Origin of the sequence: Propionicimonas paludicola, assembly GCF_002563675.1 — a bacterium.
Taxonomy (GTDB): Bacteria; Actinomycetota; Actinomycetes; order Propionibacteriales; family Propionibacteriaceae; genus Propionicimonas; species Propionicimonas paludicola.
In genome coordinates this window covers 1712555-2172327 of the sequence record NZ_PDJC01000001.1, presented here as the reverse complement: position 1 = coordinate 2172327, position 459773 = coordinate 1712555, and the positions used below count along the sequence as shown (strand labels likewise).

425 protein-coding genes, 9 tRNA genes, 1 other RNA gene and 1 riboswitch (2 of these 436 running past the window's edge) are annotated in these 459773 nt (G+C 67.8%); of the genes, 292 read left to right on the top strand and 143 right to left on the bottom strand.

Annotation, left to right across the window (positions count from 1 at the left end; genetic code table 11):
- Positions 1-275: the start of a DUF7691 family protein gene (locus tag ATK74_RS10085; protein ID WP_098460905.1), read on the bottom strand. 361 nt of this gene lie to the left of the window's left edge; 275 of the gene's 636 nt are visible here — the first part of the coding sequence; its start codon is at positions 273-275; the stop codon falls past the left edge of the window.
- 158 nt (positions 276-433) lie between these two features.
- Here ATK74_RS10085 and ATK74_RS10080 point away from each other — a divergent pair, with 158 nt between their 5' ends.
- Positions 434-748, top strand: a complete 315-nt coding sequence (locus ATK74_RS10080) for a hypothetical protein (protein ID WP_098460904.1) — start codon at positions 434-436, stop codon at positions 746-748.
- Between the two features lie 7 nt (positions 749-755).
- Here the strand turns inward: ATK74_RS10080 and ATK74_RS10075 are convergent, their stop codons facing one another.
- Complete coding sequence (locus ATK74_RS10075; RefSeq protein ID WP_098460903.1) at positions 756-1397, bottom strand: acVLRF1 family peptidyl-tRNA hydrolase; 642 nt, start codon at positions 1395-1397, stop codon at positions 756-758.
- Positions 1398-1432: 35 nt separating this feature from the next.
- On the opposite strand from ATK74_RS10075, the gene ATK74_RS10070 reads away from it, so the two are divergent.
- The 17 genes from ATK74_RS10070 to ATK74_RS09990 all read left to right on the top strand — a co-directional run bounded on the left by ATK74_RS10070 (position 1433) and on the right by ATK74_RS09990 (position 22293).
- Positions 1433-2119, top strand: a complete 687-nt coding sequence (locus ATK74_RS10070) for a metal-dependent transcriptional regulator (protein WP_098460902.1) — start codon at positions 1433-1435, stop codon at positions 2117-2119.
- Between the two features lie 63 nt (positions 2120-2182).
- Positions 2183-2545 (top strand): thioredoxin, encoded by a 363-nt coding sequence (gene trxA / locus ATK74_RS10065; RefSeq protein ID WP_098460901.1) that lies wholly within the window; start codon positions 2183-2185, stop codon positions 2543-2545.
- A 259-nt stretch (positions 2546-2804) separates the two neighbouring features.
- Positions 2805-5402 (top strand): sucrose phosphorylase, encoded by a 2598-nt coding sequence (locus ATK74_RS10060; RefSeq protein WP_211283343.1) that lies wholly within the window; start codon positions 2805-2807, stop codon positions 5400-5402.
- A 117-nt stretch (positions 5403-5519) separates the two neighbouring features.
- Positions 5520-6554, top strand: a complete 1035-nt coding sequence (locus ATK74_RS10055; protein ID WP_098460900.1) for an LCP family protein — start codon at positions 5520-5522, stop codon at positions 6552-6554.
- Positions 6555-6807: 253 nt separating this feature from the next.
- Complete coding sequence (locus ATK74_RS10050; RefSeq protein WP_169923813.1) at positions 6808-8268, top strand: tyrosine-protein kinase domain-containing protein; 1461 nt, start codon at positions 6808-6810, stop codon at positions 8266-8268.
- A gap of 294 nt (positions 8269-8562) precedes the next feature.
- Entirely contained in the window at positions 8563-10380 is a 1818-nt protein-coding gene (locus ATK74_RS10045; protein WP_211283342.1) for a polysaccharide biosynthesis protein, read from the top strand.
- Positions 10380-11567 carry a DegT/DnrJ/EryC1/StrS family aminotransferase gene (locus ATK74_RS10040; RefSeq protein ID WP_098460898.1) on the top strand — a complete coding sequence of 396 codons (1188 nt, stop codon included), beginning with the start codon at positions 10380-10382 and terminating at the stop codon, positions 11565-11567. The genes ATK74_RS10045 and ATK74_RS10040 overlap by 1 nt, the downstream gene beginning before the upstream one ends.
- Positions 11564-12199 carry a GNAT family N-acetyltransferase gene (locus ATK74_RS10035; protein ID WP_098460897.1) on the top strand — a complete coding sequence of 212 codons (636 nt, stop codon included), beginning with the start codon at positions 11564-11566 and terminating at the stop codon, positions 12197-12199. The genes ATK74_RS10040 and ATK74_RS10035 overlap by 4 nt, the downstream gene beginning before the upstream one ends.
- Positions 12196-12846, top strand: a complete 651-nt coding sequence (locus tag ATK74_RS10030) for a sugar transferase (protein ID WP_098460896.1) — start codon at positions 12196-12198, stop codon at positions 12844-12846. Before ATK74_RS10035 ends, ATK74_RS10030 begins: the two co-directional genes overlap by 4 nt.
- A gap of 2 nt (positions 12847-12848) precedes the next feature.
- Positions 12849-13958, top strand: coding sequence for a glycosyltransferase family 4 protein (locus tag ATK74_RS10025; protein WP_098460895.1), 1110 nt, complete (start codon positions 12849-12851; stop codon positions 13956-13958).
- A 94-nt stretch (positions 13959-14052) separates the two neighbouring features.
- Entirely contained in the window at positions 14053-15120 is a 1068-nt protein-coding gene (locus ATK74_RS10020; RefSeq protein ID WP_169923811.1) for a glycosyltransferase, read from the top strand.
- Positions 15056-16318, top strand: coding sequence for a glycosyltransferase family 4 protein (locus ATK74_RS10015; protein WP_342745450.1), 1263 nt, complete (start codon positions 15056-15058; stop codon positions 16316-16318). The genes ATK74_RS10020 and ATK74_RS10015 overlap by 65 nt, the downstream gene beginning before the upstream one ends.
- Positions 16302-17582, top strand: coding sequence for a hypothetical protein (locus ATK74_RS10010; RefSeq protein WP_098460892.1), 1281 nt, complete (start codon positions 16302-16304; stop codon positions 17580-17582). Before ATK74_RS10015 ends, ATK74_RS10010 begins: the two co-directional genes overlap by 17 nt.
- A gap of 1 nt (position 17583) precedes the next feature.
- A complete protein-coding gene (locus tag ATK74_RS10005) occupies positions 17584-18486 on the top strand; it encodes a glycosyltransferase family 2 protein (protein ID WP_098460891.1) in 903 nt (300 codons plus the stop codon).
- Positions 18483-19559, top strand: coding sequence for a glycosyltransferase family 4 protein (locus tag ATK74_RS10000; RefSeq protein WP_143483627.1), 1077 nt, complete (start codon positions 18483-18485; stop codon positions 19557-19559). The genes ATK74_RS10005 and ATK74_RS10000 overlap by 4 nt, the downstream gene beginning before the upstream one ends.
- On the top strand, positions 19556-21052 hold the full coding sequence (locus tag ATK74_RS09995; RefSeq protein ID WP_098460889.1) for a lipopolysaccharide biosynthesis protein: 1497 nt from the start codon (positions 19556-19558) through the stop codon (positions 21050-21052). The genes ATK74_RS10000 and ATK74_RS09995 overlap by 4 nt, the downstream gene beginning before the upstream one ends.
- Positions 21053-21138: 86 nt before the next feature.
- On the top strand, positions 21139-22293 hold the full coding sequence (locus ATK74_RS09990) for a polysaccharide pyruvyl transferase family protein (protein WP_098460888.1): 1155 nt from the start codon (positions 21139-21141) through the stop codon (positions 22291-22293).
- Here ATK74_RS09990 and ATK74_RS09985 read toward each other — a convergent pair.
- From ATK74_RS09985 to ATK74_RS09970, 4 genes are all read right to left on the bottom strand, one after another.
- A complete protein-coding gene (locus ATK74_RS09985; RefSeq protein ID WP_169923809.1) occupies positions 22283-23563 on the bottom strand; it encodes a Coenzyme F420 hydrogenase/dehydrogenase, beta subunit C-terminal domain in 1281 nt (426 codons plus the stop codon). The two genes, ATK74_RS09990 and ATK74_RS09985, sit on opposite strands and share 11 nt — an antisense overlap.
- Positions 23564-23784: 221 nt before the next feature.
- Positions 23785-24405 carry a F0F1 ATP synthase subunit B family protein gene (locus tag ATK74_RS09980; RefSeq protein ID WP_098460886.1) on the bottom strand — a complete coding sequence of 207 codons (621 nt, stop codon included), beginning with the start codon at positions 24403-24405 and terminating at the stop codon, positions 23785-23787.
- A 220-nt stretch (positions 24406-24625) separates the two neighbouring features.
- Complete coding sequence (locus ATK74_RS09975) at positions 24626-25564, bottom strand: glycosyltransferase family 2 protein (protein ID WP_098460885.1); 939 nt, start codon at positions 25562-25564, stop codon at positions 24626-24628.
- A 248-nt stretch (positions 25565-25812) separates the two neighbouring features.
- Positions 25813-27918, bottom strand: a complete 2106-nt coding sequence (locus tag ATK74_RS09970; RefSeq protein ID WP_143483624.1) for a LuxR C-terminal-related transcriptional regulator — start codon at positions 27916-27918, stop codon at positions 25813-25815.
- A 598-nt stretch (positions 27919-28516) separates the two neighbouring features.
- Here ATK74_RS09970 and ATK74_RS09965 point away from each other — a divergent pair.
- Positions 28517-30358 (top strand): helix-turn-helix domain-containing protein, encoded by a 1842-nt coding sequence (locus tag ATK74_RS09965; RefSeq protein WP_169923808.1) that lies wholly within the window; start codon positions 28517-28519, stop codon positions 30356-30358.
- A 4-nt stretch (positions 30359-30362) separates the two neighbouring features.
- Here the strand turns inward: ATK74_RS09965 and ATK74_RS09960 are convergent, their stop codons facing one another.
- A complete protein-coding gene (locus ATK74_RS09960) occupies positions 30363-30575 on the bottom strand; it encodes a hypothetical protein (RefSeq protein ID WP_098460882.1) in 213 nt (70 codons plus the stop codon).
- Between the two features lie 603 nt (positions 30576-31178).
- On the opposite strand from ATK74_RS09960, the gene ATK74_RS09955 reads away from it, so the two are divergent.
- Both ATK74_RS09955 and ATK74_RS09950 read left to right on the top strand, forming a co-directional pair.
- A complete protein-coding gene (locus ATK74_RS09955; RefSeq protein ID WP_098460881.1) occupies positions 31179-33143 on the top strand; it encodes a helix-turn-helix transcriptional regulator in 1965 nt (654 codons plus the stop codon).
- A complete protein-coding gene (locus tag ATK74_RS09950) occupies positions 33140-33703 on the top strand; it encodes a hypothetical protein (RefSeq protein ID WP_098460880.1) in 564 nt (187 codons plus the stop codon). Before ATK74_RS09955 ends, ATK74_RS09950 begins: the two co-directional genes overlap by 4 nt.
- Here ATK74_RS09950 and ATK74_RS09945 read toward each other — a convergent pair.
- The 5 genes from ATK74_RS09945 to ATK74_RS09920 all read right to left on the bottom strand — a co-directional run bounded on the left by ATK74_RS09945 (position 33684) and on the right by ATK74_RS09920 (position 37455).
- The gene (locus ATK74_RS09945; RefSeq protein ID WP_098460879.1) at positions 33684-34958 is read right to left on the bottom strand and encodes a sensor histidine kinase; all 1275 of its coding nucleotides are present in this window, start codon (positions 34956-34958) and stop codon (positions 33684-33686) included. The genes ATK74_RS09950 and ATK74_RS09945 overlap by 20 nt on opposite strands.
- Positions 34955-35629 carry a response regulator transcription factor gene (locus tag ATK74_RS09940; RefSeq protein ID WP_098460878.1) on the bottom strand — a complete coding sequence of 225 codons (675 nt, stop codon included), beginning with the start codon at positions 35627-35629 and terminating at the stop codon, positions 34955-34957. Before ATK74_RS09940 ends, ATK74_RS09945 begins: the two co-directional genes overlap by 4 nt.
- Before the next feature lie 49 nt (positions 35630-35678).
- Positions 35679-36587 (bottom strand): polysaccharide deacetylase family protein, encoded by a 909-nt coding sequence (locus ATK74_RS09935; protein ID WP_211283341.1) that lies wholly within the window; start codon positions 36585-36587, stop codon positions 35679-35681.
- A gap of 2 nt (positions 36588-36589) precedes the next feature.
- A complete protein-coding gene (locus ATK74_RS09930; protein ID WP_098460877.1) occupies positions 36590-37081 on the bottom strand; it encodes a hypothetical protein in 492 nt (163 codons plus the stop codon).
- A 298-nt stretch (positions 37082-37379) separates the two neighbouring features.
- Positions 37380-37455, bottom strand: a tRNA-Arg gene (locus tag ATK74_RS09920).
- A gap of 331 nt (positions 37456-37786) precedes the next feature.
- Between ATK74_RS09920 and ATK74_RS09915 the strand changes: the two genes are divergently transcribed.
- Both ATK74_RS09915 and ATK74_RS09910 read left to right on the top strand, forming a co-directional pair.
- The gene (locus ATK74_RS09915; protein WP_098460875.1) at positions 37787-39139 is read left to right on the top strand and encodes a UTP--glucose-1-phosphate uridylyltransferase; all 1353 of its coding nucleotides are present in this window, start codon (positions 37787-37789) and stop codon (positions 39137-39139) included.
- A complete protein-coding gene (locus ATK74_RS09910) occupies positions 39136-39498 on the top strand; it encodes a hypothetical protein (RefSeq protein ID WP_098460874.1) in 363 nt (120 codons plus the stop codon). The genes ATK74_RS09915 and ATK74_RS09910 overlap by 4 nt, the downstream gene beginning before the upstream one ends.
- 2 nt (positions 39499-39500) lie before the next feature.
- Here ATK74_RS09910 and ATK74_RS09905 read toward each other — a convergent pair whose 3' ends face one another.
- The 3 genes from ATK74_RS09905 to ATK74_RS09895 form a co-directional block, all read right to left on the bottom strand.
- Positions 39501-40124 carry an SAF domain-containing protein gene (locus tag ATK74_RS09905; protein ID WP_098460873.1) on the bottom strand — a complete coding sequence of 208 codons (624 nt, stop codon included), beginning with the start codon at positions 40122-40124 and terminating at the stop codon, positions 39501-39503.
- Positions 40125-40173: 49 nt separating this feature from the next.
- Entirely contained in the window at positions 40174-40449 is a 276-nt protein-coding gene (locus tag ATK74_RS09900) for an FmdB family zinc ribbon protein (protein WP_098460872.1), read from the bottom strand.
- Positions 40450-40522: 73 nt separating this feature from the next.
- Positions 40523-41122 carry a 5-formyltetrahydrofolate cyclo-ligase gene (locus ATK74_RS09895; RefSeq protein ID WP_169923807.1) on the bottom strand — a complete coding sequence of 200 codons (600 nt, stop codon included), beginning with the start codon at positions 41120-41122 and terminating at the stop codon, positions 40523-40525.
- Positions 41123-41139: 17 nt separating this feature from the next.
- Between ATK74_RS09895 and ATK74_RS09890 the strand changes: the two genes are divergently transcribed.
- From ATK74_RS09890 to ATK74_RS09870, 5 genes are read left to right on the top strand one after another with little or no spacing between them, the layout of a single operon-like run.
- The gene (locus ATK74_RS09890) at positions 41140-42414 is read left to right on the top strand and encodes a MoeA family protein (RefSeq protein ID WP_098460871.1); all 1275 of its coding nucleotides are present in this window, start codon (positions 41140-41142) and stop codon (positions 42412-42414) included.
- Positions 42415-42424: 10 nt separating this feature from the next.
- Positions 42425-43057 (top strand): GNAT family N-acetyltransferase, encoded by a 633-nt coding sequence (locus tag ATK74_RS09885; protein ID WP_098460870.1) that lies wholly within the window; start codon positions 42425-42427, stop codon positions 43055-43057.
- 60 nt (positions 43058-43117) lie between these two features.
- Entirely contained in the window at positions 43118-43843 is a 726-nt protein-coding gene (locus ATK74_RS09880; protein ID WP_098460869.1) for a hypothetical protein, read from the top strand.
- The gene (locus ATK74_RS09875) at positions 43833-44426 is read left to right on the top strand and encodes a GNAT family N-acetyltransferase (RefSeq protein ID WP_098460868.1); all 594 of its coding nucleotides are present in this window, start codon (positions 43833-43835) and stop codon (positions 44424-44426) included. The genes ATK74_RS09880 and ATK74_RS09875 overlap by 11 nt, the downstream gene beginning before the upstream one ends.
- Before the next feature lie 60 nt (positions 44427-44486).
- A complete protein-coding gene (locus tag ATK74_RS09870) occupies positions 44487-44666 on the top strand; it encodes a hypothetical protein (protein WP_098460867.1) in 180 nt (59 codons plus the stop codon).
- 4 nt (positions 44667-44670) lie between these two features.
- On the opposite strand, the gene ATK74_RS09865 is transcribed toward ATK74_RS09870, so the two are convergent.
- Complete coding sequence (locus tag ATK74_RS09865; protein WP_098460866.1) at positions 44671-48057, bottom strand: pyruvate carboxylase; 3387 nt, start codon at positions 48055-48057, stop codon at positions 44671-44673.
- Between the two features lie 612 nt (positions 48058-48669).
- Between ATK74_RS09865 and chvE the strand changes: the two genes are divergently transcribed.
- The 5 genes from chvE to ATK74_RS09840 all read left to right on the top strand — a co-directional run bounded on the left by chvE (position 48670) and on the right by ATK74_RS09840 (position 57853).
- The gene (gene chvE, locus ATK74_RS09860) at positions 48670-49800 is read left to right on the top strand and encodes a multiple monosaccharide ABC transporter substrate-binding protein (protein WP_098460865.1); all 1131 of its coding nucleotides are present in this window, start codon (positions 48670-48672) and stop codon (positions 49798-49800) included.
- Between the two features lie 77 nt (positions 49801-49877).
- Positions 49878-51422, top strand: coding sequence for a multiple monosaccharide ABC transporter ATP-binding protein (gene mmsA / locus ATK74_RS09855; protein WP_098460864.1), 1545 nt, complete (start codon positions 49878-49880; stop codon positions 51420-51422).
- Complete coding sequence (gene mmsB, locus ATK74_RS09850) at positions 51419-52621, top strand: multiple monosaccharide ABC transporter permease (RefSeq protein WP_098460863.1); 1203 nt, start codon at positions 51419-51421, stop codon at positions 52619-52621. Before mmsA ends, mmsB begins: the two co-directional genes overlap by 4 nt.
- Before the next feature lie 1068 nt (positions 52622-53689).
- Positions 53690-55699, top strand: a complete 2010-nt coding sequence (locus ATK74_RS09845) for a helix-turn-helix transcriptional regulator (RefSeq protein WP_098460862.1) — start codon at positions 53690-53692, stop codon at positions 55697-55699.
- A 213-nt stretch (positions 55700-55912) separates the two neighbouring features.
- Positions 55913-57853 carry a helix-turn-helix transcriptional regulator gene (locus tag ATK74_RS09840; RefSeq protein ID WP_098460861.1) on the top strand — a complete coding sequence of 647 codons (1941 nt, stop codon included), beginning with the start codon at positions 55913-55915 and terminating at the stop codon, positions 57851-57853.
- Between the two features lie 47 nt (positions 57854-57900).
- Here the strand turns inward: ATK74_RS09840 and ATK74_RS09835 are convergent, their stop codons facing one another.
- Positions 57901-58548, bottom strand: a complete 648-nt coding sequence (locus ATK74_RS09835) for a TetR/AcrR family transcriptional regulator (protein ID WP_098460860.1) — start codon at positions 58546-58548, stop codon at positions 57901-57903.
- Between the two features lie 61 nt (positions 58549-58609).
- Here ATK74_RS09835 and ATK74_RS09830 point away from each other — a divergent pair, with 61 nt between their 5' ends.
- From ATK74_RS09830 to ATK74_RS09820, 3 genes are read left to right on the top strand one after another with little or no spacing between them, the layout of a single operon-like run.
- Positions 58610-59275, top strand: a complete 666-nt coding sequence (locus tag ATK74_RS09830) for a class II aldolase/adducin family protein (protein WP_211283340.1) — start codon at positions 58610-58612, stop codon at positions 59273-59275.
- Entirely contained in the window at positions 59275-60090 is an 816-nt protein-coding gene (locus tag ATK74_RS09825) for an aminoglycoside phosphotransferase family protein (protein ID WP_098460858.1), read from the top strand. Before ATK74_RS09830 ends, ATK74_RS09825 begins: the two co-directional genes overlap by 1 nt.
- Entirely contained in the window at positions 60087-61712 is a 1626-nt protein-coding gene (locus ATK74_RS09820; protein WP_211283339.1) for a glycerol-3-phosphate dehydrogenase/oxidase, read from the top strand. The genes ATK74_RS09825 and ATK74_RS09820 overlap by 4 nt, the downstream gene beginning before the upstream one ends.
- A gap of 113 nt (positions 61713-61825) precedes the next feature.
- Here ATK74_RS09820 and ATK74_RS09815 read toward each other — a convergent pair whose 3' ends face one another.
- Complete coding sequence (locus tag ATK74_RS09815; protein WP_098460857.1) at positions 61826-62479, bottom strand: biliverdin-producing heme oxygenase; 654 nt, start codon at positions 62477-62479, stop codon at positions 61826-61828.
- A gap of 179 nt (positions 62480-62658) precedes the next feature.
- Between ATK74_RS09815 and ATK74_RS09810 the strand changes: the two genes are divergently transcribed.
- The 3 genes from ATK74_RS09810 to ATK74_RS09800 all read left to right on the top strand — a co-directional run bounded on the left by ATK74_RS09810 (position 62659) and on the right by ATK74_RS09800 (position 70906).
- A complete protein-coding gene (locus ATK74_RS09810; RefSeq protein ID WP_098460856.1) occupies positions 62659-63186 on the top strand; it encodes a ferritin in 528 nt (175 codons plus the stop codon).
- Positions 63187-64213: 1027 nt separating this feature from the next.
- Positions 64214-70369 carry a glycoside hydrolase family 3 C-terminal domain-containing protein gene (locus tag ATK74_RS09805; protein ID WP_169923806.1) on the top strand — a complete coding sequence of 2052 codons (6156 nt, stop codon included), beginning with the start codon at positions 64214-64216 and terminating at the stop codon, positions 70367-70369.
- 153 nt (positions 70370-70522) lie between these two features.
- A complete protein-coding gene (locus ATK74_RS09800) occupies positions 70523-70906 on the top strand; it encodes a DUF1304 domain-containing protein (RefSeq protein ID WP_098460854.1) in 384 nt (127 codons plus the stop codon).
- Between the two features lie 73 nt (positions 70907-70979).
- On the opposite strand, the gene ATK74_RS09795 is transcribed toward ATK74_RS09800, so the two are convergent.
- Positions 70980-72275, bottom strand: coding sequence for a GNAT family N-acetyltransferase (locus tag ATK74_RS09795; protein WP_211283338.1), 1296 nt, complete (start codon positions 72273-72275; stop codon positions 70980-70982).
- Positions 72276-72469: 194 nt separating this feature from the next.
- Here ATK74_RS09795 and ATK74_RS09790 point away from each other — a divergent pair, with 194 nt between their 5' ends.
- Positions 72470-72799 (top strand): ArsR/SmtB family transcription factor, encoded by a 330-nt coding sequence (locus tag ATK74_RS09790; RefSeq protein ID WP_098460853.1) that lies wholly within the window; start codon positions 72470-72472, stop codon positions 72797-72799.
- Positions 72800-72808: 9 nt separating this feature from the next.
- Here ATK74_RS09790 and ATK74_RS09785 read toward each other — a convergent pair whose 3' ends face one another.
- Positions 72809-73528: a VIT1/CCC1 transporter family protein gene (locus ATK74_RS09785; protein WP_098462183.1), complete on the bottom strand. Its 720-nt coding sequence runs from the start codon at positions 73526-73528 to the stop codon at positions 72809-72811.
- 146 nt (positions 73529-73674) lie between these two features.
- Here ATK74_RS09785 and ATK74_RS09780 point away from each other — a divergent pair, with 146 nt between their 5' ends.
- Genes ATK74_RS09780 through ATK74_RS09770 form a run of 3 tightly spaced genes read left to right on the top strand, consistent with a single transcriptional unit; the run spans position 73675 to position 78193 of the window.
- The gene (locus ATK74_RS09780; RefSeq protein ID WP_098460852.1) at positions 73675-74931 is read left to right on the top strand and encodes an efflux RND transporter periplasmic adaptor subunit; all 1257 of its coding nucleotides are present in this window, start codon (positions 73675-73677) and stop codon (positions 74929-74931) included.
- The gene (locus ATK74_RS09775) at positions 74928-75674 is read left to right on the top strand and encodes an ABC transporter ATP-binding protein (RefSeq protein ID WP_098460851.1); all 747 of its coding nucleotides are present in this window, start codon (positions 74928-74930) and stop codon (positions 75672-75674) included. The genes ATK74_RS09780 and ATK74_RS09775 overlap by 4 nt, the downstream gene beginning before the upstream one ends.
- Positions 75671-78193, top strand: a complete 2523-nt coding sequence (locus ATK74_RS09770) for an ABC transporter permease (protein ID WP_098460850.1) — start codon at positions 75671-75673, stop codon at positions 78191-78193. Before ATK74_RS09775 ends, ATK74_RS09770 begins: the two co-directional genes overlap by 4 nt.
- 269 nt (positions 78194-78462) lie before the next feature.
- Here ATK74_RS09770 and ATK74_RS09765 read toward each other — a convergent pair.
- Positions 78463-78538 (bottom strand) — tRNA-Ala (locus tag ATK74_RS09765).
- Between the two features lie 79 nt (positions 78539-78617).
- Positions 78618-79106, bottom strand: a complete 489-nt coding sequence (locus ATK74_RS09760) for a GyrI-like domain-containing protein (protein ID WP_211283336.1) — start codon at positions 79104-79106, stop codon at positions 78618-78620.
- A 117-nt stretch (positions 79107-79223) separates the two neighbouring features.
- Here ATK74_RS09760 and ATK74_RS09755 point away from each other — a divergent pair, with 117 nt between their 5' ends.
- From ATK74_RS09755 to ATK74_RS09735, 5 genes are read left to right on the top strand one after another with little or no spacing between them, the layout of a single operon-like run.
- The gene (locus ATK74_RS09755) at positions 79224-79931 is read left to right on the top strand and encodes a TetR/AcrR family transcriptional regulator (RefSeq protein ID WP_098460849.1); all 708 of its coding nucleotides are present in this window, start codon (positions 79224-79226) and stop codon (positions 79929-79931) included.
- The gene (locus ATK74_RS09750; protein ID WP_098460848.1) at positions 79928-81184 is read left to right on the top strand and encodes an efflux RND transporter periplasmic adaptor subunit; all 1257 of its coding nucleotides are present in this window, start codon (positions 79928-79930) and stop codon (positions 81182-81184) included. The genes ATK74_RS09755 and ATK74_RS09750 overlap by 4 nt, the downstream gene beginning before the upstream one ends.
- Entirely contained in the window at positions 81181-81927 is a 747-nt protein-coding gene (locus ATK74_RS09745; RefSeq protein WP_098460847.1) for an ABC transporter ATP-binding protein, read from the top strand. The genes ATK74_RS09750 and ATK74_RS09745 overlap by 4 nt, the downstream gene beginning before the upstream one ends.
- Positions 81924-84443: an FtsX-like permease family protein gene (locus ATK74_RS09740; protein ID WP_098460846.1), complete on the top strand. Its 2520-nt coding sequence runs from the start codon at positions 81924-81926 to the stop codon at positions 84441-84443. Before ATK74_RS09745 ends, ATK74_RS09740 begins: the two co-directional genes overlap by 4 nt.
- A gap of 60 nt (positions 84444-84503) precedes the next feature.
- A complete protein-coding gene (locus tag ATK74_RS09735) occupies positions 84504-85253 on the top strand; it encodes a YdcF family protein (RefSeq protein WP_098460845.1) in 750 nt (249 codons plus the stop codon).
- A gap of 78 nt (positions 85254-85331) precedes the next feature.
- Here ATK74_RS09735 and ATK74_RS09730 read toward each other — a convergent pair whose 3' ends face one another.
- The gene (locus tag ATK74_RS09730) at positions 85332-85535 is read right to left on the bottom strand and encodes a cold-shock protein (protein ID WP_098460844.1); all 204 of its coding nucleotides are present in this window, start codon (positions 85533-85535) and stop codon (positions 85332-85334) included.
- A gap of 216 nt (positions 85536-85751) precedes the next feature.
- Positions 85752-86267, bottom strand: coding sequence for a glycosyl-4,4'-diaponeurosporenoate acyltransferase CrtO family protein (locus ATK74_RS09725; protein ID WP_143483622.1), 516 nt, complete (start codon positions 86265-86267; stop codon positions 85752-85754).
- A 117-nt stretch (positions 86268-86384) separates the two neighbouring features.
- On the opposite strand from ATK74_RS09725, the gene ATK74_RS09720 reads away from it, so the two are divergent.
- Complete coding sequence (locus ATK74_RS09720) at positions 86385-87629, top strand: glycosyltransferase family 2 protein (protein ID WP_245841037.1); 1245 nt, start codon at positions 86385-86387, stop codon at positions 87627-87629.
- A 4-nt stretch (positions 87630-87633) separates the two neighbouring features.
- Here the strand turns inward: ATK74_RS09720 and ATK74_RS09715 are convergent, their stop codons facing one another.
- A complete protein-coding gene (locus tag ATK74_RS09715) occupies positions 87634-87945 on the bottom strand; it encodes an AzlD domain-containing protein (protein WP_098460841.1) in 312 nt (103 codons plus the stop codon).
- Positions 87942-88634: an AzlC family ABC transporter permease gene (locus ATK74_RS09710; protein ID WP_245840891.1), complete on the bottom strand. Its 693-nt coding sequence runs from the start codon at positions 88632-88634 to the stop codon at positions 87942-87944. Before ATK74_RS09710 ends, ATK74_RS09715 begins: the two co-directional genes overlap by 4 nt.
- A 120-nt stretch (positions 88635-88754) precedes the next feature.
- Here ATK74_RS09710 and ATK74_RS09705 point away from each other — a divergent pair, with 120 nt between their 5' ends.
- The gene (locus ATK74_RS09705) at positions 88755-89411 is read left to right on the top strand and encodes a pyridoxamine 5'-phosphate oxidase family protein (protein WP_211283335.1); all 657 of its coding nucleotides are present in this window, start codon (positions 88755-88757) and stop codon (positions 89409-89411) included.
- On the opposite strand, the gene ATK74_RS09700 is transcribed toward ATK74_RS09705, so the two are convergent.
- The 3 genes from ATK74_RS09700 to ATK74_RS09690 all read right to left on the bottom strand — a co-directional run bounded on the left by ATK74_RS09700 (position 89387) and on the right by ATK74_RS09690 (position 94865).
- Positions 89387-90781 carry a uracil-xanthine permease family protein gene (locus tag ATK74_RS09700; protein WP_098460839.1) on the bottom strand — a complete coding sequence of 465 codons (1395 nt, stop codon included), beginning with the start codon at positions 90779-90781 and terminating at the stop codon, positions 89387-89389. The genes ATK74_RS09705 and ATK74_RS09700 overlap by 25 nt on opposite strands.
- 142 nt (positions 90782-90923) lie before the next feature.
- A complete protein-coding gene (gene treS / locus ATK74_RS09695; RefSeq protein WP_245840889.1) occupies positions 90924-93074 on the bottom strand; it encodes a maltose alpha-D-glucosyltransferase in 2151 nt (716 codons plus the stop codon).
- Positions 93075-93347: 273 nt separating this feature from the next.
- Complete coding sequence (locus ATK74_RS09690) at positions 93348-94865, bottom strand: dolichyl-phosphate-mannose--protein mannosyltransferase (RefSeq protein ID WP_425440117.1); 1518 nt, start codon at positions 94863-94865, stop codon at positions 93348-93350.
- A gap of 231 nt (positions 94866-95096) precedes the next feature.
- On the opposite strand from ATK74_RS09690, the gene rsmI reads away from it, so the two are divergent.
- Genes rsmI through ATK74_RS09670 form a run of 4 tightly spaced genes read left to right on the top strand, consistent with a single transcriptional unit; the run spans position 95097 to position 98573 of the window.
- Entirely contained in the window at positions 95097-95951 is an 855-nt protein-coding gene (gene rsmI, locus ATK74_RS09685; protein WP_211283334.1) for a 16S rRNA (cytidine(1402)-2'-O)-methyltransferase, read from the top strand.
- A complete protein-coding gene (locus ATK74_RS09680; RefSeq protein WP_098460837.1) occupies positions 95948-96790 on the top strand; it encodes a TatD family hydrolase in 843 nt (280 codons plus the stop codon). Before rsmI ends, ATK74_RS09680 begins: the two co-directional genes overlap by 4 nt.
- The gene (gene rsmA, locus ATK74_RS09675; RefSeq protein ID WP_098460836.1) at positions 96783-97640 is read left to right on the top strand and encodes a 16S rRNA (adenine(1518)-N(6)/adenine(1519)-N(6))-dimethyltransferase RsmA; all 858 of its coding nucleotides are present in this window, start codon (positions 96783-96785) and stop codon (positions 97638-97640) included. The genes ATK74_RS09680 and rsmA overlap by 8 nt, the downstream gene beginning before the upstream one ends.
- 9 nt (positions 97641-97649) lie before the next feature.
- Entirely contained in the window at positions 97650-98573 is a 924-nt protein-coding gene (locus ATK74_RS09670; RefSeq protein ID WP_098460835.1) for a 4-(cytidine 5'-diphospho)-2-C-methyl-D-erythritol kinase, read from the top strand.
- A 22-nt stretch (positions 98574-98595) separates the two neighbouring features.
- Here the strand turns inward: ATK74_RS09670 and ATK74_RS09665 are convergent, their stop codons facing one another.
- Positions 98596-99786: an MFS transporter gene (locus ATK74_RS09665; RefSeq protein WP_245840887.1), complete on the bottom strand. Its 1191-nt coding sequence runs from the start codon at positions 99784-99786 to the stop codon at positions 98596-98598.
- Positions 99787-99843: 57 nt separating this feature from the next.
- On the bottom strand, positions 99844-100467 hold the full coding sequence (locus tag ATK74_RS09660) for a TetR/AcrR family transcriptional regulator (protein WP_245840885.1): 624 nt from the start codon (positions 100465-100467) through the stop codon (positions 99844-99846).
- A 186-nt stretch (positions 100468-100653) separates the two neighbouring features.
- On the opposite strand from ATK74_RS09660, the gene ATK74_RS09655 reads away from it, so the two are divergent.
- The 13 genes from ATK74_RS09655 to eno all read left to right on the top strand — a co-directional run bounded on the left by ATK74_RS09655 (position 100654) and on the right by eno (position 128372).
- A tRNA-Gln gene (locus ATK74_RS09655) sits at positions 100654-100732 on the top strand.
- 77 nt (positions 100733-100809) lie between these two features.
- Positions 100810-101700: an FRG domain-containing protein gene (locus ATK74_RS09650; protein WP_098460832.1), complete on the top strand. Its 891-nt coding sequence runs from the start codon at positions 100810-100812 to the stop codon at positions 101698-101700.
- Positions 101701-101863: 163 nt separating this feature from the next.
- On the top strand, positions 101864-103327 hold the full coding sequence (gene glmU, locus ATK74_RS09645) for a bifunctional UDP-N-acetylglucosamine diphosphorylase/glucosamine-1-phosphate N-acetyltransferase GlmU (protein ID WP_098460831.1): 1464 nt from the start codon (positions 101864-101866) through the stop codon (positions 103325-103327).
- Complete coding sequence (locus ATK74_RS09640; RefSeq protein WP_098460830.1) at positions 103324-104301, top strand: ribose-phosphate diphosphokinase; 978 nt, start codon at positions 103324-103326, stop codon at positions 104299-104301. The genes glmU and ATK74_RS09640 overlap by 4 nt, the downstream gene beginning before the upstream one ends.
- Before the next feature lie 12 nt (positions 104302-104313).
- The gene (locus tag ATK74_RS09635) at positions 104314-105582 is read left to right on the top strand and encodes a hypothetical protein (protein WP_143483621.1); all 1269 of its coding nucleotides are present in this window, start codon (positions 104314-104316) and stop codon (positions 105580-105582) included.
- A gap of 34 nt (positions 105583-105616) precedes the next feature.
- Positions 105617-106879 (top strand): hypothetical protein, encoded by a 1263-nt coding sequence (locus tag ATK74_RS09630; protein ID WP_098460828.1) that lies wholly within the window; start codon positions 105617-105619, stop codon positions 106877-106879.
- Between the two features lie 162 nt (positions 106880-107041).
- Positions 107042-107662: a 50S ribosomal protein L25/general stress protein Ctc gene (locus ATK74_RS09625; RefSeq protein ID WP_098462171.1), complete on the top strand. Its 621-nt coding sequence runs from the start codon at positions 107042-107044 to the stop codon at positions 107660-107662.
- Between the two features lie 8 nt (positions 107663-107670).
- Positions 107671-108270 (top strand): aminoacyl-tRNA hydrolase, encoded by a 600-nt coding sequence (gene pth, locus ATK74_RS09620; RefSeq protein WP_098460827.1) that lies wholly within the window; start codon positions 107671-107673, stop codon positions 108268-108270.
- Positions 108271-108861: 591 nt separating this feature from the next.
- Positions 108862-121485: an Ig-like domain-containing protein gene (locus ATK74_RS09615; protein WP_143483620.1), complete on the top strand. Its 12624-nt coding sequence runs from the start codon at positions 108862-108864 to the stop codon at positions 121483-121485.
- 707 nt (positions 121486-122192) lie between these two features.
- Positions 122193-125768: a transcription-repair coupling factor gene (mfd, locus tag ATK74_RS09610; protein ID WP_098460825.1), complete on the top strand. Its 3576-nt coding sequence runs from the start codon at positions 122193-122195 to the stop codon at positions 125766-125768.
- Between the two features lie 42 nt (positions 125769-125810).
- Positions 125811-126335 (top strand): hypothetical protein, encoded by a 525-nt coding sequence (locus ATK74_RS09605; RefSeq protein ID WP_098460824.1) that lies wholly within the window; start codon positions 125811-125813, stop codon positions 126333-126335.
- Between the two features lie 3 nt (positions 126336-126338).
- Entirely contained in the window at positions 126339-126971 is a 633-nt protein-coding gene (locus ATK74_RS09600; protein WP_098460823.1) for a nucleoside triphosphate pyrophosphohydrolase, read from the top strand.
- A gap of 120 nt (positions 126972-127091) precedes the next feature.
- Complete coding sequence (eno, locus tag ATK74_RS09595) at positions 127092-128372, top strand: phosphopyruvate hydratase (RefSeq protein WP_098460822.1); 1281 nt, start codon at positions 127092-127094, stop codon at positions 128370-128372.
- A 250-nt stretch (positions 128373-128622) separates the two neighbouring features.
- On the opposite strand, the gene ATK74_RS09590 is transcribed toward eno, so the two are convergent.
- A complete protein-coding gene (locus tag ATK74_RS09590; protein WP_098460821.1) occupies positions 128623-129552 on the bottom strand; it encodes a coiled-coil domain-containing protein in 930 nt (309 codons plus the stop codon).
- Positions 129553-129753: 201 nt separating this feature from the next.
- On the opposite strand from ATK74_RS09590, the gene ATK74_RS09585 reads away from it, so the two are divergent.
- From ATK74_RS09585 to ATK74_RS09570, 4 genes are all read left to right on the top strand, one after another.
- The gene (locus ATK74_RS09585) at positions 129754-130218 is read left to right on the top strand and encodes an FtsB family cell division protein (protein ID WP_169923804.1); all 465 of its coding nucleotides are present in this window, start codon (positions 129754-129756) and stop codon (positions 130216-130218) included.
- 32 nt (positions 130219-130250) lie between these two features.
- Positions 130251-130784, top strand: a complete 534-nt coding sequence (locus ATK74_RS09580) for a DUF501 domain-containing protein (RefSeq protein WP_211283333.1) — start codon at positions 130251-130253, stop codon at positions 130782-130784.
- A gap of 13 nt (positions 130785-130797) precedes the next feature.
- Positions 130798-130871 (top strand) — tRNA-Leu (locus ATK74_RS09575).
- Between the two features lie 152 nt (positions 130872-131023).
- Complete coding sequence (locus ATK74_RS09570) at positions 131024-131848, top strand: Bax inhibitor-1/YccA family protein (RefSeq protein WP_098460818.1); 825 nt, start codon at positions 131024-131026, stop codon at positions 131846-131848.
- Between the two features lie 80 nt (positions 131849-131928).
- On the opposite strand, the gene ATK74_RS09565 is transcribed toward ATK74_RS09570, so the two are convergent.
- A complete protein-coding gene (locus ATK74_RS09565; protein WP_098460817.1) occupies positions 131929-132624 on the bottom strand; it encodes an NUDIX hydrolase in 696 nt (231 codons plus the stop codon).
- Positions 132625-132808: 184 nt separating this feature from the next.
- Between ATK74_RS09565 and ATK74_RS09560 the strand changes: the two genes are divergently transcribed.
- The gene (locus ATK74_RS09560) at positions 132809-133846 is read left to right on the top strand and encodes a DNA adenine methylase (RefSeq protein ID WP_098460816.1); all 1038 of its coding nucleotides are present in this window, start codon (positions 132809-132811) and stop codon (positions 133844-133846) included.
- Here ATK74_RS09560 and ATK74_RS09555 read toward each other — a convergent pair.
- Positions 133836-134780, bottom strand: a complete 945-nt coding sequence (locus tag ATK74_RS09555; protein WP_143483619.1) for a hypothetical protein — start codon at positions 134778-134780, stop codon at positions 133836-133838. The two genes, ATK74_RS09560 and ATK74_RS09555, sit on opposite strands and share 11 nt — an antisense overlap.
- Before the next feature lie 57 nt (positions 134781-134837).
- On the opposite strand from ATK74_RS09555, the gene ATK74_RS09550 reads away from it, so the two are divergent.
- A complete protein-coding gene (locus tag ATK74_RS09550; RefSeq protein ID WP_098460814.1) occupies positions 134838-135431 on the top strand; it encodes a DNA-3-methyladenine glycosylase in 594 nt (197 codons plus the stop codon).
- Between the two features lie 7 nt (positions 135432-135438).
- Here the strand turns inward: ATK74_RS09550 and ATK74_RS09545 are convergent, their stop codons facing one another.
- Complete coding sequence (locus ATK74_RS09545) at positions 135439-136539, bottom strand: calcium:cation antiporter (protein ID WP_098460813.1); 1101 nt, start codon at positions 136537-136539, stop codon at positions 135439-135441.
- A 697-nt stretch (positions 136540-137236) separates the two neighbouring features.
- On the opposite strand from ATK74_RS09545, the gene ATK74_RS09540 reads away from it, so the two are divergent.
- On the top strand, positions 137237-137653 hold the full coding sequence (locus ATK74_RS09540) for an SRPBCC family protein (protein WP_098460812.1): 417 nt from the start codon (positions 137237-137239) through the stop codon (positions 137651-137653).
- Positions 137654-137681: 28 nt separating this feature from the next.
- Here ATK74_RS09540 and msrA read toward each other — a convergent pair whose 3' ends face one another.
- Together msrA and ATK74_RS09530 are read right to left on the bottom strand one after the other, a co-directional pair.
- Positions 137682-138302: a peptide-methionine (S)-S-oxide reductase MsrA gene (gene msrA, locus ATK74_RS09535; RefSeq protein ID WP_245840875.1), complete on the bottom strand. Its 621-nt coding sequence runs from the start codon at positions 138300-138302 to the stop codon at positions 137682-137684.
- A 37-nt stretch (positions 138303-138339) separates the two neighbouring features.
- Positions 138340-139074: a uracil-DNA glycosylase gene (locus ATK74_RS09530; RefSeq protein WP_098462170.1), complete on the bottom strand. Its 735-nt coding sequence runs from the start codon at positions 139072-139074 to the stop codon at positions 138340-138342.
- A gap of 134 nt (positions 139075-139208) precedes the next feature.
- Here ATK74_RS09530 and ATK74_RS09525 point away from each other — a divergent pair, with 134 nt between their 5' ends.
- From ATK74_RS09525 to ATK74_RS09515, 3 genes are read left to right on the top strand one after another with little or no spacing between them, the layout of a single operon-like run.
- Positions 139209-140309, top strand: a complete 1101-nt coding sequence (locus ATK74_RS09525) for an AI-2E family transporter (RefSeq protein ID WP_098460810.1) — start codon at positions 139209-139211, stop codon at positions 140307-140309.
- A gap of 51 nt (positions 140310-140360) precedes the next feature.
- Positions 140361-141293, top strand: coding sequence for a hypothetical protein (locus ATK74_RS09520; protein ID WP_098460809.1), 933 nt, complete (start codon positions 140361-140363; stop codon positions 141291-141293).
- A complete protein-coding gene (locus ATK74_RS09515; RefSeq protein WP_098460808.1) occupies positions 141290-141676 on the top strand; it encodes a DUF2089 domain-containing protein in 387 nt (128 codons plus the stop codon). The genes ATK74_RS09520 and ATK74_RS09515 overlap by 4 nt, the downstream gene beginning before the upstream one ends.
- A 3-nt stretch (positions 141677-141679) precedes the next feature.
- Here the strand turns inward: ATK74_RS09515 and greA are convergent, their stop codons facing one another.
- Complete coding sequence (greA, locus tag ATK74_RS09510) at positions 141680-142183, bottom strand: transcription elongation factor GreA (RefSeq protein ID WP_098460807.1); 504 nt, start codon at positions 142181-142183, stop codon at positions 141680-141682.
- Between the two features lie 110 nt (positions 142184-142293).
- On the opposite strand from greA, the gene mca reads away from it, so the two are divergent.
- Both mca and ATK74_RS09500 read left to right on the top strand, forming a co-directional pair.
- Complete coding sequence (gene mca / locus ATK74_RS09505) at positions 142294-143154, top strand: mycothiol conjugate amidase Mca (protein WP_211283331.1); 861 nt, start codon at positions 142294-142296, stop codon at positions 143152-143154.
- 99 nt (positions 143155-143253) lie between these two features.
- A complete protein-coding gene (locus ATK74_RS09500; protein WP_098460805.1) occupies positions 143254-145281 on the top strand; it encodes a thioredoxin domain-containing protein in 2028 nt (675 codons plus the stop codon).
- 46 nt (positions 145282-145327) lie between these two features.
- Here ATK74_RS09500 and trhA read toward each other — a convergent pair whose 3' ends face one another.
- Positions 145328-146002: a PAQR family membrane homeostasis protein TrhA gene (gene trhA / locus ATK74_RS09495; protein WP_098460804.1), complete on the bottom strand. Its 675-nt coding sequence runs from the start codon at positions 146000-146002 to the stop codon at positions 145328-145330.
- A 136-nt stretch (positions 146003-146138) separates the two neighbouring features.
- Here trhA and ATK74_RS09490 point away from each other — a divergent pair, with 136 nt between their 5' ends.
- From ATK74_RS09490 to ATK74_RS09480, 3 genes are all read left to right on the top strand, one after another.
- A complete protein-coding gene (locus tag ATK74_RS09490; protein ID WP_098460803.1) occupies positions 146139-146948 on the top strand; it encodes an isoprenyl transferase in 810 nt (269 codons plus the stop codon).
- Between the two features lie 251 nt (positions 146949-147199).
- Entirely contained in the window at positions 147200-148540 is a 1341-nt protein-coding gene (gene phoH2 / locus ATK74_RS09485) for an RNA 5'-3' helicase PhoH2 (protein ID WP_098460802.1), read from the top strand.
- A gap of 38 nt (positions 148541-148578) precedes the next feature.
- The gene (locus tag ATK74_RS09480; RefSeq protein ID WP_098460801.1) at positions 148579-149085 is read left to right on the top strand and encodes a hypothetical protein; all 507 of its coding nucleotides are present in this window, start codon (positions 148579-148581) and stop codon (positions 149083-149085) included.
- Between the two features lie 41 nt (positions 149086-149126).
- Here ATK74_RS09480 and ATK74_RS09475 read toward each other — a convergent pair whose 3' ends face one another.
- Both ATK74_RS09475 and ATK74_RS09470 read right to left on the bottom strand, forming a co-directional pair.
- The gene (locus ATK74_RS09475) at positions 149127-150548 is read right to left on the bottom strand and encodes an aspartate aminotransferase family protein (RefSeq protein ID WP_098460800.1); all 1422 of its coding nucleotides are present in this window, start codon (positions 150546-150548) and stop codon (positions 149127-149129) included.
- The gene (locus ATK74_RS09470) at positions 150545-151036 is read right to left on the bottom strand and encodes an Lrp/AsnC family transcriptional regulator (RefSeq protein ID WP_281255395.1); all 492 of its coding nucleotides are present in this window, start codon (positions 151034-151036) and stop codon (positions 150545-150547) included. The genes ATK74_RS09475 and ATK74_RS09470 overlap by 4 nt, the downstream gene beginning before the upstream one ends.
- A gap of 140 nt (positions 151037-151176) precedes the next feature.
- Between ATK74_RS09470 and ATK74_RS09465 the strand changes: the two genes are divergently transcribed.
- From ATK74_RS09465 to ATK74_RS09430, 8 genes are all read left to right on the top strand, one after another.
- Positions 151177-152418, top strand: a complete 1242-nt coding sequence (locus tag ATK74_RS09465; RefSeq protein WP_098460798.1) for a polyamine ABC transporter substrate-binding protein — start codon at positions 151177-151179, stop codon at positions 152416-152418.
- A 2-nt stretch (positions 152419-152420) separates the two neighbouring features.
- On the top strand, positions 152421-153611 hold the full coding sequence (locus ATK74_RS09460) for a polyamine ABC transporter substrate-binding protein (protein ID WP_098460797.1): 1191 nt from the start codon (positions 152421-152423) through the stop codon (positions 153609-153611).
- A 1-nt stretch (position 153612) separates the two neighbouring features.
- Positions 153613-154710, top strand: a complete 1098-nt coding sequence (locus tag ATK74_RS09455; protein WP_098460796.1) for an ABC transporter ATP-binding protein — start codon at positions 153613-153615, stop codon at positions 154708-154710.
- A complete protein-coding gene (locus ATK74_RS09450; protein ID WP_098460795.1) occupies positions 154710-155621 on the top strand; it encodes an ABC transporter permease in 912 nt (303 codons plus the stop codon). The genes ATK74_RS09455 and ATK74_RS09450 overlap by 1 nt, the downstream gene beginning before the upstream one ends.
- On the top strand, positions 155621-156412 hold the full coding sequence (locus ATK74_RS09445) for an ABC transporter permease (RefSeq protein WP_098460794.1): 792 nt from the start codon (positions 155621-155623) through the stop codon (positions 156410-156412). The genes ATK74_RS09450 and ATK74_RS09445 overlap by 1 nt, the downstream gene beginning before the upstream one ends.
- Positions 156412-157656: a saccharopine dehydrogenase family protein gene (locus ATK74_RS09440; RefSeq protein ID WP_098460793.1), complete on the top strand. Its 1245-nt coding sequence runs from the start codon at positions 156412-156414 to the stop codon at positions 157654-157656. The genes ATK74_RS09445 and ATK74_RS09440 overlap by 1 nt, the downstream gene beginning before the upstream one ends.
- On the top strand, positions 157653-158987 hold the full coding sequence (gene gabT / locus ATK74_RS09435) for a 4-aminobutyrate--2-oxoglutarate transaminase (protein ID WP_098460792.1): 1335 nt from the start codon (positions 157653-157655) through the stop codon (positions 158985-158987). Before ATK74_RS09440 ends, gabT begins: the two co-directional genes overlap by 4 nt.
- Positions 158988-159053: 66 nt before the next feature.
- Entirely contained in the window at positions 159054-160517 is a 1464-nt protein-coding gene (locus ATK74_RS09430) for an NAD-dependent succinate-semialdehyde dehydrogenase (protein ID WP_098460791.1), read from the top strand.
- On the opposite strand, the gene ATK74_RS09425 is transcribed toward ATK74_RS09430, so the two are convergent.
- The gene (locus tag ATK74_RS09425; RefSeq protein ID WP_098460790.1) at positions 160514-161185 is read right to left on the bottom strand and encodes a spermidine synthase; all 672 of its coding nucleotides are present in this window, start codon (positions 161183-161185) and stop codon (positions 160514-160516) included. The genes ATK74_RS09430 and ATK74_RS09425 overlap by 4 nt on opposite strands.
- A gap of 178 nt (positions 161186-161363) precedes the next feature.
- Between ATK74_RS09425 and ATK74_RS09420 the strand changes: the two genes are divergently transcribed.
- Both ATK74_RS09420 and ATK74_RS09415 read left to right on the top strand, forming a co-directional pair.
- On the top strand, positions 161364-162350 hold the full coding sequence (locus ATK74_RS09420) for a DUF2804 domain-containing protein (protein ID WP_098460789.1): 987 nt from the start codon (positions 161364-161366) through the stop codon (positions 162348-162350).
- Positions 162351-162510: 160 nt separating this feature from the next.
- A complete protein-coding gene (locus ATK74_RS09415) occupies positions 162511-163605 on the top strand; it encodes a leucine-rich repeat domain-containing protein (protein WP_098460788.1) in 1095 nt (364 codons plus the stop codon).
- A gap of 428 nt (positions 163606-164033) precedes the next feature.
- Here the strand turns inward: ATK74_RS09415 and ATK74_RS09410 are convergent, their stop codons facing one another.
- The 5 genes from ATK74_RS09410 to ATK74_RS09390 all read right to left on the bottom strand — a co-directional run bounded on the left by ATK74_RS09410 (position 164034) and on the right by ATK74_RS09390 (position 167248).
- On the bottom strand, positions 164034-164576 hold the full coding sequence (locus ATK74_RS09410) for an RBBP9/YdeN family alpha/beta hydrolase (RefSeq protein WP_098460787.1): 543 nt from the start codon (positions 164574-164576) through the stop codon (positions 164034-164036).
- Positions 164576-164779 (bottom strand): exodeoxyribonuclease VII small subunit, encoded by a 204-nt coding sequence (locus tag ATK74_RS09405; RefSeq protein ID WP_098460786.1) that lies wholly within the window; start codon positions 164777-164779, stop codon positions 164576-164578. The genes ATK74_RS09410 and ATK74_RS09405 overlap by 1 nt, the downstream gene beginning before the upstream one ends.
- Positions 164776-165996, bottom strand: a complete 1221-nt coding sequence (xseA, locus tag ATK74_RS09400) for an exodeoxyribonuclease VII large subunit (RefSeq protein WP_098460785.1) — start codon at positions 165994-165996, stop codon at positions 164776-164778. The genes ATK74_RS09405 and xseA overlap by 4 nt, the downstream gene beginning before the upstream one ends.
- A gap of 38 nt (positions 165997-166034) precedes the next feature.
- Positions 166035-166721, bottom strand: a complete 687-nt coding sequence (locus ATK74_RS09395) for a hypothetical protein (protein ID WP_098460784.1) — start codon at positions 166719-166721, stop codon at positions 166035-166037.
- 107 nt (positions 166722-166828) lie between these two features.
- Entirely contained in the window at positions 166829-167248 is a 420-nt protein-coding gene (locus ATK74_RS09390) for a hypothetical protein (RefSeq protein ID WP_143483618.1), read from the bottom strand.
- A gap of 352 nt (positions 167249-167600) precedes the next feature.
- On the opposite strand from ATK74_RS09390, the gene ATK74_RS09385 reads away from it, so the two are divergent.
- Together ATK74_RS09385 and ATK74_RS09380 are read left to right on the top strand one after the other, a co-directional pair.
- Positions 167601-168557, top strand: a complete 957-nt coding sequence (locus ATK74_RS09385; protein WP_245840871.1) for a 4-hydroxy-3-methylbut-2-enyl diphosphate reductase — start codon at positions 167601-167603, stop codon at positions 168555-168557.
- Entirely contained in the window at positions 168557-169087 is a 531-nt protein-coding gene (locus tag ATK74_RS09380) for a GNAT family N-acetyltransferase (RefSeq protein WP_098460781.1), read from the top strand. The genes ATK74_RS09385 and ATK74_RS09380 overlap by 1 nt, the downstream gene beginning before the upstream one ends.
- On the opposite strand, the gene ATK74_RS09375 is transcribed toward ATK74_RS09380, so the two are convergent.
- From ATK74_RS09375 to ATK74_RS09360, 4 genes are read right to left on the bottom strand one after another with little or no spacing between them, the layout of a single operon-like run.
- A complete protein-coding gene (locus tag ATK74_RS09375; protein ID WP_098460780.1) occupies positions 169084-169467 on the bottom strand; it encodes an HNH endonuclease in 384 nt (127 codons plus the stop codon). The genes ATK74_RS09380 and ATK74_RS09375 overlap by 4 nt on opposite strands.
- A gap of 1 nt (position 169468) precedes the next feature.
- On the bottom strand, positions 169469-170710 hold the full coding sequence (ilvA, locus tag ATK74_RS09370) for a threonine ammonia-lyase IlvA (protein ID WP_211283329.1): 1242 nt from the start codon (positions 170708-170710) through the stop codon (positions 169469-169471).
- A gap of 53 nt (positions 170711-170763) precedes the next feature.
- Entirely contained in the window at positions 170764-171054 is a 291-nt protein-coding gene (locus ATK74_RS09365) for a DUF4287 domain-containing protein (RefSeq protein ID WP_098460779.1), read from the bottom strand.
- A gap of 12 nt (positions 171055-171066) precedes the next feature.
- Positions 171067-172494, bottom strand: a complete 1428-nt coding sequence (locus tag ATK74_RS09360; protein ID WP_098460778.1) for a DNA recombination protein RmuC — start codon at positions 172492-172494, stop codon at positions 171067-171069.
- A 145-nt stretch (positions 172495-172639) separates the two neighbouring features.
- On the opposite strand from ATK74_RS09360, the gene ATK74_RS09355 reads away from it, so the two are divergent.
- Complete coding sequence (locus ATK74_RS09355; RefSeq protein ID WP_098462168.1) at positions 172640-173935, top strand: M18 family aminopeptidase; 1296 nt, start codon at positions 172640-172642, stop codon at positions 173933-173935.
- On the opposite strand, the gene ATK74_RS09350 is transcribed toward ATK74_RS09355, so the two are convergent.
- Entirely contained in the window at positions 173914-174822 is a 909-nt protein-coding gene (locus tag ATK74_RS09350) for an HAD-IA family hydrolase (RefSeq protein WP_169923803.1), read from the bottom strand. The genes ATK74_RS09355 and ATK74_RS09350 overlap by 22 nt on opposite strands.
- A gap of 64 nt (positions 174823-174886) precedes the next feature.
- On the opposite strand from ATK74_RS09350, the gene ATK74_RS09345 reads away from it, so the two are divergent.
- Both ATK74_RS09345 and gap read left to right on the top strand, forming a co-directional pair.
- Entirely contained in the window at positions 174887-175480 is a 594-nt protein-coding gene (locus tag ATK74_RS09345; protein ID WP_098460776.1) for a TetR/AcrR family transcriptional regulator, read from the top strand.
- Positions 175477-176481 carry a type I glyceraldehyde-3-phosphate dehydrogenase gene (gene gap / locus ATK74_RS09340; RefSeq protein ID WP_098460775.1) on the top strand — a complete coding sequence of 335 codons (1005 nt, stop codon included), beginning with the start codon at positions 175477-175479 and terminating at the stop codon, positions 176479-176481. The genes ATK74_RS09345 and gap overlap by 4 nt, the downstream gene beginning before the upstream one ends.
- Positions 176482-176537: 56 nt before the next feature.
- Here the strand turns inward: gap and ATK74_RS09335 are convergent, their stop codons facing one another.
- Complete coding sequence (locus tag ATK74_RS09335) at positions 176538-176717, bottom strand: transcriptional regulator (protein ID WP_098460774.1); 180 nt, start codon at positions 176715-176717, stop codon at positions 176538-176540.
- 71 nt (positions 176718-176788) lie between these two features.
- Positions 176789-177679, bottom strand: coding sequence for a LysR family transcriptional regulator (locus ATK74_RS15175; protein ID WP_143483617.1), 891 nt, complete (start codon positions 177677-177679; stop codon positions 176789-176791).
- Positions 177680-177761: 82 nt separating this feature from the next.
- On the opposite strand from ATK74_RS15175, the gene ATK74_RS09320 reads away from it, so the two are divergent.
- The 3 genes from ATK74_RS09320 (at position 177762) to ATK74_RS09310 (ending at position 181020) form a co-directional block, all read left to right on the top strand.
- Positions 177762-179000, top strand: a complete 1239-nt coding sequence (locus ATK74_RS09320; RefSeq protein ID WP_169923802.1) for an MFS transporter — start codon at positions 177762-177764, stop codon at positions 178998-179000.
- A 69-nt stretch (positions 179001-179069) separates the two neighbouring features.
- Positions 179070-180143, top strand: a complete 1074-nt coding sequence (gene ychF, locus ATK74_RS09315; RefSeq protein WP_098460771.1) for a redox-regulated ATPase YchF — start codon at positions 179070-179072, stop codon at positions 180141-180143.
- Between the two features lie 106 nt (positions 180144-180249).
- Positions 180250-181020: a phosphotransferase gene (locus ATK74_RS09310; RefSeq protein WP_211283328.1), complete on the top strand. Its 771-nt coding sequence runs from the start codon at positions 180250-180252 to the stop codon at positions 181018-181020.
- Positions 181021-181117: 97 nt separating this feature from the next.
- Here the strand turns inward: ATK74_RS09310 and ATK74_RS09305 are convergent, their stop codons facing one another.
- The 3 genes from ATK74_RS09305 to ATK74_RS09295 form a co-directional block, all read right to left on the bottom strand.
- Positions 181118-181549: a DUF1801 domain-containing protein gene (locus ATK74_RS09305; RefSeq protein WP_098460770.1), complete on the bottom strand. Its 432-nt coding sequence runs from the start codon at positions 181547-181549 to the stop codon at positions 181118-181120.
- A gap of 211 nt (positions 181550-181760) precedes the next feature.
- A complete protein-coding gene (locus ATK74_RS09300) occupies positions 181761-182393 on the bottom strand; it encodes a dihydrofolate reductase family protein (RefSeq protein ID WP_098460769.1) in 633 nt (210 codons plus the stop codon).
- Between the two features lie 146 nt (positions 182394-182539).
- A complete protein-coding gene (locus ATK74_RS09295; RefSeq protein ID WP_098460768.1) occupies positions 182540-182782 on the bottom strand; it encodes a hypothetical protein in 243 nt (80 codons plus the stop codon).
- A 219-nt stretch (positions 182783-183001) separates the two neighbouring features.
- On the opposite strand from ATK74_RS09295, the gene ATK74_RS09290 reads away from it, so the two are divergent.
- Together ATK74_RS09290 and ATK74_RS09285 are read left to right on the top strand one after the other, a co-directional pair.
- Positions 183002-183559, top strand: a complete 558-nt coding sequence (locus ATK74_RS09290) for a hypothetical protein (RefSeq protein WP_098460767.1) — start codon at positions 183002-183004, stop codon at positions 183557-183559.
- 42 nt (positions 183560-183601) lie between these two features.
- Positions 183602-184066 carry a GNAT family N-acetyltransferase gene (locus ATK74_RS09285; protein WP_211283327.1) on the top strand — a complete coding sequence of 155 codons (465 nt, stop codon included), beginning with the start codon at positions 183602-183604 and terminating at the stop codon, positions 184064-184066.
- On the opposite strand, the gene ATK74_RS09280 is transcribed toward ATK74_RS09285, so the two are convergent.
- The 6 genes from ATK74_RS09280 to ATK74_RS09255 form a co-directional block, all read right to left on the bottom strand.
- Complete coding sequence (locus ATK74_RS09280; RefSeq protein ID WP_098460765.1) at positions 184040-185017, bottom strand: CPBP family intramembrane glutamic endopeptidase; 978 nt, start codon at positions 185015-185017, stop codon at positions 184040-184042. The two genes, ATK74_RS09285 and ATK74_RS09280, sit on opposite strands and share 27 nt — an antisense overlap.
- 21 nt (positions 185018-185038) lie before the next feature.
- Entirely contained in the window at positions 185039-186379 is a 1341-nt protein-coding gene (locus tag ATK74_RS09275; RefSeq protein WP_098460764.1) for a hypothetical protein, read from the bottom strand.
- The gene (locus ATK74_RS09270; protein WP_143483616.1) at positions 186376-189474 is read right to left on the bottom strand and encodes a hypothetical protein; all 3099 of its coding nucleotides are present in this window, start codon (positions 189472-189474) and stop codon (positions 186376-186378) included. The genes ATK74_RS09275 and ATK74_RS09270 overlap by 4 nt, the downstream gene beginning before the upstream one ends.
- Before the next feature lie 146 nt (positions 189475-189620).
- A complete protein-coding gene (locus tag ATK74_RS09265) occupies positions 189621-189977 on the bottom strand; it encodes a DUF2500 domain-containing protein (RefSeq protein WP_098460762.1) in 357 nt (118 codons plus the stop codon).
- 36 nt (positions 189978-190013) lie between these two features.
- Positions 190014-191168, bottom strand: a complete 1155-nt coding sequence (locus ATK74_RS09260; RefSeq protein WP_143483615.1) for a neutral zinc metallopeptidase — start codon at positions 191166-191168, stop codon at positions 190014-190016.
- A gap of 69 nt (positions 191169-191237) precedes the next feature.
- Entirely contained in the window at positions 191238-191621 is a 384-nt protein-coding gene (locus tag ATK74_RS09255; protein WP_098460760.1) for a hypothetical protein, read from the bottom strand.
- Between the two features lie 125 nt (positions 191622-191746).
- Here ATK74_RS09255 and pulA point away from each other — a divergent pair, with 125 nt between their 5' ends.
- On the top strand, positions 191747-194431 hold the full coding sequence (gene pulA / locus ATK74_RS09250) for a pullulanase-type alpha-1,6-glucosidase (protein ID WP_098460759.1): 2685 nt from the start codon (positions 191747-191749) through the stop codon (positions 194429-194431).
- On the opposite strand, the gene ATK74_RS09245 is transcribed toward pulA, so the two are convergent.
- Positions 194428-195945, bottom strand: coding sequence for a DHA2 family efflux MFS transporter permease subunit (locus ATK74_RS09245; RefSeq protein ID WP_098460758.1), 1518 nt, complete (start codon positions 195943-195945; stop codon positions 194428-194430). The two genes, pulA and ATK74_RS09245, sit on opposite strands and share 4 nt — an antisense overlap.
- Positions 195946-196168: 223 nt before the next feature.
- Between ATK74_RS09245 and tkt the strand changes: the two genes are divergently transcribed.
- From tkt to ATK74_RS09230, 3 genes are read left to right on the top strand one after another with little or no spacing between them, the layout of a single operon-like run.
- The gene (gene tkt / locus ATK74_RS09240) at positions 196169-198244 is read left to right on the top strand and encodes a transketolase (protein WP_098460757.1); all 2076 of its coding nucleotides are present in this window, start codon (positions 196169-196171) and stop codon (positions 198242-198244) included.
- A 2-nt stretch (positions 198245-198246) separates the two neighbouring features.
- Entirely contained in the window at positions 198247-199182 is a 936-nt protein-coding gene (locus tag ATK74_RS09235; RefSeq protein WP_098460756.1) for a DMT family transporter, read from the top strand.
- A gap of 33 nt (positions 199183-199215) precedes the next feature.
- Entirely contained in the window at positions 199216-200943 is a 1728-nt protein-coding gene (locus tag ATK74_RS09230) for a VanW family protein (RefSeq protein ID WP_098460755.1), read from the top strand.
- Here the strand turns inward: ATK74_RS09230 and ATK74_RS09225 are convergent.
- The gene (locus ATK74_RS09225) at positions 200940-201461 is read right to left on the bottom strand and encodes a hypothetical protein (protein WP_143483614.1); all 522 of its coding nucleotides are present in this window, start codon (positions 201459-201461) and stop codon (positions 200940-200942) included. The genes ATK74_RS09230 and ATK74_RS09225 overlap by 4 nt on opposite strands.
- Before the next feature lie 61 nt (positions 201462-201522).
- Between ATK74_RS09225 and fdxA the strand changes: the two genes are divergently transcribed.
- Together fdxA and dapC are read left to right on the top strand one after the other, a co-directional pair.
- On the top strand, positions 201523-201840 hold the full coding sequence (fdxA, locus tag ATK74_RS09220) for a ferredoxin (RefSeq protein ID WP_098460753.1): 318 nt from the start codon (positions 201523-201525) through the stop codon (positions 201838-201840).
- Complete coding sequence (dapC, locus tag ATK74_RS09215) at positions 201837-202943, top strand: succinyldiaminopimelate transaminase (protein ID WP_098460752.1); 1107 nt, start codon at positions 201837-201839, stop codon at positions 202941-202943. The genes fdxA and dapC overlap by 4 nt, the downstream gene beginning before the upstream one ends.
- A 6-nt stretch (positions 202944-202949) precedes the next feature.
- On the opposite strand, the gene ATK74_RS09210 is transcribed toward dapC, so the two are convergent.
- Positions 202950-203813, bottom strand: a complete 864-nt coding sequence (locus ATK74_RS09210; protein ID WP_098460751.1) for a hypothetical protein — start codon at positions 203811-203813, stop codon at positions 202950-202952.
- A 6-nt stretch (positions 203814-203819) separates the two neighbouring features.
- Positions 203820-204743: a 2,3,4,5-tetrahydropyridine-2,6-dicarboxylate N-succinyltransferase gene (gene dapD / locus ATK74_RS09205; protein ID WP_098460750.1), complete on the bottom strand. Its 924-nt coding sequence runs from the start codon at positions 204741-204743 to the stop codon at positions 203820-203822.
- Between the two features lie 170 nt (positions 204744-204913).
- Here dapD and dapE point away from each other — a divergent pair, with 170 nt between their 5' ends.
- Entirely contained in the window at positions 204914-205969 is a 1056-nt protein-coding gene (gene dapE / locus ATK74_RS09200) for a succinyl-diaminopimelate desuccinylase (protein WP_245840856.1), read from the top strand.
- On the opposite strand, the gene ATK74_RS09195 is transcribed toward dapE, so the two are convergent.
- Entirely contained in the window at positions 205966-206898 is a 933-nt protein-coding gene (locus ATK74_RS09195) for a LysR family transcriptional regulator (RefSeq protein ID WP_098460749.1), read from the bottom strand. The two genes, dapE and ATK74_RS09195, sit on opposite strands and share 4 nt — an antisense overlap.
- Before the next feature lie 70 nt (positions 206899-206968).
- On the opposite strand from ATK74_RS09195, the gene ATK74_RS09190 reads away from it, so the two are divergent.
- From ATK74_RS09190 to ATK74_RS09175, 4 genes are all read left to right on the top strand, one after another.
- Positions 206969-208051, top strand: coding sequence for an aminotransferase class V-fold PLP-dependent enzyme (locus ATK74_RS09190; RefSeq protein WP_098460748.1), 1083 nt, complete (start codon positions 206969-206971; stop codon positions 208049-208051).
- A gap of 50 nt (positions 208052-208101) precedes the next feature.
- Positions 208102-208851 (top strand): LOG family protein, encoded by a 750-nt coding sequence (locus tag ATK74_RS09185; RefSeq protein ID WP_211283326.1) that lies wholly within the window; start codon positions 208102-208104, stop codon positions 208849-208851.
- A gap of 19 nt (positions 208852-208870) precedes the next feature.
- On the top strand, positions 208871-209992 hold the full coding sequence (locus ATK74_RS09180; protein WP_098460746.1) for a DivIVA domain-containing protein: 1122 nt from the start codon (positions 208871-208873) through the stop codon (positions 209990-209992).
- A 100-nt stretch (positions 209993-210092) separates the two neighbouring features.
- The gene (locus tag ATK74_RS09175; protein WP_098460745.1) at positions 210093-210260 is read left to right on the top strand and encodes a DUF3117 domain-containing protein; all 168 of its coding nucleotides are present in this window, start codon (positions 210093-210095) and stop codon (positions 210258-210260) included.
- Positions 210261-210318: 58 nt separating this feature from the next.
- Here ATK74_RS09175 and glgA read toward each other — a convergent pair whose 3' ends face one another.
- Entirely contained in the window at positions 210319-211515 is a 1197-nt protein-coding gene (gene glgA, locus ATK74_RS09170; RefSeq protein WP_098460744.1) for a glycogen synthase, read from the bottom strand.
- 137 nt (positions 211516-211652) lie between these two features.
- Between glgA and glgC the strand changes: the two genes are divergently transcribed.
- Positions 211653-212879 (top strand): glucose-1-phosphate adenylyltransferase, encoded by a 1227-nt coding sequence (glgC, locus tag ATK74_RS09165; protein WP_098460743.1) that lies wholly within the window; start codon positions 211653-211655, stop codon positions 212877-212879.
- Between the two features lie 7 nt (positions 212880-212886).
- Here the strand turns inward: glgC and ATK74_RS09160 are convergent, their stop codons facing one another.
- Complete coding sequence (locus ATK74_RS09160) at positions 212887-213489, bottom strand: helix-turn-helix domain-containing protein (protein ID WP_098460742.1); 603 nt, start codon at positions 213487-213489, stop codon at positions 212887-212889.
- Positions 213490-213566: 77 nt separating this feature from the next.
- On the opposite strand from ATK74_RS09160, the gene ATK74_RS09155 reads away from it, so the two are divergent.
- Entirely contained in the window at positions 213567-214850 is a 1284-nt protein-coding gene (locus tag ATK74_RS09155; RefSeq protein ID WP_098460741.1) for an MFS transporter, read from the top strand.
- On the opposite strand, the gene ATK74_RS09150 is transcribed toward ATK74_RS09155, so the two are convergent.
- Positions 214827-215486, bottom strand: a complete 660-nt coding sequence (locus ATK74_RS09150) for an O-methyltransferase (RefSeq protein ID WP_098460740.1) — start codon at positions 215484-215486, stop codon at positions 214827-214829. The genes ATK74_RS09155 and ATK74_RS09150 overlap by 24 nt on opposite strands.
- Before the next feature lie 78 nt (positions 215487-215564).
- Between ATK74_RS09150 and ATK74_RS09145 the strand changes: the two genes are divergently transcribed.
- From ATK74_RS09145 to ATK74_RS09095, 11 genes are all read left to right on the top strand, one after another.
- Positions 215565-215786: a biotin/lipoyl-binding carrier protein gene (locus ATK74_RS09145; RefSeq protein WP_098460739.1), complete on the top strand. Its 222-nt coding sequence runs from the start codon at positions 215565-215567 to the stop codon at positions 215784-215786.
- 10 nt (positions 215787-215796) lie between these two features.
- Positions 215797-216678, top strand: a complete 882-nt coding sequence (gene dapA, locus ATK74_RS09140; RefSeq protein WP_098460738.1) for a 4-hydroxy-tetrahydrodipicolinate synthase — start codon at positions 215797-215799, stop codon at positions 216676-216678.
- A gap of 19 nt (positions 216679-216697) precedes the next feature.
- Positions 216698-217081 carry a sec-independent translocase gene (locus ATK74_RS09135; protein ID WP_169923801.1) on the top strand — a complete coding sequence of 128 codons (384 nt, stop codon included), beginning with the start codon at positions 216698-216700 and terminating at the stop codon, positions 217079-217081.
- 46 nt (positions 217082-217127) lie between these two features.
- A complete protein-coding gene (locus tag ATK74_RS09130; RefSeq protein ID WP_425440099.1) occupies positions 217128-218393 on the top strand; it encodes a magnesium transporter MgtE N-terminal domain-containing protein in 1266 nt (421 codons plus the stop codon).
- A complete protein-coding gene (locus ATK74_RS09125) occupies positions 218386-218874 on the top strand; it encodes a DUF1003 domain-containing protein (RefSeq protein ID WP_098460735.1) in 489 nt (162 codons plus the stop codon). The genes ATK74_RS09130 and ATK74_RS09125 overlap by 8 nt, the downstream gene beginning before the upstream one ends.
- Positions 218875-218946: 72 nt before the next feature.
- The gene (locus tag ATK74_RS09120) at positions 218947-220095 is read left to right on the top strand and encodes an Mrp/NBP35 family ATP-binding protein (protein ID WP_098460734.1); all 1149 of its coding nucleotides are present in this window, start codon (positions 218947-218949) and stop codon (positions 220093-220095) included.
- A gap of 65 nt (positions 220096-220160) precedes the next feature.
- A complete protein-coding gene (locus tag ATK74_RS09115) occupies positions 220161-221102 on the top strand; it encodes an HpcH/HpaI aldolase/citrate lyase family protein (protein WP_098460733.1) in 942 nt (313 codons plus the stop codon).
- A complete protein-coding gene (locus ATK74_RS15510) occupies positions 221099-221893 on the top strand; it encodes a YflT domain-containing protein (RefSeq protein WP_211283325.1) in 795 nt (264 codons plus the stop codon). The genes ATK74_RS09115 and ATK74_RS15510 overlap by 4 nt, the downstream gene beginning before the upstream one ends.
- Positions 221894-221997: 104 nt before the next feature.
- Positions 221998-222687 (top strand): TetR/AcrR family transcriptional regulator, encoded by a 690-nt coding sequence (locus ATK74_RS09105; RefSeq protein ID WP_098460732.1) that lies wholly within the window; start codon positions 221998-222000, stop codon positions 222685-222687.
- A complete protein-coding gene (locus tag ATK74_RS09100) occupies positions 222684-223604 on the top strand; it encodes an ABC transporter ATP-binding protein (RefSeq protein ID WP_098460731.1) in 921 nt (306 codons plus the stop codon). Before ATK74_RS09105 ends, ATK74_RS09100 begins: the two co-directional genes overlap by 4 nt.
- A complete protein-coding gene (locus ATK74_RS09095) occupies positions 223601-224749 on the top strand; it encodes an ABC transporter permease (protein WP_098460730.1) in 1149 nt (382 codons plus the stop codon). The genes ATK74_RS09100 and ATK74_RS09095 overlap by 4 nt, the downstream gene beginning before the upstream one ends.
- Positions 224750-224804: 55 nt before the next feature.
- On the opposite strand, the gene ATK74_RS09090 is transcribed toward ATK74_RS09095, so the two are convergent.
- Complete coding sequence (locus tag ATK74_RS09090; RefSeq protein ID WP_098460729.1) at positions 224805-226121, bottom strand: TrpB-like pyridoxal phosphate-dependent enzyme; 1317 nt, start codon at positions 226119-226121, stop codon at positions 224805-224807.
- 183 nt (positions 226122-226304) lie between these two features.
- Between ATK74_RS09090 and ATK74_RS09085 the strand changes: the two genes are divergently transcribed.
- Both ATK74_RS09085 and ATK74_RS09080 read left to right on the top strand, forming a co-directional pair.
- The gene (locus ATK74_RS09085; RefSeq protein ID WP_098460728.1) at positions 226305-227036 is read left to right on the top strand and encodes a hypothetical protein; all 732 of its coding nucleotides are present in this window, start codon (positions 226305-226307) and stop codon (positions 227034-227036) included.
- Positions 227036-227260: a helix-turn-helix domain-containing protein gene (locus tag ATK74_RS09080; RefSeq protein WP_098460727.1), complete on the top strand. Its 225-nt coding sequence runs from the start codon at positions 227036-227038 to the stop codon at positions 227258-227260. The genes ATK74_RS09085 and ATK74_RS09080 overlap by 1 nt, the downstream gene beginning before the upstream one ends.
- On the opposite strand, the gene ATK74_RS09075 is transcribed toward ATK74_RS09080, so the two are convergent.
- Complete coding sequence (locus ATK74_RS09075) at positions 227257-228744, bottom strand: aminopeptidase P family protein (protein WP_098460726.1); 1488 nt, start codon at positions 228742-228744, stop codon at positions 227257-227259. The genes ATK74_RS09080 and ATK74_RS09075 overlap by 4 nt on opposite strands.
- 47 nt (positions 228745-228791) lie before the next feature.
- Positions 228792-229562: a DUF4328 domain-containing protein gene (locus ATK74_RS15405; RefSeq protein WP_169923800.1), complete on the bottom strand. Its 771-nt coding sequence runs from the start codon at positions 229560-229562 to the stop codon at positions 228792-228794.
- 89 nt (positions 229563-229651) lie between these two features.
- Between ATK74_RS15405 and ATK74_RS09065 the strand changes: the two genes are divergently transcribed.
- The 4 genes from ATK74_RS09065 to rnpB all read left to right on the top strand — a co-directional run bounded on the left by ATK74_RS09065 (position 229652) and on the right by rnpB (position 232819).
- Positions 229652-230395 (top strand): zinc ribbon domain-containing protein, encoded by a 744-nt coding sequence (locus ATK74_RS09065; RefSeq protein WP_098460725.1) that lies wholly within the window; start codon positions 229652-229654, stop codon positions 230393-230395.
- On the top strand, positions 230395-230904 hold the full coding sequence (locus tag ATK74_RS09060) for a reverse transcriptase-like protein (RefSeq protein ID WP_098460724.1): 510 nt from the start codon (positions 230395-230397) through the stop codon (positions 230902-230904). The genes ATK74_RS09065 and ATK74_RS09060 overlap by 1 nt, the downstream gene beginning before the upstream one ends.
- 9 nt (positions 230905-230913) lie before the next feature.
- Positions 230914-232344, top strand: coding sequence for an RNB domain-containing ribonuclease (locus ATK74_RS09055; protein WP_098460723.1), 1431 nt, complete (start codon positions 230914-230916; stop codon positions 232342-232344).
- Between the two features lie 89 nt (positions 232345-232433).
- Positions 232434-232819: RNase P RNA component class A (gene rnpB / locus ATK74_RS09050), an RNA gene on the top strand.
- Between the two features lie 71 nt (positions 232820-232890).
- On the opposite strand, the gene ATK74_RS09045 is transcribed toward rnpB, so the two are convergent.
- Positions 232891-233202, bottom strand: coding sequence for a hypothetical protein (locus ATK74_RS09045; RefSeq protein WP_098460722.1), 312 nt, complete (start codon positions 233200-233202; stop codon positions 232891-232893).
- A 271-nt stretch (positions 233203-233473) separates the two neighbouring features.
- A complete protein-coding gene (map, locus tag ATK74_RS09040) occupies positions 233474-234322 on the bottom strand; it encodes a type I methionyl aminopeptidase (RefSeq protein WP_211283324.1) in 849 nt (282 codons plus the stop codon).
- 51 nt (positions 234323-234373) lie between these two features.
- Between map and ATK74_RS09035 the strand changes: the two genes are divergently transcribed.
- Together ATK74_RS09035 and ATK74_RS09030 are read left to right on the top strand one after the other, a co-directional pair.
- The gene (locus ATK74_RS09035; RefSeq protein WP_098460720.1) at positions 234374-234613 is read left to right on the top strand and encodes a hypothetical protein; all 240 of its coding nucleotides are present in this window, start codon (positions 234374-234376) and stop codon (positions 234611-234613) included.
- A 75-nt stretch (positions 234614-234688) separates the two neighbouring features.
- Positions 234689-236026 carry a glutamine synthetase family protein gene (locus ATK74_RS09030; protein WP_098460719.1) on the top strand — a complete coding sequence of 446 codons (1338 nt, stop codon included), beginning with the start codon at positions 234689-234691 and terminating at the stop codon, positions 236024-236026.
- Positions 236027-236243: 217 nt separating this feature from the next.
- Here ATK74_RS09030 and ATK74_RS09025 read toward each other — a convergent pair whose 3' ends face one another.
- The 5 genes from ATK74_RS09025 to ATK74_RS09005 all read right to left on the bottom strand — a co-directional run bounded on the left by ATK74_RS09025 (position 236244) and on the right by ATK74_RS09005 (position 241484).
- Complete coding sequence (locus ATK74_RS09025; protein ID WP_169923799.1) at positions 236244-237791, bottom strand: efflux RND transporter periplasmic adaptor subunit; 1548 nt, start codon at positions 237789-237791, stop codon at positions 236244-236246.
- Positions 237791-239020: an ABC transporter permease gene (locus ATK74_RS09020; RefSeq protein ID WP_245840854.1), complete on the bottom strand. Its 1230-nt coding sequence runs from the start codon at positions 239018-239020 to the stop codon at positions 237791-237793. The genes ATK74_RS09025 and ATK74_RS09020 overlap by 1 nt, the downstream gene beginning before the upstream one ends.
- On the bottom strand, positions 239017-239712 hold the full coding sequence (locus ATK74_RS09015) for an ABC transporter ATP-binding protein (protein ID WP_281255394.1): 696 nt from the start codon (positions 239710-239712) through the stop codon (positions 239017-239019). Before ATK74_RS09015 ends, ATK74_RS09020 begins: the two co-directional genes overlap by 4 nt.
- An 11-nt stretch (positions 239713-239723) precedes the next feature.
- Positions 239724-240980: an efflux RND transporter periplasmic adaptor subunit gene (locus ATK74_RS09010; RefSeq protein ID WP_098460715.1), complete on the bottom strand. Its 1257-nt coding sequence runs from the start codon at positions 240978-240980 to the stop codon at positions 239724-239726.
- Positions 240981-241094: 114 nt separating this feature from the next.
- The gene (locus ATK74_RS09005) at positions 241095-241484 is read right to left on the bottom strand and encodes a sterol carrier family protein (RefSeq protein WP_098460714.1); all 390 of its coding nucleotides are present in this window, start codon (positions 241482-241484) and stop codon (positions 241095-241097) included.
- Positions 241485-241507: 23 nt separating this feature from the next.
- On the opposite strand from ATK74_RS09005, the gene ATK74_RS09000 reads away from it, so the two are divergent.
- Complete coding sequence (locus ATK74_RS09000; RefSeq protein WP_098460713.1) at positions 241508-244468, top strand: bifunctional [glutamine synthetase] adenylyltransferase/[glutamine synthetase]-adenylyl-L-tyrosine phosphorylase; 2961 nt, start codon at positions 241508-241510, stop codon at positions 244466-244468.
- Positions 244469-244578: 110 nt separating this feature from the next.
- Here ATK74_RS09000 and ATK74_RS08995 read toward each other — a convergent pair whose 3' ends face one another.
- Positions 244579-245307, bottom strand: a complete 729-nt coding sequence (locus ATK74_RS08995) for an HAD family hydrolase (RefSeq protein WP_245840852.1) — start codon at positions 245305-245307, stop codon at positions 244579-244581.
- Between the two features lie 63 nt (positions 245308-245370).
- Here ATK74_RS08995 and dprE1 point away from each other — a divergent pair, with 63 nt between their 5' ends.
- The 8 genes from dprE1 to ATK74_RS08955 all read left to right on the top strand — a co-directional run bounded on the left by dprE1 (position 245371) and on the right by ATK74_RS08955 (position 254100).
- Entirely contained in the window at positions 245371-246804 is a 1434-nt protein-coding gene (dprE1, locus tag ATK74_RS08990) for a decaprenylphosphoryl-beta-D-ribose oxidase (RefSeq protein ID WP_098460712.1), read from the top strand.
- A 17-nt stretch (positions 246805-246821) separates the two neighbouring features.
- Positions 246822-247583, top strand: coding sequence for a decaprenylphospho-beta-D-erythro-pentofuranosid-2-ulose 2-reductase (gene dprE2, locus ATK74_RS08985; protein ID WP_098460711.1), 762 nt, complete (start codon positions 246822-246824; stop codon positions 247581-247583).
- A 15-nt stretch (positions 247584-247598) separates the two neighbouring features.
- Positions 247599-248354 (top strand): phosphotransferase, encoded by a 756-nt coding sequence (locus ATK74_RS08980; protein ID WP_098460710.1) that lies wholly within the window; start codon positions 247599-247601, stop codon positions 248352-248354.
- Positions 248355-248495: 141 nt separating this feature from the next.
- A complete protein-coding gene (locus tag ATK74_RS08975; RefSeq protein ID WP_098460709.1) occupies positions 248496-249623 on the top strand; it encodes an ABC transporter ATP-binding protein in 1128 nt (375 codons plus the stop codon).
- Positions 249620-250534: an ABC transporter permease gene (locus ATK74_RS08970; RefSeq protein ID WP_211283322.1), complete on the top strand. Its 915-nt coding sequence runs from the start codon at positions 249620-249622 to the stop codon at positions 250532-250534. The genes ATK74_RS08975 and ATK74_RS08970 overlap by 4 nt, the downstream gene beginning before the upstream one ends.
- Positions 250531-251361 carry an ABC transporter permease gene (locus tag ATK74_RS08965; protein WP_098460708.1) on the top strand — a complete coding sequence of 277 codons (831 nt, stop codon included), beginning with the start codon at positions 250531-250533 and terminating at the stop codon, positions 251359-251361. Before ATK74_RS08970 ends, ATK74_RS08965 begins: the two co-directional genes overlap by 4 nt.
- Positions 251358-252482, top strand: coding sequence for an extracellular solute-binding protein (locus tag ATK74_RS08960; protein ID WP_098460707.1), 1125 nt, complete (start codon positions 251358-251360; stop codon positions 252480-252482). Before ATK74_RS08965 ends, ATK74_RS08960 begins: the two co-directional genes overlap by 4 nt.
- 13 nt (positions 252483-252495) lie before the next feature.
- Positions 252496-254100 (top strand): amidohydrolase, encoded by a 1605-nt coding sequence (locus ATK74_RS08955; RefSeq protein WP_098460706.1) that lies wholly within the window; start codon positions 252496-252498, stop codon positions 254098-254100.
- 25 nt (positions 254101-254125) lie between these two features.
- Here ATK74_RS08955 and ATK74_RS08950 read toward each other — a convergent pair whose 3' ends face one another.
- Positions 254126-254917: an MBL fold metallo-hydrolase gene (locus ATK74_RS08950; protein WP_098460705.1), complete on the bottom strand. Its 792-nt coding sequence runs from the start codon at positions 254915-254917 to the stop codon at positions 254126-254128.
- Positions 254918-255033: 116 nt separating this feature from the next.
- Here ATK74_RS08950 and ATK74_RS08945 point away from each other — a divergent pair, with 116 nt between their 5' ends.
- Positions 255034-255936 carry a VOC family protein gene (locus tag ATK74_RS08945; protein WP_098460704.1) on the top strand — a complete coding sequence of 301 codons (903 nt, stop codon included), beginning with the start codon at positions 255034-255036 and terminating at the stop codon, positions 255934-255936.
- Here the strand turns inward: ATK74_RS08945 and ATK74_RS08940 are convergent.
- Entirely contained in the window at positions 255933-256781 is an 849-nt protein-coding gene (locus ATK74_RS08940; protein WP_098460703.1) for an aminodeoxychorismate lyase, read from the bottom strand. The two genes, ATK74_RS08945 and ATK74_RS08940, sit on opposite strands and share 4 nt — an antisense overlap.
- Before the next feature lie 245 nt (positions 256782-257026).
- Here ATK74_RS08940 and ATK74_RS08935 point away from each other — a divergent pair, with 245 nt between their 5' ends.
- A complete protein-coding gene (locus ATK74_RS08935) occupies positions 257027-258139 on the top strand; it encodes a DUF3048 domain-containing protein (RefSeq protein ID WP_098460702.1) in 1113 nt (370 codons plus the stop codon).
- Between the two features lie 9 nt (positions 258140-258148).
- Here the strand turns inward: ATK74_RS08935 and ATK74_RS08930 are convergent, their stop codons facing one another.
- Complete coding sequence (locus ATK74_RS08930; RefSeq protein WP_169923798.1) at positions 258149-258982, bottom strand: class I SAM-dependent methyltransferase; 834 nt, start codon at positions 258980-258982, stop codon at positions 258149-258151.
- Positions 258983-259092: 110 nt separating this feature from the next.
- Entirely contained in the window at positions 259093-260523 is a 1431-nt protein-coding gene (gene glnA / locus ATK74_RS08925) for a type I glutamate--ammonia ligase (RefSeq protein ID WP_098460700.1), read from the bottom strand.
- A 287-nt stretch (positions 260524-260810) separates the two neighbouring features.
- Here glnA and ATK74_RS08920 point away from each other — a divergent pair, with 287 nt between their 5' ends.
- The 4 genes from ATK74_RS08920 (at position 260811) to ATK74_RS08905 (ending at position 266659) form a co-directional block, all read left to right on the top strand.
- Complete coding sequence (locus ATK74_RS08920; RefSeq protein WP_098460699.1) at positions 260811-261791, top strand: ABC transporter permease; 981 nt, start codon at positions 260811-260813, stop codon at positions 261789-261791.
- Positions 261788-262693, top strand: a complete 906-nt coding sequence (locus ATK74_RS08915; RefSeq protein WP_098460698.1) for an ABC transporter permease — start codon at positions 261788-261790, stop codon at positions 262691-262693. Before ATK74_RS08920 ends, ATK74_RS08915 begins: the two co-directional genes overlap by 4 nt.
- Positions 262690-264783, top strand: a complete 2094-nt coding sequence (locus ATK74_RS08910) for an ABC transporter ATP-binding protein (protein ID WP_098460697.1) — start codon at positions 262690-262692, stop codon at positions 264781-264783. Before ATK74_RS08915 ends, ATK74_RS08910 begins: the two co-directional genes overlap by 4 nt.
- A gap of 163 nt (positions 264784-264946) precedes the next feature.
- The gene (locus ATK74_RS08905) at positions 264947-266659 is read left to right on the top strand and encodes an ABC transporter family substrate-binding protein (RefSeq protein WP_169923797.1); all 1713 of its coding nucleotides are present in this window, start codon (positions 264947-264949) and stop codon (positions 266657-266659) included.
- 322 nt (positions 266660-266981) lie between these two features.
- Here ATK74_RS08905 and ATK74_RS08900 read toward each other — a convergent pair.
- The 6 genes from ATK74_RS08900 to ATK74_RS08875 all read right to left on the bottom strand — a co-directional run bounded on the left by ATK74_RS08900 (position 266982) and on the right by ATK74_RS08875 (position 270813).
- Positions 266982-267055, bottom strand: a tRNA-Phe gene (locus ATK74_RS08900).
- A 23-nt stretch (positions 267056-267078) separates the two neighbouring features.
- A tRNA-Asp gene (locus ATK74_RS08895) sits at positions 267079-267152 on the bottom strand.
- Positions 267153-267239: 87 nt separating this feature from the next.
- Positions 267240-267872, bottom strand: coding sequence for a response regulator transcription factor (locus tag ATK74_RS08890; RefSeq protein ID WP_098460695.1), 633 nt, complete (start codon positions 267870-267872; stop codon positions 267240-267242).
- Positions 267872-268957, bottom strand: a complete 1086-nt coding sequence (locus ATK74_RS08885) for a sensor histidine kinase (protein WP_098460694.1) — start codon at positions 268955-268957, stop codon at positions 267872-267874. Before ATK74_RS08885 ends, ATK74_RS08890 begins: the two co-directional genes overlap by 1 nt.
- A gap of 404 nt (positions 268958-269361) precedes the next feature.
- Positions 269362-269437, bottom strand: a tRNA-Glu gene (locus ATK74_RS08880).
- A 56-nt stretch (positions 269438-269493) separates the two neighbouring features.
- A complete protein-coding gene (locus ATK74_RS08875) occupies positions 269494-270813 on the bottom strand; it encodes an SH3 domain-containing protein (RefSeq protein ID WP_169923796.1) in 1320 nt (439 codons plus the stop codon).
- 258 nt (positions 270814-271071) lie between these two features.
- On the opposite strand from ATK74_RS08875, the gene ATK74_RS08870 reads away from it, so the two are divergent.
- Positions 271072-271425, top strand: a complete 354-nt coding sequence (locus tag ATK74_RS08870; protein ID WP_098460692.1) for a metallopeptidase family protein — start codon at positions 271072-271074, stop codon at positions 271423-271425.
- An 87-nt stretch (positions 271426-271512) separates the two neighbouring features.
- On the opposite strand, the gene ATK74_RS08865 is transcribed toward ATK74_RS08870, so the two are convergent.
- Positions 271513-272187: a hypothetical protein gene (locus tag ATK74_RS08865; protein ID WP_098460691.1), complete on the bottom strand. Its 675-nt coding sequence runs from the start codon at positions 272185-272187 to the stop codon at positions 271513-271515.
- Between the two features lie 78 nt (positions 272188-272265).
- Positions 272266-272874, bottom strand: a complete 609-nt coding sequence (locus tag ATK74_RS08860) for an FxLYD domain-containing protein (protein ID WP_098460690.1) — start codon at positions 272872-272874, stop codon at positions 272266-272268.
- 169 nt (positions 272875-273043) lie between these two features.
- On the opposite strand from ATK74_RS08860, the gene ATK74_RS15400 reads away from it, so the two are divergent.
- A tRNA-Lys gene (locus tag ATK74_RS15400) sits at positions 273044-273116 on the top strand.
- 5 nt (positions 273117-273121) lie between these two features.
- Here ATK74_RS15400 and ATK74_RS08855 read toward each other — a convergent pair.
- Positions 273122-273397, bottom strand: coding sequence for a hypothetical protein (locus tag ATK74_RS08855; protein ID WP_143483613.1), 276 nt, complete (start codon positions 273395-273397; stop codon positions 273122-273124).
- Between the two features lie 99 nt (positions 273398-273496).
- Here ATK74_RS08855 and ATK74_RS08850 point away from each other — a divergent pair, with 99 nt between their 5' ends.
- From ATK74_RS08850 to ATK74_RS15155, 52 genes are all read left to right on the top strand, one after another.
- A complete protein-coding gene (locus ATK74_RS08850) occupies positions 273497-273706 on the top strand; it encodes a helix-turn-helix domain-containing protein (protein WP_098460688.1) in 210 nt (69 codons plus the stop codon).
- Complete coding sequence (locus tag ATK74_RS08845; protein WP_098460687.1) at positions 273703-274494, top strand: phage antirepressor KilAC domain-containing protein; 792 nt, start codon at positions 273703-273705, stop codon at positions 274492-274494. The genes ATK74_RS08850 and ATK74_RS08845 overlap by 4 nt, the downstream gene beginning before the upstream one ends.
- A complete protein-coding gene (locus ATK74_RS08840) occupies positions 274491-274715 on the top strand; it encodes a MerR family transcriptional regulator (protein WP_143483612.1) in 225 nt (74 codons plus the stop codon). Before ATK74_RS08845 ends, ATK74_RS08840 begins: the two co-directional genes overlap by 4 nt.
- A gap of 95 nt (positions 274716-274810) precedes the next feature.
- On the top strand, positions 274811-275191 hold the full coding sequence (locus tag ATK74_RS08835; RefSeq protein WP_098460685.1) for a DUF7736 domain-containing protein: 381 nt from the start codon (positions 274811-274813) through the stop codon (positions 275189-275191).
- 76 nt (positions 275192-275267) lie between these two features.
- On the top strand, positions 275268-275480 hold the full coding sequence (locus ATK74_RS08830) for a hypothetical protein (protein ID WP_098460684.1): 213 nt from the start codon (positions 275268-275270) through the stop codon (positions 275478-275480).
- 103 nt (positions 275481-275583) lie between these two features.
- Positions 275584-275793 carry a hypothetical protein gene (locus ATK74_RS08825; RefSeq protein ID WP_098460683.1) on the top strand — a complete coding sequence of 70 codons (210 nt, stop codon included), beginning with the start codon at positions 275584-275586 and terminating at the stop codon, positions 275791-275793.
- Between the two features lie 337 nt (positions 275794-276130).
- Positions 276131-276469, top strand: coding sequence for a hypothetical protein (locus ATK74_RS08815; protein WP_098460681.1), 339 nt, complete (start codon positions 276131-276133; stop codon positions 276467-276469).
- A 103-nt stretch (positions 276470-276572) separates the two neighbouring features.
- A complete protein-coding gene (locus tag ATK74_RS08810; RefSeq protein ID WP_098460680.1) occupies positions 276573-276866 on the top strand; it encodes a hypothetical protein in 294 nt (97 codons plus the stop codon).
- Positions 276867-276957: 91 nt separating this feature from the next.
- Complete coding sequence (locus ATK74_RS15395; protein WP_169923795.1) at positions 276958-277095, top strand: hypothetical protein; 138 nt, start codon at positions 276958-276960, stop codon at positions 277093-277095.
- Positions 277096-277231: 136 nt separating this feature from the next.
- The gene (locus ATK74_RS15390) at positions 277232-277408 is read left to right on the top strand and encodes a hypothetical protein (protein ID WP_169923794.1); all 177 of its coding nucleotides are present in this window, start codon (positions 277232-277234) and stop codon (positions 277406-277408) included.
- A gap of 235 nt (positions 277409-277643) precedes the next feature.
- Positions 277644-278465 carry a YqaJ viral recombinase family protein gene (locus ATK74_RS08800; protein ID WP_169923793.1) on the top strand — a complete coding sequence of 274 codons (822 nt, stop codon included), beginning with the start codon at positions 277644-277646 and terminating at the stop codon, positions 278463-278465.
- 255 nt (positions 278466-278720) lie between these two features.
- Positions 278721-279320, top strand: coding sequence for a hypothetical protein (locus ATK74_RS08795; RefSeq protein WP_098460678.1), 600 nt, complete (start codon positions 278721-278723; stop codon positions 279318-279320).
- 103 nt (positions 279321-279423) lie between these two features.
- On the top strand, positions 279424-279885 hold the full coding sequence (locus ATK74_RS08790; protein ID WP_098460677.1) for a hypothetical protein: 462 nt from the start codon (positions 279424-279426) through the stop codon (positions 279883-279885).
- On the top strand, positions 279875-280060 hold the full coding sequence (locus ATK74_RS08785; protein ID WP_098460676.1) for a hypothetical protein: 186 nt from the start codon (positions 279875-279877) through the stop codon (positions 280058-280060). Before ATK74_RS08790 ends, ATK74_RS08785 begins: the two co-directional genes overlap by 11 nt.
- Positions 280057-280401 carry a hypothetical protein gene (locus ATK74_RS08780; RefSeq protein ID WP_098460675.1) on the top strand — a complete coding sequence of 115 codons (345 nt, stop codon included), beginning with the start codon at positions 280057-280059 and terminating at the stop codon, positions 280399-280401. The genes ATK74_RS08785 and ATK74_RS08780 overlap by 4 nt, the downstream gene beginning before the upstream one ends.
- Positions 280398-281102, top strand: a complete 705-nt coding sequence (locus tag ATK74_RS08775; protein WP_098460674.1) for a hypothetical protein — start codon at positions 280398-280400, stop codon at positions 281100-281102. The genes ATK74_RS08780 and ATK74_RS08775 overlap by 4 nt, the downstream gene beginning before the upstream one ends.
- Positions 281095-281352: a hypothetical protein gene (locus ATK74_RS08770; protein ID WP_098460673.1), complete on the top strand. Its 258-nt coding sequence runs from the start codon at positions 281095-281097 to the stop codon at positions 281350-281352. The genes ATK74_RS08775 and ATK74_RS08770 overlap by 8 nt, the downstream gene beginning before the upstream one ends.
- Before the next feature lie 196 nt (positions 281353-281548).
- Positions 281549-281701, top strand: a complete 153-nt coding sequence (locus ATK74_RS15385; protein WP_169923792.1) for a hypothetical protein — start codon at positions 281549-281551, stop codon at positions 281699-281701.
- Positions 281698-282120, top strand: coding sequence for an ASCH domain-containing protein (locus ATK74_RS08765; protein WP_098460672.1), 423 nt, complete (start codon positions 281698-281700; stop codon positions 282118-282120). Before ATK74_RS15385 ends, ATK74_RS08765 begins: the two co-directional genes overlap by 4 nt.
- 116 nt (positions 282121-282236) lie before the next feature.
- Complete coding sequence (locus tag ATK74_RS15380) at positions 282237-282617, top strand: DNA cytosine methyltransferase (RefSeq protein WP_169923791.1); 381 nt, start codon at positions 282237-282239, stop codon at positions 282615-282617.
- Positions 282614-283867: a DNA cytosine methyltransferase gene (locus ATK74_RS08760; protein WP_169923790.1), complete on the top strand. Its 1254-nt coding sequence runs from the start codon at positions 282614-282616 to the stop codon at positions 283865-283867. Before ATK74_RS15380 ends, ATK74_RS08760 begins: the two co-directional genes overlap by 4 nt.
- 136 nt (positions 283868-284003) lie before the next feature.
- A complete protein-coding gene (locus ATK74_RS08755) occupies positions 284004-284993 on the top strand; it encodes a DNA-methyltransferase (protein WP_098460671.1) in 990 nt (329 codons plus the stop codon).
- Between the two features lie 449 nt (positions 284994-285442).
- Entirely contained in the window at positions 285443-285790 is a 348-nt protein-coding gene (locus tag ATK74_RS15170) for a hypothetical protein (protein ID WP_143483611.1), read from the top strand.
- The gene (locus ATK74_RS08745; protein WP_143483610.1) at positions 285790-286269 is read left to right on the top strand and encodes a hypothetical protein; all 480 of its coding nucleotides are present in this window, start codon (positions 285790-285792) and stop codon (positions 286267-286269) included. Before ATK74_RS15170 ends, ATK74_RS08745 begins: the two co-directional genes overlap by 1 nt.
- Before the next feature lie 212 nt (positions 286270-286481).
- The gene (locus tag ATK74_RS08740; protein ID WP_098460668.1) at positions 286482-287039 is read left to right on the top strand and encodes an HNH endonuclease signature motif containing protein; all 558 of its coding nucleotides are present in this window, start codon (positions 286482-286484) and stop codon (positions 287037-287039) included.
- The gene (locus ATK74_RS08735) at positions 287032-287556 is read left to right on the top strand and encodes a hypothetical protein (protein ID WP_098460667.1); all 525 of its coding nucleotides are present in this window, start codon (positions 287032-287034) and stop codon (positions 287554-287556) included. Before ATK74_RS08740 ends, ATK74_RS08735 begins: the two co-directional genes overlap by 8 nt.
- Entirely contained in the window at positions 287556-287834 is a 279-nt protein-coding gene (locus ATK74_RS08730; protein WP_098460666.1) for a helix-turn-helix domain-containing protein, read from the top strand. The genes ATK74_RS08735 and ATK74_RS08730 overlap by 1 nt, the downstream gene beginning before the upstream one ends.
- A 109-nt stretch (positions 287835-287943) precedes the next feature.
- Positions 287944-288288 (top strand): hypothetical protein, encoded by a 345-nt coding sequence (locus tag ATK74_RS15165; RefSeq protein WP_143483609.1) that lies wholly within the window; start codon positions 287944-287946, stop codon positions 288286-288288.
- Complete coding sequence (locus ATK74_RS15375; RefSeq protein WP_169923789.1) at positions 288285-288425, top strand: hypothetical protein; 141 nt, start codon at positions 288285-288287, stop codon at positions 288423-288425. Before ATK74_RS15165 ends, ATK74_RS15375 begins: the two co-directional genes overlap by 4 nt.
- On the top strand, positions 288422-288742 hold the full coding sequence (locus ATK74_RS08720) for a hypothetical protein (protein WP_098460664.1): 321 nt from the start codon (positions 288422-288424) through the stop codon (positions 288740-288742). The genes ATK74_RS15375 and ATK74_RS08720 overlap by 4 nt, the downstream gene beginning before the upstream one ends.
- A complete protein-coding gene (locus tag ATK74_RS08715) occupies positions 288739-289656 on the top strand; it encodes a hypothetical protein (RefSeq protein WP_098460663.1) in 918 nt (305 codons plus the stop codon). The genes ATK74_RS08720 and ATK74_RS08715 overlap by 4 nt, the downstream gene beginning before the upstream one ends.
- Positions 289657-289719: 63 nt before the next feature.
- The gene (locus tag ATK74_RS08710; protein ID WP_098460662.1) at positions 289720-289914 is read left to right on the top strand and encodes a hypothetical protein; all 195 of its coding nucleotides are present in this window, start codon (positions 289720-289722) and stop codon (positions 289912-289914) included.
- Positions 289914-290186, top strand: coding sequence for a hypothetical protein (locus tag ATK74_RS08705; protein ID WP_098460661.1), 273 nt, complete (start codon positions 289914-289916; stop codon positions 290184-290186). The genes ATK74_RS08710 and ATK74_RS08705 overlap by 1 nt, the downstream gene beginning before the upstream one ends.
- 623 nt (positions 290187-290809) lie before the next feature.
- Positions 290810-291082: a hypothetical protein gene (locus ATK74_RS08700; RefSeq protein WP_143483608.1), complete on the top strand. Its 273-nt coding sequence runs from the start codon at positions 290810-290812 to the stop codon at positions 291080-291082.
- A 35-nt stretch (positions 291083-291117) separates the two neighbouring features.
- On the top strand, positions 291118-291267 hold the full coding sequence (locus ATK74_RS15370; protein WP_169923788.1) for a hypothetical protein: 150 nt from the start codon (positions 291118-291120) through the stop codon (positions 291265-291267).
- Positions 291268-291665: 398 nt separating this feature from the next.
- A complete protein-coding gene (locus tag ATK74_RS15160) occupies positions 291666-291989 on the top strand; it encodes a hypothetical protein (protein ID WP_143483607.1) in 324 nt (107 codons plus the stop codon).
- 83 nt (positions 291990-292072) lie between these two features.
- On the top strand, positions 292073-292807 hold the full coding sequence (locus ATK74_RS15585; RefSeq protein ID WP_098460659.1) for an HNH endonuclease: 735 nt from the start codon (positions 292073-292075) through the stop codon (positions 292805-292807).
- Positions 292808-292897: 90 nt separating this feature from the next.
- A complete protein-coding gene (locus ATK74_RS08690) occupies positions 292898-293890 on the top strand; it encodes a hypothetical protein (protein ID WP_098460658.1) in 993 nt (330 codons plus the stop codon).
- Between the two features lie 59 nt (positions 293891-293949).
- Positions 293950-294426, top strand: coding sequence for a hypothetical protein (locus tag ATK74_RS08685; RefSeq protein WP_098460657.1), 477 nt, complete (start codon positions 293950-293952; stop codon positions 294424-294426).
- Positions 294419-296041: a hypothetical protein gene (locus tag ATK74_RS15580; RefSeq protein ID WP_245840850.1), complete on the top strand. Its 1623-nt coding sequence runs from the start codon at positions 294419-294421 to the stop codon at positions 296039-296041. Before ATK74_RS08685 ends, ATK74_RS15580 begins: the two co-directional genes overlap by 8 nt.
- 13 nt (positions 296042-296054) lie before the next feature.
- Complete coding sequence (locus tag ATK74_RS08675; protein WP_098460655.1) at positions 296055-297482, top strand: phage portal protein; 1428 nt, start codon at positions 296055-296057, stop codon at positions 297480-297482.
- Positions 297483-297548: 66 nt separating this feature from the next.
- Positions 297549-298097, top strand: a complete 549-nt coding sequence (locus tag ATK74_RS08670; protein ID WP_143483606.1) for a hypothetical protein — start codon at positions 297549-297551, stop codon at positions 298095-298097.
- Between the two features lie 10 nt (positions 298098-298107).
- The gene (locus tag ATK74_RS08665) at positions 298108-298461 is read left to right on the top strand and encodes a capsid cement protein (protein WP_098460653.1); all 354 of its coding nucleotides are present in this window, start codon (positions 298108-298110) and stop codon (positions 298459-298461) included.
- Positions 298462-298477: 16 nt separating this feature from the next.
- Positions 298478-299407 carry a phage major capsid protein gene (locus ATK74_RS08660; protein WP_098460652.1) on the top strand — a complete coding sequence of 310 codons (930 nt, stop codon included), beginning with the start codon at positions 298478-298480 and terminating at the stop codon, positions 299405-299407.
- Complete coding sequence (locus tag ATK74_RS08655; protein ID WP_143483605.1) at positions 299407-299703, top strand: hypothetical protein; 297 nt, start codon at positions 299407-299409, stop codon at positions 299701-299703. Before ATK74_RS08660 ends, ATK74_RS08655 begins: the two co-directional genes overlap by 1 nt.
- Positions 299704-299743: 40 nt before the next feature.
- Positions 299744-300088 (top strand): hypothetical protein, encoded by a 345-nt coding sequence (locus ATK74_RS08650; RefSeq protein ID WP_143483604.1) that lies wholly within the window; start codon positions 299744-299746, stop codon positions 300086-300088.
- Complete coding sequence (locus ATK74_RS08645) at positions 300085-300486, top strand: DUF6093 family protein (RefSeq protein WP_098460649.1); 402 nt, start codon at positions 300085-300087, stop codon at positions 300484-300486. Before ATK74_RS08650 ends, ATK74_RS08645 begins: the two co-directional genes overlap by 4 nt.
- Positions 300486-300866 (top strand): hypothetical protein, encoded by a 381-nt coding sequence (locus ATK74_RS08640; protein WP_098460648.1) that lies wholly within the window; start codon positions 300486-300488, stop codon positions 300864-300866. Before ATK74_RS08645 ends, ATK74_RS08640 begins: the two co-directional genes overlap by 1 nt.
- Positions 300867-300901: 35 nt before the next feature.
- Positions 300902-301258 carry a hypothetical protein gene (locus tag ATK74_RS08635; protein WP_143483603.1) on the top strand — a complete coding sequence of 119 codons (357 nt, stop codon included), beginning with the start codon at positions 300902-300904 and terminating at the stop codon, positions 301256-301258.
- Positions 301259-301598: 340 nt separating this feature from the next.
- Positions 301599-302114, top strand: coding sequence for a phage tail tube protein (locus tag ATK74_RS08625; protein ID WP_098460645.1), 516 nt, complete (start codon positions 301599-301601; stop codon positions 302112-302114).
- Positions 302115-302207: 93 nt separating this feature from the next.
- Positions 302208-302744, top strand: a complete 537-nt coding sequence (locus tag ATK74_RS08620) for a hypothetical protein (protein ID WP_098460644.1) — start codon at positions 302208-302210, stop codon at positions 302742-302744.
- Complete coding sequence (locus tag ATK74_RS15155; protein ID WP_143483602.1) at positions 302642-303118, top strand: hypothetical protein; 477 nt, start codon at positions 302642-302644, stop codon at positions 303116-303118. The genes ATK74_RS08620 and ATK74_RS15155 overlap by 103 nt, the downstream gene beginning before the upstream one ends.
- Here the strand turns inward: ATK74_RS15155 and ATK74_RS08610 are convergent.
- On the bottom strand, positions 303087-303359 hold the full coding sequence (locus ATK74_RS08610) for a hypothetical protein (protein ID WP_098460642.1): 273 nt from the start codon (positions 303357-303359) through the stop codon (positions 303087-303089). The two genes, ATK74_RS15155 and ATK74_RS08610, sit on opposite strands and share 32 nt — an antisense overlap.
- A gap of 31 nt (positions 303360-303390) precedes the next feature.
- On the opposite strand from ATK74_RS08610, the gene ATK74_RS08605 reads away from it, so the two are divergent.
- From ATK74_RS08605 to ATK74_RS08575, 6 genes are all read left to right on the top strand, one after another.
- Complete coding sequence (locus ATK74_RS08605) at positions 303391-306135, top strand: phage tail tape measure protein (protein WP_098460641.1); 2745 nt, start codon at positions 303391-303393, stop codon at positions 306133-306135.
- Positions 306136-306661: 526 nt separating this feature from the next.
- Positions 306662-309934, top strand: a complete 3273-nt coding sequence (locus ATK74_RS08595) for a phage tail protein (protein ID WP_169923787.1) — start codon at positions 306662-306664, stop codon at positions 309932-309934.
- A gap of 25 nt (positions 309935-309959) precedes the next feature.
- A complete protein-coding gene (locus ATK74_RS08590; RefSeq protein WP_143483599.1) occupies positions 309960-310364 on the top strand; it encodes a hypothetical protein in 405 nt (134 codons plus the stop codon).
- A 40-nt stretch (positions 310365-310404) separates the two neighbouring features.
- Entirely contained in the window at positions 310405-311676 is a 1272-nt protein-coding gene (locus ATK74_RS08585; RefSeq protein WP_098460637.1) for an N-acetylmuramoyl-L-alanine amidase, read from the top strand.
- Positions 311673-312041, top strand: coding sequence for a ubiquitination-like system serine protease family protein (locus ATK74_RS08580; protein ID WP_098460636.1), 369 nt, complete (start codon positions 311673-311675; stop codon positions 312039-312041). The genes ATK74_RS08585 and ATK74_RS08580 overlap by 4 nt, the downstream gene beginning before the upstream one ends.
- A 38-nt stretch (positions 312042-312079) precedes the next feature.
- Entirely contained in the window at positions 312080-312418 is a 339-nt protein-coding gene (locus tag ATK74_RS08575; protein ID WP_098460635.1) for a hypothetical protein, read from the top strand.
- Between the two features lie 200 nt (positions 312419-312618).
- Here the strand turns inward: ATK74_RS08575 and ATK74_RS08570 are convergent, their stop codons facing one another.
- Positions 312619-313701 (bottom strand): tyrosine-type recombinase/integrase, encoded by a 1083-nt coding sequence (locus ATK74_RS08570; RefSeq protein WP_169923786.1) that lies wholly within the window; start codon positions 313699-313701, stop codon positions 312619-312621.
- A gap of 204 nt (positions 313702-313905) precedes the next feature.
- On the opposite strand from ATK74_RS08570, the gene ATK74_RS08565 reads away from it, so the two are divergent.
- Positions 313906-313978: transfer RNA gene (locus ATK74_RS08565), tRNA-Lys, on the top strand.
- A gap of 47 nt (positions 313979-314025) precedes the next feature.
- On the opposite strand, the gene ATK74_RS08560 is transcribed toward ATK74_RS08565, so the two are convergent.
- The 3 genes from ATK74_RS08560 to trxA (ATK74_RS08550) form a co-directional block, all read right to left on the bottom strand.
- Positions 314026-316629 carry a UvrD-helicase domain-containing protein gene (locus ATK74_RS08560; protein ID WP_143483598.1) on the bottom strand — a complete coding sequence of 868 codons (2604 nt, stop codon included), beginning with the start codon at positions 316627-316629 and terminating at the stop codon, positions 314026-314028.
- A gap of 245 nt (positions 316630-316874) precedes the next feature.
- Entirely contained in the window at positions 316875-317858 is a 984-nt protein-coding gene (locus ATK74_RS08555) for a quinone oxidoreductase family protein (RefSeq protein ID WP_098460632.1), read from the bottom strand.
- A gap of 67 nt (positions 317859-317925) precedes the next feature.
- The gene (trxA, locus tag ATK74_RS08550; protein WP_098460631.1) at positions 317926-318351 is read right to left on the bottom strand and encodes a thioredoxin; all 426 of its coding nucleotides are present in this window, start codon (positions 318349-318351) and stop codon (positions 317926-317928) included.
- 734 nt (positions 318352-319085) lie between these two features.
- Between trxA (ATK74_RS08550) and ATK74_RS08545 the strand changes: the two genes are divergently transcribed.
- Positions 319086-320540: a DEAD/DEAH box helicase gene (locus tag ATK74_RS08545; protein WP_245840848.1), complete on the top strand. Its 1455-nt coding sequence runs from the start codon at positions 319086-319088 to the stop codon at positions 320538-320540.
- Positions 320541-320620: 80 nt separating this feature from the next.
- On the opposite strand, the gene ATK74_RS08540 is transcribed toward ATK74_RS08545, so the two are convergent.
- The 4 genes from ATK74_RS08540 to ATK74_RS08525 all read right to left on the bottom strand — a co-directional run bounded on the left by ATK74_RS08540 (position 320621) and on the right by ATK74_RS08525 (position 324377).
- Positions 320621-321361 carry an alpha/beta hydrolase gene (locus tag ATK74_RS08540; protein WP_143483597.1) on the bottom strand — a complete coding sequence of 247 codons (741 nt, stop codon included), beginning with the start codon at positions 321359-321361 and terminating at the stop codon, positions 320621-320623.
- A 63-nt stretch (positions 321362-321424) separates the two neighbouring features.
- On the bottom strand, positions 321425-322600 hold the full coding sequence (locus ATK74_RS08535; protein WP_098460628.1) for a hypothetical protein: 1176 nt from the start codon (positions 322598-322600) through the stop codon (positions 321425-321427).
- A gap of 107 nt (positions 322601-322707) precedes the next feature.
- Positions 322708-323721, bottom strand: a complete 1014-nt coding sequence (locus ATK74_RS08530) for a glycosyltransferase family 2 protein (protein ID WP_098460627.1) — start codon at positions 323719-323721, stop codon at positions 322708-322710.
- A gap of 65 nt (positions 323722-323786) precedes the next feature.
- The gene (locus ATK74_RS08525) at positions 323787-324377 is read right to left on the bottom strand and encodes a TetR-like C-terminal domain-containing protein (protein ID WP_098460626.1); all 591 of its coding nucleotides are present in this window, start codon (positions 324375-324377) and stop codon (positions 323787-323789) included.
- Between the two features lie 144 nt (positions 324378-324521).
- On the opposite strand from ATK74_RS08525, the gene ATK74_RS08520 reads away from it, so the two are divergent.
- Together ATK74_RS08520 and ATK74_RS08515 are read left to right on the top strand one after the other, a co-directional pair.
- On the top strand, positions 324522-325487 hold the full coding sequence (locus ATK74_RS08520; RefSeq protein WP_098460625.1) for a DUF5692 family protein: 966 nt from the start codon (positions 324522-324524) through the stop codon (positions 325485-325487).
- Positions 325488-325883: 396 nt separating this feature from the next.
- Entirely contained in the window at positions 325884-326594 is a 711-nt protein-coding gene (locus ATK74_RS08515; RefSeq protein WP_143483596.1) for a hypothetical protein, read from the top strand.
- Between the two features lie 21 nt (positions 326595-326615).
- Here ATK74_RS08515 and ATK74_RS08510 read toward each other — a convergent pair whose 3' ends face one another.
- From ATK74_RS08510 to ATK74_RS08480, 7 genes are all read right to left on the bottom strand, one after another.
- A complete protein-coding gene (locus ATK74_RS08510) occupies positions 326616-327527 on the bottom strand; it encodes an ABC transporter substrate-binding protein (RefSeq protein ID WP_098460623.1) in 912 nt (303 codons plus the stop codon).
- Positions 327520-328101 (bottom strand): AAA family ATPase, encoded by a 582-nt coding sequence (locus ATK74_RS08505; protein WP_143483595.1) that lies wholly within the window; start codon positions 328099-328101, stop codon positions 327520-327522. Before ATK74_RS08505 ends, ATK74_RS08510 begins: the two co-directional genes overlap by 8 nt.
- Entirely contained in the window at positions 328101-328901 is an 801-nt protein-coding gene (locus tag ATK74_RS08500) for an energy-coupling factor transporter transmembrane component T family protein (protein WP_098460622.1), read from the bottom strand. The genes ATK74_RS08505 and ATK74_RS08500 overlap by 1 nt, the downstream gene beginning before the upstream one ends.
- Complete coding sequence (locus ATK74_RS08495) at positions 328898-330394, bottom strand: ABC transporter ATP-binding protein (RefSeq protein WP_211283320.1); 1497 nt, start codon at positions 330392-330394, stop codon at positions 328898-328900. The genes ATK74_RS08500 and ATK74_RS08495 overlap by 4 nt, the downstream gene beginning before the upstream one ends.
- 1 nt (position 330395) lies before the next feature.
- The gene (locus ATK74_RS08490; protein ID WP_098460620.1) at positions 330396-331016 is read right to left on the bottom strand and encodes an ECF transporter S component; all 621 of its coding nucleotides are present in this window, start codon (positions 331014-331016) and stop codon (positions 330396-330398) included.
- A 152-nt stretch (positions 331017-331168) separates the two neighbouring features.
- A complete protein-coding gene (locus tag ATK74_RS08485; protein WP_098460619.1) occupies positions 331169-332095 on the bottom strand; it encodes a sulfurtransferase in 927 nt (308 codons plus the stop codon).
- A gap of 264 nt (positions 332096-332359) precedes the next feature.
- Positions 332360-333073: a GntR family transcriptional regulator gene (locus ATK74_RS08480; RefSeq protein ID WP_098460618.1), complete on the bottom strand. Its 714-nt coding sequence runs from the start codon at positions 333071-333073 to the stop codon at positions 332360-332362.
- Between the two features lie 133 nt (positions 333074-333206).
- Here ATK74_RS08480 and ATK74_RS08475 point away from each other — a divergent pair, with 133 nt between their 5' ends.
- The 12 genes from ATK74_RS08475 to ATK74_RS08420 all read left to right on the top strand — a co-directional run bounded on the left by ATK74_RS08475 (position 333207) and on the right by ATK74_RS08420 (position 347682).
- Positions 333207-334574, top strand: coding sequence for an ABC transporter substrate-binding protein (locus tag ATK74_RS08475; protein ID WP_143483594.1), 1368 nt, complete (start codon positions 333207-333209; stop codon positions 334572-334574).
- Between the two features lie 131 nt (positions 334575-334705).
- Entirely contained in the window at positions 334706-335533 is an 828-nt protein-coding gene (locus tag ATK74_RS08470) for a carbohydrate ABC transporter permease (protein WP_211283319.1), read from the top strand.
- The gene (locus tag ATK74_RS08465; protein WP_098460615.1) at positions 335533-336342 is read left to right on the top strand and encodes a carbohydrate ABC transporter permease; all 810 of its coding nucleotides are present in this window, start codon (positions 335533-335535) and stop codon (positions 336340-336342) included. Before ATK74_RS08470 ends, ATK74_RS08465 begins: the two co-directional genes overlap by 1 nt.
- Before the next feature lie 50 nt (positions 336343-336392).
- Complete coding sequence (locus ATK74_RS08460) at positions 336393-337163, top strand: 6-phosphogluconolactonase (RefSeq protein WP_169923785.1); 771 nt, start codon at positions 336393-336395, stop codon at positions 337161-337163.
- Positions 337164-337190: 27 nt separating this feature from the next.
- Positions 337191-338492, top strand: a complete 1302-nt coding sequence (locus ATK74_RS08455; RefSeq protein ID WP_098460613.1) for a family 4 glycosyl hydrolase — start codon at positions 337191-337193, stop codon at positions 338490-338492.
- Positions 338489-339490, top strand: a complete 1002-nt coding sequence (locus ATK74_RS08450; protein ID WP_098460612.1) for a hypothetical protein — start codon at positions 338489-338491, stop codon at positions 339488-339490. The genes ATK74_RS08455 and ATK74_RS08450 overlap by 4 nt, the downstream gene beginning before the upstream one ends.
- 32 nt (positions 339491-339522) lie before the next feature.
- Entirely contained in the window at positions 339523-341637 is a 2115-nt protein-coding gene (locus tag ATK74_RS08445) for a beta-glucosidase (RefSeq protein ID WP_098460611.1), read from the top strand.
- A 5-nt stretch (positions 341638-341642) separates the two neighbouring features.
- The gene (locus tag ATK74_RS08440; RefSeq protein WP_098460610.1) at positions 341643-343295 is read left to right on the top strand and encodes an alpha-amylase family glycosyl hydrolase; all 1653 of its coding nucleotides are present in this window, start codon (positions 341643-341645) and stop codon (positions 343293-343295) included.
- A complete protein-coding gene (locus tag ATK74_RS08435; RefSeq protein WP_245840847.1) occupies positions 343276-344484 on the top strand; it encodes a glycoside hydrolase family 1 protein in 1209 nt (402 codons plus the stop codon). Before ATK74_RS08440 ends, ATK74_RS08435 begins: the two co-directional genes overlap by 20 nt.
- Positions 344485-344582: 98 nt before the next feature.
- Positions 344583-345437: a nuclease-related domain-containing protein gene (locus tag ATK74_RS08430; protein WP_098460609.1), complete on the top strand. Its 855-nt coding sequence runs from the start codon at positions 344583-344585 to the stop codon at positions 345435-345437.
- Between the two features lie 70 nt (positions 345438-345507).
- Positions 345508-346644: a Fic family protein gene (locus ATK74_RS08425; RefSeq protein WP_098460608.1), complete on the top strand. Its 1137-nt coding sequence runs from the start codon at positions 345508-345510 to the stop codon at positions 346642-346644.
- Positions 346645-346797: 153 nt separating this feature from the next.
- A complete protein-coding gene (locus tag ATK74_RS08420) occupies positions 346798-347682 on the top strand; it encodes a VOC family protein (protein WP_098460607.1) in 885 nt (294 codons plus the stop codon).
- Between the two features lie 46 nt (positions 347683-347728).
- On the opposite strand, the gene ATK74_RS08415 is transcribed toward ATK74_RS08420, so the two are convergent.
- Positions 347729-348445 carry a TetR/AcrR family transcriptional regulator gene (locus ATK74_RS08415; RefSeq protein ID WP_098460606.1) on the bottom strand — a complete coding sequence of 239 codons (717 nt, stop codon included), beginning with the start codon at positions 348443-348445 and terminating at the stop codon, positions 347729-347731.
- A gap of 127 nt (positions 348446-348572) precedes the next feature.
- On the opposite strand from ATK74_RS08415, the gene ATK74_RS08410 reads away from it, so the two are divergent.
- From ATK74_RS08410 to ATK74_RS08345, 14 genes are all read left to right on the top strand, one after another.
- A complete protein-coding gene (locus ATK74_RS08410) occupies positions 348573-349946 on the top strand; it encodes an FAD-dependent oxidoreductase (protein WP_098460605.1) in 1374 nt (457 codons plus the stop codon).
- The gene (locus ATK74_RS08405; protein WP_098460604.1) at positions 349943-350224 is read left to right on the top strand and encodes a ferredoxin family protein; all 282 of its coding nucleotides are present in this window, start codon (positions 349943-349945) and stop codon (positions 350222-350224) included. The genes ATK74_RS08410 and ATK74_RS08405 overlap by 4 nt, the downstream gene beginning before the upstream one ends.
- A 28-nt stretch (positions 350225-350252) precedes the next feature.
- Positions 350253-352340: an oxidoreductase gene (locus ATK74_RS08400; protein ID WP_098460603.1), complete on the top strand. Its 2088-nt coding sequence runs from the start codon at positions 350253-350255 to the stop codon at positions 352338-352340.
- A 13-nt stretch (positions 352341-352353) separates the two neighbouring features.
- Positions 352354-353109, top strand: coding sequence for an enoyl-CoA hydratase/isomerase family protein (locus ATK74_RS08395; protein ID WP_098460602.1), 756 nt, complete (start codon positions 352354-352356; stop codon positions 353107-353109).
- A 13-nt stretch (positions 353110-353122) separates the two neighbouring features.
- A complete protein-coding gene (locus ATK74_RS08390; RefSeq protein ID WP_098460601.1) occupies positions 353123-355705 on the top strand; it encodes an AMP-binding protein in 2583 nt (860 codons plus the stop codon).
- Between the two features lie 11 nt (positions 355706-355716).
- Entirely contained in the window at positions 355717-356871 is a 1155-nt protein-coding gene (locus ATK74_RS08385) for an acyl-CoA dehydrogenase (protein ID WP_098460600.1), read from the top strand.
- A 9-nt stretch (positions 356872-356880) separates the two neighbouring features.
- Positions 356881-357660 (top strand): TIGR03084 family metal-binding protein, encoded by a 780-nt coding sequence (locus tag ATK74_RS08380; protein WP_098460599.1) that lies wholly within the window; start codon positions 356881-356883, stop codon positions 357658-357660.
- 9 nt (positions 357661-357669) lie between these two features.
- Complete coding sequence (locus tag ATK74_RS08375; RefSeq protein ID WP_098460598.1) at positions 357670-358914, top strand: CoA transferase; 1245 nt, start codon at positions 357670-357672, stop codon at positions 358912-358914.
- Positions 358915-358968: 54 nt separating this feature from the next.
- Positions 358969-360186: a CoA transferase gene (locus ATK74_RS08370; RefSeq protein WP_098460597.1), complete on the top strand. Its 1218-nt coding sequence runs from the start codon at positions 358969-358971 to the stop codon at positions 360184-360186.
- Positions 360187-360218: 32 nt separating this feature from the next.
- A complete protein-coding gene (locus ATK74_RS08365) occupies positions 360219-361514 on the top strand; it encodes an MFS transporter (RefSeq protein WP_098460596.1) in 1296 nt (431 codons plus the stop codon).
- A 61-nt stretch (positions 361515-361575) separates the two neighbouring features.
- Complete coding sequence (locus ATK74_RS08360; protein ID WP_098460595.1) at positions 361576-362859, top strand: MFS transporter; 1284 nt, start codon at positions 361576-361578, stop codon at positions 362857-362859.
- Positions 362859-363629, top strand: coding sequence for a putative electron transfer flavoprotein FixA (gene fixA / locus ATK74_RS08355; RefSeq protein WP_098460594.1), 771 nt, complete (start codon positions 362859-362861; stop codon positions 363627-363629). Before ATK74_RS08360 ends, fixA begins: the two co-directional genes overlap by 1 nt.
- The gene (locus tag ATK74_RS08350) at positions 363626-364543 is read left to right on the top strand and encodes an electron transfer flavoprotein subunit alpha/FixB family protein (protein ID WP_098460593.1); all 918 of its coding nucleotides are present in this window, start codon (positions 363626-363628) and stop codon (positions 364541-364543) included. Before fixA ends, ATK74_RS08350 begins: the two co-directional genes overlap by 4 nt.
- Positions 364544-364791: 248 nt before the next feature.
- On the top strand, positions 364792-366357 hold the full coding sequence (locus ATK74_RS08345) for an APC family permease (RefSeq protein ID WP_098462154.1): 1566 nt from the start codon (positions 364792-364794) through the stop codon (positions 366355-366357).
- A gap of 843 nt (positions 366358-367200) precedes the next feature.
- On the opposite strand, the gene ATK74_RS08335 is transcribed toward ATK74_RS08345, so the two are convergent.
- From ATK74_RS08335 to ATK74_RS08310, 7 genes are all read right to left on the bottom strand, one after another.
- Complete coding sequence (locus ATK74_RS08335; protein ID WP_143483593.1) at positions 367201-367779, bottom strand: DUF4760 domain-containing protein; 579 nt, start codon at positions 367777-367779, stop codon at positions 367201-367203.
- Positions 367772-368779, bottom strand: a complete 1008-nt coding sequence (locus ATK74_RS08330) for an FkbM family methyltransferase (protein WP_098460590.1) — start codon at positions 368777-368779, stop codon at positions 367772-367774. The genes ATK74_RS08335 and ATK74_RS08330 overlap by 8 nt, the downstream gene beginning before the upstream one ends.
- A 319-nt stretch (positions 368780-369098) precedes the next feature.
- Positions 369099-369272: a hypothetical protein gene (locus ATK74_RS15365; RefSeq protein ID WP_169923784.1), complete on the bottom strand. Its 174-nt coding sequence runs from the start codon at positions 369270-369272 to the stop codon at positions 369099-369101.
- Positions 369273-369353: 81 nt separating this feature from the next.
- Complete coding sequence (locus tag ATK74_RS08325) at positions 369354-369800, bottom strand: nuclease-related domain-containing protein (protein WP_169923783.1); 447 nt, start codon at positions 369798-369800, stop codon at positions 369354-369356.
- 121 nt (positions 369801-369921) lie between these two features.
- The gene (locus ATK74_RS08320; RefSeq protein ID WP_169923782.1) at positions 369922-371361 is read right to left on the bottom strand and encodes a response regulator transcription factor; all 1440 of its coding nucleotides are present in this window, start codon (positions 371359-371361) and stop codon (positions 369922-369924) included.
- A gap of 467 nt (positions 371362-371828) precedes the next feature.
- A complete protein-coding gene (locus ATK74_RS08315) occupies positions 371829-372572 on the bottom strand; it encodes a VIT1/CCC1 transporter family protein (RefSeq protein ID WP_098460587.1) in 744 nt (247 codons plus the stop codon).
- Positions 372573-372698: 126 nt separating this feature from the next.
- A complete protein-coding gene (locus ATK74_RS08310; RefSeq protein ID WP_245840846.1) occupies positions 372699-373061 on the bottom strand; it encodes a DUF5997 family protein in 363 nt (120 codons plus the stop codon).
- Between the two features lie 42 nt (positions 373062-373103).
- On the opposite strand from ATK74_RS08310, the gene ATK74_RS08305 reads away from it, so the two are divergent.
- Positions 373104-373808, top strand: a complete 705-nt coding sequence (locus ATK74_RS08305) for a LysR family substrate-binding domain-containing protein (protein WP_169923781.1) — start codon at positions 373104-373106, stop codon at positions 373806-373808.
- On the opposite strand, the gene ATK74_RS08300 is transcribed toward ATK74_RS08305, so the two are convergent.
- From ATK74_RS08300 to ATK74_RS08280, 5 genes are all read right to left on the bottom strand, one after another.
- A complete protein-coding gene (locus ATK74_RS08300) occupies positions 373736-378031 on the bottom strand; it encodes a YDG domain-containing protein (protein WP_098460584.1) in 4296 nt (1431 codons plus the stop codon). The genes ATK74_RS08305 and ATK74_RS08300 overlap by 73 nt on opposite strands.
- Before the next feature lie 314 nt (positions 378032-378345).
- Complete coding sequence (locus tag ATK74_RS08295) at positions 378346-378843, bottom strand: YciE/YciF ferroxidase family protein (RefSeq protein WP_098460583.1); 498 nt, start codon at positions 378841-378843, stop codon at positions 378346-378348.
- 66 nt (positions 378844-378909) lie between these two features.
- On the bottom strand, positions 378910-379200 hold the full coding sequence (locus ATK74_RS08290) for a hypothetical protein (protein WP_098460582.1): 291 nt from the start codon (positions 379198-379200) through the stop codon (positions 378910-378912).
- Positions 379201-379533: 333 nt separating this feature from the next.
- Positions 379534-379905 carry a hypothetical protein gene (locus ATK74_RS08285; RefSeq protein WP_098460581.1) on the bottom strand — a complete coding sequence of 124 codons (372 nt, stop codon included), beginning with the start codon at positions 379903-379905 and terminating at the stop codon, positions 379534-379536.
- Between the two features lie 127 nt (positions 379906-380032).
- Positions 380033-380908, bottom strand: coding sequence for an SDR family oxidoreductase (locus ATK74_RS08280; RefSeq protein WP_098460580.1), 876 nt, complete (start codon positions 380906-380908; stop codon positions 380033-380035).
- Between the two features lie 115 nt (positions 380909-381023).
- Between ATK74_RS08280 and ATK74_RS08275 the strand changes: the two genes are divergently transcribed.
- Both ATK74_RS08275 and ATK74_RS08270 read left to right on the top strand, forming a co-directional pair.
- Positions 381024-381251 (top strand): CsbD family protein, encoded by a 228-nt coding sequence (locus ATK74_RS08275; RefSeq protein ID WP_098460579.1) that lies wholly within the window; start codon positions 381024-381026, stop codon positions 381249-381251.
- 326 nt (positions 381252-381577) lie between these two features.
- Positions 381578-382693, top strand: coding sequence for an ANTAR domain-containing protein (locus tag ATK74_RS08270; protein ID WP_098460578.1), 1116 nt, complete (start codon positions 381578-381580; stop codon positions 382691-382693).
- Positions 382694-382715: 22 nt separating this feature from the next.
- Here the strand turns inward: ATK74_RS08270 and ATK74_RS15360 are convergent, their stop codons facing one another.
- Positions 382716-382874: a YHS domain-containing protein gene (locus ATK74_RS15360; protein ID WP_169923780.1), complete on the bottom strand. Its 159-nt coding sequence runs from the start codon at positions 382872-382874 to the stop codon at positions 382716-382718.
- Positions 382875-383283: 409 nt separating this feature from the next.
- Here ATK74_RS15360 and ATK74_RS08260 point away from each other — a divergent pair, with 409 nt between their 5' ends.
- The gene (locus ATK74_RS08260) at positions 383284-383985 is read left to right on the top strand and encodes a sigma-70 family RNA polymerase sigma factor (protein ID WP_169923779.1); all 702 of its coding nucleotides are present in this window, start codon (positions 383284-383286) and stop codon (positions 383983-383985) included.
- A 56-nt stretch (positions 383986-384041) separates the two neighbouring features.
- Here the strand turns inward: ATK74_RS08260 and ATK74_RS08255 are convergent, their stop codons facing one another.
- On the bottom strand, positions 384042-385025 hold the full coding sequence (locus ATK74_RS08255) for a hypothetical protein (protein WP_098460575.1): 984 nt from the start codon (positions 385023-385025) through the stop codon (positions 384042-384044).
- 279 nt (positions 385026-385304) lie between these two features.
- On the opposite strand from ATK74_RS08255, the gene ATK74_RS08250 reads away from it, so the two are divergent.
- The 5 genes from ATK74_RS08250 (at position 385305) to ATK74_RS08230 (ending at position 391725) form a co-directional block, all read left to right on the top strand.
- Positions 385305-386087 (top strand): DeoR/GlpR family DNA-binding transcription regulator, encoded by a 783-nt coding sequence (locus ATK74_RS08250; protein WP_098460574.1) that lies wholly within the window; start codon positions 385305-385307, stop codon positions 386085-386087.
- Positions 386088-386179: 92 nt separating this feature from the next.
- Positions 386180-387664, top strand: a complete 1485-nt coding sequence (locus tag ATK74_RS08245; RefSeq protein ID WP_098460573.1) for an amino acid permease — start codon at positions 386180-386182, stop codon at positions 387662-387664.
- Complete coding sequence (locus ATK74_RS08240) at positions 387661-389085, top strand: FGGY family carbohydrate kinase (protein WP_098460572.1); 1425 nt, start codon at positions 387661-387663, stop codon at positions 389083-389085. Before ATK74_RS08245 ends, ATK74_RS08240 begins: the two co-directional genes overlap by 4 nt.
- Positions 389082-390494 (top strand): NAD(P)/FAD-dependent oxidoreductase, encoded by a 1413-nt coding sequence (locus ATK74_RS08235; RefSeq protein WP_211283317.1) that lies wholly within the window; start codon positions 389082-389084, stop codon positions 390492-390494. Before ATK74_RS08240 ends, ATK74_RS08235 begins: the two co-directional genes overlap by 4 nt.
- Positions 390487-391725, top strand: a complete 1239-nt coding sequence (locus ATK74_RS08230; RefSeq protein WP_211283316.1) for an NAD(P)/FAD-dependent oxidoreductase — start codon at positions 390487-390489, stop codon at positions 391723-391725. Before ATK74_RS08235 ends, ATK74_RS08230 begins: the two co-directional genes overlap by 8 nt.
- Positions 391726-391741: 16 nt before the next feature.
- Here ATK74_RS08230 and ATK74_RS08225 read toward each other — a convergent pair whose 3' ends face one another.
- Complete coding sequence (locus tag ATK74_RS08225; protein ID WP_098460571.1) at positions 391742-392659, bottom strand: 2-hydroxyacid dehydrogenase; 918 nt, start codon at positions 392657-392659, stop codon at positions 391742-391744.
- Between the two features lie 262 nt (positions 392660-392921).
- Between ATK74_RS08225 and ATK74_RS08220 the strand changes: the two genes are divergently transcribed.
- Complete coding sequence (locus ATK74_RS08220) at positions 392922-394325, top strand: ElyC/SanA/YdcF family protein (RefSeq protein ID WP_098460570.1); 1404 nt, start codon at positions 392922-392924, stop codon at positions 394323-394325.
- A 7-nt stretch (positions 394326-394332) separates the two neighbouring features.
- On the opposite strand, the gene ATK74_RS08215 is transcribed toward ATK74_RS08220, so the two are convergent.
- Both ATK74_RS08215 and ATK74_RS08210 read right to left on the bottom strand, forming a co-directional pair.
- Positions 394333-395055: a G5 domain-containing protein gene (locus ATK74_RS08215; protein WP_098460569.1), complete on the bottom strand. Its 723-nt coding sequence runs from the start codon at positions 395053-395055 to the stop codon at positions 394333-394335.
- Positions 395042-398296: a hypothetical protein gene (locus tag ATK74_RS08210; RefSeq protein ID WP_098460568.1), complete on the bottom strand. Its 3255-nt coding sequence runs from the start codon at positions 398294-398296 to the stop codon at positions 395042-395044. Before ATK74_RS08210 ends, ATK74_RS08215 begins: the two co-directional genes overlap by 14 nt.
- 272 nt (positions 398297-398568) lie before the next feature.
- On the opposite strand from ATK74_RS08210, the gene ATK74_RS08205 reads away from it, so the two are divergent.
- The 3 genes from ATK74_RS08205 to ATK74_RS08195 all read left to right on the top strand — a co-directional run bounded on the left by ATK74_RS08205 (position 398569) and on the right by ATK74_RS08195 (position 400549).
- Positions 398569-399051 carry a hypothetical protein gene (locus ATK74_RS08205; RefSeq protein WP_098460567.1) on the top strand — a complete coding sequence of 161 codons (483 nt, stop codon included), beginning with the start codon at positions 398569-398571 and terminating at the stop codon, positions 399049-399051.
- Between the two features lie 122 nt (positions 399052-399173).
- Positions 399174-399932, top strand: a complete 759-nt coding sequence (locus ATK74_RS08200; RefSeq protein WP_098460566.1) for a DsbA family protein — start codon at positions 399174-399176, stop codon at positions 399930-399932.
- A complete protein-coding gene (locus ATK74_RS08195) occupies positions 399929-400549 on the top strand; it encodes a vitamin K epoxide reductase family protein (RefSeq protein WP_211283315.1) in 621 nt (206 codons plus the stop codon). Before ATK74_RS08200 ends, ATK74_RS08195 begins: the two co-directional genes overlap by 4 nt.
- 49 nt (positions 400550-400598) lie before the next feature.
- Here the strand turns inward: ATK74_RS08195 and ATK74_RS08190 are convergent, their stop codons facing one another.
- A complete protein-coding gene (locus ATK74_RS08190; protein ID WP_245840845.1) occupies positions 400599-401309 on the bottom strand; it encodes a FadR/GntR family transcriptional regulator in 711 nt (236 codons plus the stop codon).
- Between the two features lie 108 nt (positions 401310-401417).
- On the opposite strand from ATK74_RS08190, the gene ATK74_RS08185 reads away from it, so the two are divergent.
- The 4 genes from ATK74_RS08185 to ATK74_RS08170 all read left to right on the top strand — a co-directional run bounded on the left by ATK74_RS08185 (position 401418) and on the right by ATK74_RS08170 (position 404917).
- On the top strand, positions 401418-402206 hold the full coding sequence (locus tag ATK74_RS08185) for a (Fe-S)-binding protein (RefSeq protein ID WP_281255393.1): 789 nt from the start codon (positions 401418-401420) through the stop codon (positions 402204-402206).
- The gene (locus ATK74_RS08180; protein ID WP_098460565.1) at positions 402203-403684 is read left to right on the top strand and encodes a LutB/LldF family L-lactate oxidation iron-sulfur protein; all 1482 of its coding nucleotides are present in this window, start codon (positions 402203-402205) and stop codon (positions 403682-403684) included. Before ATK74_RS08185 ends, ATK74_RS08180 begins: the two co-directional genes overlap by 4 nt.
- Entirely contained in the window at positions 403681-404331 is a 651-nt protein-coding gene (locus tag ATK74_RS08175) for a LutC/YkgG family protein (protein WP_098460564.1), read from the top strand. The genes ATK74_RS08180 and ATK74_RS08175 overlap by 4 nt, the downstream gene beginning before the upstream one ends.
- Before the next feature lie 91 nt (positions 404332-404422).
- The gene (locus tag ATK74_RS08170) at positions 404423-404917 is read left to right on the top strand and encodes a hypothetical protein (protein ID WP_098460563.1); all 495 of its coding nucleotides are present in this window, start codon (positions 404423-404425) and stop codon (positions 404915-404917) included.
- Positions 404918-404962: 45 nt separating this feature from the next.
- Here ATK74_RS08170 and ATK74_RS15495 read toward each other — a convergent pair whose 3' ends face one another.
- A complete protein-coding gene (locus ATK74_RS15495; protein ID WP_211283314.1) occupies positions 404963-405517 on the bottom strand; it encodes a hypothetical protein in 555 nt (184 codons plus the stop codon).
- 287 nt (positions 405518-405804) lie between these two features.
- On the opposite strand from ATK74_RS15495, the gene ATK74_RS08160 reads away from it, so the two are divergent.
- From ATK74_RS08160 to ATK74_RS08145, 3 genes are all read left to right on the top strand, one after another.
- The gene (locus ATK74_RS08160; RefSeq protein ID WP_098460562.1) at positions 405805-406245 is read left to right on the top strand and encodes a hypothetical protein; all 441 of its coding nucleotides are present in this window, start codon (positions 405805-405807) and stop codon (positions 406243-406245) included.
- Positions 406246-406266: 21 nt separating this feature from the next.
- Positions 406267-406599: a hypothetical protein gene (locus ATK74_RS08155; protein ID WP_211283313.1), complete on the top strand. Its 333-nt coding sequence runs from the start codon at positions 406267-406269 to the stop codon at positions 406597-406599.
- A 641-nt stretch (positions 406600-407240) separates the two neighbouring features.
- Entirely contained in the window at positions 407241-407618 is a 378-nt protein-coding gene (locus tag ATK74_RS08145; protein ID WP_098460560.1) for an iron chaperone, read from the top strand.
- 280 nt (positions 407619-407898) lie between these two features.
- Here the strand turns inward: ATK74_RS08145 and ATK74_RS08140 are convergent, their stop codons facing one another.
- Positions 407899-409917, bottom strand: a complete 2019-nt coding sequence (locus ATK74_RS08140) for a hypothetical protein (protein WP_098460559.1) — start codon at positions 409915-409917, stop codon at positions 407899-407901.
- A gap of 318 nt (positions 409918-410235) precedes the next feature.
- On the opposite strand from ATK74_RS08140, the gene ATK74_RS08135 reads away from it, so the two are divergent.
- Both ATK74_RS08135 and ATK74_RS08130 read left to right on the top strand, forming a co-directional pair.
- The gene (locus tag ATK74_RS08135; RefSeq protein WP_098460558.1) at positions 410236-411615 is read left to right on the top strand and encodes an MFS transporter; all 1380 of its coding nucleotides are present in this window, start codon (positions 410236-410238) and stop codon (positions 411613-411615) included.
- Positions 411616-411624: 9 nt separating this feature from the next.
- Positions 411625-412191 (top strand): TetR/AcrR family transcriptional regulator, encoded by a 567-nt coding sequence (locus ATK74_RS08130; protein ID WP_098460557.1) that lies wholly within the window; start codon positions 411625-411627, stop codon positions 412189-412191.
- Positions 412192-412200: 9 nt separating this feature from the next.
- Here the strand turns inward: ATK74_RS08130 and ATK74_RS08125 are convergent, their stop codons facing one another.
- Entirely contained in the window at positions 412201-413646 is a 1446-nt protein-coding gene (locus ATK74_RS08125) for an amidohydrolase (protein WP_245840843.1), read from the bottom strand.
- A 25-nt stretch (positions 413647-413671) separates the two neighbouring features.
- Positions 413672-414787 (bottom strand): alanine dehydrogenase, encoded by a 1116-nt coding sequence (ald, locus tag ATK74_RS08120; protein ID WP_098460555.1) that lies wholly within the window; start codon positions 414785-414787, stop codon positions 413672-413674.
- Positions 414788-414913: 126 nt separating this feature from the next.
- A riboswitch (FMN riboswitch) is annotated at positions 414914-415043 on the top strand.
- 73 nt (positions 415044-415116) lie between these two features.
- On the opposite strand from ald, the gene ATK74_RS08115 reads away from it, so the two are divergent.
- The 5 genes from ATK74_RS08115 to ATK74_RS08095 all read left to right on the top strand — a co-directional run bounded on the left by ATK74_RS08115 (position 415117) and on the right by ATK74_RS08095 (position 420274).
- Entirely contained in the window at positions 415117-415869 is a 753-nt protein-coding gene (locus ATK74_RS08115) for an ABC transporter permease (RefSeq protein WP_098460554.1), read from the top strand.
- A gap of 10 nt (positions 415870-415879) precedes the next feature.
- Positions 415880-416887: an ABC transporter substrate-binding protein gene (locus tag ATK74_RS08110; protein WP_098460553.1), complete on the top strand. Its 1008-nt coding sequence runs from the start codon at positions 415880-415882 to the stop codon at positions 416885-416887.
- 66 nt (positions 416888-416953) lie between these two features.
- Positions 416954-417397 (top strand): deoxycytidylate deaminase, encoded by a 444-nt coding sequence (locus tag ATK74_RS08105; RefSeq protein WP_098460552.1) that lies wholly within the window; start codon positions 416954-416956, stop codon positions 417395-417397.
- A gap of 8 nt (positions 417398-417405) precedes the next feature.
- On the top strand, positions 417406-419616 hold the full coding sequence (locus tag ATK74_RS08100; RefSeq protein ID WP_098460551.1) for a sensor histidine kinase: 2211 nt from the start codon (positions 417406-417408) through the stop codon (positions 419614-419616).
- A gap of 10 nt (positions 419617-419626) precedes the next feature.
- The gene (locus tag ATK74_RS08095; protein ID WP_098460550.1) at positions 419627-420274 is read left to right on the top strand and encodes a response regulator transcription factor; all 648 of its coding nucleotides are present in this window, start codon (positions 419627-419629) and stop codon (positions 420272-420274) included.
- A 75-nt stretch (positions 420275-420349) separates the two neighbouring features.
- On the opposite strand, the gene ATK74_RS08090 is transcribed toward ATK74_RS08095, so the two are convergent.
- Positions 420350-420907: an aggregation-promoting factor C-terminal-like domain-containing protein gene (locus ATK74_RS08090; RefSeq protein WP_098460549.1), complete on the bottom strand. Its 558-nt coding sequence runs from the start codon at positions 420905-420907 to the stop codon at positions 420350-420352.
- A gap of 119 nt (positions 420908-421026) precedes the next feature.
- On the opposite strand from ATK74_RS08090, the gene ATK74_RS08085 reads away from it, so the two are divergent.
- The 5 genes from ATK74_RS08085 to ATK74_RS08065 are packed head-to-tail and all read left to right on the top strand — an operon-like array spanning position 421027 to position 426317.
- Complete coding sequence (locus ATK74_RS08085; protein WP_169923778.1) at positions 421027-422112, top strand: AMP-binding protein; 1086 nt, start codon at positions 421027-421029, stop codon at positions 422110-422112.
- A gap of 2 nt (positions 422113-422114) precedes the next feature.
- Complete coding sequence (locus tag ATK74_RS08080; protein ID WP_098460547.1) at positions 422115-422993, top strand: 1,4-dihydroxy-2-naphthoate polyprenyltransferase; 879 nt, start codon at positions 422115-422117, stop codon at positions 422991-422993.
- The gene (locus ATK74_RS08075) at positions 422993-423943 is read left to right on the top strand and encodes an o-succinylbenzoate synthase (RefSeq protein ID WP_098460546.1); all 951 of its coding nucleotides are present in this window, start codon (positions 422993-422995) and stop codon (positions 423941-423943) included. The genes ATK74_RS08080 and ATK74_RS08075 overlap by 1 nt, the downstream gene beginning before the upstream one ends.
- Positions 423936-425567, top strand: a complete 1632-nt coding sequence (gene menD / locus ATK74_RS08070; RefSeq protein WP_098460545.1) for a 2-succinyl-5-enolpyruvyl-6-hydroxy-3-cyclohexene-1-carboxylic-acid synthase — start codon at positions 423936-423938, stop codon at positions 425565-425567. The genes ATK74_RS08075 and menD overlap by 8 nt, the downstream gene beginning before the upstream one ends.
- Before the next feature lie 3 nt (positions 425568-425570).
- A complete protein-coding gene (locus ATK74_RS08065; RefSeq protein WP_098460544.1) occupies positions 425571-426317 on the top strand; it encodes a sulfite exporter TauE/SafE family protein in 747 nt (248 codons plus the stop codon).
- On the opposite strand, the gene ATK74_RS08060 is transcribed toward ATK74_RS08065, so the two are convergent.
- Both ATK74_RS08060 and ATK74_RS08055 read right to left on the bottom strand, forming a co-directional pair.
- Positions 426318-427982 (bottom strand): TM0106 family RecB-like putative nuclease, encoded by a 1665-nt coding sequence (locus tag ATK74_RS08060; RefSeq protein ID WP_098460543.1) that lies wholly within the window; start codon positions 427980-427982, stop codon positions 426318-426320.
- The gene (locus ATK74_RS08055) at positions 427982-428716 is read right to left on the bottom strand and encodes a demethylmenaquinone methyltransferase (protein ID WP_098460542.1); all 735 of its coding nucleotides are present in this window, start codon (positions 428714-428716) and stop codon (positions 427982-427984) included. Before ATK74_RS08055 ends, ATK74_RS08060 begins: the two co-directional genes overlap by 1 nt.
- A gap of 246 nt (positions 428717-428962) precedes the next feature.
- On the opposite strand from ATK74_RS08055, the gene ATK74_RS08050 reads away from it, so the two are divergent.
- From ATK74_RS08050 to ATK74_RS08040, 3 genes are read left to right on the top strand one after another with little or no spacing between them, the layout of a single operon-like run.
- A complete protein-coding gene (locus ATK74_RS08050) occupies positions 428963-429616 on the top strand; it encodes an ABC transporter ATP-binding protein (RefSeq protein ID WP_098460541.1) in 654 nt (217 codons plus the stop codon).
- A 1-nt stretch (position 429617) separates the two neighbouring features.
- On the top strand, positions 429618-431336 hold the full coding sequence (locus tag ATK74_RS08045; protein ID WP_098460540.1) for a DUF6297 family protein: 1719 nt from the start codon (positions 429618-429620) through the stop codon (positions 431334-431336).
- A 57-nt stretch (positions 431337-431393) separates the two neighbouring features.
- A complete protein-coding gene (locus ATK74_RS08040) occupies positions 431394-432368 on the top strand; it encodes a CPBP family glutamic-type intramembrane protease (protein ID WP_098460539.1) in 975 nt (324 codons plus the stop codon).
- Between the two features lie 2 nt (positions 432369-432370).
- Here the strand turns inward: ATK74_RS08040 and ATK74_RS08035 are convergent, their stop codons facing one another.
- Positions 432371-432979: a TetR/AcrR family transcriptional regulator gene (locus ATK74_RS08035; RefSeq protein WP_098460538.1), complete on the bottom strand. Its 609-nt coding sequence runs from the start codon at positions 432977-432979 to the stop codon at positions 432371-432373.
- 68 nt (positions 432980-433047) lie between these two features.
- Between ATK74_RS08035 and ATK74_RS08030 the strand changes: the two genes are divergently transcribed.
- Positions 433048-434268 (top strand): alpha-amylase family protein, encoded by a 1221-nt coding sequence (locus tag ATK74_RS08030; RefSeq protein ID WP_098460537.1) that lies wholly within the window; start codon positions 433048-433050, stop codon positions 434266-434268.
- Here the strand turns inward: ATK74_RS08030 and ATK74_RS08025 are convergent.
- Positions 434249-435511: an isochorismate synthase gene (locus ATK74_RS08025; protein WP_098460536.1), complete on the bottom strand. Its 1263-nt coding sequence runs from the start codon at positions 435509-435511 to the stop codon at positions 434249-434251. The two genes, ATK74_RS08030 and ATK74_RS08025, sit on opposite strands and share 20 nt — an antisense overlap.
- A 111-nt stretch (positions 435512-435622) precedes the next feature.
- Between ATK74_RS08025 and ATK74_RS08020 the strand changes: the two genes are divergently transcribed.
- From ATK74_RS08020 to ATK74_RS07940, 17 genes are all read left to right on the top strand, one after another.
- A complete protein-coding gene (locus ATK74_RS08020; protein ID WP_098460535.1) occupies positions 435623-436921 on the top strand; it encodes a geranylgeranyl reductase family protein in 1299 nt (432 codons plus the stop codon).
- Between the two features lie 43 nt (positions 436922-436964).
- Entirely contained in the window at positions 436965-437324 is a 360-nt protein-coding gene (locus tag ATK74_RS08015; protein WP_098460534.1) for an NADH-quinone oxidoreductase subunit A, read from the top strand.
- Between the two features lie 12 nt (positions 437325-437336).
- A complete protein-coding gene (locus ATK74_RS08010) occupies positions 437337-437894 on the top strand; it encodes a NuoB/complex I 20 kDa subunit family protein (RefSeq protein WP_098460533.1) in 558 nt (185 codons plus the stop codon).
- Entirely contained in the window at positions 437891-438571 is a 681-nt protein-coding gene (locus tag ATK74_RS08005; protein WP_098460532.1) for an NADH-quinone oxidoreductase subunit C, read from the top strand. The genes ATK74_RS08010 and ATK74_RS08005 overlap by 4 nt, the downstream gene beginning before the upstream one ends.
- A gap of 68 nt (positions 438572-438639) precedes the next feature.
- On the top strand, positions 438640-439917 hold the full coding sequence (locus ATK74_RS08000) for an NADH-quinone oxidoreductase subunit D (protein WP_098462142.1): 1278 nt from the start codon (positions 438640-438642) through the stop codon (positions 439915-439917).
- A complete protein-coding gene (gene nuoE, locus ATK74_RS07995; RefSeq protein WP_098460531.1) occupies positions 439914-440630 on the top strand; it encodes an NADH-quinone oxidoreductase subunit NuoE in 717 nt (238 codons plus the stop codon). The genes ATK74_RS08000 and nuoE overlap by 4 nt, the downstream gene beginning before the upstream one ends.
- On the top strand, positions 440630-441952 hold the full coding sequence (nuoF, locus tag ATK74_RS07990; protein ID WP_098460530.1) for an NADH-quinone oxidoreductase subunit NuoF: 1323 nt from the start codon (positions 440630-440632) through the stop codon (positions 441950-441952). Before nuoE ends, nuoF begins: the two co-directional genes overlap by 1 nt.
- Positions 441949-444381, top strand: coding sequence for an NADH-quinone oxidoreductase subunit G (locus ATK74_RS07985; protein ID WP_098460529.1), 2433 nt, complete (start codon positions 441949-441951; stop codon positions 444379-444381). The genes nuoF and ATK74_RS07985 overlap by 4 nt, the downstream gene beginning before the upstream one ends.
- Positions 444378-445679: an NADH-quinone oxidoreductase subunit NuoH gene (nuoH, locus tag ATK74_RS07980; protein WP_098460528.1), complete on the top strand. Its 1302-nt coding sequence runs from the start codon at positions 444378-444380 to the stop codon at positions 445677-445679. Before ATK74_RS07985 ends, nuoH begins: the two co-directional genes overlap by 4 nt.
- Positions 445679-446242: an NADH-quinone oxidoreductase subunit NuoI gene (gene nuoI, locus ATK74_RS07975; RefSeq protein ID WP_098460527.1), complete on the top strand. Its 564-nt coding sequence runs from the start codon at positions 445679-445681 to the stop codon at positions 446240-446242. Before nuoH ends, nuoI begins: the two co-directional genes overlap by 1 nt.
- The gene (locus ATK74_RS07970) at positions 446239-447030 is read left to right on the top strand and encodes an NADH-quinone oxidoreductase subunit J (protein WP_098460526.1); all 792 of its coding nucleotides are present in this window, start codon (positions 446239-446241) and stop codon (positions 447028-447030) included. The genes nuoI and ATK74_RS07970 overlap by 4 nt, the downstream gene beginning before the upstream one ends.
- The gene (nuoK, locus tag ATK74_RS07965; RefSeq protein ID WP_098460525.1) at positions 447027-447326 is read left to right on the top strand and encodes an NADH-quinone oxidoreductase subunit NuoK; all 300 of its coding nucleotides are present in this window, start codon (positions 447027-447029) and stop codon (positions 447324-447326) included. Before ATK74_RS07970 ends, nuoK begins: the two co-directional genes overlap by 4 nt.
- Positions 447327-447339: 13 nt before the next feature.
- Entirely contained in the window at positions 447340-449250 is a 1911-nt protein-coding gene (nuoL, locus tag ATK74_RS07960) for an NADH-quinone oxidoreductase subunit L (RefSeq protein ID WP_098460524.1), read from the top strand.
- Positions 449251-449264: 14 nt separating this feature from the next.
- Positions 449265-450776 (top strand): NADH-quinone oxidoreductase subunit M, encoded by a 1512-nt coding sequence (locus ATK74_RS07955; protein ID WP_098460523.1) that lies wholly within the window; start codon positions 449265-449267, stop codon positions 450774-450776.
- A complete protein-coding gene (gene nuoN, locus ATK74_RS07950; RefSeq protein ID WP_098460522.1) occupies positions 450773-452329 on the top strand; it encodes an NADH-quinone oxidoreductase subunit NuoN in 1557 nt (518 codons plus the stop codon). Before ATK74_RS07955 ends, nuoN begins: the two co-directional genes overlap by 4 nt.
- A gap of 4 nt (positions 452330-452333) precedes the next feature.
- On the top strand, positions 452334-453338 hold the full coding sequence (locus ATK74_RS07945; RefSeq protein ID WP_098460521.1) for a polyprenyl synthetase family protein: 1005 nt from the start codon (positions 452334-452336) through the stop codon (positions 453336-453338).
- The gene (locus tag ATK74_RS07940; RefSeq protein ID WP_098462139.1) at positions 453338-454759 is read left to right on the top strand and encodes an amidase; all 1422 of its coding nucleotides are present in this window, start codon (positions 453338-453340) and stop codon (positions 454757-454759) included. Before ATK74_RS07945 ends, ATK74_RS07940 begins: the two co-directional genes overlap by 1 nt.
- On the opposite strand, the gene nhaA is transcribed toward ATK74_RS07940, so the two are convergent.
- The 4 genes from nhaA to ATK74_RS07920 all read right to left on the bottom strand — a co-directional run.
- Entirely contained in the window at positions 454756-456075 is a 1320-nt protein-coding gene (nhaA, locus tag ATK74_RS07935; protein ID WP_098460520.1) for a Na+/H+ antiporter NhaA, read from the bottom strand. The two genes, ATK74_RS07940 and nhaA, sit on opposite strands and share 4 nt — an antisense overlap.
- Positions 456072-457991 carry a M13 family metallopeptidase gene (locus ATK74_RS07930; protein ID WP_098460519.1) on the bottom strand — a complete coding sequence of 640 codons (1920 nt, stop codon included), beginning with the start codon at positions 457989-457991 and terminating at the stop codon, positions 456072-456074. Before ATK74_RS07930 ends, nhaA begins: the two co-directional genes overlap by 4 nt.
- 63 nt (positions 457992-458054) lie before the next feature.
- Positions 458055-459056, bottom strand: a complete 1002-nt coding sequence (locus ATK74_RS07925) for a serine hydrolase domain-containing protein (protein WP_098460518.1) — start codon at positions 459054-459056, stop codon at positions 458055-458057.
- Positions 459057-459078: 22 nt separating this feature from the next.
- Positions 459079-459773: the 3' portion of a 2-oxoacid:ferredoxin oxidoreductase subunit beta gene (locus ATK74_RS07920; protein ID WP_098460517.1), read on the bottom strand. The gene runs 352 nt beyond the window's last position; only the last 695 of its 1047 coding nucleotides appear in the window; the start codon falls outside the window, past its right edge; the stop codon is at positions 459079-459081.

The following is a 459773-nucleotide window of genomic DNA, read 5'->3' as shown; positions in this document are numbered from 1 at the left end:
ACCCAGGCGGCGCCCAGTCGATCCGGTGGCAGGTAGCGACTGGCCAGCAGTGCGTCCACCTCGGCTGCGGTGGGTACGTTCGGCCGGGTGATCGGAGCGCCTGGGTGACGGCGGAACGCCGGGCCGAGCTTGCCGAGCAACCCCGGAGTGGCCGGAGCCTGTTCAGCGAAACGCCGGGTCGCCGTCGCTCGCAGTCGGTCGGCCAGCAGCGGGTCCGCGCCGAAGATGCCGCGAACCTCGTCGATGGTCACCGCGTAGAGCCACAGCGTGCTCATGACACAACGGTAGTCGCCACGCCAACCGGTGAGCAGGATCTGCGGGGTCGGGTGCGTCGGCTCCGAATGGCTCTGGGCCGCCGCCGCTCCGCCGCTAGCGGCGGTCGTTCAGGTGGGCGGTTCGTGAGTTCTTCGCGAGGCCCGGTAGGCTCAACGACATGATTTCGCTGGTGCGCCGCGCGGTGGCGGGCGTTGTGGCAGCCCTGGTGGTGCTGCTCGGAGTGTCGATCCCGTCGATCGCTGCCGCTGAGACGACCTCGCCAAAGCCGTCGCCGAGTGCGGCGAGCACGCTCAGCCCCGGGGCGACCGCCAAGGCCTCACCGACCGCGGAGTCCACCGATGACAGTGATGACGGCTCGGGCCCCGACGACAGCCAGGGCGCTGCGCCGGACGACTCGCGTCAGGCCTGGGCGCTCGGCGCAGCCGGGTTGCTGGCTGTGATCGCTGCGGCCGTCGTCCTGTTGCGCCGCTGACGAAGCCTTAGGCCAGCTCGTTCAGCCCGATCCGGACCTGGCGTAGCTGCTGTCCGAAACCGACCAGCACCGTCCGATTCGGATCCGGGACGGGAAGCACCGAACCCACTCTCAGTTGGCGCAACGGCTCGAACTCGGGCCGGCTCAGCACCTCGTTGACAGCTGCGGCGTCGCCGCCGGCCACCACCGCGTCCAAGCGCCCGGCTTCGGGGAGCAGGATCGCGGCAACGTCGTCGGCCGCCGCGCTGAAGGCGTGATCTGCCTGATTGGCCCGCCTGCGGGCGTAGCGCTGCTGCGACCAGCCGCCGGCCTTCGTCCGTCCCTGGACGTAGTGGCTGGCGTGATGACCGGTGATCAGCTCCGCGCCGGAGAAGATGCCGATGGCATGCGCTCGGCGCCGCACGATCAGCCCGCCGACCAGCCTGGGTCGCAGCGCATCGGCGACCAGCTCAGCCAGCGGATCCAGACCGGGTAGCGGCCCCCAGGGCAGCCGGACCGCCGCGCGGGCGCCGTCGGGGGCGTCCAGATGCAGCGCATCGGGAGCCAGACGTAGCTCCGGGCGGCCGTGCCGGTCGGTGAATCCGGTCAGCCAACCGGCGAGTCTTTCCGGAGCTACCGGCACCAGCCGAGCCATTTGCGTGTCGGACATAGCTATAGTCTGGCTGGAACCGCGGGAGGAGTCAGATGAGCGATCTCATCGATACCACTGAGATGTATCTGCGGACCATTTACGAGCTCGGTGAGGAAGGCGTGCCGCCGTTGCGCGCCCGGATCGCTGAGCGGCTGGGACAGAGCGGCCCGACGGTCTCGCAGACGGTGGCCCGGATGGAACGCGACGGTCTGGTCGCGGTGCATCCGGATCGGCATCTGGTCCTCAGCGAGCGGGGCCGGCAGCTGGCCGAGCAAGTGATGCGCAAGCATCGGCTCGCCGAGCGGCTGCTGGTGGATGTGATCGGCCTGGACTGGCGGCTGGTCCACGAGGAAGCCTGCCGCTGGGAGCATGTGATCTCCGACCAGGTCGAGCGCCAGCTGTTGCGGCTGCTGGACAACCCCGTGCATTCCCCCTACGGCAACCCGATTCCCGGACTGACCGAGCTGGGTGCTCCGGCCGCGGCGGAAGACTTCCTGGACGGCGTGGAACTGCTCTCCCTGCGGCTGGCCGACGGCGAGGTCCACGAGGTGGTCTTCGCCCGGATGAGTGAGGCGGCCCAGGGTGATATCGAGTTGCTTGGGCATCTCGCCGCCCTCGGAGTGGCCGAGCGGCGCCCGATACAAGCCCAGCTCCGTGGCCGCAAGATCGTCCTGGGGGAGCAGGAGCAGGTGCTGGTTCCGGTCGAACTGGGCGACCAACTGTTCGTCGTTGTCGACTGAGCCTCTGGAATACCCCACCGAACTCCCAGCGTTGTCTAGGACTGAAACCTACTGAAGGAAGTCATGGCAACCATCACCCTGACCGCTGCGGATTTCGGCAAGACCATCGAGTCCGGCATTGTCTTCATCGACTTCTGGGCCACCTGGTGCCCGCCGTGCCGGATGTTCGGCCCGATCTTCGAGTCGGCCTCGAACAACCACACCGACGCGGTCTTCGCCAAGGTGGACACCGACGCCGAGGGGGAGCTGGCCGGCGCACTGGAGATCAGCTCGATCCCGACCCTGATGGCCTTCCGGGACGGGTACCTGGTCTTCCGCCAGGCCGGTGCGCTGAGCAAGTCCGCCTTCGAGAATGTGATCTCTCAGGTCAAGGAACTCGACATGGACAAGCTCAAGGAAGAGGCCGCGACCGCGGCTGGCCACTGAGTCTGCACGAATTCTCGGCGTGTCCCCCATAGGAGTGACAACGCCGGGACGTCTTCCCTATAGTTGCGCGCAGGGTTCCTGCCCCATCCCCCCGGGCAGGAACCCTATCTATTTCCGGCTGGAGCTCGGGGTCCGACAAGGGACATCGCCCCTCTCAGATGCACACGCCGGGGGCCGCCCTGTACTCTCTGGTCAAACGATTTAGCCACCACGTGGGACCGCCGGGGTTCCGCTCGGGCGTGGAGGCCGAGGAGAGCGCATGACAGTCAGTTTCCCGGTCGTCAGCGACCTGTCTGCCATTCCCGTCGGCGACATGCCGGGGGACAAGGTGCAGATCAGCCACGACCATCTCGCCAAAGCCGAGCACATCTTCCCCCGGTTGATCGAACTGCTCAGCCCCGAACTGGCTGCCGGCCACCGTCCGGTCGTCTCGGTGTGCGGCGGCTCGGGCGTGGGCAAGTCCGAGACCGGCTCCCTGCTGGCCTATGGCCTGGCTCAGCACGGCATCGGCTCCTACCTGCTGTCCGGGGACAACTATCCGCGCCGATTCCCGGAAGCCAACGATGCCGAGCGGCTGCGGGTGTTCCGGTCGGCCGGCCTGCGTGGCCTGGTCGAGGCCGGTGGCTACGACGGCCACGTCCGCGACCTGCTCGCCCAGTTGCAGGCCGATGGGGCGGACGCCGACCCGTCCCAGCTCGGCGAGCATCCCTGGCTGGCCGGCTACCTGCGCGCAGGACGGGCCGCACTGGCCGACTACCTCGGTACGCCGGCCGAGATCGACTTCGCCGAGCTGAACGCGATTCTGGCCGACTTCCACGCCGGCGCGGACACTCTGATGCTGAAGCGGATGGGACGCTCCGATGGCCAGCTCTGGTACGACCGGGTAGATCTGTCCGCGGTTCGGGTGATGGTGGTGGAGTGGACCCACGGCAACTCCGATCATCTGGTCGGCGTGGACGTCCCGATCCTGCTGAACAGCACTCCGGCCGAGACCCTGGCCCACCGCCGGGCCCGAAGCCGGGACGGTGCCGTCGACTCCCCGTTCACCACCATGGTCCTGGAGCTGGAGCAGGCCAAGCTGGCCGCCGCAGCACATCGGGCCAAGATCATCGTCTCCCGCTCCGGTGAGCTGCTCGATTTCGCCGAGTACCAGGCCTCGATGGGCCTTGACCTGCCCGGTGCCGGCCCGATGCTGAACGCCTACCCCGACAGCCTGGCCGGTCAGCTGAGCGGACTGGTGGACGTGGTTCGCGATCCGGCTGTGGCCGGCGCCTTCGAGTCGGCCTACCTGCTGCCGAGCGTGTTCAACACCGATCTGGACCGCGGCTTCTCGGTGATCGATTACGAGCTCAGCCAGACCCTGGTCGGCCCGGACGATCTGCCGGCGCTCGCTGAAGCCGGCATCGACCTGAAGCTCGATTTCATCCTCAACCACGCCTCGGTGTTGTCCCCGCAGTTCCAGGACGTCCTGGCCCGTGGCGACCGTTCGCCCTATGTGGACTTCTTCATCGACTGGAACAAGTTCTGGGCCGGGCACGGTGACCTGACCGAGGGTGGCTACCTGCAGCCCGACGACTACCTGATCAAGGACATGTTCTTCCGCAAACCGGGGCTGCCGATCCTGATGGTCCGGTTCCCCGACGGCCGCGAGGTGCCCTACTGGAACACCTTCTACCAGGAGGTCCGTTACTCACAGCCCGATCCGCAGGAGCTGATGGCCGCCGCCGGCCTGCAGTACGGACGGGCCGAGCTGCTGGCCGCCCGGTTGGCGACCACGTTGAGCGCAGGTGGGCGTCCCGGGGATGCGGACTTCAGCGGCTTCGAGGACGTCCGGGATGCTGTGGTGGACGCCGTTGAGGCTCGGCGACGCTACCTGGGCCAGATGGACCTGAACATCAACTCGCCGCTCGTCTGGCAGTTCTACGCCGACACCTTGGACAAGCTGGCCGGCTACGGTGCCAAGATCGTCCGGCTGGACGCCTTCGCCTACGCCCCCAAGGCCCCTGGTCAGCGCAACTTCCTGAACGAGCCCGGCACCTGGGAGGTGCTGGCCAAGGTCAAGCAGCTGGCCGATGCCCGAGGACTGATCCTGCTTCCGGAGATCCATGCCAGCTACGCCGAGGGCATCCACGAGCTGCTGGCCGGCAAGGGCTTCCTGACCTACGACTTCTTCCTGCCCGGCCTGCTCATCGACGCCTTCGAGAGTCGCGATGCCAGCACCCTGAAACGCTGGATCGGTGAGCTGTTGAGCAAGCGGATCCATACGGTGAACATGCTCGGCTGCCATGACGGCATCCCGCTGCTGGATCTGGGTGGGCTACTGCCGTCCGCGCGGATCGAGTCGCTGATCGAGACCGTGAAGGGCCGCGGTGGGTACGTGAAGGACCTGCATGGCGCCAAGAACATCTATTACCAGGTGAACGCCACCTACTACAGCGCGCTGGGGGAGAGCGATGCTCGGTTGTTGCTGGCCCGGGCGATCCAGCTCTTCATGCCCGGCAAGCCCCAGGTCTGGTACCTGGACCTGTTCGCCGGGCCGAACGACCATGCCGCGGTCGAGCGCGCCGGCGAGGGCGGGCACAAGGAGATCAACCGGACGAACTTGAGTGCCGCGCAGATCGCCGAGGGACTGAACCGTCCAGTCGTCACTGCGCAGCTTGACCTGCTGAAGTTCCGCAACAGCTTCCCGGCCTTCGGCTTCGATGCTGACTGCGAGGTGGGTCAGACCGGTTCCGAGCAGCTGGAGATCACCTGGCGCAGGCAGGGCGCGACGGCCACTTTGAGCGCCGACCTTGCCGCTGAGAGCTTCCGAGTCCATGCCGTCGACGCGGCGGGCAATGAGGTCTGGTTCGGCTGATCCGACCCCGGCACCCGCCGAGCAAACCGGGTGCCGTTCGTTCGGCATTTGGTGCTGTGCGTGGTTCACCTGGAGGTTTCGGCACCTCCGACCGCCAACTAGCCTCAGGTTTCACCCATGCGGCGAGTTGCTCGGGAGGATGTCTTGCTCGGCGATCTCGAAGCCGGTCCGGCGCGCGTCGAGCCGATCCCGGTTCGGCGGCGACGCCGCCGGATCCTGCTGATCGTCCTGCTGTCTGCAGTGCTGGTCGTCGGCCTCGGCGCGGGGGCGGTGGTCTGGAAGGCATCCAGCATGCTGTCCGGGATTGCCCGGGACCCGGACATGTTGCCGACGCCGGAGATCCCGGTGCTGCCGCCCACCCCGGACAGCCCGATGAACTTCCTGGTTGCGGGAGCCGATGCCTCGGACGGCGGGATCTCCCGTAGCGACGTTCTGATCCTGGGGCACATCTCCGCCGATCGACGTTCGGTGTACCTGATGTCGCTGCCCCGAGACCTCTATGTGCCGATTCCGGGGCACGGCAAGAACAAGATCAACGCCGCCTTCGCCTTCGGCGGCATGCCGCTGGCAGTACGGACCGTCGAGAAGTTGCTGGACACCCACATCGAGCACGCCGCCTGGCTGGACTTTGACGGACTGGTCGCGGTCAGCGAGAAGCTCGGTGAGATCACCGTCTGGAACTCCGAGGCCTCGAGCGTGGGTCCCTACCACTTCGCCCGTGGTTCGATCAGGCTCAGCGGGGACGCCCTGCTCACCTTTGTGCGCCAGCGTCATGGCGTGTCAGGCGGTGATCTCGGGCGAGCCGAGCGCCAGCGCCGGGTGCTCAAGGCGCTGGCCGCGAAGCTCTTCTCGAAGGAGGCGCTGTCGCACCCGACGGAGTTGCTGGCAGTTCTCGACCAACTGAGCGGGCTGGTCACGGTGGATGCCTCACTGACCAATGAGGCGATCATCGACCTGGCCGGCAGCATGCACCTCGATGACGGCAGGAGCGTGGTGACCATGCAGGTTCCGATCGCGGGCTACGGGCGTTCGTCGACCGGACAGTCGATCGATCTGGTGGATCGCAAGAAGCTCGACCGACTCATCCAGGCGCTGGACTCGGACTCGGTCGACGAGTACCTGGACGAGGTCGCCAAGGCCGACTCACCCTGAGTGTCCGGTGGGTCGGGCCCGGTTCATCTGAACCTGACCAGTTTCCCCGATACCTGGTGACCATTGGCGTGACCACCGGGTGCACCAAAGCCGGCGGGACTTCCGTCACGACCACCGGCGCTTACTGCGCGGTGAATCAGACTGACCGTCGACGCTGGCGTGTTAGCGATGCATGGGACGACGGATCGTCGGCCTCAGGCGGTGCATGTGCGCTGGCGCGCCCGTACCCCCGACGACCTGAGAGTTGGCTGCAGTGGAGCTGAAGGCCTACCTGGACCTGTTCCGCCACTACTGGAAGAGCATCGTGATCGCCGTGATCCTCGGTGCTGGGGCGGGAGCGGGCGCGTCCTATTTGGTGACGCCGGTGTACGGCGCCACGGCAGCCATCTTCTTGACCGTGGAGAGCGGCGGCTCGGCCGGCGAACTGCAGCAAGGCTCGCTGTTTGCCCGCAACCAGGTCGCCTCCTACGCCATGCTGGCCCAGAAGCCGATCGTCCTAGACCCGGTGATCAAGAGTCTGGGCCTCTCGATGGACTCTCAGGAGCTGGCCACCCTGGTCAGTGCCAGCGCACCCAACGACACGGCCATCATCGACCTCGAGGTGACCAGCACCGACCCGAACGCCGCCGCCAACATTGCCAACGCAGTGGCCGATCAGCTCACCATCGCTGTGGCGGAACTGTCGCCCGCAGGAGTGAACAGCACCGATGCGGTCAAGGCGACGGTGGTCGAGCGGGCTCGAGTACCGGAGTCATGGAAGTCGCCGAAGGTTGTGCAGAACATCCTGCTCGGCTTCCTGTTAGGCCTCCTCATCGGGTTCAGCCAGGCGCTGCTGCGAAACCGGTTGGACACTCGAGTGGTGGTTCCGCAGGACGTCCCGGTGGTGGGCAAGAGCGGGGTGATCAGCGTGATCAACCTGGACCAGGACACGCAGCGTCACCCGGTGGTCTTCCAGACCAACCCACATTCGGCTCGAGCCGAGGCCTACCGGCGGTTGCGGACGAACCTGCAGTTCCTCAAGTTCACCGGCCATGGTCGCTCCATGGTGGTGACTTCAACGGTTCCCGGTGAGGGCAAGACAACCACCGTGCTGAACCTTGCTACCGCCTTCGCAGACGCCGGCGAGTCGGTGCTGGTGATCGACGCCGATCTGCGCCGACCGAGCGTCCACCGCCTGTTCGACCTGGATGACTCGCCGGGCCTGACGGCGGTGATCATCGGTAAGGCCAGCCTCACCGAGGCTGTTCGAGCGGTCGGGAACGGCAACCTACACGTCCTGCCCGGCGGCCAGATCCCGCCGAACCCGTCCGAGCTCCTTGGCTCTCAGTCGATGCGAGACATTCTGGCCGAGGCCGTCGATCGCTACGACATGGTGATTCTCGACTCGCCGCCACTGCTGCCGGTCACCGACGCGGCCGTGATCGCGCGTCTGGTCGGCGGGGCTTTGATGATCGTCGGCTCGTCGTGCGTCTCCCGCCATCAGCTGGAGACCGCAATGAACTCGTTGCGGGCAGTGGACGCGAACCTGCTCGGCTCCGTGATCAACAAGCTGCCGGAGAAGGTGAACGGGTACGGGCGGGCCAGCTACCGCTACAACTACCGCTCGTATGTCACGGCGAGCAAGGACTCGGTGCTGACGATGGACAACTCGGTGAAGCGCGAGGGGCACCGAGCAGAGCCGATTTCGCCAGTCCAAGTTCTCTCCGGCGACTAGCGCGAGACAGCGCTCGACCGCCGTATCGAGACTCGGGTCTCGCCGTGCCAATCGGCTGGCCAGGCCTGTACCAACTACGGGGTGAGCAGGTGCACCAAGCGTCCACCGGCCGTCCCTCAATTCTCCAATGTGCCTAATAGTCAACGTGTTGTCGGCAGCCGGACTCACCTTCGGTGAAGGTTATCCGCCCGCGCCACGAACGGGTGAGTCGTAACGGAAGTGGGGGATCTTGAGCGTTCACACGCCGGAGTCGGGGGCTGGGCCCTGCCGTCTTGCCGCCATGTGGAGCCAGCAGTGAGGGCCACTGTTGCGCGGCCCGGGCTGCGGTACCTGGGCCAGTGGCTTCTCGACGCATCCGCCTGGGTGGTGGCCATTGCCGCCGCTCAGGTACTCAGGCTGGAGTTCTCCTTCGCGGGGATCGACACTCCGGCAACGCTGTGGCTGGCCGCCCTCGCGGCTGTCTGTCAGGGAGCAACCGGCCTTGCTCTGAAGCTCTATCAGGGCCGGTACCAGTACGGCTGCTTCGAAGAGGTACGGGCGCTCTCCTACGCGGCGCTGGTCAGCGGAGCGACGAGCTTCGTGGCCCTGCTGCTCCTGGCACCGTCGCTGAACGCACCGCGCAGCACGATGCTGATCGCACTCCCGATCGCCGTGCTGCTCATGTTCTCGGTTCGCTATCTGGCGCGGCTGAGCCGCGAGGCGCGGCTGGGGGACCGGGCGACCGAGCCCGCCCTGATCTTCGGTGCCGGTGATATGGGCACCTACCTGGTCAGCCGGATGATCACCGACGCCAGCTCGCCCTATCGGCCGGTCGGGTTGCTGGATGACGACCCGAGCCGACGCCATGCGCGAGTCCGGAATGTCGATGTGCTCGGCGGCCTGCAGGACCTCGGACGGGTCGCAGAGAGCACCGGCTCTCGAGTCTTGGTGGTGGCCATCGCCGAGGCCGATTCCACGCTGCTGACCAGGGTCAACGCCTTGGCTGCGCCGTTGGGGATCAAGGTCAAGGTTCTTCCCCCGCTGAATCGGGTGCTGGCCGGAGACCCTCAGGTCGGAGATCTGCGGGACCTCTCCATCGAGGACATTCTCGGGCGGCGTCCGGTGGACACCGACCTGATGTCGATCGCCAGCTATCTCACCGGGAGGCGGGTGTTGGTCACCGGCGCCGGCGGGTCAATCGGCAGTGAGCTCTGCGTGCAGATTCACAAGTTCGGGCCGTCGGAGCTGATCCTCTTGGACCGTGATGAGACAGGCCTGCAGTCCACCGACCTGGCGATCTGCGGCAATGGGCTGCTGACCGGGCAAGAAGTGGTGCTGGCCGACATTCGCGATCAGGAGGCGCTGTTCCGAATCTTCGACGAACGTCGACCCGAGGTCGTCTTCCACGCGGCGGCGCTGAAGCACCTTCCGATGCTGCAGCAGTACCCGAAGGAGGCGTGGAAGACCAATGTCTTGGGCACCAGCAATGTGCTGGAGGCCGCCCGGCGCGCCGGGGTACAGACATTCGTGAACATCTCCACTGACAAGGCAGCCGATCCCACCAGCGTCCTCGGTCACTCCAAGCGGCTGGCCGAGCGGCTCACCGCCCATGCGGCACAGCGCACCGGGCTCACCTACTTGTCGGTGCGTTTCGGGAACGTTCTCGGATCGCGTGGCTCGATGCTGCCGCTGTTCACCAAGATGATCGAGGCCGGTGGGCCGCTGACGGTCACTCATCCTGATGTGACCAGGTTCTTCATGACAATCCCGGAGGCTTGCCAGCTGGTGATTCAGGCCGGTGCGATCGGCAAGCCCGGGGAGGTCCTGGTCCTCGACATGGGTGAGCCGGTGCGGATCCTCGACGTCGCACGCAGGATGGTGGCGATGTCCGGGCGCGGCGACGTGGAGATCGTGTTCACCGGCCTGCGCCCCGGCGAGAAGCTGCACGAGGTGCTCTACGCCGACGGCGAGCTCGACGAGCGCCGAATCCATCCGAAGATCTCCCACACCACTGTGGATCCTGTTGATCCGGGTGACCTGGATTGGGGCCGCATCCAGGAGGCCTGGGGCACGCAGAGTGAGCGAGTGATCGTCGATCTACGGCAGCCCTCCGAGTTGAAGGAAGCAGTCTGATGACCCCGACCGAAGTCGCCGAGGAGTTCCTTCCCTTTGCTCGGCCCGACATCACAGAGGACGAGGTCGAAGCCGTCACGACAGCTCTGCGATCGGGCTGGATCACCACGGGGCCGAGTGCGGCGGCCTTCGAGCGGGAGTTCGCGGACTTCCTCGGACCGGATCTTCATGCCGTCGCGGTGAACTCCGCCACGGCTGGACTCCATCTGGCCCTGGAGGCGCTTGGCATCGGTCCCGGCGATGAGGTCCTGGTACCCACCTGGACGTTCACCGCGACTGCCGAGGTCGTCCGCTATCTGGGCGCCACGCCGGTGCTGGTCGACGTCGAGCCGGGCTCGCTCAACCTCGACTTCGAGGCGGCCGCTCGGGCAGTCACACCCCGAACTAGAGCCATCATCCCGGTCCACTTCTCCGGCCTTCCGGTCTCGCGGACGACGCTGGCGGACTTCGCTGCTGCTCACGATCTGCGGGTCGTCGAAGATGCCGCGCACGCCTTCCCGGTCTACTCCGAGTCACGCCTGGTCGGAGACAGTGCCAGCGATGCTGTGATCTTCTCCTTCTACTCGACCAAGACCATCACGACCGGCGAGGGCGGAATGCTGGTCACCAGTCGACCGGAGCTGGCCAAGCGAGCCCGGACCATGCGGCTGCACGGCATTAGTCGTGACGTCTTCGACAGGTACACCTCGACCAAGCCCAGCTGGCACTACGAGGTGGTTGCGCCGGGGTTTAAGTACAACTTGACCGACCTCGCTGCTGCCATGGGACGCGTGCAGTTGCGCCGGGCGCGGGAGATGGCATCGGCTCGCAAGAGCATCGCCGACCGCTACAACTACGGCCTGGCCGGGCTCCCGCTGACCTTGCCGCAGGGCCCGGTGGAGGCGAACGGCCATGCCTGGCATGTGTACTCGATCCGATTGGGCAGCGACGCGCCGATATCGCGCGATGGGTTCATCGAAGCATTGGTCGAGCGCGGAGTGGGCACGAGCGTCCACTTCATCCCGCTCCATCTGCACCCCTACTGGCGAGACACATACCACCTGGCTCCGGAACACTTCCCGGTGGCGACCGAGGCGTTCGGCAGGGTTGTTAGCCTGCCGATCTTCTCCTCGATGACCGATCACGACGTCCAGCGCGTGATCGCGGCGACCCGTGAGGTGCTCCTCGGCACCGCGGGAGCGCAGTGATCGAGACCGGGATCAAGAAGGCCGACACTCGGGAGCTGGCCGAGTTGCATCGGCGCGCCTTCCCCACCTTCTTCCTGTCCAGTCTCGGAGTGGGCTTCCTAGAGCAGTTCTACCGAGGCTTCGTGGGTGATCCCACCGCGGCCGTCGTCGTCGCCCGCAACAAGCACGGACGGATCGTCGGCGCCGTAGTGGGCACCACCCGACCGGAGCGCTTCTTCCGTCGCCTACTCCTGCGCAGGCTGTTCCCATTCATGATGGTCAGTGCACTGGCGGTGCTGCGACGGCCGAGCATCGCCGGACGCCTCTTCGCAGCGGTGCGCTACCGCGGAGACGGACCAGCCCAGAGCGAGGGCGGACTGCTCAGTTCGATCTGCGTGGATCCCGACCTGCGTGGCGGGGGGATCGGTCGCAGCCTGCTCGCAGTGTGGGAGCTGGAGGCGAAGAGCCGGGGTGCCAGCGTCGCCTTCCTGACTACTGATGCCGTCGATAACGAGGCCGTCAACCAGTTCTACCTGCGCTGTGGCTGGGAGCTCCTGGACGACTTCGTGACCAGCCGAGGCAGGCGGATGAACCGCTACTGTCGGCGGCTGTCCGAGGTGAACGACCGGGACGCTGCGAGGACGATGCGGTGACCAGATCTGGCAGCGAGGCGGTCTTTCGTGCTCGCGATGTGCTGCTTTCTGCGGTGGGGTTGATCGTAGTGTCGCCGATCTTGCTGGTGGCCGCGGTGGCGGTTGCGCTGAGTTCGCCGGGCCCGATCATCTTCAGCCAAGTACGAACCGGCCGATACGGAACCGAGTTTCGGCTCCACAAGTTCCGTACCATGCGGGCGAGCGTGGGCGGATCCCTGGTCACAGTCGCGGGGGATCGACGGGTGACCGGCGTCGGTCGCGTCCTCCGGGCGACCAAGATTGACGAGTTGCCTCAACTGGTGAATGTGCTGAAGGGCGAGATGAGCCTGGTCGGGCCGCGTCCTGAGGTGCCGGAGATGGCCGCCCAGTGGCCCAGCGAGTTGGCTGAGGCGATTGTCTCGGTGCGTCCCGGCATCACCGATCCGGCGACCGCCCTGCTCAGAAACGAGGAGGAGATCCTCAGTCGGTTCGACGACCCGGCCGAGGCCTATGTCTCCTGGCTTCTGCCGCGTAAGGCACGGGCCTACGCCGACTACGTCCGTAGCCGCTCGATGTTGGGCGACTGGCGGATCCTGATCCAGACCGTCCTGGTCGTGCTGAGGCCGGCAGCGCTGCCCGCCGACGCGATCCTGGAGAGTGAGAACTGACGATGAAGCGTGCCCTGATTGTGTCCACTGTCGGTCGCCAGTTCTTTCTGTTTGAGGCGGCCAACATCCGGGTTCTGAAGGAACTTGGCTACGAGATCCATGGAGCAGCCAACCTGGCCAATGAGGATCGGCGACGCCTCGACGCGGTCGACATCACTACGCACCACATTCGGTTCGAGCGCGGTCCGCTGTCACCGAAGAATCTGATCGCCCTGATCGAACTGGTCCGCCTGATGACCCGCCTGAAGCCGGACCTGGTGCACTGCCACTCCCCAGTCGGTGGGGTGGTCGGACGTCTTGCGGCGCGGCTGGCCGGCGTGCCGAAGGTGGTCTACACCGCGCACGGCTTCCACTTCTTCCGGGGTTCCGGCGCGCGGAGCTGGGCGACCTTCTATCCGGTCGAGTGGCTGGCGTCGTTCGCCACAGACCTGCTGATCACGATCAACGATGAGGACTATCGGGCAGCGCAGCGACTGCATGCTGGCGCGACGGTGTTGATTCCCGGCGTGGGCGTCGACCGCGGCCGGTTCGGGCCGAGCCGGCAAGCCCGGGACGACGTCCGCCGCGAGCTGGGGATTTCGGACGACACCTTCGTGGCAGCCAGTGTCGGTGAGTTGAGCCGCCGCAAGAACCACGCTGCCACCTTGCGAGGCCTAGCCCTGGCCGAGGCGCCTGCCCACTTGCTGCTATGCGGGGTGGGGGCCGAGGAGGCCGGCCTGCGAGAACTCGCTGCCGAGCTTCACGTCGACCAGCGGGTGCACTTTCTCGGCTACCGCTCGGACATCGAGCGAGTCTGCGCGGCCGCCGATGTGTACGTGGCGTCGTCACGGCAGGAAGGGCTGCCGATCTCAGTTATCGAGGCGATGTTCGCCGGGCTTCCGGTGCTCTGTTCGGACATTCGCGGGCACCGCGACCTGGTCGCCGAAGGCGGCAACGGCTGGCTCTTTGACCCGGCCGAGCCTCGCGGCCTGGCCCGTCTCCTTGATGAACTCGCGCAGGACTCGGACTACCGGGCCGCCCTCGGTGCCCGGAGCCTGGAGTTGGCCGGTTCCTTTGACCTGGACGCGGTGGCCGAGGAGATGCGTCAGGTGTACCGGAAGGTGACCTCGTGACATCCGTTCGGCTCCCGCAGGGCTACCCGATGGGCGCAGCCCCGGGCGGTCGGCGCAGCGAGGGCGAGTCATGCCTGCGAGGAGGGACGATCAGATGAGGGTGCTACAGCTGCTCTCCAGCCCGGCCTTGTCCGGGGCGGAGAACGTTGCCGCGGACATCTGCCTGATGCTGGCCGAGGAACACGAGTTCGCCTACTGCTCGCCGGAGGGTCCGGTGCGCGAAGCGCTCCAGGATCGCGGTATCGACTTCATCCCGATCAGCGGTCTGACCGTCCGAGGTCTGCGGCAGGTCGTTCGGCAGTTTCGGCCCGACCTGATCCACGCCCACGACGTCCGGGCAACCGCGCTTGCCGCGGCCGCCGGGACGGGCGTGCCGTTCATCTCCCACCTGCACGTCAACAGCGATGACATGCGCACTCTGGGTCCAAAGGCGGTGGTCTATGCCTTGGCCGCACGACGGGCCGCCGCTGTCGTGATGGTCGATCAGGCGTGCTTCGATGGCTATGCGCTTCGTCGGGTGCTCGCGGAACGGACGACGGTGCTGCCCAATGTGGTGAGCGCGAAGCGGATCGATACCCTCACCGGAACCGCGCAGTCCGGTGGCGGATTCGACGTGTTGTTCGTTGGCAGGATCACCGACCAGAAGGACCCGGTGAGGGTGGCGCGGGTCGCCTGTGCCGTACTGCAGCGGCTCGACGAGGCCAGGTTCGGGGTGGTCGGGGATGGGCCACTACTCGCACAGATGCAGGCGGTGTCCCAGGAGATGGGGGTGCACGATCGAACCAGCTATCTCGGCTTCCTCAATGCGCCCTATCAGATCATGAAGGAAAGCAAGGCGATGCTGATGTGCTCGCGCTTCGAGGGTCGGCCGATCGCGGCACTCGAGGCCATGTACCTGGGCCTGCCCATTGTCAGCACCCCGGTGGACGGGATGCGGGATCTGGTCGCTCCTGCGGTCACCGGTTACCTGGAGAGTGAGGACGACGCGCTCGTGGATGCCCTGGTTTGTCTGATCGGCGATGAAGGCCTGCGAGCGCGTACGGCGTCCGCCGCCACCGAGCGCTTCCATCAGCTCAGTGACGAGGCCGGATACCGCGATGCGATCGACAAGCTCTACCAGCGGGCCACTCCCGGCCGGTGTGGCGGCGGGAGCCGTCGGTGACTGGCCGGCGCTGTGCGCACGCCGATGTCACGGTAGCCGCAGGCTGCTCGACGAGAGCCGATGCGTCGTGACGACCCAGGAGTCGCAGATGAGAGCGTTGATGTACCTGCATACGCGCAGCGGAGGCCACTGGCGCTACTCCTGTGAGTTGGCACGGGGCCTCGGCGACCACACCCGGATGGCCGTGGTCTGCGCCAGTGGTGCCGAGCCGGCCGACGGGGTCACCACCCTCCCGGTGTTGTCGCCGATCGACGAAGGCGCCCATGGCATCGCACGCATCGTCGACCGGCAGCTGGTCTACGGCCGACACCTGCGACAGCTGAAGGCGCTCCTAGGCCGTGATGCGCAGGAGTCCGGGCCTGGGGTCATCCACTTCCAGGAGTTCCCGACCTTTCTCGGCGCGGCCGCAGTGGACGTGGCGCGACGCGCCGGATACCGGACGGTGGTCACCGTGCACAACGTCCAGCCACACGAGACGGACCTGCTGGCCCGGCTGCGGCAGCGGGACGCCGTGGCGGCCTGGGCGCGCGCCGACCAGCTCATCGTGCACACCGAGACGCTTCGGTCACAGTTGCTCCAGATCCTGCCGAGTGCGCAGGTCGCGGTGGTCCCGCATCCGATCTGGCCGGTCGCGCCGTCCCCTGAACCGGACCAGCCCAGCGACTACCTCTTCTTCGGCGTGCTGCGGGAGAACAAAGGCATTCTGCATTTCTTGAACGCCTTGGCGGCGCTGGACAACCCGACCGCCACTGTGGCCGGGGGTGGCTCGCAGAAGATGGTCGACGACATTCAGCGACGGATTGAAGACCTCGGACTTACTCGCTGCGACTTCCGACCGGGCTACCTCGTCGACGAAGAGGTAGCGCCGCTGTTCGCCGCGCACAGGGTGCTGGTGGCGCCGTATCAGGGGTTCGCGGCTCAGAGCGGCGTGACCCATCTAGCGATTGCGCACCGCCGGCCGATCGTGGTCACCGATATCGGCGGTTTGGCCGAGCCGGTCAAGAAGTACGGCGTCGGCGAGATCGCCCCCGACCTCGCCGAAGGGCTCGCCCTGACCATGCACAAGGCCGGTCTGCGTCAACAACACCACGCATATGAACAGGGCTTCACCGACGCGTTGGCCAAGCTATCCATCGATGCCGTCGCCGCGTCCACCGTCGAGGTCTACGAGAGAGCCAACCATGCCCGATCTGCCTGACCAGCGGTCCGGGCGCCGGATCGGCGACGAGTACGCCTCGGTTTGGGCCTGTGGCTTGGTCTTTCTCGCGTTCTTCCCGTACCCGGCGGTGTTCTCCCTTGGCAACAGTTGGGGCTTCCAAGCCGCACAGCTGGTCTGCTTGCTGCTGCTGGTGGTGCGGCTCCCGCACGTCATCAAGACAAGGTCGGCCGTGGCCTACTTCTGGCTGGTGGGTCCGATCCTGCTGGCCTATGGCCTGGCTGCCTTCGCCAATCAGCTCGAGAGCCCGGACACCGCATTCCGCACGTTCATCGTGACTGCAGTGACGCTGCTGGCGCTGCCGGTGTTCGGAGATCTCCTACGCAGCTTCGTCAAGGACTGGCTGCCGTTCCCGGTGGCGATCGCGATGATGATCAACCTGGCCCTAGCCATCTACCAGATCATCGAGTTCGGCCGCGGGGTGTTCCCGTTCATCGAGTACTTCCACAACCCGAGCTTCGCCGATCTGCAGTCGATCACCGACGTCTACACCGCATACGTCGCCCGGCCCGGTGGGGTGTTCCCGGAGCCGTCGGCCATGTCGGCCTGTCTGGGGCCATGGGGCATCGTGTTGCTCGGCAATGCGGTCGATGCCAAAGGGAGATACCGCGTCATCTCGCTGGTCGGGGCCTTCGCCGCGGGAGTTGCGGTGGTTCTCAGCACCTCGGTCTACGTCGTCGTGGTCATGGCCGGATACGCCGCTGTGCTCCTGTTCAGCAGATACCGCAGCGCCATGGCGCTGGGGGCGGTGGCTGCGCTGGGAGCCGTGATTTGGGGCGTCAGCCTGGTTCCGTCCTCTGGTCGCTTGAGCAGCGGAGGGGACGCTTCGACCCAGTACCGCTACGAGGCGCTGGTCTCGGCACTGCAACTCCCGATGGAGAGCTTTCCCCGGCTGCTGGCCGGGTTCGGCCCAGGCCAAGGGGTGGCTGCCCTCGGGAGCAGCAATCACGGCATCTCCGCCGTGGTTTCGATCCTGATGAGCTGGTGGCTGGAGGGCGGACTCATCGTGGCTGTTGGTGTGGTGGCGCTGGTCGTGATGGCCTGGCGTCGAGCCGAGACGAGCTCGGCTCGGATCGCACTGGTTGCCTGGCTGGTCAGCGTAGGTGCCACCACCGGCTACCTGGCGCTGCTGCCGCTGTGGCTTCTACTGGCGTTCATCCTGGACTGCGGAGGTCGGTTCCGATCGCGCGATGAACCGGCTGTGCCGGCGGCGACTGAGTTCCAGCTGACATCGGGGGTGGTCTGAGATGGCGAAGGATCGGCAGTTCGGTCTTTCTGTGGCGGTGTTCGTCGTGCATTACGGCGATCCGGAACGATCGGTGCAGGCGTTGGCGTCGTGCCGCGCCCTGGACCCGGGGTTCGGGGCGCTCTTCCTGATCGACAACTCCGGCAACTGGCCACTCGACGACACCGGTGACTATCGGGTCCTCCGGCCGGGGCGGAACCTCGGTTACGCCGGCGCGGTGAACCTGGCCGCCGATGCCGCACATGAGGGTGGCTTCGACTACCTCTGGGTGCTGAACAACGACGTCACCGTGGCGGAGGATGCATTGCAGCACTTCGCCCAGGCACTCGCCGCGCACCCAGAGGCCGACATCGTCGGCTCGTATGTGTCCAGTGGGGGGCACTGCTACTACGGCGGCGGCGGCTTCAACTGGCGCACAGGCCGACCCTGGCACCTTCACTTCGGGGTGCCGATCGACACTCTTCCGCGAGGCGGAGTAGTGACGACCGACTGGATCAACGGTGCGAGCATGCTGATTCCGGTCAGCGCCATCCTGACCCGCGGCCGGTTCGACGAGAACCTGTTCCTCTATAAGGAGGAGTTGGAGTGGCAGTTGCGCACCCCCGCCGCCCGTGCAGTGTTGGTCCGAGAGTGCCTTGTCGATCATGAGGTCGGTGCGACCACCGGCTCCACGGCCGGCGCCCTGGGTGGTGCCTTCATGGCGCGAAATGCCTTGTTGATCGCCGGTCAGCGGCGCGGCCCGAGCAAGTGGCGCTGGCGAGCCGAGGCCGTACTGTCGACGGTGCTGTACCCGCTCCTTGCGGGTAACCGTGGGCAGCTCGCCGGAGCACTTATCGGTGTCCGCTTGCTGGCAGCCGGCCCGGCAGTGGTCGTCCAGCGGATCGCAGATCGGGGGCAGCGGTGAGAGTGGTCTTCGTCTTGCCGGGCTATGCCACTAGCCCGGTCGGCGGGTACGCAATCGTCCACCAGTATGCGAACTACCTCAGCGCCATCAACGGCGTCGAAGTGCATATCTACTATGACCAGCTCCGGCTGAGTTATCCGGGCAAGCAGCTGTCCACCGTCGCGATCAAGCACGCCATTCACAGCGCCTATCGAGCCCTCGGCAGGACCGGCCTTGCCCGGTTCCGGCCGTGGGAGAGCCTGGATCAGCGGGTTCAGTGTCATGGTTCGCTGGCTCACCTGCGCCGGCTGCGACTCTCTCCCGCCGATGTGCTGATCGCGACTGCGGTCGAGACCGCAGAGTTTGTCACGGACGCGGCCCGCCGGACTGGCTGCTCCGGCTGGTATTTCCTGCAGGCGATCGAAGACTGGGGGGTGGGGGAGCCCTACCTGAAGCAGACGATGCGGCTGCCGCTGCGCAAGATCGCGGTGGCCCCGTGGATTCGCGACTACTGCCTGGATGTCGGCGAGCCCTGCGAGCTGGTCATGAATGCTGTGGACGCGGATGGCTTCCCGCTCGGTGAGTTCGGCCCGGCGCGGAGCTACGCCTGTGCCCTGCTCTCGCCGGGGATCCCGCGTAAGCGCACCGATGTGGCGATCCAGGTCCTGAACCGGCTGGCCGAGGCGCAGGTGCCGGCGATGGCCTTCGGCACCTGTGATCGTCCTGCTGAGCTGGACGAGCGCGTGCTGTTCCACCAGAACCCGAGCCGGGAGTTGCTGGTGAGCATCTATCAGCGCTCGCGGGTGTTCTTCTGCGTCAGCGAACAGGAGGGCTTCGGCCTGACCCCGGTGGAGGCAACCCTCTGCGGCTCGGCAGTGGTCTCGACCAACAACGGCGGAGTGGACAGTTACGGCCAGTCCTTCGTGGTGTTCACCGGAACTCCCGACGTGGAGGTCACGGTGGACGCGGTGCGCACGCTGATGGACGACCCTGAAGCGGCCCGGCTCCGAGCACTTCAGGGACGCGCCGAACTGCAGGCCTACACGCCGCAGCGGGCCGCGGAGAGCTTCACCGACCTGATTCTGGGTCGATGAAGGCGGCCTCGGCGGACATGGCCTCCAGCGCAGCCAGGCGTGGAGTGCGCGGCGGTGGGATCAGCATCGCCGGCCAGGGCGCGAAGATCATCCTTCAGGTGGTCGGGACGGTGGTGCTGTCCCGGCTGTTGTCCCCGGCCGACTTCGGGTTGTTCGCGATGGTGGCGGTGTTCGTCTCGCTGGGAGAGCTGTTACGAGACTTCGGACTGCCGACCGCGGCTCTGCAGCGATCCGAGCTCACCCATCCGCAGGCCAGCAACCTGTTTTGGGCCAACACGGCTCTCGGGCTGCTTGTCGCCGGGGTTCTGGTGGTCTGCGGGCCATTGATCGCTCTCCTCTATGCCGAGCCGCGGTTGCAGGAGATCCTGCCGGTGATGGCCGCAGTCTCTGTGCTCAACGGGATGCAGGCGCAGATCCAGGTGGGGCTGGTCAAGAGCATGCGCTTCCTGGCGTTGGCTGTGACCGATGTGACCGCGCAGACCGCCGCTTATGCCGCCGGGATCGCCTGTGCAGCCTTCGGGATGGGGTACCGTGCGCTGGTCGTCCAGGCGCTGCTGGGCGCTGCTGTTCAGCTGGTTGCCCGGTGGGTCCTTGCCGGCTGGCGTCCGCAGTGGCCGCAGCGGCGGCAGGGGACTTTTGCCCTCGTCCGGAACGGCGTGAACTTCGGCATCGCCAACCTGCTCACCTTCGCCTCATCCAACATCGACACGGTGATGATCGGCGCACGGTTGGGGGCTGTCGAGTTGGGCTTCTACAACCGTGCCTTCCAGCTGCTGATGAGCCCGATCTCGCGACTGGTGGCCCCACTGTCCGAGGTTGCCATCCCGACCCTGCAAGGCTCGGTGGCGGAGCGTCGCAGCGTCCAGCCACTGCTGCTGCGCGCTCAGTCGTTACTCGCGCTCGTCCTCGTCGGGGTCTTCATGACCCTGGCCACCGCCAGCCAGTGGCTGATCCCGTGGGTGCTGGGCAACCAATGGGCACCCAGCATCCCCATCTTCAATGCGCTCGCGGCTGGTGGCTGCTTCTGGGCGCTGTCGAATGTGAGTTTGTGGTCATTCGTAGTGCTGTGTGAGAGCCGCGAGCTGCTCCGCTACAACCTGGTCACCAAGACCGCGACGATCGTGATGATCGTGATCGCATCCAGCTTCGGTGCAGAAGCGGTTGCCTGGGCGTTCACCGTCTCGCTGATGTTGAGCTGGCCACTGAACGTCTGGTGGCTGGACCGAAAGGCTGGGCTGACTGCGTCGGCGTTCCTGCGCAACGGAGCGGCCATCCTGGTGCCGGCCCTGGCCAGCTACGTGCTGGTCCGGCTCTTCCAGTTCGTCGTGGGGGCCGCGCTTGCCGATCATGCGCTGGCACTGATCTCGATCGGCGCCGCTGCCGCGCTGTACCTGGGCTTCATTGCGGTGACGACCTCAGGTCGAGCCACTCTGCGGACCGCGGTCTACGATGTCAGCCGGATGATGGGATTGGGCAATGCTGCCGGCAGGTGACAGTCGCCCGCCCGCCCGCTCGGGCCGTCGTGGTGGCGGCCAGGCCAGCCCGTCCACCGCCACCATCTCACCCCTGGAGCGAAGCCATGCATCCTGACCGGCCTCTCCAGGCGATCATCCGGACCACCTCTCTGCACGGCGGCAACTACGGCGGGGTCCTGCAGGCCTATGCCTTGCAGACCGCTGTCCGAAGTCTGGGCATCGAGGCGGCGACCGACGAGTCGACGCCGATCGCAAGCCGCCAGCACGCGCTCGCCCAGCTGGCGCAGCGGGCCGTCTCACGTATCGGCGGCCCGCCGCTAACAGACGGAGCTGCGCTGCGTAAGGTGCATGCCGCCCTGGACCCCTTCGTGGCGTCGAAGCTTCGCACGGTCAGCCTGTATCGGCTCGGCAGCCAGCCGGTTCCGGCCCGGCTCGACGGCGTCGGACAGTACATCGTCGGCAGCGACCAGGTCTGGCGTCCGAACCCCTGGCTGGACTCGCTCTGCCTCGACTTCCTCGGAGATGACCCCGCTCCCCGCCGGGTGGCCTATGGGGTCTCCTTCGGAGTCGACACCCTTGAAGAGGGCGAGCGCGGCCGGCTCGAGGCACGGGGGCCGCTGATCCGCAGGTTCGCTGCCGTCTCGGTGCGCGAGGAGTCCGGGGTTCAGCTGTGCCAGGACCTGTGGGGTGTGAGGGCGCAGTGGGTCATCGATCCGGTCCTGCTGCTGCCGGCCGATCACTATCTCGACCTCATCGGTGCGGAGGAACGTGCGGGGACGGGCCTGCTCACCTACGTGCTGGACGACAGCGCGGCCAAGGGTGCACTGATCGCCGAGGCAGCCGCTCGGCTGGACCTGCCGGTCATGGTGGCGGCGCCGCCGGAGGTGCGATCAGCTCGCGACTATCGAGCAGAACCTCAGCGCTGGCAGCGACCGTCCATGGAGACCTGGCTCTCCGGCTTTACCCGCGCGGAGTTCGTGGTCACGGACTCCTTCCATGGCGTCGTCCTCTCGCTACTGTTCGGCAAGCAGTTCCTTGCGATCGGCAATGTCGACCGAGGCCTGACCCGCTTCGAGTCGCTGCTGGGCCGAGTCGGCCTGAGATCGCGCCTGATCTGTGAAGGCGACCCGCTTCCGGACCTCGGTGAGCCGATTGCGTGGGACGGCGTCCGGGCAGCGATCGCCGATCAGCGCGCGACGAGTTGGGACTTCCTGAGTCGCTCGCTGGACGTGGACGGCGCCTCTCGGTTCAGGAGCTGAACCGGTCGGCGACCAGCCGGACAGTGTACTGGAGGCGACGGATGATCCGTCGACCCAGGGAGGTGTCCAGCCGTTGGTAGCGGGTGATCCCGGCCATTGTCGTGCGAAGGTAGCCGGAAAGGTCGCCGGTCGCTCTCGCCGCGGCAAATGCCGCATGGCTGTCGGCGGAGAGTCGTCGGCGCTGCCTGATCAGCCGAACCCGTCGTTTCGACACCGCCGATGCGTCGGGCGACACTCGCTTCTGGGGGACTGATAGTCCCGCGGCTAGATCGTCGGCCAGTCGCACGGCCAGGCCCTCGCGGCGATGCCGGAAGCCTCCGGCCTGAGTCAGCGCGGCGTCGTCGGCGCTGAGGCTCTCGATCCCGATCTCGCCGGTCGCTGCGGCATCGTCGAAGTAACTCTGCAGTGATGGATCCCGACAGATCACAACGTTGGTGCCGTTCGAGTTGGCCGTGAATCGGGGCAGCCACGCGTCGCCGAAGCTGATGCTTGCGGTCTCGGCCACCACGTCATCGCAGAAGTTGCAGCACTCCGGCTGGAACAGGCCATGTCCCCAACTACCGCCCACCAGCGAACGTACCTGGCCGAAGTGCCAGTCGGTTTCGCCGGCGCGTTTGGCCCCGAAGTCGTAATCACTGGCGGGACGGTCGGGCCGCTTCACCCGGAAGTCGATGTCCTCCAGTTCTTGAGGCGGCACCCCGATCTGCCAAGCCAGAGACTCGGCGAAGGCCTGGGTCTTGTAGTGGCCACACACGAGGCCGACGAAGACTGTCAGCTTCTGGGCCAGGGCCGGCCGTTCCACGCACAAGGCGCGCGCCGCTTTGATGAAGCAGGGCAGCCCGACCAGCGCGAACTGTCCGTCCAGGTTCTCCACGCGGGAGAGGACCTCGCTCATCGTGGACGCGTAGTACGCGGACTTGCGCGAGGTAGGCGACGCCGGGTCGGCCGTGATCTGGTAGGCGTAGATGCCGGGGCCGTCGTCGGCATGCCCAACGCTGATCACGCCGGCCACACGTCCGCTGTCAATCAGCCGTTGGGCGAACCACGAGGCGAGCCCACCGGAGCTGCTGGCGAGGGTGTAGCCGGGGTCGCTCACTCGGCCCGCGAAGATTGCGCTGTACTGGCCGAGCAGGGCGTGGTGTTGGGCCGGGGCTTCCGAGCTGGCGGCGCCGAGGCTGTCTTCGCTGGGGGCCTCGTCGGAGAACGGGCACACCCTGCTTGCTGCGCGGATCTGGTCCTGCGTCGCGTCACCCAACTCTGCTCGGTACATCCGAAGGTCACCCAGGGTCACCCTCACCGCGCCCCCCGATGCGACTTCGCAGGCTCCGCAGCCGACGCAGATGCCTCGGTCCAGCGTCTCTTCTATCCGATGGGTCACCTCGTCAGCATCGCTGACCGACGGTTTCGCTGCATTACCGAACGGAGCCAGGCACGAAACTTACCCACGCACATGGTCACCTTTGCGCGCGTCGCTGCGGTCCGGGCGCCCGCTCAGCCGGCTGCGGAAGTCGGCCGGAGACCCAGCGCCCGGTGGTCGGCCGCCGGCCCGCTCGCTCGGAGCTCCCGAGTTGACTGGTCGGGGTCGTCGGCGTTGGTCCCCGAGCGTGACAACTCCGCGGTGGCGACCGACCGGAGCCGCTCCAACTCAGCAGCGGCCCGGGTCAGGAACTCGACGAACTCGGCCAGGTGGGCGGCACGCTGGCTGCCTAGATGCTCGGCGAACTGCCCGCTGCGCACGGCGTCCAAGTACTGCAAGTCATCGAGCGTGCTGGACACCTCCGACTCGATTTGGCTGGCCCGCTGGCGGGCGCTGGACAGCAGGCGCTCCCGCTCGGCGCGGGCATCTTCGACGATTCGCTGGGCGCGGTCCCGGGCCGTCTTCTCGATCTTGTAGGCCTCGGCATGCGCCTGGATGGCGAGCTCGTCGGTCAAGGCTGCGGTCCGAGCCAGGAGCAGCGTGGCCTGGTCGGAGGCGTCGGCCAGCAGGATTCTGCGCATCTCCGGGCCGTCCACCTGGTCGGCGACCCGCTGCCGACCTGACCGTGACTCCTCCGTCGACGTGCCACCGACGGACACCAGCGAAGCTCGACGCTCTTGAAGTGAGTTGGACATCATCGATCCTTACGGGTTGGTCGGTAGCGCGGACTCGTCCGTTAGTTTCGGCCGTCGACTGATGGCTGAAGCTCCGAGGCAACACTGTGCTCGGCGATTGCGGCGATGAGCGGGGGATGCCCGCAATTGGCGCAGAGCTGATTCGAGCGGTGGTCGTGGACTTGGTCCGGCTGCTGGTCCACCTCCGTGACTGTGCCCGCCCGAGTTGGTCAGGGTCTGGTCACCGGCCCGCCGGAGGGCGGCCTCCCGGCCACCGCAGGACCCACTGCGACTCCGGCAGCCGGATCTCGGCCAGCTCGACGCCCAAGACCTGCCGGCTCGCCTTCCAGCCCACACCGGGTGTGACGGCTCGGGCCACGGCGTCGAGCATGGCCAGCAGCCTGGCCACTGCGGACGTCGCTGGGCAGTCTCCACGGACCTTGCGAAGGTAGCGGACGCGGCTCACGGCGCGAGCCTGACGGTCCTGGACGGACGGTGTCGACCCCCCGGGCCGCGGGATCAGTCGGCCCGCCTCGACCGGCAACAACCAGACCCCGCCTTGTCGCTGCGCCCGCCGGCACAGGTCGTCATCCTCGAAGTGGAGCTCGAGGCTCTCGTCGAACCCGCCCAATGCCTCGAAAGTGGTCCGCCGCAGGCACAACAGGTCCCCGCTCAGCCGCTCGACTTTCACCGGGCCGTCCGAGCCGCCCCGGACCTGAGCTGCGTAGCTGCGCTCGCCGTGCAGGATCCTGGACAGCTCTCTGTGCACAGTCGCGGTCTGGCGCACATTGGCCATTCCTTGTCGTTGGTCGCTGATCACCGCACCGGCCCACACTGCCGAGGTCGCCGGCGCATCCGCGCACAACTCAGACAGCCCGCGGCGCAGCTTCAGCCGTGGGTTGACCAGACAGATGAAGTCGACGTCAGGAAGCAGGGCGGCGCCGAGGTTGCAGCCTCCGGCCAGTCCCAGGTTCTTGTGCGGGTCGAAGTGGCAGACCCGAGAGTCGCGCAGGCCGACCTCTGTCACGACTGTCCGGGTTGCCTCGTCTCCGGCATTGTCGATCACCACGACGGCAGCAACCGCCTCGTCGGCGAGGATGCTCGTGAGGCAGTCCGCGATCGAAGGCGCCGACTGGTGGGTGACTACGATCGCGCCGACTCGCGGTTGTGCTCCGGGCATGCATCGCTCCTGGTGATGTCGTCTGCGCAGCCCGATACCCGTTCCGAACGTCAAGAACTCGTTCAGCAGAACCGGATGCCCAGCCGCATCGTGGGATGCCATCGAATTCGATCCGAAGTGGCGCGCATCGATACTTGTGAAGCCAGGTTTGGCACCGTGATGGTGCACAGAATCCCTCGCCGAGGGCTCAACTGGCCGGACGCCGCCGCAGGAGGCTCTCGGTTACCCGACGAGGATCGAGGCCGGACCTAGACCGAACTCTCGGGTAGCAGCCGCAGTTCGGCGGCCCTGGCGATGAGCTCGCGCCGGTCCTTTGCGCCGAGCTTCTCGCGCAGCGTGGCCACCTGCTTGCGCACGGTGTTGATCGAGACGTACAGCTGGTCGGCGATCTCGCCCAGAGTGTCCGGAGTGGCCAGCAGAGGCAGCAGAGTGCGCTCCCGAGGGGTCAGCCGGATCGGTTGTCCGATCCCGAGATAGGCCGGTTGCAGCGTAGCGAGCTTCGCGGGACCGAGGTTCCGTTTCAGGAAGCACGGGTGGCCGTCCGGGTGTGGGCCGTGGACCGCGAGCAGGTCGGTCAACAGCGGGAGCGGGAGCAGGACGAACGGCAACAGGCTCCTGGTTTCTTCGCACACGACGCACGCAGCGGTGATCATTCGGTCGACCGCGGCGTCGCTGCTGTTGCCCATGAGTAGTGCGGCAGCCTTCATCGCCAGCAGGCTGGCCTGGCGTGCAGGGTTGCCGGACGCGTTCAGGCCATCGTCGATCAGACTCAATGCGGCTTGAGCATCTCCGCGGCCCAGATGCAGCCTCGCGGTCAGTGAGATCAACGGCTCCGCGCCGTACGCCTCCTCGAGCCGATCCAGGAGCTGCGCGGCTTGGTCGAAGTCGCGCAGGTTGAGCAGCAGTTGGACGCGGGTCTTCCCCACCTCGAGCTGCGCGCCACCGCTGGGCGTCGCTGACTCCCAGCGGTTGCCCACCGCTCCGTCGAAGGCGGCGAGAGCCCGCTGGGGATCCATCCACAGGATTCCTGCCTTGGCCGCTGCGCAGTGCAGCAGCAGCGAGTCGTCGAACCAACGCGCCGCATCGAAGTCGCTGAAAGCCGCCAGGTTCGCCTCCGCGCGGGCGCGGTCCAGGTCGTTGAGCGCACCGAGGAACCCGGGCAGCGCGGCCACATTCGGTAGCCAGGCCAACGATCGGCAGTTGTGGGACTGGTGGACGTGGAAGAACCGCTCGCTACGTTCGCGGCCGATCGGTGAACCGGCGAAAAAACTCGCCACGGAGAGCATGCTGGCGGCGACGAAGCCCACTACCCCGCACTCAGGCGCCAGCAGCATCGCTGGCTCGGCGTGGCGCGTCGCTTCGGTCCAGTCGGCCCGCAGCACGGAGACCACTGCGGAGAGGGTATGGAACACGGCCAGTGACGCTCCCGAGGGGAGTGGGCCGGTCCGGTTCGCGCCGCGGATCAATGCCTCCAGCTCTTGATGAGTGGACCACGCATCGTCGAGCTGAGGGCTTGAGGCGGTGAGATCGGAGCTGGCCTGGCTGATCATCCACAGCGTCCCGCCGACCACAGCGGCGTCGATGCCGGAATGCTCCCGCCAGTTGCCGTGGAGCTCGCGGGCGTCTCGCAGGAGAAGCCGCGTCAGCAGGTTGAGATCCAGTCGATCTGATTCGATGCCGAGTGAGGCCGTCACGGCGAAGGCGATGCTCAGGATCGGACGCCGCTGGCGTTCGATCCGGGGGATTTCCGCCGTGCCGGCCAGTTCGCCGTGAGAGATGCACTCGAACTCGGCCGATGAGGTCAAGATGAGCTGCTCCAGCACTGACCAGTCATCGGTCTCGCCCTGCTCTGGGATGAGCTGGGAGTGGTCGGCATTGAGGGGGGCAGCAGCGCTTAGCAGGGCGTGGCGCAGACCTTTCAGATCGCCGTGCTCGCGCTCGAGAGTCTCGATCATGTCCCGCCGAGTACCCGGCCGGAGCCGCCGGATGGGATCCCCGGCAACCGCGGTGACCAGCAAGCCGGATTCCTCGAGACGCTGCAACATGTCCCGCACCCGGGGCGTCTGCAGGGGCTCGCCTGCGCTGGCCGCCGCGATCCGGACAGCGCGGCTGGTGATCGACCCGAAAAGCGAGATTCGTGAGATCCATGGTGGAAGCCCGAGCTCTGCCCAGCGGTGATCGGAGGTCCCAGCTGCGGCGTGATCCAGCTGTTCTGCGATCGGCTCGGCGCCAGTGCGGCCAGCGTGTCTATTCGCATGATCGCGGAATTCGGCGGGGTCAGAAGAGGGTGAGCGTTGAGCGTTGAATCCGCCCATGTCCGCACTCCTCAGATCGCCGGGTATCTCGGCCGCCAAGTGGCGGCTAATGGCGGGAGCCCCGACCGGCGCGAATCCTGAGGCTGAGCGGGCCTACCCGGGACAGAAGGCTACAGGTCTGGCTGGTTGGCGACCCAAGTTGGCTCCTGAGGCGGAAACGCCGCTGGCAGCGATCAGTAGGGGCCGATGTTGATCTGCCTTGGGAGAGCGTTCTCAGTGTGCAGCACACAGATGCGAATTCCCTAGTGGCGGCTATCTTTGTGGGATGTGCTAAGTATATTGGCTACCCTTATGGTCCGTGTTTGGTCACTATTCATCGACCGATTTGTCGGCAATTCGAACCTGTCGCACCGCTTTTGCATGGGAGGGCTGCCGAATTTGGTCACAGGATGGTCCCTAGCTGGCCGCCCACAGCAGTGTCGCTGCCGATAGCTTCAATATGCCCTTTTCTAGGTGTGACGCATGAGTGCACCAGGGGCTCGGTCACTTCGGCGGCTGACCGCCACCACCACGCACGAGGGAGCCAACCATGCATTCCGAAGCTTCAGCCGGACCTGATCCGATGGCATCGGCAGCCAGGTATCAGCGGTGGAAGCCGAGACAATCGGTGAATGACAGGACGAGTGAGGTGCTGGCAATGCTGGCCAGCTGGACCGAACTGGATGCCGCGCGCCTCGCCTTCACCAAAGCGGCCGCAGGCCCGCGCAGTTTGGCCGCAGACTGGTCGGCGATCCGTCAGTGGCTGGACGAGCTCGGTGTGAGTGACACGAGCTCGGGCGAGCCGGTTCGCGTGTCGCGGGCCTGGTCCAGCTCGGTGGCGAGCTCCGCCGAGCGGGCGTCCGCGAGCAAGGTTCTCTTGGACTACTGGGTGCTCTGCCCGGCTCCGGAGTTCGTCGCTGACGCAGTGCAGTGGGCGGTGACCAGTGAGTCCTGGGAGGTGCTGGCGACGATCTGGATGCGCCATCTGCTCCCGGGGGCCGCCTGGCAGAACGACGGCGTGACTGAGTTGCTGGCCTGGCTGCCGGCCGATGCCCGAGCCGCGGCTCCTCTGCTCAGCGTGGCCTGGGCACAGTCTCGAGCAGAACTGTCCGGACGAGCATCTCGGCCGTCCGAGTTGCGCCGCCACCTGATCTCAGATGCGACGGAACTGCATTCGAGTTGGCGGCAGGCGACAAGTGCGGACGCCGCCGTGCAGGCTGCCACGCTGTGGATGTTGGTCCAGCGGATCGCGCCGGGAAGCTCACCGGCCGGCGCCCTGGACGCAGCGACCGCCACACAGTCGGAGGTGGCCGAGCTGATTGATCGGCAGCGTGCGCTCGGCTGGCCACCGAGCCGCATGGCAGAGGCGATGTTCCGGGCTGCCTCTGCTCAAACCGCCTTGTCGCGAGGTGACTATGCGCGCACGGCCAGCGAGGCCAGCTACTGCCTGGCGCTATCGGCCCGCGTGGGTGCGGTGATCGCCACTGGGACCGGAGCCTTGGCCAGGGAGCTGGCCGGCTGCGTCGAGCGGCAGATCGAGAGTCGAGAGGTTGAGGCCTGGGTCTCGCCGGAATGCCCGCTGGACCTCGTCGCGGCGGACCTCACTGCGGGTCGGCTTGCCGATGCACTCGGCGCGCTGCGTGAACTCGACCGAGAAGCTTGCGAGCGACAGCTGCAGGCGATCGGAGCCCTCCCCGCCGGCACTCCGCGCTGGACGGTGTTGATGTGGGTGGCTTCTCTCGCCGCGACGCTCTGGGGCGACCCGGCTGAGGCGCTGCGCTGGCTGGACGCCGAGCTCACTCGCCATTCCATGGTCTCGGTAGAGGCTCACGAGCCACTGGGGGCGGCGCTGGTTCGGCGGGCTCGGATCGATCTGCTGGATCGGCTGGGTGCCCGTGGGGCGGCGGTCAAGGCTGCCGAGCGGGTCCCGAGTGCGATGCGCTGGGTAGCCCATGCGCGCGCTTTGATGTGGTCTGGTGAGTTCGCCGCAGCTGGCCGGGTGGCCGAAGAAGGTCTGTTCGACCCGTCCCCTACGCACAACGATCGGCTGTCCCTGCGGGTGATCCGGGCCGCGGTGGAGGCGCTGCTCGGCGACACCTCAGGCGAGCGGGATGCGCAACTCGCCGAGGTGGTTGGGGAGTGCCTCCACCGGCGCAACATGCTCGCGCTGGCGCTACTACCGCGCGAGGCGATCGATGCTCTGGTCGGACGCTTCCTCGCAACCGAACCAGTGCTGGACGACGAGCAGCAGGAGTGGCTGGCGCGGCTTGCGGCCCTGGAAGCCGGTGGGGGTGCGATCGTGGCACAGGTACACCTGACTCGTCGGGAACGCTCGCTGTTGCCCCTGCTGGTCGGTGATGATCCGGTTCCGGAGGTTGCCGCCAAGCTTCATCTGTCACCGCACACTGTGCGTAAGCAGGTCGTTGCTCTGCGGCAGAAGTACGGCGCGAAGAGCCGCAGCGAGTTGGTCCGCCTGGCTCAGGAAGCCGGCGATCTGTAGCCGCTCAGAGCAGACCGGCTGACCAGCGCTGCTGCTCGGCGAACTCGTCGGGGTGCATGAGCTGGCAGTGAAGGATCGCCTCCGGCTCGCTGGCGAAGTCCACTCGGCAGTATCGGCATACCCAGGTCGGTGTCTCGGGCGCCCTGTGGATGCCGAGCCAGGCTGCCCCGGCGGCGGCGGCGAGAATCGCTGCCCCGATCAGGATCAACTCGGACATCTGGCGCCACGCTTTCGCTCGTCGCTGTCGCCGTGGCCACACCGGTGCACCAGTCCCTTGACCAAACCTGATCCAGTGGATTGGCAACGATCCCCGGCAAGTCCACGTCTCTCGCAAGTGACGCTAGGTGGCGGGGTTGGGCTGTTCGGCGGCTGGCTGAGCCGAGACCAGCAAAGGGTGCCGAAGATGGTTCAGCTGGGTGCATCGAGACGGTATCGATCTGGTCAGCGCACCCGACAGCGGCGCCATCCCTGTTGGCCAAGTTGTGGTAGCCGGTCGACCCATCCTGTACCAATCGCGGCGCTACTTGCTGTTCCCGCCGGGCCCGACGGCTGGGTCGCTGACAGTTTTTGCCCAATGGGGCAGCCGGGAAGGTGGCCTTCCGCACGGAGGCTCAACTGAGTCGCCGATTCATGCGGCGGCCAAGGAAGGTGCCGACGTTCGAGCGGACATACCGCCCGAGGTCCGCCCCGCAGGCCATGACGGTGGCCTGCGGCTGGACGTTGGCCCAGAGGCGGGTGGTGGGGAGCAGGCACCCCTTGTTCCCCACCGCTTCTCACTCGGACCACTGCCCCGAGTGCCGTGCAGCCGTGGGGAGTCGGGATGATTGATCAGAGTGAGATGAACGGGACGCGCCGCAACGATCGTCCTGTGATCGTGGCCCCACCGAGCATTCCTGTCACCGATGGGATCCAAGTGCGCGAGATGCTGGGGCTCTGGCTGGAGTTGGATGAGCACCGGCTGGCCTTCATGCGCGAAGCCCTGGGCCAGCATCTCCCGGTACCCAGCTCGTGGTCGGAACTCTCGTCGTGGGCGCTCCAGGCCGGCATCGCCGACTGGATCGATCAGCCGCGCTCGATCGCCATCCGTCGCCCGATCGTGGGCGGCCTGGCCAAGCCGTCCGCCGATGCGCTGGAGGCGCAGGCGGCCCGTCGCTTGATGACCTGCTGGTTCGCCAATCCTGAGCCGGCCCTGATGGCCGATGCCTTGCGCTGGGCCATTCTGCTGGAGGCATGGGAGGCCGTCGGCAGGATCTGGACCGATCACCTGCCTTCGCTCGATCTCGTCGACGAGTTGCCGGTGCGCGCGGTGTTCGAGGATCTGCCGCGGTCGGCACGTGCCATGAACCCGATGCTCACCTTCGCCTGGGCCGCGGCCCGGGCCACCAACGCCCAGGGCTATCGCTCCGATGGTGAGTACGTCCGCAGCGTTGTGGCGGACGGCCTGGCCTTCCACTCCCACTGGGCCAATGCGCCGCGCACCGACACAGCTGTTGCCGCAGGCACGATGTGGATGCTTGCCCAGCGGATGCTGCCGGCCGGCCATGGGGGTAGCGGAATCGAGGACGCCAACAGGACTGGCGCAGAGGTGTCCACCTTCATCGCGGAGCGCCGCGCCGAGGGTCGGGCGCCGAGCCCCGCGGTGGAGGCCGCCTTCCGGTCGGCCTCGGCACAGCTGGCCTTGGCCGGCGGCGAGCTGGCCCGCTGTGTTGCCGAGGCGGAGTTCGCGATCACCCTCGAGCCGCGCCTTGCCGAAGACTTCGCGGTCGGCACTCGTGACCTCGCTCTGGAGATGCTCGGCTGTTCGGATGCTGACGGCCGGCAGGTGGGCCCGCCGCTCCGGCTGGCCTGGTTCCGGCGAGGGCTCGGCTCGCAGGATGCCCTGTCGAGAGTCCTGGTGCGCGTCATCGCCTGCCTGCGCACCCTGGACCGCGAGGGCGCCCGGGCCGCGATGGTCGAGCTGGACGGCCTCGCACTGGGGCAACCGCAGTGGACAATCATCATCTACGTGCAGGCCGTCTACGCCGCACTCTGGGGCGATGCGGCGATGGCCTTGGGCCAGCTCGACTCCGCCAAGGTTCGCCAAGGCGTCGCCTCGACCGAGCATCAGGAAGGCCTCGGATCCACGCTGCTGCGGCGGGCCCGGAGTCTGCTGCTGTCCCGGCTGGGTGCCTCCGCAGCCGCGCTCGACGGGTTGAAGGCGATCCCGACGCCGTGGCGCTGGGCGCCGCTGGCATTGGCTCAGCTCTGGGCCGGCGATGCCGAAGAGGCGATCCGGTCGTGCGACTCGGGCATCTTCGACGGCACCACGCTGCTCACCGATCGGGTCTCGCTGAAGTTGATTCGGGCCGGCTCGATGCTGGTCGACGTCGAGGCGGACGAGACGTCGCGAACCTTGGCGGCGGTCGAGGCGGTGTCGCTGTGCTCGGCGCACAGCTACTGGCTGCCGATCGGACTTCTGCCGGCCAACGTGCGGGACGCGCTGCTCGACTGTGTGGAGAGTCAGCCGGGCGCCGGACGGCTCATCGACACCAAGGTCCTCAAGGCACTGCGGCAACTGCCGCGAGTGGGGGAGAGCCTGCCGCGGGCCATCTCGCTCACCAAGCGGGAGCAGATCCTGCTGCCGTTGCTGGCGAGTTCTGAGTCCGTCCCCGACATTGCCGCGACTCTCCAGGTCTCGGTGAACACGGTCCGCAAGCAGGTGGTGGCGCTGCGCGCCAAATTCGGGGCGACGTCTCGCTCGGAACTGGTACGCAAGGCCCGCGACTCCGGATTGCTCCGTCGATGAACGGCATCCACGAGCCGGTACCCGGCGAGCTGGTCGGCTCTCTTGAGCAGACCTGGCCGGACGGACTGCGTCGCGCAGTGTTGGTCCTCGTCACCGACACCCTGGCCTGGGGACTCGGCCTGGCAGTGGCCATGCTCTCGGCTCCCGTTCAGCCGGGTCTGGTCTGGTTCGCCCTGGTCGCCGCCATGACCCAGCTCGCCGTTGGTCAGGCCGCAGCCGGCCACCAGCTCAGACTCCGTACGGTCGTCCTCGGGCTGATCGTCGCGGTGGCGACCGCGTCCGGCTTCGCGCTGGCCGTGAGCGCGCAGCTGGCCACCGACTGGCGCGGATGTCTCGTCCTGGCCGCGAGCGCTTCGGCGGTGTCTCTCGGGGCCAGGGCGCTCTACTTGGTGGCTCTCAAGGCGCGCCAGGCGCAACAGTCACAAGTCGAGCCGGACCCGGTGTGCACCTTCGCCGACACGCTCGATCTGCATTGGCTGCCCCAACTCGAGATCCGCACCGCTCGGGTGGCGCCTCGACCGCAGATGGCCGGTGCCGACCTCAGGTCGCGGACGGCCTGACTGGCACAACCCCGTCGCGGGACGGTGCGGTGGCCGGCTCGGCCAGCGTCACGGTCACCCTGGCGCCGGAGACCGATCCGTCGTCGCCGATCGGGTTGGAGAAGCTCAGACCGCCGCCCATCGCGGTTGCCTGCGCTTGGGCGATCGCCAGACCCAGGCCATGCCCGCGGGTCGGGCCGTCGGCTCCGAAGCGCCGGGGGCCACCGCTGAGTAGCCAGTCGGGGAAGCCGGCACCGTGATCCTCGACGGTGATCTGCGCTCGGTCGACGGTGAGCACCACCGGTGGACGTCCGTGCCGGTGCGCGTTCGCGATCACATTGGCCAGCACTCGATCTAGTCGACGCTGTTCGACCAGTACCGGCCCGGATGACGCGACGACAAGCCGAACCAGGCCGCTGATCCCGGTCCCAGCCAGACTGGCCCGGACCGCTTCGGCGGCATCGGTCGGCGTTAACTGGGCCGGCTCGTCGGAGTCGATCCGGGAGATCTCCAGGAGGTCGGCGACCAAGACCCGCAGGCGCCCCGCCTGACCGCGGACCAGTCGGCTGGCCTCGTCCTCGCCAAGTAGTTCGGCCGCGCTGACCAGCGCGGTCACCGGCGTCCGTAGCTCATGCGCGGCATAGGCGGTGAAGGCCCGCTCGCGATCGATCCGGCCGTTCAGCGCATCGGCCAGTTGGTCCACCGATCGGGTCAGCGCGGCGACCTCGTCGCGACCGGGTTGGGTCGCGGTCACCCCTGGTTCCATCGCCGCGATCCGCAGCGCCGCTGCGGCTCCCCGCCGGGCCCGGCGGGAGAGCCGCGAGCCGGCCAGCCAACCCAAGCTGCCGCCGAGTACCGCCGCGGCCAGTCCGGCGACACCAAGGCTGCGCTCAAGTTGGGCACGCTGCTGCTGCAGGGTGGCCGCGCCGGTGTTCACCGCGAGGATCTGCTCCGCACTCAGCCGTTCGACCGCCCACATGGTGTCGCCGTCGAAGTAGGTCTCGCGCTGGCCGACCGCCACCCGACGCAGTTCGGTCGGGACCAGAGCGGGGTCAGTGGTGGCTGAGTAGCGCAGCTGTCCGAAGGAGCGGAAGAGCGCACTGGCGGTATCGAGGCGGTTGAGAGTGTCGGCGCGCAGCCGCTCCCGGGCGTCCACGGCGGCCTGGTAGTCGACATAGGCTCCGACCGGCAGCAGGACGGCCAGAGTGACCGCGACGACGGCCAGGGCGATCCGCGAGCCCAGTGACCGCCACCAGGGGATCTTCGCCGGACTCATCGGACGAGCTTGTAGCCGCTGCCACGCAGGGTGACGATCTTGTCCGCACCGATCTTGGCGCGCAGCCGCTGGACGTTCACATCGACCACCCGCGGCTCACCCCAGTCCGCACTGCCCCAGACCAGATGAAGGAGTTGCTCGCGGGAAAGCACTTGGCCGGCGTGTTCCAGCAGCGCATCGAGCAGCCGGAACTCGGTGGCGCTGAGCTCGACCGGCTGCCCGGCTCGCTCTACGACCATGCCCTCGCGGTCGATCCGCAACTCGCCGAGCTCGTGCCACGTCGGCGCCGCCGACGGGCCTCGGTGACGCAGCAGTACTCGAAGCCGGGCCGCCAGGACCGCCGAGTCGAAGGGCTTGACCACGTAATCGTCCGCGCCGGCGTCCAGGCCACCGACCTGGTCGCTGGGCAGGTCCCGCGCTGTGAGCAGCAGCACCGGAAGCTCGGCGTGCTCAACGGAGGTCCGCAGCTCGCGCAGCAGGGTCAGCCCGTCCATCCTCGGCATCAGCACATCGACCACGGCGACGTCGACGCTCTGGTCGCGCAGGCGGTCCAGAGCGTCCACGCCGTCCTCTGCGGTGACCACCGTGAACCCCTGGCGCTCCAGCACCAGGCGGGTGGTCAGTCGCAGATCCGCGTCGTCCTCGACGAGCAGTACTACCGACGATGTCATGACTCAGTTCTACCCGACGGCCCTCAGGAGTCGGCGAACCCGACGCGGTTCACCGGTGGGCATAGGCGCGGCCGGGCTTCACTTTGCCGAGCAGCTCGCTGACGGTGACCAGGGTGTAGCCCTGCTTCTGCAGACCCTGGAGGATCTGCGGTACCGCCGCCACCGACCAGGGATGGATGTCGTGGAGCAGGATGATTCCGCCCCGGCGAGCTCCACCGAGCGCAGCCGCCACGGTCTTCGAGGTGCTCCGGGTCTTCCAGTCCAGGGTGTCCACGCTCCACAGGGCCATCGCCAGGCCGTCCTCTCCGGCCACGGTGTGCACCTGGGCGTTCATCGCCCCGTAGGGCGGGCGCAGGAACCGTGGGTGGAACCCAGCCACCTTCTCGATCTCCCGAGCGGTCGAGGTGATCTCCTGATTGATTCGAGCCGGGCTGAGCTTGGTGAGGTTCGGGTGGTCCCAGGTATGGATCCCGATCTCGTTGCCGTCCGCCGCGACGGCATGGGCTACCGACGGGTGGGACGCCACCTGAGTGCCCACCATGAAGAAGGTGGCCCGGGCGTCCGCGGCTCGTAGGTAGTGCAGCAGGTGCAGGGTGTAGGGGCCGGGGCCGTCGTCGAAGGTCAGTGCAATGCACTTCACCTTGCGGCAGTTCACTTTGGCGGACTGCTCCGGCATCGCGGCCATCGTGGAGGCGTTGGGGGACGGTGTTGCCGGGCCCGTCGGGCTCGCGGTCGTCGGCGTGGCGGGGCTTGCGGTCGGCGAGCCGGGGGAGCCGGACGGAGTCGCGCTGGCGTGGGCCGTGAACGTGCTCCTCGGGCTGGGTTCGGCGACCACCGCGCCGCTGGCCGGTACGTCGCTTCGGTGGTGCTGTGCCGGAGCTGCCGCACAGCCACCGAGTGCCAGAGTGATGGCCAGCGGGACGATCAGCAGCGCGCGATGCAGGGATGACGTAACCATGATCACTTCCCACCCTGTGCGTCGTGCCTGGTGTCGGGACTGTCGAGAGTGAAGTCCTCCGGTGAACTGAGCCCGGCGGGGAGCCGCCCGGTCACGGTCACAGTCAGCCGGGTGTAGGCGATCGCCGACTTGCCGGTCACCAGCTGAGAGGCGCGAACCTCGACCGGAAGGCTGGCCACTCGTCCGGCCACGCAGGACGGCGTACAAAGGTTCACCACCTCGGTTCCGGTGGCGATGGCTTCCGGAGTGCCCCAGCCGCTCCAAGTCAGGCCTTGCAGGGTCTGGCCGGCGTCCGCGCAGGTCAGAGTGAAAGTACCCGGCTTCGAGACCAGTTCGTGGCCGCACTCGTTCAGGTAGACCTCTTGGGCCACCGGCAGGGCCGACGGCACCTGTCCGCCGGCGACGGCGGCCGCATCGGTGATGGCGCAGCCGGCCAGCAGACCCGCCGCCGCCAGTGTGGCGATCCCGATGAGTTCTGGAGCCAAACGAACCATGGCGCACTTCTCCTCGATCCAGCCGGACGTCCCGACCTCGCAATCAGCCTGCGTCTCGGACGTCTCACCAGCCTCACGGCAACATCACAGGACCATCACAACCACGATCGCCGGGCTGATCCTGCTGGCCGCCTGGATCTCGAGCCTCGGCGGTCACGTTCGCCCGAGCTCAGCTGCGCAGTGCGCCGGCGGTGGCTCCGCTCAGCAGTAGCTGCCGGTACTCGATGATGTTGCTTCGGAGGGCAGCTGAGGTGCCGTGTTCCGGCTCGTCAGCCCGGTGCGTCAGGCGCAGAGCAGGTGGCGACCCCAGCAAGATTCGAACTTGCGACACAAGGTTTAGGAAACCTCTGCTCTATCCCCTGAGCTATGGGGCCACGCCTCGCTGAGGAGGCTGAGCAAGCCTAGCGCCTATGCTATGGAGGCCGCCCAGCGGGACGTGTGGCCCCGAACCTAGCTAGAAGCTGTGAGCTTGGTCAGATTGGCGTACCCGGGTTTTCAATTCGACTGCGGTTCCGCTAAGGTCGGTAACGAGAGTGACGCACGCGATGTTGTCTCCTGGGGGTGGGTAGACGGCTAAAAGCCCTTCGAAGTGCGTCACTCTCACTTTTGTTTGTCCAGGCCCTCGGCGATCACTCCCGGGGGCCTGTGGTCTTGTCGGACCGGCGGCGATTCGGGAGCCTCCGAGCGTGGCCTAGCATTCCTGGCATGAGCGCAGACGCCCTCCAGCAATGCCTGGACAAGATGGCGGCCGCGGGCATCAGCCAGCTGGCCATCGACAACTTCGCCCACTACTGGAGTCAGTGCGCCGACGGCGTGACTGGAGTCATTTCGGAAGGGAGCATCCGCCCGCTGACCGAGGTCGCCGCGCTGGCGCAGGTCCAGCTGAGCGAAGCCGACGCCGCCGAGGCACTGGGCAAGACTGTGATCATCAAGTTGAACGGTGGCCTGGGCACCTCGATGGGTCTGGACCAGGCCAAGACTCTGCTGCCGGTCCGCGATGGGAAGAACTTCCTCGACCTGATCATCGAGCAGGTCCGCAGCGCCCGACGACGCCACGGCGCCCGGCTGCCACTGGTCTTCATGAACAGCTTCCGGACCAGGGACGACACCCTGGCCCATCTGGCCGGCTACCCCGATCTGGCCGTGGACGGGCTGCCGCTGGACTTCCTTCAGAACGCCGAGCCCAAGATCCGCACCGACGACCTCAGCCCGGTGCAGTGGCCGGCCGATCCGAGCCTGGAGTGGTGTCCGCCGGGTCATGGTGACCTGTATCCGGCGCTGTGGGGGAGTGGCCTGCTCGATGCCCTGATCGAGGCCGGCTTCCGCTACGCGTCCATCGCCAACGGTGACAACCTCGGTGCCACCCCGGACGCCACCCTGGCCGGCTGGTTCGCCGCCAGCGGCGCACCCTATGCCGCCGAGCTCTGTCCGCGGACCGTCAACGACCGCAAGGGCGGGCATCTGGCCGTCCGGGTCGCCGACGATCAGCTGATCCTGCGCGACACCGCCCAGACCGCGCCGGAGGAGATGGCCTACTTCACCGACGAGTTCCGGCACCCCTACTTCCACACCAACAACCTGTGGGTGGAGCTGGTGGCGCTGCGCTCGCTGCTGGAGACCCGGCGCGGAGTGCTCGGGCTGCCGCTGATCCGCAACGACAAGACTGTGGACCCCGCCGATCCGGCCTCGACCCCGGTGTACCAACTGGAGAGTGCCATGGGTGCGGCCATCGAAGTCTTCCCGGGCTCGACCGCCATCGTGGTGGGCCGCGATCGGTTCCTCCCGGTCAAGACCACCAACGAGTTGATGCTGTTGCGTTCGGACCTGTTCGAGCTGGACGACGACGGCCGGCTGATCGCCCAGGCGCCGATCCCGGAGGTGTCACTGGACGGCCACTACAAGCTGGTCGACGACTTCGACGCGCTGGTGCCGGTGGTTCCCTCTCTGCGCGAGGCCACCTCGCTGATCGTGAAGGGGGAGTGGCACTTCGACGCGGCAGCCGCGGTTATCGGCGATGTCGTGCTGGAGGATGCCGGAGAGCCGCGGCACTACCGATGAGCCCGCGCTGGCAGGCCGCCATCGGCTACGCCCTGGTCGGGGCCGAGCTGGCCGTGGACGAACCGGGACGTCCGGACCCCGAACTGCTGGTCACCGAGTTGGCAGCGGCCGGCTGGTCGACAGAGCGGATCGGTGATCACGCCCGGCAGGTGCTGTCCGCCGAGCAGGTCTGGCCGCATCCGGTGCCGACCGCGCTGCGTGCCGGCTGTGGTGCGGCCCAGTTCGCCGCCGCACTCGGACGGGCCCGCGAACTGGCCGGTGTGGCCACGCTGGAGACCAGGGCACCGTCCACCCGAACCCGGCTGAACGCCGATGAACTGCGCCTGATGCGCGAGGTGCCGCCGCACCACGGCTCCTGAGCTCAGCGCAGGGCGAAGCTGACCGACCCGATCGAGGCCGCGGCCAGGATCGCGGCCGCCTGCTCGGCGTCCACTTCCAGCAGCACCGGACCGGACTCGTCGCCGCCGAACGGCCCGGACGAGGCCGCGTCGGCCACCACTGTGATCACGCGGACGTTGCTGGCCACGGCCCGATAGCCGCCGCTGCCGGCCTGCGGGCCGAGCACGTCGATCCGGACGCCGGTGCGGAGCAACGCCACCGCCGGCCCGTCTGCGAACTGGACCGGGAGTGCCAGGTGTCCGGAGCTCAGTCCGTCGATGCCGCCCAGCAGATCTGCCTCGACCAGCACTCGCCGTTCGGGGAGGGTTGCGGTGACGGTCCGTCCGATCAGACCGGTCGGATCGGTGAGGGCACCGGCCGGGACGGCGTCATTGGGGAGCCGGACCAACCGCAGATCGCCCTCGGCCAGGGTGGCTCCGCCGTTCAGCTGCCGGGCCGCGACCACGACTTCGCGCAGCCCGGCGGCGTTGGCATTGATGGCGTTCAGCCCAGCCAGGACGGCAATCGCGGCGAAGATCGCAGCGAACCAGCGCCGATGCCAGCGAAAGGCACGCAACAACCCGGTGAAATGACTCGCCTGCTTCATGCCCTCACAGTGGGCACTGCGGCACCGACATGTTCAGCCGTCCACAGCCTCAGGCCGCAGAGGTCGATCCTGTGGACGACGTGCTGGCGGCCGGCTTGCTGTCGACCGGCTTCGGCTCGGCCGGCTTGGCGGCGTTCAGCTTCCCCTTGGAGCGGTTGTCTGTGGCGTAGAAACCCGAACCCTTGAACACGACGCCGACCGCGTTGAACACCTTGCGCAGGCTGCCGTCGCATTGCGGGCAGACCGTCAGCGGGTCGTCGGTGAACTTTTGGACGACCTCCAGCTCCTCATTGCACGAGGTGCAGCGGTACTGATACGTGGGCATGGGTACTTCCTGAGAAGGTCCGGTTTCAGACAGATTCTATCGTCGCCGCTAACAACGGCCGAATCCGGGTCCGCTATTCCGGTCGGACCCGGATCGTCCGGCGCTCGGTGACCAACAGGTCCACCGGGAGATCCCAGCTCTGGGTGGGTACGTCGTCGAGCACCTCGCGGTCGAACAGCAGTAGCCCGCGCACGGCGTCTGGTCGGGCCTGGCCGAGGGCCCGGTCGTACCAGCCACCACCGGTGCCCAGCCGGCGTCCGTCCGCCGTGCCGGCCAGCCCGGGCAGCCAGATCCAGTCGGCCCGGGCGAGCGCGGCGCCGCCGAGCCCGGTTCCGCGCGGCTGCCGAATCCGGTGCGGGCCCGGCACCAGGTCGTCGGCCCCGGTGAACCAAGCCCAGTCCGGCTCCCGGCGCAGCAGCGGCACCAGTACTCGGACGCCGGCCGACGTCAGGGCTGCGATCAAAGCCGCGGTGTCCGGCTCTTCGGGACGGGAGAGGTAGCAGGCGACGACCTCGGCTCGGGTGCAGGCCGTCACAGCGCGAGCCGTCCGGGCCGCGCTGTCGGCGGCGGTCTCGGCGGTCGTCGTCCGGGAATGGTTGATGGTGGCTCGCAGTCGGGCCTTCGCGGGGTCGACACCCGCGCGCGGCTGGCCTTCCGAACCGGGAACCTGCATTGACCTATGGTAAATCCATGCCTTTGTTTGCCCGCCCCAAGCGCACTCCGGAGCCGGAGTCTGCCCGCCCATCGCAGAATTCGGTCCGGTCAGACGTCGCTGTCGAGCGCTCCATCGAGGATTTCCGCGACTACCTCCTGGGCGAGGTGGTGCCGCTGCGTCCGTTCGGCATCGGCCTGCTGGACGCCGCCGGGCTGAGCCTGTGCGAGTCGCTTTCCGCCGATCTGGACCTCCCCATTCACAGTCACGCCACGGCCTCCGGCTGGGGGATTCGAGCGGCCAACATCGTCGGTGCCGGACCGGATCACCCGGTGGTCCTACCGGTCCTCGACGAGATCGGGGTCGGTGACTTCCCCGGGGAGGCGCTGCCGCCGGGAGCTGCGGTCAAGGTGGCCGCCGGTGCGCCGATTCCGCCCGGGGTGGACGCGGTCATCCGCGACGACATCGTCCAGGTGCTGGCCGAGGCGATTCGAGTGACCGGCGAGGCCCGGGTACAGCAGAACCTGGTGCTGGCCGGTTCCCGCATTCTCGACGGCGACCGGATCCTCGACAACGGCACCGAACTCAGCCCTCGGGCGCTGGGCCTGATCGCCGAAGTCGGCCATGACAAGGTGCTGGCCCGCCCGCGCCCACGGGTCGTTGTGCTCTCGATCGGAGACAACCTGGTGGAGCCCGGGCTGCCGCTGACCCGGATCGACCAGCGCTACGACGCATCGGTGGCCATGATCGCTGCCGCTGCCCGCGCCGACGGTGCCCAGACCTTCCCGGCCGGCATCCTGCCGGCCAGGCCGGCCGTCATCGCCACCAACCTGGGTGAGCAGCTGGTCCGCGCCGACCTGGTGCTGGTCAACGCCGAGCTTGGCCCGGAGCTGCTGGCCGCACTGCCCGAGCTGGGCGACTTCGAGGTCTGCCGAGTGGACGGCTTCACGGCGCCGCTGGCCTTCGGGCTGGCCGGCGCCGAGCGCGTCCCGACCTTGATCCTGCCGGCCAATCCGGTCGCCGGCTTCCTGGCCTATCAGCTGTTCGCCCGTCCGGTGGTCGAGCAGCTGGGCGGTCGCGAGCCGTCCGAGCCGGAACAGGTGGTGGCCACGCTGACCGTCGAGGTCGCAGCCGATCCCACCCGGAGCTCTATTCTGCTGGCCGACTACACCGGTGAGCTGGTTCGACCGCTGCCCGCGGTCGGCGAAGTGGGTGCCATTGAACTGGCCAGTGCCAACGCCGCGATCCTGATCGAACCCTCGGCCGAGCCGATCTCCGCGCAGACCGAGGTGGATTGCTGGTTGCTGGGCTAGTCTGCGCTGCGTGGGGAGAGCCACCTGGCCGGTGCGCCTGACGCATCAGGCGATCACCTTGCGGCCGCTGCGCCGTCGCGACGAAGCCGCCTGGGCGCAGATCCGGGATCGCTCGCCGCAGTGGTTCCGGCCGTGGGATTCCACCCGTCCGCTGGATTCGGCCGAGCCGGCGCTGACCTTCACTCAACTGGTCTCCTCGTTCAGCGAGCGAGCCCGGCGCGGCTTGCTGCTGCCATGGGCGATCGAGTACCAGCCGCCGCAGTCCCGTCGTCCAGTCTTCGCCGGGCAGCTGACAGTCTCCGGGATCACCTACGGCTCGGCCAGCTGGGCCCACATCGGCTACTGGATCGATCCGCAGTGGGCCGGACGGGGGATCGTCCCGACCGCCACCGCCATGGCCATCGACTACTGCTTCGACGTGCTCGGACTGCACCGGATCGAGATCGCGATCCGCCCGGAGAACACCAACAGCCTGGCCGTGGTGCGCAAGCTCGGGCTGCGCTACGAGGGACGCCGTGAGCGCTACATGCATGTGGACGGTGACTGGCGCGATCACGAGGTCTTCGTGGCCACCCCCGAGGAGATGCCCGGCGGACTGCTGGCCCGCTACGAACAACGTCATGGCTTGTCTTCGTGGGGGTGAATCACCGACACTCCGCCGCTGGTGGCCAGGATCACAGGGCCGGACACATACCGTTGCCCCATGGGTCTCACCGGTCTGATCTTCGGCGCCATTGCGGCGATCTGGCTGGTCTTTCTGGTCCCGTACTTTCTGCGTCAACGCGGCGAGGATCTCGAGGCAGAGGAGTCCGAGGTTCCGTTCGGTTCTGCGGTGACCATCGTGACCACCGGGGCCTCGCTGGCCGAGGCTGACCCCGGACTGGCTGAGGTCTCCACCCCGTTGACCAGGCGTGCGCAGCTGCGCGAACTCACACAGATCGATGCTCGGGCCGCTCAGCGCCGCCGTCGGGTGCTGTTGGTCTTGCTGCTGGGGCAGCTGGTGGTGGCCACGTTGGTCCTTCTGCAGCTTCTGCAGTGGTGGACGGTGCTGATCCCGGCCGCCCTGGTGATCGCGTTCCTCGTGGTGGCCAGGTTCAGCGTGCGCGCCATGCGGGCCGATCTGGCGCGCCGCGCCGAGGCGATCCGGGAGTGCCCGTCGGAGGACACCATTGCGATCTCGTTGAGCCCGGCGGACGTGGCCACCCACGCTCACGCCGTCGAACTGACCGGTCCGATCGTTCCGGTCGGCTCGTTGTGGGAGCCGATCCCGATCACTCGTCCGACCTACGTGTCCAAGCCGCTTCCGGCTCGGACGGTGCGCACCGTCGACCTCTCGGCTCCGATCGTTCCGCCGGCCTTGCCGGTCACCGCCGACCCGATCACCGCTCCTGCGGCCGAGGAACCGGCCGCCCAAGAGGATGTCGGCTGAGCCGGCCGGCTCGGGCGGTGCAGGAAGCGCGATCGTCCGTCCGCCGGAACTGATCGACCTGGGCAGGATTCAGCTCGCCCGGATGCGCTCGGCTGACGGCCCGGCCATGGCCGCAGCCACCCGGGCGAACATGACACACCTAAGCCCGCACATTCGCTGGGGCACTCCCGAGGGCACATCGCTGGAGTTCCAGCAGGAGCGCTGCGATCAGGCTGAACTGGGCTGGCAGGACGGTTCGTTGTACGCGTGGGCGGTCCGCGAGCAGCCCGATGGACCGATCATCGGCGCGTGTGGTTTGCACAATCGGGTCGGACCCGGCGCGACCGAGGTGGGCTACTGGCTGGACGCCCGGCACACCGGACGAGGCCTGATCACCGATGCGGTGCGGGCGATCACCGAGATCGGCCTGGCCCTTCCCGGCATCGAGCGGGTCGAGTTGCACACCGACGAGACGAATCTGGCCAGTTCTGCGGTTGCCCGGCGGCTGGGCTACCTGCTGGAAGAGACCCGGGACGCCGAGCCGTGGGGCGCCGAGGACTCCGGCCGACTTCAGATCTGGGTCACGTACCCGTTGCCACGCTGAGCTCAGGTTTCGGCAACGCCGGGTCGCTGAAGCCGGGGTCGCTGGCGTAGTCTTCGGCACGTGAGTCCGCGCAGCCAAGCCATCTCGTACCTCGTCCTCGGCGTGCTCGCAGTGGTCGGCGGCGGCTACCTGGTGATCACCCAGGGAGGCCAGACCCTCGACTACCTGCTGGTGATCTGTGGAGCCGTCGCGATCTTCCTGGGCGTCCGCGATTTCGTCCGGCTGAACCGCGAGAGCTGACCGCCTAGCCGATCTCGAGCAGCAGGTCGCCGCCTTCGACGGCCTGCGCGTGGCCGATGGCCAACCGCTTCACCGTCCCGGCCACCGGGCTGGTGATCGCCGCCTCCATCTTCATGGCCTCGATGGTGGCCACCTGTTGGCCGATGCTGACCTGTTCGCCTTCGGTCACGATCAACGTGACCACCCCGGCGAACGGTGCTGGCACGTGGCCGGGTGCCGACGGGTTGGCCCGCTCGGCAACCGCAACCGTGGCGCTGGCGGCCAGGTCGCGCACCGAGATCACGCGCAACTGGCCGTTGACGGTGCACATGACTTGCCGCATGCCGCGGTCATCGGGCTCGCCGATCGCCTGAATGCCGAGCAGCAGGGACTTGCCCTTCTCCAAGCTGACCTCAACCTCTTGGCCCTGACGGACGCCGTGCAGGAACTCTCGGGTCGGCAGCACCGACAACTCGGAGTAGGCGTCGACGGCGTCCTCGTAGTCCCGCAGCGGGCCCGGGAACAGCAGCCGATTCAGGGCGCGGCGCGGGTTGCTGGCCAGCTCGGCGGTGTCGTCCTCGGTCAGCTGGGCCACCGCCGGCTTGGTGGTGCGCCCGGCCAGAGCCTTAGTCCGGAACGGCTCGGGCCAGCCGCCCGGCGGATCTCCGAGGTCGCCGTTCAGGAAGCCGATCACCGAGTCGGGGATGTCGTACTTGCCGGGGTTGGCCTCGAAGTCGTCCGGGTCGATCCGCTGCCCGACCAGGGCCAACGCCAAATCACCGACCACCTTCGAGGACGGGGTGACCTTGACGATGTTGCCCAGGATCCTGTTCGCGGCCGCGTACATGTTCTCGATGGCCTCGAACCGGCCACCCAGGCCGAGCGCGATCGCTTGCTGGCGCAGGTTCGACAGCTGCCCACCGGGGATCTCATGGACGTACACCCGTCCGGTCGGTCCGGGCAGGCCGGACTCGAACGGGGCGTAGAGGGCCCGCATGGCCTCGAAGTACGGCTCCAGCGCGGTGACCGCATTCAGACTCAGCCCGGGGTCCCGGTCGGTGCCCTCCAGGGCCGCGACCAGGGCCGACATCGAGACCTGCGAGGTGGTGCCGGCCAGGGCCGCCGAGGCCACATCGACCGCGTCCACGCCGGCATCGATCGCGGCCAGCAGGGTGCCCAGTTGGCCACCTGCCGTGTCGTGAGTGTGCAGATGCACCGGCAGGTCGAAGTGCGATCGCAGCGCCGAGACCAGCTTCGCTGCCGCCGGAGCCCGGAGCAGGCCGGCCATGTCCTTGATGGCCAGGATGTGCGCCCCAGCCTCGACCAGCTGCTCGGCCAGTCGCAGGTAGTAGTCCAGGGTGTACAGACGCTCGCTCGGCGAGGTCATGTTGCCGGTGTAGCACAGCGCCGCCTCGGCCACGGCGTGGTCGGTCTCCAGCACCGCCTCGATGGCCGGACGGATCGAGGAGACATTGTTCAGCGCATCGAAGATCCGGAACACGTCCAGCCCGGACCGGGCGGCCTCGGCCACGAAGGCCTTGGTCACTGCGGGCGGATAGTGGGTGTAGCCGACCGTGTTCGCGCCGCGCAGCAGCATCTGCAGCGGCAGGTTCGGCATCGCCTGGTGCAGCTCGTCCAGCCGGTTCCATGGGTCTTCCTTGAGGAAGCGCAGGGCCACGTCGTAGGTGGCGCCACCCCAGGCCTCGACGCTGAACAGCTGCGGCAGGGTCCGGGCGATTACCGGAGCGGCGTGCATCAGGTCGCGAGTGCGCACCCGGGTGGCCAGCAGTGACTGGTGGGCGTCCCGGAAGGTGGTGTCGGTCACGGCCACGGCGCTCTGAGCGCGCAGCTCGGCGGCCCACTGGGCCGGCCCGACCTCGAGCAGTCGCTGCCGCGAGCCGGCTGGGGGAGCGGCGTTGGCGATCGCGCTGGGCAGGATGGGCAGCTTGGTGCGCGGCACCAGCTCGGTGCGCGGCTCACCGTTGGGACGATTGACGCTGATCTCGGCCAGGTAGGTGAGCAGCTTGGTGCCCCGGTCGGCCGGGATGTGGTAGTTCAGCAGATGCGGACGGTCGTCGATGAAGCTGGTGGTCGTGTGGCCGGCCAGGAAGTCGGGATCGGAGATCACCGCCTCCAAGAACGGGATGTTCGTCGAGACGCCGCGCACCCGGAACTCGGTCAGGGCGCGGTAGGCCCGGCGGGCCGCGCTGCGCAGGTCGCTGCCACGGCAGGTGACCTTGACCAGCATCGAGTCGAAGTGGGCGCCGACCGTCGATCCGGCGAAGACCACACCGCCGTCGAGGCGGACGCCGGCGCCGCCCGGGGTCCGGTAGACCGAGATGGTGCCGGTGTCGGGACGGAAGCCGTTGGCCGGGTCCTCGGTGGTGATCCGGCACTGCAGCGCGGCGCCACGGACGGCGATGTCGTCCTGGGTCAGGCCGATGCCGGCCAGAGTCTCGCCGGCCGCGATCCGGATCTGGCTGCTGACCAGGTCGACATTGGTCACCTCCTCGGTGACGGTGTGCTCGACCTGAATCCGCGGGTTCATCTCGATGAAGACGTAGCGTCCGTCCTCACCGACCAGGAACTCCACGGTTCCGGCGTTCACATAACCGATCTGCCGGGCGAAGCGGACGGCGTCGTCGCAGATCCGGGCCCGCAAGGCCGGATCGAGGTTCGGCGCCGGGGCGATCTCGACCACCTTCTGGTGGCGGCGCTGCACCGAACAGTCGCGCTCATACAGGTGGATCACCGAACCAGTGGCATCGGCCAGCACCTGCACTTCGATGTGCCGCGGGTTGATCACGGCCTGTTCCAGGTACATCCGCGAGTCGCCGAAGGACGACTCGGCCTCGCGCATGGCCTCGGCGAGCGCGGCGGGCAGCTTGTCGGCAGACGCGACCCGGCGCATGCCGCGTCCGCCACCGCCGGAGACAGCCTTCACGAACAGCGGGAACCCGACCGCCTCGGCAGCAGCCAACAGGGTCTCGACGTCATCGCTGGGCTCGGAACCGGACAGGGTCGGCAGGCCGGCGGCCCGGGCCGCCTCGATGGCGCGGGCCTTGTTTCCGGTGAGCTCGAGGACCTGATGCGGAGGGCCGATGAAGGTGATCCCGGACTCCTCGCAGGCCTGGGCCAGGTCGGGGTTCTCCGAGAGGAAGCCGTAGCCGGGGTAGATCGCATCGGCGCCGGCATGCTTGGCCGCGTCGATGATGCCGGCCACGTCCAGATAGGCGCGGACCGGGTGGCCGTGTTCGCCGATCTCGTAGGACTCATCGGCCTTCAGCCGGTACTCGGCGTGCCGATCCTCGTACGGGAAGACCGCGACCGTCGTCACCCCCAGCTCGGTGGACGCACGGAAAGCGCGGACGGCGATCTCGCCGCGGTTGGCTACCAGGATCTTCTTGAACACCGGGCCTCCTTGATGGGGTCTGGCTGGCTACGTCGAATCTTGCCGGACCCCAGGCCGGGCGGGCCAGGGGCAGCCGCGCCTTTGGGCGCCCGACCGTGCCGGGCATCCGATGGCAATCCGAGTGCGAAGGCTACCTGAGCCGGCTGCTCCGGGCCGCTGACGGGACCCGGAGCTGCGAGTATTTGCCGAACCGAGCGCTGTCGGTGTGTCGAGACGCCACCGAGTGGGTAGGGCGGACCCCGGCTCGCGGGCCGCCTCGTCCGATGCCCAAAAGAGGGGCGATCCGAGTAAAATGTTGGAAAGAGCAACTTATGCATGGACACATCCCACAAACCTGCCCACTTTGCGGTAATTGCGGTGGTATGTCCGATGGTACTGCGGGGCTAAAGTCCTGCGACTAGGGCAAACGGTCGCCCCCTCCGCGGTGGATCTAGGAAAACGATTTCCATCATGCGTTACTGGATCGTTACCGCCATGGGTTTGCTGGACGCCGTTTTGTGGGCTTATGTTGTGGGCACAGACAAAAGCTGCGATCGCAGCTGGCGGCCCCATATGCAGTCCACCGGGGGTGGGCTCTATCGGGCCGGCGACAGAGATTCAGAGAGGAACAGAATGTCGCGGAAGACTCATGTCGCGCTCGCAGCCGCGAGTGTGCTTGCCCTGACCCTTGGCGCTTGCTCCAGCGGCGGTGCCGCCCAGCCCGCCACGTCGGGCAGCGCACCGGCGCCGGCTGCTGCTGACTGCAATGTTGGCATCACGATGCCGACCCGGAGCCTGGAGCGGTGGATCAACGATGGCGAGCAGCTGAAGAAGCAGCTGGAAGAGGCCAAGTGCACCGTTGATCTTCAGTACGCCGATGACAAGGTTGATCAGCAGATCAGCCAGATCCAGAACCAGATCGCTGGTGGCTCGAAGATCCTCGTGATCGCCTCCATCGACGGCACCGCGCTCACCCCGGTGCTCGAGCAGGCCGCCAAGCAGAAGATCAAGGTCATCGCTTACGACCGCCTGATCAAGGGCAGCCCGAACGTCGACTACTACGCCACCTTCGACAACTACAAGGTCGGCCAGCTGCAGGGCAACTTCCTGAAGGACCAGCTCAAGCTTGATTCGGCCACCTCGCCGATCAACATCGAGCCCTTCGCCGGCAGCCCCGACGACAACAACGCGAAGTTCTTCTTCGCCGGTGCGTGGGATGTTCTGCTTCCCTACGTCACCAAGGGCACCCTCGTGGTCCCCAGTGGCAAGGCTCCGAAGTCCGTTGACGAGTGGACCACGATCGGCATCCAGGGCTGGAAGTCGGCCAACGCTCAGTCCGAGATGGACAACCGTCTGTCCTCCTTCTACGCCGGTGGCAAGAAGGTCCAGGCTGTTCTTTCCCCCAACGACTCCCTGGCAATCGGCATCGAGGCTTCGCTGAAGTCGGCTGGCTACAAGCCGGGTCCGGATTGGCCGATCATCACCGGTCAGGATGGCGACAAGGCCAACGTCAAGGCGATCCTGGCTGGCGAGCAGTCCATGACCGTCTGGAAGGACACCCGCAAGCTGGGTGCCCAGGTGTTCAAGATGATCCAGCAGATCATCAAGGGCGAGAAGGTCGACGTGAACGATGAGAAGACCTACAACAATGAGGTCAAGATCGTCCCGTCCTACCTGATCGAGCCCGAGGTTGTGACCAAGGACCTGGTTCAGTCCAAGCTGATCGATTCGGGCTTCCTCAAGGGCTCCGACGTCGGTCTGTGACATGTGACCGGTGGGGTGACGGTTTCGAGCCGTCACCCCACCGGCATGTCCTGGTCAACTTGATGTGAGGGTGAAGCATGGTTGAGAACGAACCGATCCTGCGGATGCATGAGATCACCAAAGACTTTGGTGGGGTTCGGGCTTTGGATCGGGTCTCTTTGGAGGTTGCCCGGGGCGAGGTCCACGCGATCTGTGGTGAGAACGGCGCTGGTAAGTCCACGTTGATGAAGGTGTTGTCCGGGGTGTACCCGCACGGCACGTACTCGGGAACGATCGAGTTCAATGGGGTTGAGGCGACTTTCGCCGATATCAACTCCAGCGAGTCGGCCGGGATCGTCATCATCCACCAGGAGTTGGCGCTGAACCCGCTGCAGTCGATCGCAGAGAACATCTTCCTGGGTAACGAACGCGCCAAGGGCGGCGTGATCGACTGGGATCGTACGACTCTGGAGGCCGGTCGGCTCCTGGAACGTGTCGGGCTCAATGAGAACCCGGCCACCAAGATTTACGAGATCGGTGTCGGCAAGCAGCAGCTGGTTGAGATCGCCAAGGCCATGGCCAAGGACGTCTCCCTGCTGATCCTGGACGAACCGACCGCCGCATTGAACGATGAGGATTCCGACCACTTGCTGGATCTGATCGCGGGTATGCGTGATCACGGGATCACTTGCATCATGATTTCGCACAAGCTGCGCGAGATCCGTCGGATCGCTGATCGGGTCACGGTGATCCGTGACGGCAAGACCATCGAGACCATCGACATGCGCGGCCCCGACGCCACCGAGGCCCGAATCATCAAGTCCATGGTCGGCCGCGAACTCAGCAACCTGTTTCCGCCTCATGAGTCGAAGATCGGTGAAGAGCGGTTCCGAGTCGAGGACTGGACGGCCTACCATCCCGTCGATCCGAGCCGGGTCGCCGTGGACCATGCCAGCTTCAGTGTCCGCGCTGGCGAGATCGTCGGCTTCGCCGGCCTGATGGGTGCTGGCCGTACCGAACTGGCTATGAGCCTTTTCGGTCGTCTCTGGGGGACCAATATCTCGGGCCGCGTGTTCAAGAACGGTGTCGAGATCAGCACGGCCACGGTGGATGAGGCGGTGGCTAATGGGATCGCCTATGTGACCGAGGACCGTAAGCGGTACGGGTTGAATCTGATCGGGATGATCAGCACCAACATCACTGCGGTGGCACTGGCCAAGTTCGCCAAGTGGGGGGTCATCGATCGCAACCGCGAGTACCTGACCGCCGATGAGTACCGGCGCAGCATGAACATCAAGACGCCATCGGTCTCGGAGATCGTGGGTCGGTTGTCCGGCGGCAATCAGCAGAAGGTGGTCTTGTCCAAGTGGCTGGCTGCCGGACCTGATGTGCTGATCCTCGACGAGCCCACCCGCGGCATCGACGTCGGCGCCAAGTACGAAATCTATGGCCTGATCAACGAGCTCGCCGATCAGGGCAAGGCGGTGGTGATGATCTCCTCCGAGTTGCCTGAGCTGATCGGCATGTGTGATCGCATCTACACGATCTCCGAGGGCGTCATCACCGGTGATGTGCCGCGTTCGGAGGCCACCCAGGAAAACCTCATGTACCTCATGACCGCAGGAAAGGAAGCTCTGCGATGAGCACCGTTACCCCGAGCGCCCCAGCGACGGGCGAAAAGACGAAGAACAACCGGAACATGGCCGTCGACTTCCGTCAGTACGGCATTCTGGCTGCGCTGGTCGTCATCATCTTGTTGTTCGAGGTGCTCACGGGTGGACGCCTGCTGTTGCCCGGCAACGTCAACAACTTGATCCAGCAGAACTCCTACGTGCTGATCCTGGCGATCGGCATGGTCATGGTGATCATCGCCGGTCACATCGACTTGTCGGTCGGCTCCGTGGTCGCCATGGTCGGCGCAATCGCCGCGTTGGCGATGAGTGAATGGCATCTGCCGTGGTGGATCGCCGTGATCATCTCGCTGCTGGTCGGTGCCCTGGTCGGCGCCTGGCAAGGCTTCTGGGTGGCCTACGTGGGAGTTCCGGCCTTCATCGCGACTCTTGCTGGCCAGTTGCTGTTCCGTGGCCTCACACTGATCTTCCTGCACGGTGGCACCATCGGAGGCCTGCCCGCCGAGTTCGTCGCCATCGGCGCCGGCTGGCTCCCCTCCTGGCTGGGCACAATCGGCACCACTGACGTGCTCACCATGGCCCTGGCCATTCTCGCGTGCGCTCTGCTGGTCTTCTTCCAGAGCCAGGCGCGGAGCAACCGCAAGAAGCTGACCCTCCCGGTCGAGCCGGCTCTGTCCTTCTGGGGCAAGCTGGTGGTGGCTGTGTTGGCGATTCTCGGTATTGCCTGGCAGTTGGCGAACTACTCCGGCACCCCGATCATCTTGATCCTGCTGGCCGTGCTGATCCTGGGCTATGACTTCCTGCTCAACCGGTCGGTGTTCGGACGCCACATCTATGCCATGGGCGGCAACCTGTTCGCCGCCATCATGAGCGGCGTCAAGACCAAGCGAGTGAACTTCGCCCTGTTCGTCAACATCGGCATCCTCGCCGCCCTGGCCGGCGTCGTCTCCACCGCCCGTGCCGGCAGCGCAGTCGCCTCCGCCGGCAAGGACTACGAGTTGGACGCCATCGCAGCCGTGTTCATCGGCGGCGCAGCCGTCCAAGGCGGCGTCGGTACCGTCACCGGAGCCATGATCGGCGGCCTGGTCATGGGCGTGCTCAACATGGGCCTGTCCATCCTCTCGGTCGACGCCGCCTGGCAGATGGCCATCAAGGGACTCGTCCTCCTCCTGGCCGTCGCCTTCGACCTCATCAACAAGCGCCGCGGGTGAGGTAACCAACAGCTCAATCGGCAGTCCCGGCCACCGCTAGTCCGCCGGGGCTGCCGATTGTCGTATCTGGGTGGGTTTCGTCGACGAGGCATTCGATGCGGCGGCCAGGGGCCGCGGCGCGGCGTGACCGGCCGAGCCGCGGCACGGATCGTTGTGCCTCTTCACTGACGCGTGCGGTAGTTATCTTTTCGTGATTGATCCGGCATTCTTCGGGAAAATCCGGAGATAGATCCAGGTGTTTGCGGTATCAGTGGGATCCCATAAGTGGCGCGCCGCAACAAACCGGCGGTCGGGACTGCTTCCCCGGCGGGCATGGGCCAATCGGTAGGCCGCCGCGATCACCTCCAGAGGGGTCCACGGCAGCCCGTCGGCAGAGTTCGGGGTCCCACTTTGGTACCCTCTGTACTCAACCAGATACCTACATCGGTGTTACGTCAAGGCTAGCGGGAGCCGTTTTCGAAACATATGCTGTGAGGCACCACAAATCTCTGCATACGGTGGCCCGATGGCGTCGGCTTCCAGCTTCTCGCGAGGCTGGCCGCGTCCCGATCTGTCAGCTACGGAGATGCTCTGGGCGAGCATCAACGAGTGAGGTCCTGGGAAAGTCGGCCCACTCGGCATGTGTCGAATTTCGACGAGGAATCGCAAGGAGACGGCAATGGCGGCGGTGGAGTTTCACACCTCGATGAGTTCGAGGGGGAGTACTGACGGCGCCTCATTCGGGCGGACGTCGCGGGCTGCGTCCCGGCCATGCGGAGGTTCGTCCATTGGCTGGACGCTGCGGTCTCAGCGATTCGCTGCCGGACGGCCCGTGGGTGGCGCCACGCCGATTCACAGTTACCATCTAGGCGAGCGCAGGTCTTCGTCCCGGTTCGCCAGGACAGTTCGCAGGCCCGCCGATCATCGTGAGTTCGACTCACATCCTCACCCCCGACAGTCGCTCGGTTGCGCGCAGAGGAGGCCCGGCTAGACACCGGTCAGGCAACTGGCGATTGGGCCCGACCCCATGTGGTGGACGGCCCAGGCGGACATCTGGCACGCAGCGAGCGGTGAAGGAGGCTGATCGGAGTGAGAGCGTTTGAAGCGGAGCGCGCCGAGGGAAGTCAGACTCGGCTGCCGCTGGTGCATCGGCTTGCGACGCCCGCAGTCGCGGAGTGGTGTGAGCTGTGGCAGGGGCTGGGTGCTCCGGACTGGTTCAGCCGGATCGCCTTGGCCGAAAGCTTGACCGAGGGCCTGTTCCGGATGGCCGCGGAGAGTACCGGCAGTCGGGTGTCGAGTGCGGAGTTGGCTGAGCTCTACCGCCATCTTGAGGAGGCCGGGTTCCTGGCCGACGGTCCGGAGCCGAAGCTGGTCGCGGCTGTCCGCGACTCGATGCTGGTCGAACTGGAAGGACGCTACGACGGCCTTTCCCGGCCCCGACGCGAGATGTTGCGGGCCGGATTGCGACTCGGGCTGCCCGACACCATCCCGCAGCTGGCGCTCTGGGCGGCCGATGAGGCTGACTGGGGTGCACTGGAGCGAATCCTGCTCACCGAGCCCGGCTTGGTGCGCTGGGATCTTCGCCTGCAGCGGGCGGTGCACACCTTGGCCAGCTCGGAGCGCCAGGCCCACCCGATCCTGAGCGCCTCGGTGGCCTTGCTGGCCGCCCTGGACGTTGAGCGGAACCAGTTGTCGATCGCCGAGCTGGTCGGGGAACTGATCAAGGAGGGAGCGGCCCTTCACTCGGGTTGGGCCGACCATCAGGACGTGAATGCCGCCCTGGTCGCGGGGAGCTTCTGGATGCTGACCCAGGCGTGCGCCACCTCGGCCCTGGCCGATCCTGGACGAACGGCCGCGGCGGCGACCAGGCGCGCCATCGAGGAGCGGATCCTGCAGGCCAACCGCGAGCATCATCCGCCCTTCGCGTACGCGGTGGCCATCTTCCATCTCTGCTCGGCGGCGTTGGCGACCGCGGTGGGACGCTGGACGGAGGTCGCCCGGCAGAGCGAGTTGGTCCTGCTGCTCAGTCCTCGGTGCAGCCTGCTCGGGGTGATCGGAGCGAGCCTGCTGGCTGCGTCCGGCTTCTTCAACGGAAATGCCGGGCAGCGGACTCGTGGCGAGCTGTACATCGCCGACCACACCGGACACCGGTGCCAGGCAGCCGCCTCGCTGGCCGAGTTGCTGCACCTGTCGAAGGCCTTCGCCGGGATTCACCAGCTCGACAAAGCCGAGGTGATGGTCGAGCTCGCCGCCCTGGAACGGCGTCAGGCGCAGCACTGGTTCGATCAGTCGCTGCTGATGGCCTGCACTCGGGCCTATGCCGGCATCCTGTGGCAGGAGCCGGAGGCGGCCCTGGCCGCGTTCGATGCGGCCCTGGGCGGAGCTAGGCCGGACGAGGTGGACCCGGTCCAGTTGCGCACCCGGGCTGAACTGCTGATCAACCTCGGCGAGGTGGACCTGGCTGCGACCATGCTTGCTGCCATCACCGACGCCGGCGCCCGGTTCCTCACGCTGGCCCCGGCGGCCCGGCTGCATCTGTGCGCCGGCGATCTGGAGCAGGCCAGGGTGTTGGCCGAGGAAGGGCTGCATGCGGCCCAGCTGTCGTTGGCCGACCGTGCGGCCCTGCAGGCGCTGAAGGCGGCAGTCGGAATCCTCAACGAGGACGACGACGCCGAGATCGAGCAATCGATCCTGGCGGCCTGCCTGATTTCTCGCGAAGCCCGGAGCCTGCTGCCGGTGGCGCTGCTGCCCAAGGGCCTGCTCACCACAGTGCTGGAACGCCACGTCGATCATCCCTTCTCGGGGGAGTGCTATCTGCGTGAGCGGCTGGTGCCGGCCAAGCTGGCTGATCTCCGTCCGGGCTATCGGGCGGCCGGGCCGCTGATGCGGCTCACCCCGCGGGAGAAGGTGTTGTTGCCGCTGCTGGCCACGTCCGCCTCACTGCGCGAGATCGCCGCTCAGCTCTACGTCTCGGTGAACACCGTGCGCAAGCAGGTGGTCACGCTGCGGGAGAAGTTCAACGCTCGGACCCGCGAGGAGCTGGTTTCCCGGGCAATCGAGAAGGGTCTGCTTTCCGCCTCTGGCGTAGATCCGAGGTAGTCACAACTGAAACCGGCGAAGAGCCGGAGTACCGCGAACAGGACCACGTGAGTTGCCCCCCGCATCACTAATTGGTCGCGATTTGGTGCCGGACCGGGCTGAGTTCCGGGGCGGTCTACCTACAAGCTTGCTGATGTCGGCACAGCGATGTGCTGGGCCGCTGCAGAACCCTCGGCCGGGTTCTACGGCGTGCTTTGACCTTGGGAGTGCACTATGAAGACGGACGAAGTCGACCCTTTCGCCATGCATGCGGTTCCACGTCAGCGTTACTTCGGCAGCGTTGATCCGAGCCCGGCGGGTGATCAGCTACTCGGTGAGGCCAGTCGGCTCTGGTCGCGGATCACCGAGACCAGCTACCGGTTCCTGCGGGAGGCTCTTGGAGCGCGCGGGCCGGCGCTGGACTGGCTGCAGTATCAGCTGTGGCTGGTGTCAGTCGGAGTCGCTGAACCGCCGGCTGCCGACGGCTCACTGCGGGTGCGTGAGCCGCTGACCGAGGGCGACACCGCTGAGGCTGCAGCAGCCGCGCTGCTGGACCACTGGCTGATCGAACGCGACCCCGAGCTGGCGGTGGACGCGCTGTGCTGGGCGCGGATCCGGCAGGACTGGACCCGGATGGCGGAGATCTGGTCGGCGATGATTCCGTCCGCCAACTGGCGAGAGCCACGGGTGCTGACGATGCTGTCCAAGTTGCCCGAGCAGGCGCGTCGGGAAGCCCCGATGCTCACCGTCGCCTGGGCGCTGGCGCAGGCGGACGGTCTGGGCCAGCCGGCGTGGGAGCGCCAGGTGTCTCGCGGGCTCCTGGCCGACGGCCTGTCGCTACATGCCTACTGGCGTGACCTGACTGACCCCAACGCCGCGCTGCTGGGTGCCGCATTGTGGATGAGTACGCAGCGGATCGTGCCGGGGGTGAGCTCGGCGGCCGCGCTCGACCTTGCCTGGGCGGCTCACGATGACGCGGCCCGCATGATCGAAGGCCAGCGCGGCAGCGAGGCGGCCCCGAGTCGGCGAGCGGAGGCGATCTTCCGGGCTGCCTCGGCCCAGGTCGCCCTGGCTCGCGGTGAACTGGAGCAGTGCGTCGCCGAGGCGGAGCGGGCGGCGGCTCTGGATCCCGCGGCGTCCGCCTGGATCTGTGATGGCACCGGTGCGTTGGCCAAGGAGCTGACCGGCGTGGCCGGGGAAGGCTCGGCGCAGCATCGTGGCGAGCTGTCACACATGGCTCATCAGCGCGGGCTGTTGGCCGAGGACGCCACCGCCGGCTTCGTGGCCGACGCTCTGCGGTCGCTACGGCGGCTGGATCGAGCGGCGGTCGACGATGCCCTGCAGACGTTCAGCAAGATGACTCCGGGCGGCGCGATGTGGACCTTCGCGGTCTATCTGAAAGCGATGCACGGGGCACTGTGGGGCGAGCCGGCCAAGTCGCTGGCCGCCTTGGACGCCGCCAAGACCAGCCACGGTCTGTCCTCGGCCGAGCAGAACGAGCCGCTCGGTTCGCTGCTGCTGTCCCGGGCCCGAATCGCGCTCCTGGACCGGCTCGGTGCCGACTCGGCGGCGCTGGAGGCTGCTCACGGGCAGGACCCGCGCTGGCGGTGGCTGCCGGAGGCGCGCTCGCTGCTCTGGGCTGGACGCTACGACGCCGCGCGCCGGGCTGCCGACTCCGGGATCTTCGCTGAGGGGACGCGGCTGGGGGATCGGGTAGGTCTCCGGGCCGTGCGTGCCGGAGCCCTCTTGCTGGATCCGGCCACCGACAAGGAGGTCGCGATCGAGGCGGTCCTGGAAGCGGTCGCCGAATGTGTGGAGCACCAGACCCTGATGCCGCTGGGCATGCTTCCGGCCAGCGTCCGGTCGGCGATGCTGGCGGCCTTCCGGGCCCACCGGCGCTCGCAGCTGGATCGCGCCTCCGTGGACAGCTTCCTGGCGGCCTTGGACGGGCTGGTGCCGGTCGGAGAGGTGGTCACCGCCCCGGTCCGGCTCACTCGACGCGAGAAGGAACTGCTCCCGCTGCTGGCCGGCGCCGATGCGATTCCCGAGATCGCGGCCCGCTTGCAGGTCTCGCCGCACACCGTGCGCAAGCAGGTGGTGAACCTGCGCCGGAAGTTCGGCGCGAAGAGCCGCAGTGAGCTGATTCGTCAGGCCCGCGACCAGGGCATGGTCTAGGGCGGATCGCGGCGCCGAGCCGCAGCATCAGTCGCGCTGCGGCAGGCTCAATCGTCCGCGCGGGCCTGAAGGTAGCCGCGGGCGACGAGCCGGAGCTCCTCGAGGATCTGGGATCGCTCGGGCTCGGCAGCGGCGAAGGCTTCGTGCAGCAGGGCGTCCGCAGTGGTGAAGGCCACAGCGGCGATCATCGGGGTCGGCTTTCGTCCCGACGAGGTGATCCCGGCCACCTGCAGCAGCTCGGCCACCTTGGCGGCCATCCGGGCTCGGTGGGCCTGGCGCTGTTCATCGAAGGAGGGGAGTCCGGCCGAACCACGCAGTGAGCGCGCCGAGGCCTCTTCGCGGTAGATCTCGGCCACCGCGTCGATCACGTAGCCCACCGGGTTCGAAGTGGGCGGACGGCGCCGCGCATCGGCCACCACCTCGTCCAGCAGTGCCTCGAGTCGGGCGTGGTAGCGCCAGCTCAGCGCAGCCAGGATCGCGTCCCGGTCGGGCAGATACTGGTAGAGCGCTCCGACGCTGACCCCGGCCCGCTCGGCAACGCTGGACAGGTTCACCGCTGCCGCGCCGTCGGCGGCGACGATCTCGTCGGCCGCCTTCAGGGCGCGAATCACCTTGTCGCGCGAGCGCGCCTGACTCGGCACCCGGCGCAGTGGCAGGTGCTCCCAGTTCACTCTTGCGAGGGCCGAATCCGGCATCCAACTCCTGAAAACAAACTTGATTTTGGTTTGGTCCAAGCTCCATGCTGAGCATATGACAATGTCGTCGAACTTCAACGAGCTCCGGGACTCCCTCGTCCGGGCTTGTCACAAGCTCGCCGCCGAAGGGCTGTTCATCGGCACCGGCGGCAACCTGAGCGTCCGGCACGGCGACGTGGTGGCGCTCACCGCGACCGGTGCGGTGCTGGGGGAGATCACCCCCGAGCAGATCACCATCACCGATCCAGCCGGACGGATCGTCGACGGCGACCTGGTCCCGACCTCGGAGTCGCCGCTTCACTTGGGCATCTATCAGCACGCGCCGGCCGATCAGGTGCGGGCCGTGGTGCACACCCACTCGACGATGGCCACGGCCGTCTCGGTGGTGCTGGACGAACTGCCGGTGCTCCACTACCAGCAGTTGGTCCTCGGCGGATCACTGCGGGTGGCACCGTTCCATGCCTTCGGCAGCCTCGAGTTGGCCGCCGCGGTCGGCCAGGCGCTGGACGGCCGGATGGCCGCCTTGATGGCCAACCACGGTGCGGTCGCTCTGGGTGCCAACCTGGCCAAAGCCGTCGAGAATGCGCTGCTCACCGAGTGGCTGTGCGAGCTCTACGTGCGAGCCAAGACCATCGGCGAGCCGCGGGCACTCAACGCTGAGCAACTGCAGTCGGTGATCGCCGCGGCCACCGCGTCCGGCTACGGCAGCACGCGGAAGGCCCAGTGATGACCACCGAGAAGATCGGACGGGGCCGCACCTCGGACGTGTACACCTACGGCGAGGATCGCGCCATCAAGCTCTACCCGCCGAGCGAGGATCGGGCCGGGATCGAGCAGGAGGCGAAGGCCGCCACCCTGGTTCACCAGCTGGGCGTGCCCAGCGTCCGCTGCGACGGGCTCACTGAGGTCGAGGGCTTGCTCGGCATCATCTTCGAGCGGATCGAAGGCCCCAGCTTCAACGAAGTCGCCGAGAAGGATCTGCGCAAGTTCGGCCAGGTCTGCCGGGATCTGGCTGACTGTCACGCGCAGATGCATGCCGCGCACACGACCGAGCTGCCGGACATCCGCGACCTGGCCATCGGGATGCTGGAAGCGGCCCCGCTGGACCAGCTCAGTGACGACGAGCGCACGGCCCTGACTGCGCACCTGAAGTCCTTGCCAGAGGGCGATTCGGTGCTGCACCTGGACTACCACCCGCAGAACGTCTTCCACCATCGGGACGGCTGGGCCATCATCGACTGGCACTCGGCCTGCCGGGGTCCGGCGGCCGCCGACGTGGCCATGTCGGCCCTGCTGATGAGCGAGGTCGAGCTGTTCCCGGGCACACCGCCGCTGAAGCTGTTGCTCTACCAGATCGTCCGCGGCCTGATGCGCCGGCTCTACCTGGCTCGCTACTTCGCGACCACTGAGCTGACTCGCGGCGAGGTGGACGCCTGGATGACCTGTGCGCGGGTGCTGCGACTGGGCCTGCTGAACATCGAGAGCGAGCGGGGCCGGCTGCTTCGCCGGGTACAAACAGCAGTGAAGGTGATGGCGGCGTGAGCGTGACCAGGATCGTCCGATCCAGCTTCGAGGGGGCCGACGAGTTCGACCTGCTGATCATCGGCGGCGGCATCACCGGTGCCGCCCTGGCCCACGAGGCGACCAGCCGTGGCTTGACCGTTGCCCTGGTGGAGAAGGGTGACTTCGGAGCGGCCACCTCCGCGGCCACCGGCAAGCTGATCCACGGCGGGCTGCGCTATCTGAAGAAGCTCGAGGTGGGCCTGGTCCGGGAGTCGCTGGCCGAGCGGCGCAACCTGATGCGGATCGCGCCGAACCTGGTCTCGCCGATCCCGATCGTCCTGCCCGAGACCGGCCTGGTCGAAGTGCTCGGCCTGACCGCCTACGACGTGCTCTCCTTCGACCGGAACCGGCTCTCCGATCCCTCCAAGCGGATCCCGGCCCACCATCGGCTCCACCGGAGCGCGCTGGACGAACTCGGCCTGGACTACGTCAGCAAGGGGATCCTCTACTACGACTCGATGATGCTCTCTCCGGAGCGGCTCACTCTGGCCTTCCTGCGGACGGCGGTGGCCGCCGGTGCCCAGGTGGCCAACTACGTCCGGGTGGATCGGCTGGTGCTGGATGGGCAGCGGGTCACTGGCGCCGAGGTCACCGACCTGGTCAGCGGCAACCCGGGCCTGATCCGGGCGAAGGTGACCGTCAACGCCACCGGCGCCTGGGCGCACGACCTGCTCTCGGCGACCCCGGCCACCCAGGCCTTGGCCGGCCCGCCGCCCAAGGTGCGCTCGGAGGGCATCTATCTGGTCACGCGCAAGCTCAGCGACGTGATGGTGCTCACTGTGGGCAAGCACGGACACTTCAGCTTCGCACCCTGGCGGGGGCACAGTCTGGTCGGCCCGACCGAAACTCCGTACCACGGACCCGTGGACGAGTGGCGGCTGACCAGGGCGGCGATCGAGGCCTTCCTGGCCTCGATCGCCGCCAATAACACCGCGGGGGTGAAGCTGACCATCGATGACGTAGTCGCGGCCTATGGCGGGCTGCGTCCGCTCACCGAGAGCGCGGAGGTGGACACCTACACGGCGTCGCGGGCCTCGGAACTCATCGACCACTCCCGGCAGGGAGTGACCGGCCTGGTCTCGGCCATGGGCGGCAAGTACACCAGTTCGCGCGCCTTCGCCAGCCGGATCGTCACGGCACTCGGACGCCAACTCGGGGGTGGCGTCCGTCCGTCGCGAACGGCGGTCACTCCGCTGGACGGCTGTCAGCTCGGCGAACTGCCCCACGAAGTGGAGCGGGCGAAGACGGCCGTCGTGGCCGGTGGCCTGGCCGAGTCGGCCGGGGAGGTGCTGGTGCAGTTGTACGGTTCGCAGCTGCCCGAGGTGTTGAAGCTGATGGGCACCGACGATCGGCTGCGGCTTCCCGGCACTCCCGACGGTGAGCCGCTGGCCACCGTGGCCTGGGCGGCCCGGAACGAGGCCGTGGTGCACCTCACCGATGCGCTGCTGCGCCGCACCGGCATCGGGCAACTGGGCAACCCCGGCCCCGACGTCCTGGACGCCGCCGCCGACATCGTCGCGGTCGAACTGGGCTGGACGGCCGAGCGGCGCAACCAGGAACTCGAGCTGGCCCGCCGGGCGGTCAGCCTGCCAGAGGACTGACCCGGCCTCCCCGCTGTGAGTTGGGCGGTGAATGTGGCCGCCCCACTCACAGGGAGAGGCCAGTGCCCGGCGCGATCGGCCACGGAGTGGCTCGTGCCGGCACCGGGAGCGGCTCAGGCGGTGTGGGTGAGGTAGGTCGGCAGTTCGGCGGTCAGTTCGTCGAACAGACCTTGGTTCAGGGCGAATGCCACCCGGACTTCGTCCACGGCGCGCGCCTGCTCGTCCTCGGTCAGCGCCAGTGCGTCCAGCCGGGATCGGTAGCCGTCCTTGTACGGCTTGACCTTCTCGATCTGGGGGAACCGGTAGAAAGCGGTGCCCTGGCCGTCGCTGAGCTGGAAGACTCGCTCGAGCACGCGTCCGATCACCTGGCCGCCGGACAGGTCGCCGAGGTAGCGGGTGTAGTGGTGGGCCAGGTAGCAGACCGGGTCGGCCAGGGTCTGGTGGATCCTCTCGGCATACGCGCGTACCGCGGGGGAGTCGATCGCCACCCCGCCCCAGTGGTGCAGGTCGTCGGCGATCGCCGACGACCGGAGCAGGGCCACATCGAACAACTGGCGGACGCGCTCGTCGGTGTTCAGCTGAGCACCGACCTCCTCCAGCTGCAGGTAGACCGGCAGCAGCCGACCGAGGTAGGCGGCGTACCCGGCCGCGTTGACCCGGCCCTCGGCCAGGGCAGCCATGAAGCTGGACGACTCCGCGCGACGGTGCTCGGCAGCTGAGCCAGAGCGCAGCTGTTCGGACAAGGTCATGCTGGTCACGGCGGTCATCTGCTGGTCCCTTCGTCGGCTCGCACACGGCGAGTCCGGTACTCGCCTCCTTGCGGTCATTTAGGTAAGGCTAACCTAACCAAATCTCCTCCGGGGAGGGTCTCGCCGGTATCCGGACGTCCGCTGAGGTGGAGTGATTGCCGATGCTGCTCGCTGGACAACCCACCTAGCCTGGAGTCATGAGCACCTTCACCGAACTCCTCGCCACCCAGGTCCGCAACGAGTTCGCGGCCTCCCAGCAGTACGCGGCGGTCGCGGTCTGGTTCGACTCCCAGGACCTTCCGCAGCTGGCTCGCTACTTCTACCGGCAGTCCTTGGAAGAGCGGAACCACGCGATGATGATGGTTCAGTACATGCTCGACCGTGATCTTCAGGTCACGATTCCCGGCATCGATCCGGTGCGCAACAGCTTCACCAGCCCCACCGATCCGATCAGCCTGGCACTGGCCCAGGAGAAGCAGGTGACCGCCGACATCAAGGCGCTGTTCGAGGCCGCTCGCGCCGAGGGCGACCCCTTGGGGGAGCAGTTCATGTTGTGGTTCCTCAAGGAGCAGGTGGAGGAGGTCTCCTCGATGACCACTCTGCTGAACATCGCCGAACGAGCCGGCGAGAACTGGTTTGACCTGGAGAACTACGTGGCCCGGGAGAGCATCGGCGACGGCGGGCAGGACGCGTCCGCGCCGCCGGCGGCCGGTGGAGCGCTGTAGCAGCCGGCCCCTGTCTGTCGAACCTCGGCCGAGCTCCTTCGCCTCGGCCGGGCGCGTCTGCGCGCCATCGCGCCGCGTTCCGCGGCCCTGGTGGCTGGGCGGCGCAATCCACAGATTGCGGGGTGACCCGCAGGGTGCGTGTTGGTTTGCGGTGTGCGGTATCCATTGGGGCCGTCCAGATCGCTTCTCGATGAATTGCGGGGTGGTCGCTATCTGGACGCCTCGGTCGGCTCTCCGCCGATCCGGATCCGTCCGTCCTGCACTGGCCTGCAGTCCCGGCTTCCTGCTGCAGAGTCGGTGCGCTCGTCACGCCGGGCGCTCGGTGGTGCCCGCGGGAGGGGTGGTCTGGCCTAGTCCGTGATCCTGGCGCGCCCCGTCTCGTCGGCTCGCATCGGGGGTCGGAACAATGCTGGCCGCCCTCAATCTGCTAATCGCCTGGGAAGGTGCGAGCAGTGCACCTTTAATCCTGCTTTTTACGTCCCGATTTAGTACTGACTTCATACGGAATTTACAACGGTTGGCCAGGCTGTGGGCCTGCCGCCGGCATGCCGCGTCCGCCTGGCTCAGCCCGTCCTAAAATCCCATCTGACTAGGCATTAGGGTGGATCCGGCGCGCCGAGTGGGCCTGCGGTTGACCTCCTGCGGGTCGCGGCCGAAGGGGCCTGCGGGCCGACGAGGGGTTGGCTACAGTGAGATTTGTTTGGCGGCTTGACATATTCGAGTACCAAGCCGCAATCTAGGGCCGTGCCCTAATTGCACCCCGTTTTCTGGGGTGAGGATTTCATGGCACTGACGCTCGGTCGTAGAGGGTTGTCTGCCCAACAGAGGGCACTCGGCAACTGCTCGCGAACACCCTGACCACTTCAGCGGAGAAGAGGCCAACTCGCATCACGTCATCGATCGCCAGCGGCCATTGCGCGTGCCCGCAGGAGATCTCGCCGTGGTGCCGGCGTCATGGGTTTCCGGCATGGCAGCAATCACTCAGACGGAGGTCTTGGGCACTGTGAAGAATTTCAAGAGGGTCTCGATGGCCCTTGCGCTCAGCTTGTGCGTGGGGCTGATCCCGACGCAGCTGGCGCAGGCGGAGGACGGCGGCGGCACGCCGGCAACTCCCATCTACATGGACTCGAGCTACAGCTACGCGGAGCGTGCAGCTGACCTGGTTGGCCGGATGACCGCCACCCAAAAGGGCTCCCAGATGTACAGCGAGAATGCCCCTGCGATCGGCGCGGCCGCTCTTGGCGTCGGCGCTACAGGCGTCCCCGCCACGACGGGCATCAATGGCTACAACTGGTGGCAGGAAGCGCTGCACGGCTACGCGCGCGGCAACGTCACGAACTCGAACTCCTACCCGCAGAGCACCTCGGTGGGTAACACCTGGAATCCGGAGCTGTACTACCGCGAGGCCAGCCTGATCGGCGACGAGGTCCGCGAGCGGGCCAACAAGATCACCACGGCTGGGGCGCCCAACCTCGGCAACGCGGTGAACCTCACCATGTACTCGCCGACGGTCAACCTGCACCGCGACCCGCGCTGGGGACGCAACGAGGAGTCCTACTCCGAGGATCCGTTCCTGATGAGCAAGATGGGCAGTGCCTTCGTCCAGGGCATCCAGGGAGCCGACCGCAATGGCGTCCCCCTGGTGAACGGGATGAAGAAGGTCAACGCGACCATCAAGCACTACGTCGCCAACAACAGCGAGCGCAACCGCCTGGATGGCGGAGCCAAGACGTCGATGCGGGCGTTGCGTGAGTACTACGCGGTGCCCTACCGCGACATCATTCAGGACGCCAACGCCTCGTCGGTGATGGGCGCCTACAGCACCCTCAACGGCGATCCGAGCTCCTGGAGCAGCTACCTCAACGACACCCTGTTGCGCCAGACCTATGGCCTCAACGGGTACACCACTGGTGACTGCGACTCCGTCTCGACGATCAAGCGTCACAACTTCACCAACCCGTACACCGGCAAGGTGCTCACCACCATCGAGCAGTTGTCACAGGCCATGGCGCATGCCATGGACCTGGAGTGCAGCGGCGGCTACACCAGCGGCACCGGGACCTACAACACGAACATGGCGAACATGCTCGCCCAGGGCGTCACGACCGACAAGGGCACGTTCACCGAGAACCAGGTGGACATCTCCCTGCAGCGGCTGATGCAAGCCCGCATGGAGACCGGTGAGTGGGATGCCAACAACGCCTACACCTCGCAGGCTGCCCAGCGAGTTGCGGCCCAGTCCGGCAGCATCGGCTGGCAGACCCCTGAGCGTCTGAAGATGATCGACGATGTCAACGCCGAAGCGGTCGTGATGCTGAAGAACGCGGCCCCGTCCGGTTCCTCGACCTCGATCCTGCCGCTCGCAGTGCCCTCCACCGGTGACTACAAGGTGGCCATCGTGGGGGCCTGGCAGACCAACGGCTACCTCGGTCTGTACTCGGCGAGCCAGAGCGACTCCACCAACCGGATCAACATCCAGCAGCGGATCGCCAGCAACATCACCGAGAAGAACCCGGGCGCGACCTTCAGCTACCTGACCACCTACGGCAACTCCACCTCGGCAAGCTCCTACACCCTGTCGGATGCCGACAAGGCCACGATCTCCGCCGCGGATGCTGTGATTGTCGTGACCGGCACCAACGAGAGCTACTCCAAGGAGGATGGCGACCGCACCAGCACCGCGCTCCCGAACGGGCAGGACACCCTGATCTCCAACGTGGGCAAGCTGAACCCGAAGACGGTTGCGGTCATGGAGACCGCCGGCCCGATGCAGGTCACCAAGTTCGCTGATGACGTGTCGGCCATCTTGTGGTCCAGCTTCCTCGGCAACCGCAAGGTTGGCTTCGGCGATGTGATCACCGGCAAGGTCAACCCCTCGGGCAAGATCACTGACACCTGGTACCAGACGGTCAGTGACACCGGAGCGTCCGATATCCCGAGCATCCTCGACTACGACCTGTACCCGTCGGAGGGCAAGCAGGGACGCACCTACATGTACTACACGGGGCCGTCGTCGTACCCGTTCGGCTATGGGCTGAGCTTCTCGACCTTCGAGTACTCCAACCTGAAGATCGCCAAGGGCGCATCCGCCACCAGCGACTTCACTGCTGACGACACCGTGACGGTCTCCTTCGATGTGAAGAACACCGGCTCGGTCCGCGGCAAGGAAACTGCGCAGCTCTACGTCGCGCAGCCGGACGCCCCGGCCGAACTGAAGCGCCCGATCAAGCGCCTTGAGGGCTTCGACAAGGTGGAGCTCGCCCCGGGCGAGACCAAGACCGTCACCCTCGACGTCAAGGTCGCCGATCTGGCGTTCTACGACGAGGCGACCGACCGAAACGTCGTTGACAAGGGTGGTTACCAGGTCCAGGTCGGTGGCAACAGCGCCTCCGTCCCGCTCTCCGGCAACTTCAGCGTGTCCGGTGCGATGACGGCTGTCCCGGCTGTGGTCACCGCCAAGCCGAGCCAGACCGGCGATGCCGAGCTGGGTATCGAGGAGCGACTCATCTTCGATCGTGGCGAGACCGTTGATCCCAAGCTGACTGTCTCGCTGAGCGATGAAAGCCTGTGGGGCTACATCATCAAGCAGCAGAGCAGCAAGATCATGAAGAAGGCCAGCACCCCGTTCCCCGACGGCATGACCTTCAGCTACAGCTCCAACCGTCCCTCGGTCGCCTCGGTCACCAATGGAGTGATCACGACCAACGCCCCCGGCGTGGCGACCATCACCGCAACGGCGACCTACAACGGTAAGTCGGCCTCTGGGGAGTTCGTGGTCTACGTCGTCTCGACGCCGTACATCGACGGCATCAAGGTGGACGGCAACTCGGTCGCCAACTTCAAGCCCGATCGCCTGAACTACTCGATCGAGGTCCCGGCAGGCACGACGACCATTCCGAACGTCAGCGTTGTGAACGCCAACTCGGATGTCACCACCGTGGTCACCCCGCCGTCCTCGCTGCCGGGTGTCACCACGATCGTGGCGACCAACAACGTCAGTGGGGCCACCGCCACCTACCGGGTGGGAATCGGGTATCGGCCGACAACCGTCGACCTCACCCAAGGTGAAACTGGCGCCACCAGTGCGGGCTGGACGATGAAGAATCCGTCCACCCAGGCGGCCTATGGGCCTGGTGGGTTGACGATCACCACGGAGAGGGGAGCGTTCGGCACGGCCACGCCACCGCAGAACGTCCTGCTCAACGCAGCTGCCGGTGACTGGGTTGCCCAGACGCAGGTGAAGCTTGCCGCCACTCCGACGGCCAGCAACCAGCAGGCTGGCGTGGTGGTGTACGACACCGACACCAACTACACCCGGTTCGTCTACGAGCGGCCGACCTCGGGCTCGACCAACGTCGTCCGCGTGTACAGCGTGGTCAACGGTGTGCAGACCCAGACCGCTTCGGCGAACCTGGCCTCGCAGACCTCGGTCTACTTCCAGGTCGTCAAGCAGGGTGACTCCTATACCTACAAGTACTCGACGAACGGCAGTACCTGGTCCAGCCTGGCCACGTCGGTCTCCGCGTACTACGCATTGCCGCAGCTGGGCCTGTACGCCACCAGCGGGGACACCGCGGCAGCGGCCATCTCGGCCACCTACGCCAAGGTGTCGATCTTCACGCTGTCGGAGCTGTACCCACGGCTGTCCTCGCTGAGCGTGAATGGCTCTCCGGTGGCAGGCTTCGATCCGGAGGTGTTCAGCTACAACCAGGAGGTGAGCGCCGACGCCACCGAGGTGCCGGTGATCGCCGCAACGGTGACGGACCCGGCCTTCTCGGTGACCTACAACCAGATGACCACCCCCCGTGGTACCGCCGCAGTGACGGTTTCCACCGGTGCAACAAGCGTCACCTACACGGTGAGCTTCAACTCCGGTCCGCGCTCGGATTACTTCGCCGATGGCACGAAGAGCTCGAACTGGACGGTGTTGCGCGAGAACCAGGCCACCTACTCCACCGAGAAGGGTCTTGGTCTCCGACTGCCGACGCAGCGCTACGACATCTACGGGGCGGCCGGTCCGGCCTGGGAGAACGTGGTCACTCAACCGGCAATGGGTAACTGGGAGGTTGTCGCCAAGCTGTTCTACCCGCAGAAGCCGACGGCCAACTACCAGCAGGCAATGCTGCTGGTCTGGCAGGACGAGGACAACTACATCCGGCTGAACAGCCAGACCAGTTCGCTCCAGATCCAGCCCGGCTGGGAGAACAACGGCTCGTTCAGTGGCCTCGGCAGCGCTAACCCCGTTGCCAGTGCCGACGGCTCGGTGACGCTGTATCTCAGGATCATCAAGAACAACACCACCTACACGCTGGGGTACTCCCAGGACGGTGAGAACTACACCCAGATCGGCAACCCGGTCTCCGGGGTGAACTTCCGTGATCCGAAGATCGGTCTGTTCGCGACCCAGAACTCGACCGCAACCCAGATGAACACCTACTTCGAGTACCTCACGGTGACCGATCTCAACGGTGTTCAGCAGAAGTCCTATCAGCAGATGCTGCAGGACGCTGTCGATAATGTGCGCGACTACGTCGCGGCGGATATCCCCGCCGAGATCCACTCCGACGCCGACCTCGACATTCCGGTGCCGCACGGCTACACCATGTCGCTGAAGTCCAGCAACCAGCAGGTCATCAGCGATGACGGAGTCGTGAACACCGGTCTTCGATCCGACGCCACCGCCAATCTGACGGTGACGATCACCGATGGCACCCGAAACGCGGTGTCGGAGTCGATCCCGGTGACCGTCAAGGCGAGTGCCGATCCGTCGGTGCTGCAGGCGCTGGTCGCAGTGGCGGACGGCCTGGCCGGCAAGCTCGGTGGCTACACCACGGCTTCAGTGTCGGCATTCACCGACGCGTTGGCGGCGGCGAAGACGGTTCTTGCTGATCAGAACCAGACCCCCGACAAGCTCAAGACGGCTGCGGACGCCCTGCGCACCGCGATGTCGGGCCTCGAGGTGAAGGCTCCGGTCATCGACAAGAGCATCCTCAAGCACGTCTACGACGAGGCCCGTGAGTTGTCGAACTCGTCGGGACGCTACACGTCGACGACGTGGGATGCCCTGCAGACCGAGATCTCCCAGGCCTCGACGGTCCTGGAGAACGCCTCCGCTACCCAGGCGGAGGTGGACCAGGCCGCCAAGGAGTTGGCGACAGCCCTGTCCGGCCTTGAGGTCGCCCCGGCGGTACCGGACAAGTCGGTGCTCCGGAACGTCCACGATGCTGCGGCTGCGGTCTCGAATGCCGGCGATGTCTACACGGCGACGTCCTGGTCGGCTCTGCAGTCGAGCCTGGCCAGTGCTGAAACCGTGCTGGACAAGGCCGCGGCGACCCAGGTGGAGATCGACCAGGCCACCAGCGCCGTGACCACGGCACTGTCGGGGCTGGTGCTCAAGCCGGTGCCGGTGAACACGGGCGTGCTGAGGAACGCGACCTCGGTCGCAGGGACGATGTCCAATGCCGATGACCGCTACACCGCGGCATCGTGGGCAACGCTCCAGCAGGCGCTCACCAACGCCCGGCAGGTCGCTGACGACAGCTCGGCAACGCAGGACGACGTGGACGAGGCTGTCTCCAGCCTGAACGCGGCCATCGCCGGACTGGTTCTGAACCCGCCCAAGGAGGTCGAGGTACCCGTCGTGGTTCCCCCGACCGTCACCAAGCTGACTCTGAATCAGGTTCAGGCTCGGGTGGTGAAGGGGAAGACCCTCGACCTCGATGAGGCCGTGGACTACGCCGACGGTCTGCCGTCCGCCTACTCCGGCAAGGTCATCTGGACCTCGTCGAACACCAAGGTGGCGACGGTGTCGTCCCGCGGTGAGGTGACCGGCAAGGGTTCGGGAAGTGCCACGATCACTGCGACCACGATCGACAAGACTGCCGCTGGCAAGACCCTGTCGGTCAAGATCACGGTGAATGTCGTCGGGTCGAAGCCGAAGTCGAAGGTGACCAGCATCACCGCTTCGGTTCCGAAGACGATGACGGTGGGCCAGGTGGCATTCGCCGGCGCCCGGTACGCCTCGTCGAAGGCGACCGGGGTGAAGGTCACCTACTCGTCCTCGCGGTACGCCGTTGTTGATGTCGATCGCGTGGGCCGCCTCACTGCGGTGGGCAAGGGCACCGTGACGATCACCATCAAGGCCGGTGGCAAGACGAAGACCTGGAAGGTCACCGTCAAGTAGCACGACACCAAGTGGGGTGCGGGGCCGGAGCATTCCGGTTCCGCACCCCACTTTGTCGTCTCCCGGCAGGCCCGGGGACGGGCGGATCCGGCCCGTGGGCGGGAACTCGCTCTAGCCTGGGGTCATGAGCTTCGCTGAGCGTGGGGAGTCACGGTGCTGATCGCCGGTCTGGTGTTAGCCGCACTGGCGGCGGCATTGCACGTGTTCATCTTCTATCTGGAGTCCGTGGCCTGGACGAGCTCGCGGGCCCGGGCCACCTTCGGAACAACTCCGGAGGAGGCTCAAGTGACCAAGTCGATGGCCTTCAACCAGGGCTTCTACAACCTGTTCCTGGCGCTGCTGGCCTTCGGTGGGATCGTCGCGTTCGCCGCGGGTGCAGTAGTCGTCGGCCTGACCCTGGTCTTCGCCGGGGTCGGCTCGATGCTCGCCGCAGCTCTGGTGCTGCTGGTCTCGTCCGCCGATCACCGGGCGGCGGCGGTGAAGCAGGGCCTGCTGCCGCTGCTGGCCGTGGTGGGTCTGCTGATCGGCCTGATCTGACCTGCACGCTGTGAGTTACCAGGCGACATCGCCGCCGAACTCACAGCTTGCGTGCGTGGAGGGCCGATCCAGCTCAGTACCAGAAGCTCAGTTGCGGCGTGACGGTGCCGGCGAAGAGCCGCGCCACCCGCTCCGGGTCGGGGCTGCGTAGCCGTCCGGCTCGAGCCAGAGTGACCGCAGAGACCCCGCCCAGCAGCATGGCTGACAGTTCGGCGATGCCCAGCTCCACGTCCGGGGTGGCCGAGCTCTCGGCCGGACGCACCGTGGCCGCGCCGGACTCGGCGGTAGTCAGGTGGAACCGTCCGCCGGCGATGCCCAGCGGATCGCTCACGTCGAGCACCAGCTCGTCCGTCCGGTCGTAGCGACGGGCCTCCAGCGCCGCGGCAACGTCCAGAACCCGTAGGTAGTGATGATCGAGGACCGAGACTCGGGCGGCCCGGCGATCGGCGATCATCCACCACAGTGGCTCGTCGATGCTGAGTTCGCTCGCTCGGATGGTGCCGATCAGGTCGAGGGAGAGCAAGAACCGCCACAGTGCTGGATAGGCATCATCGGTGGCCGCGATGAACCGCTGAAGGTTCAGCGTCGAGTCCGGGAAGTTCGTCTCATTCTCGGTGACCGTGTACACCGCCAGCCCGTCCACTTGGCCGGCGGGGGAGCGGTACTGGACGACCCGAATGGCACCGGCCTTCTCCACAGCCGGCATCGTGCCGAAGGTGTAGTCCCAGGCGCCGGCGCGGTGATCCACCTCGCCAGGACGTCCGGCGCGCACCCGTTCGTGGAGCTCGTCGGCGACGGCCCGGCCCTGCTCCCTGGTCAGGAAGTCGATCCTTCCGTCCGGTTCCGGACCGATCCAGCCGGCCTGGCGGACCGAGATCTCTGCGTCGGCGGCGAGCGCGGCCGGCGCGAAGCCGAAGCGCCCGTAGATGCTGGACTCGCTGACCGTCAGCGAGGCGATCGGGAAGCCGGCGTGGGCCGCGGCGCGCAGCTCACCGCCCAGCAGGCTGCGCAGCAGGCCGCGGCGCCGATGGGTGGGTGCCACGGTGACCGCGCTGACCGCGAAGCTCTCCAGCTCACCGCCCGGGACGGTGAGTCTTGCTCCCCAAGCGCCCAGAGTCGCCACCGGCATCTCGGGAACCGCAGCCTGCGGGTCGTAGATGCCGATCAGCCGGTAGTCCTTGTTCCGGTCGAAGAAGGCCGCAAGCTGCTCGTCGGTGGGCTCGCTGTCCAGGAACCCGCGGCTCACCACGCTGCGCCAGGCGTCCATCAGCTCGCGGCTGACGTTAGCCCGCTGGACGGTGTAGCCGCGGTCGGTGATCTCAGTGACCATGGTCGGGTCGAACTCGGCGTCGTGTCGCAGCTGGCTCATGTCGCATTCCTTGTGCCGTGGGAACTGGGGTGCCTGATGCTCGGTGCCGAGCGTGCAGAGCAGCCCAGGATATCCGCCGGAGCATCACCGGGTGGGAGTCTTGCGGCGCGCCGGTACCGACGACCGGGCCGGGGTCATCCGCACCGGCGCCTCGGGTCCGGGGTGGCCGGACGTGATGTCGTAGGATCGCTCTCATGGAGCAGGAGGCCTCGGGCCATCTCGTGGTGTCGCCCAGCGACTTCGTTGAGGCCGCGGAGACTCTGGCGATGCTCGGATCGCCGATCCGGATCCAGCTGATGTGGGTACTCAGTGACGGTCCGCGCGACGTCACTGGACTGGCCGAGGCGATCGGTCAGCCGTTGACTACGACCAGCCATCACCTGCGCCGGATGCGGGCCGCCGGGCTGATTACCTCTCGTGCCGACGGGCGCCGCCAGGTCTACTCCGTGGAGGACCCGCATCTGATTGAGCTCGCCCGTCAGTCGGTGGAGCATCACGCGGATCTGCGCCTGCGCGAGCGGTGACCGTCGCCGCTAGCCGGTGACCACTCCGAACAGATGCCCGATCGCCCAGGTGAGGGCCATGGCGGCGCTGCCGCCCAGGACGTTGCGAATGATCGGCTGATACTTCGCCGACTCGCTGACATGTCCGCTGACCCAGCCGGTGGCAAACAGCCCGAGCGCCGCGACGCCCAAGGTCAGCGGGATTCGTAGGCCGATCGGCAAGAGCATCATGGCCAGCAGTGGCAGGACGAAGCCCGAAGTGAAGGCGATCGCCGAGGCGGCGGCCGCGTGCCAGGGGTTGGTCAGCTCGTGCTGGTGGATTCCATACTCGGCGCGCAGATGTGCGGCCAGCGCATCATGAGCGGAGAGCTCTTCGACGACCTGGCGAGCCGTCGCCTCGGTGAGCCCCTGGCCCCGGTAGACCTCGACCAGTTCGTCGAACTCCAGCTCGGGAGTCTCGCTCAGATCCCGGCGCTCCCGCTCGATCAGAGCCACCTCGGTGTCCCGCTGGCTTGATACCGACACGTACTCACCCATCGCCATGGCGCATGCCCCGGCCAGGAGGCCGGCCACACCGGCGGTGAGGATTGCCGGGCTGTTCCCGGGGTCGGCGGCTGCCACGCCAATGCACAGGCCTGCGCCAGAGACCAGCCCGTCGTTGGCCCCGAGCACTCCCGCTCGCAGCCAGTTCAGCCGGGCCCCGAGTCCACCGAAGCCGACCACTTCGGGGGCATCCACCAGATCAGTCATCATCCCTCATTTCTGTTAAATACTCGTACGATCGTAGTAGCGTGAGAGTATTACGCAAAACCGATGGCAGGATGGCATGAGATGCGAGTTGTGAGGATCCCGTCGGGCGTTGAGCCTGCCTGCGCCGAGGTGCTGGAGGTCAGGAAGTGAACCGCAAGCGAGTGGTGATGATCGCGATCGTTGCAGCGGCGGTGATCGCGGCTGGGGGTGGGGCTGCCTACGCGAGTCTGAACAGCACTGCGCTGGTGAAGGTAACCACGGCCGGCCTCGGCCGGCTGGCCGTCACCGTGGACGCCCCGGGCACGGTCGCCGCAGCCAACCAGCGCGGGGTCTACCCGCCGACGGCAGCCACGATCGCCAAGGTCGAGGTTGCCGATGGCGACCGGGTGAGTGCCGGACAGGTGCTGGTGCGGCTGAACACGGCTCCGCTGAAGCTGGCCCTCGCGCAGGCGGAGGCCGCACTGGCAACGGCCCGAGCTCAGGCGAACTCGATCGCCACCGCGTCTCCGACGGGCAGTGAGTACGCCGCGGCGAATCGGGCGATCAGTGCGGCACGCTCTGCCTTGGGCACCGCGAAGCGGAACTATGCCGACTATCTGGCCGAGTTCAATGCGGCCAGTCCGGTCGAGCAGGACGCCATGCGTCCGACTCTGCGCACTCTCGGCAGCGCGCGCGATCAGGCCTCAGCCACACTGGCTCTGGCCAAGGCAAACCGGGACCGGCTGTCGCGTTCGGGTCAGAACGGCCTGGCCAAGGATGCCGGGTCCCTCTCCGTGGCGGCGGCCAAGCTGGCCGTGGCCCAGGCGAAAGCCGACCTCGGTGGGGCTGTGCTGACCGCTCCGGTCGGCGGGACGGTGTCGGTGCCGAGCGGGGTGGAGTCTGGTGCCGGGGTGAGCCCTGGCATGGCCGTAGTGAGTGTGGACGAGCCGAGAAGTCTGGTCTTTGAGGCCAGTGTCGACCAGGCTGACATCGCCTCGGTTGCGCCTGGTCAGCCGGCCACGGTGACGCTGGATGCGTTCGCCGGGCAGACTCTGGTCGGGAAGGTGCTCAGTCGAAGCCAGAGCGCGTCGACTACGGCGACCGGGGGCGTGGCCTTCGTCACCAAGGTCAGCCTGGCCGCGGGCTCGGTGCAGCCGCTGGCCGGCATGGGTGGGTCGGTGTCGATCACGGTCAAGGAGCTTCCCGACGCGATCACAGTTCCGGCTGCTGCGGTGGTGAGTAACGGGGAACAGCGCTTCGTGTTCGTGCTCGCCGACGGACGGGTGCACCGGACGGTGGTGCGCATCGGAGCCGAGACCGACACGGCCATCCAGATCACCGACGGTGTGACCGCCGGCGCTCAGGTGGTGGTGACCGGGGCCAGCAGCCTGTCTGATGGCCAGTCGGTGAGGGTCTCCCGGTGAGCCAGCAGCCGGACGTCCCCGTCCTCGAAATCACCGGCTTGCGGCGGGTCTACGGCAGCGGGGTTACGGCCGTGACGGCCTTGGATGGGGTCGATCTGAGCCTGGATCAGGGCGAGTTCGTCGCGGTGATGGGGCCGAGCGGCTGCGGCAAGTCGACGCTGCTGAACCTGATCGGCGGCCTGGACGCCGCCGACGCCGGCAGCGTCCGGCTGGCCGGGACGGAGCTGGGCAGCCTGGACGACGACCGGCTCACCGAACTGCGTCGTCGCGAGATCGGTTTCGTCTTTCAGTTCTTCAATCTGATTCCAGTGCTTACTGCGCGGGAGAACGCCGCCTTGCCACTGCGTCTGGACGGACGCGCCGACGCCGACGAGTTGGCCGAACGCTGGCTGGAACAGGTCGGCCTGGGGGGGCGGGTGCACGCCCGTCCTGATCAGCTGTCGGGCGGGCAGCAGCAGCGGGTGGCGGTGGCCCGGGCGCTGGCCACCGATCCGGCCCTGCTGTTGGCCGATGAACCAACCGGCAACCTGGACTCCAAGTCCGCGGGTGAGGTCGCCGATCTACTTCGTCAGACCAGCCAGGAATGGAATCGGACGGTGTTGATGGTGACCCACGATCTGGTGATCGCCAGCCACGCGACCCGGCTGGTGCTGATGCGCGACGGCCGGATCATGGATGATCTGCAGCTTGATGGCTCGCTGCAGGCGCCTCGGCTGGCGCTGGAAAGGGCCGGGCTGCTGTGAGACTCACTCTGACCTTGGCTTGGCGCTACCTGTTCGGTCGCGGCGCTCGCTCGCTGCTGACCACCTTGGCGGTCTCACTGGGGGTGATGCTCACCTTCGGGCTCAACGGGATCAGCCCGGCCATGGAAGCTGCGTTCACCAGGAACCTGCTGTCCAGCGCCGGTGCTGTGGATCTCACGGTCGCGGACGCGTCCGGCCAACCGTTCGCCGTCGACGTCGCCGACCGGGTGGCCCGGACGCCCGGAGTCGCCGCAGTCAGCCCCGAACTGCAGCGAACGGTCATCCTCTCCGACCGGGCCGTCGGCAGCCCGGGGCAGCTCACTGTGGTGGGCGTGGATCCCGCGCTGGCTCCGCAGGTGCGCGACCTCACGGTGGACGCCGGACGCGGTCTCGCCCCCGGAGACCGGGCAGTCATGTTGGTCACCGCTGACCTGGCCGGACGACTCGACCTGACCATCGGCGACACCCTGGCCGTCCCCTCGGCGACGGGCAGCACCAAGCTGCGCCTGATCGGGCTGCTGGCTGGCAGCGGGGTTCCCGGGCAGGACCAGGCATTCATTCCGCTGGCCCAGGCGCAGCAGCTGTTCTCGCTGGGTGGGCGGATCACCACCGTGCAGGCTCGCGCCGACGACGGAGCCGACCGGGGCTCCCTTGAGCGCACGGTCCAGGACGACCTGGGATCGAGCTTCACGGTGGGAGGGCTCTCGTCGAACGCCAGCCTGCTGGCCTCGCTCCAGGTGTCCAAGATGGCCTTCCTGATGTTCTCGCTGTTCGCCCTGGCCACGGCGGGTTTCATCATTCTGAACAGCTTCCGCACCGTGGTCGCCCAGCGGCGCCGTGACATCGGCATGCTGCGGGCCATCGGTGCTCGGCGCCGCACGATCCTCGGCCTGTTCCTGGCCGAATCACTGCTCCAGGGCGTGGTCGGCACCGGGCTGGGCCTGTTGCTCGGCTGGGGGATGGCTGTGGGGGCGCTCGCCGTGGTCGAGTCGACCGTCTATCAGGCGATGCACATGCAGGTTGATGGGCCAGTGTTCACGCCGCAGACCTGGGGCGCGGCGATCGTGCTCGGTGTCGGAGTGACGGTCGCGGCGGCGCTCATCCCGGCCCGATCCGCTGCGCGGGTCTCACCACTGGAAGCGATTCGTCCGCCCGCAGCCGAGGTGAGCGGACGCCGGTCGGGGGTGTCCACCTGGGTCGGGCTGGGGATGCTGCTGGCGGCAACCTTCGGGCTGTTCAGCCGGAACACCGGCCTGGTCTGCGTCGGTGCAGTGTTGTTCCTGGTCGCGATCGCGCTGCTGGCCTCGGCCGTGGTGGCACCCGCCGGCCGTTGGTTGGCCCCGTTGCTCGCCCTGCGCTACCCGCGGGAGGGGCCGATCGCGGCCGGCAACCTGCAGCGCAGTCCGGGCCGCAGCGGCGTCACGGTCACCGTGGTCATGCTGGGGCTGTCCGCGATCGTGGCGTTGGTCACCGTGGTGGACTCGAACACGAACGGTTTCATGGGCTATCTGGACCGCTCGATGTCGGCGGACTACCTGATCATCCCGCAGTCGATCGTCCTCGGTCAGGGCAATGTCGCTGCCGGGCCGGAGCTTGCCCGCCGGGTTGCGGACGTCCCGGGAGTGGCGGCCGTGACCACGCTGCGCCTGAGCCAGGTGCGCACCCACGGTGGTGGGGACGTCCAGGTGATCGGCATCGATCCGTCCAGCTACCTCAAGGTGGGCGATTTCGACTGGAGTGCCGGCTCCTCCGACCAGGCGATCAGTCAACTGCGCAGCGGACGCTGGGTGATTGCCAACGGGGTCTATGCGGCCGCGCATCAGCTCGTCCCCGGCCAGCAGGTTGCGCTGGAGACGCCGAACGGAGTCCGCAGCTATCTGGTGGCCGGGATCGGCAACGACTACCTGAACGCGGAGCTGTCCACCGTCTACACCTCCCATGCGAACCTGGCTCGGGACTTCAACACGACCGCCGACCTGATGGTGATGGCCAACCAGGAGGCCGGCGCAGACCCGGCTCAGGTCGAGGCGGCGCTGCAGCGCGTCACCGACGCCTACCCCGCGTTCAAGCTGTATCAGTCTGCGGCCTGGAAGGCCGAGCAACTCCAGCTCTACGACTCCTCGATGATCGTCTTCGACGCGCTCATCGCCGCTTTGGCGCTGCCGTCGCTGTTGGCCCTGATCAACACCATGGCGATCAGCGTCCTGGCCCGGACTCGAGAGATCGGCATGCTCCGGGCAGTGGGTGCCACCAGACGGCAGATCCGTCGAGTCATCACCGCCGAGTCGGTCTTGCTGGCCGTCATCGGCACAGTGCTGGGCGTCGTGGCGGGCCTGTGGCTCGGCTTCGCCATGGTGCTGGCCATGAGAGCTGTCGGCTGGCAGATGCCGTTCAGCTTCCCCTGGGCCGGCATCGCGGTAGCGGTCGTCGTCGGCCTGGTCTTCGGAGTGATGGCCGCCCGTGGACCGGCCCGCAGCGCGTCCCGGCTGCAGGTGGTCGTGGCTCTGCACCAGGAGTGACGCAGGACTGCACCTGGCGTGGATGGCCCGGTCTGACCTGGCCCGCAAGCTGTGAGTTGCGCGGCGACATCGCCGCCGAAGTCACAGCGTGCGATGGCGGGACTCGCCCAGCGCGGACGCGCACTCGGGGGACAGGACAATGGCAGCCGGGAGATGCGCAGGCGGCGACCGAAGCTCTGCGACGTCGAAGGGCCCGTCGCCAACAGTTGTTCGATTCTGGATAGTGATCCCGGCCTGGCGGTGACGCCTAGTCGCCGGCTGCTTGGATCTGGTGGAGCTAAGGGGATTCGAACCCCTGACCTTCTCATTGCGAACGAGACGCGCTACCAACTGCGCCATAGCCCCAGGTGCCCCGAAGAGCCCGACCAGATTAGCATCCGGCAACCGGAGTGAGAAAACTGGCTGGCGAGGAGTCGATCAGGGCTCAGGCCAGCGGGAACACCAGCTTGGTCACGGTGTTCTCCGGGGCCTCGTCCGGCTCGCTGAGGTACCACTCGAACATCGAGTCGCCCAGCGCGACGTCCTGGCTTTCGAGCCAGGGCATGAGCTCGGCGTAGCTCTCGTCGAGGCTGTCGTAGCCGCCGAAGTGGGTGCCGACCACGGCCGTGGTCGCCGGGCGCTGCCGGACGTTCAGGCCGTCGATGGCTGTCGGCTCGGCGATCCCGAAGCCGATCTCGACGTCCACGGTGTCCTCGGGCATCGCGAAGTACTCCGCATAGGCCGGTCCGACCATGACCGCGCCGGCCTGGGTGATGGCCGCGCTCACCTGGTCGTAGACCGGGGTGAACAGCCCGGCCAGCTCGGCGATCGGGACGACCTGGCGGACGCCGGCGCTGACCCAGGCGTCCAGTTCTTCGAAGTGGGGATCGACTCCGGCCACCTCGGCCTCCTTGCTCAGTTCGGATGCGTCCACGCTATTGCCGGCGGTCGCGGCCTGTCGAGGAAATCATGCGGGCCAGAGCGGGGGAGTACTTGCCATGAACGCCGCAAAGCGTAGACTGACCGACGGTCGGTCAGTGAGAGGTGGAGCATGGCACGAGTCGTGAAAGATCCGGAGGTGCGGCGCGATGAGCTGCTCGACATCGCCCAGAGACTGGTTGCCGAGGTCGGCTACGAGGCGATGTCGGTGGAGGCGGTCACTCAGGCCGCCCAGGTCGCCAAGGGCACCTTCTACCACTACTTCTCATCCAAGGAGGACATGCTGGGTCAGCTCCTCGACCGGCTGATGGACGGGCTGTTCGCCAGCCTGGAGGCGCGCCGAGCGGCGGTCGACGGTGATGCCATCGCCAAGCTGCGGGCCATCCTCGAGGCGTCCGGTGAGTACAAGGCCATGCAGTTGCCCAACTACCTGTCTTCGGCCAGCCTGTATCGCCCCGAGAACTACGCGCTGCGCCATCGGCTCTTCGAGCGCTGGGAGCGGGCCGTTCGCAGCATCATCGCTCCGGTGGTGGCCGACGGCGTCGCTGAGGGCAGCTTCCATGTGGGGTCGGTCGAGTTCGCCACGGACGTGCTCATCTCGCTGTGGTTCGACACCTCGCAGCGGGTCCTGGACCGCGCCGTCGCCGAGCCCGATGTGGCCGGCTTCGTGACGGTGCTTCAGCGAGACACCGCCGCTTTGTGGGCCGCCCAGGAGCGGCTCCTGGGCGTTCCCGAGGGTAGCTTCGCCGTCCCCATGCCACCGAACGCCGAAGTCTTGTTCGCACCGATCTATGCCGAGTTGCTGGAGGTCATGAAGTGAACCGCAAACGAGTCATCACGATCGTTGTGGGCGCCGCCGTGTTGGTTGCCGCCGGGGGCGGCATCGCCTACGCCAGCCTGAACAACACCGTCCAGGTGAAGGTGGCCACCGCAAGCGCGAAGATCCTTGCCGTGACCGTGGATGCGCCCGGGACGGTCACCGCGGTCGGCCGGCGCGGGGTCTATCCGCCCACGGCTGCGACGATCGCCAAGCTCGAGGTAGCCGACGGTGACCGGGTGAGCGCCGGCCAGGTGCTGGTCCGGTTGCACACCGGCCCGCTGAAGCTGGCCGTTGCCCAGGCCGAGGCTGCCCTGGCCACGGCCCGCGCCCAGGCCGGAGCGGCGTCGAACGCGGCGCCGACCGGCAGCGAGCTTTCCGCCGCCAGTCGGGCGATCAGCGCGGCGAACTCGGCGCTGAGTACGGCCAAGAAGAACTATGCGGACTACCTGGCCGACTACAACGCGGCCAGCCCGACCGACCAGGACGCGATGCGGCCGACGCTGCGCACGCTGCGCAGCGCGCGGGATCAGGCCTCGGCCACGCTGGCTGTGGCCAGAGCGAACCGCGACCGGCTATCCCGTTCGGGCCAGAACGGGTTGGCCACCCACGCCGGGTCGCTCTCGATCGCGGCCGCCAAGCTGGCCCTTGCTCAAGCCAAGGCCAACCTGGAGGCCGCCGAGCTCACCGCTCCGGTGGACGGGACCGTCGTGGTGCCCAGCACCGTCGAGGCGGGCGCCGGAGTGACCCCCGGAGTCCCGGTGGTGAGCGTGAGTGAGCCGTCCGGGCTGGTCTTCGAGGCCAGCGTCGACCAATCCGACATCTCCTCGATCACGGCCGGGCAAGCCGCGACGGTGAGTTTGGATGCCTTCGCCGGGCAGGGCCTGACCGGGAAGGTGCTCAGCCGTAGTCAGAGTGCCTCGACCACCGCCACCGGTGGGGTGGCCTTCATCACCAAGATCAGCCTGCCGGCCGGCTCAGTGCAGCCACTGGCCGGCATGGGCGGGTCGGTGGCAATCACCGTCAAGGACCTGGCCGATGCCCTGACCGTCCCGGCTGCTGCGGTGGTCAGCAACGGTGAGCAGCGCTATGTCTTCGTGGTGGCCGACGGCGTGGTGCACCGGACGGCGGTGCGGATCGGAGCCGAGACCGACACGGCCATCCAGATCGTTGAGGGCCTCAGCGCCGGAGACCAGGTCGTCAGCACCGGTGCCAGCAGCCTGGCCGACGGCCAGTCGGTGAAGGTCGTCCAGTGAGCCAGCAGCCGGACGTCCCCGTCCTCGAACTGCGCGGCCTGCGGCGGGTCTACGGCAGCGGCACCACCGCGGTGACGGCGCTGGACGGGGTCGATCTGAGTCTGCAGGAGGGGGAGTTCGTCGCAGTGATGGGGCCCAGCGGCTGCGGCAAGTCGACGCTGCTGAACCTGATCGGCGGACTGGACGCCGCCGACGCCGGCACGGTGCGGCTGGCCGGAACCGAGCTGGGCAGCCTGGACGACGATCGCCTCACCGAGCTGCGTCGCCGCGAGATCGGCTTCGTGTTCCAGTTCTTCAACCTGATTCCGGTGCTCACCGCGGTGGAGAACGCGGCCCTTCCGCTCCGCCTGGACGGACGCAACGACGCCGACGAACTGGCCCGCCACTGGCTGGACCGGGTCGGCCTGGGTGGACGTGCGAACGCCCGTCCCGACCAGCTCTCCGGAGGTCAGCAGCAGCGGGTCGCGGTGGCCCGGGCGCTGGCCACCGACCCGGTCCTGCTGCTGGCCGACGAGCCCACCGGCAACCTCGACTCCAAGTCGGCGGCCGAGATCGCCGGGCTGCTGCGCCAGATCAGCGTGGAATGGAACCGGACGGTGCTGATGGTCACCCACGATCCGGTGATCGCCAGCCACGCCACCCGGCTGGTACTCATGCGCGACGGCCGGATCCTCGACGATCTGGCCCTGGACGGCACGCTGCAGGCCCCGCGGCTGGCGCTGGAGAGAGCCGGCCTGCTGTGAGACTCACCTTGACCCTGGCTTGGCGCTACCTGTTCGGCAGGGGCGCTCGCTCGCTGCTGACCACTTTGGCGGTCTCGCTCGGGGTGATGCTCACCTTCGGGCTCAACGGGATCACTCCGGCCATGCAGGACGCGTTCACTCGCAACCTGCTGTCCAGCGCCGGAGCCGTCGATCTCTCGGTCGCTGATGCGTCCGGCCAACCGTTCGCTGCCGACATCGCCGACCGGGTGGCCCGGACGCCCGGAGTCGCCGCAGTCAGCCCCGAACTCCAGCGGATGGTGATCCTGCCCGACACCAGCGGTGGCAGCGTCGATCAGCTGACCCTGATCGGAGTCGATCCCAACCTGGCCTCCGGAGTGCGCGACCTCACCGTTGACGCCGGTCGTGGGCTGGCCGCGGGGGACCGGGCGGTGATGCTGGTCACGGCAGACCTGGCCGGACGTCTCAATCTGACCGTCGGCGACAGCTTGGCGGTGCCCTCGGCAACCGGCAGCACGAAGCTGCGACTGGTCGGTCTCCTGGCCGGCAGTGGGGTCCCCGGCGAGGATCAGGGGGTCATCCCGCTGGCCGAGGCCCAACAGCTCTTCTCACTGTCCGGCCGGATCACCTCGGTCCAGGCCCGCGCGGTAGAGGGCTCCGATCGGGTCGCGCTGGAGAACGCCGTCAAGGACGAGCTCGGCACCGACTTCACCGTTGGCGGGCTCTCGGCGAACACCAGCCTGCTGGCCTCACTTCAGGTGGCCAACCTGACCTTCCTGATGTTCTCTCTGTTCGCCCTGGCCACAGCCGGCTTCATCATCCTGAACAGCTTCCGCACGGTGGTGGCCCAGCGCCGGCGCGACATCGGCATGCTGCGGGCCATCGGGGCCCGACGCCGAACCATCCTGGGCCTGTTCCTGGCCGAGTCACTGCTCCAAGGCATCGTCGGCACCGGCCTCGGGCTGCTGCTGGGATGGGGGATGGCTGCCGGCTTCCTGTCAGCGATCGAGCCAATGGCCAGCTCGATGATGCACCTGCAGATCGCCGGGCCGCTGTTCACCCCGCAGACCTGGGCCACGGCCGTCCTGCTCGGCCTCGGCGTGACCGTGGTGGCCGCCCTGGTCCCGGCTCGGGCTGCGGCCCGGGTGTCCCCGCTGGAGGCGATGCGTCCGCCGGTGGCCGAGGTGAGTGGGCATCGGATCGGGGTCAGCACCTGGATCGGTCTGGGGGCGCTGCTGGTGGCGACCTTCGGACTGTTCGCCGGTACCAGCGCCATGGTCGGCTTCGGCGCGGTGCTGTTCCTGGTTGGGATCGCCCTGGTGGCATCGGCCGTAGTGGTTCCGGTGGGTCGCTGGTTCAGTCCGCTACTTGCCCTGCGCTACCCGCGGGAGGGGCCGATCGCGGCCGGCAACCTGCAGCGCAACCCGTCCCGCAGCGGGATCACGGTGACCGTGGTCATGCTCGGACTGGCCGCGATCGTGGCGATGGTCACCGTGGTGAACTCGATCACGGTCGGCTTCGTCGGCTACCTGGATCGCTCGATGTCGGCGAACTACCTGATCATTCCGCAGTCGATCGTGCTCTCTCAGGGCAACGTCGCGGCCGGCCCCCAGCTGGCCAGCCGTGTGGCGGACGTTCCGGGGGTCTCGGCAGTCACCACGCTGCGGCTGGGTCAGGCCCGCTCCGACGGCGGGGACGTCCAGGTGATCGGCATCGACCCGGCCAGCTACCTCAAGGTCGGCGACTTCGACTGGAATGCCGGCTCCTCGGATCAGGCGGTCAGCCAGCTGCGCAGCGGACGCTGGGTGATCGCCAACGGGGTCTACGCAGCCGCTCACCAGCTCGTCCTCGGCCAGGAGCTGAGCCTGGAGACCCCGAACGGAACCCGCAGCTACTTGCTGGCGGGCATCGGCAACGACTACCTCAACGCCAAGCTGGCCACCCTCTACACGTCCCAGGCCAACCTGGCCCGCGACTTCAACGTCGGTTCCGATCTGATGGTGATGGCCAACCAGGACGCCGCCGCGGACCCGACGCAGGTTCAGGCCGCGCTGCAGCGGATCACCGACGCCTACCCCGCCTTCCGGCTGTACCAGTCCTCGGCCTGGAAGGCCGACCAGCTCGCGATCTTCAACACGTCGATGATCTTCTTCGACGTGCTGATCGCGGCGCTGGCGTTGCCGTCCCTGCTGGCCCTGATCAACACGATGGCGATCAGTGTGCTGGCCAGGACCCGGGAGATCGGCATGCTCCGGGCCGTGGGTGCCACGAGGCGCCAGGTTCGCCGGATGATCACGGCCGAGTCGGTGCTGCTCTCGGTGATTGGGACGGTGCTGGGAGTCGCGGCCGGCCTGTGGCTGGGCTTCGCCATGGTGTTGGCCATGGGATCGGTCGGCTGGCAGATGCCGTTCAGCTTCCCGTGGACCGGCATTGCGGTTGCGGTGGTTGTCGGGCTGGTCTTCGGCGTGCTGGCCGCCCGCGGCCCGGCTCGCAACGCGTCCCGACTTGCCGTCGTTACCGCCCTTCACCAGGAGTGATGTCCGCGAGTCTTGGCGTGGGATGGGCGAAGACTTGTTGGCACGCCTAGCCTGACCTGTGTGAGGGCAATCGATCGCAACCGGCATCCGGTGGTCCGGGCGATCCTGCTCGGGATGGCCCTGGCGTTGGGTGTCAATGCGCTCTGGCTCGCCGCGGTCGCCAACCTCAGTCTGGGCAACTTCCTGGCTGGCGCGCTGGCCGTTGGCCTTCTGGTCTGGGCTTTCGTGTTCGCCGATCTGCCCAAGCTTGCCAACGGTGCCATCATCGGGGTGCTGGCGGCGGTGCTGGTCTCGTCCGGACTCCTGGCCTGGTACGGCAGTTCCGACAACGTCGATTACCACGAGGACGCCGTGATCGTGCTGGGTGCGGCGGTCCACGGCACCACGGTGTCGAGCACCCTCCAGGCGCGCCTGGACACCGCTCTGGCCTACCACCAGCAGAATCCGAAGGCCTGGATCGTGGTCACCGGCGGTCAAGGCGCCCAGGAGGACATCTCGGAGGCGAAGGCAGCGGCCACCTATCTGCTGAGCCGGGGCGTCCCCGATGGTCAGATCCTGCGCGACGAGTTGTCCACCTCCACCGAAGAGAACTTTGCGTTCGCCAAGCGACTGCTCGACAGTCAGCTGGGTTCCAGGTATCGGATCGCGTTCGTCACCGACGACTTTCACGTCTTCCGGGCCGAGCGGACGGCACGGAGCGCCGGCCTGGTGCCCACTCACCTGAGCTGCCATTCGCCGTGGTACTTCTGGTCGGCCAACTACTCCCGCGAGACCGTGGCTGCGCTGTGGAGCTTGTTGCAGCCAAGCTGAGGTGCGTGGTCCGTTTTGGCCTGAGACGCAGATCGGCCCCGCTCGCCAGGCGAGCGGGGCCGATCTGGATCTAGAGGCTTACAGGGGGGTGATGTTCGAAGCCTGCGGGCCCTTCGGGCCCTGCGTGATCTCGAACTGCACCTTCTGGTTCTCGTCCAAGCTACGGAAGCCCGAGCTCGAAATCGCCGAGTAGTGAGCGAACACATCGGGTCCACCGCCATCGGGGGCGATGAAGCCGAAGCCCTTCTCCGCGTTGAACCACTTAACAGTGCCAGTGGCCATGCAACAACTCCTTCTTATGGGTGCGGCCCCGACTGCCGAGACCGCCTGTCGTCTCCGCACCCTTGCTAAAGCCTGGCTTCATCCCGCCTCGGGACTCCACCGGTACATCGACTACCGGGCTCACGATACCGGTCGGGTCGCCAAATGGGGAGAAATGCAGCCGATGGGTGTCAATTTGTGACCATTGCGAGACCGAAACGGCGGATGTTACCGCGATCAGGCCGGGTTTGGCTGCCAGGAGCCGCCGTAGAGCTCGCCAACCGAGCGTCGCCGAGCCGCCTCGAGTGCCCGCTGGAGACGCGGACGGTTGTAGCGCTGGATCAGGATGAACGGAAGATTCCCGGTCAGCGCGATGGCGAACACGAACAGCCACGACGGCAGCGGCGTCCACAACTTCATCACCACCACCGAGAGCACCGCGCGGACGTGATGCGACTCGGCCCGGCAGGTCGCCACCACGAACTCGCCCAGATACTCCGGATCGGAGGTCAGCAGCCGCTTCTTCGACATGGAGCCGCGCCGGGTGAACGCGGGCAGGCGATCCTTCCAGCGATCGATCTGCAGCCGCCGGTAGATGCGGCCGTGTTCTTCCCAGTTGCGGGTGCGGTAGACCGGACGCTCGGGGTCGAACCAGGATGCCGGCAGGTAGGGATCGATCACGATGCGTACCACCGTGCCCGCCCAATAGAGCATGAAGTTGAACCAGAACAGCTGGTCAAACATCGAGAACATGCCGATCACCTCTTCGCTCCATCCTAGGTCGTCCTGGTTTTCGGCGCAGATGAGAGCACAATGGGTGAGAGCGGCTGCGAACGCGGACGGCTCAGGAAGGGGTGCGCCTTGATTGCGGTGCTGCTGACGGTCTGCACTGTCGGGCTGGTCATCAGTGGGCTCTATGGGGTGTACCAGGTGGCGGTGAGCATCCGCTTCGGAGGCAAGCTTCCGACCCTGCCTGACGCCGAGGGTCCGGCCCACAAGTTCGCCGTTCTGGTCTTCGCACGCAACGAAGAGGTCGTCATCGGCCAGTTGCTGAACAGCCTGAACGATCAGGACTACCCGTCCGATGCTTTCCAGGTCTTCGTGACCGCGGACAACTGCACCGACCGCACCGCCGAGATCGCCCGGGAGGCCGGGGCCGTGGTCTACGAGCGGTCCAGCGGTGGCCCGGCCGGTAAGGGCGCGGCTCTCACCTGGTTCTTCCAAGAGCACTTCCCGGAGGGCTTCGACGCCTGTGTGGTCTTCGACGCCGACAACGTCGTCGATCCGGGCTACCTGGCCGCCATGAACCGCCAGCTGGCCGCCGGAAACCCGATCGCGGTCGGCTACCGGATGGGCAAGAACCCGTCGAGTTCCTGGGTGGCCGGCGCCAACACGATCTTCTGGCTGATGCAGTCCCGGTTCATCCACCTGCCGCGGGCGATGTGGAACCTGCCGTGCACCACGGTCGGCGGCACCGGCTTCATGTTCTCCCTCAGCGTCCTGGGCAACAACGGCTGGCAGACCAGCAGCGCCTGCGAGGACATCGAGTTCACCCTGAAGGCGATCGCCAACGGATGGCATGTGGCCTTCGCCGAGGACGCGCTGTTCTTCGACGAGCAGCCGCTGACCTTCAGCCAGTCGCTGATCCAGCGCTACCGCTGGTCGGTCGGAACCGTGCAGCTGGTCCGCACCGCCGTCCCGCAGCTGCTGGCCAGCGTCCGCCGCGGCCAGCTGAGCGCCATGGACGGTGCCCTCTACATCATCGGCGTCACAGTCGGTGGGCTCTCCAGCATCCTGTGGCTGGCCAGCGTCGTGCTCGGCCTGGCCAGCGGGGCCGGTGTGGCGAACACGCTGGTCACCCTGCTGGTCGGAACCGTGGTCGGCTACCTGGTGCTCCTGGCCTTCAGCCTGCTGGTGGTCCGGCTGGAGCGGGCCCGCTGGACCGGCATGTCCAAGGCCGTCCTCGGCTTCCCGGTCTGGCTGTTCGCCTGGTCGATCATCAACGTGGTGGTGCTGTTCTACCGCGACCCGACCTGGCACATCGTCAACCACACAGAGAACCTCTCGCTGGCCGAGTCCGCGCAGCTCAGCTCGCTGCCCGGCCGCACCAGCTGACTGATCAGGGCAGGCCGCAGAGCCGTCCGAGGGCCGAGGCGAGACCGCCGGCCAGCACGACCACCAGGTAGGGAGCCTTCAGCTTCAGCGCGATCGCGGCCGCGCCGAGGGCCAGTAGCCGTGAGTCGAAGGCCAGCGACTGGCCGTTGGCGACGGTGTTCATCACGGTCAGCGACGCCAGTAGGCCGACCGTCATGGCGGCGGCCAGCTCGGTGACCGGCGGACGATCCAGCAGCGACTGCGGCAACAGATAGCCGGCCAACTTGATGGCGAACGCGGTGGCCGCACCGACCAGGACCCAGGCCAGGATGCTCATTTCGCCACTGCCGTCCGTCGACGTCGGATGGCCCAGACCGCCGCAGTGACCGCGGCCGCGATCAGCACCGGGATGCCCGGGGGAACCAGCGGAACCGTGATGATCGTCACCAATGCCGCCACGATGGCGGTCGCGATCGGATCCTTCGCCGTCAGCCGAGGCCACAGCAGGCCCAGGAAGGCGGCGACCGCGGCTCCGTCCAGGCCCCACTGCTTCGGGTCGCCCAGGGCGTCCCCGGCTAGAGCGCCGACCAGGGTGAACGCGTTCCAGGTCAGCCACACGCCGAGCCCGGCCGTCCAGAAGCCTCGGACCCGCTCATCGCGGTCGTCCTGTGCGGTGGCGGTCGCCGTCGACTCGTCGATGGTGAGCTGGGCCATCACCGGGATCAGCCGGGACGGTGGCCGGATCAGGGCCTTCAGCTGCATGCCGTAGATGCCGTTGCGCACACTCAACAAGGTGGCCGCCGCCCAGGCTGCGGCGCCGGTCCCACCGCCGCCGATCACGCCGATGAAGGCGAACTGGGAGCCGCCGGTGAACATCAAAGCGCTGAGCAGGCAGGTCTCCCAGACGGTGAGTCCGGCCGTGACGGACAAGGCGCCGAACGAGATTCCGTAGACCCCGACCGCGATAGCGATCGACAGGCCCATCCGGGTCGCGGGAGTGAGCTTCCCGGCGAGTGTTTTCGGCACCCGAGCCAAGCTAGCGCATCGAGTCACCTGGTCGGCGACGCGGTTCAGGGCGCGGTCAGCGGCCTTACCGTCGCGCTCTGATTCGGTCAGAATCGAGCCAGCCAAGCTTCAGGAGACGTCATGACCCGCAACCTCACCCCGTCCCGGATGGCCGATCGGATGAGCGATAACCGCAGCGTGCTGGACGCCGTCCTGGACGAGGCGCTGGTCGGCTACCTCGGGATCAGCCTGGACGAGGGGCCGCTGGTGCTCCCTGTCAGCTACGCCCGCGACGGTGACCGGGTGCTGTTCCACGGGTCGACCGGCTCGCACCGGATGCGGGCCATCTCCTCTGGCGCCCAGGTCTGCTTCACCGTCTCGGTGATGGAGGCCCTGAAGATCTCCCGCACCGGCGAAGGCACCGGCATGCGCTACCGCAGTGCGGTGCTGTTCGGGGCCTGCTCCCGGCTCGACGATGCCGAGAAGGAGCGCGCACTGGACGTCTACCTGGACCGTTACCTCCCCGGGCGGACGGCGGAGGTGCGCCGCTCCACCAAGAAGGAGCTGGCCGCCACCATGGTGCTCACCTTGCCGATCGAGGAGTGGTCGGTGAAGACGGCCGACGGCTTCCCGTCCGATGAGCCCGAGGACATCGCCGCCGGCGGCTGGGCCGGCGTGGTGCCGCTGCGGACTGTCTGGGAAGCACCGATCCCCAACCCCGATCTGGGGCTGGGGATCGATGTTCCGGCTTCGGTTCTTCAGTTGACCCAGGCTCAGGCCAGCGGCTCCGGCTCGTAGTCGGGGAAGCTGACGTCGGCCTTCTCGCTGATGTCGGTTCCGCGAGCCTTCGCGATGCCGCGCATCAGGTGGTAGAGCACCAGAGCGGTCACCGTGCCGACGGTGACGCCACCGAAGGTCATCCCGCCCAGGGTGAAGGTGAAGTTCGCGATGCCCATGATCAGACCGACCGCAGCCGGGATCAGGTTCACCGGGTTGGTGAAGACCACCTTGTTCTCGATCCAGATCCGGGCGCCGAGGAGGCCGATCATGCCGTACAGGACGGTGCCGGCCGCGCCGATCACTCCGCCCGGAATGGTGAAGATCGCCGCCCCGAACTTCGGGATGAACGAGAGCAGGATCGCGAAGCAACCCGCGATCCAGTACAGCGCCGTGGAGTAGACCTTGGTGGCCGCCATCACGCCGATGTTCTCGGCGTAGGTGGTGGTACCCGAGCCGCCGCCCAGGCCGGCCAGGGTGGTGGCCACACCGTCGGCCAGCAGGGCCCGACCCATGGTCTTGTCGTAGTTCTTGCCGGTCATCAGCGAGACCGACTTCACGTGACCGACGTTCTCGGCGATGAGGACCAAGACCACCGGCAGGAACAGCGCGGCGACCCCGAAGTCGACGGTCGGCAGGCTGAAGGCCGGCAGGCCGAACCAGGCGGCCTCGCCCACGGTCTTGAAGTCGACCTGGCCCTGGAGCAGGGCGGCGACGTAGCCGACCAGCACTCCGAGCAGGATCGACAGGCGTCCGATCAGGCCCTTGAACAGCACCGCGATCAGCACGATCGCGATTACCGTGATCCAGCCGGTCAGCGGCGCGGCCGCGAAGCCGCCGGTGATCGTGGTGGTGATCTGGCAGCCCGTGGCCGGGTCAGGGACGCACTTGCCGGCGGCGTCCAGGACGACCTTCTGTGAGCTGCTCATCCAGGCCGCGCTGGCCAGGTTGAAGCCGATCAGCATGACGATGGTGCCGGTCATCACCGGCGGCATCAGAGCGTCGATCCAGGCCGAGCCGGCCAGGTGCACCACGGTGCCGACGATGGCCAACAAGATGCCGGTGAGCATGATGCCGAACAGTGCCCGGCTGAAATCCTTGCCGGAACTGGCGGCGATCACCGGAGAGATGAAGGCGAAGGACGAGCCCAGGTAGCTGGGCAGGCGGTTCCCGGTGATCAGCAGGAACAGCAGCGTCCCCAGACCACTGAAGAACAAGGTGGTGGTGACCGGGAAACCGGTGATCAGCGGCACCAGGAAGGTGGCGCCGAACATGGCCACCACGTGCTGGGCGCCGAGCCCGAACATCTTGCCCCAGCCGAGTCGTTCGTCGGGTCCGACAACTTCACCAAGTTGGATCGTCCCGTTTCCATGCAGCTTCCATGCAGCCATGTGAGTTCCCTTTCGCCAGCGGCCGAGCGCAGCCTATTGAGACCGGGACGTTGTTGGGGGAATGTTCACTTTCTCGATTCGCCTGCGCGGGTCATCCGGATCGGCTATGCGCCGGCTGTGCCGTCCGGCCCGGCCTGCGGAGTCAGGCGCGGCGCAGCAGGACGCCACCGAACGGATCGAGGTTCACAACGGTCGTGGCCGGCTCGGGGGAGCTCTCGGTGGGCAGCGCCGGGACGAAGTAGGAGTCGTCGCCGCCGGACAGGGAGCTGTAGTGGCCGGGTGGGAACCCGGGAAGCTCGGTCAGGTCCAGGCTCTGCGGGCCAGCGGTGAAGTTGAGGACGGCGGCCAGCATGGTGCCGTGCTCGGTCCGGCTGAGCAGGACGAGTAGACCCGGGTGCGGCGGCTCGGGGACGTCCACCAACTCGCCGGTGGCTACGCCGGACTCCCGTCGGACGTCCAGGATTCCGGCCAGCTGCGAGGCGAAGGAGGCCGGGTCGGCCAGCTGGTCCGGCAGCGGGCCGTAGAGGCTCCGCGCCCGGGGCAGCCCGGAGCTGGACGCGGTGGCGTCCGGGTTGGTGCCGAGCAGGTCGTAGGCGCCGCGCTCCAGCCAGCGGGTGTCGCCGTCGGCGACCAGGTCGTCCACTTGGGCCGAGGCCAGCGGCAGTGCGCCGACCAGATCCCAGCCGGACAGCGCGAAGACGCCCGGCTGCCAGGCGTTGAACCGGCAGGCCAGCAGGTGCGCCCGGCGGATCAGCTCCGCCTGAGACGGGCCGATCGCGTCCAGATCGGTGATGCCGAGCCCCGCCGCGATCACCGAAGCCGTGGTGCAGGCGATGCCGTTCTCGACGAAGCGGGCGTTGTAGCCGATGCCGGGCCCGAGCAGGACATCGCGCAGCTGCTGGCGGACGTGTTCGGCCAACTCCCGTCCTCGGAACTCCTGGCCGGACAGTCGGTAGTGATCGTCGGCCCGGTTGTGCTCGAAGTGGACCAGTTCGTAGGTCAGCTCGTCGTGGTTCTGCAGCGCGTGCACCAGGGACGCCTGGTCGATACCGATCGCCCGCGCCTCGGCCAGGGTGAGTCGAAGGAACTCGGTATCGCCGGTGCACAAGGCCAGTTGGTAGGCCGGTCGGGTCACGAAGTCGTAGGACAGATCCGGACCGTCCGCCCCGGTCGCCCGGATGTCGTCGATGCCCAGGTTCAGTTCCTGGAAGGTGAAGCCGCCCAGTTTGCGGACCATGGAGCCGATCAACTGGTTCGCCGCCCGGGACAACGGGTGGCCCTCCGACCAGGCCGGGCCGTCCTCGGTGGGCTCCAGGCCCAGGAAGCCGTTGGCGTCCAGCCGCAGGCCGCCGGAGCCGAGTTCGAGCAGCGAGTGCACGGCATCGCCCAGAATCAGCCGAGGGCCGGCCAGGCTGGGGTCGAGCCAGTTGATGCTCGGCTGGCCGTCCTTGAAGTAGTGCAGATAGGCCCAGCGGCGGACGACGCCGTCCACGCCCATCACCTCGCCGGTCACCGACCAGTTGGTGTCCTTGATCCCGGGCTCGAAGAAGATCACCCGCTGCAGGGCGCCGATCAGGTAGCCGGCCTCGGCCAGCCGGGCCTCGGTATCCGGATCGAGGTTCACCGAGTCGGCTCCCTCGGCCAGCGGCGGCAGCCAACTCCAGGTTTCGCGGGGGAGTTCGATCAGGTGGTAGATGCCCGGGTAGTCGGCGTAGCCCTGCTCGGCCAGCCGGAAGTCGGCCCCCTTGCCGGTGTGGCCGGGGATGATGTCGTCGATCACGGTGGCCCCGTTGGTTGCGGCTGTGGCGCACAGGTCGCGGAACTCGGCATCGGTGCCGAAGGCCGGGTCGATGCTCATGCTGATCCGGTCGAACGAGCCGTCGATGCTGGGGGTGTGCGCCCAGCCCCGGATCCCGCCGGAGCTCTTCAGCGGTCCGGTGTGGACGGCCTGGATCCCGATCCGTGCGAAGACCTCCCACAGCGCGGGATCGCCCAGAGCGCCGAGGAAGCTCTGCCCGTCGGCGGTGATCTGGGACAGCGGGTAGGCGGTGAACCAGACGCCGGCCCGCTGGACGGCGCGGCGCGGGTCCGGTCGCGCGAAGGACTTCGTCCACAAGGCCGGATGGCCGGCCAACTGCCGGGACAAGTCGGTCGCGTCACGCAGCATCGACTGGCCCTCTAGCCACGCCAGGTAGGCCGGATTGTCGGCCTGCGCGGGCCCGTCCGGCTCGGTGAAGACGGGTGGACGGCGCTGCACGCGGGGACGGGCGCTGGGGCCTTCGGCGCGAATCACCGGACCAATGTAGCTGCGCCGGCCCCCACGCAGCCGCTACCGGTGCCTGCTCCTCGTTCGAGCCTGATGTCACCGCCAATGTTGTCGTTATCAGCGGCCTGCTGCGGCGACGATCCGATGCGAGCGCCGATGTTGTCGAAATGCGGGCCCTCTAGCGACCAGATAACGACAACATTGGCGCTCGAACGTGAAGGCGGTCCGCCTACGGCCTCGATAACGACGAGATCGGCGGTCGGAGCTGCCCGGGCCTCCGGGCGGAAGCCTCTCGCTGCGCTAGATCCAGGAACGCAGCCACATCCGGGACAGCCAGTCCCGGTACACCAGCAGCTGATCGGTCAGCACCGGGTAGATGTAGGCGAAGTTCAGCGCCACCAGCGCCACAGCCACTCCGACGATGATCGCGCCGCGGCGTCGATGTGGGCCGTCGGCCGGGCCGAGGATCAGGCCGAGCATCATGGCCAGCAAGGTGACCGTGAACGGGATGATGCAGATCGCGTAGAAGAAGAAGACCGGCCGATCCGCGTTCGGGAACCACGGCAGGTAGGTGGCCATGGCCGCGACGATCGGCACACCGAACCGCCAGTCGCGCCCGGCGATCCACCAGACGAAAGCGGCCAGGAGGGCGATGAACGCCATCCACCACAAGACGGGAGTGCCCATGGCCGAGATCACCCGCAGGCAGGTGTCCTGACCAGTGGCAGGGCAGCCGTCCGCACCAGGCTGAATCCCGTTGACCGCATCGATGCCGATCGGACGGGCCATCACCAGCCAGCCGATCGGGTGGGCGTCGTACGGGTGGGTCTGGTTCTTGATGTAGTCGCCGGTGTGGAAGTTGTAGATGTCGAGGTGGAAGCGGACGAAGGAGCCCCACATCGAGCCCAGGTGGATGGCCAGCGGATCGTCGGGGTGCTTGGCCGCCCAGTCCCGGTCCCAGCCGCCGGAGGTGGTCAGCCAGCCCCACCAGGTGAGCACGTAGACCAGCACGCCGATCAGCACCAGCTTGGCGAAGGCCAAGCCGCCGTCGATCAGGGCCGCCCACCAGGCCTGCCAGTCGGAACCGGCCAGGCGTCGGGCACCGACATCCCAGAAGACGCCGAGCACGCCGATGGCGGCCAGCACGAAGATCGAGTTCCACTTGCAGCCCATGGCCAGGCCGAACATCACGCCGGCGACCACCCGCCAGGGACGCCACCACCGCACCGGCCCGAACCGTCCGCCGAAGTCAGGGATGCCGCGAGCCTCCAGCTGGTCGGCCAGCCAGCCGCGGTAGTAGTCGCGGTCGACGAGCACCGCCGTCACCGCCGCCACCAGGAAGAAGGCCTGGAAGATGTCCAGCAGAGCGATCCGGGACATCACGAAGGCGAGGCCGTCGAAGGTGAGCAGGATGCCGGCAATCGCACCGATCAAGGTCGAGCGGGACAGCCGGCGGGCCATCCGGATCGTGATCAGCACCAGTAGGGTGCCGAAGATCAGCGGCAGGAAGCGCCAGCCGAAGGAGTTCATCCCGAACCACTGCTCGCCCAGGCCGATCAGCCACTTGCCCAGCGGCGGGTGCACCACGAACTCGGGCTGGTTCAGGTAGATGTCGGTCTGCCCGGCGACCACCTTGTCGTTGATCTTGTCCGGCCACTGCTTCTCGAAGCCGTACTTCCACAGCGTCCAGCCGTCTTTGGCGTAGTAGGTCTCGTCGAACACGAGGTTCTTCGGGTAGCCCAGGTTCACGAACCGAAGGACGAAGGCCAAGGCAGTGATGGCCAGGGTGATGATCCAGCTCCCGAGCCGGTCGCGCAGCTGTTCCTGGCCGTCCCGCAGCCGTTCGATGGTGCTCAACTGCGGCTGCTCGACGCTGCGGCGTAGCCGGGGCAGCGGAATCAGCCGACGGGGAGTGGCAGATACGGCCGGTTCATCGAGCGCTTGCTCAGCCTCGGAGTCAGGGCTCACCTGGACATCTGCCACGCGGTCATCCTAGGCGGACCGGGCCAGAACATGGCGGAGACAGTCTGATCGGGGATACTGACCTGCGTGGAAACTCAATCCGGCGACGGCCGACTGGTCCTTGCCGGCACCCCCATCGGCAATCCCGCAGACGCCTCACCCGCCCTTCGTGCGGCGCTGACCAGCGCCGATCTGATCGCGGCCGAAGACACCCGGCGGCTCCAGTCGTTGCTCGCCCGTCTCGAGCTGAGCACCTCGGCCAAGGTGATCTCCTACTTCGACGGCAACGAGGCGTCCCGGGTGGACGAGCTGCTGCGCGCCATCGCCGACGGACGAACCGTCGTGGTGGTCTCCGACGCCGGCATGCCGACTGTCTCTGATCCCGGCTATCGCGCGGTGGTCGCTGCGGTGGCGGCCGGCTACCCGATCAGTGTGGTGCCGGGACCGTCCGCGGTGCTGGTGGCGCTGGCATTGTCCGGGCTGGCCACCGATCGGTTCTGCTTCGAGGGCTTCTTGCCCCGCAAGGGGGAGCAGCGTCGCCGCCGGCTCGCCGAACTGGCCGCGGAGCCGCGCACCATGGTGTTCTTCGAAGCGCCGCATCGGATCTCGGAGTTCCTCGCCGATGCCCGCGGCGCCTTCGGCGACGACCGTCCTGCTGCGATCAGCCGTGAACTCACCAAGACCTACGAGGAGACCCGCCGCGGCGGTCTGGCCGAGCTGGCCGACTGGGCTGCGGACGGAGTGCGTGGCGAAATCACCGTGGTGGTGGCCGGCGCCGCCCAGCCTGAGCTGTCGGTGGCCGACGCAGTCGAACTGGTCACCGAACGGATCGCCGGCGGGGAGCCGCTCTCGGCTGCGGTGGCCGCGGTGGCCGTGGAGACCGGGGTGGCCCGCAAGGCCCTGTACGCGGCGGCCCTGGCCGCCCGGAAGGAGGCCAAGTGAGTCAGCAGCTACCCGCGTCCCCGGAGCCGCTGCCGGCCCCGACCACGGACGCGCACACCCACGCCGGGTCAGTGGTTGAGTACTCGGGCCTGACCGAGGCGGACGCGCTCGCCGCTGCCGCAGCGGTGAACGTGACCCGGCTGGTCGAGGTCGGCACCGATGTGGCGTCCTCGCGGGCGGCGGTGGCGCTGGCCGAGGCGTACCCGCAGGTGGTGGCCTCGGTGGCCATCCACCCCAATGATGCCGCCCGGGCCGGAGCCGACCTGCCCGCGCAGCTGGCCGAGCTGGAGTCTCTGCTGGGCACCTCCGATCGGATCCGCGGAGTGGGTGAAACCGGGCTGGACTACTTCCGGACCACCGACGCTGAGGGGCGGGGTCGGCAGCGGGAGGCATTCGCCGCCCACATCGCCTGGGCCAAGGCCCACGATCTGGCGCTGGTCATCCACGACCGGGACGCCCACGCCGATGTCCTGGATGTGCTGACCGCCGAGGGTTCGCCGCAGCGGGTCCAGTTGCACTGCTTCTCCGGTGATGCCGACTTCGCCCGGGCCTGCCTGGATCGTGGCTACTACTTGTCGTTTCCCGGCACGATCACCTTCAAGGCCAATGAGGCGCTGCGTGAGGCGCTCGATCTCACCCCGGACGACCGGCTGCTGGTCGAGACCGATGCCCCTTACCTGACCCCGCTGCCGCACCGGGGCAAGCCGAACTCGAGCTATCTGCTGCCGCACACCGTGCGATTCATCGCCGAGCGCCGCGGCGCTGACCTGACCGAGCTGTGCCGGACACTGGCCGACAACGCGTCCGCGCTGTTCGGGGAATGGGGCGAGGATGGCTGAGGGACTGCTGGATCCGCGGACGATTCGCGAGTTGGCCGACGAGATCGGGCTGCGTCCGACCAAGCAGCGTGGGCAGAACTTCGTCCACGACGCCAACACGGTGCGCCGGATCGTCGCTGCGGCCGGGGTGACCTCCGGCGATGTGGTGCTTGAGATCGGCCCTGGGCTGGGCTCGCTCACCTTGGGCCTGCTCGAAGCCGGAGCGCAGGTGGTCGCCATCGAGATCGACTCCGCGCTGGCTCAGCGGCTGCCGCGGACGGTCGCCGAGCGACTGCCGCAGGCCGCCGACCGATTCCGGGTGATCGAGGCGGACGCCCTGAGCGTGGACGTCCTGGACGACCCGCAGCCGACCCGAGTGGTGGCGAACCTGCCGTACAACGTCAGCGTCCCGGTGCTGCTGCATGTGCTGACCCGGTTCCCGAGCCTGAATGCCGGCCTGGTGATGGTCCAGTCCGAGGTGGCCGACCGGCTGGTGGCCGGCCCCGGCTCGCGGACCTACGGCGTGCCGTCGGCCAAGTTGGCCTGGTATGCGTCCGCACGCCGGGTGGGCAGCGTGCCGCCCAAGGTGTTCTGGCCGATCCCGAATGTCGACTCCGGCCTGGTTGAGCTGGTGCGCCGTGAGCCGCCGGCCTCCGCGGCCAGCCGGGAGGACGTGTTCGCGGTGATCGATGCCGCGTTCTCGCAGCGGCGCAAGATGCTGCGTTCGGCGCTGGCCGGCCGCTTCGGCTCGTCCGCGGCAGCAGAGGAAGTGCTAGCCGCAGCCGGGGTAGATCCGCAAGCTCGCGGCGAGGTTTTGGGCATCGCAGATTTCGCCAGGATCGCTGAGGCTGCGGCCCAGCGGCTGCGGTAGCCTCGCGGCATGGCATCACCGGCGATCGAGGACCAGTCGGTCCGGGTCCGCGTCGCGGGCAAGATCAATCTGACCTTGCGCAGCGGACCCCGACGGGCCGACGGCTACCACTCGTTGGCCACGGTCTTCCAGGCGGTCTCGTTGTTCGACGAGATCGAAGCCGCCCCGGCCGAGCCGGGGGAGTTCACCGTCACCATGCACGGTGACCAGGCTGATCAGGTGCCCACCGGGGCCGACAACTTGGCGATCCGGGCCGCCCGGCTGCTGGCCAAGGAAGTCGACCACGAGGACGCCGGGGTGAACCTGGTGATTCGCAAGTCGATCCCGGTCACCGGTGGCATGGCCGGTGGATCCGCGGACGCGGCCGGCGCCCTTCTCGCCTGCTCAGTGCTCTGGGATCTGGACATCACCCCTGATGAGCTGCGGGTCTTCGGAGCGCAGCTGGGCGCCGACGTCCCGTTCTGCCTGGCCGGAGGGACCGCCCTGGGCACCGATCGGGGCGATCGGCTGGTGCCGGTGCTGAGCCGCGGCAGCTACCACTGGGTACTGGCCTTCAGCGATCGCGGGCTGTCCACGCCGGCGGTGTTCGGCAAGTTCGACGAGCTGGGCTGCGGCGCGGGCACCCTGGAGCCGCCCGAGGATCTTCTCAACGCACTGGTGTCCGGCGATCCGGTGGCGTTGGGTAAGGCGCTGGCCAATGACCTCAGTGAGGCCGCGCTGGCACTGCGTCCCGATCTCGGCCGGGTGATCGAGACCGGCCTCGAACTCGGAGCGATCGGCTCGATCATCTCCGGGTCCGGCCCCACCGTGGCCTTCCTGGCGCCCAACGAGTCGGCTGCGGTCGATCTCTCGGTGGCGCTGTCCGGATCGGGCGCCTGCCATGGCGTCCGGCGGGTCACCGGCCCGGTGCCCGGAGCCCGGCTGCTCGGCTGAGCCGTCGGGGACGAGCCTCGGCTCAGCTGCTGACCGGCTCGGCCACCTCGGCCGCGTGATCGAACTCCCGTCCGGGCAGGATCCGGGCCAGGAACAACAACCCCAACAGCAGGACGGCCGGGACGAACATGGTGTGCTGCACGCCGATCCCACCGACCAGGGCACCCATGATGGCCGGCGCGATCAGGAAGGTGGCGTAGCCGAAGGTGACCACCACGGCCAGGCCGCGTCCGCCGGCGAGATGGCCGGCCGAGGCATAGACCTGCGGGGCGATCATGCCGATGCCCAGCCCAACCAGGCCCCAGCCGAGCAGGACCACCGGCAGCGGCGTGGCCAGCGCGGCGATCAGGTAGCCCGTCGCCGAGCAGGCGCCGCCGAAGCGGGTGACCGCGCGGCGGCCGAACCGGGCCACCAGGAAATCGCCGAGCAGTCGGATGATCACCATGGCACCGGCCAGCATCGTCACGCCCAGGGCGGCGGTACCGGCATCGGCTCCGGTCACGGTGGCCACGTGCAGGCCGGACCAGTCCATGGCGGTGCCTTCACCGATCCCGAAGGCGATGGCCATCAGCCCGAACAGCCACACCACCGGGGGCAGCTTGGTCTTGGGGCCGTCCGCGGTCTCGTGGCTCACCGGGGCGGTCTCGGGGACGATCATCCAGCCAACGATCAGCGCCGGGATGCCGACGGCCGCGGCGATAGCGGTGGCGGCATGGACGGTCGGGTCAGCCTGCCCGGCCAGCAGCGGGGACAGCACCACCAGCAGGCCGGCACCCAGGAAGTTGCCGATCGACCAGGTGCCGTGGAAGAAGCTCATGATCGGACGAGGCCGCTGCTTCTCGACCTGGACCCCGACCGCGTTCATGGCCACGTCCACCCCGCCGTTGCCGAGGCCGAGGATGACGCCACCGGCGAACATCACCGGAAGGCTCGGCGACCAGCCGATCAGGGCCACACCGATCGCCTGCAGCGGGATCATTGCCAGGCTGATCCGGCGGGCTCCGAACCGGTCAGAGAGCCGTCCGACCACCTGCATGGACGCGATCGCCGACAGGCCCATGGTGATGAAGAACACCGAGAGGAACTGCGCCGATAGGTCGAAGCGGGCCTTCAGGGTCGGGATTGAAGCCGCGTAGGCGCCGATCACCAGGCCGTTGTAGGCGAAGAGGGAGACGACAGCCGCGGCGGCTTTGCCGGAAGTCAGGGAGTTCACCTGAACGACTGTAGTGGTGCCCCCCGACAGTTATGCAAGCGCTCTCAGTGGATTGGGTCAGGCGTTCTCTGGTGGGTGGGTGAGCAGCTTCGGGTCGGGGCGCAGGTTGCGCATCCCATACCAGGCCAGGTTCACCAGATGCGCGGCCATCACGGGCTTGGCTAGGCCCAACTCGTCCCGGGTGTCCATCCACCACTGCCCAGCCAGCCCGACCAGGCCGACCAGCATCTGCGAGTACAGGGGTGCGCTGGCCGGGTTCAGCGAGCGCTTGGTGAACTCATCGGCCAGTAGGTCCTCCACCCGGGAGGCGACGTCGGACAGGATTGTCGCGAATGACCCCTCCGGCGAGGTTGCCGAGGAGTCCCGGGACAGAATCCGGAAGCCGTTGGGGTGGTCGTCGATGTAGTCCAGCAGGGCCAGGGTGCCCAGCTCGATCAGGGTGCGCGGGGTGGCCTTCGGGGTGGTGATCGCGGCGTGAATGGCGTCGTGCAGGGTGCGCACCTCGCGGTCCACGACGACCGCGTAGAGGCCTTCCTTGCCACCGAAGTGCTCGTAGATCACCGGCTTGCTGACCCCGGCATGGGACGCGATCTCCTCGACCGAGGTGCCGTCCAGGCCGCGCTCGGCGAACAGTGCCCGGGCCACGTCGATCAGTTGTTCTCGGCGCTCGTTCCGGGTCATTCGGACGCGACTTCGCCGCGCACGCTGGTTCGCCGGTACTGCCTGGGACATAGGCCAAGTCTGGACCGCCGTCCGCGCCTTGGCGAATCTCTCTCGCACGTGTCGCGCTCAGCGCGTCACGGCTGTCGAGTCGCGAGCACCGTCGCTCACCCGTAGAGTTGGGGCCGGCCACCTCGCTGTGGCCGTTCCCCGGTTGGTCTGCCGGCAGGGCCCGCCTGACTTTGAATCAGGACTAGCGACGCAGGTTCGACTCCTGCCCGGGGAGCAAAGTTGCTCCATAACCCGCGGTTCGGCCATGTCTTGGTCCTGCGATGTGTCGCCTTCGCCTGGCACGATGAAGTCATGCGCTGGCCGGAGTGGATGATCTACCAGATCCCGGCTTCGGCCACGCCCGGCTTTCGCAGCCGGCGTCCGAACTCACTGAGGGACGGGGCCCGCCAGGTGCTCGCCGCCATCAGTGGGACGGCGCTGCTCGGCCCCAAGTCCGGCGTTGTCTGGCGGGGGCACGCCGATGTCGCCTGGCGGCTGGAGTCCAAGGCGTCCCGGGAGCAGTTGAGCCCCGATGAGGTGGCCGCCCGCGAGCAGGAGATGCTGCGCGAGGCCCGCCGGCTCGGAGTGGACGGTGCCCAGCGGATGGGCGACTGGGAGATCCTGGCCCGGCTGCGGCATCACGGGGCCATCACCCGGCTGATCGATGCCACCACTGACCCGTTTATCGCCTTGTGGTTCCTGTGCGAGGACGGTTCGGCGCAGGCGAAGGAGGCGGACGGCCTGCTGTTGGCCATCCAGCGCAGCACCTTCACCGAGATTCAGCAGCCCTACCGCACTGACAGCTATCCGGAGATGCTGAGGAAGCCGCCGGCCGCGCTGATCTACTCGACCCCGCCGATCGATCCTCGGATCGCCGCCCAGCGCGGCCTGTTCGTGCTGCACAGCCAGCCGCTCAGTGCCGAAGCGTCACCGGCCTCTGAGCTGGGTCCAGTTCTGCCACCGTCGAAGGCGTGGCCGGCCAAGCATCAGGAGTATCTGGCGCGGGTGTGCGGGTCCGATCCGCTCACCGAAGACCTCGGACGTCCGCAGTTCCAGTTCCCCGACATGCTCGGCATCCTGGTTCCGGCCGCGGTCAAGCCGGTGCTCTCCGACATGCTGCGCCACAACTTCGGCTTTAGCCGCGCCTCGATCTTCCCCGACTTCGCCGGCCTCGGTGAGGTCTACTCGCGTCCCCTGGGGTAGCCAAGCCACGCACCAGATGTAGGGGCTTTGACCTACACGGCGAGCGCTGGGGGGTCGGCTCGGATATCGTGAGAGTCGCCCTTCGGAGGTGCGTGCGCTCGATCACTGATCCTGTCCGCGGGCCATCGGGAGCGTGGAGCTGAAAAACAAGCGGGGAGCGCCAGTGGCTGAACAGGACAACGTCGTCGAACCGGTTGCGGCAGTGGTGATCATGGCCGCCGGTGCTGGCACCAGGATGAAGTCGGACACCGCCAAGGTCCTGCACAAGGTGGCTGGCCGTTCGATGATCTCCCTGGCCGTCGATACTGCGGACGCTCTCGCGCCCGAACATCTGGTCGTGGTGGTCGGTCACCAGCGGGAGCAAGTCAGCGCTCATCTGGCCGAGATCGCCCCGCACGCACGGCTGGCCGTCCAGGAACAACTGCTCGGCACCGGTGATGCGGTTCGCTCCGGGCTGGCCGTCCTGCCCGGGATCAGCGGCGAAGTCGTGGTCACTTCCGGCGACGTCCCGCTGCTGGCGGGGGAGTCGCTGCAGGCCCTGGTCGCTGAGCATCGGGCCGCGGGCAATGCCGTCACCGTCCTCACCGCCGAGGTCCCCGACCCCACCGGCTACGGACGGATCGTCCGCGACTCCGAGGGAGTGCAGCGGATCGTCGAGGAGCGCGACGCGGACCCGGCCACCAAGGCGATCGCTGAGATCAACTCCGGCATCTATGTCTTCGACGCCGAGGTGCTCACTGCCGGCATCGCCTCGCTCAGCTCGGCCAATGCCCAAGGCGAGCTCTACCTCACCGACGTGGTCGCCTTCGCCCGGAGCAATGGACGGACGGTCGGAGCCTGGCTGCTGGACGACCACCTGCAGACCGAAGGCGTCAACGACCGGGTCCAGCTGGCCGAACGCAATGCCGAACTGAACCGCCGGATCCTGCGCAAGTGGATGCTGGCCGGGGTCACCGTGATCGATCCGGCCACCACCTGGGTGCACGCGGGAGTCGACCTGGCTCAGGACGTTACCCTGCTCCCGGGCACCTCACTGGAAGGCGCTACCTCAGTCGAGTCCGGTGCCGTGATCGGCCCGGACACCACCTTGATCGACGTCGAAGTCGGCGCCGGAGCCCACGTGACCAGGACGCATGCCGAGCTGGCCAACATCGGGGCCGGCGCCACGGTCGGCCCGTTCAGCTACCTGCGGCCGGGCACCGAGCTCGGCGACAGCGGCAAGATCGGCGCTTTCGTCGAGACCAAGAAGGCGATCATCGGCGCCGGCGCCAAGGTGCCGCACCTGACCTACTGCGGCGACGCGGTGATCGGAGAGGGCGCCAACATCGGCGCTGGGACGATCTTCGCCAACTACGACGGGGTCACCAAGTCGACCACCCACGTCGGCGCCCAGAGCTTCGTGGGCAGCGACTCGGTGCTGGTGGCGCCGGTCGACATCGCCGACGGCGCCTACGTGGCGGCCGGCTCGACGATCACCGGTCCGGTCGGGCCGGGGGAGCTGGCGGTGGCTCGTGGCCAGCAGCGCAACATCGCCGGCTGGGTGGCCCGCAAGCGGGCCGGCACCAAGACTGAGGCGGCCGCGAACGCCGCCCTGGCCGCACGTGCGGCCGAGGAGCGCGCGCAGTGAGCGGCATCACTCGTCCGAACAACAAGCACCTGATGCTGTGCACCGGACGGGCCTTCCCCGAACTTGCCGAGGAGGTGGCGAACCTGCTCGGCGTGGGCCTGGTGCCAACCCGCTCGCTGACCTACGCCAACTCCGAGATCTACGTCCGGTTCGAAGAGTCGGTGCGTGGCGCGGACGCCTTCGTGATCCAGTCGCATCCGGCCCCGGTCAACGAGTGGCTGATGGAACAGCTGATCATGATCGACGCCCTGAAGCGGGCCTCGGCCAAGCGGATCACCGTGGTGTCGCCGTTCTACCCCTACGGCCGCCAGGACAAGAAGCATGCCGGCCGGGAGCCGATCTCGGCCCGGCTGATCGCCGACCTGTACAAGACCGCCGGCGCCGACCGGCTGATGTCGATCGACCTGCACGCCGCCCAGATCCAGGGCTTCTTCGACGGCCCGGTGGACCACCTGCTGGCTCTGCCCGTCCTGGTCGAGTACATCAAGGCCCACTACGACGTCTCCGAGATGACCGTGGTCTCGCCCGACGCCGGACGAGTCCGGCTGGCCGACATGTGGTCGGACGAACTCGGCACCCCGCTGGCCATCATCCACAAGCGCCGCGACCCGAACAAGGCCAATGAGGTGGCCGTCGGTGAGGTGGTCGGTGATGTGGCCGGGCGGGTCTGTCTGCTGGTCGACGACATGATCGATACGGCCGGGACGATCTGCCAGGCGGCAGCCGCGCTGAAGAGTTTCGGGGCCAAGGCCGTCATCGCGGCCGCCACCCACCCGATTCTGTCCGGGCCGGCCCCGCAACGGCTCAATGAGTCCGAGTTCGAAGAAGTGATCGTCACCAACACTCTGCCGATCAGCGAGGACATCACCATCCCGAAGCTCACCGTGTTGTCGATGGCACCGTTGATTGCGGCCGCCATTCAGGCGGTCTTCGAGGACGGATCGGTCGCCTCTCTGTTCCACGGCAGCCACTAGATAGGGGCAGCGATGATCGGCAGCGAATCGACAATGACCACGAACGCTGCCGACCGCCTGCTCGAGCAGGCCGGAGTCGCGATCCGGCGCCAGTTGCGCCGCGTCGATCCGCTGGTGCGCTGGCTTGCGAGCTGGCCGTGGTGGCTGCAGGTCGGTGCCATCTGGCTGCTCGGACGGCTCTTCACGGCCTGGCTGTTCGTGATCGTGGCCAATCGCCAGGACTCCACTCCGTGGTCGTCGGCCCAGCCCGGCTACCTGGAGTACAGCAACGGCTGGGACGCCGGCTTCTTCCGCGAGATCTACCAGAACGGATATCCGGCCGTGCTGCCCCGCGACGCGGCCGGCCTGGTCGACAACAACCCGTGGGCCTTCCTGCCGGGATACCCGTTCCTGGTCCGCGGCGTCAGTGCCATCACCGGACTCGACTGGCTGGTGGCCGCACCGATGGTCTCGCTGCTGGCCTCGCTGGGCTTCTTCCTGCTGGCCTACCGGCTGTTCACTCCACGGTTCGGCCACTCGACGGCGCTGGTCGCGCTGGCCGCACTGTCGTTCGCGCCGGCCTCGGCGATCTTCCAGATCCCGTACTCCGAGTCGGTGGCGCTAGTGCTGGTGGCGGCGATCCTGCTGGCCTGGTCCCGGGAGCGTTATCTGCTCAGCATTCCGCTGGTGCTGCTGGCCGGACTGACCCGCCCACTGGCCGCCCCGTTGGCGCTGGCCAGCCTGCTGCTGATCGTCTCGGCCTGGTGGCAGTGGCGCAACGGCGTCCGGCTGTCCCGGGGCCGGTGGGTCTCGCTGGCCGCACTGGCCGTAGTGTCGGTGGCGGCCATCGGGCTGTGGCCGGCGATCGCGGCGGCGGTCACCGGCGTGCCGAACGCGTACCTGCTCACCGAGGCCGCCTGGCACGGTGGGGAGAGCCAGTTCCCGTTCAAGCTCTATGTGCGTTCGATGGTCACCTACTTCGGCCCCATCGTCGGGGTGGTCGTCGGTATCGTGGCTGCCCTCGTCGTGATCCGAGCTCTGCTGGCCAGGGCTGTGATGAGCCTGGGAGTGGTGATGTGGACGTGGGTGCTCAGCTGCGTGGCCTATCTGGCCGTGGTGGTTCCGGTGAACACCAGCCTGATTCGGCTGCTGGCCCCGGCCTTCCCGCTCGCTCTCGCCGCGGCTGGGGCTTCCCGAAGCCGCGCCTATCGCGGGCTGCTGCTGTTGGGCGCCGCGATCAGCCAAGTGGTCTGGATGGTCTTCGTGTGGCGCTGGACCGGCTCGAATGTGCAGGCTCCGTGAGGTCGCGGCGCGACCAGCACAGCCAGGCGGGACGATGACCGGGCGGGCGGCACAGGGTGGTCTGGCCGAGATCGACGGCCCTCTTGAGGCGCTGAGCGGCTTTGCCGACCGCGGCGTCCGCGCCGGGCGACGACTGTGGTCCGGGCTCATTGGTCTGCCGTGGTGGGCCCAGGTCGGTCTGGTCTGGCTGCTCGGACGACTGCACGTGCTGGTGTGGACGCTGATCGTGCTGCAGCACCAGGAGCCGTTGCCGGCCCTGCCGAACCCGGGGACGTACTTCGACTACGCCAGCATCTGGGACGGCGGCCTGTACCAGCGGATCCACGACGAGGGCTACCCGAGCGTGCTGCCGATCACCGAGAGTGGCCAGATCGGGGGTAGCCAGTGGGCATTCCTGCCGGTCTACCCGTTCCTGGTGCGGGGGATCACCGCGGTCACCGGGCTGAGCTGGCCGGTCGCGGCCACGTCCGTCTCTGCGCTGGCCTGCCTGGGCTTCCTGTTGGTCGCCTACCGGTTCTTCCGGCTGCGTGCCGACCACGCCGCCGCACTCACGGCGGTCGCGATCATCTCCTTCGCGACGACCGCGCCGGTGCTGCAGTTCGCCTACGCCGAGTCCCTGGCCTTCCTGCTGGTCGCCGGCGCGTTGCTGCTGATCAGCCAACAGCACTACCTGCTGGCCGCGCCGGTGGTCCTGCTCGCCGCGCTCACCCGTCCGCTCGGCGCCCCGTTGTTCGGGCTGACTCTGGTCGTTGCAGTGACCTCGATCTGGACGGCCCGACGCTCCGGACGTCCGCTGCGGCTGGGTGGCCTGGCCGTGCTGGTGCTGGCCGGGGGAGTGTCCGCCGTCGCCTGGCCGGTGATCGCCGCCGTGGTCACCGGCGTCCCGAACGCCTACCTGGCCACGGAGGCAGCGTGGCGGGGCGGCCTCATTCTGCGCCCGCTGGATGCGTACGTGGGCTCTCTCGCGGCGCTGCTCGGGCCGTTCTCCGCGTTCGCGGCGGTGGTCGGTGTGCTGGCGGTGGCAGCGGTGATGCTCAGCCGGCCGGTGCTCCGGTTGGGGCTGGTGGTGTGGACGTGGGTCGGGATGGTGCTCGGCTACCTGGTTCTGGTGGCCCCGGTGTCCACCTCGCTGCCGCGGCTGCTCGGTGCTGCGTTCCCGCTGGCGGCGGCAGCGGCCGGGGCATCGTCGAGCCGCGCGTACCGCTGGTTGTTGGTGCTCGCGGGAGCGGCGTCGCAGATCGTCTATCTCGCCGTGCTCTGGCACCTGGGCGACGGCGTGCATGACGCACAGCCCTGAGCGTCTCTCGATTTAGCTGCGGAGCCGCAGACGCGATAAGATCCCGAGGTTGCCTCGGCGAGGGGCCAGGAGCCCGTGATCGACAAGGTGCGCGCAGTGCGCGCCGCCGGTCCTGGAGTCGTCGAGGCGGAAGCTGACGAAGTTAGGGAGTTGGTAGGCAAAGTGTCTGAGAACAAGATCGCGGCCCAGTCGCGTACCGAATTCGGCAAGGGTGCGGCCCGTCGGGCCCGTCGTGCGGGCCTGGTGCCTGCGGTTCTCTACGGTCATGGCACCGATCCGGTACATCTGGCCCTGCCCGGCCACGAGGTCCAGCTCGCTCTGCGCACCGCGAACGCCGTGCTGGAAATCACCGTCGATGAGGGCAAGTCGCAGCTGGCGCTGGCCAAGCAGATCCAGAAGAACCCGATCAAGGGCGACATCGAGCACCTCGACCTGGTCATCGTCCGCAAGGGCGAGAAGGTGACCGTCGAGGTCGCCATCCAGGTCGTCGGCGAGCATGTCTCCGAGGGCATGATCGTGATGGACGCCCAGTCGGTCAGCCTCGAGGTCGAGGCCACCCACATCCCCGCGGACATCGAGGTCGATGTGACCGGGCTCGAGGTTGGCTCCACGGTCACCGTCAAGGACCTGAAGCTGCCCAAGGGTGCGGTGTTCACCGGCGATCCGGGTCACCTGATCCTGTCGATCGCGGCCACCCCGTCGCAGGCGGCGCTGGACGCGTCCCTGGGCGGCGAAGCCGCGTCGGCTGAGGCCACCGAAGAAGGGTCGGCCGAAGAGGCCTGATCCTCCCTATGGCGCCTTGGCTGTTGGTCGGACTCGGGAATCCGGGTCCGACCTACGCACATCACCGGCACAACGTCGGCTACCTGGTGGTGGACGAGCTGGCCCGTCGGGCCGCCGTGCGGTTCAGCCGGGCGATCGGACTCCGCGCCGAGACCGCCCAGACCCGGATCACTCCCGCCGGGATCGGTGCGGTCGGCGCGCCGGCCGAGCAGGTCGTCCTGCTGAAGTCGCGCACCTTCATGAACGAGACCGGGCTGGCCGTCGGCAAGGCGCTGGCCTACTACAAGACGACTCCCGCCCGGCTGTTGGTCGTCCACGACGAACTCGACCTGGACTTCGGCCAGCTCCGGCTGAAGCTGGGCGGTGGCGACAACGGCCACAACGGGCTGAAGTCGATCCGGGCCAGCATCGGCAGTGGTGACTTCTATCGGGCCCGATTCGGCATCGGACGTCCCCCCGGACGCCAGCAGCCCGCCGATTTCGTCTTGACTCCTTTTCCCTCCGCCCAGGCTGAAGACCTCGGCGTCGAGGTGGCGCGCTGCGCCGATGCGGTCGAGGTGCTCCTCAATGAGGGCCTCGATGTCGCCCAGAACCGGTTCAACTCCTGAACTTTCGTGTCCCCCTTTTAGGCGACAAATGGCGTCGCTCGTGGGGGCTACAAACACAATCTCTCAACATCTGCTCTAGAGTCCGCAAAATCGCGTTTTGGTGAACTTCGGGTCGTAAGAGGCATCCGACGGAGTGATCTGCGCTGGTGTTGCACTGAGCTCCTTTGGTGTCGCTCGGGCGTCCGGCGGGGAGTCGCGCCCACCGCAACTGGCGCGATATAAGACGTAGTCAAGGTGGTGTTGACCGGTCGTCCGGCCTGCCTTGGTCAGGGTGGTTGCGCTGCTGGAATGCGTCCGAATGGGCTAGCTGGATGCCTCGAAAGGGGTCCGCAGATCAGGTCGAAAACTGTCCCCCGACAGGGTGACAAATGTCCTGTCACTCATTTGGGGGACTGCTGAATTCGGTGATTTCGGATTGCTGAGGAATCACTTAGGCTCCAGCTCGTTGACCTGCTCGGAGGGGCCGTAGGCAGGTCGGCACGATCCCTGGTTTCACGGCCCCATTGAGGTCGGATGATGGCGCTCATTCCCTCAGGTGACTTTGCCTTGCCCAGCCCTGCAACGGGTCTGCGTAATGGCCTTGCCCTGCTCATGAGTCTGCTGTTGGCCGTCGGGGCGATTGTCTACGGACCTGCTGCTCCGGCAAAGGCGGCAGCAGGCGATATTCGTTGTGGTAGCACGTACGTCTACGGCCTGCGGGCCGGCGAGACCGTGTCGGCCGACAACGCGTCCCTGATCCGGTTCACCGCGCCCAGCGGCGCTTGGACCAAGATCGGCAGCTTCGGCAGCGGAACCACCTCGATCAACGCCCTCGGCATCGACGCGGCCGGCGACCTGGCCTACGCGATGGGCCCGGCCACCAACGGCACCGCGAACATGTACCTCTACCGCGACTCCTCCGGGACCGGCGACGCCGCCGTTTCGCTGAGCGGCTTCAATACCGGAATCGGCACCTTCCTGGCCGGTGCGGTCGATCCCACCACCGGCCAGTACTGGGTGGGCGGCACGGCGTCCGGCAACACCTTCTGGGCGTACTCGATCAACCCGTCGACCCGAGCCGTCACCTTCCGGTTCAACGTCACCGTGCCAGGCTCCTCGAATGCCGACATGGCCTTCGATTCGCAGGGCAACCTGTACCTGGCCGTGTCGCCGAGCAATGCGGTCGGCGAAGTGCGCCTGTACACGGCGGACGCTCTGACCCGCACTGATCCGCCGGGTGTGACCCTGTCCAAGCTGGACGCCTCCAACGGCGGCTACCCGGGCATGGCCTTCGCTTCCGACGGCTTCCTGTACCTGTCGGCGGGCACCTCGCTGAAGAAGGCGCGTCCGTCCACCGGCGCGGTCGAGCAGACCATCACCACCAGCTACAGCACCCGCCTGGCCGACCTCGGCTCCTGCGCGACGCCGACCGTGGTCTATGCGCTGCAGAAGAACGTGGTCAGTCGTGCGGCCAGCACCGACCAGTTCACCTTGACGATGACCGGCACCAAGGTCAGCAAGTCGGCCACCACGACCGGCACCGCGACCGGCGTGCAGAGTGTGACGGCCGGCCCGGTGCTGGTGATCGCCGGAGAGTCCTACCAGATGGCCGAGGCGGCCAGTGGCACCACCAACCTGAGCAACTATCTCAGCTCCTACACCTGCACCGGATCGCGGACCGGAACCGTCGCCGGCAACGGCACGTCGTTCAGCCTGACCGCCCCAGCCGCGGACGACAACGGCAAGGGCGACAACATCACCTGCACCTTCACCAATGAGGCGAAGAAGGCGGCGATCCAGGTCGTCAAGAACGCCACTGGCACCCCCACCAAGGCCGGCGATCAGGTGAAGTACACCTTCACCGTCACCAATGTGGGCAACCGGGCCCTGACCGGGATCGCCCTCAGCGACCCCAAGCTGGCCCCGGCGACGATCAGCTGCCCGGTCACCTCGCTGGATCCGGGCAAGTCCACCACCTGCACGGCATCGGCGGCCTACACCGTGCTGCAGTCCGACGTCGAGGCCGGCAAGGTCTCCAACACCGTCTCGGTGGTGGCGACCCCGCCGAACGGTGAAGGCGCGGCCGGCTCGGTCACCGACACTGACACCGTCGAGGTCGCCATCACCCGCACCCCGCAGCTCAAGCTGGTCAAGACCCTGACCAGCGGCAACCCCTTCGTGGTCGGTGACAAGCTGACTTATGCCTTCACGCTGACCAACACCGGCAACGTCCAGATCACCGGAGCCGGCGTGGACGACCCGCTGCTCGCCGGTGAGACCTGCCAGGCGACCACGCTCGCCCCCGGAGCCTCCACCACCTGCTCAGCCAACCCGTACTCGGTCACGGCCGCGGACGTCACCGCGGGCAAGGTGGTCAACACCGCCGGGGTCACCGGCACCAGCTCCGCCGGCGCGGCCAAGCTCGACTCCGCCTCGGCCAACCAGGTGACCACCAAGCTCGGCACCGTCCCGACCGCCGGAGACGACGCAGCCACCACCAAGCAGAACGTCAACGCCACTATCAACCTGCTGGCCAACGACACCGCGGGGGTGTCCGGCACTGGTGAGAAGTACACGCTGGTCCCGTCCTCGCTGAAGTTCACCGACGCCGGTGCGTCCACCGACGGCAAGAGCCTGACCGTGGCCGGCCAGGGCAGCTACACGATCGATGCCGCCGGCGTGCTGACCTTCGATCCGCTGCCCGGCTTCAGTGGCAGTGCCACGGCCGTGCACTACCAACTCACCGACAGCCACGGGCTGACCGCGACCGCCACGGTGAAGCTGACCGTGACCGCGATCGTCCCGGACGCCACGAGTGACGCCGGTTCGACCAACTACCGGACGTCCACCACCATCGACTTGGTCGCCAACGACTCGGCAGGCGATTCGTCGGCTCCGCTGGTGCCCTCCAGTGTGGTCTTCACCTCGGCGTCGGCCACCAATGGCGGCAAGTCGCTGAGCACGGCGCAGGGCAGCTACACCATCAACAACGCCGGGGTGGTCACCTTCGTCCCGGCCGCCGGCTTCGTCGGCACGGCCGGACCGGTCACGTACCGGATCGCCGACACCAACCAGACCACCGACACCGCGACCCTGACCATCACGGTGGCCGGTCCGCCGGCTCCGACCGCGTCCAACGACTCCGGCTCCGGGCTGCAGAATCAGGACGTCACGGTGGACGTGCTGGCCAATGACCACGCCAGCGGGACCGCCGTCCTCGACCCGACCTCGGTCCGGCTGCAGGGCAGCGGTGTCTCCGCCGACGGCAAGACCCTGGCCACCGGCAACGGCACCTGGCGGGTCGGCACCGACGGCAAGATCACCTTCGATCCGGCAGCCTCCTTCGTGGGTGCCAGCGCTCCGGTCACCTACCAGGTGGCCGACGATCTCGGCCAGACCGCCACCGCCACCGTGACTGTCACGATCGCGGCCGTGGTGCCGAGCGCGACCAACGACGCCACCAACGTCGCGTACCTCCATGTGGCAACGCTCAGCCCGCTGGTCAACGACGCGGGCAACCCGTCGGCCGCCCTGGTGCCGAGCAGCCTGGCGCTGACCGACCCGGCGACCGCCTCAGGCAGCCTGGCGGTTGCCGGCAAGGGCACCTGGAAGGTCTCGGGCAGCCAGATCACCTTCACCCCGGTGGCCGGCTTCAGCGGCACTGTCAGCACCGGCTACCGAGTGGCCGACGCCAACGGCACCGTGGCCACCGCCACCCTCTCGGTGAGCGTCGGGACGGCTCCGTCCGCGACCGCCGATGCCGGCACCGGACTGCAGAACCACGACATCACCGTCGACGTGCTGGCCAACGACGTCCCCGGCAGCGATGGCGCCGGGCACCCGGGCAGCTTCGGCCCGGTGCAGCTGGGTACCTCCAGCGGGCACGGCAGCTACCGGGTCGAGGCCGACAGCCGGATCACCTTCGATCCGGACCCCTCCTTCGTCGGCGAGGCCACGGCGTCCTACTCGGTCGCCGACTCCTTCGGGAACCCGGTGAGCTCGACGGTCACCTTCACCGTCACCCCGGTCACCCCGGTGGCAGCTGATGATCGTGGCCACGGTGCCTTCGCCCACCCGGTGACCGTTCCGGTGCTCGGCAACGACCTGGCCGGCGACCCCAGCGCACCGCTGGACGCCTTCAGCGTCGTCCTGCTCGGCACCGGCGGGACCGCCGGCAAGACCCTGGTCACCGCGGACGGCAGCTACGCCGTGGACGCCACCTCCGGCGCCATCACCTTCACTCCGGCTACCGGCTTCACCGGTGCAGCGAGCCCGGTCCGCTACCGCGTGGCCGATCTCAACGGCACCACCACCACGGCCACCCTGACCGTGACCATCGGGACGGCACCGAACGCCGCCGACGACTTCGGTGCGACCACCCAGGGCCATCCGGTCAGCGTGGACGCGCTGCGCAATGACACGGCCGGTGACGACGGGGCCGGCACCCCGGGCAGCCTGATCCCGGCCACCCTGGTGTTCACGGCGCCCGGCGCCACTGACGGCGGCAAGACCCTGGTCGTCGCCGGCCAGGGCACCTGGACCATCGGCACCGACCACCAGGTGCAGTTCGTCCCCGAGCCGAGCTTCACCGGCACGGCCCGGGTGGACTACCGGGTCACCGACGATCAGCTGAACAGCGACACGGCCACGATCAGTGTCACCATCGCTGCGGTCACCCCCACGGCCGCCGACGATGCCGGGCACACCCCCTTCCAGACCGCGGTGACCACCACTGTGATCGGCAACGACGCGGCCGGCGCCGATGATCTTCCGCTGGTCCCCAGCAGCGTGAAGCTCACCGACCCGGCAGCCACCGGTGCCGGCACTCGGCTGAGCACGGGTCAGGGCACCTGGACCGTGGAGAGCGACGGCCGGATCACCTTCGACCCGGCGGACGGCTTCTCCGGGCTGGCCACTGCGGCCTACCGGATCAGCGACCGTAACGGCACCTCGGCCACCGCGAACCTGACCGTCACGGTCGGGGCGGCTCCCCAGGCCCATGCCGATGCGACCAGCACCCAGCAGAACGTGGATGCCGTCCTGAACGTACTCTCCAACGACGCCGCCGGTGACGACGGCGCGGGCGGCCATGGCACCCTGGCGGCCGCCAGCGTCGTACTCACTGCGGGCGCGGCGACCGCAGCCGGCAAGAAGCTGGTCGTCGACGGCCAGGGCACCTGGACCGTGGAGAGCGACGGCCGGATCAGCTTCGATCCGGAGGTGACCTTCCTCGGCACCGCGGCAACCTCCTACCGGGTCACCGACAGCTTCGGGAACACCGCCACCGCCCTGGCTTCGGTGACGGTCACCCCGATCCGGCCGCAGCCGGCCGACGATCAGGCGCACACCACCTATCGCACCGCGGTCAGCGTCGATCTGCTGGCCAATGACCGGCCGGGCGCGGACTCGGCAGCATTGGTGCCGAGCAGCGTGAAGTTCCTGGCCGCCGGCGCTACCGAGAACGGCACCAAGCTGACCGTCCCCGGTGAAGGCAGCTACCAGCTGGTCGACGGCGTGGTGACCTTCACCCCGGCCGCCGGCTTCCAGGGCACGACCAGTGCGGTCGGCTACCAGGTCTCCGACGCCAACGGCACCTCGGCGACCGCGGTCCTGTCGGTTGAGGTGGTCGCTCCTGCTGCCCCGACCGCGGCCAATGACGCCGTGCACACCGCGTTCGGCACCCCGGTCACGGCGGACGTCCTGGCCAACGACCGGGCCGGTGCGCTGGCCACCCTGCAGGCCGGTTCGGTCCGGCTGAGCGGCTCCGGCGTCAGCGATGCCGGCAAGACCCTGGTGCTGGACGGTGTCGGCACCTTCAGCGTCACTGCGGACGGTTCGATCACCTTCACTCCGGCTGACGGCTTCTTCGGCTCGGTCCCGTGGGTGAGCTACGAGGTCTCCGACGAGCTCGGACGCAGCGCCCAGGCGTCGCTGTCGGTGCGGGTCGGCCTGCCGCCGCACGCCTTCGACGACACCGCGACCACCCCGCAGAACACCACCGTGGGCTTCAGCCTGCTGGCCAATGATTCCGCCGGTGACGACGGCCTCGGTGCGGCCGGCGAGCTGCGTCCGGCGTCGGTGGTGTTCACCTCCGGCTCTGCGCAGGACGAGGGCAAGCGCTTGGTGGTGGCCGGTGAGGGCACCTGGACCATCGCGGCCGATGGCGCGGTCAGCTTCGATCCGCTGCCGTCCTTCGTGGGGCTCACCTCGGCGGCCGCGTACCGAGTCACCGACTCCTTCGGCAACACCGCGGACGCGGTGGCCTCGGTCACGGTGACTGCGATCACCCCGACCGCCCATGACGATTCGGCGCACGGAGCGTTCGGCCATTCGGTCGTCCTCGACGTGATCGCCAACGACGCTCCCGGGGCTGTGTCAGCTCCGCTGGAGTCCAGCAGTGTCATCTTCACCGACGCTGCTGCCACGAACGACCGGCGCGAGCTCAGCGTCGCCGGCGAAGGCACCTACCGGATCGATTCGTCGACCGGCAAGGTCACTTTCACCCCTGTGTCGGGCTTCCAAGGCCCGACAACTCCGGTCGAGTACCGGGTGTCCGACAGCAATCTCACCCACGCGCGTGCGCTGATCAGAATCACCAGCGGTTTTCCCCCCTCCGCCGTTGATGACTCTGCTCATGGGGCTTTCGGACACCCGGTGGTCGTCGGAGTACTGAGTAATGACACCGCAGGCGATGACGGCGACGGCGAACTGGGCGGCCTGGTGGCGGCCAGTGTCGTCCTGGACGCCGACGCCGTCACCGCCGCGGGCAAGAAGTTGGTCACCGAGGACGGCACCTGGACCGTGAACCCGACTACCGGCGCGCTCACTTTCGCCCCGGCCGCCGGCTTCTCCGGTGCCGCCTCGGTGGACTACCGGGTCAGCGACAGCTTCGACAACACGGCGACCGCGACCGCAACGGTGACCATCGGGCAAGCCCCGGTGACCGTCCCGGACGCCACCGTGACCACCCCGCAGAACGTCACTGTCTCGCTGCATCCACTGGCCAATGACGTGGCCGGGGACGACGGCGCGGGCGCGGCCGGTTCGATCGTGCCGAGCAGTCTGGTCTTCACCGATGCCGCGGCTTCGAGCGACGGCAAGGCGCTGGTGATCGACGGAGTCGGCCGCTGGAGCGTGGCCACCGACGGCTCGCTCAGCTTCGATCCCGAGCCCGGCTACCTGGGCACCACCTCTGTGGCCTACCGGGTCGCCGACAGCTTCGGCAACACCGCGACCGGCACGGCCTCGGTACGGGTCACTCCGATCGTCCCGGTCGCTTTCGACGATGCCGGCCACACGCCGTTCCGGACCCCGGTGATCGTCCCGGTGGCCGACAACGATGCTCCGGGTGCCGCTTCGGCACCGCTGGTGCCGACCTCGGTGCGGTTCGCCGACGCGGCGGCCACCGACCACGGAACCACGCTGGCCACCGAGGAGGGCACCTGGTCGGTGCGCGCGGACGGTTCTGTGCGGTTCGCCCCGGCGGCGACCTTCACCGGCGTGGCCACCGTGGACTACCGGATCGCTGATGCCAATGGCACCACGGCGGGCGCCCAGCTCGCGGTGACCGTCGGCCAGCCGCCGCATGCCGTCCCCCAGGCAGCGGTGGTGACCCCGCAGAACATCACAGTCTCCCTCGACCCGCTGCCCAATGACGTGGCCGGCGATGACGGCGCCGGCGTGCTCGGCTCGATCGACGCGGCCAGCCTGGTGCTGACCGGCGCCGGGGCGTCCGCCGACGGCAAGAAGCTGGTCAGGGACGGCGTCGGCAGCTGGACGGTGAATCTCGACGGCACGATCACCTTCGACCCCGAGCCCGGCTTCACCGGCGATGCGAGCGTGGCCTACCGGGTGACCGACAGCTTCGGCAACACCGCGGACGGCACCGCAGCGGCCACGGTCACTCCGATCCGGCCTACCGCAGTCGCCGACGAGGGCCATGCTGCTTTCGCTCATCAGGTGAGCGTCGATGTGGTTGCCAATGATGTCGCCGGTGATGTGTCGGCAGCGTTGGTGCCGGGTTCGGTGCGGTTCACCGATGCGGCTGCCACCGATGCCGGTCGCCGGCTCGAGACGGCCGATGGGGTCTGGTCGGTGGATGCCAGTGGCGTAGTCAGCTTCACTCCGGCCGCCGGGTTCACCGGCGAGACGAGCGTGAGCTACCGGGTCTCGGACACCAACGGAACCTCAGCGTCAACGTCGGTGACGGTGACCGTCGGACGGGCTCCGCTGACCGTCCCGGACGCCATCGTGAGCACCCCCCAGAACGTCACGGTTGCCCTGCATCCGTTGGCCAATGATGTGGCCGGCGATGATGGAGCCGGCGTGGCCGGCACGATTGTGCCCAGCAGCGTGGTCTTCACCGATCCGCAGGCGTCTGCCGATGGCAAGACGTTGGTTGTGGACGGGGTGGGCACCTGGAGCGTGGCCGATGACGGTTCGCTCAGCTTCGATCCGGAGCCCGGCTATCTCGGTACCGCCTCGGTGGCGTACCGGGTTGCCGACAGCTTCGGCAACACCGCGACCGGCACCGCTGCGGTGCGGGTCACTCCGATCGTCCCGGTCGCTCTCGACGATGCCGGTCACACCCCCTTCCGGACGCCGGTGAGCGTCCTTGTGGCTGGCAACGACACCCCTGGAGCGGCTTCGGCTCCGCTGGTGGTCGCCTCGGTTCAGTTCCCCCTACCGACGGCCACCAGCGGCGGGACCAAGCTGGTCACCGCGCAGGGCGCCTGGTCGGTGAACCCGGACGGCTCGGTGCGGTTCGTGCCGGCCAACGACTTCACCGGAGCAGCGACCACGACCTACCAGATCGCCGACGCCAACGGGGCGACCGCGACTGCCACGATCAGGATCACGGTCGGCACCGCGCCGGTGACGGCGACCGACCACGCAACGACGAAGCAGGGGATCGCGACCAGCCTGACCCCGGCCACCAATGACCTGCCCGGCGACGACGGGACCGGCCTGGTCGGCTCGGTGGATCCGTCGAGCCTGGTCCTGCTCAACGTCGCCGGCGACGCGGTGTCGTCCCTGGTCGTGGCGGGAGTCGGCACCTGGACCGTGTCCGGAGCCGAGCTCCACTTCGTTCCGGTGCCGAGCTTCACCGGTGACGCCTCGGTGTCCTACCGGGTCGCGGACTCCTTCGGGAACACCGCGACCGGGCTGGCTGCGGTGAGCGTCACCCCGATCGTCCCGGTGGCCAAGCCTGATGCGGCGCACGCCCCGTACGCTCACCAGGCTTCGGCCGACGTGGTCGCCAATGATGTTGCCGGTGACGTGTCGGCGGCCTTGGTGCCGGGTTCGGTGCGGTTCACCGATGCGGCCGCCACCGATACGGGTCGTCGTCTCCAGACGGCTGCCGGGGTCTGGTCCGCAGACTCCAGTGGCGTGGTCAGCTTCACCCCGGCTGCTGGGTTCACTGGCGAGGCGAGTGTGGCCTACCGGGTCTCGGACACCAACGGAACCCCCGCGTCATCGACGCTGACGGTGCGGATCGGAGCGGCTCCGTTCACGGTGGTGCAGCCGGCCGGCTCGACCCCTCAGGGTGTGGCGGTGGTTGTCGATCCGTTGGCCAACGATGTGGCCGGTGACGATGGCGCCGGGGTCGTGGGCAGCCTGGTTCCGGGTTCGGTGGTGTTCACTTCGGCCGATGCTGCCAGCGACGGCAAGTCGTTGGTAGTGGCTGGGGTAGGCGCCTGGTCGGTGACGGCGGACGGCTTGGTCCGGTTGGATCCGGAGCCGGGGTTCGTGGGTTCGGCGTCGGTGTCGTATCGGGTGACCGACTCGTTCGGCAACTCGACGACCGGCTCGGCCTCGGTCGTGGTGGCTGCGGTGGTCCCGTCCGCGACTGATGATGCGGCTCATACCGCGTATCGGACGCCGGTGAGTGTGTCGGTGGCCGGTAACGATGTGGCCGGTGCGGCGTCGGCGGCGTTGGTGCCGACCTCGGTGCGGTTCACTGCGACCACTGCTACTGATGGCGGCAAGACGTTGGCGACGGCGGCTGGCACTTGGTCGGTGAACACGGATGGCTCGGTGCGGTTCGTGCCGGCTGCCGGGTTCTCCGGGCAGGCGAAGACCGGTTACCGGATCGCTGATGTCAATGGCACGACCGCGACCGCGACCATCACCATCACGGTCGGCAACCCGCCGGCAACAGTGTCGGACGCGACTACCGTCACTCCGCAGAACGTGACCGTCGGGCTGCATCCGCTGGCCAACGACGTCCCTGGTGACGACGGCACCGGCACTCTGGGCAGCATCGATCCGGCCACCTTGCGGCTGACCGGCCAGGGTGCGGCGACCGACGGCAAGAGCCTGACCGTCTCCGGCGTCGGCAGCTGGACGGTTGCCACCGACGGCACGCTGAGCTTCGATCCCGAGCCCGGCTATCTGGGCACCACCTCGGTGGCCTATCGGGTCACCGACAGCTTCGGGAACACCGCCGACGGCACGGCTGCGGTGCAGGTCACCCCGATCGTCCCGGTGGCGCACGTCGACTTCGGGCACACCCCGTTCCGCACGGCGAGCCTGACCGACGTGGCCGGCAATGACCAGCCTGGTGCCGCTTCGGCTCCGCTGGTGGCCGACTCGGTGCGGTTCGTCGACTCTGCCGCCACCGACGGCGGACGCCGGCTGGCGAATGCCAGCGGTGTCTGGACCGTGGACGACCAGGGCCGGATCGGCTTCGTCCCGGCGGCCGGGGTCAGCGGCAAGGTGAGCGTGGGCTACCGGATCGCCGACACCAACGGCACCACGGCCAACTCGACCCTGACCATCACGGTCGGCGCTCCGCCGCGGGCCGATGACGACGCCGTGAGCACCCCGCAGAACGAGAATGTGTCGATCTTCGTCCTCTCCGACGATCTCCCCGGTGACGACGGCTTCGGCGGCTTCGGCTCGCTGGTCGTCGACAGCGTGATGTTCACCGCGAACCACGACACCGAACTCACCACTGCGCAGGGCACCTGGACGGTGAACAGCTCGGGTGTGGTCAGCTTCGACCCCGTCCCCGGCTTCGTCGGCCAGGCCGTCACCAACTACCAAGTCACCGACAGCTTCGGAAACCTCAGCTCAGCTGCCATCACCGTCACGGTGACCCCGATCACGCCGTCCGCCTTCACCGATCACGGTGCCGGACCGGCGCGCCAGGCAGTGACCGTCGCGGTGCTGGACAACGACCAGGCCGGCGCCACGAGTGCGCCACTGCGGCCCGGCTCGGTCAGCATCGTCGCCGCGGCGGCCACTGCACACGGCACTCAGCTGCTCGTCGATGGCCAGGGCACCTGGACGGTGAATGCCGGCGGCACCATCACCTTCACGCCGCTGGCCGACTTCGTCGGGACCACCAGCGCGATCAGCTACCAGGTGGCCGATGCCAACGGCACCACCGCCACCTCGACGGTGACGGTCACGGTCGGTCAGCTCTCCCACACTCGTCCCGACACCGCCACCATCGGCCAGGGCACCTCGGCCACTCTGGCGGTGCTGGGCAATGACGTCCCCGGCGATAACGGCGGCGGCACGCTCGGCAGCTTCGATCCCGGCACTGTGTGCCTGGGCCCGGACTGCCTGTCCAGCATCACCTCGCCCGGCGAGGGAGTCTGGACCGTCCAGCCCGGCGGACGAGTGGTGTTCACCCCTGAGGCCAGCTTCATCGGTCATGCCACGCTCAGCTACCGGGTCACCGACAGCTTCGGCAATCCGGTCACCGGCACTGTCGGCTGCTATGTGACTCAGGTGGTGCCCACCGCGTCCGATGACGCCGGGCACACCGCGGCCAACACCGCAGTCAGCGTGGACGTCTTGGCCAACGACGCCGGTGGTAATGCCACCACGCCGCTGGTGGCCGGAAGCGTCCGGCTGACCGGGGCCGGGGCGAGCGCGGACGGGCTCAGCCTGAGCATCGCCGGCCAGGGCACCTGGACGGCCCACAGCGATGGCCGAGTGAGCTTCGCGCCGGCGTCCGGCTTCACCGGAGCCACCGATCCGGTCAGCTACCAGGTCAGTGACAGCAACGGCACTCCGGTGTCGGCCACCCTGGTGATCACGGTGGGTGCGCTCCCGATCGCCACCGACAACTCAGCCACCACGCTGCGCAACCAGCCAGTCACGATCGACGTGCTCGCCGACGACAACGCCGGCGATGACGGCGCTGGAGTCGGCGGCACCCTGGATCCGGCCAGCGTGACGTTCACCTCCGACGAGGCCACCGATGCCGGTCGCACCCTGGTGGTCGCCGGTGAAGGCACCTGGCGAGCGGACGCCGCGGGGCAGATCACCTTCACCCCGCTGGCCGGCTTCGTGGGCGCGGCCACCAGCGTCGGTTACCAGGTCAGCGACAGCTTCGGCAACACCGCTCAGGCTCGGCTCAGTGTGGTGGTCTCGGCCGTCACCCCGTCCGCGGCCGACGATGCCACCACTGGTGCTCTGGGGCACCCGGTGACCCTCGACGTTCTGGCCAACGATGTGCCCGGCGATGTCAGCGCTCCGCTGGATCCCTCATCGGTGACGTTCACCGCGGCTGCGGCCACCGACGCCGGCAAGCGCCTCGAGGTGGCCGGCGAAGGCGTCTGGACGATCGCGGCCGACGGACGGGTCACCTTCACTCCCGAGTCGAACTTCACTGGTGCCACCGGCCGGGTGGGCTATCGGGTGCTCGACCGCAATGGGGCCGCCGCGGAGGCGACGATCACCGTGGTGATCGGTGCCGGGCCGACCGCGGCAGCCGATCAGGTCCAGGTCTGGCAGTACGGCGGAGTGGCGGTGCCGGTGCTCAGCAACGACAGCGCCGGTGCGGGCTGCACGCTCGACCCGCACAGTGTCGGCCTCACCGGACTGTCGATCTCGGCGACCGTGACCCGGGGGAGCAGCGAATTGATCGTGCCGAGCGAGGGCATCTGGTCGGTGAGTGCGGACGGCAGTCTGGCGTTCACTCCCAATCCCGGCTTCGGCGGCTGGAGCAGCTGGGTGACCTACTCGGTCTACGACAGCTGTGGCAATGGCGCGCAGGCCCAGGCGAGGGTCTACATGCCGGCCGCGAACACCACTGTCGAGCCGACCGAGGATCCCGGCCACGGCGACAACGGCGGTGGGAATGGTGGGCATCTGGCCTACACCGGTGTCGAGGTCGGCGGCCTGCTGATCGTTGCCATCGCCCTTGTACTCGGCGGCGGACTGCTTCTGGTACTCCCGAAGCGCCGCCGGCGTGAGGAGGATTCACATGCTGCCTGAACGGCGTCCCCCTGCAATGTGAATCCCCCAAGTGGTGGATACCTGCCCATTTCCCCCCAGGGCAGGATCCGCCGGCAATATCCACAACTGAATATTGTTCTCGAGGCTTATCGCCAAGAGTGTCGCCCCAAGTCGGACGCTGTGTCCCCCGTGTGAGTGATTCCCCCGGTCACCCCCGGGGGGACTATCTGATCCAGGTGACTTCTCTAGAATTAGTAGGCAATAAGGATTATCTCGAGTAGAGCAGTAGCGGCTCGCCGAAGACCCCAACAACGGTCAGCGGTTCGCGTCTGTTCACAGAAAGCTGGCTGAGGAGGCCTTGGTCGTGGTCCCCTATCCCAACCTGGTGCGCACTTCGCTCACCCGTCGATCAGCGGCTCAGTCGCCCCAGCCAACCGACCTTGCGTCGGCCACCTGCACCCCGGTGGCCGACGCACTGTCATGTCTGACGCCGGACGGGGGTCGCTCCGGCGCGGCCGTTTGACTCACCCTGGACGATGAGCCGCTCGCTCTGGCTCCCGATCACTCATCGTCCAGGGCCGACCCGGTCCTGCGAAGCCTCTACTCGAGGGGGCTTCGGGGGCCGCCGGGTTTCGGCGGGCTCCCAGCGCCTGGGGGATCACGTTGGTGAGCCCGTCGAAACTCCTCACCGACCAGGTGTGGTGGCCGTCCGGGTTCCTGTCCGGGCGGCCGAGTAGGGTTGCCCGGTGAGTTTGAGCGGGCTGATCGGCTATCTCGGTACCGAGCCGGTGCTATCCCAGGTGATTGCGGATTGCCGGACCGGTCGCCTGCCTACCCTCGATCTGACAATCCCGACCCCGGTGCGTCCCTTGCTGGTGGCCGCGTTCGCCGCCCAGACCGAACGGCCGCTGCTGGTCGTAGCCTCCACGTTCCGGGAGGCGGAAGCCATCACGGCCAGTCTGTCCTCGCTGCTGGGTGAGGACGAGGTCGCGTACTACCCGGCCTGGGAGACCCTGCCGCACGAGCGGCTCAGCCCACGCTCGGACACGGTGGGACGCCGACTGACCGTTCTGCGCCGGCTGGCTGGCAATGACCCGCTGCCGGCCCCACGGGTGGTGGTGGCCCCGATCCGCTCGATGCTCCAGCCGCAGGTGGTCGGCCTGGGGGAGCTGCTGCCGGTCCAACTGGTCTCCGGCCAGGAGTATGAACTCAACGAGGTGGCCCAGCGGCTGGTCGCCGCCGCCTATCTGCGGGTCGACCTGGTCGAGCGCCGCGGCGAGTTCTGCGTCCGTGGCGGCATCATCGACATCTTCCCGCCGACCTTGGAACACCCGGTCCGGGTGGACTTCTTCGGCGACACCGTCGAAGAGATCCGACCGTTCTCGGTAGCCGACCAGCGCTCCTTCGACCAGACCCTGCCCGAGGTCACCGCCTCGCCCTGCCGCGAGTTGCTGATCACCGACGCGGTCCGGGCCCGGGCCGCCGCGCTGGCCGCCCAGCAGGCCAATGAGCCGGGCAACCTGGGGGAGTTGTTCGAGCGGATCGCCGCCGGGCACGCCGTGGACGGTATGGAGTCGCTGGCCCCGGTGTTGGTGGACGGCCTCGAACTGCTGATCGACGTCATGCCGGCCAACACCCAGATCCTGATCGAGGACCCGGAGCGGATCCGCTCCCGAGCCAAGGAACTGGTCGCCACTAGCGAGGAGTTCCTGCAGGCGTCCTGGGCCGCGGCGGCGGCCGGGGGAGCGGCGCCGATCGATCTGGGGGCGTCCGCCTATCGCAGCTTGGCCGATGTCCGCGCCCACGCCCTGGAGCGGGGTCAGGCGTGGTGGAGCTTCTCGCCGTTCGGCGCGGACGATGCCGGCCCGGCCATGGCGGCCGACGCCAGTTCGGTGCCCAGCCGGTCGCTGGAGGCCACCGAGGCTCCGGTCTGGCGCGGCGACACCGAGGCTGCCGTTGCCGCCATCCGGGAAGCTGCCGGGGCCGGCCATCGGGTGGTGCTGGTCGCCGACTCGCCGGGCCTGGTGGCCCGGATGGCCGAGGTGCTCGGCGGGGCCGACCTTCCGGTCAGCCGTCCGCCCGACCTCACCGAGGCGCCGCCGGCCGGACTGATCAGCGTGGTGGGTGCGGACCTGCGGCACGGTTTCAGCATTCCCGGGATCGGGCTGGACGTCTTCACCGCCGGCGATCTGTCCGGACAACGTGAGCCCGACAAGGCCTCCCGCAAGATGCCGGCCCGCCGCAAGAACCAGATCGATCCGCTCGAGCTGGCTGCAGGCGACCCGGTCGTCCACGAAACCCATGGGGTGGGCCGCTACGTCGAAATGGTCCAGCGGACCGTGGCCGGCGCCACCCGCGAGTACCTCGTCCTCGACTATGCGCCCAGCAAGCGCGGCCAGCCCGGCGACCGGCTCTACGTGCCGATGGACCAGTTGCACCTGGTCACCCGCTACGTGGGTGGCGAGGCGCCGACCCTGGACAAGCTCGGCGGCGGCGACTGGGCCAAGCGGAAGTCACGGGCCCGCAAGGCCGTCCGCGAGATCGCCTCGGAGCTGATCAAGCTGTACGCCGCCCGGCAGGCATCCCGCGGCCACGCCTTCAGTCAGGACTCGCCCTGGCAGTCCGAACTCGAGGACGCCTTCGTCTACGTGGAGACTCCCGATCAGCTGTCCGCGATCAGCGAGGTCAAGCAGGACATGGAGCAGGTCGTCCCGATGGATCGGCTGATCTGCGGCGATGTCGGTTACGGCAAGACCGAGATCGCCGTGCGGGCTGCCTTCAAGGCCGTGATGGACGGCAAGCAGGTGGCGGTCCTGGTGCCGACAACGCTGCTGGTCCAGCAGCACTACGCCACCTTCGCCGACCGCTATGCCGGCTTCCCGGTTACGGTCGCCTCGCTCAGCCGGTTCTCCACCGACGCCGACAAGAAGAAGGTGATCGCCGGCCTGGCCGACGGCAGCGTGGACGTCGTGGTCGGAACGCACGGGCTGCTGGCCGGTTCGGTGACTTTCAAGGATCTCGGCTTGGTGATCATCGACGAGGAGCAGCGCTTCGGAGTCGAGCACAAGGAGGCCCTGAAGAAGCTGCGGCTCAACGTCGACGTGCTGGCCATGAGCGCCACCCCGATCCCGCGCACCCTGGAGATGGCGATCACCGGCATCCGGGAGATGAGCGTGATCGCCACCCCGCCCGAAGAACGGCATCCGGTGCTCACCTTCGCCGGGCCCTACGACGACAACCAGGTCCGGGCCGCGATCCGCCGCGAGTTGGCTCGAGAGGGCCAGGCCTTCTTCATTCACAACCGAGTGCAGACCATCGAGAAGGCGGCCGCCCACATCGCTGAGCTGGTGCCCGAGGCCCGGGTCGCCGTGGCCCACGGACAGATGAGCGAACGCGCCCTCGAGCAGGTGATGGTCGACTTCTGGGAACGGCGCTTCGACGTCCTGGTCTGCACCACGATCGTCGAGGCCGGTCTGGACGTCTCGACGGCCAACACCTTGCTGATCGAGCGCGCCGACCTGCTCGGCCTGTCCCAGCTGCACCAGCTGCGGGGCCGGGTCGGACGAAGTCGCGACCGCGGCTACGCCTACTTCTTCTATCCCGGCGAGCGGACGCTGACCGACACCGCCCACGATCGGCTGGCCACCATGGCCGCGCACACCGACCTGGGCGCCGGCATGGCCATCGCCATGAAGGACCTGGAGATACGCGGCGCCGGCAATCTGCTCGGCGGCGAGCAGTCCGGGCACATCGCCGAGGTGGGCTTCGACTTGTACATCCGGCTGGTCGGGGAGGCGGTCGCCGAGTACCGCGGCGAAGAGGCCGAGCCTGAGCCGGAGATGAAGATCGAACTGCCCGTCGATGCTCATCTGCCCGCTGACTACGTCGAATCCGAGCGGCTGCGCCTCGAGATGTACAAGCGGCTGGCGGCGGTGGCCACCGAGGCCGATATCGAGGCGGTCCGCGAAGAGCTGCTGGACCGCTATGGTCCGCTACCGGATCCGGTAGCGGCGCTGCTCGCGGTGGCCGCCTTCCGGTTGCACGCGAAGAACTGCGGGGTGCAAGAGGTGGTCGCCCAAGGGAACTTCATCCGGTTCGCCCCGGCCGATCTGCCCGACTCCGCCCAGCTCCGGCTGGCCCGGCTGTACCCCGGCTCCCAGGTGCGCAAGGCGTCCGGTTTCATCCTGGTGCCGCGACCGATGACCCGTCCGATCACTGGCCAACCGCTGGTCGATGCCGAGTTGCTGGCCTGGGCCGGCAAGGTGCTGACCGATCTTTTCGCCGGGCCGTCCCCGGCGGCGTCCCCGGTCGCCAGCAGGTAGGATCGCGACGGCGAACGTTCCCGAGAAGGTGGCTGACGACAGATGAGCAAGTTCACGGCGAAGGTGGTGGCGCTGTTCTGCGCCGGATTGCTGGCTCTGGCCGGGTGTGCGGGAAGCCCGCAGACGGCGGCTCAAGTCGGCGATCATCGGATCACTGACGCTGAGGTGGCGCCGATCGCCGCAGCGCTTGCGGCTGCCGGAACCGACAAGGAAACCGCGACCAAGCTCACCCCGACGGTGATCAGCCTGCTGATCCAGTCCGAGCTGGGCCATGCCGCCATGGTGAAGGCCGGGCTCAACTTCACCGACAACGACCGCAAGCCGCTCTACGCGAGCAACCCGGTGCTGGGGGCCATGGCCACTCAGCCGGCCACCGCCGCGTTCATCCAGCGCTACGCCGACCTGTACCTGGTCACGCAGTCCGCTGAGGGCAAGACCGCTTTCAGCGACGTCGTTCAGAACACCAAGATCACGGTCAACCCGCGCTATGGCGACTGGGATCCGGCTCAGCTTCAGCTGACCAACGCCGGCGGCTCGCTGTCCGAGCTGGCGCCGAACAAGCCGTAGTCGATGAGCGACCACCTGGCCGAGCTCGACCGGCTGGTGGCGGTCATGCACCGGCTGCGCTCGGACTGCCCCTGGGACGCCCAGCAGACCCACGAATCGCTGATCCACTACCTGGTCGAAGAGACCATGGAGGTGGTCGAGGCGATCGAGGCCGGCGCTGACGATCAGCTGGTCGAGGAGCTCGGCGATCTGCTGCTGCAGGTGATCTTCCACGCCGAGATCGCCGCCGAGACCGGACGCTTCACCATCGCCGAAGTGGCTCGTGGGATCTCCGACAAGTTGATCGCCCGACACCCCTATGTCTTCTCCGAAGCCGAGGTGCCGGCCGACTTGATGGGCTCCTGGGAGCAGGCGAAGGCGGCCGAGAAGCACCGCACGTCCGCCTTGGACGGGATCCCGCAGCGGCTGTCCGCGCTGAGCCGGGCACACAAGGTGATCGGACGAGCCGCGAGTCACGGGATCACCCTGCCGCCGCCCTCGGCGGCGGTCTCCGAGCTGGAGCAGGCCGAGCTCGGGGCAGCTTTCGTCCATTTGGCGCAGCGCGCCGTGGAACTCGGCCTGGATCCTGAGCAGGTGGCTCGGGCCGCCGTCCGCGAGGTCGAAGCCCAGATTCAGGCGGCCGAGCAGTCCCGCTGAGCCGCGCCGGCGCCCGAGGCACGATTGCGGGCGCCGGGCTGACCCCGTCCAGTGGAACTCGCTGGGTGGTGACCGGGGTAGGCTGATCCTGACGTGAATTCCGCTTGAAAGGCACTCATCGTGGCAAGTATCGATTTCGTTGACGCCCGGCAGATCTTCGACTCCCGCGGCAACCCGACCGTGGAAGTCCAGGTCGTCCTGGACGATGGCGCCGAGGGCCGCGCTGCGGTGCCGTCCGGTGCTTCGACCGGCGCGTTCGAGGCCGTGGAACTGCGCGACGGCGATGCCGCGCACTACGGCGGCAAGGGTGTGCTGAAGGCCGTCGAGAATGTGATCGAGCAGATCGCCCCCGAGGTGATCGGCATGGAGGCTGACGAGCAGCGCCTGCTCGACCAGGCCATGATCGAGCTCGACGGCACCGACAACAAGGGCAAGCTCGGCGCCAACGCGATCCTGGGTGTCTCCCTGGCCGTCGCGCACGCCGCCGCCGATTCGGCCGGCCTGCCGCTGTACCGCTACCTCGGTGGCCCGACCGCTAATGTGCTGCCGGTTCCGATGATGAACATCCTCAACGGTGGGTCGCACGCCGACTCCAACGTTGACATCCAGGAGTTCATGATCGCCCCGATCGGCGCCGGCACCTTCGCCGAGGCCCTCGAGATCGGTGCCGGTGTGTACCACTCGCTGAAGGCAGTGCTGAAGGCCCGTGGCCTGTCCACCGGTCTTGGCGACGAGGGTGGCTTCGCCCCGAACCTGTCCAGCAACGCTGAGGCCCTCGACCTGATCCTCGAGGCGATCGGCAAGGCCGGCTTCGCCGCAGGCAAGGACGTCGCCCTGGCTCTGGACGTGGCCGCCTCCGAGTTCTACTCCGATGGCAAGTACGCCTTCGAGGGTGAGCAGAAGCAGGCTGCCGAGCTGATCGAGTACTACGAGAAGCTGGTCGCCAACTACCCGCTGGTCTCGATCGAGGATCCGCTGAACGAGGAGGACTGGGAAGGCTGGAAGGTCATCACCGACGTGCTCGGTGACAAGGTCCAGCTGGTGGGCGACGACCTGTTCGTCACCAACGTGACCCGCCTCGGCAAGGGCATCGCCACCGGCACCGCCAACTCGCTGCTGGTCAAGGTGAACCAGATCGGTTCCCTCACCGAGACCATCGACGCCGTGACCCTGGCTCACCGCAGTGGCTACACCACCATGATGAGCCACCGTTCCGGCGAGACCGAGGACACCACCATCGCCGACCTGGCTGTTGCCCTCGGCTGTGGCCAGATCAAGTCCGGCGCCCCGGCTCGTACCGAGCGGGTTGCCAAGTACAACCAGCTGCTGCGCATCGAGGAGGACCTCGACGACGCGGCTCGCTACGCCGGCGCCTCCGCTTTCCCGCGGTTCAAGGCCTGAGTTCGTAGTACTCAACCAGCGCCGGACGGTTCACCGTCCGGCGCTGGTCGCTTTTCGGGGCTGGTGCAGGGTCCGGGGGTTGCGTAGCCGTTGGGGATGACGGGATCTGCCGTCTCGATCCATCATTCCGAGCTGGATACGGGTCCGAAGGCCATCGAGGCGGCACATCGCCTCGCCCTGGGGTAACCGGGCTCGTGATCGGCCGGTAGGAGGCCTCGCCGAGCCACCACCAACGGCGCGGCCGGTTGCCTCAGCGCGCCATCACGGCCACTCGCTGCTGGGCCAGCTGCTCCTGCTCGCCGACCAGTTCGCTGTATCGGCGGGCCAACTCGGTGCGCACCCCGGACACGGCGCTGAGCGCCCGCCGGCTGCTCTCGGCGGCCGCCGTGATCCGTCCGCGAATCTCGAGGTCGGAGAAGAAGTTGTCGAACCAGACGTCGAAGGTCCGGCTGAGGTCGGGGATGTCCAGCCCCGGGATGGTCGGCAAGTCCACATCGAGGAGCTCGGCGGAGAGCCGCTGCAGCGCCTGACCGGCCGAGCGAAGCGCGGCCACGGCCCGATCGATCCGCTCATACTTCATGGCATCGACCAACAGGCCGCCGCGCAGGAAGACATCGAAGTCGGCGAGGCTCTCGGCGCTGTCGAGCTCACTGATCGCAGCCTGCAGGCGAACCGAGGCCTGATCGGCCGCCGCTATGGCCTCGCCGACTTCCTTGGCTGCGGCAAGGCTGGCCGCGTGGCGCTGGGAAATATCGATCAGCTCCTGTGCCTGCGCGCCGCCGGCCTGGCGCAGCTCGGCCTCGGTGGCGTCGAGCGCCCGGCGGCGACGCCCGTCCACATCGCCGAGGGCGGCGAGCTGGGTACGAAGCTGCCGCACCAGCGAGGACGCCTCGCTGAGGGCCCCCTCGGCCGAGCGGGCCTGATAGAGCGCAGCCTGCAGCTCGGCCTGTTCCCGCTCCAGGTCGGTTTGGTGGCTGCCCCGCAGTCTCGCCCACAACTGGGTGGGGCTGAAGTCCTCCAGTGCTTTCAACTCGACGGTCTCGGTGCTGACCTGGCTTCTGGCTTTGTCCGCGGTCCGCTGGGCTCTCGACTCGTCCGTGGTGGCCTTGGCCAGCCGAGTCAGTAGCCGATCTCGTTCGGCGCAGGCGTCCAGGGCGGCAAACAACTCCTCTGTGCTCACCCAGTTGAGCCTAACCGGGCTTGCCTCACCGCGTGGGCGAGTCGGCAAGCTGACCACGGCCGAGCGCCACCTATCCTGGAACGCGATTGGAGGTGGCCGATGGCAGGTGGCTCGCGCGGACCGCGGGGCGGTAGCGCTGGACCAGGGCGTCCGCAGCAGCGGCGTACCCGGACGACTGCGCGCAGCGCCGACTCGGCCCCGGTGAGCCCGAGCGAACCGACCACCGCGATCAGCACTCCGGCCATCTGGCTGCGGGGCCTGCGGGTGACCCGCCGAGCCATGGTCTTGGGCCTGGTGCTGGTGGTGCTCGCGCTGTCCTACGGTGGCTCGCTGCAGATCTACCTGGGCCAGCAACACGATCTGGCGGTGGCCGAGCAGCAGATCCGGGACCGCACCGCACAGGTGGCCGACCTGGAGGCCGAACTCAGCCGCTGGAACGATCCGGACTATGTCCGCACTCAGGCCCGGGCCCGGCTCGGCTGGGTGATGCCGGGAGAGACCGGCTATCGGGTGGTCGGAGCCGACGGGCAGCCGATCGGCGGGGGAGTGACCCTGGAGTCCGAACGAGGGCTGGCCCAAGGCGAGCGCACCCCGGTCTGGTGGGATCGGATGCTCGGTTCGATCGAGACCGCCGACGCCCCGGCCCGCAAGGTCACCCGGCGCTGAGCCGCCTCGTCCCCCATGGGACAATGGCGCACATGCCTGAGCTGGAACCGATCACCGAAGCCGACCGGGAGGCGATCCACGCCCAACTCGGACGAGAGCCTCGCGGCGCGGTCGGCGTCGCCTGGCGGTGCCCCTGCGGCAAGCCGGGCGTGGTGGCGACCAGCCCGCGGCTGCCGGACGGCACCCCGTTCCCGACCACCTACTACCTGACCTGTCAGCGAGCCACGTCCGGTTGCTCGACTCTGGAGGCCAGCGGGCTGATGACCGAGATGTCGGAGCGCCTCCTCACCGATCCGGAACTTGCGGCCGACTATCGGGGGGCCCATCAGGCCTACCTGGACGACCGGGCTCGGCTCGGCGAGGTGCCCGAGATCGCCGGGATCAGCGCCGGCGGGATGCCGGAGCGGGTGAAGTGCCTGCACGTCCTGGTCGCTCACTCGTTGGCCGCCGGACCAGGCGTGAACCCGTTGGGCGATGAGGCGCTGGAACGACTCGGCGAGTTCTGGGCGCGACCCTGCCGCGGCGCCGGCGCCGAACCGGCCACGGCGGACCAAGCCGCCGAATAGACTCCTCAGCCAGGCCCCCATGGCCCAACCGGTAGAGGCAGGCGGCTTAAACCCGCCCAAGTATGGGTTCGAATCCCATTGGGGGCACCGGTTGTCTGACCTGGGCGGCTCGGGTTGTGGCGAGGTAGGGGTTGGCTAGGGGAGTTCTCAGGGACGGAACACAGCCAGACCGGTTGAGCGTTGCCTACCATGGAAGACGACGACGGCACGCCGCCGCCAACCCAAGGAGGAGAAAGACGATGGCCCGCAGCAGCAACCCGGTCCTTTCCAAGCCGGACGCCTGGCAGACCGCGCCGGTGCAGAGCTACAGCCAGTACCAGACCTACGCCCCGGGACAGGGTGACGTGAACGCCGCGCAGTTCGGTCAGCCGGACGTGCCCGCCGGCCGGATGACTCTGGACGACGTGATCACCAAGACTGCGATCACGCTCGGCCTGGTCACCGTGGTCGCCGCGCTCACCTTCTTCGCCGCCAACACCGGGCTGATTCCGCTGCCCGGGCTCAGTGTCGCCACCATCGTGGCGGCTCTGGTCGCTTTCGGTGCGGCCATGGTGGTCAGCCTGCGCCGGAAGGTGAACCCCGGCTTCGTCCTGGCCTATGCCGCCATCGAGGGCGTGTTCGTCGGCGGGGTCAGCTACATCTACGCCTACCTCTTTGGCAACGGGATCCTGCCGGCCGCCGTGCTCGGCACGCTGGTCGCCGCCGCGGCCACCCTGGGTGCCTACAAGTACTTCCGGATCAAGGTCAGCGGCCGATTCCGCCAGATGGTCGCGATCGGGACCATGGCCTACGCCGGCGTGCTGCTGGTGAACCTGGTGCTGTCCTTCTTCGGGATGTCCTTCATCACGGCCGGCAACATGACCGGCTGGGCCCTGGCGGCCTCAGCGATCGGCGTCGGCCTGGCCGTGTTCAACCTGATCCTGGACTTCGACTTCATCGAGCAGGGCATCGCCCAGGGTGCGGTGGCTTCGGAGTCCTGGCGAGGCGCCTTCGGCCTGACCGTCACTCTGGTCTGGCTCTACCTCGAGCTGCTCCGCCTGCTCAGCTACTTCAACCGCAACTAGCCCGGGGACGGTCCATCACCGTCCACCCAGCCTCAGTCCCCGTCCGGTCTCCGGGCGGGGACTGCTGCGTTCGGACGAGTTCAGCCCAGGCCGGCGGTGAGGTCGGCCAGGTGGCGCTCCAGCAGCACCCGGGCCCCGGACGTCCATGGCCACTCCGACCAGGCGTCCAGACTCACCCAGGCGGCGTCGGCGGTCGTCCCGCCCACATCGTTCACCACCGGGTCGCCGGCATCGGGGCTGTAGGCCGCGTAGATGATCCGGACGGCGTGGAAGTCCTCCATCACTTGGCTGGGGGAGCGTCCGATCCAGTGGTCGGTCTGCACATCCAGCAGTTGGCGGATCTCCAGTTGCTGCCCGGTCTCCTCGATCACCTCGCGGATCAGGGCCTGCGCCGGGCTCTCCCCGGGGTCGATCCCACCGCCGGGCAGTCCCCACAGGTTGGGCACCGCCGTGAGGTCGGAGAACTGAGTGGCCAGCAGGCCGCGCTCGGACAGTACGACGCCGTAGGCGGCCAACCGCTGCCGGACGATCGGTGAGGTGGCCGGCTCGTCGGTGAAGTCGAGGGAGCGTGGCTTGGCGGCGGGTAGCTCTGCGCTGCGTCCGTGGCGGGAGACTTGAGCGGTCAGGGTGACGTCCGGCGCCGAGCCGTTCGCGGAGAGCAGCCGGACGATCCGAAAGCCGCTCTCCCAGGCCAGTCGATGCGGATCGGCCCCGTGTTCGAGGTCCACGTTGAGAACCGGCAGACCGCCGGCCACCTCAACCCCGATGATCCGCATCGATCCATCATGTCGCAGCGACCACCCCCGCCCAAGTGGCCGCGCCCGCAGGTAACCCACCAGTAACCAAAGCCGGGAGCATATGCTTCGGTGCACACCAGCCAGGTAGGGGACGAATGAAGCGCCACGACCAGAAGGCAGGCTGCCGTCGGCAGTCTGGACGTCACGGTACGTCGATCCCACTTTGATCAAGTACCTGGGCTCCAAGCGGCGCCTGGTGGGTGAGTTGGGCCGGCTCTTCAGCCAGTCCGGCGCCCAGACTGCGTTGGACCTGTTCACCGGCACTACTCGGGTGGCACAGGAGTTCTGCCGTCTCGGTGGCTGGGTGGCCTGCGTCGACACCGCCGCCTACTCCGAGGTCCTGGCCAAGTGCTACGTCGAACTCGACGCGGACGCGGTCGATCCCGCCGAAGTGGACGAGGCCCTGGCCCGGCTGTCTGCCCTGCCGGATCGGCGCGGCTACGTCACCGAGGTCTTCTGTGAGCAGGCCCGCTACTTCCACCCCGACAACGGGGTCCGGATCGATGCGATCCGACAGGGGATCGACGATCTCTACGCCGACCACTGGCTCCGTCCGGTGTTGCTGACGTCGTTGCTCGAGGCGGCCGACCGGGTCGACTCGACGCTGGGGCTGCAGATGGCCTACCTCAAGCAGTGGGCGCCGCGGGCGCTGCGTCCGCTGCGGCTGAGCGCACCCGAACTCACCCCGGGCACCGGGAAGGCGATCCGGGGCGATGCCCTGGAGCTCGTGGCAGAACTGGAGCCGGTCGACCTGGCCTACCTGGACCCGCCCTACAACCAGCATCGCTACTTCACCAACTACCACGTCTGGGAGACCCTGGTTCGCTGGGACTCACCGGCGCACTACGGGATCGCCTGCAAGCGGGTGGACGCCCGCGACGAGGAGACCCGTAGCGCCTTCAACTCCAAGCGCCGGATGCCCGAGGCGTTGGCCGCGGTGATTGCCGAAGCCAGGGCCGAGACGGTGGTGGTCTCGTTCAGCAATGAGGGTTTCGTGCCGCTGCCCCAACTGCAGGAGTTCTGCCAGGCTCGGGGCAACCCGGTGGCGGTGCTCGCCTATGACACCAAGCGCTACATCGGTCAGCGGCTGGGCGTCTTCTCGCCCGACGGACGCCGGGTCGGTGAGGCCGGACCGGAACGCAACGTCGAGTATCTGCTGGTCAGCGCGCCCGAGGAGCGGCTGGCCCAGATCATTCGCTGAGAGTGACGCCACCCAGAGTGGTGGTCACGTTCAGGCTGCCGACGCTGAAGTGCATGCGGGCCGTCCCGTGGCCTTCCCGATCGTCGATGACCACTTTCCAGTCTGCGTCCACCGCCGCCCTCTTGCCATCCCGCAGGCTGTGGACCACCCGCCAGATGGTGACCGGATCCACCTTGGTGGCGGAGAACTCCGGCAGGTCGCGGGTTCCCGGGATGGTCACGGCGGTCACCGGGACGCGCAGGCCGCGGCTGCGATGGACGAGCCGGTTGGTGCCTCCGGTGCAGACCACCTGGACGCCCTGGCTCGCCGAGATCGTGATCGAGTAGACCAGGGTCCGGATCCCGAGAGCTTCTTCGAGCCCGGTCTGGATGCTGTCGACGTTGTCGAAGTCGAGCAGCTTGAGCAGGCTGCCGTTCGGGTTGAAGAAGACGGTCTTCGTCTCCGGGACCGTGGTGACGGACATGACCACGTCCCCGCCGGCATTGTCGACGATGTTCAGGGCCTGGTCCTGGGAGGAACCGGAGACCGCGGCAGCGGCGTCGAAGATGGCCCCGACATTGTCGATGTTGAACCGACTGATGTCGAAGGTCGCCTGGTTCACATAGGTGAGATCGCCGATCACCTTGCCCACGGTCCCGTCCCGATAGGCCCAGGTCGAGGCCTGGCCGTTCTTCAGGACGCCGATCTGCACGGTGTCGGCGGTCACCTCCGCCATCAGCAGCTCATCGGAGCCGGCCGCGGCGATCAGCTGGTCGATCATGTTCCGCGCCGCACCGACCCGAGTGAAGTCGATCGCGCTTGCGGTCGGGCTGGGGCTGGCGCTGACCACCGCCTTCGGTGGGGTGGACGGAGTCAGGGATGCGGGGGTGCAGCCCGCCAGCAGCATCGCGGCCAGAACAAGGCAGGCCGATAGCCGGTGGGAGTGGTTGTGCACCCATCGAGGTTAGCGCCACCGCAGCGGGACGGCTGCCTCAGGCGGGAGGCTGTCCCGGTGATCGACGTCGAACTGTCCGCGGAGAAGCTGGCGCCGCTGCTGGTCGGGGCACTGCTGCGCGATGGGGAGATCACCGTGCGGCTCACCGAGGTCGAGGCCTACTCCGGCCAGGACGATCCGGCCTCTCATGCCTGGCGCGGGCCGCGTCCGGTGAACCTGGCCCTGTTCGGCGATCCGGGTACCTTGTACTGCTATCGGTCACACGGGCTGCACATCTGCGGGAACCTGGTCTGCGGCCGACCCGGGGGTGGCTCGGCAGTGCTGTTCCGGGCCGGTGAGGTGGTGGCCGGCATCTCGGTCGCGCGTCGGCGGCGTCCGGGGGTGAGCGATGTGGCACTGGCCCGCGGTCCGGGGAACCTGGGCCGGGTCTTCGGCTGGACGCTGGCCGACAACCGGCGTCCAATCGTCGCCGAAGCCGCGCCGGACGCATTGGTGCTGGTGCCGGGCGAACCGGTGGAGGTGGTCAGCGGGCCGCGGGTCGGGGTGAGCGTGGGCCACCAGCGGCCGTGGCGGTTCTGGGCGGCCGGCGATCTGACGGTCTCGGCCTATCGGCGAAGCCCGCGAATCGTGGCCGGTCGCCTGGACTGGTGAGCTCGGTTCAGGGGCGAACCGACAAGAACAGGTAGGCGGCCAGCAGTGACAGGTGCACCCAGCCCTGCAGCGTCTTGGCCCGGCCCGGAGTGACGGTGAGCACGGCGACCACGGCCGAGATCAGCAGCAGCACCATCTGGGTGGGCTCCAGGCCCAACGACAGCTTGTCCGGGATCCAGATCGAGGCGATGGCGATGGTCGGGATGGTCAGCCCGATCGAGGCCATGGCCGAGCCGTAGGCGAGGTTCATGCTGGTCTGGACGCGGTTGCGTCCGGCCGCCTTCACGGCCGCGATCGACTCGGGCAGCAGGACCATCAAGGCGATCACCACGCCCACGACGGTATGCGGGAACCCGAGCGCCTGGACGCCGGACTCGATCGCCGGCGACTCGACCTTGGTCAGGCCCACCACGGCGATCAGGGCCACCAGCAGGGCGGCCAGGCTGGTGAAGGTGGCGGCCAGGGTCGGTGGCTCAGCGTGGACGTCCTCGTCGAGGGGAGTGCCGTCGGTGCCGGTGGGCAGGAAGAAGTCCCGGTGCCGGATGGTCTGAGTGAACACGAACATCCCGTACAGCGCCAGCGAGGCGACCGCGGCGAAGGCGAGCTGCTCGGAGCTGAACACCGGCCCGGCTTCGCTGGTGGTGAACCTCGGCAGCACCAAAGTCAGGCCGGAGAGGGCGACCACGGTACCCAGCGCCGACCCGGAGCCCTCGGCATTGAACACGGCCAGGTGGTGCCGGGAAGCAGCCACCAGCAGGGACAGTCCGACGATCCCGTTCATGGTGATCATCACGGCGGCGAACACGGTGTCCCGGGCCAAAGTGGTGGTGTTGCCCTTGCCGGACAGCATCAAGGTGACGATCAGTGCCACCTCGATCACGGTCACGGCCACGGCCAGCACCAGCGACCCGAACGGCTCGCCGACTCGATGGGCGACCACCTCGGCGTGATGGACGGCGGCCAGCACCGAACCGACCAGGAAGGCGCCGGCCACGGCCAGCAGCCAGGCCGGAGGCTGGCCACCCCAGGTGACTGCCAGCAGCACGACTGCCACCACCGGGACGCTGATCGTCCAGTCCATCAGGGCCGTGATCCGTGGTGCCGCCATGCCCGAATCCTATGTGGTCGCCATCTGCGAGCCGAGGGGGCAATGCTTCGCTCGTCGCGAACGGGCGGCGCGACCGGAGGCGGCCAGGTCACCCGTGCTGTCGGCGGGGGCGGGCGCCAGAGCCGCAGCCCTGTGCTGGACCTTTGTCTGTGACAAGGGTGAAGGCCGGACCAAGTATGAGTTGGTCCGGCCTTCGAGTCGTCCAGACCGAACCTGTCTGAACCCGGCGGCCCGCCTGATCCGCCCCTGTCCGAGGGCTCCCGCAGATTGCTCCGCAGGCTCAGAGGATCTCGATTGCCATCCGTCCGCCACCTCGTTTGCTGTGCCTTTCGACCCGGCATCCGCGATTGCGTAGCTATGTTCTACGCCGGTCTGCGAGGGGTGCGCAAGAGCTTTCCTGAGCGATTGTGAACGAGTTTCGGCCCGTCTGTCACAGCCGTCACAGCTGTCTCTCCAGCCACGCCCACGGACGGCTCCAGAACGCACGAAGCCGGACCAACTCATACTTGGTCCGGCTTGGAATATGTCTATCGGCTGGCGACTCGCCGGGCCGGGACCGACACGCCCCAGAGCAGGATTTGCGGCGTCCGAACTGGTTGCCGCAACCCTCTTCCATCCCGGCTCAAGGTGAGTAGGGTGGCCGGTAACTCCCCAATGGCGGGGGGTTTCGAACCACTGAGTGGAACGAGGTCCAAGGATGATTGATATCAGTCAGGGCGACACGCTCGTGAATCCGGTGGACACCACCGTTGAGATTCGTCGGTCGGTGTCCCAACCTCTCAAGCAAGTTTGGAAAACTCTGGCGTGCCGTGAGGGCGCCGAAGCGCTCCTCGGCCCTGGTGCCGAGCTCGGCGACAAGGGAGACAGCTGGCAGGCCGCGGACGGCACCTTCGGGGTGATCCGCTCCTACCACCCCTTGGAACAGATTCGGTTCAGTTGGCATGTGGCCGAAGACGCCCCCAAGACCATCGTTGAGGTGGACCTGGTGGCCGAAGGTGACAACCAGACCTCGATCGAGGTCCGACATCAACACGTCCCCGCCTACTTCGATACCGCCGCGCTGGCTCACCGCTGGGAGCAGGCGCTGGAGAAACTGGCCGCTCTGCTGGCCTGACGCCGTGCTGCCGGTCGGCCCACGCCGCCTACGCTGAGGCCGGCCGGCACCGCACGCCGGTGGCGTGCACCGGGCAGTACCCGTCCGGATTCTTGGCCAGGTAGCCCTGGTGGTAGCGCTCCGCGTAATAGAACGGCCCGGCATCGGTCACCTCGGTGGTGATCGCGCCGAAGCCGGCCCGGGTCAGTTCGGGCTGGTACTCGGCCAGGGTAGCCTCGGCTGCGGCCCGCTGGCCCTCGTCGGTCACGAACAGGATCGAGCGGTACTGAGTGCCGTGATCATTTCCCTGACGCATCCCCTGGGTGGGGTCGTGGTTCTCCAGGAAGACCCGCAGCAGCTGTCGGTAGCTCACCCGGCTCGGGTCGAAGACGACCCGGACGCTCTCGGCATGACCGGTGGCGCCGCTGCAGACCTCTTCGTAGGTGGGGTTCGGGGTGTAGCCGCCCTGGTAGCCGACCGCGGTGGTGAGCACGCCGTCCTGCTCCCAGAACAGCTTCTCTGCACCCCAGAAACAGCCCAACGCGAAGTAGGCGACCTCGGCCCCCTCGGGGGTCTGGTCGATCTTGGTGCCGAGCACCTCGTGGAACGTGGTCCCGGGGGTGAGCACCGGGCGGTCTCGTCCGGGCAGCGAGGCAGTGGGGGAGACCATGGTGGTTTTCGTGAATCCGAACACGTCTGCAGAACACCTACTCGCTGGCGGACATTCCATGGGTGGCCGGCTCGAGCCGCCAGTCGATCGGCGCAGCACCCTGTTCGATCAAGGCCTGGTTGGCCCGGCTGAACGGTCGGGAGCCGAAGAAGCCGTAGCGGGCCGACATCGGGGACGGGTGGGCCGAGGCGATCTGGGGGATGCCGCCCAGCCGAGGGGCCAGGGATTGCGCATCCTTTCCCCACAAGATGGCGACCAGTGGACCGCCGCGCGCGACCAGAGCGTCGATGGCTGCCTCGGTGACCTTCTCCCAGCCCTTGCCGCGATGGGACGCCGAGGCGCCCGGGCGCACTGTGAGCACCCTGTTCAGCAGCAGCACGCCCTGCTCGAACCAGCCGGTGAGGTCGCCGGAGGCCGCCTTGGGGATGCCGAGATCGGCTTCCAGCTCGGTGTAGATGTTGGCCAGGCTCTGCGGCAGCGGACGGACGTCGGGGGCCACTGAGAAGGACAGTCCGACCGGGTGGCCCGGGTTCGGATAGGGATCCTGACCCACGATCAGCACCCGGACGTCGGCCAGGGGCCGGGAGAAGGCGCGCAGGACCCGGTCTCCGCTGGGCAGATAGCCGCGGCCGGCGGCCAGCTCGGCCCGCAGGAAGTCCCCCATCTCGGCGATCACCGGCTCCACCGGGGCCAGCGCCTGCGCCCAGTCCGGTGCCATCAACTCGGCCAGCGGCTTCCTCACGCCGGCCACCTTATCGCCGGGTCCGGCCATGCGTCCGAGCTGCCCGATGCCGGTTGCGGCCGGTGCCACCGGCCGGGCGACTCCGGCCGTCCGCTCGGCGACTCCGGGACGGTTCAGGGACCCACCTCATCTGCGCGGGCCGTGCCGCTGGCTACAGTTCGGGCATGCGAAGCGCCAGTTCGAGACGTCGTCCGGTCGCCGATCGGCGAGTGCCCGTCGGTCTGATCACCGCCTCCGAGTGGGCCTGGCGCGGACTGCTGGTGGCGGCCGCCCTGGCCGGGATCTGGTGGCTGATCACCTACTTCTCCGGAGTCACCGTGCCGTTGGCCGTGGCCGTGTTGCTCACGGCCCTGTTGGCCCCGATCAACTCGCGGCTGCGCACCTGGCGCTGGCCCGGTCCGCTGGCCGCGATCTCGACGCTGCTGCTCACTGCGCTGGTCCTGGCTGGGGTGTTCTTCGCGATCGGTACCCAGGTGGTCAAGGAATGGCCGCAGCTGTTCGACAAGGCCGTGGCCGGAATCGGCACCCTGCTCGGCTGGCTGGCCAGTGGACCGCTGCACATCGATCAGGCTCAGCTGGACGGCTACTACGCCCAGCTCACCGAGTGGGTGAACAACTCCCGGGCCGACCTGGCGTCCATGGTGGCCGCGGCCGGAGTTGGCGTCGGTCACTTCTTCGCAGGGTTCGCCATCGCGCTGATCGCCACCTTCTTCTTCCTGGCGTCCGGACAGCGGATCTGGGAGTCGATCCTGCGGGTGCTGCCCAGCCACTATCAGGAGCGGACCGGCCGTGCCGCGGCCAACGGCTGGACCTCGCTGGTCGCCTACATGCGGGCGCAGGTCCTGGTGGCCCTGGTGGATGCCCTCGGCATCCTGATCGGTGCCCTGGTGCTGCAGCTGCCGATGGCCTGGGCGCTGTTCGCGCTGACCTTCATCACTGCCTTCATCCCGGTGGTCGGGGCGGTCCTGGCCGGAACGGTGGCCTGCGCGCTGGCTCTGGTCAGCTACGGCCCGGTGACTGCGCTGATCATGTTGGCAATCACCGTCTTCGTGGTGCAGGCCGAGGGGCACTTCCTGCAGCCGATCCTGCTCGGCCGGGCGGCGTCGCTGCACCCGCTGGCCGTGCTGATCGGACTGGCGGTCGGCGCCACCATCGCCGGCATCGTCGGTGCTCTGCTGGTGATTCCGGTGCTGGCCTTCGGCACCGCCTTCATTCGCGGCCTGGATCCACAACGGCTGCAGGAGCCGACCCCGAGCAGACCCTGAAAGTGGTAAGCCAACCTTTCTGTTCTGGAAAGCCCGATCTACCATTGCTTCATGAGCAATCCTGATCTGACTCCGATTCTGGAGGAACTGGCCGCCGGACGCATTGACGCCGCGGAGGCCGCCCGGCGCATTGATGCGCTCAAGGCCGAGGCCCAGCCTCGGCACGCCGAGGACGAGCCGGTGGCCGCCGAGATCATCGACGCCGAACCGAGTGACGAAGAGCTGGCCAACGACCCCGACGCCGGTCGCCGTCAGTACGCCCCGCATGCCCGCGAGATCTTCGAGCAGCCGCCGGTGGACGCCGCCAGCGCCGGACGCCGCCGGGCGGCCGGCAGCAAGGGCGTCGATCGGATCTCGGTACGAGTCGTCGGCCGCCGGGTCCGGATCGTCGGCGACCCGAGTGTGGCCACCGCGTCCGCCGAGGGCCCGCATGTGCTGCGCCGCTCGGGCTCGGTGCTCGAGGTGAACAGCGATGGCGAGTTCGGGCCCAGCCTGGACGGCTTCAGCCTGCTCCGTCCGCCGCGCAGCCTGGACGACATCCGCTCGCTCGGTCTGGGCAAGGAGCTGTACTTGCGGGTGAACCCGTCGATCGCGGTCGACGTCGAGATCACCGCCGGCCACCTGACCTGCTCCGGGGTGCCGTACCTGGGCAAGATCCGGATCACCGCCGGCGGCGCCGAGCTCAGTGACATCAGTGAGGCCAATGACGTCCTGGTGCAGGCCGGCTCGGTGAACCTGAGCGGTGCGATCACCAGCGGACGCTCCCGGGTCCGGGTCGAGTCCGGCAACCTGAACATCGACCTGGACGAGAACTCCAACGTCACCGTCCACGGCGAGGCGCAGCTGGGCAAGATCAACTGGTCCGGCGTCCACAACGGCCCGCTGGACGAGGTCGTCCTCGGCAACGGCTCGGCCCGGCTCGACGTCGGCGTGGTGATGGGCTTCGCCAGCATCCGCTCCGGCGCAGCCGAGGACCTGCGATGAGCAAGGCGCCGACCTATCGGGCCCCGTCCGACTGCCCGGTCTGTGGGGACGAACTGATCACCACCCGGCTCGGCTGCCGCAACTGTGGCTCCGAGCTGGCCGGTGAGTTCGGCCACTGCGACTTCTGCGCTCTGGACGAGCGGGAGACCGAGTTGTTGCGGGTCTTCCTGGCCTCGCGCGGCAACCTGCGTGAGGTGGAGAAGCACCTGGGAGTGTCCTACCCGACCGCCCGGGCTCGGTTCACCGAGCTGCTGATGAAGCTCGGTCTGGGCAGTGACGCCAACACCGTTCCCACCATGACCCGCGAGCAGGTGCTCAGCGAGGTGGCCACCGGCGCTCTCGATCCGGCCGAAGCCGCCGTGCTGCTGGCCAACCTCGACTGACGCTCAGCTGGTGAAGGGCTTGACCTCGACGACGGTGACCTGGATCGGCTTGCCGGTCGGAGCGATGTAGCTGGCCGACTCGCCGACCTTGCGGCCCATGATGGCCGCGCCCAGCGGAGACTGCGGGCTGAACACCTCGAGGTCCACCGAATCGTCCACGCCCATCAGCTCGCGGGAGCCGAGCAGGAAGGTGTCGGTGTCGTCCGGGTCATCGTCGTAGTAGATGGTCACCGCGACGCCGGGGACGACCTCGTCGGCGTCGACGACGGCCTCGCCGACCTGGGCGTTCTCCAGCATCTGGGTGAGCTGGCGGATTCTGGCTTCCTGATGACCCTGCTCTTCGCGGGCGGCGTGATAGCCGCCGTTCTCGGACAGATCGCCCTCTTCGCGTGCTTGAGCGATCTTCGCTGAAACCATTCGCCGGCCCTCGCCCTTGAGGTGAGCGAGTTCGGCACTGAGGCGTTCGAAGGCCTCGGGGGTGAGCCAGGTGACAGATTGTTCGGTCATAGTCGGACCAGCCTAGCGCGAGCGTGGTGGACGCTCGGGGCCGGTGCTCGCTGGGCAATCCTTGGGGGCGGACTGGGCCTCGGCTGCTTTCCTGAACCACAATGGGGCCCATGTCAGCGCAATCGGACGGACTTCGCCTGCTGCACGTCCACGCCCATCCCGACGATGAGTCGAGCAAGGGCGCGGCCACCACGGCGCGCTATGTCGCCGAGGGCGTCCGAGTGATGGTGGCCACCTGCACCGGTGGCGAGGCCGGTTCGATCCTGAACCCGAAGATGGATACTCCGGAGAACTGGGCGAACCTGCCGGAGTTGCGCCGGGCCGAGATGGCCGAGGCCGCGCGGATCCTGGGCATCGAACAGGTGTGGCTGGGTTTCACTGACTCGGGCATGGGTCCTGAGGTGGCGCCGAACAGCTTCGCTGCCCAGCACGTCGATCACGCCGCCGGACCGCTGGTGAAGGTGATCCGCGAGTTCCGTCCGCAGGTGCTGACCACCTATGACGAGCATGGCGGCTACCCGCATCCCGACCACATCATGTGCCACAAGATCTCGATGGCCGCGGTGAAGGCGGCCGCGGATCCGTCCGCCTGGCCCGAGCATGGGGAGCCCTGGCAGGTGGCCAAGGTCTACTACGACATCTCGCTGAACCGGGCCCGGCTGGCCGCCCTGGACAACGCCATGCACGCCTCCGGGCGTCCGCGGCCCTATGCCGACTGGCTGTCCCGGATGGAGGACGACGGACGCGGCGAGGCCGACCGGCTGACCACCTTCATCGAGTGCGCCGACTACTTCGAGGTCCGCGACCAGGCCCTGCTGGCTCACGCCACCCAGATCGATCCGGACGGGGACTGGTTCGAGGTGCCCCTGGACCTGCAGCGCGAGGTCTGGCCGACCGAGGACTACCAGCTGGTGGCTTCGACCGTCCCGACCAGCCTCCCCGAGAACGACCTCTTCGCCGGCCTCCGCTAAGTGGGGACGGTTCCGAAATTCGTAGCGCAGCCCGCTGACTAGGGGTGGACGGTCACGGAACCGTCCCCGATATCGGTCCACGGCGGGGTCTGACCTAAGCTGCGCTGTGTGAATCGCCTGGCCGACGCATCGTCCCCGTACCTGCGGCTGCACGCCGAGAACCCGATCGACTGGTGGCAGTGGGGTCCTGAGGCGCTCGCTGAGGCCGAGCGCAGCGGTCGTCCGCTGCTGATCTCGATCGGCTACGCATCGTGTCACTGGTGCCATGTGATGGCCGCCGAGTCGTTCTCCGACCCGGCCATCGCCGAGCTGATCAACCCGAACTTCATCCCGATCAAGGTGGACCGCGAGGAGCGCCCGGATCTGGACGCGCTGTACATGGCCGCCACCCAGTCGCTGACCGGCAGCGGTGGTTGGCCGATGACCGTCTTCGCCACCCCGAGTGGTGAGCCCTTCTTCGCCGGCACCTACTTCCCGCCGGAGCGAGTCGGCGCGACCCCGTCCTTCGCCGAGGTGGTCAGCGCGATCTCCGATGCCTGGACGCACCGCCGTGACGAAGCCGCCCAGGGCGCGTCCGCGATCAGCGCGGCCTTGGCCGAGTCGTTCGCGCCGATGCCGGCCGATCCCGGGCGCCTCGACGTGTGGAAGCTCCTCGACGCGGCCTCGGCCGACTTCGACCCGCTGAACGGCGGCTTCGGGACCGCGCCGAAGTTCCCGGCACCGCTGCTGATCGACGCTCTGCTGGTCAAGGGCGAGCCCGGCTCGCTGGATGCCGCCCAGCGCAGCCTGGACGCCATGGCCCGCGGCGGGATCCACGACCAGCTCGGCGGCGGCTTCGCCCGCTACAGCGTGGACGCCTCCTGGGTGGTGCCGCACTTCGAGAAGATGCTCTACGACAACGCTCTGCTGCTGGGCACCTACGTCCGCGGCTGGCGGCGCACTGCCGATCACGACCCGACGCTGCGTTGGCAGCACGAGCGGGTGGTTCGCGGCATCGTCGGTTGGCTGGACCGGGAGCTGCGCACCGAGTCCGGCGGCTTCGCCTCGTCCCTGGACGCCGACAGCCTGGACGCCCACGGCAATCGCCACGAGGGCATCTACTACTGCTGGAGCCCCGCGCTGCTCACCGATGTGTTGGGCCCCGAGGATGGGGACTGGGCGGCGGGGGTCTTCCATGTGACCTCTACCGGCACCTTCGAGCACGGCCTGTCCACGCTGCAGTTGCGCGGCCACCCCGATCCGGAACGCCTGGCCGGGGTCACCGAGAAGCTGCTCGCCGAGCGGTTCCAGCGCTATGCCCCGGCTCGTGACGACAAGGTGGTGGCGGCCTGGAACGGCTTGGCCATCGACTCGCTGTGCTGGGCGGCCACCGTGTTCAACGAGCCGAGTTGGCTCGAGCTGGCCACTGGTGCCGCCGAGGCGCTGTGGCGCGATCACTGGATCGATGGCCGGCTGCGTCGCTCCAGCCTGGACGGGCAGGCCGGCGACGTCCCCGGCTTCGCCGAGGACTACGGCGCGGTGGCTACCGGCTTCGCCCGGCTGGCCGGGGCGACCGGGAACTCGGTCTGGCTGGAGCGGGCGCACACCCTGGTGTCGACCGCTGTGGAGTTGTTCAGCGCCGAGGATGGCGGCTTCTACGACACGGCCGCCGACGCCGAGCAGCTGTGGGCCCGTCCGCGCAGCCTGTCGGACAACCCCACGCCCTCGGGGACCAGCACCCTGATCGCCGGTCTACGGCTGGTCGGACTCCTGCGCGATGATTCGGAGCTGATCGAACTGGCCGATCGCGCGGCGCTGACCCTGCGCGGTCTGCTGCAGGCTGCGCCGCGGTTCGCCGGAGCGGCGCTCACCGATGCCCTGATCGCCGACGAGGCCCGCACCGGGCTGAAGCCGGCGGTGGCCGTGGTGATCGGGGACGATCCGCTGGACGAACTCGCTCGAGCCACCTGGCGGATGGCTCCGGCCGGCACCGCGGTGCTCACCGGGCCGGCCGGCACCCAGGGGTTCGCTCATCACTTCGAGGAGCGCACCGAGTCCTCGGTCTACGTCTGCCGGGGGACGACCTGCTTCGCGCCGACCACCGACCTGGCCGAACTGCGGACCGCGTTGTGGAGTCGGGTGAACTGAGCCGGGCGAGTGTCGGGCCGGCCGCTCGGCCGGAGCCGGCAGCGAGTTAGGTCAGGATGGCGATCGTGATCGCCGCGAAGTGGCACATGGCGGCTGCGATGGTCAGTGCGTGGAAGATCTCGTGGAAGCCGAACCAGGTCGGCGACGGGTTGGGTGACTTGCGCCCGTAGATCACTGCGCCGATCGAGTAGAACACCCCGCCCAGGCCGATCAGGCCGATGACGACCGGGCCGCCGCCGGCCCACAGCGCGGGCAGCCAGCCGACCGCCACCCAGCCCATGCCCAGGTAGCAGCCGACGTTCAGCCAGCGCGGCGAGGTGGGCCACAGGACCTGAATCAGCAGTCCGACCACGGCCACCGACCAGACCACGATCAGCAACGTGGTGGCGTCCGCGGGTTGCAGGGTGGCCAGTGCCAGCGGGGTGTAGGTGGCGGCGATGAAGATGAAGATGTTCGCGTGGTCGATCCGGCGCAGAACATCGGTGACCACCGGCGACCAGTGGCCGAGGTGATAGGCCGCACTATTGCCGAACAGGATGATGGCGCCGGCCATCCAGACAGCGGCGCCGAGGCGTCCGGCGGAGTCGGGGGCGAACACCATCAGCAGCACGCCGCCGACGATCGACAGCGGGGTGGCGATCGCGTGCAGCCACCCGCGCAGCCGAGGCTTGGCGGGCAGGGGAGCGGTCTGAGTGGGTGTTGCGACCGTTTCTGCCATCATCTGTGCCCCTACCTACGGTGAAGTAACTTACTCAACCGTAGGTTACTTCGCGGCCACATTCAAGCCTGGTCCATTCACAGCTTCTCGGTGTAGTCCGGGTGGCCGATGTGCCCGGTGACGGCGATAGGGTGCAGGCATGTCGCTGGGCTCGCGCTTCCGGGATGTCGCACACCGGTTGCAGTCGCTGAACCTTCTCTACTCGGTCTATGAGCAGAGGGTGCTGGCTGAGCTGGATCGCGATGCGCTGCCCAGCCACGTCGCGGTGCTTGCCGACGGCAACCGGCGCTGGGCTCGGATGAACGCCCCCGATCGTCCGCTGGTGGTCGGCTATCAAGCCGGTGCTGACAAGCTGATCGAGTTCGTCGGCTGGTGTTCTGAGCTCGGCATCGAGGTGGTCACCTTGTGGGTGCTGTCCACCGACAACCTGTGCCGCTCTGCCGAGGACGAGGTGGCGCCGCTGCTCGAAGTGATCCAGGCCATGGTGGACGACCTGGCAGCGGCCGGTGACTACCGAGTGCAGATCGTCGGCGACCCGCAGTTGCTGCCAGAAGCGATGGCCACTCGGTTGGCCGCCGCCGAGGCGGCCACCGCCAACAACCCGGGCTGCCACGTGAATGTGGCCATCGCCTATGGCGGACGCCAGGAGTTGCGCGACGCCGTCCGTTCGTTGCTGGCCAGCGAGGCTGCCAAGGGCACCGACCTGAACGACCTGGCCAAGAGCCTCGAGATCGATCACATTGCCGAGCACCTGTACACCGCCGGCCAGCCCGACCCCGACCTGATCATCCGCACCTCCGGTGAGCAGCGGATGTCAGGCTTCCTGATCTGGCAATCCGCGCACAGCGAGTTCTACTTCTGCGAGGCCCTGTGGCCGGACTTCCGCAAGGTCGACTTCGTCCGGGCGTTGCGCTCCTACGCACAGCGTGAGCGGCGCTACGGCCGCTGAGCGGCTCAAGCAAACGTCGGGTTACAGGCGGGTTAGCAGCATCCCGCAGACGGCGTGTCGTCGCTGACAAGGCAAACGGCGGACGTAGCGTGAAACTGCGCTCGGGGTCCTCCCGGGCGTCGAGAGGCTCTCTATGCACCGTCCGGCTCTCCCGAGCTCGACTCGCGGGCCTGCACCCGGCCCGAGCCCCATCGGCTGACCAACTGGTTGAGCCGGAGATGGGTGAGGCCCGGCTCGGATAGGTACCGACAATGCAGCGCACGAGCACCCGAACCGTGTTTTCCGCCAACGCGTCTTCTGCGCAAGCGTTGAAAACCTATGTGCTGGACACGTCGGTACTGCTCAGTGATCCCCATGCGTTGCGTCGCTTCGCCGAGCATTCGGTCGTGATCCCGGTGGTGGTGATCACCGAACTCGAAGCCAAGCGGCACCACCCCGAACTCGGCTACTTCGCCCGGACCGCCCTGCGCGCTCTGGACGATCTTCGGGTGCACTACGGACGGCTGGACGCCCCGATCCCGGTGAACGAGGTCGAAGGCACTCTGCGGGTGGAGCTCAATCACACCGATCCCGAGGTGCTGCCGGCCGGCTTCCGACTCGGCGATAACGACTCCAGGATCCTGGCCGTAGCCCTGAACTACCGGGCCGAAGGCAATGACGTGGTGCTGGTCAGCAAGGACCTGCCGATGCGGGTGAAGGCCTCGGCCGTGGGCCTGGCCGCGGAGGAGTACCGCCACGAGCTGACTCCCGACTCCGGCTGGACCGGCATGGCTGAACTGGACGTGAAGTCGGAGTCGGTCGACCAGCTCTACGCCGAGGGCAGCGCGGTGATCCCGGAGGCCGTCGACCTGCCGTGCCATACCGGGGTGGTCCTGCACGGGGCCAGCTCGTCCGCGCTGGGACGGGTGGCCACCGACGGCACCGTCCGGCTGATCAAGGACCGGGAGGCGTTCGGCATCCGCGGCCGCTCGGCCGAGCAGCGAGTCGCCCTCGACCTGCTGATGGACCCCGATGTCGGCATCGTGTCGCTGGGTGGACGGGCCGGCACCGGCAAGTCGGCGCTCGCGCTGTGCGCGGGACTGGAGGCCGTCCTGGAGCGCCGCCAGTACTCCAAGGTGATCGTGTTCCGTCCGATTTATGCGGTCGGCGGCCAGGAACTCGGCTACCTGCCCGGCAGCGAGGGCGAGAAGATGTCGCCCTGGGGCCAGGCGGTCTTCGACACCCTCGGCTCGGTGACCAGCAAGAACGTGATCGACGAGGTGCTGGCCCAGGAGATGCTCGAGGTGCTGCCGCTGACCCATATCCGTGGACGCTCGCTGCACGACGCCTTCGTGATCGTGGACGAGGCCCAGTCGCTGGAGCGCAACGTGCTGCTCACCGTGCTGAGCCGGATCGGCCAGAACTCCCGGGTGGTGCTCACCCACGATGTGGCTCAGCGGGACAACCTGCGGGTCGGCCGGCATGACGGCGTGGTGGCCGTGGTCGAGCGGCTGAAGGGCAACCCGCTGTTCGCCCACGTCACGCTGACCCGCTCGGAGCGTTCACCGATCGCTGCCCTGGTCACCGAGATGCTGGAGGACGTCGGGATCTGAGTCGCTCGGTCGGCCGGGCAGCGGGCTAGGCTCAGGCCATGAAGGGCAACGGAGCACTACAGATCATCTTCGCTTTCTTCTTGGGCTTGGTCGTGGTCGCCTTCGTCGGGATCGGGGTGAACACGTTCTACCCGGAGCCGGCCTACACCGGTGACTACGGCGCGACGGTCTACAGCAACTGGCGGCTGATCACCGGGATCATCCTGCTCATTCTGGCCACTGTGATCCTGGTGATCTCGCTGGCCCTGCCGGCGCACCAGGCCGTGATCACCAACGGCCTGTTGCTGGGCGGGGTGTTCACCATGATCTACGCGGTCGGGATGACCATCACTTCCGACCAGAGCATCTGGCGGTTCGTGGTGGTCGCGGTCGCGCTCCTGGTCACGATCGCGATCGGGTACCTGAAGTTCGCCAAGCCGTGGCGGGCGCCAGCCGCCGCGGGCGTGGCAGCCGATGCGTCCGGGGATGCGAACCCCGAACTTGCCGCACGGCTGAGCACGTTGGAGCGGCGCTTGGAGGCGCTGCGCCGGGCTTTGGACGACTAGTCCCGCGGGTCCCGGAGCAGTCCGGGACCCGTTCCGTCCGATCAGAGCAGGTTGGACGCCTCGGTGAGCACCTGGCGCAGGATGCCGGTGATCTCGGCGAACTCCGGTTCCCCGATGGTCAGCGGCGGAGCCAGCTGGACGACGGGGTCGCCCCGATCGTCCGCGCGGCAGTAGAGCCCGGCCTCGTAGAGCGCCTTGGACAGGAACCCGCGCAGTAGCCGCTCTGACTCGGCCTCGTTGAAGGTCTCCCGAGTCGCCTTGTCCTTCACCAACTCGATGCCGTAGAAGTAGCCGGCGCCGCGGACGTCGCCGACGATCGGCAGGTCGAGCAGGCCGTCCAGCTCGGCGCGGAACTTCGGGGCCAACTCATGGACCCGCTGGTTGAGCCCCTCGGCCTCCATCAGGTCGAGGTTGGCCATGGCCACGGCCGCCGACACCGGGTGGCCGCCGAAGGTGTAGCCATGGGCGAAGCTGGTGGTGCCGTGCCGGAACGGCTCGAACAGCCGGTCCGAGGCGATCATGGCGCCGATCGGGGCGTAGCCGGAGCTCATGCCCTTCGCGCAGGTGATGATGTCGGGGACGTAGCCGTAGTCATTGCAGGCGAACATCGAGCCGATCCGGCCGAACGCGCAGATGGTCTCGTCCGAGACCAGCAGGACGTCGTACTCGTCACAGATCTGTCGGACCCGCTCGAAGTAGCCCGGCGGCGGTGGGAAGCAGCCACCGGAGTTCTGCACCGGCTCCAGGAAGACCGCGGCCACCGTGTCGGGACCCTCGAACTCGATCATCTCGGCGATCCGGTCGGCCGCCCACTGACCGAAGGCGTACGGGTCGTCGCGGTACTGCTCCGGTGCCCGGTACAGCCCGGTGTTGGGCACCCGGAAGGCACCTGGAACCAGCGGCTCGAACATGGCCTTGGCCGCCGGGATGCCGGTGATCGACAAGGCGCCCTGCGGAGTGCCGTGGTAGGCCACGGCCCGAGAGATCACCTTGGTCTTGGTCGGCTTGCCGGTGAGCTTGAAGTACTGCTTGGCCAGCTTCCACGCCGACTCGACGGCCTCGCCGCCACCGCTGGTGAAGAAGACCCGGTTCAGGTCGGCGGGGGCGTAGTCGGCCAGCCGCTCGGCCAGTTCGATGGCTGCCGGGTGGGCGTAGCTCCACAGCGGGAAGTAGGCCAGCTCAGCGGCCTGCCGGGCAGCCGCCTCGGCCAGTTCCGTCCGGCCGTGACCGACCTGGACGGTGAACAGTCCGGCCAGCCCGTCGATGTAGGACCGTCCGGCCGAATCCCAGATCCGATGTCCCTTGCCCCGCACGATCACCGGGACTGCCGCTCCGCCTCCGCCTGCGTCGGCCGGCTCGTAGACCGAGTGCCGGCTGAAGTGTCCCCACAGGTGGTCGCGCGCCGAGTCGGTCAGCTTCGCGCCGCTGCGAGTGAAGGCATAGGCGGGATCGGCATCAGTCATCTAGTTCCCCAGTCGTAGTGCTGTTTGTTGAGTTTCAGATACACATAGGTCTCGGTGCTGGTCACCCCGGGCAGGGCGCGGATCTTGCTCATCAGCACTTCGAGAAGCTCGTCATCGTCCTCGCAGACCACCTCGACCAGAAGGTCGTGGCCGCCGGCTGTGGTGACCACGTAGTCCACCTGCGGGATCTGGCAGATCGCGTCGGCGACCGGGCCCACATCACCTTGGGTCTTGATCCCGATCAGAGCCTGTCGGGCGAAGCCCACCATCAGCGGGTCGGTGACCGCGACGATCTGGATCACCCCGGCGTCGATCATCCGCTGGACGCGCTGCCGAACCGCTCCTTCGGACAGGCCCACCTCGGCAGCAATGCTGACGTACGGCATCCGGCCATCGGTCTGTAGGAGTTCGATAATGCGCTTGCCGATCGGATCGATCAGACTCCCTGACCGCGTCGAAAGACCGTCTGACGGGCCGTTTTGATCCACTCGAGGGGTTGACACGTCGTCGATACTGCCTGCTGATTGCGTAGATCGCAAGTGCAACATCTACGAAATCCGTGGTAACAGGGGCGAAACAATGTCGGTTTAGCTTGTTGATCAATGAGCGTCTGAGAAGAGGAGCACGCATGTCCGACGAACGCGAGATCAGTGCACTGACCGCCTCGCTGGCTCGTTCCGCGCTGACCCGTCGCTCGGTGCTCGGTGGCCTGGCCGGCCTTGGTGCGGCCGGTCTGCTGGCCGCCTGTGGCACCCCGGGTCGCAAGCCCAGCGGTGGGGCCAGTTCGGCCGACGGAACGCCCAGCCCGGCTAAGACGCCGCTGGCGGCCACCGACCTCTCCGACACCGACAAGATCGTGAACTGGTCGAACTGGCCGCAGTACATCGACGTCGGTGAGAACGACGACCATCCCACCATCGCGGCGTTCACCAAGAAGACCGGGATCAAGGTCAACTACAACGAGGACTACAACGACAACGACGAATTCTTCGCCAAGGTTCGTCCGCTGTTGGAGGCCGGCAAGGACACCGGCCGCGACGTCTGGGTGAGCACCGACTGGATGGTGGCTCGGATGATCCGGCTGGGCTACTTGCAGCCGCTGGACAAGGCCAACATCCCCAACGCCGCCAACCTCGAGCCGACCCTGGCCAATGTCGAGTTCGATCCGGGCCGGGTCTACTCGCTGCCCTGGCAGAGCATCTTCGCCGGGATCGCGTACAACCCGAAGGCGACCGGCGGCAAGAAGATCACCACCATGGATCAGCTGCTGCACGACCCGGCGCTGAAGGGCAAGGTCACCTTGTTGACCGAGATGCGCGACACCGTGGGCTTGGTGATGATGGAGCAGGGAAAGAAGCTGGCCAGCTTCACGGCCGCCGACTTCGCCGATGCAATCGCCGTGCTGCAGGCAGCCAAGGACGCCGGCCAGATCAAGGGCTTCACCGGAAACGAGTACACCAAGCCGCTGGCCTCCGGAGACACCGCAGCCTGCGTGGCCTGGACCGGCGATGTGGTGCAGTTGCGGGCCGACAACCCGGCCCTGGGCTACGCACTGCCGACCACCGGCTTCACGATGTCCTCGGACAACTTCGTGATCCCGGCCATGGCCCAGCACAAGAAGAACGCCGAGAAGCTGATCAACTACTACTACGACCCCGAAGTGATGGCGGCCGTGGTCGAGTACGTCAACTACGTCGGCCCCGTGGTCGGGATCAAGGACATCCTGACCAAGTCCGATCCGAGCGTGGCGAAGAACGAGCTGATCTTCCCCACCGCGGAGACGCTGGCCAACGGCCAGGTGTTCCGCTCACTGACCGCTGAAGAGGAGACCACCTTCACCCGGCAGTTCCAGTCGCTGGTCACTGGCTAGCGATGTCTTTGACGGCCGGTGATGGGCTGTCGCGCCGAAAGCTGTTGGCAGGCGCGGCAGGTCTGGGAGCTGCTGCGGCCCTGAGTGCGTGCGGGGTGGCCGGACGCAACCCGTCCGCGAGTGCATCCGCCAGCAAGAGTGCAGTGGCGGCGCCTGACCTGTCCGCGACCGACAAGGTGGTGAACTGGTCGAACTGGCCGCAGTACATCGACATCGGTAAGGGCGGGAAGCGTCCGTCGATCGACGCGTTCACCAAGTCCACTGGGATCAAGGTCAACTACAACGAGGACTACAACGACAACGACGAGTTCTTCGCCAAGGTTCGTCCGCTGTTGGAGGCTGGCAAGGACACCGGTCGTGACGTCTGGGTGAGCACCGACTGGATGGTGGCTCGGTTGATCCGGCTGGGCTATCTGCAGCCGCTGGACAAGGCCAGCATCCCCAACGCCAAGAACCTGGACCCGAGCCTGGCCAACCCGGAGTTCGATCCGGGCTGTGTGTACTCATTGCCGTGGCAGGTCACCTTCGCCGGGATCGCGTACAACCCGAAGGCGACCGGCGGCAAGAAGGTCACCACCATGGATCAGCTGCTGCACGACCCGGCGCTGAAGGGCAAGGTGACCCTGCTCACCGAGATGCGCGACACCGTGGGCCAGCTGATGATCGAACAGGGCGTCGACATCACGAAGTTCACCGCCGAGCAGTACACCGACGCGATCGCGGTGCTGCAGGCGGCCAAGGACTCCGGCCAGATCAAGGGATTCACCGGCAATGACTACACAAAGCCGCTGGCCTCCGGTGACACTGCGGCGTGCCTGGCCTGGACGGGCGACATCGTCCAGCTCAAGGCCGACAACCCGGAGCTGGGCTACGTCCTGCCGGAGAAGGGCTTCTCGGTCGGGTCGGACTGCCTGGTCATCCCGGCCATGGCCCAGCACAAGAAGAACGCAGAAGAGCTCATCAACTACTACTACGACCCGGAGGTGATGGCGCAGGTGGTTGCCTACATCAACTACGTCGGACCAGTGCTCGGTGTGAAGGACGTTCTGGCCAAGACCGATCCAGAGCTGACCAAGAACGAGCTGATCTTCCCCAGCCAGGAGACATTGGCCCGCGGCCAGATCTTCCGCTCGCTCAGCGCAGCCGAGGAGACGTCCTTCAACCAGCAGTTCCAGACCTTGGTGGCAGGCTGACATGACCGAGACCGCAACCCGCAAGGCCTCCGGCGAGCTCCGGTTGGTGGACCTGGTCCGCACCTATGACGACTTCGTCGCCGTCGACGGAATCGACTTGGACGTCCCGCCCGGCTCGTTCTTCGCTCTGCTCGGCCCGTCCGGCTGTGGCAAGACCACCACGCTGCGGATGGTGGCCGGCCTGGAGACGCCGACCTCCGGCCGGATCTTCCTGGGGCCCAACGACATCACCAACACCCGGGCTCACCAGCGCCGGGTGAACACGGTCTTCCAGAGCTACGCGCTGTTCCCGCACCTGAACATCGTCGACAACGTCGGCTTCGGACTGCGTCAGCTGAAGGTGGCCAACTGGAAGCCCAAGGCCATGGCCGCCCTCGAGCTGGTGAAGCTCGCCGACCGGGCCAAGCAGAAGCCGCGGCAGTTGTCCGGCGGCATGCAGCAGCGGGTGGCGCTGGCCCGGGCGATCGTCAACGAGCCGGAGATCCTGCTGCTGGACGAGCCGCTGGGTGCCCTGGACCTGCAACTGCGCCGCGAGATGCAGATCGAGCTGAAGCGGATCCAGTCCGAGGTGGGCATCACCTTCATCCACGTCACCCACGATCAGGAGGAGGCCATGACCATGGCCGACACGATCGCGGTGATGCGGGCCGGCAGCATCGAGCAGCTGGGTGCCCCCAGCGACCTCTACGACCGTCCGGCAACGCCTTTCGTGGCCAACTTCCTGGGTCAGTCCAACCTGCTGCCGTTCGACCTGGACGGGCAGACCGGCGGCCTGGTCAAGGCGGTCGCGCACGGGCACACCTTCCTGGTTCGGCCCGATCAGCTGCCGTCCGGGAGGCTGACGGGACTGCAGCTCGGCATTCGTCCGGAGAAGCTGCGACTGGTCTCCAGCAACGACCGGACCCTGGTCAACCGAATGGACGGCATCGTCAGCGACGTGTCCTTCACCGGGGTGGCCACCACCTATCTGGTCCGGATGCCCTGGGAACAGGAGATCACGGTCACTCAGCCGAATGATGGCTCGAACCGAGCCAAGCTGGGGGAGCAGGTGACCCTGGGCTGGGATCCCCACCACTCCTTCGTGGTGGGGGCCGACTGATGGCCTTCGCGGTTCCGAGCCGGGGCGCCCGGCGTCCGGCCAAGGCCCGGCGGGGCTTCGCCACCCCGCTGATCCTGCTCGCGCCGGCCCTGTTGTGGCTGATCGTGTTCTTCGTCATTCCGACGATCTCGCTGGCCTCCCAGTCGCTGCAGACCGGCGACATCGACAACGGCTTCGTCCTGACTTGGCACTTCCAGAACTACTCCGATGCGCTGAGCCGCTACTGGCCGCAGTTCGCCAGGTCGTTCAGCTACGCCGCGATCGCCACCCTCGGCACGCTGATCCTCGGCTACCCGCTGGCCTGGTTCATCGCGCACCGCTCCGGGCCGCTCAAGACCACGCTGCTGGTGTTGGTGGTGGCCCCGTTCTTCACCAACTTCCTGATCCGCACCTTGGCTTGGCAGATCATCCTCACCGATCAGGGCTGGGTGGCCGGGTTCTTCCGGGCTACCGGGCTCACCCAGGTGCTGCAGTGGCTGGGCCTGACCGCCAACGACTCGCTGATGGGCTCACCGTTCGCAGTGATCTCGGGTCTGATCTACAACTTCCTGCCGTTCATGGTGCTGCCGCTGTACACCTCGATCGAGCGGCTGGACCTGCGCCTGGTGGACGCCGCCGGTGATCTGTATGCCAACGGCTGGAACAAGTTCTGGAAGGTGATCTGGCCGCTGTCGCTGCCCGGGGTGGTCTCCGGCACGCTGTTGACGTTCATCCCGGCAGCCGGCGACTACATCAACTCCAAGCTGCTCGGCAACACCAACACCGTGATGATCGGCCAGGTGATCGACTCCCAGTTCCTGCGGGTGCTCAATTATCCGCTCGCCGCGGCGCTCTCGTTCATCCTGATGGTCTCGATCGTCGTGCTGGTCGGCGCCTATGTGCGGGCCGCCGGAACTGAGGAGCTGGTCTGATGGCGTGGCTTCGTCGCAATGCCGTGGTGATCATCGGCCTGCTGGTGATGGCCTACATCCTGTTGCCCAACCTGGTCGTGGTGATCTTCTCCTTCAACAAGCCGAACGGGCGCTACAACTACGAGTGGAACCACTTCTCGCTGGACGCCTGGCTGGATCCCTGCGGCAGCCCGGGCATGTGCGAGGCCCTCGGTCTGAGCATCTGGGTGGCCGTGGTGGCGTCCCTGGCTTCGACGGTGATCGGCACCATGGCCGCCTTTGCGCTGGGCCGCTACCGGTTCCGTGGACGGGCAGCTACCAACCTGTTGGTCTTCTTGCCGATGGCCACCCCCGAGGTGGTGATGGGTTCCTCACTGTTGACCCTGTTCGTGGCTATGGGGATGGAGTCCGGCCAGACCACCATCCTGATCGCTCACATCCTGTTCACCCTGTCCTTCGTGGTGACCACAGTGAAGGCCCGAGTGGCTTCACTGGATCCCGCGCTGGAGCAGGCCGCCGCCGATCTCTACGCCACACCCGCGCAGGCCTTCTGGAAGGTCACCTTCCCGTTGGTCGCGCCCGGTATCGGGGCTGGCGCGCTGCTGGCCTTCGCGCTGAGCTTCGACGACTACATCGTGACGAACTTCAATGCCGGGGCCACCACGGTGACCTTCCCGATGTTCGTCTGGGGTGCCGCACAGCGTGGCACTCCGGTGCAGATCAACGTGATCGGCACCGTCATGTTCCTCGGCGCGGTCGGCATCGTCGGCATCGCCCAGGCAATTGGCGCGAGAAAGAGAAAGGCTGACTGATGCGCGTCCTCGTTGTCGGAGCCGGAGGAGTGGGCGACGCAGTCGCCCGAATCGCCGCCCGACGCAGTTTCTTCGAGGTGATGGTGATTGCGGACTACGACCTGGCAAAGGCGCAGGCGACGGTAGCCGCAGCAGAGGCCGCCGGGGGAGGTGGACGCTTCCGGGCTGCATTCGTGGACGCGTCCGATCCCGCCTCGGTGACCGCACTGGCCCTCGAACACCAGGCAACTCACGTGTTGAATGCGGTCGATCCGCGGTTCGTGATGCCGATCTTCGACGGCGCCTTCGCCGCCGGGGCCGACTACCTGGACATGGCCATGAGCCTGTCCCACCCGCACCCGTCCGAGCCGTACGCCCAGGTCGGGGTGAAGCTCGGCGACGAGCAGTTCGCTAAGGCCTCCGAGTGGGAGGCTGCCGGACGGCTGGCCCTGGTCGGGATCGGCGTCGAGCCCGGCCTGTCGGACGTCTTCGCCCGCTACGCGGCTGACCACCTGTTCAGCGAGATCGACGAGCTGGGCACCCGGGACGGCGCCAACCTGGTCGTCCGTGACGACAACGGTGAGGAAATCTTCGCCCCGTCCTTCTCGATCTGGACCACCATCGAGGAGTGCCTGAACCCGCCGGTGATCCACGAGGCCGGACGCGGCTGGTACACCACGCCGCCGTTCAGCGAGCCGGAGGTCTTCGACTTCCCCGAGGGGATCGGGCCGGTCGAATGCGTGAACGTCGAGCACGAGGAAGTGCTGCTGATGCCGCGCTGGGTGGACGCCAAGCGGGTCACCTTCAAGTACGGACTCGGTGACGAGTTCATCGGGGTCCTGAAGACTCTGCACGCGCTGGGCCTGGATCGCACCGAGCCGGTGTCGGTGAAGGGCGTGAAGGTCTCTCCGCGCGATGTGGTGGCCGCTGTGCTGCCCGACCCGGCCACCATCGGGCCGCGGATGACCGGCAAGACCTGCGCCGGACTGTGGGTCACCGGACTCGGCAAGGACGGCCAGCCGCGCCGCACCTACCTCTACCACGTGGTCGACAACGAGTGGGCCATGGCGAATTACGGCGCCCAGTGCGTGGTCTGGCAGACCGCCATCAACCCGGTGGTGGCTCTGGAGTTGCTGGCCACCGGGGTCTGGTCAGGGGCTGGAGTGCGCGGTCCGGAGTCCTTCGACGCAGTACCTTTCTTGGAGTTGCTCGCCGGGGCGGCCCCGGCCGGCTATGACTCGAAGTGGGGGCTGGAAGACCGATGATCACCCAACAGCGCAAGCTGGTCACCGAACTGCCCGGGCCGATCTCGAAGTCCCTGGCACAGCGCCGGGTGGCTGCGGTGTCGTCCGCGGTGAGCGGGGGCAGCGACATCTACGTGGCTGGTGCCGAGGGGGCGATCCTGCTCGACGTCGACGGCAATCAGATCATCGACTTCGGCTCCGGAATCGGGGTCACCTCGGTCGGCCACTCCGACCCGCGAGTGGTGGCCGCGGTCACCGAGCAGGCGGCGTCCTTCGGGCACACCTGCTTCATGGTGAACCCTTACGAGAACTACATCGAGCTGTGCGAGAAGATCGCTGAGGTCACCCCCGGCGACTTCGATAAGCGCTCGGTGCTGCTCAACTCCGGTGCCGAGGCCGTCGAGAACGCCGTGAAGATCGCCCGGGCCTACACCGGCCGGCAGGCCGTGGTGGTCTTCGACCACGCCTACCACGGGCGGACGAACCTGACCATGGCCATGACCGCCAAGGTGTCGCCGTACAAGGACGGCTTCGGCCCGTTCGCGCCGGAGATCTACCGAGTCGGGATGGCCTACCCCTATCGCTGGCCAACCGGTCCGGAGAACTGCGCCGAGGAGGCCTTCGCCGACTTCGTCGGGCAGGTGCACATCCAGGTGGGCGAGCAGCACGTCGCGGCCGTGGTGTTGGAGCCGATCCAGGGTGAGGGTGGCTTCATCGTCCCCGCACCTGGCTTCCTGGCCAAGCTGGTCGAGTGGTGCCACGCCAACGGTGTGGTGTTCATCGCCGACGAGGTGCAAAGCGGCTTCTGCCGTACCGGCGCCTGGTTCGCCGTCGAGCACGAGGGGATCGTCCCCGACCTGATCACCACGGCCAAGGCGCTCGGTGGTGGGCTGCCGATCGCCGCAGTGACCGGACGGGCCGAGATCATGAACGCACCCGTCCCCGGTGGCCTGGGTGGCACCTTCGGTGGAAACCCCCTGTCGTGTGCGGCCGCGTTGGCTGCCATCGAAACCATGGAGGCCGAGGATCTGCCGGGTAAGGCGCGCCGGATCGGCGAAGTGCTGTCGGCTCGGCTGACCGCCTTGGCGACGCAGTTCCCACAGATCGGTGAGGTCCGTGGCCGCGGCGCCATGATGGCCATCGAGATCATCGTTCCGGACGGTTCGAAGGCTCCCGACGCTGCCCTGACCAAGGCAGTGGTGGCGGCCTGCATCCGCCGCGGAGTGGCGATGCTCAGCTGTGGCAGTTTCGGCAATGTGATCCGGATGCTGCCGCCGCTGGTCAGTGACATCTCACTGATCGAGGACGCCATGGACGTCCTGGCCGAGGCCTTCGCCGAAGTGCTCGGCTGAGCAAGACTGATCTCGTGACGTCCGGGCGGCTGGCGCTGCCCGGACGACGATCAAGAGAGGACCGCGATGACGCAACTTCCTGCAGGCGTCCCCACTGAGCTCTTCATCGGGGGAGTGTGGCGCGACGGCAGCTCGGCTGAGCGTTTCGTCGTACAGAACCCGGCCACGGCGTCCACCCTGGCCGAAGTGGCATCAGCCACCCCCCAGGACGCGGTGGCTGCTCTGGACGCGGCCGTCGCCGCCCAGGAGTCCTGGTCGCGGACGCCGCCACGGCGCCGCGCCGAGCTGCTCCGGGCCGGCTTCGAGGCGGTGACCGCCCGCGCCGACGACTTCGCGCTGCTGATGACCTTGGAGATGGGCAAGCCGCTGGCCGAGTCCCGCGGTGAGGTGGCCTACGGTGCGGAGTTCCTGCGCTGGTTCTCCGAGGAGACGCCGCGGATCTACGGCCGCTACTCGATCGCGCCGGACGGGGCCAACCGGATCCTGGTCTCCAAGCGTCCGGTCGGGCCGTGCCTGCTGATCACGCCGTGGAACTTCCCGCTGGCCATGGCCACCCGCAAGGTGGCGCCGGCGCTGGCCGCCGGCTGCACCGTGGTGGTCAAGCCGGCCGCGCTCACCCCGCTGACCACCTTGCTGTTTGCCAAGGTGATGCAGGAGGTCGGCGTCCCGGACGGAGTGATCAACGTCATCCCGACCGCCCACTCCGGAGCCACCACGGCCCCGCTGTTCGCCGATCCGCGGCTGCGCAAGCTGTCCTTCACCGGTTCCACCGAGGTGGGTCAGGCGCTGCTGCGGCAGGCGGCGAGCAACGTCCTGCGGACGTCGATGGAACTCGGCGGCAACGCACCCTTCCTGGTCTTCGCCGATGCCGACCTGGACGCGGCTGTCGAGGGCGCTTTCGCGGCCAAGCTCCGCAATGGCGGCCAAGCCTGCACCGCGGCCAATCGAATCTATGTCGAGTCGCCGATCGCCGAGGAGTTCGCGGCCAAGCTGTCGGCCAAGGTCGCCGCCGTCAAGGTCGGGCCGGGTGTCGAGGCGGGGGTCGGGCTCGGCCCGGTCATCGACAGCGACGCGCTCGGCCGGATCGGTGGCCTGGTCAGCGAGGCGCAGGAACTCGGCGGACGGCTGCTGGTCGGCGGCCATCGGGTGGACGGGCCTGGTTACTTCTTCGAGCCGACGGTGCTGGTGGACGTCCCGCGTCAGGCTCGGGTGCTCACCGAGGAGATCTTCGGCCCGGTGGTGCCGATCGCCACCTTCGACTCCGAGGACGACGCGGTGGCCGTGGCCAATAGCACTCCGTTCGGGTTGATCTCCTACCTCTACACCACGGACCTGTCTCGGGCGCTGCGGCTGTCGGAGCGGATCGAGACCGGCATGCTCGCGGTGAACGCCGGGGTGATCTCGAACCCGGCCGCGCCCTTCGGCGGGGTCAAGCAGTCCGGTCTGGGCCGCGAGGGGAGTGCGGAGGGCATCGAGGAGTACCTCGAGACCGTGTACATCGGGATCGCCGACCCCTTCGCCGGGGTCTAGCTCGGAACCGCCCGGTACAGGGCGTAGTCGAAGCTGCGGCCCTCGCGGCTGACCGGAACCAGAATGAGCTCGACCTGTCCGGTGAGCCGGCGCAGGGTGATCTCGAGGTCCGGGCTGGCCTGCTCGCACCAGATCACCAGCCGTCCGCCGGGGGTGAGCCTGCTCAGGCAAGTGGCCAGGAAGTCGGTGGAGTAGACCCGGGCGTTCTCGTCGTGGATCAGGAAGCTGGGGCCGTTGTCGACGTCGAGCAGGATCGCTTCCCAGGAGCCGGGATCGGCCTCGATGACGTTCACGATGTCATCGACCACCAGCTCGGTGCGGGGATCGTCGGCCACCCGGCCCAACTGCGGTGTGATCCGGGCCAGTGCCCATTCGACCAGCGGTGCGGCCAGCTCGACGACGCGCACCGCTGCGGCGCCGTTATCGAGCAGCCGGGCCGCCGTATAGCCCAGACCCAGGCCGCCGACCAGCACTCGTCCGGGTGCGCTGCCCTCAGCGGCGGACGCCGCGTCGGCCAGGGCGAGTTCTGAGGCGACCTCGAAGGAGTCCATGGCGAACACCCCATTGACCACCAGTTCGTCCACCGGCCCGGTGTCCTCATCGCGGCGGCGCAGAACCACGTCGCCCAGCGGGGTATGTGCCCGCGCGATCAACTCCGGCCTGCTCACCCGCCCATCGTTGCATGCGGCCGACTGCGGGCGGGCTCACGCCGCGGACGCTCCGGCCGTTCGCTCGTCCTGGCCGTGCGACTCGTCGATCGGGGAGGGATCATCCCTGGTCGGCGCGGGGTTGTGGGGTCTGCGGCGTTTCGCGGACGGGGCCGCCACCCCCGGGTGACAATGAGCCATGGCTGAACGCGAACTCCTCACCTCGGTGAGCCTGACTCTTCCCGACGGCTCACTCAACCCGGACGCGGTGGGCTGGGCGCGGCGTCCGCTGGTGGACACCTCGGGGATCGACGGCCGCCGCGGTTGGCCGCGCAACAAGCGCTGGGAGTACTGGAACGTGGTCACTTCCACGCATGTGCTGGCCGCCACGGTGTCGTCGATCGACTACGCCGCCGTCCATGAGATCTGGGTGTTCGATCGGGCCACTGAGCAGACTTGGGGCAAGGCCGCCACGGTACTGCCGGCCCGTGGAGCGGTGCTGCCGGCCAACCTGGGCGACGCGGCGGCGTCCGCGCGGGCCCAGGGGTTGGCCATCGACATCACGCCCGAGGCGGGCGGGGTTCGGCTCCAGGCACGGGCGGACCGGGTCTCCTTCGACGTTCTGGTCAGTCGTCCGGCCGACCAGGATTGCCTGGCTGTGGTCGTCCCGTGGTCGCGACGCCGCTTCCAGTACACGGTCAAGGATGTCGCGCAGCCGGTGTCCGGCTCGCTGGTGATCGACGGGACCACTCATCCGGTGCCGGCCGGCGAGTCCTGGGCCGTGCTCGACCATGGACGCGGTCGCTGGCCCTATGACGTCCATTGGAACTGGGGTGCCGGGTCGGGGCGGGTGGACGGTCAGGTGTTCGGCATCCAGGTCGGTGGCAAGTGGACGGTCGGCAGCGGCTCCACCGAGAACGGCATTCTGCTCGGCGGGCGACTGCACAAGATCTCCGAGGAACTGGACTGGCGCTATGACCTGGCCGACTGGCGGCGTCCCTGGCGAGTGATCGGCGGGGACCTGGACGCCACCTTCACTCCGGATTTCGACCGCACTGCCGTGAGCAATCTCGGCGTCATTTCCTCGCGCACCGACCAGTGCTTCGGGTACTGGTCCGGGCAGTATGCCGGGGTCTCCTTCGAGGGCATCTACGGCTGGGCGGAGGACGTCCATAACCGCTGGTGACCGGCCAGTTGATGGACGCCTTTCCTCGGATGCTGTGGCATGCCTGTGGGTGGCCCTAGACTCCCTGCGGGAGGCTATACATATGAACCAGCCATTTGCTAGAAAAGTCAACGGAAATGCCCGCGAGAATGGACAACGGCGTCCACTGCGCGCTGGCATCGTGGCGCTGCTTTCGGTCGTCCTGACCGCAGGTCTCAGCGTTGCTGCGCCGACCGCGGCGCAGGCCGCGTCCGTGCAGTTCGCCGACGCCAAGCTCGCTACCTGTGTCGCTCAGCACCTGAGCCTGGATCCGGGGACGACCAGCTTCGACTCGTCCGACCTTGCGGCCATCACGTCGTTGGACTGCAAGGACAAGGGCATTGCTGATCTCACCGGGATCGAGGCGTTGACCGGGTTGACGTCCCTCGACATCTCGGGCAACAAGGTGACCGACCTCGCTGCTCTCGAGCAGATCGATTCTCTGCCGCTCAGCGGGCTGGCCGCCAGCGGGCAAGAGGTCGACTGGCGGATCAAGGTCGGCACCTACAACGACCTGCCGATCAATCCCTGGTTCGACGGCGATGTCTTTGGTGCGAAGTGGACCAAGGGCCTGACCCGCAAGGTGCCGTGGTTGTTCAAGGCCGACAAGGCCGGCCAGTACGCCATCATCGCCGGCGCGCAGGACTACGACTTCGACATCTACTTCACCGTGACTGCCTACACGATCAAGAGTTTCTCGGCGCCCACGCCGAAGATCACCGGCACCGTCGCGGTCGGCAAGACGCTGACCGCCAAGCCGGGCACCTGGAAGCCGTCGACGGCCGTCCTGAGCTACCAGTGGTTCCGCTCGGGCAAGGCGATCTCCGGTGCCACCGCGCAGACCTACACCCTCACCAAGTCCGACCTCGGCAAGAAGATGACGGTTAAGGTCACCGGCAAGCAGAACGAGTACAAGACCGCCACGGTCACGTCCAAGGCCACCGGCAAGGTCAAGGCGGGGACGATCGTCGCCGGCAAGGTGACGCTGAACGGCAAGGCGCAGGTCGGCCAGGTGATGACGGTAGCCACCAGCGCCGCCGATTGGTCGCCGAACTCGGTCGCGCTCAGCTACCAGTGGTACCGCGCCGGCAAGGCCGTCAAGGGTGCCAAGAGCGCCAGCTACACCCTCACCGCTGCTGATGTGAAGAAGAAGGTCAGCGTGAAGGTCTCCGGAGCTCTGGGCGGCTACACCACCCGGGTGATCACTCTGAATGCCGGGGTCATCGCCGGGCTCTAGGCATCGCGGGTCACTCCGAAACACGAACGGGGACGGTTCCCCGCTGGCTCAACAAGCCAGCGCGGTGCCGTCCCCTTCACGTTTGGCCTGGCTCGGGGGTGCGGGAGCGGAGCCGTCCGCGGGTTGCGACTCCACCCGTCCGACGTTCTCGCCCCTGCCGACTCTGATGAGGGGGTGAGGGTGGCGGTGACCGCCGATCTTGCTGTTATCAGGCGGGTTGAACTCGACCTCGTGTGCGCGACCGCCGACTTTGTCGTTATGAGTCGGGTTTGCGGGCCCGAAAACGACAACATCGGCGGTTGAGTCTGACTACGCCGCCGGCACCGGTCTGATAACGACAACATTGGCGGTCGGCGCGCTGTCGGCGGCCTTCACCGGATCCAAGCGATGAGGTGCGGAAGTGATCGGGAACAAAGTCGGCGGGTTCGCTAGGGGTGCGGTTCGGTGAGCGACAGGCCGGTGACGAACTCGTCGAGGAGGGCGCGTCCCTCGTGCCAGGGTCCGCGTCCCGATGCCGTGCTGAGGTGGCCACCGCCGCGAACCTCGACCAGGCGGACGCCCAGCAGTGCAGCGGTCTGTTGGGTGAACGGCCAGTCGGCGTAGGGGTCGTCGGTCGAACCGACCATCAGCACCGGGTCGGCCACCGGTGTGGTCGGACGAGCAAAGCCGCGACTCGTCTCGGGGAAATCCGGGCGTCCGGCGTCCGGGACGGCCACCAGGAAAGCGCCCGCGGCGACTCCGGGATGGCGGTCCAGCCAGGCCAGGGTGGCCAGACAACCCAGGCTGTGCGCGACGATCACCGAGCCGGGCTCGATGGCCGCATCCAGAGCAGCCTGCCAGTCCTCGAACTCCGGCTCGTCCCACGAGCTCGGTGCGGTGCGGACGGCCTGAGCTCCCCACTCGCGCTGCCACAAGGTCTGCCAGTGGCCCTCGTCGGAGTCGAGATAACCGGGGGCTATGACGAACCGCATCAGCTGTCGGCCTTCGGCCGGGCCGCCTCGATCTTGGCTTTGGCGCCGTCCAGCCAGTTCTGGCAGATGGCCGCCAGCTCTTCGCCGCGCTCCCACAAGGCCATCGACTCGCTCAACGGCACCGCGCCGGACTCCAGCTTGTGCAGGATCTCGACCAGCTGATCGCGGGCCTCTTCATAGCTGGGTGGGGCTGGCTTGCTCATGGCTGCTCCTGATGCAGTTCGGTGACGGTGAGGTCCAGGCGGCCGTCGGCCAACCGGGCGCTGAGTTCTTGGCCGGCGCGGGCCGCGGCGACCCGGTCGATGGTGGTGCCGTCGGCGTCGGCGAGGATCGCATAGCCGCGCTGCAGGGTGGCCCGTGGGGAGAGCCCGCGGATCCGGTCGATGGTGTGGGTGAGCCCGAGCGACTCCTCGCGCACCCGAGCGGCGATCGCCCGGCCCAGTCGCTCCCGGGTCTGGCCGAGCCGCTCGTAGTGGCCGGCCAGTGCGGCAGTCGGGTCGCGCAACACCGGACGGCTGCGTAGCTCGTCCAGCCGGCGCAGCTCGTTGTGGATCCGGTTGCCGATGGCCAGCTCCAACTGCCGACGCGCCGCGGCCAGCTTCTCCGACTCCGCGGCCGCATCCGGCACCACCCGCTTGGCCGCATCGGTGGGGGTCGACGCTCGCAGGTCGGCGACCAGATCGAGAATCGGAGTGTCGGTCTCGTGGCCGATCGCGCTGACCACCGGCGTCCGGCACGCGAAGACGGCCCGAACCAGGCCCTCGTCGCTGAACGGCAGCAGGTCCTCCAGCGAGCCACCGCCGCGGGCGATGATGATGACATCCACCTCGGGGGCGGCCTCCAGGCCGCGCAACGCATCGATGAGCTGCTCGACCGCTGCCTGGCCCTGGACCAGGCTGTGCCGGACCTCGATGACGGCGGCCGGCCAGCGGCGTCGGACGTTCTCCAGGACGTCTCGCTCGGCCGCGCTGCCGGCCCCGGTGATCAGCCCGATTCGGCGGGGCAGGAACGGCAGCCGGCGCTTGCGAGCCGGGTCGAACAGCCCTTCGGCCTGGAGCATCCGCTTGCGCTGCTCGATGGCGGCCAGCAGGCGTCCCTCGCCGGACGGACGCAGCTCGCTGCACTGGAAGGTGAGGCTGCCCGACTTCGTCCAGATCGTCGGCTTGATCAGGGCGGCGACCACGGTGCCCTCGGTGAGCGGGCCGGCCGCGTCCAGCACCACCTGGCTGGTCGAGACCGTCACCGAGAACTCGCCAAGCGTGTCCCGCATTGTCAGGAACTGGGTGGGGCCGGTACGTCGCTTGATCTCGATCAGCTGGCCCTCCACCCAGATCGGGTTGAGTCGCTCGACCCAGTCCTTGGTGGCCTGCAGCACCACCCGCAATGGCTGCGGCTGTTCGGGGCTGCTGGGCAACGGCATGGGGCCACGCTAGCGGTCCGGGCCGACCAAAGCCGGAGCTACCTCACGATCAGAGCACTCAGCTCGCCGACCTGGACGGTTCGGCTCCCGGTGTAGGTGGTGTCCAGGCTGCCGGACTGGCCCGCGGCGGCCCAGTCGACCCGCCAGTTGGTGTGCGCCCGGACGGTGTAGCCGGCGGCCGGCGAGACCTTCTGGTAGGTGTAGCCGCAGGTCGGGGACGGCGTGCCGGGCTTCGTGGCGGCTGGGTAGGGGCTGGTCGAGCGGCAGGTCAGGCTGTGTCCGTCGCCGAACTCGAAGCGGGTGTCCTGCCAGGTGGCGGTGAGCGTGAAGCTCAGGCCGTAGCGGGTCGCCGTGGTGGTCAGCCGGGTCGGCCCGGACGTCCACAGCCACAGCGGGTAGCCGACCGCCAGCATGTGCCACTCATTGGCGTCCGGATCGGGACCGAACCGAGGGGTGGGATCGGGCAGGTGCAGTCGGGCGACCACCTCACGGGCCACGGCCGATACGTCGACGGAGCTGACCAGTCCCTCGTAGCAGAGGTCGCTGGGGTTGTCCCGCAGGCATTGCTGGATCTGTGCGCGCAGCGCCGGGTCGAGGCCCTCGAGGGAGTCCTCCGGGTTGGAGTCGGCGGGTGGGTGGTGTTCGACCGGGGGATTGGGTTTGGAGGGCTTGGATGGGTCCTTCTGGCCGATGCCTGTCGAGCCCTCGATGTAGCCGTCGTCCACGCCAACCGATGGCCGAGGGTTCGGCGATCCGTCGCCTAGCGCTGGCGCCATTGGGACGGCCGCAAGGAGGGCACCTGTCAGCATGGCTGCGGTCAGGATTCGGGTTCTCAGCACGACGTCAGCTCCTTCCACTGGGAACTCTGGATCTTCAGGCTGGTGCCGCTTCGGGTGAAGTACAGCCTTTCGCTGATGACAAGGCCACGAGACTCGTAGCCGGCATCGCCTCGCAAGAGAACACTCGTTGAGTCAACGCAGGCGGCCAGGGTCGCGACTGATCCTTCGCGCGAGACCCCGGGAAGGCGGGCGAGGGAGGCCAGATGAGGACGACCTTCGACGATCTTTGCTCGGCGTTGGTGCAGCGCGCGGTAGAGCTTCATCGAGTCCGACTGGAAGCGCCCGGTCGTCGTCTCATCCAGGGCAGCAGTTGGCTCGGTTATGCCGCCGACCACGTAGATCCGGACATTCTCGGCGAAGAACTTCCGGTAGACCGCCTCGGCCTCGGCGTACAGCTTGTCCTTGGCCAGCATCTGCTCGTAGTCGAAAGCCGAGCACTCGTAGGCGGTGCCACCGGCTTCGGGAGTGCAGCTGTACGTCGGTGACGGGCTGGACGGGGCAGGTGAGGAAGGCCTCGGAGTCGCGGTGCAGGCGACGAGCAGCAGACAGCCCGCGGCGAGTACGACGATGCGTGACCGGATCATCGGCAGCCTCCTGGGGCGAGGTGAGCCGAGTTTCGCAGATTCGCAGAGTGAGGAATAGAGCGTTCGGCGACTTGTCCCCAGAGTCGAACAAGTTCGTTCAGTTATCCACAGGAGGGATCGGGCTAGGCAGGTCTGCGGGGGCGGGTCGAGGTCGGTCGAGCCGCCCAACTAGACTGCCATCGTGCCCGAAACCAAGAGTGTCGTCGTCGCTGCGCCACGTGGCTACTGCGCCGGTGTCGACCGCGCGGTGATCACCGTCGAGCGTGCCCTGGACGTCTACGGGCCGCCGGTGTACGTCCGCAAGCAGATCGTGCACAACCGGCACGTCGTTGAGGACCTCGAAGCCCGCGGCGCCATCTTCGTCGAGGAACTGGACGAGGTTCCGACCGGCTCCACGGTGGTCTTCTCCGCGCACGGCGTCTCGCCGGCCGTCCATGCCGAGGCCGAAGCCCGAGGCCTGAAGACGATCGACGCCACCTGCCCGCTGGTCACCAAGGTGCATCACGAGGCCAAGCGGTTCGCCGGCCAGGGCGTCCAGATCCTGCTGATCGGTCACGCCGGCCATGAAGAGGTCGAGGGCACCACGGGCGAGGCTCCCGAGCACATTCAGCTGGTCCAACACCCCTCCGATGTGGACGGGGTGGACGTCGCCGACCCGGACAAGGTGGCCTGGCTGACTCAGACCACCCTGAGCGTGGACGAGACCGCCGAGACGGTCACTCGGCTCCGCGAGCGGTTCCCGAACCTGATCGATCCGCCCAGCGACGACATCTGCTACGCCACCCAGAACCGGCAGCAGGCGGTCAAGCAGATCGCCCGGCACTCCGATCTGGTGATCGTGGTCGGCTCCCAGAACTCGTCCAACTCGGTCCGGCTGGTCGAGGTGGCCCTGGAAGCGGGCGCGAAGGCGTCCTACCGGGTCGACAACGCCTCCGAGATCGATCCGTCCTGGCTGGTCGGAGTGAACTCGGTCGGCGTCACCTCAGGCGCCTCGGTGCCGGACGACCTGGTGCAAGGCGTCCTGGACTACCTGCAGAGCCAGGGCTTCCCGGCCGCGGTCGAGGAGCGGCTCACCGAGGAGAGCCTGACTTTCGCCCTGCCGCCCGAACTGCGCAAGGACCTCCGGGCCCGTCGCTGATGCTGTTCGCGCCTTTCGCCCCCGACGCTCACGGGTCGAGCGTCGATGCCCTGATTCGGCCGGCCCGTGCCGGCGACCTGCCCGCCTGCGCGGCGCTCTCCCAGCACCGCAACGGCGGCGAGCTGGACGCCTGGTTCGGACGGCTGGCCGTCGATCTGGAGGATCCCGAAGCGCATCTGGTGGTGGCCGAGGTGGACGGAGTTGTCGCCGGGCATGCCGCGGCCCGCTGGCTCTCGGTCGATCAGAGCCTGGCGCACGTGGTGACTGACGGCTGGTACCTCACCGGCTTGCTGGTGGATCCGGCGCGCCGACGCCAGGGTCTGGGTCGCCGGCTGGTGCAGGCCCGGCTGGACTGGCTGGACGCCCGGACCGACTGCAGCTGGTACTTCGCGGCGGCCAGCAACCCGGCCTCGCTCGCACTCCACGAGCCCTTCGGCTTCGCCGAGGTGACCAGGGACTTCACCGTTCCGGGGGTGACCTTCGCCGGTGGCGAGGGCGTCCTCTGCGTCCGGCATTCCTTTCGGGTCTAGCCGGCCGGAGACGGGTCACTGACGGCTGCGAAGCGAGTCGCCAGAGCCGCGCTGACCTCACGTTGCCGCAGCAGGAAGGCAGCCTCGTCCAGGCGCTTGCGACGCAGCCAGCCGGTCACCTCGGTGTCGGACTTGCTGGCGTTGCAGGTGGGGCAGGCCGGCACCACATTGGTCAGCGTGTAGCGGCCGCCGTGCGCCACCGGCTGCAGACAGTCACGCTGCAGCGAGGTGCCGGGGGCGCCGCAGTAGGCGCAGCCGCCCCAAGCCTCCTGCAGGGCTCGCCACTGCTCGCTGGTGAGGTCGTTGTCGCGTCCGGCCAGCCGCAGGCTGCGCCGACGGGCTGCCCGAGCCCGACGAGTGCGACGGACGGGAGCGGCCATCTCAGATCAGGAAGCGGTAGAACGGGCTGTCGGAGGAGACGAACTCGAAGGTGATCGGGCTGGCGTCCAGCCGGGCCACCAGATCGCCCAAGCTGGACGGGTCGCCGAGCTCGATGCCGACCAGGGCCGGACCGGTCTCCCGGTTCGACCGCTTCACGTACTCGAAGTGAGTGATGTCGTCATCGGGGCCGAGCACCTCGTCCAGGAAGCGGCGCAGCGCGCCCGGCTCCTGCGGGAAGTTCACCAGGAAGTAGTGCTTGCGGCCCTCGAAGACCAGGGATCGCTCGATGATCTCGGAGTAGCGGGAGATGTCGTTGTTGCCGCCGGAGATGATCACCACTACGGTCGAGCCGGGCTCGGGCTGGTACTGGCCCAGCGCAGCCGCGGCCAGTGCGCCGGCCGGCTCACTGACGATGCCCTCGGTCTGGTAGAGCGCCAGCATCTCCGAGCAGATCCGCCCGGTCGGGATCGAGTACAACTCGGGAGCGAACTCGGCCACCATCCGGTGGGTGATTTCGCCGACCCGGCGCACGGCGGCGCCGTCCACGAAGGTGTCCATCCGGTCGAGCCGGACGGGTCCGCCGGCGGCCAGCGCCGCCGTCATCGAGGCGGCCTCGGCGGGCTCGGCGCCGACCACTGTGGTTTCGGGGTGGCGCTCGGAGAGCCAGGCCAGGCAGCCGGAGATCATTCCGCCGCCACCGACTGGGACGATCAGGGCGTCCGGCGCGTAGCCGAACTGGTCGACGATCTCGGCGGCCACCGTGCCCTGCCCGGCGATGGTGTCCGGGTGGTCGAAGGCCGGCACCAAGATGGCCTCGGACGCAGCCGCAGCGGCTTCGGCGGCGGACGCGGCCTCGTCGTAGGTGTCGCCGGTCACCACCAGCTCGATCAGGCCCTCGCCGAGGGCGATGATCCGCTGCCGCTTCTGCCGCGGAGTGGTGGACGGGACGAAGATCCGGCCGCGGATGCCGAGCCGGGCGCAGGCGAAGGCGACGCCCTGGGCGTGGTTGCCGGCGCTGGCGCAGATCACGCCGGCTTCGCGCTGAGCCGGGGAGAGCTGCGAGATCAGGTTGTAGGCACCGCGGATCTTGTACGACCGGACCGGCTGCAGGTCCTCGCGCTTGAGCCAGATGTAGGCGCCGGTGGCTTGGCTGAGCCGCTCGTTCAGGTGCAGGGGAGTCCGGGTGACCACACCGTCCAGGCGGCGGGCGGCGGCCTCAACGGCTGCGGCATCGATCTTCACCGAGTCATTGTGTCACCGGGGTCGTCCCGGTTCGGGGAGCGCCCCGGCGTTGGTCACGGCGTCGGCTTGGTGGCCTTGCCGTCCAGCCAGAGGGTGTCGGACGCGTCGGCGTGGCTGCCGCCGGAGTTCACATGCTTCGGGTCGATGGCCGATCCCTTGGTGATCACGTGCACCAGCGCCATCGCGTGGCCACGGCCCAGACCGTAGTCAGCGGCCAGCCAGGCGACGATCTCGGCGGCCTTGGTGCCGGGCCCGAAACCCTTTGCGGTGGCCTGCTCGAGGAACTGCCGAGGAGTGAGCCCGGTCTTGTCTTCGATGTTGTCCAGATATGCCTGAAACGACATGGCCCTCCTGACTCAGGCGCTGAGCACTCCCGACTCGGTGGTCGGCTTCTCGGCAGCCAGCATGGCATCGAGGATCGGGTCCGACCCAGTGGTCAGTTCTGCCTCCGGCCCGCGGTTGCGTCCGATCATCGGGGTGACTGCGGCGGCGTCCTCGATCAACTCGGGGGCGGTCAGCTGGCGCGCGGTGGCGTCGATGGCGTTGACCGGGTCCAGCTGCTTGTCGACGACCTTCAGATCGCGCAGCTTGCGGGCCGTCGGGAACACCCGGCTCTCGATCGAGCCGACCGACTCGTTGTAGGCCTTGACGGTGCCGTTGAGCATCCGGCCCACCTTGTCGAAGTTCGCGCCGAGCTTGCCCAGCCGGTCGTACAGCTCGCGGCCCAGTTCGAACACCTCGCGAGCGGAGTCGGCAAGTGCGGCCTGGCGCCACGCGTAGGCGGTGGCCTTCAGCAGCCCGATCAGGGTGCTCGGGGTGGCGATCACCACGCCGCGGTCATTGGCGTACTCGTGCAGGGTGGGCGACTGCTGGAAGGCCTCGGCGGCCAGTGCCTCGCTGGGCAGGAACAACACCACGTACTCCGGGGTCGAGCCGGCGGCCTTGAAGTAGTCCTTGCGACCGAGCTGGTCGATGTGGGTCTGCACATTGCGGGAGAAGGTGCCCAGCAGCCGGGCCCTCTCGGCCGGGTCGTCGGTCTCGTTGGCCTCCAGGAAGGCGCTCAGCGGCACCTTGGAGTCGACATAGAGGAAGCGGTCCTCGCTGAGCATCACCTTCAGATCGGGACGGATGATCGCGCCCGCACTGGTCTGGGTGGTCTGCTGCAGTTCGAAGTCGCAGTGCTCGACCATGCCGGCCAGCTCGACGACCCGCTTCAACTGCAGCTCGCCCCAGGCGCCGCGGACCTGCGGCTTACGCAGGGCCGTCACCAGAGCGGCGGTCTCCTTGCGCAGCGAATCGCCGGTGAGCCGCACTTCGCTCACCTGGCTGCGCAGCTCGGAGGCCATGGCCACCCGCTGCTTCTCGACCTCGGTGATCCGGTCGTTGAACTTCTCCAGGCTCTCCTTGACCGGGGCCAGCAGCTGCTCGGTCTTCTCATGCCGCAGCGTGGCGGACGCGTCCAGCTTGCGCTCCTGGGCCTCGATGGCCTCCGCCGACAGTGCCTTGAACTGGTTGACCAACTGCTCCCGGTCACCGGCCAGTTCCTCGGCCCGCTGGGTGGCGGCGTCCCGCTGGGCCTCGGCGCCGGCCAGTGCGGCTCGGGCATCGGCGGCTTCGGCGCGAGCGACCGCGGTCTCGGTGCGAGCCTGCGCCGCCTCGGCGCGCAGCCGCTCCAGCTCGGCGGTGCCATCGGAGCTCTGCTTGCCGGCCAGCGCCCGCAAGCTCACCCATACCGCCACCGCGCCGAGCACGATCCCGACCACCAACCAGGCCAAGTTCTCCATGTCGCTCAGGATTTCAGGTGCTGCCGACACTTTGGCCGAGGCTCGCTCGACACCAGCGGGGACGGTTCCATCACGGTTCTGCACGCGGTCTCTCGCGGAGCGCTCGGATGTGGGTCGGACGGCCGGTCCGGTGCAGACTGAGTTCATGAGCGCCCGAGCACATCTCGATGATCTGGCCGCCTTCGTGGTGGCGTCCCCGTCCAGCTACCACGCGGCCGCCGAGGTGGCGCAGCGGTTGAACGGCGCGGGCTTCACTCGGCTCGACGAGGCGGACGCCTGGCCGAAGCCGGTGGACGGTCACGGAACCGTCCCCGAGGCGGGCGGGTACTACGTGATCCGGGACGGCGCGATCATCGCCTGGCGGCTGCCCGCCGCCGGGGCGGACGAGGCCGCGTTGGGCTTCCGGATCGTCGGGGCGCACACCGACTCGCCGGGCTTCAAGCTGAAGCCGCAGCCCTCGGCCTACGCCTTCGGCTGGGCGCAGGCCGCCATGGAGGTCTACGGCGGGCCGCTGCTGAACTCCTGGCTGGATCGCGAGTTCGGCCTGGCCGGACGGGTGATCACCCGCTCCGGTGAGGTCCGGCTGGTCTCCACCCCGGCCTGGCTGCGGATCCCGCAGGTCGCCCCGCACCTGGATCGCAGCGTCAACGACAACCTGCATCTGGACAAGCAGGTGCACCTGAAGCCGGTGTTCAGCACCGGCGCCACCGACCTGCTGTCCGCGCTGGCCGCCGGCCTCGATCTGCGGGCCGACGACATCGACGGCTTCGACCTGTTCGCGGCGGTCACTGAGGCGCCGGCCGTGATCGGGGTGGCCGGGGAGTTCCTGGCCTCGCCGCGGCTGGACAACCTGTCCAGCGTGCACGCCGGGCTGGCCGCACTGCTGAGCAGCGAGGCCTCCGATCAGGTCCAGGTGCTGGCCTGCTTCGACCACGAGGAGATCGGCTCGGACTCCCGCAGTGGCGCGTCCGGACCGTTCCTGGCCGACCTGCTCGCCCGGATCGCGGACGGCCTGGGCTGGCGCGGCGAGACCTGGCAGCGGGCGCTGGCCACGTCCTTCGTGATCTCGGCGGACGCCGGCCACTCCGTGCACCCGAACTACCCGCAGCTGCACGACCCGGATCATCGCCCGATCGTCAATGCCGGCCCGCTGCTGAAGGTGAATGCCAATCAGCGCTACACCACCGAGGGTCCGTCCGCGGCCCGTTGGTTGCGGATCTGCCGGGCTGCCGGGGTGCCCACTCAGCCGTTCGTCTCGAACAATGCGGTGCCCTGTGGCTCGACCATCGGTCCGCTGACCGCCACCCGGTTGGGTATCGCCAGCGTGGACGTGGGCATCCCGCTGCTGAGCATGCACTCGGCCCGCGAGCTGTGCGGCGCCCAGGATCCGTGGTGGCTGGCCCAGGCGCTCGGCGCGTTCTACGCCGGCAGCGAGGCCTGAGCCACCCGATCCAGCGGCAGCTCCGCGAACAGGTGCGGGTAGCCGTCCTCGACGACCACCGGCAGGCCGTCCGGCTCGAGGCGGAGCAGGACCAGGTCGTCATCGGTGAGATCGCCGTAGAACCGGGCTCGGGTGCCAGCCAGCTGTGCGCCGAACGAGCAGTGGACGAAGCCCTCGCCCAGGTAGTCGACGTCCCGGCTCGACCACGGGTAGCGCCCCTCGGACTGCGCCTGCTCCCAGTGCTCGCGAGTGGCCAGGTGGTAGACCGGCTCGGTGATCGGCGCGCGCTCGCCGAGCAGCCCGAGGCCGACCAGTTCTGCGCGCAGGGCGTCCGCTTCGGTGAACCGGATGCCGGTCAGGCCGACCGCCTCTGCACCGGCCACATTGGTCGCTGAGTCGTCGATGAACACGCCCTGATCGGGAGTGATGGACGCCCGGGCGCAGGCCAGCTCGAAGATCTCCCGATGCGGCTTGACCAGGCCCTCATCGCCAGAAACCACGATGTCGAAGAACCGGCGCAGGATGCCGAACCGCTGCCGGGCTTGGAGGAACATGTCGCCGGCCCAGTTGGTCAGCGCCATGGTGGGCACGCCGGCCGCGATCAGCTCGGCGATCACCGCGCCGGTGCCGGGCACGGCCTCGGTGATGGTGGCCAAGAAGTTGCGCCGGTAGGCCCGGATCGCCTCGGCATCGGCGGGGAAGCGGGCGATCAGTGCGGCCTCGGTCTCGTCCAGGGTGGCCACGGCGTCATTGGCCCGGTTCCAGTCGTCGAAGCCGATCCGCTCCATGAACGCCGGGATCTGTTCGGCCGGCATCACCGGTTCGTATGCCCGCTCAGGAGCCCAGTTGATCAGCACGCCACCGATATCGAAGATCACCGTCCGCATGTCTCCAAGCATTGCGTACCCGAAGGGGTGGACGCCTGTACCTACCTGTAGGTACAGTGGAGGCATGGACTCCCGAGCGCGACTGGTTCAGGCGATGAGCGACCTGATGTGGGAGCGCGGCTATGCGGCCACCAGTCCTCGTGAGGTACGCGAGCGCTCGGGCGTGGGCCAGGGCAGCATGTATCACCACTTCGCCGGCAAGCATGAGCTCGCGTTGGCCGCTCTCGAGCGCAACTGCGCCGACTTGTTGCCGGCCACCGAAGCCCTTCTCGCCTCGACCGGCGATCCGCTGGCCAGGATCGATGCCTACCTCAGTCGTGAGCATCAGCCGCTCAAGGGCTGCAAGGTCGGGCGAATGACCCAGGATCCGTTGGTGGCATCCGACCCCGTCCTGCTGGCGCCAGTGCGTGAGGCCTTCGCGACCATCCATGAGCGGCTGGTCTCCGTGATCAAGGAAGCGATCGCGCTCGGCGAGCTCGGAGACGGACTCGACCCCGATGAGTTGGCCTCGATGATCACTGCCACCATCCAAGGCGGGTATGTACTCGCTATCGCCGCGCAGGACTCTCGTCCCTTTGACGAGGCCCGCGCCGGTGCGCGTCATCTACTTCGGGCGGTCGCGCTCTGCGCCGTCCAGGATCGAAAGGAACAGAAGTGACCGTACGAATCGGAATCAACGGCTTCGGCCGAATCGGACGTAGCTATCTGCGCGCGGCCCTGGCCAACGCAGCCGACGTCGAGGTGGTCGCGGTCAACGACCTCACCGACGCCAACACCCTGGCCACCCTGCTGGAGTGGGACTCGATCTCTGGTCACCTGGACGGCGTCCGCGCCGACGGCGACACCATCTGGGTAGGGGAGAAGCCGATCAAGGTGCTCTCCCAGCGCGACCCGGGTGCGATCAACTGGGGCGACTTCGGCGCCGACGTGGTGATCGAGTCCACCGGCTTCTTCACCGATGGCGCCAAGGCTCGCGCCCACCTCAACGGTGGGGCCAAGAAGGTCATCGTCTCGGCTCCGGCCAAGGGCGATGTGCCCACCTTCGTCCTCGGCGTGAACGACGACAAGCTCGACCCGACGGCGGCCGACGTGTTCTCCAACGGCTCCTGCACCACCAACTCGGTGGCCCCGCTGGCCAAGGTGCTCAACGACAGCTTCGGCATCGAGACCGGCCTGATGACTACCGTCCACGCCTACACCGGTGACCAGCGACTGCTGGACGCCCCGCACTCGGACCTGCGCCGGGCCCGGGCTGCCGCGGTGTCGACCATCCCGACCTCCTCGGGTGCGGCCAAGGCCATCGGCAAGGTCATCCCCGAGCTGGACGGACGGCTGACCGGCTTCGCGCTGCGGGTGCCGGTGCCGGTGGGCTCGATCACCGACCTGACCGTCGTGCTGAACCGTGAGGCCAGTGCGGTCGAGGTCAATCAGGCCTTTGCCGAGGCTGCCGCGTCTGGCCCGTTGGCCGGCTACCTGCAGTACTCGACGGCACCGCTGGTGTCGGCCGACATCGTCGGCAACCCGCACTCGTCGATCTTCGATGCGCCTCTGACTGAGGCGATCGGACGTCAGGTGAAGGTGCTCGGCTGGTACGACAACGAGTGGGGCTTCTCGAACCGTCTGGTCGAGTTCTCCGAGCGGATCGGTGCTGCTGTCTGAGGCTGAGAACGACGACGGCCGCCGGGGGAGACCCCGGCGGCCGTTTGCGTTGTCGGCTACTCGGCCGGCGCCCAGAAGCAGCGGACCGGGGAGATGATCCGTCCGTCCTTCTTCAGCTCGGCCATGGCCTTGTCGACGGCTTTGCGGTCCAGGCCGGTCAGCTCGACGACCTTGCCCGCGTTCAGCGGCGTCCCCGCCGTCCGCATCGCCCCAAGGACCTGCTCGGTATCGCTCATTTCCTACCTCCTGTGATGTGGCCAACCTATCCCGGCTCGGCCGTGCCGGTGGCCGAGGCGACGATGCCGGTCTAGGTCGAGGTCGCGGGCTGGTTGTGCTCGCCGAACAGCCGGATGAGCGCCTGCACCACCGGACGCCGCGAACTGCCGGTGCGGGTGGCGATCTGCAGCCGCCAACGGGGCAGCTGATCGGTGAGCGGCCGGGCCTCGCAGCCCTCGAGATCCACGACCCGAGGAATCACCGCCACCCCCAGCCCGCCGGCCACATAGCCGGCCACGGCCGGCAGCCCGGGCACCTCGGCGGCGATCTGGCGGGTGAGTCCTGCGTGAGTGAGGGCGGCGTCCAGCTGGATCCGGTTGCCGTAGCCGGCCGGGACGTCCACCCACGGCTCGGCGGCCAGGTCGGCCAGTGAGACCGACGGGTGGGCGGCCAGTCGATGGCCGGGAGGAAGCAGCGCCACGTAGTCCGCGGTGAGCAGCTCGACCGCGTCCAGCTCAGGTGGGGGAGGGAGGGCCACGAAGGCGGCGTCCAGGCGTCCGTGGGTCAGGTCGTCACTGAGGCCCAGTGAGCCGGACGCGGACGTGGTCAGGCTCACCTCGACGCCTGGGAAATGCTGGCGAAGCTCGTGCAGCACGGTCGGTAGGTTGCCGATCTGCTCCAAGCCGCTGAAGATGCCCAGCCGGAGCCGTCCGCGCAGGCCGCCGTCGCTCTGCCCGGCCAGGTAGCCGAAGGCCTCCACCCGATCCAGGATCTCCTGGGCCTGGGGCAGCAGTGCCTCGCCGGCATCGGTCAGCCGCACCGACTTGGTGGTCCGCTCGAAGAGCCGGACGCCCAGCTCCCGCTCCAGGCTGCGCAGGCCGGCCGAGACCGTCGACTGAGCCATGAAGAGCCGGTGCGCGGCCTCGGTCACGTTCAGTTCGGCGGCCACGGCGGTGAAGTACTCCAGCAGGCGAGTGTCCATAGAGCTAATAATAGATAAAAGCGATAACTGTCAGCGGTATAAATCGTTGGACACGATGGCTGATTCGGCCGACCATGGAGTCATGACCACGAAGCTCGCCGAACCCACACTCGTCCGCGGCCCCGCTCGCAGCGGGCAACTCAGCGCCCGCGCCGGCTTCTGGACGGTGGCGGTCGCCTTTGCCGTCCTGATGGCCTTCACCACGGTGCCGACCCCGCTCTACGCCCTCTATCAGGCGCGCGACGGCTTTCCGACGCTGGTGGTCACCGCCATCTTCGCCGCCTATGCGGTCGGCGTGATCCTCGGCCTGCTCTTCCTCGGCCACGCCGGGGATCACCTGGGACGTCGTCCGGTGGTGCTGGCCGTGGCCGGCGTCCAGCTGGTCACCGCGCTCGGCTTCACGCTGTGGACCGATGTGGCCGGGCTGCTGGCCTTGCGGCTGATCTCCGGGGTGGCGGCCGGCGTTCTCACCTCGACCGCGACCGCCTACCTGGCTGAGCTGCGCCGGGCATGGCGTCCGGATTCGCCGGGGCTGGCTGTCACCGTGGGCGGCGCGGCCAACCTGGGCGGGTTGGCCCTGGGTCCGCTGGTGGCCGGGATCATCGCCGAGTGGGCGCCGGCACCGCTGATCACGTCTTACCTGGTGTTGGCGGTAGCGATCATGGTCGTCGGGCTCGCCGTGATCCGGGTACCGGAGACCGTCCGGGCCGACCGGGAGGGTTTCGAGCTTCGCCCGCGGCCGATCGCCGTGCCGACCCAGCATCGGACCCTGTACTGGGCTGCCGGCCTGGGCATCTTCACGGCCTTCGCCATCACCGGCTTCTACGGCTCGGTGGCCCCGGCCTTCCTCGGCCAGGTGCTGGGTAGCAGCGATCGGCTGCTGGCCGGCGTCGCCTCGACCGTCGTCTTCGCCGCGGCCGCTGCCGCCCAACTCGGGTTCGGGCACCTGCCGATGCGACTCCAGTTGCGGCTGGGCACCGCGGCCATGGCGCTCGGCCTGATCGGGATCGCGCTGGCCGGGCCGTCCGCCTCGCTGGCCGCCTTCCTGGGCGGCGGCGTCGTGGCCGGGGCCGGGCTGGGTCTGATGTTCCGCGGCTCGCTGGCGGTGGCGTCCGGGTTGGCCGATGGACGCAACCACGGCGCTGTGCTGGCCGGCATCCTGCTGATCGGCAACACTGGCCTGGCCATCGCGCCGGTGCTGGTCGGGCTCAGCCTGCGCTGGCTGCCGATCGTGGGCGTCACGGTCGGCTTCGCGGCCGCGGTGCTCGTCCTAGTGTTGTGGGCCGGGCCGCGACTGGCCCGGGCCGGCCGGACGTCCTGAACCCAGGTTGGTCGGCCGCCAGGGCGTCCGGGTTCGAGGCGGCCTCGGCCACCGGTAGGCTTTGCGGACGTGGCTCTCACCATCGGCATCGTCGGACTGCCCAACGCCGGCAAGTCCACCCTGTTCAACGCGCTGACCCGTAACAACGTGCTGGCGGCCAACTATCCGTTCGCGACCATCGAGCCGAATGTCGGCGTGGTCGGCGTCCCGGACGATCGGCTGGGCGTCCTGGCCAAGCTGTTCGGCTCCGAGCGGATCATCCCGGCCACGGTGAGTTTCGTCGACATCGCCGGCATCGTGAAGGGTGCGTCCAAGGGCGAGGGGATGGGTAACGCCTTCCTGGCCAACATCCGTGAGGCGGACGCCATCTGCCAGGTCACCCGGGTCTTCCGCGACCCGGATGTGACCCACGTGGACGGCGCTGTGAACCCCAGCAGCGACATCGAGACCATTCGGACCGAGCTGATCCTGGCCGACCTGCAGACCCTGGAGAAGGCGCTGCCTCGGGTCGAGAAGGAAGCCCGGATCAAGAAGGAGAAGCAGCCCACCCTGGCCGCCTTCCTGCAGGCCCAGGAGGTGCTGAACTCCGGCGTGGGCGTCCACGCTGCCGGGCTCGACCTCGAGCCGCTGCGCGAGCTGTTCCTGCTCACCGCCAAGCCCTACCTGTACGTGTTCAACTGCGACTCCGACGAGCTCACCGACACCGACCTGATCGCCAAGATGCGCGCGCTGGTGGCTCCGGCCGAGGCGATCTTCCTGGACGCCAAGATCGAGTCCGAGCTGATCGAGATGGAGCCCGACGAGGCTCGCGAGTTCCTGGAGGAGATGGGGATCGCCGAGCCCGGCCTGGACGTCCTGGCCCGAGTCGGCTACGAAACCCTCGGCCTGCAGAGCTACCTGACTGCCGGCCCCAAGGAGTCCCGGGCCTGGACCATCAAGAAGGGCGCCACCGCGCCCGAGGCCGCCGGAGTCATTCACACCGACTTCCAGAAGGGCTTCATCAAGGCCGAGGTGATCAGCTTCGACGACTTGGTCGCGGCTGGCTCCGTCGCCGCTGCCCGGGCCGCAGGCAAGGCCCGGATGGAAGGCAAGGAGTACGTCATGGCCGACGGCGACGTGGTGGAGTTCCGCTTCAACAACTGAGCCGGACCCTGCTCTCGTGCGGGTTTGCACCGCCGAGCCTGGTCGACATGCGTCCCTGGCAGAGCCAGCTATCGCAGGACGAGTGCTTGAGGGAAGGAGCTGCGTTGTGACGGATGACGAGCTGCTTCAGGGTGGTGTGAACTCGGTGCTGCGCCGGGGTGAGCTGGTCCACCGCCCGGCCGGAAGGCACACACCTACGGTGCACCGGCTGCTGACCCACCTGCGGCGGCAAGGCTTCGACGGCGCGCCGATGCCGGTGGGCTTCGACGATGAGGGCCGAGAGGTGCTGACCTATGTTGTCGGCGACGTGTACGAGTCGTTGCCACCGGGCGTCCGAACCACGGCGCTGGTGGCCTCCGCCGGAGCCCTGCTGCGTCGGCTTCACGATGCAAGCCTCAGCTACGAGCAGTCGGCTCACGACGAGTGGATGTTGCCGCCCCGGCATCCGGCGGAGGTGATCTGCCATGGCGATATCGCCCCCTACAACAGCGCCGTCCGTCGCGGACGAGTGGTCGGCTTCATCGACTTCGATACCGCGCACCCGGCACCTCGGCTGTGGGACGTCGCATATGCGGTCTACCGGTACGCGCCGCTGCACGCTCCGGACAACCCGGAGAGCGCTGGGAGTGTCGCCGAGCAGGCTGTGATGGCATCCGCCTTCTGCCACGCCTATGGGGTCGAGCCGGATGAGCTGCTCCTCGACACCGTGGCGGAGCGGCTGACCTCCTTGATGGCACACATCCGGGATCAGGCTGCGTCAGGCAATGCTGCGTTCGAGCGGCATGTTGCTGACGGCCATCTCGCCTCATATGAGGCCGATATCCGCTACGTGGTCGAGCAGCGCGGTGCGCTCTTGCGTGAGTTCAGCACGCTCTAGCCGGGTACCACCTTTTGGGCGGATGGCGTCCGCCGGGCGTTCGGGTGAAGGCCGGATCGGTGGCCCCGCTCGGTGACGCGACTGCCTGACCTTGTGGTCAGTCCGTGTGATCGACGGTCATCCCATGCCTGATCGCCGCTTGCAGGGTCTCAAGGTGGATGTCGGAGAGGCGCTTGAACCTGATGCAGTAGCCGGTGAGGTGTGCTTTGCCGATCAGGTCCCCGTAGGTGCGTGCGAGGTAGGTCTTGTCGTCCAGGCCGAGCACATAGACCGAGATGCCCGATGCGTTGGCGCTCAGACCGATCCGGTAGAACTCGCGCGACGACCCGTTGGCATAGGTGATGGTGTAAACGCCGTAGCCAATGCTGGGGTTTGCGACAACCTTGCCCTCGCTGTTGGTGCCGTCGGTGAACCACTGCCGGCAGTCCGGAAACTCGGCCAGCATGAGTGCGTGCAGCGTGCGCAGGTCGGACTGCTTGGGCTCGGGCTGGCCAGCCAGGTAGGTCTCGACGTTCTCCGGGACGTCCATTTGCCTGAGGCTAGTGGGCCCGGTCGGCGCGCTCAATCGATCCTCGGTGGCGCTATTACCGCCCTGGCTCCGGTGGCGATCGCGGCCAGCCAGCAGGCACAGGCCTGAGGCGATTCGCCGGGTCGATTGCCTCAGAGAGCCGTTGTGGGCAGGTTCAGCGCATCGAGACGGCAAATCGCATCGCGCGGGGTTTCGCCGAGCGGGCGAACGGTCAGCTACGCACCCTGGTGAAGGTCAGATGGGTGACGCCGCTGGGTGAGGAGACCGACTCGACCTCGAAGCCGGACTCGATGCCTTCCAGGCCGTCCCAGAGCCGGACGCCGCGGCCCAGCACGATCGGCACCACCACCAGGTGCAGGTGATCGATCAGGTCGGCCGCCAGGAAATCGCGGAGCATGCTCGGCCCGCCACCGATCCGGACGTCCAGGTCGCCGGCCGCCTCGCGGGCGACGGCCAGAGCGTGATCGGGGCTGGCGTCGAGGAAGTGGAAGGTGGTGCCGCCGTCCAGCTCGATCGATGACCGCGGACGGTGAGTCAACACGAACACGGGGGTGTGGAAGGGCGGGTTCTCGCCCCACCAGCCGGTCCAGTCCGGATCGTCCTGCCAACCCGGTGGGCCGAACTTGTGGGCGCCCATGATCTCGGCGCCGATCCCGTCGCTGTGCCGCTGCGCGAAGGCGTGGTCGACGCCATCGGAGCCGCTCGGGTCCCAGAAGCGAGTGGCCATCATCCAGGTGTGCAGGCGCTGGCCGGCATGTCCGAACGGGGCCTCGGCGCTCTGCGGCTCGCCGGTGGCGAAGCCGTCCAGTGAGATCGAGAAGTTGTGCACACGGGTCCGGGACATCGCGCTCCCTGAGTGGCTGGGCTGGGTCCAGGCTCAAGGCTGGCAGCCCGCAGTGCGTGGATTCAATGCCTGGCCGGGGTCGGCAACTGCGGTGCTTGCGTAGGGGCCGAGCGGGGTTCTCGGGCTTTCGAGGACCCGGTTGACGCCTAGCCGGCTCGGCGGACCATCTCTTCGGCGATCCAGCGCGCCTTCTCGCGGCTGCAGGCGCCGGGCTCGCTGAAGCTGACTGCGAAGACGCCGGTGATCTCGGTGAGCTGGGGGACGCCGCGCAGCTTGAGGATCTCGTCGGCTTCGGCGGCGTACTCGTCGTGAGTGCCGCCGGCGGCGATCAGTCCGACCGGGTCGGCCTCGGCCAGGATCGAGATCAGCTCTTCGCGGGAAATCGGCATGACGCTGAGCCTAGTGCCGCGCGGCCTGCATCATCGCCCGGGGTGGACGGTTGAGGAATGCCGAGCGAGCCGCGATGCTAATCCGGTGCCGCCGCCGGGGCGACGGTTGGTCACCTGCGGACGACGGGAGCGGCGCGCCGCAGGCTCCTGGGCCCGGCGAAGGCGGATCATCCGATGAAGGAGCGGCATTCTTGCCGTCGAGCATGGAACGGAGGTGGCGTGGCACGACAGGAGAGGCCGACCGACAGCCTCGGCCAGCCCCAGTTCCGCAATGAGCATTGCGCCTACTCGGAACTGAGTCGACGTGATCGCCACGCCATCCGCGACATCCTCAAGACGTCCTTCCCGATCGGCAAGTCGTCCCATGAGTTGTGGAGCGAGTTCCGCGACACGACTGCGTTCATCCGCCGGGCGGAACCGGCCGACAGCGTCGACTTGGCCGAGGGAGTCATCGGCGGCGCCATCGTGATGAGCTACCCCGAAGACCAGTACGACTACCTGGCCTACATCGCCATCCATCCGGCCTTCCGGCATCGGCGACGCTTCTTCCCCCGCGCCAACGATCCACACCACGGCTCCGAGTTGCTGCACTACGTCTACGACGTCATGCACTCGCGGGTGAGCCCGGAACGGATGCAGCGCTGCTTGATGATCGAGCCGGCCGGGGACGACGCCCTGCGGTTCTACCTGAAGGCGCTACCGACCAACGAGTACCCGGTCCGGTTCGACCCCGAGGAGCGGGTCTTCGCCGTTGCCTATGACGGGCTCACCCTCTGAGCTCGTCCGTCCGTTGCGGACGACCCCTGCCAGGCTGGGTTGATGGCAACAGTCCGACAGGCCGACCTGAGTGGTGCCGATGCGCCAGTCGTGGCCGCTCTCCTGGCCCGGTACCTGCGCGAAACCGAGGCTGAGAAGCGCGATCACGGCCTGCCCGGGGCCAGCCCGGATCCGTTGCCGGCGCGCTACCAGGCCGAGATCGACGATCCGGCGTCCGCACTGGCTGGATCGGATGTCCTGCTCGCCACCGATCAGGGCAGGGCAGTCGGGATCGCCGTGATCGGTGGCAACGAGATCAAGCGGCTGTTCGTCAGTGATGCCGCCCGCGGCCAAGGGATCGGTGCCCGGTTGCTCGCGGCGGCGATTGCGGCGATCCCCGGCGAGGCCCGACTCACCGTCTGGTGCTGGCGGGATGCGGCGCTTCGCCTCTATCAGCGGGCCGGGTTCCAGCAGCAGCCATCCTGGGACGAGCGGGCCGAGCTAGTCTGCCTGTCCCGCCGGGGCTGAACTCACCTCGGCCAGCAGCCGACGGCGACGTACCCACCGCGGCGCCACGGTGACCCCGTCCCGGTGCACCAACCACAGCAGCCACCCTCCCAATGCGGTCAGGAGCACCACCGAGAGCACGGAAGCCTCGATTCCGAAGACGCCACCGGTCAGCCATTCCGGTCCGCTGAACTCCGCTCTGAGCAGCCCGGACGCCGTCCCGGACCCGGACACGGCCGAGCCGAACACCGGGCCCTGCAGCACGTTCCAGGCGAAGTGCAGGCCCATGCACCACCACAACGACCGAGTCACCACATACAGCGCCGAGAACAGCACTCCGGCCTCCAGCGCGATGGCCAGTGCGCCCCACAGGGTCGCGTCCTGGTTGCTCAGGTGGGCGAGCCCGAAAGCCAACGCACCGACACCGACCGCCGCCCAGGTACCCAGAGAGTCCTCGACGAGTCGGAGCAGCACCCCACGGAAGATCAGTTCCTCGGCGACGGCGGCCACCAGGCCGGTCGAGATCAGTGCCGGGACGATCGGGTAGGACGGGTTCACCCCGACCACCCGGTAGCTGCCCACTGCGAACAGCACGCCGATCACCAGTGCGCACAAGCCGGCTCCGAGCAGCAGCCCCCAACCGAGGCCGCCGATCCTGCGGACGCTGAGCTCCACCGGACGGCGCTGTTCCACCCACAGCAACACCAGATATGCCGCGGCGGCCACGATCATCTCGGTCAGCCGGACCAGCCACCAGTGCTGCGCGGCCGCCTGCGCAATGGCGGGAACTCGGCCGACGCCCACCACCACGATCGTCGCCACGATCAGTCCGGCCAGGAAGCCCAGCAGCCGGACTCCGGGGGAGTAGCGCCACCGCCTGGCCGGTGGACGTGGCTTCACCGGCTGGTCGGCCGGCAGCAGATCGATCGGACGTGGCCGAGCCGCGCTGACGGCACCAAGGGAAACGATCACGCTGTGATTCTGCCCGCTCGACTAGGGCTCAGTGTCCCGGTTCGGAGCGGAGTTCCTGACCAGGATCACGGCCAGGACGTGCTTGCAGGGGCCGCGACTCCCGTGGTGCGCGTCTTCCCATGCGCACCGGCACTGCAACTCGCGGCTCACCAGGTAGCGTCGATCGCTGCCGCGCACCTGCCAGCCGTCGCCCCATTCGGTGACGCCACCGCCGTCGATGATTCGCTGGGCGCTGGCCAGCCGCGGGTTGCGGCGAAGGATCTTGTCGGATTCAACCGGCAACTCGCGGTGGAACCAGGCGTCCTCGGACAGGTCGAAGCCGAGTCGTCCCGACGCGGCGAGCCAGGCCAGCCCGGCGGTGATGTCCTCGAGGCTGTGTCCGGTGCGCGCAGCAAGAGTGGTGGGTTCGATCCTGGGCGACCAGCGCAGCTCGCTGAGTAGCGATCTGCCCAGCCGCTCGGACTCGGGATTGGCCAGCAGGACCAGCAGGCTTCCCTCTCCGGAGAACCCTCGGTAGGGATCCGGGCTGAGGGTGAGCGTCAGTCGCGCGGCGGGCAGCTCGAAGACCCACGCCGACGCCCCGGTCTCGGCGGTGTAGATGCGGAGCCGGGTTGCGAAGCGCAGCGCTCTTTCCACGCCGCGAACACGGGAGGCTCCAGCCAGCGGAACCGCGCCGGCGATCGGCCGGTGAGAGATCAGCCAGTTCGGGCGGTGGGGGAGCAGGTACACGGTCGGCCCGGGCGGACTGACTCGCGGCAGCGCAGCCATGAACGAGGGGAGCCGGGCCCCCTCGATCTGGCCGACGAGCCGCATCGCCGCGGAGATCAGCGGCACCTCGGCCAGCCCGCGGACCCAGCGATCCGGCAGGTTCACCTTCTTCTCCACATGCAGGGCGTCCAGAGTCGAGGCACGGAGTTCGTCGCGGGCGACGCTGAGGTGCAGCGCCTCCTGTCGACTGATGGTTGCCAAGGCCATCCGCAGTGGCCGGTTGATGTCGACGTTCGTGGTGCCGAACTCGGTGCGGTTGCCGCCGAGACCCCCGGCGAGGAGGTCGAACCGGGCCTGCACGCCGTTGCAGGCCGAGAAGGACTCGAAGCGCAGTCGATCGCCGCTTCCGGTCACGACAGGATCGGCCTTCGCGATCCGCTGGGCGAGGCCGGGGTCGGCGTAGCGGGTGCTGGCGACGTCCGCCACGGCGAGCAGGCCGGCCGCCACGACGTCGGGTCGGTCCACGAACCCGCGGAAGAAGACCGGGCTGTCGTGGATGCCCGTTGGGGTGAGGGCCTCCGTGGTGGCCAGGTCGAGCAGCCGGGTTCCTTCGTGGTCGGCGAGCACAGAGTCGGTCACATAGGTGGACGTCATTCGCCCTCCAACGCGGCGATCAACTCGTCAAGGTAGCGGCGCACCACGACATCGGAGCATCCCTCAACTGATGCGCGGAGTCTTTCGAGATCCGCGGGTGCGCAGCCAGGACGGGGGAGCTCTCTCGCATGTTCGGCCAGCACGGCAAAGATCTCGGCGTCCGCTGGCCGATGGTACCGAGATGCTGCTCGACAGATTCCGAGCTGTAGGAGAACGGGCCACGCCGCCGCCCGTGCCTCCCCGTTGAGGAGGCGTCCCCAGCTGCGCGCAAACTCGGCGAGCTCTCGATCCGTGAACGATGTCTGGGGGTCATCGAAGGCCGCGACCGCAGTGGCAGGATCCATCCGGCCGAGTTGGAAGGCCGTGCGTACGACAAAGTCGACATCGGTGTCCGGCCATCGCTCCGGGGCACTCATTGCCGAGAGGACTCGCCAGTGCAAGATCGGTCCGAAGCGGCCGTGGGCGCCGGTTGGGATGAGCTCGATAGGCCACAACGTCCATCCGGTCGTCGCCAGTTCGGAGAATCGGGGGAACGTGCGCAGGACGTCCAGGCGCTGGCCCAGGGCGAGTTCATCCTGAGTGAACTCCCGAGGTGCGGACGCCGCGAAGCGCCAGGGTACGGGCCCGGAGAGCTCTGCCCGTCGGCGATCTGACTCATCCCATCTGGTCGGTGGTTCAGTCATGCCGCCGGCCGCAACCCAGCTTCGCAGTAGTTCGCCGATGTCAGCCGGGCGGCCGCCTTCAGGCGCCATGAGACCAGCCGCGGTGAACCACCGGCCGCCGGGAATCTCACCAGATCTCGCGGGATCCTCCTCGCGCAGGCGGTACAGCGCCTGCATCAGATCGAGCATGCCCGCTGGGGCCGGACCGACGCGATCCAGGCGGCCCAGCAGCGCATCCAGGGTCAGCGTCCCGTCGTAGTAGCTCGGGGTCGCCAGTACCACCGAGTTTTGCTCGGCCAGCAGGAGGCACTCGCACGCCCGGAGGAAGGCCAACCTCGCGGCTGCCCCGTCCAGCGCGGCGGGCAGTTCGACAGGTCCATCCGATCCCAGTGTCGGGAAGCCCGGTAGATCGGCCACACGTCCCCACGTGGTGTCCGGGCTCTGCACTGGTGAGCCGCCGCGTTCCTGCGTGGTCACCGAGTTCAGCGCGATCCTCCAGAAGAGGTGATGGTCCAGTCGTCCGGTGGCCCACAGGTCGATGGCGGCGATGATCGCCGGAGGCTCAGTGATCCGCTCAATGGCAAGGACGCCTCGCCTCATCTCTGCGCCACGGCCTTCGGCGATGGCCTTCACCAAAGCAGCCAGCGCGAGTTCTGGAACCCACGCATGGGGCTTTCGCAGTTGGCGGTGTCCCTCCGGGTAGAGACACAAGGGGTTGCAGCTCTCGGTGACGTGGTAGTAGCCCCGGCTAAGCGTGCGAAGCAGTTGCTCATCGGTCCAGTCGGGGCTGGCCATGACGATGCGCTCCGGGCGGGCTGGGGCTGGGGGTGTGGGCGTGCCGGGCGCCTCCTCGCGCTCGGCAACCGGTGGGCGGTGCGCCGTCATGGTTGCGACCAGTTGGCTCGCCTCGACGTGCGCTTTGGTCCGTCCGTTTCGGGAGGCCAAGTCAGCCAGTGCCATGCCCGGTTCGCTGGTGGGGGCTTCGGCGGCATAGCCGGCCAGCGTCCGCAGCAGTTCAGCGAGAGCAGGAGGAGTCGTCGCACGGGCGGCGCAGGCATCCGCGATCCGCAGGGCGACCGGCCACACCTCCTTCATGCCTCCACCCAAGAAGAGGTCGGGCAGCAGGCCGGTGAAGCGGCTGAGCACGAGCCGGCCACTATCGAGCAGGCTCAGCGTCAGCTCCTGGAGGTAGCGCAACTGGTAGGTGTGGCCCTCGGCGAGGCAGGAGAGAACGGCATCGACGGCGATGGCCTGTGTCCGGTCCTTGGGGCGGCCGGGTTCGGTGAGGAACTCCGGCCATTCGAACCTCTCATGGGTGAACGCGCGGCGCTGTTCGGCGCTGAGCCTGGTCGGGCTCAGCGCCCAAAGTCCCAGCGACGGAGACGCAGTCTCGTCGGGCTCTTCAGGATGGGCGTCGATAGCCCGGATGGCGGCGCCAACCTGCTGTGCGAACTGGGTGTCCGAGTCGGCCTGCATGAGCTGCAGCGCCGCCACGGTAGTGGAGTCGCCGACCCGCTGACGCAGCGGTCCGGCCAGCGCAGCCAGCAGGGACTTCTTCTGTGCCTTCTCGCTTCGCGCGGCGATGACAGTCGTGAGTTGCAGCATTCCGTCCGCGTCGTCCACCAAGTCGATCGCCCACGGCAGGAGAGCCTTGCCGACCTGGCCGACCACGGTGGCAATGGCCCCGAGGAGGTAGTCGAGGCCGCCAGGAACCTCGTCGGCTGTGGTCTCGAGTTGGGAGAGAATCTTGGCCAGCATGATCTGGCTTCCCGGGCGACGGTTAGTGAGCAGCAGAGAGAAGCTCACCTGGAGCAGTCGCTCCCGACTGGTGACCCCCTGCTCGATCCAGGTGGGGATTGCCTCGAGAACATCCGGATCGGTGCCGCCGTGATCGAGGTAGTAATCGAGCAGCTCGGGCATCCAGGGGTCGCCGGCGACGGCGTCAGTCAGCGACGGTTCCGGGCAGCCGGCGGTCCAGGAATGGTAGAACGCCGCGCCGGTGGGGCACGGAGTGTGGTGATGTCGGCCGACCGCCCGAAGGATCCTGCTGAGAACGGCACCGCCCTGGCGGGCCTCACTGTCGGTGAGGCGAGTGCGGCTGGCCGCCTCCACGAAACGGGTCGCCCAGGTCGAGTCTTTGGCACATACCAGTGAGGTGAGCAGCGACTCCCCGCGGTAATGGGGATAGTCCCAGAAGTCGGCCCAGGGCACCCGCTCCGCCGCAGTGGTCGGGCCGCAGAGTTCAACCGCGCAGAGCGCCAAGATCCAGGGCAACTCGCCCCAGACCTCGAGGCGAACCGATTGGTCGAGCACCAGGGCGTCGACATGGCGTCGCGACTGGGAGTACCAGCGTCGGCTCTGACCGAGCCAATGGGCGGCTTCTGCGCGCTCACCGGTGTCCAGCGATGCGAGCAGCGCCTGGACTCCGTCCACGTCCGCAGTGAGCACGAGCGGTTGCAGCCGCTCGACGAAGGTCTGAGTCATTGAGGTGAGCTCCTCGGGGGTTCCTAGGAGTATCGCCGATCAGACGGGTCGCCGGGTGCGCTTTGGCGAAGTTCGTCGACGCCGATTCGGGCGGGTCAGCGCATGATCTCCCTGGTGAAGCCCACGTAGCGCGGGCCCTTCCAGGTCAGGGTGCCCTGGTCGGCTTCAGCGAGCAGACCGAACTGGTGCCCGGTGAGCTCGAACTCGACGCGCTCACCGCTGGGGAACTGGAAGGTGGCGAAGTGGCGCTGCTCGGGCTTTCCTCGTTCGATCGCGCTCACCTCGACGCGCTTGCTCAGGACGCTGGCCTCGGCGCTGCGCTCGGGGGAGTTGGCGATCCGCGAGGCGCGCCGAATCGCCGTCGCCGCACGGAGGATCGTCGGGACGAACAGCAGCACAATCAGGCCGATGATCAGCAACAGCATGAACAACTCGAAGGGCAGCACGCTCACCTCGGCGAGCCTAGCCAATCCGGTGTCCGGCCGTGGTCACTTCACCGCGGACGCCTTGGCCTTCCAGGTGTTGCAGGCTCCGATGGTCTTGCCGTTCAGCCCGGCCTCACCCCACCGCCGACCCGCCTTGGCACTGCCGTGGCCCTCGGCGTCCGCGGAGTAGCCGAGCTGGTACTCGATGTCCGCTCGATCCCGGGAGCCGAACTTCAGGCCGGCATGGGTGAGCCGGTAGTGGGCGATGCAATGTGCCTGGAGTTCGATCCGGCGTTCGGTGATCTCCTCGTCCTCCTTGAGTGTCGCGGATCGCTCGAAGATGCCGGACATGGACTGGACGTGATGGGCGTACTCGTGGAAGACGAACTCCGACACCGAGAGCCGGTAGTAGCGCCCCTGCTGATATGAGGCCCGGGAGAAGTAGAGGGTCTGGTCGCCTGAGCAGTAGCTGGCCGGGAACTTCGAGTCGAGGTGTCCACATTGGCTGTTGGTGGTCTTGGTGTAGAAGCGCACCTTCGGCTTGATCGGCGTGATCGACACCGTGCGCAAGGCCTTGTCCCAGGCCTTGTTCTCGCACTCGACCAGGGCCCGAACCTGCCCTTGGAAGGCCTTCCAGGAGGCGGGCACGCGCTGACTCGGGCACGCGCCGGTGACTGTCAGGGAGTAGATCGGGTTCTTCTTCAGGACGTCCACCGGCTTGGCCGTGGGGGTGGCGGACGAGCTGGCCGACGGGCGGGTCGGCGACGGGCCGGTCAGCGAAGGCAGGTTGCTGGCCGGGGTGGCCAGCAACCCGGTGAGTGCTCCGGCGGCCACCACGACGGCGGCGGCCAACACCCAGCCGCCGGGGCCGCGACGCTGTGGTCCGGACCCGGGTCCCAGCGGACCGTATCCACTCGGCCCAAGCTGCGGGTAGCCCGGTGGCGGATAGCCCGGCGGTGGGTACGCCGGTGCGGACGGGTAGACCGAGGAGTTCGGCGGCGGGAAGCCGCCGGTCGGGTACCCGGTCGACGGTACGGACGGGTGGCCATAGCCGGTCGGACCTGGCCACGGATGGACGAAGCCGTCCGCCGCGGGGCCCGGCCATGGTGCGACCATCGCATTCGGATCCGGGACCGTCCAGGCATTGTCGGAGGAGGGCGGTTCGGGTGCAGCCGAGTCTCCCGATGTCTCGAGGGACGGCTCCTCGCTGCTACTCATCGCACTCCGACAGTGTTGGCGGCTATGGGGAACCATACGGCTCCGGCCGCCCGGCTGAGAAGGCCCGGCTCAGCGGAAGCCGAGGTAGAACACGGCCAAGGCGAAGCCCAGGATGGCCAGCACGATCCGCACCGGACGCAGTGGCGGACGCAGCGACTCCACCGCCGTCCACAGCGCCAGCACCGAGACCGCCCAGCCCAGCTCGGCTGCGGGGTAGGCGGCGCCGAGTTTCAGATCGAGGAAGCCGAGCACGGCACCGATCCCGACGCCGATCGCCGCCACCATCTCGATCACGCCGCGGACCCGGGTGAGGACCGTCCGCCATCGGGGCACCAGCACCGCAGCGCGACGTCCACTCGGCGCCTGGTGCGACACCTTGATGACGCCTTCAACGAAGAACCACAGCGCAGTGGCGACGGCGACCAGCACCGGCGGGCTGAAGCGGTCCAGCAAGGTTTTCCCCTCTCAGGCTGCAGCAGTCTAGGGGTCGTCGGACGGCACTGCCCAGGCCGAGGCGGGAACCGTCCCGGTTTCGTATCGGCGGCGGAGAGGCTGCGTGGCGATGCGAGAATCGGGACGTGTTCCGTCCCGTCGTCGACCTGCCCGGGCTCTCCGATGCCCCCGGGCACTGGTTGGCGCCCGACCTGATCGCCTGGCCGGTGGCGCTGCCGCCGGGCCACTCGCCGGCTGCCCTGGACTGGCGCTTGCATTGGTCGGCCGAGGCCGGGATCGACCCACGGGCCAGCGAGCCGTTGCCGTGGCGCAGCTGCGCGCTGCGCTTCGATCCGGCCGGGCTGCCGCCTGAAGTGAGCCGAGGTTTTCCGCATCTTCGTCAGTACCTGGCCCTGCGGGTGCCGCCGGCCGTGGTGGCCGAGCTGGACGAGATCCTGCGCTGCCAGGTGGTGCTCAGCGTCCACGAAGGCTCCGGACGCCTGCAGGCTGCCGGCCATCTGCAACTGCCCGGAGTGCTCGATCGGCGCTTCGCGGCGGCGGCCACTGCCGCGCTGGGCCCGACCTGGACCGACGGACGCCCGACGCTGCGCGTCTGGGCGCCGACCGCTCGTGAGGTGACCCTGCTGCGCTGGCCGGGCTCCCTGCACGAGCAGCCCGAGCGTCGGGCAATGGTCCCGGACGCGGACGGCTGCTGGGCGATCGACGGCGATCCGGACTGGCGCGGCGACCGGTACAAGTTCGAGGTGCTGGTCTACGTCCCCGAGCATCGTCGGCTGGTGGCCAACCAGGTCACCGATCCGTACTCGGTGGCCCTCACCGTCAACTCCACCCACTCGGTGTTGGTCGATCTGACCGAGCCCGAACTGGCCCCGCCGCAATGGTCCAGCACCCCGGGTCCTCGCCTTGAACACCGGGTCGACCAGGTCATTTACGAGCTCCACCTGCGCGACTTCTCGATCAGCGACGACACCGTCCCGAAGGAGCTGCGGGGCAGCTATCTGGCCCCCACCGTGGACAGTGCCGGGATGGCCCACCTGCGCCGGCTGGCCGATGCCGGCCTGAACACGATCCAGCTGCTGCCGATCTTCGACAACGCCACCGTCGAGGAGCATCCCGAGCGCCAGCTTCGTCCGGCGAAGGCCGCGCTGCGCCAGTTCGCGCCGGACAGCCCCGAGCAGCAGCGCCGGATCGCCGAGGCCGGCGGACGCAGTGGTTTCGGTTGGGGCTACGACCCCTGGCACTTCTTCGCTCCCGAAGGCTCGTTCTCCTCGACCCTGGACAGCGCGGACGGGGCCGGCCGGATCTGGGAGTGCCGCTCGATGGTCGGCGCCTTCCATGCGGCCGGGTTGCGGGTGGTCATCGATCAGGTGTTCAACCACACCGCCTCGGCCGGCCAGGATCGCTCCAGCGTGCTGGATCGGATCGTCCCGGGTTACTACCACCGCCTGGACGCAGCCGGGGTGGTGGAGACCTCCACCTGTTGCCCGAATGTGGCCACCGAGCATCGGATGGCCGAGAAGCTGATGGTCGACGCCTGCGTTCTGTGGGTCCGGCAGTACCGGGTGGACGGCTTCCGCTTCGACCTGATGGGCCACCACAGCCGGGACAACCTGCTGGCTGTTCGGGCCGCGCTGGACGCACTCACCCTCGAGGCCGACGGCGTGGACGGCACCGCGATCACCTTGCATGGCGAGGGCTGGGACTTTGGCGAGGTGGCCGGCAATGCCCGCTTCGTCCAGGCCAAGCAGGGCACCCTGGGCGGTACCGGGATCGCCACCTTCTCCGATCGGCTGCGCAATGCCGTCCGGGGCGGCTCGGTCTGGGATCGGGATCCGCGAGGACAGGGCTTCGGCTCGGGTCTGCTGACCGCCGACAATGCGTCCGGGGTGAACGGCGACCACGGCGCCCAAGCCGAGCGCTTGGCCTACGACACCGACCTGATCCAGCTCGGCCTGGCCGGCACGCTGCGCAGCTTCCGGTTCGGCTCGAACTCCCGGCACGCCGAGGTGGCCGGCGCCGAGCTCGTCTTCGAAGAACGTCCGGCCGGCTACGCCGAGCAGCCCGATGAAGTGATCAGCTACGTCGATGCCCACGACAACGAGACCCTGTTCGACGCGCTCACGCTCAAGCTGCACCCGGCCACCCCGATGGCCGCCCGGGTGCGCTTGAACACGATCTGCCTGGCCCTGGCCACCCTGGGCCAGAGCCCGGTGATGTGGCATGCCGGCACCGACCTGCTGCGCAGCAAGAGCCTGGACCGCAACTCCTACAACTCCGGCGACTGGTTCAACTTCCTGGACTTCTCGATGCGTGACAACGGCTTCGCGGCCGGTCTGCCGCCGGAGCGGGAGAACGCGGCCAGCTGGGACGTACTGGCGCCGCTGCTGGCCAACCCGCGGCTCAAGCCGCGTCCGGCCGACATCGCCAATGCGCATGCGGCCGCCCTGGACGTGCTGCGGCTGCGCTCTTCGACCCGGCTGTTCCGGCTCGGCTCAGCGGCTCAGATCCAGGCCAAGGTGAGTTTCCCGGCAGCCAACAGCTGGCATCAGGTGCCGGGGGTGATCGTGATGCTGATCGACGACGCCACCGATCCGGTCGATCCGCGCTGGTCCGGCGTGCTGGCCGTCTTCAACGCGACCGGCTGGACGATCCATCAGACCCTCGAGCGGGATCTGACCGGCTTCGAACTGCACCCGGTCCAGGTCCGCGGCAGCGACCCGGTGGTCACCGGCAGCCGGATCGGTGCCGACTGGATCCGGGTCCCGGCCCGGACCGTGGCGGTCTTCGTCCGTCCGCGCCCAGGGGCCTAGCCGACCGGCTGTGGCTCGGGTGCAGCCGGCAGCACCGGCTGCGCTCGGCTCAAGAACAGCCCGCCGACAACGGCGAGCAACCAGACCAGTCCGACCACCAGGAACGCCGTGCGAGCACCGGTGGCCAGTGCGGCCTCGGCCAGCTCACCGGAGGCGGCGGCTCGGCCGCCCACAGTCGACATGATGGTGACGAACAGTGCCGTCCCGGCCGCACCGGCGACCTGCTGCACGGTGCCGATCATGGCCGAGCCGTAGCTGTACAGGTGATGCGGCAGTGCCCCCATGGCGGTGGTGAACAGCGGCGTCATCATGAACGCCAGGCCCAGGCTGAGCAGGAGGTTGGCGGCCAGCAGTTGCCACCACTGGGTGGCGGTGGAGATGGTGGCGTAGATCGCGAAGGCGCCGCCGACGACGATGGCGCCGGGCACCACCAGGAGGCGCGGTCCGACCCGGTCGTAGAGCCGGCCGACCACCGGGCCGAGCAGGCCCATCATCAGCCCGCCCGGGAGCAGCAGCAGGCCGACCGTGAGCGGTTCCAGGTGCAGCACCTGCTGGAGAACCAGCGGGGTGGCGATGATCGAGCCGAAGAGCACCATCATCACCACGGCCATCACGGCGATGGCCACGGTGAAGGCGGGTGCCCGGAAAGTCCGAAGGTCGAGCAGGGCCCGGTCGTTGCGTTGCAGGATCAGCTGGCGCAGCAGGAAGGCGCCCAGGCTGAGCGCTCCGGCCGCCAGTACCGCCGACAGCTCCCAGTCGGGCACCATCGGGTTGCCGACCAGGCTGAGCCCGTACACCAGGCCGCCGAAGCCGAGTGCGGCCAGCGGGATGCTCAACACGTCGAGGCGGACCTTGCGGGGCTCGTCGAGGTTGGGGACGACCCGTCGACCGATCACCAGGATGGTCACCGCGATCGGCAGCACCACGGCGAAGACGAAGCGCCAGCTGAGGAACTGCAGCACCACTCCGGACAGCGTCGGGCCGACCGCCGGAGCCGTGGCGATCACCAGGCTGATCGTGCCCATCACCCGTCCGCGCAAGTGCAGAGGTACCAACTCCATCACGGTGGTCATCAGCAGTGGCATCATCACCGCGGTGCCGCTGGCCTGGACCACCCGGCCCAGCAACAGCAGCGGGAACGTGGGGGAGACCGCCGCCAGCGCGGTGCCGGTCGCGAACAGCGACATGGCCAGGGTGAAGACTCCGCGGGTGGACAGCCGCTGGATCAGCCAGCCGCTGATCGGGATCACCACGGCCATGGTCAGCATGAAGCCGGTGGTCAGCCACTGCGCGGTTCGCTCGGTCACGGCAAGGTCCCGCATGATCCGGGACAGGGCGACGTTCATGGCGGTCTCGTTGAGGATCACCACGAAGGCACCGGTCATCAGCACGGCCAGGACGGTCTTGGTGGTCGCCGGCAGCCGGTCCGTTGCGGTCGGGCCGGGTGCTACCGGCGGAGTGGGAGCGAGGGCCGACAGCTCTTCGCTGGTGGCATTGGTTGAGGCGGAGGTCATGTCGTCCCGAATCTGTGGAGCGGTCCGGTGGGGCCGATGAGGTGAGGCGACGACTCTGACGCCGGTATCGATCGTTCAACCAGGAAGCACCTTGCGGTATTCCCGTGAACGCCCGTCCGACTTCGGCCACGGTCGGGGTGGCTGGTGCGGTTGTGGGAGACTCGTCCCCGAAACCAAGAGACCCCCGAAGCGGGCGCAGGCATTCGATGGAGGAAGGCCAAAGATGACCGAATTCACCTGGACGGAACTCGACGCCCGGGCGGTGGACACCGCTCGGATTCTGGCGGCAGATGCCGTAGAGAAGGTCGGGAACGGACACCCCGGAACCGCGATTTCGATGGCCCCGCTGGCCTACCTGCTCTACCAGAAGGTGATGCGGCACGACCCGGCCGACCCGAAGTGGCTGGGCCGCGATCGCTTCGTCCTGTCCATCGGACACTCCTCGCTGACCCAGTACAACCAGCTCTTCCTGGCCGGTTTCGGGCTGGAGCTGGACGACCTGAAGGCGCTGCGCACCGAGGGCTCGCTCACCCCGGGCCACCCCGAGTACGGCCACACGGCCGGCGTCGAGGTCACCACTGGCCCGCTGGGCGCCGGTGTGGCCAATGCCGTCGGCTTCGCCATGGCGGCTCGCCGCGAGCGCGCCCTGCTCGACCCGAACACCCCGCTGGATCAGCCCAGCCCGTTCGACCACTTCGTCTACGCCATCGCCGGTGACGGCTGTATGCAGGAGGGCCCGGCGGCCGAGGCGTCCTCGCTGGCCGCCACCCAGGAACTGGGCAACCTGATCCTGTTCTACGACGACAACCGGATCTCGATCGAGGGTGACACCAAGATCGCCTTCACCGAGGACGTCGCGGCCCGCTACGCCGCCTACGGCTGGCACGTTCAGCACGTCGACTGGACCAACGGCGGCACCGGCTATACCGAGAACGTCCAGGCCCTCTACGAGGCCATCGAGGCGGCCAAGGCCGTCACCGACAAGCCCAGCTTCATCAAGCTGACCACCGTGATCGGCTGGCCGTTGCCCACCAAGGCCGGCCACCACAGCATCCACGGTTCCAAGATCGGTGCCGAGGAGATCGCGGCCCTGAAGTCGCTGCTCGGCTTCGACCCGGAGGTCGCCTTCCCGGCCGAGCCCGAGGTGCTGGCCCACACCCGCGGTCAGGCTGCGGCCCGCGCTGCGGCCGCCAAGGCCGAGTGGACGCCCCGCTTCGAGGCCTGGCGTTCGGCCAACCCCGAGCAGTCCACCCTTTTCCAGCGGCTGCTGGCCAAGGAACTGCCGGACCTGTCCGGCGTGCTGCCGGTCTACCCGGCCGGAAAGAAGGCCACCCGGGCCGCCTCCGGCGAGGTGCTCTCGGCGCTGGCCGGGGCCGTCCCGGAGCTGTGGGGCGGATCTGCCGACCTGGCCGGCTCGAACAACACCACCATGAAGGGTGAGAAGTCCTTCCTGCCCCCGGACCGGTCCAGCCACGACTTCTCCGGCGACTTCGGTGGACGCACCCTGCACTTCGGCATCCGTGAGCACGCCATGGGCAATGTGCTCAACGCCATCAACACCGGCCTCACCCGCGCCTACGGCGGCACCTTCCTGGTCTTCGCCGACTACATGCGTGGTGCCGTCCGGTTGGCCGCGCTGCAGAAGATCCCGAGCATCTTCGTCTGGACCCACGACTCCATCGGAGTCGGCGAGGACGGCCCGACCCACCAGCCGATCGAGCACGTGGCCAGCCTGCGGATCATCCCGGGCCTGGACGTGATTCGGCCGGCCGACGCCAACGAGACCGCGCAGGCGTGGGCGCAGGTGCTCGCGCACACCGATCGTCCCAGCGCACTGATCCTGTCCCGTCAGGACCTGCCGATCATCGATCGGGACGCTCCCGGAGTGGCTCCGGCCAGCGATCTGGCCAAGGGTGCTTACACCCTGCTGGATGCCGAGGGTGAACTCAGGGTCGTCCTGATCGCCACCGGCTCCGAGGTGCAGCTGGCCGTCGCGGCTCGCGAGCTGCTGCAGGCCAAGGGGATCGGCACCCGGGTGGTGTCGGCGCCGTGCCTGGAGTGGTTCGAGGCTCAGTCGGCCGAGTACCGCGCGTCCGTCCTGCCTGCTTCGGCGGCCAAGGTGGCCATCGAGGCCGGTGTGCCTTACGGCTGGCGGGACTACGTCGGCGCGAACGGCGAGATCGTCGGCATCGACCACTTCGGTGAGTCGGCGGCCGGGGACCGGCTTTTCGCCAAGTACGGCTTCACCGCCGAGAACGTCGTGGCCAAGGCCGAACTCGCTCTGGCTCGGCTCGGCTGAGGTTGCCCACGGCACGCAGCGCTCGCCGCACTCGGGCCAACCTGCTGCTCCTGCTCGCCTCGGCGATCTGGGGTTTCGCCTTCGTCGCTCAGCGAGTGGGAGCGGCCCACGTGGGGCCGCTCACCTTCAACGCTGTGCGCTTCGGCCTAGGTGCCTTGGTGGTGCTGGCCGTCATCTGGTGGCGCTCCCGTCGGGTCGGCTTGTCCCGCGAGCGGGACCGGCGGGCCTGGGCGGGTGCGCTCGTGCCCGGCGTGGCCGCCGGCATCGCGCTGACCATTGCCAGCAACCTGCAGCAGACAGCCATGAGCAGTGTCCCTGCGGGGAATGCGGCCTTCATCACCGGGCTGTACATGGTGTTCGTCCCGCTGATCGCCGCATTCCGGGGACACCGCAGCAGCGGGTCGACGGTGCTGGGGGTCGTCTCGTCGGTGATCGGGCTCTACCTGATCGCCGTCACCGACGACCTCACCATCGGCTCGGGTGAGTGGCTGCTGATTCTCTCCACGCTGGTGTGGGCCGGCCAGATTCTGGTGATCGATCACTACGGCAAGGTCTCGGCGTTGCGCCTGGCCGCCGTGCAGTTCATCGTCTGCTCGGTGTTGTCCGGGCTCGGCGCTCTGGTCATCGATCCGGCACCGTTCACCGGCATCGATCAGGCGATCATCCCGATCCTGTATGGCGGGATCCTCAGCGTCGGCATCGCCTTCACCCTGCAGGTCGTGGGCCAGCGGGACGCCTTGGCCACCCACGCGTCGCTGATCATGGCCATGGAGTCGGTCTTCGGTGCGATCGGTGGCGCGGTGTTGCTGGGTGAGTCGCTGGGCCTGCGCGGCTTCATCGGCGCGATCTTGATGGTCGGTGGCATCGTCATCTCGCAGTGGGGGTTGGCTCGCCAGTCTGCGGCCATTGCTCCTGACCGGGAGCCGGTCGCCACGTAGACTCCTTGCCAGCCCAGCCGAAAGGATGCCCGGGTGGCCAGAGCCAAGTCCAAGCGGATGTCGATGACTGCCCGAGTCGGCATCGGCACTGTCGTGGGCCTTGTGGTACTCCTCGGCGGCGCCTACCTGGTCGGGCACCAACTGGCCGGAGACCGCGTCCCGCGGCACACCAGCGTCAGTGAGGTCGCCCTGGGTGGGCTCACGGCCGCCCAGGCGCAGGCGAAGCTCACGTCCGAGTTCGGGCCCAAGCTGGACGGCCAACTGGTGCTCACCGCAGGCGACACCACCGTCAGCTTCACTCCGGCGGACGCCGGTCTGGCCGTGGACTACCCGGCCACCGTGGCCGGCCTCGGGGCCGGCGGAAGCTGGAACCCGGTGGACATCCTGACCGTCCTGTTCGGCGGTGGCGCCCATCAGCCGGTGCTCACCGTCGACCAGACCAAGCTGGCCGCGCAGATCTCCGCGCTGGCCAAGCAGGTGGATGTCCCGGCAGTCTCGGCGAGCGTCGGCTACGAGGCAGGCAAGCCGGTGACGACCGAGAGCGCGCCCGGGACCCTGCTCGATCGGGATCAGACCGCACGCACGGTGCAAGCTGAGTTTCTGACCAGGAAGACGATTGCGGCCACCGTGGTCCCCGCACCGCCGGAGGTCACCACCGAGCAGGCCGAGCAGGTCGCCGAGAAGCTGGCCCTGACCGCGATCTCGGCCCCGGTCAGTGTGCAGGTCGGCGATGCCGGAAAGCTGACGATCAGTCCGGCGCTGATCGCCGAGACCCTCACCTTCGAAGGCCGGACCGGCATGTTGGTCCCGGTGTTCGACACCAAAGCGCTGGTGAAGAAGCTTGATCCGGCGCTGAACAAGATCGGGCTCGATCAGCCGCGCGACGCCACCGTCACCATCGCCAAGGGCAAGCCGAGGGTCGTCCCGGCCAAGGACGGCGAGGGGATCGATCCGACCGAACTCGGCTCAGTACTCGCCGAGGCGGTCCTCAAGCCCGAGGGACGCACCGGCGCGGTGTCGGTCTCGTCCCGTCCGGCCGGCTTTACCACCCAGCAAGCCCAGGCCAGCGGGGTGAAGAAGGTGATCGGCAAGTTCACCACCTACTTCCCCGGCACCACCTACCGCTACAACAACATCGGCAAGGCCGCCAAGCTGATCAACGGCACCTTCCTCAAGCCGGGCGAGACCTTCAGCATGAACCAGACTCTCGGCAAGCGAACCAAGCAGGCCGGTTGGATGGCCGGGGGAGCGATCGACGGCGGCAAGATCGTCGAGCGGCTCGGCGGCGGCATCTCGCAGGCCACGACGACCACCTTCAACGCCATCTTCTTCGCCGGCCTCGAGGACATCTATCACAAGCCGCACTCGCTGTACTTCAACCGCTACCCGGTCGGCCGTGAGGCGACCCTGGACTGGGTAAGCGTGGACATGAAGTTCCGCAACGACTCGCCGTACGGGGTGGTCCTGCAGGCCTGGATCACCGGACGCCCGGGCAGCCAGGGCTCGGTGACCGTGCAGGTGTGGTCCACCCAGCGCTACACGATCAAGACCACCACCCCGGTGCGCAGCAACTATCGCGCTCCCGGCCCGACCGTCTACGACGAGTCGGAGGGCTGCAAGCCGCAGAACGCCATGAGCGGCTTCGACGTGAAGTTCGATCGGCTCTTCTATCAGGGCAAGAGGCTGGTCAAGCGGGAGCCGTTCAAGTGGCGCTACAACTCGCTGACCCCGGTGGTCTGCGGCGCCAAGCCGAAGGGCTAGGACCGTTCAGGGTCGGCCAGTTCGGTGAAGCCGAGCTCGGCCAGTTCGGCGGCTACCGAGGCGTCATTCGTGCGCACCTGGACGCTGCGCGCGCCACGCTGGGTCGCCCACCAGGCCAAGTCGAGCAGCGCCGAGGCGTCCGCGGTGCTGACCCATTCGCCCTCGAGGGTGGCCGGCACCGGCGGGGGATCGTCCACCGCTCCCGGCGGACGCAGCTGGTCGCCGAGCAGGTCCGAGATCCGGGCCACGAAGCAGCGTCCGACCAGGCCGGACGCTGCCGCCAACCGATCCAGTTCGTCCCGGGGAGTCCGCCGCGGGTCACGTCCGCGGGCCACCCCGACCTGCCGCCAGACCAGCACCTGGTCCCGGCTGACCTGGTGCTCGACCCCATGCTGGTCGCGGACGGTGACCGCATCACCGGTGTCGGCCAGCACGAAGCCGATCACGTCGATGCTGTGTGGTTGGGCTGCGACCCTCAGCACTACCCGCTGCCCGGGCTCAAGAGACGGGAGCCTCACCGGTTTCCCCTTCCGGTCGTCGTACAGTTGGCCGCAAGCTACCGCGAATTGAGGATCTGTCATGGCTTACGTCATCGCTGCGCCGTGCGTCGATGTGAAGGATCGGGCCTGTGTTGAGGAGTGCCCGGTCGATTGCATCTACGAGGGTAACCGCATGCTCTACATCCAGCCGGATGAGTGCGTCGACTGCGGAGCGTGTGAGCCGGTCTGCCCGACCGAGGCGATCTTCTACGAGGACGACCTGCCCAAGGACCAGGCTGAGTACCTCGAGGTGAACTCCGAGTTCTTCGCCGAGATCGGCTCCCCGGGCGGTGCCGCCAAATTCGGTGTCGTCGACTACGACCACCCGGTGGTTGTCGCGCTGCCGCCGCAGGCGTGAGCCCGGCGCTGGCCGGCCGGCTGCCGGACTTCCCCTGGGATTCGCTGGCCGAGGCCAAGCGCACCGCTGCCGCACACCCGGACGGACTGGTCGACCTGTCGGTGGGCACCCCGGTGGATCCGACTCCGGGCCTGATCCGGGCCGCTCTGGAGGCGTCCTCGGACGCTCCGGGCTATCCGGCGACCTGGGGTACCCCCGCTCTGCGGACGGCCATCATCGGCTACCTGGAACGGCGTTGGGCGGCCCACGGGCTGACCGAGACCGGCGTGCTGCCGGTGATCGGCACCAAGGAGCTGGTGGCACTGCTGCCGCTGCTGCTCGGGGTGGGTCCTAACGACACCGTGGTGATCCCGAGCGTGGCCTACCCGACCTATCAGGTCGGCGCCCAGGTGGTCGGCGCCCAGGTGGTGCCCTGTGACGACCCGGCGCGGGCCGCAGAACTGCGTCCGGCGCTGATCTGGATCAACTCCCCGGCCAACCCGCACGGCGCGATCCTTTCCGCTGACCAGACTCGGGCCTGGGTGGACGCGGCTCGCTCGGTCGGTGCCGTGCTGGCCGCCGACGAGTGCTACGGCGAGTTCGGCTGGACCGCAGAGCCGGTCTCGGTGCTCGATCCCGCGGTCAACGGCGGCTCCCTGGACGGGCTGCTGGCCGTCCATTCGCTCTCGAAGCGCTCCAATCTGGCCGGCTACCGAGCCGGCTTCGTGGCTGGTGATCCGACAGTGGTCGGCCCGATGCTGGAGGCTCGCAAGAACCTGGGCCTGATGCTGCCGACCCCGGTGCAGGCGGCCATGGTGGCCGCCCTGGACGATGCCGAACACGTCGCCGAGCAGCGTGAACGCTACCTGCGCCGCCGGGCGCTGCTGGCCCCGGCACTGGTCGCGGCCGGCTACCGGATCGAGCATTCCGAGGGTTCGCTGTACCTGTGGTGCACCCGGGACGAGGACTGCCGGGCCAGCGTGGCCCACCTGGCCGGGCTGGGCATCCTGGTGGCCCCGGGCGACTTCTACGGGCAGGACAGTCGCCGTTTCGTCCGGGTGGCGCTGACCGCTACCGACGAGCGGATCGCGGCGGCCGCGGCCCGCCTGCACGCGGCCGGCTGAGCGGGCTCAGCGCGGGGTGGCGCTCGCCGTCGGGAAGCTGACCACGACCTCGGGGCTGGTCACCGGCCCGGTACCCGACCAGGAGGCCGGGAAGGTGCTCTCCAGCTTCCAGCCGTAGGGACCCACCTGGACAGCGCTCACTCCGAAGCGTCCGGACGCGGCCACGGCCATCTCGGCCGCGGCCCAGGCCTGGCCCTCGCCCTTCGCGGTGATCCGGACGCTGTCCGTGGCTACGGTCACGTCGATCTGGCTCTTCAGAGTCTTGGTCAGATACTCGGCCAATCCGGTGGGGTTGGCCGGTGCCGGCTTGTTGAAGACACAGGTGAAGGAGGCCGGAGTTTCCCCGGTCAGCGAGCTGGCCAGGGTCTTCGCGTTGTCGACGTGCTTGCGGTACGCGTCCGGGTAGGCGCTGCGCTGGACGGCCTGGGCCACGTCATTGATGTCTTTGCTGTCCCACTTGCGCACCTTCACCAGGGCTCGGTAGAACTCGCGGCTGGAGTACCACGGGTCCATGATCTCGGCCTCAGTGCCCCAGCCCTTCGATGGGCGCTGCTGGAACAGCCCCAACGAGTCGGAGTGACCGTAGTCGAGGTTGCGGATCCCGGACTCCTGGTAGGCGGTGGCCAATGCGATGCTGGCCGCCCGCGGCTTCAGCTCGCGCTGCACCGACATGCCGGCGATGATCGCCGCGTAGTAGGCCTGGTCCGGGTCCACTGTGGTGGTCCGGCCCTTCACCGTCGCACTGCACCGGTCCTCGATCGGCAGCGGCACCTTCTGGTAGCTCGACCAGAGGACGACCCCGCCGACGACCAGCGCACTGGCCAGAACCACCCCGAGGGCGGCCCAGCCGGCCTTCTTCAGTGCACTCACGAGTTCCTAGTTGGCATGGAGGGCGGCGTTGAGCTCAATGCCGGTGCCCTTGCGCGGACGGGCCTCGACTGCCCCGGAGACCGAGTTGCGCAGGAACAGCAGCCCGGGCATCCCGCTCAGTTCGGCGGCCTTGACCACCCGGCCGTCGGGCAGGCTGACCTTGGTGCCGGCGGTCACGTACAGGCCGGCTTCGACGACGCAGTCGTCGCCCAGCGAGATGCCGATTCCGGACTCGGCACCCAGCAGGCAGCGCTCGCCGATGGTGATCTGCTCGGAGCCGCCACCCGACAGCGTCCCCATGATCGAGGCGCCGCCGCCGATGTCGGAGCCATCCCCGACGATCACCCCGGCCGAGATCCGTCCCTCCACCATCGAGGTGCCAAGAGTGCCGGCGTTGAAGTTCACGAAGCCCTCGTGCATCACCGTGGTGCCCGGAGCCAGGTGGGCGCCCAGTCGGACCCGGTCGGCGTCGGCGATCCGGACGCCGGCGGGGGCCACGTAGTCGACCATCCGCGGGAACTTGTCGATGCCCAGTACGGTGACCGGGCCGCGGCCGATCCGCAGGGCCAGCCGGACCTGCTCGAAGCCGTCCGGGGAACAGGGGCCGAAGTTCGTCCAGACTACGTTCGGCAGTACGCCGAAGATGCCGGTCAGGTCGATGCTGCGGGGCTGGGCCAGCCGGGCGCTGAGCAGATGCAGGCGCAGATAGGCGTCCGAGACGCCGGCCGGCGATGCGTCCAGATCGATCTCGGTGAGCACCACCTCGACGTGCACCCGGCGCAGCGGATCGCTGACGGCGGCCTCGACCAATGCGGCCGGTGCCTCACCGTCGGTGGCGGGGCCGAGCTTCGGCTCGGGAAACCAGGTATCCAAGACCTGACCGCTCTCGTGGATGCTGGCCAGGCCCCAACCATGCGCTGCTCGGGTCATGTCCGCCACCTTACCTGTGCGGATTCGGGCCTGGCGGCGCTCCCGCAGCGCTCGTCCGGGTGCCGCTAGGGGATGGACGGACCCGGCGGGCGGCGCCCCGGACTCGCCACCGGCGTTCGGCCATGATGATGTCCACGGGCGAGGGGGCCGCGCCCACTACGCTGACCGTCGTGAGCCTGGACCTGACTGGTGACCTGATCGCGCTGTTCCGTCAGGTGGTGGATATCGAGAGCGTCAGCGGCAACGAGCGCGCCCTGGCCGACGAGGTGGAGATCGCCTTGCGGCAGCTGCCGCACCTGCGGGTCGCCCGCGACGGCGACACGGTGATCGCCAAGACTGAACTCGGTCGCGCTGAGCGGGTGGTGATCGCCGGGCATCTGGACACCGTCCCGGTGGCCGGCAACCTGCCGTCCCGGCTGGTCGGGGACGTGGTCTACGGGCGCGGCACCGCGGACATGAAGGGTGGGGTGGCGGTGGCATTGGCCGCAGCGGCCGCCCTGACCGAGCCGACCCGCGACATCAGCTGGATCTTCTACGACCACGAAGAGGTCGAGGCCACCTTGAACTCGCTGACCCGGATCGCCGCCGAGCGTCCGGACTGGCTGGCCGGCGACTTCGCCGTCCTGATGGAGCCGACCGCGGCCCGGATCGAGGGTGGCTGTCAGGGCACCATGCGGTTCACCATCACGACCAGCGGGCTGGCCTCGCATTCGGCGCGTTCCTGGCTGGGGCACAACGCCATCCACGATGCCGCCGAGCCGTTGGCCCGGCTGGCCGGCTACCAGGCTCGGGTGGTCGAGGTGGACGGGCTGACCTATCGCGAGGGGCTGAATGCGGTGGGCATCCGCGGCGGCATCGCCGGCAATGTAATCCCCGACTCCTGCCAGATCACGGTGAACTACAGGTTCGCACCCGATCGTGACGTGGCCGCCGCCCAGGCGCACTGCCGGGAGGTCTTCGACGGCTACCAGGTGGACTTCGTGGACGCCGTGGCCGGCGCGCGTCCGGGCCTGGACCTGCCTCTGGCCGCCGAGTTCGTGGCCGCAGTCGGCGGCACCCCGACCGGCAAGCTGGGCTGGACCGACGTGGCCCGGTTCGCGGCGCTAGGCATCCCCGCGGTGAACTTCGGTCCCGGCGATCCGGGCAAGGCGCACGCCGACGACGAGTTCTGCCCGGTGGCCGACCTGCACAGCTGCTACCAGGGCCTGCTGCGCTGGCTCGGCTAGACCGTTCGCCGCGCGGCGGTGAGCTCTCCCAGTGCGCTGAGCGTCGTGGCCACCGCAGGGACGGCCTGAGCTCCGCTCAGATGGACGGCCCGCACCTGCCGGTCACTGGCCTGGTCCAGCCGATGCGCCGAGGTTCCGGACGGCAGCTCCAGCGGCTCGAGAGCCAGCTCGGGCTGGAGAGCCACCCCCACCCCGGCCGCGACCAGCCCCAGGACGGCCACCGAGTTGTCGGTGGCGTGGGCGATCTTCGGGCTAAAGCCCAGCGCGGCGCAGGCGGCCAGCAGATGGCCGCGACACAGCGGGCAGCCGCCAATCCAATCGTCCTGGGCCAGTGCGGCCAGGCCGACCGATCCGCTGCCGCTGAGCCGGTGCCGCGACGGCAGCACCACCACCGACGGGTCGTCGAAGAGCGGGACCACCTCGATGCCGGACAGCTCGGCATGTGGGTCGGCGGGATCGCCGGGGTAGGCGAAGGTGAGCGCGACATCGACCGCCCCATCGGCGAGCAAGGCCAGGGCCTCGGGCGGCTCCGCTTCGGTGTAGATCAGCCGCAGTCCCGGGTGGCGCTGAGCGATCCGGGCGATCAGCAGCGGCACGATCGTGGAGGACGCGCTCGGGAAGCCGGCCAGTCGGACCGTCCCGGTCGAGCGGTCGGCGAGCTGGCCCAGCTCGTCCTCGGCGGCCTGGAGTGCGGCCAGGATCGGCCCGGCGTGCCGGACCAGGACCCGGCCCGCCTCGGTGAGCCGGACCGTCCGTCCGGTTCGCAGTAGCAGGGGCAGGCCCAGCCGGTGTTCGGCGCGCTGCAGGTGCTGGCTCAGTGCCGGCTGGCTGTAGCCGAGGGCGGCCGCGGCTGCCGTGATCGAGCCGGCCTCGGCGACCGCGCGGACGATCCGGACGGTGTGCACGTCCAGCCGTGAGGTCCAAGACATAACCTCATATTATCGGTGTGACAAGAAACATGCTCTGGTGTGATCGCAGGTGGGGCGGAACGATGGAGCCATGGTCCCCGTCCTCACTGCTGATCGCCTCACCGTGGCCGAACTGGCCGCCCACTTCCATCCGGTGCCTGGCTATCTGGCCGCCGCCTCCAGCGGAGTGGCCGCCGACCTCACTCTGGCGGCTCTGCGCGCCGACCAAGAGGCCTGGAGCCAGGGACGCCGTGGGCCGGCCGACTACGACCAGGTGGTCTCCCGGACCCGTCGGCTCTACGCCGAGCTGGTCGGGGTGCCCGACTCCTGGGTGGCGATCGGCTCCACCACCTCGGCCCTGGTGGCCAACCTGGCCGCGGGGCTGCCGGCCGGCGCGGAGGTCCTGGTGCCCGAGGAGGAGTTCACCTCGATCGTCTACCCGTTCCTGGCCAGCGGGCAGTTGCAGGTCCGCAGCGCGCCGCTGAATCAGCTGGCTGCCGCGATCGGCCCGCAGACCGCCGTGGTGGCCTTCTCTGTGGTCCAGTCGGCCACCGGCGAGCTGGCCGACCTGGCCGCGATCCGCGAGGCGGCCGGACGAGTAGGCGCACTGACCTTGGCCGATCTCACCCAGGCGGCCGGGCTGCTGCCGGTCGCGGCCACCGGCTTCGACCTGACCGTCTGCCACGCCTACAAGTGGCTGTGCGCGCCGCGCGGGGTGGCCTTCCTGACCGTCCGTCCGGACCTGATCGAACGTCTGACCCCGGTCAGTGCAGGCTGGTACGCCGGGGACGACCCCTGGGCCAGCTGCTACGGCACCGACTTCGCTCCGGCTCGGACTGCCCGTCGCTTCGACACGTCCCCGGCCTGGCAGGCCTTTGCGGGCGCCGAGGCTGCACTGAGCCTGTTCGTCCGCGCCGACCTGGAGGAGGTGTGGCGGCATTGCTCGGGGCTGGGTGACCGGCTGTGTCGCGGACTCGGGCTCGAGCCGCGGCACCAGGCGATCGTCAGCTGGCCGGATCCCGAAGGTTGCCAGTTGGCCGCGCTGACTGCGGCCGGCATTCAGGCCTCCGGTCGCGCCGGACGGGTGCGGGTGGCCTTCGCGGTCTGGAACACCACCGCGGACGTGGATGCCGTGCTGGCCGCCGTGGGTCGTCCCGCCGACATCGCGCGCTGAGTGACCCGGGCCCGGCCTCCGGTCGAGCCGGGGCTGGCTAGATTGGCTGTGTGAACAAGCACGTGCAGGGTGCGGTGGTCCGCAGTCACGATCAGGTGCCGGCCATCACGCTGGATGAGCATCTTCTCAGCGCCGACGATGCCGACTGGCTCCGCGCTGATCCATGGCGAGTACTGCGAATCCAGGCGGAGTTCGTCGAGGGCTTCAGCGCGCTGGCCGAGCTCGGCCCGGCCATCGGGGTGTTCGGCTCGGCCCGGGCGCCGCTGGGCGGCCCGGTCTACGACGCGGCGCTCCAGATCGGACGCGGGCTGGCCGAGGCCGGCTTCGTGACGATCACCGGCGGCGGACCCGGAGTCATGGAGGCAGCCAACCGCGGCGCGCTGGAGGCCGGGGGAGTCTCGGTGGGGCTGGGCATTGAGTTGCCCTTCGAGCAGTCGATGAACCCCTACGTGTCGCTGGGGGTGAACTTCCGCTACTTCTTCGCGCGCAAGGTGATGTTTCTGAAGTACTCGCAGGGCTTCGTGGTGATGCCGGGCGGCTTCGGCACCCTCGACGAAATCTTCGAGGCGCTTACCTTGGTGCAGACCCACAAGGTCCGGTCCTTTCCGATCGTTCTGTTCGGATCGACGTTCTGGGGTCCGCTCCAGGACTGGCTGCATGACCGGGTTCTGGCCGGTGGCTATCTCGGCGAGGCCGATCTCGCGCTGTTGCGAGTCACGGACGATCCCGCTGAGGCGGTGTCGTTGGTTACCGCAGCCGGTCCGGAACCCACCGGTGCGGACACCGCGACGATCTCCTGAGCCCAGCTAGAGTTTGCGCATGGAATGGCTGGTCTGGATGGTCGCGGTCGCGATCCTTGGCTTGGCGGCGGTGGCGGCCAGCGGCCGACTCGGTGAGTTTCCGGCGACGGTGACCGACACTCCGCAGCCTCATGTGCCCAGTGGCACTTTGTCCGGTTCCGATCTGCGGGCCCTGCGGTTCGCTGTGGTGCCGCGCGGCTACTCCATGCAGCAGGTGGACGAACTGCTGGACCGGGTCTCCCGGCAGCTGGATGACGAACCGCGCGACTCGGAGCAACTGGCGACCGCTGACGAGGTCGCACCGACCCACCAATGGGATGCCCCCGCGCGGGGCTGGGAAGAGCCGGAAGTGGTCGAGCCCAGCGCAGAGGTCGAGCCGCAGCCGCCGCTTCACGACGGCGCCGAGGTTCCGCCGGCTCGGACCGATGAGCCGCCGGCAGTCCCGTCCTGGCGGGCCGCCGAGGTGGTCTACGCGTCCTCTGACGCCATCTTTGTGGACGAGCTCGAGGACGCACCGCCTGCTGGGGCGTCGCGTGCGGATGCGCCGCTCGCCGAGCCGGAAGCGATCGTCGAGCCTGAGCGGGAGGTGGCGCCCGAACCCGAGCCGGAGTCCGTGGCCGACCTCGAACCACAGCCCGAGGCTGCGGTGGACCCCGAACCCGAGGTGGTCATCGCGGCTGAGCCGGAGTTGGCAACCGAACCTGAGGTCATGGCCGAGCCTGAGCCGGCGATCGAGTCTGAACCTGTCACCGAGCCCGAGGTGGCCGCGGAGGCCGCGCGCGATGCCGACGCTCCGGCGGTCGCCACTTCCGGCGGGTCGAAGTCCCGTCGCGAGTCCAAGGCCAAGGTGAGACCGGCCCCGGCCGTCCCCGAGGAGTTCGTGCCCGAGCAGGTCGTGCCCGAGCAGGTGCTTCCGGTCGACGAACTGGAGGCGGAGATCGCCAACATCGGAGACGGCCAGACCGTGGTTGCCGAGTACGGCGCCGCGCTGGACGACCTGGTCAGCAAGTACTCCTTCCGGAAGGTCGAGCACTGGTACGAGCTGCCCGGCTTCGACATCCCGGCACCGCCCGACCTCGGGGCGCCGAAAGAGGCGGACGAGGCCGCGCCAGGACAGGATTCCACATCTGAAGATATCTGAGACGAGTATCCAGCTCGTTGGCTCGCTTTTCCGCCGAGGGGGTGCCGGGTGGAATAATGGCCAGAGTTGGATCCGAATCAGCCAGAAATTGAGGTATGCGATGGCAGCGATGAAACCGCGGACCGGGGACGGGCCGATCGAGGTGGCCAAGGAGGGTCGAGTTATCGCCATGCGTATCCCAGCAGAAGGCGGCGGACGCCTGGTCATCGAGATGAACGCCACCGAAGCGGCCGAGCTGAAGGCTGCCCTGGAAGGCGTCGTGGCCTGAACCATTAGGACTACGACGAAGGCCCCGACGGATTGTCGGGGCCTTCGTCATTGTTGGCTCAGTGAGCGTGGTGAAAAGCGATCGCCTGTTCGTAGACGTCCACCGTCTGCCGGGCGATCTTCTCCCAGGAGAACTCGTCGATGCAGCGCTGCCGGCCGGCCTTGCCGTACTGCTCGGCCAGGTGCGGATCGCGGGTGAGCCGGTTGATCTGCTCGGCGAAGCGGGCCTCGAAGTCGGCCACGAATGCGGGATCGGCAGCCTGGCGCGGGTCGTAGTCGACCAGGGTGCCGGTCTGACCGTCCACCACCACCTCGGGGATCCCGCCGACCGCTGAGGCCACCACGGCGGTCTGGCAGGCCATCGCCTCCAGGTTCACGATCCCCAGCGGCTCGTAGATCGACGGGCAGGCGAAGACGGTGGCGTGGGTGAGCACCTGGCGCACCGAGGCCCGCGGCAGCATCTCCTGCACCCAGGTCACGTTCCCGGACCGCACCCGGCTCAGCTCGGCGAAGGCCTGGTCGAACTCAGCCGCGATCTCCGGGGTGTCCGGAGCTCCGGCCAGCAGCAGCAGCTGGGTGTCCGGGTCGAACTGCTGGGCGGCCCGCACCAGGTGGACCAGGCCCTTCTGCCGGGTGATCCGGCCGACGAACACCACCAGCGGACGATCCCGGTCGACGCCGAGCGCGTCCACCACCTCGGTGGCGTGGTCCGGACGGAACTCGTCGGGGTCGATGCCATTGCGCACCACATGCACCCGGTCCGGATCGAGCTCGGGATAGGACTCGAGCACGTCGCGGCGCATCCCCGAGCTCACCGAGATGACCGCGGACGCATCGGCGAAGGCCGTCCGCTCGGCCCAGGACGAGACCCGGTAGCCGCCGCCCAGCTGCTCGGCCTTCCAAGGACGATGCGGCTCCAGCGAGTGCGAGGTGACCACATGGGGCACGTCGCGCAGCTTGCCGCCGATCAGCCCGGCGAAGTTCGCGTACCAGGTGTGGGAGTGGATCACGTCCACGTCGCCGATGGCATTGGCCATGGCCACGTCCGCGCCCAGTACTCGCAATGCCGGGTTGGCGCCGGGCGGGTAGTCCTCGGCGTGGGCGGTCGCACCGTCGCGCAGCTCACCCATGCACTGCACTTCGACACTGTCGGTGAACTTGCGCAACTGGGGGACCAACTGACCGACATGGACGCCGGCTCCGCCGTAAATGTGCGGCGGATACTCACGGGTGAGAATCGAGACTCGAAGTGCCATGCGCCGATCGTCGCACAACCCGGCCGGGTGTGCCTTCGGCCCGCCAGAAGCCGGTGTGAGCGCTAGCCACAAATATGTCGGTCCGTTTTTGTGCGATTCGCTGGTCCCAGACAGCACCCTGTCCTAAGTTTCAGGGCATGAGCAGTGGCCCGAACGTCTTGTCCATCGTCCTCGCAGGTGGCGAAGGGAAGCGGTTGATGCCGTTGACCGCGGACCGGGCCAAACCTGCGGTGCCTTTCGGTGGCACTTATCGGCTGATCGACTTCGTGCTGTCGAACCTGGTGAACTCCGATCTGACCAAGATCTGCGTGCTCACCCAATACAAGTCGCACTCGCTGGACCGGCACATTTCGCTCACCTGGCGGATGTCGGTGCTGCTGGGCAGCTACGTCACCTCGGTGCCGGCGCAGCAGCGCACCGGCAAGCAGTGGTACCAGGGCAGCGCGGACGCCATCTTCCAGTCGATGAACCTGATCAACGACGAGGACCCCGACTATGTGGTGGTCTTCGGTGCCGACAACATCTATCGGATGAACGTCGAAGACATGGTGAAGGCCCACATCGACTCGGGGATGGACGCGACTATCGCCGGGATCCGGGTGCCGCGCTCGGAGGCGTCCGCCTTCGGCATCATCGACGCGACTGCGGACGGCAAGATCAACGCCTTCCTGGAGAAGCCGGTCGATCCGCCGGGGCTGCCGGACAGCCCCGAGCAGTCGTTCGCTTCGATGGGCAACTATGTCTTCACCCGCAAGGCCTTCGTCGAGGCGCTGAACGACGATGCCGAGTCCAGCGCGTCCGGTCATGACATGGGCGGCGACATCATTCCCGGCTTCGTCTCCCAGGGTCGCGCCCAGGTCTACGACTTCACCGAGAACAACGTCCCCGGTGCCACCGACAAGGACCGCAACTACTGGCGGGACGTGGGCTCGATCGGTGCTTACCACGCCGCGCACATGGACCTGGTCTCGGTCGATCCCGAGTTCAACCTCTACAACCGGCGCTGGCCGATCTGGTCCTCCCAGGCGCAGTTGCCCGGGGCGAAGTTCACCCTGCGCGGGACGGCCGAGGACTCGATCGTCGGAGCCGGCTGCATCATCTCCGGTGGTGACGTGGACCGCTCGGTGCTCTCGCCGAACGTGATGGTCGACAAGTGGGCCAACATCGAGGAGTCGGTGATCTTCTCCGGCTGCCGGATCGGCCGCAACGCGGTGGTCCGCCGGGCGATCCTGGACAAGAACGTGATCGTGGCCGACGGTGCCGAGATCGGCGTGAACTGCGAGCAGGATCTGGCTCGCGGGTTCCACGTGGACGGCGGGATCACCGTGGTCCCGAAGAACACCACGGTCGTGGCCGGGAACTGATCCGGGACTAGTCCTGGCCCGGCTCGGCGGCGAGCGGGAAGACGTCCAGGTGCACTCGGAAGCGGCGGACGGAGTCGCTCACCTCTCGATCGCGGGCCTGGACGGAGTAGATCTCGATCACCTTGGCCAGCTGTGCGGCGAGCTCCTCGGCCTCCTCTGCACTCAGGTTCATGCTCGCCGATGAGATCAGCCCGAGGGTGTCGGGCTGATCGGGCTTCAGCGAGCTGTACCACGCCGAAAGGGTGGCGGCGCGCTCGGCAATCACCGACTCCAGCAGGGCCCGCGTCGGCCCTGCCGTGTCCGGGTCGTTCAGCAGGCCCGAGTCGGTCACTTCGAAGCCGACCGGACGCCACCAGCGTTCCCGCCCGCCGGCGTGACTGGGGTCGTCCTCGATGAAGCCGTGCCGCTCGAGCTGACGCAGGTGGTAGCTGGTCTGGCCGCTGCTCTCGCCGAGGGTGCGGGCCAGCTGGCTGGCGGTGGCCGAGCCGACTCGTCCGAGTTCGGCGTACATCGCCATCCGCAGTGGGTGCGCGAAGGCCTTTAGTGCCGCGGGGGCGGGGGCGAACCGCTTCGTGGGCTCGTCGACTTCCGGGTGGGGCTTGCTCTCCATCGTATGCAGAGATACCTTTGCATAGAATCCTTTGCAGAGAGTTCTCTGCACGAACAGTCTACGAGGTGGGGGCCCGAATGTCGGCAACCGAACTGCAGTCGGCGGAGTCGACTTCGACCCGTGCCGGTCTCGGCCCGCGGTTCACCGCCCAGCTGGCTTCCACCGGCCTGGCCAACCTGGGCGACGGCATCCTGCAGACCATGGCCCCACTGGTGGCGCTCACCTTGACCACCTCCCCGGTGGCGATCTCGCTGCTGTCGGCGGTCGGCTGGCTGCCGTCGCTGCTGCTCAGCATTGCGGCCGGAGTGATCGTGGACCGGGTCGACCGGCGCCACGTCCAGGTGGTTTCTCTGGTCGCGAGGGCCGGGGTGCTGTTGGCCGCCGCCGCGCTGGTCGCGGCCGGGCAGCTCAGCATGCCGCTGCTCCTGGCGCTGGTGGTGGCCTACGGGGTCACCGAGGTGTTCGCCGATCTCGGCGCCAGCTCGATCCTGCCGGCGCTGGTCTCCACCGATCAGCTGGCCACCGCCAACGGCCGGGTGATGGGCGTCCAGCAGGTCGCCAACAGCTTCGTCGGCGCGCCGGTGGCCGGCTTCTTGCTGGTGCTGGGGGCGGGCTGGGGCTTCGGAACGTCCGCGGCATTGGCGGCGTTGGCGGCCGCGGTGCTCTGGGTGGGGCTGCGCGGCAGCTACCGTCCGGCCCGGACGAACCAGGACCAGGCCGGCTCGGCCATGGCCGAGGTGAAGGACGGGCTGCGCTTCGTCTTCCGGCACCGAGTGATCCGTCCGCTGGTGCTCGCGGCCAGCCTGCTGAACTTCGCCTTCACCGGCTACTTCGCGGTCTTCGTGCTCTGGGTGGTGGGTCCGGGATCGGCCATGGGGCTCAGCCAGGCGCAGTACCCACTGCTGACCTTGGGCTTCGCGGTCGGGGCGGTGGCCGGCTCGCTGTGCACCGAGGTGGCCCAGCGCATCATCGGGGAGGTGCCGCTGCTGGTCGGATCGCTGACTCTCAGCGCGGCTCTGCTGGTGGTTCCGGCGCTGTGGCCGAACGTCTGGGTGACTGCCGGCACCCTGGTTCTGATCGGCTTCGTGAATGCCCTGGGCAATGTCGTGGCCCAAAGCCTGCGGCAGCGCCTGGTGCCCAGTGAGTTGCTGGGCCGGGTCGGCGGGGCCAGCCGCACGCTGGCCTTCGGACTGATGCCGCTGGGTGCGCTGCTGGCCGGGCTGGTCGCCGAACTGGTCGGCCTGGTGGCCACCTTCCTCACCACGGCCGGCTTCGCGCTGCTCGTGTGCGGCTATCTCGCCGTGGCGCTGCGCACCGCGGAGTTACCGGGCCAGGAGTCAGTCGCGGACCGCGACCAGTAGGCCATCGCCCACCGGCAGCAGAGCAGCGGTGAACAGGCCGCTGTCCTGAACGGCCTCCAGCGCCTCGCGGACGATCAGCGGCTCGTCGTCGCTGTTCTGCTCGTCGGCCACCTTGCCCTCCCACAACGCATGGTGCAGGAGCAGTAGGCCGCCGGGACGCAACAGGCGCTCGGCCTGGGCCACGTACTCGACGTACTCCAGCGGGTCGCCGTTGACGAAGACCACGTCGTAGGCGCCGTCGCTCAGCTTGGGCAGGACGTTCAGAGCCTGACCGGCGATCAGCCGAATCCGGCGACTCGGTACCGCGGCCTCGCTGAACGCTTCCCGGGCTGCCGCCTGGTTCTCCGACTCGGAGTCGATGCTGGTCAGCACGCCGTCGGCCACCATGCCGGCGAACAGGGCCAGCCCGGACACGCCGGTGCCGGTGCCGATCTCGACCACGGCCTTCGCGGACAGGGTCTTGGTGAGCAGGGTGAGGGCGGCGGCCACACCGCCGCTGATGCTGGCCAGGCCAAGCCCGCTGGCCTTGCGGCGAGCGACCCGGCTGGGTTCTGACTCGGCCACGAAGGCCTCGGCGTAGGCCAGCGAGGCCGGAAGTGATCCGGTTCGCGGCGAGTTCTTGGCAGCTGCATTCACGCACTTCAGCTTAGGGGAGTCTCGATCCCGATGGCGGGACCCGGCCCGCACTCGATGATGGCCCTACCATTGCGTCCCATGAGTCACGTCGTGGTAGCCGAACTGGTAGCCAACGTCCTGTCGGTGGAGGTCGTCGCCGGGCAGCAGGTCGAAGCCACCCAGGCTGTGGTGGTGCTGGAGTCGATGAAGATGGAAATCCCGGTGTTGGCCGAGGTCGCCGGCAAGGTGAGTGAGATCGTCGTGGCGCCCGGCGACGTGGTTCGAGACGGCGACCCCCTGGTCGTCATCGACGCGCCGTAGGCTGGCTGTCATGACATCGCTGCCCTTCGGCCGGATCATCACCGCGATGGTGACGCCGTTCGCTCCCGACGGCTCCCTGAACCTGGACGAGGCGCGCCGCCTGGCCGCCCACCTGGTTGATCAGCAGGGAAACGATGCCCTGGTGATCAACGGCACCACTGGTGAGTCGCCGACCACCAGCGACGCCGAGAAGCTCGCTCTGCTGCAGGCCGTGGTGGCCGAGGTGGGGGACCGGGCCAAGGTGATCGCCGGCGTGGGCACCTTCGACACCGCGCACACCATCGAGCTCGCGGCCCAGGCCGAGCAGGCCGGGGTGGACGGGCTGCTGGTGGTCACTCCCTACTACAGCCGTCCGCCGCAGGACGCGGTGGCCGACCACTTCCTCACCGTCGCCGAGGCCACCACCACCCCGATCGTCATCTACGACATCCCGCATCGCACCGGTATCCCGGTGGAGACTCCGACCCTGATCCAGATCGCCGCCCACCCGCGGATCGTCGCGGTGAAGGACGCCAAGGGCAATCCGGTGGCCTCCTCACAGGTGATCGCGGCCACCGGCCTGGCCTACTACGCCGGCGATGACGCCATGACCCTCCCGCTGCTATCGGTGGGAGGTGTCGGCGTGGTCGGCACCTCTACTCATTTCACCGGACGGGGCACCCGAGCCCTGGTCGAGGCCTACCTGGCCGGGGACGTTCAGGGTGCCATCGAGCTGCATCAGCAGTTGCTCCCGGTGTATCAGGGCGTGTTCGCCACTCAGGGCTGTCTGCTGGTGAAGGCCGGCCTGGCCGCGCGGGGATTCGTGCCTGGCGGCGTCCGCAAGCCGCTGCTGCCGGCCAGCCCGGAGCAGGCCGCGACCTTCGTGGCGCTGCTCGACGCCGCCGGTCTCTAGGACCCGGGGAGTCGCGACCGTGTTCAACCTGGACTGGAGCGAGGTTCTGGTCCTGCTGGTCCTGGCGGTCATCATCTTCGGGCCGGAGAAGCTGCCTGAACTGGCCCGGAAGTCCGGCCGGATCGTCCGCTATCTGCGCACGATCGCCAACGACGCCACCGGACGGCTGCAGGCCGAACTCGGGCCGGAGTTCGCCGACCTAGATCTGCGCAATCCGCGGGAAATGGTCACCAAGCACCTGATCGAGCCGGTCCAGGCCGAGCTGGAGCCGCTGAAGGCGGAGTTGGAGCCGGTGAAGGCCGGGCTCAACCCGTCCGGCTCGCTCGCCGAGGCGCCGTCCGAGGTTCTGCTCGAGGTGGACGAAGCACCGTCAACTGTTGCCTTCGACCCGGAAGCCACCTGAGCCCACGCTGGCGGCAGATCGGCTCACAGTGAGCTAGCCTCTGGTCGTGACTGCGACTTCATCGATCTTCGTTTCGAGGATCAGGGGGCTGCCCATGCTCGACCCGAACGGGGAGCAGGTGGGCAAGGTTCGTGACGTTGTCATCCAGAATCGTTCCGGCAATAGACCGCCCAAGGTGAAAGGGCTGGTCGTCGAGCTCTTCGCCTTGCGACGCATCTTCTTCCCGATGGAGCGGGTGCGGTCGGTCGACCCGAACCAGGTGATCATTTCCGGCCTGGTGAACACGCGCCGCTTCGAGGTGCGCGACCGCGAGATGCTGGTCGCCGATCAGCTGTTCGACCGCACCGTCCAGCGTGCCGATTCGCCGGTCCCGGAGACGATCTTCGACGTCGGCATCCGGCACACTCGCGGCCGGGACTGGGAGTTGGCCGAGGTGGCGCTGCGGCAGGCCGACCGGCGTCCCTTCCAGCGCAGCCATGTCACCATCGTCGACTGGTCCGAGGTGCCCGACTTCCTGGATCGTCCGGCTCCCCGTGACGCCGAGCAGCAGGTGATGCGGCTGTCGGAACTGAAGCCCGCCGACGTGGCCCGAGAGCTGCACGACATGGATCCGGGCTTGCGTGCCGCTGTGGTCGAGGCCATGGACGACGACCGGCTGGCCGAGGCGCTGGAGGAGTTGCCCGAGGACGAGCAGGTCGACGTGATTGCGGCCATGGACACCGAGCGAGCAGCGGACGTCCTGGAGGAGATGGATCCTGACGACGCGGCCGACCTGATCGCCGAGTTGGAGCCGACTCTGGCCGAGACGATTCTGCAGCGAATGGAGCCCGAGGACGCCAAGGACGTGCGAACCCTGCTGTCCTACGACGCCGCCACCGCCGGTGGTCTGATGAACCCCGAGCCGGTGGTGCTCGGCATCGACGCCACTGTTGCGGACGCGCTGGCCTCAGTGCGTCGCGAAGAGGTGACCCCGGCCATGGCCGCCTTGGCCTTCGTCTGCCGCTCGCCGCTGGACACTCCGACCGGGCGCTATGTGGGCGCGGTCCACATTCAGCGGCTGCTCCGCGAACCGCCGTCGATCCTGGTGGCCAGCCTGATCGACCCGGACATCAGCCCGCTCACCCCGCAAAGCAATGTGGCCCAGGTGAGCCGATATTTCGCGACCTATGACTTGGTCTGTGCACCCGTGGTGGACGCCGATCGCCGACTGATCGGGGCGATCACCGTTGACGACGTGCTGGACCACATCCTGCCCAATGACTGGCGCGGGGTGCAGCTGGACCGACTGGATGTGGAGGTGAGCAATGGCTAAGCAGGATCGTCTGGATACTCCGGGCCGGCGCTCAGCCTGGCTGCCCCGGCTGCGGATGGATCAGGACACCTTCGGCAGCTTCGCGGAGACCTTCGCCCGCTGGATGGGCACCGCGAACTTCATCATCTGGATGACGATCGTGATCATCATCTGGCTGATCTGGAACGTCAACGACCCGAACGCTCCGGACCGCTGGCCGTTCGCCTTCCTGACCTTGGCGCTGTCCCTGCAGGCCTCCTACGCCGCCCCGCTGATCCTGTTGGCGCAGAACCGGCAGGAAGCCCGCGACCGGGTCAGCCTCGAGCACGACCGTCAGGTGGCCGCCCAGTCCCGGGCCGACATGGACTTCCTGGCCCGCGAGATCGCCTCGCTGCGGATGCGGATGAACGACGTCGCCACCCGCGACTTCATTCGCTCGGAGTTGCGTGATCTGCTGGCCGAGTTGAGCGAGGATCCCGAGCAGGAGAGACCGGCCAAGTAGTGCGGCTGCACGCTTGCCCAAACCACCAGGGGTATTGGGTCGCCGGCTATCGGCCGTCGTAAGGTAGACGCCATGTCCACCGAACTCGTAGCCGCTGTCAACGCTGCCCTGGCCACCGTCATCGACCCGGAGATCCATCGTCCGATCACCGAGCTCGACATGGTGGACGCGCTGAGCGTGGACGAGGCCGGCGTCGCCTCGCTGACCATCCTGCTGACCATCACCGGCTGTCCGATGGCGAACACCATCGAGTCCGACGTCCGCGAGAAGGTCACCTCGGTGCCGGGGATCAGCGGAGTCAACCTGACCATGTCGGCCATGAACGACGAGCAGCGGACCGAGCTCAAGCGCAAGCTGCGCGGTGGTGCCAATGAGCGGGACATCCCGTTCAGCAAGGCCGACTCGACTACCCAGGTGATCCTGGTGGCCTCCGGCAAGGGCGGGGTGGGCAAGAGCTCGGTCACGGTGAACCTGGCCATGGCCCTGGCCAACGAGGGCCGTTCGGTGGGCGTCCTGGACGCCGACATCTACGGCCACTCGATCCCGCAGATGCTGGGCCTGATGGAGTCCTGGCCGACCTCGGTGGACGGCATGATCCTGCCGGTGCCGACCATGGGCCTGAAGGTGATCAGCATCGGGATGATGAAGGAGTCTCGCGACCAGGTGATCGCCTGGCGTGGCCCGATCCTGGATCGCGCCCTGCAGCAGTTCCTGGCCGACGTGTACTGGGGCGATCTGGACTACCTGATCGTCGACCTGCCGCCAGGCACCGGCGATGTGGCGCTCTCGCTGGGCCAGAAGCTGCCCAATGCCGAGGTGCTGGTCGTCACCACTCCGCAGCAGGCTGCCGCAGAGGTGGCCGAGCGGGCCGGGACGATGGCCTCGATGCTGGACCAGAAGGTGCTCGGCGTCGTGGAGAATATGGCCTACCTTGAGGTGACCTGCTCGCACGGGGAGACCCAGCGGGTGGCCGTCTTCGGTACCGGTGGTGGTGCCGAGGTGGCCGCGACCCTGACCAAGCGGCTCGGCTACGACGTCCCGCTGCTGGCCGAGGTGCCGATGGATCCGGCCGTGTCGGCCGGTGGTGATGACGGGCTGCCGCTGGTGGCCACCGATCCCACCCGTCCGGCGGCCCAGGCGCTGACCGGTCTGGCCCAGCGGATCGTGGCTCGTCGGCCCAGCCTGGCCGGGCGCAAACTGGGCCTGACTCCGGTCAGCTGACGCTCACAGCGAACGCTCAGCCGTTGCCGAGGAAGAGGGCCGGTTCGCTGGCATAGGCTGGCCCGGTGACGAACTCTCGCGACCTCCCCCGCCGCACGATCTTGGCCGTCCCCGGCTCTTCGGACCGGTTCATCGACAAGGCTCGGACGCTGGGCGTCGACGGGCTCTTCCTGGATCTTGAGGACGCCGTTGCGCCCGCCGTGAAGGTGGAGTCGCGGCGCCGGATCGTCGACGCACTGCTCGCTCCGGCCGGCTTCACGGCCCGGCTGGTCACCGTCCGGGTGAACGGCTGGGAGAGCCCGTGGACCTACGGCGACGTGATCGAGGTGGTCACCGGAGCCGGCGCCATGATCGACGCACTGGTGCTGCCCAAGACCACCTCGGCCGCCCAGGTGAAGGCGCTGGACCTCCTGCTCACCCAGGTCGAGCACAACGCCGGACTCGAGGTCGGCCGGATCGGCCTGGAGGTGCAGATCGAGGACGCCGTCGGCCTGCTGCACGTGGCCGAGATCGCCGCGGCCAGCCCGCGGTTGGCGTCCCTGGTGTTCGGGCCCGGCGACTTCATGGCCAGCCTCGGCATGGGCGGGCTGAACGTCGGTGCCCAGCCGGACGGATACCCGGCCGATGCCTTCCACCACGTCCTGATGTCGATCCTGGTGGCGGCCCGGGCGCATGGCCTGCAGGCCATCGACGGCCCCTTTGTGGCGATTCGCGACGTGGACGGTTTCCGCCGCTCCGCGCAGCTGTCGGCGGCGCTTGGCTACGACGGCAAGTGGGTACTGCATCCAGCACAGGTCGACGCCGGCAACGAGGTGTTCTCGCCCAAGACGTCCGACTTCGAACGAGCTCAGCGAATCATGAGTTCTTATGCCCAGGCGATCGGCCAGGGACACGGCTCAGTCGGGGCGATCGTGGTGGATGATGAGATGGTGGACGAAGCGGGCGTGAAGCTCGCCGCAGCGATTCTGGCCCGGGGTCGGGCCGCCGGGATGGAGGTCTCGTCATGACCCAGTCGATGTCGCCCAAGCTGAGCAGTCTGTTCCAGCTGGAGTATCCGCAGTCGGTCGGCGTGTACAACACCTATGACGATGCCCAGCGGGTCGTCGACTTCCTGGCCGACCAGAAGTTCCCGGTGCAGCACCTGGCCATTGTCGGCACGGAGTTGCGCTCGGTGGAGCGCGTGCTCGGCCGCCGCAACTGGGGGACGGTAATGCTGGCCGGCGTCCAGAACGGCGTCACCACCGGCATCATGATCAGCCTGCTGATGATGCTCTTCGTCCAGGAGGCTGCGGCCAACCCGATCGTGATCATCGTCTACGCCCTGCTGATCGGCATCTTCGTGGGCGTGGTGATGTCGGCCATCTCCTACTGGGCGGCCCGCGGCAAGCGGGACTTCACTTCGGTCTCCCAAACCATCGCCACCAAGTACGAGGTGCTCGCTGAGCACAAGGTGGCCGGCCAGGCCCGTGGTCTGGTGGCCACCATGCCGGGCGCCCGCGCCGCGCAGTTCGACGCTGGTTGGACCGCTCAGCAGCCCGGCTACGGCTATCCCCAACAGCCCGGCTATCCGCAGGGCTACCCGCAGCCCGGCTATCCGCAGCAGGCCTACCCGCAACCCGGCTTCCCGCCGGCCGGCTACCCGCAGCCCTACCCCGAGCAGGGCTACCCGCAGCCGACTCCCGGCTACGGACAGCCGGACGGCACCCAGCCCGTCGCTGCCGCCCCGGAGGTACCTCCGGTGACCCCCAGCGCTCCCGGCTCGCCGTCCTCCAGCTCGGAGCAAACCCCGAAGGGCTGATCGCCGATTCCCATCGACGCGCAGCCTGGGTGTGTCGAGCCTGTCCTCTTCGTTCGTTTCTGTTGATCCCGGATATGAACTGCAGATTCATATAGCATGAACCTGTGGTTCATGACGATGGCGGGATACTGACCCCCGATGCGGTCCGTGAGTTCGAACGGGCAGGGCTGGTCACGGCGACTTTCCGCCGACTGGAGCACAGTCGGCAGCAGGCGATCACCGTGGCGATCCTGGAGGAGGCCTTCGAGCGCGGCCCGGCTCGGATCCGGCTGAAGGAGACGGCCGCGGCCGCCGGGGTCTCGGTGGGCTCGCTCTACCAGTACTTCGGCAGCCAGCGGGTGGTCGTCGACTTTGCGATCGAACTGGTCGCCGGCATCCTGTCGGCCGAGTTGCGCAGCTTCGTCCCGGAACTTCGGAAGCTTCCGCTGCGCGATGGCCTGGAGGCCTGGCTGTCCGGCGGGGTGGAGTGGTCGCGGAGCTACGCGGCAGTGATGCGCTACTTCACGCGGGCTGCCTACGACGGTGATCCAGCAGTCAGCCTGCGCCTGGTGCGTCCGATCGCCGAGGCCATGCTGGAGGCGATGACGGCCATGGTCGCCGCAGCGATCGAGCGCGGTGAGATCCGGGCCGATCTGGATCCGGACGTCACGGCCAGCGTCCTGCACGGCGCACTTTCGGCCATCGTGGATGCATCCCTCCTGCCGCACCTGGGTGGCTACTTGCTGCCGGGCTCCACTCCGGCGGCCGACACCATCGCGGCGGCGATCGACACCCTGGTGAGGGGGCTGTCATGACCGTTGTTGAAGCGACAGGTCTGACTCGGCGCTATGGCGACCTCACCGCAGTGTCTGAGGTTGATCTCAAGATCGCCCCCGGCCAGGTGCTCGCATTGCTCGGGCCGAACGGTGCCGGCAAGACCACCACGATCGACATGATCTCCGGCTCGACGGTTCCCGACGCCGGCCGGATCAGGTTCGACGACGTCGTGGCCGATCCTGCCCGGCTGCGCCGGGTCGTCGGCCTCTGCCCGCAGGCGCTGGAGTTCTGGCCGAAGCTTGGTTGCGCAGAGCAGCTGGTGATGGTCGGACGGTTGTACGGCCTGCCCCGACCGGCGGCGCGGTTGCGAGCGGCCGAGCTGCTGGAGCGACTCGGACTGACCGCGAAGAGCTCAGCTCGGGCCGAGACGCTCTCCGGTGGCATGAAGCGGCGCCTCAATCTGGCCCTGGCTATGGTGAACGACCCACCGATCCTGGTCTTCGACGAGCCTGAAGCCGGGCTGGACCCGCAGAGTCGAGCCATGGTCCGCGAGCTGATCGCCGAGCTGGCCCAGGATCACGGCGTCCTGCTCACCTCACACGACATCGCCGAGGTGGAGCGAGTCGCTGATCAGGTGATCATCATCGACCACGGCACGGTCCTGGCCGAAGGAACTCCGGCCGAGCTGGTGTCCCGCTATGACCTGGGCGACGAGGTGGATCTGATCGGTGACCCGGACGAACTGCGTCGCGGCCTGGACGGCGTGGCGCTCCTCGAGCCGCTCGAGGAGCGCAGCGACGGGATCCGGCTGCGGCTGGCGCACAGTGGAGAGGCGCTCGGTGCCATCTTGGCCAGGCTGGAGCGGCTCGGCGTTCCCGTCACGTCGGTGCGCAGCCGCCCGGCGAACCTGGAGGACGTGTTCTTGACGCTCACCGGACGGAGCCTGCGCGGATGAGAACCTTCACCATCGCCACCAAGTCGGCGCGCGAGCTGGCGCGTAACCCGCTGCTGCCGCTGCTGGCTCTGATCTTGGGCCCGTTCTTCGTCGCTCTGATCTGGTTGTTCTTCCCTGCGGGCGGATCGACGTCCTATCCGATCGCGGTGGTCAGCCCGGCCGCTGGGCCGGATCAGGAGCTGCAGTCGGCGGTGATCGCGTCGATGCAGAACCTCCGCTACGACACCGGAGCTCCGATCCTTGCCGTCACGCTGGCCGACGATGTCGACTCCGCCCGTGCCGAGGTGGAGAGCAGGCGCGCCGTGGCCTTCGTCGAGCTGCCCGCCGGGTTCGCGAAGATGGCCCAGCGGGCCACCACGGATCCCAGCGTCGGCATCCCGGTGACACTCGGCGGCGATCTCAGCAACCCGCAGTATCCGGTCGCCGCGATCATGGTGCACGAGGCGATCAGCAAGGAACTGAGTCACCTGACCGCCAGGGCGCCGGTGGTCGAACTGAAGGAAGTGGCCCTCGGCGGTTCGGCTACCCGGACCGAGTTCGAGTCCTACGTCCCCGGCGTGCTGATCTTCGCGATCGGGCTGATCATCTTCACCGCCGCATCCAGCGTGGCGCAGGAAGTCGAGGCCGGCACGCTGCATCGGCTGGTGAGGACGCCGCTGAAGGCGCGCGAGCTCCTGGCGGGCATCACCATCGTCCAGGCGGTTCTCGGGGTTGGGGCCGGGGCGGCCAGCTTGGGGGTGGCCTGTGCGCTGGGCTTCCGCCCGGCCGGCTCGATCCCGCTGATCCTGGTGGTGTGGCTGCTGACCAGCCTCTCGGTGATCGGGATGGGGCTGATCGTCGGTGCCTTCTGCCGGACGGTCACCCAGGCTTTTCTGCTGGCCAACTTCCCGTTCGGGGTGAACATGTTCCTGTCCGGATCGATGTTCCCGGTCCGCGGCTTCGTCCTGTTCCGGATCGGTGGCCAGGACGTGAACCTGCTCGACATCCTGCCGCCCCGGCATGCGGTGAACGCACTGAACTCCCTGATCACCTACGGTTCGACGAACATCGGCTATGAGCTGACCATGCTGAGCCTGCTGTCGGTCGGCTTCTTCGTCCTGGGTGCGTGGGTCTTCGCCCGACGCCACCTCCGCAGCGCAGAATGAGCACAGCCCCGGTGCCGGGACGATCCGGCTCCGGGGCTGTTGCGCTACTGAGCACTCAGCTGTCGGCCATGCCTCCGGAGAGGAACTCGGCGTAGGCCGGCAGGTCGAGCTGGCCGGAACCGGACACCCCGATCACGATCACCGGCGACTCGCCGGCCTCGGTGGCGAGCCGGGCCTGACGGATGGCACCGGCGATGGCGTGGTTCGACTCCGACGCCGGGACGATGCCCTCGGCCCGGGAGAAGATCACGCCGGCCTCGAAGGCGTCCAGCTGCTTGATGGCGGTGGCCTGCAGCAGACCCTCGTGGTAGCAGTGGCTGACCAGCGGCGACATGCCGTGGTAGCGCAGGCCACCGGCGTGGACGGCTGCCGGGACGAAGTCCGGACCGAGGCTGTACATCTTCAGCAGCGGGGTCAGGTGGGCGGTGTCACCGAAGTCGTACTTGTATTCGCCTTCGGTCAGCGACGGGGCCGCCTTCGGCTCGCACGCCACGATGGTGGTCTCCGCACGTCCCTCGAGGTTCTCCCGCAGGAACGGGAAGGCGATACCGGCCAGGTTCGAGCCGCCACCCGCACATGCGAACAGGTAGTCGGCCGGGCCTTCGCCGAACAGCTTCAGCTGGAGCAGGGCCTCCTGGCCGATCACCGTCTGGTGCAAGGCCACGTGGTTCAGCACCGAGCCCAGCGAGTAGCTGGCATTGGGATCCTTGGCGGCGGCCTCGACCGCCTCCGAGATCGCCATGCCCAGGCTGCCGGTGGTGTCGGGGAACTGCTCGCGCAGCGCCCGGCCGGCTTCGGTCAGCTCGGACGGGCTGGCTACCACCGACGCCCCGAAGGTCTCCATCAGGTAGTGCCGGTAGGGCTTGCCCTCGTAGCTGGAACGCACCTGCCAGATATCGCAGCTCTGGCCGAAGATCTGGGTGGCGAAAGCCAGCGCCGAACCCCACTGGCCGGCTCCGGTCTCGGTGGTCAGCCGGGTCCGCCCGGCGACCTTGTTGAAGTAGGCCTGGGCGACCGCGGAGTTGGTCTTGTGGCTACCGACCGGTGAGGCACCCTCGTACTTGTAGTAGATCCGGGCCGTGGTGCCCAGCGCCTTCTCCAGCCGATGGGCGCGGTAGAAGGGGGACGGACGCCACAGGCGATAGATGTCGTGAACCTCAGCCGGGATTTCGATCCAGCGCTCGGTCGTCACTTCCTGCTCGATCAGGGCCGGCGGAAACAGCGGTGCCAGGTCGTCGGGCTGCAGTGGCTGCTGGGTGCCCGGGTGCAGGTGCGGCGGCGGGGGAGTGGGCAGGTCGGCGACGATGTTGTACCAATGCGTGGGCATCTGGGACTCGTCGAGCACAACCTTGGTCTGTTTGGGATCTGACACAGGAGTTCCTTCGCCTTTGAGTTCACTGGGCCGCCATTGCCGTTGCGGCCCAGCAGAACTCTAGGGGGCGTCGGGCCGGTTCCCCGCGTCGTCCGATGAGCGTCCCCTCAGATGGACGCCCGACCCTTGACGCCATATCGAATAACGATAAGGTTATCGCTAGTCGATAACCGAGGGGGCCCCGTGAGCGTGCTGCCAGCATTCGTCATTCTTCTTCTGGTCTCTGCCGTCCTGGCGCTGCCGTTCCTGCTGTTCCGGGTGGCATCCCAAGGCGGTGAGCAGTTGTTGCGTATCGTCCGACTGGCTAGCGGCGCTGCCATCGCGCTGGCCGCCTTCTGGGCGCTGGCCGCTGTGGTCGGCACGTCGGTGCCGAGCCCACGGGTCACCGTCCCCGTGGAGCTGGTTCCGATACATCTTCCGGCTGGGCCTACCCCGCTCGGGCTCAGTGCAAGCGTCACCGGCGGCGGCTTCGACCAGGTCACGGTCACCGCCAGCGGACTATCAGTGCTCGCGCGGCTCGCGCTCGCGCTTGCGCCGGTGCTGACCGCGGGAACCACGATCGCCGTGGCCGTGGTGGTGCTGCGCCTAGCTCGCTCGCTCGGCGCGGGTGACCCCTTTGCGTTGAGCTCATCGGCGCTAGCGACCGCCGGCTGGGTTGCCATGGTTGGCGGAACGCTGGCCACCTGGGTGGGGAACTTCGCCGACTGGGTGACCTCGGGGGAGTTGTTCGGCGCCATGGGCTGGACGGGCACCGGCGACCTGAGCGATCCGGCCCAACTGGGTTGGCCCGGCCCGGCGGGCCTCCGGTTCGACATCCCGTTTACGCCGTTGGCTGCAGGGCTGGCGCTGATCCTGCTAGCGGCGGTGTTCGGCCATGGCGCGCGGTTGCGCGCCGATGCCGAGGGGCTGGTCTAGTGCCGACTGAGGAGGACGGCCGGATCCACTGTCGCCTGGACGACCTGCTGGCCGACCGTGGGATGACACTGACCCGCCTCGCCGGGCTGGTCGGAGTGAGCCTGGTGAACCTGTCGGTGCTGAAGAACGATCGCGCCCGGGCAATCCGGTTCAGCACCCTGACCGCGATCTGCGATGCCTTGGACTGCTCGGTGGGCGACCTTCTCGAGGTACTTCCGGGCTAGTTGGACCAGATCTCGGCGATCCAGGCCTCGACGGCGTCGGGGTCGCGGGGCAGGTGGTGGGACAGGATCTCGCAGCCGGTCTCGGTGATGGCCACGTCGTCCTCGATCCGCACACCGATGCCGCGGAACTCCTCGGGCACCAGCAGGTCGGCGGCCTTGAAGTAGATTCCGGGCTCGACGGTGATCACCATGCCGGGGGCCAGGATCGCGTCCCGGTAGTTCTCCTGGCGGGCCTTGGCGCAGTCGTGGACGTCCAGGCCGAGGTGGTGCGAGGTGCCGTGGACCATCCAGCGCCGGTACTGGCCGCCGTTGATCGGGTCGAGGGACTCCTCGATGCTTACCGGCAGCAGGCCCCATTCAGCCAGGTGGCGCACCACGACTGCGACCGCAGCGGCGTGCACGTCGGAGAACTTGTTGCCCGGCTTGGCCGCGGCGAAACCGGCCGCCTGAGCCTCCAGAACCGCTTCGTAGACCTTCCGCTGGGTCGGGCTGAACGTGCCGTTGACCGGCAACGTCCGGGTGATGTCGGCGGTGTAGAGAGACTCGGCCTCCACGCCGGCGTCCAGCAGCAGCAGCTCGCCCTCGCGCAGTTCACCGTCGTTGCGCATCCAGTGCAGAGTGGTGGCGTTGTCACCGGCCGCGGCGATCGTGTCGTAGCCGACCGAGTTGGCCTGGTGACGGGCGTGCAGGCCGAAGATGCCTTCCACCCACCGCTCACCCCGGCCGCGACGGACGGCCTCGGGCAGGTCGGCCACCACGGCGGTGAAGCCGGCCGCGCTGTGCGCGCAGGCCTGGCGCAGCTCATCCAGTTCGAAGGCGTCCTTGATCATGCGGGCCTCGGAGAGGATTACCTCGAACTGCTCGTCGGCCTCGGCCTCGGAGCGGGGATCGACCCCGGCGGCCGCGCGCAGGCCGTCCACCCGGGCCGTGAAAGCCTCATCGGCCTCGCGGACCAGACGCACCGGGACGGTCTCCAGGTCGGCGGTGAGCACATCCTCGAAGTCGCCGATCGGTGCGCAGGTGATGCCGGTCAGCGCTTCCATCTCGTCCAGGGACTCGCGGGTGCCGACCCACATCTCGCCGTAGCGGGAGTCGGCGTAGAACTCGGGATCCGTGCGCGGTGCCCGCGGCTTGAAGTAGAGGGTCGCGGCCCCGTCCGGCTCGATCACCAGCTGTGCATCGGGCTCACGCTCCGAGCCAAGGCCGGTCAGCCAGGCGAACGCCGAATGCGGACGGAACCGGTAGTCGGTGTCGTTGGCGCGGGCCTTCAGCCCGCCAGCCGGGATCACCAGCCGCTGGCCGGGGAAGGCCGCCGCGATCTGGGCGCGACGCCAGGCAGCCGGCACCGAAGCCGGCAGTGCCTCGGGCAAACCGGACGGGTACGGCGCCCAGCCGGTCGGGATGAACTCGACGAAGGCCTTCGGGAACGGAGTCTGGCGGTTCGAGAGAGCGGGCTGTTCTTCGGCATCGGTCGAGCTGGTCATGTCCGAAATGCTATCCCTGCTCGGCTGCTGCCCTTCTCGCCGCGGACTCAGCGGGGCTGGAGCGCGGCGCGGACTCCGCCGGAGAGATCCCGCACCACCAGGATGGCCAGTCCGGCGGCGACGACACTCAGCAGATCGCTCACCGCCAGCAGGGCGGTCACATCGGCGAGCGAGGAAAGGGACTGCTCGGGCACGGGGAGTCGAGTCGCGATGAGGCCCAGGAGATTGCCGCCGAGCCAGAACAGCCACCACACCCAGTAGCCGGGCGCAACTCGCGATGGCGCCCGGGCGCCGTCCAGAGCGCCGCGGAGGTCGGCCAAGTTCTGTACCGGGAACCACAGGCTGACCACCGGAACGAACCAGCCGGCGATGTGCCAGCCGAGACCACGGCGCAGTGCGACCTCGGGCGCCTGGGCAGCCAGCCCGGCCTGCCAGATGATCCAGGTCACGCCAGTGGCGACCACGGACAAGCTACCCAACACCGAACCGATGCCGTGCAGCTGGTCGTAGCGCTGGTAGACGGCCAGGTCGATGCTGAGCGGATCCCACACGCCGTCGGCGATCAGTCGAAAGCCCCAGATCTCGACCCCGGCGTTGAACAGCGAAAGAAGTCCGGCCGCCCCGAGCAGCACCTGGATGGCCAGGCCGAGCGGCAGCGACCGGCGCGGCACCCACGCCGCCGGCGAGGTGGAGGCGGACGGAGCCAGGCCGGACGCGTGGACCTGGGAGGTCCAGTTGCGGCCGTCCCAGTACCGCAGCTGTCCTGCAGCCTCAGGATCGGGGTACCAGCCGGCCGGAGTGGGGGGTGCTGTGGTCACAGCGCAATCATGGCCAATCGGCTACCCGCGCGCAGGCGTATCGCGTTGCGGAGCCGGTAGAGTCGGCTCGACAACTTCAGGAGGACCAGATGAAGGCTGCCGCCTCGGCACAAATACGGCTGCTCGACCTGCAGCAGGAGGACACCGCGCTGGCCCAAGTCGAGCACCGCAAGCGGGCATTGCCGGAGCACGCCGCGATCGCGGAAGCCAAGACCGTCCGAGTCAAGCTCAAGCAGGATCATCTGGCTGCGGAGACCCGGCTCGCCGACCTGCAGACCGACCTGGAGAAGGCCGAGGCCGATCTGATCCCGGTCCGCGAGCGGAAGGCTCGTGACCAGCAGCGTCTGGACGCCGGCGCGGTCAGCGATCCGAAGGCGCTGCAGGGTCTCATCGATGAGATCGAGCACCTCACCCGACGGATCTCCGAGCTGGAGGACGTCCAGCTGGAGGCCATGGAACAGGTCGAACAGGCCAGTGCCGAAGAGGCGCAGCTGGCTGAGCAGATCGGCGAGGTCGAGTCCTCGCTGCGCGCGCTGATGGCCTCCCGTGACGAGCAGCTTGCCCAGCTGAACGCCCAGGGTGCCCAGCACCAGGGCGTTCGCAACGGGATCGCCGCAGAGCTGCCCGCCGATCTGGTGGCGCTCTACGACCGGATCCGGGTGCGTTCCGGTGGCCTGGGTGCGGCCCCGCTCAAGGGACGCCGCTGTGGTGGCTGCCAACTGGAGGCCACTCAGACCGCGCTGGCCGGCTATGCGGCCGCCCCCGGTGACGAAGTGCTGCGCTGCGAGGAGTGCGAGCGGGTGCTCGTCCGGATCGGCGCGGTGGAGCTCTGATGGCTCGTCCGGCCCCGTCGCAGGACGGGCCTGGGCTGTTCGATCTCGAGGCTCCGGCCCCGAAAGTCGTCGATTCGACGTCGACGACCTCGTCGCGGCGACTGATCGTGGAAGCCGACGGCGGCTCCCGGGGGAACCCCGGTCCGGCCGCGTACGGCGCGCTGGTCCGTGATGGCGAGACCGGCGAGGTGCTGAACTCCGAAGGGCTCTGCCTGGGGGTCACCACCAACAATGTGGCCGAGTACTCCGGGCTGATCGCCGGCCTGGAGATGGCCCGCGCCATCGACGCCGATGCCGCCGTGGACGTCCGGATGGACTCCCGGCTGGTGATCGAGCAGCAGGCCGGTCGCTGGAAGGTGAAGCATCCGGCCATGCGTCCGCTGGCCGCCCAGGCCCGCGCCCTGCATCCGTGCGGGGTGAGCTGGACCTGGGTGCCGCGCGAGCAGAACAAGGCCGCCGACGCGCTGGTGAACGCGGCTCTGGACGGAAAGCCCCGCGACCGGCGGTAGGGGACAGCGATGCCGATTCGTGAGGTGAGCCTGCGCCGGGCCGAGCCGGCCGCGCTGGCCGCCGGGCTGCAGCGGCTGCGCGACGATCTCGGCGTCCCGGACGGGTTCCCGGCGTCGGTGACCGCCGAGGCGCAGGTGGCGGCCCGGGCCCCACGGCTGCCGGACGTCGATCGCACCGACCTGGCCTTCGTCACCCTCGATCCGGAGGGCTCGCTCGATCTGGATCAGGCGTTCCACCTCTCCCGAACTGCCGATGGCTACCTGATTCGCTACGCCATCGCCGATGTGGCTGCTTTCGTGGCTCCCGGAGGCGCCATCGATGCCGAGGCGCACGCGCGCGGCGAGACCCTCTACGCCCCGACCTCGCGGACCGCACTGCACCCGCCGCTGCTGTCGGAGGGGGCAGCCAGCCTGCTGCCCGGCCAGGACCGTCCGGCGCTGGTCTGGGAGTTGCAGCTGGATCGCGACGGCACCACCGGCCAGGCCACGGTGGCCCGGGCATTGGTGCGCAGCCGCGCCAAGCTCAGTTATGCCGACGCCCAGCATCAGCTGGCGGCCGGCACCGGCGGCGAGCAACTGGAACTGCTGCGGGAGATCGGGACGCTGCGTCAGCAGCGCGAGGCGGCCCGCGGCGGGGTGAGTCTCTCGGTCCCCGAACAGGAAGTGGTGCCGTCCGAGGCGTCCTGGGGGCTGGCCTATCGGGCCTCGCTTCCGGTGGAGGACTGGAACGCTCAGCTGTCGCTGGCCACCGGGATGGCGGCCGCTCGACTGATGCTGGACGCCAAGGTCGGGTTGCTGCGCACGCTGGCGCCCGCGCCGCAGGAGGCGGTGGACCGGTTGCGCCGTACGGCGCAGGCGTTGGGGATCAGCTGGCCGCACACTCGGGCCTATCCCGACTTCGTTCGGGCGCTGGACGCATCCACCCCGGCCCAGGCCGCGATGCTGAACGCCTGCACGCTGCTGTTCCGCGGTGCCGGCTACGTGGCTTTCGACGGCACCGCTCCCGAGCAGCCCCTGCACGCCGCCATCGCGGCGCCCTATGCCCACGTCACCGCCCCGCTGCGCCGGCTGGCTGATCGCTACGCCGGTGAGGTCTGTGTGGCCATCTGCGCCGGGCGACCGGTTCCGGAGTGGGCGTTGGCCGAGTTGCCGACCCTGCCCGAGGTGATGGCCGAGTCGAACCGGCGGGCGCATCGCTACGAGCGCGGCGTGGTGAACCTGGTCGAGGCGCTGCTCCTGGAGCCGCTGGTCGGCCACGAGTTCACCGGCACCGTCCTCGAGGTCGACTCCGAGGCTAAGGACGGTGTGCTGCAGCTGGCCGAGCCGGCCGTCGAGGCGCGGGTCACCGGCTCCGATCTCGTCCTCGGCCGTCAGATCAGAGCCACCCTGGTCACCGCCGACCCGATCGCCGGCAAGGTGCAGTTCGCCGTCCGTCGCTGAGCCGGGATTCCTCCGGTTCTCCTGGTCCGCAGAGGGTCCCGCTCGCCGAGTCGGCGAACAGTGCCGTCCGCGGCTACCCTTGTCCCGGACGAGTCGGCCGGGTGATCGCGGCGCAAGTCGAGGAAAGTCCGGACTCCTCAGAGCAGGGTGGTGGGTAACGCCCACCCGGGGTGACCCGCGGGAAAGTGCCACAGAGAACAGACCGCCCCGCAAGGGGTAAGGGTGAAACGGCGGTGTAAGAGACCACCGCACTCCAGGTGACTGGAGTGGCTCGGTAAACCCCACCCGGAGCAAGACCAAGAAGGGCGCGATCCTCGGATCGGGCCTGCGGACGCCGTTATCAGCGCTGCTCGCGCGAGGCGTCCGGGTAGGTCGCACGCCGGAAACGGCGAAGGCGGTTGGCAACAGCCGTCGCAGATGGATGATCACCGCCCGGCAACGGGCACAGAATCCGGCTTACAGGCCGGCTCGTCCCCTCCACCGTGTTCCTTGCCCGCGAAGGTGCGCAGACAGGAACAGCTGAGTGGGTGCGGACCAGGCCAGCGCTCAGGAGCGGTGTCGGCCGCCCCAGGCGTACACCGTGTTGACGGCCACGATCCCGGCCCAGGTGAGAATCAATCCGAAGGTGCCGGACGTACCGGTCGCAATCGCGGTCAGCGGGATGCCCAGCGCCAGCGAGACGATCGCCAGCGCGAACCGGGAGCGATCCGGCTTGGACAGCTCGGTGGGGTAGGGCGGGTGCGTCGGCTGCAGCTGCGGCTGGGGCAACACCGCCGGCACTGGCGGGGTCGGCTGCGGATGCACGGCCGGCGGCTGGGCCCACAGTTCCTCGTTGGTGGGCTCGTGGTACTGGGTCATGCGCCAAGGCTAGTCGCGGTGCCCAGTGCCGGTGCGCCGGTCCCGGGAGCTACGGGCGGCGCCGATGACTGAAGCGGCCCAGCCAGGCGAACCGGAGGGGGATGGCGGGCCTGGCGGGGCCTGACCTCGATCGGATCTCAAGGGGGGAGTCCGGATCGGGCTGGTTCAACCGTAGCGTGCCGGAACCGGTTCGAGCGCCATCATTCGCCGCGCCCACCGGGGACGATCTTTGCCTAGTGCTCCACTAGGCGAACCCTGTGAATCCCGCGGATCAGGCGACGGTGAGGATCTCGGCCCCGTCCTCGGTGATCACGATGCTCTGCTCGAACTGAGCCACCCGACTGCCGTCATTGGTGACCACCGTCCAGCCGTCCGACCAGGTGTGCGAGTGGTAATCGCCGAGGGCCAGCATCGGCTCGACGGTGAAGGTCATCCCCACCTCGATCACGTCGTTGAGGTGCGGGGCGTCGTAGTGCGGAATCACCAGCCCGGAATGGAAGGACGAGTGCACACCGTGTCCGGTGTAGTCGCGGACGACGCCGTAGCCGAACCGCTTGGCGTAGGACTCGATCACGCGGCCGATCACGTTCACCTCACGCCCCGGACGAGCCGCGCGGATCCCGCGGTTCATCGCCTCCTGGGTCCGCTCGGCCAGCAGCCGGGACTCCTCGTCCAGCTCGCCGCAGCCGTAGGTGGCGCAGTTGTCGCCGTGGACGCCGTCGTAGAACGCGGTCACGTCGATTTTCACCAGATCGCCGTCCTCCAGCGGACGGGCGTCCGGGATCCCGTGGCAGATCACCTCGTTGACCGAGGTGCAGCACGACTTGGGGAAGCCCCGGTAACCCAGCGTGGACGGGTAGGCGCCCTGGGCGACGATGAAGTCGTGGACCACGGCGTCGATCTCGTCGGTGGTCACCCCGGGGGCGATGACTGCCGCACCGGCCGCCATGGCCTGGGCGGCGATCCGTCCGGCGATCCGCATCCGCTCGATGGTGTCCGCGCTCTGCACGTGGGAGCCGGTGTATCGCTCAGGTCCAGGCAGGTCCACGTAGTGCGGGCGGATGATCTCGGAGGGGACGAGACGTCGGGCAGAAACCGGGTAGGGCTTGATTGCGGTCACCCTTGGGATCATAGTTGTCGCCCGGGTCCGCGGCTTCGTCAGGGGGTGGGGATGCTATCCAGCGACTGGTATTACTGCCTCGACCACCACACCGTCGAGCCCTACGAGGGCTGCCGCAGCGCCAGCCGGCTCGGCCCGTATCGGACGATCGACGAGGCCTGGGCGGCGCTGGCCCGGGTGGCTGAGCGCAATGAGGCCTGGGATCACGACCCCCGGTTCGTCGACGACGCCGAGGCCGACGACTCGAAGCCTGATGATGAGCGTTCCGACTGGGGTCCATTCGGCGGCTGAGCAGCGCAGTTTTCTCCGGCGGGTCGTAGGCAGGTTGTAACCAGACTGAAACACATCCAGCGGCAGACTTGGGCCATGGATAAGCAGACCGAATTCGTGCTCCGCACCATGGAGGAGCGGGACGTCCGCTTCGTCCGGCTGTGGTTCACCGACGTGCTCGGCTTCCTCAAGTCCGTTGCGATCGCCCCGGCCGAACTCGAAGGTGCGTTCAGCGAGGGCATCGGCTTCGACGGCTCCGCGATCCAGGGCTTCGCCCGGGTCTACGAGTCCGACATGGTTGCGCACCCGGACCCGTCCACTTTCCAGCTGCTGCCGTGGCGCGGCTCCACTCAGGGCACCGCCCGGATGTTCTGCGACATTCGGCTGCCCGACGGCTCGCCGTCCTTCGCCGACCCGCGCTACGTGCTCAAGCGCGCGCTGAAGAAGGCCTCCGACATGGGGTTCACCTTCTACACCCACCCCGAGATCGAGTTCTACCTGTTCAAGCAGCCGGTCGTGCCCGGCCAGGTTCCGACCCCGGCCGACCAGTCCGGCTACTTCGACCACACCACCACCAGCCCGGGCGCCGACTTCCGCCGGCAGGCGATCACTCTGCTGGAGCAGATGGGCATCTCGGTGGAGTTCAGCCACCATGAGGGCGGCCCCGGCCAGCAGGAGATCGACCTGCGTTACGCGGACGCCCTGACCATGGCCGACAACATCATGACCTTCCGGGTGGTGATCAAGGAGGTCGCGGTGATGCAGAACATGTTCGCGTCCTTCATGCCCAAGCCGTTGTCCGACCAGCCCGGGTCCGGCATGCACACCCACGTCTCGCTGTTCGAGGGCGACACCAACGCTTTCTACGACGCCAGCGCCGAGTACCACCTGTCCAAGACCGGACGCCAGTTCATCGCCGGTCTGCTCAAGCACGCCGGTGAGATCAGCCTGGTCACCAACCCCTGGGTGAACTCCTACAAGCGGCTGGTGGCCGGGGCCGAGGCGCCCAGCTACATCTGCTGGGGCCAGAACAACCGCTCGGCGCTGGTCCGGGTGCCGATGTACAAGCCGAACAAGGGTGCCTCAGCCCGGATCGAGCTGCGTTCGATCGATTCGGCCGCCAACCCCTACCTGGCCTACGCCATGGTGCTCTCGGCGGGTCTGGCCGGCATCGAGAACGAGTACGAGCTGCCCGAAGGCGCAGAGGACGACGTCTGGTCGCTCACCGATCGGCAGCGCAAGGCACTGGGCATCGACCCGCTGCCGCGCAGCCTGGGCAACGCCATCGACCTGATGGAGAGCTCCCAGCTGGTCGCCGACACGCTCGGTGAGCACGTGTTCGAGTTCTTCCTTCGCAACAAGAAGGCCGAGTACGAGGACTACCGCAGCCAGGTCACGGAGTGGGAGCTTGAGCACAACCTGCCTGCGCTGTAGGCACTCTGAGCGCTGATCCAGATCTCCGCGCACACAATTCTCCGCGGATTGGTTCCAGATCCTTGGTCTAGGGGCCAAGATGGTACTTAACACCGGGGCCGGTCCGGATCTAGGCCCGGTCGGAAGTCATCTGCGGGGGGCGGGTGACAACCAGAAAGAGCCGGTGGGTGAGCCCGTCGAGGTCACAGGGGTGCATCTCGACGGGCTTGCCGCGTCTCTACCGTCCGGTTGTCGTGGCGCTCGGCTGAGCCGATGGAACCGACGTCCCCGAACCTGACTGGCCACCGCCCGTTGTGGCGGCCGTGCCCGACGTCGAGGTGGTCGTGGTCCGGCGCCGATTGGTCTGGTTCGCCGGGATCTCAGCGGTGTTGTCGGCCAGGACCACCATGCTGCCAGCTTCCAGCCCGGAGCTGATCTCCACCCAGCCGCCGCCGACCGCCCCGGTGCTGACCTGGGTGGTCTTCGCGGTCGGCGCCGCGGCGCTGGTCACCACCTGCACGGTGGCCGCCCCAGTGCCGGTCGGAGTGACCGCAGAGGCCGGTACCCGCACCACGCCGGTCACGGCCTTCACCGGGATCGTCACCCCGGCCTTGGAGCCGCTGGGCAGCCGGCCGGTCGGGTCTTCAATCAGGGCGGTCGTGGTGTAGGTGGCGGTGTCGCCACTGGTGCCGCTGGTGGCCAGCGCGGCGATCGCGGTGATCTTGCCGCTGAGTGTCGTGGTCGAGCCGGCCGGAGCCACCGTGACACTCTGTCCGACCTTGACCAGTTGCCGGGTCTTCACGGGCAGTTCGAAGGTGAGCTCGGCATTGCCACTGCCGACGATCGTGATCGATCCCGACGATCCGCTGGCACCCACGGTCAGCCCCACCGTCCCCACGGTCCCTGAGATGGGGGCGACCAGGGTGGCCTTGGCGCGGTTCGCCTTCGCCGTGCTGAGGTTCTGCTCGGCCTGCAGCAGAGCAGCCTGGGCCTTGGCCACCGCCGACTTGCTGACCTTGGTGCTCGAGGTGGTTTTCTTCGGTGTCGAGCCACCGTGCGCGGTGAGCTTCGCGATCAGACCTTGCAGGTTCGCATTGGCTGCCGTCACCTCGGCCCGGGCGTTCGCACAGGCGGTCAGGTCGGCATCGCTGATCTCCGCCGGGGTCACCGTGCTCAGCGGGCTGGCCGTGGCGCTCGGGCTGGCCGAGGCGGACGGCTCGGCGCCGGCCTGGCTGTTGGCCCCGGACGGGCTCACCGAGGTCGGCCCGGCCCCGCCGCCCAGCGAGGCCAGGATCGCGTCGCAGCGGGCGGCTTCGTCCATGACGGCCCGGTTCACCCGCGAGGTCGCCGCGGTTAGCACGGCCGGATTGACGACCAGGCCGGTCGTTCCGCCCGAGCCGCCGGAACTCGCGGTCGATGTGGGGTGCTTGGCCGCGTAGAGGCTGGCTTCGGCCTGGGCCACGGCCGTCGAGGCGTTCAGCACGGCCAGCTGCAGGTCGGACGTGTTCAGCACGGCCAGGGTGTCTCCGGCCTTGACGGTGTCGCCCACCGCGACCGCGATCGACTCGACCGTCCCGGACACGGAGAACGAGGCTTTCGCGGTGTTCTTCCTGGTGACCGCACCGGTGGCGGTGTAGGTCTGGGTGACGTCCCCGGTCCCGGCCTCGGCCGTCACGTAGCGCAGGCTGGTGGCGGCCGAGGCCTGGCTCAGGTAGATCCCGCCGGCGACCACCACGGCCAGACCGACCCCGATGCCGAGGATCGCCTTGATCCGTCCGAGCTTCATCATTCGCTCCTCAGTGCGTCGATCGGGGCGAGTCGAGCCGCCCGCGAGGCCGGGTAGACCCCGGCGATGAGACCGATGCCCAGCGACACGGCCAGGGCGATCAGGGTTGCCGGGACGGAGATGAGCACCGAGATGCCCAGCAGCGGGGTGAGGATCGCGGCGCCGGCGAAGCCCAGGCCCACCCCGATCAGGCCGCCGAAGACGCCGAGAATGCCGGCTTCGACCAGGAACTGGCGGCGGATCACGCCCGGGGTGGCACCCAGCGCCTTGCGCAGGCCGATCTCGCGGACCCGCTCGCTGACCGAGACCAGCATGATGTTCATCACACCGATGCCGCCGACCAGCAGTGAGATGGCCGCGATGCCGCCGAGCAGCAGGGTGAGGATTCCGGTCACCGAGGCGGCCGTCTCGACCAGGGACGCCTGGGTGGTCACGGTGAAGTCGGCGCTGTCCGAGGTCACCTGGTGTGTAGCCAGGAGCGCTGTCTTCACCTGCTGGTAGGCCGCCGACAGGCTGTCGGTGTCCCGGCCGGAGAGATAGATCGAGGAGACCGCGCTGGCATTGCTCGAGGTGGACAGCCCGGCCGCGAAGGTGCTGATCGGAACCAGCACGGTGTCGTCCTGATTCGACGTGCCCGACGTCCCTTCGGCCTTCAGCACTCCGATGATGGTGAACGCGTTTCCGTTGATGCTGACTGTCTGGCCCACCGGCGAGCCGGTGCTGAACAGTTCACTGGCGGTGGACGAGCCGAGCACGGCCACCTTGGCCGAGGAGTCGACCTCCGCCTGAGTGAAGAACCGTCCGGAGTCCACGGTGCGCGCCCGGACGTCCAGCCACTGCGGGACGGTGCCGACCACGGTCGAGGTCCAGGTGGTCTCGCTCGACTGCAGCGATCCGCTGGTCGATGAGGTGGGGGCCACGGCCACCACGTCCGGGGCAACCGCGGCATCGGCGAGCATGGCAGCGTCCTGCATGGTCAGTGTCGACACCGTGCTGCCGCCGCCGCGGAAGCCGCCTGAGGAGGACTGGCTCGGGGTGACCACGATCAGGTTCGAGCCGAGCGCGTTGATCTGGCTGGTGATCTGCTGCTGAGCGCCTTGGCCCAGTCCAACGGTGAGCATCACCGCGGCGATGCCGATCAGGATGCCCAGCATGGTCAGCGCCGAGCGCATCCGTCGGGCATTCAGCGCCGAGAAGGCGGTGCGGACGGTTTCCGACCAGCCCATCATCGTCCGACTCCTGCCGTGGCGATCGGGGCGGCCTCGCGCAGCAGCCCGTCGTAGATGTGCACCAGATGCTTGGCCTGCTGGCCGACGTCGGCCTCGTGGGTGATCACCACGATCGTCCGTCCGGCCTCGTTGAGTTCACCGAACAAGTCCAGGATCTCCCGAGTCGAGTGTGAGTCGAGAGCGCCGGTGGGCTCGTCGGCCAGGATCAGCGCCGGGTCGGTGACCAGGGCTCGGGCCACCGAGACCCGCTGCTGCTGGCCGCCGGACAGCTCCCCGGGGCGGTGCTGGACGCGCTGAGCCAGGCCCACCTTGTCCAGTGCGGCCATGGCCCGCTCCCTGCGCTCGGCGGCCGGGACGCCGGCGTAGACCAGCGGCAACTCGACATTGCGCAGGGCGGTCAGGCTGGCCAGCAGGTTGAACTGCTGGAAGACGAAGCCGATCTTGCGGTTGCGGATCTCGGCCAGCTGCTTCTCGCTCATCTTGCTCACGTCGGTGCCGTCGAGCAGATAACTGCCCGCCGTCGGGACGTCCAAGCAGCCGATGATGTGCATCAGGGTGGACTTGCCCGAGCCGGACGGCCCCATGATTGCCAGGTACTCACCGTTGTCGATCTCGAGGTCGATGCCACGCAGCGCTTCGACCTCGACCACCCCGGTGGAGTAGGTCTTGCGGACTCCGGTCATGCTCAGCATGCTCATCGGGGTCACCGACCCGTGGTTCGGCCGCCGGAGACCCCGGGCGGTGCTCCGCCGCCCGGCCCGCCGCCTTCCAGCCCGCCGCCGAGTCCGCCGCCACCGAAGCCGAAGCCGCCCTCGTTGGACGAGCTGCTGGCGGTCGCACTGCGGGTGAAGCTGATCCGAACGGTGTCGCCCTCGCTGAGGCCCTTGGTGATCTGGGTGGCGCTGCCGAACACCTTGCCGACCTCGACCTCGACGGTGCTGGTCTGGCTGTTGTTGACCTTGGTGACCACGGTCTTATCGCCCTCGGAGCGGATCGCTGCGGTGGGCACGGTCAGCACGTCCGGGTAGCTGCCCACGGTGATCACCGCGGTGGCCGTGGTGCCGGAGTAGAGGTTGGTGTGGTTGCCGGTGAGGTTGATCTCCACCGGGAAGGTGGCGGTGCCGTTGTCGCTGGTGGAGGTCGCCACGATGCCCACCGAGGCCACCGTGCCGCTCAGCGCATCGCTGGATGCGTCGGTGGTGACTGCGACCTTCTGGCCGGCCTTCACGTTGGCCAGATCGGCGGCCCCGATGCTGCCCTCGACCTTCCAGCTCGCGGTCTGGATGATCACGAAGGCCGCCGTGGTCGTCGAACTCGAGCTCGACCCGGACGCGCCGGAGGTGGCCGAGCCGCCTGTGCTGCTGCCCACCGTGTCGCCGACCTCGACGTTGACGCTGGCCACCGTCCCGGTGATCGGCGAGCGCAGCACGGCGGCCTTCAGATCGTCCTCGGCGTTGGTGAGGGCGGCCTGGGCGGAGGTCACCTGCGCGGTGGCGGACTTCTTCGCCGCGCTGCTGCCCTTGTTGTCGTAGATCTCGGTCCGGTTCGCCTTCGCCGAGGCCAGGTTCGCTTCGGCCAGGTCCACCGCGTTCTGGAGGCTGGAGTCGTCGACGCCGGCCAGCTTCTGGCCCTTGGTCACCTTGTCGCCGGCCTTCACCTTCACCGTGGTGACGGTGCCGGCCACCGAGAAGTTCACGTCCGACTGTTTGCGGGGGCTCAGGGTGCCTTCGAGGCTGACGGTCTGGGTCTGATCGCCCTTGGTCACCTGGACGTCACGGGTGAACGTCCGGGTGGCGGAGGTGCTGGCCGGTCGCAGCAGGAAGTAGGTGCCGACCCCGACTCCGCTCAGGACGACGATCGCGGCCAACCCGACCACGAGCCAGGTGCGCCACGTTCTTCGGCGGGGCTTCTTCACTTCGCTTGCGCGGTCGGTCGGGAAGCCGGACGGGTCGGTGGTCATAGCGCGCGATTCTCCTCATGGGTGGACACCACGAGCCTGAACCTATGGAGCCCACCTGTGGCTGCTGCTGCGGCTACCTGTGCTTCAGCTGTGCGCGCCGGAAAGACGGGTCGGTCAATGGGCGGAAACGAGCTCCGGGAGCGGCCACAGCCCGTCCAGATCGGAGTGCACGCCCGAGGCAGTGACCAGATGGTCGGCCAGTGCATCGGCCCAGCCCAACGTGCCACCGGCTAGCCGGAGCAGCGTGATTGCATCGGTCTGCACGACGTTCGGGGGAGTGCCTCTGGTGTGTCGGCCACGCTCGCCGATCCCGAGCTGAACGGCGGCGACTGGAGGCACCCGCACTTCGACGCTGCCACCGGGATAGCGGGCACCGAGCAGCGCGCAGGTGGTCCGGGCCGCCCGGGCCAGGTCGGACGGGCTGAGGTCGGTCGTCCCGGTGGCCAACTCGGCGCACATCTCTCGCAGTTGCTGCACATCGGCTGGTGAGACGCGTTTGGGCACGTCCAGACGCTAGCATCGCCACCGTGACCCGCATCGAGAGCCAGTCCGTTCGGCTGGCGCGGCTCGGCTTCGCGGACGCCGTCCGGGCGGCCGAGTTGGTCGAGAGCTGGGCCTCGGCCGGCACCGCCGAGCAGATCGATGCGGCGCTGGCGGCGCTCACCACGGTGCCCGACCCAGATCTGGCGCTGACCGGCTTCCACCAGCTGACCGAGGTGCGGCCCGGGCTGCTGGCCGAGAGCTCGGCCGATCCGCAGCTGCTCAAGCGACTTGCCGCGGTGCTCGGCTCCTCGGTGGCTCTGAATCAGCACCTAGTGGCCCACCCCGACGATCTTCAGCTACTTCGCGGTCCGCTCGAGCGGCGAAGTGCAGCGAGCTGGCGGGAGGAACTGCTCGGTGTGGTGGGTGCGGACCCGTCCGCTGTTGAGCCGGTGGCTGAGGCCGACCGATCCGATGACTTGCGCCGCGGCTACCACCGCGCCGTGCTGCGCATCGCCGCTCGCGACCTGACCTCGGACGACCTGCTGGCGGTGCTTTCGGAGATCGCGGCCGAGTTGGCCGACCTGGCCGATGCGACCGTCGAGACCGCCCTGGCCCTGGCCCGTGGTGAAGTGCCCGACTGGGAGCTGTGCCGGCTGGGGATCATCGCACTGGGCAAGACCGGGGCCGGCGAACTCAACTACGTCAGCGACGTGGACGTCCTCTACATCGCCGAGCCTCGGCTGGACAGCAATGGCGAACCGGTCTGCGATCCGGCCAAGGCCATGGCCGTGGCCACCCGGCTGGCCAGCGCACTGACCAGAGTCTGCTCGGCGCACACCGCGGCCGGCACCATCTGGCAGATCGATGCGGCGCTGCGCCCCGAAGGCAAAGCCGGGCCGTTGGTCCGGACCCTGACCTCGCATCGGGCCTACTACGAGAAGTGGGCCAAGAACTGGGAGTTCCAGGCGATGCTCAAGGCCCGTCCGATGGCCGGCGACCGGGAGCTGGCGCAGAGCTTCGTCGACATGGTCTGGCCGATGGTCTGGCGGGTGGCCGACAACGATCAGTTCGTCGGCGAGGTACAGGCCATGCGCAGGCGGGTGATCTCGCTGCTCCCGGCCCGCGAGGCGAACCACGAGATCAAGCTCGGTGCCGGCGGGCTGCGTGATGTCGAGTTCAGCGTGCAGCTGCTGCAACTCGTCCACGGTCGGGCGGACGAGCGGCTGCGGCTGCGCGGCACCTTCGAGGCGCTCGACGCTCTGGTCGAGCACGGCTACGTCGGACGTGCGGACGGCGCCGACCTCGGCACCGCCTATCGCCTGCAGCGGCTCCTGGAGCATCGGATCCAGCTCTACCGGCTGCGCCGCACCCATCTGATGCCCGAAGACCAGGTGAGCCAGCGCTGGCTGGCCCGCAGCATCGGGCTGGCCCAGACCAACGAGTTGATGCACCTGTGGCGGGCCACGACCCGGCGGGTGCTCAGCCTGCAGCAGCGCCTGTTCTACTCACCACTGCTGGAGGCCGTGGCTCGAATCCCGTCGGCGGAGGTGCGGCTCACCTCCAGCGAGGCCGAGACCCGACTGCGCGCGCTCGGCTATGGCGACCCCACGGCAGCGCTGCGGCACATCGAGGCGCTCAGCTCCGGGCTCAGCCGGCAGGCCGAGATCCAGCGCCAGCTGCTACCGGCCATGCTCACCTGGTTCACCGCCGGACCGAACCCCGACCACGGCCTGCTGGCCTTCCGGAAGGTCTCCGAGGAACTCGGCGGGACGCCGTGGTACCTGCGAACGCTGCGTGACGGCGATGCCATGGCCGAGCATCTGGCCCGGATCCTGGCCTCGTCCCGGTATGCCGTCGACCTGCTGCTGCGAGCTCCGCAGAATGCCGCGCTGCTCGGCGACGCGGAGGGGCTGCGGCCACGTCCGGGCGCGGAGATCTTGGCCGGGATGCGGTCGGCCGCGCGGCGCCACGAAGCTCCCGACGCGGCCGTGGCTGCGATCCGCGCTGCTCGGCGCAGCGAGTTGCTGCGGCTGGCCATGGCCGACCTGATCGGCGAGTTGGACGTGCCGACGCTGGGCCGGGCCCTGTCGGACGTGATGGCCGCCACGATCGACGCCGCCCTGGAAGTCGCCACTCGCGGCGTGAAGGTGCCCCCGATCGCGGTGATCGCCATGGGCCGCTGGGGTGGCCGGGAGATCTCCTACGCCTCCGACGCCGACGCCATGTTCGCGCTGGCCGACTCCGACGATCCGGACGCCACTGGCGCAGCCGTCACCGTGATCAGTCGACTGCGGGCTCTGTTGGCCCAGCCCGGGCCGGATCCGGCGCTCAGCATCGACATCGACCTGCGGCCCGAAGGCAAGCGTGGCGCCATGGTGCGCAGCCTCACCTCGTACCGCGCCTACTACGGGCGCTGGTCGGCAACCTGGGAGGCGCAGGCGCTCTTGCGAGCCGCTCCCGGTGCCGGTGACGCCGAGCTGGCCGCAACCCTGCTGGAGGCGGTGGCCGGCGTCCGCTACCCGGCCGAGGGGCTGACCCGCGCCCAGGTGCATGAGATCCGCAAGCTGAAGGCTCGGATGGAGGTCGAGCGGATCCCGCGCGGCTCCGACCCGTCCCGGAACACGAAACTGGGGCCGGGTGGCCTCAGCGATGTCGAGTGGGTGGTCCAGCTGCTGCAGCTGCAGCACGCCGCCCAGCTGCCCAGGCTGCAAACCACCAGCACCTTGGACGCTCTGGCCGTGGCGGCCGAGGCGGGTCTGGTGGAGGCCGCGGACGCCGAGGCGCTGGAGGCGGCCTGGCTACTGGCCAGCCGGATCCGCAACGCCATGATGCTGCTGCGCGGGCGTCCCGGAGACACGTTGCCCTCCGATGTCCGGGAGCTCTCCGCCGTGGCCCAGATGCTCGGCTACGCCAAGGGCGAGTCGTCGCTCCTAGTCGAGGAACACCGTCGGCGGGCCCGGTTGGCTCGGCAGGTGATGGACCGGCTGTTCTGGGAGCCGGCCTAGGCCGACGTGATTCGCCGGATCGATGGGCCTGATCGGCGCTGAAGGCCGGTTCTCACTGATCGAGGCGGCGATTCGGTGCACGGTCGAGGTCGGCGAACTCCGTAGGTGACTCAGTCGAGCAGTTCAGCCAGGTCGGACACGACCAAATCGGCCCCGGCCGCCAGCAGCAGGTCCGGTCCGGCTCCGCGATCGACCCCGATCACCAGGCCGAAGCCGCCCGCCTTGCCGGCACGCACTCCGGACACAGCGTCCTCGATCACCGCGGCTCGCTGGACGGGGACGCCCAGTCGGGCCGCAGCCCGGACGAAGGTATCCGGTGCCGGCTTGCCGGGCAGACCCTCGGCGGCGGCCACGGCACCGTCGATGATCACCGGGAAGCGACTCAGCAGGCCCGCCGCCCGCAGCACCTCAGTGGCGTTCGCCGAGGACGAGACCACGGCCACCTGAATCCCGAGGTCGGCCAACTCGTCCAGCAGGGCGGCCGAGCCGGGGTAGGGCTGGACGCCCCCGGAAGCCAGCACGGCGGCGAAGGCCTGGTTCTTCCGGTTGCCCAGCCCGCACACGGTGTCCACCTCGGGGCTGTCGGACGGGACGCCATCAGGCAACGCGAGGCTGCGGGAAGCCAGCAGGGCGCGCACTCCGTCGTAGCGCGGCTTGCCGTCGATGAAGGCGAAGTAGTCCGCGCTCGTGTACGGCTGGGACGGGCAGTGCTCGGCCAGATAGCCGCCCAGCACCTGGGCCCAGGCATGCTGGTGCACCTCGGCGGTCGGGGTAAGTACACCGTCAAGATCGAAGAGCGCCGCATCGAAGTTCGACAGCAGAGTTCGGGCTGGGATCACCGGTCGATGGTAGTGCCGCAGTGAGGTGATTCGGGCACTGTGTGGGCCGGTAGTCTTGACCTGATGAGTACTAGCACAGCCCCTGATCTGCCGACGGCAACCACACGCCTCACCGGCTGGGGCCGGACTGCGGCTAGCACCTCGCAGCTGCTTCGCACCCCAGACGTTGAGCTGATCGCGAAGGCAGTGGCGCAGGTCGCCGATGCCAATGCCGACTCCCCGTCCCACCTGCGCCGCGGGATCATCGCCCGCGGGCTGGGCCGCTCCTACGGCGATGTGGCGCAGAACGCCGGCGGGATCGTGGTCGATATGACCGCCCTGAACACCATCCACTCCATCGACGCCGCCGCGGCGACCGTCGATGTCGACGCCGGAGTCAGCCTGGACGCACTGATGCGGGCCGCGCTGCCGTACGGGCTGTGGGTCCCGGTGCTGCCGGGGACGCGCCAGGTCACCATCGGTGGCGCCATCGGCTGCGACGTCCACGGCAAGAACCACCACAGCGCCGGCTCCTTCGGTGATCACGTGGCTTCGATGCAGCTGCTGGTGGCCGACGGACGAGTGCTCACCATCACCCCGGAGGGCAGCCCGGACGACCCGGACGCCTCGATCTTCTGGGCCACCGTGGGCGGGGTCGGCCTGACCGGCATCATCCTGCGGGTGGTGCTGAACATGACCCGCACCGAGACCGCCTACTTCCTGGCCGACGGCGTGGTCACCCACACCCTCGACGAGACCATCGCCGTCCATTCCGACGGCACCGAGGCCAACTACGACTACTCCAGCGCCTGGTTCGACGCGATCAGCCCGGCTCCCAAGCTGGGCCGGGCGGCGCTGTCCCGCGGCTCGCTGGCCACCCTCGACCAGCTGCGTGAGCACGCCCCGAAGCTGGCCGCCGATCCGCTGGCGTTCAACGCCAAGCCGTTCTTCGACCTGCCCGACGTGTTCCCCAACGGGCTGGCCAACAAGCTCACCTTTGGGGTGCTGGGCAACCTCTGGTACGCCAAGAGCGGCAACTACACCAACAAGATCCAGTCGCTAACCGGCTTCTATCACCCGCTGGACATGTTCGGTGAGTGGAACCGCGCCTACGGCTCGCACGGCTTCCTGCAGTACCAGTTCGTGGTGCCGCCGACCGCCGTCATCGAGTTCAAGCAGCTGATCGCCGACATCCAGGCCTCGGGCCACTACTCCTTCCTGAACGTCTTCAAGCTGTTCGGCGAGGGCAACCGGGCCCCGCTGAGCTACCCGATGGCCGGCTGGAACGTCTGCGTCGACTTCCCGATCAAGGCCGGCCTGCACGAGTTCCTGCACGGCCTGGACGCCCGGATCCTGTCTTTCGGTGGACGGCTGTACACCGCCAAGGACTCCCGGACCAGCGCCGCCACCTTCCACGCGATGTACCCCGAGCTCGACTCCTGGATCGCCACTCGGCGCCGGGTCGACCCGAACGGGGTCTTCGTGTCCGATCTGGCCCGCCGGCTGGAACTCGTCTGAGCCATAGGAGAACTGAAGTGATCGACGCCACCGGCAACCCGCAAACCATCCTCCTGCTCGGCGGGACCTCCGAGATCGGCCTGGCCATCGTCAAGGAGTACCTGGCCAAGCAGCCGGTCGCCGTGATCCTGGGTGTGCAGCCCGGGGACGAGCTGGCTCAGGCCACCGCCGACAGCCTCACTGCGTCCGGCGCCAGCCAGGTGCACACCCTCGACTTCGACGCCGAAGCCTTCGACACCCATCCCGGGGTGATCGACGCCGCCTGGGCCATCGCGGACGTGGACGTGGCCATCGTGGCGTTCGGCATCCTCGGTGATGCCGAACAGCTGTGGCAGGACCAGGCCAAGGTCGTCCAGGCCGCCAACATCAACTACACCGGTGCGGTCAGCGTGGGCGTCCTGCTCGGCCAGAAGATGAAGGCGCAGGGCTACGGCCAGATCATCGCCATGAGTTCGGTGGCCGGTGAGAAGGTGCGTCGCTCCAACTTCGTCTACGGCTCCACCAAGGCCGGTCTGGACGGCTTCTACCGGCTGCTGGGCGACGCGCTGGCGCCGTTCGGGCCGAAGGTGCTGGTGGTCCGTCCCGGACAGGTCCGCACCCGGATGTCGGCCCACGTGAAGGATGCCCCGCTCACCGTGGAGAAGGAACAGCTGGCCGTCCAGGTCGTCGATGCCGCCCGCAAGGGCCAGCGGCTGATCTGGGTGCCCGCCCAGTTCCGGCTGGTGATGATGGTGCTCAAGCACATCCCCGGCCCGATCTTCCGGCTGCTCCCGCTGTAGCTCCCAATGGAACCGATGCCGCGGCGGCTGGCCGTGCCGGGCGAGGTTCCGGACAATCCCCATCTGCACCTGGACGATGTCCTGGTGCCGCCGCTGGTAGCTGAGTTGGCCGCCGGGCGCAGCGTCCTCCCGGTCTGGCGCAATGAGATCGGTGGGGTCACCTTCGCCATCGCGGACGGCGCCGAGTACGTCAAGATCGGCCCGGCGCACCGCGAGTTCGTCCCCGACGCCGAGGCGCAGCGGCTGGCCTGGCTGGCCGGCTACGTCCGGGTGCCGCGGGTGCTCGGCCTCGGCGCCGAACCTGACGGCACAGTGTGGCTGCACACCGCCGGGCTGCCCGGGACGTCCGCCGTGCTGGGGGAGTGGCTGACCCGGCCGGATCAGGTCGTCCCCGAACTCGGCCGGGCGCTGCGGGCCTTCCACGACGCGCTGCCGGTGGCCGAATGTCCGTGGACGTGGTCGCTCGCTGATCGGTCGGTCGGCCGGACGAGTGCGGCCGAACTCGGGCCGACGCCGGTCGAAGACCTGGTCGTCTGCCACGGCGATGCCTGCAATCCCAACTTCATCCTGGACGATCAGGGGCGCAGCCTCGGCTATGTCGACCTCGGTCAGTGCGGGGTGGCCGACCGCTGGGCCGACCTGGCGCCGGCGTTGCTCAGCCTGGGCTGGAACTACGGCCCGGGCTGGGAAGCGGCCTTCCTGGGCGGGTATGGCATCGACCTCGACCGGGCCAAGCTCGGCTTCTACACCCGGTTGTGGGAGGCCGAGTAGCCGTCGGCTTGTGAAGGTTCGGTTACCTGAGGTTACGAAGCATCGACGGCCACGAAATCCGTCCTGTTGGTCCCGGTTGGCCTCGTATTTTGCTGTCAAGTCGCTTGCAGACAGCGAATACGTGCGCCGAAGGGTTCAGGCATGCCGAATGCTCCAGTGATCGGAACCAGTCGTCCGGCCGAGGTTGTGGCCCGTGAGAACGGGCTGACCATCGGCAACGCTCGCAAGACCTTCGCCACTCCGGAAGGTGGCGTGGTCAAAGCCCTGGACGGGGTCAGCCTGCAGATCAGGGACGGCGAGTTCTTCGTCATGCTCGGTCCCTCGGGTTGCGGCAAGACCACTCTGTTGCGGGCCATCGCCGGGCTGGAGATCCTCGACTCCGGCGAGATCTACCTGGGCCGCGACCGGATCGACTCGCTGCCGGCCTACTCGCGCCCGGTGAACACGGTCTTCCAGTCCTACGCGCTGTTCCCGCACCTGACGGTGGCCGACAACATCGCCTTCGGACTGCAGATGGAGCGAGTGCCCAAAGCCGAGATCGCCACCCGGGTGGCCGAGATGATGGCGCTGGTCCGGCTGGACGGCCTCGGCGGACGGCTGCCGTCCCAGCTGTCCGGCGGCCAGCAGCAGCGGGTGGCCCTGGCCCGGGCGCTGGCCAAGCGGCCCCGGGTGCTGCTGCTGGACGAACCGCTGGCCGCTCTCGACCTGAAGCTGCGCCGCGGCATGCAGGACGAGCTGCGCCGGCTGCAGCGCACCACCGGGGTCACCTTCGTGTTCGTCACCCACGACCAGGAGGAAGCACTCTCCCTGGGCGATCGGATCGCCGTGTTCTCCAACGGCATTCCGGTCCAGGTCGGCACGGCCGAGGAGATCTATGAGCGTCCGGTGAACCGCTTCGTGGCCGACTTCATCGGCGAGTCGAACTTCCTGACCGTCCCGCTGAATGACGAGGGCGAGTTCCGGGTGGCTGACGGCCCCTGGCTGGAGCTGCCGGAACCGGTGTTCGCCGGGCCGGACGGAACGCTGACCGTGGCGGTCCGGCCCGAGCGGCTGGTGTTGGACGGCAGCGCCCCCGAACTTGTGCGCGGGCGCCTCAGCGAGGTGGTCTACATGGGAACCGACCTGCACGTACGGGTGGCTTTGTCCGACGGGACTTCGCTGGCCGTCCGGGTGTCACCGCCGTTCGAGCAGTTGTCGCTCACTCCTGGCGCCGACGTCGTCGTGGGTGCCAGCCCGTCCCACCTGCGGCCGCTGGCGGTGGAGCTGTGAGCAAGCCCGCCCGTCCACCGGCCCGGGTGCCCGGGCGATTGCCCTGGTTCGCCACCTTGCCGGCACTGGTGATCGGGGCACTGTTCACCCTGGGCCCGCTCGTGGTGATCATCGCCTTCTCGTTCATGACCAGGCCGGCCCAAGGCGGAGGGGTGGTCTACACGTTCACCACCGATGCCTACCGCACCTTCTTGTTCACCAAGTCCTTCAACGGAGACCTGGTCTTCAACTCGGCCTACCTGGAGGTGTTCTGGCGGTCGCTGGTGCAGGCGTCGATCTCGACGGTGATCTGCTTCGTGCTGGCCTTTCCGCTGGCCTTGTGGATTGCCACGCGAAGCCCTCGAGCGCAGAACCTGCTGGTGTTGGCCGTCACGATCCCGTTCTGGACCAATCTGCTGGTGCGCACCTACGCCTGGATCCTGCTGCTGGCCAAGGACGGTGTGATCAACCAGACCAGCAAGGCCCTCGGACTCGGCGCCCACGAGCTTCTCTACACCGATCTGGCCTCGCAGCTCGGCCTGATCTACACCTTCTTGCCGTTCATGGTTCTGCCGCTGTACTCCTCGCTGTCCGGCTTCGACTTCCGGTTGGCGGAAGCCGGCTATGACCTGGGTGCGCGCAAGCGGACGGTGCTGCGCCGGATCATCCTGCCGATGGCCAAGCCCGGCATCATCTCCGGCTCGCTGCTGGTCTTCATGCCGGCGCTCGGATCGTACGTCCAGCCGGTCCTGCTCGGCGGCGGCAAGGTGCTGCTGATCGGCAACCTGATCGCCTCCCAGTTCGGCGACTCGCGCAACTGGCCCTTCGGGGCCGCCCTTTCGGTGATCATCCTGGCGCTGCTCGGGCTCTGCCTGCTTGCGGTGGGGCTGTGGGCCAGGCGGAGTGGAACGAAGGTGAGCCTTTCCCTATGAGCGAACTGATCACGGCCGGACGCAAGCGCGTCCCGCGAGCTCTGGACAGCCGGTCCTTCCCCGGCGTCGGCCCGGTGGCGATCGCCGCCTTGGTCTTTCTCTACCTGCCGATGCTGGTGACGACCATCTACGCATTCAACTCCGGCGACCAGGCCCTGGTCTGGGAGGGCTTCTCCACCCACTGGTTCGGCTACGTGCTGACCAACCACACCATGATCGACACGGCCGTCACCTCGGTTCAGCTCGCCGCCGCGGCCACCCTCACCGCTGTGGTCATGGCCTTGGCCTTCGCCCTCGCCGTGGACGGGCTGCGCCGGCGCGGCTCGGCGCTGGCCAATGCGCTCATGGCCGCTCCGCTGGTCATCCCCGAGGTAGTCCTGGCGGTTGCCACGCTGGCCTTCATCCGGATGATCGGACTGCAGCCCGGCTTCCTCTCGCTCTACCTGGCCCACACCACGTTCTGCATCCCGTTCGCGCTGATGCCGATCCGGTCCCGGCTGGACGGGATCGGCCGGGAGGTCTTCGAGGCCGGCGCCGACCTGGGCGCCACCGCCGTGCCGATGCTCTGGCGAATCACCTTGCCCCTGCTGGTGCCGGGGCTGGTCTCCGGCGCCTTGCTGAGCTTCGTCATCTCGATGGACGACTTCATCATCTCCAGCTTCCTTTCCTCGGCCGGATCGACGACCTTGCCGGTCTACCTCTACGGCCTGATCCGTCGCGGCCCCACACCGGCCATCAATGTGGTCGCCCTGCTCCTGCTCGCCCTCGCCGTCGTCGTCACCTCCTTCACCTACCTGGCCCCGAAGAAGAAAAGGTCCGAATCATGATGAGAACCAGCAAGCGGCTCGCCTCGGCGTGCCTGCTCACCGCAGCTTCGCTCGCGCTCACCGCCTGTGGCGGCGGAGTGAGCGACGCCCCGTCCACCGCTGCCGCACCGGCCGCGTCCGTGTCGTCCAGTGCGCCGGCATTCACTCCCGCCACCAGCGGCGAGATGACCCTGTACACGTGGAGCGACTACTTCCCCGAGTCCTTGGCCAAGAAGTTCACCGCCGACACCGGGATCAAGCTGACGGTCGACTACTACGACTCCAACGAGACCCTGGAAGCCAAGCTGCGTGCCTCGAACGGTGCCGGCTACGACGTGGTGGTTCCCAGCGACTACATGGTGCAGACCCTGGTCGCGGCGAACCTGCTCAAGGAGGTCGACGCGGCCAGCCTGCCCAACGGCAAGAACATCGAAGCCAGCTTCCTCGACCCCTACTTCGATCCAGGTCGCAAGTACTCGGTGCCCTACCTGTACGGCACTACCGGCTACATGTACGACACCGCCAAGACCAGCAAGGAGCTGACCAGCTGGGCCGACTACTTCAATGCGCCGGCCGAGCTGGGCAAGGTGGGCACCATGAGTGACCAGACCGAAGTGGTCGGGGCCGCTCTGCGTGCGGTTGGCGGGGTGACCTGTTCCACCGACGCCGCCCAGCTCCAGGCCGCCCAGGACCTGCTCAAGAAGTTCAAGTCGAAGGTGTCCACCATCAACTCCGACGGCGTGATGGACCGGATGGTCAGCGGCGAGGAGTCGATCGCCATGATGTGGAATGGCGCGTCGATGCGGGCCCGAGCGAAGAAGCCCTCGCTGAAGTACGTCTACCCCAAGGAGGGAATGGCCTTGTGGCAGGACAACTTCACGGTTCCGGCCGGGGCTAAGAATGTGCCGCAGGCGCTCACCTTCCTGAACTGGATGATGGATCCGGTCAACTCTGCAGCTGCCGCCAACTTCCAGCGCTACGGCTCGGGGATCTCCGGGGTCAACGACTTGCTGGACGCCGACATGAAGAGTGCCCCCGAGATCGTGATCCCGGACGGCTACACCGGAGCGAAGCCGGTCGAGCCGTGCACCAATGAGCAGCTGACCAACTACACCCAGATCTGGGAATCGTTCAAGGGCTGAGGAGCTGCCACGAATGACGAATGACCTGCTGTTCATCGGTGGTCAGGTCTGGCTGGGTCCGGACCGGCGCGATACCGCACTCGCGGTGTCCGCCGGCCGGATCACGGCCCTTGGCGCGGAGGCGGAAGCCGCCGGGGCCACGACCGTGATCGACTTGGCCGGCGGCCTACTGCTGCCTGCCTTCAGCGACGGCCACTGCCACCCCACTCAGGCCGGCCTGGAGATGTTCGGGCCGGCGATCGCCGGTCTGGGCTCGGTCGAGGCCATCCTGACCGAAGTCGCACGCTATGCCGCCGATCATCCGGAACTGGAGTGGATCGTCGGGGGAACCTATGACCCGGCCCTGGTGCCCGGCGGTTCCTTCCATGCCTCCTGGCTGGACGAGATCGTCCCCGATCGTCCCGTGCTGCTGCACGCCACCGATCACCACACCGTGTGGTGCAACTCGGCGGCGCTGCGCCTGGCTGGAGTGGACGCCGACACCCCCGACCCGGACACCGGGATGATCGACCGGTTCGAGGACGGCACCCCGGTCGGCACCCTGCGCGAACCACCGGCCTACAGCCTGGTCGAGCAGTACGCGCCAGAACCGTCCCTCGAGGCGAAGGCCGAGGCGCTGAAGCTCGCCTGCCAGGCGCAAGCGGCGGTCGGACTGACCTGGATGCAGGACGCGTGGGTGGAGGAGGGCGGACACCTGCCCTACCTGGCACTGCTCAAGCGTGGCGAGCTCTCGGTCCGCTCCGACCTCGGTTGGCTGCTGGTGCCCGATCGCTGGCGTGACCAGCTGCCGGTGATCCTCGCGCAGCGGGCAGAGGTGGAGGCGGCCGGTGCCCCCGAGTTGTTGACGGGGGTCGCGGTGAAGTTCTTCGCCGACGGGGTGATCGAGTCCGGAACCGCCGAGATGCTCGAGCCCTACGACGACTCCCACCACCATGGGATGCCCGTGTGGCAGCCGGACGAGCTGGCCGCGGCGGTCGCCGCGATTGACGCGCTGGGCTTCCAGATCCACATCCACGCGATCGGTGACGCGGCCGTCCGGCACTCCCTGGACGCCATCCAGCAAGCAGTCGACACCAATCCGGCGTGGGATCGGCGTCCGGTGATCACCCACGTCCAGATCGCCGAGGCTGCCGACCTCGAACGGTTCGTCGACCTCAACGTCACTGCCGCCATGCAGACCTACTGGGCTCAGCGGGATCCGCTGATGGAGCTGCTCACCGCGCCTCGGCTGGGCCCGGAGCGGACCGATCGGCAGTACCAGGTCGGCACCATGGCCAAACTCGGCGTGCGGATGTCGATCGCCAGCGATTGGCCGGTGTCGACGAACTCACCGGTCGAAGCCATCACTGTGGCTGCCACCCGGCAGACCCACGAGGGGCTGCCCGAGGGCGGCTGGGTGCCCGAGGAGCGGTTGCCGCTGGAGCAGGGCCTGCTGGCCGCGACGGCCGGAGGCGCCTATCAGGGCTTCACCGAGGGCTTCCGGGGACGCCTGGAGGTCGGGCTGGCCGCCGACCTGGTCTGGCTGGACCGGGACATCACCGTGGGGGCGCCGCTGCGCGCTCGGGAGGCCGCCGTCCTGGGCACCTGGCTGGACGGAGTGCCGACCTACCAGGCCTAGCCGGCCTGCGGCTTCGGCTGCCGGCTCACAGGACGATCAGGGTGCCGTCCGGCAGAGCCTCGGCTCCGGACAACGCCAGCTGATCACGCAGTTGGCCCAGCGGCGGGTTGTCGTGACCCAGATGGATCGCGACAACCCGGCTGCTGGCGTCGACGATGCCGCGAGAGCGTAGCTCGGAGATCGTCTCGGCGAAGCTGTGCAGGTGGTGATGCTGCTCGCTGCGGTCGGTCACGTAGCCGAAGGTCTCTTCGAGCAGCACCAGGTCGGCTCGGCAGCCGATCAGCGAGTCGAGGGTGGCGGCCGAGAGCCGTCCGGTGTCGGTCAGGTAGAGCAGCGCCGATGAGCCGTCGCTGATCCAGTAGCACAGCGCCTCGCCGAACGCGTGGTGGTTGGCCGCCAGGGCCCGCACCTGGTAGCCGGCCAGCTCTACCTGGTCGCCGGCGGTTAGTGGCCGCATCCGTACGGCCCGTTGGGCGGGATCCAGCCACTTGCTGGTGATGTTGATCACCGGCTCCGGGCCGGCGACCTCCAGCGGTGCCGAGCTCACCCACGACCGGTGCATCAGCAGGGACGGGTCCAGGTGGTCGTCGTGGGCGTGGCCGGCCAGGATCGCCTTCAGACCGGTGAGGTCTCGGCCGTAGCGGGTCACCTGACGGGGCGCCTCGGGTCCGGGATCGATCAGCAGTCGCCCGTCCACCAGTACCGAGGTAGGGGTGCGCAGTTCGCCGCGCAGGCGGTAGTCCGTGCAGGTCTCGCAACGGCAGAACACGTTGGGGATGCCGTCAGCGGCGCCGGTGCCCAACAGCAGCACTTCCATTCCAGCCTCCTGGGTTCGGGTCTCAGGCTAGCCGCCCGTCCGCCACGCCTCGCGGGGGCGTCCGTGGGGAATGCCTTGAGCTGGCAGAATGTTGAATGATCAACAAAGGGAGACCGATGACCACCACACTGTCTGCGGACACTCGACCCAGCCGCGTCGCGATCGACGTCGCCGACCTGGACGCGATGAGCGACTTCTACTCCCGGGTGCTGCTGCTCGATCGCCTCGACGAGCGCGGCGGCCAGGTGTGGCTCGGCCGCGGCGCGGAGACGCTGGTCGAGCTGCGGCACCGTCCGGATCTGCCGAGGGGAGAGCGGCGCAGCGCGGGGTTGTTCCACACCGCGCTGCTGCAGCCCGATCAGTCCAGCCTGGCCACGGTCTTGGCGTCGGTCTCCCAGCAGACCCCCGAGCTGTTCACCGGCAGCGCCGACCACCTGGTCTCGCAGGCCTTCTACCTCGACGATCCCGAAGGCAACGGGGTGGAGCTCTATGTGGACCGCCCGCGCGAGGAGTGGTCCTGGCAGGACGGACGAGTCCAGATGGACACCATCTGGCTGGACCCGTCGGTCTTCCTGGCCGAGCATCTGCGCGCCCAGGACAAGGTGTTCCTGGAGACCGCTCCGGATCGTCGGGGATCGCTGCCGGCGCGCACTGTCGTCGGACACGTCCATCTGAAGGTCGGCAACACCGCTCAGGCCAAGGACTTCTACGTCGACACCCTCGGCTTCGAGGTCACTGCGGAGATGTTCGGGGCGCTGTTCGTCTCGGCCGGCGGCTATCACCACCACCTGGCGATGAACACCTGGCAGAGCTCGGGGGTCGGACTGCGCGCCCCGGCGCTCGGCCTGGGCCGGGTCGATCTGGCAGTGCCGGCGGCTGAGGAGGTAGAGCAGGTCGCTCAGCGACTCGACCGGCGCGGCCTGGCCGTACGCCGGGACGCAGACGCCAACGGACCCAGCCTCGAAGTGCCCGACCCGTGGGGCAACCTGGTCCGAGTGACGGTGGCCGGCCGAGCCTAGAAGCCGGCTGCGGCGGCCAGTCGGGCGGTGACGGCCGGATCGTGGGGGAGCGCGACGCCGTCGAGTTCGAGCACCGGCAGGACGCCGCGGACTGCGGAGACCACCCACAGCCCTTGGCTGGTCGGCAGGTCCTCCGCGCGGAACAGCGCCCGGCTCACGCCCACTCCGCCGGCTGCAGCCTCATCCAGGATCGCGTCGATGGTCACCGACGGGAGTATTCCGGTGCCCTCGGTCGGGGTGGCCCACAGCTGGTCGTCGGCAGCCACCAGCAGGCCCGTGGTCGGGCCCTCGAGCAGGAAGCCGTCGGAGGAGACGAAGATCACCTCGTCCACCCCGCGCCGGGAGGCCTCCCGCTTTGCGGCCACGTTCACCGCATACGACAAGGTCTTCACTCCGCCGAGCAGCCACGGTGCGTCCACGAAGGCGTCGCTGGCGTAGCCGCGGTTCAGCGTGATGGCTCGGACGCCTCGGCGGGCAGCGGAGGCGTCCGAGGCCGCTGTGATGGTGAGGAGCTCGGTGAGTCCGGCGCCGGAGCGCTCCGGCCCACGGGTGCGCAACAGCTTGAGCACGGCCTCGCCCGGGACTTCCCAGGCCGCCAGCGCCTCGGCGATCAGCGCCCGCCAGGCGTCCAGGTCGGGTGCGGGCAGCTCCAGGAGTGCCGATGAACGGGCGAACCTGGCCAGATGGCGTTCCAGGTGATCGACCCGCTTGCCCTCGGCGCCGACCACCAGCCGGGCCGCGTCGAAGCAGCCGTCACCCCTGGTGAAGCCCAGATCGTCGGCGATCAGCAGCGGAGTATCGGCCGCCACGACGCCTCGCCCGAGCACGGCCACCAACTGTTCCATGTGTGCACCTCCGCGGCTCACCCTATTGCCGGGCTGCCGCTCCGCCCGGCAGCGGCCACGTTCAGGCTTCGCGGGGCGTCCATGGTTCCGCGGGTCATCGGCGCGGCTTGCGCGTGGGCGGGACGCCACCGAAGTCGGCGAAACTCGCCCTGCTTCAGCGGCGCCTCGCTGACCACGGGATGTCTGGTCGATAGCCTTGTGAGGTGGTGTTTCGCAGTGTCGCGGAGCCGGGACGGAGGCAGGAGATGCAGGCGTTGAGTCGGCGGACGGCGCTGGTCACTTTGGCCGGTGCTGCGGGGGCGATCGCCACCGGCTGCGCGGTGACCAGTCCGGAGCAGACGAACCCACGGGCCAGTGTGACCGCACCGGTCTCGGCGGCTCCGACGCCCACGCCAACTCCGACCCCCACCGTGGATCCGCGACCGCTCGCACCGCTCACCGGCCGACCGGTCGCCGATGCCGCGTCGCTGGCGCATGCCGCGGTCGCCGTGAAGGTCTCCGACGTGCAGTCGGCCCACCCGCAGTACGGCCTGAACGAGGCGGACATCGTCTTCGCCGAGCCCAACGGGATCAGCTACATCCGGCTGTGCGCGGTCTTCCACTCCCGCTTCGCCGAGTCGGTCGGCCCGGTCCGCTCGATCCGTCCGGTGGACGTGCCGCTGCTCAGCCCGATGAAGCCGGTTTTCGGCAACACAGCGGCAGCCAACTGGGTGATGCGCTACGTGGCCTCATTCAGCAAGCACCTGGAGAACCTCTACTCGTTCAAGGCGGGTGTCCACGGCACCGGCGCCTACACGACCTTCCCGCATCGAGCCCGGGTGCACTCGGTCTGTTGCCACCCCGACAAGCTGCGACAGCTGGCCACCCAGAACACCGCGCCGCCGGCCAGGCCCTATCTTCCGTTCGCGGTCGGCGAGGAACTGCCCTCGACGCAGACTGCCGGCACGCCGGCCCGGAGCATCTCGGTGCCCTGGGGCCCGGGCGACACCTGGAACACCAGCTACCACTACGACGCGACCTCTCGGCAGTACCTGCGCAACGAGCCCTGGGGGCGCCATGTTCTGGCCGATGGTCAGCGGGTCCGCACCGACAACGTGATCGTGATCCGGGCGCGTTGGGGGATGGACAAGATCTTCGAGGGCACCGGAGCGCCCGATCCGGTCGTCCACATCATCAATGCCACCGGCACCTTCTTCTACGCCCACCAGGGCCGCTGTGTGACCGGCACGTGGACCAAGGGTGCGGTCGATGAGCTGTTCGAGTTCACCACGGACGACGGGAGCCCGCTGAAGGTGGCGCCCGGACGCACCTTCATCGAGCTCCCGCAACACGACGCCAAGGTGAAGCTCACCGCCTGATCGTCCCGATCAGCAGCGGACGGCCTCGACGAGCACCGACAGCCGGTTGCGGCCCAGCTGTGGGTTGGCCGCCCAGAACGGCTCCGGCACCCAGTCGGCCTCGATCGGCAGCTGCTCGGGACGCCATCCGGCGTCCTGCAGCCAGCCGGCCAGCTGGTCCGGGTGGGGCGTGCAGTGCCATGGCTCCCGCCCGCCGATGCTGCCGGTGATCGCATCGGCGTAGGCGCGTCCGGCCTGATCGCGGAGCGCGGCGGGGACGATGCTGTCGACGACCAGCCGCGACCCGCCGGGCAGCGGCGCCAGGCGTCCCAGCAGTGCCTGTAGATCGCCGTCGGTGAGGTACATGACCAGCCCGAGCGCGGCCACGAAGACCGGCCGGGTGACGTCGAGACCCGCCGCAGCCAGAGCGGGTAGCAGGTCGTCGGCGGCCAGGTCGGCCGGCACTGGATGCGCGGCGTCGGTGATGCCGGCTTGGCCGAACAGCTCGGCGCGCCAGGCCAGAACCTCGGGGCGATCCACCACCCAGGTGTCGATCTCGAACCCGCGGGAGACCGATGAGTCCAGCCCGGCGCCGAGCAGGACGAGTTGAGTCAGCCCGCTGCGCTCCAGGGCTGCGCGAGCGAAGCCGGCCCGGGCGGCCGTGGAGATCCGAGCCGTGGCCAACACCGGCTGCTCCGGCTGGGCCAGCTGGTAGCTCAGCGGGGACGGCTCAAACAGGGCGCACAGAGCGCGCGCGTCCGGATCTTGCAGGAGATGTGGGGGCCGGTCGACCAGCTCGTGGGCGGCTCGGGCGGCCGCGGACAACAGTGCGGAGAGCGACGCTGCGCTATTCGGTTCAATCACTTCAATTAGCTATCACCGCAGACGGCTAAGTCGAAATCGACGGGCCGGAATGCACGTGGGGCCCCCGGCCGTAGCCGGGGGCCCCACGCAGGTACGAACTCAGTGACCGATCACAGGTCGTAGTACATCTCGAACTCGTGCGGGTGCGGACGAAGCCGAATGGCGTCGATGTCGGCCCGCTTCATCTCGATCCAGGTGGCGATCAGATCGGAGGTGAACACGTCGCCGGCCAGCAGGAAGTCGTGGTCGGCTTCCAGCGCGTCCAGCACGTCGCCCAGGGAGCCTGGGACGGTGGGAACCAGAGCGTGCTCCTCCGGGGGCAGCTCGTAGAGGTCCTTGTCGACCGGAGCAACCGGCTCGATCTTGTTCTGGATGCCGTCGAGGCCAGCCAGCAGCATGGCCGGGAAGGCCAGGTACGGGTTGGACGACGGGTCGGGGCAACGGAACTCGATGCGCTTGGCCTTCGGGTTCGAGCCGGTGATCGGGATCCGGATGGAGGCCGAACGGTTGCGGCTGGAGTAGACCAGGTTGACCGGAGCCTCGAAGCCCGGCACCAGGCGGTGGTAAGAGTTCACGGTCGGGTTGGTGAACGCCAGGACGGCCGGAGCGTGCTTCAGCAGACCACCGATGTACCAGCGGGCCAGGTCGGACAGGTTGGCGTAGCCGGCCTCGTCGAAGAACAGCGGCTGGCCGCCCTTCCAGATCGACTGGTGGACGTGCATGCCCGAGCCGTTGTCACCGAAGATCGGCTTCGGCATGAAGGTCGCGGTCTTGCCGGCGGCCCACGCGGTGTTCTTGACGATGTACTTGTACTTCATCAGGTTGTCGGCCGCGGTCAGCATGGTGTCGAACTTGGTGGCGATCTCGCTCTGACCGGCGGTGCCCACCTCGTGGTGCGCGCGCTCGATGGTCAGACCGACACCGATCAGGTTGCGCACCATGTCGTCGCGCAGGTCGGAGAAGTGGTCTACCGGGGGAACCGGGAAGTATCCGCCCTTGTACTTGACCTTGTAGCCGCGGTTGCCGCGACCGTCGCCATCGGACTCAGCGCCGGTATTCCACGCGCCGGCCTCGGAGTCGATGTAGTAGAAGGAGGCGTTCTGCTTGGTCTCGAAGCGGGCCGAGTCGAACACGTAGAACTCAGCCTCGGGGCCCATGAACGCGGTGTCGCCGATGCCGGTGGAGGCCAGGTAGTTCTCAGCCTTGCGCGCGATGTTGCGCGGGTCGCGGCTGTAGGCCTCCTTGGTCAACGGGTCGTGAACGAAGAAGTTCAGCGCCAGCGTCTTCGACTTGCGGAACGGGTCGATGAAGGCCGTGGTCGGGTCGGGCATGAGGGTCATGTCGGACTCGTGGATCTTCTGGAAGCCACGGATCGAGGAGCCGTCGAAGGAGAGGCCGTTCTCGAACACGTCAGCGTCGAAGAAATCGGCGGGCACGGTGAAGTGCTGCATCACACCGGGAAGGTCGCAGAACCGGACGTCGACGGTCTCGACAGCCTCGTCCTTGATGTAGGCCAACAGGTCGTCGGCGCCTTGGAACATCTTTCCTCCACACGTAAAGGGATTGAACGGCTCCACGCTACGGAGGTGCCGTAACCGGACCATTGCACATATGTTTCGAGCAAGTTACACGCTGTCCCGGGTGGAGGCGGACGGCGTCCGCGGCAGCGAGCTGTCGGGACCGACCGCGCCTCGCGACCTACGCAGCCCCGGCTCGCGGTGAATTCACCAGTGGCTGATGGGCTGGATGCTCGCTCGAGCGAACTCTCCTGACAAGCACGTTTGCTACTCGGCTTGGAGTCCGCCGAAGGCTCGACTACGTTGCACCCATGCTTCGCTACATCGGAAAGCGACTGCTGAACTACGTCGTGCTCTTGTACGTAGCGGTGTCGCTTACCTACATGCTGGCCGCAACCCAGCTCAATCCCCGCGCGCTGTGGGCTGTTCGGCAGCCTCCGGTCGATCCTGCGATCGTCGAGGCTCAGCTGCGCCAGTACAACCTCAGTGAGAACGTCCCGCTCTTGGAGCGCTATTGGACGTGGTTCACCGGGATCCTGCATGGGGACTGGGGCTACTCTCCGGTCGGCCTGAATGTGGCAGAGCAGGTCAGCACCCGGATGTGGGTCAGCCTGCGGCTGCTGCTGATCGGCACGCTGGCCGGCATCGTCATGGGCGTCGCGGTCGGTGCCTGGACTGCAACTCGCCAGTACAAGGTGAGTGACCGGGTGATCACCGCACTGTCGCTGCTGGTCATCTCCACTCCCGCATTCGTGGTCGGCCATATCACCCAGATCCTGGCCATCATGTTCAACAACGCCACCGGCACCCGCTTCTTCGAGTTCATCGGTGAGACCGGCGAGGTCGGCAACTATCCATTCGCCGACTTGGTCGACCGAGCCCAGCACCTATTACTCCCCACGCTGGTGCTGATCCTCCTCGAGGTCGCATCGATGAGCCGGATCCAGCGAAACCTGATGCTCGACTCGCTGGGTGCCGACTACGTCCGCACCGCCCGGGCCAAGGGCCTGCCGCAACGCAAGGCTGTGATGAAGCACGCGCTGCGCACCGCCCTGATCCCGACCGGAACCTACGTGGCCTTCGCGGTGGCCACCATGTTCGTGGGAGCGACCTTCACCGAACGCATCTTCAACTTCCCCGGGCTTGGTCAGTACGGCGTGGACGCGATCACGCACCGTGACGTGAACGGCATCGTGGCGGTGACCGCCTTCTCCGGTGTCTGTGTGCTGGTGGGAGCCGTGCTGTCCGACATCATGGTCGCCATCCTGGATCCGAGAGTGAGGCTCCAGTGAGTACCGCCACGAGCGCCATCGCCGCGAAGCCGGCCAAGCGGCTCACCCGCGGACGCCTGATCTGGCGTCGTTTCCTGCGCAACAAGACCGCCGTTGTCGGTGCCATCGGCATCGTCTTCCTGTTCGGCCTGACGCTGTTCGGCCAGTACTTCCTGTACTGGAAGTTCGACGACATCGACACCAATGCCTTCCTGATGCCGCCGGACTCCGCGCATCTGCTGGGGACCACCCAGGCCGGCCGGGACGTCCTGGCGCTGACCATCCGCGGGCTGGGCAAGTCGCTGCTGATCGGCTTCCTGGTGGCGATGATCTCCACCTCGCTGGCGGCCATGGTCGGTGCGTCCGCCGCCTACCTCGGTGGCTGGTACGAGAAGGCCATGCTGTGGATCATTGACCTGCTGCTGGTGGTGCCGAGCTTCTTCCTGATCGCCGTCGCCACCAAGGGCGCCCCCGAAGGCGAATCGTCCTGGCTGATCCTGGTGGTGTTGCTGGCCATCTTCGCCTGGCCGCTGTCGGCGCGAGTGGTGCGCTCGCTCACCTTGTCGATCCGGGAGCGCGAGTACGTCCTTGCGGCCAAGTTCATGGGCATCTCGCCGTTTCGGATCATCGTCCGGCACATCCTGCCGAACGCGTCCTCGCTGCTGATCATCGACGCCACCCTCGGTGTCGGCGGTGCGATCCTGTCCGAGACCGGCCTGTCCTACTTCGGCTTCGGTGTCCAGGCGCCCGATACGTCGCTGGGCACGCTGATCGGTGAAGGTGCCAACATGGCCACCACCTTCCCGTGGATCTTCCTCGGTCCGGCCTCCGTCTTGGTCTTCCTGGTCATGTGCGTGAACGCGATCGGTGACGGTCTGCGCGACGCCCTCGACCCCAGTTCCGCCTCGGGAGGCCAGGCATGAGCGAGCTCCAGCCGTTGAAGAACCGTCGGACGCGGGCCGGGGACACCGTCCTGAGCGTCTCCGACCTCCACGTCACCTTCCCCAGCGAAGCCGGGCAGGTCCGGGCCGTCCGCGGCCTCAGCTTCGACCTGGCCGCCGGTGAGACCCTGGCCATTGTCGGCGAGTCCGGCTCCGGCAAGTCGGTCACGTCGCTGGCCGTGATGGGCCTGCACCCGCCCACGACCAAGATCACCGGCTCGATCAAGCTGCACGGCGAGGAACTGCTCGGTCGTACTGACGAGGAGCTCTCCAAGATCCGTGGACGTGACCTGGCCATGGTCTTCCAGGATCCGCTGTCGGCGCTGACCCCGGTGTACACCGTGGGCGATCAGATCGTCGAGGCGATCCAGGCGCACTACGACATCTCCAAGGCCAAGGCCTGGCAGCGCGCCATCGAGCTGCTCGACCTGGTCGGCATCCCGAACCCGCAGACCCGGGTGAAGTCGTTCCCGTTCGAGTTCTCCGGCGGCATACGCCAGCGGGTGATGATCGCCATGGCTATCGCCAACGACCCGGACGTGATCATCGCCGACGAGCCGACCACCGCCTTGGACGTGACGATCCAGGCCCAGGTGCTCGAGGTGCTCAAGACCGCCCAGAAGGAGACCGGGGCGGCCATCATCATGATCACCCACGATCTGGGGATCGTGGCGGGCATGTCGGAGCGGGTCGTGGTGATGTACGCCGGGCGTCCGGTGGAGACCGGCGCCGTCGACGACATCTTCTACACCCCGCGGATGCCGTACACGGTCGGGCTGCTGGGCACCGTCCCGCGCCTCGATCAGTCGTCGGAAGGCGCCTTGCCGGTGTTGGAGGGCAACCCGCCGTCGGTGGTCGACCTCCCGCCCGGCTGCCCGTTCGCGCCGCGCTGCCCGGCCGCGATCGACCGGTGCCGTTCCGGGGAGCCTGAACTGGTGACCACCACCTCGGTCGACCATCAAGCTGCGTGCTACCGGCTGGACGAGCTGGCCGGCGTCAGCCACGCCGAGCTCTTCCCGGCGCCCGAACTGAGCCCGTCCGGGCTTGCCGAGGTGCCCCGCGAGCAGCGTCCGGTTGTCCTCCAACTGAAGGGCCTGCAGCGGCACTACCCCTTGATGAAGGGTGCGATCTACCGCCGCCAGGTGGGCACGGTGCATGCGGTGGACGGGATCGACCTCGACCTGCGCGAGGGCGAGACCCTCGGCCTGGTGGGGGAGTCCGGCTGTGGCAAGACCACCACGCTGATGGAGATCCTCAACCTGTCCACGCCGACCGGCGGTGCGATCGAGGTTCTCGGCCAGAACACCGCCAAGCTGAACCGGCGGGAGCGCAAGGCACTGCGCCGCAACCTCCAGGTGGTCTTCCAGGACCCGATGGCCTCGCTCGACCCGCGGATGCCGATCTTCGACATCATCGCCGAGCCCATGGGCGTCCACGGCTACTCGAAGGCCGAGATCGAGAAGCGGGTTCGTGACCTGCTGAAGCTGGTCGGCCTGGAGCCGGCCCATGCCGATCGGTACCCGCAGCACTTCTCCGGCGGCCAGCGGCAGCGGATCGGGATCGCCCGCGCTCTCTCGCTCGAGCCCAAGGTGATGGTTCTGGACGAGCCGGTCTCGGCCCTGGACGTCTCGATCCAGGCCGGCGTGATCAACCTGCTGGACGACCTGCAGCGCCAACTGGGGCTGTCCTATCTGTTCGTCGCCCACGACCTGGCCGTGATTCGGCATATCGCCGATCGGGTAGCCGTGATGTACCTGGGCTCGATCGTCGAGATCGGCGACGTGGACTCGGTCTACGAGAACCCGCGGCACCCGTACACCCAGGCCTTGCTCTCGGCGATTCCGATCCCGGACCCGCAGACTGAGCGGTCCCGGCACCGGATCATGCTGTCCGGCGACCTGCCCAGCCCGTCCGATCCGCCGTCGGGCTGCAAGTTCCGGACCCGCTGCTTCCTCTACGAGGCACTGGGTGAGCCGGAACAGGCCAGATGTCGAGGCGAGGCCCCGCAGCTGACCGACCGCGCATCCGATCACAAGGCCGCGTGCCATTTCAGCGATCGGATCGCCCAGTAGTTGCCGAGTTGCGACAAGGGATTTGTTAGCAGGTCGTAACCACGGCCGATTCCGATCCCTGGGAGCGACCCGGTAACGTGAGTCCATGCTGGAGTGGGCCCGAGCCCCTGGTGCCCACCCTGTACGCAACAACGGAGGAAATGTGAAGGCTTCGAGAATTCTGGTGCCTGCGGTTGCCGCCGCTCTGGCGCTGACCCTGGCCGCCTGCGGTGGACCGTCAACCACCGCAAAGCCCAGCGCGGGTGGCTCGGCGTCCGGTTCCGCCTCGGCTCCGGCCAAGGCCGCCTGGGACATCAACGAGACCGCCTACGATCAGCTGTCGGCAGGTGGCGAGTTCGTCGGCTCCATCAGCTACCCCATCGCAACGTGGAACGTGAACTCGGTGGACGGCAACGACCAGGAGCTCCTGACGCTCGAGTCGCCGATCAGCCCCACCTACTACGACTTCAAGGGCGACGGCGAGGCGGTCATCAACAATGACTACCTCCTGGAGGCCAAGACCGAGGTCAAGCCGAACCTGGTCGTCACTCTTGAGCTGAACCCGAAGGCTGTCTGGAACGACGGCAAGGTGATCGGCGCCGACGACTGGATCGCCACCTGGAAGGCCCTGAACGGCTCGAACAAGGACTTCCGCGTCGCCTCCACCGATGGCTGGAGCGAGGTCACCAAGGTCGAGGCCGGCAAGGACCAGCAGGAAGTCATCATCACCTTCAAGTCCACCTACCCGGACTGGACCTCCATCGTCTCCGGCGGCCCGATCCGCGCCGAGGGTGCGGCCACTCCGAAGGCCTTCAACGATGGCTGGAAGGATTACGTCGACTCCTACTTCACCGGTCCGTTCAAGGTGGAGAACTGGGACAAGACCAGCGGCACCGTTGTGATGGTCCCGAACGACAAGTGGTGGGGCAAGAAGCCGCTGCTGACCAAGCTGACCTGGAAGCAGATCAAGGCCGAGGCCCTGGCTGCCGCCTTCGCGAACCACGAGGTCGACTACTACGACATCGGCGCCGACGCTGACGGCTACGCCCAGGCCAAGGGTGCGCAGGACTCCGTAGTGCGGATCGCGGCCGGCCCGAACTACCGTCACTTCACCTTCAACGCCAAGTCCCCGGTGCTGGCCGACGTGAACGTCCGCCAGGCGCTGTTCCAGGGCATCGACCGGACGATCATCGCCCAGTCCGACCTGGCCGGCCTCCCCGGTGACAAGGTGCCGCTGAACAACAACCTGTACGTCTCCAACCAGGTTGGCTACGTCGACGAGGCCAAGGCCACCGGCCTTGACTACAACCCGGACCAGGCCAAGGCCAAGCTGGACGCAGCTGGTTGGGCGCTCAACTCGTCCACTGGCTTCCGCGAGAAGGACGGCAAGGAGCTCGACGTCACCTTCGCAGTCCTCGGCGGCGTGAAGGCTTCGGAGAACGAGGGCCTGCAGGCTCAGAAGTCGCTGAAGGCGATCGGGGTCAACCTGAAGCTGAAGACGGTCGACGTCCAGAAGGACTGGCCGGGCGTGCTCACCAAGCACGACTTCGACATCATCGCCTTCTCCTGGATCGGTACCCCGTACCCGCTGCTCAACATCGGCCAGATCTACGGTGGCACCGAGAAGGACGGCAAGTTCGTCCCGAACGACTCGAACTTCGCTCAGCTGAAGATCGACAAGGTTCAGGAGCTCAAGCCGCAGATCGACACCGAGATGGATCCGGCGAAGCGGACCGAGCTGGGCAACCAGGTCGCGCAGGCGATCTGGGAGGCCGGTCACACCCTGCCGCTGTACCAGCGTCCGATGCTGGTCGGCGTGCGTGCGAAGCTCGCCAACATCGGCGCCCTGGGCATGGCCCGGGTCCCGAAGTGGGAGCTGGTCGGCTACGTGAAGTGAGCTGTACCGAGTAACTCAATGGGGTCGGACCTTCGGGTCCGGCCCCATTCAGCTTTCCGGGGTGGGGTTGCGCCCGTGGGCTGTCTGTTGGCGGTGCCTGAGCTTCGTCGTCAGATCCCTGAGCATGTCGAAGAGACGCTGCCGAAGGGTTGGCTTTTCAGGGGGCTTAGCAGACGGATCCCTGGGGGTGGCTTCGACCAACTTAGCCAACGCCTCCGAGCCTCATCGAAAGGGGACTGGCTCAGCCAGACAGATGCCGGGGCGGGCAGACGGGTGACAGGTAACCTGCCAAACTCGGGTTTTACTAGGAGAAATGAAGCGGTGGCCAGGACCGGGATCGAACCGGTGACCTTTCACTTTTCAGGCGAACGCTACTACCATCTGAGCTACCTGGCCGGAAGAAGCGATCGTGCTTCCAGCGACCCCGACGGGACTCGAACCCGCGACCTCCGCCGTGACAGGGCGGCGCGCTAACCAACTGCGCTACGGGGCCTTGATAAGGCCTCACTGGCCATCGTGCGCCAGCCCGGAAACTATAACGTAACCCCTCCCCGGCGCGGAAATCGGGGTTCGGCCATGATCATTCCGAGCGCCCGGGTCCGGCCAAGCCGAGCTCGTGGGCACGCACGGCAAGGGTCACCCGGTTGCTCGCCTCGAGCTTGACGAGCAACGTCGAGATCTGATGCTTGACCGATGACACGGCCAGATAGAGCTGATCGGCGATCTGCTCGTTGGTGTGTCCGGCCGCCAGCAGCTGCAGCACCTTGTGCTCGATCTCGGTCAGCTCGGGAGCCTTCGCACCGACCCGCTTGTCGATCAGCGCCGAGCCGCCACCGGCCAGCACGGCCACGCCATGGCTGGCGGCCTGGATCGAGTGCAGGAGCGCGGGGAGCGGCAGATCCTTGGGCAGGAAGCCGAGAGCTCCGGCGTGCAGCATGGCCGCTGCCGCGCTCGGGTCGGCCAGTGAGGTGAGAGCCAGCACTCGGGTGGTCGGCGAACTGGCCTGCAGCAGAGCGACGGTCTGGGCACCGCCCACCTCAGGCATGTTGATGTCGACCAGGGCCACGTCCGGGACGAGCTCTGCGGCGGCCTCAGCGGCTTCGGCGCCGTTGGCATAGGTGGCGAGTACCTGGATGCCTGCCGCGCGGTCCAGGACCTGCGCCAGCATCGTCCGGACGAACAGGTCGTCGTCGACGATGATCACCGTGGTCATCAGCTCACCGCCAGCGGGACGGTGATCCGGGTGATCCAGCGGGAGCCCTCTCCGCGGGACTCGATCGTCCCTCCGACCGCGGAGAGCCGTTCGGCAGCACCCAGCAGGCCCATCGAGGTCCCGTTGCTGGGCGCGGGGTGTGCAGCCACTTCGTTGATCACGGCCAGGTCGAGTGAGTCGGCGTCCAGGCTGGCCAGCAGGCTGCACGGACGGCCCTTCGCGGCATGGCGCTCGACGTTGGCCGCGGCCTCGCTGGCGACGGTCGCCACCACTTCGCCGATCCTGGCCGGGACCTGCTCCAGGTCTCCGTCGATCGTCACCGTGACCGGGAAACCGCGGTTGTCGAGCTGCTCGATCAGTTCGTTGATCCTGGTGGCCAGCGAACCGGTGGCGGTGATCGGTGCCACGGCGTCCGGTTCGCGCAGAGCGCTGAGCAGCCAGCGCAGTTCGCTGGAGGCGTGGCCGATGCCGTCGGCGATCTCAGTGAGCGTGGAGGGGTCGTTGGTGGCCGCTGCCGCCCGGGCCTGAAGCGAGAGCCGGACCAACGTCCGGGAGAGGCTGTCGTGGAGCTCGCGGGCCAAGCTGAGCCGTTGCTGGGTGAGTGCGGCCGCGCGCAGCTCGTTCTGGGCGTTGCGGTAGCTGCTGAACGCGTTGCCGACTGCCCACATCATGGCGATCAGAGCGGCCCAGACCAGGCTGGCGAGGGCGGCTGTCCAGCCCAGCCCGTACAGGTTGAACTGGATGCCCAGGTAGATCACCCAGTAGCCCAATGCCATGCCGAAGCGAATGCGGCGCTCACCCCGGATGCCGGCGCCCAGAATCGCGATCAGCGGCGCGTACTGACCCATCTGGCCCCACCGGTGCGGGGCGAACGCGTAGACCGCCAGGATGCAGGCCAGGGCGATCCCGGCGGCCCGGGGCCAGCGGACGGCCAGAGCCACGGCGATACAGGCGATCACGTCGATGATGATGCCGAGCGGCTCGTTCGAGACGCCGCCGAGCAGCACGCCGAGCGCGGCGAGGACGACAGCAAGGACGATGTCGACAGCGCCACTGGCGACTCTCGCGAATGGGCGGTTCCGCATGTACGTATCCAATCGCGTGGCCGGGCGATTAGCCAGTCGGAGCCGGAATCCTGTCCGAAATGGTCACTTGGTCGGACTCTTGGCGTAGGCCCTAGTCAACTGGTCAGAGATCGTTTGCCAGCGACCGCCGCGGCGCCCCGGGCTGGCAACCTCTGAGTCATGTTGGTGACGACGTTTTGGAACTCAATTCGACTGCGTACACAGGTGGCCCTGGCATTGCCCTTGGCTTCTGTGCTGGTCGCTTCGGTGGTCTTGGTTGGCGGAGTGCCAAGCCCAATGGAGTCGACGGCACCGAACATCTGTGACGTCATCCCGTACTGGCCGGGCTGCCCGCACTAGTACAAAAGATCTACCCACCCCTGAGCGGCGCGCCCTGTGGCGCGTCGCTCGGCATTTCCGGGCCGTGGCATCCCCAACGGGATTCGAACCCGCGCTGCTGCCTTGAAAGGGCAGTGTCCTAGGCCGCTAGACGATGGGGACCTGACCGGGTGAACTATACGGCCCTGCCCGGAGCGCGCCCAAACTGCCGGGCGGTGTCAGGGAGTCTGGAAGAACGAGACGTGGACGTGGTCGTAGTGGTTGGCAGTGTCGCCGCCCCGGTCGTCCATCTTCTTCCAGCTTCCGCGCTCGATCGAGTAGCTGCGCTGCCGCCAGATCACATAGTTCACGTGCAGCTTCTTGGCGTTGTCGATCAGGTACTGGGCCACCTTGTCGCCGAGGGCCTTGTTGGTCTTGTAGGAGGGGATCATCACGTCCACCGCGCGCCCGGACGGGTGGTCCTCGGAGTAGGAACTCGACGCCCGCCAGCCATACATCGTGCTGATCTGCGGGAACTCGTCGCGGATAGCGAGCACCGCCAGCTTCCCGTAGGCCTGCAGCTTGTTCAGCGAGGCCGATCCCAGGTCGACGATGGCCGGCTTCCGGGTGGTCAGTGAGGACGACGCCGTCCAGACCACCGAGCCGTTCCAGATCACCGCGGTGTAGGAGTTCTTGGTCGCCCCGGTCGCTCGAAGGACCTCATCCTTGCCGAGCTTTGCGGCGGCGTCCGACTCGGCGTCGGCGGCCATCCGTAAGGTGACGGCGTTCTTCGTGTAGAGGGTCGCGCTGCGCAGCGGCAGCACATACTTCTTGGGCGTCCCGGCCACGGCCTTGAGATAGCCGGTGATCACCCAGCCCACCCGAGTGCCGAACACCACCTGGGTGTATCCACCGGAGTGGGTGCCAGTGCCGTCCACTCGCTTGCCGACGGCGATGCTGGCCAGGCTGGAGGCGCTCACCGAGGCGCTGGCCCGCAGGGCGAGAGTGGTGGTGGCGGTGTAGCCGGCCACTGTGGCCGGACGAGTGTTGGTGGTCTTCGAGAGCAGCCGAGTGGCCATCCAGCCGGCGGTGCCGTCCGCCTTCACCTGGGTGTAGTCGCCGCCGGAGATGCCGGTGACCTCGACAACTGCACCCTTGGGGTAGGTGCGCACGATGGACGAGGACAGGCTCGACCCGGTGCGCAGATACACCCGGGCCGTGGTGGTCTTGCGTCCGCTCGGGCCGGTGGTGAACCGGGTGGCGGGCTTGGCGTCGGCCTTGAGGTAGCGGCGCTGGACGTAGCCGGTGGTCGACTCGTAGCGGATCGGCTGCCAGTCGCCGGACGCCTTCCCGGTGGCCAGCACATGGGCGCCCTTGGGCAGTGAGCCGAGCTGTGCGGTGCTCGTGCCCTTGCCGGCCCGCACGGGCACGGTGCCGACCGTGGAGTAGGTCTGGGTGGCTGCGCCGGCCAGGTCGGCGCTGAGGACGCCGCTGCCCACGAGGGCCAGGGTCACCACAAGCCAGGTGATCAGCTTGCGCAGGGGGGTGGCTGCTCGCACGATCGGGGCTCTTCCTTCCGTCGGCATGGCCGACTTCGTTGGCAGGGCGCGCCCGGCCCCAGGTGGACCATCCCTCCGGGGCCAGTGGGGTCGGGCTCGTCAGGGATGAGGCAGGGGACGAGTCTTCCCCGTGGCGTGCACCACACCCGTCCCTGCCTCGATCGGTTGGACTCTATTGAGAGTGCGGGCAGCCCGGCTATGCGCGGCGAGCAAATCGGCGCGGGGGAGGGCGCTGGGTGGCCTGGTTAGGCTGGCGGTATGCCCCTGACGGTCAGCCCCGAGCGATTCGACGAGTTGGTCGATGCCGCCTTGGCCCAGATCCCGCCCGAGCTGCTGGAACTGGTCGAGAACTGTGTGGTGATCGTCGAGGACGAGCCGGGCCCCGAGTACGGTGATGTGCTCGGCTTCTACGACGGAATCCCCTTGTCAGAGCGGACGTCTTCGTATGCGGGGGCGCTCCCGGATCGCATCTTGATCTTCAGTGGACCGCTGCAACGGATGGTCGCCGACGAAGACGAACTGATCGAGGAGATTCGGATCACCGTGTGGCATGAAGTGGCCCACTTCTTCGGCATCGACGACCACGAACTCGACGATCTGGGCTACGCCTGACCTGGTCGAACTCACCTCCAGCCTCGGTTGAGACCTGGCGACTGTGGTTTCGCTGTGGTTGAGCCCTGTGGGCTCGGCGCGGTGTGGCTAGCCGCCCAACACCCAGCAGCGCTTGGGTCCGGCCACGAATCGCGCACAGTGGCCCAGGCTCGCCGGCGGCAGGTACCCGGCTTGCAGGTCCGCCCGGGGGACGGGGTAGGTGCCGGTGTGCTCGGCCAGTTCGGCAGCCGCGGGCGGCGGGATGGTGATCGCGCACAGGCGCAGCTGCTGACTGACCGCATTGACCGCCAGCGTCGCCAGCACCTCGTCGGCGAAGCGCGGGGCCGCGATCAGTAGTGACCGGTCCTGGCTGCGCGCGCGGTCAAGAGCGGGGAGCAGTTCGCGGACTGTGGTGACCGGCTCGGCGGTGACCAGGATGATCGGTGCCTCCAGGACGGACCAGCTGGTCGCTGGATCGGTGACGAAGGCCTCATCGGCCCAGCCGTGGGGCAGGGCTGGGGCGTCATCGAGTTGGGTGGCGAGGTGGTCGCGTGCGGTCTCGTCCAGTGCGTGCGGGTAGCGGCGATCGGCGAGCAGGTCGGGTTCGAGGGCGTAGGTGGGTTCGGCGGCGTCGTCCGGGCGTCCGGGGATCGGGCGGTCCGGTGGGCCGCTGACCTGGGCGGCCCGGTGTCGGTTCGCGGTCCGGTCGGACAGCCAGCCGTAGGCGACCACGGCGACGCCGATCACCAGGACGGCGACGATTCCGAGGTATGCGGGGGCCACGCCTCCAGTGTGCACGCGCCGTGACGTAGAACTGCCCCGGATCACCGTGGTGCGATGATCCGGGGCAGAGTGCGAGGCTCAGAAGCCGATGATGCCCTTGAATCGGACGGTGCTGTCCTTGGTCACCTCGACGGTGCAGATCGCCTTGAACTTCCATTTGCCGCCGGCGTCGATGGTGCTGGCGGTGTCGACGCAGGTGCCAATGTTGGCGCTACTGGCGTCGAGGACGTCGAAGGTGATCGTGGCGATCGCGGTGACCGCCTTGTCGGAGGTGTTCGAGACGGTGCCGACCACGGTCGAGAGCCCCGAGTCGGACTCGACCTTCCAGCCGTCGTCCAGCTTGAGCACGCTGGACTTGTCGAGGTCCTTGGCGGCCTGTCCGGCGGCGCCGATGACGGCGGCGGTGATCACTGTCATCACGATGGCGATGATGATCGCCACGACGCCGAGAATGAGGCCCGCGATCGAGGTGCCGCGCGAGCGGCCCTTGAGGAGCAGACCGATGATGCCGAGAACAGCGGCGACGCCGCCCAGGAAGAAGGCGAAGGTGCCGACGATCGGAATGAAGGAGACGAGGACGGCAATGATGCCGACCACGAGTGCAGCCACGCCGACGCCGTTGCCAGGGGCGGCGGGAGCGGGGACCGGTTGCGGTGCAGGGGGCTGGACGTAGGTGGGATCGGACATGTGTGACTCCTAGAGCCGTCGGGGTGAGAGCCGATCGGTCAATCGGTGCTCATATTCAACCAGTCTTGAGTTTCACGCACGCGGAATGTCAGCGAGAGGTCTGATCGCCGGTGTGCATGGCTCGCCCGCGCGCCGGTACGCTACCTAGGCGCCTGTGGCGCGTGGGGCCTATAGCTCAATAGGCAGAGCAGCGGACTTTTAATCCGTAGCGTCTGAGCGTGAAACTGGCTGAATGTCAGCCAAGGTGTCAGCCGAGTTTGTCACCGTGGGCCGCAGATGCGTGCTCCTCGGCCCGCTTCATGAGGTCGACGGGGTTAATGCCGAGCGCCGAGCACATCATCAGGTAGGCCTCGACGGGCAGATCCGATGATCCCTTGAGTGCTCGTTGCACCGTGGACGAGCCCAAATGGGCCTCAGTAGCCAGGGCGCGGACACTTACCCGCTTGGCCAGCTTCGCCCGCTCGAACTCGGCTGATATGTATGCGGTTGCCGTCGCGGCAAGCACCTTCCGATTCCCAGTCATGGTGACCACTGTACCTAGATAGGTCCGGTGTCCCTCAAATCCTGGACGGAATCTCATTAGATGCTTGACAGTGTGCCTACTTAGGCACATGCTTGGCGTATGGCAAATCCCACCCTCGCCGCTGAGATGAGAGCCGCACTCGCTCGGCAACAGCGATCCCAATCCTGGCTGGCTGCGCAGGCGCAGATCAGCAAGGCGGCACTCAGCCGCAAGATGCGCGGCGAGACCGACTTCACCGTTCCTGAGCTGATCCAGTGCGCGAGCGCCCTAGGCATCAGCGCGGCCTCACTGATCGAGGCCGCGGCATGACCGCCCAGATCATCCCGTTCCGGTACGAGGGTCAGCGCGAACTCCGAACTGTTCTCATTGATGGCGAACCCTGGTTTGTCGCTTCCGACGTGGCCGCGATTCTCGGATACCGCATGGCGTCCGATATGACCCGGGCACTCGATGACGACGAGAAGGGTACGCACAGGACGCGTACCCCCTCTGGGGATCAGGACCTGCTCGTGATCTCCGAGGGCGGAATGTGGCGCGTGATCGTGCAGCGTCAGGTCGGCCGGATGGACGACGGGCCCCGCGAAGCGGTCAAGGCGTTCCAGCGTTGGGTTACCCACACCGTGCTGCCTGAGATTCGCAAGACCGGCAGCTTCGGCATCGCGAAGGCGCTCCCGCAGTCCTACCCGGAGGCGCTGCGTGCGCTGGCCGCTGAGGCTGAGGCTCACGAACTCGCGAAGCTGCGGATCGTCGAACTCGAACCGGCGGCACGGGCATGGCACAACATCGCCTCGTCCACGGGGGACTTCGAGGTCGGGGATGCCGCGAAGATGCTGTCCCGCGACCCCTCGATCAACATCGGTCCCCGGAAGCTGTTCGACTGGCTGGAACTGCACGGCTGGATCTTCCGCCGCCATGACGGACGGCCGCGCGCCTACCAGGGGAAGATCGACGCTGGCTTGCTCGCTGAGCGCGCCAACCGTCCCTACCTGAACGAGCGCACGGGCGAGTACGAGTCGCCGGCCCCACAGGTCCGGGTCACTCCCAAGGGCATGGACCGGCTGTACGCGGCACTCGGTGGGCAAGAGGCGGTGGCGTGATGGAGGAGCCCGCATTCCTCACCGTCCGATCCGCGTCCCTGCTGCTCGACGGCATCAGCGAAACGATCATCCGGGAAGCCATCGCCAGCAAAGAACTCGCCAGCGTGCGGATCGGCTCATCTACGAAGAAGACGCAGCGGCAGATCGACGGCAAGCCATCCGGTGCGATCCGCATTCCGCGCAAGGCCCTCATCGAATGGGCCGAATCCAAGACCGCCTGACCGATCAGCAGCTAGGGGGTTGCTGATCCCGGGGTGGGGTCGATGTTCGGGGGGACCGGCCCCACCCCACCCAAGACACCAGAGAGAAGGAAGCAATGAGCGAGACCAAGACATTCCACGTCGGTGACATCCTCAGCATCACGACCGGCAAGCTCGTCAGCCCTGACCACATTGGAGGCGTTTACAACATCCTCGGATGGCTCGTCAACGAGGACCTGATGACCCATCAGCTGCCCCGAGTGTCGCGCGAGTGTGAAGGCTTCCTCCGCGAGCAGTTCCCAGACCTGCCCACCGAAGCGCCTGAGTTCGACGGCAAGGAGTCCGTCTTCGCGTGGCTCGATCAGGTGGTCGCCGAGCACGGCGAGACCCGCGAGGTTCCGCGGATGCCGCAGATCGACCACACGCACATCGACCCGCTCCAGGAACTACACCTCCTGAAGCCCGACGCCGAGATCATCCCGATCGTCCTCGACTGACCCCCAAGACACAGATCGAGGGCTCCCCACCAGCCAGCAAGCCACGGGAAGCCCTCAGACGAAAGGAAGCCTAGCAGTGAAGACCTACACGCTCCATTGGACCTATACCGACCAGTTCGGATATCAGCGCCGCGAGATGCTGGAGCAGACCAGTTCGCTGGATCTGGTTCAGAAGTACGCCGCATCGATGTTCGCTGTGGTTGAGCCCGAGTCCTGGTGGATCGAGGCATCTGAGACTGTCGAGTTCCACGACTGCACCACCCAGACCGCTGCCGAGGTGGCGTCGTGACCTCCATCGAGCGCATTGGCCGGGTGATCGCGTCCGGCGAGTTGGAGTTGGCTGAGCGTCTGATCGTGCTCTATGTCGACCGGACAGCGAAGGGGCTCCGGCGATGAAGGCCCCGAACCACGGCATGCGAGTGAGAGTGACTACCACCGAGGAGTCGACTGGCGATGGGGTCGAGTTTGAGGGCTATCTCGCATATGCCCCGATGACTGCTGCCGACAGTGGCGAGGGATTCTCTGGGCTCGCCCTGATCGACGCGAGCCTTCACGACCCGCTCTTCCTGGCCACCACCGACCGGATCGAGCCAGCGCCATGAGCCGCCGCCGAAGTCCTCGCCCGATCGAGGACGACACCAACGACACACGGGTAATCGACCAAGCCCCGCCGAGCATGGGGAGAGGTGCGTCCATCGACGATCTCGGCCCTGAGGGAGAGGCGTGGGTCGAGGCCCAGCATGCAGCACTGATGGCCGCTGGCACTCCGGTGTCTCGCCGGACGTTGCGGGATCGGCTGCTGTGGCTGTGGGAGCACCCGTCCGAGCCTGCGACGGAGAGCCCTCAGTCGGTTCTCACGATCCGGCGGGTGGTCAGCGGCGTTTCTCGCTCGGTCCCGGTGGATCGGGCTGTGGGCGAACTCGTGGCAGGGAGGCTGTGATGAGCGCTGACGTGTGGATTGTGTGCGATCCCTGCCCTCATTGCGGGCGTGGATCTGATCGCTACGCCGAGCTGAATATCACCTACAACCTGTCGCCGATGCTCAAGGCGGCTGGCTTCTGTGGCTGGGGTGACCTGGTCGGCATGAAGGCCCGAGATGCGGGCGCTCACGTCCTGAAGGTGCTGGACGGCATGAGCACTGATCCGGCGCATTGGCGGGCGATGAATCCGCCGAACGGCTGGGGCGACTACGACAGATGCCTTCAGGGACGTATGCGCGAATGGGCCAAGCAATGCCTAGAAGCCGGTCCTGACGACACGATCGGCGGGTGGCTGTGATGCTCCCGACTTTCTTCAACGGCGGCGGTCTGCTGCTGGCCTGGTTCATCATCGGCGGCCTGCTCACCGTGGGCATGGCGCGCATGGTTCGAAAGGAGCAGTGATGAAGCGCTTCCGCTCTAGCTTCGTGAGCGTCGATATCGACGTTGCGGACGTGATCGACGAGATCGACGATGACGACCTGATGGAAGAGGTCAAGTCGCGGGGATTGGCGGTTCAGGCGTCACTCGCCAATCCGCAGCCACTTGCCGACTTGGTCAAGCAGTTCCATGACCGCGAGCATCGCGGCCCACTCGCCTGCTGCGCCTACGAGATGTGCGACGCCGTATATCGACTCGAACTCGCCGAGCAGCTGGCCGAGCGCCCCGAGTTGCCGAAGCTCGCAAAGGCCTCCTAGCCCCCACATCCTGACCCACCCCACCCAGCAGCCCCCGGTACCCGCGCTCACCGGGGGCTGCTGCACATCTGAGACCAGAGAGGACCAGGCCATGAGTGCTGGACGCAAGTACCGCCACCACGAACACGCCGAACCAACCACGTCGACGATCCGCGCCGGAATCCTGATCCTCGGACTGATCGTCATTGCAACCCTCATCGCCACCGTGCCACACCTGCTGTGGCCGTGACCTGCCGACAGTGCCGCGGGTCGGGCGTGATCTACGAGCCCGACCCTGACGGCCCGATCCCGCAACCCTGCCCCAACTGCTACTGCCCACGCTGCGACCGGCGCTGGACCCACTGCCAATGCCCACAGGAGGCGACATGTACCACGAACACCCCGAGCAGGACGACCAAGGGCCGCTGACTGCCGCGGAAGAGGCCGACCTAGCCGACCGGCTCTGCGCTGAGGACCTGGCCGATCTGCGGCTTCTCATGACCCACACCGACCCGCTAGCAGCCATCAAGGCGCAGGCCGAGATCTACGGAATCGAGGACTGATGCGCGAGCTAGGGCGTTGCGGCGGAGTGCTGCCCATGGTTCGCCATGCCGTCATCCGTGATGCAGGAGGCTCGATCATCGGCGAGGTTCACGCCGGCTGCTGTGCGCGGCAATGGTTCGCAACCGGCTATCGGGCGGACGGCTCATGGTGGCAGGTCGGTAGCAGCTTCGAGTTCCGCGCTGAGGCCGAGTCTGCGGTACGGGCTTGGGCTGCGAGCGAACGGCGGGTGGCGGCATGACCGCCCACATCACCTACCACCACGACCTGGAGCAGCGTTCGCCCGAGTGGTTTGAGCTTCGGTGCGGCATGGTGACAGCTTCGGTGATCGGTTCGCTGGTCACCGTCGAAGCACCCGATCCGCTGGCCGTCTTCTGCACTGGCTGTGGTGCTCATCCTGGGCTCCCATGCCTCAGCGCGAACCGGAAGACTCCAACACCCATGAAGGGCTTTCACTACTGCCGCACAGCCGATGCCGCCGACGAGCCGCCCACCTACGGCATTGCGACTGGCGACACGGCCCGAGCGGTCACCCTTCTACTTGCTGCCGAACGGATCAACGGGTTCAGCGACGACACCTACGAGAGCTTCGACATGCTGCGTGGCCGGATGGATGAGCCACTAGCCCGCGACCTGTACTCGAAGACGTACGAGCCGGTGACTGAGTGCGGCTTCATCGTCCGCGACGACTGGGGCTTCTCGATCGGCTACTCACCAGACGGTCTGGTGGGCGATGACGGGCTAATCGAGGTCAAGAGCAGGCGGCCCAAGATCCAGATGCGAACGATCCTCGCCGACGAAGTGCCGGCCGAGAACATGGCCCAAATCCAGACCGGGCTACTCGCGTCCAATCGTGCCTGGTGCGACTACATCAGCTACTGCGGCGGCATGCCGATGTGGCGCAAGAGGGTCTATCCCGACCCGGCATGGCAGGCAGCGATCATCGCCGCCACAGCCGCCACCGAGCAGACCATCGCCGAGATGGTCGCCAACTACAAGCAGGCAGTCGAAGGGCTGCCCGCGACCGAACGAATCAACTACAACCTGGAGATTGAGTGATGGACCACTACCGCGCCCGGGTGACGCTCACCCCAGGCTCCATCGCTGGCCTGGTGACGGCCGGGCGACGACATGTCTGCGATGGACACCTTGCAAGCGAGCGCCACTACATCGAGTCCGGCCAGCAGTACCTAGCGACCGCACTCCCACCCAATAACCCTGACGTTGGCAATCAGCAGTGGTGGCACCACCGCCTCTGCCTTGATTGCTGTCCAGCGGGGAATACGACCAGCGCCCAGAGGAGGTGCCTTTCTGATGACCGAGTCCGATATCGGCGACACCCTCGCCCCGAAGTCCGAGCAGCTAGACGCTGTCGATCTTGCTGATGGGCCTCGCGTGTTCACCATCACCGAGTGCCGCACTACCAAGGGCCAGGAGCAGCCGACCACGATCCGGTTTGCCGAATTCCCGCGCCCATGGAAGCCCGGGAAGAACCAGCGGCGGGTGCTTGCCTTCTGCTGGGGAGGCAAGGGCGCGCTCTATGTCGGACGCCGCGTCGAACTCTATTGCGACATGAACGTGCTCTACGCCGGCGAGAAGGTCGGCGGAATCCGGATCAGGGCCTTGTCACACATCGACGGCCCGATGGATGCACCGATCATCCCGACGCGAGGCAAGGGCGGCACCTGGCACGTTGAGCCGCTCTCCGAGGCTGCAGCACCCGCCGCCAAGCCGACCGAGCCGACACCGCAGCAGGTCGCCGAATGCACCGACGTGGACGAGTTGCGCAACCTCTACCGGGCGGCGCGCACCGACGAGACCAAGGCGCTGATCAAGGACCGCGTTGCGGCACTCGAAGCTGACCGTCGGCTGGTTCCCGAGGGAGTTCTACCGATCGAAGGAGGGGCAGCATGAGCACCAACTATCGGCCTGCGATGGCCCTGGCTCTGATCTTGGGCCTGCTGGGTGTCGTCGGCGTGATCGTGTCCGTGTTCTGGCTCGCACTGTGGGGGATCGAATGAGCATCTGGTGCAGCAGGATCACCGTCGGCTGGGAGGACGAGGGCGAGTCGGTCGGTGGCAAGGTCATCGACGAGAACGGCTTCCGCGATCCCCAGCCCTACTGGGTGGGTGGCGAGATCCGGTCATATGCCGAGGGATGGAGCAACCACTACCCGAACCCGGCCGATCAGGTCGAGATGCCCGCGGGCATCAGCCTCGCCGATATCGCCCCGTTCTGCGTTCCCGGCAACGACGACGCAGACGAGGGTGACGGGGTGGGGCCGTGGCTCCGGATCGGCATTGAATCTCCGAACGCGGTGACCCTTTGGGGGCGGTCGGAGAAGGGCGAGACGGTGCCCGATCCGCAGCACGCCGCCGTGATCCTCGACGAGGCCGCCGCCAGGGCACTGGTGAAGGAGCTTCAACGCTGGATCAAGCAGCCGAAGGTCCACCCGAAGGGGAACGGCCATGAACACTGACCCTGTCACCTGGACGGCCCTGGTCTTCCTGGCTGTCGTCGTGCTGCTGACCGGCTCCCTGGTCGCGGTCCGCAGACACAAGGCTCGCGGCTGGTGGGTGTGCATCTGCGGCACCCGCTTCCACTCCAACGACCTGCTGGACAAGCACATCAACGAATGCGAGGCAATGAAGTGAACGACATCAAGGTCATCGATGTTGGCGAAGATGGCGGGCGTTGGCTCGTCACCAACACCACCGACCCCAACGAGGCGCGGATCGCGGTGGTTCGCCACCTCCGTGAGCAGCTGCTGCCCAACGACCACGAAGTGTTCGCCGGCGAGGTTGAGGAACTGCTCGACGCCACCGAGCGCGTCTACCACTATCCGCTGTGCGCTGACCCGAGCACCGAGCGCCTGTACCACGAGTCCCCGGTGGGGAGTGGAGCGATCCGGTCGGACCGGATTGGCGGCAACGGAATCACCTTCGGGGTCTCCCCGCTGCCCGACCAGCGCGAGATGCGGAGGGCCAGGCGATGACCGACATCATCACGACCGCCGAGTCGTACCCCGGCCGCGTGGTTGCCCTGGAGTTCTCCAATGGAGAGCCGCGAGAGTGCGTCGAATGCTCGGATGCGGGTGGCTGTTGCGAGTGCTGCGATAGCGACAACCCGCGACCCGATGGTACCTACATGATTGTCCGCGTTGACGACGACACCGCTCGCCTCCATGCAGGCAGGGTGCTAGTCATCTACGACGGAGACCAGCCCACCGAGCCTGCCCGCTGCGCACCGAGCCGAGATGAGATCGCCGAGGCCATCTGCCGAGTCAACGACGGCGAGGCTTACGTCGAAGTTGGTCCGTGCTCTGCCTGCGAGTCGGCCGCTGACGCCGTCCTCGCACTATTCGCCGAGGCCCCTACCGTCGAGCAGGGCAAGGCCGAAGCGTGGAGTGAGGGCTTCAAGGCTGGACTTCGGCCCGACTCGTGGCAGGCGTACAACCCCTACGACCCCGCTTCGTTCGCAGCCGCTCAGCCAACCCCCGTGTTCGAGGCGATGGGCCTGCCGACACCTGAGGTGCCGAGCGTCTTCGTGGAAATCTTGCCTGGGAATGGGTTTCCGGCTCGTCCCACCCGGGCCAGGACTGATCGACACCGCCCCTACCTCCATCCTGGGCGAGCGTGCGGCGATGGAGTGTGCAACGAGGACTGTCCAAACCGCCGGGAGAACTCCGATGCCTGAGACCCGAGAGCAGATCATCGAGCGGATGGCGCGGGCCGAGTGGGGCGTTATCTGGCCGAACAGCGATCCGGACCTCATGGGTATGGGGTTCGTTAGCGCTACGGCCGCAGCCCTTCCCGTCGCCGTCAAGGCAGTCACCGACCGAGTGAGGGGCGGGTTGCGGGACGCGGCCTTCCAGGGACTCGTGACCACCGACGATCTGCTGGCCCTGCTAGATCAGATCGACGCTGAGCTAGGAGGCGAGCGATGAGAACCAGACTCACCGGTCGTCAGGTCTACTGGCGGACCGTCGCACGTCACCCACTGCAATGGCTGGCGTACCTGGCCAAGGTCGCAAGGTGCCGCACCCTGGGCCACCACTGGGTGCCGCAGGGATACGGGCATGTTCCTGGTCGGGCATGCGGTCGGTGCGGCCTCTGGTCAATGAACCTCTTCAGGGCCGACTCGTGATCGCCCGCCAGACCCGGATCATCGTCGCCCTCTGCGCGCTGTTCGTCTTCGTAGCCCTCGCCACCGTGCTCAACGCCTGGCAGGAGATGTTCGACCAGCTCGCATCGTTGGCCGGTTGGCTGCCCATCATCGGGGAGGGACTGCGATGAGCCGACTGATGTCCGTGGCATTCACCGAGCAAGCCGTGGTGGAGCGCCGAAAGACCGTCACCCGACGCAAGGGCTGGTGGCTCGACCGGAGCGGCCGGCACCTGCTGAAGCCCGGTGACCGCCTCACTCTCTGCCGGAAGGTCATGGGCCGAAAGCCTGGAGAGCCGCTGGTCCGCGTCGCCGAGGTCGAGGTGGTCAGCGTCCGTCGCGAGTCGCTGATGCTGCTCTACGGCGCCGAGTATGCCGACACTCCAACCTCTTACCTCGAGGCCTGCGCTGAGGTCGGACGCGAAGGCTTCCCCGACATGACGCCGACCGCGTTTGTCCGCAAGTTCTTCATCGATGCCCAGGGCATGAGCCCCACCGACGAAGTCACCCGGATCGAGTGGCGCTACCTCGAAGCCAAGGAGGCGTCGTGACTCGCCTCCTGGCTCTCATCCGCTACTGGATACTGACCCGATAACCCCAAGCGAGACCCCGCTACCTGCTGGTGGCGGGGTCTTCGCGTACCCCAAGAAGAGAGAACTGAAGGAACATGCTCACCCAACATCAGACCGCCACGACGCTCGACGTCACCGACTTCTTCTGTGGCATGGGTGGATCGTCGACAGGGCTGCGCGCTGCCGGCTGGCAGGTCAAGCTCGCGGCGAACCACTGGGACACCGCTATCGAGACGCACTCGGCCAATCACCCCGACACGGAGCACCTGTGCGCCGACCTCCAGGCCGTCGACCTGCGCTATCTGCCCCGGACTCGCGCGCTGTGGGCCTCGCCGATCTGCACGGAAGTGTCTCCCGCAGGGGGCCGCCGAAAGCGCGACCGTGGCGGCCAGGCAGGCCCGTCGCTGTTCGAAGAGCACGGCCATGTGGCCAGCGCCGCATTCGAGCGCACCCGAGTCACCTTTTCTGGGAGGTGATCCGCGCCTGCGAGATCCACCAGTACGAGGCCGTCATGATCGAGAACGTCGTCGAGGCTGCGGCCTGGGAACTGTTCGACATCTGGCTCTCCGCGATGGCTGCCCTGGGCTACGAAGTGCAGTTCATATCGGTTAGCGCCGCTCACGTTGGCGGCGAGGCGAACCCGCACGCACCGCAGTGGCGAGACCGGCTGTACATGGTGTTCACCCGCAAGGGAGTCCGTAAGCCGGACGTCGAGCCGCGACCTTTGGCCTGGTGCCCGAAGTGCGACGCCAATGTCGCCGCGGTGCAGTGGTGGAAGAAGCCCGGACGCCACATCGGCAAGTACCGGCAGCAGTACATCTATGTCTGTCCGGTCGGGAACCACGGCCAGGTGGAGCCATACGTAGCGCCAGCTGCGGCCGCGATCGACTGGACCGACCTCGGCATTCGGATCGGGGACCGGGTCGACCTCGGCATGCGCCCCCTCGCAGGGGGCACGCTGCGCCGGATCGAAGCGGGCCTACGCATGGTGTCCGATCCTGTGATGGTCGCAGCCGCTGGGAACACCTACGACGCGGCCACCGGGAAGCCAGGAAACTACCTGCGCGCCGACGACCCCCGCGTCTGGCCGTTCCCCACGCAAGCGACGAGCTCGCAGACTGGCATCGCCACCAAGTTCGTGATGGCCACCAACCACGACACCGGGGCTCGCGCCTTTGACCCAGACTGCGGGCCACTGCCGACCCGCTCCACCAAGAACGGCGAGGCGATCATCATGGCTGAGCCCTTCGTGACGATGCTGCGCCGAAACGGGACCGCCACGCCGATCGGCGATCCGCTGCAGACCTTCTCTGCCGGCGGGTTCCATCACGGACTCACTGTGCCGGCGGGTGCGATGCTCATGAGCCCGGCCTCCGGCGGCAAAGCGAAGCCGGTCACCGAGCCGACGCCCGCCCTGGTCACGACGACTCGACCGATGCTGGTGATTCCCTACCGCAAGGGCGCCAGGCCTCACAGTCTGGCCGAGCCGCTGTCGACCCAAGCAACTCATGAGAGCCACGGCCTCATGGCTGGCCAGGTCTCGGTCGAAGACTGCTACTTCCGCATGCTCCACCCCCGAGAGTCAGCGAACGCCCAGCGTTTCCCGGCTGACTACATCATCACCGGCAACCGCGGTGAGCAGCAGATGCAGGCCGGAAACGCCGTCGCGGTCAACGTCGCACAGTGGCTCGGCGGGCAGGTCGCCGAAGCGCTGAGTGCGGCATGAACCCCGCCCGCGGTGTCGCCCGCTCCGGTCGCCACTGGTGGGCCTGCACCCGGCCGGACTGCGACGCCTACGAATCCGGCCACCCAAACCTCGCCATCGCCCTCGCGCGGTGGCGCAAGCACGAAGAAGGACACCGATGATCCCGTACTACTCCGACGATTCGGTGACGCTGTTCCACGGGGACGCGCTCGCCGTGCTGCGCGAGTTGCCGGACGCTTCGGTGGACTGCTGCGTGACGAGCCCGCCCTACTTTGGCCTGCGTGACTATGGCGTGGCCGGCCAGATCGGCGCGGAGGCGTCCCCGGCAGAGTTCGTGGCCGTGCTGGTGGCAGTGTTCGCCGAGGTGCGCCGGGTGCTGGCTGACGACGGGACGCTGTGGCTCAACCTGGGGGACAGCTACGCAAGGCAGGGCGGATCGGGACGTGGCTCCGGGTCGATGCTTGAGGGGCGAAAGCACGGCCTAGCTCAAGAGAAGAACGACACCCGCCGGCGAAAGCCCGGCGTCGTGCTCCCGGAGAAGAACCTTCTCGGAGTCCCTTGGCGAACCGCCTTCGCCTTGCAGGATGACGGCTGGATTCTGCGCAACGACATCATCTGGGCGAAGCCGAACGGGATGCCGGAGTCCGTCACTGACCGGCTGAGCACCAAGCATGAGCACCTGTTCCTGTTCGCCAAGAGTCGCCGGTATTGGTTCGATCTGGACCTGATCAAGGTGGCGAGCACAGGCGAGGCGCCCGGCAATAAGCCGAACACCCTCGCCGCCTACGCAGACGCAACTGGCACCGAGAAGGGCGCGCGACGTTGGGGCGGCAACCCTGGATCGACGTTGCTTGAAGTCCACGAGAAGCGCAACCCCGGCGACGTCTGGGCGATCGCCACCCAGCCGTTCAGCGAGGCGCACTTCGCCACCTTCCCGGTCGAGATTCCCCGCCGAGCCATCGCCGCCGGATGCAAGCCGGGCGGCATTGTTCTCGACCCGTTCAGCGGATCAGGCACCACCGGCCTCGCCGCAGCTGAACTCGGCCGGCGCTACGTCGGCATCGACCTGAACTCTGACTACCTCGACCTGTCGCTGCGCACTCGACTCGCGCAGCCGTCAGCACTGATCCAAGGAGAGCCAGCATGACCGCCGACCCGATCAGCCTGCACGCGAACGTGTGCGCTTTTGACGGGTGTGGGCGTCCGATCAGAAGCAAAGGCCTGTGCAACGGACACCATCAACAACAACTCCGCGGCGAAACCCTGAGACCCCTCCGCCAGAGAGTCGCAAGGACCGCCCACCTCTGCCCGCACCCCGAAAGCGCCGACTGCTACACCCATCACGGGTGCCGATGCACCACCTGCTGCACGGCCCACACTCGCCAGCACAAGACATGGAGACACCAGGCAGCAACTTGCGGATCGCTGACGACAGACCCGACCGGCACCGTTCGGAGGCTTCGCGCACTCTGCCGAGTGGGGTGGAGTCGGCCAGAGCTCGGCGAGCATCTAGGAATCTGTCGTGCCGCCGTCGAGGCGCTGATAGCCGGACGTCGCACAACCGTCACCATCCGTGTGCGAGATGCCGTCGCCGCCATGTATGACGCGCTCTGGGAAGGGCCAGGAGTGCCAACGCCCGGCGCCGAGAAGGCGAGGAGATCGAGGGCGATTGGGGCGGCCCGACGACACGGGTGGGCACCACCGCTTGCTTGGGACGACGACATGGGACCAAACGGAATCGACAACCCAGCCGCGACGCCGTTCCTTAGCGACGCAGCCGAGACCACATTCGAGCGCATCAAGTGGCTTGTCGACGGCGGCCAATCCCTGGCCACGATCACCAGCCAACTCGGCATCACCGCAAGCGCCGTCGAGAAGGCGTGTCGAAGGTCCGGCGAGATCGACGTGTGGGAACGCATCAACATTGGAAGAAAGGCCGCCTGATGGCACGCGAATATGCCCGCTATTTGAGCGTTACTCACCGCGACCCGGATTGGCACAAACTAAGCACCGCGCACCACGATTGCTATATGGCCCTGCTATCCAGTGAGGACCTGACCTGGGCGGGCGTGGCACCCTACATGCCGGCCCGGTATGCGGGTCTCGCGTCCGATCTCAACGAGAAGCGAGTGCTGAAGCTGTGGTCCGAACTCGAAGCGGCTCGGATGATCGTCGTCGATGTGGCCACCGGCGAGGTGCTGGCACGCACATTCCTCCGCTATGACAACGTGCTGGCGAAGCCGAATCTCACCAAGGCGTTCGTCACCGCGTTCCTCAAGGTGCGCTCAGAGAAGGTGAAGAAGGTAGTCAGGCTGGAGTTGAGCAAGCTCTACCAGGAGTACCCCGACCTCGCGGGGTGGAAACAGATCGAGGAACTGTTACCGGAACTGTTCCAGGAACTGTTCCAGGAGCACGGGCGGTAACTGTTCCCGGAACAGATCCCGAACCATCTTTCAAACTTACCAACTCTCCACTCTCCAACTCTCCACGAGCGCTACGCGCTCAATGCTGACGCGGATGCTTCGCATCCTTGTCTTCGAATACCCCTACCGAACTCTGTAGGTGGTACAGACCAACTCAATTTTCACAACTTGTCAACAGACGCGCGCCCGAAAACGAAGGAGGGCAATATCCAATGAAGCCAACAAAGGACCAGTTCATCCTCGACGCGATAGCCACCAGGCCAGATCTTGTGCGGTCGATTCTGGATCGGATGATCGGCTATCCGAGGGAAGGCTGCTGGACCTGGCCCGGGGCGGGAACCTACGGAATGGTGTGGATACCGGGGCAGCCAAAGGGAACGATGTGCGTGGTCCATCGCGTCATCTGGCTGGCAAACCACGGCCCCATCCCGTCAGGGCTGGTGGTCGATCACGACGGCCCGCGTGGATGCAGGAACACCCGCTGCGCCAACCCAGCGCACCTGTGCCTATCAACCCATGCCGAGAACGTCTCCAACCCACACTCGCAGCGGACCCGTCCGCGAAAGGCCTGGGTCGCTCCCGAGCGCAAGCGAGACATCTTGGCTGAGGCCGGCCGCTGGCTCGGGCTCACACAGCGCGAGTACCGCCGCATCTACGGCCAATCCATCATCACGGCCGAGCTCGTGCTCGCCGGACCACCCGGAGACCCAGAGCGAGTCTCGGAAACAGTCTCCAGATCAAACCGAAGGAAGGAGCGCTCCCATGCCTGAGCCGATCACCGACGACCAGCGCGATCTGGTCTCCGAGGTGCGGGAAGCGCTGGCGAAAGCAACACCGGGACCTTGGGAGGCGTCAGCGTCGGACTCTGGGCACTCCAAGTTCGAGATGAACCACTACGTCTTGGCTGGACCGGTTGGGGACACCGTCTGCGACATGGAAAGCCATGTCCGGGTCTCGATCAACGAGCAGGTGGCGAAGGACGAAGGTGTTGCCGACGCCTACCTGATTGCCCATGCCCCCGAGTGGCTGGCTGCCCTGTGCGACGAGGTGGAGCGGCTATCCGATCTGGCCAGCGAGCGACGCTCGGAGGTCGTGCGGGCCACCCAAGAGGCACACGAGTGGGAGTCCGAAGCCGAGGACGCCAACGCTCGCGCCGAGGAGGCTGAGGCGGCAGTTGAGCGAGTGCGGGCGTTGGCTGCTGGCCTCGCTCGCCAAGGCACGCTCCCGATCTACGCATCAGCTTCCGAGATCGGCGGCTGGTTCCTCGCAGCCCTGGACGGTGAGTGATGGCCGACCACCTGATCGAGATGCAAATCGCCGCCGGTGAGGCTCACGACCTGCTGATGCGCTGGCAGCTGATCCGGGTACGGCTGCACCACAAACTCACGATCGAGACGGTCGCTGAGCGCATGGGCTGTGCTCCGCGGGACGTCATCCAGGACATGGAGCTGGTCGACAGCAACCCGACGCTGGGAACGGTCCGGCGATATGCACTTGCTGTCGGCGCGCTGCTGACCCGCGATGTGGTGCCCGAGATAATCGCCGAACCTGAGGCGGAGAGCTGATGTGTGGCCCGTGCACCGTCCGCGACCACCAGGGCTGCATCGAGCGAGTGCCCAGCGATCCCCGGCGGCGCTGCGTCTGCGCCGAGAACGGACATCGGGGGAGGCCGCAATGACCCACCGGCAGAAGCACAAGGGCAAGAAGCGGCCCCGTAGCTGGCACCACCGCTGGGCAGGCCCAGACCGGGCACTCAGGGCGGCGCTACGACGCCTCGAAGCAGCACTGGCGCGGACGGACTACACCGAGCCTGAAGTGCATCCGATCGACCCGGAGTCAAGGGCGTGGGAGCAACCGCCCGCCGTCGTCATAGGTCTAGCCACAGACCGGCTCATGGACGCGGTAGAGCGAACCGGCATCTACGCCGAGGACCTCGAAGCGCGAATGCGGCACGCCTTCCAGTCCCCAACAGTCAGATCCGCCCTCAACGAAATGCGCGACGCGATGGAGGACTCGTGACCCCGCAGGCCCGCGTCCTGGCGCTCGCCATGGCTGCCCTCTACGTCGCTCTCCTGCGGCTCATGGATGGCCGATACGGCACCAACGCCGTCTACACCCTCACCACCACCATCTACCTGCGAAAGGTCGCATCATGACGAACCAAACCAGCCGACGTATTGAACCCATCGGCACCCTCGACGAAGCCCTGGACCGCGCAGTCGCCGCCTACGACGAGGCGGACGCCAAGCTGATGAAGTTCATGGCGGAGCACGCAGACACTCTCGCCGAACTCAACAGGCTGCAGATTGCTCGCGCCACCTCCTACCACGATGCATCGAGCACCGCCGAGGCGATCCAGAAGCTCGGCTTTGTCGTTCGGCTGGGCCACGGCTTGGGTAGCCGTACCTATTCGCCAGCCAGCGACCTACGGCGGGCCCTGGACCGGCGCACCGAGGCTGAGGGGGAAGCATGACCGACGACGAACTGTGCCCGATCACCGACCTGCCGACCAGAACGTGCGGCTGCGCCCAGCACCACCGGCCTGAGGCCACGGTCGTGTCCCTGACAGCACTCGAACGTCTCGCCGGCCGACCACTGCCCGAATACCGGATGACGTACCGGGATCCGCGCTGGAAAGTCACCCATCCCGAACCGACCTCTTGCGACCATCGCAAAGATAGCCTGTGCGGGGATTGCGAGAAGCTCCTCGAAGACCTCCTGCACGACCTGCCCGCCCTGGTTGAGCAGTTGGGGGTGGCGGCCCGCAAAGATGTCCGGTTCGCCCCACACGGCCACAGGAAGGGCGATCAGCAGCATCCGGAAGAATCACCCATCCCCTGGTCTCCGGCAGCCTCACGAGCCCTGGATGAGCTTCTGACGGTGGTTCGGGACGAGAAGCTGAGAGACCCGGCCCGCCGAGGCATGGTTCTTCAGCAGCTGTCCCGACTCGCAGCGAAAGCCCACCGCATCCTGGAACGTCCCGAAGACATCGACTATGTGGGCCCGTGCCCCACCTGCACCGCCGACCTGTGGGTGATCCGCGGCGAACTCGTCACTTGCAAAACGTGCGACTACCGGGCCTCCTGGGTGGAGCATCACCAGAACGCTTTGGAAGCGCGAGGCGACCAGCTGATGACCATCCACGAAATCGTCACCACCCTGAAAGCTGCCGGGGAGCCGATCACCCGCAAGCGCATCGAATACTTGCAGGACCACCACGGACTCCCCCGCGAGAAGCGGGTCGTCCCGCACTGGCAGGGGCAGACCGTCGTCACCTCCGAAGTGTGGCTGTACCGGCTCGCTGATGTGCGCGAGTACGAAGCACTCCACAGACCAAACCGTGTCCTCCAAGACACCAGCAAGGAAGGCGGCTACCATGTTGGGTAGCACATCGGGTTTTGCGCGCCCTGAACAGGTTTGCGAACGTGCGTTCGAACCGTGGAGGCTCCCATGAATGAGCTGGTCGAGTTCCTCCAAGCACGCATCACCGAAGACCCGGCGGCCGAGTCCGAACTCAATGATCTGATCGTCGAGTACGACCGTCTCATGCGGGACAACCCAAACCACGTCTTCCCAGCCCCGATACCCAGCTTCGCGAAGCGGTATCGGGATCATCCCGACTTCAAGCCCGAGTGGGTGATCTGATGGACGGCCAGCGCGACTTCATCTGTGACGAATCGACCCGGCTCACTCCACGACTTGCCATGCTGGCGATTCCCGCTAGCAGGATGCGGGCCGAGATTGATCGGAGCCTCGAAGCCGTGCACCGGCTCACGCCCTCAGCCGAAGAGGCGCAAGAGGTTATCGATCGCGCCAAGCGCTCAGCCAGAGAGTCGACAATAGGCCTACGCCGAGCGCTCGACAACGAACTCACGAAAGCGCTCACCACTCCCCAGTCAGCCGCCGAGGCAAGCTGAACCGGAGCCGCATACTGGCGGCTGTCCCTACCTTCCGGCGGTCAGGGCAAGCGGCATAACCCGCAACCCCGACACGGCTAGGCCCACCGTGGAGCCAAACGGGCCACCTGATCCTCCCGACCCTCTCTCGCCCATAGCCGTCAGCCTCAGGCTGTAGAGCACCGGGCGTGCATGGTCTGCCGACACCACCGGAGTAGCTACCCGGCAGGACGACACAGCCGCACATGGGGCACCTAAGGCCGTGCGGGGCCATTCCATCGGGAAGTTGGGCCAGTAAAGGCCCCCGAGCCGACCGGGCGTAATCCCGGACCAACGGACGGTCACGCTGCCCCTGGGCTGCGAGGTGCACCGCCGTCCTTCATAGCGCGAACGGCGGGGACAAAACCAAGCGCATAAGCTCCGGCGCCAACTCCCCGGGCCGCCACTGGCCCCTCCGTTCGGCACCCACGAGCCGCGGAATGGCTCACCGCGCAGTCTCCAAACGGGCCACCTAAGACGCAGCCCTGCCCCAGGTCCATCAGGGCTGCTAGGTGGGGGTTGAGCAAACGCCAAGCTCCCCCCACCACCGACTTCCAGCAGACGGCTGGATAACCCCGCGATGGGGGACAACGAAAGGGGCGCAGATGCCCAAGGAAATGATCTCAACCAGCCTCGTGAACGACGCCGAGGTCCACAACGACACCCTGCACGTCGTCTGGAGCCGCCGCGGAGACCACCCGGAAGCACCCGATGGCTGGGTGAACGACGGCTTCATCCACGTGCAGATCGAACAAACCTATATCGGCCGGCCACACCAGATGTACCTGGCCGGAATGTCCCTGACCGCCGACCAGGCCGAACACATGGAGCGCACCCTCAGGCGGGCCAGACGAGGACTCACGCGTGGCCGCAACTGAGCGCACGATCAAGTACGCGACACGCTGCGACACCTTTGCCCGAGGCGTGGTCGTTCATCATCAGCCACCTCGAAGAACTCGGCGACGCACCCACCATCAGCATCAAGCCCTACTGGACCAACCTCGACACCGAGGACGAGCAAGTCGGCTTTGACGTAGGCGTATCCAGCACGAGTGAGGTCTGATGGCGCTCGAAGTAGTTCAGCTGCCAATCAGTCTTCCCATGGGGAATGTCTTCGGTGATCGCTCCCATTGGGACGGTTATGGCGAGTGGCGGCACAAGTGCTGGTTCTGCACAAAGTGGGACCCGAGGCGCAAGGGTGAGCCTGGCACTAAGCCGGACTATCCTCCGATGCCTCCAGGCTGCACCCTCTGTGCTCGATGTGGCGTACTGATCTACACCGGACAGGACGATCCCGACAACGAAGCGATGGCGGTCTGCCTCGACTGCGAGCGGGCCATCACCGACTGAACCCCTAGACCTACTCTCCGCCCCGAGCACCACAGCACACAACGTCACGAGCCCTGAGGCCCGAACCCTAGACAGCCGTGGGAAACGCCAGGGCGGAGAGTGGGACGGCTGATGAGCAAGCGCGTCTGCGGCACACCCGGATGCCCGAACACCATCGACGCCGGAGCCTATCGAGGACTCTGCGACGAATGCCGCAAAGACTGGGACAAGGCGCGAGGTAGCCGCACGGACCGCGGCTACGGGGCCGAGCATCAAGCCGAACGAGCCCGCATACTGAGCCGCATCGTGGCTGGCGAGGATATCCGCTGCGTCACCTGCAACAAGCCACTCGATACCAAGTTCCATCTTGGGCACAACGCCGACCGCACCGGATGGATCGGCGGCCAATGCCCAACATGCAACGACAGCGAGGCCGGAAAGGCCGCGCACATATAGACAACCTCGGCTGATCCCCGAGGCCAGGAAGCCCCGTCTCCACTCCGGAGGGCGGGGCTTCCGCATCTCCGGAGGAAACACCCATGAAGACCTGCACCATCGACGGCTGTGACCTGCCACTCCGGGCGCGCGGACTCTGTGCCCGGCACTGGAACGCCACCTACCGCAAGGACCAGCACCGCGAGGTTCCGTGCACTGTGTGCGGGAAGATGGTCGTGAAGAACGGACCAGGACTCAAGCGGCGCGTCGTCTGCTCCGACCGCTGCCGCTACTTCCTCACCTTCGGTCACGACATCGCCGAGCACCGAGAGTTGGTCGGTCCGGTAGTTAGGCGTAAGCCATCACGGCAGTCCGCCCCAGTGTCAGATGCCATCCTTCGGTTCGTTGCAGGATTCTGCGAGTGGTGCAGCACCTCCTACGTCTTCGACCTGCGGATCACCGGCACAGTCGCTCGGTACTGCTCAGTGGGCTGCGCGCGAAGGAGTCACCAGATGCGTCGCAGGGGGCGCGAGCATTCCGCCTCTGGCATCTACACGTGGTCCGAGGTCATCCGGATCTACCTCGCCATTGGTGGATGCGCCTACTGCGGTGAGCGAACAGACGACATGCAGCCCGACCACGTGATCCCGCTGTCGCGAGGCGGCTCAAACAGCATCACCAACATCGTTCCATCCTGCGGCCCGTGCAATGCAGACAAGCGGGACCTATACCTGCACGAGTGGTACGCCGATCGCGAGCGTCGCGGCCTAGCCCCACGCATTCTTGACCCGCGCATCAACCACCTCACTGACGCCTATCTGCTGGCCCTCACGGCATAGGGGGTTGGGGCAAAACCCCTAGTCGGATACACCGCCGGTGAGGGGCGTTTTTGGCGCGGCGGGTTCAAATGTTCCCGGAGGGGGCTCTAAATGGTTTCTCCGGTCGAGTACTACTTCGAGCAGGTTCGTCTTGCTGAGGCGGCTGCGCTTATGGCTGCTCGTCAGTGGGAGCGGCTCGGTAGTGATCTGGATAAGTGGCCGGAGATTGCGGGCAGGTTGGCGCTGATCGTGTCCGCTGCCCAGGTGCGTGCCGCGTCGAACGGGATCGCGTATGTCGAGGATGAGGTTGGTCCTCCGGTTGCGAAGGTTCAAGCCAAGTCCTTCGGCGGTTGGGCCTCTGATGGGATGCCGCTCGACTCGCTGTTGTATGGCTCGATCGTTCAGTCGCGAATGAAGTTCGGTTCGGGATTGACTGACGAGCAGGTGATGGCGTTTGGCGGTAACTGGTTGCAGATGGCTGTGCAGATGCAGGTGCTTGATGCCGGCCGTGGCGCTTCCGGTGTGGCGATCGCGGCGACTCCTCGGACGGGCTGGATTCGGTACGTGCATACTCCGTGCTGTCAGTCGTGCGCGGTGCTGGCTGGAAAGTTCTTCAGGTGGAACCAAGGCTTCCAGCGTCACCGTCGGTGTAAGTGCACTCATCAGCCGGTTGGGCAGGGTGCCGCGAAGGGTCTGACCTCCAACATTGCTCCGGATCAGATTCACGATCTGACTGATGCGCAGCGGCGAGCGATCGCGGATGGCGCCGACATGAACCAGGTGATCAACGCCTATCGGGGCGTCACGCCGAGTATGCGCAACCGCATGATCACGACGACTGAGGGCACGACTCGGCGGGGTTGGGCGTCGTACGTGAAGCGAACTCGGGCGCAGCTCAATGGTGAGCAGGTGGCCGAGACCGCGAAGAACGTCGGTAAGCGCGGTGCGGTCAAGAACTACGTGGAGCGTCGGACTAAGGCCCGCCCGAGCCCGGAACTGATCTATGCGCAGGACATTTCGCGTGAAGAGGCTGTGCGTCTTCTAGCTCGTCACGGCTACATCGTCGGCGACCTGAAAGGTGTCGCCCGCCTGTCCCTTCCCTAGCGCGCGACGCGCTGGGGTTTCCTGCCTGGCGCGATGCCAGCGAGGTTGAGGAGTGACCCATGAGTAGTGGTGGTGCACGCAATCGTTCTGGTCCTGCGAAGGATCCGAACTCCGGTCGTTCTGACCGGATTGGCTACAAGCTGACCGCGCTCCCGTCTGAGGGCTACAAGTCCGGTGCTCCCGAATGGCCGTTGTCCGAAGCATCCGTCACCGAGCTCCGGCTCTGGGAAGAGGCGTGGCGCACCCCGCAGGCGTGCGCATGGTCAATGCCGTCGGAGTCCTGGCGTGTTCGCACTGTCGCGCTGTGGGTTCGCGTCCGGGTCCGCTGCGAGGCTCCCGATGCGCCGGCTGCACTGCTGGGGCAACTGCATCGTTTCGCTGACCAGATCGGCATGACGACCGCCGGCCTGGCCGAGATGGGCTGGGCGATCGCCAAGGATGAACTCGCCGAGCGGCGCAGTGACGAGGCCAAGCCTGGCGAGCAAGTCGTAAAGCAAGGCTCTTCTCGGGATCGCATGAAGGTTGTCGGTGAGTGACGAACTCGCTCTCGACTTCAACCCGCTCCACACTCTCGGCTTCCTAGTCACTGACTGGGTCGAGCAGCACTGCAAGGTTCCCGGCGGCGTCTATGAGGGCGAGGCGCTGGTCTTCAACGGCTGGCAGCTGTTCTGCACCGCGAACCATTACCGGATCATCCCGAAGGCCATCTACGACCCGCGAAGGCTTCTGGCACCCTTCCACTACCGCCGATCAGTGGTAGTCGGCCCGCAGAAGTGCGGCAAGTCCCCGTGGGGCGCGGGCATGCTCTTGGCTGAGGGTGTTGGACCGACGCTGTTCGCTGGCTGGGCCCGTGGTGATGAGGTGTACCGCTGCGAGGACCACGGCTGCGGGTGTGGCTGGGAGTACCACTACCGGCCCGGTGAGGCGATGGGGATGCTACGGCGTAAATCGCTGCTCGGCCTCCTAGCCTTCTCTGAGGCGCAGACGCAGAACGTTTATGAGCCGCTGCAGACGATGATCCATAGCGGACCGCTGGCAGAGTTTGTGCACGTCCGTGAGGGTTTCATTCGGCTCCCGAACCGGGGAATGATCATTCCTCTGTCGAGGGCGGCACGGTCGAAGCTCGGAAAGCCGCTCACCGGCGCGCTTGGCGATGAGTCTGGTTTGTATACCAAGCAGAATGGCGTGCTGGACACGTGGCAGACGATGCGTCGCGGTGTGGCCGGTATGCAGGGTCGATCGATCGAGCTTACGAATCCGTGGGATCCGATGGAGAACAGCGCGGCTCAGCAGGCGTTCGACTCGCTGCGGCCTGACATCTTCCGCTACTACCGCAAGCCGCCGGCGAACTTGTCGTACGCGAATAAGCGTGAACGGCACAAGATTCACGTGTACGTCTATGCCGATAGCCCGTGGGTCGATCCCAAGGGAATTGATGCTGACGCCGCCGAACTCGTGGAGACAGATCCGACGCAGGCTGAGAGGTTCTTCGGGAACCGGCTTGTCCAGGGTCTCGGCGCCTATCTCACTGAGGCGCTGTACGAAGGTGTTGAGAAGCACGCCGCGGTTCCGGACGGGACTGCAGTGTCGGGCGGTTTTGACGGATCGCGGTCTGAGGACTGGTCGGCGCTGAGGCTCGAGACGATCGATGGTCATCGGTTCACACCGACGTACGGTCCGGACAAGCGGCCGGCTGTGTGGCGTCCGTCGGAGTGGCCGGACGGCCGCATTCCCCGCGGCGAGGTGAACGCCTGCGTCGACTGGGTGTTCAACCACTATGACGTCGGTCGGATCTACATCGACCCGCGGCACTTCGAAACCCAGGCCGATGCGTGGGCATCCGAGTACGGCGAGGACAGAGTCATTCAGTGGCCGACGAACTCGATCACACGAATGTTCCCGGCGCTGATCCGCTACCGCGAGGACCTGGCCGAAAAGCTGACCACGCACGAGCCAGACCCGGTGTTTCGCTCCTCCGCGCTGGCCGCCCGGAAGGTTGCGAAGCCGGGCGACAAGTTCATCCTCGGAAAGCCGTCGGAGAACCAGAAGATCGACGTCCTGATGGCTGACGTGCTCGCCCATGAAGCCGCCTGTGATGCTCGCGCTAGCGGGTGGGAGCCCGCCGGGGAATCTGCAATGTACGTCTACTGAAGGGTGGTGACCGATGACGCTAGTGCCGTTCACCCCACGAGCCACCGAGCCAGACGGGGCCACCCTAACCATCCTGGGCAACCTCGAGGCGGTTCGTGCGAGCTGGATCATGGGCGACCTCGGCCTCTTGGTTTGCGAGCAGTACTACATGGGGACTCAACCGCTGCAGTACATGTCGAAGGATCTGGAGAAGGATCTCGGCGAGACGGTCACACAGTTGGTCATCAACTGGCCGCAGATGGTCGCCGACGCCTACGCAGAGCGGCATGTCTGCACCGGTTTCCGTTACCCCGCTTCTGACGCCGGCGCCGCGGTTAGCGGAGACGAGCTGTGGCAGTGGTGGCAGGCGAACAACATGGACGAGCAGGCCAACATGGCCCAGGTCGACGCAATCTCGCTGTCGAAGTCTGCGCTGCTCGTTGGCCCCGCCGTAGGGAGTGGCGCACCAACCATCACGGCCGAGTCTGCGTTCGATGTTGCGTGGATCCGCGACCCGCGGTCTGGTGTCGTCATCAGAGGGCTCAAGGCGTGGGCCGAGTTTTTGGATGACCGCACCAGCATCCAGTGGCGGAACATCTACCTTCCCGGCCGACGGATCACCCTACGCACAGCGCCTGGGGGCGGTGGGTGGTATGTCGATCAGGACGTAAAGTCAACCGAACTCGTGCCGCTAGTGCCACTCGTCAACCGTCCCCGGTTGAAGCAGCGTGACGGCCGGACCGAGTTCGCCCCGATCATTCCTGTCGCGAACGCGGCCAACAAGATGGCCACCGACATGATGGTGTCCGGCGAGTTCCACGCCATGCCTCGCCGGTGGGTGTTCGGCCTCAAGGCGTCCGACTTCAAGAACCCGGACGGCACCACCCGGAACACTTGGTCTGTCATCAAGGGACGCCTGTGGGCGACGGAGAAGAAGCCGTCCGATGTAGCTGTTGGCCAGTTCACCGAGTCCTCGTTGACGAACTTCCACGACACCATAAAGCTCCTCGCGCGCCTCACTGCGCAGCTGTCTGGCATGCCGTCGGACTACATGAGTTTCGACTCAGTCAACCCGCCCTCTGCTGACGCGCTGCGGGCATCTGAGCGTCGCATGGTCAAGAAGTGTGAGGACCAGCAGGTGTCGTTCGGTGGCAGCTACGAGACGGCGATGCGGCACGCGATCCGGTTCGCGACCGGCAAGTACGACAACGCCGCGATGATGCTCGAAACCAACTGGCGCGATCCGGGCACCCCGACCACCGCACAGGTGACAGATGCCGCCGTGAAGAAGGTCACCACGAAGGGCGCCGATGGCCGGCCGCTCGTTCCGACCGAGCAGGGCCGCATCGATCTCGGCTACACCCCGCAGCAGCGCGACGACATGGTGCAGATGGAAGCCCGCGCCATGAACCTCGACCCCGACCAGGTAGCGCTGATGGCGCTCCTCGACGGCACCAAGTAACACCCCAACAACAGCCTCCCTGGCGAGCGAATCGTCCGGGGCCATCCAAGCGATTTGGAGAACACCATGTCCCTGCCCACCACCGAGCCCATCACCCCCGTTCCCACACCGCCCCCGGCTGCAGTATCGGTGCCACAAGCGCCGGCCAAGCCCGAAGCGGTACAGACCCCAGAGCCGAATCCGGAAGACGCCCTGCGCGCTCCCGGGTTGAAGGCGCTGGAGGCCGAACGGGAACGCGCCAAGAAGGCTGAATCCCAGCTGGCGGCGATCGAGCCCTACAAGAAGGTGCTCGACGGCCTGAACAAGCTGTTCACTCCCGAGGGGGCAGAGCAGCCGAAACCGGAAGACCTGATCCAGAAGCTCACCGAGCGTCTAGACCAGGCCGACCGCAAGGCCGCAGTGAACGAGCTTGCTCGCACCCACGGGATCACCAGCGATGACGACATCGCGCTGCTCGATGCAGTTGCTGATCCCCAGCAGCGTGAAGCGCTCGCCCTGAGGCTCAAGGGTGTTGCGGCGGCTATCCCGCCCGATCCCGGACAGGGCAACCATCCCGGCACTCAGACCCCTGAGGACGCCGCATACAACGCGTTCTTCCCTGACACGAGAAAGTGAGGATCCGGCCATGGCCGACTACCTCCCGATTTACAAGCCCGGTCAGGCCATCACCCTCAAGGCTTCCGCCGCCATCACAGGTGGGCAGCTCGTTGAGGTGACTGGTTCTGGCACCGTCGGACCGGCTGGCGCCGCGTCCACCAAGGTCGTCGGTGTGGCTGGCTTCACTGCTGCCATCAACGACAACGTCACCATCTTCACCGGAGGGGTACAGCATGCAGTCGCAGCTGGCGCCATCACTGCCGGTGACGTGGTCCAGGCCGGCGCGGCGGGAACGGTTGCCACTGGCACCACCGCCCCGATCGGCATCGCCCTCGCGGATGCGGCCGACACCGCAGACGCCCGCATTCTGATGAACCGATGAGAGGAAGTGACCTGAGATGAGCACATTCCCTCCGGGCACCGTCACCATTTCTGGGACCAACCTCACGGCGTCCTACTTCCTGTCCCAGCCGAACTTCGTGGCCCGCCGGCTGCGTGAACTGGCCGATCTGCGCTACGTCGGCAGCAACCTGCTGCGCGGACGTGCCGCAACCACCGGCGGTGCAGTCGGATACGAGGTCGCCGGAGAGTCCATCTTCGCCGACTCCGCTCCCGAGGTCGTCGCCCCGGGCGGCGAGTACACCCTGACCACGACCGGCGCCGGCACTCCGGCAGTCGCGAAGGTCAGCAAGTACGGCAAGGACTCCCTCGTCACCGACGAGGATGTCAAGCGCCGCAACATGGACCCGGTCAATCGGGGCCTGAATAAGCTGGCCAACTCCTGTGGTCTGATCGTCGATCAGGCTGTCGGTTCGGCCATCGCGTCCGCCGTTACCGCAACCGTGGCCGCCGCCGCCAAGTGGAACCTGTCGGCCACCGAGACCATCCTGCTTGACGTCATGCTCGCGCAGGCGTCAATCACCGGTCAGAACCTCGGCTACCAGCCGGACACCTTGCTGGTTTCCGACGTCGTCTGGGCATGGATGACCTCCAACAAGGGCATCGCTGCACTGATGGCCCGCGAGAACCTGAACAACCCGGTGTACACCGGGCGATTCCAGAATCTCGCCGGCCTCGACGTGGTTCACGTCCCGGTCGCCAACATGCCTGGCGGCGTAGGCACGAACGCCTGGGTCCTGGACACCACCAACCTTGGCTTCATTGCCAAGGAGGATCTGGGCGGCGGATACCTGCCTGCCGGTGATCTGGTGGAGTCCAAGACGATCCGTGAAGACCTGAACGACGGGTGGCGTCTGCGCGCCCGGGTCAACTTCGCGGCTGCTGTCACCGATCCGCTGGCCGGCTACAAGATCACCACGGTCGCCTGATGCCCAGGCGGGCCGTGAGCAAGCCGGTCGAGGAGCCGAAGCCGGACGAGGTGCAGCCTCAGCCGGTCGTGGAACCCGCACCGGTGTCGGCCACTGAGGCGGACGTGCCCGAGGCCGGCCCGGTCGAGGAACCGAAGGCTGATGAGCTCGAGCGGCTCACGGTCCTGTCCGTGTTTGCCCACGCAACGCTCAAGACCGGTGAGGTCAAGATGCTGAGCAAGGGCGACGTGGTCGAAGCAGACAAGTACGACGAGAAGTCGATGGCCCACCTCCGGGCCATCGGCTTCATCGGCTGATCGGAAAGGGTGGGGCCTGATGGCTGTTTCGTCCAACGATGTGGCAACTACTGCAGGCCTCACCCTCAACCCTGCCCAGGTTTCCCAGGTGCAGATGTGGATCACCGACGCGCAGATGCTGATCCGGATCCGCGCCGACCGTGAGCGGGTCGACGTTGCCTCGCTCGACTCGAGCGTCGTGGACTATGTCGTCCGGCAGGCCGTGGCTGCTCTGGTGAAGAAGCCGGACGCTGCCAAGGAAGTGTCGGTGCAGGTCGATGACGGCCAGGTGTCGAAGAAGTTCGAGTCGGCAACCGGGCAGATCGAGATCACCCCTGAATGGTGGGAGTTGCTGTTTCCGGCCGGTCGGGGTAGTTCGTTCTCAATCTCGCTGAGCCACTCATGACGCTCGGTGCCGAGATCGCTGCGGCGCTTCCCGAACTGCGCGCCGCCGCCATTTCTCGCATGACGGACACGATCAAGGCCACTCGGCCTGGTGCGACTACGACCGATCCGGCGACCGGTGCGGTGTCGACTGCCGGCGCAACGGTGTACGAGGGTCCGGGCCGTTGGAAGCCTGCAACCACGATCCCGTCTGCCGATGATGTGGCGACCTCTGGTCGGGTCCGCACCTCTGGTGAGGTTCATCTCCCGGTCGGCGCCTACAAGCCACTGCCGGGTGATGTGCTCGAATGCATCGGCTGTGTGCTCGACCCGAACCTGATCGGCCGCAAGACCGTGGTCCGCTCGCTGGTTGGCGGCTCGCAGGTCACCGCCTACCGGATCCCGATCGAGGGGGAATGATGCTTGAGGTCGACTTCTCTGACGTGCTGCGGGCTGCGGCCGAGATGGGCGGCAAGGGCGCCGCGGTCGTTGACGCGATCGAGCCGGTTCTGGAGCGGTCTGCGGTGAACATCAAGCAGGCGATGGCTGAGGAGTTCAAGAAGCATCGCCATTTCCGCCGGATCGCCCCTGATGTGTCGTATGACCGGATCGGGCATTTCACCTCAACGCTCGGCTACGAGATTGGCCCCACGCCGACCATGGATGCTGGCTCGCTGGCTGGTATCGCGGTTGAGGGTGGCGCGAATGGTGGCGGTGGCAAGGTGAAGATCGACCACATCGTCGATGTCGAGGCCCCGAAGACTGAGGCGATGATCATGGCCGCCATGGGGTTCCTGTGACCATCCTGCATTTGCACGGAGGCGTCCGTGCCCTGATGCCCGCTGGCGTCACTCACCACCTGGGTCAGGCTCCTGATGATGCTGAGGCTCCGTGGCTGGTGTCCAGCTTCGAGCGGCAGGAGACCGAAATCTCCGAAGCCTCCCTGCCACTGAGCTTCACTGATGCGCTCACCGTCACGATCGCCGCTCTCACTGAGGATCAGGCGAACTTCATCCTCGATCAGGTGTGCGAGTCGCTGATCGGTACCCGGGTCGAGGTTGAGGGCTGGCAGGTGGGGGCGATCCAGCCGCCGAGCGTGCGCGGCCCCTATGCGGCTGGCCTCAAAGCGACTGACACCGACCTGAAATACCAGGTGATCCGGGCCACGTTCCCGTTCACCGTCTCCCGCTAACCCTTTCAATCCATCAGCCCTCGGCACTCCGCCGCAGGGCTCTTAGGGCATGCCCCAAGGAGGCCCGCATGTACGTCCGAGTCCGAGATGAGAACGGCCACGAGTTCGACGTGCCGGAGGGGTCGCGGCTGATCACGCAAGACCTTGTCGAGCTGGTCGAGGGTGTGGAGCCGTGCAGCCTGCGCCGCCCCCCGAAGTTCGCGGCAACCCCGAGTGAGGCTGCGGAGGACAAGTCGGCCAAGCCCCGCCATCGGCCAGGCGCTCAACCCCCTGAATCTCCGGCGCAGCCGGATAAGTCGGAGTCAGACCCGGCTCCGGACAACCCTGAGAAGGAGTCAGAATGACCTACACCGTGCCGCCGTCGACTCCGGCTGACGGCAACATCAAGACCCTGTGGGTGCCGGCAATCGCCGACATCCGCGCACCGAAGCTGTCCGAGCTGAGCGCTGGGACCGTCGTCGACATCTCGCTGTACATCACCAAGGGCGGCTTCGAGTTCCAGCCCGAGCAGCAGTACATCGAGGACGGCCGCGAGCCGCTGAAGTTCGTCGGCCAGGCGCTCGGCAACGTGTCGGTTTCCAACACCGCGGTGACGGTGATCGACAACACCGGCGGCCCGTACGAGGCGGAGCACAACGCTGCGATCGAGGCTCTGGTCGGTGACGGCTACATCGTTCGCCGCTACGGCCCGGCGTGGGATGCGGCGCTGGCTGCAACCACACAGAAGGTGACCGTGCTCGACTGTGCGGCCGGCGAGAAGACCCGGATGGCTGCTGAGGCGAACTCGTCCTTCCGGTCGAAGGTGCCCCTGGCGGTGCGCGACTACGCCCAGGACGTCGCGATCGCGACTTCCTGACCCACCCCTGACGCTGGCCCGCCGTTCCCCTCTCTGGCGGCGGGCCGGCCCTCTTCCTGACCCCAAGAGAGGCCCCCAGGGAGGACTACCTGCATGATCACCATCAAGCGAGCTCGCCGCGTCGTGGATCTCGTCACTGACCTGAGTCTGGCCGAGGAGTACACCGCCGCCCTGCGTGCCCTGGATGAGGCCCGCGGAACCATGCCATCTGTGGCGATGGAGGTTGGCGAGTCGCCGGACGTGAAGGCTGCTGCTGAGGCTGTGCTGGATCTTGAGCGGCAGATGGCCGCCACGAGGATGAGCTTCACCGTCGAGGCCGTGACTCGCCTGCGTTGGGCTGAGTTCGTCGCTGCCCATCCGCCGCGTGAAGGTAACGACATGGACCGGGCGCAGGGCTTCGATGTGTCGAGCCTGGACGAGATCATTCCCGAGTCGATCAAGGCTGTGCATGGCGCCGATGGGAAGCCGGTCGACTTCAACCCGAAGGTTGAGTGGGCGGCGCTGTCTGCTGAGCTCGCGGATGGCCAGTGGTCGGAGTTCGCCGCGGCGATCGTCACGGTGAATGGGGCGAGCGAGGCCCCAAAATCGCGGGTCGCATCGCTCGCGATGCGCAGCTCCGACAAGAGCTAGAGACCGCCGAGCGCCTGGGCATCAGCCACAAGCGCTTCCTGGGTTGGGAGCCCACCACCACCTACACCTACGACGACGCCGGCCGCCTGGTGGAGTCCACCCCAGAGGCTGAGTGGGACGAGTCGCAGCGTGACGCGATGCTCGCCCTTCAGCGATACCGCGAGACGGAGCAGTGCCCGAAGTGTGGCGGCCCGAAGTGGATCTGCCAATCGCCCGAGGCCGAGTCGAACTACGTCGCAGGCGACCCGATCCGCTGCCACATCACGACGACGATCCTGCGCGCACAGAAGGACTACAGCGAGGGCGTGCACTCGCCGCACGAGCAGGCGCTGCTGTGGCCGATCAAAGTTCGCGACGCAGTGCCACTGCAGTAACGCCGGCCCCGAGGCCGAGGGCGAGCGCCAGATAGCCGATCCCGAATAGCGGCTGAGTCTGAGAGTCCGCTTCACGCTGGGCCATCTGCGTGGCCTCGGCGTCCGAGTAGCCGCGAATCGTATACCCGATCGAATATCCGGCGCGGACGCTTTGAGCCTGATCCCTGCCGTACGCGACCAGCCAGAAGCCCCCAATAAGCAGCGCGGCCGCTACCAGTCCGATCGCCCGTTTGAGATTCACAACTCCATGATGCCCGAAGGGTGGTGATCGCGTGAAGGATCGCACCATCACCCTTCGCATCGGTGCCAATATCACCGACTTGCAGGGCAAGTTGCGCAAGGCCCAGAACGACATGAAGGACTGGACCAACCAGGCGCAGAAGGATCTCCAGAAGAACCGTGCGCAGTGGTCGAGCGTGTCGAACACGGTTGGCGGTGTCGGCCTGGCGATGGTCGGCATGTCCGCGCTCGCGGTGAAGGGCTTTGCTGACTTCGACAAGTCGATGTCTAAGGTCAAGGCGTCGGGTGCGGATGCGGCGAACAACCTTGACGCTCTGCGGGCTGCGGCGATCAAGGCGGGCGCCGATACGCAGTACAGCGCCGCCGATGCTGCTGATGCGATCACCGATCTGGCTAAGGCTGGCGTGTCTGCGAAGGACATCCTTGGCGGCGGCCTGTCGGGCGCATTGTCGCTGGCCGCATCTGGCCAGATGGAAGTGAAGGACGCGGCCGAGGTGACCGCCACTGCACTGTCACAGTTCAATCTCCCCGGCACGAAGGCATCTCACGTCGCCGACCTGCTGGCGGCCGGCGCAGGCAAGGCCCGCGGTGAGGTGTCCGATCTTGGCATGGCGCTGTCGCAGGGCGGCCTCGTGGCCTCCCAGACGGGCCTGAGCCTCGAGGAGACCACGGCGGCACTGAGTGCGTTCGCTGCGAAGGGCATGCTCGGCTCGGATGCTGGCACGTCGCTAAAGACGATGCTGCAGCGCCTTACCCCACAGTCGGACAAGGCCCAGGAGCAATTCGATGCCCTCGGCATCAGCGCCTACGACGCCTCGGGGAACTTCGTTGGGCTGGCGAACTTCGCCGGCCAGCTGAAGGACAAGATGAGCAGCCTGACGCCGCAGGCCCGCAACGCCGCCATGAGTGTGATGTTCGGCTCCGACGCCGTGCGTGCCGCGAACGTGCTGTTCACTGAAGGTGCCGACGGCATCCAGAAGTGGACCGATGCTGTTGATGACTCAGGTTTCGCAATGCGGCAGGCCTCCACGCTGACCGACAACCTGGCTGGCGATTGGGAGCGGCTGAGCGGCAGCATCGACACGGTTTTCATTCAGTCCGGCAAGGGTGCGAACGACACCCTTCGTGGCATGGCCCAGTCGGCGAATGCTGTGGTCGATGCGATCGGCCAGATTCCGGAGCCGGCGCTGAACGCGATGGTGCTGCTGACTGGTGCTGGCGGTCTCGGCCTGAGCGGTGCCGCCGGAATGATGAAGCTGGTTGGCGCAATCAGCGACACAAAGGACGCCCTGGACAACCTCGGCAAGGGCGCGACCATTGCCAAGTTCAGCATTGCCGGAGTCGGGGCAGCGCTCGGGATTGCCACCATCGCTGTGTCTTTGTGGGCGTCCGAGGCTGCTGCCGCCCGGCAGCGCACCGATGAGCTCGCCTCAACCCTCGAAGTGACACAGGGGAAGGCGAAGGCCACCGGCGAGACTTTCGTCAAGCTGAATGAGCAGATGGCGAGCACCCGGACCGCGGACTGGGGGCCTTCGGTCCTCGACATGATGAACCGAGTCGGGGTCTCGGCGGCTGATGCGCAGCAGTACATCCTCGGCAATGCCGACGCGATCGCCAAGGTCAATGAGCAGGCGAACCGGTACACCTTCGCCAATGGCGCGATGGCCGGCGGTGTAGGGCTGATTTCGCAGCTGAACAGTCTGAAGGCCAGCTATGAGGGGTCGATCACAGCCACCGAGCAGAAGGCGAAGGCGGACCAGGAGGCGGGGGTTGCTTCCGATGGCAGCACGTCATCGCTGAAGCGGCAGACGGACGCTATCGATGATCAGGCGTCCGCGTTGAAGGAGCTCGATAAGGACATCTTCGACCATGCGAACGAGTTACTGAAGCTGTCGGGTACGGAGATCGGCTGGCAGGCGGCGCTCGACGACACTGCCGCCGCGATCAAGAAGAACGGCAAGGCGCAGCGCACCGCAAGTGGCAATCTCGACTTGAACACGAAGAAGGGTCGCGAGAACCGTCAAGCACTGAACGGTCTGGCGCAGTCGTCGATCGCGTATGCGCAGGCGCTGATCGACCAGGGCGCTTCTGGGGAGAAGGTCCAGAGGGTCATGCAGCGTTCGCGTGACGAGTTTATCAAGCAGGCTGTCGCGGCCGGCATGACCTCGACCGCAGCCAAGCAGTTGGCCGATGACCTGCAGCTGATCCCGTCCGATGTTCCGGTGCTGATCAAGACCGATCTGGAACGGAAGGGCATCGACGAGTGGACGGCATACAAGCCGGGCGACAAGTACCCGAACATCAAGCCGAAGCTCACCCAGTCGACCTTCAACGTCACCCTGAAGACGGTGTGGCGGATCAATGGCGGCCCAGGGTTCGGCCTGGCGGACGGTGGTGCAGTCTACGGGCCGGGCACTGCCACCTCTGATTCGATTCCGGCCCGGCTGTCGAATGGTGAGCATGTCCTGACCGCCTCGGATGTGCAGAAGGCGGGCGGCCAGTCCGCGATCTACCGTCTGCGCGCCGGCATCCAGTCTGGTGCGGCCAAGTTCGCCAACGGTGGGGCGGTCGATTTCGCCGATCAGGTCCGCGCCTATGCGGGCGGTGGCATGGTGCAGACGGCAGCCTCGAACGTCAGCTACGTGAACTCCACATCGACGCAGGCAACGAGGGTCGTGTACCTGTCTTCGACGGTCAACTATCCGGTCGCTGAGCCTGCGAGCGTCGCGACAAATCGGGATCTCCAGTACGCCGCGGCGCTGGGAGGGGATAACTGATGGCTGTCGGGGATATCGGCTGGCTGGTCAACGGCCTAGATCTGGAGATTGCGCTTGGCGGCTCGGTGCAGTCTGCGGGCATGTGGCGGCCGTCGGTGTCTACGTCACGCACTCTGATTCAAACCGCTGGTGAGCATGGCGCGGTTGCGGTCGGATTGCCGGTGTACGAGTCGCCGACGCTGAACATCGAACTGCTAGTGCGGGCGTCGTCGCAGACCGACCTCGAAGGCAAGCTCTCGCAGATTCACGCAGTGCTGGGCGCCCCGAACTTGACGGTGACTCGGATCTACAAGAGCGGCTCACTGTCGGCGCAGGCTGTCCTTGCTTCGATCGGGCACAGCGACTTCGTGTTCGGTTCGCTGACCCGCGTACTGATCAGTCTGTCGATCCCTGGCGTATTCCTCCGCGGCGACGTGTGGACTTCGGATGTGCTTGCGGCGAACTGGGATCTGACCGGTGCCGAACTGACGGGCTTGTCGGGGTCTACTGCTCCGATTGGTGACGCGATTCTGCGGGTGACGGGGCCGTGCACGAACCCGTACGTGTCCGATCCGACTTCGGGCACCGGCCTGCAGTACACGGGCACGGTCGCAGCCGGTCAATACCTGTTCATGTCGGCGCGGCCGTTGAAGGCTCGCCTGTCCACCTCGTCGACGGATTGGCTGTCGGGCGGCACCGACGTGTCGGCGGCGCTCACGTATCCGGCTGCTGGCCGTCTGCAGTTGTGGCCGGCGGTCCAGTCGGCGATGGTCCGGAAAGTCCTGTTCTCATGGACGGGCTCGGGCCGGACGACGGCAACGAAACTCACCGTTCGAGCGCAAGGAGCGTACCTGTGACCTTCGATGTTCGGCTGCGCGCCTACGAGCCCGGCACTGACACTGTGTTGGGGTTGCTGCCCGAGACGCTGTCGTGGGACGCCTCGGTGGTCCACAACAACGATGGCGCACTCAGCCTGAAGGTGTCAGCGCTGGCTGACGGTGGCGAGTTCGTGGCTCGGACGTTGAATGACGGGCTCGATGTTGCGCTCGAGGTGAACCTGACTGGTGAGCCGGACGGCTGGACGGAGCCGGACAACTGCCGGTTCCTGGCGGTGGAGAAGTCGAAGGATCCCGCCGATCCGGCGAAGGTGCAGGAACTTACGCTGCCGTCGTGGTCGTGGCTGCTGAACAAAATCTGCGACCTGAACACCGGGGCGCTGCAGGGCTCGAAGTCGAAGTACGCCGGGCAGCGGTTGTTCCCTGCCACCTCTGACGCTGGTGACGTGATGAAGAAGGGCCTGGACGAGCATGATGCCCGCTCTGGTCCTGCGGTGCCGATCGTCCGCTCGAGCTGGACGACGACGACCGATAGCCTCGGGCATTCGTGGGCGAAGAAGCTCGGCAAGAACGCGGAGGGTAGGGCGTTCCCTGCCGGCCAGCCGCTGCATGCCCGTCTGGATGCGCTGACCACGAACGGGAAGTGCGACTGGCGGACCCGGGGCCGCGGCCTGAGGATCTACAACCCGAACACGGCTTTCACGAACCGGTCCGCGACGGTGCATTTGCGTCTCGGTGATGATCTGGTCGATGCCCCGTCGAAGACTTCGCAGGCCGATCGGGTGGCGCGGCTGCTAGTGAAGGGTGATGGCAAGCACAAGGTCACCGTCAAGGATCCGACGATCCCGGAGCACTATGGCCGCTGGGAAGGCATGATCGACTCTGCCGGCGTCAAGGATGACGACGATCTGGAGGACGCTGGTCAGGCCGAGCTCGATACCCGGAACCGGATCCGGGGTGAGTACACCCGCACCTTGACGATGGCCGGCCCCTATCTGCCGTTCCGCGACTACCAGGTGGGCGACCTGGTGACGGCCCCGGGTGATGCTGGCGACGAGGTGTTGAAGGTGATGCAGATCACGATCAGCCGCGACAGCAAGGGTGTCCTCGGAGGCAACGTCGTGCTCGGTGACCGGTTCACGGCGAAGGGGCTGGCGACGGCCGCCCGGGTGTCGGCGATCACTAGCGGGTCGTCGGGGGTGTCGGGCAATGGCACCACCAACCCGATCGAGAGCGACACTAGGCAGGCTGCCGCGCCCGCTGGGTTCACCGTGACGCCGTCGTTGGTGTTGGGCGGGGATAAGCACTGGTCGGTGTCGGTGGGCTTGTCGTGGTCTGCGGTGACGACGGCAACGGACGGCACTGACTTGGAGGTGTCTGCCTATCGGGTGTGGGGGAAGCCGGACTCGGGTAACTGGCGCGAGCTCACCTCGACCGATCAGCTTGGGGTGACTCTGCCCGGCTTTGTCGTGGGTGCTGGCTGGACGTTCGCTGTGTCGGCGGTTCCGACGGTGGCGAGGTGGGAGTCTGCGTTCTCGACTCAGGTGGCGGTGACGCTGCCTGCCGACACGACCGCACCGAACAAGCCATCAGCGCCGGTGGTCGCCTCCTATCCGGCAATCGTGTCGATCAAGTGGGACGGCCTCGACTTTGCCGGTGCCGCGATGGCTGCCGATTTCGCCCGGGTCGACGTGCTGGCTGACACCGTGAGCCCGCCGGTGGTGGTTGCCGCGCAGATGTCGCGGGGCGGATACGTCGCGGTGACCGCGGATCCACACGACACCATCTATGTCTCTCTGATCGCCTACGACACGACCGGCAATCCTTCGGCGGCCACCACCCCCGTTTCGGTGGTGGTGAAGTCGGTCCTGGACGACACCGATCTGGCGAACCGGCTCGCGACGTCACCCCGCTACTACAACTCCGACCATGAGCCGCCGGCCACACCACCCGCATTGTCGTGGTGGAGGAAAGCGGACGGCACGGTCTGGCAGTACATATCAGGTGCGTGGGTTGAGCAGGCCAGCTCGCTGACGGGAACGACAACTGCAGCCCAAGTGATCGCTTCGCTCATGGCTGCAGTTGCTGCAACCGTGGGTGACCTGTCGGCCGATGCCGCGACGATCCAGACGCTCTACACCCAAGCCCTGACAGCGTCCACCGCAGTGATTGGTCTAGTGAAGGCCGATGTGGTCGAGGTTGCCGGCGGCGCAGTGAAGGTGAACGCGACTGGCTTTCACGGCTACAACCCATCTGGCATCGAGAAGACGACGGTCGGCACCGATGGAACGCTGGCCGCCGACTCAGCGAAACTCACCAAGGCCGAGGTGATTTCCGACGACGGAACATACATGGTTCGGCTCGGTGGCAGCGCCGTCGAGATCGGCACCATTCCAGCGCCGTCAGTGGCCTTTGCTCCAACCATGCGCGTAGGTCCCACTGGGGTGTCCATGGGCCCCCCCCTATATCCTGGCCCCACCTACCCCGTCACCGTGGGGCTGAACTCGTCTGGGATCCTGGAGATCAAGGGTCTTGGTGGCATTCGCTTCGTTGACCAGGATCAGGCCAGCATGAAGCGCGACAGCCAAACATGCGCGCAGAGCACCTGGCTCACCGTCGATATGGACACAGTTCCCGTCATCTCCGGAATCATCACAGACGACACCGCTGCACTAACGGACCTCACCGGGAATCGCCTGGTGCTTACCGAGGGCGTATGGCTGATCGGCGGCGGCGTAAGGGCCAGCCTCGGGACGGCCGCCTCAACCGAAGCGGTCCTGGTGGCAACAGCCAGCGCTGACCCGTCCGCGAGCAACACATTCATTGGCGCGGCCACGCCGTCAGCGTCCGGTGTGCACCGGTACGACCTCTGCACCCGAGTCGTGCTCAACTCGGCCCGGTCGGTCTACCTGCGCTACAAGTGCTCGTCTGCCACCAGCCACACTCTGACCGAGGCCACGCTGTGGGCTCACCGGATCGCATGACCACCACCCACCCCCTGGAGGCCTGATGCCAAACACCCCCGCGTCGAAGCCGGCCTGGTGGCGTCGGTGGATGACCCCGATCCTCGCTGCGCTGATCGCCTTTCTGCTCGGCATGGCTGCCCCCATTCCCGGCAAGCAGCCGTTCGTCGACGTGAACGACGCGATCCTCATCGCTGTGCTGGTCGCGGTCGGCGGCTTCCTCGCCCAGCTGTATCTACGGATGGGAAAGCTCGAGGACAAGGTCGCACAGCTGGAGGCTGCCCGCTCCGAAGCGCTCGACAAGCTGGGGGCGGCTGCGAGCTTCATCAACCGGATCGGCCTGTGGGTCGCCCGGGGATGCAAGGGGCCGATGCCGCAGCCGCCCGAACAGATCCGGGACCACATCGACGCCGAGCTCTGGGAGTCGGACGCTCCCGGCGGCACCGACTGACCTGACCCAACCCTCAACCCTCGAAAGGGGTCGCTTCGCCATGTCTGCAACCAGCAGCCTCGAGACTGCCGCCAACCTGCTCACCGCATGGGGCTTCCCTGTCGCCAAGCGCACCGGGTGGGCATCGAAGAAGGCCCGGACGGATATCGCGTTCAGCCCCTCAGGTGTGATCTTCCACCACACCGCCGCGTGGACCACCACCGATGCGCTGTTGTTCGACACTGGCAACGGCAAGATCAAGGCCCCACTGTGCCACTGGTCGATCGACCGTGACGGTCGGATCACTCTCGGCGCGGGCGGGTACGCGAACCACGCTGGGATCAACAGCAAGGCCGCAGTCGCGAAGATCCTGGCCGGCGCTGATGCTGAGGTGAAGCCCGGCCCCGACGACGATGGCTATTCCGCGAACCGGTACACAGTCGGTATCGAAGTGAAGTGCCCCGGCGCCTACAACGAAGCACAGCGGAAGGCTGCAGTCGCTCTCGGTGCTGCCCTGGTGATCGCGTTCGGCTGGGACAAGGCGAGGGTTCCGGCCGGTGCGCACAAGGAGATCACTCGCCGCAAGCCTGGCGATCCGGGCGACGACATGGGCGCGTTCCGGGCTGAGGTGCGGGCGCTAATCAAGACAAAGACTGCGCCGCCGCCGAAGCCCGCCCCCAAGTCTGCTCAGGTGACCGTCCTGGTCGCCAACTGCCAGAGCTACGACGGCGACTGCTCCGAGGCTGCATGGCGTGCCCGAGCGCAGCTGATGGCCAAGAGCAGCCCGGACGTGATCCTGGTGCAGGAGACGACCGATCCGGGCCGCAAGGCGATGTGCGACGAGCTCGGCAAGGGCTGGTCGTACCATTCGAACGGCAAGAGCGTCGCGATCCTGATCGGCCCTCGGGTGAAGAAGGCCGGCCTGAAGCGGACGGTCAGCTTCGGCACAGCGTTCGGCCATGGTGCAGTGAAGCTGCCGCTGAAGGTCGACGGCGTCGGCTTCGATGCGATCAGTCAGCACACCCGACCCGCATCGATCCTGCCCGACAAGATCGAGATCCAGCTGAAGAATGGCGACGTCGCGAAGGGTGCCACCCTGGCCGGCACATGGCCGGCGATCTTCGGCGGAGACTTCTCCCTGAACGACCCCCGGATCGCCGGCTGGATCCGTGCCACTCCGAAGTTCGATTCGGTGGATCGACCCGGCCCCCAGAGCCCGGATGCGATCTTCACCAAGGGCAGCAAGGTCAAGCTCGAGTCGGCGAAGCTCATTGACCCGGGCAACCTCTCCGACCACAAGTGGGTGGTCGCCACCTTCACGGTGTCAGCATGACCGACCTGGCGCGGATCGCCGAAAGCGACTACCAGGGCATCCAGACCAGGTACCTGCACATGTGGTGCCCCGGCTGCGACGACCTGCACCAGATCGTCTATGAGCGCACCGACCGACCGGGCGACGTCTGGCAGTGGGGCGGCAGCCTCGACGCTCCGACTATCAGCCCGTCGCTGCTGGTCCATGGCCACCAGTGGGCCGAGGGTGAATCGTTCCACAAGCCGAACCACCAGGTCGCGCCCGGCGAGGCCACGACCTGCCACAGCTTCATCAAGGCCGGCCAGTGGCAGTTCCTGACCGACTCCACCCACAACCTCGCTGGCCGGACCGTGCCGATGGTACCGGTCGACCAGTGGCCGTACTGATCGTTTGACGATAACTAACCATCATCGAAGGAGTCCTCATGTCTGACTACAAGCCCGCGATCCCGGCCAAGCTGCGGTCTGCGGTCTACTTCACCGGTCTCGCCGTCGGCTTCGTGACGATGCTGGCAACCGGTCTGTCTGCGATCTGGTGGCCCGACCTGGCCTCACAGGTCGCCGCCACTGGCGTCTCTGCCACTGCCGCTGTCGGCTGGCTCGCATCGGCACTGGGCGTCGCCTACAGGCCCACGGCCGATCAGCCAGCCGGGATCGTGTTCAACTCCACCTACCCGATCGGCGTGCCCCCGGAGGCCAAGGAGATCTACGGCACCGGGGTGCTACCGTGCTCGTCCACCGAGCCGGAGTCCGACGCGCTCTGATGGTCGAGGACGAGTACTGCATCTGTGGCGCGCTGCTCGTGACCCTGCCTGACGGATCAAAGGAGTGCCCGCGCTGCGACAAGCCCCGCCGTAAACGCTAACCCCCGCCCCCTGACACACTGCCGCCCCGGCCTCCATCGTGAGGCCGGGGCGGTTTTCGTGCGTCCATGCGTCTATAGCTTCCCGCGATTGCCTATAGATCAGACGCCGCGATCTATAGGTTGGCCCCCGGTGATCGCCTTCGCCACCGACTCCAGAGCAGCCTTCCGGGCGCGCTTGGTCGTGTGCGCGTAGTGCTCCTCAGCCGTCTTGATCGAGCCCTTCGCGTGGCCCAGGTTCTCGGCGATGACCTCCATCGGAACGCCCTGATCGAGCATGATCGAGGCCCCGGTCGGCCGAGCTCCCCGCAGCGGCACGTAGGGTACGTCAGCGCGGGTGAGGAGGTCCTTCCACCACTGATGGTCCACCCGCGGATCAGTCGGCTTGCTCTGGTCAATGCCGGGGAAAATCCACTCACTGCCGCTCATCATCTGGAGTCCGACGAACGCAGCCAGGTACTCCGGCGCTAGCTCGAGCACGCGGTCTGAGGTCTTTGACTTCACGCCAGTCACCACCAGACCCTTGCCCTTGTGCCGCTGGACCGCCCGCTGCACGTGCAGGGTTCCGGCTTCGGCGTCGAAGTCCTCATCCCACCGCAGGCCCAGAGCCTCACCCTGGCGCAGCATCAGCCCAAGAGCACAGATCGCCCGGACTCGCTCACGTCCACCACTGGTCGCAGCCATCACTCGAGCGGCGTGCTCTGGGCTCAGGTGCGGGGTCGGGTTGCTGTCGGCGCTCGGTGCGTCCTGCATGTCGGCAGCGTTGCGAACTACGCGGCCTTCAAGTAGCGCCACCTTCAGCGCTCGGTGGAGGATCGCGTGCGCCTGCCTGATCGTGGTCTCGGATCGGCCGGCGGTGCGCATTGCCCGGTAGAGCGCCCGCACATGGTCGGGGGTCAGCTGCTGCAGGCGCACCTTGCCGAGGTGTGGGATCAGCCACGTGTCGATGTAGGACCGGTAGCCGATCAGGGTCCGCTCCCGGATCACTTCACCTTTGCGGCGGGTGCGGGGTGCTATCTCGGTGATCCAGTAGCGCAGCCATTCCTCGGTGATGGCGGCGTCGGGGAGAACTCCGGCGTCCATCTGCTGCTGGAGTGCGCGCAGCTTGCGGACAACCTCGGCGCGGGTGCTGGCGCTGACCGTCTTGCGGATACGCTTGCCGCCACTCTCTCCGAGGTCAAGCACGGCCAACCATCGACCGTCGCTCTTGCGCTGGTAGATCGAGCCGTCACCCTGGCCGCGGCGGACCTTTCTGCCGCTTGCCGTAGACTCTTCCTTGGCCACGTCAGCCTCCCGCATAATGTCAGCCTACATGTCAGCCTAGCGCACGCTATCAGGGGGTAGTACCTGATAGCACCATTGTACCACTGACTAGGCTGAATGGCTGTGGGGCCTATAGCTCAATAGGCAGAGCAGCGGACTTTTAATCCGCGGGTTGTGGGTTCGATTCCCACTGGGCCCACCCCTTTGGCCGAGCCTGCCGAAGCCAGATGGCTGGCCGCCGATCGATCAACTTCGTATCCTGCGGCGGGACTGAGCGGATGCACCTGCCACCCGGCCGGATCCCTGCCGCGTCCGCTGGGGCTTGGCGGGACCGACGCTCGACACCACGTCCGCCTTGTAGTCGCAGCGAGGGAACCGGCAGCAGTAGGAGAACGGTCCGTATTCGCTGACCTTGAAGCGAACCGTGCCCTGTCCGCACTTGGGGCACGGTTGTACGGGGTCACGGTTGCCCGAACTGTCCTGCACCACGACGTCTTGGTCCTGGAGAAGCTCGACGACGAACGGTGACTCCAGGCCGGCGATGGTGAAGATCGTCACGGTGTGCCGAGCCCGCGTCAGTGCCACATAGAACAGGCGCCGCTCCTCAGAGTGGGGGAACTCGTCATCCCTGGCCATGGCGAGGCCGATCACCGGGTCATCATCGATCTGGCTGGGAAGGCCGAATGTGCCGGTGGTGAGGTTCGGCAGGACCACGTGATCGGCCTCTAGTCCCTTGGCCGAGTGGATTGTCCGGAACGAGACCCGTGGGCCAGCGAGCAGTCGGCGCGGCACTAGGTCGCGTTCGTGCGAGTAGCGCCCGAGCACGTCGATGCTGGCTGTAGGGTAGCGTGCGGCGAGGTCAAGCAAATGGCGCTCGATCGTTGGTCGAAGTTGCTGTCTGCTCTCCACCCGAACGACCACCACGGGAGCAGCGTTCGTCAGCGGTGAACTCGCGACGACCCGCTTCGGGAGCTGGCCGGGGTTGCGACTGATGAAGCGGCCGGCGACGTCCGCAATGCGCTGGGTGTTCCGGAAGGTTGTCTGCAACCGCAGCGTTGTCGTCGCGCCGAAGAAGCTGTCGAACTCGGTCATCGCAGATAGATCCGCACCGGCGAAACGGTTGATCGCCTGCCAGTCGTCGCCTACGGCCAGCAGATAGGCCTCGGGCTTGTCACACAACGCCTTGACCAGCCGGGCCCGCGATCTGCTGGTGTCCTGGAACTCATCGACCAGCACCAAGTCGAATGTGCGGAGTGATGGATGTCGCTCAAGCAGATCGGCGGCCTGAATCACCATGTCGTCGAAGTCGATCGCGCCTAGCGCCGCCAGGTCGTCTTGCCACCGATCGAAGATCTGCCAGAACAGCTCAAGGAACAGACGGCTTCGCCGGCTCGGTTGGCTCGTGAGCCGTGCATCGAGGTCGCCACGACTGAGCGACCCAGCCTTCACGTGCGACAGGAAGGTGCGCATCAGCTGAGCGAGCCGCTCATGGGTAGCAGCTGGGATACCGGAGATCGGACGATCGGGGTTCCAGTCGAGCTCGAGGCCGCGGCGCTGCAGTTGATCAGCGAGAGCTGAGAAGCCGTTCAGGTTGACGATCTCGTGCCAGGTGGTCTCGATCAACGAGGTGCCGTACTTGCGGTGAAGTGCGCGCTTCCATCGCATGCCGTCGGCGTACCCGGTGAACGAGGGCGGAGGAGCGCCGTCCGCCCCCAGCGCCCAGTGCTCGTGCCAGGCATCGATCTGCGGGTAGAAGAAGTCGGGACGATACTGGCTGTGTTCCTTGTCGGCCACGTCGTGGCTGTATGGCTGCTCGTAGCGGTAGTCGACACCGTTCAGGAAGAGCCAATCCGCAATCATGCGCTCGCCCTCGCTGCGAACGATCTCGCCACGATAGGTGTGGAAGCCGGTTCTGCGCTTGCTGCGGTCGTAGCTGTCGGGCTCCTCGAGGTCGGGGCGCTCCGACACCCGGCTGTAGATGAGTCGGAACATGTCCCATTTGAACCGGAAGTCCGGCGAAGCTTCCCGCAGCTCGTCGATGATCCGACTGACCTTGTCGACGTCACTGCCGTTCTCGACCCATGGGGCAATGGTGGGCTTGCGCCCGGTCGCGTGCCCGATCAGTGCACGCCCGAAGGAATGGAAGGTGGTGGCCTGGATGCCTCCCGCAGGTAGCTCACGTGCCGCCAGTCGCGAAGCCACCCGGGCGCGAAGTTCGGACGCGGCGTCCTTGTTGAAGGCGAGCATCAGGATCCGGTCCGGGGCAACGAAGCCTCGCTCTTGGGCGTAGGCCGCCCGGGCCACCATCACCGAGGTCTTGCCTGAGCCCGCTGCTGCAATCACCCGGACGCGGCTGTCGAACGCCACCACCGCCAAGGCCTGCTCCGGCGTGAGCGGTTGGCTCTCAATGCCGGCGAAGAAGGCGGCTTCTGCGGTCAGCTCTCCATGGAGGATGCGCTCGTTGGCGGTCTGAATCGCAGCAATCGGGTCTCGTGCCAACAGTGCGAGGGCGTCGCGCTCCTCTGGTGTGGTCAGGTCCTCTATCGGTAGGCGACCAAGGCGTTCCAGTTCCTCGGGAGTCGGGCAGAGCGCCATGACTTGAGCTACGCGGTCGTGAGGAATCCATCGTTGCTCGACCAGGTGATGGGCCAACAGCGCGCTGTAGTGCGACTGAAAGACACACGCGCGTTCGAGAGTCGACTGGACCTGTGCCCGATCTACGTGCCACTGGATCGCGTGGCGCAGTGAGGCAACGTCCGCCTTCGGAACGCCGTGAAAGCGGCGGGTGCTGCGTTGTCGGACGACCAACGCATGGCCGAACCACCACCGTCGTACCGAGAGCTGCGACACCGCGCCGTCAGTGAAGTACTCGTCGCCCGCGGTGGTCGAGAGCCGAAACTGGCCACCCGCTAACTCGAGGCGCCAGGTGGCCGATCGAGACGCTCCGGCGGGTCCCCAGACTCGGGGCGCGTCAGAATGCACGGGGTTGCCTCGTTTCGGCCGGGGTGGACCTCAACACTCTTCCATTCGGGTGTTGTTCGGCCCAGTCCCCGCGCGAGCGACTGAAGCGGCCGGCTTGCGAGGCGAGGGTCGGCTCAGCGGACCTGCAGGATCACCTTGCCGGTCGTGGCGCGTCCCTCGAGCGCCTCGTGTGCCGCACGTGCCTCGGCGAGCGGGAACCGGTTGCCGATCCGGACGTCTAGCGAGTGGTCAAGGATCGCCGTGAACAGCCCGTCCGCTCGACTCTGCAGTTCCTCGGTGGTCGCGATGTAGTGCCCCAGGCTCGGTCGGGTGACATACAGCGAGCCGCTGGCGTTGAGCCGCTGCAGGTCGAAGGGCGGCACTGCGCCGCTGGAGGCGCCGAACAGCACCATCAGTCCACGGGGGCGCAAGCAGGCCAGCGATGCGTCGAAGGTGGAGCGTCCGACGCCGTCATACACCACCGGAAGGCCGCCGCCTGCGACTTCGCGAACGAGGGCGGGGAGCTCGACGGGCAGGTCTTTCAGCAGGTCGTAGCGGATCACCTCGGCGGCTCCAGCGGCTCGCGATAGCTGCTCCTTCTCGTCGCTGGAGACCGTGGTGATGACCCGCGCTCCGCGGGCGGTGGCCAACTGAGTGAGCAGGAGCCCGACGCCGCCGGCGCCGGCGTGGACGAGGATCGTGTCGCCGGCCTGCACGGGGTAGGTCGAGGTGGCCAGATAGTGCGCGGTGAGCCCTTGCAGGGGGATGGCGGCAGCAACGTCAAGGTCGACCCCAGCGGGAACCTTCAAAGCGCGAGCAGCCGTAGTGCGGACGAACTCAGCGTAGGAGCCCGGGGAGTCGGCCCACGCGACCGTGTCGCCCACAGCCAAGCTTGTGACGCCCTCGCCGACGGCGGTCACTGTCCCGGCACCCTCGCTGCCCGGAATGTGCGGGAACGGCATCGGGTACATCCCGCCACGACGGTAGGTATCGATGAAGTTGACTCCGGCTGCGACCGCGTTGACGACGACCTCGCCCGGGCCTGGAGTCGGATCAGGAACCTCGACCAGCTCGAGGACATCAGGGCCGCCGGCCTGTAATGCCTGAATCGCGTGCATGCCCCGACGATAACTCGCCGATCCGCCTCGCCTGTCACGTCTCCTTCGGCGCGTGAGCGGCGTGGCGCTAGGAAGCGAGTAGAGCGTCGATCCGCTTCTTCAGGACGGCTTCAGGCTGCGCGCCGACCAGGCGAGTCACGGTCTTGCCGCCACGCAGGATCACCAGGGTCGGGATGCTCTGGGCGTCGAAGCGGGCCGAGGTCCGCGGGTTGTGATCGACGTTCACCTTCACCACCTTCACCTTGCCGGCGTACTGGCTGGCCAGGCGTTCGAGGATGGGTGCGACCATCCGGCACGGTCCGCACCAGGGTGCCCACAGGTCGACCAAGACGATCTGGTTCGTGTTGGTTGCTGCCGAGAATTCGGCATCGTCGACGTTGACCAGCCAGGGCAGCGGGCCATGGCAGGACGCGCATTGCGGGCGTCCGCTCGCGGTAGCCGGGACGCGGTTCTTCGTGCCGCAGGCCGGGCACGTGCTCACCCCAGAACTCATACGCCGAATCTAGCTCGGGTCGGGGTGCGGGTGCCGCGATTGATGGCGGACTGAGGCCGCGCTGGCCTGTGGTTGGCCCGCCGGGCTGCCTGGCCCTCCTGTGACCGCCAGCTTTGTCGTTATCAGAGGGGTGGTGGAGCATCGAGTCGATGCGACCGCCGATGTTGTCGTTATGAGCCCTCTGAGAGGCCGCCATAACGACGAAGTCGGCGGTCCTGCTTGATTCGAGTCTCGCAACGGCCTCCATAACGACGAAATCGGCGGTCAGTGTTGGCAGGCCGGTGATTCCGCCACACCCCGACCGCCAGGGGGTCTACCGGTGGCACACGAGGGCGCCGACGCGTACGGCTCGGGGGATCTCGGCAACTCGGTCGACGAGATCGATCAGGTCTGCAACCGCGGTTGCGGCGGCAGGGGAGCCGACCTCGACCCCTTCGGCGGTCCAGCGATGGCTGAAGTGGGAGGTTGTGGCCTGGATGGACTCACAGAGACTGCCGGTTGCGCGGCGCGCGGCAGCTGGCCCGATTCGGCCAGCGAGCATCGGTGTGGGACACTCATTAGGTGAGTGCGGTAGTCGCACTCCTCATCGCACCACAATCGAGCCTCGCGCCGATGGTCACACCATCTGAGTGCCTCTCGACCTTGGACAGTGGTGAACCAATCAAGCTGAAAGCAGTTCTTTGTCTCACACTGACTCTGCTCAGACGTCCTTTGTGGCGCTGGGCGTTCCCGCCGTGCTCGCCGAATCTCTGACCAAGCGCGGCATCGAATCGGCATTCCCGATTCAGCAGGCCACGCTGGCCGACACTCTCTCCGGCCGCGACGTTCTGGGCCGCGGACGTACGGGCTCAGGCAAGACTCTCGCCTTCGCCCTGCCGCTGGTGGCCCGCCTCGGCGGCCTGGTGGACGGCGCTCGCCGCGGCAAGGCCCGTCCGGGTGCACCGCGCGGCCTGGTGCTGGCCCCGACCCGTGAACTCGCCAACCAGATCCTGGAGACCGTCGAGCCGCTGGCGCGGATCGCCGGCCTTGGCGTGATGACCATCTTCGGTGGTGTCAACCAGTCCGGCCAGGTGCGGCGGCTGCGTCAGGGTATCGAGATCGTCGTGGCCACCCCCGGACGCCTCGAGGACCTGATCAAGCAGGGTCACCTCAGCCTGGATGCCATCGAGATCACCATCCTGGACGAGGCCGACCACATGGCCGACCTCGGCTTCCTGCCCGGCGTGACCCGGATCCTGGCTGCGACCCCGGCCGGCGGACAGCGGATGCTGTTCTCGGCCACCCTTGATGCCGGCGTCGACAAGCTGGTCAAGCGCTTCCTGAGCCGTCCGCTGGTGCACAGCGTCGACACCGAGTCGTCCCCGGTGGCCGCGATGACCCATCACGCCTTGCTGGTGGCCGACGCCACCCAGAAGCGCAAGGTCGTCCAGGTGCTCGCCTCGGGCACCGGACGCCGGCTGCTGTTCACCCGCACCAAGCATCAGGCCCGCAAGCTGGCCCGAGAGCTCACAGCCGAGGGCACTCCCGCCGTCGAGCTGCACGGCAACCTCTCCCAGAACGCTCGCGAGCGTGGCCTCAAGGCCTTCGCGGACGGTCAGGTGCGGGTGCTGGTGGCCACCGACATCGCCGCCCGCGGCATCCACGTCGATGACATCGAGCTGGTCGTCCACGTCGATCCGCCGGCAGAGCACAAGGCCTACCTGCACCGTTCCGGTCGGACGGCCCGCGCCGGCCACGCCGGCGATGTGGTCACCTTGGTGCTGCCCGAGCAGCGCCGCGACTTCCAGGCCCTGACCCGGGCAGCCAAGATCTCGGTCACTCCGACTCCGGTCTCCCCGAGCGACTCGCGGTTGCGCGACCTCGCCGGGCCGGCCGCTGCACTGGTGGATCCGGATCAGGCCGGCCCCGCCGCGGCTCGCCGCGGTGAGTCCAGCGCACCGCAGTCCGGTGGTGGACGTCCGAACCGTCAGCGTCGCGGCGCCCAGCCGTCCGTCGGTGGCGGACGCCCGCGCGGCCAGGCCCGGGGAACCCAGCCCGGCTCCGGCACCCAGCGTGCGGCCAGTGGCTCCGCGTCCACGTCCCGCAAGTCCGGACGTTCCCAGGCCCCGCAGCGCGCCGGTTCGTCCGGCGGTGTGGCGGCCTTCTCGCGACAGGGCGCCCGTCGCGGCGGCTCGCGTCGCGCTGCCTGAACGGGCAATCGCAGCCTGACCGCTACGACCGCCGAGCACCCAGCGATGGGTACTCGGCGGTCGTTCTGCGAGGACTTGTCTTACTCGCCGGCTTGATCGAGCGCTCGCGCCTCGACCGGAACCACCTGCTCCAGCCATGAGCGCAGCTGGGCCAGGTCGGACTCGGTGTGGAAGTAGTGACCGGAGTCCGGCGCGACGGTGAGGGTAGCGCCGGTGCGCTCACAGAACGTCTCGATGCTGCCCGGTGGCACCAGGTCGTCGTGTGCTCCTCGCAGGATGCGGGTCGGCGTGGCCCATCCGCCGACTGGATGCTCGGCGATGAACCGGTACTGAGCCCACTCGAGGGTCTCGACCGGAGTCGTGATGGTCTGCTGCTGACGCAGATCGTCCTCGGTGATGTCGAACATGGACATCAGGCCGCGCACGAGTGCGCCCATGTCGGTGACGGGGGAGAGGAGCCACGCCTCTTCGAGCGCGTCCGCCGGGATCGACACCAGAGACAGGTAGGCCCCGAGGCTGGTCGCGAAGCAACGCCGCCGCGGGAAGTGCTCGCCGGCCCACGCACACATGCCGGCCACTTCGCCAGCGGCGGCGCTGATCCTCAGTTCGTCCGGACTGCCGGGGCGGTTGCCGTGGCCGGGTAGGTCGAAGGTGAGGACCTGGTGGCCGCGCGGGACGGCCACGTCCATCAATGTCTGGATGTCGGCGTCAGCCTGGTGGGAGTACTTGCCGTGGACGGCAAGGATCACCGAGTCCGACGACGGGCCGGTGAGTACGGCCCGACAGGCCTCCAACTCGGCAACTGCTGAGCTTGTGTACACCCACGCACCTTAGGCATCGATGATCCGGGCCATCAATTTCTGATCATGGGCGAGTGGCGCTGACTAGCGCGGAAGCAGTCCGGACAGGTGCTCCATCACCACTCGCAGGGCGCCCAGGAACGGCCAGTCTTCGGGTGCGGCTTCGGGCGGCTGGTAGTGCCGCAGCCCCCAGGTGCTGACGAACAACACTGCCGAAATCGGGTTCCACAGCTTCGACTCGACCGCCTCGGGGCCGCTAGCGGCGATGCAGATGGCCAGTGACATCACCAGGATGTGTGCCCAGCGTCCGTAGTCGACGCCGACCACGAACAGCGCGGCCACTCCGAGCAGACTGGCCAGCGCCCAGGCCCAGTTGTGGCGCAGCCACGGTGAGACCGCGATCGGCAACACGGCCAAGATCAGCAGTGGCAGATAGCCGACTTGCATCGGCAGGGACGTCCGAACCAACTCCAGGCCCTCCTGCGAACTCCAGCCCAGGGCGCTGATCGCACCCTTGCAGAACATCGACGAGCGGACCCCGTGCCCGCCGATCGCTCGACAGATCTGGCCGGTCGTACCGGACGCCACCGGCACCCAGGTGGACGCGACCAGGCCGGCCACTCCGACCGCGACGAACAGTCCGGCGGAGATCCGTCGCCACAGGCGCAGCCGGTCCCGTCCGGGTTCGCCGGCCAGCAGCAGGAAGCCGGCCGCCGGCACCACCAGTACCGTCGCTTCCCAACTGAACGCGGCCAGACCCCACAGTGCCAGGGCGAGTCCGATCAGGGTGCCGCGCAGCCAACTCGGCAACCGAGTGGCCAGGTTCGTCCAGGCCAGCACGATCAGGACCACGAAGATGAGGATCTCCTTGCGGAAGCCGCCTTCGATGTCCCAGCCGACGAAGGGCAGTGCGGCCGGCCCGCAGATCAGCGCGATGCTCGACCAGCTGTACCGGCATCGGTGTAGGTAGGTGAGCGCGAAGGCCAGTATCAGGGCGTAGCAACCGACCTGGAACCAGAACAACCACCACAGGCTGCCCGGGCCCTTGGGGGTCAGGATCAGCCAGAGCTGCCCGAACAGGCCGCGCCGGACGAACCCGCCGCCGTAGTTGATCAGCCAGTCGGCGCTTTGGTAGAGCCCGGACACCTGGGCCACGACGACCCGATAGGCGTCGATCGAGCGCCACAGTGCCAGGGCGAGGATCGCCCAGGCGAAGCCGGCGCGGACGAGCAGGCGGACCCCTGCATTGCGGTCAGTCATCGCGGCAGCCTAGCCAAGAACCGCCGAGAATGGGAGCGCTCCCAGAGGACCCCTAGTGAGGGAACGAAGAAGCTGGGCGCGGATCCACCGGCCGGCGGCTCAGGGCCTCAGCTCGCCCCTGGTGTCGTATCGCCTCCGCCGGAGGTCGCCACGATGACGGCTGCACTGTGGGGCTGAGCCGAGTGGGTGGTTCGCACGTCCGCATCGCTCAGCTCCTGCACACGCAGAGCTCGTCCAGGCGGGATCGGGCCAGTCAACGTCCGCAGTCGGTGCCGGAATCGTCGCAGCAGCGGTAGTCGCAACCGCCAAGGAACCGCATGGGGCTGGAACAGGATCTGGATGCTCACCATCGCTCCGGTCAGCCACACCAGCCGGCGATAGCCGACCTGGTCCTGCTCCCAGCGGCCCGTCGCCTGCAGGTCATGGCGCACGAGGTTCAGCGCCGAGGCGACGGCGAAGGCGTGGCGTGCTGCGAAGCTTCCGGTGATGCTGTCCCGCCGCATGCAGTAGTGGTAGTACGAGCGGCGGGTGAGGGCGACGCTCGTGCAGCGGGCCAGGATCCGTGGGGTGGTCGCGATGTCCTCGTAGTAGATGGCCGGGAAGGGCGCCTCCTCACCCAGGAGCGCCCGTCGATACAGCTTGTTCCACGCGAAGGACGGCATCCTGACCGGGTTCAGGGCCAGGCTCGCTGCCCGGTCGCCGCTGAGCAGGGACGCCCTGGGCAGGAACGGGAACGGTGCCCTGAGCCGTCCGAGGTGGAACCACAGCCCGCAGACCACAACGTCCGCCCCGGAGGTTTCGGCGATCCCGACCAGCTTCGCGTAGAACTCCGGCTCCACCCAGTCGTCGGCATCGACGAAGCCCACGTACTCTCCGCGCGCCACGCTCAGCCCCGCGTTGCGGGCCGGGCCGACATTGCGATGGGGCTGGCTGATCAGGTGCACCTCGGGATGGCGCTCGTGGTAGTCCTGCATCACCGCCGCGGTGCCGTCGGTGGAACCGTCATCGACCACGATGATCTCCAGCGGACGATGGGACTGTGCGAGCAGTGAGTCCAGGCAGCGCGGCAGCAGGTGTGCCACGTTCCAGGCCGGCACGACCACGCTGACCAGCGTCGGCATCGCTCACCGTCCTTGTCCCGTTTATCAGTGCAGTATTGCCGTGGCCTCCAACCGCCGGGCTGCGGCTAGCGCTTCAGTACCCGACGAGCCGCGAACCGCTCCAGCGACTCGCGGACGGAGCCGCGCAGGACGAACTCGATCCGCTCGACCAGAACCTTCGGGTCCTCGGCCATGTCGGTGGCCAGCCAGTGCATGACGTGCCCGACGACGGCCAGTGTGTAGTGGTCGATCACGAAGTCGCGATCAGCCGGGGCTAGCCTCAGATCGCCCTCGAGCTCGCCGACGATGACGGCCATCATGGCCCGCAGGGCCTGGTGCAGGAAGCGCTCGAGTTCGGCGTGACGCAGCGAGCGGATCACCGCGTAGGTCTGGTCGCGGTGCCGCTTCATGTAGACCAGCATCTGCCGGCAGCCTTCGGCCCATTCGGCGTAGCTGGCGTGGGCCATGATGTGGTCGGCCAACTCGCTGGTGAACACCCAGGCGGCCAGGTCGTAGATGTCGGTGAAGTGGTGGTAGAAGGTCTGCCGGTTCACTCCGACCGCGGTGGTCAGTCCGGACACGGTGACCTTCGCCAGCGGCGTCGTCCGCAGCGCCTCTTTCAGGGCGGCGGCCAGGGCCAGCTTGGCTTTGGGAGTGCCACTGGAGTGAGATGTCACGCGATTCTCCGAGCAGACTGGACAGATCACCGAATCTGTCTATTTCGGCTCAACTGCGGCGACCCTAGCATCGAAATCGCAGGCGGACGGGTTTCCTCTGCATCGATCGAAGCCGATCGACCCCGGCCGTCGGGAGGTAGAGAGATGTTTCTGTTCGCGCCGATTCCCTGGTACTCCTGGGTCGCCTGGTTCGTGGTGCTGGGAGCCCTGATCGGGCTCAACGAGGTCACCCGTCGCTGGAAGTGGGTCGGGCTGGCCTTCTTCGTGGCCCTGCCGGTGATCCTCACATTGTTCGTCTGGCCGCAGACCGCCGGTGCGGGCTCGTCCACTGGAACCTGGTTCCACTGGGTGAAGGTCTACTCGGCGCTGGCCGGTTGCCTCGGCTTCATGGCCATCCGCTACATCCCCAAGCTGGCCGCGAACCGCTGGGCGCTGATCTTCCCGGCCGCGATCCTGGCCATCAACATCGCCGAGGCCTGCATCCGTGACTTCCAGGTCGGCGCCATGGGCGCCAACGGCATGGTGGACGGCGTCTTCATGGTGTCGGGCCCGTGGAACTACCTCAACGGCATCGCCGGCCTGATCAACCTGGTCACCATCTGTGGCTGGTTTGGCATCTTCATCTCTAAGGACTCATCGAAGGACATGATCTGGCCCGACATGCTCTGGTTCTGGATCATCGCCTACGACCTGTGGAACTTCGCCTACGTCTACAACTGCGTCGGTGACCACGCCTTCTACGCCGGTGCCGCCCTGCTGATCTCCTGCACCATCCCGGCCTTCTTCATCAAGAAGGGCGCCTGGCTGCAGCACCGTGCCTCCACCTTGGCGCTGTGGATGATGTTCACCATGGCCGTCCCGGGCTTCGTGACCGCCTCGCAGTTCTCGGTGAACGCCTCGCACAACCCGGCCGCCCTGATGACGGTTTCGGTGATCTCGCTGGCCGCCAACCTCGCCGTGCTGGTCTACCAGGCCTACACCGCGATCACGCGCCACAAGAACGTCCTCACCGATGAGCTCTACGACCATCTGGCCGGTTACCAGGAGGTCGCCGCGGCCAACCGGGACGTCCCGCTGGCCGCCGCAGGGGAGCCGGTCGCGATCCGCTGACCTGCTCGCCGAGCCCTCGGCAACACCGCGATCTCCGTCCGCAGACTGCCTGCGGGCGGAGATCGCCGCATTTCACAACTCCAGGAATTCATCCGCGAGGGTGCCGCGTCGGCGAGATAGTGATGTTGCACACGCTCGCCGCTGATCGGCATGCGGGCGGCGGGCCCGGATGACGGGAGGTGAGAGCCGATGCCGGATGCGGATAGCACGGTACGGTGCCAGATCGGGACGGGCTTCTGGCGTCTTGAGCTCGACGGTCGAGTCGAAAGGCTCGATCTTCGCCTGACGGCGATGGCGGACGGAGCCGCGAAGACTGAAGCGGTGGAGCATCTAGAGAGCGCCACACTTCTCTTGCAGGGCCGGCAGACCCTGGGTGAGGCTTGGACAGGAATGCGGGTGGAGCGCGCCTGGACCGAGCTTCGCCTCGCCGAGGAGGCGTACTACGCGGCCATCCCGGACCCGGACAAGGCCGCCGCGGTCGCAAGCACCGTTCTTGCCGAGGCCAAAGCCCAGCTGGATCCGACCGACCCCAGGACGGTTGCGCTGGCGAAGGCGATGAAGACCCATCCGGTGGCAGACCACCTCGGCGCACTCACCGAACCCCTGCTGGCGGCCGGCATCGCGGCCCATTCGGCCAGCGATCTCGGTCACCGAGCCCAGCGGCAATTTCGAGGGCTGCTGAGGGCCATCACCCTCGGTCTCGCGGCGCTTGCGGTGCTGGTGGGCGTCACGGTCATGGTCGTGCCGGTGCCGTCAGGGTGGCTTCCGGTGCCGACCGGGATCCCCACCGGTGCGGGGATCGTGTTGGCCATGGTGGTGGGTGCCTTCGGGGCGCTGTTCCCGGCGGTCCCGTCGTTGTCCCAGGCGCCGGCGAACCCCACGACCTACAGCCCCGACCTGGTTCAGGCCCTGCTGAAGATCGTGGTTGGTGCCTGGTCGGCTCTGGTCGGGCTGGTCGCCGTATCGGCCGGTGTGCAGGCGGCACCGACCGGCGGCAGCTCAGTGGCCGGCTTCGTCCTGATGTGTGCGGTGTTCGGGGCCAGCCAAGAGGCGCTGACCCGGTTCGCCGATCACAAGGCGGCCGCAACCAAGCCGACCACCACCTGACCGGAGGTCCGGGCAGGAGGATCAGCCGACGGGGACCGCCGGACGGATCGCTGCACGCCAGATCTCCGGATCGCCGATCACCTGATGGTCGGCCAGCCAGGCGGAGTAGGGCTCGATCAGTTCGGTGCGAAGGGTGCCCCAACGTCCCTCGTGCAGCCAGGTGGAGGAGATCAGCTCTCCGGAGCGAGCCAGTAGGCGGCGCGAGAAGTAGGGCGTGATCCGCTCGTAGAGGTCGGGGATCACCGAAGGATCGGCCGCTGCCGCCTCGTAACCCCGAGCGGTTGCCTCGACGAAGCGGCGCACCAGTTCCGGATTGTCGGCCAGCACGTCCTCGCGCGTGCCGAGCAGATAGCTGTGGTAGCCAACCCCCAGATGGCGATCCACCTCCCAGGCGCGCAGCTGATGGGAGGGGTAGTCCTCGCGCAGGTTGTCCCAGGCCCAGTACGAGCCGAAGGTCGCGTCCACCACACCGTTGGCGATCTCAGCCGCGGTCAGTTCGCGCGAGCCCAGGTCGACCAACTGGACCCGGTCCGGGTCGCCGCCGTCGCGGGCGACCAGCTCGCGGACGATGGCGCGTCCCCGAGGTGTGGGGTTCAGTCCGAGTCGGCGTCCGCTCAGATCGGCGAGCCGCTCGATGCCGGAGCCGGCCACGGTCAGCACGGTCTCTAGGCCACGCTGGTTCACCGCGGCGACGCCGACGAGCTGCTGGCCGAGTTCTCGGCGCTGCAGCAGCCGGTTGCTGGGGAACACGCCGAAGTCTGCGCGTCCGCTGTTCAGGTACTCCAGCCCGTCGCCAACCCAGGCGTCGAAGGTCACCAGCTCCAGCTCGATTCCGACCTCGGCGTACCAGCCGCGCTCGCGAGCCAGGTAGAAGCCGGCCGAGTTGGGCCACGGGTGGAAGTACTCGCCGACCAGTCTGACCCGATCAGTCATCGATGCTCTCCTTCGTGGTTGTGTCCAAGATGACGTCCGCCCTTCGCAGTGGGCGGGTGCGGGCAAAGTAGGAGCGCTCCTGCTCGGCCCAGCGCTCCCAGTGGGGACGGTAGGTGTCCCCGTCGCGCTCCAGCGCCCGCTGTCGTCGCTCGAGTGGCTCCGCAGTGACCCAGATCCGCAAGGCGGCATGCGGTGAGCCCAGCGGATGCAGGGCGCCGACGCCTTCGATGATCAGCCCGGCGCCGGGAGACATTTCACGAGGCTCGGTCTTCCGTCCGGCCGCCCAGTCGTACGGACGCCAGCTGGCCGGACGTCCGGCCGCCAGCGGCAACACCACGTCCCTGGCCACTTCCAGCGCGCCGGAGTTCAGCCCGCCCCAGCCGGGGTAGACGTCGTCGAGCCGGAGCAGCCGGACGTTCAGCCCGGCGTCGAGGCCACGCTGATGCAGCTGTCGGGCCAAAGTGGACTTGCCCGAGCCGGACGGCCCGTCGATGAGGATCAGGCCGGACTGGTCCAGCCGAGACAGCGCCAACTCGATCGTGGCCTCCCAGTTGGTGAGGATCTGGGCGGTCATCAGGTGTTCCTCAGCAGGAAGACCCACGTGCCGGCGGCCACGGCACTGGCAATGGCAGCCGCGGCCACGGCCACGGCCAGAACCACGATCAGGAGATCGCCGCGGCGCAGCTGGGACGGTCTGGCCCAGGTGCGCACCGACGACGAACCGAAGCCCTTGGCCTCCATGGCGGTGGCCAGCTTGCTGCCTCTCCGGATCGACAACACGAACAGTGCGAAAGCCTGACCGGCGAAACGCTTCAGCCGATCGAGCCAGTTGCCGGTGTCGGCCACGCCGCGAGCCCGCCGGGCCAGGCTCAGCTGGCGCCAGTCGTCCAGGAAGAGCCCGACCAGCCGGACTCCGGCCAACCCGCCCAGCACGAATCGGGCGGGCAGTCTGAGGATCTGGGCCAGCCCGTCGGCCAGATCGGTCGGGTCAGTGGTCGCGAACAGCACCACCCCGGGCAGCCCGATGGCGAGCACCCGCAGGGAGGTGGCCAGACCCAGGGCGATCGAGCCGTCGGAGACGTGGATGAACCAGATGTCCAGATAGGTCTGGCCGGAGACCCTCCCGTACAGGGACGTGGTCAGGCCGGCCAGAAGCCCGGCCAGCCAGACCGGGAAGGTGCGCTTCCAGAACTCGGCCCAGCTCAGTCCGGCCCAGGCGAACAGGATCAGGTTCAGCGAGACGGCTACGGCGGCCGACACCCAGTCGATCGAGGTAAGGAGAGCAAGGGTCTGGATCAGCACCGCGGCCATCTTCGCGACCGGGTTCAGCCGCGCTGCCGCGCTCCCTAGAACGGGTTGGACGGAGATCGTCATCGTGCCACCTCGATCGCTTTGGCTCCGGTGTAGACGCCCCCATCGAAGGCGGCCTCCAGCCGGAGTTCGGTGTCGGCCAAGGCGGTGGTGAAGGCGCGGTCGTGGGTGACGGCCAAGATTCCCCGCCCGGCGGCCAGCAACTCGTCCAGCAGCAGCACGAGTTCCCGCCAGGTCTTGGCGTCCTGGCCGAAGGTCGGCTCGTCGAGGATCAGCACCTTCGGACGGTTGGCCAACACCGCGGCCACGGACAGCCGGCGCTTCTCTCCGCCGGAAAGGGTGAACGGGTTCGCGCCGGCCAGTCGGTTCAGCCGGAGGCGTTCCAGCAGTTCGTCGGTGCGCGACTCCACTTCCGAGGATGGCAGGCCAAGTGCGCGCGGCCCCAGCCGCAGCTCGTCGGCGACGGTGGTGGCCAGGAACTGATGGTCCGGCTCCTGGAAGACCGTGCCGATCCGGGTCAGGAGTTCCCGTGAGCGCCAGGCGAACGGGTCGGTCCCAACGCCGTCGGCCAGGGACGGATGGGCGACCACTCGTCCGGCTTCGACCGGGATCAGGCCGCCCACGGTCAGAGCCAGAGTCGATTTGCCGGCCCCGTTGTCGCCGGTCACCGCGATCAGCTCGCCGCGGCTGAGTTCCAGGTCAATCTGCTCGGCGACCAGATGTCCGGGGACCCGCGCCGTGGCCAGTCCCTCGGTGCCGAGGAGGGTGGTGGCCTCCGGCACAGTGCTGCGTCGGTGGGACGGGTGATGGCCGGGCACCCACACTCCGGCCTCGGCCAGGCGGGCACCCTGGCTGGCCAGGACCGAGCTGGTGGGCCCATCAGCCAGGACGCCGCCGCCGGCATCCAGGACGACCACCCGGTCGACCAGATCGGCCCAGATCTCGACCCGGTGCTCGACCACTACCAGGGTGGATCCCGTGCTCTCCAGCACCGAGTCCACCGCCGTCCGCACTTCGAGAATGCCGTCGGGGTCGAGGTTCGCGGTGGGCTCGTCGAGCAGCAGTAGCCCTGGACGCATCGCCAACAGGCAGGCCAGCGCGAGCCGCTGTTTCTGGCCGCCGGACAGTGCGGCCGTGGAGTGATCCAGCGGCAGGTTCAGCCCGACATCGGCCAGGGCCTGTCGAACCCGGGGCCAGATCTCGGCCCGGGGGACAGCAAGGTTCTCCAGCCCGAAGGCGACTTCGTCACCGACTCGGCTCAGCACCACCTGGGCGTCCGGATCCTGCTGGAGCAGGCCGATTCGTCCGCGCTGCTTCACCGGGGCGAGCCCATCGACCAGCAGCTGTCCGCGCTGTTCACCTTCCTCGGCTCCGCCGAGCACCCCGGCCAGCGCGTGGATCAGGGTCGACTTCCCAGCCCCGGACGCGCCCAGCAGTAGCACCCGTTCGCCGGGCTGGATGGTGAGGTCCAGCCCGGCGACGGCGAACGCTTTGCGCCCGGAGTGCCGCCAACCCCAGTTGTGGGCCTGGATCTGCGCTCCGCGCACTGAAGTCACCTCAGACTTCCTTGGTGGCTTCCTGACCGGCAGCGAACCGCTGCAGGGCGCCAGTCTTGGCCAGGGCCTTGACCAGGTAGTACGACCCGATCCCGGCGATCACGATGCCGGAGACGATGGCGCTGACGAAGTAGACCGACTGGAAGAGCAGGTCGACTCCGGGGTACCAGAGGATCAGGTCGTTGATGGCCAGGGCGACGCCCGCCCCGGCGCCGGCAAGTGCGGCCACTCCGAGGTTGAACTTGCGGTAGAGGAAGATCGCCAGAACGATCTCGGCACCCAGACCCTGAACCAGGCCGGACTCCAAGGTGAGGAAGCCCCACTGGGTACCGACTAGGGCCGAGACGACTGCGGCCAGCAGTTCGGTGTAGATGGCCGCGCCCGGCTTGCGGACGACCAGGCCACCCAGGACGCCGGCGAACAGCCAGCCGCCGCCGAGGATGGACGAGAAGCCGGGCAGGATCTGCAGGGGTGCGCTCAGACCGTTGTAGGCAAGGCCCCAGGCCCAGAAGACGACGCCCGAGGCAACGCCGATCACGCTGGCGATGACGATATCGATGACCCGCCAGGCGTACGGACTCGCCGTGACCGGGGCTGCTGCTGCTTCAGTTGATGTAGACATGTTCGGATCGCTTTCTCATGCAATGACAGATGGATGGAAGGTGGGTGAGGACGAGCGGTGCGGATGGCTGGGACATCGCTCCATCGCACGGACGCCGCGCCGGTCTGCGGCGCTCAGGCGTTCAGGTGTCGGTCTGCTGGCTCGTGGACCGGTCATGACTGGCTCACCAGCCTCGCCTCGGGGATCGCCGACCACTCCTCGAGGGAGCCGTCGTAGATCCGGACATCGGGGAAGCCCCAGTGGACCAGGGCCAGTCCGGCCAGGCTGGCGGAGATGCCACCTCCGCAGTAGAGGACGACGGGACGTGCCGGATCGAGGCCGGACAGTGCATCCGGGCCGGGCCCGTCCAGCAGCGTTCCGTTGGCTCCGAGCAACCCATGGCCGGCCAGGTTGAGGCTGCCCGGAATGTGTCCGCGACGGGTGTAGCGAGTGGGGACGCGTCCCCACATGGCGTCCTCGGACAGTGCGCAGACCAGTTGGACGTCGCTGGCATCCCCGGCGTCGAGGATCGCTTCCACCTGGCGACGGTCCACCCAGACCCCCAGGTTGCGGACGGCCGGCGGTGCGGTCGGCTGTGGTGTGGCTTCGGTGGGCTCGCCACTGGCGAGCTCGCCGCCGGCCCGGTGCCATTCGGCCAGGCCGCCGTCGATCACCTGCGCATGCAGGCCGGCGTTCCGCAGCGTCCACCACAGCCGGGAGGCCCACATCTGGCTGTTCTGGTCGTACAGCCAGATGGGGCGAGTTCCGTCGATGCCGGACCGTCCGAGCTCGGCGGCGAAGGCGCCGGGATCCGGTGCGGCGAAATGGAAGCCGGCGTCCGGGTTGACCCACTGGGTCAGGAGATCGACGTGGCGAGATCCCGCGATCCGCTCGGCGAGCCACCCCGAACGTCCGCTGCTGGCCCGGTAGTCACCGTCGTACTGTGCGGCGGCCAGGCGGAGCGAGCCGTCCAGGATGATCGGGTCGAGCCGGGCGCGTCGGGCTACCGCTTCAGCCGCCGGGATGACGGTGAATCGGGAGTCCGTGCCCGCGGACAGGTGTGCGGTGCGGGCAGCGGGACGTGGCGTGGTGGTGGTCACAGATGGTCCTTGCGAGTGGGCGCCGATCGGTGGGGCGCAGTGTGTCGAGTCAGCTGTGGTGACATCGCGTCCGCGGCAGGCGGGCGCGACCGGTCATGAACCGGCGACCGGCGGTGGGCCTGGTCATGCGTCCTCCTTCCGGGAGATGGCAGGAGCATAGCGCATACGCGTGTATACGCAATAGGTCAGACGTCGGCCACGGAGTATCTCGGTACGCCTGTGGAGGCTCGAAGGAACTGAGCCTTCGAGCGGAGGGGTCCCCGGTTAGGCCGGACGGAAGAGGTCGGCGCGGAACCGGTAGGCGTCCCCGCGGTAGCGGTTCATGCCCAGCAGCACCGGTTGGCCATCGGCGGTGTAGGCCACCTCGGTGCCAATCAGGATCGGTGCGCCGGTGGGGCAGTTGAGCAGGGCGGCGATCTCGCTGTCAGCGGCGTCCGCCTGAACCGTGTAGGCCGAGCGATGCAGGCTGATCCCGCACAGCTGTTCGAGCTGCTCATACATCGACTTGTCGGTCATGTCCGCGGTGGCCAGCGGTTCGGCGCCGTCGTACTTCACCACCACCAGGTCGACGCAGATCGGCTGGCCGTCCATGCCGCGGACTCTGCGCAACTCGATCACCGGAGCGGCCGGGGCGATGTGCAGCTGTTCGGCCTCCTCGAGGGTGGCCGGACGGACGTGCTGAATCAGCACGCGGGCGGTCGGACGCAACCCGCGCGCCCGGGCCATCTCGCTGAAGGACTGGAGCTTGCTGGGCACCTCACCCAGCACCGCGCTGTTCACGAACCAGCCGCGCTGGGAGGAGCGTTCCAGCTTGCCGGCCTCTTCCAGCAGGCCCAAGGCGCGACGCACCGTCACCCGGCTTACTCCCAGGCGGAGCGCCAGCTCACGTTCTCCCGGAAGTCTGGACCCAGGGGGGTACTCGCCGCGCTGCAGGCTCAGTTCAATGTGCCGATAGGCGGTATCCGTAACACCAGACATAGCTGGAGCATACCAGTTGTGGCGTTCCTGAGTTACTGGTCTGCAAAGTTGCGCCAACTGGACTAGCTGGTATCTTTGGAGGTGCTCAGCCCACATTGATGTGGTGAGCCCCCACAGCGCGAAGGAGTATGGAGTGAAGCAATCCAGAACGGTCCGCCGGACCCTCGCAGCAGCACTTACCGCGACAGCTCTGTTGGCAGCAGCAGGCTGTGCGCCTGGTGGCACGGCACCCGCCCCGGCACCCTCGTCCTCGTCCTCTCAGGCCGTCGTCACCGATGTCGCGGCCGCAGGCAACGTCACCTTGAAGATGTCCGACTTCTGGGGCGGCAGCGAGGGCGAGTGGATCAAGTCGATGATCCAGAAGTTCCAGACCAAGTACCCCAACGTCAAGATCGAGCGCACCCAGGAGGACTGGGGCCAGCTCACCTCGACGCTGAACCTCCAGCTGGCCGAGCAGGACGGCCCCGACATCGCCACCGCCAACAATGGCTGGCAGTCGCTGGGCACCCTGGCCAAGGGCAATCTGGTGCTCAACCTCGACAAGTACTCCACCGCCTTCGGTTGGGACAAGCTGATCCCCAGCACGATCGCTCGGCAGAACCAGTTCACCACCGACTTCAAGACGATCGGTTCGGGCTCGCTGTTCTCGACCCCGGTCGCCCGGGTGTCGCTGATCGGCATCTACTACAACGTCGAGAAGCTGAACAAGCTCGGCATCACGCCGCCGACCACGCTGACCGAGTTCGAGGCGGCCGCCGCCAAGATCAAGGACGCCGGTGAGATCCCGATCGCCTATGGCAGCCAGGATTCCCCGACCGCGGTGCTGCTCGGTCTGCAGGCCATGTACGCCAGCGCCGACGCCATCAACAACTTCACCTACGGCGATACTGCAGTCACCGCTGATCAGGCCGGGCTCACCAAGGCCGCGGAGACAGTGAAGAAGTGGAACGACTCCGGTTGGTTCACCCCGCATCACGAGGGCATCAACTACCAGGACGCCGTCGCCAACTACCTTGATGGCAAGGGCATCTTCCGCTTCGAGTACACCGGCTCGCTGGGCCTGACCGACGCCCAGCAGGGCAAGTTCAAGTACATCCAGTTGCCCCAGGCGTCCGGCAGCGGCACCGTCGGTGTGGGCGCGGCGCCCTCGGCCATGGTGATCGCCAGCAAGTGCAAGAACCCGGACGTGGCTGCCGCCTTCCTCGACTTCCTGATGTCGAAGGACGCCGCCCAGGCATCGGCGGACTTCGGTCTGATTCCGCTGATGCACTCCGACATCACTGTCCCGGAGAAGATGGCCACCCTCCAGACTGAGGCGGCCGGTGCCGACGCCATCGCCAAGTCCGACGGCTTCGTCCCGTACTTCGACTGGACCAGCCCGACAATGCTGGACACCTTGAACCAGCAGATGCAGCTGCTCTACGCGGGCAAGACCGACCCGGCCGGGCTGGTCAAGGCTGTCGATGCTGACCGCAACGCCTTCCTGACCGGTTCCAAGTAACCCGCCAGGCAGTCGCGAAGATGAACACCGTTGAGGCTCGCGCCACCCGATCTTCGGGTGGCGCGAGCCGCGGGAGCCGCCGCGCAGGGCACTCGCCCCGAGCTCGGAACAAGCGGATCGGACTGGCCTTCGTGGCACTTCCGCTGGCGTTCTACGCCATCGTGGTGCTGGTCCCGCTGGCCCAGTCGTTCCAGTACTCGTTCTACGCCTGGGACGGAGTCTCGGCAGCCACGTGGGTGGGCCTGGGGAACTACATCACCTTCTTCACCGATCCGGTGCTGCAGTCGACGCTGGGCCACGTCCTGGTGCTGATCCTCTTCTTCTCGGTCCTGCCGATCCTGCTCGGGTTGTTGTCGACGGCCCTGATCACGCGTCGCAAGCTGGCCGGGATGGCGGTCTTCAGGTTCATCTACTTCCTGCCGCAGGTGCTCACCAGCGTCGTGGTGGCCCTGGTCTTCAAGCGGATCTACGGGCCCGAAGGGGCGCTCAACTCGATGCTTCGCGCAGTGGGGTTGGACGCGCTGACCCGCAGCTGGCTGGGTGACTTCACCTGGGCGCTGCCGGCACTGGGCATGATCGGCACCTGGGTCACCTTCGGCTTCTGCATGGTGCTGTTCATCGCCGGCATCTCGAACATCCCGACCGAGCTCTACGAGGCCGCCCGAGTGGACGGTGCCGGACCGCTGCGGGAGTTCTTCGCGGTGACGCTGCCGGGCTTGCGGGCTCAGATCGCCGTGGCGCTGACCTTGACCATCACTGGGGCATTGCGCACCTTCGACCTGGTCTGGGTGACCACCGGTGGTGGTCCCGGCACGGCGACCCTGACTCCGGCGGTCGCGCTGTACCGAGCCGCCTTCGTCAACCCGCAGGTCGGCAAGGCAGCCGCCATCGGCATCGTGATGGCCCTGCTCTGCTTGGCCATCGCCATGGCCATCTCCAAGTTCTCGGAGCGTGACTGATGTCCAAGAAGCTCGAGGCCGTCTTCACCTACCTGATCCTGGCCGTGCTGGCCGTGGCCGTTCTGTTCCCGGTCGGCGCCTTCGTAGGTGCCGCGCTCAGCCCCGATCGCGCCGGACGTCCGGTGCCCGGCGTCGTGGAGTGGAGCAACTTCGCCACCGCCTGGCAGGAGGCCGACTTCGCCCGGGCTATGACCGTCTCCTTGATCATCACCTGCTCGGCTGTGGCCGGACAGCTGATCTTGGCCGTGCTCGGCGGCTATGGCTTCGGGGTCCTGGGAGTCAGCGGTCACAAGGTGCTCTACCCGCTGATCGTGCTCGGCATGATGATCTCGACCGAGGCCATCATCGTCCCGCTGTACTACCAGTTCCGCAGTTGGGGGCTGACCAACAGCCTGCCCGGGGTGATCCTGATCCACCTGGGAATGGGCGTCCCGTTCGGCATCTTCTGGATGCGGGCCGCCTTCCGCAGCCTGCCGGGCTCGCTGTTCGAGTCCGCCGAACTCGACGGAGCCGGTCCCTTGCGGATGCTCTGGTCAGTGGCGCTGCCGCTGGTGCGTCCGGCCATCACCACCTTGCTGCTGCTGAGCTTCATGTGGACCTGGAATGACTACTTCATCTCCCTGGTCTTCCTGCACGGCGATAACCAGCCGGCCACCGTCGCCCTGGGAGTGTTCCAGGGACGACATCTGACCCTGTTCAACCTGATGGCCGCCGGCGGCCTGATCGTCGCCGCTCCGGTGCTGATCCTCTACGTCATCTTCCAGCGGAAGTTCATCTCCGGGATGCTCGCCGGCGCCCTGAAGGAATGACCAGGCATCCGATCCCGTCACCCCGTCCCGCTTCAACCAGAGGTACTGCTATGACCAATCTGCCCATCATCGTCGCCACCGCCGAGGAGGTGGGGGCCCGCGCTGCGGCACTCATCGCCGACGGACTTCGGACGGCGTCAGCCGCCGGCCGGGACTTCCTGCTCGGCTGTCCCACCGGACGCACCCCAGCCCCGGTGTTCCCGGCGCTGGCCGAACTGGTGTCGGCCGGCTTGGACGTCAGCCCGCTGGTGGTCGTCTTGATGGACGAGTACCTGGAGCCGGACGGTGACGCTCTGCGGCGCGTCGACCCTCGCCGCGAGTACAGCTGCATCGGCTATGCCGAACGCCAGATCCTGGCTCCGCTGGTCGACGCCGGCGGAGCCCCGGTGCGGGTCTGGTGCCCCGACCCGGCTGACCCGGAGGCCTATGACCGGCAGATCGCCGCAGCCGGCGGCATCGACTTGTTCCTGCTGGCCTCGGGGGCCAGCGACGGTCACATCGCGTTCAACCCGCCGGGTTCGCCGCGCGACTCCAAGACCCGGGTGATCGAGCTGCCGGAGAGCACGCGGCACGACAACATGTCTACCTTCCCGGTGTTCGCCAGCCTCGACCAGGTGCCGCGGCACGGCATCTCGGTGGGCATCTCGACCATCGTCGACAACAGCGCCCAGGCCCTGCTGCTGCTCACTGGGGCCGACAAGCGCGACGCCTTCGACCGGATCGCGGCTGCCGACGACTATGACCCGACCTGGCCGGCCACTGCGGTGAAGGCCTGCCGCGACTACCAGGTCCTTGCTGACGCCGACGCAGCGCGTCCCTAATACTCGAACCCATCACGAGAGGAAGAAATGGCATCTATCAAGCTGGTCTACATCGGCGGCGGCTCGTCCCGCGGCGCCGGCACCATGGCCTCGTTCCTGGAGCGCGGTGAACACTTCCGCGGCTCTGAGGTGGTGCTGGTCGATCTGGATCCTGAGCGGTTGGAGATCGTCAGACGGATGTCCCAGCGGATCGCCGACAACAAGGGCTTGGACATCACGATCACGGCCACCACTGATCGGCGGGCCGGGCTGACCGACGCCGATGCCGTCCTGACGAGCTTCCGTCCGGGCAACTTCGAGGCCCGCGCGCTGGACGAGCGGATCCCGCTCAAGCACGGCGTGATCGGCCAGGAGACCCAGGGACCCGGCGGCTTCTTCATGTCGCTGCGCTCGCTGAATCAGTTCACCGGCATCATCGAGGACATCAAGGCGGTCGCTCCGAAGGCGGTCATCTTCAACTACACCAATCCGGTGAACATCGTCTCCCAGGCGGTCAGCCGGTTCACCGACGTGCCGATCTACTCGATGTGCGAAGGCTTGATGTACTTCCCGAACACCACCCTTCGGGCAGCGCGGCTGGATCCGGCACGGGCCAAGATCACCATGGCCGGGGTGAACCACAACGGCTGGTCGTTCGAGCACCTGTACGACGGTGCCGACCTGATGCCGCTGCTGGATCAGGCCTGGGAAGAGCGTCGCAACGATCCGACGATGGACATCCTGGAGCGCCGGATGCTGGAGTTGGCTGTGACCATGCGGTCGGTCCCGGCTGACTACTTCCAGTACTACTACTACGGCCCGGAGATCCTGCGCGAACTCCAGGGAGCGCGGCTGACCCGGTCGGAGACGATCATGCAGGCGCTGCCGGATTACTGGCAGCACTACACCGAGCAGTCCTTCGCCGACGTCCCGGATCTGGATCCGAACCGCTCCCGCGGCGGCATCCATGAGCTCGAGCTGGCCCTGGACGTGATGGACGCCTACTACAACGACACCCCCGAGCGGCTGCCGGTGAACCTGCCGAACACCGGCGGGGTGCTGCCCGGCTTCGATGAGGACGTGGTGGTCGAGGTGTGGTGCCAGGTGGACGGGTCCGGGGTGCACCCCGAACCGCAGAAGCCGCTGCCGCACACCGTCCGCGGGATCACCCAGCAGCTGGCCGAGTACCAGTACCTGGCCGCCGAAGCGGCCTGGATCGGCACTCGCCGTGACGCGATCGCCGCGTTGGCTGCGAACCCGCTGGTGCCCGGCCTGCGGGTGGCCGAGGAGCTGTACGACGAGATGGCCGCCGCTCACGCCGCCTACCTGCCGGAGCGCCTGCTGCGATGAGCGGGCACTTCCTGGCCCTGGATGCGGGCAACTCCAAGACGGTGGCCGTGGTCACCGACGCCACGGGTGCGGTCCTTGGCCGCGCCCGTGGCGGGCGTGGCGACATGTACAACGCCACGTCCGTGGACGCCGCGTCCGAGGCTGTGCTCGGGACGGCTTCCCAGGCACTGGCCGACGCCGGAGTGGCCGCCGCCGCAGTCCGAGCAGCGGCCTTCCGGATCGCCGGCGTCGACTGGCCGGAGGACGAAGCCTGGTGGCGTGATCGGATCGCCGCCGGCCTTCCCGGCCTGCAGAGTGTCGACGTCGCCAACGACGGCGTCGCCTCGCTGCGACTGGGCTCGCTGGACGGGGTCGGCCTGGCCATCACCGTCGGCACCGGTCCGGCGATCGCCGCTCGGAACCGGGATGGTGATCAGGCGTGGTCGGGCTGGTGGGTGTTCGACAACCTCGGCGGCTGGGGGTTCGCGGAGACGGGCATCAACGCGGTCTGCCTGGCCTGGATGGGGCTGGGCGAGCCGACTGCGCTGACCGAGCCGCTGCTGGCGATGTTCGAGGTGCCCGACCCGTGGGAGCTACGACATTCGCTCACCCGCAGGTTCCGGACCCGGCCGACCGACGACGAGTTGCGGGCCACCCGGCTGGTCCTGCAGGTGGCCGCCACCGGTGACCCGGTGGCCCAGGGGCTGGTCCGTCGGCAGGCGGCGGCGTTCGTCCGCTACGGCGAGTGGGTGGCCGGTCAGGTCTCGGCCGTTCCAGGGCCGGACTTCCCGATCGTCCTGAACGGCTCGGTGATCACTTCCGAGCACTCGATCTTCCGCGATGAGCTGGTCGCCGCGCTGCAGCAGCGGTTCCCGGACGCCCCGGTGCGGGTCAGCACGGCCGCCCCGCTGGCCGGCTGCGTCCTCGATGCCCTCGCCTTGGGCGGAGTGCGGCTCACCGATGAGCTGCGTGAGCGCGTGGCCGCGCTTCCGTATCCGCCCGGCTTCCTGGGCACCTAGTCAGACGTAACTTTCGGACAAGGAGTACCTCTGTGACCACCGCAGACGTTGTGGTGTCCCAACTCAGCCTCGAGCAGCTGGCCGCCATGGTCAGTGGCGCCGACGACTGGCGCACTGTGGCCATCCCGGAGCTCGGCCTGGCCGCGGCCGAGGTCAGTGACGGCCCGCACGGGCTGCGCACCGAGACCGGCGTCGATCAGGTCTGGATCCCGTCCACGGCCTTCCCGACGGCGTCCGCGCTGGGCGCCACCTGGGACCGGGACCTGATCCGTCGGGTCGGCGTCGCCCTGGGTGAGGAGAGCCGGGCCATGGGCATCCAGCTGCTGCTCGGGCCGGGCATCAATCTGAAGCGAACGCCGCTGTGCGGGCGCAACTTCGAGTACTTCTCCGAGGATCCGGTGCTGACCGCCGAGTTGGCATCCGCCTACATCGACGGCCTGCAAAGCCAGGGCATCGGTGCCTGTCTGAAGCATTTCGCGGCCAACAACCAGGAGACCGAACGCACCGAGATCTCGGTCGAGGCGGACGAGCGGACCCTGCGTGAGCTCTACCTGGAGGCCTTCCGCCGGGTGATCGCGACCGCGGACCCGTGGGCCGTGATGTGCTCCTACAACCGGATCTGGGGGACCCACGCCTCGCAGCATCACTGGCTGCTCACCCAGGTGCTGCGCGACGAGTGGGGCTACGACGGGCTGCTGGTCTCGGACTGGGATGCCGTCCACGACCCGGTCGCCGCAGTGGCCGCCGGGATGGAACTGGAGATGCCGGGAACCGGCGGACGCAGTGCGGCCGCGATCGTGGCCGCGGTGAACGAGGGACGACTGGAGCGGGCCGTCCTGGAGCGCGCCGCCCGCCGGGTGGTGGCGTTCGCGCTGCGGGCGCTGCCGGACGGACGTCCGGCACCCAGCCCGGTCCGCGACCCGGGCATCGTCCCTGGTCAGCCGCTCAGCGCCGAGCAGCGGGCCGGGCTGGGTGAGGAAGCTCACCACCAGCTGGCCCGGGAGGCCGCCACGGCCGCCATGACCTTGCTCCGCAACCAGAACCGCGTGCTGCCGCTGGCCGCCGACAGCACGGCGAAGCTGGCCGTGATCGGCGGGTACGCCACGGTGCCGCGGATCCAGGGCGGCGGATCAGCCGGGCTGGAGCCGCTGCGGGTGGACCAGCCGCTGGCCGCCATTACCGCCATCGCCGGGGATCGGGTCAGCTACGCCCCGGGCTATCCGCTGGCCCGGACCGATTTCTACCGCGAGTTCGAGATCGAGGGGCCGGCCGATGCCGACGCGCTACGTGCCGAGGCGGTCGCCGTGGCTGAGGCCGTCGACGTCGTGGTGGCCTTCGTGGGCCTGCCGATCGCCGCCGAGGTCGAGGCCGCCGATCGGCACAGCCTGGAGCTGCCGGCCGACCAGGTGGAGCTGCTGAAGTCCCTAGTGGCAGTGGGCAAGCCGCTGGTGGTGGTGCTGGCCGCCGGCTCGGCGGTGACCATGGACGAGTGGCATGACGGCGCCCACGCGATCCTGCTCAGCTGGCTCGGCGGCCAGGGGGTGGGGACGGCCGTGGCCGAGGTGTTGTTCGGCCGCGCGGAGCCGTCCGGGCGGCTGGGGGAGAGCTACCCGATGCGGCTGGCCGACACCCCCGGCCACGACACCTTCCCCGGTGCTGATGGCGTGGTTCACTACGCCGAAGGCCCGTTCATCGGCTACCGCTGGTATGACGCGCAGCACCTCGACGTCCGCTACCCGTTCGGCCACGGGCTGTCCTACACCGACTTCGCCTACGGCGAGGCCGAGCTGGTCGCTGCCGATGGGGACGCCGTGGAGGTGGCGGTATCGGTGACCAACACCGGCCAGCGCCGGGGCAGCGAGATCGTCCAGCTCTATCTGGAGCCGCCGGCCGGAGGGCCGGCCCGTCCACCACGCGAGCTGCGGGGCTTCGAGAAGCTCACCCTGGAGCCCGGGCAGACCGCCACGGCGCGGTTCCGGCTCGGCGTGCGCGACTTCGCGTTCGCCGACACCGAGGCGCAGTGTTGGCGGCAGCTGCCGGGCCGCTACCAGGTCGTCATCGGATCCTCGTCGCGAACCCTGCACGCCCGGCTCGACGTGCAGCGCCAGGCCGCCAGCCTGCCGTTCGGCCCGAGTGCGGTCTCGTGAGCCCCGTGGCTTCACCGATCGTCCCGCTGGCCGACCGGTTGGACGAGCTGGTGCTCTATCAGGCCTACCCGCAGAGCTTTGCCGACGGCAATGGCGACGGGATCGGCGACCTGATCGGGCTGCGCGAGCGACTGGACTACCTGGCCTGGTTGGGGGTGGACGTTGTGTGGCTGAACCCATGCTTCGTCTCTCCGTTCCGGGACGCCGGCTACGACGTGGCCGACTACCTCACGATCGCCCCGCGCTACGGCAGCAACGCAGACCTGGCCGCGCTGTGTGAGGCCGCCGCCGAGCGGGGGATCGGGATCGTGCTGGATCTGGTCGCCGGGCACACCTCCGACGAGCACCCGTGGTTCCTGGCGGCCTCCACGCCAGGAGCCGAGCCGGCCGTCCGTGATCGGTACCTGTGGTCGCCAGAGCCTCGGCCCGGCTGGGTCGCGCGACCCGACGGCAGCGCCTACCTGCCCAACTTCCTGGACTTCCAGCCGGCGCTGAACTACGGCTACGCCCGACTCAACCCGGACGAGCCGTGGCGCCAACCGGTGGACGCGCCCGGTCCGCGGGCCAACCGGGAGGCGCTGACCCAGATCATGGCGCACTGGTTCGAGCTGGGCGTCGCCGGCTTCCGGGTGGACATGGCCGCATCCCTGGTCAAGGACGATCCCGAACTCGTCGAGACCCGTCGGCTGTGGACCGAGCTGCGCAGCTGGATCGACCAGCACTATCCGGGCCGGATCCTGATCGCCGAATGGGGAGATCCGGCCCTGTCGGTGCCGGCCGGCTTCCACGCCGACATGTTCGTCCACTTCGGTGGCAGCGACAACGGACTGCCGTTGCGATCGCTGTGGCAAAACGGCGGCGGCACGGTCAGCGACCACTGGCCTGCCCATCCGTCGTGGGCCGACGCGTCCGGCCAGGGCAGCCTGAAGACCTTCGCGGCGGCCTGGCTGCAGGCCGTTCGGGCGATCACGGCGGCCGACCCGAAGGCTGGCTACGGCCGATCCGGGGTGATCGGCCTGCCCACCGGAAACCACGACTTCAGCCGGCTGGTCGCCGGCAGCCGGGACGCCCGGCAGGCCGCGGTCGCGCTGGCCCTGGTGTTCACCTGGCCGACCATGCCCTGCCTCTACTACGGCGATGAACTGGGCATGCGGTACCTGCCCGGGCTCGAACCTTTCGAGGGCTCCCGGTTGGAGCCGCGGTTCGAGCGGGCCGGCTCCCGGACCCCGATGGCGTGGGGCGACCTGGCCCGGACGCCGTTCGCGCCGACCACCACCGACAGCCACTACCTGCCGGCCGACTGCACGCCCGGAGCACCGAACCTGGCCGACCAGTTCGACGACCCGGACTCGCTGCTGCACCTGACCCGGGAGCTGATCTCGCTGCGGCACCGGGACCCTCGGCTGGCCGCCGGAGCGCCGCTGTGGCTGCTCGCCGACGGCTATCCGGCCGGCTACCTGCGCGGCGAGGACGAGTCGCTGCTGGTCGTGCTGAACCCGTCCGAGCGTCCGGCCAGCTGGCCGTGGGCGCTGGCGGAGCAGTCCCGAATCCTGCTCGGGCAAGGAGCGATGCTGGGCCACGAGCGGGTGGAGCTGGAGCCCTTCAGCTTCGCGGTGATCGACCTGGGAGGAGCCGAGGGTGAGCGCGACAATCAGTGAGCGCGGCCCGGTGGTGGCAGCGCCGTCCGGCTTTCTGTGGGGTGCTGCGACAGCTGCCCACCAGACCGAGGGCGGCAACGTCAACACAGGCCACTGGGTGGCCGAGTACGCACCGGGCACCGCGGTGCCCGAGCCGTCCGGGGATGCCTGCGACTCGTTCCACCGCTACGGCCAGGACATCGCCCTGCTCGCCGAGTCCGGGCTGGGCTGCTACCGGTTCTCGATCGAGTGGGCCCGGATCGAGCCGGAGCCCGGGGTCATTTCGCGGGCCGCGCTGGCGCACTACCGGGCCATGATCGACGCCTGCCTGCCCGCCGGGGTGCAGCCGATCGTCACCCTGCACCACTTCACCTTTCCGCGGTGGTGGCAGCAGCGCGGCGGCTGGCAGGCGCCGGACGCCGTGGACCGGTTCACCCGCTATGTGGAGGCTGCGGTCGGCATCCTGGCCGACGTGGCCTGGGTGATCACCATCAACGAGCCGAACATGCTGGTGATCCAGCTCGGCGCGATCACCGACACCACTTTGGGCATGAACGCGGTCGGCGTGGACGAACAGCGCGCCCAGGCGATCGCCGCCGCGCATCATGCGGCGGTCGACGTGGTCCGCGCGTCCACCCGGGCCCGGGTCGGCTGGAGCGTGGCCAACCAGGCCTTTCAGGCCGTCCCCGGCTGGGAGGCGCAGCGCGACGCCTGGCGGTACTGGCGCGAGGACTTCTTCCTGGAGCAGGCCCGCGGCGACGACTTCATCGGCGTCCAGGCCTATCTGCGCACCCTCATAGGGCCCACCGAGGACTCACTCGGCTACGGCCCGCAGTCGTGGCCGGACGGCACCCGGTTCACCTTGACCGGCTGGGAGTACTACCCGGCCGCGCTGGGTGATGCCGTCCGGCACACTCATCGACTGACCGGGCTGCCGATCCTGGTCACCGAGAACGGCATCGCCACCGCGGACGATGCCGAGCGGATCGAGTACACCCGGGCCGCGTTGGCCGGACTGGCGGCAGCAATGGCCGACGGCGCGGACGTCCGTGGCTATCTGCACTGGTCGCTGCTGGACAACTACGAGTGGGGCTCGTTCGCGCCAACCTTCGGCCTGGTCGCGGTCGACCGGGACAGCTTCGTCCGGACCGCCAAGCCGAGCCTGTTCTGGCTCGGCGACCTGGCCCGCCGCGGCGTCCTGCCGGTCTGAAGGCGGCGATTTCCGCTCGCTGCCTGCGGCGGGACGCAGGCGCACTGTTCAATGGCCGGGTGACCGATGCTACGGCGACACCCCCTGCCGTCAAACGGATGAAGTTGCGCTACGCCGGGACCTGTTCTCGGTGTGGTGCCGAACTCGCCGCGGGCGAGCTGGCCGACTACGACCGGACGAGCAGGTCCGTGGCCTGCGTGAGTTGCGGTCCGCGGCGCGGGCTGGACGGGCCGGCCGAGGCCAGCGAACCCCCTCGGCGTGCCATGGCCGCAGAGTCGGCTCCGCTGCTCGAGGCGGTCGACGGCACGGCCGGTGGTTCGGCCAAACAGGAGTACGAGCGGCGCCACGATGCGCGCCAAGAGCGGGTTCAGGCCGCCCATCCCCGGATCGGGAAGTTCCTGCTGGCGGTGTTCGACGACCCGCAGACGACGACGGCCTGGGCCAGTGGAGCCATGGGGGAGGAGCGGCTCGGCGACATGCTGGCTGAGGTCGCCGGACCGAGTCTTCGCGTGCTGCACGATCGCCAGGTGCCCGGGACGAAGGCGAACATCGATCACCTGGTCGTCTGCCCGTCCGGAGTGTTCGTGGTGGACGCCAAGCGCTACCGCGGTCAGCGCCCGGAACTGCGCATCGAGGGCGGGATCATTCGTCCGCGGGAGGAGCTACTCATCATCGGCGGACGCAACCGCACTCCGCTGGTCGACGGCATGCACAAGCAGGTGGGGCTGGTTCGTCAGGTGCTGGCCGACGAGCCGGAGGTCCCGGTGCGCGGCGTGTTGTGCTTCGTGGAGGCCGACTGGCCACTGATCGGCGGGGCGTTCACTGTGCAGGGCGTCAACGTGCTCTGGATGAAGAAGCTGAAGGCGCTGCTGGCCGAGCCCGGTCCGCTCGGGCCCGACGAGATCGCCGAGCTCCAATGGCGGCTCCACGAGGCGTTACCGCGAAAGGTCTAGCCCTCGATCATTTCGTGCCGCATCTCCTGCACGTAATGATGTATAGTAAACATCATTGAGGAGGTATGAAATGCTCTATCGATCAGCGAAACTCGATGAGCGTGAGCTTGCTGTGCTTGCCGAGATCGAGGATCTTCGGGTTCGGCTGCGCTTCGTTCTCAATGAGCCGCATCGCTGGACCGGTTCACTTCGACGCCTCTCCTTTGCCCGCAACATTCAGGGTTCGAACAGCATCGAAGGCTACGACGCACGACTGGACGACGTCGCCGCGGTCGCGCTCGGAGAGGAGCCGTTGGACTCCAGCACCGAGACGCGAATGGCGCTTGAGGGCTATCGAAACGCGATGACCTATGTGCTGCAGCGCGCTGACGACCAGGACTTCGAGTGCAGCGTGAGCCTGCTCAAGAGCCTGCATTTCATGATGACCGGGTATTCGCTGCTCAACCGTCCCGGCCGTTGGAGAGCCGGCTCCATCTACGTGCAGCGCGAGCAGACTCAGGAGATCATGCATGAGGGTGCCGATGTCGACCACGTTCCCGGACTCATGGCAGAGCTTGCCGCGTATGTGAACGACTGCGCTGATGACGAGTTGCTGGTGAAGGCGGCTATGGCTCACCTGAACCTAGTGATGATCCACCCCTTCCGGGACGGGAACGGGAGGATGGCGCGCTGTCTGCAGAGCCTTGTGCTGGCTCGCAACGGCATCTTGTCCCCGGTGTTCATGAGCATCGAGGAGTACTTGGGTCGCAACAGTCAGGCTTACTACGACGTCCTGGCTCAGGTCGGAGGCGGTCACTGGGCTCCGGAGCGGAGCACCACGGCGTGGGTGCGCTTCACGCTGACCGCGCATCTGCGGCAGGCGTCCACTCTGCGTCGCCGGGTCGACGATGCAGAGCGTATGTGGATGGGTATCGAGCGGCTGGTCGGCGCCCGGGAGGAGCGGCAACTGGCTGCGCTCAACGATGCCGCCATGGGGCTGCGACTGCGTCGCGCCACCTATCTGAAGATCGCTGCCGAGTCGGGTAGCACGATCACCGAGCAGACTGCCGGACGAGATCTCAAGGCGCTGGTCGACGCCGGCTATCTGGAGCCGCACGGCGAGAAGAGGGGGCGCTTCTACGTGGCAACGCCGACTCTTCGAGAGGTCTGGCTCGGAGTCCGGGGGAGCCGGGCTGTTCGCGACGACGCCGACCCGTTTGCCGGGTGAGCCGAGAGCCTTCAGGAACTGGGTGGCTCTGGCACGAGGTGATGCCGAGAACTGCCGACCCCGCATAGTCGGTGGCGCGAACCCATTGACGGGGCGGCTCGCGCGGGCGAGATTGGCTGTGACGACGCAGTCACACCTGGGAGGACCCCGGCCATGCAGAAGATCGTCCCGAACCTCTGGTTCGACCACACCGCCGAGGAGGCGGCCACGTTCTACGCATCGGTCTTCCCGAATGCGCGGATCATCGACATCCACCGCTACCCCGACGAGGGCTTACCCGACTTCCAGAAGGAGTTCGCCGGTCAGCCGGTCACTGTCGAGTTCGAGTTGGGCGGCTACCGGTTGGTCGGCATCAACGCCGGGCCGGAGTTTCGTCCGAACCCGTCGGTGTCGTTCTTCGTGAACTTCGACCCGTCGGTCGACGACCAGGCCCGCGAGCATCTGGACGATCTGTGGACCGCCCTGGCCGCGGAGGGCAGCGTGCTGATGCCGCTGCAGGAGTATCCCTACAGCCGCCGCTACGGCTGGGTCGAGGACAAGTGGGGAGTCAGCTGGCAGCTGATGTTGACCAACCCCGAGGGCGAGCCGCGGCCGTTCATCGTCCCGTCGATCATGTTCGGCAGCACCGTCCAGGGACGGGCCAAGGAGGCCATCGACTTCTACCTGGGGTTGTTCGGTGGACGTCCGGGCACTATCGCGACCTACCCGGCCGAGGCCGGCCCGGTCGCCGGCCAGGTGATGTTCGCCGACTTCCAGCTGGTGGGCGAGTGGCTGGCCGCAATGGACGCCGCCGACCAGGACTTCACCTTCACCCCCGGAGTCTCGCTGCTGGTCTACTGCCACGGGCAGGAAGAGCTGGATCGCTGGTGGGGCGAGCTCAGTGCCGTCCCCGAGGCCGAGCAATGCGGCTGGTGTCAGGACAAGTTCGGCCTGAGCTGGCAGCTGGTTCCCGACAACCTGGACGAGCTGATGGCCGGCCCGGACGCCTACGCCACGCTGATGAGCATGGGCAAGATCGACATCGCCGCCTTCGGCTGAGTCCTCGCCGCACGCCTGGCCGACCGGTCGGCCGACGGCGTCCTGGCTAGTCCTGGGCCGGTCGGGGCTGCCAGTCCGGATCCGGATGCCCGCGCAGCGGACCGACCTTGGTCAGCAGCAGCAGCTGCTCGTCGACCAGGTTTCGGGTGTAGTCGCGGATTCCGGCGCGCACTTTCTCGGTCAGATGAGGGGCGGCGAAGACGTGCATCCGCACCGCGCCCTCGATCACATCCAGCAGTGGGGTCACCTTCGTCCACGGCGGGAGTTCGCCGCGCTCGATCGCGGCCCGGACGTGGGCACGCATCGGAATCACGGTGCGCTGGGACATTCCCTCGGTGATCTGCGGGAACGGGTCGACTCCGGCTGAGGCGTCGATGATCGCCCGCTGCAGGGCCAGCGAATGCTCACCCAAGTACAGATCGGCCATCCGGTTGGCCTCGGCGAGCAGCAGCTCGCGGATGCCGCTGAACTCGCCGGTGAGCTCGGGGATGTAGGCCTCGAAGGCGGCGATGAGGATGTCGGTCTGGCTGCTGAATCGGGAGTAGAGCAGGGCCTTGCCGACTCCGGCTTCCTTGGCGATGGCCGACATTGTGGTGCCACGCCAGCCCTCGCGACCGTAGAGGTCGATGCCGGCGCGGAGGATCCGGCCTTCGGCGGTCTCGTCCAGGGGACGGCCGACTCGGCGCGGTGAGTGCGGAGAGCTGAAGCCGCCAGCGTCTGCAGGCAGTCCGGGCAAGGTGGGGTCCCCTTTCGGCGCACTCATCGACGCGCCACTGATCGAACGGTAGCGCGTTTCGGTTATGGACTGCTAGTGTCTGAAATAACTTCAGACGGCAACAGTCTGAAAAGTACGTACAGGCTTCGGCCTTCCCAATGAGGTGGAGGAGTGCATGGCTGAGGACGCGTTCGACGCGATCATCGTGGGGGCCGGGCCCGCCGGTAGCACCGCCGCCACGGTGCTCGCCCGGGCTGGTCTCGACGTGGTCCTGATCGACCGTGGCGTGAGTGCCGGCAGCAAGAACCTGTCCGGCGGTCGGCTGTACACCCACGCCCTCGGCAAGGTCTTCCCTGACTTCGCCACCGAGGCTCCACTCGAGCGCCTGATCACCAAGGAGCGCATCTCTCTGCTGACTCAGGAGAGTGCCTCCACCGTCGAGTTCGGCAGCGGAAAGCTCGGCGGAAAGTCCGCGTCCTACTCGGTGCTGCGAGCGCCGTTCGATCAGTGGCTCGCCGACCAGGCAGAGGCGGCCGGGGCGAGCGTGATCACCGGAATCCGAGTGGACGACCTGCTGCTGCGTGACGGTCGAGTGGCAGGTGTCGTCGCCGGCGAGGAGGAGATGAGCGCCAAGATTGTCCTCCTCGCCGACGGCGCGATCTCGTTGCTGGCCCGCCGGGCCGGACTGATCGGCGAACCGAACCCGCATCACTACGCGGTCGGCGCCAAGGAAGTGATCCAGCTCGGCGAGGACGTGGTCAGCCAGCGGTTCGGGCTGGCCGCCGGTGAGGGCTGCGCCTGGGTCTTCGACGGTGACTGCACCGACGGGCACATCGGTGGCGGTTTCCTCTACACCAACCGCGACACCGTCTCGCTCGGCATCGTCACCACCATCGGCGACCTGGGCTACAGCGACGTCCGGGTGCCGGAGATGGTCGAGCGGCTGAAGCGCCATCCGGTGGTGGCCCCGCTGATCGCCGGCGGCACCCTGGTCGAGTACGGCGGTCACCTGGCCCTCGAAGGCGGCTACGACGCCGTCCCGCAGCTCGTCCACGAGGGCGCCCTGCTCTTGGGGGACGCCGCGGGGCTGGGCCTGAACACCGGCTACACGATCCGCGGCATGGACCTGGCCATCGAGTCGGGCCGGATCGCCGCCGAGACCGTGATCGCCGCACACGGACGCAACGACTTCTCGGCCGCCTCGCTGGCCGAGTACGCCGACCGCCTCAAGGAGAGCTTTGTGCTCACCGACTTGGCCTTCTATCGCCGGTTCCCGAAGTTTTTGGAGGACACCCGCGGGATGTTCACCGATTACCCGAAGCTGGCCGAAGACGCCATGCTGTCTTTGTTCTCCGTGGACGGCAGCAAGCCCGAACCGATCACTCGCTCACTGCGCACCGCAGCGCGACCGATCGGTTTCGGACGCCTCGTCCGGGACCTGTGGCGCGGCCTTGGCGCAATCAATGGACGGGCCTCTGTCGCCGGGGCCCTGGGCGGTGCCGCGATCCGCGTCCGCGGCACCGCCAACCGCAAAGGGGGAACTCGATGAGCCTGGAGTCCAAGCTCGCCGTCGATCGCTTCGCCGTGGACGAGGAGTCGGCCCACATCACGCTGGCCGACACCTCCGGCGTCCCGCGCAAGACCCTCGAACTGCTGGTCCGGGGCTGCCCGGCCGGGCTGTACCGGCTCAATGACGACGGCAGCCTCGACTTCGACTACGCCGGCTGCTTCGAGTGCGGCACCTGTTACGTCCTGGCCCACGGAACCGCGCTGGCCTCCTGGTACTTCCCGCGCGGCGAGATGGGCATCGAATACCGCCGCGGATAGCGGCTCAACGGCAAGAAGGAAGCACCTGATGGGTATGAAGTTCCCGCTCCTGTCCTCACCGCTGCAGGTGGGGGGAGTGGTCCTGCGCAACCGGATGATGACGACGTCGATGTCGCCGGGAGCGGGCTACACCGACCAGAACTCCCGGCCGACGCAGCGGTTCCTGAACTACCTGGAGCAGCGCGCCGCCGGGCAGACCGCCCTGATCACTCAGACCCTCAGCCCGCACGAGCGCTCGGCTGAGCACCCCGGGCTCTCTCCGATGCCCGGCTGCTACGACGACAGCTGCCTGCCGCACCTGCGCCAGATGGCCGAGGTGGTGCATCGGCACGGCGGCCTGCTGGTCGGCCAGCCCTACTTCGTCCACGACTGGAAGACCAAGGCCGACGAGGACGAGGTGGCCTGGGGCCCGTCCGACATCACCATCTTGAAGTTCATGGGCCCGTTCCGCCGGATGGAGGCCCAGCACATCGCGTTGTTCAAGCAGCAGTTCCTCAACTGCGTCCGGGTGATGAAGGACGCCGGCTGGGACGGCGTCGAGGTGATGGCCGGCGTCGGCGGGATCCTCAACCGCTTCCTGTCCCCGGCTACCAACGATCGCACCGATGAGTACGGCGGCAGCCTGGAGAACCGGGTCCGGCTCACCGTCGAGGTGATCTCCGAGATCCGGGCCATGGTCGGCCCCGACTTCCCGATCATCGTCCGCTGGTCGCCGGTGGAGTACGTGAAGAGCGAGAACGGCGCCGGGCACACCATCGAGGACGCCCTGAAGGTGGTTCCGTTCCTGGAAGCCGCCGGCATGGACCTGCACAACCTGGCCGTCGGCTGGCACGAGTCGAGCGTTCCGCTGACCACCAAGGAGATCCCGGACGGCCACTGGTCGTGGATCTCCCAGCAGATCAAGACCGTGGCCACCAAGCCGGTGGTCACCGCCTACCGGGAGACCGATCCGGTGGTGATGGAGCGGATCCTGCGCGAGGGCAAGGCCGACCTGATCGGCGGCCTGCGCTACTCGATCGCCGACCCGGACTTCCCGCGCAAGGTGGTCGAGGATCGACCCGAAGAGCTGCGGATGTGCATCTGCTGCAACCGCTGTATCGATGACGTTGTTGGCCGTGAGCTTCCGTTGACCAAGTGTGCGGCCAATCCGCGGCTGGGCGCGGAGCTGGACACCCTCACCCTGCCCCCCGCCACGGCACCCAAGAAGGTGATGGTGGCCGGCTCCGGCCCGGCCGGCATTTCGGCAGCAATGACCGCTGCCGATCGGGGCCACACCGTGACCATCTACGAGGCCGGCCCGCGGGTCGGTGGCTCGGTGAAGATGAGCTCGATCTTCAGCCCGCTGCATGAGCGACTGCTGCGCTCCTTCCGGGTCCAGCTGCGGCTGCACCCGCAGGTGAAGGTGGTGCTGAACACTCCGGTCACCCCCGAGTTGGTGCGCCAGGTGCGTCCGGACGCCGTGGTGGTGGCGATCGGCGGCGAGCCGAAGGGGATCGACGTCCCCGGCGCCGACGGGACGAATGTGGTCACCTCCCACGACTTCCTGGAGATGCTGAACGGGCACCCGCCGAAGAAGCCCGGACTGATCAACAAGATCATGTGGAACTGCGGCGCGGTGTTCCTGCGGCTGTACTACACCCCCGGCTTCGCCCGGGTGATGAGCAAGCGCAGCCCGTGGCCGCTGGGCAATCCGCTGGCCATCGTCGGCGGCGGACTCCCGGGCTGTGAGCTGGGCCATCTGGCCATGGAGAGCGGCCGCAAGACCACGATCATCGAGGCCGGACCCAAGATCGGCCACGACGTCGGCGGCAGCGACCGGTTCCATGTGGTGGGCGCCTTCCGCAAGGCCGAGAACGTCACCACGCTGACCAGCTCGGAGATCACCAAGATCACTCCGCGCACGGTCGAGGTCGTCCAGCGCGGGCCCTCCGGCGACCAGCCGGTCAGCGTCCCGGCCAAGACCGTGGCGGTCACCCTCGGCTTCCAGGCCAACCGCTCACTGTTCGAAGCCCTGCAGGCCACCGGTGTCGAGGTGTACGAGGCCGGCGATTGCGCCGACCCCGGACGGATCGCGGACGCCACCAAGGCCGGCTACCAGGCCGCCTGCCGGATCTGAGGAAGGACTCACCATGGACGACGCCGTCTACGCCGAGCAGCTCGAGCCCGGCATCACCGTGCTGGTGCTGAACCAGCCGCGCAAGAAGAACGCCATCAGTGCGCCGATGATGGTCCGGCTAGGGGAGTTGCTCCGCCAAGCCGACGCGGACGAGGCGACCCGGGTGGTCATTCTGCGCGGCGCCGGGGAGAACTTCTCCAGCGGCGGTGACCTGCGCCAGACCCCACCGGATCAGGTCAGCCTGGCCAACACTCGGGCCACCCTGCGTCCCTACCTGGACGTGATTCGCCAGGTCCGGCGGATGGCCACCCCGGTGATCGCCATGGTGGACGGCTACGCCGTGGGCGGCGCGTTCTCGCTGATGCTGGCCTGCGACCTGGTCTGCGTCTCCGACCGGGTCCAGGTGGTGCCGGCCTTCTGCAAGATCGGCATCGTCCCGGAGATGGGGCTGGCCAAGTTCCTGCCGCAGCTGGTCGGCGACAAGCTCGCCAAGGAGCTGCTGTTCACCAATGCGGTGCTCGGCGCCTCCGACCTGCTCGGCTACCGGCTGATCAACCGGGTGTTCCCGGCCGATCAGCTGGTCGACGGCACCCTGGCCCTGGCTCGGGAGGTGGCCGCGATGCCGGCCCTGTCGATCCAGCTGACCAAGGGGATGCTTAACGCCGGCTACGACGACGGCCTGGACGCCATGCTCGAGACCGAAGCCACCGCGTCCCCGTTCTGCGCGCACAGCGGAGCCTTCCGCGCGCCCGGCGGCGAGCAGAGCTGAGCCGGCTACGTCGATGAACGCCCTTCCACCCGCTTCGGGTCGGCCCAGCCTGGCCGGCTTCGCCAATGTCGCAGAGCCATTCGTGGCTGCTGCGCGGGCAAATCCGGAGCGGACCGCGATCATCTGCGGCGGGCACGAGTACAGCTATGCCGAGGTCAACGCCCGGAGCAACCAGATCTGCGCGCTGTTGGCTGCGCGTGGGGTGCGTCCCGGTGATGCCGTGGCCTACTTCCTGCCGAACTGCGCCGCTCTGATCGAGGTCTACTACGCCATTCAGAAGCTCGGCGCGGTGGCGGTCCCGGTGAACGCCCGCTCGATTGCACCCGAGCTGGAGTACTTCCTGCGTACCTCGGACGCCACGGTGCTGCTGTTCTCGAGCCGGTTCGCCGAGGTCGTCAGTGCGGCCCGCGGCGAGGTGGACGGGCTGCGGTCGGTGCTGTGCGTGGACGGCGCAGTCGAGGGTGCGGAGGATCTGGGCCCGCTGCTGGACAGGTTCAGCGCCGCCGAGCCGGAGCTGTTCCGCGAGCCCGAGGCGCTGTCCCGGATCCAGTTCACCGGCGGCAGCACCGGTGCCCCGAAGGCGGCCGAGCGCACCCACCGGGCCGACCTGACCGAGTTCGAAGGAGTCTTCGGCTCCAACGGGATGTTCGCCGATGAGGCGAAGGTGGTGCTGATCCAGTGCCCGCTGGAGCACCACGGGGGCCACTCCTGGTTCGGCAGCGCGCTGGCCCTGGGGGCCACCTTGGTGCTGTGCTCGTCCTTCGACCCGGATGAGATTCTGACCAGCATCCAGCGCTACCGGGTCAGCTACATCATCTTGTTGCCGCCGACCACCTACGTGCGGCTGATGGCGCATCCACGGCTGGGCGAGTACGACCTGTCCTCGGTGCGACTTGTGCAAAGCTCGGCCGGCGGCACCAGCCCCGAGATCGTGGCCGACATCTATCGGACGTTCCCGAACGCCATCATGAACTACGGCTGGGGCCAGACCGAGTCCGGCCTGGGCTGCAGCCTGGTGCTCACCCGGGAGATGGCGCTGAAGCGGACGCCCCGGATCCGCAGCATCGGCCGGCCGATGCCGCTGATGGAGATGCGGATCGTCGACGAGGACGGCCAGCCGGTCCCCGACGGCGTTGTCGGCGAAGGCGTGTGTCGCTCGGCAGCGGTGATGCGCGGCTACCACGGGCAGCCCGAACTGACCGCGGCCGGCTTCACGGCCGACGGCTGGTGGCGCACCGGCGATCTGATGCTGCGCGACTCCGACGGCTACTTCTACCTGGCCGGGCGCAAGCGCGAACTGATCAAGTCCGGCGGCGAGAACGTCTTCGTCGGTGAGGTGGAGTCGGTCGTCCGCGAGCATCCGGCCGTGCTGGACGCCATGGTCTACGGCGAGGCCGACCCGGTGCTGGACGAGGCCGTTGCCGCCGTGGTCGAGCTGCGTCCGGGCGCCTCCCTCACCCTTGCCGAACTCCAGTGCTTCTGCCGGGGACGGCTGGCCGGCTTCAAGAAGCCGCGCTCGCTGACGGTCCTGCCCAGCCTGGGCCGGGACTTCGCCGGCAAGCTGCATCGGGCCGAGGTGATCCGGCGCAGCCGTGATGCCCGGGCCCGGCTGGCGTCGCTGAAGCGTCGTCCCGAGCTGGACGAGGTGCTCACCCAGGTGCACAGCGACCCGGCCGTCTACCGGGTCACCATGCCGATGCTGCCCCGGCACGCCGCGACCACCAACGCCTACCTGGTCGAGGGGACCCAGGGCTGGCTGCTGATCGATCCGGGTGCGGCCAATGAGGTTGCCCACGGCAGCCTGCTACGCGCGGTCGAACACCTGCAGGCCGAGGTGTCTGCGGTCTATCTCAGCCACGAGCATGCCGATCACTCCGGACTGGTGGCCCGCTGGCTGGGGGAGTCGCCGCTGGTTCGCAGTGCCGCCGCCTTCGGCCCGTCCCGGGTCAGCGAGCGGTTCACGGCGGCCGGCTTCGCGGCCGACGAGGTGATCCTCTACGCAGGCCTGCAGCTGCGCGCCTGCCCGGCCGAGGTGCCCGAGCTGCCCAGTCTGCTGGTTGGCGACGGCGATCAGCTCACCCTGGCCGGCCTGGAGATGCAGGTGGTCGCAACCCCCGGCCACACCGACGGGCATCTGTGCTTGTACCTACCGAAGTCGAAGCTGCTGTTCAGTGGTGATCACGTGCTCTTCGAGCTGCCGCCGGCGCTGTTCTCGGAGACGGGTGATCCGGTGGCCAACTACTTCGAGAGCCTGCGCCGAGTGGCCGCTCTCGACGTCGAGACCGTCCTGCCCGGCCACGGCCGGGCTCGCGGACGCGACGAACTGGCCACCCGGCTGCGCCGGCTGCGGCGGCACCACGAGCGCCGCCAGGCCGAGCTGGTCGCGCTGGTCGCGGCCCATCAGCCGGTGACCGCGGCCGAACTGATCATCACCCATCGAGCACCGCACCGGGAGTGGACAAAGGTCGCCCCCGGGCGTCGCTGGTCGATCGCCAGCACCACCTTGGCCCGGCTGGAGCACCTGGTCGCATCCGGTGCCTTGGCCACCACCATCGGCCCGGACGGGCTGATCCGCTACCACGTCGAAAGTAACTGAAAGAGGACGAGATGGACTTCCAGATCACTGAGGAGCAGGAACTCCTGCTGGAGAGCCTGCGCGAAGTGATGGCGCGCTCCGGCAGCGAGGACTACATGAAGGAGTGCTACGCCGAGCATCGCTACCCCCAGGAACTGGTGGACGCTCTGAACGAGGCGGGCTTCTCGATGCTGGGCGTGCCCGAGGAGCACGGCGGCACGCCGGTCGACACCCTCACCTTGATGCTGGTGGCCGAGGAGATCTGCCGCCTCGGCGGGCCGCACTTCGTCTTCGGACAGGCGCTGTCGATCGCCGACATGCTGGAGTTCGGTTCGCCCAAACAGCAGGCCGAGTGCATGGGCGAGATCACCGCCGGCCGGGTCGGCTTCGTCCTGGGCTTCACCGAACCGCAGGCCGGCTCGGACTCCAGCGCCATCGCCACCACCTTCACCCGCCGCGACGGCAAGGTCTACCTGAACGGCCACAAGACCTTCATGAGCAATGCCCAGCGGGCGCGCTACATGCTCTGCCTGGCCCGCAACTCCGAGCCGGACACCGAGGCCAACAAGAAGAACGCCTTCACCATGTGGTGGGTGCCGATGGCCGCCAAGGGGATCACGGTCGAGCCGCTGTCCAAGATCGGCTGGCACATGATGGACACCTGCGAGGTCTACCTCGACGAGGTCGAGCTGGACGAGTCCGACCTGGTCGGAGTCGAGGGCAACGGCTTCATGCAGCTGATGATCAACTTCGAGGTCGAGCGCCTCCTGATGGCCTCCAGCCTGCTGGGCATGGCTGAGTGCGCCTTCGAGGACGCCGCCCGCTACGCCAACCAGCGGATCCAGTTCGGCAAGCCGATCGGGGCCTTCCAGCTGACCCAGGAGAAGATCACCTACTCCAAGCTGCGCATCGAGAACATGCGCAACCTGATTCACAAGACCGCCTGGAAGATCGACAACGGTCAGTCGGTGCAGATCGACTCGGCGCTGGCCAAGCTCTACTGCGCGCAGGAGGCCAACAAGGTCATCGACGACGCCATGCAGATCATGGGCGGCATCGGCTACACCACCGACTGCCGGATCTCTCGGCTGTGGCTGGACGCCCGGGTGCAGCGGATCGGCGGCGGCACCGACGAAGTGATGATCCACATCGCCGGCCGCTCGATCCTCAAGCAGTACCAGGACTGAGGCTCAGCCATGAAGAGCATCGTCAGTGATCTGCTGGCCGAGCAGGCCCAGGTGGACGCCGTCCTGGACGGGCTGCCCGAGAGCGTGTGGAACTCGCCGTCGGCAAACTGCGAGTGGACGATCAAGCAGGAACTGCAGCACGTGGCGGCTTTCGACTACGCCGCGGTGCGGATGATCGGCGGCGGGTTCACCTGCGTCAACGGGGTCTCCGATGTGGAGTTCGGGCACGACGCGATCTACACCCCGACCGCCTTCGGCCACCTGACCGGCGCCGAGACGATGACCTGGTGGCGCGAGCAGCGCAGCCGGCTGGCCGTGACCTTCCTGGACACCGACCCCAAGGCCCGGATCCCGTGGGCGCCGGGGCTGCCGATGTCGGCCAAGTCGCTGGCCTCGGCGCGGCTGATGGAGCTGTGGGCGCATTCGGTGGACATCTACGACGCCCTCGGCCTGGATCCGGTGGTCAAGGACCGGATCGTCAGCACCTTGTTCCTGTCCTGGCAGGCCCGTCCGAACGCTTACCGGATCAACGGGCTCGAGCTGCCCGATACCCCGCTCTACCTGTCGGTGACGTTGCCGTCGGGGGAGCTGTGGAATCGCGGCGAGCCGGACGCCGCCAACCGGATCAGCGGCACGGCCCGGGACTGGGCGCTGGTCGCCGTGCGACGCCGCAACTGGATGGACACCGACCTGGAAGTGGTCGGTGACGAGGCCCGACGGTTCGCCGGCATCGTCCAGACCTTCGCCGGGGAAGCCTCCTCGGTGGCTCCGCCGAAGAACCCGCGGTAGGGGACGACGATGCCAGCACGTCTTTCCCAGCCGGAGTTCGGCCTGCTCAACGGCTACCGGGTGGTCATGATCGGGCTCTCGGTGGCCGCCCCGTTCGCCGGTGAGCTGTTCGCCGAGCACGGCGCCGAGGTGATCTGGATCGAGAACCCCAAAGCGATCGACTCCTCCCGGGTGGCTCGCCGCTCCGGGGCCTGGCAACAGGACCGGCGCAACATGCGCAGCCTGTCGCTGGACTACGTGCATGGCGCCGGACGGGAGGTCTTCGCCCGGCTGATCGAGACCGCCGATGTGTTGGTCGAGGCCTCGGTGGGCGGCCGGTTCGCCAAGATCGGCTACTCCGACCAGACCCTGTGGGAGCTCAACCCCGGCTTGGTGATCGCCCACATCTCCGGCTTCGGCCAGACCGGCGACCCGAGCTATGTGTCCCGGGCCAGCTATGACCCGATCGCGCAGGCGTTCGGCTGCGTGATGCGGATGAACGGGTTGCCCGGACAGCCGTCCGCGCCGGCCATGCCGTTCCCGGCCGACTATGCGGCTGGCATGTTCGCCTTCGGGATGGCCAATGCGGCGCTGCTGAAGCGCCAGCAGACCGGACGCGGCGAGAGCCTCGACATCGCCCAGTTCGAACTGATGATGCGGCTGCAGGCCAACTATCCGACCGACTACTACCGCTATGGCTTAGACTACACCAAGGAAGGCAACCGCAGCCGGATCTGCGCCCTGTACGGGACCTACACGGCCGCCGACGGTGAAGAGCTCTACGTGCTGGTGCTCGGAGCCGGGGTGGTGCCGAAGGTGCTGGCCCTGCTCGACCTCGACTACGGCAGCGAGCTGTTCCCGACCGGCTCCACCTTCGTCCCGGTGGATACCGTGGCTGCGCAGGTGCTGGAGGCGTCCTTCGCCGAGTTCCTCAGCGTGCACACCGCCGCCGAGGTCGAGGAGATCCTGGCCGGGGCGGGTATCCCGTGTTCGCGGCTGATGGATTACGAGGCAGCCCGCACTCACCCGCAGTACGTGGCCCGTCAGGTGATCACCGAGTGGCTGGCCACCGACGGACAGACCCGGATCCCCGGCGTGAAGGTGGTCCCCGAGGTGGCCGGCTATCCCGGCCAGGTCTGGCGCGGCGCCCCGACCGTGGGCATGGACAACGACGAGATCCTGGCCGACTTGGGGATCTCCGCGCAGCTGCGCGACGAGCTCTACGCGGCCGGCCAGTTGACCCGCCGAGAGTACTTCGAGACCACCGGCGGCTGACCCGTCCGGTTCCCACGTAAACCCACATCCACTAGCAGAAACAGAGGTAGGCCGATGAGCCCCTTGCCCCCTCCGAAGTTCGGAAACCTGCAGAACCTGAAGGTGATCAACGCCTCCTCGGTGGTCGCCGGCCCGTTCATGTGCGAGCTGTTCGCCGAGCAGGGTGCCGACGTGATCCAGGTGGAGAGCACCCTGGTGCCCGACATGTACCGGCTGTGGCCGCAGTCGTGGTCCATGGAGCGGCGCAACCAGCGCTCGATGACCCTGAACATCCCGACCCCGCAGGGCAAGGAGGTGCTGTTCCGGCTGCTCGCCGACGCCGACATGCTGGTGGAGTCCTCCCGCGGCGGCACCTGGGCGTCCTGGGGGCTGACCGACGAGGTGCTGTGGCAGGTCAAGCCGGATCTGGTCATCGTCCACGTCTCCGGCTTCGGCCAGACCGGCGACCCGGGCTACCTGCGGCGGGCCTCCTTCGACTCGATCGGCCAGGCGTTCAGCGGCTACATGGCCATCAACGGCTTCCCCGATCCGCTGCCGCCCTACGTGACCAAGCCCTACACCGGTGACTTCATCGCCGGCCTGTTCGGCGCCTGGTCGTCGCTGGCCGCGGTGATCCGGGCCCGGGAGACCGGGGTCGGCGAGAGCATCGACGTGGCCCAGTTCGAGTCGATCGTCCGGCTCCAGGCGTCCTACCTGACCGACGGACTCAACAAGGGCAAGCAGGCTCCCCGGATGGGCAACCTCGACACCGTCGGTGCTTGTCAGGGCACTCAGCAGTGCCGCGACGGCTGGATCTTCATCGCGGTCGGCGGCGCCAAGGCTGTCCGCGGCATGATCGAGTTCTTCGGCCTGGGCGATGACCCGGACTTCCAGGGCACGATCCAGTCGATCACCCGCAACTTCCCCGAACGGGCTCGCAAGTTCACCGAGAAGCTGGACCAGTTCTGCCTGGACCACACGGTGGCCGAAGTCGAAGCGACTTTCGCTCCGATGGGCGTCGCGCTCAGCCCGATCATGACCTACCAGATGATGCTCGAGAACTCCCATTACCAGCAGCGCGGGGTGTTTGAGAGCTGGCAGGACATCCAAACCGGCGAAGAGATGCTCGGTGCCACTCCGGTGCCGAGATTCGCCAACAACCCGAGTCGGACGGTGCGCGGTGGTGCCCCGTACGACTTCGACACCCGCTCGGTGCTGACTGAGCACGGCTTCAGCGACGAGCACATCGACGAGCTCTACCAGCTCGGAATCCTCAACAACGGCGCGAAATAGCGCCACAACCGTCACCTGACAGAGAGGTCAAAATGACAACCAACGCCACGCCGGGCAACCTCGCCCCGCTGGCTCCGAAGACCGGTTTGGGCTCGAACTATGCCTGGCTGATCGTCGTCGCCTGTATCGGCTTCTACGCCATTCCGGTCGGAGTGGTGGGTAACACCTCGGGCGTCTTCCTCACCCCGGTGATGAAGGAGACCGGGTGGGATCGCACCACCGCCTCCTTGTACATGACCCTGCAGCCCTGGGTTGCCGCGCTGTGCACGCCTTTCGCCGCCAAGATCATGGCCAAGTACAACCCGCGCTGGGTGCTCACCATCACCGCCGCGCTGTACGGTCTGGCGACCATCTGGACGGCCTACGCCACCCAGCCCTGGGAGTGGCACGCCTACGGCGTCATCTACGGCATCTGCTGCTCGTTCTTCATGTTCTTCGCGGTTCCGACCCTGATCAACGCCTGGTTCCGTAAGGGAGCCGGGGTCGCCCTCGGCGTCGCCGGTGCCACCTTGAGCCTGATCGCCGCCCTGTGCAGCCCGTGGGCACAGTCGATGATCGCCACCAGCGGCTGGCGCTCGGCCCGCCTGGTGTTCGGCATCATCATCACCGTCATCCCGACGATCCTGACCGCACTGTTCGTCCGCCGCGATCCGGCCAGCATGGGCGTGCTTCCCTACGGCGCAGAGGCGCAGTCCGCGGCCTCGTCCGATGCCCCGGGGGCCTCGGTTCAGGACGGCGCCACCCTCGACCAGGCGCGTCGCTCGTTCTCGTTCTACCTGCTGATCCTGGTGGCCGGCTTCTTCGTGCTCTGCGCGGCCTTCTTCCAGCAGATCCCGTCGTTCGCGGCGACCGGCCCGCTGGGTGCCGCCGCCGGTGCCCTGGCCGTCTCGATCGTGATGATCGGCTCGACCATCGGCAAGTTCCTGCTCGGCTGGATGAGCGACAAGATCGGCAGCATGGCCACCGGCGTCTTCGCCGCGCTGTGCGGTGCACTCGGTGTGGCCATGGCCTTCTTCTCCGGAGCCAACGTGACGGTGTTCTACATCGGCATGGGCATCTTCGGCATCGGCTTCGCGGCGCTGACTGTGGTGGCTCCGATGCTGGCCCGCGAAGGTTTCGGGACGGCGAACTACTCCGACATCTACCAGTGGGTCTCCACCGGCATCTTCATCTTCAGTGGTGCGGCCGCGCTCATCTACGCGCAGATCTTCGACCTCACCAAGAAGTTTGACGCTGCGTTCATCCTGGTCATCGTCATGTACGTGCTGACCGCGGTGTTCATCCCGATCATCGTCAAGAACGCTCGCAAGAGCTGGGCCAAGGCCTGAGTCGTTGCTTGCTGGGACGGCCAACGGGCCGTCCCAGCAGGGGACGCGGAAAGCGACTTCAATGACCAGTACGTCTTCGCGCAGTTGGTGGCCCTGGCTGGTTCTGCTGGGCTGCATTGGTTGTTACTCGATCCCGGTGGGGATGATCGGAAACACCGCCGGGCTGTTCGTGGCGCCGGTGATGACCGAGTTCGGCTGGGACCAGACCAGCACCACCATGTACCGCACCCTGCAGCCCTTGGTGGCTGCCGTGTGCACCCCGATCGCCGGACGGATGTTCGCCCGGTACTCGCCGCGGGTGATCCTCACCATCACGTCGGTGATCTTCGGCCTCTCCTCGGCTGCCACCGCCTACGCCACGCAGTTGTGGCAGTGGAACCTCTACGGCGTCATCTACGGCGTGACGTGCGCCTTCTTCATGTACCTGGCAGCCCCGGTGCTGGTGAACCGCTGGTTCCACAAGAGCAACGGCCTCGCCTTGGGGCTCACCGCGGCCGTCCTCAGCGTGCTGGCCGCCCTGACCAGCCCGATCACTCAGGCCCTGATCACCTCGCACGGCTGGCAGTACTCGCGGCTGGTGATCTGCCTGGTGGCCACCGTGATTTCGGTGGTGCTCACCTTCCTGTTCGTCCGGGACAGCCCCGAGAAGATGGGACTCAAGCCCTACGGCGCCGATGAGGCACCGTCCGGCAACGAGCCGTCCGATGCCGTCCGCGGTGGCGAAGGTGCCACCCGCGCGCAGGCATTGGCCAGCCCAGGGCTCTACCTGGTGATCCTGATCGCGGCCATCATCGTGATGACGGCGGCCTTCTTCCAGCAGGTGCCGGCCTACACGGCCAAGAGCCCGCTCGGCGCAGCGGCCGGGGCGATGGCGGTCTCGATCGTCATGATCGGCGGCACCATCGGCAAGCTGGTGCTCGGCTGGCTGGCTGACCGGATCGGCGTGAAGCCGACCTCGATCGCAGCCATGCTGTGCGGAGCCCTCGGCATGCTGCTGGCCTATCTGGCCACCGACGTGTGGCTGTTCTACCTGGGCATGGTGATCTTCGGGGTGGGCTATGCCGGCCTGACCGTGATCGTCCCGCTGCTGGTGCGCAACTGTTTCGGGAGCCTGAACTACGCCGAGATCTACTCGTGGGTGTCCACCGGCATCTTCTTGGCCACCTCGCTGTCGTTCCTGATCTACGGACGCATCGTCGACCTGACCGGCTCCTTCGCCTGGTGCTTCTACCTGGTGATCGGGCTCTACCTGCTTGCTGCGGTGCTGATCGTGCCTGCGGTGAACCTGTCCCGAGGCGCCTGGGTGCCGAAGGACCGAGACCTGACAACCAAGGTGGGAGTTTGATGAAGATCGTTGCCTGTTTCAAGGTCGTCCGGGACGAGCGTGACCTCGTGGTCGCGCCCGACCGGACGGTCACCCTCGACGCCTGCGGCCTGCGGGTCGGTGACTACGACCTCAATGCCATCGAGGCCGGCGCGCAGCTGGCCGCCGATGGCGGTGAGCTGGTGGCGCTGACCGTGGGTGGCGAGGAGGTTCGTGACTCCAAGCTGCGCAAGAGCGTCCTGTCCCGCGGCGTGAGCGCGCTGACCTCGGTGGTCGATCCGAGCCTGACCACGGCCGACGCCGGCGTCACCGCCGAAGTCCTGGCTGCGGCCGTCGGACGGGTCGAGGGCGTCGACTTGGTCGTGTGCGGTGAGGGCTCGGCGGATCGCTATGCGCAGCAGGTGGGCGCGCAGCTGGCGGCCCGGCTCGGGCTGCCGTACCTGAACGCGGTCAGCAAGATCGAGGTCTCCGCGGACGGCCTGGTGGTCGAGCGGACTCTGGACGGGGTGGTCGAGACGCTGGCAGTGCCGCTGCCGGCGGTGCTCTCGGTGACCTCGGACCTGAACTCGCCCAGGATCCCGACGATGAAGGACATCCTCGGGGCCGGCAAGAAGCCGGCGACCGACTGGTCGCTGGCCGACCTGGGAGTGGCGTGCTCCGGACCGGCTAGGGTGGCCGGGCCGGAGCGCGCGCCGGAGTCCCGGCAGCGGGCCGGAGCCGTGTATGAGGCGGCTCAGCAGCAGGAGTTCTTCGACGCTCTGCGTCGGCTGATCGGGAAGGATGCCAAGTGAAGGCGAAGCGAGCCGTTGTCTACGGCGAGTCGGTCGGGGGCTACGCGGAGTTGTGCGCAGGGGCGTCCGCCCTTGCCGAAGAGGTGATCGCGGTGGTGGTCGGGTCGGCCGACCAGGCGTGCGCGGTGGCCGAACTCGGGGTGGCGGTACGCCTGCTGGAGATCTCCGAGGACGTGTGGCTGGACGACTGCTGGCCGGTGCTGATCGAGGAGATCACGGCCCTGCAGCCGGAGCTGGTGCTGCTGCGGGCCGGCAAGCGGGTCCGGGCGTTGGCCGGACGGCTGTCGGTGGCGACCGGGATGCCGGTGGCCAGCGATGTGGCCTCCCTGGCTGAGGCCGAGGCCGGCTTCGAGTTCGGGCTGGTCCGCTACGGCGGAGCGACCGAGCAGGCCTCGGTGGCGCCATCGGTGATCGCCATCGTGGGCCCTGGACTGTTCGCCCCGGCCGCCCCGGTCGGCGGCGGATCGGTGACCACCATCGACGCCGCGGTGGCGTCCGGCCCGATTCGGCTGATGTCGCGGGCGCCGCTGGCCGAGGAGAGTGTGGATCTCGGCGTGGCCGAGGTCGTGGTCGGCGTGGGCCGGGGGATCGGCTCGGTGGAGAACGTGGCCCGGGCCGCCGAACTTGCCCGCAAGCTCGGCGGTGAGCTGGCGTGCAGCCGTCCGATCGCCGAAGGGCTGGGCTGGCTGCCCAAGAACCGCTATCTGGGGGTCTCCGGCGCGGTGATCTCACCGAAGGTGTATCTGGCGCTGGGCATTTCCGGCCAGGTGCAGCACCTGGTGGGCGTGAACGGTTCGAAGGCGATTGTGGCCATCAACAAGGACAAGAATGCGCCGATCTTCGGTCATTGCGATCTTGGCCTGGTTGCCGACCTCGAGGCGATGCTGCCGGAGCTGCTCGACAAGCTCGCCTGAGGCTGGTGGACGTCTGCGTCACGTCCACCACTGAGCCAGGTTGGGGGCCCGCGGGGTGGCCTCCAACCTGGCTCTTCTGCGTCCGGCCCCGGTTGGTCGTGAGCCGCGGACCCATGGGGAGCGGACCGGGAGGCCAATCCCGATGAATGAGTGGTGAGATAAATGGGAAATCCCTACCCAACGGCATTCATTTGGGGGATATGCTCGCCGCCACTGTTGTACTGACCCACACTCCCGAAGAGGTCACCATGGACGGCGCTGTCCACAGTCACGAGCATGCCGATATCGACGCCGAAGGGCTCGTTGACAAGGGGTTACGCAAGGGTTCGGTGTCCCTGGTTGCGGCCGTGTCAATCGGGCTGGCGGCCACGGCGCCGGCCTACTCGCTGACCGGCGCGCTGGGCTGGGGTGCGGCCGCGTCCGGCTACCAGTTGCCGATCATCTTCCTGATCTCGGTGATCCCGATGTTCTTCGTGGCGCTGGCCTACAAGCACATGACCGAGGTGGCGCCGGACTCCGGCACCGTGTTCACCTGGGGCTCGATGGCGATCGGCCCCTACACCGGCTGGATCGGTGGCTGGGGGCTGTTCTTGTCCAGCACGCTGGCCGGGGTCGGCGCGGCCGAGGTGACGGTGAATGCCGTAGTCACGGTCGCTGGGCTGGAGGACCCGCCGATCCTGCTGCGAGCGGCGATCGGTGCGGCGTTCATCCTGCTGACCACCTGGCTGGTGGCCCGGGGTGCGGAGGAGTCGTCGCGCACCACGCTGCTGCTGACCATCGTCCAGTACGGCGGACTGATCGTGTTCGCCCTGATCATGGTGGCCGCCGTGCTCAGCGGCAATGCCGCCCCGACCGCCGAGCCGTTCTCCTGGGAGTGGTTCAACCCGCTGGCCATCAACGGCTACGACGCCATGATGGGCGGCTTCCTGGTGGCGCTGTTCATCTTCTGGGGCTTCGATGCGTCCCTGGCCATGTCGGAGGAGTCCGGCGGCAACGCGAAGCAGGCCGGACGTACCGGCGTGATCTCAATGACGATCATCCTGGTCACGTACGTGGTCTTCGCGGTCGCGGCCCTGGCCTACGCCGGGATCGACGAGACCGACCCGCTCAGCCTCACCCATCCCGACAACATCGACGACGTGTTCGGCTCGATGGCCACGGCCGCGGTCGGGACCTGGGGTGCGGTTGTCGCGGCCCTGATCATCGCGGTGTCGGCGTTCTCGGCCACCATGTCGACGGTGATGCCGACCGCCCGCAACCTGCTGGCCATGGCCAGCTACAAGGCGCTGCCCAAGCGCTTCGCCAGCGTGGACGAGGCCACCGCGGCCCCCAAGGTGGCCACCTGGGCCATGGGCCTGCTGACCTTGGCGATCTACCTGGGCCTGAGCCTGACCAGCGACTCGATCGTGGCCGACTCGGTCTACAGCGTCGGCATCTCGATCTGCGTGTACTACATCGTCGCGTCGCTGTCGTCGGTGGTGTACTTCCACCGGACGGCGTTCGCCTCGGTGCGGACGGCCTTCGGTCAGGTGATTCTGCCGGCGATTGCGGTGGTCGTTCTCGGCTACGTCCTGGTCGTCGAGGCCGGCAACATGATGGACCCCGAGTACGGCTCCGGCAGCTCAGTGATGGGCGTCGGCACGGTGTTCATCGTCGGCGTCCTCGGAATGGCGCTGGCCATTCCCCTGATGCTCGCCTGGCGGATCAAGGCCCCCGCCTTCTTCAAGGGTCGGACGCTCCCGAAGCAGCGGGCACACTGGGTTCGGGATGGAGCTGGCCCGTCTGTTGGTGATTCTCGCTCTGAACTCGAATGACGGACCTGTGTCTGTCGGCAGCCGTTCAGGTCGCGTGAGCGCGATCTTCGCTCTCGGACCTGTGGTCACCGAGCCGAGGACCAGTGGTACGGGATCACATGGACAAAGAACTGCGCTAGCGCGTTGGCCGCAGCGGCGACGAGCCCAACCTTCAGGGCCACCAAACCGGGCCTATAGAGGCAAGACCCACCGCCAAGCCGATGAAGTCTCGCTTGACTGACCTGCCACGCCTCGAACTCATCTATCCCGCCTCCTTCCCAGAGACTCTCGCCAGTGTCATCTGAGCAGAAGGTGCCGACACTTCGGATGGGCACCCTCGAACTGGCTGCATCGCGTGCGATCCTCAACCGTCGCAGCATCGCCGTGGCTAGGAGGACTCGGAGCGTCCCCGGCGAGCGCCAGGCTCGTACGGATATGGTGCTTTTGGACGAGCAAAGACGATCCTTTGTGATCGGACCAAATGGCCCGACTGGAGAGGTTGCGACTGGACGTCGACCGAGCGAGTCTGTTTTCGTGCCCGTGCCGAAGAAGGACCAGGCGGCGAACATCCAGGATGCCCTGTCCGACGGCCTCGAAGTCGTCGGCGAGAAGATCGCGGGCAACCACGCCATCGACCAGCTCCGCCGCGAAGTCAGCATCTGGCGCCAGCGCGGCTACCAGCGGGTCGGCCCGATCTCGCGCAAGCTCTTCAACCACTGGGCCGATCCAGATCGGGACAAGAAGTGGTGGGGATCGACGGATAGGGCCGCCTACCCGTGCGCCGCCCACCGCGCTAAAGGGACTGCCACGCACCGTTGGGAGTCCCAGGGCAGACTCGGCAGGAAGTGTCGCAGCCGCCTTCTCCTACTTCCTCAGAAACTGGCGCACGGCATTATCCTGCAAAAAAGTGTGCGGGTCGATCTTCTGTTTGGACGACCAGGCGATGGTGAGTTCCCGCGGGTAGTTGCCATCAGGACCAAAGCGACGCTTCTTGGAAAGACTATCCCATTCCCGAACAAGTTTGGGAAGGACTATCTGTGTCGATTTCAGGTACTGAGAACCAAATGTTGCGTACTGGCTCTCTAGCCACGGGGCGAGCACGTATATTGTGCGAAAGACTGTGTCGCCGTACATTCGCACGAAGTCTCGGCGATCCAAGTCTCCGGTGAGGACTAAGGTCGAGACGACGTCGAGGTATCCGACCCAGGTGGCGATATTTTCACGACTCGTATCGTTCCACTTTCTGTGCTTGTCGCGGTCCAGCTTGTAAATTGCCTTGCGGGCATCCTTCACTTGAGTGCGACGGAACCACTCGGCCACTTGAATAAGCGATTGAACTCGCCCATGCGTGCGGTTTGAGCGATAAGTGACGATCGCGGCTCCGACGCTCAAGAGCACGAATATGGCATTGGCTGCTGTAGCAGCTGCAATAATCTCATTCATTTCCTGCGCAGCCTTCGTTGAGTGAGAGTGACTGTGTACGTGAGCGTGCAGAGATAGTCTTCAGAACTCGAGCGCGGCTCGTTGCGACCTGGATCGCGCTTGCTAGCTTCTCCAGTCCGACAAGACCTTCCTCTGGCAGAGCGGCTAGCGCGTTAATTCCGTCCGAGCCGGAATTCACATCCAGCAGCGTCGTGCCCAGTATGGAGGCCGCCAGCTGCGGCAACCACGGATTCGCCGAGTTCGAAGACTCAGTGCCATCTGGATTAGGCGCCTCAAGGGACGCCTGCGGAGGGACATCCAGGACGAAGTGGTCAGTGCTGCATGCCGGATAGATGAGTCGCGCCAAGTCCTGATGCTCCTCGGCAAGGAAATATCTAGACACGCCGTCAAACATCACTTCACAATATCTGGCCGCTATCAACAAGTCCCGCCACTCAGCGCTTGAGTCGAGGAGTGACACAGGATGCACCGATTCCACTACGATTATCCACGGTCTGTACTCATCCAGATCTATGCCGCGAAGCGCGTTGGCTTCCGCTCCTTCAACATCGAGAACCATGAAGTGAAAGGCCTCCCGAGCCCACTCCGCGGAACGGAGCAGATCGTTCAGCGTTACCATTCGAGACGACGTGCGCGTGACGCGGTCGGGATATGAGTCGGCAACGCTTGGCACCATCGTCGATCTCGCGCCACCAGAGACGCGGTAGAAGGGCACGGAGTCCCGAGTCGAGTCGCCGATCAGCGCCTGAACAACGCAATCATCTGGACGCATAGCACGGCACAGGTGGGCAAACTCCTCCTGCGGCTCTACGAGGATTCCTCGCCACCCTCGCTCATAAAGAGCGTAGCTTGTGGACTTGACGCTGGGATGGTACGCGCCTACCTCGAGGTAGTGGCCGCGATCAACCGCGCCACCAAGCGCCCTGTATAGAACCACATCCTCTTGGTTCTGGGCATAGGAGCGAAAGACTTCTTGAGAAGGTGTCATGTCCCTGACCACTAGTGGTTGGCTACTTGATTCAATCCTATCCTTCGCAGTCGGCGGTTCAGGGCCGCTAGTCACGTCGAAGGCGTTGCCATACGAGATCGGCGGATGATGATGGCCGACTTGCTCAACTCTAGGACCTTGGCTCGCGCCCGAGCTGCCCGCCGGGTCGCTCTGCGAGGCGGACAACGAATGGGGCAGCCGGAGTCCTGATTGGGAACATGTTCTCCCGCGTGAAGTATGCGCCGGGCCGTCTCGGGATCTCGACCGAGGTGCGGCACGGCTCAACGCACCCTCCACTATCACCAGGCAAGCCTGGCGCGAGTAGCTACCGTCAGCGCCAGTCGCTGCCGAGGCGCGCGAGGCCGAACGCGTACTCGACCTGGTCCTGGGAGAGGATCGGGCGGAAGCCACTCAAGAAGCCCGTCAGCCGGCGGCGGGAGACGACGGCAACATCTTCGGGGCGTCGCCTGATGGTGAGGCTTTCTGCATGGACCACGGCGATCACCGGCTGGACCCCGACGGTGGTGTGGAGAGCCCGGCCGAGCCTGGCGGCGACGCGCTTGCCCTCGTAGTGGGCGGCCCCGATCTATGGGACGCGGTTCCCGTTGACCATGAACGTGGCGCCAGCGACCCAGATGCGTCCGCGTGGGTGGTGTTTTGCGTTGATGGTGAAGATGCCGCACGGCCCGATGACCAGATGGTCGATGTCGGCGCCTTGGCGGCCAACGGGTAGCGAGTGCAGGACGTGCCAACGTGGGTCGACGGTAGTCAAGCGAGCGAGTTCGGCCGCAACGAGCCGCTCGCCTTCAACTCCGACCTCCCAGCTTGACCGCCGGTGTGCTCGTCGTCGGCCCCTCCCGGTCGGCACGGCGGCGGCCTGAGCGGCGATCACAGTCTGAAGACGCGAGCCGGGCGCGCTGAACGCGAGATCCGCCACTGTCGGCTCGCCGTCGGGAGGCGGCCAGTCGCCGACGAGTAGCGAGTCGCCCGGGCGCCCTTGTGGATCAGCCCAGGGGTGGGCGGTGTTGGTCACCATCGGGACTGTAGAACTCCGCTGGCTCTGGGATGCCCTGGGGGTGTAGAAGGCCTCTGGTTGCCGGGGAAGGTACAGGCTGGGCATCAGCCGAGCGTGTGGCCGACCAGGCGTCCGGGCCTCAGGCGTTCCGGCGTAGGTAGGCGATCAGCTCGGAGCGCTTGTGGATGCCGAGCTTGGCGTAGATGTGCTGGACGTGGGTGTTGACGGTGTGGGGCGAGATCACCAGCTTCTCGGCAACTGCGGCAGCGGAGTAGCCGAGTCCGATCAGGGCGACGATTTCGCGTTCGCGTTCAGAGAGCTGGAACTCTGTGGCCACCGAATCGACCATGGCGTCCAAGTCGCTGGCCTCGGGAGGTCCGGTGGTGATCACGTGAATGGCGTACTCCTGGCGAACCATGGTCATCGCGAAGCCGCCCAAGACCACAATCAGCACGACGAACGTGGGGGCCAGCGCGACCGTGGCGACCTGCGGCATCCGAGCGAAGATTGTGCCGACAATGATCGCCAGGGTGACCCCGAAGCGGAAGGCGCTGCGCGAAATCGCGAACGCAACCAACGGAGACAGGTAGCCACGCAGGGTCAACACGCCCATGAAGCGCACGAGAAGCAGCTCTAGCAGCAGACAAGTGGCGAGGGCGAGAAGGAACTCGACCAAGTGCGTTTGTGGTGTGGCCAAGAAGGTGGCACAAGCGGCGATCGTGGGCAGAAGAAGCCAGGCGAAGGGCGAGAAGTTGTACCCGCGGCGCCTGGTCCAGAGCCGGACTCCTGCGTAAGCCAGGATCAGGATGGCGCCGCAAGTCACGCCCCAAGCGAACGGGTAGTCGTCTGCCAGCAGATTGGTGAGGGGGATGATCATCACCAGCAGGAAGCAGGTGAAGGCAGCCGTCGCCGACGCCACGGCTGCGGTGACGATGGGGTGCCGGGCGTCGTCCCTGGTCGCGCGTGGCAGCAGCCGTGGAGCTCTGGCGTGTGTCTGTAGCCGAAGGTTGAGGTGCAGCAGAAGGCCGGAGGCAAGGGGGTAGGCCGCTATCACCAGGCTGCGCGCCGGGTTGGGGATCACTGCTGTCGCAATGACCGTCACGAGGAGGAGTCCGCCGTACACCGGCGCGATATGTTCGATCGCGAAGTCGGCGGCCTGGTCGGCGAGCCGCTGGCCCCACATCAGCCACATGATGGCGCTGAAGGTCCCGGTGGTCAGGCTCACCACGAAGTACGGCCAGGGGTTCGGCATGGACCGGTCGAGCAGCCCAGACACCGCGCTGGCAGTGGAGGAGAGCACGGCGGAGGTCCAGATGAGAGCCGGGGTGACGGGCATCCGTGCAGTCCGGCCGAGGCGCCACACGAACAGCAGTGGCACCACCACGGAAGTAAGGGTTGTGGTCACCCGCGACAACACGAGGGTGTCGCCGGATTGAACCAGGCTGGAGACGGGAGAGGTGACGAACCACACCGAGTAGGTCCAGCACAGCAGGAGGGCTAGCCCTACGTAGCGCGTCTGAGGGCCAGCGGCGACGCCGTATGCAGCGGCGGTCGTCGTGGTGCTCGCACCGGCGTCCATCATGGTTCCTTCGGGGCGGGTGTCGGCGGGCCCGTCCAGTCCGCATCTCGGCGATCTTCGCCAAACGAACTGCGCATGATGTTCTCATACCCGCGCCACGGCATCAGTCATTTCTAGTGAGTCGGTGCGCGGCCGGTCAGCGAAAACCGATGAACTTGCTTACCGTGCGGAAATAGGGATGATCACGGGATGCGCGCGCAGCCCGCGCAATGCAAGGTTGTGTCATGCCCCATCCACCCGGGGCATGAAGCGATCAGGTGATGGGCTCCCCCCGGGCCATCCGAAACCAGATCGCCCCTAGATGAGTCGGCCCCTGAGGAACACGAAAGCCGCAGGTTGCTAGACGACTTGTCCATCGGCTCGGGTGAGGCCGCCACCACACCCGAGCCGATGTCCTGCGTTGGGGCTGAGAGTTGCCCAGGTGTCCGATCGACCTGCAGTTGCCGCCCATCCGGCGACTCGGCGAATCAGCCGAGCGTGTGGCCGACCAGGCGTCCGATCCAGTAGGTGATGCCCATGGCCACCAGGCCGCCAAGGACGTTGCGGAGGATCGAGCGCAGCACCGGGGTGCCGCCGGCGCGGGCGCTCAGGTAGCCGGTGAGGACCAGGGCGGCGACCACAGCGACCACGGTGATCGGGATCTTCAGGGCGGTCGGGGCGATCAGGATCGCGAGCAGGGGGAGCGCGGAGCCGATCGTGAACGACACCGCCGACGATCCGGCGGCCACCCAGGGGCTGGTCAGCTCGTCCGGGTCGATGCCCAGTTCGGTCTCGGCGTGGGCGGCCAGGGCGTCGTGCTCGTGCAGCTGGACGGCCACTTGGTGGGCCAGTTCCGGGTCGAGGCCCTTGGCCTCGTAGAGGCCGGCCAGCTCGGCCAGCTCCTCTTCGGGCATCTCTTCGAGTTCGCGTCGCTCCTTGTCGAGCAGCGCCTGCTCGGTGTCGCGTTGGGCGCTCACCGACACGTACTCGCCGACCGCCATCGACATGGCGCCGGCGGTCAGCCCGGCGATGCCGGCGGTGAAGATGGGGAAGAACTCCAAAGTGGCGCCGGCTACGCCGATGACGATGCCCGCGGTCGAGACGATGCCGTCGTTCGCGCCCAGGACGGCCGCCCGCAGGCTGTTCAGTCGGCGAGCGTGTGAGCCCGCCTGGGCCTCAGCCGCTTGGTAGCCAGCCGGGTCGTCCCCGGCCAAAGTCCCGCGCTGCGTCATGATGCCCTTCCCGATCTGCTCGAACCGAGTCGAGCATAATCACGGGTCCTGCCGGAAACCGGCGAATGGGCCTCTTGCTCAGCAGTCCTTGGAGGTCGCACCCGCCCGGGGCGAGCAGCGGCGACCTCAGTCTTCCTTGTTGGCCGCCTTGATCCGCTCGCGCTCGGCGATCACCTTCTGGTGGACGTCGCGCTCGACGTGCAGCCAGCGCGGGGGATTGGCGATCAGTTCGCCGATCTGGTCGGCGGTGAGGGCTTCGGTGATGCCGCCACGGACCAGGCCGGAGCGGGAGACGCCGAGCTTGGCGGCCACCACGTCGCGGGGGAACGGTCCGTTGCGGCGCAGCTCGACCAGCCACTCCGGCGGGTTGTCGCGCAGAGCGTCCAGCTCGTCACGGGTGATCGGTGAGCTCTGGAACTCGGCCGGAGCCGCGGGCAAGTAGATGCCGAGCTTGGCGGCTGCGGTGATGGGTTTCATTGTCTGGCTCACCGGATCAGCCTAGCTGGCCGCCGCCCGGGTTACCCTAACCGGGTGGAGAACCAGGAGCCGGCGGGCCAGCGCGACCCTCGGCCGAACGGACTGCGGGTCGGTTTCGTCCCGGGAGTGACCCTCACCAAGTGGCGCCGAGTCTGGGCCGAACGGTTCCGCAGGGCGACCCTGGAGACCGTCGAGGTTCCCCGGGCCGAGCAGCGGGACGCACTGCTGGCCGGCGATGATCGCCTCGACATGTGCTTCGTCCGGCTGCCGATCGATCGTGACGGGTTACATGTCATCCCGCTGTATGAGGAGCAGCCGGTGGTGGTGGTCCCCAAGGATCATCCGCTGGCCGACTTCGCAGAGGTCAGCCTGGCCGACCTCGAGGGCGAGCCGATCCTGCCCGATCCGGAGTCCGCGGACGCCGCCGATCGGACGGCCTGGGCCGGTGGCCTGTGGCTGACTCCGCAGTCGGTGGCCCGCACCCAAAGCCGCAAGGACTTGGCCATTCGTCCGCTGACGGACGCCGAGCCGACCACGATCGGCCTGGCCTGGCGGGTCGGCGACGAGAACTCGCTGATCGAGGAGTTCATCGGCATCGTCCGCGGACGCACCCTGAACTCATCGCGCACCCAGAATGCGCGCGAGGCCCGCCGGGGCGACCCGGAGCCGACCAAGGCCAAGAAGGCTCAGAAGAGAGTGATCACGCCGGTCGCCAAGGCCACGCCGAGGCCCAGAAGGGGAACCCCCAAGAAGCGGTAGAGCCAGTTCAGCTGGAAGGTCTCACCCTCGCGGGCGAACTGACCGAGGATGGTCAGGGCCAACACCGGCATCCCCAGCACCACGAAGGCGACCTGGACGAACTGTGCCGGATCGGGCACCAGCCACTTCACGAGTGCGGCCAGGGCGCCGCCGATGATCAGGAGCGCCACCGTCCGGATCAGTCCCTTCGGAATCCAGCGCACGGCTCTGCTCAGGTTGGGCAGTTTCGCCTGGTAGGCCGCGAGCACCAGCGGGACGAAGAACAGCACGATCCCGATCGCCAGGTAGCCGTTGAAGCCGATGTAGACGTAGGCGAAGAACAGGTACAGCGCCGTCCGGAGGGCCGCCGAGATGATCTGCTGACGTCGGCTCGGGGGACTGAGCTGCGGCGGGGCGACCGCCGCCAGTCGCAGCGGATAGAAGTGCGCCGCCACCGACTCCAGCAGATAGCGACAGACCATGCCGGCGGCGAACATCGCGACGATCTGCGTGGTGCTGGCCGCCAGCGGGAACTCGGCGCCGGCGATCGCCGAGGTCGCCTTGACGATCGCCGACAGTGCCCACGCCCCGATCAGAGTGGCCAGCACGATGTCGGCCAGTCGGTCGAAGCGCTCAGCGGGGCTGGTCGACGGTGGACGCCGCAGCGGACGTGCCGCCGTCCCGGCCAAGGTGGCCGCGAAGAACACCAGGCTGATCGCCAGCACGGTGCGCACCGCCTCCGGTGAACTCAGCCCGCCGCCGAGAGCGATGGTCAGCCCGTAGGCGATTGCGGCGCCGAAGCCGGCGCTGGCGTCCAGACAGGACAGCACGACGATCGCCAGCACCAGGCCGAGCGCAGGCGGCACGGCCACCAGTCCGGCCGAGAACCCGGCCGCCACTCCCAACCCGATCCCGGCCAGCTGGATCAGCAGTGACCAGGTTCCCCACATGGCCCGCAGATAGGCGGCGTCCCCGAACAGCCGCGCCACCATCGGTGACCACGCGTTCAGCCGCGCCGGTGCGCTCAGACTGATCGCGTCGAACCTGGCCACCATGGGGGAGACCCAGGTCGCCGAGCGATCGCCCCAGGCCGTGGCCTCGCGGCGGAACTTGTGGTGCTTGACCTCGACGGCCTTCAGCGTGCCTCGGCCACGCCTGGTCGCAGCCGCGGCTGCCCCGGCCGCTGCGGCGCCGCCGAGACCCTCGGCTGCACCCACGCCACCACCGAACGTCCCCGCAGCCAGGGCGGACGCTCCGGCGGCCCCCGCGCTGAGCACCCCGAGCAAGGTGAGCGCGGTCAGCATCGTGTCCGCCGACTCGTGGGCGTGCTCGGCCGAGGTCGGGTCGTAGCTGGGGTAGCTGATCCCGCCGATCGTCTTCTGCTCTACCGGTGGCGGGGCACTGGGCGATATCTGGGGCGTGGCGGCCGGCGTCGGCTGCGGAAGCGGCGCGGTGGGCGTGGCTGAGGGCCGCACCACAGTGGGCGCGGGCGTCGGCACGTCGGAGGGCGACGGCGTCGGCACGTCGGTGGGTGATGGCGCCGGAGTAGCGCTGTGGCGAGGGACCACCGGGACGGTCACCGTGTAGCCGGCCACCGCGCGCACCGAACTGCCGTCGGTGCCGAAGCCGTAGGCGGCCAGCGTGTGGCGGCCGGCCTCCAAGGTGGTTGGCACCTTCAGCCGCAGGGTCGCGTCCCCGGCGCTGTCGGCGATCGCGGTACCTAACAGGATCGGCGTCGAGTAGGTGTAGATCGACACCTGTGAGCCCGGCGCGAAGCCGCTGACCGTCACCTGGAAGTTGGCGCCGACCGGCACGCTGTCCAGCGCCTGTCCTCGTTGGTCGCTGACCGTGGCGGAGGTGTCGCCGGTGGAGGTGGTCGGTGCAGAGCCGGGGGCGATCGACGTCGGTGCGGTGAACGTCCCCTCAGCAGCTGTCGCCCCGGACGCGCCCGCGTCGGTGGCCGCCTGTACCGAGAACCGGTAGTCGGTCTTCGGCTTCAGGCCGGTGATCACGCACCACGTCCCGGTGGTCTGGCAGCTCGCTCCGCCCGGCTGTGCGGTCGCGGTGTAGCGCACGTGGCCGGCGCCGCCATTGTTGGCCGACGGTGTCCAGGACACCGATGCCTGGTTCAGACCCATCGTGACCGCCACGTCAGGGACGGCCGAAGGCGGCCCGGCCAACACGGTGACGCCGAGCTCGGCGGACGCGCCCAGATAGTCGATCGTGGCCGGGATCTCGGCGCGCAGCACGCAGCTGCCTGCCGAGCGGAAGGTGAGCGCGCGACCGTCCAGGGCACATCCGGCGCTGCCGGCGTCCACAACGGAGTAGCTGATCGTCCCATCGCCTTCCGTGGTGGCAACCGGCACCGAGGTGCCGCTGTCGGTGAACTGCCAGGACGAGGCCAGCTCCCAGCCCACGCTGCGGGTGAGCTTCGCCACGGTGACGGTGATCTGGGCGTGCGCCTCGAGGTTGTTCTCGGTGGCGGACGCGACGGCCTGCAGGGTGCAGGTGCCCACACCGGAGAAGCTCAGCTTGCCCTCATGCAGCGTGCAGTCGGCCGAGCCGGCGTCGGTCACGGCGTAGCTGAGCTCGCCGGCGCCACTGGTGCTGGCCGCCGGCAGGGCGTCCCCGCTGTTGCTGGGCAGCAGCGAGTAGTCCGACCAGCTGATCACCTGAGCGGACGGGTTGATCTCGCCGGCGATGTGCGGATCGAGCACATAGTTGCCGGCCTCATCGCCGGTCAGGCTGAGCCCGTCGATGGTGACGCTCCGGGTGCCGGCTCCCGCCACCTCGTAGCGGGCCCCCGTGATCGAGCCGGCGACCTGAACCTTGTCGGAGCCCAGTACTCCGCTGAGCTGCGCGGTCCCGTGCACCGATGCGTCGGTGGTGCCGTCGTAGTCCTTGACGGCGGTCAGTCCGGTCAGGGTCAACTGTCGTTTGGCGACCTCGACCTCGTCCTCAACGGTCTCGGCGGCCGCATAGTTGGTGCTGCCCGCCTGAGCGGCGCGAACCCGACAGCTGCCGGCCGCGACGGCGACCAAGCTGCCATCGGAGACCGTGCACACCTGAGGAGTCAGCGAGGTCAGCTCCACGCTCAGCTCGGAGCTGGACGACGCGGTTACGTCCCCCGACTCGCCGTAGGTCAGGCTGTCGGGCAGGTTCAGGCTCACTGTCTGCGACGCCTGCTGAATGTCCCCGGCGATGGTGTCGGCCAGCAGGTAGTTGTCGGCCTGGGCTCCGGTCAGGCCGAGTCCGTGCACGGTGACCACCCGGGAGCCGGCCTGCGCAGAGTCGAAGCTCGCTTCGGTGATGGTGCCACTCAGGCCGACCTGATCGCCGTCCACGACGCCGCTGAGCCCGGCCGTCCCGGTCACCTCCGCGACGGTGTTGCCATCAAAGCGTTTGGACGCACTCAGGCCGGTCAGGGTCAGGGTCCGAGGTTCCACCGTGAAGGTGCTGCGCACCGCGGGCGCGGCAGAGACGTGCGGTCCGCCGCTCTGGGTTGCCTCCAACTCGCAGGTCCCGATGCCAGTGGGCGTGATCGTCCAGGTGCCCACATTGTCGGGGTCATAGCTGGCGGACGAGGCGGTGCAGACCAGGGGCGTCAGCGAGTTCAGGCTTACTGGCTGAGCCATGCTGGTGCTCGCCGAGTAATCGCCCGTGTCGCCATAGGTGAGGCTCTCCGGCGCAAGCGCAGTGATTGCCTGGGGACATTCGGTGAGCAGGGTGAGCGGGACCGTCGAGTGCAGCGTGTAGTTGCCATTGGCGCCGGCGTCATAGCTGGTTGCGACGACATAGCCGCTGGCGTTGACTGGCACATCGGCGAGGTAGGCGTCATAGCTCTCCGGCCCGGCACCGGAGTCATCGTCTTCGGCCGACACCGTGGTCTGGTCGAGGAGTACCTGAAGGAAGGGGTCGAACCACCCCTCGTCGGAGCCCTCCATGTAGAAGCTGGCATCGCCGACATCGGCAGACGTCACCCACAGATCGCCGTAATACCCGTAGCCACGCGCGGGATTCATGCAGGATCCGCTGGTCAGAGACCCGGTGTACTGATAGGCGAAGCTGAGCGGCGCTCCGTCGTTGTCGGCCACCTCCGCATGCGCGGGAGTGGCGGCGGCGATCGATGCCAGCAGCAGACCGGCCACCGAAAGGCCGATCAGCGACAGTCTGGCCGACCGTCGGCCATGCCGGACGGGACGGGCTGGAGAGGTGATGGTTCTCTTCTGGAGAGCGCCAGACATCAGCTACTCGACTCCTCATCGAAAAGCGTGGGACGGGCGGGCCGCGGGGGCCCCGCGCCGACACCGCACTCCTCGGTCGCCCAGGTTTTGGTGAATTCCGCGGCTACTGGCTGATCAGGGCGGGTGCTGGCGGCTTTCTGGTATGCGCATTGGTCCAGGCACTGGTGCAGAAATGGCTATATCGCCGCTGTGCCAGCACTGGCCGTGATCGGCTGCCCCGGCTGTCGTCGAGTTTCCGGGTCAGCTGTCCTGGGCGGCGGACATGGAAGTGGCCAGGGTGCGTGCACCCTGGCCACTCGTCTACGGCGACACCCTCACTCGGTCAGGGTTGCCTTCACATTGGCCATGGCGTCGGCGATGTCGGTGAGCAGGTCGTCGGTCAACGCCTCCTCCTCCAGCGTCTCGCCCAACAGCTCGGCGGCCTTGTCCAGGCCGAGCAGGCCGGCCCAGCGCCGCAGCGTCCCGTAGCGGGTGATCTCGTAGTGCTCGACGGCCTGGGCCGAGGCGATCAGCGCCGCATCTCCGGCCGGGGTGCCACCAAACTCGCGCAGCGCGCCGCGTCCCTCCTTCAGGATGCCCTCGATGCCGTCGCACTTCTTGATGTCCGGCTCGACGCCGAGCAGTCCGAACACCTGCTCCAGGCGGACGATCTGGCCCTCGGTCTCGCTGTGGTGATGGCGGAAGGCTTCGCGCAGGCGCTCGGACTCTGCGGCCGACTCCAACTCCTGCAGCGATCCGAGGATCTCCTGCTCGGCGTAGTACACGTCCTTGAGCGTCTCCAGGAAGAGATCGTCCAGTCCTTTGGTTTCCATCTGTTCTCCTTGCGTGGGGTGCTGTGGTCCTGCGTCTGGATACCCCGGCCGGTGGGCCGGAAGCCGTCACTCGTGATCGTTCTTCGGCCCGGGAAGTCCGGACGGGTAGAAGTCGGTCTCCCGAACGACTTCGCCCTCGGGAGTGCGGGCCGCGCCGGTGCCGGCCTCGCCGGGTTGGTCGGAGGAGGAGTCCTCGGCTGCCGACATGCGCTCAGCGACCGGCTCCGGATCGGCGGGGTTGGCCTGGGAGGAAGGTCCCTCCTGCCATTCGCCGATGTCGGTGCGCATGGCCGACTCGTCGTCCTCGTCGCGCGCCTGGGCGTCGGCGTCGGACGGATGGTGGTTGTTCTGACTCATGGCTTCTCCCTGCATCGAGGTGGCCTGTCGGCTACCTCCGTCCAGTACCCACTGGGCAGGCGGCTACGCGTGCGGTTTGGCCGTTCCGGTGGTCGGGTACTGCTCGAACAGACACCCGCGCTGACCAATGCACTCCTCGTGCCCCCACCCCCAGGGAAGCGCCCGGTGCCGGGGCCGACAAGGAAGTACGGCCCGGCATCGGGTCTGTATCCGGCGCCGTGCGATCGACGCCCTCCCGCTGGACGTACGAAGACCCCGCTACGGCCGCGCCGTACCGGGGTCTTCATCGCCGGGCCCCAACGTCCTTGAGGACGACGGGATGTCGGCCGGGTGCTACCGCTGGGAACGAAGCCCGAAGCTGGGTGGCCCGGGAAGCGGGACGGTGGGTTCGGTCGTGCCGCCGAGCCGCGGGCCGGCTGACGGGCCTGGCTTCTCCAACTCGTCCGGGTTGGGTCCCAGGTTGCCCGAGCCTGACGACTCAGGGTCGGTCACCCCACTGTTCCCCGGGCCGGGGTTGCCTGCACCGGACGGGAACTGCGCGGCGCCGGTGGGTTCCTTGGTGTCCAGATCCGGCCCAGGGTTGCCCGATCCCTCGGGAAACTGCGCGTTTTCCGGTGTCGCGATGGTTCCGGGACCGGGATTGCCGGACGCAGAGAGATCCCTGGCGTCGGCGCGGGTGCTCGGTTCGATGTTGTCGTTGTCCATGGGTTCCTCCGTACTGCCAGCCGTGGCAACCGGTTCCCGGCTGGCACGCTCTGCAGCTACCGAACAAGTAGCCCGAAATGGCCCACATCAAACCGAAATCGCGCAAGAGGTTCTGGCGCCTTGTGGCTCAGAAGGTCGGCAGGCCGCCGGTGACGCCGATGATGCTGCCCGAGACGTAGGACGCCTCCAGCGGTGAGGCCAGGTACACGTAGGCCGGTGCCACTTCGGCAGGCTGTCCGGCCCGGCCCAGCGGTGAGTTGGAGCCGAACCTGCTCACCTCTTCGGCGCTGCGGGTGGCTGGCTGCAGCGGCGTCCAGATCGGTCCGGGGGCGACCGCGTTCACCCGGATCCCGCGCGGGCCGAGTTGCTGGGCCAGGTTCGCCGTGATCGAGTTGATCGCGGCCTTGGTGCCGGCGTAGTCGACCATGTTGCCGGACGGGTCGTAGGCCTGGATCGAGCTGGTGTTGATGATCGACGCCCCGGGCCCCAAGTGCGGGAGAGCGGCCTGGGTCAGCCACAAGGTGGCGGTCAGGTTCGTCTGGATCACCCGGTCGACCAGCTCGGGCTCGAGTCCGTCGATCGTTCCGCGATCGTTGCGGGTGTAGTGGAAGCCGGCGTTGTTGACCAGGACGTCCAGGCCGCCGAGGCGCTCGACCGCAGCGCTGATCGCGTTGCGGCAGGCCTGGGCGGAGGTGAGATCGGCAACCACAGAGAAGCCGCGGCGTCCGGCCCGCTCGATCCAGCTGAGGGTGGCCTCGGCGTCCGGCTGCTCCTCGGGGAGGTGGACGATCACCACGTCGGCACCTTCACGGGCGTAGGCGATGGCTACCGCTCGTCCGATCCCGGAGTCGCCGCCGGTGATCATGGCCAGCAAGCCGTTCAGCCGGCCGTGGCCGACGTAGCTCTGCTCGCCGTGATCGGGCTCCGGGGTCATCTCGCCGGTGAGCCCGGGCGGGTGTTGTTCCTGGGCCGGGAAGCCTTGCCAGGTGTCATCTGTGGTCATGACCTCCCCATACCCACTGGGGGCGCGGGCAAGCAGACCGCCGCGGGGGCCCGTCCGTTTGAGGTCGGTGGCGGCGGGTATTGAACGGCGAACGGCAACGAGAAGGAGTCACATCATGGGTATCGAAGACAAGGCCCGTCACGCGGTCGAAGACACCAAGGGCAAGGTGAAGGAAGGCTGGGGCAAGCTCACCGACAACGAGCGGCTCGAGACCGAGGGCAAGATCGATCAGGCCAAGGCGTCCGCCGGCAAGGCTGGCGAGGCGATCAGGGACGGCGTCCGCGACGCAGCCGATGAGGTCACCGAGACCGCCCGCAACCTCACCGACGGACGCAAGGACTGACGTTCGCCGATCCTCGCTCGCGGGCCCTTCCGTGAGTGACGGCGTCTGAGTCGACGGAGTCGGACGGCGGGGGTTCCCGTCAAACGGAGCCCTCGCCCCGACCCAAACGCCGGTAGGGCGCCCCGCAGTGACCCGTGCACCGCCATGCGCGGGTCATTGTGCTGTCCGGGGACGGACGGGTCCGCGACCAACTACCTGGTTCTGGGCGACCTGCGGTGCACAAACTGCGCCTGGGCTGGTTTGGGCGGTCAGCATAGAGTTCTGTGCATCCGCTGAGGAAGCACGTTCCTCCAGGTACACCCATCCACCTGAGAAGGAGCTGGCCGATGGAGCTGCCCCACCGTGAACAAGACCAGGCAAGTGCTGGTCTGCGGGTGGCCGGCCGGTTCGACAGTGCCGACGACGCCTGGCCAGGTCTGGACTGGAATGGTGCTCCGGTCGAGGTCACCGAGGTCTTCGGTCTGCTCCGCACTGTCGCCGACTCCGTCTCTGACGGCGTGCTGATCCTCGACCCGGACGACCGGGTGATCGGTTTCAATCAGGCCTTCGCCGAGTTGACCGGCTACTCCGAGGACGAGGGCCCGTTCGAACCGCCCTTCCCGTGGTGGCCCACCGAGTCGGAGGACGCGGCCGCACATCAGCTACTCGCCACCGCCCTGCGCGAGACCGGGTCGGGAGCCAACCTGGATCGCGATCTGGTGATCTTCCGCCGCGATCGCCGTCCCTTGGTGGTGCAGTCTCGGGGCACGGGTCTGCTGGCCCAGGACGGGACGGTGGTGGCCCGGCTGCGGGTCGTCCGCGACCTGACCAAGGACCGAGCGGCAAAGGCCCACCGGCGCGATGCTGCGCAGGCGGCGGTCGACTTCGTCACTGCCGACGACCTGGAGACCCTGCTGGAGACGGCCGAGCGAAGCCTGGCCCGGCTCTTCGACGGAGATGCCACGATCTGGGTCCGCTCAGGACGCGAACAGGTGGTGTTCACCTCGGGGATCTTCGGTCGCACGCGCGAACTGGCCGCCGGAGTGACGGCGGCGCTGAACGGCACCACCAGCCCGGACACCATCAGCCGGCGTCCGGGCATTCTGCTCCTGCCGGCGCTGTCGGGGGAGTGGCAGGCGAAGGCTTGGGTCCAGTTCCCCCGTCCGCGTCGGATCGGACCGGACGAGTTGATCGTCGCCGACTTGCTCGCCCAAGCCCTGACCAACGCCGTCCAGCGGCTCGCCGACGCCGAGCGGGCGGCGGGCCGGGAGGCGCAACTCAAGGAGGCGGTGGCCAGCCATCGCGCGGTCGGCCAGGCCGTCGGCATTCTCGTCGAGCGACACAAGCTCCTGCCGGAGGAGGCCTTGGCTCGGCTGCGAAAGGCGAGTCAGGACAAGAACCTTCGGATGCGCGACCTCGCCGAACGGATCCTTCAGACCGGCGAAGAGCCCGACGAGGTCTGACCGCGGGTCACGCCGGCGATCCTCACGACCCGGTGTTCCCGGCGTAGCTGCCCGGATCTGCCACGAACCGGTCGTGGCACACCTCGGAGTTGAAGTAGTAGGTCTGGGCGTCGTAGGTCGCACTGGCCGCAGCAGTCTGAGGGTCGATCGTCCGTCCGCAGACCGGGCATTCCATCGGCATCTGCATCCTCCCGCTTGTCGGTGCTGTCCAGTTTGAGTACCCGTGCTGAGCCCGGGCGAAACAGGACAGAACGGCCCGCAGGGGCGCCGGGAACCTCCTTTGGCGGCCATTTGATGGCCAGTCCGGGCTCCTCATCTCCGTCCGCTCAGCCTGCTCTTGTGACCCGCCGTCACTGCTCTGACTTGGGCGAATGTCGTCGGCGATGGTGCCGACTCGGCGACCGCCAGACTGCGCGGGATTGAGTAGTGGGGTTGTCCGATGGCCATTGCTGTGTCAGGCTCGAAGTAGTCGGGGGCGGTCAAGAATCGTGCTGACCCCAGGCGTGATCCCTTCGGGAGTCGTCATGCCAACAGCTCTATCCATTAATCGAGAAGCTCAAACTCACCATCTGTTTTCCAGACTTTCCAGGGTGAGTGATCCGAAGCGAAGAGCAGCGATCACCGCTGAAGTGGTCGAGTTGAATCTGGGCGTCTGTGATGCCGTAGCCAATCGCTTCGTCAATCGCGGCGTCGAAAGGGACGACCTGATCCAGGTCGCCCGACTAGCCCTGGTCAGGGCGGTGTCGAGGTTCCGTCTGGATGCCGAGCGGCCCTTCCTGTCCTTCGCCGTACCGACGATCACCGGAGAGCTCAAGCGCTACTTCCGTGATCACGGCTGGATGGTCCGGCCGCCGCGATCGATCCAGGAGGGACGGGCTCGCCTGGCCGAGGCCGGACGCCAACTCGAGCAGGAGCTGGGACGTCCACCCACGATCTCCGAACTGGCCGGGGCCACCCGCCAGAACCGTCAGGACGTCGCCGAGACCCTCTCGGCAGGCGGCGGCTACCGTCCGCTGTCGCTGGAGGCGCCGCTCGACGGTCGCGGGACGGTGGCCACCATCGCCGACCTGCTCCCGGTCGACGACCAGGAGCTGGAGTCACTGCCCGAGCGGCTGGCGCTGCGTGATGCGCTGGCCACCCTGCGTCCGATCGATCGGATGGTCGTGCAGTGGCGGTTCGCCGACGAGTGCAGCCAAAGTGAGATCGCCAAGCGGTTGGGCGTCTCTCAGATGCAGGTGTCCCGGATGCTGCGCCGGCTCCTCACCCAGTTGCGGGAGTCCGTGGGGAGTTAGGTGGTTCTGCTGCCGGCGGACGGGTGTCCGCGGGTCCGCCGGCAGCAGGCCTATGGTCAGCCGCGCCAGGTCCAGCGCAGCCGGGCGTAGCCGAGCGCGAGCTCGACATCTCCGGGCTGGAGTTGGGTGGGCTGCCGAAGCAGGAACCCGGCCAACTGGCGCCGGGAGATCAGCGGTAGTTCGGTGGGCAGCGCGGCCGCCTCGGCTGGACTGAAGCCGACCGGGACCAGCAGATGGCGTACCCACACCGGGGACTCCATGGCTCGGCCCAGCACATGGCTCGCCCGCTTGGTGAACCCCGCGCCCCGGAAGGCCGGGCTGGTCGGGGTGATCACATCGATGGTGAAGACGCCGCCCGGGCCGGCGACCAGGAAGTCGACGGCGGCATTGTCGATGCCCAGGTCGTCGCTGCTCAGATAGTCCCAGTCCGGTTCGCGGCTGATGAACGCGTTGAGTTGCCGAGTGAGGACCTGGCGCTCGGTGGTTCCACGCCAGAGCCGGTACCGATCCGTCAGAGCGTCCAACCGGCCCATGTCCAATCGCGGCAGTGCAGAGTCGGTGGACTGGGAAGCTGGGGAAGTGCTCGTCCGTGTGCGGGGAGCGCGCGTCGAGCGCGGTTTCGCCGACGTGGTGGGCCGAGCCACCGGCGTCCACTCCGGGACTTCCTCGACCACCGTTCGCCGGGGAGTTGGCTCATCGCCGTTGGGCCGCCGACCGGACTCGACCGACTCCAGCAAGGCCCGACGCGGCGTGTACGCCATCGGAATGCCCGGCTGCACAGCGGCGATCGCTGTTTCGAAGGCGGCCTGGAGCTCGGGTACCTCGATCACCCGCTCACCGGTGTGGACGTCCACCCAGCCGATCGGGTTGCCCTGCTGCGTCTTCACATAGAGCCGAGCTTGTCCATACATCAGCCAGCGAGTGACGGTCAGGGGTTCGGACAGCAGGTGCGCGGCATAGCCATGCTGAAGCCTGGCGATGACGGCACTCTGGGCCGGGGTTTGGGCGCGATCAAGTCGCGGTTGAGTGTTGGCGGACACACCTCAAGGTTGCCAGCCGGGTGGCGGGTCAACTAGACCCCCTCCGGGCGACACGCCGACGAATTCTGGGCAGGGTGAATCCGGTGGAGTGGGTCTGCCGTCTCGACTCGATGTCCGGGCGACGTCGGCACGGTGGTGACGCCGGTTGTCAGGCGGGTAATCCTGGCGTTCGCCGCATCATCACGAAGCTGTAACAAATGGCTCTATCCGGCGCGACCGGCAACCCCTAAGATCAAGTCATGTTCGGTCAGAAGCCAACAGTTGCAGGCAAAAACAGTCATGCTCGCGACTGAGCGGCATGCCCGAATCCTCCGTCTGGTCGCCAGTCGGAAGGTGGCCAGCACCGAGGAGCTGGCGACACATTTACAGGTGTCGGCCGAGACGATCCGGCGCGACATTCGGGTGTTGGACGAGCTCGGCCAGCTGCGCCGGGTTCGTGGCGGTGCAGCCTCGGTGTCGGCGCCGATCGGCGAGCCTCGAGTGGAGGAGCGGCAACTCCTTCGACGCGAGGAGAAGGCCACCATCGGACGGCTGGCCGCCGGCCTGCTCGAGGACGGCCAGACCGTGATCCTCGATCTGGGCACCACCGCCATGGAGGTGGCCCGGGCCATGGCTCCCCGGTTCCGTGGCGTGGTGGCCACCAACTCGCTGCTGGTGGCCGGCGAGCTGGCCGCCTATCGCGACATCGAGGTCCTGGTCTGTGGTGGACGAGTGCGGGCCGGCGACTTGGCATTGTCGAACGCCACCTCGGTGGACTTCTTCCACGGCCTCAACGCCGACATCGCCCTGGTCAGCTCCGGCGGCGTGGACGCCGAGCACGGGCTGACCGACTTCTACCTCGACGAGATCGCCACTCGCCGAGCCATGCTGCGCAACGCCAAGCGTGCCTTCGTGCTGGCCGACTCGGCCAAGTTCGGCGTCGTGGCGCCCCATTTCGTTGCCGAGCTCGGAACCGAGCTGGGCCTGATCACCGACCGCACCCCGAGCGCTGAACTGGAACGCGCGATCGTCGAGAAGGGGGGTGTCGTCGTCAGCCCCTCGCCGGTGAGCGCCGGCGTGTGAATCGTCCAGAAATAGCTGTCGGGTGACGCCAACGACGTCACCCGACCCGGAAGCCCTCCCAGTTACTCGGCAAAGTTCCAAAGGAGTTCTCCATGTCCGATCCTGTCACACAACCGAAACCTGCCGTCGCAGACGAGGCTGACGCCCACGTCGCCAACGCCGGGTACAAGCAGCAGTTCAAGCGCACCTTGGGGCGTTTCGAGTCGTTTGCTGTTGCCTTCTCGTTCATCTCGATCACCACCGGTCTCTTCTCGACCTTCGGTGTGGTGCTCAACTCGTCCGGCCCGGCCGGCATCTGGACCTGGCCGATCGCCACGGTCGGGACGATCCTGGTCGCGCTGGTCTACGGCATGCTGGCCAGCCGGATCCCGCTGTCCGGCTTCTCCTACCAGTGGGCCAGCCGGCTGGCCAACCCGGTGGTCGGCTGGTGGTTCGGCTGGGTCTCGTTCGCCTTCCTGACCTCGGTGACCATCTCGGTCGACTACGCCTTCTCGCAGGTGGCCCTGTTCCCGTTGCTCGGCTGGGAGTACGACCCGCTGAAGGGCGCGATCGCCACGGCCATCGTGATGGTGCTGCAGGCACTGCTGATCATCTGGTCGACCCCGATCCTGACCAAGATCAACAACGCGGCCGTCGGGGCCGAGCTGATCGCCATGATCGGCCTGACCGTCATGATCGCGATCGCCGTGATCGCGGCCGGCAACGGTGACATCGGCAACTGGACCGCTACCGGGGTGGCGCCCACCGAGGGCTACTTCGGCTGGCTCGGCCCGTTCATGATGGCCTTCCTGCTCGGTGCCTACACCCTGGTCGGCTGGGAGTCGGCGGCCAACCTGAGCGAGGAGACCAAGAACCCGAAGAAGGTCATCCCGGCCGCCATGGTTCGCTCGGTCCTGGTCTCCGGCGTGGTCGGCACCCTGTTCCTGATGGCGATCTCGGCCGGCATCGGCGGCGATCTGGAGAAGATCTCGGCCAGCACGTCCCCGGTGGCCGACATCATCGGACGCACCGTCGGGCACACCCTCGAGGTGGTCATGCTGGTGGTGGTCTGTGTGGCCATCTTCGCTTGTGGCCTGGTGATCATGACCTCCAACAGCCGGTTGATCTACGCCATGGCCCGGGACGGCCGGATTCCGTTCGCGGAGACCTTCACCAAGGTGCCCCGGTCCACCGGCGGCCCGATCTGGGCGACCGTGCTGGCTGCGGCGGCTTCGATCCTGGTCACCCTGGGCTTCTACGCCAACGCGGACGCCCTGGCCGGCTTCCTCGGCGCGGGCACCCTGATGCCGGCGCTGCTGTACGCGGCCACGGTGATCCTCTACATCGCCACCCGGCGCAAGTTCACCCACAGCCCCGACGACTTCCAGCTGGGCAAGTGGGAGTGGCCGGTGGTGATCGGCGCCTGCATCTGGCTGACCGTCGAGCTGGCGATTCTGATCATCCCCGAAGCCTTCCGGGTTGCTCAGTACTACGCCATCGGCACGATCCTGCTCGGGGGCGTGGTCTTCGCCATCTTGTGGTTCACCCGCCGGGACAGCCTGACCAGTGAAGTCGGGACGGATGTGAGCCAACTGTGACCGTTCTGGCCATCGACCAGGGCACGTCCGGCACCAAGGCGATCGTCGTCGACCCCAGCGATGGGGTCGTCGGCATCGCCGAGGTGCCGGTGCACCCGGTCTATCTGGGCGACGGTGGCGTCGAGCAGGACCCGCAGGAACTGCTGGAGTCGGTGCTGGCTGCCGGCCACCAGGCGCTCTCTGCGGCCGGACGCTCAGTCGATGTGATCAGCCTGGCCAACCAGGGCGAGACCGTCCTGGCCTGGGATCCGGCCACCGGGCGTCCGCTCAGCCAGGCCGTGGTCTGGCAGGACGGACGGGCGGCCGGCATCTGCGCCGAGTTGGAGTCCCAGCGGGAGCTGATCGAGGGCCGCACCGGGCTGGCGCTGGAGGCCTACTTCTCGGCGCCGAAGCTGGCCTGGCTGCGCCGCAACGTGACCAATGAAGGGGTGGTCACCACCACCGACGCCTGGTTGCTCCGCCAACTCACCGGCGAGTTCGTCACCGACGTGACCACCGCCTCCCGGTCACTGGTCCTGGATCTGGATCGGCGAACCTGGGATCCGGAGTTGCTCGAACTGTTCGCCCTGGGCAATGAGCCGCTGCCCCGCATCGTCGCCTGCGACGAGGTGATCGGCGAGAGCTCCGCCTTCGGAGCGCCGATCCCGGTCGGCGGTCAGGTGGTCGACCAGCAGGCCGCCCTGTTCGCCCAGGGTTGTCTGGAAGCCGGGCAGGCCAAGTGCACCTTCGGCACCGGCGCGTTCCTCCTGGTGAACACCGGCGAGACCGGTCCGCGCTCGGGCAACGGGCTGACCACCTCGGTGGCCTGGACGTTGCGCGACCAGACTGCCTACTGCCTGGACGGCCAGGTGTTCACGGTGGCCTCGGCGGTCCGCTGGCTCACCGACGTCGGACTGATCTCCGCCCCGACCGACCTCGACCCGCTCTCGGCCGACGGCGCCGGGGACGTGCTCTGCATCCCGGCACTGGCCGGGCTGGCCGCCCCTTGGTGGCGCGGAGATGCCCGGGCCACCTTCACCGGAGTCGGGCTGGCCACCACCAGAGGCAACCTGGTGGCGTCGGTGTTGCAGGGCATCGCTGCCCAGATCGCCGAGTTGGTGGCGGTCGTCGAACAGGACACCGGGGAGCCGTTGCAGCTGCTCCGGGTGGACGGCGGCTTGACCCGCAGCAAGGCCCTGATGCAGGCCACCGCCGACCTGTGCCAGGTGCCGATCGAGGTCTACTCGTCCCCGCACGCCACCGCGCTCGGGGCTGCCGCCATGGGTCGGCTGGCCATCGATCGCTCATTGAGTGTCGGCGATGCCGTGGGCACCGCCGGAATCAGCGGCCGCTATCAGCCGCAGTGGGGAGCCGACCGTGCGGCCGACTTCCTGAACCGCTGGCACGACGTGGCCGGCCGGAATCTGGAGGAAAAGCAGTGAACAGCGTGACCTCGGCTCCCACCCCGGAGCCGTTCGATGTGGTCGTCATCGGTGCCGGTGTGGTCGGATCGGCTGTCGCCCGACAGCTGTCCGGCTACCGGCTTCGGGTCGGCTTGGTGGATGCCCGTCCCGATGTCGGGGACGTCACCTCGAAGGCGAACACCGCAATCCTGCACACCGGCTTCGACGCCAAACCAGGCAGCCTGGAATCCCGCCTGGTTCACGACGGCTACCGGTTGCTGGGCGACTACGCCGCACAGGTCGGCATCCCGGTGGAGCGCACCGGCGCGCTACTGGTGGCCTGGAACAGCGAGCAGTTCGAGGCGCTGCCCGGGTTGGCGGCCAAGGCGCAGGCCAACGGCTATGCCGAGACCTTCCAGATCGATGCCGACGAGGTCTACCAGCGGGAGCCGCGGCTCGGGCCGGGAGCTCTGGGCGGCCTGGTGGTGCCGGGGGAGTCGATCATCTGCCCGTGGACCACGACCCTTGCCTACGCCACCGAGGCGAAGGCCCGCGGGGCCGTTCTGCTGCTCGGACGCCGGGTCACCGGCATCGAGGTCGGCGCAGAGCTGACCACGTTGGCCACCGAGGCCGGGCCGATCAGCACCCGGTGGGTGGTGAACGCCGCCGGCCTGGGCAGTGATCACCTCGATCAGGCCTTCGGCTACCAGCGCTTCACGGTGACCCCGCGCCGGGGTGAGCTGTTCGTCTTCGACAAGCTCACCCGTCCGATGGTCAGCGAGATCCTGCTCCCGGTGCCCTCTGCCAAGGGCAAAGGCGTGCTGATCTCACCGACCATCTACGGAAACGTGATGCTCGGCCCGACGGCGGAGGACCTGACTGATCGCACCGACACGTCCACCTCGGCCGGCGGCTTCGCCGAGCTGCTGGCCAAGGGTGCGACGATCATGCCCGAGCTGTTGGCCCAGGAAGTGACCGCCAGCTATGCCGGTCTGCGGGCTGCCACCGAGCACTCCGACTACGTGGTTGACGTCGACCCGGCCCAGCGCTACCTGTGCCTGGGCGGGATTCGGTCCACCGGGCTCACCTCGTCTATGGCGCTGGCCGTCCATGCGGCCGAGCTGCTGGCCGGCGCCGGACTGGAGTTGGCCGAGATCCCCGAGGCCGAGATGCTGGCACCGCCGAGGATGGCCTGGATCGGCCAGGTCGGCACCCGGCCGTTCGCCGATGCCGACAAGATCGCAGCCGACCCGGCCTACGGCGAGATCGTCTGTTTCTGCGAGCGGGTCACCCGCGGAGAGATCCGGGACGCCTTGGCCTCCCCGATCCCGCCGATCGACCGTGGCGGCCTGGGCCGCCGCACCCGGGCCACCAACGGACGGTGCCAGGGCTTCTTCTGCGGCGCTCGCGTCGACGAACTTCTGAACGGAGGCAAGGCAGATGCGTGAGCTGCGTAAGACCCAGGTGGCGATCATCGGTGGCGGTCCGGCCGGACTGACCACGGCGACCTCCCTGGCCGGAGTTGCCGACGTCCTGCTGCTCGAACGGGAGGCAGAGCTCGGCGGCATCCCGCGCCACAGCAACCACTGGGGCTACGGCTGGCGCGACCTGCGGACGGTGCTGACCGGCCCGGCCTACGCCCGTCGGCTGGCCGGGAAGGCGGCCGAGTCCGGTGCCCACCTGCTCACTTCGGCCATGGTCACCGGTTGGGACGAGCGGCGCCTCGAGGTGACCACGCCGACCGGCCTGCTCACCGTCGAGGCCGACGCCATCGTGCTGGCCACCGGGGCCCGGGAGCGGCCCCGGGCAGCGCGCCGGATCCCCGGTGACCGCCCGGCCGGGGTCTACACCACCGGTGAACTGCAGAACCAGGTGCACCTGTTCGGTCATCGGATCGGCCAGCGGGCCGTGGTGGTCGGCTCCGAGCTGGTCTCCTGGTCGGCGGTGCTGACTCTGCGTCACGCCGGGGTGAAGACCGTCCTGATGACGTCGGCCCGTCCGGCCGCCGAGACCTACGCCGCGGTCGCACTGGCCGGACGGGTGGCCTTCGGGGTGCCGGTGGCCACCCACACAACGGTGACCCGGGTGATCGGCAAGGGACGCGTGGAGGGCGTCGAGGTACTCGACCACTCCACCGGCCAGACCCGGGTGGTGGCCTGCGACACGGTGATCTTCACCGCCGACTGGATCCCCGATCACGAGCTGGCCGCTCAGCTCGGGCTGCCGCTGCAGCCCGGTTCGCTGGCACCGCTGGTGGACGCCGCTCTGCGCACCGAACTGCCCGGAGTGTTCGCGGCCGGCAACCTGCTGCATCCGGTCGACACCGCCGACAACGCGGCCCTCGATGGGCGTCAGGTGGCGGCCTCGGTGCGTGGCTGGCTGGCCGATCAGGCCGCTCCGGCGGCCGGGGTCCGGGTGGAGCCGACCGGCCCCCTGCTCTGGGTGGCTCCGGGCCTGGTGCGTCCGGGCACTCCGCAGCCGGTGCGTGGCCGGCTGGTGGGCTGGGTGTCGGAGTATCGCCGGTTCCCGACCGTGGTGGCCCGCCAGGACGGCAAGCAGATCGGTAGTGTTCGGACGCCGTGGCCGGCCGCCCCGGGACGGATCTTCCGGATCCCGAACGCCGTGCTGGCCGAGGTCAATCCGGCCGGGTCGCCGGTCCAACTGAGCCTGGCGGGGTGATCACCTGGCCGGTGAGTCAGCTATGGGTGACCACGTTGTCCAGCGGCTCACCGGCCAGCAGGTGCTCCAGCTGGCGGCGCAGCAGCGCAGCCACCCGCGGGTAGGTGGCATCGGAGTTGCCGCCCTGATGAGCGGTGATGATGGTGTTCGGGGCATGCCACAGCGGGTGCTCGGCCGGCAGCGGCTCGGGATCGGTGACGTCCAAGGCGGCGCGCAGGCGTCCGCTGGTCAGCTCGGCCAGCAGCGCCTCGGTGTCGACCACCCGTCCGCGGGCCACGTTCACCACCAGGGCGCCGTCCGGCAGCGCGGCCAGCCGCTCGGCGTCGAGCAGATGATGCGTGCTCGCGGAGTAGGGGACCGTCAGCACCACGATGTCGGTGCGGGCCAGCAGCTGCGGCAACTCGTCGATCCCGTGCACGCCCGGACGCGCCGTGCGCGCGACCAGGCTGAGCTCGACCTCGAACGGACGCAACCGATCGACCACGGCCTGGGCCACCGAACCGGCCCCCACCACCAACACCCGGCGATCGGCCAGCGAGGGCAGCTCCGGGCTGAACCAGCGTCCCTCGCGCTGCGCGACCAGCGCGTCCGGCAGACCGCGCTGGGCGGCCAAGATCAGCGCCAGCGCCAACTCGGCGGTGCCGGTGGAGTGGACGCCGCGGCCATTGCAGAGGGTCACCCCGGGCGGAATCAGCGGCAGGGCGTGCTCGAAGCCCGCCGAGGGGAGCTGGACGTAGCGCAGGTTCGGCACCTCGGTCAGCCGACGCCAGCGATCCGGCTGCACCCAGTAGTGGCCGATCTGGACCAGGCTGACCCGCTCGGCGACCTCGGTCGGAAGGGGCGAGAGCAGGTCCCACAGGACCAGCTCGACCCGGTCGGAAAGGTCGTCCAGCCGGTGCAGCAGATCGGTGTCCGGGACAGTCACGGTAAGCACCTTGCTGAGTCTGCCAGGTCGTCCGGGCGATCGGTGCAGAGGCCCTAGCGGCGGACTGATTCGGGCCGTCGGAACGGCTCTCCGCAGGCCCCGTCCAACCCTCAACCCCTAGTCAGCAAAACCTCAAGTAACTCTGTGCACTCACGTCACAGCTGTAAAACTCACACATGCCGGCCCCCAGCAGGAGACCGGTGGTGCCCCCAGATAGGGCGCGCCAGCAGCTGTGCGAGCCCCGCTCGACAGCCAGGAGAAGGGTGAGACGATGCGGCAGTCCGTTATCGCGCGACGCCTGATCGCTGTGCTGCTCAGTGCGGCGCTCGGTGGCACGATCGCGCTGTCCGCCCCGGTTGCTTCGGCATCGGCGGCGAGCGACACCGATCTGGCCACGCTGCAGGCGAAGGTCGTCTATCTGCAGGGCAAGGGCGACCTCAGTGGACGTGACGCGGCCATCGCCGCCATCAGCAAGCAGTCGGCCTGGCAGGGCAAGCTCTGGAAGGGCTTTGTCGGCGACTGGACCCGGGTCCTGGCCGGAATGAAGATGAACACCAGCGTCCCGTCCGGGCTGCCGAGCAAGAACCATGCCTTCGTGGTGTTGGGTTCTGCGCTGACCTCGTCCGGCAAGGTATCGGCCAAGCTCGAACGCCGGCTCAAGTTGGCACTCAAAGCCGCCCAGACCTACCCGCACTCGACCCTCCTGGTCAGTGGCGGGGCGCCGCGCAACGGCAAGACCGAGGCCGCGGTGATGAAGGCCTGGCTGCTTGACCACGGCGTGGACAAGGACCGGATCATCACCGAGACCAAGTCGTCCAGCACGGTCGGTAATGCCCGCTACTCGATGGAGATCCTCGCTGACCGGGGTGGCTTCACCAGCTACACGGTGGTCACCGACTCCTCGCACATCCGCCGGTCCTCGGTGCTGTTCCTGGCCGCGAAGCTGCGGGTCGAGGAGAACCGGGGCAAGGCGTGGTCGATGAAGCCGGTCGCCAACCTGGTCTTCCCGGATCTGGCCACCGCCGGGCAGAAGCCACTGTCGGCGTCCTCGGCTGCCTACGCGGCCTCGAACGTGGCCGGTGTGTTCGGCCTGACCGCGAAGTACAAGGCGCTGGCCGCCGGGCCGTCCCCCTCGGTCACGCTGTCCTCGATCCGGGTGACGGAACCGACCGACCTCAGCTACGGCCTCGGCGAGAAGCTGAACCTGGCCGGGTTCGTGGTGACCGCCGGCTACAGCGATGGCTCGACCCGGGTGGTCACCGACGACGTCACGTTGTCGGGGTTCTCCTCGGCCAAGATCGCGACCGGCACGGTCACGGTGACCTACTCCGAGGGCAGTCGCACCAAGGAGGTCAGCTTCGACTATCAGGTGGGCAAGGCAGCCAGCAGCGCGAAGATCACTCTCGGCGCAGCCAAGGCCAAGCTGCTGAAGACCAAGCTGTCGGTTCAGGTGAAGATCGCCGCCGGCCCGGTGAAGCCGACCGGCAAGATCAGCCTCTACTTGGACGGCAAGCTGGCCCGCACGGTCACGCTGAAGAAGGAGGCCGCCGGCGTCGCGAAGTTCACCTTCGTGTTCAGCAAGACCGGCAGCCGACAGTTCACCGTGAAGTACTCCGGCGACGCCCAGACCACGGCCGTCAGCGGCAAGGCCGTGAAGGTCACGGTCACCAAGTAGCGACGGCCTAGCCGAGCTTGGCCTCGCACGGCGGGGTGCCCCACCACCAGGCCCAAGACCACGGGCGGGGGTGAAGCTCGAAGTTGTTGGTGCCCGACTTCTTGAACGTCTGGTTCGCCTTTCCCCAGGTCAGGGTGAGTCGGTAGCCGACCTTGTCCGGGTCGTTGACGGTGACCCTCGCGAACGGGTTCCTCCAGTCGCCGCACTGCTTGTTGCTGAGCCACGGCTGGGTGAGCTTGGTGCCGATGGCGACCAGCTTGGTCACCGGCTTCCTAATCACCTTGGTCGCGGTGACCTTCCCGTCGGTGTAGGTCACCTCCTTGAGCCCGTTGACGCCGGCCCGCACGACCTTGGTCTTGCCCTTGTGCAGCCCCGCGTCCTTGTGGGTCACGGTGGTGAACGGGACGGTGAACCGTTTGGTGGTGATCTGGGGCAGGTTGGTCATCGTCACGGTCGGCGTCGGCGTGATCGTCGGGAGGGTGGCAGTCGGTGTCTCCACCGGATCAGAGGTGCCCTGCACCGTCGACGGCGGACGGTTGGTGGGCGTCGGACTGGCGCCGGGAGCCGGTGAGACCAGCGGCGCCGATGGCCCGGCGTTTCCCGGCGGCGTGGAGTGTGAACTGAGGATCGTCGGCGAGGTCAAGGAAGCGCCTCCGACGACCAGCACGGCCGCCAAGGTCACCAACGCGCGCCGATACTGGGCTCCGGTGGATCGCTCAGTGCCAGCCATTCTGACTCACCTCCTGTGCCTCGTCCTGCTCGAACCAACTTCCTACCGGGCCGACCACTGCGACCCAGTGCCGTACTCCGCCGGCCACGATGGGCCAGGCCGCGCTGGGCAGCCAGCGCTCGGAGCGCCCCGGTGAGCGCCAGCGGACGGCATCCGCTGCGGCCAGGGCGTCCAGTTCTGTCGGTGCGGCCGGGCCCCATTCGCTGATGGCCTTCAGCGCCGCATTCTTCACGGCTGCCATCCTCGTCAATGATGCATTGGCAGCGGCCCGCGGGCTTGCTGTCAGCCGGGTCCACTCGTCCGGGCTGAGCCATTGCGCGGCGGACGGCTCCAGGCCCGGCTCCGCAGTTTCCGCACGCACAGCCACCCCGATCGGGCCGGCCGCGATGGCGGCCACCACAACCGCGTCCGCGCGGCCCAGGCTGACCGACGCGTCGACGGTCGGCCAGAACGGACTCAGTCCGCCACCAGAGGAGCGGATGAAGCCCCACTCGTCCGGTCGATGCTCCGGATGCGCGGTGCTGAGCAGCTGGCGCAGCAGGATCCGAGCCAGCAGCGACCGAATCTCGGCGCTGGGGCTGATCGGAGCGTCCCGCAGACTGAGGTCGTCCTCCAGGCATTCCTCGGGGATACCGAAGCCGGTCAGCGCCTGAGGCAGGTTCAGGTCCATCAGCGGAGTCGGGGACAGGTCGAACACCGCCACTGTCGCCGACAGCCGAGGAACCATGATCCGCTCGGCGGAGAAGCTGGTGCCGAGCAGCGTGAACTCCTCGGCGGGCGTAGGTGGGCTGGACGGGACCGGCTCGAGGGTCGGCAGCGGCGCCTCGGCCACCAGCGCGGCCGGAGCGACGGCTGGTGGGGTGGCCTTGGGTCGTTTGGTCTTCTTGGTGCGCGCGGCCGGTGCCTTGGCCACCGCGACTGGCTTCTCGGTGGGGATCGGCTTCTCGGCGGACGTCGGCTTCGGCGTCCTCTGCTTGCGAGGGCGGGCCGGCCTGCTGTGGTCCTCGCCGCGAGAGCGGGCCGGTCGGGCCGAGGGTTGCGCAGCGGGCGGCTGGTTCGACGGTTGATCGACGCTGGTCGCGGGCACGATCTGGGTGGCCGGGTTGCCCAGCCAGGAGCTGCCCGGCGCTCCGAGCTGAGCGAACAGGACGGCGTCCGCGGCGACCTGAGAGTCCGCGCCCAACTGGGTGCCGGCCAGCAGCAGGCTTCGGTTGCCCAGCACCGTCCGCTCGCCCAGAGTGATCTCAGCCAACGTGTAGGCGGCGTTCTTGGTCTCGTGGCTCTGCAAGGCCGCACCCTGGCCCAACATCGTCTGGTCGCCGATCTGCGCCAGGCGCGGCTCGCTGAGTACCGCTCCGTCGTCGAAGACGCAGCGGCCGACCTGAGCGCCGCGCAGTCGCCACCACAGCGGACGCAATGCCGTCCCGGAGAGCAGTGCGGGTGGCTCCAGGCCAAGCCGGCGCGCCCGATGATGCCGGCTGAACCGGAGATCGCGGATGGCGAAGGTGACCGGCCGGGCCGGAATGGCCGAGCGAGCGATGGCCTCGGCGATCAGCCAACAGCTCCAGCGGATCAGGGCGACACCTACGATCAGCAGGGAGCTGATCAGCCAACCCGGCAATGCGGTGGCGGTCAGGGCCTGGACTCCGGTGAGCGCCAGGGTTATCCAGATCCAGCTGACCAGCAACTGCAGGCCGGTGGTGGTCAGGTCGGAGCGGGCCCGGTCGGCCAACTGCCGATAGAGCTCGGGCAGCGAGCGTCCCCATTCGGTGCGCTCCGACGCTGGCCGATCGGTCTCCACCGCCGGGCTGCCGATCAGGCTGGTCCGGATCCGGATCGGGCCGCTCACCGGGACCGCGGTGCGAGCGGCCACCTCGCAGGAATCGCCCAACCGGGCTGCGCTGGGCCAGGTGACCTGGTCGCCGATCGAGCAGTCCGTCCCGATCCGCGCCGGGTGCACTCGGAAGGCGTCCGCCGCACATTCGATGTTGGCGATCCACACCCGGTCTCCGGCCACGCTGCCGGCGCCCCAGGTGATCGCCGAGGGGTTGTCTTGGCCGATCAGTTCACCGAACGCCTCGAAGCCGCCCGGACGCTGGCGCAGCCGCCAGCCGAGCAGACGAAGCCGTCGGGCGGCCAGGACTGAGCTACTGAACAGGGCGTTCGGCCAGGACAGGTTCGACCAGGCCCGGACCAGCCGCACCAGGGACCAGCGTCCGCCGGGAAGCGGGAACACCCGGCTGTCCTCGCTGAGCGCGGCGACGGCTCGCGGCAGTGCGGTCATGACGAAGGCGGCCAGCAGCGCCAGCACCAGCGCCGCGCCGGACAGGGCCAGCGACCAGGCCAGGGTCAACGGCAGCCCGAAGGCGGAACCGTCCGCGGCTGCCGAGAGCAGTTCGACCAGCAGGAACCGGCCCAGCCAGCTCACCGCGGTGGCCACAGCGGCCAGCCCGGCGATCCAGGCGACCAGCTGCAACCAGGCATAGCCGACCTGTCGGACCCGCTGACTCACCCGCGGCTGGGTGATCAGTTGCGGCAGGTTTGGTAGCTCGGTATCCACCGGACGGGCCGGCGAACCGTGCCAGCTCTGCCCGGACGGAACCTGCTGGCCCGGCTGCAGGCTCGCCGAGTCGGCCAGCCGGGCATGGTCGCCCAGCGCACTGCCCGGCTCGAGGACACAGTCGTCGCCGACCACGGCTCCGGCACCCATCCGGGTGCGATCGAGCAGCAGGGCGCCCGGCGCCGGCCGGTAGCCGGCCACCAGCGTGCGCTCACCCACGAAGCAGTTGGGTCCGATGTCGAGCAGATCGGGAACCGGGGGAGTCGAGCAGAGCAGCACCGTGCCGCGTCCGATCCGGGCGCCGGTGCTGTTCAGATGCCAGCGCTGCCATTCCGAGCCGACCAGTCGAGCCGCCGGCGCGCTCCGCACCAACGTCGTGGCGACCCAGAACCGGAAATGTCGGAAGCTCCACATTCTGATCCGGCCGGGTCTCACCCGTCCGACCAGAAGCCATTTGCCGATCACGGAGATCAGCTGCCAACCGGCCAGAACCAGTGCCGTCCACTGCAGCGCAGTCAGATAGCCGAAGGCCAGGTTTTCGGCGGCGGTGATCCAGGAGAAGCCCCAGGCCAGAACGGTGCCGACAGCCGCGGTGGCCAGGAGCAGGACGCTCAACTGGGCGATGCCGGTCAGGGTGAAGGCGAGCCGAGGTAGGGCAGGCGCAACCGGATCTCCGGACACCCCCCCTACTTCCGGACGGACTGCTCCGCCCGGTTGTTGCACAGTCATCTGGCCCCCCGGTCCAAGATGCCCTGGCTGGTCCCATTGTTGAAAGGCCTGAAGAATGCCTCACGAAATGGGCCCGCTCGTTCCCCCGAAATCGAACTCTCCCTGCGCCGAACGGTGCCAAATGTGGGCCTCGCTGTCAATCCGAACTGGGCGTTCTGCTCATCGGAGGTGGACGCCACAGCGCTCGGGGCTACACTTTCGCCAACCAGCGGCAGGGGAGATCCATGTTGGGCAGGCGACATTGGGGGCGATTCATCGCCACCGGTCTGCTCGCTGTCACCGGCCTGATCGGGCTGCGGCAGGTGCTGCCTTTGCTGCGATTCGACTCCAGTCTGTGTCTGCATCCGGCGGCCGGCCTCGGTGAGATCGGCCTGCAGCTGCATGTCTTCAGCGCCTCGGCCAGCTGTCCGCGCGGCTCCTATCTGTCCGGCGAGAGCTTCGGCGCGCTGGTTCAGGTCTCCTTCGCGGTCTCGATTCTGGCCGTCGTGGTCGGGACACTGCTCGCACTGAGCGCCCTGGGAGTCGGCTGGTGGGCGTCCACTGTGCTGGGCCGACTGCGCGATTGGCTGCGCCGTCGCCTCACCGTCGCCCAGGCTCCTCGCCTGGCTGCGCCCGAGCGGGCTCTGGCCAGCGTCCTGGTTCCGGTCCGCGTGGCGCGGACCATCCCCTCGCCGCAGTCGCGGCGCGGTCCTCCTTTCGGTTGCTGACCCTCCTGCGGTAGCCGCCGACGGGGCGGGGTAGCTGAGCGCTGTCCCGGGCCTGTGGTTGCCGCACCCATCGGCCCGTGCCTGCTGCCGGGCCAGTTCCCCGCAACCGAAAAGAGCAACCCATGTCCAAGAAGCCTGTATCGCCGGCCAACCCCGGCAACCCATCCCCGTCCGGTAACCGTCGTGAGCGACTGCGCGAGGAGCAGCAGCGCGCCCAACGAGAGCGCCGGGTTCGCACGATCCTGATGTCCGTAGCCGGCCTGGCCGTGCTGGCCACCGTGATCTGGGGCGTGTTCGCCCTGGTCAGCGGCGTCCCGGCGCGCCCCGCGGCCGGCTCGGTCGATGAGTCCACCGTCGTCATCGGCAAGGCGGACGCCAAGGTGCGCGTTGACGTCTTCCAGGACTTTATGTGCCCCTACTGCGGCGCCTTCGAGCGCGCCAACAGCCAGGATCTCAAGGCGATGGTCGACGCCGGCACCGTCCGGTTGGTGATCCACCCGATGTCCTTCCTCGACCAGCAGTCCGGGACTGCGCGCTACTCGACCCGTGCGGCGAACGCGCTGTTCACCGTGTACAAGGCAGAGCCGGACAAGGCGTTGGCCTTCAACGCCGCGCTGTACGAGAACCAGCCGCAAGAGGGGACGCCCGGACCCACCGATGACCAGCTGAAGTCACTGGCCACCGGAGTCGGGGTGAGCCAGGCCGTGGCGGACAGCTTCACGAAGATGGCCAACGAGGCTGCCGTCGTCCAGGCCACCCAGTCGGCGTTCTCCTCCGGAGTGACCAGCACTCCGACGGTGAAGATCAACGGGGAGAAGCTCGCCGGAGATCCGACCCAGCCCGGCGTACTCAAGGCCGCTGTCGAAGCGGCAGCTCGGTGAGCGACGTCGTCGAGCGAGTGCATCGGTTCCGGCAGACCAACGGCTGGCTGTTCGGGACGATGCTCTTCTCGGCCTGCCTCAGCCTGTTGGCATCCTTCGTGTTGAGCGTGGACGCCATCGAACTGGCCCGCAACCCGGGGGCCGACCTGGCCTGCAACATCAACCAGGTGATCAGCTGCGGCACTGTCGGGTCGTCCTGGCAGGCCAGTCTGCTCGGGTTCCCGAACGCCTTCCTGGGACTGATCGCCGAACCGGTGGTGATCACCATCGCGGTGGCCAGCCTGGCCGGGGTGAAGTTCCCACGGGGCTTCATGCTGGCCGCCCAGGTGGTCTACACGATCGGGGTGGCCTTCGCCTACTGGCTGTTCTTCCAGGCCATGTATGTGATCGGTGCGTTGTGCCCGTGGTGCCTGTTGGTGACGGTCTCGACCACTTTGGTGTTCGTCACCTTGACCCACGTGAACCTGCGGGACGGGAACCTGTTCCTGCCGCCCCGGGCTCAGCAGGCTGCGCTGACCGGGCTGCGACTAGGGGTGGACGCATTCATCGTGGTCGGCTGGCTGTTGGTGCTGACCGTGCTGGTGGTCAGCCACTACGGAACGGCTCTGCTGGGTTAGCGGCCCGGGCTCGTCCCCGCAGCACGACGGGGGCGGGCTGCTCGGGCGGCTAGGACGCGATGCCGAGGGTCCGGTAGGCGCGGCGAATATGGTGTTCGACCAGGTTCGCCGCGGCCGCCGGATCTCGGCCGGTGATGGCAGCGACGATCTGTCGGTGCTCGTCGATCAGCTGGTCGCGGTGGGCGGTCCAGTCGGGCAGCGCTTTGGATGAGGCTCGGATCCGCTCCCGGACGGCTTCGCGCAGGCCCACGGTGAGGTCGGCGGTCAGCTCGGCACCACTGATCCGGGCGATCAGCACGTGCATCTCGGTGTCCAGGGAGTTGAAGTCGTCGATCGCTTCGACGTCGTTCATGGCCTCGACCAGTTCCTCGAGTCGCTGGAGCGCCTCCGAGTCGGCTCGCTGGGCGGCCAGAGCGGCCGATGACCGCTCCAGGGCGATGCGGGTCTCGGTGAGGTCCGCATCGGCGGCGGTGGACAGCGACAGGTGCAGCTGGAAGAGCCGGGCCAGGGCGTCCCCGCGTGCCGGAGCGATCCGGGTACCGCGGCCGGGCCCGGTGCTGGAGGTGATCAGGCCTTGGGTCTGCAGGACCCGCATGGCCTCGCGGACCGCCGAGCGGCTCACCGACAGTTCGGCGGCCAGATCGCGTTCGGTGGGCAGCTGGTCGCCGACGCGGTGTTCCCCGGACAGAATGCCGGCCTCGATGTGTCGAAGCACGATCTGGTAGGTGTGCAGCCCGGGTCGCTCGTCGTCTGTGCTCACCCTGACATTGTCGCGGACCGGGGTGTCACTTGACGCCAGAACGGGGCAGGTACAGAATCTGAATTGGTCTGACCAATAGGGAGAGACTGTGACGGGCACTGGAGCCCGCTGGCCCGGCTCAGTCCGGTGCCGAAAAGGAGGAGCGATGCCGCCGGTCCCCGCGTTGCGTTGTTCGCAACCTGCATCAACGACGTCATGTTCCCGAACACGCCGAAGGCTGTGGTGACCCTGCTGGAGCGGCTGGGTTGCACGGTGGAGTTCCCGCTGGAGCAGACCTGCTGCGGTCAGCTGTTCACCAACACCGGCTACTACGACGCCGCGGTACCGAACGTCCGCAACTACGTCAAGGCGTTCGAGTCCTACGACTACATCGTCGGCCCGTCCGGCTCGTGTGTGGGCGCCGTGCGCCACCAGCACCCGATGCTGGCCGAACACGCCGGTGACCAGGGGCTGGTGAAGGCGTCCCAGGAGGTCGCGCTGCGGACCTACGACCTCACCGAGTTCCTGGTGGACGTGCTGGAGCTGACCGATGTGGGCGCCTACTTCCCGCATCGGGTCACCTATCATCCGACCTGCCACTCGGTACGCGTGGCCAAGGTGGGGGATCGGCCCTACCAGCTGCTCAGCAAGGTGAAGGGCCTGGATCTGGTGCCGCTGCCCGATGCCGAACAGTGCTGCGGCTTCGGCGGCACCTTCTCGCTGAAGAACCCGGACGTCTCGGTGGCCATGGGTACCGACAAGGCCCGCAACGTCCGCTCGACCGGGGCGGAGTATCTGGTCACCGGGGATAACGCCTGTCTGATGCACATCGGCGGGCTGCTGCACCGCGAGCGGGCCGGGATCAAGCCCATTCACCTGGCCGAGATCCTCGCGCAGACCGAGGAGGTGGCCCGATGACGGCCCAGCCGCAGGCCCGCCGGACGCCGGCGCCCTCGTCCACCTATCTCGGGATGCCGAAGTTCGCCAAGAACGCCAAGGCCGAGCTCGACGACCCGCAGCTGCGCAAGAACCTGCGCCACGCCACCACCACGATTCGGGCGAAGCGGGCCGACCGGGTGGCCGAAGTGGCCGACTGGGAGGATCTGCGCCGGGCCGGTGAAGCCATCAAGACCCGGACGCTGCGTCACCTGGACACCTACTTGGCCCAGCTGGAGGAGTCGCTGACCCGTAACGGGGCCACCGTCCACTGGGCCCGGGACGCCGCGGAGGCCAATCAGATTGTGATCGACCTGGTCCGGGCCAAAGGCGTGGACGAAGTGGTGAAGGTCAAGTCGATGGCCACCCAGGAGATCGACCTCAATGAGGCGCTCGAGGGCGCGGGCATCGCGGCCTGGGAGACCGACCTGGCCGAGCTGATCGTCCAGCTCGGACACGACCGGCCCAGCCACATCCTGGTGCCGGCCATCCACCGCAACCGCTCCGAGGTGCGCGAGATCTTCCTGCGGGAGATGAAGAAGTACGGCACCCCGGCACCCGAGGACGTCTCCGACTCCCCGGCCGAGCTGGCAGGTGCCGCCCGACGCCACCTGCGGGAGAAGTTCCTGCGGGCCAAGGTGGGCATCTCCGGGGCGAACTTCGCTATCGCCGAGACCGGCTCGCTGGTGGTGGTCGAGTCCGAGGGCAATGGACGGATGTGCCTGACCTTGCCGGAGACTCTGATCAGCGTGGTGGGCATCGAGAAGGTGCTGCCCACGGTGGCCGACCTGGAGGTGTTCACCCGGCTGCTGCCGCGCTCGTCCACGGGGGAGCGGATGAACCCGTACACCTCGCTGTGGACCGGAGTCACGCCGGGCGACGGGCCGCAGGAGGTGCATGTCGTCCTGGTCGACAACGGCCGGACCAAGGCGCTGTCCGATCCGATCGGTCGGGCCGCCCTGCGTTGCATTCGCTGCTCGGCCTGCCTGAACATCTGCCCGGTCTATGAGCGGGTCGGCGGCCACGCCTACGGCTCGGTCTATCCGGGCCCGATCGGCGCGATCCTCGGCCCGCAGCTGCGCGGCATCGAGACCGAGCTGGACAAGTCGCTGCCGTTCGCGTCGAGTCTGTGCGGGGCGTGCGGGGACGTCTGCCCGGTGCGGATTCCGATTCCGGACATCTTGGTGCACCTGCGGCACAAGGTGGCCCAGACCAAGCACATCCCCAAGCTTGAACCGACCGCGATCGCGCTGGCCGGCTGGGCGTTGAGCGACTACCGCAACCTGCAGTTCCTGGAGCGTTTCTCTGGCTTGGCCGGGAAGATGTTCTCCTCGCGCAGTCACCTGGGCGCCATGCCGTGGCCGGCTTCACCCTGGACCAACGCCCGCGACCTTCCGGTTCCGGCGCAAGAGTCCTTCCGCCAGTGGTGGAAGAACAACCACAAGGAGGGCGAGCGATGAACGCCCGCGACGAGATCCTTTCCCGGATCCAGACGGCCCTGGCCGACGTGATCGAGCCCGACCCGGGGCTCGATGTGCCGATCGAGTGGGTCTACGAGCGTCCGACGCCGATGCCCGATGTGCTGGATCGCTTCGTCGAGACCGTCGAGGACTACAAGGCGCTGGTGGTGCGCGTCCCGGCCGCCGAGGTGCCGACCCAGGTGGCCACGCTGCTCGGCGGCGCCGGAGTGTCGTCTGCTGTGCTGCCGGGTGGGGTCGACCCCACCTGGCGGACGGCGGTCACCGAGGCCGGCATTGCGGTGCGGGAGGACGATCCGCCGCTGGACCGCATGGTGCTCAACGAGATCGACGCCGTGGTCACCGCTGCCGCGGTCGGCGTGGCCGAGACCGGGACCATCATCCTCGATCACGCTCCTGACCAGGGGCGTCGGGCGCTGACCCTGGTGCCCGACACCCACCTGGTGGTGGTGCGCGCCGAGCAGGTGGTCTCCGACGTCCCCGAGGCCGTCGGACGCCTGGGCGCCTCGGTCGCGGCCGGCAGCCCGCTGACCTGGATCAGTGGCCCCTCGGCGACCTCCGACATTGAGCTGAGCCGGGTTGAGGGCGTCCATGGCCCTCGGAAGTTGCTGGTGATCCTCGCCGAGTAACCCACGTTGGCTGAGCCTGCGACCGTTGGCCGTTGATTGGTTGAGTGAGTCAAGTGTCCCGACGCGCCCGAGCGTGAGCAAGGATGTCTGCGTGTGGGTACGGGTGATGGGCTGGATGATGGCCGACGACGAGCCGCCGCGGCCTAGCGTCGGCTCCCTATTGAGGTCCGTAGGGGTGCGGGCCCGCGGCGCGGTCGTCGCCGCTGATCCCCGTGAACCCGATGGGATCGTCGAAGTCGCCGGCGGTAGCGGCCCGGGTGAGCAGGTCTATGCGGTGACTGGGATCGCGAGCGAGGTTCGTGACATCTGGAGTGGTGCCGAACGTGGGCGCAGACGCGAGCATTGCGGGGCAGAGTTCGTGCTGAGGGTCGGAGCGGACCAGTTCCAGGTGCAGTTCGATGGGCACGCGTCCGAGGTGGCGTCCGGGGCGCGGGTCACAGTCACCGGCCGCCTCGAACTCGTTGGTGAGTACGAGTGGGAGTCGTTCCAGCTCCCCGACACCCGCACAGACTGGCTCGTCACCGAGATCGTCGAGTTGTCCGACGACGACATCTCGGCGCGACTCGCACGTCCTTCGACCGAGTAGGGCCGGGGTCCGGTTCCGGTAGCGCCGGCTGGGCCGGAGAGGTCTCTAGCGGAAGTTGGTCTGGTTGATCTGACCACCCGAGTTGGTCCGGGAGGCCGCGACGCACCCCCAGATGATGCTGGCCGGCCACACCAGAATGCTGCCGACTCCGGCGGTCACTGGCAGCATGACGAGGCTGATCAGCAGCATCACGATGGCGCCGGAGACTGTGGAGTAGAACATGCCCAGCGGGCCGAAGAAGAAGGTCAGGACGAAGGCGACCCCGACCGACTTCCTTCGTTCGAAGGTCCCGGCCACGGTCGCGGTCTGCACGACGTTGTTGATCACGATGTTCGGCGGATACATCGGTTGTCCGTACGGCCCGGGTTGACCCGGCGCCTGGGGGTATGGGCCGGGCTGCATAGCCGCGGGATACGGCGGTTGCGGGTAGGTGCTGTAAGCCTGCGGTACGGGCTGCTGTGGGTACATGGTCGGCCATTGCTGCTGGCCGTAGCCGGGCGGCTGGCTGGTGGGGATCGGTGCGGTGGGCCACTCGGGGTTCTGGCCGGGCGTCGCCCCACCCGGCTGGTAGGGCCCTGGCTGGGCGTTCGGTTCGGTCATGTTTCCCCCACGGTCTCGGCCCGGCCAACGGCCGGGGGACTCTCGCGCCAGCCTAATCTCGGCCACGTTCTCCGGTGCGGCTTTCCGCAACATGATGAGGCCGCCACGGGATTATGCCCCGCTCGGTGCGATGGCCGAGCTTGTCGAAGCCGCCTCAGGGGCACGCCCCGCTCAGCCGTCGAGACTGGTCTCACCATCGCCGTTAGTGCCTCTATGCAGAGCCGTATAGGGGTACTGGCATGGACATCGTCGTCAACCTCTCGGCGACGGATCAGGGAGCAGACAGAATGAACGTCGACAGCGCAGCAAGCCCGGCCACCTGGCCCACGGACCACGGCTATGTGGCCAAGGCCACTCCGCGACCGGGGAACGGATGGCTCGTCAACGTCCACGCCTTCGATCCCGATGCCCCCGATCACACGAGGCTCGTGGGGGCCACCGAGGCGCCCACTCTTGAGCGGCTTGAGGAACGGGCATGGGACTTCGTCCATCAGATCGACGACTCGTCCGAGGTCCGCATCGTCGCTGCCCCCGATGTGGGCGACGACCTGATGACCCGCGTGATTGGCGCCTGGAAGGCGATGGCTGACGCGAAGGAAGCCGAGGCCGCGGCCGCCCGTCAAGTGCGCGAGGTCGTCCGGGAGTTGCGGACGCTCGGCCTCTCCCTGGCCGACATCGCCTTCCTCACCCATGTCTCTCGCGGACGGGTCTCGCAGCTCCTGATCTGAGGCACCCCATACGATGCCGCTGTGGCCGAGCGCATCATGTACGTCCAACTGAAGTCGGGCTTCGATGGTGACCGCGGGCCGGCCTGGATCGCACGGGTCGAGTTCAGCCGCTCGTGGCGGTCGCTGCGGTTCCATGGTCGGAAGCTGCGGCGCGTCGCGGGCACGGCGAGTGCGAATGCCGACTCGAACTTCTATGACGTCGAGACGGGCGAGCGCTACTGGGTCTCAGGGCCCAAGCGAGACCGGACGGACGGGCGGTACTCAGCACAGCAGCCGGTTGTCGACGATGATGCTCGCAGTGCGTACGAGGCATTCCTGAGTGGCGCTCCGATTTCTGGCCGCGAGCACGGCTGACGCGCGCGTCTGCCGGGCTCAGGCGGGATCAGGGATGCCCAGTTCGCGTCGGGTTGATGCAGGTCAGTGCCCTCGATAGCCAGCCAACGACATCAAGGAAAGCGCGAGCGCGAGCACTAGGCTCCAGAGGAAGTACTTCCAGATTGCCCATCGAGCCCGGCTCGCTCGGGCAAGCAAGCCAATGGTCACTGCCGCAACGACCGGGCCAAAGGTGAGCCGGCCCACCACGTACGGGACGGATGCTTGGGTTGGAGCCAATGGGGTGATCAACAAGCAAGCGAGAAGCCACCAGCTGCCTGCCGCGAGGAACGCGCGTCGGAACGGGCGAGGATTGGCTCGTTCGGTCAGCCACAGAACCCAGCCTGCCGGCGGTGGTCCCCATGCGGGATCGGGCTGCCAGCCCGGGTCGGGCGTCCAGTCTGGTGGGGGTGCGGGCCAGTTGGGCGGCGGGTTGTAGCGAGGCTGTGGTGCCATGGCGCAAGCCTTTCAGGCCGATGCCTCGGCTGCCTCATAAGGGCGCGAAGCGCCGTGATTTGTCCGCTGCCCGGTGGCCCGGCGTGGAGTCGGGCGGTGGTTTCGCGGTCCTGGGCAGTTCTCCTGCTGTTGTGTCGCTGTCGCGCTGTGCGTCCTACGCTGCTCGCATGGTGACGCCGGTGACCGTTGATGAGTACATCGCGGGCTTCCCGCCCGAGGTGAGGGATCGGCTCGAGCGGGTCCGCGCTGAGATCGTTGCGGGCGTCCGGGGTGCCGACGGTGGGCAGCCCGAGGAGAAGATGCGATACGGCATTGCCGCGGTGATTCTGGGCGGTAGGCATGCCCTGCACTTCGCGGGCTGGAAGAGGCACATCGGGCTCTATCCCGTGCCGCGGCTGTCCGAGCCGTTGGAGAGCGAGATCGCGCCGTACCGAGCCGAGAAGGACACCGTCTCGTTCCCGCACTCCTCGGAGATTCCCTACGACCTCATCGGACGGGTCGCTGCGGAGATCGTCCGCCTGCGCGCGACCGACCGCGACGCCTAGTTGGTCGGGTGAGCTCCTGGACTTGCGCTGGTCTCCTCGTCGGAACGAGGCAGGCGCGGGCGTCGGCGTCGGGATGTGCTCGACTAAGTGCTGGTCTGTGGCTCGATGGCGTTGGCTCGGACCTCAGCCCGTGCACCAGCTCTCGGTTGACTCCGCGAGTCTGCTGGCCTGGATCGGTGGATCGTCGGACGCCTCCGATAGGGGCTGCGCCGGATCTGGTGGCGGAGTGCCCATGCAATCGGAGTGCCTCGAGGCTGTACAGCGCGCGCGGCGCAGGGCGTCAGTCCAGCTCGTCGTCAGGCGTGGCCGGAATGGTCTCGAACCCTAGGGACTCGACGGGGGACCAGTTGCCCGTGCCATAGACATGCTCGCCGATCCACCTTGTGAGGTGGCCCTGCAGCGTCCGATGGACGAAAGGTAGCCCTCGCTCCGTCACCAACGAGAACAGCGAGAGAGCGAGGAAGGCGAAGACTGACGCAGAGATTATGAAAGAGACCAGGCCTGAGAGCTGCTGGACGAGTAGTCCCGGGAAGCTGAAGATCGCACCAAGTGCAGCCAGAACCGCAAGGGTCCCTATCGCGGCGAGTGATACTCCTCTCGCTGCGGCCTCCGCCTTCGCGAGAAGAGACTGTCGATCTGCCGCAAGGGTGTCTTTGGCACGCTCAAGGCCCTCTCTCGTCTTCGCGGCCTCGCGCCTTACTGCTACCTCTCTCTGGCGTGCGTCGTCCAGCGTCCGCTGTGCCTCGGCGTCTGCCTCCAGAGCGATGTTCATGCGCTGACGCTCGAGCACCTTCTCGACGGTGGCGTCCGTGAAGTTCTCGGGCTCTTCCGAGGTGTCAAACATGATCAGCGCCCGCACTTCAAGCGACTGTCTCAGGAGCACGTAGTCATCGGGACTCACATCGCCGGACTGGAGCAGCCGATCAATCTTCTCAACATAGAGTTTCCAGAGGTGGTGATCGACTCGAATAGCAGACACGCAGTCCGCTATGAGCTGCTTTGATGGCAGATTAGGAGAAACCAACTCCTGGGAGACCCATAGTGCGGTGGTCAAGAAAAAGTCTGGGATGCACAGTGGAATTAGCCCTCGCTCAAGCTCCTCGAGCTTTGCGAACTTCCGGGCGCCCCGAACAAGTGCGGTGTTCGTCGTAACAAACACCGCGCCCGCGCGCGCCAAGCTTGAGGCAGCGCGGCCGCGACGGAGGCGATAGACAGAAGTAATCGAGTCGATGTCCTTGTACCGCGCTTCAGTGCTCGTATAGTGAACCTCGCCTTGCAGTATTGCATCTAGGCGGTCCTCATCAACGGTCAGCCGTGCAACATGCTCTGGCTTATCATGGATTGTGACGCCGGCTGACGCCAGCTTCTCCTCGAAAGCGTCTCGAAACTGAATGACGTCTGAATATGTCCAGCCGGCCGCGACCATGTACTCCGTTGCCTCTCCGTAGTAGTGGCCGCCGCCCCGCCGTACATTGCTCGCAGACGCGTCCAGAACGCCCAGACATTCCTTGAGCGTGTGGTCAAAGCAGCGCAATGACGCTCCGCGTGAGATAGCTAGGGCTGCAAGGTCGTCTGCCGCCCGCTGGAAGTCGGGGCCGCATGCGCCGGTGAGGCGCAGGAGAAGGGTTGTATCCAGAAAGATACGCAGCCCTCCGAGTCGGCGATCAATACCGGCTGGGTCGGGAAAGTAGAGCGCTGACGCGATGACGCCGCCCTTCACAACCGTTGACAGTGCTACGGCCAGCGTGGGGTCGTTTTGGAATGCACTCAGAACAAAGGAGGCAACTACATACTTCAGGCTGCCGACCTCGACCTGAGGATCCGCGACGATTGGGCGGCCTTCAATTACGGTCTTGAGGAGTGGGACTGTCTCATCTCGAAGGAACTCAAGGAAGCTGCCCGCAAATTGCTCGGGCGTGAGGTCCACACCGAAGTCGTCCTTGGCGAATGCCACTCCTGCTCGCATGAGCATCTCGTAATTCTGTTGGGCGGTGGCTCGGGAGGATGATAGATCATGCTTGGCGAAGTCTTCCCGATTGAAGACAAGGATGCCATGATCTTTCTTCAGTAGACCGTCGCGGGCCATGCCGTTCGTGAGGGTCTGGATCACGGCCGAAGGCATATCGATTCCGAACTCTGCGGATATCGCCGAACGAAGGGAGGGGGTCGAGACTGCCTCCGTACCCGAGTGGTATAGCCGATCAAGGACGAATGGCCGAAAGTTCTCGAGCACGCTCCTGCCAGCCCGATCTGCATTAACCTTGAGCATTGCCATGCTCACAATGGCATTGACCGTCATTTGCGGACCTCGCTCTGTCGACATTGTCCCTGCCGGCAAGGATAGTGATCGCTGATCGCAGGCGGGCGTGTTCGTCGGTATTCCCGTCGCGACGCTTAGGTCTGCGCCGCTCAAGGCGGATGGGTGCGGCGAACTGACGGTCGGGCCACATGTGCGGAGTCTCTCCCCGATCGTCGCGCGGTCTCTTGCTGCTGGAGAGGCTGTGCGCGGGGCGAAGCTTCAGGCGTTGTGATGGTGGTCAACCGGCGGCGAAGGGATCCCCTCGCCGATGCGCTAGGTGCTATGCTCCTTACCGACCGGTAAGTAAGTGAGGTAGAAGTGGACGAGAAGCAGCGGAACCGTCTGCTGGGGGTGCTGTTCGTTGGCGTGCTGATGGGTGCGCTCGACATCGCGATCGTGGGGCCGGCGCTGCCGGCGATCCAGGCCCAGTTCGGGCTCGACTCGCGGGCCGTGTCGTGGATCTTCAGCGTGTACGTGCTGGCGAACCTGATCGGCACTCCGCTGATGGCCAAGCTCTCCGACAACTTCGGACGCCGTGCCATCTACCTCACCGACGTGGCGCTGTTCGCGATCGGCTCGGCCGTAGTGATCGCCTCCGGGCTGGCCGGTGGCTTCGTGCTGCTGCTGGTCGGACGGGCAATCCAGGGCTTCGGCGCGGGCGGCATCTTCCCGGTGGCCAGCGCGGTCATCGGTGACACCTTCCCGGCCGAGAAGCGGGGGAGCGCGCTAGGTCTGATCGGCGCGGTCTTCGGCATCGCCTTCGTGATCGGCCCGATTCTGGGCGGCGTCCTGCTGCTGGCCGGCTGGCAGTGGCTGTTCGTGATCAACCTGCCGATCGCCGCCGTGGTGATGGTGCTGGCCTGGAAGGTGCTCCCGCACGAGCGCCAGGCGGACGCCGTGAGCTTCGACTGGCTGGGCATGGCCCTTCTTGCCGTGGCCCTGGGCACACTGGCCTTCGGCCTGGTCAACATCGACACCGCCAACTTCGTCGGCTCGCTGGCCACCGTGACCGTGTGGGGGTCGCTGGCCGCGTCCGTGGTGGCGTGGGTGCTGCTGGTGCTGGTAGAGCAGCGCGCGGCCAGCCCGGTGTTCCCGGTCGGCCTGTTCGCCCGTCGCCAGCTGCGGCTGGGCTACCTGCTCACCGCCGGTGCCGGTCTTGGCGAAGCCAGCCTGGTGTTCATGCCGCTGCTGGCCGTCACCGCGCTCGGTGTCACCAGCGGCGTGGGCAGCTTCCTGCTGATGCCGGTGGTGCTGGCCATGGGCGCCGGTTCGCCGATCGCCGGACGCCTGCTGGATCGCTACGGCTCACGGATCGTGATCGTGGTCGGCGTGGCCATCATGACCGTCGGCATGTTCCTGCTCAGCGCCACGGCGAACGTACTGTGGCTGTTCATTGTCTCCGGCCTGCTGATCGGTTTCGGCATGTCGGCGCTGCTGGGCGCACCGATCCGCTACGTCACGTTGAACGAGACCACCGCGGCCGAGCGGTCCTCGGCGCAGGGCCTGGTCAACGTGTTCACCAGCATCGGCCAGCTCGTCGGCGCGGCCGTGGTCGGGGCGGTCGCGGCCTCGGCCAGCGCGCCGGCAGTGGGCTACACCAGCGCATTCGCCTTCATCGGCTGGATCGGCATCGTGCTGCTGATCGCCGCGGTCTTCCTGAAGTCGAAGACCGCCGAAGCTCAACCGGCCGTGCGGTAACGTCCGACCATGCGCGCGCAGATCCTGCAGACAGCCACCGTTCAGTTCGTCGAACGGGGCTACGACGGGGTCTCGATGCGGGAGATTGCCGAGGCCTGCGGGATCACCAAGGCCGCGCTGTACTACCACTTCGCCGGCAAGGCCGAGCTACTCGCGCAGATCTTCACCGACTATCTCGACCAGATGGCCGAACTGGTCGAGGCCGGACGAGCCCGCCCCGGCACCGTGGAGGAGCGGATCCGCTGGCTGATCGGGAAGATCTTCGAACTGCCGGTCGAGCAGCGGGCGATCATCCGGCTGGCCCGCCACGACGTGGTCCGGCTCAACGAGGACGACCGGCAGAGCTTCGGCAAGGCCTACTCCGAGCGGTTCTTGCAGCCGTTGGCCGACCTGCTGGCGCAGGGGAGTGCCAGCGGCGAGTTGCGTCCGTTCGACCCGAACTGGGCGCTGTGGGTGCTGCTCGGGATGCTCTACCCGTTCCTGGCCCCGCCGGCGGCCGCCGTCGACGCACGGGCGGTCACCGAGTTGCTGGACGTCTTCTTCCATGGGACGGCCGCGCCGGCGTCCCCGCGGTGAACCGCTAAATCACCAGGCCTGATGCACCACCTGGCCGGCCACGATGGTGGCCGCCACCGGCATCGACCTCAGCCGCTGAGCGATGGTCGCACTGTCTCCATCGGCCAGCGGATCGGCATCCAGCAGCACCAGATCGGCCGGCGCACCTGCGCTCGGCGTGCCCCGTCCGTCGGTGCTGGAGGCCAGGACCTGCGCCGGGGTCAGCGCGTGCTCGGGATGCCACGGGGCATCGCCGGGTTCGCCGCGATGGACGCCGGCAGCCATGGCCAGCCACGGATCCAGCGGCGCCACCGGAGCGTCCGAGCCGAGAGCCAACTCGACTCCGGCCTGGGCCAGCTCGCGTAGCGGGAAGCTGCGCCCGGCCCGCTGCTCGTCCCAGATCACCTCGGTGACCCCACGGTCGTCAAGCAGGTGGGCTGGCTGCACGCTGGCCACCAAACCCAGTCGGGCTAGCTCGGCTACCTGCTCGGGGCCGGCCAGCTGGGCATGCTCGATGCTGCCGCCAGCGCCGGTGGCAGCGAACGCGTCCAGGGCGATCTGCACAGCGGCATCACCGATTGCGTGCAGCGCCACCCGTAGTCCGGCCTGATCCGCCCGGCCGAGCAGCCGGGCCAGCTCGGGGCCAGGGACGTTCTGCACGCCATGCCCGCCGTCGGCGTACGGCTGGCGGCAGTGTGCGGTCTGGGTGTTCAGTGAGCCGTCGGAGATGATCTTCAGCGCGCCCATCGTGAGCAGCGGCTCGCCATCAATGACGTCACCGGTCTTCAGGCCCGCCGCGATCGCCTGGTCCAGATCGACCGGGTAGGTGGACGTCCGGACCCGCAGGCCGACTCCGACCTGGCGGTAGCGGGCCGGCCAGCGGACGAAGCCCGGCTCGAACTCGTAGTCGACGATGCCGACCACGCCACGGGCAGCGGCCGACCGCATCGCTGTGGCATAGGCCGACGGCCCGACCTGGGCGTCCTCTGCGGCCAGCACGGCCGGCAGCAGATCGAACCACTCGGCCTCCCGCAGCAGGCCGTCGCGAGGGGCCAGCCCGAAACGACGCAGCGCGGCCGCGTTCAGCCAGCCCGAATGCGCGTCCCCGCTGACCAGCACCACCGGACGAGCGCCGCTGGCCTCGTCCAAGGCGGAGGTGCTCGGCGGCTCGGCCCAGGCGGACGGACGGAACCCGCCCCCGACCAGGACCTCGCCGGGAGCTCCCAGTCCGGCCCGCACCCGAGCCAGAGCCTCGGCTCGGCTGGTGGTCCCGGCTAAATCGAGTCGAGTGCCCTGCCGCGACCACTGGCCCAAGTGGGTGTGCTGATCCCACAGCCCGGGGATCAGCCAGCGGCCGGCGGCGTCCAGCTCGTCCTCACCGGGCAGCCGGTTCAGCGATGGGGCCACCTCGGCGACCCGATCGCCGACGATCCGCAGATCGACCAACCCGGCTGGTGCCGCCGAACCGACGGGCACCAGCCGGAGCTGTCGAAGCAGCACCTCAGTCGAGCAGGTCGGAGACGCGCACGCAGTCCAGGCCGAAGGCGTCAGCCACGCCGGGGTAAGTGACCTGGCCGGCGTGGGTGTTCAGACCCAGCGCCAGCGCGTGATTCTCCTTGCAGGCCCGCTTCCAGCCCTTGCCGGCCAGCTGCAGCGCGTAGGCCAGGGTGGCATTGGTCAACGCCCAGGTGGAGGTGTTCGGCACCGCGCCGGGCATGTTGGCCACGCAGTAAAAGATCGAGTTGTGCACCTGGAAGGTCGGGTCATCGTGGGTGGTCGGCTTGGAGTCCTCGAAGCAGCCGCCCTGGTCGATGGCCACGTCCACCAGCACCGAGCCGGGCTTCATGGCGGCCACCATCTCGTTGGTGACCAGCTTGGGAGCCTTGGCTCCGGGGATCAGCACGGTCCCGATCACCATGTCGGCGGCCAGCACCTGCTCCCGGACGCTCAGCTTGGAGCTGACGATTCCGTGCACCCGGTTCTCGTAGCGCCAGAAGGTGTTGCGCAGCTTGTCCAGGTCGGTGTCCAGGATTGTCACGTCCGCACCCATGCCGAGCGCGACATTGGCCGCGTTCTGCCCGGCCGTCCCGCCGCCCAGGATGACCACCTTGGCGTTGGCCACGCCGCCCACGCAGCCCATCAGCACGCCGCGGCCGCCCTGCGCCTTCATCATCGAATGCGCGCCGACCTGCGGGGCCAGGCAGCCGGCCACCTCGGACATCGGGTACAGCAGCGGCAGCAGCCCATTGGGCAGCTGGACGGTCTCGTAGGCGATCGCCGTGGTGCCGGACGCCAGCAAGGCATCGGTCAGTTCCTTGTCGGCGGCCAGATGCAGGTAGGTGAACAGCAACAGGTCCTCGCGCAGGTAGCCGTACTCGGACTCGATCGGCTCCTTGACCTTGAGCACCATCTCGCCGATCGCCCAGGTCTCGGCTGCGGTCGGAAGGATTGTGGCGCCTTGGGCGATGTACTCGGCATCGGAGATCGATGAGCCGATCCCGGCACCGGCCTGAATGAAGACTTCATGTCCGTGGCCGACCAGCTCGGCAACACCGACGGGAGTGATGGCCACCCGATATTCGTGGTTCTTGACCTCGGCGGGTACGGCGATCCGCATCCTTGCGTCCTTTCGGTTCAGGGCCGGCCCTGCCCGACCCGAGGAAAGTCTCCTACACCACGGTTAAGACCGGATGTCGGCACACCTGTGAGGAACGCCGTCGACGAAGCGCTAGACTCGGTCCCGAACGTGCTCCGGGGTCGGTGTAAGTCCGAACCGGCGGTGATAGTCCGCGACCCGTTCCTGCTTGCAGGAGCGGTTGACTCGGTGAAACTCCGAGACCGACGGTGAAAGTCCGGATGGGAGGCAGCACGCGGCGTCGCCACGCATATTCGCGTTGGCGACCCGTTTGCGCATCCCACCGCCTCGAAGCTGAGGCGGAGGAATAGGTGAAGCGCGAAATCGCAGCTCCAGTGGCCCTCGGGGGGCTGCTGATCGTCGGCTGGCTGGTGACAGCCGGCGTCAAGGCGTCCCCGCTGCTGCCCGGACCGGGCGCGGTGTTCAGCCGGTTGGCCGGCTTCCTGGTCGACCCCACCTACTGGGGCTACCTCGGTACCACGGTCCTGGAGGCCTTCGGTGGTGCTCTGCTCGGCACAGCTGTGGCCTTGCCGATGGCCGCACTGATCCACCGCTCGCGATGGGCGGCCGCCGCGATCAACCCCTTCCTCGGCGCCACTCAGGCGATCCCGGCCGTGGCGATCGCGCCGCTGCTGGTGCTGTGGATCGGCTACGGGCTGGGCTCGGTGATCGTGCTGTGCGCGCTGATCGTGTTCTTCCCGATCCTCATCTCCACGGTGATCGGCCTGCGCCACGTGGACGCCGACGTGGTCGACGCAGCCCGAATGGACGGGGCCGGCGGCTGGCAGCTGCTCACCCAGGTCGAGTTCCCGATGGCGCTGGCCTCGGTGCTCGGCGGCGTCCGCAACGGCGTCACCCTCTCGGTCACCGGCGCCATCGTCGGCGAGATGGTGATGGGTGGCAGCGGACTGGGCACCGTCCTGACCGTCCAGCGCGACTTCTTCGATACCGCCGGAATGATCGCCACCGTGATCGTGCTGGCCCTGATCGCCTCGGCCGCCTACTCCCTGATCCACCAATGGGAGCGCAACTCCCGGGTGATCGACTCCTTCCGCAGGTCCTGAAAGGTAACTCATGCGTACGTCCGTCCTGGCCACCCTGGTCGCCGCCCTGCTCGCCCTCGGTGGCTGCTCGGCTCCGGCGTCCACTCCGACCCCGAGCAGCACCGCCGCGCTGCCCACGACCACGATCGGGCTGACCTACATTCCGAACGTCCAGTTCAGCCCGTTCTACGTGGCCGAGGCCCAGGGCAGCTTCACCAAGGTCGGCGTGAGCGCCGAGCTGCGTCACCATGGCGCCTCCGAAGGGCTGTTCACCGCCCTGGTCGCCGGCCAGGAGCAGTTCGTGGTGGCCGGCGCGGACGAGATGCTGCAGGCCCGCTCGCAGGGGATGGACCTGGTCGCGGTCTCGGCCTACTACCGCAGCTACCCGGTGGTGGTGATCGTGCCGGCCAGCTCGCCGATCACCAGCCTGGCCGACCTGAAGGGGCGCTCGATCGGCATCCCGGGCAAGTACGGGGAAAGCTGGTTCGGCCTCCAGGTGGCCCTGCGTAGCGCCGGCCTGAGCGAGCCCGACGTCCAGATCAAGGAGATCGGCTACACCCAACAGGCTGCGCTGCGCAGCGGCAAGGTGGACGCCATCGTCGGCTTCTCCAACAACGACCTGGTCCAGTCGGCGCTGTCCGGCTTCGCCGCGCGCTCGCTGCCGATCAGCAACAGTGACGTCCCGCTGGTCGGGGCCAGCCTGATCACCACCGGTGCCTACGCCAAGGCGCACCCGGAGGTGGTCCGCTCGGTGGTGGCCGGGACCCTGGCCGGAGTCAAGGCCGTGGTGGCCGACCAGGCTGCGGCGCTGAGCGCGTCCGCCGGCTACATTCCGGGGCTGGACGCCGCTGACACCAAGGCCGCCGCGCAGGCGACCCTGGCTGCCACGGTCCCGCTGTGGAAGGGTGCGGACGGCGTGATCAACGGACGGCTGGACCCGGCCCAGTGGACCAAGATGGCTCAGTTCATGGGGACGAACGGTTTGACCCAGACCACCCAGGATCCGACACTGGCAATGAGCAACGACTACCTCGGCTAGAACGTAGCTCTCGCGAGATACCCTCTGAGCAGGTCTGTGCTAATTCCACGGTGAGATAGGAGGGGGATGTCCTCAGTGACGGTGCCCAGCTGGGACGAGTATTTCCTCAATATCGCCTCCGCAGTGGCCACCCGAGCCAAGTGCACCCGGCGCCGAGTAGGTGCGGTTCTGGTGCTCGATCGACGGATCATCGCCACCGGCTACAACGGGGCTGCGCCGGGTCACCCGGACTGCCTGGAGGGCGCCTGCCCGCGTGGACAGCTCAGCTACGACCAGATTCCCGGCCTGGGTGACTACGACCGTCCGGGGACGCCAGGGTTCTGCATCGCCATCCACGCCGAGGTGAACGCACTGCTGTTCGCCACCAGAGACACCAAGGGCGCCACCGCCTACATCACCGATCCACCGTGCCCGGGCTGCCGCAAGGCTCTTGCCGCCGCGGGCATTGAGAGAGCAGTCTGGCCGCAGGGTGAGCACGACGCCGCACAGCTGGTGGATTGGACCAGGTAGGTAGTCCGTTGAAATTCAGTCTGAAGACCTCGCAGCTCTCCGCCTGGGTGGAGCGCGGCGTCGCCCTGTTCTGCCTGGGCACCTTGATTCCGGCGGCCTTCGCCGCAGCCGGCCAGGTGCCCTACCTGGCCACCTGGTGGCTGGCTGTGGTGGGCGGCGGCATCATCGTGGCCAGCCTGGGAATGATGGTCTTCAGCTTCTTGGGTCGCAGTCTGAACCTGTGGGCACTCGGCTATGTGGTACTGGTCACCGTCGGCCTGATCACCTGGCCGTGGGCATGGCAGTCGAGCTCGCCGGCCTCCAGCAGCCCGTGGATCTGGATGTGCCTGGGGGTGGCGTCCATCTGCCTGGCCGTGACCATGGGGACGGCCTGGGGCCTGGGCTATGCGATCGTGGCCGGAGTCCTGTTCGCGGTGATCCGGATGACCCCGTCCGGACAAGGCGCACCGCTGCTCGGCGCGGTACAGGACATGATCGTCCTAGTGATGAACGCCGCGGTGGTGATCGTCGCGCTGGGCGTGGTCGGCAACTCGTTCAAAGACCTGGACGAGATCGAGGAGAACTCCCGTCGTGAGGCGACCGCCGCCGCCATCGAGGACGCGCTGCTGGAAGAGCGGCATCGGCTGGACGGCATCGTCCACGATGAAGTGATGACCACCCTGGTCGCCGCCGCGAACCACCCCGACGACCAGGCGGTGGCCCAACAGGCGCAGAAGGCGGTGGAACGGCTGGCCCAAGCCGAGGCGCCCACCGAAGCCCGACTACCAGTGACCGGTGATCAGCTCACCTGGCTGGTCAGCGATGTGGTGTCCACGCTGGTCCCGCAGTCCCGATTCACCTCCCAACTCGAGGACATCCTGGTCCCGCAGCCGGTGGCCAGCACGCTGGGCATGGTGGTGCGTGAGGTGGCGCTGAACGTCGCCAAGCACGCCCAGGCCGAGAAGGTCGAGGTCAGTCTGACCAGCCCGGCCCACGGTGCGGTCGAGATCACCATCGCCGATGACGGGATCGGCTTCGACCCCGATCTGGTGCCCAAGCGTCGGCTCGGCCTGCAGGTGTCGGTGGTCTACCGGATGTGGGCGATCGGCGGACATGCCGAGATCCGCTCGGCGCCCGGCGAGGGCACCGTGGTCACCTTGACCTGGACGCCCACCGAAGAGCTGGTCGCCACCGAGTCCGATGCGACTCCGGGGCGGCGTCCGCGGCGCGGAATGCCGGACATCCCCGACCTGTCCCGTCCGATGTTGGTCCGCCTGGTTTGGGTGCTGGTCGCCCTGCAGTTCCTGCTGGGCTGGACGAGCCTGGATCAGGTCACCGCGGTCTGGCCGGTCTTCGTGGCCCAGGCGCTGGCCGCGATCGCCACGGCGGCCACCTTGTGGCACTCGGAGGAACACCCGATCGGCGTGGGTAGAGCCAGTGCCGTGGTGGCCATGCTGCTGGCGCTGACCCTGATCGTCCAATCGGTGCTGCCGCAGGGCTACTGGCCCGGCTACGCCACCTGGCACAGCACCGTGGTGATGGTCCTGCTGGTGGCCGTCCTGGTCAGAGGACAGGAACGGATCGCCTGGGCCGGGGTGGTGCTGTACGCCCTGGTGTCGGCGGTCTGGGCGATCAGTCGCGGCTTGGACGTGGGCGACACCCTGCGGGTCGGCTTCGGGCCGTTCTCCTGGATGCTGGTCGCGCAGTTGCTGCAGGCCTGGCTGATCGACATGGGCGACCGGATGAACACCTCGCGGCGCTCGTCGGCCCAGGCCAACAAGGCCATCGCACAGAGCTTCTCCAAGATGGTGCTCCGGGACGTCTGGCTGACCCAGCTGCGTGCCCAGGTCGGGCCGCTGCTGAACCGGATCGCCGACCCCGACTATGTGCTCTCCGCAGAGGAGCGGGCCAACTGCCTGGCCCAGGAGAGTCGGCTGCGCGATGCCATGCGGGCCGGCAACCTGGTCACCGAGCTCACCTCGGACGCCATTGAAGTCGCCCGGGGACGTGGTGTGGATGTCCGGTTGGTGGATAGCCGGGGCACTAGACTTCCCGAAGATGTTCGCACGGCATTGACTCGCCACCTCGGTCGTCTGCTGACCGACAGCTCAACCAAGAGAGTGGTTGCCAGAGCTGCCCCGGAGGGCTACGAGGACGTGGTAACGGTTCTCGCTGTGCGCGAGGATGGCAGCAGCGAGCTCATCGGCTTGGACGCAAGCGGCAAGGCAAGCACAAAGTAGGCAGGGGCACATGATCAACACCGCCGTAATCGACGACCACGAGGCCATTCGCATTGGAATGGCCGCCGCGCTCGAAGCCAACCCCGGTCACCAGGTGACCCTGGTCGGTGGTGCCGGCACCGTGGACGAGTTCCTGGCGCAGGACGTCCCTGCCGATGTGGTGCTGCTCGACCTGCAGCTCGATGACGGCTCCGACCCGCTGGACAACACCGAGCGGCTGATCGACGCCGGCTACAAGGTGCTGGTCTACTCGATCGCCGACAATGTCCGCCTGCTCCGCCGGGCGCTGGCCGGTGGCGCCGCCGGGGTCTGCCGAAAGGCCGAGCCGCTCGCGGTGACCCTGGCGTCCATCGAGGCCGTCTCCGAGGGCCAGGTGGTGATCAGCCAGGAGATCCTGGCCGCAATCGAAGGCGACGCTTCCTACGTGGCTGCCAACCTCGGTCCGCGCGAGCGCGAGGTGCTGGCGCTCTACGCCGGTGGCTTCGAGGTGCCCGAGGTGGCCGAGCGGCTGACCATCACCGAGAACAGCGTCAAGGAGTACCTGAAGCGGATCCGGGTGAAGTACACCAACGTGAACCGGCCGGCCGCTAGCAAGCTGGATCTGTTCCGCCGGGCCATCGAGGACGGCATCGTCCCGCCGGTCGAACCGCACCAGTAGTCAGACACAGCACGAGGCCCCGTCCGATCGGACGGGGCCTCGTTGCGTCTGGTGGGTCAGGCTGTCTCTGCTGGATCAGTACCAGCCGTGGGCTCGCTTGTACGACCAGGCCTGGCAGGGAGTGCCGTAGCGGGTCTTCACGTAGTTCAGTCCCCAGGCCAGCTGGGTGGCGGGGTTCGTCCGCCAGTCGGCGCCGTAGGCGGCCATCCGCTTGCCGGGAAGCGCCTGCGGGATGCCGTAGGCGGTCGAGTGCGGGTTGTCAGCACTGACCTGCCAGCGGCTCTCCTGAGTGATGATCTTGTCGTAGCAGGAGAACTCTTCGGCACCCCAGCCGTACCAGTTGAGCATCATCTGGCTGGCGATCGCGCGCGGGTCGGTGGTGCCCGGCTCGTAGCCCAGTTCCTTCACCTTCTGCTGGTGCTGGGCCTCCAGGCTGGCGACGTGCTGAGCGATGGCGGCCTGCTCGGCGGAGAGCAAATGGGCGCGGTAGGCGGCGGCCTCGTTGGTGTAGGTGATGGCCGGAGTCGAGCCGCAACTCGTGTCCAGGATCGGGGCCGCGTAGGCCGGCAGCCCGCAGGCCAGTCCGGTCGCGGTGGCAAGCGCGAGAATGGCCGTCCGGAACTTCCCTGGCACGTCGGCGATTCTCGCACATGAGAGTCTCTCAGGCTACGTTCAGGCGCCGGGTCTTGCGTAGCGGACGCCTGCGGCTTGCTGATGCAGGGCTTTGGCCGGGCACTGACTAGCCTGGGATGGTGCTGCTGCGGGTTGCCGAGGACGATCAGTTGGCCGCCGCGTTGGCCGCCGCGCTGGCCGGAGGGCCGCCGGTGACCCCGCGAGCGCCGGAGTCCGCCCTGGCCGCGATCCGTCCCGACCTGCCGGTGACCGAGCCCGGTGCGGCTGCGGTGGTGGCCACCTCGGGCTCGACCGGCGATCCGAAGGCGGTGGTTCTTACCGGCGCAGCGCTGGAGTTCTCCGCCCGGGTCACGCATGAGCGGCTGGGCGGCCCAGGGGAGTGGGTCTGCGCCCTGCCCACCCACTATGTGGCCGGCCTGATGACCGTGGTGCGTTCGGTGGTGGCCGGACGCGGCCTGCGCTTCGCCTCCCCGGAGCTGGACGAGTTGCCCGCACCCGGCGAGCGCAGCTACTTGTCGTTGGTGGCCACCCAGCTGCACCGGGTGTTGGCCCGTCCCGAGCAGACTGCCCGGCTGCGTGACTACGCCGGCGTGCTGGTCGGCGGCAGTGCCGTCCCCGACGGGCTGCGCGAGGCGGCGCTGACCGCCGGGGTGAACCTGGTGGCCACCTACGGGATGAGTGAGACCTGCGGTGGCTGCGTGTACGACGGCGTCCCTCTGGATGGCGTCGGCGTCGAACTGGCCCAGGAGCGGATCGGGCTGCGCGGGCCGATGGTCTTCGCCGGCTACCGCCTGCGTCCCGAGTTGACCGCGGACGTCCTGGACGGCGACTTGGTCTGGACCAACGACCGGGGCCGATTCGACCCGGACGGCCGGCTGGAGGTGCTCGGCCGCTTCGACGACGTGGTGATCAGCGGTGGCGAGAAGGTCGATCTGGCCGCGGCCCAGCGACTGGTCGACCAGCTGATCGGGCCCGATGAAGGACCGGTGGTGTTGCTCGGCATCCCCGACCGGCAGTGGGGCGTCCGGGTGGTCGCGGTGACCACGGGCGGGTGGAGTCTGGACGTCCTGCGGGACCGGCTGCGCGCCCGGCTGGGACGGGCCGGGCTGCCCAAGGAATTGCGGCGAGTGGCCGAACTGGCGTACACATCGACGGGCAAGATCGACCGGGCCGGCCTCATCGCCGCCTGGCAGGACGAAGGGTGAGCATGGCCACAATCAGCAACTGGATCGAAGGCACGCGGCCGAGGACCCTCCCGGCGGCCATCGCTCCGGTGCTGGCCGGCAGCGGGGTCGCCTGGTTCGCCGGCGGCTTCGACCCGGTGCTGGCAACGCTGGCCCTGGTGGTCTCGCTGGCCCTCCAGCTGGGCGTGAACTTCGCCAACGACTACTCCGACGGGATCCGCGGCACCGACGCCGACCGGGTCGGCCCGCTGCGCCTTGTCGGTTCCGGGCTGGTTGCGCCGAAGCGGGTGCTGGTGGCCGCCTTCGGCTGCTTCGCGGCGGCCGCGGTGGCCGGGCTGTCCGCGGTCTGGATCACCGGTGACTGGTGGCTGCTCGCGGTGGGTGCTGCGGCGATCGCGGCGGCGTGGTTCTACACCGGCGGCCCGCACCCCTACGGCTACCTGGGCCTGGGTGAGGTCTTCGTTTTCGTCTTCTTCGGCCTGGTCGCGGTCGGCGGCACCGTCTACCTGCAGCTCGGCTGGGTGCCGATCTCGGGCTGGTGGACCGCCGTGGCCGTGGGCGCCCTTGCCTGCGCGATCCTGGTGGCCAACAACCTGCGCGACCTGGAGACCGACCGGCTGGCCGGCAAGCTCACCCTGGCCACCAAGCTGGGGGATCGGGGCACTCGGGCCTTCTTCTTGGCCCTGCTCGGCCTCTCGACGTTGGCCGTGCTGGGCGTGGCCGCCACCAGCAGCTGGTGGGCGCTGCTCGGCCTGCTGATGGCGATCACCCTGGTCGGGCCGGTGATCCAGGTGATCTCCGGAGTGCGCGGGCCGCGGCTGATCCCGGTGCTGAAGCAGACCGGGCTGGCCGAACTGGCCTGCGCCGCCGGACTCGCCGTCGGGCTGCTGATCGCCCGCTGATGGACGCCGTCGCCTACGCGCTGCCACTGCGGCACCGATTCCGCGGGATCACCGTGCGGCAGGGCCTGCTGCTGCGCGGCCCGGCCGGATGGGCCGAGTGGAGTCCGTTCGCCGAGTACGGTCCGCGCGAAGCCGGCCAGTGGTGGCTGGCCACCCAGGAGGCGCTCACCGAGGGTTTCCCGGCTCCGGTGCGTACGGACGTCCCGGTGAACGTAACCGTGGCCGCCGTCGACCCGCAGACCGCCTACGACATCGTGGCCGGTTCGGGCTGCGGCACCGCGAAGGTGAAGGTCGCCGATCCCGGCCAGTCGGCAGAGGACGATCTGGCCCGCGTGGAGGCCGTCCGGGCCGCGCTGGGCACGTCCGGCCGGATCCGGGTGGACGCCAACGGCGCCTGGGACGTCGAGACTGCGGCCACCCGGCTGGCGCAGCTGGCCCGGGTCGGACTGGAGTATGCCGAACAGCCCTGTGCGAGCACCGAGGAGCTGGCCGAGCTGCGGCTGCTGCTGGCCCGTCGTGGAGTGGACGTCCTGATCGCCGCCGACGAGTCGATCCGGCGCAGCGGTGACCCGGAGCGGGTGGTGGCCTTGCAGGCCGCCGATGTGGCGGTGCTGAAGGTGCAGCCGCTGGGCGGCGTCCGGCGCTGTCTGGAGCTGGCCGAGCGGCTGGGGCTGCCGGTGGTGGTCTCCTCGGCGCTGGAGAGTTCGGTCGGACTGGCCGCCGGGGTGGCGCTGGCCGCCGCCCTGCCCGAGCTTCCCTATGCCTGCGGGTTGAACACCGCCGCCATGTTCACCGCCGACGTGACTGCCGAGCCGCTGCGCGCCGTGCAGGGCCGGATCGCGGTGCGTCCGGTCGTGGTGGACGAGAATGGCCCCTGGCGGGCCGAACCGAGCGTGACCGAGGATTGGCTGGCCCGACTGTCCCGAGCGAGCGGAGCGATCGATGAGTGACTCCTACGCCTGCGCCGAGGCGGTGCTGACCCAGCTGGTCGCCCAAGGCGTCCGCGAGCTGGTGCTCTGCCCGGGCTCGCGCAGCGCGCCGCTGGCCCTGGTGGCTCAGGCGGCCGATCGGGCCGGCGCTGTGCGCCTGCACGTCCGGGTGGATGAGCGGACGGCCGGCTTCCTCGCCCTCGGCCTGGCCAAGGCCGGACGCGGCCCGGCCGCAGTGATCACCACCTCGGGAACCGCCGTCGCGAACCTGGCCCCAGCCGTGCTGGAGGCGCATCACTCGGCCGTCCCGCTGATCGTGGTCACCGCCGACCGGCCGGCGTCGTTGGTCGGCTTCGGTGCCAACCAGACCACCGAGCAGGCCGACCTGTTCACTGGTTTCGTCCGCTATCGGGCCCGGGTGGCCTCGAGCGCACCGGCGGCTTCCTGGCAGGCTCAGGCGGCCCGGGCGGCCGTCCTGGCCGAAGGAGCACTCGGCGGAGACCCCGGACCGGTGCACCTGAATGTCGAACTCGGAGTGCCGCTGGTGCCGTCGGCCGGGCCTCGCGCCTGGCCGGCCGCCTTGCCTGCTCCGCTGGTGACGCCGGGCCGGTCGATCGCTCAGCCGGTGGCGCTGCCGGGTACTCCGCGCACCGTGGTGCTGGCTGGGGACGCGAGTCCGTCCGTCGGAGCCGCCGCCCGCGCGCTGGCCGAGAGCTGTGGGCTGCCGTTGCTGGCCGAGCCGTCCAGCAATGCCCGATCCGGCCCGAACGCGATCCGTACGGCCCGGCTGCTGCTGGGCACCGACCTGGGCGCCGCCATCCAGCGGGTGCTGGTCTTCGGGCGTCCGACGCTGTCCCGTCCGGTGAGCGCGCTGCTGGCTCGCCCGGACGTCGAGATCGTGGTGGTCAGCGACCGCTCCGACTTCCCGGATCCGGGCTGGCAGGCCCGGCTGGTGGCCCCCGCGGTCACCGTCGAGCCCGGCCCTGCCGAGTGGCTGGCCGCCTGGCAGGCGGCCGATGCGCTGCGGCAGGAACACGTGACCGCCACCCTGGCCGAGGTCGGCACGCTGACCGGCCCCGAGCTGGCCGACCGCGTGGTGGCCTCGGTGCCGTCCGATGCACTGCTGATCCTGGCCAGCTCGAACCCGATCCGGGACGCCGACCTGGCCTCGATCCGTCCGGACGCCCTGCTCAGCTACGCCAACCGCGGGCTCAGCGGCATCGACGGGACGATCTCGACCGCTATCGGGCTGTGCCTGGCCGGTGGCCGGCCCGGCGTCCTGCTGTGCGGCGACCTGGCCTTCACCCACGATGTCGGCGCGCTGGCCATCGGGTCGGACGAGCCCCGTCCGGAGCTGCGGATCGTGGTGGCCGACGACGCCGGCGGCAGCATCTTCGCCACTCTCGAGTACGGCGCCCCGGCCTTCGCCCAGGCCTTCGAGCGCGTCTTCGCCACCCCCACCGGCCTCGACCCGGTGACCCTGGCCGGTGGCTACGGAGTTCCGGCCCGCCGGATCGATCCGGACGACCTGGCCGCCGCCCTGGCCGCCCCGATCAGTGGCCTCGAGGTGCTGGTGGTCGGCCTGGATCGCACCGGCCGCGCCGACCTGGACGCCCGGCTGGCCGCCGGTCCGTCCGCCGGCTAGTCGATGGAGCTGATCACCCAGACCCTGGCGGGACTGCCCGGCTGGGCCTGGCTAGTCCTGATCGGCGCCGCCCTGCTGGTCGGCTTCGGAAAGACTGCGATCGGCGGAGTGGTGATGATCGCCGTGGTGGCTTCGGCGATGGTGCTGCCCACCAAGGAGTCCACCGGCTTCATGCTCCTGCTGCTGCTCACCGGCGATGTGGTGGCGGTGTGGACCTATCGCCACAACGTCGACTGGCGGTTGATCGGCCGGCTGGTGCTGCCGATCCTGGTCGGGATCGGGGTCGGTGCCGGCTTCCTGCGCTGGGTTGACGATCTGGTCCTCAAGCGGACCATCGGAGTGATCGTGCTGACCCTGCTGGTGGCCGGCTTCTGGCCCGACAAGCTGGCTGCACACCGTCCCTGGGTGGGTCGTGGCTACGGAGCGTTGGCCGGCTTCACCACCATGGTGGCCAATGCCGGTGGCTCGCCGATGAGCCTGTACCTGCTCGCTGCCAAGTACGACAAGTGGCGCTTCCTGGGCACGACGTCGTGGCTGTTCTTCGCGGTGAACCTGACCAAGCTGCCGGTCTCGATCGGCCTGGGAATCATCTCTCCGCGCACGGCCGTGCTGGCCGCGGTCCTGGTTCCGGTGGTGCTGCTGGGCACCTGGCTGGGCCGACTGACCATCGCCCGGATCGATCAGGTCACCTTCGACCGGCTGATCACCGCGTTCGTAGCGCTGGCCGGGCTCTGGCTGCTGCTGGGCTGATCAGTGCTGCTGGCGCAGCCAGCCGCGCAGCGCCCAGGTGGCCCGGACGTCGTCCTCGTTGTAGTCGAGAACTCGCTGTTTGGCCTGCTCGCGGGCGGTCGGGTCGGCACCATGGACGGCCTCGTCGAACCAGATCATGCTGTTCAGGCCGCCGGGATCGTCATCGCGCCAGTGGAAGCCGGCTCCGGCCGAGGCGACCACCTTCAGGCCGAGTCCGTTCGCGCCGAAGAAGTGCGTCCGGACCAGGGCGAACAGATCGATGAAGTGGTCCTTGGCGTAGCCATTGGCCCATTCCAGGACGTCGTCGCCGGGCCGGGTCAGCCGCTGCAGCCGGATCAGTTCGTAGTCGGAGTAGTGGAAGACCAGCGAGGCGCGTCCGTCCACCAGCTCGCGCAGCCAGCTCATGGCGGACCGGGCCAGGGCCTGCTCCTGCTCCTCGTCCAGGTCCTCGAAGCCAGCGAAGCTGCGGTAGTAGGGCTCCTGGTCGCCGGAGTCGACCCAGAAACCCCACAGGTAGACCCGATCCTCCCGGGACGTCTCGATGTCGATGTCGATCTCGAGGTCGGCTTTGGGCAGCTCGATGGGGCCGGTGGTCAGCCGGTCCAGCTGGCGTCCGTGGTGGAGTAGCCGAGAGCGACGCTGGGCCAGCCGGATCCGATCCTCTGCGCCGAACCGGTGCTGCACTCGCGGCAGGTAGTCAGGCAGCAGGGCGTCCAGGTCGGCCGCGGCCAGGTCCCGGACCGTGACGATCCCGGAGCTGCGCAGCACGGTGATCTCATGAGCGTCCAGCGGCGACTTGCTGATCCGCAGGCTGAGGTCGTCGTCGTCGAGCTGGGGACGGCAGACCGTCCACCACGCGCAGTAGCCGCACTCGTGGTTCACCACCGGGGCCAGCAGCGGGGGATCGCCGGCCGTGGAGGCGGCCGCTGCTTCGGCCAGGCCGACCCGATCGGCGAACTCGGCGTCGTAGCGCTCCAGCGCGCTCACTGAACGCGGCCCGTCGCTGGAGCCGGCGAGCGCGGCCGGCGCCGGAACGCAGGCCTCGGTCAGATCCAGCCAGACCGCCAACGGGCCTTCGCCGCAGTTCACCTCGTTGCCGACCACCAGGCCCTGCGGGCCGCCGGCCGCCGCCCGGCCCAGGCTCTCCAGGAGCCGCCACAGATGGGCCAGCTGCACGGCATTGGCCCAGCGCCAATGCCAGCGGTAGCGCCAGCCGGTGCCGGTCCGCCGGACGGTCAGGTCATCGAGGGTGGAGTAGCTGAACGGCTGATCGTCCTTGCGGGCGTCCACCACCCGCTGAAACTTGATGGTGCCCGGGATGTAGCCGCCGGCCGGGTCGCGGACCAGCAGCTCGGGACGTCCCTGGCGATGGCCGGCCCAGTCCCGGGGGAGCAGCCCACCGATGATCACGTCGGCACCGGCGTCCATGGCGGCCAGACAGGCCTTTTCCTCGGCCTCGCTGCCCGGCGTCTCGGGGATGCGCAGGTCGACCACCTGGGCCGCGCCGGCCTTCAGCCGCTCGATGGCCGCTGCACTGAACTCGGCTGCGCCGGGAAGCCGGGGGATGTTGATCGGTTCATCGGATCGCACCATGCCCGGATGGAAGGCGTGATGGGTCTTGACCGGGCAACTCCTGGCCGCGTACGCGTCGAGCGTGAACTCCATCAGGCGTGTGCCCGGTGCAGCGCAACGATCCCACCGGTGAGGTTCTTCCAACCCACCCCGCGCCAGCCGGCGGCGTGCATCAGGTCGGCCAGCGACTGCTGGTCGGGCCAGGCCAGGATCGACTCGGCCAGGTAGTCGTAGGCGACCGGGTTGGACGAGGCCAGCCGGGCCACCTTGGGCAGGACCTGGCCGAGGTAGCCGCGGTAGCTGGCGCGCAGCGGCGTCCACACCGGGGTGGAGAACTCGCAGATCACGATCCGTCCACCGGGCCGGGTGACCCGGTGCAACTCGGCCAGCGCCGTCGGAACGTCCTCGACGTTGCGCAGCCCGAAACTGATGGTGACCGCGTCGAAGGCGTCATCGGCGAACGGGAGATGCAAGGCGTCGGCATTCACGAAGGTCAGCTCGGGCACTCGCTGCTTGCCCACGGTGAGCATGCCCTCGCTGAGATCGGCGGCCACCACCACGGCTCCGGCCTTGGCGAACGGACGGCTGGAGGTTCCGGTCCCGGCAGCCAGGTCGAGCACTGTCTCACCGGGCAGGCCGGCCACCGCGGCGACCGTCTGAGTACGCCAGTAGCGGTCCTGGCCGACGGAGAGGAGATCGTTGACCAAGTCGTAGCGCGGGGCCACCTTGTCGAACATCTGGGCGACTTCGGCCCGCTTTCGCATCAGATCGGCCCGGACCTGGTTCGCTGCATGCACGTCCCATAGCCTGCCACGCCTCACCGACATGATGCTTATCGGGCGCTCCGGCGGGCGTCGAAGTCCGCCTCGGTGCCCGTTCCACGGCCCGTGCGCGCCGTCAGTACGGCCCGGTGCTACCGCTTCGGTGACGGTGCTACCGCTGTACGGGTAGCTTCGCGGCGGACGGGTAGCGCGGCCGTGTGGACGGGTAGCAACCGGAGGGCAGCGCCGTCAGGGCGGCCCGCCGGCGGTCGGTGGACGGCGGGGCTTGGTGAATGCGGGAGAATCATCCCCATGGCTCGACGGACTCCGGTGCTCAAGGTCACCGCGCTGAAAAAGGCCTTCGGGCCGGTGGTGATCATCGATGGCTTCAATCTCGAAGTCGCCGCAGGCGAGGCGATCGCCCTGACCGGACGCAACGGCGCCGGCAAATCGACCGTGCTGCGCTGCCTGGTCGGTGCGGATCGCCCCGACTCGGGCACCATCCAGGTCGAGGGTGTGGCGGTCAGCGAGACCAACCCGCAGATCCGTCGCGATGTGGCCGCGGTGATCGACGACTTGGACTTCTTCCCCGACCTGAGCGTGGTCGAGCATCTCGACCTGCTGGCCAGGGCACATGGCGTCCCCGACCCCGATCATGCGGTTGATGAGGTACTGCACGAGGTGCAACTTGTCGCCCAGTCCGGTCAGCTGCCGCCGACCCTGTCCTCGGGCGAGCGACGCCGGTTGGCCCTGGCCACGGCGTTCGTCCGTCCCCGCAAACTGCTGATCCTGGACGAGCCCGAGCAGCGGCTCGATGTCGAAGGCGTGGCCTGGCTGGCCGACCGGCTGGTGGCCGAACGCAACCGCGGGCTGGCCATCGTGATGGCCAGCCACGAGCCGAGCCTGGTGGAGAAGGTGGCCACCCGGGTGATTCGACTCGGAGACCGGGCCCGGGTCGAGGCCTGACGTGGCCAAACGAACCCGAAAGCCCACGGCCGGCAAGCCGTCCGGCCCGGTCGCGCCGGACGTGGCTGAGCCGACTCCGGCACCGGTGCCGGTGCAGCGCGAGTTCTTCTTCCTGCCCGACGTCGAGCCGGAGCCGGTCGAAGCCGAGGAACTCCATGAGCTGATGAAGCTGTGGCGGCACGGCCGAGCAACGCGGACGCTCGGTCAGGCCATCTCCGATGGCTACGTCACCGTCTTCACGATCTTGATGCTCGGCGCCATGATCACCTCCGGCGTGCTCAGCGCCCAGCAGGGGATGGCCGGCTGCACCACCGGTGCCTGTGCCAGCAGCCGCCTGCTGCTGCCCACCGCGGTCCTGCTCGGCAACTACGCCGTGGTGCTCGGGCTGGCCCGGCTGTTCGGGCCGGTACTGGTCTCGGCCGCGGAGGGCTCCTGGCTGCTGGACGCACCGCTGGATCGGCGCCGGCTGCTCAGTGGGCGACTGGTGGTGCCGCTGGTGGCCGCCTTCCTGTTCCCGGGCCTGATCACCGGCCTGGTGGCTGGGCTGACCGGGATGGACTGGCCGGCCGTGGGGATCTGGACGCTGGCTGCCGCTGCCGGGAGCGCGGCGCTGGTCGCCTTCTCCGCGGCCCAGCAGGCCAGCGAGCGATCCCGACTGCTGATGCTGCTACAGAACCTGACCGGTGCCGCGGCGCTGGCTGTGATCGCCCTGGTGGTGGCCGTGGCTGCCGACAAGGTGCCGGCCGAGGCGCTGTCCGGAATCGATGCGGCGCGCTGGGTCTTCCTGGGCGTGGCCGTGGCGGCCCTGGCGGCCGGCACCTTCTGGCTGATCCTGGCGTTGCGCCGGCTCGACCAACTGCGGCGGACCCGACTGGCGTCCGGCGGCGCCCTGGTCAGCGGCATGCAGGGGGCCATGTTCGCCCTCGACTTCGGACTGATCCGCGACATTCTGGTGGAGCGGCGAGCCGCCGCGATCGGCCACGTCCGGCCGACGCGCGGACGGGGCCTGGGCCTGACCGCGCTGATCTGGCGCGATGCCGAGCGGCTGCGCCGCAACCCGAAGATGTTCATCGGGCTGGCGGTGAGCCTTTTCGTCCCCTACGCCGTGGACGCACTGCGGCTCAGCCAGTTGAACCCGCTGATCTCCGGACTGGCCCTGGTGGCGGCCATGATCCCGTTCCTGGGCAGCCTGCGGGTGCTCAGCCGGACCGGCGGCCTGGCCCGCGGGTTGCCGTTCAAGACCGCCTCCTTGCGCACGGCGTCGATGGCGGTCCCGGCCGCCGTGGCCTTGCTCTGGGCGCTGGCAGCCGTCCCGGCCTTCGTGGGAGTGGCCGGCACCGGCGCCGATCGCAGCCTCGAGGACGGGCTGATCGCGGCCCTGATCACCGGTGCGGCCGGCTTGCTCGGCGGCGTCCGCTGGGTGACGGCCAAGCGGGTGGACTTCGGCGCGCCGATGGTGGCCACCCAGAACGGTGCGGTGCCGCCGGCGCTGATCTTCAACCTGCTGCGTGGCATCGACATGGTCGCCCTGATCTGCGCTCCGGTGATCCTGGGCTGGCCGGCCTACTGGTCGGCGCTGCTGATCGTGGTCACCTTCGTCGGTCTGCGCGGGTCCTTCAACGTGGAGGACCTGCGGACCGAGGCGGAGGCGGCTCAGCGTGAGCTCGATTCGGCCAAGACCGAGCGGACCAAGACCAAGGTGCCGCCGCCACGCCGCTGATCGGCGAGGATCGACGGCGACACCGAACTGCTGAGGATCCCGGCTAGGTTTGGGCTCATGACGAAGTTGCGGCAGGTTCGCTGGGGTCGGATCGGCCTGTTCTATGCGATCACCTTGGGTTGGGCAGTGGTGGTGGCCGGCGGCCTGTACCTGGCGGGACAGCGGTCGCTGGACCCGTCCGCTGCTCCGTGGTGGGTCGCAGTCCTGCTGACCGTCGTCTTCCTGCCCGCGCCGCTGGTGGCGGCCCGGATCCTCGAGCGCCGCGACTCCGCCGACGACCGGCTGCGCGCCGAGTTCAGCTCCGGCTGGTGGCGGCATTGGCTGTCCCTGATCGGGATCACGGCGATCGGCCTGGTCGTCCTGGTCCTAGCCCTGGTCGGCGTCACCTGGTTGGCGGGCAACGTGCGCGGAATGCCGGACGCCGGGACGGTCCTGTTCAGCCAGCCGGACATCGTCTCCAGTCTGCTCACTCGGCAGTCGTCCACCGATGCCGCCGGAGTTGCCGCGCTGAGCGCGGTGACGCCTGGGCTGTGGGGCTTCCTTGCGATTGCGGTAGCTGCGACCCTGCTTGCGGCGGCCACGGTGAACGGCGGCTTCGCCTTCGGCGCCGAGTACGGCTGGCGCGGGTGGCTGGCTGACGAGCTCAGCCCACTGGGCAGCTTCTGGATGAACCTGATCGTCGGCATCCTGGCCGGGCTCTGGTACGCCCCGCTGGTACTGCTCGGCCACGGCTACCCGGGGTACGCGGTGCTGGGGGTCGGCTTCATGGTTGCCTGGAACGTCGTGGTCTCCTTCCTGCTGTGGCGGCTGCGCCAGTGGCAGGGCAGCCTGTTGGCCCCGGCGATGTTCCATGGCGCGCTGAACGGCGTAGTCGGCTTCTTCTGGGTGGTCACCGCCGGCGGGCATCCGCTGCTGGCCGCACCGATGGGGCTGATCGGCATCGGGGTGCTGGCCGTGCTCACTGCGGTGCTCTGGCTGGCCACTGCGCCGGCCGTACGGGCCGCGAAGGCGGCCGAGCCGGCACTGGCCTGAATTCAGCGCCCCCAGTCGCCCAGAGCGCCTTCCAGAGCGCCTAGGGCGGCATCCACCAGTGAGTGGCGCTGCTCGTCCGGGCAGCCGAGGTCGACCCAGCGCAGGCAGGCCTGGTCGAGGAACCCGAAGTAGCCCCACAGTGCGTACTCGTGGCGGACGGTGTCGGGGGGCAGCAGGTCGGCCAATGCGCGGACGTAGCCGGTCCGCGCCGCGTGCCGGATGCGGACGGCCTCGGCCGGCTCGCCGGCCCCGCCGAACGGCGCCGCCCACGCGGCGGGATGGTCGGCGATGTGATCGAGATAGACCAGCAGCGACGCGCGGACCCGGTCCCGGGCCGGGACGCCGGGGGAGAGTGCGGCGTCGGCGGCGGTCTGTTCTGTGCGCAACTGCTCGATCGAGGCGGCCACCACCGCCGCGAACAACTCAGCCTTGCTGCCGAAGTAGTGGAAGACCAGCGCCGGGGACGCCTGGGCCGCCTCAGCGATCTGGGCCACCGACACCTCGGCATAGGGCGCGACCGCGTACAGGCGTCCGGCGGCGGCCAAGATGGCCTCACGGCGCTGCTGAGTATCCAGGCGTTGCCGAGGGCGGCGGTCGGTGCGGGAACTCATGGCACTATCTTACCGGCTATTGAGCTACACTCAGTAACGTTATTGAGTTCGAGTTAGTAGGAGCCTCGATGAGCCTGGAACACGCGATCTGGTGGCACGTCTACCCGCTGGGTGCACTCGGTGCGCCGATCCACGACGTCGGCCAGGTCGCACCGGCCAACCGGCTGGTCCGACTGGAGGCGTGGCTGGACTACGCCGTCGAGCTGGGCTGCTCGGGCCTACTGCTCGGCCCGATCTTCGCCTCGACCAGCCATGGCTACGACACCCTCGACTACTTCCGGATCGATCCCCGGCTCGGCGATGACGCCGCCTTCGACCACCTCATCGAGGAGGCCGGACGTCGTGGCCTGCGGGTGCTGCTGGACGGGGTCTTCAACCATGTGGGGATCGCCCATCCACTGGTGGCCGAGGCGGTGGCCGCCGGCCACGGGCTGATCCGCCTGGAGCAGGTGGACGGCCAGGTTCAGCCGGCCGGATGGGAGGGCCACGGCGACCTGGCCCTGCTCGACCACAGCCGTCCCGAGGTGGCCGACCTGGTCACCGAGGTGATGCTGCACTGGCTGCGCCGCGGAATCGCTGGCTGGCGGCTGGACGTGGCCTACGCGGTGCCGTCCGCGTTCTGGAGCGAGGTGATCGACCGGGTCCGGACCGAGTTCGCCGACGCGATCTTCCTGGGTGAGGTGATCCACGGCGACTACGTCCGGATCGTCACTGAGGGCCATCTGGACTCGGTCACCCAGTACGAGCTGTGGAAGGCGATCTGGAGCTCTTTGGCCGACCGCAACCTCTGGGAGCTGGACTGGGCGCTGGCTCGGCACGCGGAGTTCTGCGCCGCCCTGCTGCCGAACACCTTCATCGGCAACCACGACGTGGACCGGATCGCCAGCACCGTCGGCCCGGACGGAGCGGCGCTGGCCGCGGCCATCCTGTTCAGCCTGCCCGGGATGCCCAGCATCTACTACGGCGACGAGCAGGGCTTCACCGGCACCAAGGGCACCGGACGCCACGCCGACGACCCACTGCGTCCGCCGCTTCCGGACGGCCCGGACGCGCTGGCGCCGGACGGCTGGTGGCTGTACCGGCTCTATCAGGAGCTGATCGGACTGCGCCGGCGCCATCCCTGGCTGGCCACCGGCGAGGTCACCGTGCTCGGCAAGGACAACAGCTGGATCGAGTACGAAGTGACCGGTTCCGGCCAGAAGCTCGCCGCCCGGATCAGCCTGGAACCGACCGCGTCGGTCCAGCTCAGCGTGGCCGGTGGTGAGTCGCTCAGCTGGCCGCGGAGCTGACCCCGAGCACCTGGTGCATCGGGAGCAGCTTGGCCACGGTCTCGGCCCACTCCTCGGCCGGGTCGGACTCGGCCACGATCCCGCAGCCGGCGTAGACGGTGATGGTCTCGGGACGGTCGGGATCGATCTGGCCGCAGCGCAACGCGATGGCGAACTCGCCGTCGCCATTGGCGTCCAGCCAGCCCACCGGGCCGGAGTAGCGGCCACGATCCAGCTGCTCGAGTTCGGCGATCAGGGCGGCTGCGTCGGCGGTGGGCGTCCCGCAGACCGCGGCGGACGGGTGCAGCTCACCGGCCAGCCGCAGCGCACTCACCCCCGGGCGGACCACGGCGGTCACATCGGAGGCCAGGTGCAGCACGTTGGGCAGCTCCAGCACGTAGGGGGCGTCGGGCACGTTCATCCCCGAGGTGAACGGGGCCAGCGCCTCGGCCACCGAAGCCACGGCCAGCTCATGCTCGGCCAGGTTCTTGCCGGACCGGGCCAGGGAGCGGGCCAGCTTCAGATCGAGTTCCTCGGCGCCGTTGCGCCGGATCGTCCCGGCCAGTACCCGGGACGTGACCAGGCCGCCCTCGCGGCGCAGCAGCATCTCCGGCGAGGCGCCGATCAGGCCTGCCACGCAGAAGGTCCAGCAGTCGCGGTACTCCTCGCTGAGCCTGCCGACCAGCCAGCGCGGGTCCAGCGGACGCTCGGCGGTGTGCACCTCGGCCCGGGCCAGCACCACCTTGCTCAGCTCGCCGTCCGTGATCCGGGTCACGGCGGCCTCGACGATGCCGCGCCAGTCGGCTTCGGCCAATCCGCCGACATCACGGCGCAGGCCGGACGGTGCCGCAGCGGCACTCTGGCGAGGCGGCAGCTCGGGCTGATCGCCCGGTCCGCCGATCAGGGTCAGCCAGCTGCGTCCGCGGCGTCGGCCCAGGATCAGCCGGGGGACGATCAGCAGCGCCTCGGAGCGCGAGTGCGACGCAGCGAAGGGGAACGAGCCGAAAGCCAGCGGGCCGGTGCCGCTCAGGTCGAGCAGTTCGCTGTCGTGCTCGAGTTCGGCGCACAGTCGGCTCCACCAGGCGTCCGCCTCGGCGAAGCTGCCGCCCTGGAAACGGGCCACCTCGCCGAACCCGATCATCCCCTCGCCGCGGCGCAACCAGGCGACCGCGTCCTGCCGGGGGAGATAGCCACTCAGCTCACCAGGATCGGGGATTTCGATGGTTCGAGCCTGCAGTTTGCCCAGCGGCTCGTGATGACGCACCCGGCAAGGTTAGTCCTTGGTCGGCCGGCAGGCACCTCGGCCCCAAATGGCCTCGCCGGGCCGTTTTGCCTACACTGACCGGTACCGAGCCAGACACTGCAGGGAGCGCCAATGCCAGAGCCCGAGGCGGCAACGCCAGTCGTCGGCTCAACTGCAATCACCGCCGAAGTCATCGTGGTCGGCGCCGGCCCCGGAGGATCCTCCGCGGCCGCCTATCTGGCTGATCGCGGCGTCGACGTGGTGCTGCTGGAGAAGTCGAGCTTCCCCCGGGAGAAGGTCTGCGGCGACGGACTCACCCCGCGTGCGGTCAAGCAGCTGATCAAGCTCGGCATCGACACCTCACCCGAAGCCGGCTGGACCCGCAACCGCGGCCTACGGATCTATGGCGGACGCACCGAGCCGTTCGAGTTGAACTGGCCGGAGCTCGCCGAGTTTCCGCCGTACGGGCTGGTCAAGGCCCGTTCCGAGTTCGACAAGCTGCTCGCCGATCGGGCGGTGGCCGCCGGTGCCCGGCTGTTCGAGAACACCAACGTGACCGAGCCGATCATCGATCAGCTCAGCGACCGGATCGTCGGCGTCGTGGCCAAGGACGGACGCCGGTTCACCGCGCCGATCGTCATCGCCGCAGACGGCAACTCCTCGCGGCTGTCGGTGTCCATGGGACTGACCAAGCTCACCAACCGTCCGATGGGCGTGGCGGTGCGGGCCTACTTCACCTCCCCGCGCAGCGATGACGACTACATGGAGTCCTGGCTGGAGCTGTGGGACGGCAAGCCCGGAGAGTCCAACCTGTTGCCCGGCTACGGCTGGGTCTTCGGGATGGGCGACGGCACCGTCAACGTCGGCCTGGGCACGGTCGCCTCGAAGGCGGACAAGGCTGGGCAGAATTACCGCGAGATGTTCTCCCGCTGGGTTGCGGCCACTCCCGAGGAGTGGGGCTTCCGTCCGGAGAACCAGCTCGGACCGATCCTGGGTGCCGCTCTGCCGATGTCGTTCAACCGGCAGCCGGCCTACCATCGCGGCCTGCTCCTGGTCGGTGATGCCGGCGGCATGGTCTCCCCGTTCAACGGCGAAGGCATCTCCTATGCCATGGAAGCCGCCGAGATGGCCGCCGACGCCATCGCCGATGCCAAGTTCCGCGGTTTCGGGTCTCCCAGCGCCGAAGCGGCGCTGCGCGGCTACCCGACCCGGTTGAAGTCCGAGTGGGGAGGGTACTTCCGGCTGGGTCAGGTCTTCGTTTCCCTGATCGAGCACCCGCAGGTGATGCACCTGTGCACCCGGTATGGTCTGCCCCGGCCCACGTTGATGCGGTTCACGATGAAGATGCTCGCTCATCTCTACGACACCAGGGACGGTGATTGGATGGACAAGGTACTCACTGCCCTGACAAAGGTGGCACCCTCAGCATGACGTGCACGCCGCAGGGAACTACGAAGAAGGGACGGTGCTACCGATGAGCCCCTACATTCCACTCCTGGGGATCTTGGTTCTGGCCGCCGTGTTCATGGCGATCTCGATCTGGCTCAGCGCCTACGTCGGTCCGCGCCGCTGGAACCGGATCAAGTACCAGTCCTACGAATGCGGGATCGACCCGACGCCTCAGGCGACCGGTGGCGGACGCTTCTCGATCAAGTACTACATCATCGCGATGCTGTTCATCGTGTTCGATATCGAGACGATCTTCCTCTACCCCTGGGCGGTCACCTTCGACAAGCTGGGCCTGTTTGCCCTAGTGGAAATGCTGTTGTTCATGGTCACGGTGTTCGTCGCCTACGCCTATGTCTGGCGTCGCGGCGGCCTGGAATGGGAGTGAAGGTAACCGCGAATGGGCATTGAGGACAAGGTTCCCCAGGGCGTGGTGCTGACCACCCTGGAAGGGCTGTTCGGCTGGATGCGTCAGGCCTCGTTCTGGCCGGCCACCTTCGGCCTGGCCTGCTGTGCGATCGAGATGATGACCTACGGTGCGCCGCGTTTCGACGCCGGCCGCTGGGGCCAGGAGGTCTTCCGCGCGTCACCGCGCCAGGCCGACCTGATGATCATCTCCGGCCGGATCAGCCAGAAGATGGCGCCGGTGCTGCGTCAGGTGTACGACCAGATGCCGAACCCCAAGTGGGTCATGGCCATGGGTGTGTGCGCCTCCAGCGGTGGCATGTTCAACAACTACGCGATCGTCCAGGGCGGCGATCACCTGGTCCCGGTCGACATCTACGTGCCCGGCTGCCCGCCGCGCCCGGACATGCTGATCGATGCCATGTGGAAGCTGAAGAAGGGCATCGTCGCCAAGCGTCCGATCGGTCAGAACGAGATCGACGCCCAGGACGCGGCCGAGGCCGCTGCCCTGATCGCTCCGGCCACCCATGAGCTGAAGGGGCTGCTGCGATGAGTGACAACGACGCGCTGCTCCCCGAGGCCGGGCCGGCTCCGGCCGCGCAGACCACCCCGATTCGTCAGGGCATGTGGGGGACCGGCAGCGGCGACACTTCCGGCTACGCCGGCCTGCGCCGCAGCGTCGAGTGGCCGGCTGCGGCCACGGCGCCTTACGGCTCCTGGTTCGACGACGCGCTGGCTCGCTTGTCCGTCCTGGTGGCCGACCCCTTCTACAAGGTGGTCGTCGATCACGGTGAGCTGACCGTCTACGTCGCGCGCGAACGCATCCTCGAGGTGATGCAGGCGCTGCGTGATGACGCCTTCCTGCGCTTCGAGTTCTGCGCCTCGGTCTCCGGCGTGCATTACCCCGACGAGCTGGGCAGCGAGTTGCACGTGGTCTACCACCTGCAGTCGATGACTCACAATCGCCGGATCCGGATCGAGGTCACCTGCCCGGACGCCGACCCGCACGTCCCGTCCGTTGTGGCCACTTACCCGGCGGCCGACTGGCACGAGCGTGAGGCCTGGGACATGTTCGGGATCATCTTTGATGGCCACCCGCACCTGACCCGGATCCTGATGCCGGACGACTGGGTAGGCCACCCGCAGCGTAAGGATTACCCGCTGGGCGGGATCCCGATCGAGTTCAAGGGCACCGTGGTGCCGCCGGTCGATTCCCGCAGGAGCTACTGATGAAGGAAACGACAGACTTCTACGCGTCGGCGTCCGAGGACGTCGCCGAGGGCGCTGTCTACACCGCCATGGGCGGCGGCGACTGGGCCGATATCGCGGCTGAGCAGGCCGAACGTGGTGACGAGACGCTGGTCATCAACATGGGCCCGCAGCACCCGTCCACCCACGGCGTGCTGCGCCTGATGGTGGAGGTGGACGGCGAGACCGTCACCAGCATCCGTCCGGGGATCGGCTTCCTGCACACCGGCATCGAGAAGAACATGGAGTTCCGGTCCTGGACCCAGGGCACGACCTTCGTGACCCGGATGGACTACGTGGCCCCGATCTTCAACGAGGTGGCCTACTGCCTGTCGGTGGAGCGGCTGCTCGGGATCGAGGACAAGATCCCGCAGCGGGCCAGCGACATCCGGGTGCTGATGATGGAACTGTGCCGGATCGCCTCGCACCTGGTCGCGGTCGGCACCGGTGGCATGGAGATCGGCGCCCTGACCGTGATGACGATCGGCTTCCGCGAGCGGGAGATGATCCTCGACTTCTTCGAGGCCGTCACCGGCCTGCGGATGAACCACGCCTACGTCCGTCCGGGTGGAGTCGCCAACGACCTGCCCGAGACCGGGATCGCTCAGCTGCGCGACGTGATCAACTGGCTGGAGAAGCACCTGCCCGAGTATGCGGCGTTCTGCAACGAGAACCCGATCTTCAAGGGCCGGATGTGCGGCATCGGCTACCAGGATCTGTCGGCCTGCTTCGCCCTCGGCGTGACCGGCCCGATCCTGCGTTCCACCGGCTATGGCTGGGACCTGCGCAAGCAGCAGCCCTACTGCGGCTACGAGACCTACGACTTCGACGTGATCACCTGGGACACCAGCGACGCCTACGGTCGGTTCCGGGTGCGCCTGGACGAGATGTGGGAGAGCCTCAAGATCGTCAAGCAGTGTGCCGATCGGCTGGAGGCCTCCACCGGCGAGCCGGTGATGGTCGATGACCCGAAGATCGCCTGGCCGGCCCAGCTGGCCGTCGGTCCGGACGGCCAGGGCAACTCCCATGAGCACATCAAGCACATCATGGGCGAGTCCATGGAGGCGCTGATCCACCACTTCAAGCTGGTCACCGAAGGTTTCCGGGTGCCGGCCGGACAGGCCTACGTGCCGATCGAGAGCCCCAAGGGCGAGCTCGGCTGCCACGTGGTCTCCGACGGCGGCACTCGTCCGTTCCGCTCGCATATGCGGGACCCAGGGTTCAACCACCTGCAATCCGTGCCGATCCAGTGCGAGGGCGGCATGCTGGCCGACGTCGTGGTGGCCATCGGCTCCCTCGACCCGGTGATGGGAGGCGTGGACCGATGAGCGGACACGAGTTCCAGTCGTTCTTCCCCAACTCGGGGGAGGTCGACATGAGCGATCCGAGCACCTCGATCGACGAGAAGACGATCGAAGAGTTGCGGGCACTCGCAGCGCGCTACCCGCAGCCGCGGTCGGCCCTGCTGCCGATGCTGCACCTGGTGCAGAGCGTGGACGGACGGGTCTCCCCGGCCGGCATCGAGATCTGCGCCGAGATCCTCGGGATCACCCCGGCTCAGGTCTCCGGTGTGGCCACCTTCTACACGATGTACCGGCGCCGTCCCGGCGGCAAGCACCACGTCGGGGTCTGCACCACGGCGCTGTGCGCGGTGATGGGCGGCGACGCGCTGCTCGATCAGGTCAGCCACAAGCTGGGCATCGGCCCGGACGAGACCACGCCCGATGGCACGTTCAGCCTCGAGCGGATCGAATGCAATGCGGCCTGTGACTTCGCGCCGGTGATGACGGTCAACTGGGAGTTCATGGACAACATGACCCCGCAGAAGGCCGAGAAGCTGCTCGACGACCTGGCTGCCGACCGCGAGGTCACCTCGACCCGCGGCGCGACCATCACCAGCTGGCGTGAGGCCGAGCGAGTGCTGGCCGGCTACCCCGACGGACGTGCCGACGAGGGCCCCAGTGCCGGCGAGGCGTCCTTGCTGGGCAAGCAGCTGGCCGATGAGCACGGCTGGACCGCACCGAAGGGGGAGCAGGCCTGATGAGTGATGTTCTGACTCCGGTCCTGTCGGCCAACTGGGGCACCGAGCGTTCCTGGACGCTGGACGGCTACCGGGCCGGCGGCGGCTACACCGCCATCGAGAAGGCCCTGAAGCTCTCTCCGGACGAGGTGACCACCCTGGTCAAGGACGCCGGACTGCGCGGACGTGGCGGGGCGGGCTTCCCGACCGGCATGAAGTGGAGCTTCGTGCCCAAGGACAACCCCAACCCCAAGTACCTGGTGGTGAACGCCGACGAGTCCGAGCCGGGCACCTGCAAGGACATGCCGCTGCTGCTGGCCAGTCCGCACACCCTGGTCGAGGGCATGATCATCGCCTCGTATGCGATCGGCTGCCACACCGCCTTCGTCTACATCCGTGGCGAGGTGCTGCACGTGCATCGCCGGATGCAGGCCGCCGTGGCCGAGGCCTACGCGGCCGGGCTGCTGGGCAAGAACATCCTGGGCTCGGGCTACGACCTGGACATCATCGTCCACGCCGGCGCCGGTGCCTACATCTGCGGTGAAGAGACCGCGCTGCTGGATTCGCTGGAAGGCCGCCGCGGTCAGCCGCGGCTGCGTCCGCCGTTCCCGGCCGTGGCCGGCCTGTACGCGTCCCCGACCGTGATCAACAACGTCGAGTCGATCGCCTCGGTTCCGGCCATCGTCGGCAACGGTGCGGCCTGGTTCTCCTCGATGGGCACCGAGAAGTCCAAGGGGATGACCTTGTACTCGCTGTCGGGCCATGTGCGTCGTCCCGGCCAGTTCGAGGCGCCGCTGGGGATCACCCTGCGCCAGCTGCTCGACCTGTCCGGCGGGATCCGGACCGGGCATCAGCTGAAGTTCTGGACTCCGGGCGGCTCGTCCACCCCGATCCTGACCGCCGAGCACCTGGACGTCCCGCTCGACTACGAGGGGATGGCCGGCGTCGGCTCGATGCTGGGCACCAAGGCACTGCAGGTCTTCGACGAGACCACCTCGGTGGTGCGCACCACGCTGCGCTGGGTCGAGTTCTACAAGCACGAGTCCTGTGGCAAGTGCACGCCGTGTCGTGAAGGCAACTGGTGGATGGTCCAGATCCTGAAGCGGTTCGAGGCCGGCGAAGCCGAAGAGGGCGATGTCGAAAAGCTGCTCGATGTGGCCGACAACATCGGCGGCAAGTCGTTCTGTGCCCTGGCCGACGGCGCGGTGGCCTGTGTCACCAGCGCGGTGCGGCACTTCCGTTCCGAGTTCGAGGCCGGCTATCACACTCCGGCCTGGGAGCTGTTCCCCTACGGTCGTAGTGCCCTGTTCGCGGTGGCAGACAAGTCAGGAGCGCACGCATGAGCGTGATTGCCAAGGCCGGCCAGGACGTGGCTGCGGTCGACACCATCACGGTCACCATCGACGGCATCGAGGTGGCCGTGCCCAAGGGCACCTTGGCCATCCGGGCCGCCGAGCTGGTCGGGATCGCCATCCCTCGGTTCTGTGACCACCCGCTGCTGGATCCGCAGGGTGCCTGCCGCCAGTGCATGGTCGAGGTTCCCGATGCCGGCAACGGCCGCGGCTTCCCCAAGCCGCAGGCCTCCTGCACGCTCGAGGTCGCCAACGGGATGCAGATCAAGACCCAGCACACTTCGGCGGTGGCCGCGAAAGCCCAGACCGGCATGCTGGAGCTGCTGCTGATCAACCACCCGCTGGACTGCCCGATCTGCGACAAGGGCGGCGAGTGCCCGCTGCAGAACCAGGCGCTCAGCAATGGTCACGGCGAGTCCCGCTACCAGGGGGTCAAGCGCACCTACCCGAAGCCGGTGCCGATCTCGTCGCAGATCTTGCTGGACCGGGAGCGTTGCGTGCTGTGCGCCCGCTGCACCCGGTTCTCCGAGCAGATCTCCGGCGACCCGCTGATCGCTCTGGTCGAGCGCGGCGCGCTGCAGCAGGTCGGCAAGTACGCCGATGACCCCTATGACTCCTACTTCTCGGGCAATGTCGTCCAGATCTGCCCGGTCGGCGCCCTGACCTCGACCTCGTACCGGTTCAACAGCCGGCCCTACGACCTGGTCAGCACCGAAGTCACCTGTGAGCACTGCGCGGCCGGCTGCACCTTGCGGTCCGACCAGCGCCATGGTGTGGTTCGCCGCCGGCTGGCCGCGAATGCGCCCGAGGTGAACGAGGAATGGAACTGTGACAAGGGCCGATTCGCCTTCGTCTCGGGACGCGGCGAGGATCGGCTGACTACTCCGCTGGTCCGCCGGGACGGCGAACTGAAGCCGGCCTCCTGGGCCGAGGCGATCGACGCAGCCGTGACCGGACTGAAGGCGGCCGGCGAGCGGGTCGGCGTGCTGACCGGCGGCCGACTGACCATCGAGGACGCCTACGGCTACGCCAAGTTCGCTCGGACGGTGCTGGGCACCAACAACATCGACTTCCGGTCGCGTCCGATCGGTACCGACGAGGCGGCCTTCCTGGCCGATCGGGTGGCCGGACGCAGCGTGAGCGATGCGGTCACCTACACCGACCTGGAGACCGCCGGAACCGTGGTTCTGGTGGGCCTGGAGGCCGAGGAGGAGGCTCCGCTGGTCTTCCTGCGGCTGCGCAAGGCGGTCCGCAAGAAGGGCCTGGCGGTCAAGGTGATCGCGGCTCGGCTGAGCAACGGCAGCACCAAGCTGAACGCCGAACTGATCTCCACCGTCCCCGGTGAGGAGGCGGCCGCTCTGCGCGGTCTCGACCTTCCGGCCGGCGCGGTGATCCTGGTCGGCGAGCGAGCTGCTCTGGCGGCGGGCGCGCTGAACGCCGCCGCCGAGGTGGCCGACGCAGCCGGAGCCCGGCTGGCCTGGGTTCCCCGGCGTGCCGGTGATCGCGGTGCCATCGAGGCCGGCTGCCTGCCCAACCTGCTGCCCGGCGGACGTCCGGTGGCCGATGCCGCCGCTCGGGTCGACGTGGCCAGCGCCTGGGAGACCGAGTCGCTGCCGTCCGCCGCGGGCCTGGAGGCGCCGGCCATTCTGGCCGCGGCTGCTGCCGGTGAGCTGGGCGCCCTCGTGGTGGCCGGCTTGGAGCCGGTCGACTTCGCCGACGCCGCTGCGGTGCGGGCCGGGCTCGATCAGGTCGGTTTCCTGGTCAGCTTGGAGAACCGCACCTCTGAAGTCACCGATCGGGCCGACGTGGTCTTCCCGGTGGCGCTGATCGAGGAGCGGTCGGGCACCTTCTGGAACTGGGAGCATCGTCCAGGTGCGGTCAGCCAGGTGATCCGGGGGACCGGCGCACCGATGACCGACCTGCGGGTGCTGGCTGCTCTGGCCGACGCGCTGGGCGCGCCACTGGGCATCCGCACCACCGCGCAGGCCGCTGCCGAGCTGGCCGAGCTGGGCAGCTACCAGCGTCCGGCCGCCAAGAAGTCGGCCGCCAAGGCGTCCACGAAGTCGGCCAAGGCCGCGGCGAAGGCTTCTGGCCAGGGCGAACAGCTGGTGAAGCTGTCCACTTGGCGCCAGCTGATCGACGGTGGCCGAGGCCAGGACGGTGAGTCTGCGCTGGCCGCCACCGCGAAGCCCACGGTGGCCCGGATCAGCCCGGCGCTGGCCGAGCGTCTCGGTGCAGCCGATGGCCAGCTGGTCACCATCACGGCTGCAGCCGGCTGGTACACGATGCCGGTCGCGATCAGCGCCGACATGGTCGATGGGACGGTCTGGTTGCCGACCAACTCGGCCGGAACCGGGCTCGGCGAGCTCGGGGTGGTCTTCGGCGACGAGGTCGCGCTGAGCCTGGGAGGCGAGGAATGAACGATCCGTGGTGGTTGGTCCTGATCAAGGTCGTCGTACTGTTCGTCGTCCTGCTGCTCTGGACGATCTTCAACGTCTGGTACGAGCGGCGGCTGGTCGGCAAGATGCAGCACCGACTCGGCCCGATCATGAACGGCCCGTTCGGTCTGCTTCAGGCCTTGGCCGATGGCATGAAACTCCTGATCAAGGAGGACTTCATCCCGTCCATGGTGGACCGGGTGCTGTTCGTCCTTGCCCCGATCATCGCCGGAACCGCGGCCTTCACGGCCTGGGCTGTGATCCCTTTCGGCGGCGAGGTGGAGATCTTCGGCGTCAAGACCTACCTGCAGCTGGCTGACCTGCCGGTCGGCGTGCTGGTCCTGCTGGCGGTGACCAGCATCGGCATCTACGGCTTCGTGCTGGCCGGCTGGGCGTCCAACTCGCCCTACTCGCTGCTCGGCGGCCTGCGGTCCAGCGCCCAGATGATCTCCTACGAGATCGGCATGGGACTGTCCCTGGTCTCGGTGTTCCTGTTCTCCGGCTCGATGTCGACCCACACCATCGTCGAGGCGCAGCGCAATGAGGTGGTCTTCTTCGGCTACCACACCACTCTGCAGAGCTGGTACTGGCTGATGATGCTGCCGGCTTTCGTGGTCTACGTGATCTCGATGGTCGGTGAGACCAACCGCGCACCCTTCGACCTGCCCGAGGCGGAGTCGGAGCTGGTCAGCGGCTACATCACCGAGTACTCCGGCTTCAAGTACGCGATCTACTTCCTGGCCGAGTACATCAACATGGCCACCGTGTCGGCGATCGCCACCACCTTGTTCGTGGGCGGCTACCTGCCGTTCTGGCCGCTGAACCTGGTGCCCGGCCTGGACAACCCGTGGCTCGGCCCGATCTGGTTCGCGGTCAAGGTGCAGCTGTTCATCTCGCTGTTCGTCTGGCTGCGTGGCACCCTGCCGCGGTTCCGCTACGACCAGTTCATGAGCCTGGGCTGGAAGGCGCTGATCCCGATCTCCTTGGTCTGGGTCGCCCTGGTGGCCACCTTCCGTGGGCTGGGTAACGCCGGCCTGCTGCAGGGCCCGCTGCTGTACCTGGTGATCGGTGTGGTGGTGCTCGGCCTGCTGGTCTTCGCCTTCGTGGGTGAGAAGCCCGAGGTCCCGCCGCCCACCCGTCCGACGGTGCTGGACGCGTTCGCCGGCGGCTATCCGGTGCCGCCGATGCCGGGTCAGGCGCTGCCCGAGTTCAGCAATGTGGTCGCCCCGGCTCCTGCCGAGTTGACCGATGTCGACCAGACCAGCGGAGGAGAGAGCTGATGGGCGCTTTCGATGCTTGGGCCGGCTTTGGGGTGACCTTCCGGACGATGTTCCGGAAGACCTTCACCCAGGGCTACCCGGAGAAGGGCAAGGAGAAGGTCACCGCGCCCCGCTTCCACGGACGCCACCAGCTGAACCGCTGGCCGGACGGTCTGGAGAAGTGCGTGGGCTGTGAGCTGTGCGCCTGGGCCTGCCCGGCGGACGCCATCTACGTCGAGGGTGCGGACAACACCGATGTCGAGCGGTACTCGCCCGGCGAGCGGTACGGCCGGGTCTACCAGATCAACTACCTGCGCTGCATTCTGTGTGGGCTGTGCATCGAGGCTTGCCCGACCCGCGCGCTGACCATGACCAATGACTTCAAGCTGGCCGACGTGACCAGGGAGAAGATGATCTACACCAAGGACCGTCTGCTGGCCCCGTTGCTGCCAGGGATGGAGCAGCCGCCGCATCCGCGTCGGCTCGGGGCCGATGAGAAGGACTACTTCCTCGGCCTGCCGTCCACCGGGCAGCCGGACAACCGGACGCCCTCGGTCGGCGATGACCGGGAGGCCGGACGATGAGTGGAGCAGAAATCACCTTCTGGATCGCCGCACCGTTGATGGTGGTGGCGGCCGCGCTGGGCCTGCTGGTCTTCCGCAAGGCGGTCTACTCCGCGTTGTGCATCGCGTTCGTGATGATCAACCTCGCGGTGCTCTACGCCTCGCTGGACGCCATGTTCCTGACCTTCGTCCAGATCATCGTCTACACCGGCGCCATCATGATGCTGTTCTTGTTCGTGCTGATGCTGGTCGGCGTCGATAGCCCGGACTCCATGGTCGAGACCCTCAAGGGTCAGCGCTGGGCCGCCGGAGCGGCCGTGGTCGGCATGCTCGGGCTGATCGTTTTCGGCATCGCCGGAGCCCTGAGCGGCGGACCCAAGGTCGGCCTGGACGCCGCGAATGCGGCCTACGGCGGCAACGTCGAGTCGCTGGCTGCCTTGATCTTCGGTCGCTACGTGTTCATCTTCGAGCTGACCTCGGCGCTGCTGATCACCGCGGCCATCGGCGCCATGGTGCTCGGTCAGCACGCCCGCACCAAGCCCAAGGCCACGCAGGCCGATCTGGCCGCTGAGCGGATGCGCCGCTACGCCACCGACGGTGTCCACCCGGGCACCCTGCCGAACTCGGGCGTCCTGGCCCGTCACAACTCGATCGCCACCCCGGCGCTGCTGCCGGACGGCTCAGTGAGCGATGCCTCGGTCTCGCCCACCCTGGTCTCCCGCGGCGTGATCGTGGACGCGCCGGCCATGAGCCAGATCACCGCTACGGCCTTCGACCAGGTCGAGACCGCTCAGGAGGAGGACCAGTGAGTCCGGACAACTACCTCTACCTCGCCGCGGCGCTGTTCGCGATCGGCACCGCTGGGGTGATGCTGCGCCGCAACGCGCTGGTCGCCTTCATGTCGGTCGAGCTGATGCTGAACGCGGCGAACCTGGCGATGGTCGCCTTCGCCTCGGCCCGCGGAAACCTGGACGGGCAGGTGGCCACCTTCTTCGTGATGGTCGTCGCGGCCGCCGAGGTCGTGGTCGGGTTGAGCATCATCATCACCATCTACCGCACCCGACGGTCCACCTCGGTGGACGCGGCGAACCTGCTGAAGCTGTGAAGGGCCGCAACTGATGATCAGTCTGGAAACGACATTCGCCCCGGTGCTGGCCACCGGCCTGACCAGCTATGCCTGGTTGATCATCGCCATCCCGGCGATCTCCGCGGCGATCCTGCTGCTCGGTGGACGCCTGCTGGACCAGGTCGGTCACTGGCTCGGGGTGGCTGCGGTCACCGCGTCCTTCGCCATCGCCGCCACGCTGTTCGGCTCCCAGTTGCTCGCCGACGAGTCGTCCCGGGCCATCTCGGTGCCGCTGTACACCTGGATCGCGGCCGGAACCTGGAAGGTGACCGCCGGACTGCTGATCGACCAGCTGTCGATCCTGTTCGCGCTGCTGATCACCGGCGTCGGTGCGCTGATCCACGTCTACTCGGTGGGCTACATGGCCCACGACGAGCGGCGTCGACGCTTCTTCGCCTACCTGAACCTGTTCATCGCGGCGATGCTCACCCTGGTGCTGGCTGACAACTACCTGGTGCTGTTCGTCGGCTGGGAGGGGGTCGGTCTGGCCTCGTACTTGCTGATCGGTTTCTGGCAGCACAAGCCGTCGGCTGCCGCCGCGGCCAAGAAGGCCTTCGTGATGAACCGGGTGGGCGACCTCGGCCTGACCATGGCCGTGATGAGCATGCTGGCCCTGTTCGGCAGCTCCTCGTTCGCCGCGGTCAACGCCGGCGCCGAGCACCTGGACTCCTTCTGGGTCGCCACGATCGGCCTGCTCCTGCTCGTGGGCGCCTGCGGTAAGTCCGCCCAGGTTCCGCTGCAGGCCTGGCTGCTGGACGCCATGGAAGGCCCCACTCCGGTGTCGGCGCTGATCCACGCGGCCACCATGGTCACCGCCGGTGTGTACCTGGTCGTCCGCAGCCACGCGATCTTCTCGATCTCGCCGGTGGCCTCCACCGCCGTGGTCGTGGTCGGTGCGGTCACCCTGCTAGTCGGCGCCTGGATCGGTACCAGCAAGGACGACATCAAGAAGGTGCTGGCCGGCTCCACCATGAGCCAGATCGGCTACATGATGCTGGCCGCGGGCCTCGGCCCGGTCGGCTATGCCTTCGCCATCTTCCACCTGCTCACCCACGGCTTCTTCAAGGCCAACATGTTCCTGGGTGCCGGCTCGGTGATGCACGCCATGGATGACGACGTGAACATGCGCCACTACGGAGCGCTGGCGAAGGTGACCAGGATTACGTTCCTCACCTTCGGCATGGGCTACCTGGCGATCATCGGGTTCCCCTTCTTCGCCGGCTACTTCTCCAAGGACCACATCATCGAGGCCGCCTTCGAGGTGAGCACTGTGGCCGGGATCGCCGCGCTAGTCGGCGCGGGCATCACCGCGTTCTACATGACCCGCCTGATGCTGATGACGTTCTTCGGCGAGAAGCGCTGGCGCGAGGGCGTGCACCCGCACGAGTCGCCGCTGGTGATGACGGTGCCGCTCATCATCCTCGCCGTGTTCTCCGTCGGCGCCGGCGCGCTGATGAACTGGTGGATCCAGGATTGGCTCGAACCGGCCGTGGGCAACCACGTCCAGGAGATCTCGATTGCGCCTGGTCCGATCGGCTGGCTGACCATGCTGATCGTGGCCGCCGGCGTGGCCCTGGGCTGGTACCTGTTCGGCCGTCAGCCGGTTCCGGCCGAGGCTCCGGCCTCGCGCAACCCGTTCACGGTGGCCGGCCGCAACGACCTGTTCGGCGATCTGGTCAACGAAACCGTGGTGGTTCGTCCGACGATGCTGGCCGCCCGCGGCCTGGTCGCCAATGACGACCGGGTGATCGACGGCGGGGTCGGTGGCCTCGCAACCTTGACGGTCGGCCTGTCCAACCAAGTCAGGAAGCTGCAGACCGGCCAGGTCAGAAGCTACGCCCTGACCATGACCCTCGGCGTTGTGCTGGTGGGCGTGATCGTGATTCTCAGTCAGCTGGGCTGAGGGAGGAACTAGAGATGACAATCCCTTGGCTGACCTTCCTGGGTCTGGTGCCCCTGGTCGGCGCGGTGACGTTGCTGCTCCCGGTGAAGGAGCTGGCCCGCGTGCTCGGCATGTTCTTCGCCGTGATCACCGCAGTGGTCGGCATCGTGGTGACCACCCTGTACGTAGGCGGCGCGGCTCTGGCCGAGCAGGTGCCCTGGATTCAGGCCTTCGGTGCCTGGTGGGCACTCGGCCTCAACGGCATGAGCGTGCTGATGGTGATTCTCACCGTCCTGCTCACCCCGATGGTGCTGCTGGCCGAATGGAAGCTGCCGAACGCCGGACGGTGGAGCCCGCAGGTGTTCGTGGCGCTGGTCCTCTTCCTGGAGAGCCTGTCGCTGTTCACCTTCATGGCCGATGACGTCCTGCTGTTCTACCTCTTCTTCGAGGCCACGCTGATCCCGATGTACTTCCTGATCGGCGGCTTCGGTGGCGAGGCGCGGGCGGCGGCAGCCCTGAAGTTCCTGCTGTTCAGCCTGGCCGGTGGCCTGGTCATGCTGGTCAGCGTGGTCGGCCTCGGGGTGGTCTCCACCGAGCTGAGCGGAACTCCGACCTACCTGCTGTCCGAGCTGGCCAAGCTGCCGATCGGCACCGACCTGGGCCGCTGGCTGATGATCGGCTTCCTGGTGGCCTTCATCGTCAAGGCGCCGATGGTCCCGCTGCACACCTGGCTGCCCACCACCGCCGAGCAGGCGACGCCGGGCACCTCGGTACTGCTGGTCGGCATCCTGGACAAGATCGGCACCTTCGGGATGATCAAGTTCTGCCTGGGCCTGTTCCCGGAGGCCAGCCTGTGGGTGGCCCCGGTGATGGTGATCCTGGCGCTGATCAGCATCATCTACGGTGCGGTGGCCGCGATCGGCAGCTCCAACCTGCTGCGGCTGGTCGCCTACACCTCGATCAGCCACTTCGGCTTCATGGTGCTGGGCATCTACACCTTCACCACGGTCGGAGTGTCCGGCTCGATCTTCTACATGCTCAACCACGGCTTCTCCACGGCGGCGCTGTTCCTGGTGATCGGGTTCCTGATCAGCCGGCGCGGCTCGGCCCTGGTCTCCGACTTCGGGGGAGTGCAGAAGGTCGCCCCGGTGCTGGCCGGTGTGTTCCTGATGGCCGGCCTTTCCGGCCTGGCCCTGCCCGGCATGTCGAGCTTCGTCTCTGAGTTCATGGTGATGGCCGGTGCCTGGTCACGGCAGCCCTGGCCGGCCGCAGTGGCTGCGCTCGGCACCGTGCTGGCTGCGGTCTACATCCTGCTCATGTACCAGCGCACCATGACCGGACCGGTCACTGAAGCGGCCAGTACCCACTTCACCAGCGACCTGAACGCCAGGGAGAAGTGGGTGGCAGCGCCGCTGCTGGCGATCATCCTGCTGCTCGGCTTCGTCCCGGGGATCGCGCTGGACGTGATCAACCCGACCGCCGCAGCCACGATCAGTCACGTGGGGGCCCCTGACCCGGTGGCGCCGTTTGGAGAGGAAGGCAAGTGAACATCACTGCTCCGACGTTCGAGTGGCTGGAGCTCGCGCCGGTCCTGATCGTGCTGACGGCCGCCATCCTCGGCGTCATCATCGAGGCCGCGGTGGCCCGTCCCTACCGGATGGTCAGCCAGGTCGGCCTGATGGTGGTCTCGCTGGTCGCCGCACTGGCCATGCTGATCGACAACTTCATGAACCAGCGCACCGGCACCCTGGTGGTTGCCTCGATGGTCCTGGACGGACCGGCCTACCTGGCCTGGGCCGCCCTGCTGGTCTTCGGCCTGCTCTCGCTGCTGCTGTTCGCCGAGCGTCGGCTGGCCAATGGCGCCACGGCGTTTGCCGCATCGGCCGCGGCTGTCCCGGGCAGCCTGCCGGAGTCCGAGGCCGCCGTGGCGCGCCACGAGCACACCGAGGTCTTCCCGCTGGCCCTGTTCTCGCTGTCGGGCATGCTGGTCTTCGCCGCAGCCAATGACCTGATCACCGCCTTCGTCGCGCTCGAGGTCATGTCGCTGCCGCTGTACCTGCTGTCGGCGATGTCTCGCCGGCGTCGGCTGCTCAGCCAGGAAGCGGCGCTGAAGTACTTCCTGCTCGGTGCGCTGAGCTCGGCCTTCTTCCTGTTCGGCATCGCCCTGGTGTACGGCTTCTCCGGCTCCTTCGGGTTCCGGGAGATCGCCGCCTCGATCAGCGACCCGGTCTACGGCCGCGGCCTGCTGTACACCGGCATGGCCTTCCTGGCGATCGGCCTGCTGTTCAAGATCGGCGCCGTCCCGTTCCACAACTGGGTGCCGGACGTGTACGTCGGTGCGCCGACTCCGGTGACCGCCTTCATGGCCATCTGCACCAAGTTGGCCGCCGTGATGGCCGTCCTCCGGGTGTTCTTCGTTGCCCTCGGCGGCGAGCGCTGGACCTGGCAGCCGTTGCTGGCCACGATCGCCGTGCTGACCATGGTCATCGGCGTGGTGATCGCCGTGGCTCAGACCGACATCAAGCGACTGCTGGCCTACAGCTCGATCTCGCACGCCGGGTTCATCCTGGTGGCCGTGGTCGGCGCCTCGGTGGGCACTGCCGCCGGTGCGTCCAGCAGCGTGGCCTCGATCGTGTTCTACCTGACCGCCTACGGTTTCGCCACGATCGCCTCCTTCGCGGCCGTGACCATGGTTCGCGATGCCGCGGGCGAGGTGCACTCGATCGCCGGCTGGTCCGGGCTGGGTCGCAGGAACCCGTTCCTGGCTTCGGTGGTCGCTCTGGCCATGCTCAGCTTCGCGGGCATCCCGCTGACCGGTGGCTTCATCGGCAAGTGGGCCGTGTTCACCGCGGCCTGGCATGGCGGGTTCGCCTGGCTGGTCATCGTGGCGATCGTGGCCAGTGTGGTGGCGGCCTATGTCTACTTCAAGGTGATCATCGCGATGTTCTTCGGCGAGCCGGTGGCCGGAGTCGAGGTGGGTCGGGCCAGCGCCTTCACGCTGGTTCCGCTAGTCGTTGGCGCTGCGGCAACGCTGTACCTGGGTCTGTTCCCCGGTCAGCTGCTGGACCTGGCCACGGCTGTCGGAACCTTCCTGCGGTAGGGCTATGCTGACCGCCGTGACCGACCAGCAGCCGCCGATCGAAGACTTCGACCCCGCCTTCACCGCTCGGGTGACCGAGCTTCTCGAGCGGGTGGAGGAGCGACTGCACGAGGTGGCTGCGGCCAACACCGAGTTCGTCACCCAGGCGTCCCGCCACATCGTCAACGCCGGCGGGAAGCGGTTCCGTCCGCTACTCGTGGTGCTGGCCGGCCTGATCTCGCCCAACTTGGACGAGGACGCCGCGATCCGCGCCGCCGTGGTGATGGAGCTCACCCACGTGGCCAGCCTCTACCACGACGACGTCATGGACGAGGCCGACCTGCGCCGGGGCGCCCCCAGCGCCAACAGCCGCTGGGGCAACACCGTGGCGATTCTGGTCGGTGACTACCTGTTCTCCCGCGCCTCGCGGATCGTGGCCGGGCTCGGCCCGGACTTCGTCGAGCTGCAGGCCGAGACCTTCTCCCGGTTGGTCCAAGGCCAGATCGCCGAGACCGTCGGTCCGCTGGACGGCGAAGACCCGCTGCAGCATTACCTGAACGTGGTGGCCGACAAGACCGGCTCGCTGATCGCAGCCTCCACGGCCTTCGGTGGCATGGTCTCCAGCCTGCCGGCCGGCCAGCTGAAGGCGCTGACCGCCTTCGGTGAAGAGATCGGTGTGGTCTTCCAGCTCAGCGACGACCTGCTGGACATCGAGTCCGACACCTCCGGCAAGACGCCGGGCACCGACCTGCGGGCCGGCGTGCCGACTCTGCCGACGCTGCTGGCCAGGGAGTCGACCGATCCGGCCGACGCGCGGCTGCTGGAGTTGCTCAACTCCGATCTCAGCGACGATGACGACCTGAGCGAGGCGTTGTCCCTGATGCGGGCGCACTCGTCGCTGGCCAAGGCCCGGGCTGAGGTGAACCGGAGGGCCGAGGTGGCGCGCAGCTTCTTGGCGCCACTGCCCGAAGGGTCGGCCAAGCAGGCGCTGTCGGCGCTGTGCGACTCGGTCATCGGCCGCTCGGTCTGATGGAACTCACCAGCCGCTCCGCGGTGGAGTTGGCCGAGGCGGTCCGCCGCCGCGAGCTGACCGCCGTGGAGGTGGCGTCCGCACACTTGGAGCGCTCGGAGCGGCTCGCCGGTCGACTGGGCGCCTTCGCGCGGCTCACTCCCGAACTCGCGCTGCGCACTGCAGAGCTCCTGGACGCCCGGTTGGCGGCCGGTGAGCAGGTCGGCCCGCTGGCCGGGGTGCCCTGCCCGATCAAGGACCTGAACGCCGTGGCCGGGATCGGCATGGAGGCCGGCAGTGCGGCCATGGTCGGCTATGTGCCGGAGGTCAGCGACGACCTTGTCGAGTGGCTGGCCGATGCCGGAACTGTCTGCACCGGGAAGACCGCCACCCCCGAGTTCGGCCTGCCCTGCTACACCGAGCCGGCCACCGGCGAGCCGGCCCGGACTCCCTGGGACCTGACGCGGATGGCCGGCGGCTCCAGTGGCGGGGCGGCAGCGGCCGTGGCCGCCGGGCTGGCCCCGATCGCCCAGGCCTCCGACGGTGGTGGGTCGATTCGGATCCCGGCTTCCTGCTGCGGCCTGGTCGGGCTCAAGGCCAGTCGTGGCCGGATCAGTCCGGGGCGTGGACGTGTGCCCGGCCCGGGCCTGGTCAGCGACGGCGTGCTCAGCCGGACGGTGGCCGACACGGCTTTGGCCCTGGACGTGCTGGCCGGCCAGCGGCCCGGCGACACGTACTTCGTGCCGAGCCAGCCGGACGGCTTCCTGGCCGCCTCCCGGCGGGATCCCGGCCGGCTGCGGATCGGCGTGCTGACCACCCCGGTGATCGCCGAGGCCGACGTCCATCCGGCCTGCCGCACGGCGGCCGAGCAGACTGCCGCCCAGCTGGCCGCTCTGGGTCACGACGTGGTCAAGGCGCCGGTCCCGTTCCCGGTGGAGCGCTGGGCCGCCTTCCAAGCCCTGTGGGCGGTCGGCGCGGCCAGCATCCCGCTGCCACCGGAGGCCGAGCCGCTGTTGCGTCCGCTGACCCGGTGGCTGCGCGAGGTGGGGCGCAACACGTCCGGCCTGGCCTACGCCGGAGCCGCCGGGGCGGTGCAGCAGTTGACTGTGGAGGTCGCCGAGGCCTGGGACGGCTATGACGCCGTGCTGATGCCCACCCTGGCCCAGCCGCCGCTGTCGATCGGGGCGATCCGCGACGACGACGACCCGGCCGCCGACTTCGCCGCCCAGACCCGGTTCACCCCGTGGACCAGCGTGTTCAACCTCTCTGGGCGTCCGGCCATCTCACTGCCGCTGCGCACCGCGCAGATCGACGGGATCCGGCTACCGATCGGCGTGATGCTGGGCGGCCGGTTCGGCCAGGAGTCGCTGCTGCTCAGCCTGGCGACCCAGCTGGAGGCCGAGGTCGGCTGGCAGCACCCGTTCGTGGCCGCGGAGTTCTAGGCGCCGGCGAACTTGTCCGGGACGCCGTCGGCATCGGCGTCCATTTCTTCGGACTCGGCGATGGCCCGGTAGTGCCGGTTCCGGGCGCCCAGGACGACGGCGGCCAGTAGTGCGGCCAGGACCGAAGCAGTGAGCACCGCCACCTTGCCGACATCGTCGTGGGGCGAGCCCTGACCGAAGGTCAGCTCGCTGACCAGCAGCGAGACGGTGAAGCCGATCCCGCCCAGAATCGACAGGCCGAACAGATCCACCCAGGACAAGTCCGGGTCGAGGTGGGCGTGGCGCAGCCGGGTGACCAGCCAGGTGGAGCCGGTGATCCCGATCACCTTGCCGGCCACCAGGCCGAGGATCACGCCGAGGCCGATGTTGCTGGTGGCCGCGGCCACAAAGCCGTCCCAGCCGCCCAGGGTGACGCCTGCGGAGAAGAAGGCGAACACCGGGACCGCGAAGCCCGCCGAGAGCGGCCGCAGCCGATGGTCGAAGACCTCGGCCAGGCCGTCGGTGAAGCTGCTGTCCTTGGGCGGACGGACCGGCACGCAGAAGGCCAGCAGCACGCCGGCCACGGTGGCATGCACCCCGGAGGAGTAGACCAGCACCCAGGTGGTCACTCCGGCCACCACCAGCAGGGTCACCCTGGCCACCGGGTTGCGCAGCCAGAAGCCCTGGGCCAGGTTCACCAGCAGCCCGAAGGCGAGCAGCGGGACCAGAGCCGCGGCCAGGAACCCCAGCCGCAAGTCCGAGGTGTAGAAGAACGCGATGATGGTGATGGCGATCAGGTCATCGGCCACCGACAAGGTGAGCAGGAAGGTGCGCAGCGCCGCCGGCAGATGCGAGCCGATCACCGCCAGCACGGCCAAGGCGAAAGCAATGTCGGTCGCTGCCGGGATCGCCCAGCCGTGGCTGGTCGCCGGATCGGTGAAGGTGAACCCGAAGTAGATCAGCGCCGGGACGGCGACGCCGCCGAAGGCGGCGACCACCGGCACCAGGGCAGTCTGCGGGTTGCGCAGCTCGCCGGTGACGAACTCCTGCTTCAACTCCAGCCCGACCAGGAAGAAGAACAGTGCCAGGAGGGCGTCGGCGGCCCAGTGGCCGAGGCTCAGGTTCAGGTCCAGCCCGAACAACTCACCGCCCAGATGCACGTCGCGCAACCAGCCGTAGAAGCCCGGCGCCAGGTTGGCAACCAGCAGCGCGGCCACGGCGCCGACCAGCAGCAGAATGCCGCCGACCGACTCCAGCCGCAGGATGGCCGAGACCCGGCGGAACTCCCGGTAGGCGCCGCGCGCCAGGGTGTTGCGGACCGCGGGACGATCGGTCACCAGATCTTCACCCGGTCCTCGGGCGCCAGCCAGGCGTCGTCGGTCTCGGTGACGCCGAAGGCCTCGTAGAAGGCTGGGACGTTACGCACCACCTGATTGCAGCGGAACTCCTCAGGGGAATGCGGATCCGTGCTGATCTGCTGGCGCAGTGCCTCATCGCGGCGCTTGGTCTGCCAGGCCCGGGCCCAGGACAGGAAGAACCGCTGCGCGGCCGGGATCCCGTCCACCGGTTCCGGCTCGGCGTCGCCCAGGGAGAGCCGCCAGGCGTTGTAGGCGATCGACAAGCCGCCGAGGTCGCCGATGTTCTCACCGATGGTCAGCTCGCCGTTGACGTGCTCCTCGGACAGCTGCGCCGGGGTGAGCGCGTCGTACTGGGCGATCAACGCCTTGGTCCGCTCGGTGAAGGCCGCCCGGTCGTCCTCGGTCCACCAGTCGCGCAGCCGGCCTTCGCCGTCGCAGGTGGAGCCCTGATCGTCGAAGCCGTGCCCGATCTCGTGGCCGATCACCGCACCGATGGCGCCATAGTTGCAGGCGTCGTCGCCGTCGGCATCGAAGAAGGGCGGCTGCAGGATCGCGGCCGGGAACACGATCTCGTTGCGCAGCGGATGGTAGTAGGCGTTGACCGTCTGCGGGGTCATCAACCACTCCCAGCTGCGGATCGGCCCGCCGAGCTTGCCCAGCTCATCGGCCAGGGCGAAGTCGGTGACCCGCAGCACGTTGCCGATCAGGTCGTCGGGGACGACCACCAGGCCCGAGTAGTCCTTCCAGACCTCGGGGTAGCCGATCTTCGGAGTGAAGGCGGCCAGCTTGGCCAGTGCCTCGGCCTTGGTGTCCTCGGTCATCCAATCCAGCTGCGAGATCGAGGTGTGGTAGGCCTCGAGCAGCCGGCCGACCAGTTCGTCCATCCGCGACTTGGCCGATGGCGGGAAGTGCCGCTCGACGTACAGCTTGCCGACCGCCTCGCCCAGCGCGCCCTGGACCAGGTCGATGCCGCGCTTCCACCGCTCGCGCAGCTGCGGGGTGCCCTGCAGGACGGTGCCGTAGAAGTCGAAGCGCGCTTGGACCAGCGGCTCGGGCAGGTAGGGGGAGAGGCTGGAGACCAGCGCCCAGCGGCACCAGTCCTTCCAGGCCTCCAGGTGTTCGGCAGTGAGCAGCTCGGCCAGGTCGGCCAGGAAGCTCGGCTGGGCCACGATCACCTGATCCAGTTGCGGCACCCCGGCTACCGTGAGCACCCGGGTCCAGGCGATTCCGGAGGCGTCCAGCTCGGCCCAGTCGGTCGGGTTGTACATCTGGCGCAGGTCGCGGGTGCGCACCTTGTCCCAATGCCGGGCGGCGATCGCGGTCTCCAGAGTGAGGACGGCGTCGGACGCGCTGGCGCTGATCGAGGCGATGGTCAGGCTGCGATCGATGTGGTCGCGGTAGGCCACCAACTTCTCGGCGTGGGTGGGCAGCCGGTAGTACTCCTCATCGGGCAGACCGATGCCGTCCTGGTTGAGGAACAGCGCGTAGCGGGTCGGGTCGCCGGGGTCGGCGTCCACCTCGAGGCCGAGCGGGGCACCGGTGCCGCGGCGCAGGCTTCGGCCGAAGTAGTCCAGCAGGGCGTCCACATCGCCGATCTGATCGATCTCGGCCAGCAGCGGCTGGAGCGGGTCCAGGCCACGCGCCTCTACCTGCTCGGTGTTCATGAAGCTGCCGAACAGATGCTCGACCAGGGCGCCTTCGGAGCCGGGGACGGAGCCCTCAAGGCTGGTCACGATGTCGCGAATGGCCCGTTCCGAGTCGTCCCGCAGATCGAGGAAGACTCCGGCCGCCGGTTTATCGGAGGGAATCTCGACGGTGTCCAGCCAATGCCCGTTGACATGGCGGAACAGATCATCTTGGGGACGGACGGTCGGATCAAGGTCGAAAGGGCTCACGACGGCAAGGCTAGCCGGTGATGCTGACTGGCCGGAGGCAACGCCCGTAGGTGTTGGTCGGGACTAGCCAAACAGTGCCAGAAGTGCCTGTGCGATCGGCGTGGCGCCCTCGGAGGTGTTGCCGAGGACGGTGGCTGTTTCGCCGGTGAGCGGACTGTAGATCGACCGCATGGACACTCCGGCATCGCAGCCGTCTGCGATCACACCGACGCTGGTCGGGTGCAGCCAGACCCCCAGCCCATGGCGCAACCCTTCCTCGGGGATGTCCCAGCGGGGATGGATCATCTGCTCCACCAACTCTGCGCTGATGATCTCGCCGGCCAGAAGTGCCCGCCAGAAGCTGCGCAGGTCGTCCACCGTGGTGTAGCAGCCGCCGTCGCCATTGCCGCGGGCCGGGAGGTGGAAGATGTTGGTCCGCTCGCCGGCATCCTCCAGATAGCCGATGGCGGCATTGGCCGGCAGCTCGTCGGAGCGAAGATAGTCGGTCCGGGTCAGTCCGGCCGGCTGGAAGACCTTCTCGCGCACGATGTCGTGGAAGCCGCGGCCGGTGACTCGCTCGATCACCAGGGCGAGAACGATGAAGCCGTAGTCGGAGTAGGAGAAACGGGCGCCAGGGGGGAACAGTTGGCGGCGCCGGTTCAGTTCGGGGACATAGCCCACGGTCTCGGCCAGCACCTGGGGTGCCGCTGGGAGCAGATAGTCGGCCGGGTGCCAGTGATCCAGGTCATCGAGGTAGTCCGACAGGCCTGAGGAGTGTGACAGCAGGTGCTCGACGGTGATCGCCGGATCCAGCGTGGGGATGTCGTCGCCGACGAGGGTGCGCACTCGGGTGGACAAGGTGAGAAGTCCGGCGTCGACCAGGCTCAACACGGCGGCCGAGGTGAAAATCATGCTCCCGCCGGCCATGCCGAACCGCGTGGTGCGGCTGTTGCGAGTCTTGAAAGCCCGGTTGGCGAGCCCGGTGCATCGCTCGAACAGGGAGTCGCTACGGGTGTCGACGGCGACGACGCCGCTGAACCGCCCGGACGCGATTGCCTGATCGAGGGCTCCCTCGTCGATCTGCATGCGCCCATCATCGCCCCAACTGTCAGGCGGTCCAGGTTTCCTCGCCGGTGATCAGTCGCTGCAAGTCGGCCAGGCGCTTCGGCTGATCACCGGCCGGCTGCAGCTGCGCCCGGGCCAGATCGTCATAGCTGGGTGCCTGGACGTCCCGGAAGATCCCCACCGGGGCCAGGCTGAGCCCGCCGGAGTCGGTGATCCGGGACAGCGCGAAGGCCAGTTGCGGGTCGTCCGCGTGGGCGTCGTGGACGATCACCTGGGCCAGCCCGACCTCGGCCACCGGGGCGGTGGCCAGGCTACCGTCCGGACGCCGGATCACGCCCATCGAGTTGTCCGGGCCGAAGGTCACCGGCTCGCCATGGCGCAGGTTAATCAGCCCGCCGTCGGCCGCCTTGAGTCCGGCGAAGGCGTCGTCGTTGAAGATCGGGCAGTTCTGGTAGATCTCCACCAGAGAGGCTCCCCGGTGGTTCACCGCGGCGGTGAGCACCTCGTTCAGGTGCGCCCGATGCGAGTCGACGGTCCGGGCCACGAAGGTGGCCTCCGCGCCCAGCGCCAGCGAGATCGGGTTGAACGGGGCGTCCACAGAGCCGACCGGGGACGACTTGGTCACCTTGCCGCGCTCGGAGGTGGGGGAGTACTGGCCCTTGGTCAGGCCGTAGATCCGGTTGTTGAACAGCATGATGGTGATGTTCACGTTGCGCCGCAGCGCGTGGATCAGGTGAT

Bases quoted from the DNA above. Each gene is read 5' to 3' on its own strand.
- ATK74_RS10080 (WP_098460904.1), top strand. From the start codon at position 434: ATGATTTCGCTGGTGCGCCGCGCGGTGGCGGGCGTTGTGGCAGCCCTG.
- ATK74_RS10075 (WP_098460903.1), bottom strand. From the start codon at position 1,397: ATGTCCGACACGCAAATGGCTCGGCTGGTGCCGGTAGCTCCGGAAAGA.
- ATK74_RS10070 (WP_098460902.1), top strand. From the start codon at position 1,433: ATGAGCGATCTCATCGATACCACTGAGATGTATCTGCGGACCATTTAC.
- trxA (WP_098460901.1), top strand. From the start codon at position 2,183: ATGGCAACCATCACCCTGACCGCTGCGGATTTCGGCAAGACCATCGAG.
- ATK74_RS10060 (WP_211283343.1), top strand. From the start codon at position 2,805: ATGACAGTCAGTTTCCCGGTCGTCAGCGACCTGTCTGCCATTCCCGTC.
- ATK74_RS10055 (WP_098460900.1), top strand. From the start codon at position 5,520: ATGCGGCGAGTTGCTCGGGAGGATGTCTTGCTCGGCGATCTCGAAGCC.
- ATK74_RS10040 (WP_098460898.1), top strand. From the start codon at position 10,380: ATGACCCCGACCGAAGTCGCCGAGGAGTTCCTTCCCTTTGCTCGGCCC.
- ATK74_RS10025 (WP_098460895.1), top strand. From the start codon at position 12,849: ATGAAGCGTGCCCTGATTGTGTCCACTGTCGGTCGCCAGTTCTTTCTG.
- ATK74_RS10020 (WP_169923811.1), top strand. From the start codon at position 14,053: ATGAGGGTGCTACAGCTGCTCTCCAGCCCGGCCTTGTCCGGGGCGGAG.
- ATK74_RS10015 (WP_342745450.1), top strand. From the start codon at position 15,056: ATGCGATCGACAAGCTCTACCAGCGGGCCACTCCCGGCCGGTGTGGCG.
- ATK74_RS10010 (WP_098460892.1), top strand. From the start codon at position 16,302: ATGCCCGATCTGCCTGACCAGCGGTCCGGGCGCCGGATCGGCGACGAG.
- ATK74_RS10005 (WP_098460891.1), top strand. From the start codon at position 17,584: ATGGCGAAGGATCGGCAGTTCGGTCTTTCTGTGGCGGTGTTCGTCGTG.
- ATK74_RS09995 (WP_098460889.1), top strand. From the start codon at position 19,556: ATGAAGGCGGCCTCGGCGGACATGGCCTCCAGCGCAGCCAGGCGTGGA.
- ATK74_RS09990 (WP_098460888.1), top strand. From the start codon at position 21,139: ATGCATCCTGACCGGCCTCTCCAGGCGATCATCCGGACCACCTCTCTG.
- ATK74_RS09985 (WP_169923809.1), bottom strand. From the start codon at position 23,563: ATGTACCGAGCAGAGTTGGGTGACGCGACGCAGGACCAGATCCGCGCA.
- ATK74_RS09980 (WP_098460886.1), bottom strand. From the start codon at position 24,405: ATGTCCAACTCACTTCAAGAGCGTCGAGCTTCGCTGGTGTCCGTCGGT.
- ATK74_RS09975 (WP_098460885.1), bottom strand. From the start codon at position 25,564: ATGCCCGGAGCACAACCGCGAGTCGGCGCGATCGTAGTCACCCACCAG.
- ATK74_RS09965 (WP_169923808.1), top strand. From the start codon at position 28,517: ATGCTGGCCAGCTGGACCGAACTGGATGCCGCGCGCCTCGCCTTCACC.
- ATK74_RS09960 (WP_098460882.1), bottom strand. From the start codon at position 30,575: ATGTCCGAGTTGATCCTGATCGGGGCAGCGATTCTCGCCGCCGCCGCC.
- ATK74_RS09955 (WP_098460881.1), top strand. From the start codon at position 31,179: ATGATTGATCAGAGTGAGATGAACGGGACGCGCCGCAACGATCGTCCT.
- ATK74_RS09950 (WP_098460880.1), top strand. From the start codon at position 33,140: ATGAACGGCATCCACGAGCCGGTACCCGGCGAGCTGGTCGGCTCTCTT.
- ATK74_RS09945 (WP_098460879.1), bottom strand. From the start codon at position 34,958: ATGAGTCCGGCGAAGATCCCCTGGTGGCGGTCACTGGGCTCGCGGATC.
- ATK74_RS09940 (WP_098460878.1), bottom strand. From the start codon at position 35,629: ATGACATCGTCGGTAGTACTGCTCGTCGAGGACGACGCGGATCTGCGA.
- ATK74_RS09935 (WP_211283341.1), bottom strand. From the start codon at position 36,587: ATGGTTACGTCATCCCTGCATCGCGCGCTGCTGATCGTCCCGCTGGCC.
- ATK74_RS09930 (WP_098460877.1), bottom strand. From the start codon at position 37,081: ATGGTTCGTTTGGCTCCAGAACTCATCGGGATCGCCACACTGGCGGCG.
- ATK74_RS09915 (WP_098460875.1), top strand. From the start codon at position 37,787: ATGAGCGCAGACGCCCTCCAGCAATGCCTGGACAAGATGGCGGCCGCG.
- ATK74_RS09910 (WP_098460874.1), top strand. From the start codon at position 39,136: ATGAGCCCGCGCTGGCAGGCCGCCATCGGCTACGCCCTGGTCGGGGCC.
- ATK74_RS09905 (WP_098460873.1), bottom strand. From the start codon at position 40,124: ATGAAGCAGGCGAGTCATTTCACCGGGTTGTTGCGTGCCTTTCGCTGG.
- ATK74_RS09900 (WP_098460872.1), bottom strand. From the start codon at position 40,449: ATGCCCACGTATCAGTACCGCTGCACCTCGTGCAATGAGGAGCTGGAG.
- ATK74_RS09895 (WP_169923807.1), bottom strand. From the start codon at position 41,122: ATGCAGGTTCCCGGTTCGGAAGGCCAGCCGCGCGCGGGTGTCGACCCC.
- ATK74_RS09890 (WP_098460871.1), top strand. From the start codon at position 41,140: ATGCCTTTGTTTGCCCGCCCCAAGCGCACTCCGGAGCCGGAGTCTGCC.
- ATK74_RS09880 (WP_098460869.1), top strand. From the start codon at position 43,118: ATGGGTCTCACCGGTCTGATCTTCGGCGCCATTGCGGCGATCTGGCTG.
- ATK74_RS09875 (WP_098460868.1), top strand. From the start codon at position 43,833: ATGTCGGCTGAGCCGGCCGGCTCGGGCGGTGCAGGAAGCGCGATCGTC.
- chvE (WP_098460865.1), top strand. From the start codon at position 48,670: ATGTCGCGGAAGACTCATGTCGCGCTCGCAGCCGCGAGTGTGCTTGCC.
- mmsA (WP_098460864.1), top strand. From the start codon at position 49,878: ATGGTTGAGAACGAACCGATCCTGCGGATGCATGAGATCACCAAAGAC.
- mmsB (WP_098460863.1), top strand. From the start codon at position 51,419: ATGAGCACCGTTACCCCGAGCGCCCCAGCGACGGGCGAAAAGACGAAG.
- ATK74_RS09840 (WP_098460861.1), top strand. From the start codon at position 55,913: ATGAAGACGGACGAAGTCGACCCTTTCGCCATGCATGCGGTTCCACGT.
- ATK74_RS09835 (WP_098460860.1), bottom strand. From the start codon at position 58,548: ATGCCGGATTCGGCCCTCGCAAGAGTGAACTGGGAGCACCTGCCACTG.
- ATK74_RS09830 (WP_211283340.1), top strand. From the start codon at position 58,610: ATGTCGTCGAACTTCAACGAGCTCCGGGACTCCCTCGTCCGGGCTTGT.
- ATK74_RS09825 (WP_098460858.1), top strand. From the start codon at position 59,275: ATGACCACCGAGAAGATCGGACGGGGCCGCACCTCGGACGTGTACACC.
- ATK74_RS09815 (WP_098460857.1), bottom strand. From the start codon at position 62,479: ATGACCGCCGTGACCAGCATGACCTTGTCCGAACAGCTGCGCTCTGGC.
- ATK74_RS09810 (WP_098460856.1), top strand. From the start codon at position 62,659: ATGAGCACCTTCACCGAACTCCTCGCCACCCAGGTCCGCAACGAGTTC.
- ATK74_RS09805 (WP_169923806.1), top strand. From the start codon at position 64,214: ATGGCCCTTGCGCTCAGCTTGTGCGTGGGGCTGATCCCGACGCAGCTG.
- ATK74_RS09795 (WP_211283338.1), bottom strand. From the start codon at position 72,275: ATGAGCCAGCTGCGACACGACGCCGAGTTCGACCCGACCATGGTCACT.
- ATK74_RS09790 (WP_098460853.1), top strand. From the start codon at position 72,470: ATGGAGCAGGAGGCCTCGGGCCATCTCGTGGTGTCGCCCAGCGACTTC.
- ATK74_RS09785 (WP_098462183.1), bottom strand. From the start codon at position 73,528: ATGACTGATCTGGTGGATGCCCCCGAAGTGGTCGGCTTCGGTGGACTC.
- ATK74_RS09755 (WP_098460849.1), top strand. From the start codon at position 79,224: ATGGCACGAGTCGTGAAAGATCCGGAGGTGCGGCGCGATGAGCTGCTC.
- ATK74_RS09730 (WP_098460844.1), bottom strand. From the start codon at position 85,535: ATGGCCACTGGCACTGTTAAGTGGTTCAACGCGGAGAAGGGCTTCGGC.
- ATK74_RS09725 (WP_143483622.1), bottom strand. From the start codon at position 86,267: ATGTTCTCGATGTTTGACCAGCTGTTCTGGTTCAACTTCATGCTCTAT.
- ATK74_RS09715 (WP_098460841.1), bottom strand. From the start codon at position 87,945: ATGAGCATCCTGGCCTGGGTCCTGGTCGGTGCGGCCACCGCGTTCGCC.
- ATK74_RS09705 (WP_211283335.1), top strand. From the start codon at position 88,755: ATGACCCGCAACCTCACCCCGTCCCGGATGGCCGATCGGATGAGCGAT.
- ATK74_RS09700 (WP_098460839.1), bottom strand. From the start codon at position 90,781: ATGGCTGCATGGAAGCTGCATGGAAACGGGACGATCCAACTTGGTGAA.
- rsmA (WP_098460836.1), top strand. From the start codon at position 96,783: ATGGCTGAGGGACTGCTGGATCCGCGGACGATTCGCGAGTTGGCCGAC.
- ATK74_RS09670 (WP_098460835.1), top strand. From the start codon at position 97,650: ATGGCATCACCGGCGATCGAGGACCAGTCGGTCCGGGTCCGCGTCGCG.
- ATK74_RS09660 (WP_245840885.1), bottom strand. From the start codon at position 100,467: ATGACCCGGAACGAGCGCCGAGAACAACTGATCGACGTGGCCCGGGCA.
- ATK74_RS09650 (WP_098460832.1), top strand. From the start codon at position 100,810: ATGCGCTGGCCGGAGTGGATGATCTACCAGATCCCGGCTTCGGCCACG.
- ATK74_RS09635 (WP_143483621.1), top strand. From the start codon at position 104,314: ATGATCGGCAGCGAATCGACAATGACCACGAACGCTGCCGACCGCCTG.
- ATK74_RS09630 (WP_098460828.1), top strand. From the start codon at position 105,617: ATGACCGGGCGGGCGGCACAGGGTGGTCTGGCCGAGATCGACGGCCCT.
- pth (WP_098460827.1), top strand. From the start codon at position 107,671: ATGGCGCCTTGGCTGTTGGTCGGACTCGGGAATCCGGGTCCGACCTAC.
- ATK74_RS09615 (WP_143483620.1), top strand. From the start codon at position 108,862: ATGAGTCTGCTGTTGGCCGTCGGGGCGATTGTCTACGGACCTGCTGCT.
- ATK74_RS09605 (WP_098460824.1), top strand. From the start codon at position 125,811: ATGAGCAAGTTCACGGCGAAGGTGGTGGCGCTGTTCTGCGCCGGATTG.
- ATK74_RS09600 (WP_098460823.1), top strand. From the start codon at position 126,339: ATGAGCGACCACCTGGCCGAGCTCGACCGGCTGGTGGCGGTCATGCAC.
- ATK74_RS09580 (WP_211283333.1), top strand. From the start codon at position 130,251: ATGCCTGAGCTGGAACCGATCACCGAAGCCGACCGGGAGGCGATCCAC.
- ATK74_RS09570 (WP_098460818.1), top strand. From the start codon at position 131,024: ATGGCCCGCAGCAGCAACCCGGTCCTTTCCAAGCCGGACGCCTGGCAG.
- ATK74_RS09565 (WP_098460817.1), bottom strand. From the start codon at position 132,624: ATGCGGATCATCGGGGTTGAGGTGGCCGGCGGTCTGCCGGTTCTCAAC.
- ATK74_RS09545 (WP_098460813.1), bottom strand. From the start codon at position 136,539: ATGGCGGCACCACGGATCACGGCCCTGATGGACTGGACGATCAGCGTC.
- ATK74_RS09540 (WP_098460812.1), top strand. From the start codon at position 137,237: ATGATTGATATCAGTCAGGGCGACACGCTCGTGAATCCGGTGGACACC.
- msrA (WP_245840875.1), bottom strand. From the start codon at position 138,302: ATGGTCTCCCCCACTGCCTCGCTGCCCGGACGAGACCGCCCGGTGCTC.
- ATK74_RS09530 (WP_098462170.1), bottom strand. From the start codon at position 139,074: ATGGCCGGACCCGGCGATAAGGTGGCCGGCGTGAGGAAGCCGCTGGCC.
- ATK74_RS09525 (WP_098460810.1), top strand. From the start codon at position 139,209: ATGCGAAGCGCCAGTTCGAGACGTCGTCCGGTCGCCGATCGGCGAGTG.
- ATK74_RS09520 (WP_098460809.1), top strand. From the start codon at position 140,361: ATGAGCAATCCTGATCTGACTCCGATTCTGGAGGAACTGGCCGCCGGA.
- ATK74_RS09515 (WP_098460808.1), top strand. From the start codon at position 141,290: ATGAGCAAGGCGCCGACCTATCGGGCCCCGTCCGACTGCCCGGTCTGT.
- greA (WP_098460807.1), bottom strand. From the start codon at position 142,183: ATGACCGAACAATCTGTCACCTGGCTCACCCCCGAGGCCTTCGAACGC.
- mca (WP_211283331.1), top strand. From the start codon at position 142,294: ATGTCAGCGCAATCGGACGGACTTCGCCTGCTGCACGTCCACGCCCAT.
- trhA (WP_098460804.1), bottom strand. From the start codon at position 146,002: ATGATGGCAGAAACGGTCGCAACACCCACTCAGACCGCTCCCCTGCCC.
- ATK74_RS09490 (WP_098460803.1), top strand. From the start codon at position 146,139: ATGTCGCTGGGCTCGCGCTTCCGGGATGTCGCACACCGGTTGCAGTCG.
- phoH2 (WP_098460802.1), top strand. From the start codon at position 147,200: ATGCAGCGCACGAGCACCCGAACCGTGTTTTCCGCCAACGCGTCTTCT.
- ATK74_RS09480 (WP_098460801.1), top strand. From the start codon at position 148,579: ATGAAGGGCAACGGAGCACTACAGATCATCTTCGCTTTCTTCTTGGGC.
- ATK74_RS09475 (WP_098460800.1), bottom strand. From the start codon at position 150,548: ATGACTGATGCCGATCCCGCCTATGCCTTCACTCGCAGCGGCGCGAAG.
- ATK74_RS09465 (WP_098460798.1), top strand. From the start codon at position 151,177: ATGTCCGACGAACGCGAGATCAGTGCACTGACCGCCTCGCTGGCTCGT.
- ATK74_RS09460 (WP_098460797.1), top strand. From the start codon at position 152,421: ATGTCTTTGACGGCCGGTGATGGGCTGTCGCGCCGAAAGCTGTTGGCA.
- ATK74_RS09455 (WP_098460796.1), top strand. From the start codon at position 153,613: ATGACCGAGACCGCAACCCGCAAGGCCTCCGGCGAGCTCCGGTTGGTG.
- ATK74_RS09450 (WP_098460795.1), top strand. From the start codon at position 154,710: ATGGCCTTCGCGGTTCCGAGCCGGGGCGCCCGGCGTCCGGCCAAGGCC.
- ATK74_RS09445 (WP_098460794.1), top strand. From the start codon at position 155,621: ATGGCGTGGCTTCGTCGCAATGCCGTGGTGATCATCGGCCTGCTGGTG.
- ATK74_RS09440 (WP_098460793.1), top strand. From the start codon at position 156,412: ATGCGCGTCCTCGTTGTCGGAGCCGGAGGAGTGGGCGACGCAGTCGCC.
- gabT (WP_098460792.1), top strand. From the start codon at position 157,653: ATGATCACCCAACAGCGCAAGCTGGTCACCGAACTGCCCGGGCCGATC.
- ATK74_RS09430 (WP_098460791.1), top strand. From the start codon at position 159,054: ATGACGCAACTTCCTGCAGGCGTCCCCACTGAGCTCTTCATCGGGGGA.
- ATK74_RS09420 (WP_098460789.1), top strand. From the start codon at position 161,364: ATGGCTGAACGCGAACTCCTCACCTCGGTGAGCCTGACTCTTCCCGAC.
- ATK74_RS09410 (WP_098460787.1), bottom strand. From the start codon at position 164,576: ATGCGGTTCGTCATAGCCCCCGGTTATCTCGACTCCGACGAGGGCCAC.
- ATK74_RS09405 (WP_098460786.1), bottom strand. From the start codon at position 164,779: ATGAGCAAGCCAGCCCCACCCAGCTATGAAGAGGCCCGCGATCAGCTG.
- xseA (WP_098460785.1), bottom strand. From the start codon at position 165,996: ATGCCGTTGCCCAGCAGCCCCGAACAGCCGCAGCCATTGCGGGTGGTG.
- ATK74_RS09390 (WP_143483618.1), bottom strand. From the start codon at position 167,248: ATGCTGGCCAAGGACAAGCTGTACGCCGAGGCCGAGGCGGTCTACCGG.
- ATK74_RS09380 (WP_098460781.1), top strand. From the start codon at position 168,557: ATGCTGTTCGCGCCTTTCGCCCCCGACGCTCACGGGTCGAGCGTCGAT.
- ATK74_RS09375 (WP_098460780.1), bottom strand. From the start codon at position 169,467: ATGGCCGCTCCCGTCCGTCGCACTCGTCGGGCTCGGGCAGCCCGTCGG.
- ATK74_RS09365 (WP_098460779.1), bottom strand. From the start codon at position 171,054: ATGTCGTTTCAGGCATATCTGGACAACATCGAAGACAAGACCGGGCTC.
- ATK74_RS09360 (WP_098460778.1), bottom strand. From the start codon at position 172,494: ATGGAGAACTTGGCCTGGTTGGTGGTCGGGATCGTGCTCGGCGCGGTG.
- ATK74_RS09355 (WP_098462168.1), top strand. From the start codon at position 172,640: ATGAGCGCCCGAGCACATCTCGATGATCTGGCCGCCTTCGTGGTGGCG.
- ATK74_RS09350 (WP_169923803.1), bottom strand. From the start codon at position 174,822: ATGCGGACGGTGATCTTCGATATCGGTGGCGTGCTGATCAACTGGGCT.
- ATK74_RS09345 (WP_098460776.1), top strand. From the start codon at position 174,887: ATGGACTCCCGAGCGCGACTGGTTCAGGCGATGAGCGACCTGATGTGG.
- ATK74_RS09335 (WP_098460774.1), bottom strand. From the start codon at position 176,717: ATGAGCGATACCGAGCAGGTCCTTGGGGCGATGCGGACGGCGGGGACG.
- ATK74_RS15175 (WP_143483617.1), bottom strand. From the start codon at position 177,679: ATGGACACTCGCCTGCTGGAGTACTTCACCGCCGTGGCCGCCGAACTG.
- ATK74_RS09320 (WP_169923802.1), top strand. From the start codon at position 177,762: ATGACCACGAAGCTCGCCGAACCCACACTCGTCCGCGGCCCCGCTCGC.
- ATK74_RS09305 (WP_098460770.1), bottom strand. From the start codon at position 181,549: ATGGACGTCCCGGAGAACGTCGAGACCTACCTGGCTGGCCAGCCCGAG.
- ATK74_RS09300 (WP_098460769.1), bottom strand. From the start codon at position 182,393: ATGTCCCGGACCCGTGTGCACAACTTCTCGATCTCACTGGACGGCTTC.
- ATK74_RS09295 (WP_098460768.1), bottom strand. From the start codon at position 182,782: ATGCCGATTTCCCGCGAAGAGCTGATCTCGATCCTGGCCGAGGCCGAC.
- ATK74_RS09285 (WP_211283327.1), top strand. From the start codon at position 183,602: ATGGCAACAGTCCGACAGGCCGACCTGAGTGGTGCCGATGCGCCAGTC.
- ATK74_RS09275 (WP_098460764.1), bottom strand. From the start codon at position 186,379: ATGACGTCCACCTATGTGACCGACTCTGTGCTCGCCGACCACGAAGGA.
- ATK74_RS09260 (WP_143483615.1), bottom strand. From the start codon at position 191,168: ATGAGTAGCAGCGAGGAGCCGTCCCTCGAGACATCGGGAGACTCGGCT.
- ATK74_RS09245 (WP_098460758.1), bottom strand. From the start codon at position 195,945: ATGACCTCCGCCTCAACCAATGCCACCAGCGAAGAGCTGTCGGCCCTC.
- tkt (WP_098460757.1), top strand. From the start codon at position 196,169: ATGACCGAATTCACCTGGACGGAACTCGACGCCCGGGCGGTGGACACC.
- fdxA (WP_098460753.1), top strand. From the start codon at position 201,523: ATGGCTTACGTCATCGCTGCGCCGTGCGTCGATGTGAAGGATCGGGCC.
- dapD (WP_098460750.1), bottom strand. From the start codon at position 204,743: ATGACCCGAGCAGCGCATGGTTGGGGCCTGGCCAGCATCCACGAGAGC.
- ATK74_RS09195 (WP_098460749.1), bottom strand. From the start codon at position 206,898: ATGTCTTGGACCTCACGGCTGGACGTGCACACCGTCCGGATCGTCCGC.
- ATK74_RS09190 (WP_098460748.1), top strand. From the start codon at position 206,969: ATGGTCCCCGTCCTCACTGCTGATCGCCTCACCGTGGCCGAACTGGCC.
- ATK74_RS09180 (WP_098460746.1), top strand. From the start codon at position 208,871: ATGGAATGGCTGGTCTGGATGGTCGCGGTCGCGATCCTTGGCTTGGCG.
- ATK74_RS09175 (WP_098460745.1), top strand. From the start codon at position 210,093: ATGGCAGCGATGAAACCGCGGACCGGGGACGGGCCGATCGAGGTGGCC.
- glgA (WP_098460744.1), bottom strand. From the start codon at position 211,515: ATGGCACTTCGAGTCTCGATTCTCACCCGTGAGTATCCGCCGCACATT.
- glgC (WP_098460743.1), top strand. From the start codon at position 211,653: ATGAGCAGTGGCCCGAACGTCTTGTCCATCGTCCTCGCAGGTGGCGAA.
- ATK74_RS09160 (WP_098460742.1), bottom strand. From the start codon at position 213,489: ATGGAGAGCAAGCCCCACCCGGAAGTCGACGAGCCCACGAAGCGGTTC.
- ATK74_RS09155 (WP_098460741.1), top strand. From the start codon at position 213,567: ATGTCGGCAACCGAACTGCAGTCGGCGGAGTCGACTTCGACCCGTGCC.
- ATK74_RS09145 (WP_098460739.1), top strand. From the start codon at position 215,565: ATGAGTCACGTCGTGGTAGCCGAACTGGTAGCCAACGTCCTGTCGGTG.
- dapA (WP_098460738.1), top strand. From the start codon at position 215,797: ATGACATCGCTGCCCTTCGGCCGGATCATCACCGCGATGGTGACGCCG.
- ATK74_RS09125 (WP_098460735.1), top strand. From the start codon at position 218,386: ATGGCTAAGCAGGATCGTCTGGATACTCCGGGCCGGCGCTCAGCCTGG.
- ATK74_RS09120 (WP_098460734.1), top strand. From the start codon at position 218,947: ATGTCCACCGAACTCGTAGCCGCTGTCAACGCTGCCCTGGCCACCGTC.
- ATK74_RS15510 (WP_211283325.1), top strand. From the start codon at position 221,099: ATGACCCAGTCGATGTCGCCCAAGCTGAGCAGTCTGTTCCAGCTGGAG.
- ATK74_RS09100 (WP_098460731.1), top strand. From the start codon at position 222,684: ATGACCGTTGTTGAAGCGACAGGTCTGACTCGGCGCTATGGCGACCTC.
- ATK74_RS09095 (WP_098460730.1), top strand. From the start codon at position 223,601: ATGAGAACCTTCACCATCGCCACCAAGTCGGCGCGCGAGCTGGCGCGT.
- ATK74_RS09075 (WP_098460726.1), bottom strand. From the start codon at position 228,744: ATGACCAGCTCGACCGATGCCGAAGAACAGCCCGCTCTCTCGAACCGC.
- ATK74_RS09065 (WP_098460725.1), top strand. From the start codon at position 229,652: ATGAAGGCTGCCGCCTCGGCACAAATACGGCTGCTCGACCTGCAGCAG.
- ATK74_RS09060 (WP_098460724.1), top strand. From the start codon at position 230,395: ATGGCTCGTCCGGCCCCGTCGCAGGACGGGCCTGGGCTGTTCGATCTC.
- ATK74_RS09055 (WP_098460723.1), top strand. From the start codon at position 230,914: ATGCCGATTCGTGAGGTGAGCCTGCGCCGGGCCGAGCCGGCCGCGCTG.
- ATK74_RS09045 (WP_098460722.1), bottom strand. From the start codon at position 233,202: ATGACCCAGTACCACGAGCCCACCAACGAGGAACTGTGGGCCCAGCCG.
- ATK74_RS09035 (WP_098460720.1), top strand. From the start codon at position 234,374: ATGCTATCCAGCGACTGGTATTACTGCCTCGACCACCACACCGTCGAG.
- ATK74_RS09030 (WP_098460719.1), top strand. From the start codon at position 234,689: ATGGATAAGCAGACCGAATTCGTGCTCCGCACCATGGAGGAGCGGGAC.
- ATK74_RS09025 (WP_169923799.1), bottom strand. From the start codon at position 237,791: ATGAAGCTCGGACGGATCAAGGCGATCCTCGGCATCGGGGTCGGTCTG.
- ATK74_RS09020 (WP_245840854.1), bottom strand. From the start codon at position 239,020: ATGATGGGCTGGTCGGAAACCGTCCGCACCGCCTTCTCGGCGCTGAAT.
- ATK74_RS09015 (WP_281255394.1), bottom strand. From the start codon at position 239,712: ATGCTGAGCATGACCGGAGTCCGCAAGACCTACTCCACCGGGGTGGTC.
- ATK74_RS09010 (WP_098460715.1), bottom strand. From the start codon at position 240,980: ATGACCACCGACCCGTCCGGCTTCCCGACCGACCGCGCAAGCGAAGTG.
- dprE1 (WP_098460712.1), top strand. From the start codon at position 245,371: ATGAGTACTAGCACAGCCCCTGATCTGCCGACGGCAACCACACGCCTC.
- ATK74_RS08980 (WP_098460710.1), top strand. From the start codon at position 247,599: ATGCCGCGGCGGCTGGCCGTGCCGGGCGAGGTTCCGGACAATCCCCAT.
- ATK74_RS08975 (WP_098460709.1), top strand. From the start codon at position 248,496: ATGCCGAATGCTCCAGTGATCGGAACCAGTCGTCCGGCCGAGGTTGTG.
- ATK74_RS08965 (WP_098460708.1), top strand. From the start codon at position 250,531: ATGAGCGAACTGATCACGGCCGGACGCAAGCGCGTCCCGCGAGCTCTG.
- ATK74_RS08960 (WP_098460707.1), top strand. From the start codon at position 251,358: ATGATGAGAACCAGCAAGCGGCTCGCCTCGGCGTGCCTGCTCACCGCA.
- ATK74_RS08955 (WP_098460706.1), top strand. From the start codon at position 252,496: ATGACGAATGACCTGCTGTTCATCGGTGGTCAGGTCTGGCTGGGTCCG.
- ATK74_RS08950 (WP_098460705.1), bottom strand. From the start codon at position 254,917: ATGGAAGTGCTGCTGTTGGGCACCGGCGCCGCTGACGGCATCCCCAAC.
- ATK74_RS08945 (WP_098460704.1), top strand. From the start codon at position 255,034: ATGACCACCACACTGTCTGCGGACACTCGACCCAGCCGCGTCGCGATC.
- ATK74_RS08940 (WP_098460703.1), bottom strand. From the start codon at position 256,781: ATGGAACAGTTGGTGGCCGTGCTCGGGCGAGGCGTCGTGGCGGCCGAT.
- ATK74_RS08935 (WP_098460702.1), top strand. From the start codon at position 257,027: ATGCAGGCGTTGAGTCGGCGGACGGCGCTGGTCACTTTGGCCGGTGCT.
- glnA (WP_098460700.1), bottom strand. From the start codon at position 260,523: ATGTTCCAAGGCGCCGACGACCTGTTGGCCTACATCAAGGACGAGGCT.
- ATK74_RS08920 (WP_098460699.1), top strand. From the start codon at position 260,811: ATGCTTCGCTACATCGGAAAGCGACTGCTGAACTACGTCGTGCTCTTG.
- ATK74_RS08910 (WP_098460697.1), top strand. From the start codon at position 262,690: ATGAGCGAGCTCCAGCCGTTGAAGAACCGTCGGACGCGGGCCGGGGAC.
- ATK74_RS08890 (WP_098460695.1), bottom strand. From the start codon at position 267,872: ATGACCACGGTGATCATCGTCGACGACGACCTGTTCGTCCGGACGATG.
- ATK74_RS08885 (WP_098460694.1), bottom strand. From the start codon at position 268,957: ATGCGGAACCGCCCATTCGCGAGAGTCGCCAGTGGCGCTGTCGACATC.
- ATK74_RS08870 (WP_098460692.1), top strand. From the start codon at position 271,072: ATGCCCCTGACGGTCAGCCCCGAGCGATTCGACGAGTTGGTCGATGCC.
- ATK74_RS08860 (WP_098460690.1), bottom strand. From the start codon at position 272,874: ATGTCCGATCCCACCTACGTCCAGCCCCCTGCACCGCAACCGGTCCCC.
- ATK74_RS08855 (WP_143483613.1), bottom strand. From the start codon at position 273,397: ATGACTGGGAATCGGAAGGTGCTTGCCGCGACGGCAACCGCATACATA.
- ATK74_RS08850 (WP_098460688.1), top strand. From the start codon at position 273,497: ATGGCAAATCCCACCCTCGCCGCTGAGATGAGAGCCGCACTCGCTCGG.
- ATK74_RS08845 (WP_098460687.1), top strand. From the start codon at position 273,703: ATGACCGCCCAGATCATCCCGTTCCGGTACGAGGGTCAGCGCGAACTC.
- ATK74_RS08835 (WP_098460685.1), top strand. From the start codon at position 274,811: ATGAGCGAGACCAAGACATTCCACGTCGGTGACATCCTCAGCATCACG.
- ATK74_RS08825 (WP_098460683.1), top strand. From the start codon at position 275,584: ATGAAGGCCCCGAACCACGGCATGCGAGTGAGAGTGACTACCACCGAG.
- ATK74_RS08815 (WP_098460681.1), top strand. From the start codon at position 276,131: ATGAGCGCTGACGTGTGGATTGTGTGCGATCCCTGCCCTCATTGCGGG.
- ATK74_RS08810 (WP_098460680.1), top strand. From the start codon at position 276,573: ATGAAGCGCTTCCGCTCTAGCTTCGTGAGCGTCGATATCGACGTTGCG.
- ATK74_RS15395 (WP_169923795.1), top strand. From the start codon at position 276,958: ATGAGTGCTGGACGCAAGTACCGCCACCACGAACACGCCGAACCAACC.
- ATK74_RS15390 (WP_169923794.1), top strand. From the start codon at position 277,232: ATGTACCACGAACACCCCGAGCAGGACGACCAAGGGCCGCTGACTGCC.
- ATK74_RS08800 (WP_169923793.1), top strand. From the start codon at position 277,644: ATGACCGCCCACATCACCTACCACCACGACCTGGAGCAGCGTTCGCCC.
- ATK74_RS08795 (WP_098460678.1), top strand. From the start codon at position 278,721: ATGACCGAGTCCGATATCGGCGACACCCTCGCCCCGAAGTCCGAGCAG.
- ATK74_RS08790 (WP_098460677.1), top strand. From the start codon at position 279,424: ATGAGCATCTGGTGCAGCAGGATCACCGTCGGCTGGGAGGACGAGGGC.
- ATK74_RS08785 (WP_098460676.1), top strand. From the start codon at position 279,875: ATGAACACTGACCCTGTCACCTGGACGGCCCTGGTCTTCCTGGCTGTC.
- ATK74_RS08775 (WP_098460674.1), top strand. From the start codon at position 280,398: ATGACCGACATCATCACGACCGCCGAGTCGTACCCCGGCCGCGTGGTT.
- ATK74_RS08770 (WP_098460673.1), top strand. From the start codon at position 281,095: ATGCCTGAGACCCGAGAGCAGATCATCGAGCGGATGGCGCGGGCCGAG.
- ATK74_RS08765 (WP_098460672.1), top strand. From the start codon at position 281,698: ATGAGCCGACTGATGTCCGTGGCATTCACCGAGCAAGCCGTGGTGGAG.
- ATK74_RS15380 (WP_169923791.1), top strand. From the start codon at position 282,237: ATGCTCACCCAACATCAGACCGCCACGACGCTCGACGTCACCGACTTC.
- ATK74_RS08755 (WP_098460671.1), top strand. From the start codon at position 284,004: ATGATCCCGTACTACTCCGACGATTCGGTGACGCTGTTCCACGGGGAC.
- ATK74_RS15170 (WP_143483611.1), top strand. From the start codon at position 285,443: ATGTATGACGCGCTCTGGGAAGGGCCAGGAGTGCCAACGCCCGGCGCC.
- ATK74_RS08745 (WP_143483610.1), top strand. From the start codon at position 285,790: ATGGCACGCGAATATGCCCGCTATTTGAGCGTTACTCACCGCGACCCG.
- ATK74_RS08740 (WP_098460668.1), top strand. From the start codon at position 286,482: ATGAAGCCAACAAAGGACCAGTTCATCCTCGACGCGATAGCCACCAGG.
- ATK74_RS08735 (WP_098460667.1), top strand. From the start codon at position 287,032: ATGCCTGAGCCGATCACCGACGACCAGCGCGATCTGGTCTCCGAGGTG.
- ATK74_RS08730 (WP_098460666.1), top strand. From the start codon at position 287,556: ATGGCCGACCACCTGATCGAGATGCAAATCGCCGCCGGTGAGGCTCAC.
- ATK74_RS15165 (WP_143483609.1), top strand. From the start codon at position 287,944: ATGACCCACCGGCAGAAGCACAAGGGCAAGAAGCGGCCCCGTAGCTGG.
- ATK74_RS08720 (WP_098460664.1), top strand. From the start codon at position 288,422: ATGACGAACCAAACCAGCCGACGTATTGAACCCATCGGCACCCTCGAC.
- ATK74_RS08715 (WP_098460663.1), top strand. From the start codon at position 288,739: ATGACCGACGACGAACTGTGCCCGATCACCGACCTGCCGACCAGAACG.
- ATK74_RS08710 (WP_098460662.1), top strand. From the start codon at position 289,720: ATGAATGAGCTGGTCGAGTTCCTCCAAGCACGCATCACCGAAGACCCG.
- ATK74_RS08705 (WP_098460661.1), top strand. From the start codon at position 289,914: ATGGACGGCCAGCGCGACTTCATCTGTGACGAATCGACCCGGCTCACT.
- ATK74_RS08700 (WP_143483608.1), top strand. From the start codon at position 290,810: ATGCCCAAGGAAATGATCTCAACCAGCCTCGTGAACGACGCCGAGGTC.
- ATK74_RS15160 (WP_143483607.1), top strand. From the start codon at position 291,666: ATGAGCAAGCGCGTCTGCGGCACACCCGGATGCCCGAACACCATCGAC.
- ATK74_RS15585 (WP_098460659.1), top strand. From the start codon at position 292,073: ATGAAGACCTGCACCATCGACGGCTGTGACCTGCCACTCCGGGCGCGC.
- ATK74_RS08690 (WP_098460658.1), top strand. From the start codon at position 292,898: ATGGTTTCTCCGGTCGAGTACTACTTCGAGCAGGTTCGTCTTGCTGAG.
- ATK74_RS08685 (WP_098460657.1), top strand. From the start codon at position 293,950: ATGAGTAGTGGTGGTGCACGCAATCGTTCTGGTCCTGCGAAGGATCCG.
- ATK74_RS08675 (WP_098460655.1), top strand. From the start codon at position 296,055: ATGACGCTAGTGCCGTTCACCCCACGAGCCACCGAGCCAGACGGGGCC.
- ATK74_RS08670 (WP_143483606.1), top strand. From the start codon at position 297,549: ATGTCCCTGCCCACCACCGAGCCCATCACCCCCGTTCCCACACCGCCC.
- ATK74_RS08665 (WP_098460653.1), top strand. From the start codon at position 298,108: ATGGCCGACTACCTCCCGATTTACAAGCCCGGTCAGGCCATCACCCTC.
- ATK74_RS08660 (WP_098460652.1), top strand. From the start codon at position 298,478: ATGAGCACATTCCCTCCGGGCACCGTCACCATTTCTGGGACCAACCTC.
- ATK74_RS08655 (WP_143483605.1), top strand. From the start codon at position 299,407: ATGCCCAGGCGGGCCGTGAGCAAGCCGGTCGAGGAGCCGAAGCCGGAC.
- ATK74_RS08645 (WP_098460649.1), top strand. From the start codon at position 300,085: ATGACGCTCGGTGCCGAGATCGCTGCGGCGCTTCCCGAACTGCGCGCC.
- ATK74_RS08640 (WP_098460648.1), top strand. From the start codon at position 300,486: ATGCTTGAGGTCGACTTCTCTGACGTGCTGCGGGCTGCGGCCGAGATG.
- ATK74_RS08635 (WP_143483603.1), top strand. From the start codon at position 300,902: ATGCCCGCTGGCGTCACTCACCACCTGGGTCAGGCTCCTGATGATGCT.
- ATK74_RS08625 (WP_098460645.1), top strand. From the start codon at position 301,599: ATGACCTACACCGTGCCGCCGTCGACTCCGGCTGACGGCAACATCAAG.
- ATK74_RS08620 (WP_098460644.1), top strand. From the start codon at position 302,208: ATGATCACCATCAAGCGAGCTCGCCGCGTCGTGGATCTCGTCACTGAC.
- ATK74_RS08590 (WP_143483599.1), top strand. From the start codon at position 309,960: ATGCCAAACACCCCCGCGTCGAAGCCGGCCTGGTGGCGTCGGTGGATG.
- ATK74_RS08585 (WP_098460637.1), top strand. From the start codon at position 310,405: ATGTCTGCAACCAGCAGCCTCGAGACTGCCGCCAACCTGCTCACCGCA.
- ATK74_RS08580 (WP_098460636.1), top strand. From the start codon at position 311,673: ATGACCGACCTGGCGCGGATCGCCGAAAGCGACTACCAGGGCATCCAG.
- ATK74_RS08575 (WP_098460635.1), top strand. From the start codon at position 312,080: ATGTCTGACTACAAGCCCGCGATCCCGGCCAAGCTGCGGTCTGCGGTC.
- ATK74_RS08555 (WP_098460632.1), bottom strand. From the start codon at position 317,858: ATGCACGCGATTCAGGCATTACAGGCCGGCGGCCCTGATGTCCTCGAG.
- trxA (WP_098460631.1), bottom strand. From the start codon at position 318,351: ATGAGTTCTGGGGTGAGCACGTGCCCGGCCTGCGGCACGAAGAACCGC.
- ATK74_RS08535 (WP_098460628.1), bottom strand. From the start codon at position 322,600: ATGACTGACCGCAATGCAGGGGTCCGCCTGCTCGTCCGCGCCGGCTTC.
- ATK74_RS08530 (WP_098460627.1), bottom strand. From the start codon at position 323,721: ATGCCGACGCTGGTCAGCGTGGTCGTGCCGGCCTGGAACGTGGCACAC.
- ATK74_RS08520 (WP_098460625.1), top strand. From the start codon at position 324,522: ATGTTTCTGTTCGCGCCGATTCCCTGGTACTCCTGGGTCGCCTGGTTC.
- ATK74_RS08510 (WP_098460623.1), bottom strand. From the start codon at position 327,527: ATGACTGATCGGGTCAGACTGGTCGGCGAGTACTTCCACCCGTGGCCC.
- ATK74_RS08505 (WP_143483595.1), bottom strand. From the start codon at position 328,101: ATGACCGCCCAGATCCTCACCAACTGGGAGGCCACGATCGAGTTGGCG.
- ATK74_RS08500 (WP_098460622.1), bottom strand. From the start codon at position 328,901: ATGACGATCTCCGTCCAACCCGTTCTAGGGAGCGCGGCAGCGCGGCTG.
- ATK74_RS08490 (WP_098460620.1), bottom strand. From the start codon at position 331,016: ATGTCTACATCAACTGAAGCAGCAGCAGCCCCGGTCACGGCGAGTCCG.
- ATK74_RS08480 (WP_098460618.1), bottom strand. From the start codon at position 333,073: ATGTCTGGTGTTACGGATACCGCCTATCGGCACATTGAACTGAGCCTG.
- ATK74_RS08465 (WP_098460615.1), top strand. From the start codon at position 335,533: ATGTCCAAGAAGCTCGAGGCCGTCTTCACCTACCTGATCCTGGCCGTG.
- ATK74_RS08460 (WP_169923785.1), top strand. From the start codon at position 336,393: ATGACCAATCTGCCCATCATCGTCGCCACCGCCGAGGAGGTGGGGGCC.
- ATK74_RS08455 (WP_098460613.1), top strand. From the start codon at position 337,191: ATGGCATCTATCAAGCTGGTCTACATCGGCGGCGGCTCGTCCCGCGGC.
- ATK74_RS08450 (WP_098460612.1), top strand. From the start codon at position 338,489: ATGAGCGGGCACTTCCTGGCCCTGGATGCGGGCAACTCCAAGACGGTG.
- ATK74_RS08430 (WP_098460609.1), top strand. From the start codon at position 344,583: ATGAAGTTGCGCTACGCCGGGACCTGTTCTCGGTGTGGTGCCGAACTC.
- ATK74_RS08425 (WP_098460608.1), top strand. From the start codon at position 345,508: ATGCTCTATCGATCAGCGAAACTCGATGAGCGTGAGCTTGCTGTGCTT.
- ATK74_RS08420 (WP_098460607.1), top strand. From the start codon at position 346,798: ATGCAGAAGATCGTCCCGAACCTCTGGTTCGACCACACCGCCGAGGAG.
- ATK74_RS08415 (WP_098460606.1), bottom strand. From the start codon at position 348,445: ATGAGTGCGCCGAAAGGGGACCCCACCTTGCCCGGACTGCCTGCAGAC.
- ATK74_RS08410 (WP_098460605.1), top strand. From the start codon at position 348,573: ATGGCTGAGGACGCGTTCGACGCGATCATCGTGGGGGCCGGGCCCGCC.
- ATK74_RS08405 (WP_098460604.1), top strand. From the start codon at position 349,943: ATGAGCCTGGAGTCCAAGCTCGCCGTCGATCGCTTCGCCGTGGACGAG.
- ATK74_RS08400 (WP_098460603.1), top strand. From the start codon at position 350,253: ATGGGTATGAAGTTCCCGCTCCTGTCCTCACCGCTGCAGGTGGGGGGA.
- ATK74_RS08395 (WP_098460602.1), top strand. From the start codon at position 352,354: ATGGACGACGCCGTCTACGCCGAGCAGCTCGAGCCCGGCATCACCGTG.
- ATK74_RS08390 (WP_098460601.1), top strand. From the start codon at position 353,123: ATGAACGCCCTTCCACCCGCTTCGGGTCGGCCCAGCCTGGCCGGCTTC.
- ATK74_RS08385 (WP_098460600.1), top strand. From the start codon at position 355,717: ATGGACTTCCAGATCACTGAGGAGCAGGAACTCCTGCTGGAGAGCCTG.
- ATK74_RS08380 (WP_098460599.1), top strand. From the start codon at position 356,881: ATGAAGAGCATCGTCAGTGATCTGCTGGCCGAGCAGGCCCAGGTGGAC.
- ATK74_RS08375 (WP_098460598.1), top strand. From the start codon at position 357,670: ATGCCAGCACGTCTTTCCCAGCCGGAGTTCGGCCTGCTCAACGGCTAC.
- ATK74_RS08370 (WP_098460597.1), top strand. From the start codon at position 358,969: ATGAGCCCCTTGCCCCCTCCGAAGTTCGGAAACCTGCAGAACCTGAAG.
- ATK74_RS08365 (WP_098460596.1), top strand. From the start codon at position 360,219: ATGACAACCAACGCCACGCCGGGCAACCTCGCCCCGCTGGCTCCGAAG.
- ATK74_RS08360 (WP_098460595.1), top strand. From the start codon at position 361,576: ATGACCAGTACGTCTTCGCGCAGTTGGTGGCCCTGGCTGGTTCTGCTG.
- fixA (WP_098460594.1), top strand. From the start codon at position 362,859: ATGAAGATCGTTGCCTGTTTCAAGGTCGTCCGGGACGAGCGTGACCTC.
- ATK74_RS08345 (WP_098462154.1), top strand. From the start codon at position 364,792: ATGGACGGCGCTGTCCACAGTCACGAGCATGCCGATATCGACGCCGAA.
- ATK74_RS08335 (WP_143483593.1), bottom strand. From the start codon at position 367,779: ATGAATGAGATTATTGCAGCTGCTACAGCAGCCAATGCCATATTCGTG.
- ATK74_RS08320 (WP_169923782.1), bottom strand. From the start codon at position 371,361: ATGGACGCCGGTGCGAGCACCACGACGACCGCCGCTGCATACGGCGTC.
- ATK74_RS08315 (WP_098460587.1), bottom strand. From the start codon at position 372,572: ATGACGCAGCGCGGGACTTTGGCCGGGGACGACCCGGCTGGCTACCAA.
- ATK74_RS08300 (WP_098460584.1), bottom strand. From the start codon at position 378,031: ATGTCTGGCGCTCTCCAGAAGAGAACCATCACCTCTCCAGCCCGTCCC.
- ATK74_RS08295 (WP_098460583.1), bottom strand. From the start codon at position 378,843: ATGGAAACCAAAGGACTGGACGATCTCTTCCTGGAGACGCTCAAGGAC.
- ATK74_RS08290 (WP_098460582.1), bottom strand. From the start codon at position 379,200: ATGAGTCAGAACAACCACCATCCGTCCGACGCCGACGCCCAGGCGCGC.
- ATK74_RS08285 (WP_098460581.1), bottom strand. From the start codon at position 379,905: ATGGACAACGACAACATCGAACCGAGCACCCGCGCCGACGCCAGGGAT.
- ATK74_RS08280 (WP_098460580.1), bottom strand. From the start codon at position 380,908: ATGACCACAGATGACACCTGGCAAGGCTTCCCGGCCCAGGAACAACAC.
- ATK74_RS08275 (WP_098460579.1), top strand. From the start codon at position 381,024: ATGGGTATCGAAGACAAGGCCCGTCACGCGGTCGAAGACACCAAGGGC.
- ATK74_RS08270 (WP_098460578.1), top strand. From the start codon at position 381,578: ATGGAGCTGCCCCACCGTGAACAAGACCAGGCAAGTGCTGGTCTGCGG.
- ATK74_RS15360 (WP_169923780.1), bottom strand. From the start codon at position 382,874: ATGCCGATGGAATGCCCGGTCTGCGGACGGACGATCGACCCTCAGACT.
- ATK74_RS08250 (WP_098460574.1), top strand. From the start codon at position 385,305: ATGCTCGCGACTGAGCGGCATGCCCGAATCCTCCGTCTGGTCGCCAGT.
- ATK74_RS08245 (WP_098460573.1), top strand. From the start codon at position 386,180: ATGTCCGATCCTGTCACACAACCGAAACCTGCCGTCGCAGACGAGGCT.
- ATK74_RS08230 (WP_211283316.1), top strand. From the start codon at position 390,487: ATGCGTGAGCTGCGTAAGACCCAGGTGGCGATCATCGGTGGCGGTCCG.
- ATK74_RS08220 (WP_098460570.1), top strand. From the start codon at position 392,922: ATGCGGCAGTCCGTTATCGCGCGACGCCTGATCGCTGTGCTGCTCAGT.
- ATK74_RS08215 (WP_098460569.1), bottom strand. From the start codon at position 395,055: ATGGCTGGCACTGAGCGATCCACCGGAGCCCAGTATCGGCGCGCGTTG.
- ATK74_RS08205 (WP_098460567.1), top strand. From the start codon at position 398,569: ATGTTGGGCAGGCGACATTGGGGGCGATTCATCGCCACCGGTCTGCTC.
- ATK74_RS08200 (WP_098460566.1), top strand. From the start codon at position 399,174: ATGTCCAAGAAGCCTGTATCGCCGGCCAACCCCGGCAACCCATCCCCG.
- ATK74_RS08180 (WP_098460565.1), top strand. From the start codon at position 402,203: ATGACGGCCCAGCCGCAGGCCCGCCGGACGCCGGCGCCCTCGTCCACC.
- ATK74_RS08175 (WP_098460564.1), top strand. From the start codon at position 403,681: ATGAACGCCCGCGACGAGATCCTTTCCCGGATCCAGACGGCCCTGGCC.
- ATK74_RS15495 (WP_211283314.1), bottom strand. From the start codon at position 405,517: ATGACCGAACCGAACGCCCAGCCAGGGCCCTACCAGCCGGGTGGGGCG.
- ATK74_RS08160 (WP_098460562.1), top strand. From the start codon at position 405,805: ATGAACGTCGACAGCGCAGCAAGCCCGGCCACCTGGCCCACGGACCAC.
- ATK74_RS08145 (WP_098460560.1), top strand. From the start codon at position 407,241: ATGGTGACGCCGGTGACCGTTGATGAGTACATCGCGGGCTTCCCGCCC.
- ATK74_RS08140 (WP_098460559.1), bottom strand. From the start codon at position 409,917: ATGACGGTCAATGCCATTGTGAGCATGGCAATGCTCAAGGTTAATGCA.
- ATK74_RS08130 (WP_098460557.1), top strand. From the start codon at position 411,625: ATGCGCGCGCAGATCCTGCAGACAGCCACCGTTCAGTTCGTCGAACGG.
- ald (WP_098460555.1), bottom strand. From the start codon at position 414,787: ATGCGGATCGCCGTACCCGCCGAGGTCAAGAACCACGAATATCGGGTG.
- ATK74_RS08110 (WP_098460553.1), top strand. From the start codon at position 415,880: ATGCGTACGTCCGTCCTGGCCACCCTGGTCGCCGCCCTGCTCGCCCTC.
- ATK74_RS08105 (WP_098460552.1), top strand. From the start codon at position 416,954: ATGTCCTCAGTGACGGTGCCCAGCTGGGACGAGTATTTCCTCAATATC.
- ATK74_RS08095 (WP_098460550.1), top strand. From the start codon at position 419,627: ATGATCAACACCGCCGTAATCGACGACCACGAGGCCATTCGCATTGGA.
- ATK74_RS08080 (WP_098460547.1), top strand. From the start codon at position 422,115: ATGGCCACAATCAGCAACTGGATCGAAGGCACGCGGCCGAGGACCCTC.
- ATK74_RS08075 (WP_098460546.1), top strand. From the start codon at position 422,993: ATGGACGCCGTCGCCTACGCGCTGCCACTGCGGCACCGATTCCGCGGG.
- menD (WP_098460545.1), top strand. From the start codon at position 423,936: ATGAGTGACTCCTACGCCTGCGCCGAGGCGGTGCTGACCCAGCTGGTC.
- ATK74_RS08065 (WP_098460544.1), top strand. From the start codon at position 425,571: ATGGAGCTGATCACCCAGACCCTGGCGGGACTGCCCGGCTGGGCCTGG.
- ATK74_RS08060 (WP_098460543.1), bottom strand. From the start codon at position 427,982: ATGGAGTTCACGCTCGACGCGTACGCGGCCAGGAGTTGCCCGGTCAAG.
- ATK74_RS08055 (WP_098460542.1), bottom strand. From the start codon at position 428,716: ATGTCGGTGAGGCGTGGCAGGCTATGGGACGTGCATGCAGCGAACCAG.
- ATK74_RS08050 (WP_098460541.1), top strand. From the start codon at position 428,963: ATGGCTCGACGGACTCCGGTGCTCAAGGTCACCGCGCTGAAAAAGGCC.
- ATK74_RS08040 (WP_098460539.1), top strand. From the start codon at position 431,394: ATGACGAAGTTGCGGCAGGTTCGCTGGGGTCGGATCGGCCTGTTCTAT.
- ATK74_RS08035 (WP_098460538.1), bottom strand. From the start codon at position 432,979: ATGAGTTCCCGCACCGACCGCCGCCCTCGGCAACGCCTGGATACTCAG.
- ATK74_RS08030 (WP_098460537.1), top strand. From the start codon at position 433,048: ATGAGCCTGGAACACGCGATCTGGTGGCACGTCTACCCGCTGGGTGCA.
- ATK74_RS08020 (WP_098460535.1), top strand. From the start codon at position 435,623: ATGCCAGAGCCCGAGGCGGCAACGCCAGTCGTCGGCTCAACTGCAATC.
- ATK74_RS08015 (WP_098460534.1), top strand. From the start codon at position 436,965: ATGAGCCCCTACATTCCACTCCTGGGGATCTTGGTTCTGGCCGCCGTG.
- ATK74_RS08010 (WP_098460533.1), top strand. From the start codon at position 437,337: ATGGGCATTGAGGACAAGGTTCCCCAGGGCGTGGTGCTGACCACCCTG.
- ATK74_RS08005 (WP_098460532.1), top strand. From the start codon at position 437,891: ATGAGTGACAACGACGCGCTGCTCCCCGAGGCCGGGCCGGCTCCGGCC.
- ATK74_RS08000 (WP_098462142.1), top strand. From the start codon at position 438,640: ATGGGCGGCGGCGACTGGGCCGATATCGCGGCTGAGCAGGCCGAACGT.
- nuoE (WP_098460531.1), top strand. From the start codon at position 439,914: ATGAGCGGACACGAGTTCCAGTCGTTCTTCCCCAACTCGGGGGAGGTC.
- nuoF (WP_098460530.1), top strand. From the start codon at position 440,630: ATGAGTGATGTTCTGACTCCGGTCCTGTCGGCCAACTGGGGCACCGAG.
- ATK74_RS07985 (WP_098460529.1), top strand. From the start codon at position 441,949: ATGAGCGTGATTGCCAAGGCCGGCCAGGACGTGGCTGCGGTCGACACC.
- nuoH (WP_098460528.1), top strand. From the start codon at position 444,378: ATGAACGATCCGTGGTGGTTGGTCCTGATCAAGGTCGTCGTACTGTTC.
- nuoI (WP_098460527.1), top strand. From the start codon at position 445,679: ATGGGCGCTTTCGATGCTTGGGCCGGCTTTGGGGTGACCTTCCGGACG.
- ATK74_RS07970 (WP_098460526.1), top strand. From the start codon at position 446,239: ATGAGTGGAGCAGAAATCACCTTCTGGATCGCCGCACCGTTGATGGTG.
- nuoL (WP_098460524.1), top strand. From the start codon at position 447,340: ATGATCAGTCTGGAAACGACATTCGCCCCGGTGCTGGCCACCGGCCTG.
- ATK74_RS07955 (WP_098460523.1), top strand. From the start codon at position 449,265: ATGACAATCCCTTGGCTGACCTTCCTGGGTCTGGTGCCCCTGGTCGGC.
- ATK74_RS07945 (WP_098460521.1), top strand. From the start codon at position 452,334: ATGCTGACCGCCGTGACCGACCAGCAGCCGCCGATCGAAGACTTCGAC.
- ATK74_RS07940 (WP_098462139.1), top strand. From the start codon at position 453,338: ATGGAACTCACCAGCCGCTCCGCGGTGGAGTTGGCCGAGGCGGTCCGC.
- ATK74_RS07925 (WP_098460518.1), bottom strand. From the start codon at position 459,056: ATGCAGATCGACGAGGGAGCCCTCGATCAGGCAATCGCGTCCGGGCGG.